This is a genomic window from Aquabacterium olei, from assembly GCF_003100395.1.
In the GTDB taxonomy this organism is placed as follows: Bacteria; Pseudomonadota; Gammaproteobacteria; order Burkholderiales; family Burkholderiaceae_C; genus Aquabacterium; species Aquabacterium olei.
Genome location: NZ_CP029210.1, coordinates 851,840 through 1,304,248, shown reverse-complemented (window position 1 = coordinate 1,304,248; position 452,409 = coordinate 851,840). Strand labels below are relative to the sequence as shown.

Annotated in this window: 398 protein-coding genes, 5 tRNA genes, 2 pseudogenes and 1 other annotated feature (2 of these 406 only partly in view); of the genes and pseudogenes, 166 read left to right on the top strand and 239 right to left on the bottom strand. The window is 68.1% G+C overall.

The window, feature by feature from the left end; genetic code table 11:
- From DEH84_RS05830 to surE, 5 genes are all read right to left on the bottom strand, one after another.
- Window positions 1-404 carry the 5' portion of a chalcone isomerase family protein gene (locus DEH84_RS05830; RefSeq protein ID WP_159098879.1) on the bottom strand. It extends 229 nt beyond the left edge of the window, so the window shows 404 of its 633 coding nt (coding positions 1-404); its start codon is at window positions 402-404; the stop codon falls past the left edge of the window.
- Window positions 405-598: 194 nt separating this feature from the next.
- Window positions 599-2,041 (bottom strand): 23S rRNA (uracil(1939)-C(5))-methyltransferase RlmD, encoded by a 1,443-nt coding sequence (gene rlmD / locus DEH84_RS05825; protein ID WP_109035613.1) that lies wholly within the window; start codon window positions 2,039-2,041, stop codon window positions 599-601.
- 56 nt (window positions 2,042-2,097) lie between these two features.
- Window positions 2,098-3,024 (bottom strand): peptidoglycan DD-metalloendopeptidase family protein, encoded by a 927-nt coding sequence (locus DEH84_RS05820; protein WP_245932695.1) that lies wholly within the window; start codon window positions 3,022-3,024, stop codon window positions 2,098-2,100.
- 41 nt (window positions 3,025-3,065) lie between these two features.
- Window positions 3,066-3,938: a protein-L-isoaspartate O-methyltransferase family protein gene (locus tag DEH84_RS05815; RefSeq protein WP_109035611.1), complete on the bottom strand. Its 873-nt coding sequence runs from the start codon at window positions 3,936-3,938 to the stop codon at window positions 3,066-3,068.
- Window positions 3,935-4,684, bottom strand: a complete 750-nt coding sequence (gene surE / locus DEH84_RS05810) for a 5'/3'-nucleotidase SurE (protein WP_109035609.1) — start codon at window positions 4,682-4,684, stop codon at window positions 3,935-3,937. The genes DEH84_RS05815 and surE overlap by 4 nt, the downstream gene beginning before the upstream one ends.
- Window positions 4,685-4,887: 203 nt before the next feature.
- Between surE and DEH84_RS05805 the strand changes: the two genes are divergently transcribed.
- Entirely contained in the window at window positions 4,888-5,619 is a 732-nt protein-coding gene (locus DEH84_RS05805; protein WP_109035608.1) for a LuxR C-terminal-related transcriptional regulator, read from the top strand.
- Window positions 5,620-5,626: 7 nt separating this feature from the next.
- Window positions 5,627-7,987 (top strand): sensor histidine kinase, encoded by a 2,361-nt coding sequence (locus DEH84_RS05800; protein ID WP_109035606.1) that lies wholly within the window; start codon window positions 5,627-5,629, stop codon window positions 7,985-7,987.
- On the opposite strand, the gene tfpB is transcribed toward DEH84_RS05800, so the two are convergent.
- Together tfpB and DEH84_RS05790 are read right to left on the bottom strand one after the other, a co-directional pair.
- Window positions 7,972-9,792 carry a type IV pilus assembly ATPase TfpB gene (gene tfpB / locus DEH84_RS05795; protein ID WP_109035604.1) on the bottom strand — a complete coding sequence of 607 codons (1,821 nt, stop codon included), beginning with the start codon at window positions 9,790-9,792 and terminating at the stop codon, window positions 7,972-7,974. The two genes, DEH84_RS05800 and tfpB, sit on opposite strands and share 16 nt — an antisense overlap.
- 1 nt (window position 9,793) lies before the next feature.
- Window positions 9,794-10,558, bottom strand: coding sequence for a spermine/spermidine synthase domain-containing protein (locus tag DEH84_RS05790; RefSeq protein WP_342755630.1), 765 nt, complete (start codon window positions 10,556-10,558; stop codon window positions 9,794-9,796).
- Between the two features lie 27 nt (window positions 10,559-10,585).
- On the opposite strand from DEH84_RS05790, the gene DEH84_RS05785 reads away from it, so the two are divergent.
- Window positions 10,586-11,143: a DNA-deoxyinosine glycosylase gene (locus DEH84_RS05785; protein WP_109038237.1), complete on the top strand. Its 558-nt coding sequence runs from the start codon at window positions 10,586-10,588 to the stop codon at window positions 11,141-11,143.
- A 137-nt stretch (window positions 11,144-11,280) separates the two neighbouring features.
- Here DEH84_RS05785 and DEH84_RS05780 read toward each other — a convergent pair whose 3' ends face one another.
- The 6 genes from DEH84_RS05780 to DEH84_RS05755 form a co-directional block, all read right to left on the bottom strand.
- Window positions 11,281-12,501, bottom strand: coding sequence for a porin (locus DEH84_RS05780; protein WP_109035600.1), 1,221 nt, complete (start codon window positions 12,499-12,501; stop codon window positions 11,281-11,283).
- A gap of 239 nt (window positions 12,502-12,740) precedes the next feature.
- Entirely contained in the window at window positions 12,741-13,589 is an 849-nt protein-coding gene (locus DEH84_RS05775) for a TatD family hydrolase (RefSeq protein WP_109035598.1), read from the bottom strand.
- 27 nt (window positions 13,590-13,616) lie between these two features.
- Window positions 13,617-14,303 (bottom strand): ABC transporter ATP-binding protein, encoded by a 687-nt coding sequence (locus DEH84_RS05770; protein WP_109035596.1) that lies wholly within the window; start codon window positions 14,301-14,303, stop codon window positions 13,617-13,619.
- A complete protein-coding gene (locus DEH84_RS05765) occupies window positions 14,303-14,512 on the bottom strand; it encodes a DUF2788 domain-containing protein (RefSeq protein WP_109035594.1) in 210 nt (69 codons plus the stop codon). The genes DEH84_RS05770 and DEH84_RS05765 overlap by 1 nt, the downstream gene beginning before the upstream one ends.
- A 1-nt stretch (window position 14,513) precedes the next feature.
- Window positions 14,514-15,287, bottom strand: a complete 774-nt coding sequence (locus tag DEH84_RS05760; protein ID WP_109035592.1) for a DUF2189 domain-containing protein — start codon at window positions 15,285-15,287, stop codon at window positions 14,514-14,516.
- Window positions 15,280-16,533, bottom strand: coding sequence for a lipoprotein-releasing ABC transporter permease subunit (locus DEH84_RS05755; RefSeq protein ID WP_109035590.1), 1,254 nt, complete (start codon window positions 16,531-16,533; stop codon window positions 15,280-15,282). Before DEH84_RS05755 ends, DEH84_RS05760 begins: the two co-directional genes overlap by 8 nt.
- Window positions 16,534-16,569: 36 nt before the next feature.
- On the opposite strand from DEH84_RS05755, the gene DEH84_RS05750 reads away from it, so the two are divergent.
- Together DEH84_RS05750 and recJ are read left to right on the top strand one after the other, a co-directional pair.
- On the top strand, window positions 16,570-17,583 hold the full coding sequence (locus tag DEH84_RS05750; RefSeq protein WP_109035588.1) for a hypothetical protein: 1,014 nt from the start codon (window positions 16,570-16,572) through the stop codon (window positions 17,581-17,583).
- 8 nt (window positions 17,584-17,591) lie between these two features.
- Window positions 17,592-19,313 (top strand): single-stranded-DNA-specific exonuclease RecJ, encoded by a 1,722-nt coding sequence (gene recJ / locus DEH84_RS05745; RefSeq protein ID WP_109035586.1) that lies wholly within the window; start codon window positions 17,592-17,594, stop codon window positions 19,311-19,313.
- A 34-nt stretch (window positions 19,314-19,347) separates the two neighbouring features.
- On the opposite strand, the gene DEH84_RS05740 is transcribed toward recJ, so the two are convergent.
- The 3 genes from DEH84_RS05740 to flgA form a co-directional block, all read right to left on the bottom strand.
- Window positions 19,348-19,728: a hypothetical protein gene (locus tag DEH84_RS05740; RefSeq protein ID WP_159098878.1), complete on the bottom strand. Its 381-nt coding sequence runs from the start codon at window positions 19,726-19,728 to the stop codon at window positions 19,348-19,350.
- 20 nt (window positions 19,729-19,748) lie between these two features.
- A complete protein-coding gene (gene flgM, locus DEH84_RS05735) occupies window positions 19,749-20,057 on the bottom strand; it encodes a flagellar biosynthesis anti-sigma factor FlgM (protein WP_109035582.1) in 309 nt (102 codons plus the stop codon).
- Between the two features lie 127 nt (window positions 20,058-20,184).
- Entirely contained in the window at window positions 20,185-21,015 is an 831-nt protein-coding gene (flgA, locus tag DEH84_RS05730) for a flagellar basal body P-ring formation chaperone FlgA (RefSeq protein WP_109035580.1), read from the bottom strand.
- Between the two features lie 173 nt (window positions 21,016-21,188).
- Between flgA and flgB the strand changes: the two genes are divergently transcribed.
- From flgB to DEH84_RS05665, 13 genes are read left to right on the top strand one after another with little or no spacing between them, the layout of a single operon-like run.
- The gene (gene flgB / locus DEH84_RS05725; protein ID WP_109035578.1) at window positions 21,189-21,629 is read left to right on the top strand and encodes a flagellar basal body rod protein FlgB; all 441 of its coding nucleotides are present in this window, start codon (window positions 21,189-21,191) and stop codon (window positions 21,627-21,629) included.
- Window positions 21,630-21,660: 31 nt separating this feature from the next.
- Entirely contained in the window at window positions 21,661-22,071 is a 411-nt protein-coding gene (flgC, locus tag DEH84_RS05720; RefSeq protein ID WP_109035576.1) for a flagellar basal body rod protein FlgC, read from the top strand.
- 18 nt (window positions 22,072-22,089) lie between these two features.
- Window positions 22,090-22,746, top strand: a complete 657-nt coding sequence (locus DEH84_RS05715; RefSeq protein ID WP_109035574.1) for a flagellar hook assembly protein FlgD — start codon at window positions 22,090-22,092, stop codon at window positions 22,744-22,746.
- Between the two features lie 60 nt (window positions 22,747-22,806).
- Window positions 22,807-24,093: a flagellar hook protein FlgE gene (gene flgE, locus DEH84_RS05710; RefSeq protein WP_109035572.1), complete on the top strand. Its 1,287-nt coding sequence runs from the start codon at window positions 22,807-22,809 to the stop codon at window positions 24,091-24,093.
- Between the two features lie 40 nt (window positions 24,094-24,133).
- On the top strand, window positions 24,134-24,862 hold the full coding sequence (flgF, locus tag DEH84_RS05705; RefSeq protein ID WP_109035570.1) for a flagellar basal-body rod protein FlgF: 729 nt from the start codon (window positions 24,134-24,136) through the stop codon (window positions 24,860-24,862).
- A gap of 31 nt (window positions 24,863-24,893) precedes the next feature.
- The gene (gene flgG / locus DEH84_RS05700) at window positions 24,894-25,679 is read left to right on the top strand and encodes a flagellar basal-body rod protein FlgG (RefSeq protein ID WP_109035568.1); all 786 of its coding nucleotides are present in this window, start codon (window positions 24,894-24,896) and stop codon (window positions 25,677-25,679) included.
- Window positions 25,679-26,353, top strand: coding sequence for a flagellar basal body L-ring protein FlgH (locus DEH84_RS05695; RefSeq protein ID WP_109035566.1), 675 nt, complete (start codon window positions 25,679-25,681; stop codon window positions 26,351-26,353). The genes flgG and DEH84_RS05695 overlap by 1 nt, the downstream gene beginning before the upstream one ends.
- Window positions 26,354-26,395: 42 nt before the next feature.
- Window positions 26,396-27,526 (top strand): flagellar basal body P-ring protein FlgI, encoded by a 1,131-nt coding sequence (locus tag DEH84_RS05690; RefSeq protein ID WP_109035564.1) that lies wholly within the window; start codon window positions 26,396-26,398, stop codon window positions 27,524-27,526.
- Window positions 27,526-28,449 carry a flagellar assembly peptidoglycan hydrolase FlgJ gene (gene flgJ, locus DEH84_RS05685; RefSeq protein WP_109035562.1) on the top strand — a complete coding sequence of 308 codons (924 nt, stop codon included), beginning with the start codon at window positions 27,526-27,528 and terminating at the stop codon, window positions 28,447-28,449. The genes DEH84_RS05690 and flgJ overlap by 1 nt, the downstream gene beginning before the upstream one ends.
- Before the next feature lie 20 nt (window positions 28,450-28,469).
- Entirely contained in the window at window positions 28,470-30,200 is a 1,731-nt protein-coding gene (gene flgK / locus DEH84_RS05680) for a flagellar hook-associated protein FlgK (protein WP_109035560.1), read from the top strand.
- Window positions 30,201-30,217: 17 nt separating this feature from the next.
- Complete coding sequence (flgL, locus tag DEH84_RS05675) at window positions 30,218-31,156, top strand: flagellar hook-associated protein FlgL (protein WP_109035558.1); 939 nt, start codon at window positions 30,218-30,220, stop codon at window positions 31,154-31,156.
- Window positions 31,157-31,179: 23 nt separating this feature from the next.
- The gene (locus DEH84_RS05670) at window positions 31,180-32,388 is read left to right on the top strand and encodes an EAL and HDOD domain-containing protein (RefSeq protein ID WP_109035556.1); all 1,209 of its coding nucleotides are present in this window, start codon (window positions 31,180-31,182) and stop codon (window positions 32,386-32,388) included.
- A 39-nt stretch (window positions 32,389-32,427) separates the two neighbouring features.
- Window positions 32,428-33,516, top strand: coding sequence for a serine/threonine protein kinase (locus tag DEH84_RS05665; protein WP_109035554.1), 1,089 nt, complete (start codon window positions 32,428-32,430; stop codon window positions 33,514-33,516).
- Here the strand turns inward: DEH84_RS05665 and DEH84_RS05660 are convergent.
- From DEH84_RS05660 to DEH84_RS05650, 3 genes are read right to left on the bottom strand one after another with little or no spacing between them, the layout of a single operon-like run.
- A complete protein-coding gene (locus tag DEH84_RS05660; RefSeq protein ID WP_281262560.1) occupies window positions 33,506-36,586 on the bottom strand; it encodes an efflux RND transporter permease subunit in 3,081 nt (1,026 codons plus the stop codon). The genes DEH84_RS05665 and DEH84_RS05660 overlap by 11 nt on opposite strands.
- Window positions 36,583-39,675, bottom strand: coding sequence for an MdtB/MuxB family multidrug efflux RND transporter permease subunit (locus tag DEH84_RS05655; RefSeq protein ID WP_109035552.1), 3,093 nt, complete (start codon window positions 39,673-39,675; stop codon window positions 36,583-36,585). The genes DEH84_RS05660 and DEH84_RS05655 overlap by 4 nt, the downstream gene beginning before the upstream one ends.
- A gap of 26 nt (window positions 39,676-39,701) precedes the next feature.
- Window positions 39,702-40,967 (bottom strand): MdtA/MuxA family multidrug efflux RND transporter periplasmic adaptor subunit, encoded by a 1,266-nt coding sequence (locus tag DEH84_RS05650; protein ID WP_159098877.1) that lies wholly within the window; start codon window positions 40,965-40,967, stop codon window positions 39,702-39,704.
- A 275-nt stretch (window positions 40,968-41,242) separates the two neighbouring features.
- Here DEH84_RS05650 and DEH84_RS05645 point away from each other — a divergent pair, with 275 nt between their 5' ends.
- Window positions 41,243-41,698: a flagellar basal body-associated FliL family protein gene (locus DEH84_RS05645; RefSeq protein WP_109035548.1), complete on the top strand. Its 456-nt coding sequence runs from the start codon at window positions 41,243-41,245 to the stop codon at window positions 41,696-41,698.
- On the opposite strand, the gene DEH84_RS05640 is transcribed toward DEH84_RS05645, so the two are convergent.
- Both DEH84_RS05640 and DEH84_RS05635 read right to left on the bottom strand, forming a co-directional pair.
- Window positions 41,673-43,736, bottom strand: a complete 2,064-nt coding sequence (locus tag DEH84_RS05640; protein ID WP_159098876.1) for a S8 family serine peptidase — start codon at window positions 43,734-43,736, stop codon at window positions 41,673-41,675. The two genes, DEH84_RS05645 and DEH84_RS05640, sit on opposite strands and share 26 nt — an antisense overlap.
- A gap of 131 nt (window positions 43,737-43,867) precedes the next feature.
- Entirely contained in the window at window positions 43,868-45,526 is a 1,659-nt protein-coding gene (locus DEH84_RS05635) for a carbamoyltransferase family protein (protein WP_109035544.1), read from the bottom strand.
- A 158-nt stretch (window positions 45,527-45,684) separates the two neighbouring features.
- Here DEH84_RS05635 and DEH84_RS05630 point away from each other — a divergent pair, with 158 nt between their 5' ends.
- Together DEH84_RS05630 and DEH84_RS05625 are read left to right on the top strand one after the other, a co-directional pair.
- Window positions 45,685-46,428 carry an HDOD domain-containing protein gene (locus DEH84_RS05630; protein ID WP_159098875.1) on the top strand — a complete coding sequence of 248 codons (744 nt, stop codon included), beginning with the start codon at window positions 45,685-45,687 and terminating at the stop codon, window positions 46,426-46,428.
- 90 nt (window positions 46,429-46,518) lie between these two features.
- Complete coding sequence (locus tag DEH84_RS05625) at window positions 46,519-46,755, top strand: cysteine-rich CWC family protein (protein ID WP_109035540.1); 237 nt, start codon at window positions 46,519-46,521, stop codon at window positions 46,753-46,755.
- A gap of 122 nt (window positions 46,756-46,877) precedes the next feature.
- Here DEH84_RS05625 and DEH84_RS05620 read toward each other — a convergent pair whose 3' ends face one another.
- Complete coding sequence (locus tag DEH84_RS05620; RefSeq protein WP_109035538.1) at window positions 46,878-47,183, bottom strand: hypothetical protein; 306 nt, start codon at window positions 47,181-47,183, stop codon at window positions 46,878-46,880.
- 210 nt (window positions 47,184-47,393) lie between these two features.
- Here DEH84_RS05620 and DEH84_RS05615 point away from each other — a divergent pair, with 210 nt between their 5' ends.
- Genes DEH84_RS05615 through DEH84_RS05595 form a run of 5 tightly spaced genes read left to right on the top strand, consistent with a single transcriptional unit; the run spans window position 47,394 to window position 51,734 of the window.
- Window positions 47,394-47,957, top strand: coding sequence for a GbsR/MarR family transcriptional regulator (locus tag DEH84_RS05615; protein WP_218929763.1), 564 nt, complete (start codon window positions 47,394-47,396; stop codon window positions 47,955-47,957).
- A 4-nt stretch (window positions 47,958-47,961) separates the two neighbouring features.
- Window positions 47,962-49,347 carry a cytochrome ubiquinol oxidase subunit I gene (locus tag DEH84_RS05610; RefSeq protein ID WP_109035536.1) on the top strand — a complete coding sequence of 462 codons (1,386 nt, stop codon included), beginning with the start codon at window positions 47,962-47,964 and terminating at the stop codon, window positions 49,345-49,347.
- Window position 49,348: 1 nt separating this feature from the next.
- The gene (locus tag DEH84_RS05605) at window positions 49,349-50,356 is read left to right on the top strand and encodes a cytochrome d ubiquinol oxidase subunit II (RefSeq protein ID WP_109035535.1); all 1,008 of its coding nucleotides are present in this window, start codon (window positions 49,349-49,351) and stop codon (window positions 50,354-50,356) included.
- Between the two features lie 56 nt (window positions 50,357-50,412).
- Window positions 50,413-51,045 (top strand): glutathione S-transferase family protein, encoded by a 633-nt coding sequence (locus tag DEH84_RS05600; protein WP_109035533.1) that lies wholly within the window; start codon window positions 50,413-50,415, stop codon window positions 51,043-51,045.
- Between the two features lie 2 nt (window positions 51,046-51,047).
- Entirely contained in the window at window positions 51,048-51,734 is a 687-nt protein-coding gene (locus DEH84_RS05595; RefSeq protein WP_109035532.1) for a glutathione S-transferase family protein, read from the top strand.
- A 41-nt stretch (window positions 51,735-51,775) separates the two neighbouring features.
- Here the strand turns inward: DEH84_RS05595 and DEH84_RS05590 are convergent, their stop codons facing one another.
- The 3 genes from DEH84_RS05590 to DEH84_RS05580 are packed head-to-tail and all read right to left on the bottom strand — an operon-like array spanning window position 51,776 to window position 56,020.
- A complete protein-coding gene (locus DEH84_RS05590) occupies window positions 51,776-53,095 on the bottom strand; it encodes a diguanylate cyclase (RefSeq protein ID WP_109035530.1) in 1,320 nt (439 codons plus the stop codon).
- A gap of 17 nt (window positions 53,096-53,112) precedes the next feature.
- Complete coding sequence (locus DEH84_RS05585) at window positions 53,113-54,006, bottom strand: ABC transporter substrate-binding protein (RefSeq protein WP_159098874.1); 894 nt, start codon at window positions 54,004-54,006, stop codon at window positions 53,113-53,115.
- A gap of 46 nt (window positions 54,007-54,052) precedes the next feature.
- The gene (locus DEH84_RS05580; RefSeq protein WP_159098873.1) at window positions 54,053-56,020 is read right to left on the bottom strand and encodes a TonB-dependent receptor plug domain-containing protein; all 1,968 of its coding nucleotides are present in this window, start codon (window positions 56,018-56,020) and stop codon (window positions 54,053-54,055) included.
- Window positions 56,021-56,266: 246 nt separating this feature from the next.
- Between DEH84_RS05580 and DEH84_RS19735 the strand changes: the two are divergent.
- The 3 genes and pseudogenes from DEH84_RS19735 to DEH84_RS05570 all read left to right on the top strand — a co-directional run.
- Window positions 56,267-56,998 (top strand): annotated as a pseudogene (locus DEH84_RS19735) (PAS domain-containing protein); the annotation flags it as partial.
- On the top strand, window positions 56,978-57,859 hold the full coding sequence (locus DEH84_RS19730; protein ID WP_425429006.1) for a methyl-accepting chemotaxis protein: 882 nt from the start codon (window positions 56,978-56,980) through the stop codon (window positions 57,857-57,859). The pseudogene DEH84_RS19735 and the gene DEH84_RS19730, both read left to right, overlap by 21 nt.
- A 140-nt stretch (window positions 57,860-57,999) precedes the next feature.
- Entirely contained in the window at window positions 58,000-59,925 is a 1,926-nt protein-coding gene (locus DEH84_RS05570) for a methyl-accepting chemotaxis protein (RefSeq protein ID WP_109035522.1), read from the top strand.
- Between the two features lie 249 nt (window positions 59,926-60,174).
- Here DEH84_RS05570 and DEH84_RS05565 read toward each other — a convergent pair.
- Window positions 60,175-60,251, bottom strand: a tRNA-Ile gene (locus DEH84_RS05565).
- 154 nt (window positions 60,252-60,405) lie between these two features.
- Between DEH84_RS05565 and DEH84_RS05560 the strand changes: the two genes are divergently transcribed.
- On the top strand, window positions 60,406-61,632 hold the full coding sequence (locus DEH84_RS05560; protein WP_245932694.1) for a glycosyltransferase family 9 protein: 1,227 nt from the start codon (window positions 60,406-60,408) through the stop codon (window positions 61,630-61,632).
- Here DEH84_RS05560 and hrcA read toward each other — a convergent pair.
- Window positions 61,597-62,625, bottom strand: a complete 1,029-nt coding sequence (gene hrcA, locus DEH84_RS05555; RefSeq protein ID WP_109035518.1) for a heat-inducible transcriptional repressor HrcA — start codon at window positions 62,623-62,625, stop codon at window positions 61,597-61,599. The two genes, DEH84_RS05560 and hrcA, sit on opposite strands and share 36 nt — an antisense overlap.
- A 95-nt stretch (window positions 62,626-62,720) precedes the next feature.
- On the opposite strand from hrcA, the gene DEH84_RS05550 reads away from it, so the two are divergent.
- Genes DEH84_RS05550 through rapZ form a run of 3 tightly spaced genes read left to right on the top strand, consistent with a single transcriptional unit; the run spans window position 62,721 to window position 66,281 of the window.
- Entirely contained in the window at window positions 62,721-63,623 is a 903-nt protein-coding gene (locus tag DEH84_RS05550; protein ID WP_109035516.1) for an NAD kinase, read from the top strand.
- Window position 63,624: 1 nt separating this feature from the next.
- Window positions 63,625-65,370, top strand: a complete 1,746-nt coding sequence (recN, locus tag DEH84_RS05545) for a DNA repair protein RecN (protein ID WP_109035514.1) — start codon at window positions 63,625-63,627, stop codon at window positions 65,368-65,370.
- On the top strand, window positions 65,367-66,281 hold the full coding sequence (gene rapZ, locus DEH84_RS05540) for an RNase adapter RapZ (protein WP_109035512.1): 915 nt from the start codon (window positions 65,367-65,369) through the stop codon (window positions 66,279-66,281). The genes recN and rapZ overlap by 4 nt, the downstream gene beginning before the upstream one ends.
- A gap of 60 nt (window positions 66,282-66,341) precedes the next feature.
- On the opposite strand, the gene DEH84_RS05535 is transcribed toward rapZ, so the two are convergent.
- The 7 genes from DEH84_RS05535 to DEH84_RS05505 all read right to left on the bottom strand — a co-directional run bounded on the left by DEH84_RS05535 (window position 66,342) and on the right by DEH84_RS05505 (window position 74,066).
- Window positions 66,342-67,271, bottom strand: a complete 930-nt coding sequence (locus DEH84_RS05535; RefSeq protein ID WP_109035510.1) for an SDR family oxidoreductase — start codon at window positions 67,269-67,271, stop codon at window positions 66,342-66,344.
- A 40-nt stretch (window positions 67,272-67,311) separates the two neighbouring features.
- A complete protein-coding gene (locus tag DEH84_RS05530; RefSeq protein ID WP_109035508.1) occupies window positions 67,312-68,343 on the bottom strand; it encodes an NADP-dependent oxidoreductase in 1,032 nt (343 codons plus the stop codon).
- Between the two features lie 34 nt (window positions 68,344-68,377).
- On the bottom strand, window positions 68,378-68,845 hold the full coding sequence (locus DEH84_RS05525; protein WP_109035506.1) for a PaaI family thioesterase: 468 nt from the start codon (window positions 68,843-68,845) through the stop codon (window positions 68,378-68,380).
- A gap of 3 nt (window positions 68,846-68,848) precedes the next feature.
- Window positions 68,849-69,649 (bottom strand): SDR family oxidoreductase, encoded by an 801-nt coding sequence (locus DEH84_RS05520; RefSeq protein ID WP_109035504.1) that lies wholly within the window; start codon window positions 69,647-69,649, stop codon window positions 68,849-68,851.
- A gap of 14 nt (window positions 69,650-69,663) precedes the next feature.
- Window positions 69,664-69,945, bottom strand: a complete 282-nt coding sequence (locus DEH84_RS05515; protein WP_109035503.1) for a Dabb family protein — start codon at window positions 69,943-69,945, stop codon at window positions 69,664-69,666.
- Window positions 69,946-70,003: 58 nt separating this feature from the next.
- The gene (locus DEH84_RS05510; protein WP_109035501.1) at window positions 70,004-71,878 is read right to left on the bottom strand and encodes an acyl-CoA dehydrogenase; all 1,875 of its coding nucleotides are present in this window, start codon (window positions 71,876-71,878) and stop codon (window positions 70,004-70,006) included.
- A gap of 91 nt (window positions 71,879-71,969) precedes the next feature.
- Window positions 71,970-74,066 carry a 3-hydroxyacyl-CoA dehydrogenase NAD-binding domain-containing protein gene (locus tag DEH84_RS05505; protein WP_109035499.1) on the bottom strand — a complete coding sequence of 699 codons (2,097 nt, stop codon included), beginning with the start codon at window positions 74,064-74,066 and terminating at the stop codon, window positions 71,970-71,972.
- Window positions 74,067-74,372: 306 nt separating this feature from the next.
- Here DEH84_RS05505 and DEH84_RS05500 point away from each other — a divergent pair, with 306 nt between their 5' ends.
- The 6 genes from DEH84_RS05500 to DEH84_RS05475 all read left to right on the top strand — a co-directional run bounded on the left by DEH84_RS05500 (window position 74,373) and on the right by DEH84_RS05475 (window position 80,780).
- The gene (locus DEH84_RS05500; RefSeq protein ID WP_109035497.1) at window positions 74,373-74,810 is read left to right on the top strand and encodes a c-type cytochrome; all 438 of its coding nucleotides are present in this window, start codon (window positions 74,373-74,375) and stop codon (window positions 74,808-74,810) included.
- A gap of 16 nt (window positions 74,811-74,826) precedes the next feature.
- Entirely contained in the window at window positions 74,827-76,263 is a 1,437-nt protein-coding gene (locus DEH84_RS05495) for a cbb3-type cytochrome c oxidase subunit I (protein ID WP_109035495.1), read from the top strand.
- Window positions 76,264-76,277: 14 nt separating this feature from the next.
- Window positions 76,278-77,099, top strand: a complete 822-nt coding sequence (locus DEH84_RS05490; protein ID WP_109035493.1) for a CbbQ/NirQ/NorQ/GpvN family protein — start codon at window positions 76,278-76,280, stop codon at window positions 77,097-77,099.
- Complete coding sequence (locus DEH84_RS05485; RefSeq protein WP_109035491.1) at window positions 77,077-78,051, top strand: 4Fe-4S binding protein; 975 nt, start codon at window positions 77,077-77,079, stop codon at window positions 78,049-78,051. The genes DEH84_RS05490 and DEH84_RS05485 overlap by 23 nt, the downstream gene beginning before the upstream one ends.
- A complete protein-coding gene (locus DEH84_RS05480; RefSeq protein WP_109035489.1) occupies window positions 78,051-79,928 on the top strand; it encodes a nitric oxide reductase activation protein NorD in 1,878 nt (625 codons plus the stop codon). Before DEH84_RS05485 ends, DEH84_RS05480 begins: the two co-directional genes overlap by 1 nt.
- A 153-nt stretch (window positions 79,929-80,081) precedes the next feature.
- Window positions 80,082-80,780, top strand: a complete 699-nt coding sequence (locus tag DEH84_RS05475) for a Crp/Fnr family transcriptional regulator (protein WP_109035487.1) — start codon at window positions 80,082-80,084, stop codon at window positions 80,778-80,780.
- A 39-nt stretch (window positions 80,781-80,819) separates the two neighbouring features.
- Here the strand turns inward: DEH84_RS05475 and DEH84_RS05470 are convergent, their stop codons facing one another.
- The 17 genes from DEH84_RS05470 to DEH84_RS05390 form a co-directional block, all read right to left on the bottom strand.
- Window positions 80,820-82,409 carry a nitrite reductase gene (locus tag DEH84_RS05470; RefSeq protein ID WP_109035485.1) on the bottom strand — a complete coding sequence of 530 codons (1,590 nt, stop codon included), beginning with the start codon at window positions 82,407-82,409 and terminating at the stop codon, window positions 80,820-80,822.
- A complete protein-coding gene (nirJ, locus tag DEH84_RS05465) occupies window positions 82,409-83,656 on the bottom strand; it encodes a heme d1 biosynthesis radical SAM protein NirJ (protein ID WP_109035483.1) in 1,248 nt (415 codons plus the stop codon). The genes DEH84_RS05470 and nirJ overlap by 1 nt, the downstream gene beginning before the upstream one ends.
- A 14-nt stretch (window positions 83,657-83,670) precedes the next feature.
- The gene (gene ahbB, locus DEH84_RS05460) at window positions 83,671-84,150 is read right to left on the bottom strand and encodes a siroheme decarboxylase subunit beta (protein ID WP_109035481.1); all 480 of its coding nucleotides are present in this window, start codon (window positions 84,148-84,150) and stop codon (window positions 83,671-83,673) included.
- Window positions 84,140-84,643, bottom strand: coding sequence for an Lrp/AsnC family transcriptional regulator (locus DEH84_RS05455; protein WP_218929785.1), 504 nt, complete (start codon window positions 84,641-84,643; stop codon window positions 84,140-84,142). Before DEH84_RS05455 ends, ahbB (DEH84_RS05460) begins: the two co-directional genes overlap by 11 nt.
- A 34-nt stretch (window positions 84,644-84,677) precedes the next feature.
- Window positions 84,678-85,712, bottom strand: a complete 1,035-nt coding sequence (gene ahbB / locus DEH84_RS05450; protein ID WP_109035477.1) for a siroheme decarboxylase subunit beta — start codon at window positions 85,710-85,712, stop codon at window positions 84,678-84,680.
- 1 nt (window position 85,713) lies between these two features.
- Window positions 85,714-86,901, bottom strand: coding sequence for a cytochrome D1 domain-containing protein (locus DEH84_RS05445; RefSeq protein ID WP_109035475.1), 1,188 nt, complete (start codon window positions 86,899-86,901; stop codon window positions 85,714-85,716).
- On the bottom strand, window positions 86,898-87,254 hold the full coding sequence (locus DEH84_RS05440) for a c-type cytochrome (RefSeq protein WP_109035473.1): 357 nt from the start codon (window positions 87,252-87,254) through the stop codon (window positions 86,898-86,900). Before DEH84_RS05440 ends, DEH84_RS05445 begins: the two co-directional genes overlap by 4 nt.
- Before the next feature lie 25 nt (window positions 87,255-87,279).
- Window positions 87,280-87,591: a c-type cytochrome gene (locus tag DEH84_RS05435; protein ID WP_109035471.1), complete on the bottom strand. Its 312-nt coding sequence runs from the start codon at window positions 87,589-87,591 to the stop codon at window positions 87,280-87,282.
- Window positions 87,592-87,615: 24 nt separating this feature from the next.
- The gene (locus DEH84_RS05430) at window positions 87,616-89,337 is read right to left on the bottom strand and encodes a nitrite reductase (RefSeq protein ID WP_109035469.1); all 1,722 of its coding nucleotides are present in this window, start codon (window positions 89,335-89,337) and stop codon (window positions 87,616-87,618) included.
- Window positions 89,338-89,562: 225 nt separating this feature from the next.
- Window positions 89,563-90,258: an ABC transporter ATP-binding protein gene (locus DEH84_RS05425; RefSeq protein WP_109035467.1), complete on the bottom strand. Its 696-nt coding sequence runs from the start codon at window positions 90,256-90,258 to the stop codon at window positions 89,563-89,565.
- Window positions 90,259-90,261: 3 nt separating this feature from the next.
- Window positions 90,262-91,071, bottom strand: coding sequence for an ABC transporter ATP-binding protein (locus DEH84_RS05420; RefSeq protein ID WP_109035466.1), 810 nt, complete (start codon window positions 91,069-91,071; stop codon window positions 90,262-90,264).
- Between the two features lie 10 nt (window positions 91,072-91,081).
- Entirely contained in the window at window positions 91,082-92,377 is a 1,296-nt protein-coding gene (locus tag DEH84_RS05415) for a branched-chain amino acid ABC transporter permease (RefSeq protein ID WP_109035464.1), read from the bottom strand.
- A gap of 4 nt (window positions 92,378-92,381) precedes the next feature.
- On the bottom strand, window positions 92,382-93,407 hold the full coding sequence (locus DEH84_RS05410; RefSeq protein WP_109035462.1) for a branched-chain amino acid ABC transporter permease: 1,026 nt from the start codon (window positions 93,405-93,407) through the stop codon (window positions 92,382-92,384).
- 167 nt (window positions 93,408-93,574) lie between these two features.
- Window positions 93,575-94,807 carry a branched-chain amino acid ABC transporter substrate-binding protein gene (locus tag DEH84_RS05405; protein WP_109035460.1) on the bottom strand — a complete coding sequence of 411 codons (1,233 nt, stop codon included), beginning with the start codon at window positions 94,805-94,807 and terminating at the stop codon, window positions 93,575-93,577.
- A 218-nt stretch (window positions 94,808-95,025) separates the two neighbouring features.
- The gene (locus DEH84_RS05400) at window positions 95,026-96,657 is read right to left on the bottom strand and encodes a 3-(methylthio)propionyl-CoA ligase (RefSeq protein ID WP_109035458.1); all 1,632 of its coding nucleotides are present in this window, start codon (window positions 96,655-96,657) and stop codon (window positions 95,026-95,028) included.
- Window positions 96,658-96,838: 181 nt separating this feature from the next.
- On the bottom strand, window positions 96,839-97,279 hold the full coding sequence (locus DEH84_RS05395) for an acyl-CoA thioesterase (protein WP_109035456.1): 441 nt from the start codon (window positions 97,277-97,279) through the stop codon (window positions 96,839-96,841).
- An 11-nt stretch (window positions 97,280-97,290) separates the two neighbouring features.
- Window positions 97,291-98,208 carry a histone deacetylase family protein gene (locus tag DEH84_RS05390; protein WP_109035454.1) on the bottom strand — a complete coding sequence of 306 codons (918 nt, stop codon included), beginning with the start codon at window positions 98,206-98,208 and terminating at the stop codon, window positions 97,291-97,293.
- 117 nt (window positions 98,209-98,325) lie between these two features.
- Here DEH84_RS05390 and DEH84_RS05385 point away from each other — a divergent pair, with 117 nt between their 5' ends.
- The 4 genes from DEH84_RS05385 to DEH84_RS19305 all read left to right on the top strand — a co-directional run bounded on the left by DEH84_RS05385 (window position 98,326) and on the right by DEH84_RS19305 (window position 102,511).
- Complete coding sequence (locus DEH84_RS05385; protein ID WP_245932692.1) at window positions 98,326-99,045, top strand: TetR/AcrR family transcriptional regulator; 720 nt, start codon at window positions 98,326-98,328, stop codon at window positions 99,043-99,045.
- A 176-nt stretch (window positions 99,046-99,221) separates the two neighbouring features.
- Entirely contained in the window at window positions 99,222-99,875 is a 654-nt protein-coding gene (locus DEH84_RS05380) for a protein-L-isoaspartate O-methyltransferase family protein (protein WP_109035451.1), read from the top strand.
- A 40-nt stretch (window positions 99,876-99,915) separates the two neighbouring features.
- Entirely contained in the window at window positions 99,916-101,340 is a 1,425-nt protein-coding gene (locus DEH84_RS05375) for a TolC family outer membrane protein (protein WP_109035449.1), read from the top strand.
- A gap of 382 nt (window positions 101,341-101,722) precedes the next feature.
- Window positions 101,723-102,511 (top strand): PEP-CTERM sorting domain-containing protein, encoded by a 789-nt coding sequence (locus DEH84_RS19305; protein WP_218929762.1) that lies wholly within the window; start codon window positions 101,723-101,725, stop codon window positions 102,509-102,511.
- Between the two features lie 79 nt (window positions 102,512-102,590).
- Here DEH84_RS19305 and DEH84_RS05365 read toward each other — a convergent pair.
- From DEH84_RS05365 to petA, 6 genes are all read right to left on the bottom strand, one after another.
- Window positions 102,591-102,666 (bottom strand) — tRNA-Thr (locus DEH84_RS05365).
- 24 nt (window positions 102,667-102,690) lie between these two features.
- The gene (locus tag DEH84_RS05360; protein ID WP_109035448.1) at window positions 102,691-103,278 is read right to left on the bottom strand and encodes a ClpXP protease specificity-enhancing factor; all 588 of its coding nucleotides are present in this window, start codon (window positions 103,276-103,278) and stop codon (window positions 102,691-102,693) included.
- Window positions 103,279-103,310: 32 nt separating this feature from the next.
- Complete coding sequence (locus DEH84_RS05355; protein WP_109035446.1) at window positions 103,311-103,925, bottom strand: glutathione S-transferase N-terminal domain-containing protein; 615 nt, start codon at window positions 103,923-103,925, stop codon at window positions 103,311-103,313.
- A 128-nt stretch (window positions 103,926-104,053) separates the two neighbouring features.
- Window positions 104,054-104,821, bottom strand: coding sequence for a cytochrome c1 (locus DEH84_RS05350; RefSeq protein ID WP_109035444.1), 768 nt, complete (start codon window positions 104,819-104,821; stop codon window positions 104,054-104,056).
- 21 nt (window positions 104,822-104,842) lie between these two features.
- Window positions 104,843-106,243: a cytochrome b gene (locus DEH84_RS05345; protein WP_109035442.1), complete on the bottom strand. Its 1,401-nt coding sequence runs from the start codon at window positions 106,241-106,243 to the stop codon at window positions 104,843-104,845.
- Window positions 106,244-106,257: 14 nt separating this feature from the next.
- Complete coding sequence (petA, locus tag DEH84_RS05340) at window positions 106,258-106,857, bottom strand: ubiquinol-cytochrome c reductase iron-sulfur subunit (RefSeq protein ID WP_109035440.1); 600 nt, start codon at window positions 106,855-106,857, stop codon at window positions 106,258-106,260.
- Between the two features lie 322 nt (window positions 106,858-107,179).
- Here petA and DEH84_RS05335 point away from each other — a divergent pair, with 322 nt between their 5' ends.
- On the top strand, window positions 107,180-109,687 hold the full coding sequence (locus DEH84_RS05335; protein ID WP_159098872.1) for a DUF1631 family protein: 2,508 nt from the start codon (window positions 107,180-107,182) through the stop codon (window positions 109,685-109,687).
- Window positions 109,688-109,691: 4 nt separating this feature from the next.
- Here DEH84_RS05335 and pdxA read toward each other — a convergent pair whose 3' ends face one another.
- Window positions 109,692-110,768: a 4-hydroxythreonine-4-phosphate dehydrogenase PdxA gene (gene pdxA / locus DEH84_RS05330; protein WP_245932691.1), complete on the bottom strand. Its 1,077-nt coding sequence runs from the start codon at window positions 110,766-110,768 to the stop codon at window positions 109,692-109,694.
- An 88-nt stretch (window positions 110,769-110,856) separates the two neighbouring features.
- Between pdxA and hisI the strand changes: the two genes are divergently transcribed.
- From hisI to tatC, 5 genes are all read left to right on the top strand, one after another.
- On the top strand, window positions 110,857-111,246 hold the full coding sequence (gene hisI, locus DEH84_RS05325; protein ID WP_109035436.1) for a phosphoribosyl-AMP cyclohydrolase: 390 nt from the start codon (window positions 110,857-110,859) through the stop codon (window positions 111,244-111,246).
- Window positions 111,247-111,254: 8 nt separating this feature from the next.
- Entirely contained in the window at window positions 111,255-111,635 is a 381-nt protein-coding gene (locus tag DEH84_RS05320; RefSeq protein ID WP_109035434.1) for a phosphoribosyl-ATP diphosphatase, read from the top strand.
- 137 nt (window positions 111,636-111,772) lie between these two features.
- Window positions 111,773-112,000, top strand: a complete 228-nt coding sequence (gene tatA / locus DEH84_RS05315; RefSeq protein WP_109035432.1) for a Sec-independent protein translocase subunit TatA — start codon at window positions 111,773-111,775, stop codon at window positions 111,998-112,000.
- A gap of 51 nt (window positions 112,001-112,051) precedes the next feature.
- Window positions 112,052-112,546 carry a Sec-independent protein translocase subunit TatA/TatB gene (locus DEH84_RS05310; protein ID WP_109035430.1) on the top strand — a complete coding sequence of 165 codons (495 nt, stop codon included), beginning with the start codon at window positions 112,052-112,054 and terminating at the stop codon, window positions 112,544-112,546.
- A gap of 6 nt (window positions 112,547-112,552) precedes the next feature.
- Window positions 112,553-113,362: a twin-arginine translocase subunit TatC gene (gene tatC / locus DEH84_RS05305; RefSeq protein WP_109035428.1), complete on the top strand. Its 810-nt coding sequence runs from the start codon at window positions 112,553-112,555 to the stop codon at window positions 113,360-113,362.
- 48 nt (window positions 113,363-113,410) lie between these two features.
- Here tatC and DEH84_RS05300 read toward each other — a convergent pair whose 3' ends face one another.
- On the bottom strand, window positions 113,411-114,577 hold the full coding sequence (locus tag DEH84_RS05300; RefSeq protein WP_109035426.1) for a S1C family serine protease: 1,167 nt from the start codon (window positions 114,575-114,577) through the stop codon (window positions 113,411-113,413).
- A 29-nt stretch (window positions 114,578-114,606) separates the two neighbouring features.
- Between DEH84_RS05300 and DEH84_RS05295 the strand changes: the two genes are divergently transcribed.
- The 3 genes from DEH84_RS05295 to DEH84_RS05285 are packed head-to-tail and all read left to right on the top strand — an operon-like array spanning window position 114,607 to window position 119,526.
- Window positions 114,607-115,356 carry a Nif3-like dinuclear metal center hexameric protein gene (locus DEH84_RS05295; protein WP_425428991.1) on the top strand — a complete coding sequence of 250 codons (750 nt, stop codon included), beginning with the start codon at window positions 114,607-114,609 and terminating at the stop codon, window positions 115,354-115,356.
- A 30-nt stretch (window positions 115,357-115,386) separates the two neighbouring features.
- Window positions 115,387-117,051: a FecR family protein gene (locus tag DEH84_RS05290; RefSeq protein WP_109035423.1), complete on the top strand. Its 1,665-nt coding sequence runs from the start codon at window positions 115,387-115,389 to the stop codon at window positions 117,049-117,051.
- 27 nt (window positions 117,052-117,078) lie between these two features.
- A complete protein-coding gene (locus DEH84_RS05285; RefSeq protein ID WP_109035421.1) occupies window positions 117,079-119,526 on the top strand; it encodes a CHASE2 domain-containing protein in 2,448 nt (815 codons plus the stop codon).
- A 27-nt stretch (window positions 119,527-119,553) separates the two neighbouring features.
- Here the strand turns inward: DEH84_RS05285 and DEH84_RS05280 are convergent, their stop codons facing one another.
- The 12 genes from DEH84_RS05280 to DEH84_RS05225 all read right to left on the bottom strand — a co-directional run bounded on the left by DEH84_RS05280 (window position 119,554) and on the right by DEH84_RS05225 (window position 129,935).
- On the bottom strand, window positions 119,554-120,138 hold the full coding sequence (locus DEH84_RS05280; RefSeq protein ID WP_109035419.1) for a CBS domain-containing protein: 585 nt from the start codon (window positions 120,136-120,138) through the stop codon (window positions 119,554-119,556).
- Between the two features lie 213 nt (window positions 120,139-120,351).
- A complete protein-coding gene (gene hisF, locus DEH84_RS05275; RefSeq protein WP_109035417.1) occupies window positions 120,352-121,131 on the bottom strand; it encodes an imidazole glycerol phosphate synthase subunit HisF in 780 nt (259 codons plus the stop codon).
- Complete coding sequence (gene hisA / locus DEH84_RS05270) at window positions 121,131-121,877, bottom strand: 1-(5-phosphoribosyl)-5-[(5-phosphoribosylamino)methylideneamino]imidazole-4-carboxamide isomerase (RefSeq protein ID WP_109035415.1); 747 nt, start codon at window positions 121,875-121,877, stop codon at window positions 121,131-121,133. The genes hisF and hisA overlap by 1 nt, the downstream gene beginning before the upstream one ends.
- Window positions 121,878-121,955: 78 nt before the next feature.
- Window positions 121,956-122,642, bottom strand: a complete 687-nt coding sequence (hisH, locus tag DEH84_RS05265) for an imidazole glycerol phosphate synthase subunit HisH (RefSeq protein WP_109035413.1) — start codon at window positions 122,640-122,642, stop codon at window positions 121,956-121,958.
- Window positions 122,643-122,672: 30 nt separating this feature from the next.
- The gene (gene hisB / locus DEH84_RS05260) at window positions 122,673-123,293 is read right to left on the bottom strand and encodes an imidazoleglycerol-phosphate dehydratase HisB (protein ID WP_109035411.1); all 621 of its coding nucleotides are present in this window, start codon (window positions 123,291-123,293) and stop codon (window positions 122,673-122,675) included.
- Window positions 123,290-124,435 carry a histidinol-phosphate transaminase gene (gene hisC / locus DEH84_RS05255; protein ID WP_109035409.1) on the bottom strand — a complete coding sequence of 382 codons (1,146 nt, stop codon included), beginning with the start codon at window positions 124,433-124,435 and terminating at the stop codon, window positions 123,290-123,292. Before hisC ends, hisB begins: the two co-directional genes overlap by 4 nt.
- The gene (gene hisD, locus DEH84_RS05250; protein ID WP_109038233.1) at window positions 124,435-125,757 is read right to left on the bottom strand and encodes a histidinol dehydrogenase; all 1,323 of its coding nucleotides are present in this window, start codon (window positions 125,755-125,757) and stop codon (window positions 124,435-124,437) included. Before hisD ends, hisC begins: the two co-directional genes overlap by 1 nt.
- A 98-nt stretch (window positions 125,758-125,855) precedes the next feature.
- Window positions 125,856-126,506, bottom strand: a complete 651-nt coding sequence (gene hisG, locus DEH84_RS05245; RefSeq protein ID WP_109035407.1) for an ATP phosphoribosyltransferase — start codon at window positions 126,504-126,506, stop codon at window positions 125,856-125,858.
- 5 nt (window positions 126,507-126,511) lie between these two features.
- Window positions 126,512-127,810: a UDP-N-acetylglucosamine 1-carboxyvinyltransferase gene (murA, locus tag DEH84_RS05240; RefSeq protein ID WP_109035405.1), complete on the bottom strand. Its 1,299-nt coding sequence runs from the start codon at window positions 127,808-127,810 to the stop codon at window positions 126,512-126,514.
- A gap of 137 nt (window positions 127,811-127,947) precedes the next feature.
- A complete protein-coding gene (locus DEH84_RS05235; protein WP_109035403.1) occupies window positions 127,948-128,196 on the bottom strand; it encodes a BolA family protein in 249 nt (82 codons plus the stop codon).
- A gap of 36 nt (window positions 128,197-128,232) precedes the next feature.
- Window positions 128,233-129,006 carry an ABC transporter permease gene (locus DEH84_RS05230; RefSeq protein ID WP_179950618.1) on the bottom strand — a complete coding sequence of 258 codons (774 nt, stop codon included), beginning with the start codon at window positions 129,004-129,006 and terminating at the stop codon, window positions 128,233-128,235.
- Window positions 129,003-129,935: an ABC transporter ATP-binding protein gene (locus DEH84_RS05225; RefSeq protein ID WP_109035401.1), complete on the bottom strand. Its 933-nt coding sequence runs from the start codon at window positions 129,933-129,935 to the stop codon at window positions 129,003-129,005. The genes DEH84_RS05230 and DEH84_RS05225 overlap by 4 nt, the downstream gene beginning before the upstream one ends.
- A gap of 155 nt (window positions 129,936-130,090) precedes the next feature.
- Here DEH84_RS05225 and DEH84_RS05220 point away from each other — a divergent pair, with 155 nt between their 5' ends.
- On the top strand, window positions 130,091-130,357 hold the full coding sequence (locus DEH84_RS05220; protein WP_109035399.1) for an acyl-CoA-binding protein: 267 nt from the start codon (window positions 130,091-130,093) through the stop codon (window positions 130,355-130,357).
- Window positions 130,358-130,360: 3 nt separating this feature from the next.
- On the opposite strand, the gene DEH84_RS19075 is transcribed toward DEH84_RS05220, so the two are convergent.
- A complete protein-coding gene (locus DEH84_RS19075; protein ID WP_159098871.1) occupies window positions 130,361-130,669 on the bottom strand; it encodes a polyhydroxyalkanoic acid system family protein in 309 nt (102 codons plus the stop codon).
- Between the two features lie 163 nt (window positions 130,670-130,832).
- Between DEH84_RS19075 and DEH84_RS05210 the strand changes: the two genes are divergently transcribed.
- The 4 genes from DEH84_RS05210 (at window position 130,833) to DEH84_RS05195 (ending at window position 135,713) form a co-directional block, all read left to right on the top strand.
- Window positions 130,833-132,071, top strand: a complete 1,239-nt coding sequence (locus DEH84_RS05210; RefSeq protein ID WP_109035395.1) for a M20 aminoacylase family protein — start codon at window positions 130,833-130,835, stop codon at window positions 132,069-132,071.
- A gap of 54 nt (window positions 132,072-132,125) precedes the next feature.
- Window positions 132,126-132,680: a PEP-CTERM sorting domain-containing protein gene (locus DEH84_RS05205; protein ID WP_109035393.1), complete on the top strand. Its 555-nt coding sequence runs from the start codon at window positions 132,126-132,128 to the stop codon at window positions 132,678-132,680.
- Between the two features lie 142 nt (window positions 132,681-132,822).
- Complete coding sequence (locus tag DEH84_RS05200) at window positions 132,823-135,009, top strand: phosphocholine-specific phospholipase C (RefSeq protein WP_109035391.1); 2,187 nt, start codon at window positions 132,823-132,825, stop codon at window positions 135,007-135,009.
- A 23-nt stretch (window positions 135,010-135,032) separates the two neighbouring features.
- On the top strand, window positions 135,033-135,713 hold the full coding sequence (locus DEH84_RS05195) for a PEP-CTERM sorting domain-containing protein (RefSeq protein WP_245932690.1): 681 nt from the start codon (window positions 135,033-135,035) through the stop codon (window positions 135,711-135,713).
- A 31-nt stretch (window positions 135,714-135,744) separates the two neighbouring features.
- Here the strand turns inward: DEH84_RS05195 and modD are convergent, their stop codons facing one another.
- The gene (gene modD / locus DEH84_RS05190; protein ID WP_109035389.1) at window positions 135,745-136,593 is read right to left on the bottom strand and encodes a ModD protein; all 849 of its coding nucleotides are present in this window, start codon (window positions 136,591-136,593) and stop codon (window positions 135,745-135,747) included.
- Window positions 136,594-136,832: 239 nt separating this feature from the next.
- On the opposite strand from modD, the gene DEH84_RS05185 reads away from it, so the two are divergent.
- Window positions 136,833-138,014: a cyclic nucleotide-binding domain-containing protein gene (locus DEH84_RS05185; protein ID WP_159098870.1), complete on the top strand. Its 1,182-nt coding sequence runs from the start codon at window positions 136,833-136,835 to the stop codon at window positions 138,012-138,014.
- Here DEH84_RS05185 and DEH84_RS05180 read toward each other — a convergent pair.
- Window positions 137,977-138,603, bottom strand: a complete 627-nt coding sequence (locus DEH84_RS05180) for a hypothetical protein (protein WP_109035385.1) — start codon at window positions 138,601-138,603, stop codon at window positions 137,977-137,979. The genes DEH84_RS05185 and DEH84_RS05180 overlap by 38 nt on opposite strands.
- Window positions 138,604-138,720: 117 nt before the next feature.
- Here DEH84_RS05180 and DEH84_RS05175 point away from each other — a divergent pair, with 117 nt between their 5' ends.
- Entirely contained in the window at window positions 138,721-139,374 is a 654-nt protein-coding gene (locus DEH84_RS05175) for a TetR/AcrR family transcriptional regulator (protein ID WP_159098869.1), read from the top strand.
- On the opposite strand, the gene modC is transcribed toward DEH84_RS05175, so the two are convergent.
- The 4 genes from modC to DEH84_RS05155 are packed head-to-tail and all read right to left on the bottom strand — an operon-like array spanning window position 139,349 to window position 145,971.
- A complete protein-coding gene (modC, locus tag DEH84_RS05170) occupies window positions 139,349-140,446 on the bottom strand; it encodes a molybdenum ABC transporter ATP-binding protein (RefSeq protein ID WP_109035381.1) in 1,098 nt (365 codons plus the stop codon). The genes DEH84_RS05175 and modC overlap by 26 nt on opposite strands.
- Window positions 140,439-141,137: a molybdate ABC transporter permease subunit gene (gene modB, locus DEH84_RS05165; protein ID WP_109035379.1), complete on the bottom strand. Its 699-nt coding sequence runs from the start codon at window positions 141,135-141,137 to the stop codon at window positions 140,439-140,441. Before modB ends, modC begins: the two co-directional genes overlap by 8 nt.
- 19 nt (window positions 141,138-141,156) lie before the next feature.
- Window positions 141,157-143,733, bottom strand: a complete 2,577-nt coding sequence (cphA, locus tag DEH84_RS05160; RefSeq protein WP_109035377.1) for a cyanophycin synthetase — start codon at window positions 143,731-143,733, stop codon at window positions 141,157-141,159.
- 36 nt (window positions 143,734-143,769) lie between these two features.
- A complete protein-coding gene (locus DEH84_RS05155; RefSeq protein ID WP_109035376.1) occupies window positions 143,770-145,971 on the bottom strand; it encodes a cyanophycin synthetase in 2,202 nt (733 codons plus the stop codon).
- 139 nt (window positions 145,972-146,110) lie between these two features.
- Here DEH84_RS05155 and DEH84_RS05150 point away from each other — a divergent pair, with 139 nt between their 5' ends.
- The 6 genes from DEH84_RS05150 to DEH84_RS05125 all read left to right on the top strand — a co-directional run bounded on the left by DEH84_RS05150 (window position 146,111) and on the right by DEH84_RS05125 (window position 152,279).
- A complete protein-coding gene (locus DEH84_RS05150; RefSeq protein ID WP_109035374.1) occupies window positions 146,111-148,405 on the top strand; it encodes a cyanophycin metabolism-associated ABC transporter in 2,295 nt (764 codons plus the stop codon).
- Between the two features lie 18 nt (window positions 148,406-148,423).
- On the top strand, window positions 148,424-148,888 hold the full coding sequence (locus DEH84_RS05145; RefSeq protein WP_109035372.1) for a cyanophycin metabolism-associated DUF1854 family protein: 465 nt from the start codon (window positions 148,424-148,426) through the stop codon (window positions 148,886-148,888).
- A gap of 199 nt (window positions 148,889-149,087) precedes the next feature.
- Window positions 149,088-149,780, top strand: coding sequence for a hypothetical protein (locus tag DEH84_RS19265; RefSeq protein WP_179950617.1), 693 nt, complete (start codon window positions 149,088-149,090; stop codon window positions 149,778-149,780).
- Window positions 149,781-150,079: 299 nt separating this feature from the next.
- Window positions 150,080-150,775 carry a hypothetical protein gene (locus DEH84_RS05135; protein WP_109035370.1) on the top strand — a complete coding sequence of 232 codons (696 nt, stop codon included), beginning with the start codon at window positions 150,080-150,082 and terminating at the stop codon, window positions 150,773-150,775.
- A 119-nt stretch (window positions 150,776-150,894) separates the two neighbouring features.
- Entirely contained in the window at window positions 150,895-151,626 is a 732-nt protein-coding gene (locus DEH84_RS05130) for a hypothetical protein (RefSeq protein ID WP_109035368.1), read from the top strand.
- A gap of 98 nt (window positions 151,627-151,724) precedes the next feature.
- The gene (locus DEH84_RS05125) at window positions 151,725-152,279 is read left to right on the top strand and encodes a hemerythrin domain-containing protein (RefSeq protein WP_109035366.1); all 555 of its coding nucleotides are present in this window, start codon (window positions 151,725-151,727) and stop codon (window positions 152,277-152,279) included.
- A 69-nt stretch (window positions 152,280-152,348) separates the two neighbouring features.
- Here the strand turns inward: DEH84_RS05125 and DEH84_RS05120 are convergent, their stop codons facing one another.
- A complete protein-coding gene (locus DEH84_RS05120; RefSeq protein ID WP_109035364.1) occupies window positions 152,349-152,774 on the bottom strand; it encodes an Lrp/AsnC family transcriptional regulator in 426 nt (141 codons plus the stop codon).
- A gap of 123 nt (window positions 152,775-152,897) precedes the next feature.
- On the opposite strand from DEH84_RS05120, the gene ocd reads away from it, so the two are divergent.
- The 9 genes from ocd to DEH84_RS05075 all read left to right on the top strand — a co-directional run bounded on the left by ocd (window position 152,898) and on the right by DEH84_RS05075 (window position 160,909).
- On the top strand, window positions 152,898-153,992 hold the full coding sequence (ocd, locus tag DEH84_RS05115) for an ornithine cyclodeaminase (RefSeq protein WP_109035362.1): 1,095 nt from the start codon (window positions 152,898-152,900) through the stop codon (window positions 153,990-153,992).
- On the top strand, window positions 153,989-154,915 hold the full coding sequence (gene rocF / locus DEH84_RS05110) for an arginase (protein WP_109035360.1): 927 nt from the start codon (window positions 153,989-153,991) through the stop codon (window positions 154,913-154,915). The genes ocd and rocF overlap by 4 nt, the downstream gene beginning before the upstream one ends.
- Before the next feature lie 132 nt (window positions 154,916-155,047).
- Window positions 155,048-155,824 (top strand): ABC transporter substrate-binding protein, encoded by a 777-nt coding sequence (locus DEH84_RS05105; protein ID WP_109035358.1) that lies wholly within the window; start codon window positions 155,048-155,050, stop codon window positions 155,822-155,824.
- An 18-nt stretch (window positions 155,825-155,842) separates the two neighbouring features.
- Complete coding sequence (locus DEH84_RS05100; protein ID WP_109035356.1) at window positions 155,843-156,628, top strand: amino acid ABC transporter permease; 786 nt, start codon at window positions 155,843-155,845, stop codon at window positions 156,626-156,628.
- On the top strand, window positions 156,625-157,368 hold the full coding sequence (locus DEH84_RS05095) for an amino acid ABC transporter ATP-binding protein (protein ID WP_109035354.1): 744 nt from the start codon (window positions 156,625-156,627) through the stop codon (window positions 157,366-157,368). Before DEH84_RS05100 ends, DEH84_RS05095 begins: the two co-directional genes overlap by 4 nt.
- A gap of 36 nt (window positions 157,369-157,404) precedes the next feature.
- Window positions 157,405-158,856 carry a DcaP family trimeric outer membrane transporter gene (locus tag DEH84_RS05090; RefSeq protein ID WP_109035352.1) on the top strand — a complete coding sequence of 484 codons (1,452 nt, stop codon included), beginning with the start codon at window positions 157,405-157,407 and terminating at the stop codon, window positions 158,854-158,856.
- A 25-nt stretch (window positions 158,857-158,881) separates the two neighbouring features.
- On the top strand, window positions 158,882-159,805 hold the full coding sequence (locus DEH84_RS05085) for a DMT family transporter (RefSeq protein WP_109035350.1): 924 nt from the start codon (window positions 158,882-158,884) through the stop codon (window positions 159,803-159,805).
- A gap of 23 nt (window positions 159,806-159,828) precedes the next feature.
- Complete coding sequence (locus DEH84_RS05080; RefSeq protein ID WP_109038230.1) at window positions 159,829-160,446, top strand: MarC family protein; 618 nt, start codon at window positions 159,829-159,831, stop codon at window positions 160,444-160,446.
- 121 nt (window positions 160,447-160,567) lie between these two features.
- Entirely contained in the window at window positions 160,568-160,909 is a 342-nt protein-coding gene (locus tag DEH84_RS05075; protein ID WP_109035348.1) for a DUF4156 domain-containing protein, read from the top strand.
- A 17-nt stretch (window positions 160,910-160,926) separates the two neighbouring features.
- On the opposite strand, the gene DEH84_RS05070 is transcribed toward DEH84_RS05075, so the two are convergent.
- The 20 genes from DEH84_RS05070 to DEH84_RS04980 form a co-directional block, all read right to left on the bottom strand.
- The gene (locus DEH84_RS05070; protein ID WP_109035346.1) at window positions 160,927-164,118 is read right to left on the bottom strand and encodes a hybrid sensor histidine kinase/response regulator; all 3,192 of its coding nucleotides are present in this window, start codon (window positions 164,116-164,118) and stop codon (window positions 160,927-160,929) included.
- A complete protein-coding gene (locus DEH84_RS05065; RefSeq protein WP_245932689.1) occupies window positions 164,115-165,098 on the bottom strand; it encodes a substrate-binding domain-containing protein in 984 nt (327 codons plus the stop codon). Before DEH84_RS05065 ends, DEH84_RS05070 begins: the two co-directional genes overlap by 4 nt.
- A 10-nt stretch (window positions 165,099-165,108) precedes the next feature.
- Window positions 165,109-165,330 (bottom strand): hypothetical protein, encoded by a 222-nt coding sequence (locus DEH84_RS19070; RefSeq protein ID WP_159098868.1) that lies wholly within the window; start codon window positions 165,328-165,330, stop codon window positions 165,109-165,111.
- A 101-nt stretch (window positions 165,331-165,431) separates the two neighbouring features.
- Window positions 165,432-165,776: a DUF2845 domain-containing protein gene (locus tag DEH84_RS05060; RefSeq protein WP_109035344.1), complete on the bottom strand. Its 345-nt coding sequence runs from the start codon at window positions 165,774-165,776 to the stop codon at window positions 165,432-165,434.
- Window positions 165,777-165,930: 154 nt separating this feature from the next.
- Window positions 165,931-166,006: transfer RNA gene (locus tag DEH84_RS05055), tRNA-Lys, on the bottom strand.
- 123 nt (window positions 166,007-166,129) lie between these two features.
- Window positions 166,130-166,205: transfer RNA gene (locus DEH84_RS05050), tRNA-Lys, on the bottom strand.
- A 32-nt stretch (window positions 166,206-166,237) separates the two neighbouring features.
- On the bottom strand, window positions 166,238-167,083 hold the full coding sequence (locus tag DEH84_RS05045) for a tRNA threonylcarbamoyladenosine dehydratase (RefSeq protein WP_109035342.1): 846 nt from the start codon (window positions 167,081-167,083) through the stop codon (window positions 166,238-166,240).
- 1 nt (window position 167,084) lies between these two features.
- A complete protein-coding gene (ybgF, locus tag DEH84_RS05040) occupies window positions 167,085-167,903 on the bottom strand; it encodes a tol-pal system protein YbgF (protein ID WP_109035340.1) in 819 nt (272 codons plus the stop codon).
- Between the two features lie 51 nt (window positions 167,904-167,954).
- Window positions 167,955-168,515, bottom strand: coding sequence for a peptidoglycan-associated lipoprotein Pal (pal, locus tag DEH84_RS05035; RefSeq protein ID WP_109035338.1), 561 nt, complete (start codon window positions 168,513-168,515; stop codon window positions 167,955-167,957).
- Window positions 168,516-168,574: 59 nt separating this feature from the next.
- Entirely contained in the window at window positions 168,575-169,897 is a 1,323-nt protein-coding gene (gene tolB, locus DEH84_RS05030) for a Tol-Pal system beta propeller repeat protein TolB (protein WP_109035336.1), read from the bottom strand.
- 143 nt (window positions 169,898-170,040) lie between these two features.
- Window positions 170,041-171,543 (bottom strand): ribonuclease G, encoded by a 1,503-nt coding sequence (rng, locus tag DEH84_RS05025; RefSeq protein WP_109035334.1) that lies wholly within the window; start codon window positions 171,541-171,543, stop codon window positions 170,041-170,043.
- A gap of 9 nt (window positions 171,544-171,552) precedes the next feature.
- Entirely contained in the window at window positions 171,553-172,266 is a 714-nt protein-coding gene (locus DEH84_RS05020; protein ID WP_109035332.1) for an NAD(P)H-binding protein, read from the bottom strand.
- Between the two features lie 24 nt (window positions 172,267-172,290).
- The gene (locus tag DEH84_RS05015; protein WP_109035330.1) at window positions 172,291-172,929 is read right to left on the bottom strand and encodes a Maf family protein; all 639 of its coding nucleotides are present in this window, start codon (window positions 172,927-172,929) and stop codon (window positions 172,291-172,293) included.
- A 45-nt stretch (window positions 172,930-172,974) separates the two neighbouring features.
- Complete coding sequence (locus DEH84_RS05010; protein ID WP_109035328.1) at window positions 172,975-174,555, bottom strand: hypothetical protein; 1,581 nt, start codon at window positions 174,553-174,555, stop codon at window positions 172,975-172,977.
- The gene (gene rlmH, locus DEH84_RS05005) at window positions 174,548-175,015 is read right to left on the bottom strand and encodes a 23S rRNA (pseudouridine(1915)-N(3))-methyltransferase RlmH (RefSeq protein WP_109035326.1); all 468 of its coding nucleotides are present in this window, start codon (window positions 175,013-175,015) and stop codon (window positions 174,548-174,550) included. Before rlmH ends, DEH84_RS05010 begins: the two co-directional genes overlap by 8 nt.
- A 33-nt stretch (window positions 175,016-175,048) precedes the next feature.
- Window positions 175,049-175,888, bottom strand: a complete 840-nt coding sequence (rsfS, locus tag DEH84_RS05000; protein WP_109035324.1) for a ribosome silencing factor — start codon at window positions 175,886-175,888, stop codon at window positions 175,049-175,051.
- Window positions 175,889-176,533 carry a nicotinate-nucleotide adenylyltransferase gene (nadD, locus tag DEH84_RS04995; protein ID WP_342755629.1) on the bottom strand — a complete coding sequence of 215 codons (645 nt, stop codon included), beginning with the start codon at window positions 176,531-176,533 and terminating at the stop codon, window positions 175,889-175,891. It lies immediately after the preceding gene.
- Between the two features lie 4 nt (window positions 176,534-176,537).
- Window positions 176,538-177,455 (bottom strand): oxygen-dependent coproporphyrinogen oxidase, encoded by a 918-nt coding sequence (hemF, locus tag DEH84_RS04990; RefSeq protein ID WP_109035321.1) that lies wholly within the window; start codon window positions 177,453-177,455, stop codon window positions 176,538-176,540.
- 24 nt (window positions 177,456-177,479) lie between these two features.
- Window positions 177,480-178,766 carry a phosphoribosylamine--glycine ligase gene (purD, locus tag DEH84_RS04985; protein WP_109035319.1) on the bottom strand — a complete coding sequence of 429 codons (1,287 nt, stop codon included), beginning with the start codon at window positions 178,764-178,766 and terminating at the stop codon, window positions 177,480-177,482.
- Between the two features lie 10 nt (window positions 178,767-178,776).
- Window positions 178,777-179,499, bottom strand: coding sequence for a YebC/PmpR family DNA-binding transcriptional regulator (locus DEH84_RS04980; RefSeq protein ID WP_109035317.1), 723 nt, complete (start codon window positions 179,497-179,499; stop codon window positions 178,777-178,779).
- Window positions 179,500-179,687: 188 nt separating this feature from the next.
- Between DEH84_RS04980 and DEH84_RS04975 the strand changes: the two genes are divergently transcribed.
- Complete coding sequence (locus DEH84_RS04975) at window positions 179,688-181,262, top strand: helicase HerA-like domain-containing protein (protein ID WP_109035315.1); 1,575 nt, start codon at window positions 179,688-179,690, stop codon at window positions 181,260-181,262.
- Between the two features lie 36 nt (window positions 181,263-181,298).
- On the opposite strand, the gene DEH84_RS04970 is transcribed toward DEH84_RS04975, so the two are convergent.
- Both DEH84_RS04970 and lplT read right to left on the bottom strand, forming a co-directional pair.
- Complete coding sequence (locus DEH84_RS04970; RefSeq protein WP_159098867.1) at window positions 181,299-181,715, bottom strand: hypothetical protein; 417 nt, start codon at window positions 181,713-181,715, stop codon at window positions 181,299-181,301.
- Window positions 181,716-181,847: 132 nt separating this feature from the next.
- Window positions 181,848-183,131 carry a lysophospholipid transporter LplT gene (lplT, locus tag DEH84_RS04965; protein WP_109035311.1) on the bottom strand — a complete coding sequence of 428 codons (1,284 nt, stop codon included), beginning with the start codon at window positions 183,129-183,131 and terminating at the stop codon, window positions 181,848-181,850.
- A gap of 195 nt (window positions 183,132-183,326) precedes the next feature.
- Between lplT and alr the strand changes: the two genes are divergently transcribed.
- Genes alr through radA form a run of 3 tightly spaced genes read left to right on the top strand, consistent with a single transcriptional unit; the run spans window position 183,327 to window position 186,446 of the window.
- Window positions 183,327-184,448 carry an alanine racemase gene (alr, locus tag DEH84_RS04960; protein WP_109035309.1) on the top strand — a complete coding sequence of 374 codons (1,122 nt, stop codon included), beginning with the start codon at window positions 183,327-183,329 and terminating at the stop codon, window positions 184,446-184,448.
- A 54-nt stretch (window positions 184,449-184,502) separates the two neighbouring features.
- Complete coding sequence (locus tag DEH84_RS04955; RefSeq protein ID WP_109035307.1) at window positions 184,503-185,030, top strand: acyl-CoA thioesterase; 528 nt, start codon at window positions 184,503-184,505, stop codon at window positions 185,028-185,030.
- A gap of 42 nt (window positions 185,031-185,072) precedes the next feature.
- The gene (gene radA, locus DEH84_RS04950; RefSeq protein ID WP_109035305.1) at window positions 185,073-186,446 is read left to right on the top strand and encodes a DNA repair protein RadA; all 1,374 of its coding nucleotides are present in this window, start codon (window positions 185,073-185,075) and stop codon (window positions 186,444-186,446) included.
- Window positions 186,447-186,471: 25 nt separating this feature from the next.
- On the opposite strand, the gene murJ is transcribed toward radA, so the two are convergent.
- Window positions 186,472-188,034 (bottom strand): murein biosynthesis integral membrane protein MurJ, encoded by a 1,563-nt coding sequence (gene murJ / locus DEH84_RS04945; RefSeq protein WP_109035303.1) that lies wholly within the window; start codon window positions 188,032-188,034, stop codon window positions 186,472-186,474.
- 163 nt (window positions 188,035-188,197) lie between these two features.
- Between murJ and rpsT the strand changes: the two genes are divergently transcribed.
- Window positions 188,198-188,491 (top strand): 30S ribosomal protein S20, encoded by a 294-nt coding sequence (rpsT, locus tag DEH84_RS04940; protein ID WP_109035301.1) that lies wholly within the window; start codon window positions 188,198-188,200, stop codon window positions 188,489-188,491.
- Window positions 188,492-188,591: 100 nt separating this feature from the next.
- On the opposite strand, the gene DEH84_RS04935 is transcribed toward rpsT, so the two are convergent.
- A complete protein-coding gene (locus DEH84_RS04935; protein WP_109035299.1) occupies window positions 188,592-188,936 on the bottom strand; it encodes a DUF3579 domain-containing protein in 345 nt (114 codons plus the stop codon).
- Window positions 188,937-189,310: 374 nt separating this feature from the next.
- Here DEH84_RS04935 and DEH84_RS04930 point away from each other — a divergent pair, with 374 nt between their 5' ends.
- Together DEH84_RS04930 and argF are read left to right on the top strand one after the other, a co-directional pair.
- Window positions 189,311-190,510: an aspartate aminotransferase family protein gene (locus DEH84_RS04930; protein WP_109035297.1), complete on the top strand. Its 1,200-nt coding sequence runs from the start codon at window positions 189,311-189,313 to the stop codon at window positions 190,508-190,510.
- A gap of 20 nt (window positions 190,511-190,530) precedes the next feature.
- Window positions 190,531-191,463 carry an ornithine carbamoyltransferase gene (gene argF / locus DEH84_RS04925; protein ID WP_109035295.1) on the top strand — a complete coding sequence of 311 codons (933 nt, stop codon included), beginning with the start codon at window positions 190,531-190,533 and terminating at the stop codon, window positions 191,461-191,463.
- Between the two features lie 69 nt (window positions 191,464-191,532).
- Here the strand turns inward: argF and DEH84_RS04920 are convergent, their stop codons facing one another.
- From DEH84_RS04920 to flhB, 7 genes are all read right to left on the bottom strand, one after another.
- Window positions 191,533-192,936, bottom strand: coding sequence for a methyl-accepting chemotaxis protein (locus DEH84_RS04920; RefSeq protein WP_159098866.1), 1,404 nt, complete (start codon window positions 192,934-192,936; stop codon window positions 191,533-191,535).
- Window positions 192,937-193,104: 168 nt separating this feature from the next.
- Window positions 193,105-194,475, bottom strand: a complete 1,371-nt coding sequence (locus DEH84_RS04915; RefSeq protein WP_109035291.1) for a methyl-accepting chemotaxis protein — start codon at window positions 194,473-194,475, stop codon at window positions 193,105-193,107.
- Window positions 194,476-194,520: 45 nt separating this feature from the next.
- The gene (locus tag DEH84_RS04910; protein WP_109035289.1) at window positions 194,521-195,234 is read right to left on the bottom strand and encodes an RNA polymerase sigma factor FliA; all 714 of its coding nucleotides are present in this window, start codon (window positions 195,232-195,234) and stop codon (window positions 194,521-194,523) included.
- 15 nt (window positions 195,235-195,249) lie between these two features.
- Entirely contained in the window at window positions 195,250-196,092 is an 843-nt protein-coding gene (locus tag DEH84_RS04905; RefSeq protein ID WP_109035287.1) for a MinD/ParA family ATP-binding protein, read from the bottom strand.
- 30 nt (window positions 196,093-196,122) lie between these two features.
- Window positions 196,123-197,835, bottom strand: a complete 1,713-nt coding sequence (flhF, locus tag DEH84_RS04900) for a flagellar biosynthesis GTPase FlhF (RefSeq protein WP_109035285.1) — start codon at window positions 197,833-197,835, stop codon at window positions 196,123-196,125.
- Complete coding sequence (gene flhA / locus DEH84_RS04895; protein WP_109035283.1) at window positions 197,832-199,934, bottom strand: flagellar biosynthesis protein FlhA; 2,103 nt, start codon at window positions 199,932-199,934, stop codon at window positions 197,832-197,834. Before flhA ends, flhF begins: the two co-directional genes overlap by 4 nt.
- Window positions 199,931-201,106: a flagellar biosynthesis protein FlhB gene (gene flhB / locus DEH84_RS04890; protein ID WP_109035281.1), complete on the bottom strand. Its 1,176-nt coding sequence runs from the start codon at window positions 201,104-201,106 to the stop codon at window positions 199,931-199,933. Before flhB ends, flhA begins: the two co-directional genes overlap by 4 nt.
- Before the next feature lie 218 nt (window positions 201,107-201,324).
- Between flhB and DEH84_RS04885 the strand changes: the two genes are divergently transcribed.
- Window positions 201,325-202,017 (top strand): glutathione S-transferase family protein, encoded by a 693-nt coding sequence (locus DEH84_RS04885; RefSeq protein WP_109035279.1) that lies wholly within the window; start codon window positions 201,325-201,327, stop codon window positions 202,015-202,017.
- A gap of 22 nt (window positions 202,018-202,039) precedes the next feature.
- On the opposite strand, the gene DEH84_RS04880 is transcribed toward DEH84_RS04885, so the two are convergent.
- From DEH84_RS04880 to DEH84_RS04840, 9 genes are all read right to left on the bottom strand, one after another.
- The gene (locus tag DEH84_RS04880; RefSeq protein WP_109035277.1) at window positions 202,040-203,599 is read right to left on the bottom strand and encodes a SpoVR family protein; all 1,560 of its coding nucleotides are present in this window, start codon (window positions 203,597-203,599) and stop codon (window positions 202,040-202,042) included.
- Window positions 203,596-204,897 carry a YeaH/YhbH family protein gene (locus DEH84_RS04875; RefSeq protein ID WP_109035275.1) on the bottom strand — a complete coding sequence of 434 codons (1,302 nt, stop codon included), beginning with the start codon at window positions 204,895-204,897 and terminating at the stop codon, window positions 203,596-203,598. Before DEH84_RS04875 ends, DEH84_RS04880 begins: the two co-directional genes overlap by 4 nt.
- 128 nt (window positions 204,898-205,025) lie before the next feature.
- Window positions 205,026-206,948, bottom strand: coding sequence for a PrkA family serine protein kinase (locus DEH84_RS04870; protein ID WP_109035273.1), 1,923 nt, complete (start codon window positions 206,946-206,948; stop codon window positions 205,026-205,028).
- Window positions 206,949-207,203: 255 nt separating this feature from the next.
- Complete coding sequence (locus tag DEH84_RS04865) at window positions 207,204-209,786, bottom strand: GspE/PulE family protein (RefSeq protein WP_179950616.1); 2,583 nt, start codon at window positions 209,784-209,786, stop codon at window positions 207,204-207,206.
- A gap of 179 nt (window positions 209,787-209,965) precedes the next feature.
- Window positions 209,966-210,880 carry a cell envelope integrity protein TolA gene (gene tolA, locus DEH84_RS04860; protein WP_245932688.1) on the bottom strand — a complete coding sequence of 305 codons (915 nt, stop codon included), beginning with the start codon at window positions 210,878-210,880 and terminating at the stop codon, window positions 209,966-209,968.
- Window positions 210,881-210,908: 28 nt separating this feature from the next.
- The gene (locus DEH84_RS04855; protein WP_109035269.1) at window positions 210,909-211,349 is read right to left on the bottom strand and encodes a biopolymer transporter ExbD; all 441 of its coding nucleotides are present in this window, start codon (window positions 211,347-211,349) and stop codon (window positions 210,909-210,911) included.
- 3 nt (window positions 211,350-211,352) lie between these two features.
- Window positions 211,353-212,066: a protein TolQ gene (gene tolQ / locus DEH84_RS04850; protein ID WP_109035267.1), complete on the bottom strand. Its 714-nt coding sequence runs from the start codon at window positions 212,064-212,066 to the stop codon at window positions 211,353-211,355.
- A gap of 33 nt (window positions 212,067-212,099) precedes the next feature.
- Window positions 212,100-212,591 carry a YbgC/FadM family acyl-CoA thioesterase gene (locus tag DEH84_RS04845; RefSeq protein ID WP_109035265.1) on the bottom strand — a complete coding sequence of 164 codons (492 nt, stop codon included), beginning with the start codon at window positions 212,589-212,591 and terminating at the stop codon, window positions 212,100-212,102.
- Between the two features lie 91 nt (window positions 212,592-212,682).
- Window positions 212,683-214,497, bottom strand: coding sequence for a sensor histidine kinase (locus DEH84_RS04840; protein ID WP_159098865.1), 1,815 nt, complete (start codon window positions 214,495-214,497; stop codon window positions 212,683-212,685).
- Between the two features lie 173 nt (window positions 214,498-214,670).
- Here DEH84_RS04840 and DEH84_RS04835 point away from each other — a divergent pair, with 173 nt between their 5' ends.
- The 6 genes from DEH84_RS04835 to DEH84_RS04810 all read left to right on the top strand — a co-directional run bounded on the left by DEH84_RS04835 (window position 214,671) and on the right by DEH84_RS04810 (window position 230,188).
- On the top strand, window positions 214,671-215,348 hold the full coding sequence (locus DEH84_RS04835) for a response regulator transcription factor (protein WP_109035261.1): 678 nt from the start codon (window positions 214,671-214,673) through the stop codon (window positions 215,346-215,348).
- A gap of 157 nt (window positions 215,349-215,505) precedes the next feature.
- The gene (locus DEH84_RS04830; RefSeq protein WP_109035259.1) at window positions 215,506-217,053 is read left to right on the top strand and encodes a TolC family protein; all 1,548 of its coding nucleotides are present in this window, start codon (window positions 215,506-215,508) and stop codon (window positions 217,051-217,053) included.
- Window positions 217,050-217,823: an efflux RND transporter periplasmic adaptor subunit gene (locus DEH84_RS04825; RefSeq protein WP_109035257.1), complete on the top strand. Its 774-nt coding sequence runs from the start codon at window positions 217,050-217,052 to the stop codon at window positions 217,821-217,823. Before DEH84_RS04830 ends, DEH84_RS04825 begins: the two co-directional genes overlap by 4 nt.
- 44 nt (window positions 217,824-217,867) lie before the next feature.
- Window positions 217,868-226,705 (top strand): Ig-like domain-containing protein, encoded by an 8,838-nt coding sequence (locus DEH84_RS04820; RefSeq protein WP_109035255.1) that lies wholly within the window; start codon window positions 217,868-217,870, stop codon window positions 226,703-226,705.
- A 42-nt stretch (window positions 226,706-226,747) separates the two neighbouring features.
- Window positions 226,748-228,070 carry an efflux RND transporter periplasmic adaptor subunit gene (locus DEH84_RS04815; RefSeq protein WP_245932687.1) on the top strand — a complete coding sequence of 441 codons (1,323 nt, stop codon included), beginning with the start codon at window positions 226,748-226,750 and terminating at the stop codon, window positions 228,068-228,070.
- Between the two features lie 3 nt (window positions 228,071-228,073).
- Entirely contained in the window at window positions 228,074-230,188 is a 2,115-nt protein-coding gene (locus DEH84_RS04810; RefSeq protein ID WP_109035253.1) for a site-2 protease family protein, read from the top strand.
- On the opposite strand, the gene DEH84_RS04805 is transcribed toward DEH84_RS04810, so the two are convergent.
- The 4 genes from DEH84_RS04805 to DEH84_RS04790 form a co-directional block, all read right to left on the bottom strand.
- Window positions 230,185-230,664, bottom strand: coding sequence for a SixA phosphatase family protein (locus DEH84_RS04805; protein ID WP_109035251.1), 480 nt, complete (start codon window positions 230,662-230,664; stop codon window positions 230,185-230,187). The genes DEH84_RS04810 and DEH84_RS04805 overlap by 4 nt on opposite strands.
- Window positions 230,665-230,677: 13 nt before the next feature.
- On the bottom strand, window positions 230,678-232,732 hold the full coding sequence (gene ppk1 / locus DEH84_RS04800) for a polyphosphate kinase 1 (protein WP_109035249.1): 2,055 nt from the start codon (window positions 232,730-232,732) through the stop codon (window positions 230,678-230,680).
- Between the two features lie 188 nt (window positions 232,733-232,920).
- Complete coding sequence (polA, locus tag DEH84_RS04795) at window positions 232,921-235,776, bottom strand: DNA polymerase I (protein ID WP_109035247.1); 2,856 nt, start codon at window positions 235,774-235,776, stop codon at window positions 232,921-232,923.
- 22 nt (window positions 235,777-235,798) lie between these two features.
- Complete coding sequence (locus tag DEH84_RS04790) at window positions 235,799-236,413, bottom strand: hypothetical protein (RefSeq protein ID WP_159098864.1); 615 nt, start codon at window positions 236,411-236,413, stop codon at window positions 235,799-235,801.
- Window positions 236,414-236,652: 239 nt separating this feature from the next.
- On the opposite strand from DEH84_RS04790, the gene DEH84_RS04785 reads away from it, so the two are divergent.
- Window positions 236,653-237,630, top strand: coding sequence for a homoserine kinase (locus tag DEH84_RS04785; protein ID WP_109035243.1), 978 nt, complete (start codon window positions 236,653-236,655; stop codon window positions 237,628-237,630).
- A complete protein-coding gene (locus DEH84_RS04780) occupies window positions 237,627-238,463 on the top strand; it encodes a BPSS1780 family membrane protein (protein WP_109035241.1) in 837 nt (278 codons plus the stop codon). Before DEH84_RS04785 ends, DEH84_RS04780 begins: the two co-directional genes overlap by 4 nt.
- Here DEH84_RS04780 and DEH84_RS04775 read toward each other — a convergent pair.
- From DEH84_RS04775 to DEH84_RS04765, 3 genes are all read right to left on the bottom strand, one after another.
- A complete protein-coding gene (locus DEH84_RS04775; protein WP_109035239.1) occupies window positions 238,421-239,344 on the bottom strand; it encodes a LysR substrate-binding domain-containing protein in 924 nt (307 codons plus the stop codon). The two genes, DEH84_RS04780 and DEH84_RS04775, sit on opposite strands and share 43 nt — an antisense overlap.
- A gap of 46 nt (window positions 239,345-239,390) precedes the next feature.
- Window positions 239,391-241,442, bottom strand: coding sequence for an ATP-dependent DNA helicase RecG (gene recG, locus DEH84_RS04770; RefSeq protein ID WP_245932686.1), 2,052 nt, complete (start codon window positions 241,440-241,442; stop codon window positions 239,391-239,393).
- Window positions 241,443-241,592: 150 nt separating this feature from the next.
- Window positions 241,593-241,826: a hypothetical protein gene (locus tag DEH84_RS04765; RefSeq protein ID WP_109035235.1), complete on the bottom strand. Its 234-nt coding sequence runs from the start codon at window positions 241,824-241,826 to the stop codon at window positions 241,593-241,595.
- A gap of 118 nt (window positions 241,827-241,944) precedes the next feature.
- On the opposite strand from DEH84_RS04765, the gene queA reads away from it, so the two are divergent.
- From queA to tgt, 3 genes are read left to right on the top strand one after another with little or no spacing between them, the layout of a single operon-like run.
- Window positions 241,945-243,012, top strand: coding sequence for a tRNA preQ1(34) S-adenosylmethionine ribosyltransferase-isomerase QueA (gene queA, locus DEH84_RS04760; protein ID WP_109035233.1), 1,068 nt, complete (start codon window positions 241,945-241,947; stop codon window positions 243,010-243,012).
- 3 nt (window positions 243,013-243,015) lie between these two features.
- Window positions 243,016-245,376 (top strand): ATP-binding protein, encoded by a 2,361-nt coding sequence (locus DEH84_RS04755; protein WP_109035231.1) that lies wholly within the window; start codon window positions 243,016-243,018, stop codon window positions 245,374-245,376.
- Between the two features lie 14 nt (window positions 245,377-245,390).
- On the top strand, window positions 245,391-246,530 hold the full coding sequence (gene tgt / locus DEH84_RS04750) for a tRNA guanosine(34) transglycosylase Tgt (RefSeq protein ID WP_109035229.1): 1,140 nt from the start codon (window positions 245,391-245,393) through the stop codon (window positions 246,528-246,530).
- 13 nt (window positions 246,531-246,543) lie between these two features.
- Here tgt and DEH84_RS04745 read toward each other — a convergent pair whose 3' ends face one another.
- From DEH84_RS04745 to DEH84_RS04715, 7 genes are all read right to left on the bottom strand, one after another.
- Window positions 246,544-247,542 (bottom strand): endonuclease/exonuclease/phosphatase family protein, encoded by a 999-nt coding sequence (locus DEH84_RS04745; protein ID WP_109035228.1) that lies wholly within the window; start codon window positions 247,540-247,542, stop codon window positions 246,544-246,546.
- A gap of 117 nt (window positions 247,543-247,659) precedes the next feature.
- Window positions 247,660-248,352 carry a CAAX prenyl protease-related protein gene (locus DEH84_RS04740; RefSeq protein ID WP_109035226.1) on the bottom strand — a complete coding sequence of 231 codons (693 nt, stop codon included), beginning with the start codon at window positions 248,350-248,352 and terminating at the stop codon, window positions 247,660-247,662.
- A gap of 21 nt (window positions 248,353-248,373) precedes the next feature.
- Complete coding sequence (locus tag DEH84_RS04735; protein ID WP_109035224.1) at window positions 248,374-250,281, bottom strand: MFS transporter; 1,908 nt, start codon at window positions 250,279-250,281, stop codon at window positions 248,374-248,376.
- Window positions 250,282-250,365: 84 nt separating this feature from the next.
- Window positions 250,366-251,574, bottom strand: coding sequence for a CaiB/BaiF CoA transferase family protein (locus DEH84_RS04730; protein WP_109035222.1), 1,209 nt, complete (start codon window positions 251,572-251,574; stop codon window positions 250,366-250,368).
- Between the two features lie 38 nt (window positions 251,575-251,612).
- Complete coding sequence (locus DEH84_RS04725; RefSeq protein WP_109035220.1) at window positions 251,613-252,068, bottom strand: ExbD/TolR family protein; 456 nt, start codon at window positions 252,066-252,068, stop codon at window positions 251,613-251,615.
- Between the two features lie 12 nt (window positions 252,069-252,080).
- The gene (locus DEH84_RS04720) at window positions 252,081-252,911 is read right to left on the bottom strand and encodes a MotA/TolQ/ExbB proton channel family protein (RefSeq protein ID WP_245932685.1); all 831 of its coding nucleotides are present in this window, start codon (window positions 252,909-252,911) and stop codon (window positions 252,081-252,083) included.
- Between the two features lies 1 nt (window position 252,912).
- Complete coding sequence (locus tag DEH84_RS04715) at window positions 252,913-253,683, bottom strand: energy transducer TonB (protein ID WP_109035218.1); 771 nt, start codon at window positions 253,681-253,683, stop codon at window positions 252,913-252,915.
- A gap of 188 nt (window positions 253,684-253,871) precedes the next feature.
- On the opposite strand from DEH84_RS04715, the gene tssA reads away from it, so the two are divergent.
- Complete coding sequence (gene tssA, locus DEH84_RS04710; protein ID WP_109035216.1) at window positions 253,872-254,933, top strand: type VI secretion system protein TssA; 1,062 nt, start codon at window positions 253,872-253,874, stop codon at window positions 254,931-254,933.
- Between the two features lie 40 nt (window positions 254,934-254,973).
- Here the strand turns inward: tssA and DEH84_RS04705 are convergent, their stop codons facing one another.
- The 6 genes from DEH84_RS04705 to DEH84_RS04680 form a co-directional block, all read right to left on the bottom strand.
- The gene (locus tag DEH84_RS04705; RefSeq protein WP_245932684.1) at window positions 254,974-255,837 is read right to left on the bottom strand and encodes an OmpA family protein; all 864 of its coding nucleotides are present in this window, start codon (window positions 255,835-255,837) and stop codon (window positions 254,974-254,976) included.
- A gap of 2 nt (window positions 255,838-255,839) precedes the next feature.
- Window positions 255,840-256,832 carry a type VI secretion system-associated protein TagF gene (gene tagF / locus DEH84_RS04700; RefSeq protein ID WP_109035214.1) on the bottom strand — a complete coding sequence of 331 codons (993 nt, stop codon included), beginning with the start codon at window positions 256,830-256,832 and terminating at the stop codon, window positions 255,840-255,842.
- Window positions 256,829-260,719 (bottom strand): type VI secretion system membrane subunit TssM, encoded by a 3,891-nt coding sequence (tssM, locus tag DEH84_RS04695; RefSeq protein WP_109035212.1) that lies wholly within the window; start codon window positions 260,717-260,719, stop codon window positions 256,829-256,831. Before tssM ends, tagF begins: the two co-directional genes overlap by 4 nt.
- 13 nt (window positions 260,720-260,732) lie before the next feature.
- Window positions 260,733-262,310 carry a hypothetical protein gene (locus tag DEH84_RS04690; protein ID WP_159098863.1) on the bottom strand — a complete coding sequence of 526 codons (1,578 nt, stop codon included), beginning with the start codon at window positions 262,308-262,310 and terminating at the stop codon, window positions 260,733-260,735.
- A 61-nt stretch (window positions 262,311-262,371) separates the two neighbouring features.
- Window positions 262,372-262,641 carry a PAAR domain-containing protein gene (locus DEH84_RS04685; RefSeq protein ID WP_109035208.1) on the bottom strand — a complete coding sequence of 90 codons (270 nt, stop codon included), beginning with the start codon at window positions 262,639-262,641 and terminating at the stop codon, window positions 262,372-262,374.
- Window positions 262,642-262,779: 138 nt separating this feature from the next.
- Window positions 262,780-263,640 carry a M15 family metallopeptidase gene (locus tag DEH84_RS04680; RefSeq protein ID WP_245932683.1) on the bottom strand — a complete coding sequence of 287 codons (861 nt, stop codon included), beginning with the start codon at window positions 263,638-263,640 and terminating at the stop codon, window positions 262,780-262,782.
- 108 nt (window positions 263,641-263,748) lie between these two features.
- On the opposite strand from DEH84_RS04680, the gene DEH84_RS04675 reads away from it, so the two are divergent.
- The 6 genes from DEH84_RS04675 to DEH84_RS04650 are packed head-to-tail and all read left to right on the top strand — an operon-like array spanning window position 263,749 to window position 269,512.
- Complete coding sequence (locus DEH84_RS04675; protein WP_159098862.1) at window positions 263,749-264,666, top strand: hypothetical protein; 918 nt, start codon at window positions 263,749-263,751, stop codon at window positions 264,664-264,666.
- 35 nt (window positions 264,667-264,701) lie between these two features.
- Entirely contained in the window at window positions 264,702-266,483 is a 1,782-nt protein-coding gene (locus DEH84_RS04670; RefSeq protein WP_109035205.1) for an ATP-dependent DNA ligase, read from the top strand.
- Window positions 266,484-266,510: 27 nt separating this feature from the next.
- Window positions 266,511-267,251 carry a GTP cyclohydrolase I gene (gene folE, locus DEH84_RS04665; RefSeq protein ID WP_109035203.1) on the top strand — a complete coding sequence of 247 codons (741 nt, stop codon included), beginning with the start codon at window positions 266,511-266,513 and terminating at the stop codon, window positions 267,249-267,251.
- A 3-nt stretch (window positions 267,252-267,254) separates the two neighbouring features.
- Complete coding sequence (locus DEH84_RS04660; protein WP_109035201.1) at window positions 267,255-267,683, top strand: BLUF domain-containing protein; 429 nt, start codon at window positions 267,255-267,257, stop codon at window positions 267,681-267,683.
- A gap of 15 nt (window positions 267,684-267,698) precedes the next feature.
- Entirely contained in the window at window positions 267,699-268,652 is a 954-nt protein-coding gene (locus tag DEH84_RS04655; RefSeq protein ID WP_109035199.1) for a DUF429 domain-containing protein, read from the top strand.
- On the top strand, window positions 268,649-269,512 hold the full coding sequence (locus tag DEH84_RS04650; protein ID WP_109035197.1) for a D-hexose-6-phosphate mutarotase: 864 nt from the start codon (window positions 268,649-268,651) through the stop codon (window positions 269,510-269,512). Before DEH84_RS04655 ends, DEH84_RS04650 begins: the two co-directional genes overlap by 4 nt.
- Window positions 269,513-269,522: 10 nt before the next feature.
- Here DEH84_RS04650 and DEH84_RS04645 read toward each other — a convergent pair whose 3' ends face one another.
- The 6 genes from DEH84_RS04645 to DEH84_RS04620 form a co-directional block, all read right to left on the bottom strand.
- A complete protein-coding gene (locus DEH84_RS04645; RefSeq protein ID WP_109035195.1) occupies window positions 269,523-271,466 on the bottom strand; it encodes a glycosyl hydrolase family 28-related protein in 1,944 nt (647 codons plus the stop codon).
- 204 nt (window positions 271,467-271,670) lie between these two features.
- Entirely contained in the window at window positions 271,671-272,288 is a 618-nt protein-coding gene (locus DEH84_RS04640; protein WP_109038223.1) for an SCO family protein, read from the bottom strand.
- Between the two features lie 12 nt (window positions 272,289-272,300).
- A complete protein-coding gene (gene cyoE, locus DEH84_RS04635) occupies window positions 272,301-273,221 on the bottom strand; it encodes a heme o synthase (protein WP_109035194.1) in 921 nt (306 codons plus the stop codon).
- A 60-nt stretch (window positions 273,222-273,281) separates the two neighbouring features.
- Complete coding sequence (locus DEH84_RS04630) at window positions 273,282-274,472, bottom strand: COX15/CtaA family protein (protein ID WP_109038222.1); 1,191 nt, start codon at window positions 274,470-274,472, stop codon at window positions 273,282-273,284.
- Between the two features lie 24 nt (window positions 274,473-274,496).
- Window positions 274,497-275,186, bottom strand: a complete 690-nt coding sequence (locus DEH84_RS04625; RefSeq protein ID WP_109035192.1) for an SCO family protein — start codon at window positions 275,184-275,186, stop codon at window positions 274,497-274,499.
- The gene (locus DEH84_RS04620) at window positions 275,173-276,018 is read right to left on the bottom strand and encodes an SURF1 family protein (protein WP_109035190.1); all 846 of its coding nucleotides are present in this window, start codon (window positions 276,016-276,018) and stop codon (window positions 275,173-275,175) included. The genes DEH84_RS04625 and DEH84_RS04620 overlap by 14 nt, the downstream gene beginning before the upstream one ends.
- A 42-nt stretch (window positions 276,019-276,060) precedes the next feature.
- On the opposite strand from DEH84_RS04620, the gene DEH84_RS04615 reads away from it, so the two are divergent.
- Window positions 276,061-276,282, top strand: a complete 222-nt coding sequence (locus DEH84_RS04615; RefSeq protein ID WP_109035188.1) for a twin transmembrane helix small protein — start codon at window positions 276,061-276,063, stop codon at window positions 276,280-276,282.
- Between the two features lie 16 nt (window positions 276,283-276,298).
- On the opposite strand, the gene DEH84_RS04610 is transcribed toward DEH84_RS04615, so the two are convergent.
- From DEH84_RS04610 to DEH84_RS04580, 8 genes are all read right to left on the bottom strand, one after another.
- A complete protein-coding gene (locus DEH84_RS04610) occupies window positions 276,299-277,183 on the bottom strand; it encodes a cytochrome c oxidase subunit 3 (protein WP_109035186.1) in 885 nt (294 codons plus the stop codon).
- Window positions 277,184-277,248: 65 nt separating this feature from the next.
- A complete protein-coding gene (locus DEH84_RS04605) occupies window positions 277,249-277,500 on the bottom strand; it encodes a DUF2970 domain-containing protein (RefSeq protein WP_245932682.1) in 252 nt (83 codons plus the stop codon).
- The gene (locus tag DEH84_RS04600) at window positions 277,497-278,108 is read right to left on the bottom strand and encodes a cytochrome c oxidase assembly protein (protein ID WP_179950615.1); all 612 of its coding nucleotides are present in this window, start codon (window positions 278,106-278,108) and stop codon (window positions 277,497-277,499) included. Before DEH84_RS04600 ends, DEH84_RS04605 begins: the two co-directional genes overlap by 4 nt.
- Window positions 278,105-278,221, bottom strand: coding sequence for a cytochrome oxidase small assembly protein (locus tag DEH84_RS19300; RefSeq protein ID WP_218929761.1), 117 nt, complete (start codon window positions 278,219-278,221; stop codon window positions 278,105-278,107). Before DEH84_RS19300 ends, DEH84_RS04600 begins: the two co-directional genes overlap by 4 nt.
- 29 nt (window positions 278,222-278,250) lie before the next feature.
- Window positions 278,251-279,882 carry a cytochrome c oxidase subunit I gene (gene ctaD / locus DEH84_RS04595; RefSeq protein ID WP_109035184.1) on the bottom strand — a complete coding sequence of 544 codons (1,632 nt, stop codon included), beginning with the start codon at window positions 279,880-279,882 and terminating at the stop codon, window positions 278,251-278,253.
- Window positions 279,883-279,919: 37 nt separating this feature from the next.
- Window positions 279,920-281,044 carry a cytochrome c oxidase subunit II gene (gene coxB, locus DEH84_RS04590; protein ID WP_109038219.1) on the bottom strand — a complete coding sequence of 375 codons (1,125 nt, stop codon included), beginning with the start codon at window positions 281,042-281,044 and terminating at the stop codon, window positions 279,920-279,922.
- A 172-nt stretch (window positions 281,045-281,216) separates the two neighbouring features.
- Window positions 281,217-281,789, bottom strand: a complete 573-nt coding sequence (locus DEH84_RS04585) for a DUF2244 domain-containing protein (protein ID WP_109035182.1) — start codon at window positions 281,787-281,789, stop codon at window positions 281,217-281,219.
- Window positions 281,790-281,979: 190 nt separating this feature from the next.
- A complete protein-coding gene (locus tag DEH84_RS04580) occupies window positions 281,980-282,912 on the bottom strand; it encodes a class I SAM-dependent methyltransferase (RefSeq protein WP_109035180.1) in 933 nt (310 codons plus the stop codon).
- 72 nt (window positions 282,913-282,984) lie between these two features.
- Between DEH84_RS04580 and DEH84_RS04575 the strand changes: the two genes are divergently transcribed.
- On the top strand, window positions 282,985-283,773 hold the full coding sequence (locus DEH84_RS04575; RefSeq protein WP_159098861.1) for a ComF family protein: 789 nt from the start codon (window positions 282,985-282,987) through the stop codon (window positions 283,771-283,773).
- A gap of 16 nt (window positions 283,774-283,789) precedes the next feature.
- Here DEH84_RS04575 and recD read toward each other — a convergent pair whose 3' ends face one another.
- From recD to DEH84_RS04545, 6 genes are all read right to left on the bottom strand, one after another.
- Window positions 283,790-285,895, bottom strand: a complete 2,106-nt coding sequence (gene recD, locus DEH84_RS04570) for an exodeoxyribonuclease V subunit alpha (RefSeq protein ID WP_109035176.1) — start codon at window positions 285,893-285,895, stop codon at window positions 283,790-283,792.
- Complete coding sequence (gene recB, locus DEH84_RS04565; protein ID WP_109035174.1) at window positions 285,892-289,608, bottom strand: exodeoxyribonuclease V subunit beta; 3,717 nt, start codon at window positions 289,606-289,608, stop codon at window positions 285,892-285,894. Before recB ends, recD begins: the two co-directional genes overlap by 4 nt.
- On the bottom strand, window positions 289,605-293,288 hold the full coding sequence (gene recC / locus DEH84_RS04560; protein WP_109035172.1) for an exodeoxyribonuclease V subunit gamma: 3,684 nt from the start codon (window positions 293,286-293,288) through the stop codon (window positions 289,605-289,607). Before recC ends, recB begins: the two co-directional genes overlap by 4 nt.
- A 37-nt stretch (window positions 293,289-293,325) precedes the next feature.
- Window positions 293,326-296,043, bottom strand: coding sequence for an AAA family ATPase (locus tag DEH84_RS19610; protein ID WP_109035170.1), 2,718 nt, complete (start codon window positions 296,041-296,043; stop codon window positions 293,326-293,328).
- Window positions 296,030-297,169 carry a metallophosphoesterase family protein gene (locus tag DEH84_RS04550; RefSeq protein ID WP_109035168.1) on the bottom strand — a complete coding sequence of 380 codons (1,140 nt, stop codon included), beginning with the start codon at window positions 297,167-297,169 and terminating at the stop codon, window positions 296,030-296,032. Before DEH84_RS04550 ends, DEH84_RS19610 begins: the two co-directional genes overlap by 14 nt.
- 83 nt (window positions 297,170-297,252) lie before the next feature.
- Complete coding sequence (locus DEH84_RS04545) at window positions 297,253-298,737, bottom strand: amidase (protein WP_109038218.1); 1,485 nt, start codon at window positions 298,735-298,737, stop codon at window positions 297,253-297,255.
- Window positions 298,738-298,880: 143 nt separating this feature from the next.
- Between DEH84_RS04545 and DEH84_RS04540 the strand changes: the two genes are divergently transcribed.
- A complete protein-coding gene (locus tag DEH84_RS04540) occupies window positions 298,881-299,384 on the top strand; it encodes a hypothetical protein (protein ID WP_109035166.1) in 504 nt (167 codons plus the stop codon).
- 4 nt (window positions 299,385-299,388) lie between these two features.
- On the opposite strand, the gene DEH84_RS04535 is transcribed toward DEH84_RS04540, so the two are convergent.
- The 19 genes from DEH84_RS04535 to uvrB all read right to left on the bottom strand — a co-directional run bounded on the left by DEH84_RS04535 (window position 299,389) and on the right by uvrB (window position 319,394).
- On the bottom strand, window positions 299,389-300,543 hold the full coding sequence (locus DEH84_RS04535; RefSeq protein ID WP_159098860.1) for an acyltransferase family protein: 1,155 nt from the start codon (window positions 300,541-300,543) through the stop codon (window positions 299,389-299,391).
- A 170-nt stretch (window positions 300,544-300,713) separates the two neighbouring features.
- A tRNA-Val gene (locus tag DEH84_RS04530) sits at window positions 300,714-300,788 on the bottom strand.
- 76 nt (window positions 300,789-300,864) lie between these two features.
- Entirely contained in the window at window positions 300,865-301,587 is a 723-nt protein-coding gene (gene dnaQ / locus DEH84_RS04525; RefSeq protein ID WP_109035162.1) for a DNA polymerase III subunit epsilon, read from the bottom strand.
- A gap of 116 nt (window positions 301,588-301,703) precedes the next feature.
- Window positions 301,704-302,363 carry a hypothetical protein gene (locus DEH84_RS04520; RefSeq protein WP_159098859.1) on the bottom strand — a complete coding sequence of 220 codons (660 nt, stop codon included), beginning with the start codon at window positions 302,361-302,363 and terminating at the stop codon, window positions 301,704-301,706.
- Window positions 302,364-302,417: 54 nt separating this feature from the next.
- On the bottom strand, window positions 302,418-304,124 hold the full coding sequence (locus DEH84_RS04515) for a GMC family oxidoreductase (protein WP_109035157.1): 1,707 nt from the start codon (window positions 304,122-304,124) through the stop codon (window positions 302,418-302,420).
- Between the two features lie 3 nt (window positions 304,125-304,127).
- Entirely contained in the window at window positions 304,128-304,655 is a 528-nt protein-coding gene (locus tag DEH84_RS04510; protein WP_109035155.1) for a gluconate 2-dehydrogenase subunit 3 family protein, read from the bottom strand.
- Between the two features lie 9 nt (window positions 304,656-304,664).
- Window positions 304,665-305,003 carry an ISC system 2Fe-2S type ferredoxin gene (gene fdx / locus DEH84_RS04505; protein WP_109035153.1) on the bottom strand — a complete coding sequence of 113 codons (339 nt, stop codon included), beginning with the start codon at window positions 305,001-305,003 and terminating at the stop codon, window positions 304,665-304,667.
- Window positions 305,004-305,054: 51 nt separating this feature from the next.
- Window positions 305,055-306,926, bottom strand: a complete 1,872-nt coding sequence (gene hscA, locus DEH84_RS04500) for a Fe-S protein assembly chaperone HscA (RefSeq protein ID WP_109038217.1) — start codon at window positions 306,924-306,926, stop codon at window positions 305,055-305,057.
- 22 nt (window positions 306,927-306,948) lie between these two features.
- A complete protein-coding gene (gene hscB, locus DEH84_RS04495) occupies window positions 306,949-307,473 on the bottom strand; it encodes a Fe-S protein assembly co-chaperone HscB (RefSeq protein WP_109035151.1) in 525 nt (174 codons plus the stop codon).
- A gap of 134 nt (window positions 307,474-307,607) precedes the next feature.
- Window positions 307,608-307,931: an iron-sulfur cluster assembly protein IscA gene (iscA, locus tag DEH84_RS04490; RefSeq protein WP_109038216.1), complete on the bottom strand. Its 324-nt coding sequence runs from the start codon at window positions 307,929-307,931 to the stop codon at window positions 307,608-307,610.
- 76 nt (window positions 307,932-308,007) lie between these two features.
- A complete protein-coding gene (gene iscU, locus DEH84_RS04485; RefSeq protein WP_109035149.1) occupies window positions 308,008-308,394 on the bottom strand; it encodes a Fe-S cluster assembly scaffold IscU in 387 nt (128 codons plus the stop codon).
- An 18-nt stretch (window positions 308,395-308,412) separates the two neighbouring features.
- Window positions 308,413-309,633, bottom strand: coding sequence for an IscS subfamily cysteine desulfurase (locus DEH84_RS04480; RefSeq protein WP_109035147.1), 1,221 nt, complete (start codon window positions 309,631-309,633; stop codon window positions 308,413-308,415).
- 154 nt (window positions 309,634-309,787) lie between these two features.
- Window positions 309,788-310,321, bottom strand: coding sequence for a Fe-S cluster assembly transcriptional regulator IscR (gene iscR, locus DEH84_RS04475; protein WP_109035146.1), 534 nt, complete (start codon window positions 310,319-310,321; stop codon window positions 309,788-309,790).
- 355 nt (window positions 310,322-310,676) lie between these two features.
- Complete coding sequence (locus tag DEH84_RS04470; RefSeq protein WP_109035144.1) at window positions 310,677-310,934, bottom strand: hypothetical protein; 258 nt, start codon at window positions 310,932-310,934, stop codon at window positions 310,677-310,679.
- 90 nt (window positions 310,935-311,024) lie between these two features.
- Window positions 311,025-312,143: a PepSY-associated TM helix domain-containing protein gene (locus DEH84_RS04465; protein ID WP_218929759.1), complete on the bottom strand. Its 1,119-nt coding sequence runs from the start codon at window positions 312,141-312,143 to the stop codon at window positions 311,025-311,027.
- Between the two features lie 53 nt (window positions 312,144-312,196).
- Window positions 312,197-314,278 carry a TonB-dependent receptor gene (locus DEH84_RS04460; RefSeq protein ID WP_109035140.1) on the bottom strand — a complete coding sequence of 694 codons (2,082 nt, stop codon included), beginning with the start codon at window positions 314,276-314,278 and terminating at the stop codon, window positions 312,197-312,199.
- A gap of 145 nt (window positions 314,279-314,423) precedes the next feature.
- The gene (locus DEH84_RS04455) at window positions 314,424-314,837 is read right to left on the bottom strand and encodes a DUF2946 family protein (RefSeq protein WP_109035138.1); all 414 of its coding nucleotides are present in this window, start codon (window positions 314,835-314,837) and stop codon (window positions 314,424-314,426) included.
- A gap of 65 nt (window positions 314,838-314,902) precedes the next feature.
- Complete coding sequence (locus DEH84_RS04450; protein ID WP_109035136.1) at window positions 314,903-317,125, bottom strand: PhoX family protein; 2,223 nt, start codon at window positions 317,123-317,125, stop codon at window positions 314,903-314,905.
- 115 nt (window positions 317,126-317,240) lie between these two features.
- Window positions 317,241-319,394, bottom strand: coding sequence for an excinuclease ABC subunit UvrB (gene uvrB, locus DEH84_RS04445; protein WP_109038215.1), 2,154 nt, complete (start codon window positions 319,392-319,394; stop codon window positions 317,241-317,243).
- A 118-nt stretch (window positions 319,395-319,512) separates the two neighbouring features.
- Here uvrB and DEH84_RS04440 point away from each other — a divergent pair, with 118 nt between their 5' ends.
- The gene (locus DEH84_RS04440; protein WP_109035134.1) at window positions 319,513-320,712 is read left to right on the top strand and encodes an amino acid aminotransferase; all 1,200 of its coding nucleotides are present in this window, start codon (window positions 319,513-319,515) and stop codon (window positions 320,710-320,712) included.
- A gap of 92 nt (window positions 320,713-320,804) precedes the next feature.
- Here DEH84_RS04440 and DEH84_RS19230 read toward each other — a convergent pair whose 3' ends face one another.
- The 11 genes from DEH84_RS19230 to DEH84_RS04395 all read right to left on the bottom strand — a co-directional run bounded on the left by DEH84_RS19230 (window position 320,805) and on the right by DEH84_RS04395 (window position 329,092).
- Window positions 320,805-320,975 carry a hypothetical protein gene (locus tag DEH84_RS19230; protein ID WP_170119669.1) on the bottom strand — a complete coding sequence of 57 codons (171 nt, stop codon included), beginning with the start codon at window positions 320,973-320,975 and terminating at the stop codon, window positions 320,805-320,807.
- Window positions 320,976-321,010: 35 nt separating this feature from the next.
- The gene (locus DEH84_RS04435) at window positions 321,011-321,424 is read right to left on the bottom strand and encodes a hypothetical protein (RefSeq protein ID WP_109035132.1); all 414 of its coding nucleotides are present in this window, start codon (window positions 321,422-321,424) and stop codon (window positions 321,011-321,013) included.
- Window positions 321,425-321,429: 5 nt separating this feature from the next.
- A complete protein-coding gene (locus DEH84_RS04430) occupies window positions 321,430-321,936 on the bottom strand; it encodes a hypothetical protein (RefSeq protein ID WP_109035130.1) in 507 nt (168 codons plus the stop codon).
- A gap of 36 nt (window positions 321,937-321,972) precedes the next feature.
- Window positions 321,973-323,028, bottom strand: a complete 1,056-nt coding sequence (locus tag DEH84_RS04425; RefSeq protein WP_159098858.1) for a hypothetical protein — start codon at window positions 323,026-323,028, stop codon at window positions 321,973-321,975.
- 153 nt (window positions 323,029-323,181) lie between these two features.
- Window positions 323,182-323,811 carry a glutathione transferase gene (gene yfcF / locus DEH84_RS04420; protein ID WP_109035126.1) on the bottom strand — a complete coding sequence of 210 codons (630 nt, stop codon included), beginning with the start codon at window positions 323,809-323,811 and terminating at the stop codon, window positions 323,182-323,184.
- The gene (locus DEH84_RS04415; protein ID WP_109035124.1) at window positions 323,808-324,218 is read right to left on the bottom strand and encodes a hypothetical protein; all 411 of its coding nucleotides are present in this window, start codon (window positions 324,216-324,218) and stop codon (window positions 323,808-323,810) included. The genes yfcF and DEH84_RS04415 overlap by 4 nt, the downstream gene beginning before the upstream one ends.
- Window positions 324,219-324,264: 46 nt before the next feature.
- A complete protein-coding gene (locus DEH84_RS04410; protein WP_109035122.1) occupies window positions 324,265-324,621 on the bottom strand; it encodes a DUF1304 domain-containing protein in 357 nt (118 codons plus the stop codon).
- Between the two features lie 96 nt (window positions 324,622-324,717).
- Window positions 324,718-325,943, bottom strand: a protein-coding gene (locus tag DEH84_RS04405) for an IS3 family transposase (protein ID WP_109034349.1) whose coding sequence is annotated in 2 segments (ribosomal slippage) — window positions 324,718-325,658 and window positions 325,658-325,943 — 1,227 coding nt in all. Because the reading frame shifts where the segments join, the coding sequence is not laid out codon by codon here.
- Window positions 325,552-325,668: a sequence feature (AL1L pseudoknot), on the bottom strand. Its footprint overlaps the gene before it by 117 nt.
- A gap of 208 nt (window positions 325,944-326,151) precedes the next feature.
- Window positions 326,152-326,874 carry a hypothetical protein gene (locus DEH84_RS19065; protein WP_159098857.1) on the bottom strand — a complete coding sequence of 241 codons (723 nt, stop codon included), beginning with the start codon at window positions 326,872-326,874 and terminating at the stop codon, window positions 326,152-326,154.
- A gap of 231 nt (window positions 326,875-327,105) precedes the next feature.
- Window positions 327,106-327,552: a hypothetical protein gene (locus tag DEH84_RS04400; protein WP_109035120.1), complete on the bottom strand. Its 447-nt coding sequence runs from the start codon at window positions 327,550-327,552 to the stop codon at window positions 327,106-327,108.
- Window positions 327,536-329,092, bottom strand: a complete 1,557-nt coding sequence (locus tag DEH84_RS04395) for an alkaline phosphatase family protein (protein WP_218929758.1) — start codon at window positions 329,090-329,092, stop codon at window positions 327,536-327,538. Before DEH84_RS04395 ends, DEH84_RS04400 begins: the two co-directional genes overlap by 17 nt.
- A 165-nt stretch (window positions 329,093-329,257) precedes the next feature.
- Here DEH84_RS04395 and DEH84_RS04390 point away from each other — a divergent pair, with 165 nt between their 5' ends.
- Window positions 329,258-331,465, top strand: a complete 2,208-nt coding sequence (locus DEH84_RS04390; protein ID WP_109035118.1) for a PhoX family protein — start codon at window positions 329,258-329,260, stop codon at window positions 331,463-331,465.
- Between the two features lie 32 nt (window positions 331,466-331,497).
- Window positions 331,498-332,154: a PEP-CTERM sorting domain-containing protein gene (locus tag DEH84_RS04385; RefSeq protein ID WP_109035116.1), complete on the top strand. Its 657-nt coding sequence runs from the start codon at window positions 331,498-331,500 to the stop codon at window positions 332,152-332,154.
- An 88-nt stretch (window positions 332,155-332,242) separates the two neighbouring features.
- On the opposite strand, the gene DEH84_RS04380 is transcribed toward DEH84_RS04385, so the two are convergent.
- Window positions 332,243-333,745, bottom strand: coding sequence for a galactose oxidase early set domain-containing protein (locus DEH84_RS04380; protein WP_159098856.1), 1,503 nt, complete (start codon window positions 333,743-333,745; stop codon window positions 332,243-332,245).
- 324 nt (window positions 333,746-334,069) lie between these two features.
- On the opposite strand from DEH84_RS04380, the gene DEH84_RS04375 reads away from it, so the two are divergent.
- From DEH84_RS04375 to nth, 9 genes are all read left to right on the top strand, one after another.
- Window positions 334,070-335,326, top strand: coding sequence for a polyhydroxyalkanoate depolymerase (locus tag DEH84_RS04375; RefSeq protein ID WP_109035112.1), 1,257 nt, complete (start codon window positions 334,070-334,072; stop codon window positions 335,324-335,326).
- A 59-nt stretch (window positions 335,327-335,385) separates the two neighbouring features.
- Entirely contained in the window at window positions 335,386-336,042 is a 657-nt protein-coding gene (rsxB, locus tag DEH84_RS04370) for an electron transport complex subunit RsxB (protein ID WP_109035110.1), read from the top strand.
- Window positions 336,043-336,251: 209 nt separating this feature from the next.
- Complete coding sequence (locus DEH84_RS04365; protein WP_281262559.1) at window positions 336,252-339,134, top strand: ExeM/NucH family extracellular endonuclease; 2,883 nt, start codon at window positions 336,252-336,254, stop codon at window positions 339,132-339,134.
- A 43-nt stretch (window positions 339,135-339,177) separates the two neighbouring features.
- Complete coding sequence (locus DEH84_RS04360; protein WP_109035106.1) at window positions 339,178-339,906, top strand: PEP-CTERM sorting domain-containing protein; 729 nt, start codon at window positions 339,178-339,180, stop codon at window positions 339,904-339,906.
- A gap of 134 nt (window positions 339,907-340,040) precedes the next feature.
- Window positions 340,041-340,259 carry a hypothetical protein gene (locus tag DEH84_RS04355; protein WP_109035104.1) on the top strand — a complete coding sequence of 73 codons (219 nt, stop codon included), beginning with the start codon at window positions 340,041-340,043 and terminating at the stop codon, window positions 340,257-340,259.
- A 149-nt stretch (window positions 340,260-340,408) separates the two neighbouring features.
- A complete protein-coding gene (locus DEH84_RS04350; protein ID WP_425429005.1) occupies window positions 340,409-341,017 on the top strand; it encodes a LemA family protein in 609 nt (202 codons plus the stop codon).
- Window positions 341,018-341,025: 8 nt separating this feature from the next.
- The gene (locus DEH84_RS04345; RefSeq protein WP_109035102.1) at window positions 341,026-341,997 is read left to right on the top strand and encodes a TPM domain-containing protein; all 972 of its coding nucleotides are present in this window, start codon (window positions 341,026-341,028) and stop codon (window positions 341,995-341,997) included.
- 44 nt (window positions 341,998-342,041) lie between these two features.
- The gene (locus DEH84_RS04340) at window positions 342,042-342,578 is read left to right on the top strand and encodes a TPM domain-containing protein (protein WP_109035100.1); all 537 of its coding nucleotides are present in this window, start codon (window positions 342,042-342,044) and stop codon (window positions 342,576-342,578) included.
- An 81-nt stretch (window positions 342,579-342,659) separates the two neighbouring features.
- Window positions 342,660-343,310 (top strand): endonuclease III, encoded by a 651-nt coding sequence (gene nth / locus DEH84_RS04335; protein WP_109035098.1) that lies wholly within the window; start codon window positions 342,660-342,662, stop codon window positions 343,308-343,310.
- Window positions 343,311-343,336: 26 nt separating this feature from the next.
- On the opposite strand, the gene DEH84_RS04330 is transcribed toward nth, so the two are convergent.
- Window positions 343,337-344,377 carry an SGNH/GDSL hydrolase family protein gene (locus DEH84_RS04330; protein ID WP_109035096.1) on the bottom strand — a complete coding sequence of 347 codons (1,041 nt, stop codon included), beginning with the start codon at window positions 344,375-344,377 and terminating at the stop codon, window positions 343,337-343,339.
- A 107-nt stretch (window positions 344,378-344,484) separates the two neighbouring features.
- On the bottom strand, window positions 344,485-345,405 hold the full coding sequence (locus DEH84_RS04325) for an NAD-dependent epimerase/dehydratase family protein (protein ID WP_109035094.1): 921 nt from the start codon (window positions 345,403-345,405) through the stop codon (window positions 344,485-344,487).
- A gap of 79 nt (window positions 345,406-345,484) precedes the next feature.
- On the opposite strand from DEH84_RS04325, the gene DEH84_RS04320 reads away from it, so the two are divergent.
- Together DEH84_RS04320 and DEH84_RS04315 are read left to right on the top strand one after the other, a co-directional pair.
- Window positions 345,485-346,531 carry a CDP-6-deoxy-delta-3,4-glucoseen reductase gene (locus tag DEH84_RS04320; protein ID WP_109035093.1) on the top strand — a complete coding sequence of 349 codons (1,047 nt, stop codon included), beginning with the start codon at window positions 345,485-345,487 and terminating at the stop codon, window positions 346,529-346,531.
- 32 nt (window positions 346,532-346,563) lie between these two features.
- Window positions 346,564-346,983 carry an HIT family protein gene (locus tag DEH84_RS04315; protein WP_109035091.1) on the top strand — a complete coding sequence of 140 codons (420 nt, stop codon included), beginning with the start codon at window positions 346,564-346,566 and terminating at the stop codon, window positions 346,981-346,983.
- A 27-nt stretch (window positions 346,984-347,010) separates the two neighbouring features.
- Here DEH84_RS04315 and DEH84_RS04310 read toward each other — a convergent pair whose 3' ends face one another.
- The 6 genes from DEH84_RS04310 to DEH84_RS04285 form a co-directional block, all read right to left on the bottom strand.
- Window positions 347,011-347,733 (bottom strand): ABC transporter ATP-binding protein, encoded by a 723-nt coding sequence (locus DEH84_RS04310; RefSeq protein ID WP_179950614.1) that lies wholly within the window; start codon window positions 347,731-347,733, stop codon window positions 347,011-347,013.
- Between the two features lie 49 nt (window positions 347,734-347,782).
- The gene (locus DEH84_RS04305) at window positions 347,783-348,559 is read right to left on the bottom strand and encodes an ABC transporter ATP-binding protein (RefSeq protein WP_109035089.1); all 777 of its coding nucleotides are present in this window, start codon (window positions 348,557-348,559) and stop codon (window positions 347,783-347,785) included.
- Window positions 348,556-349,659, bottom strand: a complete 1,104-nt coding sequence (locus tag DEH84_RS04300) for a branched-chain amino acid ABC transporter permease (protein WP_109035087.1) — start codon at window positions 349,657-349,659, stop codon at window positions 348,556-348,558. The genes DEH84_RS04305 and DEH84_RS04300 overlap by 4 nt, the downstream gene beginning before the upstream one ends.
- Window positions 349,660-349,669: 10 nt before the next feature.
- Entirely contained in the window at window positions 349,670-350,593 is a 924-nt protein-coding gene (locus DEH84_RS04295; RefSeq protein ID WP_109035085.1) for a branched-chain amino acid ABC transporter permease, read from the bottom strand.
- A gap of 167 nt (window positions 350,594-350,760) precedes the next feature.
- Window positions 350,761-352,233, bottom strand: a complete 1,473-nt coding sequence (locus tag DEH84_RS04290; protein ID WP_109035082.1) for an aldehyde dehydrogenase family protein — start codon at window positions 352,231-352,233, stop codon at window positions 350,761-350,763.
- Window positions 352,234-352,250: 17 nt separating this feature from the next.
- Window positions 352,251-352,532, bottom strand: a complete 282-nt coding sequence (locus DEH84_RS04285; RefSeq protein ID WP_109035080.1) for a hypothetical protein — start codon at window positions 352,530-352,532, stop codon at window positions 352,251-352,253.
- Between the two features lie 171 nt (window positions 352,533-352,703).
- Here DEH84_RS04285 and DEH84_RS04280 point away from each other — a divergent pair, with 171 nt between their 5' ends.
- On the top strand, window positions 352,704-352,955 hold the full coding sequence (locus tag DEH84_RS04280; protein WP_109035078.1) for an RNA-binding S4 domain-containing protein: 252 nt from the start codon (window positions 352,704-352,706) through the stop codon (window positions 352,953-352,955).
- A 126-nt stretch (window positions 352,956-353,081) separates the two neighbouring features.
- The gene (locus tag DEH84_RS04275; RefSeq protein WP_109035076.1) at window positions 353,082-354,740 is read left to right on the top strand and encodes an acyl-CoA synthetase; all 1,659 of its coding nucleotides are present in this window, start codon (window positions 353,082-353,084) and stop codon (window positions 354,738-354,740) included.
- Window positions 354,741-354,761: 21 nt separating this feature from the next.
- On the opposite strand, the gene DEH84_RS04270 is transcribed toward DEH84_RS04275, so the two are convergent.
- Window positions 354,762-356,246, bottom strand: coding sequence for a serine hydrolase domain-containing protein (locus DEH84_RS04270; protein WP_159098855.1), 1,485 nt, complete (start codon window positions 356,244-356,246; stop codon window positions 354,762-354,764).
- Between the two features lie 63 nt (window positions 356,247-356,309).
- Here DEH84_RS04270 and DEH84_RS04265 point away from each other — a divergent pair, with 63 nt between their 5' ends.
- The 3 genes from DEH84_RS04265 to DEH84_RS04255 are packed head-to-tail and all read left to right on the top strand — an operon-like array spanning window position 356,310 to window position 359,434.
- Window positions 356,310-357,875: a malonate--CoA ligase gene (locus tag DEH84_RS04265; RefSeq protein WP_109035072.1), complete on the top strand. Its 1,566-nt coding sequence runs from the start codon at window positions 356,310-356,312 to the stop codon at window positions 357,873-357,875.
- Window positions 357,876-357,911: 36 nt separating this feature from the next.
- Window positions 357,912-358,694, top strand: coding sequence for a class II aldolase/adducin family protein (locus DEH84_RS04260; RefSeq protein ID WP_109035070.1), 783 nt, complete (start codon window positions 357,912-357,914; stop codon window positions 358,692-358,694).
- The gene (locus tag DEH84_RS04255) at window positions 358,691-359,434 is read left to right on the top strand and encodes a hypothetical protein (RefSeq protein WP_109035068.1); all 744 of its coding nucleotides are present in this window, start codon (window positions 358,691-358,693) and stop codon (window positions 359,432-359,434) included. The genes DEH84_RS04260 and DEH84_RS04255 overlap by 4 nt, the downstream gene beginning before the upstream one ends.
- Window positions 359,435-359,459: 25 nt before the next feature.
- Here DEH84_RS04255 and yihG read toward each other — a convergent pair whose 3' ends face one another.
- Entirely contained in the window at window positions 359,460-360,329 is an 870-nt protein-coding gene (gene yihG, locus DEH84_RS04250; protein ID WP_109035066.1) for a 1-acylglycerol-3-phosphate O-acyltransferase, YihG family, read from the bottom strand.
- 160 nt (window positions 360,330-360,489) lie between these two features.
- Here yihG and DEH84_RS04245 point away from each other — a divergent pair, with 160 nt between their 5' ends.
- The 3 genes from DEH84_RS04245 to DEH84_RS04235 all read left to right on the top strand — a co-directional run bounded on the left by DEH84_RS04245 (window position 360,490) and on the right by DEH84_RS04235 (window position 364,437).
- On the top strand, window positions 360,490-361,476 hold the full coding sequence (locus DEH84_RS04245) for an HD-GYP domain-containing protein (RefSeq protein ID WP_159098854.1): 987 nt from the start codon (window positions 360,490-360,492) through the stop codon (window positions 361,474-361,476).
- 81 nt (window positions 361,477-361,557) lie between these two features.
- On the top strand, window positions 361,558-362,466 hold the full coding sequence (gene ppk2 / locus DEH84_RS04240) for a polyphosphate kinase 2 (protein ID WP_109035062.1): 909 nt from the start codon (window positions 361,558-361,560) through the stop codon (window positions 362,464-362,466).
- Window positions 362,467-362,568: 102 nt separating this feature from the next.
- Window positions 362,569-364,437 carry an ABC transporter ATP-binding protein gene (locus DEH84_RS04235; RefSeq protein WP_109035060.1) on the top strand — a complete coding sequence of 623 codons (1,869 nt, stop codon included), beginning with the start codon at window positions 362,569-362,571 and terminating at the stop codon, window positions 364,435-364,437.
- 21 nt (window positions 364,438-364,458) lie between these two features.
- Here DEH84_RS04235 and DEH84_RS04230 read toward each other — a convergent pair whose 3' ends face one another.
- Window positions 364,459-365,178: an SDR family NAD(P)-dependent oxidoreductase gene (locus DEH84_RS04230; RefSeq protein ID WP_245932681.1), complete on the bottom strand. Its 720-nt coding sequence runs from the start codon at window positions 365,176-365,178 to the stop codon at window positions 364,459-364,461.
- Window positions 365,175-366,209, bottom strand: coding sequence for a MerR family transcriptional regulator (locus tag DEH84_RS04225; RefSeq protein WP_109035058.1), 1,035 nt, complete (start codon window positions 366,207-366,209; stop codon window positions 365,175-365,177). The genes DEH84_RS04230 and DEH84_RS04225 overlap by 4 nt, the downstream gene beginning before the upstream one ends.
- A 156-nt stretch (window positions 366,210-366,365) precedes the next feature.
- On the opposite strand from DEH84_RS04225, the gene DEH84_RS04220 reads away from it, so the two are divergent.
- On the top strand, window positions 366,366-366,674 hold the full coding sequence (locus tag DEH84_RS04220) for a high-potential iron-sulfur protein (RefSeq protein WP_109035056.1): 309 nt from the start codon (window positions 366,366-366,368) through the stop codon (window positions 366,672-366,674).
- Window positions 366,675-366,768: 94 nt separating this feature from the next.
- On the opposite strand, the gene DEH84_RS04215 is transcribed toward DEH84_RS04220, so the two are convergent.
- Window positions 366,769-368,985, bottom strand: a complete 2,217-nt coding sequence (locus tag DEH84_RS04215) for a bifunctional diguanylate cyclase/phosphodiesterase (RefSeq protein ID WP_159098853.1) — start codon at window positions 368,983-368,985, stop codon at window positions 366,769-366,771.
- A gap of 143 nt (window positions 368,986-369,128) precedes the next feature.
- The gene (locus DEH84_RS04210; protein WP_109035052.1) at window positions 369,129-370,136 is read right to left on the bottom strand and encodes a Tim44 domain-containing protein; all 1,008 of its coding nucleotides are present in this window, start codon (window positions 370,134-370,136) and stop codon (window positions 369,129-369,131) included.
- Between the two features lie 337 nt (window positions 370,137-370,473).
- Here DEH84_RS04210 and DEH84_RS04205 point away from each other — a divergent pair, with 337 nt between their 5' ends.
- Entirely contained in the window at window positions 370,474-372,999 is a 2,526-nt protein-coding gene (locus tag DEH84_RS04205) for a YgiQ family radical SAM protein (RefSeq protein WP_425429004.1), read from the top strand.
- A 39-nt stretch (window positions 373,000-373,038) separates the two neighbouring features.
- Here DEH84_RS04205 and DEH84_RS04200 read toward each other — a convergent pair whose 3' ends face one another.
- Complete coding sequence (locus tag DEH84_RS04200; protein WP_109035048.1) at window positions 373,039-374,310, bottom strand: MgtC/SapB family protein; 1,272 nt, start codon at window positions 374,308-374,310, stop codon at window positions 373,039-373,041.
- A 118-nt stretch (window positions 374,311-374,428) separates the two neighbouring features.
- On the opposite strand from DEH84_RS04200, the gene minC reads away from it, so the two are divergent.
- The 6 genes from minC to DEH84_RS04170 all read left to right on the top strand — a co-directional run bounded on the left by minC (window position 374,429) and on the right by DEH84_RS04170 (window position 380,097).
- Window positions 374,429-375,184 (top strand): septum site-determining protein MinC, encoded by a 756-nt coding sequence (minC, locus tag DEH84_RS04195; protein WP_109035046.1) that lies wholly within the window; start codon window positions 374,429-374,431, stop codon window positions 375,182-375,184.
- A 33-nt stretch (window positions 375,185-375,217) separates the two neighbouring features.
- Window positions 375,218-376,033, top strand: a complete 816-nt coding sequence (gene minD / locus DEH84_RS04190) for a septum site-determining protein MinD (protein WP_109035044.1) — start codon at window positions 375,218-375,220, stop codon at window positions 376,031-376,033.
- Between the two features lie 3 nt (window positions 376,034-376,036).
- The gene (gene minE, locus DEH84_RS04185; RefSeq protein WP_109035042.1) at window positions 376,037-376,297 is read left to right on the top strand and encodes a cell division topological specificity factor MinE; all 261 of its coding nucleotides are present in this window, start codon (window positions 376,037-376,039) and stop codon (window positions 376,295-376,297) included.
- Window positions 376,298-376,368: 71 nt separating this feature from the next.
- A complete protein-coding gene (locus DEH84_RS04180; RefSeq protein WP_109035040.1) occupies window positions 376,369-377,136 on the top strand; it encodes a ParA family protein in 768 nt (255 codons plus the stop codon).
- Window positions 377,137-377,359: 223 nt separating this feature from the next.
- Window positions 377,360-378,142, top strand: coding sequence for an N-acyl amino acid synthase FeeM domain-containing protein (locus DEH84_RS04175; protein WP_109035039.1), 783 nt, complete (start codon window positions 377,360-377,362; stop codon window positions 378,140-378,142).
- A 71-nt stretch (window positions 378,143-378,213) separates the two neighbouring features.
- Window positions 378,214-380,097, top strand: coding sequence for an ATP-binding protein (locus DEH84_RS04170; RefSeq protein WP_109035037.1), 1,884 nt, complete (start codon window positions 378,214-378,216; stop codon window positions 380,095-380,097).
- 4 nt (window positions 380,098-380,101) lie between these two features.
- Here DEH84_RS04170 and DEH84_RS04165 read toward each other — a convergent pair whose 3' ends face one another.
- Complete coding sequence (locus tag DEH84_RS04165) at window positions 380,102-381,049, bottom strand: DUF808 domain-containing protein (RefSeq protein WP_109035035.1); 948 nt, start codon at window positions 381,047-381,049, stop codon at window positions 380,102-380,104.
- A 69-nt stretch (window positions 381,050-381,118) separates the two neighbouring features.
- A complete protein-coding gene (locus DEH84_RS04160) occupies window positions 381,119-382,003 on the bottom strand; it encodes an HDOD domain-containing protein (protein ID WP_109035033.1) in 885 nt (294 codons plus the stop codon).
- A 132-nt stretch (window positions 382,004-382,135) separates the two neighbouring features.
- Here DEH84_RS04160 and DEH84_RS04155 point away from each other — a divergent pair, with 132 nt between their 5' ends.
- A complete protein-coding gene (locus DEH84_RS04155; protein WP_109035031.1) occupies window positions 382,136-383,104 on the top strand; it encodes a tRNA dihydrouridine synthase in 969 nt (322 codons plus the stop codon).
- A 3-nt stretch (window positions 383,105-383,107) separates the two neighbouring features.
- Here the strand turns inward: DEH84_RS04155 and DEH84_RS04150 are convergent, their stop codons facing one another.
- Window positions 383,108-383,611 (bottom strand): DUF1993 domain-containing protein, encoded by a 504-nt coding sequence (locus DEH84_RS04150; RefSeq protein WP_109035029.1) that lies wholly within the window; start codon window positions 383,609-383,611, stop codon window positions 383,108-383,110.
- A 144-nt stretch (window positions 383,612-383,755) separates the two neighbouring features.
- Here DEH84_RS04150 and ylqF point away from each other — a divergent pair, with 144 nt between their 5' ends.
- From ylqF to DEH84_RS04135, 3 genes are read left to right on the top strand one after another with little or no spacing between them, the layout of a single operon-like run.
- Window positions 383,756-384,709 carry a ribosome biogenesis GTPase YlqF gene (gene ylqF, locus DEH84_RS04145; RefSeq protein ID WP_109035027.1) on the top strand — a complete coding sequence of 318 codons (954 nt, stop codon included), beginning with the start codon at window positions 383,756-383,758 and terminating at the stop codon, window positions 384,707-384,709.
- Between the two features lie 16 nt (window positions 384,710-384,725).
- The gene (locus DEH84_RS04140; RefSeq protein WP_109035025.1) at window positions 384,726-386,714 is read left to right on the top strand and encodes a UvrD-helicase domain-containing protein; all 1,989 of its coding nucleotides are present in this window, start codon (window positions 384,726-384,728) and stop codon (window positions 386,712-386,714) included.
- Window positions 386,715-386,759: 45 nt separating this feature from the next.
- The gene (locus DEH84_RS04135) at window positions 386,760-388,199 is read left to right on the top strand and encodes an NYN domain-containing protein (protein ID WP_109035023.1); all 1,440 of its coding nucleotides are present in this window, start codon (window positions 386,760-386,762) and stop codon (window positions 388,197-388,199) included.
- 105 nt (window positions 388,200-388,304) lie between these two features.
- Here the strand turns inward: DEH84_RS04135 and DEH84_RS04130 are convergent, their stop codons facing one another.
- The 3 genes from DEH84_RS04130 to DEH84_RS04120 form a co-directional block, all read right to left on the bottom strand.
- Window positions 388,305-389,315: an NAD(P)/FAD-dependent oxidoreductase gene (locus tag DEH84_RS04130; protein WP_342755628.1), complete on the bottom strand. Its 1,011-nt coding sequence runs from the start codon at window positions 389,313-389,315 to the stop codon at window positions 388,305-388,307.
- A gap of 5 nt (window positions 389,316-389,320) precedes the next feature.
- Window positions 389,321-390,154: an NADPH-dependent oxidoreductase gene (locus tag DEH84_RS04125; RefSeq protein WP_109035019.1), complete on the bottom strand. Its 834-nt coding sequence runs from the start codon at window positions 390,152-390,154 to the stop codon at window positions 389,321-389,323.
- 122 nt (window positions 390,155-390,276) lie between these two features.
- On the bottom strand, window positions 390,277-391,053 hold the full coding sequence (locus DEH84_RS04120) for an alpha/beta fold hydrolase (RefSeq protein ID WP_109035017.1): 777 nt from the start codon (window positions 391,051-391,053) through the stop codon (window positions 390,277-390,279).
- Between the two features lie 78 nt (window positions 391,054-391,131).
- On the opposite strand from DEH84_RS04120, the gene DEH84_RS04115 reads away from it, so the two are divergent.
- Complete coding sequence (locus tag DEH84_RS04115) at window positions 391,132-391,716, top strand: winged helix-turn-helix transcriptional regulator (protein ID WP_109035015.1); 585 nt, start codon at window positions 391,132-391,134, stop codon at window positions 391,714-391,716.
- Here DEH84_RS04115 and DEH84_RS04110 read toward each other — a convergent pair.
- The 6 genes from DEH84_RS04110 to DEH84_RS04085 form a co-directional block, all read right to left on the bottom strand.
- Entirely contained in the window at window positions 391,613-393,508 is a 1,896-nt protein-coding gene (locus tag DEH84_RS04110) for an AAA family ATPase (protein WP_159098852.1), read from the bottom strand. The two genes, DEH84_RS04115 and DEH84_RS04110, sit on opposite strands and share 104 nt — an antisense overlap.
- A 169-nt stretch (window positions 393,509-393,677) precedes the next feature.
- On the bottom strand, window positions 393,678-394,082 hold the full coding sequence (locus tag DEH84_RS04105; RefSeq protein WP_159098851.1) for a hypothetical protein: 405 nt from the start codon (window positions 394,080-394,082) through the stop codon (window positions 393,678-393,680).
- Window positions 394,083-394,087: 5 nt separating this feature from the next.
- Window positions 394,088-394,654: a lipocalin family protein gene (locus DEH84_RS04100; RefSeq protein WP_109035009.1), complete on the bottom strand. Its 567-nt coding sequence runs from the start codon at window positions 394,652-394,654 to the stop codon at window positions 394,088-394,090.
- 88 nt (window positions 394,655-394,742) lie between these two features.
- Complete coding sequence (locus DEH84_RS04095) at window positions 394,743-395,456, bottom strand: PEP-CTERM sorting domain-containing protein (protein WP_109035007.1); 714 nt, start codon at window positions 395,454-395,456, stop codon at window positions 394,743-394,745.
- Between the two features lie 97 nt (window positions 395,457-395,553).
- Window positions 395,554-396,234, bottom strand: a complete 681-nt coding sequence (locus DEH84_RS04090; RefSeq protein WP_109035005.1) for a cold shock and DUF1294 domain-containing protein — start codon at window positions 396,232-396,234, stop codon at window positions 395,554-395,556.
- Between the two features lie 64 nt (window positions 396,235-396,298).
- Window positions 396,299-398,119, bottom strand: coding sequence for a glutamine--tRNA ligase/YqeY domain fusion protein (locus tag DEH84_RS04085; RefSeq protein WP_109035003.1), 1,821 nt, complete (start codon window positions 398,117-398,119; stop codon window positions 396,299-396,301).
- A gap of 89 nt (window positions 398,120-398,208) precedes the next feature.
- On the opposite strand from DEH84_RS04085, the gene ppk2 (DEH84_RS04080) reads away from it, so the two are divergent.
- Entirely contained in the window at window positions 398,209-399,009 is an 801-nt protein-coding gene (gene ppk2 / locus DEH84_RS04080; protein ID WP_109035001.1) for a polyphosphate kinase 2, read from the top strand.
- On the opposite strand, the gene DEH84_RS04075 is transcribed toward ppk2 (DEH84_RS04080), so the two are convergent.
- Window positions 398,988-399,443 carry a DUF3717 domain-containing protein gene (locus tag DEH84_RS04075; RefSeq protein WP_109034999.1) on the bottom strand — a complete coding sequence of 152 codons (456 nt, stop codon included), beginning with the start codon at window positions 399,441-399,443 and terminating at the stop codon, window positions 398,988-398,990. The genes ppk2 (DEH84_RS04080) and DEH84_RS04075 overlap by 22 nt on opposite strands.
- Window positions 399,444-399,457: 14 nt before the next feature.
- A complete protein-coding gene (locus DEH84_RS04070; RefSeq protein WP_109034997.1) occupies window positions 399,458-400,771 on the bottom strand; it encodes a tryptophan--tRNA ligase in 1,314 nt (437 codons plus the stop codon).
- 132 nt (window positions 400,772-400,903) lie between these two features.
- Between DEH84_RS04070 and purN the strand changes: the two genes are divergently transcribed.
- A complete protein-coding gene (gene purN / locus DEH84_RS04065) occupies window positions 400,904-401,536 on the top strand; it encodes a phosphoribosylglycinamide formyltransferase (RefSeq protein WP_109034995.1) in 633 nt (210 codons plus the stop codon).
- Window positions 401,537-401,681: 145 nt separating this feature from the next.
- Window positions 401,682-402,809, top strand: coding sequence for an ABC transporter substrate-binding protein (locus DEH84_RS04060; RefSeq protein WP_109034993.1), 1,128 nt, complete (start codon window positions 401,682-401,684; stop codon window positions 402,807-402,809).
- Between the two features lie 4 nt (window positions 402,810-402,813).
- Here the strand turns inward: DEH84_RS04060 and DEH84_RS04055 are convergent, their stop codons facing one another.
- Both DEH84_RS04055 and DEH84_RS04050 read right to left on the bottom strand, forming a co-directional pair.
- On the bottom strand, window positions 402,814-403,494 hold the full coding sequence (locus DEH84_RS04055; protein ID WP_109034991.1) for a response regulator: 681 nt from the start codon (window positions 403,492-403,494) through the stop codon (window positions 402,814-402,816).
- Window positions 403,484-406,987: pseudogene (locus tag DEH84_RS04050) on the bottom strand (ATP-binding protein). The gene DEH84_RS04055 and the pseudogene DEH84_RS04050 overlap by 11 nt, the downstream one beginning before the upstream one ends.
- A gap of 156 nt (window positions 406,988-407,143) precedes the next feature.
- Between DEH84_RS04050 and urtA the strand changes: the two are divergent.
- The 7 genes from urtA (at window position 407,144) to DEH84_RS04015 (ending at window position 413,889) form a co-directional block, all read left to right on the top strand.
- A complete protein-coding gene (gene urtA, locus DEH84_RS04045) occupies window positions 407,144-408,397 on the top strand; it encodes an urea ABC transporter substrate-binding protein (RefSeq protein ID WP_109034989.1) in 1,254 nt (417 codons plus the stop codon).
- A gap of 222 nt (window positions 408,398-408,619) precedes the next feature.
- A complete protein-coding gene (gene urtB, locus DEH84_RS04040) occupies window positions 408,620-409,534 on the top strand; it encodes an urea ABC transporter permease subunit UrtB (RefSeq protein WP_109034987.1) in 915 nt (304 codons plus the stop codon).
- A gap of 19 nt (window positions 409,535-409,553) precedes the next feature.
- A complete protein-coding gene (gene urtC, locus DEH84_RS04035; protein ID WP_109034985.1) occupies window positions 409,554-410,750 on the top strand; it encodes an urea ABC transporter permease subunit UrtC in 1,197 nt (398 codons plus the stop codon).
- Window positions 410,751-410,781: 31 nt separating this feature from the next.
- Window positions 410,782-411,525 (top strand): urea ABC transporter ATP-binding protein UrtD, encoded by a 744-nt coding sequence (gene urtD / locus DEH84_RS04030; protein ID WP_109034983.1) that lies wholly within the window; start codon window positions 410,782-410,784, stop codon window positions 411,523-411,525.
- A gap of 12 nt (window positions 411,526-411,537) precedes the next feature.
- Window positions 411,538-412,227 (top strand): urea ABC transporter ATP-binding subunit UrtE, encoded by a 690-nt coding sequence (gene urtE / locus DEH84_RS04025; protein WP_109034981.1) that lies wholly within the window; start codon window positions 411,538-411,540, stop codon window positions 412,225-412,227.
- Window positions 412,228-412,265: 38 nt separating this feature from the next.
- Entirely contained in the window at window positions 412,266-413,498 is a 1,233-nt protein-coding gene (fmdA, locus tag DEH84_RS04020) for a formamidase (RefSeq protein WP_109034979.1), read from the top strand.
- Window positions 413,499-413,529: 31 nt separating this feature from the next.
- A complete protein-coding gene (locus tag DEH84_RS04015; protein WP_109034977.1) occupies window positions 413,530-413,889 on the top strand; it encodes an FmdB family zinc ribbon protein in 360 nt (119 codons plus the stop codon).
- 5 nt (window positions 413,890-413,894) lie between these two features.
- On the opposite strand, the gene DEH84_RS04010 is transcribed toward DEH84_RS04015, so the two are convergent.
- Window positions 413,895-415,157: a DUF445 domain-containing protein gene (locus DEH84_RS04010; RefSeq protein WP_245932680.1), complete on the bottom strand. Its 1,263-nt coding sequence runs from the start codon at window positions 415,155-415,157 to the stop codon at window positions 413,895-413,897.
- A gap of 12 nt (window positions 415,158-415,169) precedes the next feature.
- The gene (locus DEH84_RS04005; protein ID WP_109034975.1) at window positions 415,170-415,793 is read right to left on the bottom strand and encodes a DUF2238 domain-containing protein; all 624 of its coding nucleotides are present in this window, start codon (window positions 415,791-415,793) and stop codon (window positions 415,170-415,172) included.
- A gap of 183 nt (window positions 415,794-415,976) precedes the next feature.
- Between DEH84_RS04005 and DEH84_RS04000 the strand changes: the two genes are divergently transcribed.
- Window positions 415,977-416,360: a hypothetical protein gene (locus DEH84_RS04000; protein ID WP_159098850.1), complete on the top strand. Its 384-nt coding sequence runs from the start codon at window positions 415,977-415,979 to the stop codon at window positions 416,358-416,360.
- Between the two features lie 11 nt (window positions 416,361-416,371).
- Here the strand turns inward: DEH84_RS04000 and DEH84_RS03995 are convergent, their stop codons facing one another.
- The 3 genes from DEH84_RS03995 to DEH84_RS03985 all read right to left on the bottom strand — a co-directional run bounded on the left by DEH84_RS03995 (window position 416,372) and on the right by DEH84_RS03985 (window position 420,250).
- Entirely contained in the window at window positions 416,372-417,439 is a 1,068-nt protein-coding gene (locus DEH84_RS03995) for a calcium:cation antiporter (RefSeq protein ID WP_109034971.1), read from the bottom strand.
- Window positions 417,440-417,534: 95 nt separating this feature from the next.
- Window positions 417,535-419,118, bottom strand: coding sequence for a methyl-accepting chemotaxis protein (locus DEH84_RS03990; protein ID WP_109034969.1), 1,584 nt, complete (start codon window positions 419,116-419,118; stop codon window positions 417,535-417,537).
- A 133-nt stretch (window positions 419,119-419,251) separates the two neighbouring features.
- The gene (locus DEH84_RS03985) at window positions 419,252-420,250 is read right to left on the bottom strand and encodes an AraC family transcriptional regulator (RefSeq protein ID WP_159098849.1); all 999 of its coding nucleotides are present in this window, start codon (window positions 420,248-420,250) and stop codon (window positions 419,252-419,254) included.
- Between the two features lie 185 nt (window positions 420,251-420,435).
- Between DEH84_RS03985 and DEH84_RS03980 the strand changes: the two genes are divergently transcribed.
- Window positions 420,436-421,347: a sterol desaturase family protein gene (locus tag DEH84_RS03980; protein ID WP_109034965.1), complete on the top strand. Its 912-nt coding sequence runs from the start codon at window positions 420,436-420,438 to the stop codon at window positions 421,345-421,347.
- Entirely contained in the window at window positions 421,325-422,590 is a 1,266-nt protein-coding gene (locus DEH84_RS03975) for an RsmB/NOP family class I SAM-dependent RNA methyltransferase (protein ID WP_109034964.1), read from the top strand. The genes DEH84_RS03980 and DEH84_RS03975 overlap by 23 nt, the downstream gene beginning before the upstream one ends.
- A gap of 79 nt (window positions 422,591-422,669) precedes the next feature.
- On the opposite strand, the gene epsE is transcribed toward DEH84_RS03975, so the two are convergent.
- Window positions 422,670-423,482 (bottom strand): polysaccharide export protein EpsE, encoded by an 813-nt coding sequence (gene epsE / locus DEH84_RS03970; RefSeq protein WP_245932679.1) that lies wholly within the window; start codon window positions 423,480-423,482, stop codon window positions 422,670-422,672.
- A 186-nt stretch (window positions 423,483-423,668) separates the two neighbouring features.
- Window positions 423,669-426,005: a putative bifunctional diguanylate cyclase/phosphodiesterase gene (locus tag DEH84_RS03965; RefSeq protein WP_109034962.1), complete on the bottom strand. Its 2,337-nt coding sequence runs from the start codon at window positions 426,003-426,005 to the stop codon at window positions 423,669-423,671.
- Between the two features lie 207 nt (window positions 426,006-426,212).
- Here DEH84_RS03965 and DEH84_RS03960 point away from each other — a divergent pair, with 207 nt between their 5' ends.
- From DEH84_RS03960 to DEH84_RS03940, 5 genes are all read left to right on the top strand, one after another.
- Window positions 426,213-428,516, top strand: a complete 2,304-nt coding sequence (locus DEH84_RS03960; protein ID WP_109034960.1) for an NADP-dependent malic enzyme — start codon at window positions 426,213-426,215, stop codon at window positions 428,514-428,516.
- 34 nt (window positions 428,517-428,550) lie between these two features.
- The gene (locus tag DEH84_RS03955; protein ID WP_109034958.1) at window positions 428,551-429,450 is read left to right on the top strand and encodes a DMT family transporter; all 900 of its coding nucleotides are present in this window, start codon (window positions 428,551-428,553) and stop codon (window positions 429,448-429,450) included.
- Window positions 429,451-429,558: 108 nt separating this feature from the next.
- Complete coding sequence (locus DEH84_RS03950) at window positions 429,559-430,323, top strand: hypothetical protein (protein WP_109034956.1); 765 nt, start codon at window positions 429,559-429,561, stop codon at window positions 430,321-430,323.
- A 164-nt stretch (window positions 430,324-430,487) separates the two neighbouring features.
- A complete protein-coding gene (locus DEH84_RS03945; protein WP_109034954.1) occupies window positions 430,488-430,703 on the top strand; it encodes a hypothetical protein in 216 nt (71 codons plus the stop codon).
- A gap of 8 nt (window positions 430,704-430,711) precedes the next feature.
- On the top strand, window positions 430,712-431,689 hold the full coding sequence (locus DEH84_RS03940) for a DUF6976 family protein (RefSeq protein WP_179950613.1): 978 nt from the start codon (window positions 430,712-430,714) through the stop codon (window positions 431,687-431,689).
- An 18-nt stretch (window positions 431,690-431,707) separates the two neighbouring features.
- On the opposite strand, the gene DEH84_RS03935 is transcribed toward DEH84_RS03940, so the two are convergent.
- Together DEH84_RS03935 and DEH84_RS19060 are read right to left on the bottom strand one after the other, a co-directional pair.
- Window positions 431,708-432,208, bottom strand: coding sequence for a pyridoxamine 5'-phosphate oxidase family protein (locus DEH84_RS03935; RefSeq protein ID WP_109034950.1), 501 nt, complete (start codon window positions 432,206-432,208; stop codon window positions 431,708-431,710).
- Window positions 432,209-432,302: 94 nt separating this feature from the next.
- Window positions 432,303-432,830, bottom strand: coding sequence for a hypothetical protein (locus DEH84_RS19060; RefSeq protein WP_159098848.1), 528 nt, complete (start codon window positions 432,828-432,830; stop codon window positions 432,303-432,305).
- A 250-nt stretch (window positions 432,831-433,080) separates the two neighbouring features.
- Between DEH84_RS19060 and DEH84_RS03925 the strand changes: the two genes are divergently transcribed.
- Window positions 433,081-434,199: a mechanosensitive ion channel family protein gene (locus DEH84_RS03925; RefSeq protein WP_109034946.1), complete on the top strand. Its 1,119-nt coding sequence runs from the start codon at window positions 433,081-433,083 to the stop codon at window positions 434,197-434,199.
- A gap of 32 nt (window positions 434,200-434,231) precedes the next feature.
- Here DEH84_RS03925 and otsB read toward each other — a convergent pair whose 3' ends face one another.
- From otsB to DEH84_RS03905, 4 genes are all read right to left on the bottom strand, one after another.
- Window positions 434,232-435,044: a trehalose-phosphatase gene (gene otsB / locus DEH84_RS03920; protein ID WP_159098847.1), complete on the bottom strand. Its 813-nt coding sequence runs from the start codon at window positions 435,042-435,044 to the stop codon at window positions 434,232-434,234.
- Between the two features lie 4 nt (window positions 435,045-435,048).
- Window positions 435,049-437,448 (bottom strand): alpha,alpha-trehalose-phosphate synthase (UDP-forming), encoded by a 2,400-nt coding sequence (locus tag DEH84_RS03915; RefSeq protein WP_109034942.1) that lies wholly within the window; start codon window positions 437,446-437,448, stop codon window positions 435,049-435,051.
- A gap of 93 nt (window positions 437,449-437,541) precedes the next feature.
- Complete coding sequence (locus tag DEH84_RS03910; RefSeq protein WP_109034940.1) at window positions 437,542-438,459, bottom strand: glycosyltransferase family 2 protein; 918 nt, start codon at window positions 438,457-438,459, stop codon at window positions 437,542-437,544.
- Entirely contained in the window at window positions 438,449-439,126 is a 678-nt protein-coding gene (locus tag DEH84_RS03905) for a PIG-L deacetylase family protein (protein WP_159098846.1), read from the bottom strand. Before DEH84_RS03905 ends, DEH84_RS03910 begins: the two co-directional genes overlap by 11 nt.
- Window positions 439,127-439,281: 155 nt before the next feature.
- Here DEH84_RS03905 and DEH84_RS03900 point away from each other — a divergent pair, with 155 nt between their 5' ends.
- On the top strand, window positions 439,282-442,110 hold the full coding sequence (locus DEH84_RS03900) for an ATP-binding cassette domain-containing protein (protein WP_109034936.1): 2,829 nt from the start codon (window positions 439,282-439,284) through the stop codon (window positions 442,108-442,110).
- 13 nt (window positions 442,111-442,123) lie between these two features.
- On the opposite strand, the gene DEH84_RS03895 is transcribed toward DEH84_RS03900, so the two are convergent.
- Window positions 442,124-442,531, bottom strand: coding sequence for a hypothetical protein (locus tag DEH84_RS03895; RefSeq protein WP_109034934.1), 408 nt, complete (start codon window positions 442,529-442,531; stop codon window positions 442,124-442,126).
- A 142-nt stretch (window positions 442,532-442,673) separates the two neighbouring features.
- On the opposite strand from DEH84_RS03895, the gene DEH84_RS03890 reads away from it, so the two are divergent.
- The 5 genes from DEH84_RS03890 to DEH84_RS03870 all read left to right on the top strand — a co-directional run bounded on the left by DEH84_RS03890 (window position 442,674) and on the right by DEH84_RS03870 (window position 445,599).
- Window positions 442,674-442,922 carry a hypothetical protein gene (locus DEH84_RS03890; protein WP_109034932.1) on the top strand — a complete coding sequence of 83 codons (249 nt, stop codon included), beginning with the start codon at window positions 442,674-442,676 and terminating at the stop codon, window positions 442,920-442,922.
- Complete coding sequence (locus DEH84_RS03885) at window positions 442,919-443,443, top strand: hypothetical protein (protein WP_179950612.1); 525 nt, start codon at window positions 442,919-442,921, stop codon at window positions 443,441-443,443. Before DEH84_RS03890 ends, DEH84_RS03885 begins: the two co-directional genes overlap by 4 nt.
- 4 nt (window positions 443,444-443,447) lie before the next feature.
- Window positions 443,448-444,062: a D-sedoheptulose-7-phosphate isomerase gene (locus DEH84_RS03880; protein ID WP_245932678.1), complete on the top strand. Its 615-nt coding sequence runs from the start codon at window positions 443,448-443,450 to the stop codon at window positions 444,060-444,062.
- 99 nt (window positions 444,063-444,161) lie between these two features.
- A complete protein-coding gene (locus tag DEH84_RS03875) occupies window positions 444,162-445,055 on the top strand; it encodes a porin family protein (RefSeq protein WP_109034930.1) in 894 nt (297 codons plus the stop codon).
- Between the two features lies 1 nt (window position 445,056).
- Window positions 445,057-445,599 (top strand): adenylyltransferase/cytidyltransferase family protein, encoded by a 543-nt coding sequence (locus DEH84_RS03870; protein ID WP_109034928.1) that lies wholly within the window; start codon window positions 445,057-445,059, stop codon window positions 445,597-445,599.
- A gap of 19 nt (window positions 445,600-445,618) precedes the next feature.
- Here the strand turns inward: DEH84_RS03870 and rfaE1 are convergent, their stop codons facing one another.
- Entirely contained in the window at window positions 445,619-446,584 is a 966-nt protein-coding gene (gene rfaE1, locus DEH84_RS03865; RefSeq protein WP_109034926.1) for a D-glycero-beta-D-manno-heptose-7-phosphate kinase, read from the bottom strand.
- A 141-nt stretch (window positions 446,585-446,725) separates the two neighbouring features.
- Between rfaE1 and DEH84_RS03860 the strand changes: the two genes are divergently transcribed.
- Complete coding sequence (locus tag DEH84_RS03860; protein ID WP_159098845.1) at window positions 446,726-446,944, top strand: hypothetical protein; 219 nt, start codon at window positions 446,726-446,728, stop codon at window positions 446,942-446,944.
- A 220-nt stretch (window positions 446,945-447,164) separates the two neighbouring features.
- Here the strand turns inward: DEH84_RS03860 and DEH84_RS03855 are convergent, their stop codons facing one another.
- The gene (locus DEH84_RS03855; RefSeq protein WP_159098844.1) at window positions 447,165-450,173 is read right to left on the bottom strand and encodes a hybrid sensor histidine kinase/response regulator; all 3,009 of its coding nucleotides are present in this window, start codon (window positions 450,171-450,173) and stop codon (window positions 447,165-447,167) included.
- A 118-nt stretch (window positions 450,174-450,291) separates the two neighbouring features.
- Here DEH84_RS03855 and DEH84_RS03850 point away from each other — a divergent pair, with 118 nt between their 5' ends.
- A complete protein-coding gene (locus DEH84_RS03850; RefSeq protein ID WP_109034920.1) occupies window positions 450,292-450,783 on the top strand; it encodes a PRC-barrel domain-containing protein in 492 nt (163 codons plus the stop codon).
- 56 nt (window positions 450,784-450,839) lie between these two features.
- On the opposite strand, the gene DEH84_RS03845 is transcribed toward DEH84_RS03850, so the two are convergent.
- Both DEH84_RS03845 and DEH84_RS03840 read right to left on the bottom strand, forming a co-directional pair.
- Window positions 450,840-451,283 (bottom strand): CBS domain-containing protein, encoded by a 444-nt coding sequence (locus DEH84_RS03845; protein WP_109034918.1) that lies wholly within the window; start codon window positions 451,281-451,283, stop codon window positions 450,840-450,842.
- Window positions 451,284-451,339: 56 nt separating this feature from the next.
- On the bottom strand, window positions 451,340-451,792 hold the full coding sequence (locus DEH84_RS03840) for a PA2169 family four-helix-bundle protein (protein ID WP_109034916.1): 453 nt from the start codon (window positions 451,790-451,792) through the stop codon (window positions 451,340-451,342).
- Window positions 451,793-451,924: 132 nt separating this feature from the next.
- Between DEH84_RS03840 and DEH84_RS03835 the strand changes: the two genes are divergently transcribed.
- Window positions 451,925-452,409: the 5' portion of a glycosyltransferase family 4 protein gene (locus DEH84_RS03835; RefSeq protein ID WP_109034915.1), read on the top strand. 598 nt of this gene lie beyond the right edge of the window; only the first 485 of its 1,083 coding nucleotides appear in the window; its start codon is at window positions 451,925-451,927; its stop codon lies off the right edge, out of view.

Below are 452,409 nucleotides of genomic sequence, written 5' to 3'. Positions count from 1 at the left end.
CGGCTTTCGAGGCGTTGCTGCACCTCGGCCGGCTCATGCTTGTGCACGCGCTTGAGCAGCGACCGGGTCAGCTCCTTGCTGGGCGCATCGAGCATCACCTGCAGGCGGATGCGCTTGGGACCGGGCATGGCCAGCGCCTGGGCCGTGTCCCGGGTGGGGGCGCTGAGGTAGAGCCCCGCCACAAAGGCCTTCACCCACGCCACGCCACGCAGACCAAGGCCATTGAGGCGCAAGGTGCGGTCGGCCAGCACCAGGGTGTCGTCAAAGCGTTGGCCCTCCAGTGTGGCCGCCTGGGCCGGCGCGAACACACCTGCCGACAGCAGACCCACGCCACCCACGCACAAGGCGAGCGACCAGCGTCGGATGCACTGCAGCGAACGGCTTCGGGATGAGGTCAGGGACACGGAGTCTCCAGCAGCGGACATGCATCCTCCAACGCGGAAGGGGCACCGCGGGCTGACACAGCGGACCCGCTGGCTGTGTGAAGTCATGTCAAGCCCGCATCGGGCCTGGGCGACATTCCGCCATTATGTCGGGCAGGCGCCGGCCCTGCAGACCGGGCCCGATCACCCCTGCGGGTGATCGGTGAACCGGCCGCTCAGTCCGCGCGCTCGAACACGGCCATGCTCTCGACGTGCGCCGTGTGCGGGAACATGTTGACCGCGCCCGCGGCCGTGCAGCGGTATCCCGCCTGATGCACCAGCAGCCCGGCATCCCGCGCGAGCGTGGCCGGGTTGCAGCTGACGTAGACGATGCGCTGCGGGCGCTGCCAGTCCGGCACGAGCGTCGGATCCTGGTGCAGGTCGGCCAGGGCCTTGGCGAGGGCGAAAGCACCTTCTCGCGGGGGGTCGACCAGCCAACGCGTGGCGTGGCCATAACCGGCCAGTTCCTGCGGCGTGATCTCGAACAGGTTGCGGGCCACAAAACTCGTCCGCTCGGCCACCCCGTTGGCCACGGCGTTATCGCGGGAGCGGGCCACCAGGGTCTCGCTGCCCTCAATGCCCAGCACTTCGCGGGCCTGCGTGGCCAGCGGCAGCGTGAAGTTGCCCAGACCGCAGAACCAGTCGATCACACGCTCGTCGGGCTGCACGGCCAGCAGGCGCAGCGCCCGGCCGACCAGCACCTGGTTGATCGCATGGTTGACCTGCGTGAAGTCGGTGGGCTTGAACGGCATGGTGATGCCGAATTCGGGCAGCGTGTAGTCCAGCGTGGGCGCGGTCTCGTCCAGCGGATGCACGGTGTCGGGGCCCTTGGGCTGCAGCCACCACGACAGGGTGGTCTGGCCGCCTTCGGCCGGGCTGTGCGTGGCGGCAAAGTCCTTCAGGCGTTGCACGTCGGCGGCGCTCAGCGGCTCGAGGTGGCGCAGCACCAGCACGGTCACGCGCGTGCCCACGGCCACTTCGATCTGCGGCAGGCGGTCACGCCCGTCCATGGCGCCGATCAGCTCGCGCAGCGGCACCAGCAGGCGGCTCACATGCGGGGGCAGCACCTCGCAACTCGTCATGTCGGCCACATAGCGGGACTTGCGCTCGTGGAAGCCGACCAGCACGGTGTTCTTCTTGGCCACATAGCGCACCGACAGACGGGCGCGGAAACGGTAACCCCAGGCCGGGCCTTCAATGGGGCGCAACAGGGTTTCGGGCTTGACCTTGCCCAGGTGCCAGAGGTTGTCTTCCAGCACACGCTGCTTGACGGCCACCTGGGCGCTGGCGTGAAAGTGCTGCATCTTGCAGCCGCCGCACAGGCCGAAGAAGGTGCACCGGGGCGTGACACGCAGCGGGCTTTCGCGGCGGATCTCGGCCAGCGTGGCCTGCTCCCAGTTGTTCTTGCGGCGCCCGACGTTGACGCGCACGACCTCGCCGGGCAGCGCGTCTTCGATGAACACGACCTTGCCGTCTGCCCGGTGGGCCACGCCCTGGGCATCCAGATCAAGCGATTCGACGGTGAGCCATTCCTGGCCGGGTGCAACCGGCGGGAGGCTGATGGCCGGCTGCACGGGCGCCGGCGCTTCGGTGACAGGGGTTTCGGGAGAGGCACTCATCCCGATATTGTCTCAGGACTGGCCCGGCTCTTCGGGCCGGCCAGCCCTGCGCGCGCTCAGCGAGCCGGCAATTGTTTGGCCGGGTCGATGGGCTTGCCCTGCTTGCGGATCTCGAAGTGCAGGTTGACGCGGTCGGCGTCCGTCGAGCCCATCTCGGCAATCTTCTGGCCGCGGCGCACCGACTGGTCTTCCTTGACCAGCAACGTCTGGTTGTGCGCGTAGGCCGTCAGGTAGTCGCCAGTGTGCTTGATGATGACGAGGTTGCCATACCCGCGCAGGCCCGAGCCTGCGTACACCACGCGACCGTCTGCCGCGGCAAACACCGGGTCACCGGCCTTGCCGCCGATGGCCAGGCCCTTGCGCCGGCCTTCTTCGAAGCCACCCAGCATCGGGCCCGCGGCCGGCCAGGTCCAGTTGGGCTCGTCCGTGCCGCTGTCGCGCGGCTTGTCCTTGCCGGCATCGGCCGCCGAAGCAGGTTGCCCGCCCGACGCGGCACCGGCCGCTGCGCCCGAGGCGGCGGCAGAAGCTGCGCCACTGGCGGGCTTGGCGGTGCCGGGCAGGGTCTTGCTGTCCAGCGGGCGGGCCTCGATGCGTGAAGGCGGCGCCAGCGGCTTGGCCGAAGCCACCGCCGAGGCGGAGCCCGGGTCGGCCGTCGGCGGTACCACGCGCAGCACCTGTCCCACCTCGATGAGGTTGGGGTTCTCGAGGCTGTTCCAGGCCGCGAGGTCGCGCCAGTTCTGACCGGAGTCGAGGCTGATGCGGATCAGCGTGTCGCCGGGCTTGACGGTGTAGTAGCCCGGCTTGCCGGCGTTTTCCGCGCCGGGCAAGGCCTTGGCAGGCGCCGTCGTGGATGGAGCCGAGGGGGAGCCCGTGGGGCGTGAGCGCTCTTCGACGGGCGCCTTGTGGTTCGTCGAGGCGCAACCGGCCAGGACGAGCAAGGCCGCCGTCGTGGCCGCCAACCTGAATGTAGAAATCATGTGCATGGGACGCTGTGGAGCCCTGATCGTTCCAGGGCCACGAAACATCATGTGGTGCCGGATTTTAGTGGCACGAACAGGACGGCCCCGGCGCGGCGGGTCTGGTAGGTGCCGTCTGCCAGTCGATCGACGATGGTCAGCACCTGTGCGCCGGGTCGGCCGTCGTCCACCGGGGCCACCAGCCGGCCTCCGGGCGCAAGCTGGTCGAGCCAGGCCTGGGGCAAGGCCTGCCCTCCGGCGGCGGCGATGATGGTGTCGTAGGGCCCACCTGGCGCGTGGCCGAGCATGCCGTCGCCAAACAGCAAGCGGATGTCGACGCGCGTCGGCAGGGCGGGCTCGACCGCGTCGAGGTGGGCGCGGGCCTTGACGTGCAGTTCGCGCACCCGCTCGATCGAGACCACGCGGCGCGCCAGCAGCGCCAGCAGGGCTGCCTGGTAGCCGCACCCGGTGCCGATTTCGAGGCACACGCCCAGCGGCCGGGCCGCATCGCGCGCCACGGGCCCGTCAGGCCGCTCGCACAGCAGCTGCATCATCGCCCCCACCACCGAGGGCTTGGAAATCGTCTGCCCCAGCCCGATGGGCAGACTGGTGTCTTCATAGGCCTGGTTGACCAGGGCCGTGTCGACGAACTGATGGCGCGGCACAGCGGCAAAGGCGGCCAGCACGCGCGCGTCGGACAGGCCATCGGCCTTCAGCCGCTCCACCATGCGGGCGCGCACCCGCACGGAATCGAGCCCCACGCCGCCGGGCGTGTGCGCGCGTCGGCGGTCCTGCTCGGCCTGCGCCAGCGGGGTCTGCGGCCGCAGCACCTCGCGGGCGGCCACGGTCGGGGTCGCGCGGGACGCGGCCGGACGCGCCGTCGCAACCTGATTCAGCTGCAGCGGAAAGCGGCGCGGCTTGTCCGAGTGGCCGTGGCTCATCGTTGGCCGGCCCAGCCCTGCCAGACGGGCATGCGCTGGTGATCCGTCATGTCGACCTTCAACGGCGTGATCGACACCCGGCCGTGGCGCACCGCATGGAAATCGGTGCCCTCGCCTTCTTCGCGCGCCTCACCGGCCGGGCCGATCCAGTAGAACAGGTCGCCCCGCGGGTTCGTCTGCGGCACGGCGGGAAAGCTGGCATGCCGGCGCCCAAGCCGGGTGATGGCCCAGGGCAGCGTGTCGGCGTCATCCCGGTTCGGGATGTTGACGTTGAGCAGCCAGGGCGATTCGGCCGGGGGGTGGGCCAGCACGTGCTCGATGATGCGGCGCGCGGTGCGGGCAGCGGCATCCAGGGCGTGCCAGCCCTTGACCACCTGCGAGAACGCGATCGCCGGCACGCCGAAGAGATATCCCTCGGTGGCCGCAGCCACGGTGCCGGAGTACAGGGTGTCGTCGCCCATGTTGGCGCCGTTGTTGATGCCCGAGAGCACCAGATCGGGCTTGGGAATGAGCCCTGCCGTGAGCGCCAGGTGCACGCTGTCGGACGGCGTGCCGGTGACATAGCGGAACCCGTTGGCCGCCGTATGCAGGCTCAGCGGCTGGTGCAGCGTCAGGGCATTGGAGGTGCCACTGGCGTTGCGCTCGGGGGCAAACACGTCGATCGTGCCCAGACCCTGGCAGGCTTCCACCAGCGCGGCGATGCCAGGCGCCAGGTACCCGTCATCGTTGGCAATGAGAATTCGCATGCTTGCATTGTAGGAGCGCAACGCCCCGCAGCACGGCGCCCCCTGATTCGGTGCACCGGGTGTCCGCCGAACCCAGGCTTGCATGTAAAGTTACCGGGTACACATCTCCCCACTCGTCCGCTGGACGAGATCCCCGAGCGGCGGTTCAGCCCGGGCCCACCAACTCAGCCCGGAGGCCGACCAATGGACTCGGGAGGAATTCCATGGCTGTCAAGGTATTGATTCTCGAAGACAACCCGGTCGCGCGCGGCTTTCTGTGCCGCGTCGTGCGCGAAAGCTTCAGCGATGTGGACAGCATCACCGAGGCGAGCGACCTCGATGCCGCCCGCCGGCTGTTGGGCCATGCGCCGGGGGGCCGGGCCACCCCGTCGGCCGACCCGTTCCAGCTTGTCATGGTCGATCTGGAATTGCCCGATGGCAGCGGCCTGGAGTTGCTGACGGAGCTGTCCAGCTACCCCGCCACCCGCATCGTCACCACGCTCTACTCCGACGACGAGCACCTCTTCCCGGCGCTGCAATGCGGCGCCGACGGCTACCTGCTGAAGGAAGACCGCTTCGAGGTGCTTGTCGAGGAGTTGCAGAAGATCGTGCGCGGCCAACCCCCGCTGTCGCCCGCCATTGCCCGCCGGCTGCTGAACCACTTCCGCAGCGGCGAGGGGCTGGCCGGCAACGGGCACGGCGTGGCCGAGCCACCCGCACCAGGTGCCCCGTCGCCAGCCACAGCGCCTGCGCCGCTGGACCACGAGCGCCTGACCCCGCGCGAAAGCGAGGTGCTGACCTACCTCAGCAAGGGCTTCACGATCAAGGAGATCGCGTCGCTGATGGGCATCAAGTGGTTCACCGTCAACGACCACATCAAGTCGATCTACAAGAAGCTGAACGTCTCGAGCCGCGCCGAGGCCGCGGTGCTGGCGAGCAAACAAGGCCTGGTCTGAGCCGGCCATGTCGAACGCGGCCCGCCTTCACGAAGCTGGCCACGACGCCCCTGCCCCGAGCCGGCTCGACGGCCTGCTGGGGCGACACACCGCGGCGCACTGGCCCACGCTGGAAGAGGCGCTGCAGCGCACCACGGAACGCCCGCGGTGGATCGGGTGGCGCCTGCGTTTGCTGGTGTTCATCGTGGTGGGCAGCTGCCTGGCGGTGGCCGCCTGCGGGTGGTGGCTGACCCAGCAGCCGCGGCTGCCGGTCACCCTCAAGGCCACGGGCGACGGGCACCTGACGCTGCAGTCGGTCGACTACCCCACGCTGCGCAAGCTGGAGGGCCAGGCGCTGGTGGGGCTGCGCATCGACCCACCGCCCGACATCGGGCCCGGCTTGCCGATCAGCCTGCCGACGGACATGCTGCTGCTCCAGCAGTCGGCGCGGTGGATGCCCTCCCCTCTGGAGCGAGACCGGCTCGAACGCTTTCATGTGCAGATCGACCGGGTGCGCGCCCACTGGCGACCCGATGGCCTCGTGGCCCACTTGCGCTTTGCGCACACGGCCGAAGAGCCGTTGCTGATCGCGCCCCGTGGCTGGGCCGGCGTCAGTGCGCTGTTCTGGCTGCTGGCCGCCCTCGCCCTGGCGGTCTTCCTCGTGGGGGCCGTGGTGCTGCTGGCCGGCCTTCAGGCCCGCAACGCCGCCTTCGCCGTGCTGACGACGGCGCAAAGCGCACAGCTCATGCTGATGGCGCTCCACAGCAACCTCGATTTCTTTGCACCGGGTTGGCTGATTCGGCTGGACCTGCACGTGCGCGTGGCCTGCGACCTTTGCAGTGCGGCCGCGCTCGTGCAGGTGGCGGTCACTCACCCACACCGGCAGCCCGGCTGGGTCGGCCTGGCCGGGACCGCCTGGAGCCTGGCTGCGGCCACGGCCTGGGGCGCGTACCAGGGGCTGCCACGCGAGGCGGCCTGGTGGGCCGTTCAGATCGGTGCCGGCCTGCTGCTGGTGACCTCGGTGGCGCTGATGACGCGGGGGCAACACCTGGCGCCCCACCCGTTCACGCTGGTGATGCGGCGTTTCACGCTGATGTCCATCACCACCGGGATGGCGCTGACGGCGGCGATCGCGCTGGGCGGAAGCCGGCCCGATCTGCAGCGCCACCTGGCGGTGTACGGCGCGATGATCTGGCATGTCTTCGTGGCAACGGAGTTGCTGCTGTCGCCTTATCTGTCGCGCACCAGGCAGGTGCTGCAGGAGTTCTCGCTGCTGGCAGCGTCCAGCACGGTGGCCGCGTCGCTCGATCTGCTGTTCGTCGCGGTGTTCTCGATGGGGCAGTTCACCTCCATGACGCTGTCGCTGTTTCTGGCGGTGGGCGTGTACATGGTGGCGCGCCGCTGGCTGCTCACGCTGCTGCCGGGGCGGGAGTCGCTCTCGATGGAGAAGCTCTTCCAGCACCTCTATCGGATCGCGCGCGAGGTGGAGCGCCAGCCCGACACGCTGGATGCGTCGATGCTGCGCCTGATGCGCGAGCTGTTCGACCCCTTGCAGGCCAGCATCGCGCAAGGGGCACTGCAGGCTGCCTGCCTGCGCGGCAACGGTGCGGTGCTGCTGGTGGGCATGCCCAGGCTGCATGGCGGCAGCCCGGAGCCGGGCCGCGTGCTGGTGCTGCAGCACGCGCACAAAGGACGGCGCCTGTTCACGCTGGAAGATGCGAGCCTGGCCGAGCGCATCGTGGAGCAGCTCCAGCGCGCCCTGAACTTCGATCAGGCCGTGGAGCAGGGTCGCACCGAAGAGCGGCTGCGCATCGCGCAGGACCTGCACGACGACATTGGCGCACGCCTGCTCACGCTGATGTACCAGGCCCCGAATCCCGAGATCGAGCAGTACATCCGGCACACCATCCAGGACCTCAAAACGCTGACCCGCGGCCTGGCAGCGCAATCACACAGCCTGATGGAGGCCGCCGCCGAATGGAAACGCGATCTGCACCACCGCGCCAGCGTGGCCGAGTGCCGACTGGACTTCGATTTCAGCGCCGACACCAACGTGGCGCTGACCATGGTGCAGTGGTCGGCCCTGACCCGCATCCTGCGCGAACTGGTGAGCAACGCCTTGAGCCACGCGCGAGCCACGCACATCGCCGTGCACCTGTCGCTGGCGGAAGACCGCCTCACCCTCACGGTGGAAGACAACGGCATCGGTCGAACGCCCTCGAACTGGTCCCACGGGCTGGGCCTGGGCGGTGTGCGCAAGCGCGTCAAGCAACTGGGGGGCAGCGTGCGCTGGGTGGAAGCCGAGCCCAACGGCATCCGCTGTGAAGTGGTGGTCGAGCCCTTTGCCGGGCCGGGCCCCGCAGCCCTGGAAGATCAGGTCTCCCACTGAGGCGTGTTGCGCAGCACCTCTTCCAGCGTCGTCACGCCTTCGGCCACCTTCATGACCCCGGCCGGGCGCAGCGGACGCAGGCCCTCCTTGGCCGCCATCTGCCTCAGGCGCGGCATGTCGATGTGCGGGTGGATGGCGGTGCGCAGCGCCTCGCTGATGGGCAGCAGTTCGTACAGGCCGACGCGGCCCTTGAACCCCGTCATGCGGCATTCCAGGCAACCGACCGGCTTGTAGGGCTGGATGTGCCCGTTGAGGCGCCAGGGCTTGATGGCCTCGGCCAGCATCTCGGGCCGCACAGCATCGTCGGGCTTCTTGCAGTGCGGGCACAGGGTGCGCACGAGGCGCTGGGCCAGCACGCCGATCACGGTGGCGCTGATCAGGTAGCTCGGTACGCCGAGGTCGGTCAGGCGGGTGATGGCCGAGGCCGCATCGTTGGTGTGCAGGGTAGAGAACACCAGGTGGCCGGTCAGCGAGGCCTGGATGGCCATCTCCGCGGTTTCCAGGTCACGGATTTCCCCCACCATGATGACGTCCGGATCCTGCCGCATGAGCGCGCGCAGGCCTTCGGCAAAGCCCAGGTCGATGGCGGGCTGCACCTGCGTCTGGTTGAACGAGGGTTCGATCATTTCGATCGGGTCCTCGATGGTGCAGACGTTGACCTCGTCGGTGGCCACGCGCTTGAGCGTCGAGTACAGCGTCGTGGTCTTGCCCGAGCCGGTCGGTCCGGTCACCAGGATGATGCCGTGCGGGCGTGCGACCAGCTGTTCCCAGATCTGGGTCTCGCTCGGGGCAAAGCCCAGTGCCTCGAACGACTTGACCGTGTTGTCCGGGTCGAAGATGCGCATCACCAGCTTCTCGCCGAAGGCGGTGGGCATGGTGGACAGACGCATTTCAACTTCATCGCCACCCGGGTTGCGGGTCTTGATGCGGCCATCCAGCGGGCGGCGCTTCTCGACCACGTCCATGCGGCCGAGCAGCTTGATGCGGGCGGTCATGGCCTGCATCACGGCCAGCGGCACCTGGTAGACGGTGTGCAGCACGCCGTCGATGCGGAAGCGGATGGCGCCCATCTCGCGGCGCGGCTCGAGGTGGATGTCGGAGGCGCGCTGGTCGAAGGCGTATTGCCACAGCCAGTCGACGACCTGGATGATGCCCTGGTCGTTCGCGTCGAGCTGGCGGTTGCTCTTGCCCAGCTCGACCAGCTGCTCGAAGTTGTGGGCCACCGAGTCGCCGGTCTTCTTGTTGGCGTCCTTGACGGACTTGGCCAGCGTGTAGAACTCGGTTCGGTAGCGTTGCAGGTCGAGCGGGCTGGAGACGACCAGCTTCACCTTCTTCTTCGTGTGGGACAGGATCTCCTCGACCCAGTCCACATCCAGCGGTTCGCTGGTGGCGATGGTGATTTCGGTCAGCGTCAGCTGCACCGGCAGCGCCTTGCGGCGCTCGGCGTAGTTGATGGACATGATCTCGGCCACACGCGCCACGTCGACCTTGAGCGGGTCGATGCGCAGGTAGGGCATGCCGACACGGCCAGCCAGCCATTCGGTCAGCGGCTCGAGCTCCAGCAGGTTGCCGTTGTCGGCACGCGTGAGGCCCATGCCGGCCAGGCGTACCAGCGGGTGCTGGGCGCTGTCGCCGGCGGCAAAGCGGCGGGCCACCTTCTCGGCGTCGCGCACGCTGACCACGCCATCTTCGGTGAGCCACTGCAGCAGCAGGCGCCACTCGAGCGGCCCCTTGGGCGGGACGGCAGTGCGGCGGGATGCCGGGGGCGCACCGGGCGCGGGGGCGGACGCAGAAGAGGCGCTCATGTCAGGCAGAAGGTGACGGGGTGCAGCGAGACAGCAATTTGACCCATTTTCGCGCAGGCAGATTCCAGCGGGTCTGTAAAGATTCGGCACGTTCGGCCAGCACTTCGCGCGGCGGGAGGTCAAAGCCCTTCCATGCCAGGACAATGGTGTTGCCGTCGCTCGTGGGCTTGAGCATCGCCACGCGCTCGGCACCGAACGCCGCGGCGATGCGGGCGGCGCTGCGGTCGAAGCTGACGTCGCGACCGAACAGGTTCACGCTCATCACCCCGCCGTCGTCGAGCGCCTGCCAGCACGCCCGGTAGAACGCTTCGTCGTCCAGCACCGGGCTGGCCGCCTCATGGTCGTACAGGTCGACGCAGATGGCATCGAAGGCGGCCACATGCGCGTCATCGGCCACGAAGCGGGCGGCATCGCCCTGGATCACCGTCAGGCGCTCGTCGTCGTCGGGCAGATGGAACCACGCACGGCAGGCGGCGATCACCTGCGGGTTGAGCTCGACCGCCGTGGTGGGCGCGCGCAGCACGCTGTGGCAGAACTTCGTCAGGGCCGCGGCGCCCAGACCGAGCTGCAGCGTACGGGCCTCGGGCACGGTGTCGGGCTCACGCAGCAGTGTCCAGGCCATCATGCGCTGGATGTACTCGAGCTCCAGCTTCAAAGGTTGGCGGATGCGCATCGCGCCCTGGATCCAGGGCGTTTCGAGATGGAGGTAACGCAGACCGCCCTGCTCGGACAGGGTGGCCTCGGGGAGTCGGGGCTTTCGTTTCACCAGGTGAGTGTGGCACAGTGCCACGCCATGCCCAGCGCACCCCTTGTCCCCGCATCGCCCCGTCTGGCGGGCCTCGCCCCGGTGGTGGGCGCGGGCGCCAGGTTGCTGATTCTGGGCAGCTTTCCGGGGGTGGCCTCGCTCGCTTCCCAGCAGTATTACGCTCACCCGCGCAACGCGTTCTGGCCCATTCTGTCGGCGCTGTGGGGGCTGGACGGCGATGAGGCCCTGCAGGCACGCCCATATGCCGAGCGCCTGCCGGTCGTGCGGGCACACGGCCTGGCCATCTGGGATGTGTATGCGAGGTGCGCGCGCGAAGGCAGCCTCGACAGCGCCATTCGGGACGCCGAGCTCAACGATCTCCCGGGGCTGATCCGCCAGGCACCCACGCTGCGGGCCATCGCCCACAACGGCGGGGAATCAGCCCGGCACCGGCGCGTGACCGAGGCGCTGGGGCTGCCGGTCTATCGGCTGCCTTCCACCAGCCCGGCCAATGCGTCGTGGTCGTTCGAGCGCAAGCTGGCCGCATGGCGTGCGGTGTTCGAGCAAGCGGAGGTGATGAGACCGCTGGAGGGGCTCAGGGGCTGAGCCTGTCGGCCTCTTTGATTCACGGTCTGCGCCGTGTGCTTTCCAGAAAACGAAACGGGGCGCCAGCCCATTGGCCAGCGCCCCGGTGAAGCGTGTCTGCCGCCATGGGACGACAGACGTTCGACTCAAGCGAGAGCTTAGAAGAACAGGATGCCGCCGAGGCTGATCGTGTTGTTCTTGGTGTTGCCCGCGTTGTTGGTCGTGATCTTCTCGTTGTTGAACTCGCCCACCAAGGTGACAAACTTGTTCAGCGAGTGGTAGACACCGAGGGTGTAGGACTGGTTCTTGCGCTCAGAATAGGTACCAGCCAAGGCGCCTGTGTCCGCATAGAGCGCGTTCACGGCAGAGCCCTCGTCCTTGTTCTGACCGTAGTTGACGCCAAACTTGGTATCCCCGAGCTTGTAAGTCGCTTGCAGGAAGTACCCATTCGATTTGGTCTTCTGGCCATCATCACCTCGGCCACCCAGGAACTGCGCCCCGACAGTCGACAGCCCCAGGCCTTTTCCATTGAAGGCATATGCCAGGAACTCGAAGTCGGAGACCTTCACCTTGCCACCCAGCTCGAAGCCATTTGCGGTATAGCCATCGCCGCCACAAGCCGGCACGCCCTTGCTCTGGCAATCGGTCTTCTGCTGGATCATGCCGGTCCAAAGCTGGCCGGGCAGCGAGCCCGGGATGTCGTACGTGGCCATCGCCTGGAGACCAGGGCTCTTTGCACCGTTGCCGGAGTAGTTCTTCGGCTGGAACAGGCCGGCGCCGGCCTGGAAGCCCGACACCTTCGGGCTCAGGTACGAGATCTGGGCCTGGAAGCCGGTGTACATGTAGCCGTGGCCGATCATGCCGAACGTGGTGTTGAAGGGCACAGCCGCATAGGACGTGCCACCCACGCCCAGCAGGGTCATGTCGGACAGGATCACGTTCTGACCGAACATGCCGATGTCGCGACCGATCTTGAACGTGCCCATCGTCGGCGTACCGAACGAGAAGTAGTTGTTTCGCGTATCGATCTGGGAGTAGGGGTAGCCGCCCTGTTCGTCCGGCAAACCAACGATGTTCGAGCTGTCGTTGATGCCCGGGGCGAAGCTGACGTGCGCCTTCACGTCATAACCACTGGCCTTGCCCGTGGCCACAAAATTGATCCAACCAGGCAGCAAGCCGTTGGAGATACCGCTCGTCTTGTTCGTCGAGCGAACGCCGTCTTCAGTCGTCTTGCTTTCGCGATTGACGTAGAACCCGTTGACCGTGCCGTTGATGTCGAGCGTGACGCCGTTCTGCTCGAAGCTCACTGCTTGAGCCGGGAAAGCGGCAGCGGCAGCGACCGCGAGGGCGAGGATCGACTTGATGGGGGCAGTCTTCATGTTGTCTCCAGTCTTGAACCTTGGTTTGGTTGAGCCCGCTGGACCGCGGGTTGGGGGAGCCAAGGGCAAGGCCTGTGCCGGAAATCGGCCAGACGGGGATGTGACAGGGAAAGGCCGGATCTGGCACAGGGTTATCCCACCCGACATGGAGCAGTGTTGCCCCAGGCTGCAGCACTCTGGCGGCGAACCGTCTCAAGCGCGCCATGGCGCAATCGTGCGATCCGGTGACAGCGAACGTGTCAGAGCAGGACACCCAGGCCGCGCAGGCGGGGCAAAGCCGTCAGGGCGTTGTGGGTGGTGCGCGCGCGGGTCTGCTCGATCGACCCGCCCCGCAGCCCCGCGAGCACCGCGCCGATGGCGGGCAGCTCCGCCGGCTCGTTGCGGCTTACGGCACCGGCCGCCCGCTCGGCCGCGGTGCGGTACAGCCAGTGCGGCGGGATGTCGGGGGCGTCGGTTTCCAGCACGAGGGCGTGATCGGGCAGGCTGGCGGCCAGTCGGCGGATCTGCAGCGCGCGGTCGAAGGTCATGGCGCCACCAAAGCCCAGGCAGAAGCCCAGCTCGACAAAGGCCTGGGCCTGCTGGGCACTGCCGTTGAAGGCATGGGCGATGCCACCGGGCACCGGGCGGCCGGCATCCCGCAGGCGGCGCAGGTGCTTGAGCAGCAGGTCAGCACTGCGCCGAACGTGAAGAATCACCGGCAGACCGTGCTCGGCCGCCAGCGCCAGCTGTGCGGCATACAGGCCCTCCTGGGCCCGACGCGATGCCGGATCCTGCAACTCGGGCACGAAGTGGTCGAGGCCGATCTCGCCGACGGCCACCAGCCGCGGATCGGCACCGTGCTGCTGCAGCGCAGCGGCCAACGCAGCGACGGGATCGCGCCCGGCCCGGTGCGCATACAGCGGGTGGGTGCCCAGTGCGTAGGCCCCTTGCGCATCCAGCGCGGCCTGCCTGGCCGATTCGAAAGTCGACGGCATCACAGCCGGAACCACCTGCAGGGTGACGCCAGCCGCACGCGCCCGCGCGATCACATCGGATCGATCAACGTCGAACTCCGGGGCGTCCAGGTGGCAATGGGTGTCGATCCACATGGGACATGGGCGGCGCCCGTGAAGCGCTCAGTCGGCGAACGCGCCGCCAACCAGGTGGTGGCGCACGGCACAGCGCTCGGCCAGACTGCTGTCGTGCGTGACCATGATCACGGCCGTGCCTTCGTCCCGGGCGAGCTGCATCATCAGGCCGAACACGGTGTCGGCGGTGCCACGGTCGAGGTTGCCTGTGGGCTCGTCGGCCAGCAGGCACGCGGGCCGGGTGACCAGCGCCCGGGCCACGGCCACACGCTGGCGCTCACCACCGGACAGTTCGGCCGGGCGGTGGTTGCTGCGGTGCGTGAGCCCGACGCGGCCCAGCCAGGCCTGCGCCTGTTCGCGGGCCTGCGCCAGGGTCTGACGACGGATCAGCAGCGGCATGGCCACGTTGTCGAGCGCACTGAACTCGGGCAGCAGGTGGTGGAACTGGTAGATGAAGCCCAGGTGCTGGTTGCGCCAGGCGCCCTGCTCGGCCGCGTTCATCTGCGCGAGGTCACGGCCCATGAGGCGCACTTGCCCCTGGGTGGGCGCGTCGAGCCCGCCCAACAGGTGCAGCAGCGTGCTCTTGCCCGAGCCCGACGCCCCGACGATGGCCACGGTGTCACCGGCGGACACGTTCAGGTCGACGCCCTGCAGCACGGTGACATCGACCGGGCCTTCGTGGAAACGACGCACCAGGCCGCGCGCTTCAAGGATGAGGTTGGGCGGGGTGTGCATCAGATGTTCAGCAGCCAGGCGATCACGTTCTTGGCCACGAAGCCCAGCACGCCGAAACCCAGCACGAGAAAGAGCACGAAGGTGCCGAACTTGCCGGCCTTCGATTCACGGGCCAGCTGCAGGATGATGAACATCATGTAGAGGATGAAGGCGCCGACCCCGAAGGTCAGCCCCCATTGAGCAATCTGCTCCTCGGTCAAACCGTACATATCAACTCGTCTCGCGGACCACGAGGTCCCGGTAGGCATGCCAGGTGGCGTGGCCCAGCACCGGGATCACCACGATCAGGCCGAACATGAGCGTGCCGAGTCCGAGGACGGTCAGCGTCATGATGATCGCCGCCCACAGGCTCAGGCAGATGGGGTTGGCGGCCACGGCACGCCAGCTGGTGCGCAGCGCGCATTGCATGGTCACACGGCGGTCCAGCAGCAGCGGGATGGCCACGACGCTGGACGCAAACAGCGGGGCCGCCATCAGCCCGCCCAGCAGCAGCCACAGCTCGAACACGCCCGGATCGGCGGCCAGCACCACACGGTGCAGGAAATCGCTCGGTGTGCTGACCGGTGGCTTGACGCCCAGCGTGATGAGCGCCGCCGAGGTGATCACCCACGCCGTGCCCAGAAAGGTCAGCAGGAGGCCGAACTGCACGAGGCGCCGGTCGAGCGAGCCCCACACGCGGGTCACCGTACCGAAGTTGGCCGGCTCGCCGCGCACCAGCGCCCGGCTGACGGCGTACAGGCCGGTGGACAGGATGGGCGCCACCAGCAGGAAGCCCGAGAACGCGCCGGCCAGCACCCAGAACCGGTCCCAGGCAAAGGCGAGCAGCAGCCCACCGAAAAGGCCCATCACGGCGCCGTGCGCCAGCCCCACGAGGGGCGCGTCCATGAAATCAGCCCAGCCATGGGCCAGCCACCGGAAGGTGCGCAGCGAATGCACCTTGCGGACCGGGAGGGGACGGTGTTCGGCGGGAATGAGTTCACTCATAGCGCAGGGCCTCGGCGGGTTGCACACGACTGGCGCGCCAGCTGGGATACAGCGTGGCGGCGAGGGACAGGACGAGTGAGATGACGGCGATCGGCATGATGTCGGACCACTGCGGGTCGGACGGCATCTTGCTGATCAGGTAGATGCTGCCGGGCAGGAAGCTGACGCCCAGCAGGCGCTCGATGGCGGGCACGATCACGTCGATGTTGAAGGCCACCAGCAGCCCCAGGCCCAGACCGCCCAGCGTGCCCAGCACCCCGGACAGCGCGCCCTGGACCATGAAGATGCCCATGATGGAACGCGGGCTGGCCCCGAGCGTGCGCAGGATGGCGATGTCGGCGCGCTTGTCGGTCACGGTCATCACGAGGGTGGAGACGAGGTTGAAGGCGGCCACGGCCACGATGAGCGTCAGGATGATGAACATCATGCGCTTTTCCACCTGCACGGCATCGAACCAGTTGCGGTTGGTGTGCGTCCAGTCACGCACGATGACGCCATCGCCCAACAGGGCCTGCAGCTCGGCGGCCACGCGGCGCGCCGCCTGGGGGTCTTTCAGGCGCAACTGCACCCCCGAAACGCCGCCCGTGCGAAACAGCCGTGCCGCATCATCGGCATGCATGAGGACCAGGCCGCTGTCGTATTCGTAGTGGCCGGCATTGAACAACCCCACCACCGTGACCTGCTTGAGCCGCGGCACCACGCCAGCGGGTGTCACCTGCCCGCTGGGCGCGACCAGGGTGATCGAATCGCCCTCGCGGACGCCCAGGTTGCGCGCCAGCTCCACGCCGATGACAACGCCCCACCCGCCCGGTGTCAGGCGCCCGAAGGTGGGTTGCATGCTGGCCGCCAGGGGGGTGACCTGCGCTTCCTGGGAGGGCACGATGCCGCGCACCATGGCGCCCCGCATGTCGTCGCCCCGCGCGATCAGAGCCTGGGCGGGCACGAAGGGGGCCGCCCCGGCGACGTCGGGATGCCGACGGGCGGCATTGGCCAGCAGCGTCCAGTCGACGAGTGCGCCGCCGTGAGCGTCATACAGCTCGACATGGGCCACGACGGACAGCATGCGGTCGCGCACTTCCTTCTGGAAGCCGTTCATCACCGACAGGACGATGATCAGCGCCGCCACCCCGAGCGCGATGCCCAGCACCGAGACCCCGGAGATGAAAGAAATGAAACCGTTGCGGCGGGTGGCGCGGCTCGCCCGGGTGTAACGCCAGCCGACACGCCATTCATAAGGCAGATTCATGGTGAGGGGGAGTGTACTCATTCGATAATCCCCCCCATGCCCGCCCCCGATGAGAAACACGCCGCGCCACGGCACTGGATCGTGCCGTTCGCGGCCAGCCTGTCCGAGCCCTGCGTCCACGCCCTGCCGCGCCTGGATGCCCCCGACGCCCTGCCCCACTGGGCCGCGCTGATGGGGCAACTGGAGGAAATGGGCCGCACGCCAGGCGACGAGTACGCCCTGTCGACGCCGCACGAGCGGGTGCTGGCCGAACTCATGGGCTGGGCCGACACCGGCGATGCGCTGGCAGACGGCGCCATGCCCTGGGCCGTCTGGTGGGCGCATCACGACGGGGTAGCCCTCACCGCGGGGCAGCCATGGGGTCTGCTGACCCCCGGCCATTGGCTGATGGGCCGAGATCACATGACCCTGCTGGACCCGGACAGCCTGGCCGTGACGGAGGCCGACTCGCGCGCGGCCTACGAGACCGTGCGCGAACTGTTCGAGAGTGACGGCTGGACGCTGCTGTGGGGGGCGCCGACGCGCTGGTACGCGTCGCACCCCTCGCTGGCCGGGCTGCCCACGGCCTCGCTCGACCGTGTGATCGGGCGCAACCCTGACGTGTGGCTGACCGACCACCCGCAGGCGCGCGTGCTGCGTCGCCTGCAGAGCGAGGTGCAGATGGTGCTGTACCACCACCCGGTGAACGACCGCCGTGAGGCGGCCGGCCTGCCGACGCTCAACTCGTTCTGGCTGAGCGGGTGCGGCATGCCCGGGCCCAACATGGTGCTGCCCCCCGGTGTCGAACTGGTCGACACGCTGCGCGCACCCATGCTGGCCGACGACATGGCCAGCTGGCTGGCCGCCTGGCAGCAGCTGGATGGCACCGTGCTGAAGCATGCCTGCGCCCTGGCCCAGGCCGGCGCGCCGGTGCGCCTGACCCTGTGCGGTGAACGCCATGCCGTGACCCTGGGCACGCGGCGGGGCACCGGCAACGTGCTGACCCGGCTGTGGCAGGGCCTGCGCGGCGCCGCCGCCCCGCGCCCTTCCGCCTGGCTGACCGAACTCTGAGCCCCCCGATGCAGTTGATTGAACGAGACGTCCCACCGCGCGTGGTGTGGGCCCTGGAGCAGGCTGGCGTGCACCCCTTGCTGGCCCGGTTGTTTGCGGCCCGCGGCGTGCGGCAGGCCGACGAGCTGGACGACAGCCCTGCCCGCCTGCTGCCCCCCGACGCCCTGCTGGGCACGCGCGAGGCCGCTGTGCTGCTGGCCGACGCCATCGCGGCCGGGCAGCGCATCTGCATCGTGGCCGACTACGACTGCGACGGCGCCACCGCCTGCGCCACCGCCCTGCGGGGCCTGCGCATGCTGGGCGCCCGGCCCGAGCAACTGGGCTATGTGGTGCCCGATCGGGCCCTGCATGGCTACGGCCTCACGCCGCCCATCGTGGAGATGGTGAAGGCACGCCGCGCCGATGTGCTGGTGACCGTGGACAACGGCATGGCCAGCCACGAGGCCGTCGATCTGGCGCACACGCTCGGCATGAAGGTGCTGATCACCGACCATCACTTGCCGGTGATCGAGCCCGACGGGCGGGTGAACCTGCCCGCAGCCGACGTGATCGTGAACCCCAACCAGCCGGCATGTGGCTTCCCGAGCAAGGCGCTGGTCGGCGTCGGGGTGATGTTCTATGTGCTGCTGGCCCTGCGCGCCGAACTGCGACAGCGCGGCGCGTTCGAGGCCGCGGCCCAGCCGCGCATCGACACCCTGCTCGATCTGGTGGCCCTGGGCACCATTGCCGACGTGGGCCGACTGGACGACAACAACCGGCGCCTGGTGGCGCTGGGCCTCAAGCGCATCCGGGCCGGGCGCATGCAGCCCGGGATGGCTGCGCTGTTTGCCGCTGCAGGCCGCGATCCGACGCGGGCCAGCAGCCAGGATTTCGGCTTCTCCATCGGCCCGCGTGTGAACGCAGCAGGCCGGCTGGCCGAAATGGGCCTGGGCATCGAGTGCCTGAGCACGGACGATCCGGCCCGCGCCGAGGTGCTGGCGCGTCAGCTCGATGTCATCAACCGGGAGCGCCGCGACCTCGAAGGCGGCATGCGCGAGCAGGCCGAGTTCATGCTCGAATCCCTGATGCCCGAAGGCGACCCGCCTGCCGCGCTGGCCCTGTTCGATCCGGCCTTCCACGAAGGGGTGGTGGGCATCGTGGCCTCCAGGCTGAAGGACCGGCTTCATCGGCCAACCTTCGTGTTCGCCATGGGTCAGGACGGCTGGCTCAAGGGCTCGGGCCGGTCGATTCCCGGCTTCCACCTGCGCGATGCGCTGGACCTGGTGGCCAAGCGCCATCCCGGGTTGCTGAAGCGCTTCGGTGGCCATGCCATGGCGGCCGGCTGCACCATTGCGGAAAGCGATTTCATCACCTTCAAGACTGCCATGGCGCAGATCGCGGAAGCCGGCCTGGACGCCAGCCTGTTGCAGCGCCAGCTGAGCACCGACGGGCCACTGGACGCGCAATGGTTCACACCCGAGGCGGTGCAGGCGCTGGATGCGGCAGTGTGGGGGCCGGGCTTCGATGCGCCGGTGTTCTGCGACCAGGCCGAGGTGCTGAACCAGCGGCTGGTGGGCGAGCGCCACCTGAAGCTGAGCCTGCGCGTGCAGGGCCACGTGCGCGACGGGATCTGGTTTGGTCGCACGGCCCCGCTGCCCGCGAAGGCTCGGCTGGCTTACCGCGTGAGCCTGGACGAATTCCAGGGGCGGCAGCGCGTGCAGTTGGTGGTGGAAGGGGCCGTCGAGGCCTGAGCGCGGCGGCGGGCCCGCCGCCAGCCCGCTGCGTCTAGCGGTAGGCCTTGAGCGCCTGCGCCGCGGGGCTCGTGCCGAGGGCGCCATAGGTGTCGGCCTGTTCGCGCGGCAGCAGCACCTGCAGCGTGCGCTCGAACGATGAGGCCGCGCGCTGCACATTGGCACCCAGGCCTTGCACACGGGTGCGTGCATTCATCAGGCGGCGTTGCAGCACGGGGTCAAGCGCACCGAGGTCCGGCTGGCCGGCCGCCCGCAGGGTTTCGGTCAGGGCCTGCTGAAGCCCGGTGCTGGCCGCATCGAGCGCATCGGGTGCGCCGGCAGCCAGGGCGGCATCCAGCGCATCAAGCTGCTCTTCGAGCAAGGACACCCGCTGGGCCAGCGCCTCAGCGGGTGACAGGCTCGCGGCGCCCGACATGGCAGAACCCGTGAAGGACATCAGGCAGCGCGTTGCAGCAGGTCACGCGCGTTGCTGATGAGCTTGTCCGCGATGACTTCCGGGTTGACCTTGTAGGTCCCGCTGTCGATGGCCGATTTCACCTCGGACACCTTGGCGGCGTTGAAGTCGCCCGTGTCGGCGGCCGTCATCAGGCCCGCTGCGGTGGACGAGAGCGTCACCTTGGTGCTTTCGCCGACGCCGCCATCCAGGGAAGCGGTCTTCCCCGGGGTGGTGGTCGAGGTCGCGCCCTCGGTTCGCTGGGGCGCCCCGGCGCCAAGCGCCTTGTCGAGTGGGTTGCCGATTTTCATGATGCACTCCTTGTTCCCGAGGTGTCTCGGGTGGTCACATCCGTCTTATCGACGTGAGACGGGGCGACTTTAATGTCTTCCACGCCGCTTACCCCCTGAACAAGGGGCCAAAACGCAACCATCTGTTTCACAGCCTCAACTCCGCTGCACGCTCGCCGACCGGCATCGCACACAGCATCTTCCCGTTTTCGGCACGGATGCGCGCACATTGACCCTCATCGCCAGGGGCCATTGCCCGGCCTTCTGCCTGCACGCGGAAGCCCGGGCCCATCAGATTCACGGTGACGGTGTCGCCCGGGCTGAACCAGCGGCGGGGCTTCACGTCGTCGGCACGAATGGCCTGCCCGGCCTCGACCGCCCGGCTCAACGAGCGGCCGATCAGGGATTCAGGCTGCGTCACGGCGGGCGCGGGGCGGGCGGTCAGATCGACCTCCGCCAAGCTCAGGTCGCCTGCCGTGAGCGGCTCGCCGGGTCGCAAGGCGGCGGCGGCCACGACGGCGGGCGCCCAGACGCGAACCGTCACGGGCCAGAAGACATTCCAGTGCACGCTGCCCTGCTCACAGCGCAGCCCGACGCGGGTGCGGCCCCACAGGCGTGCGCCTTGCGGCAAGTAGGCCTTGATACGGGCGCATGGCGCGAGGCGCAGGCGCGGGTCGAGTTCGCCGAGCTCGAAACTCACACGCCAGGGCAGTCGCTTGTCGGCGGGGGCCACCCGTTGCTGGGCCAGCAGCGCATTCACTTCGGACTGCAGTGCCGCGGCGGTTTCATGTGGTGCGGTTTCCTGCGGTGCGGTTGGCTGCGGTGCGATGGCCTGCGGCGTGGCCCAGGCCACACACACCAGGGCCAGACTCCAGGCACCAGCCAATGCCGCGCGCGACAGCCAGCAGGTCAACGAGGCACGCCACCACGAGGACGGGGCGGCGGTCGTTGAACAGGCAGGGCGAGACAGGGCGGACATGATGGACCGAACTGTAAGGAGTGGCCGCCACCACCGCTGCGCGAAATGCCGGTCGAAACGCCCCTTATTCCGGCTCATGTTCCGGCCCGTGCGGCCGCACCATCGGCACCAAGCTCAAGGCCCCCATCAGGCACCGGATTGCCCGGCATGCCAGGCGGCCGGAGGTGCCCACGATGTTGAACCGTTTGACCGACTCCTTGAACTTTCAGGCCCAGGCGCTGACCCTGCGGTCGGAACGCCAGCGCCTGATCGCCAGCAACATCGCCAACGCCGACACGCCGGGCTACGTGGCCCGCGACTTCAACTTTGCCAGCGCCCTGCGCGACGCGACAGGTCAGAGCTCGGCCGCCGCCAGCAGCCTGCCCCCGACCAAGCTGCAGTTGGCCACCACCAGCGCCACGGGCCACCTGCAGCGCGATGGCCGGCCCGCCGGAGCCCGCGTCGAGCCGGACATGAACTACGCGGCCGCCTCGCAGACCAACCTCGACAGAAACTCGGTGGACATGGACCGCGAGCGCGCCAGCTTTGCCGACAACACCGTGCGTTACGAGGCCACGCTGCGTTTCATCAACGGCAGCGTGCGCACGTTGAACACCGCCATCACGGGCCAGTAAGGCCCCGCACTCGCAGTCACAGGAGCGCCCCATGTCGATGTTCAACATCTTCAACGTGTCCGGCAGCGCGGTCAGCGCGCAGTCGCAGCGCCTCAACGTCGTGGCCTCCAACCTGGCCAACGCCGACACGGTGGCCGGGCCGGACGGACAGTCGTACAAGGCCCGTCACGTCGTCTTCACCACCGCGGCCATGGGCTCGGTGGGCGCCGCCGGCGTCACGGTGAGCAATGTCACGGAAGACAACAGCCCCGGCCGCCGTGTGCACGACCCGCGCCACCCGCAGGCCGATGCCGAAGGCTACGTGACCTACAGCAACGTCAACGCCGTGGAAGAGATGGTCAACATGATCTCGGCCTCGCGCTCGTACCAGAACAACATCGAGGTCATGACGACGACCAAGACCCTGCTGATGAAGACCCTGCAGATGGGTCAGGGCAGCTGACGCTGAAGGACACACACCATGAGCTCCACTTCCCTGATCAACAGCACCGGCGCGACGACCACGTCGGGCACGGGAACCAGCAAGACATCGAGCACCACGGAGGCGTCTGACCGCTTCCTGAAGCTGCTGGTGACGCAGATGCAGAACCAGGACCCGCTCAACCCGATGGACAACGCCCAGGTGACGAGCCAGATGGCGCAGATCCAGACGGTGACGGGCATCGAGAAGCTGAACACGACGATGACCGGCCTGGGCACCAGCCTCACGCAGATGCAGATGCTGCAGGGCGCAGGCCTGGTGGGCCGCGACGTATGGCTGGAAGGCAACCAGCTCGCGGCAGGCGCCAATGGCGTGGCCGTGGGGGGGTATGACCTGGCCGCCGCCGCGGGCACGGTGCGCATCGACATCCTGAGCAAGGAAGGCAAGGTCATCGACTCGGTGAACCAGAGCGCCGTCCCGGCGGGCCGCCAGGGCTTCTCGTGGACGCCGCCTTCCGGCACCGACACCACCGGCATGAGCTTCAAGGTGACCGCCACATCGGGCAAGACCGCGGTGGGGTCGACCACCATGATGCTCGACCACGTCAACGCCGTGAGCACACCGAACGGCACCCTCACGCTCGAACTTCAGAACAAGGGCAGCGTGGCGTACAGCGCGGTCAAGGCCGTCTCGTAAGTCTCCCTCGCCCCTCCCCCTCCCGAACGCCCCAGGCAGTCACCCCCGAAAGGAACAGAAATGGGCTTCCAGCAAGGACTATCCGGACTCAACGTCTCCAGCAAGAGTCTGCAGGTCATCGGCAACAACGTGGCCAACGCCAACACCTTTGGCGCCAAGACCGCCCGTGCCGAGTTTGCCGACATGTACGCGGCCTCTCTGGGCGGCGGGGGCAGCAACAACATCGGCATCGGCGCCACGATTGCTTCGGTGGCCCAGCAGTTCACGCAGGGCAACATCACCACGACCGAGAACCCGCTGGACATCGCCATCAACGGCGACGGTTTCTTCAAGGTGCAGCGCTGGGACATGGGCACCAACGGCTCGCTGTTCGAGGCGGGCGAGAAGCTCTTCAGCCGCAATGGCCAGTTCAAGGTCGACAGCAACGGCTTCATCGTGAACAACCAGGGCCACAAGCTGCTGAGCGAGGGCGACACGCCCATCAAGCTCGCCCTGACCGGGGGCAGCGCCCAGGCCACGTCCAGCATCACGATGGACGTGAACCTCAATGCGGCGGAGACAGCCGACGACGCCTACGACACCTCGGTGTACCCGCCACTCAACGGCACCTACACGTTCAGCACCACGCAGACCTTGTACGACGGCTCGGGCCAGGGCGTGGCCGTGGACTACTACTATCGCAAGAGCGGCGACGACAGCTGGGACGTGTACACCGCCGTGAACGGCAAGTACCTGCCACTGGGGTCCACCACCCCGGCCTTCCAGATCGAGTTCGACCCGAGCACCAGCCAGCCGAACCGCGTCGTCGATTACAACGGCACGTCCTACACCACGGCCGGCACCATGGGCGTGGTGCCCCTGCCCCCGATCACCGGAACCGATGTCGGCATCAGCACGCTCTCCAGCATCAATGCCACGGTCGACTGGAGCAGCGCGACGCAGTTCGCCGGCAAGTCGGTGGTCAACGAGCTGCAACAGAACGGCTACCCGCGCGGTGACTTCTCGAGCTTCAGCATCGACTCGACCGGCTCCATCCAGGTGCGCTACACCAATGGTCAGACGGTGTCGGAGGCGCAGATCGGCCTGGCCCGTTTCAACAACCCGCAGGGCCTGGAGCCCAAGGGCGGCAACGAGTGGGGGCAGACCGCCGCCTCCGGGCCGGCCCAGTACGGCAACCCGGGTGCGGGCCGCCTGGGTCTGCTTCAGGGGGGCGCGCTGGAAGAGTCGAACGTTGACCTGACGGGCGAGCTGGTCAACATGATCGTGGCGCAGCGCACCTACCAGGCCAACGCCCAGACCATCAAGACCGAAGACCAGGTGTTGCAGACCCTGGTGAACATCCGCTGATGTGGATGACCTGCCCTGACGTGACCGCAAGGAGCTGCTGATGGACCGCATGATTTACCTCAGCATGGCCGGCGCCAAGATGAACATGCAGCGCCAGGACGTGCTGTCGAACAACCTGGCGAACGTGAGCACCACGGGCTTCCGGGCCGAGCTGCAGGCCATCCGCGCGGTGCCGGTGCGAGGCGACGGCGCCACGACGCGCGTGTACTCGCTCGAGACCACGGTGGGCTACGACGACGCAGCCGGCCCGGTCACGGTGACGGGTCGCCCGCTGGATGTCGCCATGCAGGGCCGCGCCTGGATGACGGTGCAGGCGCTGGATGGCACCGAGGCCTACACGCGGGCCGGCACGATGGAGGTGCTGCCCGACGGCACGCTCGTGACCCCGGCAGGCTTGCCGGTGATGGGCGACGGCGGCCCGATCACGGTGCCGCCGGAAACCGAGGTGAGCATCGCGCCGGATGGCACGGTGAGCGCCAAGCAGGCGAACGGGCTGATCACCCAGGCAGGCCGCCTCAAGATGGTCATCCCGGAAGAAAAGCTCAAGCGGGGTGACGATGGCCTGTTCCGCACGGCCAACGGTGACCCGCTGCCCCTCAGCGACGTGGCACGGCTGCAGAGCGGCGCCCTGGAAGGCTCGAACGTCAGCCCGATCGAGACCATGGTGTCGATGATCGCGGCCGCCCGCCAGTTCGAGGCGCAGATGAAGATGATGCAGACCGCCGAGCAGGATGAGAAGGCGGCTGCGCAACTGTTGTCGGGCTCGTGAGCTTCGACCTGAACCCTGAAGGAGACCGGCCATGATGCGTTCCCTGTGGATCTCGAAATCCGGCATGGAAGCCCAGCAGACCCAGCTGGACCACATCTCGAACAACCTGGCCAACAGCGGCACGAACGGCTACAAGCAGTCGCACGCCGTGTTCGAGGACCTGATGTACCAGACGCTGCGCCAGAGCGGGGCCAACAGCTCGGAGCAGACGACGCTGCCCACCGGGCTGCAGGTGGGCCTGGGCGTGCGTCCGGTGGCCACCTCCCGTCAGTTCACGCAGGGCAGCCTGCAGCAGACCAGCGGCAACCTCGACGTGGCCATCAATGGCAAGGGGTTTTTCGAGATCACCCTGCCCGACGGCCGCACCGGCTACACCCGCGACGGCGCCTTCCAGCTGGACAACCAGGGACGCATCGTCACGAACAACGGCTACCTGGTGAACACGAACGGCGCGCAGGTGCCGGCTGAAGCGACCGGCATCACGATCTCGGCCGACGGCATCATTTCGGCCAAGCTGGCCGGTGAGACCGAGCCGCAGGTGATCGGGCGCTTCCAGATGTCGAACTTCGTGAACCCGCCGGGACTCGATCCGATCGGCCAGAACACGTACGTCGAATCGGTGGCGTCCGGCCCGCCTCAGCAGGGCAACCCGCAGTCGGGCAGCCTCGGTTCGCTGTCGCAGGGCTTCGTCGAAACGTCGAACGTGAACGTGGTGCAGGAACTGGTGCAGATGATCCAGACCCAGCGCGCCTACGAGCTGAACTCCAAGGCCATCCAGACCTCGGACCAGATGCTGCAGAAGCTGGGACAACTGTGATGAGAACGCTCCACACCCTGGGCCTGGCCCTGTGCGGGGCGGCGCTGTCCGGCTGCGTCACGCTCAACCCCAAGGTCGACGTGGTCGAGCCCACCCAGGCCCGCCCCGCCCCGCCGACGGCCACAGCCGCCGCCCCCAACGGTTCGATCTTCCAGGGTGCGGGCTACCGGCCGTTGTACGAGACGCACCGCGCGCGCATGGTGGGCGACATCATCACCATCGTGATCAACGAAGAGCTCAAGGCCAACCAGGAAAAAACCACCACCATCCAGAAGGACGGCAAGGTCTCGAGCGGGATCACGGCCGTGCCGCTGATCGGGGCCTCGTCGCTGGCCAAGCTGGAAGCCGCGGGCAACAGCAACAACACCTACAACGGCAAGGGCACCGCCAAGGCGGACAACAAGTTCGAAGGCAACATCACGGCCACCGTGATCGAGGTGCTGCCCAACGGCCACCTCGTCGTGTCCGCCGAAAAGCAGATCGGCATCGGCCCCAATGTGGACGTGCTGCGCTTCTCGGGCCAGATCGACCCGATGGCCATCCAGCGCGACAACTCGGTGAGCTCGCAGAAGGTGGCGAACGTGCGCGTGGAGCAGCGCGGCCAGGGCGCCCAGCAGGAAGCCCAGGGAATAGGCTGGCTCTCACGCATCTTTTTGAGCATTTCGCCGTTCTAAAGGTTCGCAGAATGGAGCCGACCCCCAGAAGGATTCGGCCCCATGCGCACCCCCCCCCGCCTGATCAAGCAACTGATCGCCCCCCTCTGCCTGGCCAGCCTGCTGGCAGGCGGCTGGAACGCCCAGGCAGCGACGGTGCGACTCAAGGAAATCGCGGCCATCCAGGGGGTGCGCAGCAACCAGCTGATGGGCTACGGCCTCGTCGTGGGCCTGGATGGCACCGGCGACCAGACCGCCCAGACGCCCTTCACGGGTCAGAGCATGAACGCGATGCTGCAGCAGATGGGCATCACAGTGCCCGCCGGCGTGCCGATGCAGCTCAAGAACGTCGCCGCCGTGCTGGTCACGGCCAGCCTCCCCGCGTTTGCCCAGCCCGGTCAGCCCATCGACGTCAACGTGTCGTCGATCGGGAATGCCAAGTCGCTGCGGGGCGGCACGCTGATCGCCACGCCGCTCAAGGGCGCTGACGGCCAGATCTACGCACTGGCACAAGGCAACCTCATCGTGGGGGGCGCGGGGGCCTCGCAGGGGGGTTCCAAGGTGCAGATCAACCACCTGAGCGCCGGCCGCATCCCGGATGGTGCCTCGGTCGAGCGGGCCGTGCCCTCACCCTGGCTGCAGGGCAGCCTGGTGCAGTACGACCTGCGCTCGGACGATTTCAACACCGCACGCGAAGTGGCCAAGGCCATCAACCAGGCCAAGGGCGACGGCACGGCTGAGGCCATCAACGGCCGCACCGTGGCCGTCAAGCTGCCGCAGGCACCGGGCGAGCGCGTGGCCTTCATGGCCGATGTGGAGAACCTCACCATCAACCGCGCCACGCCGGCTGCACGCATTGTCATCAATGCGCGCACGGGCTCGGTCGTGCTCAACCAGAATGTGACGCTCGGCCCTTGCGCCGTGGCGCACGGCAACCTGTCCGTCACCATCAGCTCGACCCCGGTCATCAGCCAGCCCAACCCGATGTCCCAGGGGCAGACGGTGGTCAGCGAAAAGGCCGACATCGCCATCAACCAGGCACCGGGCGCGCTGATCCAGATGCCCGCGGGCACCCAGCTCACCGACGTCGTCAAGGCGCTCAACACGCTGGGCGCCAACCCACAGGACCTGCTGGCCATCCTGCAGGCCATGAAGGCAGCCGGCGCGCTGCAGGCTGATCTGGAGGTGATCTGATGAGCTTCCCCCAACGCCCTGGTCTGGCCACAGACCTGCGCTCGCTCGACCAGCTCAAGGGCGCAGCCGGCCAGGATCCGCGCAAGGCGATCCGCGACACGGCCCAGCAGCTCGAAGGCCTCTTCATGCAGGAGCTGATGAAGAGCATGCGCGCGACCACGATGAACGCCGGCATGCTGGACAACAGCGCGACGGAGATGGGCACGAGCATGCTGGACCAGCAGTTCTCGACCCAGATGACCGGTCTGCCCGGCGGCCTGAGCGACATGATCACCCGCCAGCTGGAGCGCCAGATGGGCATCCGGTCCGATCAGCCCGCCACCGCAGCCAACCCGGCTGCGCGCGCGCTGGGCTCATTGTCTGGCCGCAGCCTGGACGCCCGCATGCCGACCGACACCGGCCGCGTGGACGCCAACGGGCGTGCCGTGGCCGCGAATGGCCGCGCGCTGAGCCCCTCCGAACAGTTCGTGCGCAAGCACCAGGCCGCCGCCGCCGCGGCCGAGCAGGCCACGGGCATCCCGGCCGGCAACATCCTGGGCCAGGCGGCGCTGGAGTCCGGCTGGGGCAAGCGCGAGATCCGCACCGCCGACGGCCAACCCTCCCACAACCTGTTCGGCATCAAGGCGACCGCGGGCTGGAAGGGCAAGGTCGCCGAGGTGACGACCACCGAATACATCGGCGGCGTGGCGCGCAAGGTCACGGCGAAATTCCGTGCGTATGACTCGTACGAGGAAGCCTTCAAGGACCACGCCCGCCTGCTGACACAAAGCCCCCGCTACAGTCGCACCGTGGCGCAGGCCGACACGGCCCAGGGCTATGCCCAGGGGCTGCAGAAGGCCGGCTACGCCACCGACCCTGCCTACGCCGACAAGCTCACGCGCGTGATCAACACGACCTTGCGCCTTCAGCGCACCCTGACCTGATCGGCTGAGGAGCACGCACCATGGGATCAGGCATCTTCGCGCTCAGCACCCGGGCCATGTTCGCCAACCAGGCGATGCTGGACACCACTGCGCACAACATCAGCAACGTCAACACGCCGGGCTACTCGCGCCAGCAGGTGGAGCTGTCGACCGACGGCGGCATGTACACCGGGGCGGGCTTCTTCGGCCGCGGGGTCAAGGTCACGACCGTCACACGGTCGACCAGCGAGTTCCTGGTCAAGTCGGCCAACGAGGCCGCCGGGGCGGCCGCCGCAGACAAGACGCGACTCGACAAGCTGGAACAGCTGGAAGGCACCCTGCCGACCGGCCAGACGGGGCTGGGCTACGCCGCGACCCAGCTGATGAACGCCTTTGTCGACGTGGCCAACCAGCCGCAGGACATGTCGGCGCGCCAGGTGGTGCTGTCGCGTGCGGAGGAGTTCGCCAGCCGGGTGCGCTCGTCGGCCAGCCAGATCGAACAGCTGCAGGCCGGCGCCCTGTCGGACATGGGCACCGACATCGCGCAGATCAATGAGTATGCGCAGCAGGTCGCGCGCCTGAACCAGGACATCGCCAGCGCGCGCGGCACGGGCCAGCCACCCAACGACCTGATGGACCGCCGCGACGAGGTGATCAGCCGGCTCAACAAGCTGGTGCAGGTCAACACCGTGGAAGCCGATGACGGCAGCCTCAGCGTCTTCCTCGGCGGCGGGCAGCTGCTGGTGCTCAGCAACAAGGCCGAGAGCCTGTCGCTGCTGCAGTCGAGCAACGCACAAGGCGTGACGGTGGGCAGCATTGGCATCGTCACCGCGAACTCGGTGCGAATGCTGGACGACACGCAGGTGACGGGTGGCGCGCTCCGTGGCCTGCTGGACTTCCAGAACAAGGACCTGGCCGGCACACGCGGCGACCTCAACGACTTCGTCGCGAGCTTCACCAACGCCGTCAACACGCAGCAGCAACTCGGCATCCTGGGCAAGAAGGATGCGCTGGGCAACACCATTGCCGGCAGCGACATGTTCATCGGCACCGGCAAGGCCACGACCCTGGCCGTCAACCTGCAGAACCCGCAGGATGTGGCCGCCGCCTCGCCGTTGATCGCGTTCACGGCCGACGCCAACCAGGGCACGATGTCGGTGGAGTCGCTGAACATGATCGCGCCGGCAGGACGGGCCTTGCCGCTGCTGCCGCCGGTCGCCCCGTCGACAACACCCCAGCTCGGGCTGACGTTCCAGTCTCCCGGAACGGGCCCGGGTTTCGACGTGGTGGACGGGAGCGGCAACGTGATCGCGGCCAACTGGGTGCCGGGTCAGGACCTCGTCTTCAACGACGGGGCGGGTGACCCGCTGTTCTCGATGCGCATCGCCGGCGTGCCGAATGTGGGCGACAAGATCACGCTGGAGCCGCCCGTCGATCCGTCGGGCAACAACGGCAACGCACGCGCGATGCTGGGCCTGCGTGACCGGCCCATCGTCTCGCTGACCAGCAACGGCTCCAACACCACGGTGACCGATGCCTACTCGCAGATGATCGGCAACCTGGGCGTGAAGGTGCAGAGCGGCAAGACCGCCGCCAGCATCAGCGGCACGCTGGAAACCCGGGCGACCGAGACGCTGGAGGCCACGCGGGGCGTGAACCTGGATGAAGAGGCTGCCCGCCTGATCCAGTTCCAGCAAAGCTACCAGGCGGCCGCCAAGGTGCTGCAGGTGGCTCAGAAGGTCTTTGACACACTGCTGAACGTGGCGCAGTAATCGCAAGGAAGTTCATCATGCGCGTGACCACCGCCTACGCCTACAACCAGGCCATCACCAACCTGCAGGACCGCCAGCAGGAGCTCAACCGCTCGCAGACACAGCTGACCTCCGGCAAGCGCGTGAACGCGGCCAGCGACGACCCCACGGCCGCCGCCCGGGCCGAGCGCGCACTGTCGTCCATTGCGCGCAATGACACCGACAAGCGCGCCCTGGACGCCAGCCGCAACGCCATGGGCATTGCCGAGTCGGCGCTGGGCGATGCGGTCGACCTGCTGCAGACCGCACGGGAAACCATGGTCGCGGCCGGCAACGGCTCTTACTCCGATGGTGAGCGCGAGGCGCTGGCCAAGAAGCTGGTCGAGATCCGCAAGCAGATGCTGTCCATCGCCAACCGGCCGGACGGCAGTGGCGGCTATGTGTTCGGGGGCCAGGGCCTGTCGACCACGCCGTTCACCGAGGTGTCCAACACCACACCCAACACCGTGCAGTTCAACGGCCAGCGTGGCAGCATCCAGGCCAGTTCCAGCGAGCAGGTGAGCCTCACCATCGACGGCCAGCGCACCTGGATGCAGGGCCGCGACGAAACGGGTGCCCTGGTCGACGTGAACGTGTTCGACGCCCTGACCGACGCGATCGACGGCCTGCGCCAGAGCAACCCCTCTGCCACCGACCTCCGGGCCACCGTGAATAACGGGCTCAAGGACCTCGACAAGGTGCTGGGCAACATGCAGTCGGCCCGCGCCGAAGTGGGCGAGGCGCTGAACCGGATGGATGGCATCGAAAGTCGCATCGGCGCCCTGAAACTCGCCGCCCAGTCAGAAAAATCGAATGCCGAAGACCTGGACATGGTAGAAGCAATATCCCGTTTCCAGGAGCAGCAGACGGGCTACGGAGCCGCCCTGCAGACCTACGCCGCAGTGCAGAAGCTCTCGCTGTTCCAATACATCGGCTGACCCGTCGTCTTCACCTTCGATCCATGGACCACCCCATCCTCTCGCAGACCGCGCTGGCCTACAGCCCGGTCATCGACCGACAGCGCAACGTGATCGCCACGCGGCTGTCCGTTTTTCCGCTGACACCTGGCCAGCGCCTCGACCCGTCGGCCCTGATGGATGCCCTGGCCACGGTCTGGCCCGCCGACGGTCCGGCCGTCTGGCTCAACGTCGTGAGCGAAACGCTGCTGCACGACCTGATGCAGACCCGCCCCGGCAAGCAGATGCTGATCGAAATCCCGGCCTTCATGGCCGCCGATCCGGCCAACGTCGACGCGATCTGCACGCTGCACGCGCACGGCAGCACCTTGCTGCTCAAGGGCCGCCCGCTGCAGGAATTGCCCCGGGACGTGCTGCCCTGCTTCAAGCACGCCATCATCGACTTTCACGAAGACCGTCGGGTCGACCAGGCCACTGGCGGCGTGGGTTTCAACCCGGAAGGGCTGGTGCGCCACATCACCCACGTGCAGTCGGGCGTCGAGACGGTGGGCGACATGGAAGTCAGCTTCCGTCGCGGCGCCGTGGCCGTGCTCGGCTGGCCCATTGATGACGCCATCCAGGACAGCGGCAAGCCTGCCGACCAGCCGGCGCTGCAGGTCATCGTGCAGCTGATCGACCAGGTGCAACGCCAGGCCGACATCGAAGACCTCGAGAACACGATCAAGCGCGATCCGCCCCTGGCCTACAAGCTGATGCGCTACATCAACTCGCCGGCCTTCGGCCTGTCGGTCGAGATCGGGTCGTTCCGCCACGCGATCATGATTCTGGGCTACCAGCGCCTCAAGCGCTGGCTGGCCCTGCTGCTGGCCACCGCCAGCAAGGATCCGAACATGCGCCCGGTGATGTTTGCCGCCGTGCGCCGCGGCCTGCTCATGGAGGAGCTGGCCCGGTCCGCCCACGCCGACGACGAGACACGCAGCGAGCTGTTCATCTGCGGCGTGTTCTCGCTGCTCGACCGCATGTTCATGCAGCCCTTCCCGCAGTTGCTCAAGACCATCCCGGTGCCCGAGCGCGTCTACCAGGCGCTGGCCGAAGGCACGGGCCCCTACGAGCCCTACTTCAAGCTCGTGCGCGCACTGGAAGGCAGCACGCTGTTCGACATCCGCGAGGCGGCCGACAACATGCTGATGGGCGCAGGCGACATCAACACCGCCGTGCTCAAGGCCCTGTCGGTCGCGTCCGAGCTGGACTGAGCCCGAAAGCGTTCACGCCGGGTGTGGCCTAATCGGTCCATGCCCGACCACGATGCCCCGCCCGCCACCGGCGACACGCCCTACGCCGACCTCACGCCCGATCTCGTCCTCGACGCGATCGAGGCCTTCGGGCACCGCGTCGACGGGCGGCTGCTGCAGCTGAACTCCTACGAAAACCGCGTCTTCCAGATCGGACTGGAAGACGGCGGCATGGCCGTGGCCAAGTTCTACCGCGCCGGCCGCTGGACGGACGAACAGATCCTCGAAGAGCACGCCTTCGCCCAGGAGTTGCTCGACGCCGAGGTGCCGGCCGTGCCCCCGCTGCCGCTGGCCCTGGTGCCCGAGCGCGTGCCCGCCGAAGCCGCTGGCGGGCCACCCGGCACGGTGCGCCTGATGGGGACGCCGCCCACGCTGGGGGTACTGGGTGCGCACAGGCTGGCGCTCTCACCCCGCCGGGGCGGCCGGTCCCCCGAACTGGAAGACCCGGATGTGCTGCGCTGGCTGGGCCGTTTTCTCGCCCGCATGCACACCGTGGGCGCCCGCCGCCCCTTTGCGCACCGCCTGACCATGGGCGTGGCCGAGACCGGCCGGGCCGCACGCGACAGCCTAGCCGACTGCCCGCTGCTGCCGCCCGATCAACGCCCGCAATGGCTGGCCGTGGCCGACCAGGCGCTGGACCTGGCCGACGAGGCCTTTGCCCGCGTGGACGGCCTGCGCCTGCGCCGCCTGCATGGCGACTGTCACCCTGGCAACATCCTCTGGACGCCGGAAGGCCCCCACTTCGTCGACCTGGACGATGCCTGCATGGGCCCGGCCGTTCAGGACTTCTGGATGCTCCTCAGTGGCGAGGCCAGCGAGCGCACCCGGCAACTCGATGCCCTGCTCGATGGCTACGAAAGCGTGTGCGAGTTCGATTGGCGCGAACTCAAGCTCATCGAGCCCCTGCGCACGCTGCGTCTGATTCACCACAGCGCGTGGATTGCGCGCCGGTGGCACGACCCGGCCTTTCCCGCCGCCTTCCCCTGGTTCGATTCCGGCGTGTACTGGCAACAGCAGGCGGACGCCCTGCGTCAGCAGATCGACCTGATGTCCCGCGTGGACGACACGCCCAGCTGGCTCATCGACTGAGCCTGGCTTTCAGCCGCTCCAGGCCGAGGAACACCACCGGCGTCGTGTAGAGCGTCAGCAGCTGACTCAGCAGCAGCCCGCCCACGATGGCGATGCCGAGCGGGCGGCGCAACTCGGCGCCCTCGCCCCCACCCAGCACCAGTGGCAGGGCCCCGAGCATGGCGGCGGCACTCGTCATCAGAATGGGCCGCAGGCGCTGCACGGCCGCCTTGTGGATGGCGGCGCGGGCGTCCAGGGCCTCATGGCGCTGCACGGCCAGGGCCACGTCGATCATCATGATCGCGTTCTTCATCACGATGCCCACCAGCAGGACCACGCCGATGAAGGCCACCAGACTGAACTCCGTCTTCGTGGCCATCAGCGCCAGCAAGGCGCCCACGCTGGCCGACGGCAGCGTCGACAGGATGGTCAGCGGGTGCAGCAGGCTTTCATACAGCACGCCCAGCACGATGTAGATCGCGATGATGGCCGCCAGGATCAGCAGCGGCTGGCTGTCGGTGGCGGCCTGCTGCGCGCGTGCGGTGCCCTGGAAGCCGCCATGCAGCTCGGCCGGCAGGTTGAGCTTCGCCAGCGCCGCTTCGGCCGCCTGCTGCGCGGTGGACAGTGCCACGCCTTCGGGCAGGTTGAAGGCCACCGTGCTGGCCGCAAAACTGCCCTGCCGGTTGACCGACATGGCGGCGGTGGTGGGCACCCAGCGTGCCAGGGCCGACAGCGGCACCTGCACCCCGCTGGCCGATGACAGGTAGACCTGCGACAGCGACGCCGGCCCGCTGGTGAACGAAGGCTGCGCCTCCAGCACCACCTTGTACTGGTTGAGCGGCTGATAGATGGTGGCCACCTGGCGCTGGCCGAACAGGCTGTAGAGCGTGTTGTCGAGGTGCCGGAAGTTCACGCCCAGTCGGGCCGCCGCCTCACGATCGACCACCAGCGACACCTGCGGGCTGCCATCGGCCACGTCGGTGTTCACGTCGATCAGTTCGGGCACCGACGCCAGCGTCTTGCGCACCACCGGCTCCCACTGCCGCAGCAGCGCCAGATCGGTCGACTGCAGGGTGTACTGGTACGACGCGTTGGCACTGCGGCCCCCCACACGCACGTCCTGCGGAGCCCAGAGATACAGCCGCGCGCCCGGCACCCGGGCCAGTTCGGCGCGCAGGCGGGTGATGAGGGCCTCGGCGTCGGCATCGCGTTCCCGCAGCGGCAACAGGTCGATGAACACGTTGGCACTGTTGCGCTGGCCGCTGCTGGTGAAGCCCACCACGTGCGCCACCGCCGGGTCGGCCTGCACGATGCGCATGGCCTGCTGAAGCTTGGCCTGCAGTGCCTCGAAGGAGACGGTCTGGTCGGCCACCAGCCCGCCCATCAGGCGACCGTTGTCCTGCCGAGGCAGAAAGCCCTTCGGGATGGTGAGGTAGAGCCACACCGTGAGCCCGACCGTGCCGGCCAGCGCCACGCCCACCAGCGCCGGGTGGCGCAGCACCCAGCCCAACGATCGGGCGTAGGCACGACGCCCCAGGCCATCCTGGGCGGAACCCGGCTCGGGCGCCGTGGGTTGCGCGGCGGGTCGCGCCTTGAGCAGGCGCGCGGCCATCATCGGCGTGGTCGTCAGCGACACCACCAGCGACACGGCCACCGCCACGCCCAGCGTCATCGCAAACTCCTGGAACAGGCGCCCCACCAGGCCGCCCATGAACAGGATGGGGATGAAGACGGCCAGCAGCGACAGGCTCATGGACACCACCGTGAAGCCCACCTCGCGCGCACCGAGCAGGGCGGCGGCCATGGGCTGCAGCCCGCGCTCGACATGACGCGCGATGTTCTCCAGCACCACCACGGCATCGTCGACCACGAAGCCGGTGGCGACCGTCAGCGCCATCAGCGACAGGTTGTTGAGGCTGAGCCCGGCCAGCGCCATGACGGCCAGCGCACCCAGCAGCGACACCGGCACCGCCACCGCCGGCACCAGTGTGGCCGCCCGATGGCGCAGGAACAGCAGCACGACCATGATGACCAGCGCCACCGAGATGGCCAGTGCGCGCTGCACCTCCTCCAGGCTCGCGCGGATGGAACGTGTGGCGTCCATCACCACCTGCAGTTGCATGTCGGCGGGCACCGAGGCCTCCATCATGGGCAGCAGGCGGCGGATCTCGTCGACCGTCTCGATCACGTTGGCGCCCGGCTGCCGGCGGATGGTGAGGACCACGGCCGGCTCGCCGTTGGCGTAACCGGCGCTGCGCACGTCCTGCACGCTGTCACGCACCTCGGCGACATCGCTCAGGCGGACGGCCGATCCGCCGCGCCATCGCACCACGGTGGGAGCCAGCGTGGCCGCATCCGGCGCCTGATCCGATGCACCCAGCTGCCAGCTGCGCGGGCCGTCCTCGACCATGCCCTGCGGGCGGCGCGCGTTGGCCGCCGTCAGCGCCGTTCGCACCTCCTCGACGCCCAGGCCCATGGCGGCCAGCGCCTGCGGGTTCACCGTCACGCGCACGGCGGGCAGCGAAGCGCCGCCCACGTCCACCTGCCCCACGCCTTTCACCTGCGACAGGCGCTGCGCGAGGATGGTGGAGGCCGCATCGAACATCTGCGCGCGGCTGTGTCGCGGCGAGGTCATGGCCACGATCATGATGGGCGCGTCACCGGGGTTCACCTTGCGGTAGGTCGGGTTGCCCGGCAGGCCGGTGGGGAGCAGGCTTCGGGCCGCATTGATGGCCGCCTGCACCTCGCGGGCGGCGCTGTCGATGTCGCGGTCCAGGTCGAACTGCAGCGTGATGCGCGTGCTGCCGGTGTTCGACGTCGAGGTCATCTCGGTCAGACCGGCGATGCGGCCCAGGCTGCGCTCCAGCGGCGTCGCCACGCTGCTGGCCATGGTCTCGGGGTTGGCGCCCGGCAGGCTGGCCGACACGACGATGGTGGGCGAATCGACCTGCGGCATGGCGGCCACGGGCAGCAGACGCCAGCCCAGCAGCCCGGCCAGCGCGATGGCGAGCGTCAGCAGCACGGTGGCCACGGGCCGGCCGATGAACAGCGCCGACAGCGACGCCATCGAGGCCGACGGCAGGGCCTTCATGCCGAGGCCCTCCGCCGACGTTGCCAGGCGCCCTGCACGCGCACGAAGCCGAGGTAGATCACCGGCGTGGTGAACAGCGTCAACACCTGGCTGACGATCAACCCGCCAACCAGCGTGATGCCCAGCGGCTGGCGCAACTCGGCGCCGACGCCGGTGCCCAGCATCATCGGCAAGGCGCCCAGCAGGGCCGCCATCGTCGTCATCAGGATGGGCCGGAAGCGCAGCAGGCAGGCCTCGTAGATCGCGTCACGGGGCGCGAGGCCGCGCGTGCGTTCGGCATCCAGCGCGAAGTCGATCATCATGATCGCGTTCTTCTTGACGATGCCGATCAGCAGCACGATGCCGATGACGGCGATCAGACTCAAGTCCCGCCCGCTGAGCAGCAGCGCCAGCAGCGCGCCCACGGCCGCGGATGGCAGCGTGGACAGGATGGTGACCGGGTGGATGAAGCTCTCGTACAGCACGCCGAGCACGATGTACATCGTGACGATGGCCGCCAGCACCAGCCACAGCGTGCTGGACAACGAGTCGCGGAACGCGAGTGCCGCGCCGTCGAAGCGCGTCTGCACCGACGCCGGCAGGCCCAGTTCGGCCTGGGCTGCCTCGACCGCCGCCACCGCCTCGCCGAGCGCCACACCCGGTGAAAGGTTGAAGGACAACGTGGCGGCGGGGAACGGCCCCACGTGGTGAATGGCCAGCGTGGCCGGCCGTTCCACCACCCGCGCCACGCTGGACAGCCGCACCGGCGCCCCACCCTGTGCGCTGGCCGGCACATACAGGTCATCCAACGCCTGCGGCCCGACCTGGAAGGACGGCGCCGCCTCAAGGATCACGCGGTACTGCGCGGCCTGCGTGAAGATGGTGGAGATCATCCGCTGCCCGAAGGCGCTGTAGAGCACGTTGTCGATGGCGGCCACGGTCACGCCCAGGCGGCCGGCGGCCTCGCGATCGATCTCCACAAACGCCTGCAGCCCCTCCTCCTGAAGGTCGCTGCTCACGTCCTGCACTTCGGGCAGGGTCCGCAGCCGTTCGACCAGCGTCGGCACCCAGCGCGAGAGTTCTTCCGGCCGCGCGCTCTGCACCACCAGCCGGAACTGCCCCCGGCTCAGCGTGTCTTCGATGCCCAGCTCCTGCACCGGTTGCAGGAACAGGTCGATGCCCGGCACGGCGCGCGCGCGCTCGGCCAGCCGCTGCATCACCACCTCGGCCGGCTCGCTGCGCTCGGCATGCGGCGCCAGCGTGATGTGCAGCCGACCGCTGTTGAGCGTGGGGTTCTGACCATCGACACCGATGTGCGAGCTGAGACCGTGCACGGTTGGATCGGCCAGCAGCGCCCGGGCCAGGGCCTGCTGCCGGTCGGCCATCGCCGCAAACGAGGTGGACTGGCCGGCCAGCGTGATGCCTTGAAGCGCCCCGGTGTCCTGCGCCGGAAAGAAGCCCTTGGGCACCCACAGGTACAGCACCGCGGTAACGGCAACGGTGCCCAGCGCCACCAGCAGGGTCGTGCCCTGATGCGCCAGCACCACCTTCAGCGCCGCGTCGTACTGCGCCACCAGCCGATCGAGCACGCGACCGCAGAACCGGAAAAAGGCGTTCTCGCGCTGTGCGCGGTGAGGCTGCAGCAGCCGGGCGCTCATCATCGGCGTCAGCGTCAGCGACACCCCACCCGAGATGAGGATGGCCACCGCCAGCGTGACGGCGAACTCGCGGAACAGCCGCCCGACCACATCGCCCATGAACAGCAACGGGATCAGCACGGCAATCAACGACAGGGTCAGCGAGATGATGGTGAACGCAATCTGCTCGCTGCCCTTGAGCGCCGCCTGCATCAGCGATTCGCCCTCCTCCACATAGCGCGCGATGTTCTCGACCACCACGATGGCGTCGTCGACCACGAAGCCGGCCGCCACCGTCAGCGCCATCAGCGTCAGGTTGTTGATCGAGAAGCCCAGCAAGGCCATCACGGCCAGCGTGCCCACCAGCGAGAGCGGCACCGTCACGGCCGGAATCAGCGTGGCGCGGCCATTGCGCAAAAACAGCAGGATGACCAGCACCACCAGCCCCACCGCCACCGCCAGCTCGAACTGCGTGGCCGACACCGAGGCGCGGATGGTGGTGGTGCGGTCGCTCAGCTCGGTGAGCTGCACCGTGGACGGCAGCGCCGCGCGCAACTCGGGCAGCAGCGCGTGGATGCGGTCGACCGTCTCGATCACGTTGGCACCCGGTTGCCGCTGGATGCTGAGCACCACCGCGGCCCGATCGTTGGCCCAGGCCGCCAGGCGCGTGTTCTCGGCGGCGTCCACGGTCTGGGCCACATCACGCAGGCGGATGGGTCCGCCGTTCTTCCAGGCGATGACGAGGTCGCGGTATTCGGCGGCCGAGCGCAACTGGTCGTTGGCGTCGATCGTGGCCGCCTGAGACGGGCCGTCGAAGCTGCCCTTGGCCTGGTTGACGTTGGCGTTGCCGATGGCGGTGCGCACGTCATCCAGAGTCAGGCCGAGCGCAGCGAGCGCCGCCGGGTTGGCCTGGATGCGCACGGCCGGTCGCTGCCCGCCCGAGAGTGCCACCAGCCCCACGCCCGGCAATTGCGAGATCTTCTGAGCCACCCGCGTGTCGACCAGGTCCTGCACCCGGGTGAGGGGCAGGCTGCTGGAGGTCACGCCCAGGGTCATCACCGGCGCATCGGCCGGGTTGACCTTGTTGTAGATGGGCGGCATCGGCAGGTCGGTCGGCAGCAGGGTCGCGGCCCCGTTGAGTGCCGCCTGCACGGCCTGCTCGGCCACGTCAAGCGGCAAGCCCAGGTTGAAGCGCAGCGTGATCACCGAAGCGCCACCCGAACTCGTGCTCGCCATGCGCGCCAGGCCGGGCATCTGCCCCAGCTGGCGCTCCAGAGGCGCGGTCACGGCCGACGCCATCACGTCCGGACTCGCACCGGGGTACAGCGTCACGACCTGGATGGTGGGGTAATCCACCTGCGGGAGCGCGGCCACGGGCAGCTGCCGCCAGCCCAGCAGGCCCACCAGCAGCAGGGCCAGCATCAGCAGCGTGGTGGCCACCGGCCGCTCGATGAAAAGGCGCGACGGGTTCATGCGGGCATCCGGTCAGCGTGAACGTGTCAGTGCGCGGGCCGACCGCGGCGCGCGGCGCCGGGCGCGGAGGCGGTCGACGCCGCAGAGGCCGCGGCGGCCCCGGCTGGGACCACGTCCACCGCGCTGCCGTCTTCCAGCCGCTCACTGCCGTCCACCACCACCTGCTCGCCGCCGCTCAGGCCTTCGGTCACCGCCACACGTCCCCGGTCACGCGGGCCGATCTGCACCAGTTGCATGCGGGCCTTGCCGCCCTCCACCACATACACGTGCGTGCCCTTGGCCCCTCGCAACAAGGCCGCCTCGGGAATGCTCGGCACACCGGTCAGACGGTTCACGCGCAGCCGCGTGTTGACGAACTGGTTGGGAAACAGCACCCCGTCCGCATTGGCAAACCGCGCCTTGAGCTTGACCGTGCCCGTGGTCGCGTCGATCTGGTTGTCCACCGCGATCAGCCGCCCCACCGCCAGCCGGCGGCCGCCCGAACGGTCGAACGCCTGCACTTCCAGGCCATCCGGGCGGCCATTCAGCGCCCCGATCTGGTCCTGCGGCAGCGCAAACACCACGCTGATCGGCTGCACCTGGTTGATCACCGCCAGGCCACTGGTGTCGGTGCTGCGCACCATGTTGCCCGGGTCGACCTGACGCAGGCCGATGCGGCCCGAGACCGGCGCCGTGACGCGGGTGTAGCCCAGCTTCAGCCGGGCATCGTCCACCGCAGCCTGGTCGATCTTGATCGTGCCCTCGAACTGCGCGACCTGCGCCTGTTGCGCCTCCAGCTCCTGTTGCGAAGCGGCGTCCTGCCGCACCAGCTCGGCCAGGCGGCGCGCGGCCAGACGGGCGTTGTCCAGCAGGGCCCGGTCACGCTGGAGCTGGCCTTGTGCCTGGGCCAGCGCCACCTCGAACGGGGCGGGGTCGATGCGGGCCAGCACATCGCCCGCCTTCACCTGCTGGCCTTCTGTGAAGTGAACCGACTGCAGCAGCCCGTCCACCCGCACCCGCACGGTCGCCGTCGCGGTGGACGTCACGGTGCCCAGCGCATCGAGCACCACATCCATGTCCTGGCGCACGACCTCGCCGGTTCGTACAGGCACGGGCTTGTCATTGCCACCCCGGCCCCCGCGTCGGCGCTCTCCGGGCGGGGTCTTGCCCGCGGGCCCGCGCGCAACGGCAGCGGTGTCAGCCTTCGGGTCTGCCCCCCGCTGCGCCCACCACCAACCCAGGGCCGCCAACAGGGCAGCCAGCGCCAGCAGGCCCACCCAGCGCATGCGCCCCTGCTGTCCACCTCGGTCCATCCGGGCCTGCTGCCCGCTCGCCGTCGTCGCTGTCATTGCGTAGTCTGTGATCCGGTGCCCGGCAAGGGGCCGGGCTGCGCCCGCATTGTGTCAAAGCGTGCATGGTCGCACCGCCACATGACCCGGCCGTGCCTCACACAGAAAAGTTTCGTGAATGCCACGCCGCCGCACACGAGCGTGCAGATGTCGCACGCGGGCGCGGTGTGCCGCCCACAATCGGCGGCCGGCGCCCTAAGCTTTGCGTTTTCGACCACTTGGCCCAGAGGACCTGACGCATGCCGACCGACCGCCCTGCCACCACCCCGCCCCGCCGCGACCGCCAGGACTGGCTCGTGGGCCTTGGCATCGGGCTGGCCACGCTGGGGCTCGGATTGGGCGTCTGGTTCTACACCCAGAAGCCCGCCGAAGACCCGGCACGCCCGCGCCCGGCCTGGGTCGACCTGGGGCGCATGACACCCCAACTGGCCGATGGCAGCTTCGTGCGCGTCGAGGTGAGCCTGCAGGTCAGCGACAAGGACGCCCAGGCGGTGCTGGCCCCGCTGACGCCCGCCTTCAAGTCCATGGTGACCCAGTTGGGCGCCGAACTGAGCGCCGAAGACGTGGTCGGGCCGGACGGCATGCGCGAGATGTCACGCGAGATCCGCCGCAGCGTGAACGACCACCTCGCACGCCAGCACATCAACGCGCGCGTGCAGCGCGTGGCCTTCAGCGACTACGTGCTGGTGCCCTGAACACCCGCGCGGGGCGCCGGCTGGCGGCCACTGCGCACACCAGCACCAGGGCCAGCAGGGCCGCCACGTCGATGCGGCCGCCGCCTCCACCGCCCGAGCTGCCGCCCCCGTTGCTGCTGCTGGGTGCCACGACGGCGCTCGCCACGTGCACGAGGTGGTCCGAGGTGCCGGTGCGCCCCTGGTCATCGGTCACAGTCAAGCGCACCTTGAAACTGCCCGCCGCCGAGGGGGTGGCCGTCACGGAAGCGGTGCTGGTGTCACCCGACAACGCGGTGACGATCCCGCCCCCGTCCCGCAGGCTCCAGCTGTGGCTCGTGATCTGGGCCGTGGCGGTGCTGCCCATCGAGCCGACACCGCTGAGTGTGATGGCGCGCCCTGGGTACAGCGTGGCGCCACCGGTGGACACCACGGCGACCGGCTGGTCGACCGCAGCCACGGCCTGGCCCACGTCCAGCATGCCGGCGCCGCACGTGGTTTCCGTGCAATGGCACTCGAGCTGCTTCGAGCCCGCCACCGGTGCCGTGCACCGTGGGGTGCCCGAACTGCCCCCGGCGCTCGGAAACGCCCGGGCGGTGTTGCGCAGGATCTGCGCGACCGCAGCCGGCGTCAGCTCGGGCCGCGCGCTGAGCAGCAGTGCCACGGCGCCGCTCACCTGAGGGGCCGCGAAGCTGGTGCCGTAGGTGGGCCTGGTGCTGCTGCTGTAGATCGCGCCACCGCTGCCGGTCACCGGCGTGGTGGTACCGCTGTTCAACGTGGTGAGGATCGGGTATTCGCAGTTCGAGTCGGACGCCGAGTTCACGCAGTTGCCGCTGGGTGCGCTCAGCGTCACCTCCGGGCCCAGCGCCGAATACCCGACCTTGGTGCCCACGTGCCGCAGGCCGCCCACGGCAATCACCCCGGGGCAGTTGGCGGGCACCGTCACGGCCTCGCCGTCCGAGTTGCCGGCCGAGGCCACCACCACCACGTTTCGCGCGGTCAGCTCGGCCACCACGTCGCGGTAGGCCGCCGAACACGTGCCCGTGCCACCCAGGCTCAGGTTGATCACCCGGGCAGTCGAGGTGCTGCTCAGGACGCTCACGCCGTTGACCGACAGCCCAGCAGCCCAGCGCATGCCGGCAATGATGTCCGAGTCGTACCCCCCGCACTTCGCCAGCACGCGCACCGGCAGCAGGCGGGGCTCCCACGCCACCGACGCCATGCCGACGCCGTTGTCGCTGCTGGCGCCCAGCACACCACTGACCTGCGTGCCGTGCCACGAACTGCTGGGCCGCACCTCGCAATCGTCATACAGCGAAGGGTTGGCAGTGATCTCGGCTTGCGTCAGCCAGTCGCCCAGGTCGGACGCATCGGCCACACGCCCGCCACCGGGATAGCCGGCCCGCGTGCCCTCGGCCACCATGCTGTAGCCCGGTGAAATCAGCTTGCTGCTCAGATCCGGGTGATCGAAGCGCACGCCGGTGTCCAGCACCGCCACGACCACCGAATTGCTGCCGACCGCATTCAGGCCAGCGCGGGTCCCCAGCGTCGACCAGGCTGCCTGCGCGTTGATCGCGGCCTTGAGGGTGGGGGTGGGCGCTCGCAAATACCACTGCCCGGCAGGCAGCGCAGCGGTCGCGCTCGCGGCAAACATCGGGTCGGTCGGCTCCGCCACGCTACCGGGCCGGCGCCAGCCGTCCACGACGGCGTACTCCACGTCGCTGCGAGCTGCCAGGCGGGCGGCCAGATCACGGGCGGTCATCCCGTTGGCCATGGCCACGTGCATGCGGGGCGCCACCTGCCGCCCGTCGGTCAGGGCCAGTCCGGCGCGCTGCCCCAGTCGACGCATCGGCCTCGGTTCGTCGGCGGCCAGCCCCTGTGCGGCCTGCCGCTGGCTGACGGTGGCGAGGTCGCTGTCGGCACGCAGCTTGACGATGACGCGGGCGGTGCCGGGCAGGTCAGACGCGGCCAGCGCCCCCTGCGACACAAGCGGTGTCGCCAACAAGGTAGAAAGCGCCAGCGCGCCGAGTCGCCGCCACGGCGAGACAGGAAGGAGGGGCATGGAGGGAGCAGCCTGGTTCACGGATTGCGGACAGATGGTAGTCGCACCGCGCGAAACGCGCATGTCAACCGCGACACGTCCACGCCCCGGCGATGCAACGAATGTCACGTATGACCCGCATTTGCCGCCGATCAAGCGCACGGCGGGCGGGCCGCCACCAGGTCGCCGATGAACAACGCATCCAGCCCGGCGGCCTGGAAGGTCCGCACGGCGTCCTGCGGACTGTCCACCACCGGCTCGCCATCGACATTGAAGGAGGTGTCGAGCAACATCGGCACGCCGGTGGCCCGGGCAAAGGCCTCGATCAGCCCCCGCCACCGGGCTGGCGCGTGCGCATCCACCGTCTGCAGGCGCCCGGTGCCGTCGCGGTGCACCACGGCCGGCACCTCGGCCCGGCGGTGAGCCCTGAACGGCAGCACCTTGTCCATGTAGGGCGAGGCGGGCTGCCGCGTGCCCTCGAACCAGTCCGGCTGGGCCGAGGCCAGCACCGCGGGGGCGAACGGTCGGAACGCCTCGCGGAACTTCACGGCCCGGTTGATGCGGTCCTGCATGCCGGGCTGGCGCGGGTCGGCCACGATGGAGCGGGCCCCCAGCGCCCGAGGGCCGAACTCGGCCCGGTCCTGAAACCAGCCGAGCACCTGCCCCTGCTGCAGACGGGCCACGGCCTCGGCCTCCCGCTCGCCGTCCTGCAGGCGGCGCCAGGAGAGGCCCGCCCCGTCGAGCGCTGCCATCACCTCGGCCTCGGCAAACGCGCGCCCCAGGCAGGAACTCACGCCGGCCTCGCCCCGCTCGACCAGCGGCGCGGTCCAGCCCAGCTGCTGCGCCCCCAGCAAGGCGGCGCCGATGGCGCAGCCACTGGCATCCGGGGCGAACGGCACGTAGACGGCATCGAAAGGCCCTTCCAGGGCGGCCCGCCCATTCGCCAGCGAGTTCAACATCACGCTGCCGCCCAGGCACACCCGGCGCAGGCCGGTCTGCTCATGCAGGGCGTGCAGCCGGGCCAGCACATGGCCTTCAGCCAGGGCCTGAACGGACGCCGCCAGATCGAAATTGGCGGCCTCCCAAGGCGCTTCAGGGTGACGGGGTGGGCCGAACAGCGTCTCGGCCGGCTCGGGTGCCCACTGCAGGCCACCGTCAGGCGTCGTCTCCCACAGGCCAGGGGCGAACCGCAAGCCGCGTTCCGGGTCGTCCGCCAGGGCCACAGACCAGGCCTGCGCATACCGCCCCGGATCGCCCCATGCGGCTGCGCCCATCACGCGCCACTCGTCGCCATCGGGGCGAAGGCCGAGCCAGCGTGTCACCGCACCATACACCGCGCCCATGCCGTGGGGCCCGGGCTCCGCCCTCACCGCCCGCACGCCATCCCGGCTCTGCACACCGCGGCGCCCCAGCTCACCGCCGCCAGCGACGGCATGGGCCTCGCTGCACCACACGGCCGCCTCATCGAACGGTGACAGCCCGACGGCCTGCGCCCACTGCGCCGCCATCAAGGGCACGCTCAAAACGCGCGGGGCCGCCACCTTGTGGGTGGCCGCCCAGTGTTGCCAGTCCGGATCCTGCTGCAGCGTCGACGCCCCGGCCACGACGAAGCGACGCACGTCCGCGGCGGTCAGGCCCAGCATCTGCAGCCCCGCCGCCAGCGCGTGCACCGGACAGGCGCGGCTGCCCTTGCGCCGCGTCAGCCGCTCTTCGGCCGCGGCAAAAGCCAGCCGCCCGTCCACCCAGATGGCGGCCGCACCCAGGCCCGTGCCCCAGTGCAATCCCACGGTCACCATCTCGCTGTGCTGCATGGCGCGCAGTGTGCAGCAAAGGCAGGCCCCCGCCGTGCCGAGGAGCCCCGGCCCCGGCGATGTTGCAAAGCCCAGACATCCTCGGTGAAACGTGCTTTCTGCACGGGCGCACACGCCGACGCCCGCCTAGAGTGGCGCACCTGCTCCCGCCTAACGTCATGAGCGCCGTCAGCACCTTCTTCCCGTTCTCGCTCGTTCTGCCCAACATGCCCGGGGTCGCCATGGAGCTGATGCGCAGCCTTGATGACGACAACCTGTCGCTCAACGACCTGGCCCTGGTGATCGGGAAAGACCCCGCCTTGAGCGCCTCGGTGCTGCGCGTGGCCAACACGGCACGCTACAGCCCGTTGCGCAGCATCAGCAGCCTGCGCGAGGCCACGGCGACGCTCGGCATGGTGACGCTGCGCAACCTCGCCATGGCCAGCTGCATGGCACGCAGCTTCCCGGCGGTGCCCGGGCTCGACCGGCGCCGCTTCTGGCGGCGGGGGCTGGCCTGCGCGCACTACGCGGCCCTGCTGGCCCGTCCGGCCATGGTCGACGGTGAAGTGGCCTACCTCGGCGGCCTGATGCTGCAGACGGGGCAACTGCTGATGATGCAGGTGGAGCGCGAAGGGGTGGCGGTGATCGAGGCCAGCGTCGCGCGCCCGGGCGACCGTTTCGTGCTCGAGCAGGCGCGCTGGCAATGCACCCACGCCGACGTGACGGCCGAGCTGGCCCGACGCTGGAAGTTTCCGGATGCGCTGCTGCAGGGCTTTGCCGCCGCCAGCCGGCCTGGGGAGGCCCGCCCCTTCCAGCCCCTGGGCGGTGTCCTGTACCTCGGGGCCACTTCCGCATCAACCTGGACTGGCTGGCGGAACGGGCGCTGCACGCCGCCGACCTGGACGCCGAAGTCGACAGCATGATGGGGTGAGGCAGGTGTTTTCGCGGGTGGACGCACCGAGAACCGGCGCGGACACTGCGTGCTCTCAGCCCCTGACACCCGACAGCCTGCGATGAAGCCGCCGACCGCTGACGCCATGAACGACGCCGTGTGCCCCCTGTGCGGCGGGCCCAACGGCTGCGCCTTGTCCGGCGCCCGGTCGCTGGACGCCCCCTGCTGGTGCAAATCGGTGGCTTTCAGCCCGGCACTGCTGGCCCGCGTGCCGCGCGACAAACGCGGCCTGGCCTGCATCTGCCAACGGTGTGCCACCGCAGGTGGGCTCCCCGCTGCGACCCCGGCCGATCGTTGACGCCGGCTTCACGGAACTGCCACATTTAGAGGCAGACCAACGGGCTTCCCAGGGTGGGGGACGTTTGCTCAAGGCTTCCCAACAGACTTATCCACAGGAAGCGGGGATAAGTCCGTCGCGCCTCAGCGCTTCGGTTCGGTGCTGGACCAGAGACGGGCCTGAAGACGCTGGGCGAAACGCCCGCAATTGAAGCCAGCGCGGCTGGCCAGCTCGCTCAGGCGACCGGCGGCCTGGGGCCGGCTTGGCTCGCCCACGAGGGACTGCATCTCCTGCTGACGGCCATACCAGCGGGCGTGGGCCAGAAGCAGCATGGCACAAGCCTTCTGTTCGGGCGAGACGCCTTCCAGCGTGTCCCAGGCCTGGGCATTGAAGCGGCCATGCTGGGCGGCGCAGAAATTCAGCAGCTGTTGCTCGGTGTGACGGTTCATGGAACGAGGGCTTCCACTTGCTACGGTGTCTCTACAACGTGGCACCCCGGCAGCCGGATGACAGGTCGTTCACAAAAAAACACCGGGCGCGCAGGGCCCCCACCGCTTGCCGTTTAACCCCTCCATTTCGCGCGGTCAATTTTGTGTTTTCAGGATTTTCTGAAAATCACGAAACAGAATGCCCTCACCCCTCGCTTCCCTCTTCCCCTCATGAGCACCATGTCGCCCCTCGTCGCCAGCTTTGTCGCCCACTTCGGAGAGATGGGCAGCCGCTGGGGCATCAACCGCACCGTCGGTCAGATCTACGCGCTGATCTACCTGTCGCCCCGGCCGTTGAACGCCGATGACCTGACCGAAGCCCTCGCCTTCAGTCGCTCCAACGTCAGCATGGGGCTCAAGGAGCTTCAATCGTGGCGCCTGGTGCGGCTCAAGCACCTGCCGGGCGACCGGCGCGAATACTTCGAGGCCCCGTCCGACGCGTGGGAGATCTTCCGTACGCTGGCCGAGGAACGGCGCCGACGCGAGGTGGAGCCCACCCTCACCATGCTGCGCGGTGCGCTGATGGCCGCCCCCACCACGGACGACGACCGCGTCGCCCAGGAGCGCATGCAGGGCATGCACGACCTGATCGAGCTGATGATGACCTGGTTCGACGACGTGCAGCGCATGGACGCGCGCACCCTGGCGCAGCTCATGAAACTGGGCGCGAAGGTCGGCCGTTTGCTGGAGTTCACCGGCCATCTCAAGGTAGCCGGACAACGCGACCCGGAGTGACACCATGGACGCCCTCGACACCCTGCTGCTCTCGCGGCTGCAATTCGCGGCCAACATCACCTTCCACATCCTGTTTCCCACCATCAGCATCGCCCTGGGCTGGGTGCTGCTGTTCATGCGATGGCGCTGGCTGCGTACCGGCCACACGGCCTGGCTGGGTGCCTGGCGGCTGTGGACCAAGGTGTTCGCTCTCACCTTCGCGCTGGGCGTGGTCAGTGGCGTGACCATGAGCTTCCAGTTCGGCACCAACTGGCCGGGCTTCATGGCTCGCGCCGGCAACATTGCCGGGCCCTTGCTGGGCTACGAGGTGCTGACCGCCTTCTTCCTGGAAGCCACCTTCCTCGGCGTGATGCTGTTCGGCCATGGCCGGGTCAGTGAGCGCATGCATCTGGTGGCCAACTTCCTGGTGGCCTTCGGCACCACGATGAGCGCGTTCTGGATCCTCAGCCTGAACTCGTGGATGCAGACGCCGCAGGGGCACACGCTGATCAACGGTGAGGTGCACGCGGTCGACTGGCTGGCGGTGGTCTTCAACCCCAGTTTTCCGTACCGGCTGACACACATGCTGCTGGCGTCGGGCCTGACGGTGGCCTTTCTGCTGGCCGGTCTGGCAGCCAGCCAGGTGTTGCGCGGCCGGGCCAACGCCGCCACGCCCAAGGTGCTGCGCCTGGGCGTGACGCTGGCTGCGGTGCTGATTCCGATCCAGATCCTGGCCGGTGACCTGCACGGCCTGAACACCCTGAAGCACCAGCCGGCCAAGATCGCTGCGATGGAAGGCATCTGGCATACCGAGCGCGGCGCCCCGCTGCTGCTCATGGCCTGGCCCAACGAGGCCGAGCAGCGTCATGACTGGGCCATCGGCATCCCGCGGCTGGGCTCGCTCATCCTCACGCACGAACTGGATGGCGAGATCCAGGGCCTCTCGGCGTTTGAAGGCGCCCACCCGCCGGTCAAGCCCGTGTTCTTTGCCTTCCGCATCATGGTCGCCACCGGCATGCTGATGCTGGCCGTCAGCTGGCTGGCCTGGTGGCGCCTGCGCCGCACCGGGTGGCGCACCGAGGCCACCGGGCCCCGGTGGCTGTGGCGGGCCCTGGCGCTGATGACCTTCTCGGGCTGGGTGGCCACCGTGGCCGGCTGGTATGTCACCGAGGTGGGCCGCCAGCCCTATCTGGTGTACGGCGTGCTGCACACCGCCGACCTGGTGACCACCACGCCCGCCGCCACCGTCGCCTGCAGTCTGGGGGGCTACCTCGTGCTCTATGTCGGGCTGCTGCTGGCCTACATCGCGGTGTTGCGCTATCTGGCCAGCAAGCCGCTGGATGCCGCGGGCCCCGACCCCATCGTGCCCGGCATGACGCCCGAGCAGGGCCTGGTCCAGCAAGGAGCCTGACATGGACTTCGATACCTTTCTGCCCGTGCTGTTCTGGCTGCTGATGGGCGTGTCCATGCTGGCCTACGTGGCGCTCGATGGCTATGACCTCGGCGTCGGGATGCTGCTGCCGCGTGCGCACGACGACGCCGAGCGCGACCAGATGGTCTCCTCCATCGGCCCGTTCTGGGACGCCAACGAGACCTGGCTGGTGCTCGGCGTCGGCCTGCTGCTCATCGCCTTCCCGAAGGCGCACGGGGTGATCCTGCAGGCGCTGTACATCCCGGTGGCGTTGATGCTGCTGGGTCTGATCCTGCGCGGCGTGGCCTTCGACTTCCGGGTCAAGGCCCGCGCCCAGCAGAAGCCACTCTGGAACGCCGCCTTCTTTGCGGGCTCGCTGCTGGCGTCGCTGGCGCAGGGCTGGATGCTGGGCCGCTACGTCACAGGGCTGGCCGAAGGGCCGATGGCGCTGGCGTTCGCCGCCGGGGTGGCGATCGCGGTGCCGGCGGCCTATGTGCTGCTGGGCGCCTGCTGGCTCATCCTCAAGACGGACGGAGCCTTGCAGGAGCGCGCGGTGCGCTGGGCCAAGATCGCCTGGCCGGGCCTGGTGCTGGCCCTCGCGCTCGTGTCGATCGCCACGCCGCTGGTCAGTCCCACGGTGGCCGGGCGCTGGTTCACCTTGCCCAACCTGCTGGCCCTGCTGCCCGTGCCCCTGATGGCGGGCATGGCCCTAGTGGCGCTGCGCGGGCTGCTGAACTCGCATCGCATCCGTGGGCCGCAGGCCCGGCTCGCGTGGCTGCCGCTCGTGCTGGCCGTCAGTGTGCTGGTGCTCGGGGCCTTCGGGCTGGCCTACAGCCTGTACCCCTATGTGCTGCTCGACCGGCTCACGGTGTGGGAGGTCGCAAGCGCACCGTCGTCGCTCAAGATCATCCTCGTGGGCACCGCCATCAGCCTGCCGGCGATCGCGGGCTACACGGTGTTCGTCTATCGCGTGTTCGGCGGCAAGACGAGCGGCATCACCTACGGGTGAGCCATGGGGTGTATCCCGCATGGGCCGGGTGCGCGGCATCCGGCACGATGCTTCGCATGATCACGCTCTACGACTGCGCCACGGCGCCCAGCCCCCGCCGCGCCCGCATCCTGCTGGCTGAAAAAGGCATTCCGCATCACACGGTGCAGATCGACCTGGTGCGAGGTGAGCAACTGGGCGAGGCCTTCCGGACACTCAACCCGCAGTGCACCGTGCCCGCCCTGAAGCTGGACGACGGCACCGTGCTGCCCGACAACGCCGCCATCTGGGCCTGGGCCGAAGCGGCCTACCCGGCGCCGCCGATGCTGGGTCGCACGCCCATCGAGAAGGCGCAGGTGGCCAGCTGGAACGCGCGGCTGGAATTCGAAGGGATGCTTGCCGTGGCCGAAGCCTTCCGCAACACGAGCCCCGCGATGAAGGACCGGGCCCTGACCGGCGAGGCCGCGGTGCCACAGATCCCGGAGCTGGGAGCCCGCGGCCTGGCCCGCGCGCTGCGCTTCTTCGACACGCTGAACACGCATCTGGCCGACCGCAACTTCATCGCGACCGACCATTTCACGCTGGCCGACATCACCGCCGTGGTGCTGGTCGACTTTGCACGCATCATCCGCTTCAAGCCGGGTGAGGCCCATCCCCACCTCGCACGCTGGCGCGCGGCGCTGGCCGAGCGGCCCAGCCTGAAAGCCTGACCATGATCGATCTGTACACCGCCGCCACGCCCAATGGGCACAAGGTTTCCGTGGCACTCGAAGAGATGGGCCTGCCTTACACGGTGCACCCCATCGACCTCGCCTCGGGCGAACAGAAGCAGCCGTGGTTCCTGAAGCTCAACCCCAACGGACGGATCCCGGTCATCGTCGACCGGGAAGCCGACGACTTCGCGGTGTTCGAATCGGGTGCCATCCTGGTCTACCTGGCGGAAAAGACCGGCGTGCTGATGCCGAGCGACGTCAAGGGCCGCTCGCGCGTCATGCAGTGGCTGATGTTCCAGATGGGGGGCGTCGGGCCGATGATGGGCCAGGCGAACGTGTTTTTCCGCTACTTCCCTGAAAAAATCCAGCCCGCCATCGACCGGTATCAGAACGAGTCGCGCCGGCTCTTCGAGGTGCTCGATGCGCAACTGGCGCAGACGGAGTGGCTGGCCGGCGATGCCCTGTCGGTGGCCGACATCGCCAACTGGTGCTGGGTGCGCACGCACCGCTGGTCCGGAGTATCGGTCGACGGGCTGACGCACCTGCAGCGCTGGCTGGATGCCATGAAGGCCCGGCCTGCCTGCCAGCGCGGCGTGGCCGTGCCCGTGAAGGTGCAGAGCCTGGTCGAAGACGACAAGGGATCGGCGGCCTTCATCGCGCAGGCGCAGAAGATGGTGCAGCGCTGAACTGAACGCCGGGCCCCAGTCGGCTGCATCAGAGACAGCGTTCAGTCGCCTGCCGCCGGTGTGCAGCCGCCGTTGTCCTGCACCACGCAATTGCGCCCCTGTGCCTTGGCCCGGTACAGCGCGGCATCGGCGCGCGACATCCAGCGCGTCAGGCTCAGCTCACGCCAGTCGAACTGGGCCACGCCGATGCTGACGCTGAAGCGCAGCGGCCGGCCGTTGGCCATCAGACGGCTTTCACTCACCGCACCGCGGATGCGCTCGGCCAGCACGGCCGCCTGCTCGGCATTGACGTTGGGCAGCAGCACCACGAACTCTTCGCCGCCCAGCCGCGCCAGCAGGTCCATGTTGCGGATCTGCTGCTGCACCGTCTGCGCAAAGTGCACGAGCACCGCATCGCCAGTGACATGGCCGTGCTCGTCGTTGATGCCCTTGAAGTGGTCCAGGTCGAGCATCAGCAAGGACAGGTCATTGCGGTAGCGCAGCGCGCGCTGCATCTCGACTTCGGCCACCTCGGTGAAGGCCAGTCGTGTTGCGGTGCCTGTCAGCGTGTCGGTTCGGGCCGCTTGCTCTGCGGCCTCCTTCTGATGGCGCAGTTCCCGGGTCGCCTGCTCGACGCGGAACTGCAGCTCTTCCTGCGTGGTCGCAATGCGCCCGATCATCGCGTTGATGCCTTCTGCCAGCGAGGCCAGCACGCCGCTGCGCACCCCGTCGATGCGTTCATCCAGCGCGCCTTGACCGACCCGGGTCACCACGTCGTTGATGGCGGTGATCTGCGCCGTCACCCGCGATGCCAGCAGGGTCGCCAGCCCACCGGCCAGCACCAGCCCGCCCGCCGCGGTGACGAGTGACCAGAGCAACAACTCGCGCTGCTGCTGCGCCAGCCTGTCGAGCGACACCTCGAGCACGGCATGGCCCACCAGCCGGGCCCCCTGCCCATAGGCAATGCCGGCCGACGGCGTCGGGGTGTAGAGGTCATCGGTGGGCGCGATGGTGGGGTAGATCGGCAACTCCACGCGCAGGCGTTCACCCAGTTGCACGTCCAGCGCCGAACCCAGTGAAGGCTGCCCCTCTTCCAGCTTGCCGGCCGAGGCCAGAAGCTGGCCATGGGCGTCGTACACGGCCACTGCGTGCAGTTGCGCGTCGTTGCGAATGGCCGCCTCGGCGAGCCGGCCCAGCCCTTCGCGGTCGCCGGCGAACACCATGAACTCCGCGGCACTGCCGAGCTGACGCGCCGAGGCCACGCCCCGGTCCGTCAGGGCATCGGCCATGCGGTCACCATACCGGTACGCAAAACCGATCACCAGCATCACGATCACCAGCAGCGCCGGCAGCGCCGTGGCAATCCACAGACGTGCGCGCATTCCGCCCAGGCTCAAGCTCACCGCCCACCCTCCTGTCGCCGAATCAGTTCGGCCAGTGCAACGGGCTCCGGCACATCGAGCCCCAAGGATCGGCACACCTGTTCGTTGGCCGCAATCATGAAACCATCCGCCAGGCGGGACGCAGGCCAGTTGGCGGCCTGTGGAGCGTGCTTCAACATGGATGCCACCTGCCGCCCCACCTGGGCCGGGCTCGCATACAAACCAAGGGCTGCCCCGGACCGAACCAGGGCAGGTGAATAGGCGATCACCGGGATGCGCTGCCGGTACGCCGCGATCAACACGCGCTGAAGCGCACCGGCATCGGCCACGGTGCTGTCCGGCAGCACGAGCAGCACGTCGCTGTCCGCCAGGGCCGTGCGCAGCGCGGCGTAGAGCATGTCGGGATGGCCGACGGTCACCGGGGTCAGCTGCAAACCGCGCTCACTGGCCTCTTCCGCCAGCACCTGGCGCATGGCCTGGCCATCGGGCCCCAGCAACACGCCCACACGCGTGGACTTCGGAAACACCCTGCGGATGAGTTCCATGTAGCGCTCGGGCGGCTGATCCAGATAGACCGCCGACACCCAGGCCGGCGGGCGCCGCCAGATGGCCGTGAAGGCCTCACGCGGGATCAGCGCCGCCAGCACCGGCACGCGGGCCCAGTCGGCCTGCGCCTCGGCGCGGCTGTGCACCTGCCGCAAGGCGCTGCTGCCCAGGGTGACCACAGCGCCGGGATGCCCCTCTGCAGGCAGTTGCCCCGATTCCAGAACGATGAGATCACCGCGCCGGCCCGACTGGCGCCAGGCCACCTGCAACGCAGACAGCGCTTCGGCGTGCGCCCCACCTGCGTCCGAGGGCAGCACCCACACCGAATCGCCCGCCGCGCGCAGGGGCAGGGTCGCTCCGGCCAACGCGGCGCCCGCGGCAAGCAGCAGTGACTGGCGCCGGTTGATCAGATCAGATCTCCAGCTTCAGCGTGACGAACACCCGCCGGGACAACTCGAACCCGCGGCTGACCAGAAAGGCGTCCTGGCTGCCCTCCAGAGACTGCACGGTGAGCGCCGCCTCGGCTTTGCTGTTAGCCAGGCGGAACGTCCGCGCCAGGCGCACGTCGGTGCGGTTGGAGACCGGAAGCCAGTCGCGGCCATCCCGCCAGGTCATGCGCCCCAGACGTTCGTGAATGACGCTCAGTTCCACATCGGTCCCGAGCCGCTGGAACAGGGCCAGCGTTGTGTGGTGACGCGGCGGCTGGGCCTTGTTCTCGGTCTCGTACCGCGCGTTCGACCACTCGGTCTCGGTGAAAGTCTGGTTCAGCCACAGCTCGGTGTTGCCCAGCGGCTTCCAGCGCATCTGGTATTCCAGCCCGGTCACCAGCAGGTCGGAGAAGTTCACGTAATCACGCGTTCTGCGTAACGTCTGTGGATGAACCACCCCACGGGGAGACAATTGAGGTGCGATCAAGTCCTGGGCACGCTCGCGGAACAGGCGTGCATCCAGCGTGAGCCGCTGTTCGGGCCACCGCCCGACGTAGCCCAGCTCGAAGCTGCGGAGCTTTTCGGGCTGCACCCGGCCCGTGGCAGCGTACTCGTGGTCATAGACCGCACCGGCCGAGGTGTACTGGCGCGTATCGGCCGCGTACTCAGACAGGTTGGGCGCCCGCACCGAGTCGGTCACACCGATACGGAGCGTGTGCCCCGCCGACGGAAACCAGTTCGCCATCAGACGCGGCGTGGCATAGGTACCCGCCCGGCTGTGGTTGCCCACGAAGAGCCCCCCGTTCAACAGCCACTGGGGGGCCACGCGCCACTCCACCGTGCCGAAGCCCCGGGTCTCCTGGAAGGACCGCCACGCCGTCGTGTTGTACAACGGCTGGGAGCGGGCCCGCTCGTCCTTGTATCCCACGCCGACCAGTGCGCGCACGGTGCTGCCCAGCCCGATGCGCCGCTGGACCTCGGCGTTGGTCCGCCGCCCGACCGCGCTGTAATCCCAGAAGACCGTGGCGCCGGGAATGGGGTTGCTTGCCCGCGTGGCCTTGTCGTTCGGCGAGACCGCCTGGTCGTCCTTGTGGTCTTCCATGTAGCTGACCAGCACCTTCAACTCGTCGGCATCGGCCAGCTGGCGACGCCAGTCAGCCAGCAGATGAACGTCCCGGCTGTAAATGGTGTGATGCGGGTTGCCCACGTCGGTGGCGCTGTACCCTTCACCGGCGGCCAGGTACGACACCCCGCTGGACAGCATCACCTCGTCGACGGGCGAAGGCCGCAGATCGACCCGGCCATTGAGCTGGCTGAGGCGTTTGTTGTCGTAGGCGTTCTGATAACCGGTGTCGCGCTGCTCGCCGGCCGACAACCGGAAGCTGGCGACTTCGTTGCCTGCCCCCACACGCGCCCGCTTGTCGAAGATGCCGTCGTTGCCGAGGGTCACCCCCAGTTCGCCACCCACCGTATCGGCGCTGTGCCGCGTGATGATGTTGATGACGCCGAACATCGCGTTGGCTCCATAGGCGGCCGAGTTGGCCCCCCGCAGCACCTCGATGCGCTCGATGTCCTCGAGCATCACGCCCATCATGCCGCGGTGCGTGTCGCCCAGATAGGCCGAGGAATAGACGGAGCGGCCGTCGATCAGCACCAGGTTGCGCGTGCCGAAGTCATCCAGCGGCACGTGGTAGGCCGCCAGCGGGTTGGCACCGTTCCAACCGCTGGAAACATAGCCCGGCACCAGCCGCAGCACCTCGGCCACCGTGCGCGCGCCCGACTGGCGGATGGTCTTGCGATCGACCACCGTGATTGCACCCGGCGCTTCATTGAGCGGCTGCTCGAGCCGGCTGGCTGTCAAGACCACCGGGATGTTGGCGTAGTAGTCGTCTTCGGAGGGCGTGCGCACATCGGCACGTGCAGCGGCGGTACCGGCCACGGCAAAGCACATCCCCAAACACCTGACAACCGCTCGAACACGCCACATGAAAGTACAGCCTGGAGACCCGACTTGTTGAAGCCGCCGATTATGTACGCGCCGCACCGGGCCACTGCCCCCATCGCCTGCGCGATCTGCGCACGAGCATGACGCAGCGCTGACAGAAACCGAGCGTTACCAGTCACCACTCGGGCAAACCCTAGACATCCCTGCCTCCGTGCAGATAATCAGTTGCCTGTTTGTTACACGGCGTCACAAATGCGGTCGAATTTACCCGTCACTCAAAACGAGGTCCTGTTTGCCGAGGGCGACTCTCTCGTCACCACGACGGACCTCAAGGGCCGCATCTGCTACTGCAATCCCAGCTTCATCGAAGTCAGCGGCTTCACCAAGGACGAGTTGCTCGGGCAACCGCACAACGTGATCCGTCACCCCGACATGCCGGAAGAGGCCTTCCGGGACATGTGGGCCACGATCTCGCAAGGCCTGCCGTGGTCCGGCATGGTGAAGAACCGGCGCAAGAACGGTGACTTCTACTGGGTGAAAGCCAACGTGACCCCGCTGCTGGACGCACGCGGCGAGCTCACCGGCTACATGTCGGTGCGAAACCGGCCGGACCGTGCCGCCGTGGCAGAGGCCGAAGCGCTGTACCAGCGCATGAAGGCTGGTGGCGACATGAGCGGCCCGCTGAAGCTCGACCGGGGTCACCTGTTGCCCACGCATCCGCTGGCTCGCGCGCTGGATCGTCTGCAGCCGGGGTTGAAGGGCAGGATGGCGTTGTTGTCCGGTGGCCTGGGCTTGCTGGGTTTTCTCCTGGGCTCGTACCAGGCCGGTGGGCCCGCATCCCCGTCGGTGGGCGCGCTGACACTGGGTCTGACGGCCGCTGGAGGCTGCGCACTGCTCGGTGGCCTCTACCTGACACGCCAGGTGCTCCGCCCCATCGCCTCGCTCACCCGATCAGCGCATCAGATGGCGGGCGGCAACCTGACCGCCGAGGTGGCCTCGGCACACCATGACGAGATCGGCCGACTGTCGGAGGCCCTCACGCAGGTGAACGCCAACTTCACTGCCATCGTGCGCGACGCGCGTCGGGGTGTCTCGCACCTGCGCAGCGACACCGCGGACATCGCCCATGGCAATGGCGACCTGAACCAGCGCACCATCGTGTCCGCCGGGCAACTGCAGCAGACGGCAGCCTCGGTCGAGCAGATCACGACCAGCGTCTCGCACAGCACGCACAAGGCCGAAGAAGCCACCGGCATGGCCAACGCGGCCAAGCGGGCTGCCGAGGCCAGTGCCGCCTCGGTGGCGCAGATGTCGACCAGCATGCAGCGCATCCACACTGCATCGGGGCGCGTGATGGACATCATCCAGGTGGTCGACGAGATCGCGTTCCAGACCAACCTGCTCGCCCTGAACGCTGCGGTGGAATCGGCCCGTGCCGGCGAGCACGGCCGGGGCTTTGCCGTGGTGGCCGGCGAGGTGCGCACGCTGGCGCAACGCAGCGCGGTGGCGGCGCAGGAAGTGCGCACCCTCATCAAGGACACCGTACAGCAGGTGGAAGCCGGCGACGCGCAGACCCTGGTGGTGCAGCAGGGCATGAGCGATGTGCAGCAGGCCATCCACGCCGTGCACGCGTTCATCGCCGACATCACACGCGGCATGCAGCAACAGAAGCTCGGGATCCAGCAAGTCAACGGGGCGATCAGCGAGCTCGACCACATCACGCAGCAGAACGCCGCGCTGGTCGAACGCATCGCCCATGCCGCGGTCGATGTCACGCGGCAGGCCGACGATGTTGCCGCTTCGGTGGCGGTGTTCCGCTTGAGCGGCGATGCGGTCACGCACTGAGGTGTGAACGGCTTCACGCGCAAGCCGTTGGCGTGCGGCTTTCCGCGCAGGCCATCGAAACTGTCGAGATCTCCTGACAGCGCAAAGTGGCGCTGCTCCCTACATTGCAGGGCATTCATCGGCAGCGGTCATTCCCACTCATGCGTTCGATCAACGACCTGCGGTTTGCGCACAAGTTCCTCATTCTCGGCGTTCTGGCTGCGGCCATGATGGTGGTGCCCTCGGCCCTCCTCATGCGGGGAGACCTCCAGTCCATCCACCAGGCACAGGAAGAAGTGCAGGGGCTTGCGCCATCCGGCTCGTTGCTCAAGCTGGTGCAACTCACCCAGCAGCACCGGGGGCTCTCGGCCCTGTACCTTGGCGGCAAGGAGAAGAGCCCGGCGCCGCGGCAGGCCAAGCAACGTGAGATCAATGCGGCCATCGAGACCGCACTGGCCGAAGTCAAGGCACTGAACCGCAACGCGCTGTCGGACGCCGCACAGGGCATCGCGCGAGACTGGCGCGCCGTGGCATCGGCCGTGGATGCGCGCGGCGTGGCAGGCCCCGAGAGCTTCGCGCGCCACACGGCCCTGGTGACGGCCCAGCGCAACCTGGTGCTCGACATCGCCCGGGCCACGGGCATCGCCACCCACCAGCAGCCGGCGGGCTACTACCTGCAGCTTGCGGTGCTGGAGCATCTGCCTGCCCTGGCAGAAAGCCTGGGACAGATGCGCGCACGCGGCACGCTGCTGCTGACCAACGGTCAGGGCACGCCCGATGAACGTGCGGCCATTGCCTCGCTGGCTGGTGCGATGAAAGACAGCCTGGACCACGCCAAGCGCGCCCTGGCGCAGGCGGTGGCCGAGGACGCACAACTCGGCCGGACACTGAATGGCCCGATCGGCGAGGCAGTTCAGGCCGGCGAGCGTGGGCTCTCGCTGATCGACAGTGCGCTGATCCGCGCTGAATCGCTGACCCACCCGCCCGCGCAGTACTTCGCCGAGACCACCCAGGTCATCGACACGCAGTTCAAGCTGGTGGATGCGGCCTTCGCGGCGCTGAAGGCCAACCTCGACCAGAACGCCGCCCGCACCCAGCAACGCGTCCTGATGGTGCTCGCTGTCCTGGCCTTGCTCGGTGTACTGGGCGCCGCCCTCATTCTGTCGATCACGCGCTCCACCGTGCGGTCGATCTCCCGCGCGGTCGACCTCGCCAAGGCCGTTGCCGACGGCGACCTGACGCAGCGCGTGGCGTCCACAGACCGTGACGAAGTGGGCGACCTCATCCGTGCACTGGACCGCATGACCGACAGCCTGTCGGCCACCGTGGGCGCCGTGCGTGCCAATGCGGAGTGCGTGGCCAGCGCCAGCCAGCAGATCGCCCATGGCAACAGCGATCTGTCACAGCGCACGGAAGAGCAGGCCAGTGCGCTTGCTCAGACTGCCTCTTCCATGGAACAGCTGGGCGCCACCGTGCGTCAGAACGCCGACAGCGCCGGCCAGGCCGATGCCCTCACCCAGGCCGCCACCGAGTCCGCCATGCGCGGGGGCGAGATCGTGCAGGGCGTCGTCACCAGCATGCGCAGCATCGACGAGCACTCGCAGCGCGTCACCGACATCGTCGGTGTGATCGACGGCATTGCCTTTCAGACCAACATCCTGGCGCTCAACGCGGCTGTGGAGGCCGCCCGCGCGGGCGATCACGGCCGGGGCTTTGCCGTCGTGGCGAGCGAGGTGCGTCTGCTGGCTTCGCGCAGTGCGGAGGCGGCCCGGGAGATCAAGCAGTTGATCGCCGCCAGCGTCGAGCGCGTTCAGGAAGGACGCGACCATGCCGAGGAAGCCGGCGAAGCGATGAAGACCATCGTCGGCGCCGTCGAACGCGTGGCCCACATCATGTCGGAGATCCGATCGGCCAGCGAAGAGCAGCGCGCCGGCGTCTCGCAAGTGGGCCTGGCCGTGCACCAGATGGATGCCACCACGCAGCAGAACGCCGCGCTGGTGGAGCAAAGTGCCGCGGCGGCCGAAAGCCTGCACAGCCAGGCGGCCGAACTGGTCAAGGCGGTGAACACGTTCAGGCTCGCAGCCTGATGTTGTGCGGGGGGCGGCCCAAACCGCGTTTGCCTGTTCAGTTAATGAGGCGCCAAGCGCTGCGGCTCATTTCGAGAGGTGCCCAGACCTTGCGGCCAAGCAGCAAAGATCCCGGCCCTCCTGCCCAGGCACAGCCTCACCTTTAGACAGCGTTTGCCCCACACATGTCGAGCGGCGCATGACGGCTACATGCTGTCTCAAAAAACAAGAAAGCCTCACTCGAGGAGTGAGGCTGAATTGTTGATTCACTGGTAGGCCGTGTTGGACTTGAACCAACGACCAAAGGATTATGAGTCCTCTGCTCTAACCAACTGAGCTAACGGCCCCCTGAACGCACTGCGCTGCCGAGCGCCCTCCCGGGCCTGCTCAACAGGCAGCCCGCTATCCTAGCAGAGCACGCCCTGCCAGCGCTGCCGTCGCCCCGCTCCGCGCAAAGCCCACCAGCGCGCACGCCACTTGCCCTGCCCGGTGCACTGCCCCATGCCTGCACCCGTCATGCCGCCCCCATCCACGCCAAGTCGACTCTCTGCGGGCGCCCTTGCCGCCCTGCCCACCGTGCGCCGCATCGCCGTGTTGCGCCCCAATGCCATTGGCGATTTCGTGTTCGCGCTGCCCGCCTTGCACGCCTTGCGTGCCAGCTGGCCTCAGGCCCGCATCACGCTGTTGGGGCGTGAATGGCACCGTGAACTGCTTACCGGTCGACCGGGCCCGGTCGACGAGGTTGTGGTCGTGCCGGCGATGCCCGGGATTGGCGCACCCGAAGACACTCCACCCGATACGCCTCGCACCGACGACTTCCTCCGCGCGGTGCGTCAGGCGCGCTTTGACCTCGCGATCCAGCTGTATGGCGGGGGCCGCTACACGAACCCGTTCGTCGCCAGCCTGGGTGCGGCCCTGACGGTCGGCATGCAGGCCGACGACGCGCCGCCACTCGACCGCAATCTGCCCTACGAGCGTTGGCGCAACGAGCGCTTGCGCCTGCTGGAGGTGGTCGGCCTGGCCGGCGCCACGCCCCGCGAACTCAACCCGCGGCTGGCTGTCACCGCGCAAGACCACGCCGTGCTGAACGACGCCACAGCGCTGCCGCACCAGCCCATCGTCGTGCTGCAGCCGGGCGCCACCGACGAGCGGCGACGCTGGCCCGTCGAGCGTTTTGCGGCCGTCGGCCGGGCGCTGGCCGAAGCGGGCGCCTTCCTCGTCATCAATGGCAGCGAGGCCGAACGCCCGTTGACCGCGCAGCTGGCCAGCATGCTGGCCGTGCCCCATGTGGACCTGGCGGGCCGCCTGCCACTGGCCGGGCTGCTCGCGCTGTTGCAGCGGGCTCGCCTGCTGGTGTCCAACGACACCGGCCCCTTGCACCTGGCCTCGGCCCTGGGCTGCCCCAGTGTCGGCATCTACTGGGCCATGAACATCATCACCGCCGCGCCGCTGGTGCAGGGGCGACAACGGGCCATCCTGTCGATGAGACTGATGTGCCCGGTGTGTGGCGTGGAAAACGTGCGCCAGCGCTGTCCGCATCAGGTGTCCTTTGTGGACGACGTGGGCGTCGATGAGGTGCAGGTGGCGGCCATGGCCGAATGGCACGCCGGCCCGGGTGGCCACACGGCCCCTGCGCCCCATGCCAGGCACGACACCACCCGCGCGGGAGCAACCCCGGCCGCTGGCGCCGAATTACTTGACGCTCAAGGCGTTGCTGACCAGACGTGAGGTGATGTCGACGATCTCGATCATGCGGTCGTAGGCCATGCGCGTCGGCCCGATCACGCCGAGCGTGCCCACCACCTGCCCGTTGATCTCGTATGGCGCTGACACGACCGACAGCTCTTCAAACGGCACCACCTGGCTTTCGCCACCGATGTAGATGTGCACCCCCTCGGCGCGGCTGGAGCCGTCCAGCAGGCGCATCAGCTGGGTCTTCTGCTCGAACAGGTCGAACAGCCGGCGCAGCGACCCGAGGTCGTTGGAGAAGTCCTGCACGGTCAGCAGGTTGCGCTCACCCGACACGACGAGCTGGTCGGTGCTCTCGGCCATCGCCTCGCCACCGGCCTGCACGGCCTGGCTCATCAAGGTGGCGATGTCCGAGCGCAGCTCGTCGACCTCGGTCTTGAGCCGGTTGCGCATCTCTTCGATGGTGAGCCCCGAATAGTGCGCGTTCAGGATGTTGCTGGCCTCGACGAGCTGCGACTGCGTGTAATCCTGAACCGTGAAGATCACGCGGTTCTGTACGTCGCCATCCGGGGCCACCAGGATCACCAGCACGCGTTTGTCGCCCAGGCGCACGAATTCGATGTGCCGGAACACCGAGGCCTTGCGCGGCGCGGTCACCACCCCGACGAACTGCGACAGGTTGGACAGCATGTGCGCCGCGTTGGCAATGACCCGCTGGGGCTGGTCGGGCTGCAGGTGCGGCGCCTGCTCCCCCGCTTCGGCCGACAGCGCATCCAGCGTCAGCGGACGGGCCGTCAACATGGTGTCGACGAACAGGCGATAGCCCCGGGGCGTGGGCACCCGCCCGGCCGAGGTGTGCGGGCTGACGATGAGGCCCAGCTCTTCCAGGTCGGCCATCACGTTGCGGATGGTGGCCGCAGACAGGTCGAGGCCCGAAGCGCGCGACAGGGTGCGCGAGCCCACAGGTTGCCCGTCGGCGATGTAGCGCTCGACCAGCGCTTTCAGGAGAATCTTGGCACGGTCGTCCAGCATGGCTGCCTCATTCTAGGCGCAGGTGGCGCCGCTGGGTCCCCTCGCCCTGGGGAAAAGCACAGGTTTGTCATGGTCCGTGTGGTGTAATTCCCCGCATGCCGAGCCTGCCCGCCTGCCGCTTCAACCACGCCGCCCTGGTGGGCAAGTACCACGCGCGCGGCATCAAGCCCGTGCTCGAAGACGTCGCGCAGATCCTGGTGCGCGCCGGGCTCGATGTCTCGATCGAGCAGGAAACGGCGCAAAGCACCGGCATGGCCGACTACCCGTCGCTGGCCATGCGCGAGATCGGCCGCCAATGCGACGTCGTCGTCGTGGTCGGTGGCGACGGCACCATGCTGGCCACCGCCCGCGAACTGGCCCCTTTCGACGTGCCGCTCATCGGCATCAACCAGGGCCGCCTGGGTTTCATCACCGACATCCAACTCAAGGACATGGCCACCGCCCTGCCCCTGATCCTGGGCGGCCAGTACGCGGAAGAAAAGCGCGTGCTGCTGGCCGGCGCCGTGCTGCGCCCCACCCGCGAGGGCGAGTTCGACACCATCTACGAGGGCTTCGCGATCAACGAGATCGTCGTGAGCCGCGGCGCGGTGGCCTCGATGGTCGAGGTGCGCGCCGAGGTCGACGGCCTGTTCGTGGCCAACTACCGCGCCGACGGCTTGATCGTGTCGACCCCCACCGGGTCCACGGCCTACGCCATGTCGGCGGGCGGCCCCATCCTGCACCCGGATCTCGGCGGCTGGACCATCGTCCCCATCGCCTCGCACACCCTGTCGAACCGGCCCATCGTGCTGCCCGACACCGGCACCGTCACGATCGAGATCGTGGCCGCGCGCGATGCGAGCATGAATTTCGACATGCAGAGCCTGGCCAGCCTGCTGCCCGGTGACCGCGTGACGGTGCGCCGCTCGCCCCACCGGGTGCGCTTCCTGCATCCGGAAGGCTGGAATTACTACGCCACGCTGCGCCGCAAGCTGCGCTGGAATGAAGGAGTGAGTTGAGATGCTGCGCCGCCTGAGCCTGCGCGATTTCGTCATCGTCACCCAACTGGAAGTCGACCTGGGCGCCGGTTTCACGGCCCTCACGGGCGAGACGGGTGCCGGCAAGTCCATCCTGATCGACGCGCTGCAACTGGCGCTGGGCAGCCGCGGTGATGCGGGCGTGGTGCGCGAAGGCGCAGCCAAGGCCGACATCACCGCCGAGTTCGACCTGCCCCAGGCGCTGGCCGCCCGCCTGGCCCCCTGGCTGGAAGAGGCCGGATTCGAGGTCGAGCCCGGTGCCCCGATGATGCTGCGGCGGGTGGTCGATGCGCAGGGCAAGAGTCGCGCGTGGATCAACGGCGCGCCGGCCACCGTGTCGCAGTTGCGAGAACTGGGCGAGCACCTCGTCGACATCCACGGCCAGCACGCCTGGCAGAGCCTCACCCGCGCCGACGCCGTGCGCGCGCTGGTGGACACGCAGGCGGGCGTCGATACCGCCGCGCTGCAGCAGGCGTGGGCCGCGCGACGCGACGCCCAGCGCCGCCTGGACGACGCCCGCAGCCGCCAGGCCGATCTGGAACGCGAGCGCGAGCGCCTGCAATGGCAGATCGGCGAGCTCGACAAGCTGTCGCCCCAGCCCGACGAGTGGGACACGCTGAACGCGGAACACCAGCGCCTGAGCCACGGCCAGGCGATTCTGGATGCCGCCCGGCTGGCGCTCGACGCCGTCTCGGAGGCCGACGACAGCGCCGAGTCGCTCACCAGCCGCGCCATCGATGCGCTGGAAGACGTGGCCGGCGTGGAGCCCCATCTGGCCAACGCCCTGGAGGTGCTGCGCGATGCCCAGGCGCAGCTGCAGGACGCCGCCCACAGCCTCAACAGCGCGCTGCACCACACCGAACTCGACCCCGATCGCCTGGCCGAACTCGACGGCCGCATGTCGGCCTGGATGAGCCTGTCGCGCCGCTACCGCCGCCAGCCCGCCGAGCTGCCGGAACTGTTGCAAGGCTGGAAGGCCGAGCTGGCCGAGCTGGACGCCGCCGCCGACCTCGACGCGCTGGAGCGCGACGCCGCACGCGCTCACCAGTCGTGGCTGACGATCGCGCGCACCGTATCGAAGCAACGCGCTCAGGCCGCACCCGCCCTCGCCGACGCCGTCACGGCGGCCATGCAGGAGTTGGGCATGACCGGTGGCCGCTTCGAGGTGGCCCTGACCGCGCAAGCCGAGCCGCAGGCCTTCGGCCTGGAATCGGTGGAGTTTCTGGTGGCCGGGCACGCCGGCAGCACCCCGCGCCCGCTGGGCAAGGTGGCCTCGGGTGGTGAGCTGTCGCGCCTGGCTCTCGCCATTGCCGTGACCACCACACAGCGCACGGCCGATGCCGACCAGGTCGGCACGCTGATCTTCGACGAGATCGACTCGGGCGTGGGCGGCGCCGTCGCCGACACCGTGGGCCGGCTGATGCAACGCCTGGGCCACGGCCGTCAGGTGCTGGCCGTCACGCACCTGGCGCAGGTGGCCGCGTGTGCTCACCAGCACCTGCTGGTGGCCAAGTCGCTGCAGGGTGGCCAGACCACCAGCGACATCCGCCCGGTGAGCGCCGAGCCGCGCGTGGCCGAAGTGGCACGCATGCTGGGCGGGGCCGTCAGCGACACCAGTCTGGCGCATGCCCGCGCCATGCTCGACGCCGCCCACCAGCAGGACACGCAGGACCGCGAAGCACCTGCGTCGGCCTCATCCAGCCCCCGCCGCCGCAAGGAAGCCGCATGAGACCGCTCGACATCGTCCTGCTGACGGGCATTTCGGGCTCGGGCAAATCCGTGGCGCTCAATGCGCTCGAGGATGCAGGCTACTTCTGCGTCGACAACCTGCCCCCGGAACTGCTGCGCGGCCTGGTCGGCCTGGAGCAGCAACGCCTGCCCGAACAGCAGCGACGGCTTGCGGTGTCGGTGGACGTGCGCAGTGCGGGCTCGCTGCCGCAGCTGCTGCCTGTGCTGGGCGAGTTGCGCACCGAAGGCCACACCGTGCGCTCGGTGTTCCTGGATGCCAGCACCGAGGTGCTGGTGCGGCGCTTCTCGGAAACGCGGAGGCCGCATCCCCTTTTGCAGGCCACCGGCCATGTGGCCACGCAAGGCGAGCAGGCCGATGTCGCCCTGCCGCAGAAAGACCAGGCCCTGATCGACACGATCAACCTGGAGCGCGAGTTGCTGAGCCCGCTGCGCGATGTGTCGACCGTGATCGACACGACATTGCTGCGCCCGGCCCAGTTGCGCACCTGGATCCGCAACATCGTGCAGGCGGCGCCGGCCCGGCTCACGCTGGTGTTCGAATCGTTCGCCTTCAAGCACGGTGTGCCGGTGGACGCCGACTTCGTCTTCGACGTGCGCATGCTGCCCAACCCCTTCTATCTGAAGGAGCTCAAGCCGCTGACGGGCCGCGACCAGCCGGTGATCGACTACCTGGCCGCCCAGCCCGAATCGGCCGAGCTGATTGCGCAGATCGAGTCCTTCCTGCTGCGCTGGCTGCCGGCGCTGGAAGGCGACCAGCGCAGCTACGTCACCGTGGCCATTGGCTGCACGGGCGGGCAGCACCGCTCGGTGTACTGCGTCGAGCAGCTGGTGCGCCGCTTTGCCTCGCGCGGCGTGGTGCTGGCGCGGCACCGCGAGCAGGACGCCCGCTGATACATCTGCCCGCGTGACATGGGCCAGGCCCTCCCGGGCCGGCCCTCGGGGTCGCCGGGCTCAGCCCTGCTTGTCCATCGCCTCGCGCAGCGCCGTCTTGAGCTGCGCGCCGATCTCGGGGCGGCCGGCAAACGGGTCGGTCGGGTTGCGAGCCTGCATCACATCTTCCAGACGGGTCTGCACCATGGCCAGCGCCTGCGGGTGCGTGTAGATGTAGAACTGCCCGGCTTCGATGGCGTCGAACACCAGTTTCGCCGTGTCGGTCGCCGTCACCTTGCCCGACGTGACGGCCTTGGTGCTCATGGCCTGCGCAATCATCTGGCTGGGCGTGGGTTTGCCTTCGCTGCGCAGCTCCGCCGGGCGGTTGCGGTGCGACAGGTGGATGCCGGTGGGCACGAAATAAGGGCACAGCACCGAGGCATGCACCTGCTCGCTGACCAGCGCCAGATCCTGGTACAGCGTCTCGGAGAGGCTGACCACTGCATGCTTGCTGACGTTGTACGCGCCCATGTTGGGCGAGTTCAGCAGGCCAGCCATCGAGGCCACGTTGACGATGTGGCCCTGCCAGCTCGGGTCCTTGCGCGCCGCCTCCAGCATCAGCGGCGTGAAGATGCGCACGCCGTGCACCACGCCGAACAGGTTGACGCCCAGCACCCATTCCCAGTCACGCTGGGTGTGCTCCCAGATCAGGCCGCCATGGGCCACGCCAGCGTTGTTGATGACGATGTGCGGCGCGCCGAAACGCTCCGTGCACAGGTCGGCCAGGGCCTGCACGTCCTCGGCCCGCGACACGTCCCCGCGCAGGGCGGCCACCTTCACGCCCTTGGCGCGCAGCTCGGCCACCGCCGCGTCCAGCACGTCCTGCTGCACATCGGTCAGGACCAGGTTCAGGCCCTTTTCCGCGCCCAGGCGCGCCAGTTCCAGCCCGAAGCCGCTGCCGGCGCCCGTGATCACGGCCGTCATGCCGGGGCGAAGGGTCAATGCACTCATGTAGGTCTCCTGCGGATGCGTTGTTCAATGAAAGTCAGGCTCAGATCAGCTTCACCAGCTGCTTGCCGAAATTGCGGCCCTTGAGCAGGCCCATGAAGGCTTCGGGCGCGGCGCTCAGCCCCTGAGCCACCGATTCGCGGAACTTCATCTTGCCGGTGGCCACCATGCCACCCAGCTCGGTCATGGCCTCGGGCCACACCTCGGGGTGCTCGCTGACGATGAAACCTTCCACCTTCAGCCGGTTGACCAGAATCAGCGCCGGGTTCTGCATGGGCGTGGGCTCGCCGTTGTAGCCGGCGATCATGCCGCACACCGCGATGCGGCCGAACGCGTTCATCCGCGCCAGCACGGCGTCCAGCACCATGCCGCCCACGTTCTCGAAGTAGCCGTCGATGCCGTTCGGCGTCGCTTCCTTCAGCGCCTTGTAGAACGACTTCGGATCGGGGTTAGCCTTGTAGTCCACGCAGGCGTCGAAGCCCAGCTCGTCGACCACATAGCGGCACTTCTCGGCGCCGCCCGCCACGCCCACCACACGGCAACCGCGCGCCTTGGCCAATTGCCCCACCACGCTGCCCACGGCCCCGCTGGCGGCACTCACCACCACGGTCTCGCCGGCCTTGGGCTGGATGATCTTGATGAGGCCGTACCAGGCCGTGACGCCCGGCATGCCGACCGAGCCCAGATAAGCCGACAGCGGAATGTGGGTGGTGTCGACCTTGTTGAGCAGGCCGCGCTCCGTGGCGTCGACCACGCTGTACTCCTGCCAGCCGCCCATGCCGACCACCTTGTCGCCCACGGCAAACTTGGGGTGCTTGCTGGCCACCACCTCACCCACCGTGCCGCCGATCATCACGGTGTCCAGCGGTTGCGGTTCTGCGTAGCTCTTGCTGTCGTTCATGCGGCCGCGCATGTACGGGTCGAGCGACAGGTAATGGTGGCGCACCAGCACCTGGCCGTCGGCCAGATCGTCGGCCGAGGGCACGGGGGCTTCGACCATGCGGAAGTTGTCGGGCGTGACCTCGCCTTGCGGGCGAGAGGCCAGCAGCAGCTGGTGGTTGACGGCCTGGCTCATGGGATGCTCCTTGGGTGGGTTGGCACAGCGGGGTTCAGTCGGACCCGTCCCCTTGCAGGGGAACGCGCGACAGGGCCTGCGTGGCACGGCCAGACACCGGCAGCGCGCGCAGGAACTTGAAAGTGCCCGTGGCATGGGCACAGATCTGCCCCGCCTCGTCGAGCACACGGCCTTCGCAAAAGGCCATCTTGGCCGTGGCATGCATCACCGTGCCCACGGCACGCAGCGTGCCCTGGCCGGGTCGCATGAAGCTGGTCTTCATCTCGATGGTGACGATGCCGGGGCCGCCATCGGGTGCGTCCTTGTTGCGGCTGCGCGCAGCATGCGCCATGGCCACGTCGAGCATCATCATCAACAGCCCGCCGTGGGCCACCTTGAAGGAGTTGGTATGCACGTCCGCGTCGAGCGTCAAGCTCAACTCGGCCTCGCCATCGGCAAAGCGCTCCAGGCGCAGTCCCAGGTGCTCGACCAGCGGGATGTGAACGGGAAAGGGAATGGACATGGATCAGGCACCGATGATGGCGCTCACCCCGCCGTCGACCGCGAGGATCTGGCCGGTGATGTGCTTGCCGGCATCCGAGGCCAGCAGCACGGTGGCGCCCTTGAGGTCTTCGTCGTCGCCGACACGGCGCAGCGGCGCGCCTTCGGCGATCTTGTCTTCACCCACCGCCCCCAGGAAGCCGGCGGTCATCTTGCTCGGGAAGAAGCCCGGCGCCACCGCGTTGACGCGGATGCCGTGCCGGCCCCACTCGCCCGCCAGCGCGCGCGTGAAGTTCACCACCGCGCCCTTGCTGCTGTTGTAGGCAATGGTCTGCATGAAGGCGGGGTTGCCCCCCAGCCCGGCGATGGACGCCACGTTGATGATGCGCCCCTGCTGGCGCGGGATCATGCTGCGCTGGGCCACCGCCTGCGACAGCAGGAAGTAGCCGCGCACATTGAGGTTCATCACCTTGTCCCAGGCCTCGAGCGGGTGGCTTTCGGCGGGCGCGCCCCAGGTGGCACCGGCGTTGTTCACGAGGATGTCGATCTGGCCCAGGCGGGCCATGGCCTCGTCGGCCAGCCGGGCGATGTCCTCGGGCTGACCGGCATCGGCCGCCACCCACTGCGCATCGATGCCCGCCTGCTGGAGCGCGGCCACCGCCTCTTCCAGGTCGGCCGCCTTGCGCGAGCTGACCAGCACGCGGGCGCCGGCCTCGCCCAGCGCAAACGCCATCTGCAGGCCCAGCCCACGCGAGCCGCCGGTGATCAGGGCGGTTCGCCCGCGAAGGTCAAACAGTTGCTGAACGGTGCGGGGCGTGTGGCTCATGGGTGTGTGAGGGGTCAGACGAAGTAATCGATCACCTGCCGGCCAGAGGCCATCTCGCGGATCTGCGCGACGACGCCCTGGTGATGCGGGTGCGGCTGGTAGGCGGCCAGGGCCGCCTGGTCGGTGAAGGTGGACACCAGCACCACGTCGGCGTTGGCTTCCAGGCCTTCGGTACGGATGCCAACATCGAACTCGTGCATGCCGGGCACCAGGTCCTTGCAGCTGTCGAGCAGGGCCTTGACCTTGGGCGCGTCGGCCGGGTTCTTGAGGGTGAACATCACGATGTGGCGAAGCATGGTCTGTCTTTCTGGAACAGGGAAACAATCGGTGAAACGCCGCCCCCTGCCCCGGGCATCAGAACCAGTCGGCCTCGGCGCGGGCGCAGGTCAGGTCACGGCGTGCCACCACCCCCAGCCACGCGTCGATCTTGGGCAACTCGTAGGCGTAGAAGTAGTCGGCGGTGGCGAGCTTACCCTTGAGGAAGCCGGTACCGAGCGGGCCCTTGTCCCATTCCCCTGCGGCCTGCGCCGTCTTGGCGGCCAGCGCCAGCTCCAGCCAGATCCACGCCATCACGGTGTGGCCGAACGCCTGCAGGTAGGGCGTGGCGTTGGCCAGGGCCTCTTCCGGCACGCCGGTGGCCCAGGCCGCCTTCGTGGCCGCGCCCACCTTCTGCAGCGCGCCGGCCAGCGCATTCGCGTGCTCGGCCAGCCCATCGACCTGACCGGCGCGGGTCACCGTGTCGCTGATGCGCGCGGCCAGCACAGCCAGCGCCTTGCCGCCGTTCATCACCACCTTGCGGCCCAGCAGGTCCAGCCCCTGGATGCCGTGCGTGCCTTCGTGGATCATGTTCAGGCGGTTGTCGCGCCAGTACTGCTCGACCGGGAAGTCGCGCGTGTAGCCGTAGCCGCCCAGGATCTGGATGGCCTGGCTGTTGGCCTCCTGGGCCCACTCGCTCGGCCAGCTCTTGGCTATCGGCGTCAGCAGCTCGAGCAGCAGGCGGGCGTTGTCTCGCTCATCGAGTGAGCCGGTGTACTCGTCGTCCACCAGCTGCGCGCACAGCAGGCCCAGCGCCAGGCCACCTTCGGCCACGGCCTTCTGCATCATCAGCATGCGCTTGACGTCGGTGTGCTCGATGATGGGGATCTGCGGGGCGCTGTGGTCCTTGCCACCGGCGCCCATGGCACGGCCCTGCGGGCGTTGCTTGGCGTACTCCAGCGAGGCCTCGTAGCCGGCATAGCCCAGCATGGTGGCGCCCAGGCCCACGCTGATGCGGGCCTCGTTCATCAGCGTGAACATGCACTTCAGGCCCTCGCCTTCCTTGCCGATCAGGTAGCCCACGGCCCCGGCCTGCCCGTTGACCGAGAACTTGCCTTCACCGAAGTTCAGCAGCGTGTTCACCGTGCCGCGGTAGCCGCACTTGTGGTTGAGGCCGGCCAGCGCCACGTCGTTGCGCTGACCCGTGATCGTGCCGTCGGCCTTGACCAGCTTGCGAGGCACAATGAACAGCGAAATGCCCTTCACGCCCGGAATCAGCTTGCCATCGGGGCCCGGGATCTTGGCCAGCACCAGGTGAACGATGTTCTCGCCCATCTCGTGCTCGCCGCCCGAGATCCACATCTTGTTGCCCGTCAGGCGGTAGCGCGGGCCCAGCTCATCCTGCTGCCATGCCACGCCGCTGCCATCGCCGTGCACATCGGGCACGGCCCGCGTGACGATGTCGGACAGGCTGGAGCCGGCCTGCGGCTCGCTCAGGCACATGGTGCCGAAGGTGCGGCCTTCCAGACCGCCTTTGGCGAACACCTCGATCTGCTTGGGCGTGCCGTGCGCCAGGATGGTGTTGGCGTTGCCGCGCGTGAGCATCGGGTAGGCCGCCAGGCCCACGCTGCTCTTGTAGAAGAAGCTCATCGATGCGATTTCGACCACCGTGGGCAGTTGCATGCCGCCCACCTCGGCGTCCTTGCTGGCGGCCATCAGACCCGCATCGGCAAAGGCCTGCAGCGCCACCGGCGTTTCCTTGGGCAGGGTCACCGTGGTGCCGTCGAACTCGGGCTCGTGCACGTCGATCAGGCGGTTGATCGGCGCGAACTGCTCGGTGGCGATCTGCTCGCTCAGGTCCAGCACGGCCGTGAAGGTCTCGCGGTTGTGCTCGGCGTGGCGTTCGCGGGCGCACAGGCCATCGGCCTTGAGCCAGTCATACAGCAGGAAGTCGACGGTGGCGCGGTGGGTCATGCTTTCTCCAGGATGAGCTCAGCCCGTCCGCTGCCTTCAAGCAGCGGATCAGGCCGGGGCACCTTCCGGCGCCCCGTGGATCACGGAACGATCAGTTGAAGGTCTTGCCTTCGGCGGCCAGTTTCGCCAGCAGCGGCGCCGGCGTCCAGAAAGCCGGGTCGCCGTGCGGGTTGCCGGCAAAGCCCTTCATCAGCTCGACCACCTTGGGCAGGCCCAGCAGGTCGGCGTACAGCATCGGGCCGCCCCAGGTCAGCGGGAAGCCGTAACCGGTCAGGTAGACCATGTCGATGTCCGAAGCCTTCGAAGCGATGCCTTCTTCCAGGATGGCGGCCCCCTCGTTGACCAGGGCCAGCACCAGGCGCTGCACGATCTCGTCGTCGCTGATGGCGCGCGGCGTCAGGCCCTTGTCGGCACGCACCTTGTCGACGCAGGCCTGCACTTCGGCCGAAGGCACGGGTTCGCGCTTGCCGGCTTCGTAGTCGTACCAGCCCTTGCCGACCTTCTGGCCGAAGCGGCCGAGCTCGCACACGGCGTCGCCCACCGGGCTGTAGATCACGTCGGGCTGCTCGATCTTGCGGCGCTTGCGGATGGCGAAGCCGATGTCGTTGCCAGCCAGGTCGCCCACGCGGAACGGGCCCATGGCAAAGCCGAAGGCTTCGGCGGCCTTGTCCACCTGCTGGACGGTGGCGCCCTCTTCCACCAGGAAGAAGCTCTGGCGCACGTACTGCTCGAACATGCGGTTGCCGATGAAGCCATCACACACACCCGACACCACGGCGACCTTCTTGATCTTCTTGGCCACCTGCATCACCGTGGCCATCACGTCCTTGGCGGTGTGCTTGCTGCGCACCACTTCCAGCAGGCGCATCACGTTGGCGGGGCTGAAGAAGTGCAGGCCCACGACGTCGGCCGGGCGCTTCGTCACCTCGGCGATCTTGTCCACGTCCAGCGTCGAGGTGTTCGAGGCCAGGATGGCGCCGGGCTTCATCACGGCATCCAGCTTGGTGAACACCTGCGACTTCACGCCGAAGTCTTCGAACACGGCTTCGATCACCATGTCGGCCTGGGCAATGTCGTCGTAGCTCAACGTGGTGGTCAGCAGGCTCATGCGCTGCTCGTACTTGTCCTGAGCGAGCTTGCCCTTGGCCACCTGGGCTTCGTAGTTCTTGCGGATGGTGCCCACGCCGCGGTCGATGGCCTCCTGCTTCATCTCCAGCAGGGTCACCGGGATGCCAGCGTTCAGGAAGCACATGGTGATGCCGCCACCCATCGTGCCAGCGCCGATCACGGCCACCTTCTCGATCTTGCGGGCGGGCGTGCTCTCCGGCACATCGGGGATCTTGCTGGCGGCGCGCTCACCGAAGAACGCGTGCTGCATGGCCTTGGCCTGCGGGCCGACCATGATCTCCTTGAAGATGTCCAGTTCCTTCTGGATGCCGACGTCGATGTCCGGCGTGTTCGCGGCGATCTCGATCGCGTCGACGCAGCGCTGCGGCGAGATCAGGCCACGGCGGGCCTTGGCCATGTCGGCGCGGGCCTTGTTGAACAGTTCGGGATCGCTGACGGGCGACACGGGCAGATGGCGCACCAGCGGCATCGGGCGCACGTCGGCCACTTCCTTGGCAAAGGCCACGGCGCCGGCCACGAGGTCGCCCTCGATCAGCTTGGCAATCAGTTGCTGGCCAGGCACCTTGGCGAGCTTGTCGCTGGTCACCGAGGCGCCGGTGGTGACCATCTGCAGCGTCTGCTCGACGGGCAGCACGCGCGGCAGGCGCTGGGTGCCGCCACCGCCAGGAATCAGGCCGATGTTCACCTCCGGCAGGGCCACCTGCACGCCAGGCGCCATCACGCGGTAGTGGCAGCCCAGGGCCAGCTCCAGCCCACCGCCCATGACGACACCGTGGATGGCAGCGACGACGGGCTTGCTGCTCTTCTCGATGGTCTCGATGGTGAGGTGCAGGCCGGGCGCGGCAAAGGCGGCCGGGGTGTTGAACTCGCGGATGTCTGCACCACCGCAGAACACCTTGCCCCCACCAGTGATGACGATGGCCTTGACCGACGCATCGGCATTGGCCAGGTTCACGCCGTCCACAATGCCGGCACGGGTGCTGTGGCCGAGGCCGTTGACGGGGGGGTTGGTCAGCGTGATGACGGCCACGCCGTCGGTGACTTGGTAGGAAGCGCTCATGTCGGTGTCGGGGCGTTCAATGAAGACACACGGACCCCGACAGTCACCCTGCGCACAGGGATGGCCGGCGGCGCCCGCTCAGCTGAAATCAATTCTGACAAGAAGTCTTGTACGAATTGAGGAAGATTCTGACACAGGCCTTGCGGGCCTGCATCCCTTGCCCGCAACGTGTTGGTGAAAACACCTAGCGGGCCCTGCAAAGCATAGCGCTGTCAACCATCTCCGTTTTCTTGAACCGCTTCAAGGAAATGCGCGCGCCGTGTCCCTAGTCTGCTCGACATCGCTTGACAGAGGAAGGAGATCGGCATGAGCCAGGGACAACGGGGGGGCTTCACGAAGCAGGCCGCCCGCAACATCTTTTACGGCGGCGCCGCGTTCTTCGCGCTGCTGTTCGCCACGCTCGTGTTCGACACCGAGCAGCACATTCCGAAACGCTCGAACGACCAGAACATCACGCCTGCCGTCGTGCGCGGCAAGCAGATCTGGGAAACGCGCAACTGCATCGGCTGCCACACCCTGCTGGGCGAAGGCGCCTACTTCGCGCCCGAACTGGGCAACGTCTACAAGCGCCGCGGACCGGACTTCATCAAGACCTGGATGCAGATCCAGCCCACCGGGGCACCGGGGCGTCGGCAGATGCCGCAGTTCCACCTCAACGACGGTCAGCTCAACGATCTGGTCGAGTTCCTGAAATGGACCGGCGAGATCAACACCGAGCAATGGCCTCCCAACATCGAAGGCTGACGCGGCGGAGCACACCATGACTGCAAAACTACCCTACCGTTCTCAGGCGGTTGCCAAGCCGTACTTCATCGCAGCCCTGCTGCTCTTCGTCGGCCAGATCCTCTTTGGTCTGGTGATGGGGTTGCAGTACATCGTCGGCGATTTCCTGTTCCCGGCCATCCCGTTCAACGTCGCGCGGATGGTGCACACCAACCTGCTGATCGTGTGGCTGCTCTTCGGCTTCATGGGGTCGGCCTACTACCTCGTGCCCGAGGAAGCCGAAACCGAGCTGTACAGCCCCAAGCTGGCCCTTGTGCTGTTCTGGGTCTTCCTGGTGGCAGGTGCGCTGACCGTTGTCGGCTACCTCACGGTGCCCTACGCCAAGCTGGCCGAACTGACGGGCAACGAACTGCTGCAGACCATGGGGCGCGAGTTCCTGGAGCAGCCGCTGCCGACCAAGCTGGGCATCGTGGCCGTGGCGCTGGGCTTTCTGTTCAACATCACGATGACGTTGCTCAAGGGCCGCAAGACCAGCATCTCGCTGGTGCTGCATCTGGGCCTGTGGGGCCTCGCCCTGCTGTTCCTGTTCGCCTTCGTCAACCCGCACAACCTGGTGCGCGACAAGATGTACTGGTGGTTCGTGGTGCACCTGTGGGTGGAAGGCGTGTGGGAGCTGATCCTGGGCGCGCTGCTGGCCTTCGTGCTCATCAAGACCACCGGCGTCGACCGCGAGGTGATCGACAAGTGGCTGTACGTGATCATCGCCTTCGCGCTGATGACCGGCATCCTGGGTACGGGCCACCACTTCTACTTCATCGGCCTGCCTGGCTACTGGCACTGGATCGGCAGCGTGTTCAGCGCGCTGGAACCCATCCCGTTCTTCATGATGACGGTGTTCGCCTTCAACATGGTGCAGCGTCGGCGTCGTGACCACCCGAACCAGGCCGCGGTGCTGTGGGCGGTGGGCACCTCGGTGATGGGCTTCCTGGGCGCCGGTCTCTGGGGCTTCATCCACACGCTGTCTTCGGTGAACTACTACACCCACGGCACGCAGATCACGGCGGCCCACGGCCACCTGGCCTTCTACGGTGCCTATGTGCTGGTGGTGATCGCGATGATCAGCTACGCCATGCCCATCTTGCGCGGTCGCATTGCCAACAGCCGCAAGGCGCAGAGCGTCGAGATGTGGTCGTTCTGGCTGATGACGATCAGCATGGGCGTGATGGTGCTGGCCCTGACCGGCGCCGGCATCCTGCAGGTGTGGCTGCAGCGTGTGGCGGACAACCCGACCCCGTTCATGGCCACCCAGACCCAGTTGAACCTGTTCTACTGGATCCGGCTGTGGGGCGGTGTGGGCTTCCTGGCCGGTCTGGTGACCTACCTGTGCAGCTTCTTCATCGGCGGCACGGTGGAGCAGGAAGCGACCGCCGGTGCAGGCGGCAACGCCCGCGCCGTGCCGGCCCGACGTGCCTGAGAAGGGGGCAGATCATGGACAGGCTCGATCCCCAGGCGTTGGTCAACCCGCAGGGCGCCATGCCGGCCTATGTGCCGCAGGGCGAGGAATGCGCGCTGTTCGAGCACGCCTGGCGGGCCAGCCTGCCGCTGCTGATCAAGGGCCCGACGGGCTGCGGCAAGACGCGGTTCGTCGAGCACATGGCGGCACGGCTGGGCCGGCCGCTCATCACGGTGTCGTGCCACGATGACCTGGCCGCCGCCGATCTGGTGGGCCGCCACCTGATTGCAGGCGGCGATGCCGTCTGGCAGGACGGGCCCCTGGCCCGCGCCGTGCGCACGGGCGCCATCTGCTACCTCGACGAGGTGGTGGAGGCGCGCAAGGACACCACGGTGGTGATCCACCCGCTCACCGACGACCGGCGCATCCTGCCGATCGAACGCACGGGCGAGCAACTGGTGGCCCCACCCGAGTTCATGCTGGTGGTGTCCTACAACCCAGGCTATCAGAACCTGCTGAAGGCGCTCAAGCCCAGCACGCGACAGCGCTTCGTCGCGATCGGCTTCGACTATCCGGCGGCGCCGGTGGAGCAGGCCATCGTGGCGTCCGAGGCCGGCGTGGGCACCGCCCGGGCCGAAGCCCTCGTTTCGCTCGGCGCGGCCCTGCGTCGCCTGACGGAGCACGATCTGGAAGAAAAGGCCAGCACACGCCTGCTGGTCATGGCCGGCCGCTTGATGGCGTCCGGCATGGGCGAGGAGGCGGCCTGTCGCGCCGCCATCGTCGAAGCCATGACCGACGACCCCGACATCGTCTCGGCGCTGATGGAGATCGTCCATGGGGTGTTCGACAGGCGCTGAGCTGCAGCCGCGGCGGCGTCGCTGGCAGGCGGGCTTCTTTGCCCTCTTCGTGCTGGCGCCGGTGCTGGACCTGCTGCGCTTCGACGTGACGCAGGCGCAGTTGTGGGTGCTGGGCCGGCCGTGGTCACTCGGCATCGAGGCCCTGATGCAGGGCCGGCTCACCCCCACGGAAGCGGCCCTGAGCCTGGTGCTCAAGGGCCTGCTGCCAGTGCTGGTGCTCGTGGTGGGCTTTCTGCTGGTGGCGCGCCGTTATGGCCGGCTGTACTGCGGCTGGCTGTGCCCCCACTTCTCGATCGTCGAGGGGCTCAACGCGGTCATGCACCGCGCCATCGGCAAGTTCAGCCTGTGGGACCGGCACACCACCCCGCGGCTGGATGCAAGCGGCCGCGTACTGGCCCCTGATCGTCGCTGGTGGCCCGTGTTCTTCGGGCTCAGCCTGCTGCTGGGCTTTGTCTGGGCCATCACGCTGCTGAGCTACCTGCTGCCCCCCCAACGAGTCTGGTCGCATCTGTTGAGCGGCCAGCTCACCCCGGGTGAAGCGCGCTTTCTGGCAGTCGGCACGCTGGTCTTCACGCTGGAGTTCGTGCTGGCACGCCATCTGTTCTGTCGGTTCGGCTGCGCCGTGGGTCTGTTCCAGAGCCTCGTCTGGATGGCCAACCCGAAAGGCATGGTGGTCGGCTTCATGCGCGAGCGTGCGCGCGAGTGCCGCACCTGCGACGTGCCGATCGGATCAGCCTGCGATCGCCATTGCCCGATGCGCCTGCACCCCCGAGACATCAAGCGCCGCATGTTCTCGTGCGTGCAGTGCGGGCAGTGCCTGAGCGCGTGCGACCGATCGCAAGGCGCGCAGCAACGCAGCCCGCTGCTGACGTGGACAGTGGATGAAGCCGCGCTGCGCGAAACGCTGCGTGCGCGCAGGCAGGACGGCCCACCGGCCACCCGGGAGGACTGATGGAAGAATGGGTAGGTCAATGGTGGCATCGGGCGGTCGTGCAGCTGGCCGATCGTCGGCATCCGCAGGCGGCGGTGCAGCTGGATGAGGTGCGGGCGCAGCTGGGCGTGGTGTTCCGTGCACTGGGCGAGCCGCCGGCCTGGCGGCTCGCCACCGCGGCCCCGCGCCGCCACGGTGGACCGCGCGGCTGGCTGCAACGCCTGGCCGGCAGTGGCGACCGCGCCGCGCTGCCCACACTGGATGCCGAGACCCTGGCGCTGCCATCGGAAGTGGCGGTGTTCGCGGACACGGCCTTGAACCGCGCACTCTATCTGTGGCTGGCCGCACAGGCCGCGGAGTGCCTGTCCCTGTGCCGCCATGAGCCCTCGTTGGCACAAGACTGGATCGGTCTGAACCGCACGGCCACCGCGCGCGTGCTGGCCGCCCTGCCCGGCTGGCGTGACCGCCACCAGCGCCTGCTCACCGCCATCCTCGCGCAACGACCTGACCCGTTCAGCTTGCGTGGCCGCGCGGCCGAAGCGGAACGCCTGGTGCAGCGCGCGCTCGGCTCCCCCGACTGGCCGGCCAGCCTCGCCCCGTCCTGCCAGCCCGTACAGGCCAACGAGGTGCTGCCCGTGCCGATCTGGATCGATGCCGCCTGCCTGCAGGCGGCCGCAGCGGCCACACCGGTCACGGCACGGGAAGCGCGCACCCCGTCGGACCGACCGCTCGCGCCCGATGGCGAGGACCGCGACGACACACGGCGCCGAGCCCGCCAGATGGCCGTTCAGCCCGACCGGCACGGCCTGATGATGTTCTTCCGCACGGAGTCGCTGCTGTCGTGGTCGGAGTTCGTGCGTGTAAGCAGGCAGACGGAAGACGAGCCCACGCCGGACGCCGCACAGGTGGCCAATGACATGGAATCCCTGACGGTGGACAGCGGCGGCAGCACGCTGGCCTCGCGTGTGCGGTTCGACCTCGACCTGCCCAGCGCCGCCTCGGACGACATCGTGCTGGCCGCCGACCTGCGCCTGCCCGAATGGGACTACCGCCGCGGCGTGCTGGAGGCAGACCGCTGTGCCGTGCAGTTGCTGCAGCCCCGCCATGCCGAGACCTGGTTGCCCCCTGCCCCGCTGAAGGCGCTCGCCTCACGCATGGGGCGCCGACTCGAGACGCTCACCGCACGACCGGCATGGCAGGGTGGCCATGAAAGCGGCGAGCACCTCGATCTGGATGCCTGGGTGCGCTGGCGCACCGATGCCCCTGGCGACGAGCCACGCATCCACCTGCGCCGCCATCGCCGCGATCGGAGCCTGTCGGTCTTGCTGATGGCCGATCTGTCGCAATCGACGGACGCATGGGTGGGCAACGACGCCCGCGTGATCGACGTGACCCGCGACGCGTTGTACGTGTTCGGGCAGGCCATGCACCGCCTGGGCGACCCGTTCGAGGTGCTGGGCTTCAGTTCGGTCAAGCGCCACCATGTGCGCATCCATCAACTGAAGGCCTTTGGCGAGACATGGAGCCCCGCCGTGCAGAACCGCATCGGTGCCATCCGCCCCGGCTACTACACCCGCATGGGCGCCGCCATTCGCCATGCGACGCGCCAGCTGGCTGCACGCGGCGAAACCCATCGCCTCCTGCTGCTGCTCACCGACGGCAAGCCCAACGACCTCGATCACTACGAGGGCCGCTTCGGGCTGGAGGACACACGGCAAGCCGTGCGTGAAGCCCGCGCGCAGGGGCTGCTGCCCTTCTGCATCACGATCGATCGACAGGCGCCCGCCTATCTGCCTCACTTGTTCGGGGCACAGGGTCATGCAGTGATCCACCAACCGACCGAGCTGGTGACACGGTTGACACAGCTGGTGGGCCAGCTGATGGCCCGCACGGCCTGAATCAGGCGCGCCTACTCCGATCGAACTACACCTTTCGGCAGAGGGCTCGGCCCCTCGCCATCGTTCGAAGGTGTGCATTTGTGGCAGCGCAAAACCACGTCGTGCAAGGGTCACAAGAATCCGCGGCAAACCACACAACGAACGCTGCCGCCCATGCGAGCCCCCACACCCGACATTGCGGATTGCCTGGCTGCCCTCCCGCTCTTTCACGAGATGCACACCGCCGAGCTGCGCCGGCTCGCCGCGTCCTCACTGATCCGTCCCATCGACCGCGGCGACGTGATCTTCCGTGTGGGGGACCCGTGCGAAGGCTTTCACGTCGTGCTCGACGGACAGGTCAAGCTGTTCGCGCTGTCGCACGCCGGACAGGAGAAGGTGATCGAGCTTGTGCGGCCTGGCCAGACCTTTGCCGAATCGCTGATGTTCACCGGCAACCCCTACATGGTGCATGCTCAGGCGCTGTGTGACGGGGCCATCCTCACCATCCGCAAGCAGGCGGTGCTCGATGAGATTGCCCACGATGGTCGCTTTGCGCTGCGCATGCTGGCCGGCATCGCGCGCCGCATGGACGGACTTGTTCAGGATGTCGAGGCCTCGGCCCTGCACTCGGGCATCCAGCGTGTGGTGAGCTACCTGTTGCGCGAGCAGGCCGAGCACGGCCAGCCCACCGGGCGCGCCCCCCGCGTGTCGCTGCCCGTGAGCAAGGCCACCATCGCCTCCTTGCTGTCGCTCACGCCGGAGTACTTCTCGCGCGTGCTGCGCGAGCTCGAAGAGCGCGGCTACATCGCCATGGACCGGCGCGACATCCGCATCCTCGACCCGCAAGCCCTCGCTGCGTACCAGATGCAGTGACGTACCCGGCCACCCGCGAGGGGCCGGTACACGCCAGCGTCAGTGCGACGTGCCTTCGTTGCGCGTGGTCTTGTTGAACACGTTGTACTTGCCCACCGGCTTGCTCATGGGCAGGCGCTTGAGCTCCTTCAAGGTCACCGCGTCGTACACGATCAGTGCACCGTCCTGCTCCCACAGGCTTGCGAGCACCTTGCTGCCATCGCGCGTGAACTCCACATGGGCCAGCGTGCGACCGGGCGGCACCTGAATCTGCGCCTTGGGCTCCAGCGTCTGCTTGTCGATCACCGTCAGGATGTGTCGCGATGCCGGAGACAACATCGAGTCGGCCCACATATAGGGCGACTGCGGATGGCTGCGCAGGAAGAAGCCCGGCCCAGGAAGCGGAATCTGCCGCATCACCGTCCAGGCCTTCATGTCGATGACGCTGATGACGGGCTGGTCAAGGCTGGGCGTGGCGAGCACGGCGCGCCCCTGATGCTGTAGCGCGATGCCCGACCCAAGATGCGGCATGCCGCCCAGTGGCAAGGTGGCCACCCGCGAACGGGCATCGAGGTTGATGACCTGGGCGGCCGCCGCCACGCTGGCCTCGCCGCCCACCGCGCGGCCCGTGCCGAGCACATGGCGATAGCCGGGGTCGAAGAAGAAGTCGTCCAGCGGCTGGCTCAGCGGCGTGCGCCGGGGCGTCAGGAAACCCGGCTTGGCGATGGCCTCCCCCATGCGGTAGTCGTGCACCAGACCGTCGTGCACCGGCTCGGCCTTCGCGTCATACGACACCTCCCACAGCTCGGGCAGGTCTTTCATCGCCACGATGAAGCTGCGGCGAGGCGCGGCGTCGTACACCGCCGACACCCGTGAAGTCACGCGCCCATCGAGCGAGGCAGCCGGCAGTGTCTTGACCAGGTTGAGGTCGGCATCGAACAGCACCACCGTCCGCGGCAGGTGGTTGCCCGCCATCACCCAGCGGCCGTCACCCGAGACCGCCACGTTCCGCATGTTGAGCCCGGCCCGCACCTCGGCCACCACACGCAGGTTGTAGAGGTCGTACTTCGTGACCCAGCCGTCGCGTGACCCGAAGTACACGAAGCGTCCGTCGGGCGAGAACTTGGGGCCGCCATGCAGCGCATACCGCGATGCGAAGCGGTGAATGACCTCCAGCCGATCGCCATCGACGAGCGAGACATGGTGGTCTCCGCCCTCCACCACGACGAACAGGTTGAGCGGGTCGCCCGGCCAGCGCGGTGTGAGCTGGTCCGGTCGCTCGGTCTTCGACACCACGCGCGAGGCGCGGATGTCGGCCTCGCCCCACGCGGGCATGACATCCGGCGCGGTGTACAGCCACTGCGTCACGCCACGGATCTCGGCCTCGCTCAGCACACTGGCAAACGCCGGCATCTGCGTGGCGACACGGCCGTGGGTGACCACCCGCGTGGCCTCGGCCTGCTTGAGGCGATCCAGGCTGGCGGGCAGCAGCGCCGGGCCCATGCCCCCGGTGCGGGCCTCGCCGTGGCAGCTGGCGCAATGCTGTTGGTAGAGCGCCCCGGGGCCGGGGGTCTGTTGAGCGGCCACATCGGCGGCGTGCGCCACACAGGCCCCGCCAGCCAGGCATGCCGCCAGTACGGCGCGTGCCATCAATTCGCTTCGCACGACTTGGACTCCATCATGACGGGCACACGCTTCGCCGAGGTGAACGGCCGAAGCGGCACGCGCTCCGTCTGCCAGCCCACTTCTTCATCGAGCAGATGGCAACCGGGGTCTTCGGCCCACCAGTCGCCGGTGAGCTGGTGCGCGCGCACGCGGGTGTTGCCACCACAGATGTCCAGGTGACGGCAGGCGCCACAACGGCCTTGCACAGGGCGCGGCTGCTGCTTGAGCCCGGCCATCAGCGGGTCGCTCACATCCGTCCAGATGGACGAAAACGGCCGCTTGCGCACATCGCCCAGATCGTGATGCCACCACATGGTGTCTGGGTGAACCTGGCCCAGGTTGTCGATGTTGGCCACGTGCAGGCCCGAGGCATTGCCGCCCCAGGCCACCAGGCGCTCGCGCAGCGGCGCCGCCCATTGGGGCCATCGGGCCGCCACCCAGTCCAGCAGAAAGGGCCCGTCGGCATCGTTGTTGCCCGTCACGTACTCCTCGTCCCGCCCGGCCTCGACGGCCGACCAGGCCGCCTCGAACAGCCGCGTCACGGCCTCGCGTGTGGCCGAGAAGTGCGCGTCGTCACCCCGGTGGATGTTGCCGCGCCCGGCGTAGTTCAGGTGCGAGAAGTAGAACTTCTCGATGCCCTCGTCCCGCATCAGCGCAAGCAGGGCCGGAAAGTCGTGCGCGTTCTGCGCCGTCATCGTGTAGCGCAGGCCCAGCTTCACGTCGCGATCACGCAGCCACCGCAGCGCCTGCAGTGAGGCTGCAAAGGCCCCCTCCTGTCGGCGGAATCGGTCGTGCGTGGCGGCCAGGCCGTCGAGGCTGATGCCCACATAGTCGAACCCGGCCTGCGCGATGCGATCGGCCACGGCCTCATCGATGCGCGTGCCATTGGTCGACAGGCCCATGCGCAGGCCCCGTGCGCGCGCGTGCGCCGCGATCTCGAACAGATCCGGTCGCAGCAGTGGCTCACCGCCCGAGAGGATGAGAAAGGGCACGCGGAAGGTGCGCAGGTCGTCCATCACCGTCGCGATCTCGTCGGTGCTCAGTTCACCGGGATAGGCGTGGTCGGCCGACAGCGCGTAACAGTGGCGACACGTCAGGTTGCACCGCCGGGTCAGGTTCCAGATCACCACCGGGCCCGGTGGCGTGCCCGACCCACGTCGTGCGGGTGTCGGGTAGCGACCCACGCGCTCGGCCTCGTGGACCTCACGGAGATACTGGGATATGCGGAACATGGCTCAGCTCCTGATCATGGGCGCGCCAGGCGCAATCCGGTTTTCTTGAGAATGGCGGTGCTGTAGAGGATGTCGGCACCGCAGCAGGCCTCGCCCAGCAGAGCGCGGATGCGGGCCGCCTCGCGCTCCACTTCCTCGCGGGCCTGCCCGTGCACCATCGCAAACAGGTTGTAGGGCCAATCTGGCAAGGCACGCGGGCGGCGATAGCAATGCGACACCGAAGGCAGCGCACCCACCTTGGCGCCCAGTTCATCCACCTTGTCGTCGGCCACGTTCCACACCGTCATGCCATTGGCGGTGTAGCCCAGGCGCATGTGGTCCGGCACCGCCCCGATGCGGCGGATCAGCCCCTGATCCAGCATGGCCCTCAGCCGCGTGGTCACCCAATCGGCGCTGACGCCCAGCTCGGCCGCCACCGCCTCGTAAGGACGCGGAACCAGCGGCAGACCGCCCTGCGTGGCGGCGATGAGGCGGCGGTCCAGTTCATCCAGCATGGTGATCCCCCTGGTGGGCCGAGGCGTGCTGCCGGGCCCACGCTGCCAGCGCGCTGAGCCGCAACTCGATGAAGTACTCGCGCTCCTTCGGAAAGCGGTGCACGTGCAGACCGGTGGTCGACTCGATCCGTGCGCAGGTCGCCTCGACCTCGTCGGGAGAGCCGGCCGCAACCACGAACCACATGTTGAGCCGGTGCGTGCGCCGGTAGTTGTGTGCCACCTCACGCTGGGCATTCACGACCTCGGTCACGCGCTCGAAATCGGCCTCGGGCACGGCCATGGCCGCCAACAGGAACTGCCCGCCCGCGCGCTCGATCTGGAAGAGCGGACCGAAGCGCGTCAGCATCCGCGAATCCAGCAGGCGCTGCAGCCGGGTCAGCACGTCCTCCTCCGACAAGCCGAGGTCGGCGGCCACGTCGGCGTACGGTCGTTCGGACAACGGAAAGCCGCCATGCAGCCGGTCCATCAGTTGGGCATCGACCTGATCCAGCAGCCCCTGTCGCACCGCTTTGGCGGCCGACACCACGTCAGAGCGCGCATGCATGGGCGGCCTCCTCGCTGCACTGGGCCTGTGCCGGCGCGCTGAAGTAGCGCCCCCCGGTCTGCTTGAAGCGGCGACCACTGAACAGCGTCTCACGGGGCCAGGCATCGGCCCCCGCCGCCGCCAGCGCTTCATCGATGCGCTGCTGCACATCGCGTCGGTGCGCACCATGCACCATCACATACAGGTTGTAGGGCCAGCCCTCGGCACGCTGTCGCTGGTAGCACAGGGTGACGCCCGGCTCGCGGGCCAGCCGCGCGCCCGTCGCATCGACGGCATCCTCCGGCACATCGAGCACCGTCATGGCATTGGCCGCAATGCCCACGTCGTGGTGCCGCACGATCACCCCCAGGCGACGCAGCGTGCCCCGCTCCAGCCACTGGCCCAGCATGGCCAGCACCTGGCTCACCGGCTGATCCAGTTCGGACGCCCAGGCATCGAAGGGGCGACTCACCAGCGGAATACCGGCCTCCAGCAAGGCCGCCAGCGGCCTGTCCTCGGTCGACACACGGCGCGCTGCCCGGCTGCTGCCCGGTCTGTCCCCCGTTCGGGCAGCGGCTGGTCCGCGCATGTCGAACCCCAGGTCGATGGCGTACGAGCGCACCATGGGCAGGCGCAAGGCCGGGTAGCCCGCTCGCCGCTCGATGGCATCGACCTCCAGGTGAATCGCATCGCGCCCGCCTCCCGTGATCACGAACCACAGGTTGAAGGCGTGCTCCCGCTCGTAGTTGTGGTTCACCCCGGGCACCTCGTTGATCACGCGGGCCACGCGCTCCACATCGTCAGGAGGCACCGCCATCGCGCACAGCATGGCCGCGCCCCCTGCCCCGTTGCCCCAGACACCGCCAAGGCGGCCGATGGCACCGGTGGCCTGCAGCCGCGTCAGCGTCTCGAGCACGACGGCTTCCGACACGCCGGCCATCCGAGCCATCTCGGCGAAGGGCTGCTCGCACAGCGGAAAGCCGCGCTGCCAGTCGTTGAGCAAGGTCTGCTCGAGCAGCGGAAACTCGTTCAGGTTCATGTCACATCCCCATGCGATGGGCGCGGCTCGTGAAGAAGATGCCGCTGGGCGCCGGCACATCGAGCACCGACCGAGTCGAGAAGGATTGCGTGTCGATCACCGACACCCGGTTGGCATCGCGTGACGAGATCCAGACCGATTCGCCACGCGGGGTGAACTCCATGTGCAGCACCGCTGCGCCGGGGCTCAAGGTCTGCACCACCTGGCGCGACGGGGTGTCGATCACCTGCACGCGGTCGTAGTCGGGCACGGCAAAGTTGACCCACACCTGTCGACCATCCGGCCGGGCCATCACGAACACGGGCTGGCCGGCCACCGGCACGCGGCCGACTTCCAGCCACGTGTCCATGTCCACCACCAGCACCTCGTGCCGGCCGATGGCGGGCAGCCACACCTGGCGCCCTGCCACGGCCCAGCCACGCAGGTGCGGCATCTTGTAGACGGGCAAGGGCTGCTCGCCCCGCCCATAGCCCTGCAGAATGCGCCGCACACGCGGCGCCGTCTGCCACAAGTCGATCAGCGCCAGCCCGTCTTCGCCGAACAGGCCGGCGATGTAGTGGCGACCGTCCGGCGTCACCAGTGCGTCGTAAGGCTGGCGCCCGACATCACGGAAACGCTGGATCGCCGGGTGCGCGGCGTCGCGCGACAGATCGGCAATCCAGATCTCATCGGCATCGAAGAGCGAAAAAATGAAGCGCTGGCCCGGCAGATCGGCCAGGCCCACCACGCGAGAGAACCGGCCGGGCGCGTACTCGGCCGGCACATCGGCGACCAGCGCCAGCGTGTCGGCACGGAACACCTTGATGCCGCCGGGCTGGTAGTTCTGCGCGGCCACCCACCGGCCGTCCTGCGACACGGCGCCACCGATGCTGTTGCCGGCCTGCATGACGCGGCCCTCGATGCGGCGCGTCAACAGGTTCACCCGCGTCAGCGCGCCGTCACGCCCGAACACGAAGGCCACCGCACCATCGCGAGAAAACACCACCGAGGCATGCGACAGATCGCCCAGCCCTGGCACGGAGCCCAGCACGCTGTGCCGCGTCGTGTCCACCACGGACACCGAGCCACTGGCCCGCTCGATCACCACTCCCAGATCGCCCGTGCCCCGCAACGGCGGTGCATCACTGGCGCAAGCCATGAGCCACAGCGGCAGCCACAGCACCAGCCCCCATCTGATCCACTGCTTCATGGATTCGCCTCCTCGGGGAAGCCCGCCTGCAGCTGCATCGCGATCCAGCGCGCATCGGCTTCCGACAACATCGCCTTCCAGCCCGGCATCGGCGTGCCGGGGCGACCGTGCAGGATCACCGCCACCAGCGACGACACGGGCCAGTCACGCAGCTGAACGGGCGTCAGGGCCGTCCCCAGCCCGCCCGTCAGCCGCATGCCATGACAGGACCCGCAGTCCTGCCGAACCATGCGGACCAACCTCGCCTGACGATCGGGGGTGAGCACGGGCTCACCCTCCGATGCCAGACTCGCGCCCCCGACCAGCGACGCCAGCCCGGCCAGCGCCACCCTCAGGATCAAGGTTGTCCACATGGATCACCTCCTGAGCCAGTGAAGCTCACTGCGCCAGGATTGACGCGACCACTTCCTTGAGGTCGGCGTCGTTGAGGCGCTCCGGCGCGTGCGGTGGCATGGGAACCGGGCCCCACGCCCCGGCCCCACCCTTGCGCACCTTCTCGGCAAGGCGGGCCGGGGCCTGCTTGTCGCCCTTGTACTTGGCCGCAATGTCCTTGAACGACGGCCCGACCAGCTTCTTGTCTTTCGCATGGCAGGCCATGCAGCCGGTCTTGTTCAAGGTGTCATCGGCGCCCGCGTGGGCCGCCCCGCCAGCCAGCATGAATGCGGCCAGCATGCAGATCATCTTCTTCATGATGAGGTCCTTTCGGTGTGGAGGTCAGTACACGTCGTGCTGCGTGTTGTGCACGTTGAAGTGCCCCGTCGGCGTGATCAGGCGCGGGTCCTTGATCACCGTCTTGAGCTTCAGCGTCTTGTCGTCCACCACCACCAGGGCAGACTGCTTGTCCTTGGCCGACCAGACCGCGAACCAGACCTCGTCACCGGCCTTGTTGTATTCAGGCTGAACCACACGCATAGCACCGCCATCGTTCAGGCCGGCCCACTTGGCGATCGGCAGCACGGTGTAGCCCTTGGCCAGGTTCTTGATGTCGTACACGGCCACCGACTGCGACACGTTGGGGTCGGGGTTCAGCGGGTTGTCGACATACAGATGCTGCGACTTCGGGTGGCTCTTGATGAAGAGCGAGCCGCCGCCCTGACTCTTGAGGTTGTCGACCACCTTCCACGCGTACTGCTTGTGGCCCTTCGGGTCGGTGCCGATCAGCGCGATGCTCTCGTCACCCAGGTGACCGGTCGACCAAACCGGGCCGTACTTCGGGTGCACGAAGTTCGCGCCACGCCCCGGGTGTGGGATCTTGCCGACATCGATCAAGGCTGCGAGCTTGCCGTCCTTGAGGTCCACGGCCGCAATCTTGTTCGACTGGTTGGCCGCCACCATGAAGTAGCGCTTGGACGAATCCAGACCGCCGTCGTGCAGGAAGCGGGCAGTGCCGATCTCGGTGGTCTTCAGCGCCTTCACATCCGAGTAGTCCACCAGCAAGGTCTTGCCGGTCTCCTTCACGTTGACCACGAACTCCGGCTTGAAGTGCGAGCCCACGATGGACGCCACGCGCGGCTCCGGGTGGTATTCCTGCGTGTCGACCGTCATGCCGCGGGTGCCCACCACCTGCAGCGGCTCCAGCGTGTCGCCCTTCATGATCGTGTACTGGGGCGGCCAGTAGCTGCCTGCGATGGCGAGCTTGTCTTCGTAGCCCTTGTACTTCGACGTTTCGACCGAACGGGCTTCGAGGCCCACGCGGATTTCGGCCACGTTGTCGGGCTTCTCCATCCACAGGTCGATCATGTTGATCTTGGCATCACGCCCGATCACGAACAGGTAGCGACCGGAGGCCGAAGTGCGAGAGATGTGCACCGCGTAGCCGGTCTTGACGATGTTGATGATCTGCTTGGTGTCGCCGTCGATCAGCGCCACCTCACCCGTGTCGCGCAGTGTGGTCGAGAAGATGTTGGCAATGTTGAAATTGTTCATCTTCTTCGTCGGCCGCTTCTCCGGCGGGACGAGGACCTTCCAGGTCTTCTTCATCTCGGCCATGCCGTACTCGGGCGGCAAGGGCGGGTCCTGCTGGATGTAGCGGGCCATCAGGTCGACGTCGGCCTCGCTCATCTCGCCCGAAGTCATCCAGTTCGGCATGCCGGCCGGCGAGCCATAGGCAATGAAGACCTTGAGGTAGTCCGTGCCCTTGGGCAGCGTCACATCGGGCGTCAGCGCCTTGCCCGTGGCCCCCTTGCGCAGCACGCCGTGGCAGCCCGCGCAGCGCTCGAAGTAGATCTTGCGGGCCTTCTCGAACTCGGCCTGCGTCATCTTCGGCGCTTTGGGGTTGGTGCTCTGGTACATCGGCTCGTTGGCCAACGGCGACGTACCTGCCTGGTAATTCAGTTCCGGCTGGGTGATCCCCTTGCCGTCCTCGGCCTGTGCGCCCGATGTCATCGCCAGCACAGCTGCGGCAGCAGCCAGGGCGGCCCACTGAGGCATTCTCATGTTGCTTTCTCCAGTATTGACGGCCACCCTCGGGCGACCCACGACATGGCTGCCCTGGACCGGCGCGAGACCGGATCCACGGCGTCCGCTCTTACAAGCGAGGCCATGTTCGGACTGGAGAGAACGAGCGTCCTTGAAGCAGTTCAAGAAAAAAATCCAGATCCGCTCCGGCGCTTCGGAGCTTGATCTGGATCGGGCTTCAGGACGAAGAAGCGGGGGCGGGTCTCAGACCTCCAGCCACTCCTTGCGCACGTACTGGTCGGCACGCAGCTCATCGGGCGTGCCATGGAAGACGACCTCGCCGTGCCCCATCACGTAGCAGCGCTGCGAGATGTCGAGCGCGATGGTGAGCTTCTGCTCCACCAGCAGCACGGCCAGGCCGCGCTTCTGCAACTCCTTGAGGTACTCGCCCACCAGTTCCACGATCTTCGGCGCCAGCCCTTCGGTCGGCTCGTCGATCATGATCAGGTCGGGGTCGCCCATCAGCGTGCGGCACAGGGTCAGCATCTGCTGCTCGCCGCCCGACATCACGCCGGCCTCGGTGTGCTGGCGCTCCTTCAGGCGCGGGAACATCTGGTACATGTCGTCCAGGCTCCAGCGGCTCTTCTTGCGGCCCGACTGCTGGCCCAGCAGCAGGTTCTGCTCGACCGTCAGCTTGGGGAACACATCGCGGCTCTCGGGCACGTAGCCCAGGCCGTGCCGGGCAATGTCATAAGTCTTGTGGCCCAGCAGGTTCTCTCCGTTCCACTCCACCTTGCCATGGCCGTCCACCAGGCCCATGATGGTCTTGATCGTGGTCGACCGCCCGGAGCCGTTGCGGCCCAGCAGGCTCACGATTTCGCCGGGTTGCACCTCCAGGTTCACGCCGTGCAGGATGTGGCTCTTGCCGTAGAAGGCATGCAGGTTCTCGATGCGCAACATGCGTCAGGCTCCGCTGGTTTGGGCTTCGGCGGCCTGGCTCTCGGCCAGCACCGAGCCGAGGTAGGCTTCCTTCACGCGCTCGTTGGCGCGCACCTTCTCGGGCGTGTCGCAGGCAATCACCTCGCCGTACACCAGCACGGCAATCCGGTCGGCCAGACCGAACACCACGCCCATGTCGTGCTCCACGGTCAGCAAGGTCTTGCCCTCCGTCACCTCGCGGATCATGCGCACGAAGTTCGCCGTTTCCGACTTGCTCATGCCAGCGGTCGGCTCGTCCAGCAGGATGACGTTCCCGCCACCGGCAATCGTCACGCCGACCTCGAGCGCACGCTGTTCCGCATAGGTCAGCGACGACACGCTGGTGTCACGCTTGCGGCGCAGGCGGATCATGTCGAGCACCTCTTCGGCCCGGCGGTTCACCTCGGCGAGGTTGGACAGAAAGCGCCAGAAGGCATAACGCTCGCCCATGGACCAGAGCACCGCACAGCGGATGTTCTCGAACACGCTCAGGCGCGGAAAGAGGTTGGAAACCTGGAAGCTGCGAGCGAGCCCGCGGCGGTTGATCTCGTACGGCGCGTGGCCCTGAATGGCCTGGCCATTGAGCAGGATCTCGCCACTGGTGGGGGCCATGCGGCCGCTGATCAGGTTGAACAGCGTCGACTTGCCCGCGCCGTTCGGCCCGATCAGGGCCACGCGTTCCCCGGCCGCCACGGCCAGGTTGGCGCCCCGGATGATCTCGGTCTTGCCGAACGACTTGCGGACGTCGCGCAGTTCCAGCGCCAGCGGCGCCGTCGATGTGGAGACTTGGCTCATCGTGTGATCCTCAGTGGCCCTCTGCGCGTCGCTGCGCCAGTTCGATTTCTTCCTGAATCTGTCCCCACTGCCGCGCAAACTGCCGCCGGGTCAACTCGAAGAGGCCGGCTCCGGTGATCACCAGCATCGCCGCGCCCACCCAGGCATCCGTGCCGTGCGTGTCGATGTCGGCACCGGCAAAGCGCATCACGGGGCCGAGGGCCTCATTGAGCTTCAGGTGGTAGATCATCTCGACCATCACCGCAACGCCCGTCATCGCGACCAGCGCGGTACCGGCCAGCGCCAGGTACGAGGTCCACAGCTTGCGAAGCAGGCCATGGGCCGCCACCCGCACGTTCATCAGGATCAGGCTCGCGATGCCGCCGGGCGCATACATCACCATGAACAGGAAGATCAGTCCGAGGTACAGCAGCCAGGCCTTGGTCAGCTCCGACATCAGCACCGACGCCAGCACCATCAACACACCACCGATGATCGGGCCGAAGAAGAACAGCGCCCCACCCAGGAAAGTGAACAGCAGGTAGGCGCCGGATGCATGTGCCCCGACCACCTCGGCCGTCACGATCTCGAAGTTGATCGCATACAGCCCACCGCCGATGCCGGCGAAGAAGCCCGCGATCATGAAGGCGAAGTAGCGCACGCGCTGCGTGTCATACCCGATGAACTGCACGCGCTCCGGGTTGTCGCGCACCGCGTTCAGCATGCGGCCCAGCGGCGTCTGCGTGAAGGCAAACATCAGGGCCGTGCAGATGAAGCAGTACACGGCAATCAGGTAGTACACCTGAATCTGCGGGCCGAAGGTGATGCCCATGACCGGCTCGCCCACCACACGGTTGGCCGACACGCCGCCCTCACCACCGAAGAACTCCGGCAGCATCAGCGACATCGACCACACCAGTTCGCCCACGCCCAGCGTGATCATGGCGAAGATGGTGCCGGACTTCTTCGTCGTCACGGCGCCCAGCACCGCGGCGATCAGCAGGCCCGTCGCACCACCGACCAGCGGGATCAGGCTCACGGGCACGTCCCAGGAACCTGCGGCCACCTTGTTGAGCACGTGGATGGACGCGAACGCCCCCAGCCCGCTGTAGACCGCATGGCCGAAGCTCAGCATCCCGCCCTGCCCCAGCAGCATGTTGTAGGACAGGCAGATGATGATGGCGGTGCCCATTTGCGTGAGCATGGTCATCGACAGGCTGCTGGTGAACACCTTGGGCGCCACCAGAAGGACGAGCGCAAACAGCGTCCACACCACCCAGCGGCCCAGGTTGACCGGTTTGAAATCGTAGGTTGTCTTGGTCGTCATGGCGTCACTCCTCGCGGGTGCCCAGCAGGCCCTTCGGCCGCAGGATCAGCATCAACACCAGGAGCAGATAAGGGAGGATCGGCGCCATCTGCGCCACCGTGATCTTCAACAGCGGATAGGCCCAGTGCTCGAAGTCGACCGGGTTGCCCATGTTCTGCATCACCGACGCCACCGACACGTCGATGACGACAGCAAAGGTCTGGATCAGGCCGATCAGCAGCGAGGCCAGGAAAGCGCCGGCCAGCGAGCCCATGCCGCCGACCACCACCACCACGAAGATGATGGCGCCCACGGATGCGGCCATGTTGGGCTCGGTCACGAAGGCGTTGCCGCCGATCACGCCCGCCAGACCGGCCAGTGCACAGCCGCCACCGAACACACCCATCATCACGCGGGGCACGTTGTGGCCCAGGGCCTGGGCCATGTCCGGGTGAGTCAGCGCGGCCTGGATGATGAGACCGACCCGCGTGCGCGTCAGCAGCAACCACAGCGAGCCGAGCATGAACAGCGCCACGAGGGCCATGAAGCCCCGGTACAGCGGGAACTGCGTGCAGCTGTTGCCCGTGGCCGGGCCGCACACCGACGGGTCGCCCGCGCCGGCCAGCCAGCGCAGCCCCTCACCCTGCACATTGGCCAGCGTGAACAGTGGCCCGCTGAGTGATTCAGGCACGCGGTAGTCGACGTTGGCCGGCCCCCAGATCAGGCGGACCACCTCGAGCACCACATACGACAGCCCGAAGGTGATGAGCAGCTCGGGCACGTGGCCGTACTGGTGCACCTTGCGCAGGCTGAAGCGTTCGAAGAACGCACCCATGGCGCCTACCAGAAGGGGCGCCAGGATCAAGGCCGGAAAGAAGCCCACCAGTCCGGTGAGCGTGTAGGCCAGGTAGGCCCCGATCATGTAAAAGCTGGCGTGCGCGAAATTGAGCACACCCATCATGCTGAAGATCAGCGTCAGCCCGGAGCTGAGCATGAACAGCAGCAGCCCGTAGCTGATGCCGTTCAGGAAGAAGACGAAGAAGGTTTCCATGGTGGCGCGTGCGCGTTGAAAGACCCGGGCCGGTACGGCGTGGCGCAACCGGCCTGAGCGGCCCGCTTGTGGCGGACCGCACTGGCACATCGGGAAAGCAGGCCGCCGGGGGCGACGGCCTTTGGGTGGCTCACGCCGGCCGACCCGGCCGGGCGAGCCTCAGCGCATCAGGGGCGCTTCATCTGGCACGACGTCGGTGTGCTGGACACGAACGCGTCGAACGACTTCACGGGCGAGAAGGTCATGCCGGTGCTCTCGACGTTGTAGGTGTTCTTCGCATCGAGCTTCTGCCAGCGGGCGATGTACAGCGGCTGCTGCAGCTGGTGGTCGGACTTGCGCATCTCGACATCGCCGTTGAAGCTCTTGAACTTCATGCCCTCCATCGCGGCCGCCACCTTCACCGGGTCAGTGGACTTGGCCTGCGCCATGCCGAGCGACAGCAGGTGCAGCGCGTGGTACGTGGCGCCCGAGTAGTAATCGTCGTTGAAGCGCTTCTTGAAGTCCGCGATCAGGTTGCCGTAGAGGCCGCCCATGTTGTAGTGACCGTAGCCCACCTGGTAGACGCGGCCATCGGCGGCCGTACCCAGCGCGGTCGGTGTGCCGCCGAAGTTGGCGTAGTAGGTGTAGAACTTGGCGGTCAGGCCGGCATCGTTGGCTGCCTTCACCAGCAGGGCCAGGTCGGAGCCCCAGTTGCCGGTGATCACGGTGTCGGCACCCGACGCCTTGATCTTGGCGACATACGGCGTGAAGTCGCGCACCTGGGCCAGCGGGTGCATGTCGTCGCCCACGATCTGGATGTCAGGGCGCTTACGCTGCAGCGTGGCCTTGGCGAACTTCGACACCTGCTGCCCGTGCGCGTAGTTCTGGTTGATCAGGTAGACCTTCTTGACATCGGCCTGCTCCTTGATGAAGGTGGTCATGGCCTCCATCTTCATCGAGGTGTCGGCGTCCAGACGGAAGTGCCAGAAGCTGCACTTGCTGTTGGTCAGGTCGGGGTCGACCGCCGCGTAGTTCAGGAACACGATCTCCTTGCCGGGATTGCGTTCGTTGTGCTTGTTGATGCCATCGACCAGGGCCGTGGCAGCGCCCGAGCCCAGGCCTTGAACCACGTAGCGCACACCCTGGTCGGCCGCCGACTTCAGGGCGTTGAGCGTTTCAGCAGGGCTCAGCTTGTTGTCGATGCTGATGATCTCGAACTTCACGCCGGCGGGGTTGCTGGCGCTGATCTTTTCTGCCACGAACTGAAAGCTCTTGAGCTGGTTCTGGCCCACGCTGGCCATCAGGCCGGAGAGCGGGTCGATCCAGGCAACCTTGACCGTCTCTCCCTTCTGGGCCAGCGCGGCACCCGCAGCCAGGGATGCGGTCACGAGCACGGTCAGGGCACGAACTTTGAACGTCATTGCAGGCTCCTCTTCAAGCGTGATGGATTGGGCTTCCGTCACAATTTAAGTCCCTCATTTACGGGGTGCCTCAGGGAAGTCCCGCAAGCTCAGCGTTTTGCCTGATGTCCGATGCCACCGGGTGTCTCGCGCCACCCACGGGACATCGGGGACATACCCGTACAAATGAAAAAAGGCGCCAAATGGCGCCTTGTGTCACGAGCCGGTCATCGACCTGTTCATGCGGTCGGAAGCTTGTGCTCCTTGAAGCGGTCGCGCAGCTGCAGCTTCGAGATCTTGCCCGTGGCGGTGTGCGGAATCTCCTCGACGAACACGATGTCATCGGGCGTCTGCCAGTTTGGAATCTTGCCCTTGAAGAAGGCGATGAGCTCCTCCTTGGCCACTTCGGCGCCCGGCTTCTTCACCACCACCATCAGCGGGCGCTCGTCCCACTTGGGGTGCGCGCAGGCAATGGCCGCGGCCTCGTGCACGGCCGGGTGGGCCATCAGCACGTTCTCCAGGTCGATGGAGCTGATCCACTCGCCGCCGGACTTGATCACGTCCTTCGAGCGGTCGGTGATCTGCATGTAGCCGTCCGGGTCGATGGTGGCCACGTCGCCGGTGGGGAACCAGCCCTCATGCAGCGGCGACTTGTCGATGTTGAAATAGCCGCTCACCACCCAGTGGCCGCGCACCTCCAGGTCGCCGGCCGCCTTGCCGTCCCAGGGCAGTTCCTTGCCTTCGGCGTCCACGATCCGCATGTCGATGCCGTAGATGCCCTTGCCCTGCTTGGCGAGGATCTTTTCCTTGTCCTCCTTGGGCAGGTCGGCGTGCTTGGCCTTGAGCCGGCTGAGCGTGCCCAGCGGCGACAGCTCGGTCATGCCCCAGGCATGGATCACCTCGACGCCAAAGTCGTCCTGCAGCGTCTTGATCATGGCGGGCGGGCAGGCCGAGCCACCGATCACCGTGCGCTTGAAGGTGCTGAACGTCAGGTTGTGCTGCTTGACATGGTTGATCAGGCCCAGCCAGATCGTCGGCACACCGGCCGAGAAGGTCACGCGCTCCTTCTCGAACAGGTCGTACAGCGAGCCGCCATCCAGGTGGTGCCCAGGGAAGACGAGGCGACAGCCAATCAGCGCGGCCGAGTACGGCAGACCCCACGCGTTGACGTGGAACATCGGCACCACCGGCAGCACCGTGTCGGCGCTCGAGACACCCATGGCATCGGGCAGTGCGGCCGCGTAGGCATGCAGCACGGTGGAGCGGTGCGAATAGACCGCGCCCTTCGGGTTGCCCGTGGTGCCCGAGGTGTAGCAGATGCTGGCCGCGGTGTTCTCATCGAACGTCGGCCACGTGTAGCGGCCGTCCTCGGCGGCCAGCAGGTCCTCGTAGCACAGCAGGCTGGGCAGTGCCGACTCGCGCGGCATGTTGCTGCGGTCGCACATCAGCACGACGTGCTTCAACGAAGGCAGCGACGGCGCGAGCTTCTCGACCAGCGGGAAGATGTTCAGGTCGACGAAGATGACCTTGTCCTGCGCGTCGTTGGCGATCCACGCGACCTGCTGCGGGAACAGCCGCGGGTTGATCGTGTGGCACACACGCTGCGAGCCCGAGACGCCGTAATAGATCTCGAGATGCCGGTAGCCGTTCCAGGCCAGGGTGCCGACGCGGTCACCCGGCTCGACGCCGAGACGGTCCAGCGCCTGGGCCAGCTTGCGCGAGCGCAGGTCGACCTCGGCCCACGTCGTGCGATGGATGTCGCCCTCGACGCGCTTGGAGACGATCTCGATGTCCCCGTTGTGCTTCGCCGCATGCGCGAGCAGCGACGAGATCATCAGGGGCATGTGCATCATTTGGCCCATCAGGCTCATGGAATTGACCTCCGGCAGTACAGAAAACGCGCCCCGGGATTCGGAGCGCGGTGCGGTTTTTGATCTGAAAACGGTTGCCCTCAGATTTGGGCAATCATAGGAAAGTTTGTACCGGGAGTGTCGTCCGCGAGCCTCAGGGAGTACCCGCGGACGTGGCGCGGGCGCGGCATCACGCTTCGACTCAGGCCGGCACCTGCAGCGCGCGCAGCGCGACCACGAACGCTTCCGGCAAAGGCACGGGACGGCGGGTGACCCGGTCCACATACACGTGCACGAAATGGCCACACGCCGCGGCGCCCGACTGCCCTTCTTCGAACAGGCCGATTTCATAGCGCACGCTGCTCTTGCCGATGTGCGCGACGCGGATGCCCGCCTCCACGTTCTTCGGAAACGCGAGCGGCGCAAAGTAATTGCAGTGGGTTTCAATGACGAGCCCGATCACCTCGCCCGCGTGAATGTCGAGGACGCCCGCCTCGATCAGGTAGCGGTTCACCGCCGTGTCGAAGTAGCTGTAGTAGGTGACGTTGTTGACGTGGCCGTACACGTCGTTGTCCATCCAGCGGGTGGTGATGGCCTGGAAGTGTGCATACGCACTGCGCGGCTGGGCTTGCGGTCGTTCCATGCGGCCATTATTCACACCCGGACACGCGCCTGCCATGCGTGAAACGCCTCGGCCACGCTGCAGCGTTGAACGGCCACCATGGCCGCCAGGTCATGGCCATAGCCGCCGGCCATGCACATGACCACGGGCAGCGCGCGGGCCGCAGCCCAGTCGAACACGGTGCGATCCCGCGACTGCAGGCCAGCCGCCGTGAGCTTGAGTCGCCCCAGGCGATCGCCCTCGTGCGGGTCGGCGCCCGCCAGGTAGAACAGCAGGTCGAAAGGCGCGGCATGGTGCGCCTCGCCCAGCCGGGCCAGCGCCGCGTCCAATGCGCTGCCGTACAGGGCGTCATCGCACCCGTCCGGCAACGGCACGTCGAGGCTGCCCGACACCTTGCGGAACGGAAAGTTGCGGTCACCGTGCAGCGAGAGCGTGAACACGGCGGGGTCGTCGGCAAAGATGGCCGCCGTGCCATTGCCCTGGTGCACATCCAGGTCGATCACCGCACAACGCACGCCGGGCCGGCGTTGCTGCTCCCGCCGGATGGCCACGGCCACATCGTTGAACACGCAGAAGCCGCTGCCCTGGGCCGCGCTGGCGTGGTGGGTGCCCCCGGCCAGGTTGACGCCCACGCCTTCCGCCCAGGCGGCATCGGCGGCAGCCAACGTGGCCCCCACCGACCGACGCGAACGCTCCACCAACGCCGGCGACCAGGGAAAGCCGATTTCGCGCATGGCCGCAGGTGCCAGCGTGCCCGTCGCCACGGCCTGCACGTAAGCCGGGTCATGCGCCAGGGTGAGCACCGCATCCCCTGCGGCATCCGCCTCACGCAGGCGCACACCGGGCAGCGTGTCGGCCACGGCCTCGCGCAACAGCCCATACTTCTGCATCGGAAAGCGGTGCCCGACAGGCAGATCGGGCTCGAAACGGTCACTGTGGAAGGCCAGCATGCCGTCAGCTTAGCGGCTGGCGCCCCGGTGCGGCGCCACCTGCGGGCCCGACCCGTGATTGACCACGACACACAGCGGGGGCTACATTACTGACCGACGAGTCAGTTGCACAACGACGTGTCTTCGCCCAAATCCTCCCGCCCTCGCGCTGCCACCTCACTGTCCGAGTCCTGCTGCCCGCTCCAGGCAGCAGTGGCCAGCCTCGCGCCGCGTCTGAGGCAGCGCCGCAAGGCCGCTCGACCGCAGGAGTTGCTGGAAGCCGCCCTCACGCTCTTCGTCGACAAGGGGCTCGCGGCCACCCGCACCGACGACGTCGCACGGCTGGCCGGGGTCTCCAAGGGCACGCTCTACCTGTACTACGCCAGCAAGGACGAGCTCTTCAAGGCGGTCGTCCACACCTATCTGGTCCAGGTGATTGCCGAGGGCACCGACCTGACGGAGCAGTTCGACGGCAACTCCGCCGCGCTGCTGAGACTGCTGGTTCACACCTGGTGGGCCCGTGTCGGATCGGCCAAGGCCTCCGGCCTCGTGCCCATCATCATGGCCGAGTCGGCGCACTTCCCTGAACTCGCCCAGTTCTATGTCGACCACGTGATCGAGCCCACACACCGCTTGCTGGGTCGCGCCGTGCAGCGCGGCATCGACCGCGGCGAGTTCCGCCCGGTGGACACCCGCATGGCGGTGCTGGCCCTGATCGCGCCCGTTCACTTCCTCGTCATGCACCAGCACAGCTTGGCGCCGTGCGCCGGCAGCCTCACCGACATGGCGCCCGAGACCTACCTCGACATGCAGCTCGATCTGCTGCTCAACGGCCTGACGGCACCGCCTCGGCCATGAGCCCGCCCCCCGCTGGCGTGGCATCGACGAGACACCACCGGGCCCCTCTGCCCTGACCTGCATCGAACCGGGACACGCACGTCCCACCGCCCCCGCCCCCCTGAATCAGCGGCTCTTCTTAGAATCACGGTTTTGCCCCCATTCATTTCCATACCGTCTCTCGTAGGATGCCCAGCATGAACGTCGAACAAGCCCGCTTCAACATGATCGAGCAACAGATCCGCCCGTGGGACGTCCTGGACACGTCGGTGCTGGGCCTGTTGTCGATGGTTCGCCGTGAAGACTTTGTACCGGCCGCCCACCGCAGCCAGGCGTTCATGGACGTCGAGCTGCCGCTGGGCCAGGGTCGCAACCTGCTGGCGCCCCGTGTCGAAGCCCGCCTTGTTCAGGATCTGAACCTGAGCAAGCGCGACACCGTGCTGCAGATCGGCGCGGCCACCGGCTACATCACCGCCCTGCTCGCCCACAAGTCGCAGCGCGTCATCGCGCTCGAAGCCGAAGCCGCCCTGGTGTCGGCCGCACGCGCCAACCTGCGCCAGGCTGGCGTGAGCAACGCCGAAGTCGTGCAGGGTGACGGCACCCAGGGCCTCGCAGCCCAGGCGCCCTTCGACGCCATCTTGCTGTGCGGCTCGGTGCCCGAAGTGCCGCAGGGCCTGCTGGACCAGTTGAAGGTCGGCGGCCGACTGCTGGCTGTGGTCGGCAACGAGCCGGTCATGCAGGCCACGCTGTTCACTCGCGGCGAAGGCAACCAGTTCAGCCGCCAGGCGCTGTTCGACACCGTCGTTCAGCGTCTGCCCGGCTTCACCGAGCCGAGCCGCTTCCACTTCTGACACCCAACGGACCGCCGCGTCCAGCCGAGGAACACCCGAGATGTACCACCACGCCCGCTTCCTGCACCGTGCGCGTCGGATCGCGCCTGCCTCCAGGCCAGGCCTGCGGCGCACGGTGTCGGCCGCCCTGATCGGACTGGCGGTTTCAGCCGGGGCGCAGGCGGACAATCTGGTCGACCTGCTGCAGTCGGCGCGGGGTTATGACGCGGCCTATCTGGCGGCCAAGGCCCAAGCCGACTCGGTGCAGTTCCGTGTCGAGCAGGCCTACGCGCTGCGGCGTCCGACCGTGGGTGTGCAGGCCGCGCTCACGCGGTCGCACCTCGATTCCTCGGTGCCGCCGAACCAGCTCACGGCGGCGCTCGGTCAGCGCAGCAACAATGCGAACTACACCAGCCGCCGCGTGGGCTTGCAGGCGCGCCAGCCGCTCTACAACGCCCAGGACAACGCCCAGATCGGGCAGGCAGAACGCTCGCTGGAGGTCGCCATGGCGGACCTCCAGACTGCAGAGAACGACCTGATCGCGCGGCTCACGCAGGGTTATTTCGACGTGCTGGCCGCCCAGGACGTGCTGACCACCACACAGGCCAACAAGAAGGCGCTGGCCGAGCAACTCGCGGCTGCGAAGCGCAGCTTCGAGGTGGGCAACGCCACCATCACCGACACACGCGAGGCACAGGCCCGCTACGACCTGGCGACGGCCCAGGAAATCGCGGCCACCAACGACCTGCAGGTCAAGCGCATCGCACTGGACCAGCTCGTGGGCCGCAACCAGGTGCAGCCGGATCCCCTGGGTGCCCCGGGCAACCTCGACCGACTCCATCCCGGCGACGTCGACGAGTGGGTGGACAAGAGCCGCGGCGCGCCGCTGGTGCGCAAGGCGGAACTGGGGCTGGATGTGGCCCGGCTGGAGATCGACCGCGCACGGGCCGGTCACCTGCCCACGGTGGCCGCAACGGCCTCCGTCGCGCAGACCGAGGTGGACGCCAGCTCGGCGTTCGTCCGGACCAACCAGGGCGCAGGGACCGCGGCCACGGTGGGCCTCGAAGTGAACATGCCCCTGTTTGCCGGCTTTGCCGTCGAGAACCGTGTGAAGGAGGCCCTGTCGCTGCAGGAGAAGTCTGAGCGGGACGTCGACAACGCTCGCCGGAGTGTGGCGCTCTCCACCCGTCAGGCCTTCACCGGCGTGATGTCCGGCCTGGCTCAGGTGAAGGCCTACGAGGCCGCCGAGGCCTCGGCCAAGCTCGCCCTGGAGGCCACGCAACTGGGCTACCGCGTCGGCGTGCGCATCAACAAGGATGTGCTGGATGCCCAGACCGCCCTGGCAAGTACCCAGAAGGACCTCTATAAGGCACGCTATGACGTCATTGTTGGCAGCATCCGCCTGCGTCAGGCTGCCGGCACGCTGAGCGCCGAGGATGTGGCGCAACTCGAGCGGCTGCTGACCGCCGCACCCGCGTCGCGGTGAGCGCTCCAGGCACCTGCTGAACCGAATGCAAGAAACGAAGGGCCCGCCAGGGCCCTTTTCTTTTTCTGGAGCGCTCTGACGATCCCACCTGATCAAGGGGGTTCCCGTAACCACATGCAACCTGCGTGTCAGAAACACCTCTCGGGTTTGCCCTGACGTGCCACGCAGCGGGTCGACTCACTTCCCTCGTGTCTGTCGCCCTTTGTCCCCACCCACACCGAGTGAGGTCGTGACGGACCGCACACAAAAACTCACGGCGCGCCTCGGTAACGGCCATTACCCTACGTTCGCCTCTGCAGTTTGCAGGGGCCGGCGTGAGGCCCAAGCGGCCGCCTGACGTTGCTTTGAACCCGCAAGTGCCGCAACACAAATGGGGATACTCATGAAACTCGCATTGAAGAGCATCATTGCCACCGCCTCCTTCATCGCCATGGGCGTGGCTTCGGCAGCGCCGGCCAACGTCAGCGTCGGTGGGAGCATCGATGGCTTCACCCTGGTTGGCGGCACTGGCACGCTGACGTTCGACCGCTCGCTGGTCACGGCCATCAACACCGGCCAGATCAAGCTGTCTGAGGCCGCTCCTGCCACCGCCGTGCTGAAGACGACCGCCACCGGCCGCTATCAGAACACCGAAGGCAACCGCCCGACCTTCACCGCCCCGATCACCGGTCTGGCCGTGAGCGGCGGCAACGTGACGGACGCCTACACCGCTGGCGGCGCCAACATGACCGTGGAAGGCGTGATCGACGGCGAGGACAACCTGGCTTCCAGCGGCGGCTCGCTGTCGGTGACCAACATCCACGCTGACCTGGCGACCAAGCGCGTCTACGTGGACATCGTGGGTGGCAACGGCGTCGGCTCGCTGACCAACTTCTACCTGTGGGACTTCGCCACCATCACCGGCGACACCACGGTGCGTGCTGGCACCCTGACGAACACGCTGAGCGGCCTGACCATCGCCGGCGGCATCGGCGGCACGGCCTTCAACACGTTCGCTCAGTCGCTGGGCCTGCTGGCTCCCGGCATCAGCGCACTGGAAGGCATCACCAACTACGGTTCGATCGTGTCGACCATCGAAGTGACGGCCGTGCCGGAACCTTCGTCGGTCGCCCTGATGCTGACCGGTCTGGGCGTGGCTGGCTTCATGGCTCGCCGCCGCAAGGCCGCCTGAGCTTGACCGGGTTGCAGTGCATCTCGCGCTGCAATCAGGCCAAAACAAAAGAGGCCCCGCAAGGGGCCTCTTTTTTGTCTGGTGCCGGCTGTCGGATTCGAACTGACGACCTACCGCTTACAAGGCGGTTGCTCTACCAACTGAGCTAAGCCGGCGACATCTTTATTCTACACAGCGGATCACTTCACCCGACGCAGTGTGGGTCGGGCACCACCACCCGGGGGCTCGGGTGGCGGGTCCTCGCTGCCCTTGTCGACCACGGCCACAGGCTCGACCGGTCGACTCTTGGCCGGCTTCGGAGTCCGGGCCAGGCGCAAGGCGGGCGGCCGCTCCGTGGCCTCTTCCTTGGTGGCCGGGGCGCGATCCACCCCCTCGTGCACGCCATCCACCACCGTCCCGGTCGAGGGCGGGGCGTCTTGCCCTTCACCACCCAGCGACGTCGGCACCGGAAACGCCATGCCCTGCCCGTTCTCGCGGGCGTAGATGGCAATCACGTGGTCCACTGGCACGGCGATGTCGCGTGCCACGCCGCCGAAGCGCGCCTTGAACTCGATGAACTCGTTGCCCAACTGCAGCTGGCTGGTGGCCTCGAAGCTGACGTTCAGCACGATCTCGTTGTTCTTGACGTACTCCTGCGGGACCTGAACGGACCGGTCCACGTACACCGCGAGATAGGGCGTGAACCCGTTGTCGGTGCACCAGTCGTGCAACGCACGGATCAGATAGGGCCGCGTGGACGAACCCTGTGCTTCTTGTTCAGTGGACATGCTCGTTCTGATCCTGGGCGGTCACGGGGTGATCACTTGCGCATGACCTTTTCGGAAGGCGTCAGCGCCTCGATGTAGGCCGGGCGCGAGAAGATGCGCTCAGCATACTTCAACAGCGGCAGCGCGTTCTTCGACAGCTCGATCCCGTAATAGTCAAGGCGCCACAGCAGCGGGGCGATGGCCACGTCGAGCATCGAAAAGTCGTCGCCCAGCATGTACTTGTTCTTCAGGAAGATGGGAGCGAGCTGGGTCAGGCGATCGCGGATCTGCGAGCGGGCCTTCTCGAGCTGCTTGTCATTGGCCTTGACGCCACCACGGCCTTCGAGCAGGTTGACGTGAGCGAACAGCTCCTTCTCGAAATTCAGCAGGAACAGACGCACGCGGGCACGGGCCACCGGGTCACCGGGCATCAGCTGCGGGTGCGGGAAGCGCTCGTCGATGTACTCGTTGATGATGTGCGACTCGTACAGGATGAGGTCGCGCTCCACCAGGATGGGCACCTCGTTGTACGGGTTCATCAGGGCGATGTCTTCGGGCTTGGCGAAGATGTCGACGTCACGGATCTCGAAATCCATGCCTTTTTCAAACAGGACGAAACGGCAACGGTGCGAGTAGGGGCAGGTCGTTCCGGAATACAGCACCATCATGGCGGCGGCTCCTAAGGTCAAAAGAGGCAGGTGGCGCGTTGCGCCACAAAACAACGAAGCGCAGTGACCCTTTTCAAGGCCACTGCGCCGGTGACGGGCTCACCCAGGGGCGAGACCGCGTCGCGCGTTTACTTCACGTCTTTCCAGTACGCGGCATTCAGGCGCCAGGCAATGAAGGTGAAGATCGCCAGGAAGATCAGCACGCCCACGCCGATGCGGGTGCGCTGAGTCTGCATGGGTTCGGCCATCCACTGCAGGTAGGCCACCAGGTCGGCCATGGCGCTGTCGAACTCCTGCGGCGACAGCTTGCCCTGCGTGACCTGCTCGAAGCCGTCGAAACGGTGCACGGTCTTGCCCGCAGCATGCGGATCCGGCTCGGTCACGAACTTGGCTTCACGCACGCCCTGCAGTTCCCACAGCACGTGCGGCATGCCGACGTTCGGGAAGGTCAGGTTGTTCCAGCCGGTCGGACGGGTGTCGTCGCGGTAGAAAGTGCGCAGGTAGGTGTACAGGTAGTCTGCACCGGTGCCGGAATGGCTGGCACGCGAACGGGCCACCAGGGTCAGGTCCGGCGGCACGGCGCCGAACCATTCCTTGGCATCGCGCGGGTTCAGGGACACCTTCATCACGTCACCCACCTTGTCGGTCGGGAACAGAAGGTTGTCCTTGATCTGCTGTTCGGTCAGGCCGATGTCCTTCAGGCGGTTGAAGCGCATGAAGGCCGCTGCGTGACAGTTCAGGCAGTAGTTGACGAAGATCTTGGCGCCGTTCTGCAGGGCGGCCAGGTCGGTCACGCGCTCCTTGGGGAACTTGTCGAGGACCAGGTCACCGCCCGAGGCCTGCGCACCCGTCACCAGGGCGAAGGCGGCCAGCAAAGAGGCAAGCAGTTTTTTCATGGTTGTTCTTTCCTGCGTCGGTCAGTGGGGCGTGAAGGTGACGCGCTCGGGCACCGTCTTGAAGGTACCCAGCTGGCTCCACCACGGCATCAGCACGAAGAAACCGAAGTAGAGCAGCGTGCCGACCTGCGACACCAGTTCACCCGTGGGCGACGGCGGCTGCACGCCCAGGTAGCCCAGGATCACGAAGTTGACGACGAAGACCGCGTAGACGATCTTGTGCCAGCCCGGACGGTAGCGGATGGACTTCACCGGGCTCTTGTCGAACCAGGGCAGACCGGCCAGGATCACCACGGCGCCGCCCATCACGGCCACGCCCCAGAACTTGGCTTCGAAGGTCTTGAGCAGACCGATCACCACGGCTGCGATCACCAGACCGGCGACCTTGGCCTTGCCGTCGCCCTTGCCCTTGACCAGGTTCAGCACGGCGCCCAGCGCGATGATGATGGCCAGCACGTTGACCATCAGGTCAGTCGTGGCACGCAGCATCGAGTAGAACGGCGTGAAGTACCAGACCGGCGCAATGTGCGGCGGGGTCTTGAACGGGTCGGCCGGGATGAAGTTGTTGTACTCGAGGAAGTAACCACCGAACTCCGGCATGAAGAAGATCACGGCCGTGAACACGATGAGGAAACCGCCCACGCCCAGCAGGTCGTGCACCGAGTAGTACGGGTGGAAGGGAATGCCATCCAGCGGCTTGCCGTTGGCGTCCTTCTTGGCCTTGATCTCGACGCCGTCCGGGTTGTTCGAGCCCACTTCGTGCAGCGCGATGATGTGCGCGACCACCAGGCCCAGCAGGACCAGCGGCACAGCGATCACGTGCAGCGAGAAGAAGCGGTTCAGCGTGGCATCGCCCACGACGTAGTCGCCGCGGATCAGGATGGCCAGGTCAGGACCGACGAACGGGATGGCGGCAAACAGGTTGATGATCACCTGGGCGCCCCAGTACGACATCTGGCCCCAGGGCAGCAGGTAGCCCATGAAGGCTTCGGCCATCAGCGCCAGGAAGATCAGGCAGCCGAAGATCCAGACCAGTTCACGCGGGGTGCGGTACGAACCGTAGATCAGGCCACGGTACATGTGCAGGTACACCACCACGAAGAACGCCGAGGCGCCGGTCGAGTGCATGTAGCGGATCAGCCAGCCCCAGGGCACATCGCGCATGATGTACTCGACCGAGGCGAAGGCCAGTTCGGCATCCGGCTTGTAGTTCATGACCAGGAAGATGCCGGTCACGATCTGGATCACCAGCACCAGCAGCGCCAGCGAGCCGAAGAAATACCAGAAGTTGAAGTTCTTCGGCGCGTAGTACTCGCCGACGTGCTCGTTCCAGAGCTTGGTGGCCGGGAACCGGTTGTCCACCCAGGTGAGGAGCTTTTCACCGGCGCCAGCGCCGGCGGGGGCTTGTTTCATTTCAGCCATCGTGGGGTCTCCGATCAGGCCTTCTTGTCTTCACCGATCAGCAGCTTGCTGTCGGACAGGTACATGTGGGGCGGGATCTCCAGGTTGTCCGGAGCGGGCTTGTTCTTGAAGACGCGGCCGGCCAGGTCGAAAGTCGAGCCGTGGCAGGGGCACAGGAAGCCACCCGGCCAGTCGTCCGGCAGCGACGCCTGCGGACCGGACTGGAACTTGGTGGAGGGCGAGCACCCGAGGTGGGTGCAGATGCCGACCGCCACCAGCAGTTCGGGCTTGATCGAGCGATGGGTGTTGCGGCAGTACTCGGGGGTGAGTTCGGCCGGCTTGCGTTCGGAATTCGGATCAGCCAGCTGCGGATCGATCTTCTTGAGTGCGGCAAGCTGCTCGGGCGTGCGCTTCATGATCCACACGGGCTTGCCGCGCCACTCGACCGTCATCATCTCACCCGGCTTGAGGGCGCTGATATCAGCCTCGACGGCCGCGCCGGCAGCACGCGCACGTTCGGAAGGTTGGAAGGTCGAAACGAAGGGGATGGCTGTGGCCACGCCGCCCACGCCACCGGCGGCGCAGGCCATGGTCACCCAGGTCCGACGGCTTTGGTCCACTGGCTGATTGCTCATGGTTTTCCTTGAGGACGATGACATTGAATGGGGTCAACCGCGCATTCTAACGGACGCGCACTGCCTTCCTGGCGCATCGCTGCCCGCCGTGCTGAGACTCTGGTCTGGATCAATGTGCGTCATTTGCACCACAGGGCCGCCCGCGGCGCCGCGTCCGCGATCCGGAAAGAGCCGTTTGGACGACTGTATGCCGCCGTGAGACTGGTGACAATTTGCAAAATAGACACAAGGCTGCGGCATCGCGGCCGATAAGCTCGTACCGAGTGCCGTCGATGCCACCGGCATCCCTGGCTGGTCAGCCCATGTAAGAGGAAGCGCCCCCGTGACCGACCCGCGAAACGACGCGATCGTCCAGGCCGCCGCCAGCCGAGTGCAGGCGGCGGTGTCGGACGCGCTCGATCGCCTGGCGCTGCAGACCGGCCCGTTGGCGATGGCCGCCACCAGCAACCTGCAGCGCCAGTTGCTGATGAACGTCGACGGCGTGCTGCGGCGCCAGACACCTCGACTCAACCAGGCGTTTACCCGGGCCCTGATTGCCCGCCTTCAGAAGACGTTTGGCGGTCGCGATGATGGCCATGGCGCCCCGATCCGCCTGACACGCGACGCGGACTGGACTGCTCTGACCCTCGTTGACAACGCCGAGGTGGAGCGCGGCGTTCACGCGGAGCGGCTGGGTCAGTCGCTCGCCAGCGAGTGCCAGGAGGTGCTGGCGGAACTTGATAACCACCTTGCGACGCTGCTGGCGGCCAACCAGTTGGAGCGGCATGCGCTGCGCCCCGCGCGGCTGGCAGACGCCCTGCTGGAGGCCGTCGCAGAAGTCGAGGGCGATGCCGAGGTGGCGCAGTTGCTGGGCCTCCACCTGGGCCGGGTTCTGGGGCCCCTGCTCGGCCCCTGTTATCAGCAGATCATTGCGCACCTGCGGTCACATGGCATCCGCCCGCAGGCGATGACGGTGCAACGCAGCCGTGCCAGCACGGGGCCCGGCTCGCTGAGTGGCGGGGGGCTGGCCAGCGGGCAGACGCCTCTGAGCACCCGCCCGTCCAGTCTCGGCGGCCCTCTGACCGACGAGGGCGGGCGCCATGACGAAAGCCCGGCCTGGCGCGGTGCGGCCAGCCTGCCCTCCGAGGCGCACCTGCGGGCAGCCCATGCACTGAGCCACATGTTCGGCGTCACGATGCCGGCCCCGGCCGAGGAATCGCTGCCGCCGATGCGCCTGCGCGCCCAGGCCGCGGGCGGGGGCGCTCATCCCGGCCAGCTGGCACCGGCCTCTTCCGACTTTCAGGCGTTGTTGCAACGCATCAACCGTCAGGCGGCGGGGCCGTCGTGGTCCGATGCCCTGGCACCGCACGAGCCGGATGGCGGCGACGCCGGTACCGCGCCCGGCTTTGCCGGCCGGCTCATGGCCGCCAACCTCATCCGCGCCCACCGCGATGAACTGATCCGCACCAGCGGCGGGGCCGCGCTGGACCAGATGGTCATCGACATCGTGGCCGCGCTGTTCGATCAGGTGCTGTCCGACCCGAAGGTGGCGCCCGAAATGGCGCGCCAGATTGCCCGGCTGCAAATGCCCGTGCTTCGCGTCGCGCTGGCCGACATGGGCTTCTTCCATTCGCGCAAGCACCCGGTGCGGCGCTTCGTGAACCGCATTGCCACGCTGTCGGTCGCCTATGACACGCTGGAGGCCGGCCCCGGCAAATCCTGTCTGGAGCAGGTCACGGCGCTGGTCAACGACATCGTGGACGGCGACTTCGACAACATGGCGCTTTACGAAGCGAAGCTGTCGGAGCTGGAGCGGCACATCGAGTCGAGCAACGCCCGCGAATCTGCCGAGAATGCGGCTGTTCAGGCGCTGCTGAGCGGCAAGGAGGCCGACCTGCGCGTGCAGCAACGCTACATGCACTTGCTGCGGCGGGAACTGGCCGACGTGTCGATGCCGGACTTCGTGCGCGACTTCCTGACGCAGATCTGGAGCCAGGTGCAGGTGATGGCTTCGGCCCGCGACGGCACGCAGTCGGCATTTGCCGCCCGGATGCGCAAGGCGGGCCACGACCTGGCGCTGAGTGTGCAGCCCAAGGGCTCACCTGCCCTGCGCAAGGCCTTCCTGATGACGCTGCCCCAGCTGATGAAGGACCTCAACGAGGGCCTGGCGCTGATCCAGTGGCCGGAGGAAGCGAAGCAGGCATTTTTCTCGCAACTGCTGCCGGCGCACGCGGAATGCCTGAAGCAGGCGCCGCACCACGATCTGACGCAACGCCTGCTGGAGCAGCAACTCAACAAGGTCGAGCGCATCGACATCCCCAGCCGGGAAGACGCGGCAAACGACCCGCTGCCCGCCGCCATCGAAGACCTGCAGTCGCCACCCGTGCTGACGGTGGTCTCCGCGCTGACGCCGGAGGAGGTGCAGGAAGCGGGCTTCGTGCCGGAGACGTCGGTGTCGATGGAGCCGCTCGACATCGACCTGGACGAGCCCGCCGGCGAGGTGGACCCTTCGCTGATGGAGGTGGACATCAACCTCGACGCCCCGCCGCCGCCGGTGGCCGGCCTGCAGCTGGTGCACCATGTGCAGAAGGGGACTGCCTACCAGATGCTGATGCAGGGCGAGTGGAAGAAGGTGCGCCTGACCTGGGTGAGCGACGGCCGCACGTTCTTCATCTTCACGCAGGGGCATCTGCACAAGAAGACCATTTCGCTGACGGCGCGCACACTGGCCAAGATGTGCGACACCGGCCGCTTCAAGGCCTTCGAGCAGTCAGAATTGCTCGAACGCGCCACGATGCGGGCCCGCCGTCAGCTGGCGGCGCTCGGCACCGGCGGACGCTCGGCAGCCTGAGGGCTCAGCGCGCGGCCCTTCGGCCGGCCACCATGCGGCGCGCCATGGCGGCGGCCTGAGCAAAACTGCTGGCATCGGCCTGCCCCGTTCCGGCAATGTCGAAGGCGGTGCCATGGTCCGGGCTGGTCCGCACGAAAGGCAGCCCCAGTGTCACGTTCACGCCCTGATCGAGCCCCATGTACTTGACCGGAATCAGGCCCTGGTCGTGGTACATCGCGACCACCACGTCGAACTCACCCGGATGGGCCGGGGGATCGTGGCGGGCACGCATGAAGACGGTGTCGGGTGCGACCGGCCCATGCGCGTCGATGCCCTCGGCCCGGGCTGCCTCGATGGCCGGACCGATGATGGTGAGTTCTTCGTCGCCGAACAGGCCGCCCTCGCCCGCGTGCGGGTTCAACCCGGCCACAGCGATGCGGGGCGACGCCACACCCCAGGTGGCCGCGGCCCGGTGGGTGATGCGCAGGGTCTCGAGCACCGCAGGCAGCGTCACCTGTTCGATGGCGCGGCGCAGGGCCACATGAATGGTGACCAGCACGGTCTTGAGCTGGTCATTGGCCAGCATCATGCGGACGGGCGCCGGCGGCTCTCCCGGCGCCGCACCCTCCGCCTGCAGAAGCTCGGTGTGGCCCGGGTAAGGCTCGCCGGCCAACGCGAGCGCTTCCTTGTGCAGCGGCGCGGTCACGATCGCGTCGACTTCCCCGCTTCGCGCCAGGCGAACGGCCTCACGGATGCACGCGGCCGCCGCCCGCCCTGCCCGCTCGTCAACCTGCCCGACGGGCGCAGCCACCAGGTCGGCCGGCATGCCGGGCGGCGCCCAGACGCCCATCGTGCCGGCCGGCAAGGCCCACGCCTCGTGCGGCGAGGACAAGGCCTGTACCGCCACGCGGCCCGGCGCCACCCAGCCGATCGCCCGCGTCATCACGGCCGGATCCCCGATCACGACCGCCGAGGGCCGAACCTGGTCGACCCACCAGCGCGCGATGATCTCCGGTCCGATCCCACAGGCGTCCCCCATCGTGATGGCCAGATGCACGGGTGTCCCGGCGTCGGGAGAAGCGGAGTGCGGGGAGGTGGTCATGGCGCAGTTTGAGCAAAGGTGGATGACACACGATATTGTCAGCGGGGAAACCCCAGGGCTGGCCCTGCGATTGCTACACTGCCAGCCTATGAATTGGTTGGACGACATCCGTTGGGATGACAAGGGCCTGGTGCCCGTGATTGCGCAGGAAGCTCAGACCGGCGACGTGCTGATGTTTGCCTGGATGAACCGGGACGCACTTGCCAAGACAGCCGAACTCGGTGAAGCGGTGTATTTCAGCCGCTCACGAAGCAAGCTCTGGCACAAGGGCGAGGAATCGGGGCACATCCAGAAGGTGCACGCGATCCGCCTCGACTGCGACAACGATGTGGTGCTGCTGCAGGTGACGCAGCTGGGACACGAGCCCGGCATCGCCTGCCATACCGGCCGGCACAGCTGCTTTTTCCAGAAGTACGAGAACGGCCAGTGGGTGAGCACCGAACCGGTGCTGAAAGACCCGGGCCAGATTTACAAGTGAGCGCCACCATGAGCGACACCCCCGACCACCTCGACGTACTGGCCCGCGTGGCCGACGTGATCGCCTCCCGAAAGGGGGGTGACCCGGAAAAAAGTTATGTGGCCCGCTTGTTTCACAAGGGCACCGACACCATTTTGAAGAAGGTGGGTGAGGAAGCCACCGAAACCGTCCTGGCCGCGAAGGATCTGGCCGCCGCACCGGAATCGGCCGCGGCACGCCAGGCGTTGGTGGGTGAGCTGGCCGACCTGTGGTTTCACTCGATGGTGGCGATGGCCCACCTCGGACTCGGCCCGCAGGATGTGGTGGCCGAGCTGGCGCGGCGCGAAGGGCTTTCCGGCCTGGAAGAGTTCGCGCGGCGGTCGGCTCCCGCCAACAAACCTGTGGTGTGAGTGATGCTGAGGTGCTGTCGTCATACAGTTGACAGCCTGCAGGTCTACCATTCGCGCATGTACGGTGCCCCGGTTCAGCCGCGGAGCGTCATTTTTCCTGTAGTCGTTGCGGCCTGACGCCGCTTTGGAGAGAGAACATGGGTTCATTCAGCATCTGGCACTGGTTGATCGTGCTGGTGATCGTGGTGATGGTGTTTGGCACCAAGAAACTCAAGAATGTCGGCAGCGACCTCGGCTCCGCCGTGAAGGGCTTCAAGGACGGCATGAAGGACGGCGGCAGCCCCGAGCAGCCTCCGCAGCAGGTGACCGGCGCCCACCGCACCGACGCCAACACGGTCGACGTTGACGCCAAGACCAAGTCGTGATCTTCACACCCCGCGGTGGCCGCCTGCTGAAGGCGGCCGGGGTTCCGCGCCATGATTGATTTCGGCATCGACAAGATCGCGTTGATCGGGGCTGTGGCGCTGATCGTGCTCGGCCCGGAGCGTCTGCCCCGTGTCGCACGCACGGTCGGCGTGCTGCTCGGCAAGGCGCAGCGCTACGTCCAGCAGGTCCAGAGCGAAGTCAACCGCTCCATCGAGGTCGAGGAACTGCGCAAGATGCAGACCGACATCAGCGACGCGGCGCGCGATCTGGGCAGCCAGGTTCAGCAAGGTCTCAACGAGGCCACCCAGGCCCTGTCGGGGCAGGACGTCAACGAAGCATCGTCAGCAGGTGGCAGCTTCTACAACGACCTGACGCACACGCCCTACTACGGCAACCCGGTGCCCGTGCGCAAGAACTGGCGCCTCAAGCGCGGCGCCACGCCCCTCTGGTACAAGCAGCGTCACGGCGTCCGCCGTCACGTGCAGTCTGGCGCGGCCCGCGTGGCGCGCTTCCGTCCCGCTTCGGGCGCCTCTCGCCATCCGTGATTCACCGTGAGTGACCCCTCCCAACGCCCGGAAGAGCCCACGGGCGCCGAGCAGCCGTTTGTCTCCCACCTGATCGAACTGCGCGACCGGCTCATCCGGTGCGTGATCGCGGTGGGCATTGCCTTTGCCGTGCTGGCCATCTACCCCTCGCCCTCGGGTCTGTACGATCTGCTGGCGGCGCCGCTCGTGTCGCACCTGCCCAAGGGCGCCACGCTGATCGCCACCAACCCGATCTCGCCCTTCATGGTGCCGATCAAGGTGACGATGCTGGCAGCCCTGATGCTGGCCCTGCCGGTCGTGCTGTTCCAGATCTGGGCTTTTGTGGCGCCCGGTCTCTACACACACGAGAAGCGCCTGGTGTACCCGTTGATCATCACCAGCACGGTGCTGTTCTTCATCGGCGTGGCGTTCTGCTACTTCTTCGTGTTCGGGCAGGTCTTCAAGTTCATCCAGAGTTTTGCCCCCAAGAGCATCACCGCGGCGCCGGACATCGAGGCCTACCTGAGCTTCGTGCTCAACATGTTCCTGGCATTCGGCGCAGCGTTCGAGGTGCCGGTGGTGCTGATCATCCTCGCCCGCATGGGCATGGTCACGATCGAGAAGCTGCGCGCTTTCCGCAGCTACTTCATCGTCATCGCCTTCGTGATTGCCGCGGTGGTGACGCCGCCCGATGTGGTGTCGCAGCTGGCGCTCGCCATCCCGATGTGCCTGCTGTATGAACTCGGCATCTGGGGCGCGATCCTGTTCGTCAAGCACACGCAGGCACCCGACGCCGACGCCGCCGGCGCCTCTTCGTCAGAACCCCCTTCCGCGTGACGCCCCTTTCGGCGTGGTGATGAAAAAGGGCCCCGAGGGGCCCTTTGTTCAATCTTCGTCGTCTTCCTGCGGGCGCAGCGGCTGCTTCGGTCTGCGCGCGGGCACCACGGTGAGCTTGGCCACCTGCCCTTCACGCAACACCTCCACCGGTGCGGCCTGACCCGGCTTGAGCGCCGCCACGGCATTGAGCAGCTGGGCGGTGTTGGCCACTCCGGTCTTGCCCACCTTCAGCACGACGTCGCCGGGACGCAGGCCGCCCTGCGCGGCGGGGCCGTTCTGCAGCACCCCGGTGATCAGCACACCGTCACGCACCGGCAGGTTGAAGGTCTCGGCGATCTCGGGCGTCAGGTCGCGCGGTTCGACGCCGATCCAGCCACGTGTGACCTGACCTTCCTGAATCAGGCTGTCGAGCACCTGGCGGGCCGTGGAGACCGGGATCGCGAACCCGATGCCCATATTGCCTCCCGAGCGCGAGTAGATGGCGGTGTTGATGCCGATCAGGTTGCCCCCCCCGTCGACCAGCGCTCCGCCCGAGTTACCCGGGTTGATGGCAGCATCCGTCTGGATGAAGTTCTCGAAGGTGTTGATGCCCAGCTGGTTGCGGCCGAGTGCACTGACGATGCCCGAGGTGACGGTCTGCCCGACGCCAAAGGGGTTGCCGATGGCCAACACCGCATCGCCCACCTGCAGCTCATCCGAGTTGCCGAAGGCGATGAACGGCAGTCGGTCGAGATTGACCTTGAGCACGGCCAGGTCGGTATCCGGATCGGTACCGATGACCTTGGCGCGGGCCTTGCGCCCATCGACCAGCATGACCTCGATGTCTTCCATGCGGTCGATCACGTGGTTGTTCGTGAGCACGTAGCCTTCCGGCGACACGATGACGCCCGAGCCCACGCCCGACTGCGGCTGGCTTTCCTGATCGCCGAAGAAGTAACGGAACCACGGATCCCGGCTGTGCGGGTGGCGCGCGCCCGAGTTGCTGGTGATGACGCTCACCACGGTGGGCGCCGCGCGACGTGCCGCATCGGCAAAGCCACCCGGCGGTGCCTTACCGGTCGACCGGGCCGTGGGTGCCGACAGCACCGTGGGCGAAGGCAGGCCCTGGCGCCAGGTCAGAGACTGGATCCACTGGGGCTTGAACGTGGACAGCACGAACAGCACTGCCACGGCGACCGTCACGGTCTGGGAGAAAATCAGCCAGGTTCTACGCATTCAACATCACCGTCCAGAAAGGGACTGCCGTGATCGACAGAGACTCGATGGTCAGCTACACCCAGATGCTGCTGGACGCAGGCCGTTTCAAGGATTATGGGCCGAACGGGCTGCAAGTCGAGGGGCGATCGTCCATCCGCAAACTGGTCACTGGTGTGACGGCCAGCCTCGCGCTGATCGAAGCGGCCGTTGCAGAAGGTGCCGACGCCCTCCTCGTGCACCACGGGCTGTTCTGGCGGGGCCAGGACGGCCGCGTGACAGGCTGGATGCGGCAGCGCCTGGGCCAGCTGCTCGCGCACGACATCAACCTCATCGCCTACCACCTGCCGCTGGACGCCCACCCCGAGCTGGGCAACAACGCCCAGTGGGGGCAAAAGCTGGGCCTGGCGTCCGACGCCCGGTTCGGCGATCAGGATCTGGGCTTCCTGGGCGCGGCGCCCGAAGGTCTGACGCTGGACGGACTGGCCAACCGGGTCAGGACTGCGCTGGACCGGGAGCCGGTCGTGCTGCCTGGCGACGGGCGCCCGCTGCGCCGGGTGGCATGGTGCAGCGGGGGCGCGCAAGGTTACTTCGAGCATGCCATTGGCGCCGGCGCCGATGTGTTCCTGACGGGCGAGGTGTCTGAGCCGCAGGCGCACTACGCGCGAGAGACCGGGGTGGCCTTTCTCTCGTGCGGCCACCACGCCAGCGAGCGATACGGCGTGCAGGCGCTCGGCACCCACCTGAGTGAACGTTTCGACCTCACCCATGTGTTCATCGACGTGCCCAATCCGGCCTGAGCGCCTTCGGGCATCGGCTAAGCTCGCCAGATGGCGTATTTCCACCCCCTCCCCGGCCGGGTCCTGACGCTGGCGGCGATGCTTCTGGCGCTGGCCCCGTGCGGCCACGCCGCTTCACCCGCCCCGACTGCCGACACGCTGATCTATGAGACGCGCGAAGGCGACACGCTCATCGCGCTCGGCGAGCGCCTGCTGGCCAGACCGCAGGATTGGCGCCGGGTGGCCGAGCTCAACCGGATCGAGGCCCCGCGCCGCATTCCGGTCGGCACACGCCTGCGTTTCCCCGTCAGCTTGCTGAAGCACGTGCCGCGCGACGGCACCGTCCTGGCGGCTGTGGGCGACGCGAGCCTGCAGGCTCCGGACGGCGCACCGCGCAGCATCCGCCCGGGCGATGCCTTGCCACCGGGCAGCGTGGTGCGCACAGCGAGCAATGGTTATGTCACGGTGAAGCTGGCCGACGGCTCGGTGTTGCGCATCCAGGCCGACACCGAGGCGCGGCTCGACACCTCGCGTCAGTACCAGCAGGCTGGTTTCTTCGCCTCGGTGTGGGAGGTCGTTCGCGGCCGTGTCGAGGCGCTGGTGACCCACATGACAGGGGGCGAACCGCGCTTCCAGGTCAGGACACCGCAGGCCGTGCTGGGCGTGCGCGGCACGGAGTTCCGCGTGGACGCCGATGCGACCCGCGGCCAGACACGTGGCGAGACCCTCACCGGGGCCGTTGCCGTACAGGGTGGTCGGGGCGAAACCCTGGTGCGCGCCGGGTTCGGCACCGTGACGCAGGCGGGCATGGCGCCGGCCGCAGCGCGCCCTCTGCCGCTGGCGCCGGACATGGCAGGCCTGCCCGCGCTTCAGGAACGCATCCTTGTGCGCTTCCAGTTGCCCTCGGTGCCCCAGGCGGTGGCCTACCGGGGGCAGGTGGCCGAAGACGAGCAGTTCCAGATCGTCCGGGGCGAGGTGACGAGCAGCACCCCTCAACTGCGTTTCGCCGATCTGCCTGACGGCGACTACGTGCTGCGCGCGCGCGCCATCGACGCGCAAGGCCTGGAAAGCCCTGACGCCATCCATCGCTTCAGGTTGAAGGCTCGCCCCGAGGCGCCGATCGCGGCCACGCCGGCGCCTGGTTCGAAGTGGCGGACGGCCTCGGTGCCGCTGGCATGGGCCGCCCACCCGAAAGCCTGGCGCTATCGCGTGCAGGTGGCCAACGCAGCCGACTTCCAGTCGCCGCTGCTCGACCGCGATGACCTGACCGAGACCTCGCTGGATGTGCCCCTGCCGCCGGGTGACTATCACTGGCGCGTCGCGACCACGGCGGCGGGCTCCGATCGCGGGCCCTGGAGTGATCCGCAACGGTTCTCGGTGCGGCCCCAGCCCGCCGCCTTGCCGCCCCCCCAGGTCACCGACGACACCCTGGCCTTTCAAATGCAGGGCGAACCGGGACAGGTGTTCGAGTTGCAACTCGGGCGCGACACGGACTTCCAGTCGCTGGCAGCCACGCAGCGCAGTGGCGATGCCCGCATCGTGCTGCCCAAACCCCAGGAAGGTGGGCTGCTTCACGTGCGCTATCGCGCCATCGACCCGGACGGCTTCATCGGACCGTGGACGGCCCCCCAGCAGCTGGTCCTGCCCGCCTGTGTGCGCAGCGGAACGGGCGAGTGCCTTGGCGCCAGCGGTCGTTTCGCCGTGTCGCCGCCCTGACCGGCCTGAACTGCCTTGCCGCCCAGCATGACGCCCGCCATCGATCGGGCAGCACGAACCGCCGACCCCACGTGGCAGCGTGAATGGCGTTGGCTCAGCGTGGTGCTGGCCGTCCTCGCAGGCTGGGCCAGTTGGGGTCACTGGACCTGGCGACTGGACCAGACGGTGCACGACGCCGCACAGCTCACCTGGACGCGCGGCGCGCCGGACGACATCGTCATCGTCGCCATCGACGACGCCAGCCTCGAAGCAATCGGCCGCTGGCCGTGGCGCCGGGCCATCCATGCGCAGGCGCTGACCCTGATCACCGAGGCCCGCCCGCGGTCGGTGCTCTACAACCTGCTGATGACCGAGCCTGACAGCGACCCCGCGCAGGACCAGTTGATGAGCGAGGCCCTGGCCCGCAGTGCCCGGGTGGTCCTGCCTGTCGGCCATGCCGTGAACAGCCTGGGCCAGGGGCACGAACTGCTCCCCCTGCCCGCCTTCCGGGCCCATGCGCTGCTGGCGCACGCCGACGTCACGCTGGATGTCGACGGCGTGCTGCGACACGCGTGGCTGCATGCCGGCACCCGCCGCGTCAGCTACCTGCACCCTGCCCTGGCGCTGATGCAGGTGGGCAGCGCTGGCGATCAGGGCGCCTCCCGCCTTCAGCGCACCGGCATGCCGCAGACCCTGCTCCCCGCGCCGACGGCTTCTGCGCCCGAGGCGGCGTGGCTGCACACGGACCGCATGGCCATCCGCTTTCTCGGCCCGCCGGGTCGGATCCGGCACGTGTCCATGGCGGCACTGCTGCGCGGCGAGGTGCCTGCCCGCACCTTCACCGGGCGAGATGTGCTGATCGGCGTCACCGCACGCGGCCTGGCCGACACCTTTCTGACCCCCGTGACCAGCCAGAGCACGGGCATGCCCGGCGTCGAGGTGACAGGCCAACTGCTGGCCAACCTGCGCCACGGGGGCGCCCTGTTCACCGTCCCCCGCCCCGTTCAGGCCGCGATCGCCGCCACGCTGGTGCTGCTGCTTGGCTGGTCATTTCAGACCGTCACCCCTCGCAAGGCGCTGGCCCACGCCGTTGCGCTGTCGGCCGGCGCGCTGACGGGGTCGTGGCTGCTCATGGCCTTCGACATCTGGTGGGCGCCCTTCAGCACCGTGCTCGTGGCCATGCTGGCGTACCCCGTCTGGAGCTGGCGGCGTCTGGAGGCCACGGCGCACGCCCTGCAGGACGAGCTGGACCTCATTGCGCAGGACCCGCTGGCGGCAAAGGGACAGCAACCCGCACCGAGGGCGGGTGATCTGCTGGACCAGCGCACCGCAGCACTGCGCCATGCCGGCGCCCAGCTGCGTGAAGCGCGGCAACTGCTGGCCGACACGTTGACAGCCTTGCCCGATGCCGTGCTGGTGGCCGACGCCGACGGACGCGTCACGCAGGCCAACCGCCAGGCCGCGGTGATGGGAGGGCACGATGAATCGACCGCGATCCTCGGTCGACCGCTGACGGCGGTGCTGGCCGAGCTGACGCCGGTCGAAGCCCCCTCATGGGACCTCCTGTTCCAGCGCGTGGCGTCCCAGCCGGGCGGCGGCATCGCAGACGACGAGCGGGCCCAGCTTGCTTCCGTGACCACCGAGGCCAGTGACCTTCAGGGTCGCCAGTACCTGGTCCACCTCGTGCCGATGCGCCCCCCTGCAGGATCAGACGACGAGGACGTCTGGCCGGACGAAACCAGACGCCCTGGCGGGGTGATCGTGTGCGCCACCGATGTGACCGAGTTGCGCCACGCCGAGATGCAACGCCAGGAGCTGATGGGCTTCATCGCGCACGACATCCGCTCCCCTCAGGCCTCGCTGCTGGCCCTGGTCGAGCTCCAGCAGATGGGCCATGGGCCGAGCCCCGATGAGGCGCTGCAGCACATCGAAAGCCTGGCACGCGGCACGCTGGACCTGTGCGAGGAACTGCTGCAGGTGATGCGTGCCGAGAACCGCCCCGTCACCCTGCAGCGCACCGACCTGCACTCGCTGGCCGACGAGTGCATCGACGAGGTGAGTCTGCGCGCGCAACTGAAGGACGTCACGCTGCAGCGCACCTGGGACGGAGAACGCCGCCAGCCGGCGGTGGTGGACGGCTACCTGGTGCACCGCGCCCTGGTGAACCTGCTGGGCAATGCCGTCAAGTTCAGCCCGGCGCACAGCACCGTCACGGTGAGCATCGCCACCCAGGAAGGCCACCATGTGATTGCCGTCCAGGACCAGGGCCCCGGCATCCCCACCTCCGAACTGGGCCGCCTGTTCCGTCGCTATGAACGGGTCGAACAAGGGCGCCCGTCGCGCCTGCCACCCGGGATCGGGCTGGGCCTCGTGTTCATCGACACGGTGGCCCGCCGCCATGGCGGACGCGTGGTGGTCGACAACCAGCCGGGCTCGGGCGCGCGCTTCGCGCTGTGGCTGCCTGTCGCTTCGGCCGCGCCCCACACCGCGGGCTGAGCCGCGGCGAGGCAGCGTCTGGCCGCCTCAGTGCGCCAAGGCCTGCTCCAGTTCGGCAAAGCTGCGTGAGTGCCGATCCGGTTCGATGGCGGTGCGCATGGCCATCTCCAGCCGGCTTGCCGAGAACAGGCCCCGCAAGGTCACCTCGGTGCCCTTGCGCTGCGTGACGATCAGGTAGCGCAGACCATGCTCCTGCAGGGTGGCGGCCACGTCGCCCAGGCTGGCATGACGCACGCGGTGCAGGTCCACCGTTTCCCAGAGGTGCACCGGCGTCATGACGTCGGCCAGGGTCAGTTCACGGTGTGGCACGTGGTGGCTGGACGCCCTCAGCACGGGACGCTCACCCTGGATGTCCTCGGCTGTGGCCATGCCCACCAGCTTGCCGTCGGCGCCGGACACGAACACCATCCGCACCCCCGCGCGCATCATCAGATGCAGGGTCTGCGGAAGACCGTCGAGGTGGCTGGCGACCACACAGGGGCCGTGGTGCAGGTCGGTGATCAGGCTGAGCGCCGGGTCTTCCGGGCGCGCCGCGCGCACGACACGCGGCAGGGTCGGGGCCTGGGAAAGGCCCGAGAGCTCAAGCGGCTTGAAACCATGACGAGCTGGCATGTCACGCTCCTTCCACGCTGGTCCGGTGTTCTGGCGGCCTGACCTGCCAGCCTGACAGGGCCTGTGGCACAGCACACCGGTGATGCCTGAGTCGACCGTACGCCCACCGTGCGCGCGCCGCCATCAGGCAAACCATGAGAGAAACGGACAGCGTGACGGACTGCACGCCTGCTGAGCATCAGGCCTCACCAGAGCGGCGAGGCCTGTGGGCCATCAGAGTCGCACGGGGATGCCGCGTCGGGCCATCACGGCCTTGGCTTCACCGACGGTGTACTCGCCGTAGTGGAAGATGCTGGCGGCCAGCACCGCATCGGCGCCGCCCTGCTGCACACCGTCGGCCAGGTGGTCGAGGTTGCCCACGCCGCCCGATGCGATCACCGGCACGCCCACGGCGTCGCTGACGGCGCGGGTCAGGGCCAGGTCGAAGCCGGACTTGGTGCCATCGCGGTCCATGCTGGTCAGCAGGATCTCGCCGGCGCCGTGCTCGGCCATCTGCTTCGCCCAGGCCACGGCATCGAGCCCGACGTTCTTGCGCCCACCGTGGCTGTAGACGTCCCAGCCTTCGCCGCGCGCGGCCAGGTCGTCACCCTGGCGCTTCTTGGCGTCGATGGCCACCACGATGCACTGCGAGCCGTACTTGTCGGACGCATCGCGGATGACCTGCGGGTTGGCAATCGCCGCCGAGTTGAAGCTGACCTTGTCCGCGCCGGCGTTCAGCAGGCGCCGCACGTCTTCGACCGTGCGCACGCCGCCGCCCACTGTCAGCGGGATGAAGACCTGCGAGGCGACGGCCTCGATGATGTGCAGGATCAGGTCGCGACCATCGCTGGTGGCGGTGATGTCGAGGAAGGTCAGTTCGTCGGCGCCCTGCTCGTTGTAGCGCGCCGCGATCTCGACCGGATCGCCCGCGTCACGCAGTTCGACGAAGTTGACGCCCTTGACGACGCGCCCGCCCGTGACATCCAGGCAGGGAATGATCCGCTTGGCCAGCATCAGAGGCCGCCGTTGAGGTCGTCGGCGCGCTTCTGGGCCACGGCGAAATCGAGGTCACCGCTGTAGATGGCACGGCCGCAGATCACACCTTCGACGCCCTCGCCTTCGACGGCGCAGAGCTGTTCGATGTCAGCCAGGTTGGACAGGCCGCCCGACGCAATCACGGGCACGGTAAGCGCCTGGGCCAGCTTGACGGTGGCTTCGATGTTGATGCCGGAGAGCATGCCGTCACGGCCGATGTCGGTGTAGATCACGCCTTCGACGCCGTAATCCTCGAACTTCTTGGCCAGGTCCACCACCTCGTGGCCGGAGAGCTTGCTCCAGCCATCGGTCGCGACCTTGCCGTCCTTGGCGTCCAGACCGACGATGATGTGCCCGCCGAACGCCGAGCAGGCGTCCTTCAGGAAGCCGGGGTTCTTGACGGCCGCGGTGCCGATGATGACGTAGCTCAGACCGTCATCCAGGTAGCGCTCGATGGTGTCGAGGTCACGGATGCCGCCGCCCAGTTGCACGGGGATCTCGTCACCGACCTCCTTGATGATGGCCTTGATCGCGGCCTCGTTCACCGGCTTGCCGGCGAACGCCCCGTTCAGGTCCACCAGGTGCAGACGACGCGCGCCGGCATCAAGCCAGCGCCGGGCCATGGCGGCCGGGTCCTCCCCGAAGGTGGTGGAGTCGTTCATGTCGCCTTGCTTGAGGCGAACACACTTGCCGTCTTTGAGGTCAATCGCAGGGATCAGCAGCATGGCAGTCGTGCCAGAGTGGAGGGAAGAAAACGGAGCACATTGTGGCCGAAGATCCCTGCCACTCGGCAGGGAGCGACGTCACGGCTTCCAGAGAAGGAAATTGCGGTACAGGGCCAGGCCGTGTTCGGCGCTCTTTTCCGGGTGGAACTGCGTGGCAAAAATGTTATCCCGGGCCACCGCGCAGGTAAAGCGCACACCGTAGTCGGTTTCACCGGCGCTGTGTTGGGGATTGTCGACAACCGCATGGTAGCTGTGGACGAAATAGAAATAGCTGCCGTCGGGCACACCGGCCCACACGGGATGCGGCTCGCCGCCCCAGACGCCCGCGTGACGCGACTGGTAGACGCGGTTCCAGCCCATCTGGGGCACCTTGTAGCGGCTGCCATCGGGCTGGGTCTGCCCTTCCAGGCGGAAGCGGATCACCTTGCCCGGGATGAGACCCAGGCCGGGGGTGTCCTGCTCTTCCGAGTGGTCGAGCAGCATCTGCATGCCGACGCACACGCCCATCAGCGGCTTGGTGGCCGCGGCATCCAGCACGGCGCCGAACAGGTCGCCGCCATGGGCTTCGCGCAGTTCGCGCATGCAGTCGCGCATGGCCCCCTGCCCGGGCAGCACCACGCGCTGGGCCGCTTTCACGACAGCCGGATCGTTGGTGACGACGACGTTCAGGTCCAGGTCCTTGGCCGCGTGCTCGACGGCCTGGGATACGGAACGGAGGTTGCCCATGCCGTAATCGATGACGGCAACGGTCGGGGTCTGGCTCATGGCGTCAGAGGGCGATCGGGGCAGCGAGGCTCAGAGCGAGCCCTTGGTGGAGGGAATGATGCCCGCCATGCGGGGGTCGCGCTCGAGCGCGCCGCGCAGGGCCCGGGCAAAAGCCTTGAACACGGTCTCGCACTGGTGGTGCGCGTTCGTGCCCTTGAGGTTGTCGATGTGCAGGGTGACGCCGGCGTGGTTCACGAAGCCCTGGAAGAACTCGAACGTGAGCTGGGTGTCGAAGCCGCCGATGCTGCCCGCGGTGAACGGGATGTGCATGTGCAGACCCGGACGGCCCGAGAAGTCGATGACCACGCGCGACAGGGCTTCGTCGAGCGGCACGTAGGCGTGGCCGTAGCGGCGGATGCCCTTCTTGTCGCCCACGGCCTTCGCGAACGCCTGACCCAGCGTGATGCCGACGTCCTCGACGGTGTGGTGGCCGTCGATGTGCAGGTCGCCCACCGCATGGATGTCGAGGTCGACCAGGCCGTGGCGGGCGATCTGGTCGAGCATGTGGTCGAAGAAGCCGATGCCGGTGTGCAGCTTGGCCGCCCCCGTGCCGTCGAGGTTGACGCGCACGGTGATCTGGGTTTCAGCGGTGTTCCGGGTGACTTCGGCCACGCGGTCGGTGCAGGCAGGCACCTGGTCGGGAGCGTTCATGCTTGAGGGGCGTTCAGGGGTTCGCTCAGCACCGCGCGCAGGGCGGCAATGAGCGCGTCGTTTTCCGCGGGCAGGCCCACGGTCAACCGGACACAGTTTGCCAGCAATCCATGCGGGCCTGCGACATTCTTGATCAGGATGCCACGCGCTTTGAGGGCCTGAAAGACCGCGGCCGCGTCAGGGACGCGCACCAGGATCATGTTGGCCTCGCTCGGGAAGGCGCGGGCAGCCGGCATCGTGGCCAGCGCGGCCATGAGGCGCTGGCGCTCGGCCTTGATGACCTCGGCCTGGCGCGCGAACTCGTCGGCGTGCTCGAGCGCGAACAAGGCGGCCTCGGTGTTGAGCACGCTGATGTTGTACGGCGGGCGCACCTTGTCGACCTGCTCGATCAGGTCGGCGCGGCCCGTCATGTAGCCCAGGCGGATGCCGGCCAGGCCGAACTTGCTGAGTGTGCGCATCAGCAGCACATGCGGGTGCGCCGCGACGCGGGGCAGCCAGCTGCGGCAGGCAAAGGGCTGGTAGGCCTCGTCGATGATGACCAGGCCCGGGTGGCCCGCGGCGGCGTTGTCGGCCACGGCCTGCACCACGCGGTCGATCGCAGCATCGTCCCACAGGTTGGCCGTGGGGTTGTTGGGGTAGGCGATGAAGGTCAGCGCCGGGCGGTGCTGTGCAATGGCCGCCACCATGGCGTCGGCATCGAGCTCGAACTCGGCGGTGAGCGGCACGCCCACGAACTGCATGCCCGCAATCTGGGCCGACACGGCATACATCACGAAGCCGGGCACGGGCGCCAGCACCGTGGCGCCGGGGCGGGCACAGGCGGTGCACAGCAGGCTGATCAGTTCATCCGAGCCATTGCCCAGCACCAGCCCCATGTCGGCCGGGATGCCGGCGTGGGCGCGCAGCGCGGCATGCAGGTCGTTGATGCGCGGGCCGGGGTAGCGGTTCAGGGCCAGCGGGCTCAGGCGACGGCCCAACTCGTCCTGCAGCGCGGGCGGCAGGGCGAACGGGTTTTCCATCGCGTCGAGCTTGATGTAGCCGGCCGCATCCTGCACGTGGTAGGCGTGCATGGCGCGCACGTCGTCGCGAAAAACGGCCTGGAGGGCGTCGGCCTGCACCGGAGTCTGCGAAGCGAGGGCCATCACTGACCGCCGTCCTTCAGGCGCAGTTCGGCGGCGCGGGCGTGGGCCTGCAGGCCTTCGCCATACGCCAGCACCGCCGCCGTCTTGCCCAGGGCCTGGGCGCCGGCTTCGCTCACCTCGATCAGGCTGGAGCGCTTCTGGAAGTCGTAGACACCCAGCGGCGAGGAGAAGCGGGCCGTGCCCGAGGTGGGCAGCACGTGGTTGGGGCCGGCACAGTAGTCGCCCAGCGATTCGCTGGTGTAGGCGCCCAGGAAGATGGCGCCGGCATGCTTGAGCAGCGGCTCCCATTTGTTGGGCTCGCTGCTGCTCACTTCCAGGTGCTCGGGCGCAATGCGGTTGCTGATGGCGCAGGCCTCGTCCATGCTGCGGGTGTGGATCAGCGCGCCACGCCCTTCCAGCGAGGCGCGGATGATCTCGGCGCGCGGCATGGTGGGCAGCAGGCGGTCGATGGCCTCCTGCACCCGGGTGATGTAGGCCGCATCGGGGCACAGCAGGATGCTTTGCGCCAGCTCGTCGTGCTCGGCCTGGCTGAACAGGTCCATGGCCACCCAGTCGGGCGGCGTGGTGCCGTCGGCCAGCACGAGGATCTCGCTGGGGCCGGCAATCATGTCGATGCCGACCTCGCCGAACACGCGGCGCTTGGCACTGGCCACGTAGGCGTTGCCCGGGCCGGTGATCTTGTCGACCTTGGGCACGGTGCGCGTGCCGTAGGCCAGCGCGGCCACGGCCTGGGCGCCCCCGATGGTGAAGGCACGGCTGACACCCGCCACGTAGGCGGCGGCCAGCACCAGCGGGTTCTTCTCGCCGCGCGGCGTGGGCACGACCATGATGATCTCTTCGACGCCCGCCACGTGGGCCGGGATCGCATTCATCAGCACGGACGACGGGTAGGCGGCCTTGCCGCCGGGCACGTAGATGCCGACGCGGTCCAGCGGCGTGACCTTCTGGCCCAGCAGCGTGCCGTCTTCGTCGCGGTAGGCCCAGCTCAGGCCGCAGGCCTGCTTCTGGCGCTCGTGGTAGCTGCGCACGCGCCGCGCGGCCGATTCGAGCGCGGTGCGCTGCTCGGCGGGCAGGCTGTCGAAGGCGGCTTTCAGTTCGGACTGGCCCAGTTCGAGCGCCGCCATGCCGGGCACGCTCAGCCCGTCGAAGCGGGCGGTGTACTCGAGCACCGCCTCGTCGCCGCGCAGGCGCACGTCGGCCAGGATGGCGGCCACGCGATCTTCGATGGCCGTGTCGGTCTCGGCCGACCAGTGCAGCACCTGCTTGAAGGTGGCTTCAAAGTCGGACTGGGTGGTGGCGAGGTGGCGGATCTGGACTGTCATGGTCTCGAGGATCTCAGAAAACAACCGGCTGGGGTTGGGGCTGGCGATGGCTTGTCTCGATCAACGCGTTAGCGGGAACCGAATGCCCCTGCCCCACATCAGCGCGGAATGGCCGATTCGAAGGCCTGGATCATGGCGCGCAGCGGCTCGCGCTTGAGCTTGAGCGAGGCCTGGTTGACCACCAGCCGCGAGCTGATGTTCATGATCTGCTCGACCTCGACCAGCTTGTTGGCCTTGAGCGTGCTGCCGGTGGAGACCAGGTCGACGATGGCGTCGGCCAGCCCGGTCAGCGGCGCCAGCTCCATCGAGCCGTACAGCTTGATGAGGTCGACGTGCACGCCCTTGTTGGCAAAGTGCTCGCGCGCGATGGTCGTGTACTTGGTGGCGACGCGGATGCGCGAGCCCTGGCGCACGGCGGCTTCGTAGTCGAAGTCGGCGCGCACGGCCACGCTCATGCGGCACTTGGCGATGTTCAGGTCCAGCGGCTGGTACAGGCCGGTGTCGGCTTCGCCGGCGGCGTGCTCGATCAGCACGTCCTTGCCGGCCACGCCCAGGTCGGCGCCGCCGTGGGCCACGTAGGTGGGCACGTCGGTGGCACGCACCAGCACCACGCGCACGTCGTCACGGGTGGTGGGCAGGATGAGCTTGCGGGACTTTTCCGGGTCTTCGGTCACCTGGATGCCGGCGGCGGCCAGCAGCGGCAGGGTCTCTTCGAAGATGCGGCCCTTGGACAATGCGAGGGTGATCATGTGTTTCAGCCCTTCACGCGTTCGATGTCGGCACCGATGGCGCGCAGTTTGGCTTCCATGCGGTCATAGCCCCGGTCGAGGTGGTAGATGCGGTCGACCAGGGTCTCGCCCTCGGCCACCAGACCGGCGATCACGAGGCTGGCCGAGGCGCGCAGGTCGGTGGCCATCACGGTGGCACCCGACAGCTTGGGCACGCCGGTGACGACCGCGCTGTGCCCGTCGACCTCGATCTTCGCGCCCAGGCGGATCAGCTCGTTGACGTGCATGAAGCGGTTTTCGAAGATGGTTTCGTGGATGGCGGCCGTGCCGTCGGCGACGCAGTTGAGCGCCATGAACTGCGCCTGCATGTCGGTCGGGAAGCCAGGGTGCTCCTTGGTGCGGAAGCCCACGGCTTTCGGGCGGCCGGTGCCCTGCACGCGGATGAAGTCGGCCCCCACCTCGATGGTGACGCCGGCTTCGCGCAGCTTGTCGATCACGGTCTCGAGCAGATCGCCGTTGGTGCGACGCAGGGTCACGTCGCCGCCGGCCGCGCCCACGGCGCACAGGAAGGTGCCCGTTTCAATGCGGTCGGGGATGATCTGGTGGGCCTGCGCCAGCGGCAGCCCGTGCAGCCGCTCGACGCCCTGGATGCGGATGCGGTGCGTGCCCTGCCCTTCGATCTTGGCGCCCATGGCGATCAGCAGGCTGGCCAGGTCGACGATCTCGGGCTCCAGCGCGGCGTTCTCGAGGACGGTTTCGCCCTCGGCCAGCGTCGCGGCCATCATCAGGTTTTCGGTGCCCGTGACGGTGACCATGTCGGTGGTGATGCGCGCGCCCTTGAGGCGACCGGGCTGGCCGTCTGCGCCGGCCGGCGTACGCGCCTCGATGTAGCCGTGCTCGACCGTGATCTGCGCGCCCATGGCCTGCAGACCCTTGATGTGCTGGTCGACCGGGCGCGAGCCGATGGCGCAGCCACCCGGCAGCGACACGCGGGCGCGGCCAAAGCGGGCCAGCAGCGGGCCCAGTACCAGGATGGAGGCACGCATGGTCTTGACCAGCTCGTACGGCGCCTCGGGGTTGTCGGCCTGGCCCGCGTCCAGCGTGATGACGCTGGCGTCGTCGGGCTGGCGCTCGGCCGTGACGCCCATGTTGGCCAGCAGCTTGAGCGTGGTGTTGACGTCCTGCAGCTGCGGCACGTTGGCGAGCGTCACGGGCTCGGCGCTGAGCAGCACGGCGCACAGGTCCGGCAGGGCGGCGTTCTTGGCCCCGGAGATGATGACGTCGCCTTGCAGGCGGCGGCCGCCGCGGATCAGGAGTTTGTCCATGAAAACACAAAGGGCGCGAAGCCGCCGCCCGTGCGGAGGTCGCGCCTTGCAGAAAGGAGGTCGATGAAGGGCCGAGGCCGGTGGTCGGATCCGCGTCCGTCGGGGTCAGCCCGCTGCCCGGGGCCGCACAAGGCGGCTCACTTGGCCGGGGTTGCCCACTCGGCCGGGGTCAGCGTCTTCATCGACAGCGCGTGAATCTGAGCCCGCATTCTATCGCCCAGGGCCTGGTAGACCCGCTGGTGGCGTGCGATGCGGGACTTGCCTTCGAACTCGGCCGAGACGATGGTCGCGAAAAAGTGCTGTCCGTCGCCGTCCACCTCAAGGTGTTCGCAGGGCAGGCCCTGGGCAATGTAGTCACGGACTTCGGTGGGCGTGGGATTGGCCATGTCGGACGCTTTCAGAATCTGGGATGAAGAAATGGCTCAGCTGCGGATCTTGTAGCCGGTGCGCAGCAGGCGCAGCGCCACGAGGGAGACGCCACATGCGGCACTGCCGACCACCGCCAGACTGAGCCAGGGGCTGACGTCGCTGACGCCGAAAAAGCCGCGGCGGAAGCCGTCGATCAGGTAGAAGAAGGGGTTGAGGTGCGAAATGCCCTGCCAGAACGGCGGCAGCGAGTGCACCGAATAGAACACGCCGGACAGGAAGGTCATCGGCATGATGATGAAGTTCTGGAAGGCGGCCATCTGGTCGAACTTGTCGGCCCAGAGACCAGCGATCAGGCCCAGAGCGCCCAGCAGCGTGCCGCCCAGAACGGCGAACACCAGGGTCCACACCGGCTCGGCCAGCCCGGGCGGCGCAAACCACACCGTGGCCAGAAACACGCCGGCGCCGACGGCCAGCCCGCGCACCAGCGAAGCACCCACGTAGGCCACGAACCACGCCCGGTGCGACAGCGGCGTGAGCAGCACGAACACCAGGTTGCCGGTGATCTTGCTCTGAATGAGCGAGGACGAGCTGTTGGCGAACGCGTTCTGCAGCACGCTCATCATCACCAGCCCGGGGACGAGGAAGCGGGTGTAGCTCACGCCCTCGAACACCTCGACGTGGTCCTCCAGCACGTGGCCGAAGATGAGCAGGTAAAGCACGGCCGTGAGGACCGGTGCGCCCACGGTCTGGAAGCTCACCTTCCAGAAGCGCATCACTTCCTTGATGAAAAGCGGGCGCGCGCCCTGGATGGAGTCGAGCCAGCTCATGCGTGCACCTCCTGCGAGGCCTCGGCACCGCGGCCGTGCATGATGGCGAGGAACACGTCCTCCAGGTCGGCGCGGCCCATTTCGAGGTCTTCGACCGGGCAGCCGGCCTGACGCAGCGTGGCCAGCACGGACTCCACCTCGGCAGCGTCACGCGCCGGGATCTGCACGATGCGGCCCGTGATGCGGGCGCGGTCGGCCAGGGCCGGAGGCAAGGCGCCGTCGGTCTTGAAGCGCAACATGGTGGAGGCAGTGCGGGCCAGCAGGGCCGAGGTGCGGTCAAGTGCCACCAGCTGGCCCTGCTTGAGCATGCCGATGCGCTGGCACAGGGCCTCGGCTTCTTCCAGATAGTGGGTGGTGAGCAGCACGGCGTGCCCCTGCTTGTTGAGGCGGGCGATGAACTGCCACAGCGTCTGGCGCAGTTCGACGTCGACACCGGCCGTGGGCTCGTCGAGCACGATGACCGGCGGGCGGTGCACCAGCGCCTGCGCCACCAGCACCCGGCGCTTCATGCCCCCCGACAGCTGGCGCATGTTGGCATCGGCCTTGTCGCTCAGGCCCAGGTGGGCGAGCAGTTCGTCGATCCAGTCGTCGTTGCGGCGCAGGCCGAAGTAGGCGCTTTGCAGGCGCAGCGTCTCGCGCACGGAGAAAAAGGGGTCGAAGACCAGCTCCTGCGGCACGACACCCAGGACACGGCGGGCGGCGGCGTAGTCGCTCACGACATCGTGGCCCTGCACCCGCACGGTGCCCTTGCTGGCACGGGCCAGCCCGGCCAGGATGCTGATCAGCGTCGTCTTGCCGGCGCCGTTGGGGCCGAGCAGGCCGAAGAACTCGCCTTCGCCGATGTCGAAGCTGACGTCCTGCAGCGCGTGGACGGTGCGACCGGCCGACACGAAGGACTTGCTGATGTGCTGAAAGGAAACGGCGCTCATGAGGGGGCCGATTCTAGGCGCTGCCCCTTGTCCTGCGCTGGACCACTGTTTTGAGGGGAGCAAGCCGGCTGCGCGGGACAAACCGGTGGTACTTGCGGGTACAGCGCTTTAACATCGCGCGGTTTCCATTTCACGCTGACCTGAGGAGTCCCGCCATGTCTGACCTGCAAGCCCGTTTCGAACAGGCCGTCGTCGAATCCAAGCAACTGACCAGCAAGCCCGACAACAACACCCTGCTGCAGATCTACTCGCTGTTCAAGCAGGGCAGCACGGGCGATGTGCAGGGCGACCGCCCCGGCATGATGGACTTCGTGGGTCGCGCCAAGTACGACGCATGGGCGGCCCTGAAGGGCAAGGGCCAGGCCGAGGCGCAGCAGGCCTACATCGACCTGATCGCCTCGCTCAAGGCCCGCCAGGGCTGATCGTCAGGCCTGGGCGCCCGACGCCTTGTCGATGATGCGGCCGAGGTTCTTCGCGACCTCGGCCTCGATCATGGGCTTGAAGGCCGCCATCATCAGGCCGAGCTTCACCACGAGCTCGAAACGCGTGCCGGTGACGGTCATCGTGCCCGTCACCCCCATGCGCTCAAAAGTCAGCACGTCCTGCTCGGCGCCTTCGGCGTGCTGGCACTCCAGCCCCATCTGCCGTGCCGCACCGTTGGCCCATTCCTTGGCCAGTTCGCGCGCCTTTTCCAGGCCCAGGGTGTGGTCGCGTTCGTAACGCACTTCGCTCATCGTGAGGGTCTCCTTCGGTGGGATGACCGGGGCAGACATCGCCCCGGCGGACACACTATACGGAGATCCGGACCCGCCACGGGCCCTCCTGCCGACGAGGTGAGCGCAGCAGCGCGGGCCCGGCAGGTAAGATTCCCGCATCGCGTCGCCTGCCGTCCAGACCATGTCCACCACCCTGCCCGACCTTGCCGACCGACTGCTGCCCGATGTGGCCCGCCACACGGCCGACATCCAGGCCTTGCGCCGGGATCTGCACGCGCACCCGGAACTGTGCTTTGAAGAAGTGCGGACCAGCGACCTGGTGGCCGACACGCTGACGGGCTGGGGTGTCGAGGTGCACCGCGGCCTGGGCAAGACTGGTGTGGTGGGTGTGATTCAGGGCCGGCCCGGCCCGCGTGCGATCGGCCTGCGCGCCGACATGGACGCGCTGCCCATGACGGAGCACAACACCTTTGCGCACGCGAGCCGCCACCCGGGCCGCATGCACGCCTGCGGCCACGACGGGCACACGGCCATGCTGCTGGCGGCCGCCCGCCATCTGGCGTCGAACCGCGACTTCGATGGCACGGTGTACCTGGTGTTCCAGCCGGCCGAAGAAGGCGGCGGTGGCGCGCGCGAGATGATCCGCGATGGGCTGTTCGAGCGCTTCCCGATGGACGCCATCTTCGGCATGCACAACTGGCCGGGTCTGCCGGCTGGCACCTTCGCCATCAAGGACGGGCCCTGCTTCGCCTCGAGCAACGACTTCACGATCCGCATCGAGGGCAAGGGCTGCCATGGCGCCATGCCGCACCTGGGAATCGACCCGGTACCGGTGGCGTGCCAGCTGGTGCAGGCCTTCCAGACCATCCTCACGCGCAACCTGAAGCCCGTGGAGACGGGCGTGATCTCGGTGACGATGATCGAAGCGGGCGAGGCGACCAACGTGATCCCCGAGGCGGTGACGATGCGGGGCACGGTGCGCACCTTCACGCACGAGGCACTCGATCTGATCGAGCAGCGCATGCGCGAGATCACGACGCAGCTGTGCGCTGCCTTCGGCACCCAGGCGGACTTTGACTTCCACCGCAACTACCCGCCCACCATCAACCATCCCCATGAGACCGCATTTGCGCGGCAGGTGATGACCGAGGTGGTCGGGCCGGAACGCGTGCAGGCCTTCGAGCCGACGATGGGTGCCGAGGACTTCAGCTTCTTCCTGCAGCACAAGCCCGGGGCGTACTTCGTCATCGGCAATGGCGACGGGGCACACCGCGAAGGCGGGCACGGGCTGGGGCCCTGCATGCTGCACAACCCGAGCTACGACTTCAACGACGCCCTGATCCCGGTGGGCGCGACGTTCTGGGTGGCGCTGGCCCGTCGCTGGCTCAATCTGGGGGTTGGCAAGCTCACCTCACCCTGATACGGTGAAGTCGCCCCTGATTCGGGGGGCGCATCAACATCACAGGGGATTCACATGACGCTTGTCTCCAAGCTGGCTCGCACCAGCCTAGCCGCGCTGGGCGTGGCCGCCGCTTTCAACGCCCATGCCGTCACGGCCGCCGACCTTCAAGGCACCTGGACCGGAACCTGGAACATCACCGACTGGTACGACGGTGAGACCAAGGTGGAAGGTGATCCGTTCAGTGCGGCCGTCACCCTGGTGGTGACCGGACTGGTCGGGGGTGCCTACGGCACGGTGAACGTGGATGTGCCGGACGCCATCGGCGAGGATTACACGGGCGTCATCACGGCGATCGGGCCGGACGCCCCGGGGAGCGCCGTTCAGATCGACATCGCCTACCCTGCGCTGTTCGATGGGACGGCCGCCCGGTTGACCGGCACCCTCACGGGTCTGACGCTCACGGGCCTGTATGAGGAACTGAACATCCCGGTCGAGAACTACGTTCACTGGGCGGGCAACATCACGTTGACCACCCCGGTGCCGGAGCCGGGCAGCGTCGCCCTCGCCGTCGCGGGCCTGGGCGCGGTGTGCTGGCGCCAGCGCCGTCGTCTGGCGGCCGCTGCCTGACGTGCCTCACTGACCGATCTTCCCCCAGGTCGATCGGCCCAGACGCCATCCATCGGCGTTTCAAGGTCGGTTTCTAGAGTGGCAGGAAGCCCCGCCTCGAAGGCGGGTTCCCTTCCTCCAGCCCCTCCAGGGACCGACTTTCATGAATCAGCAAGACCGCCGCAGTTTTCTGCGCAACATTGGCTCGGCCGTCGGCGCCAGTGCCGCCCTTGCCAGCTTTCCGCCTGCCATCCAGCGCGCCCTGGCCATCCCGGCCAACCAGCGCACGGGCACGATCCACGATGTCGAGCACATCGTGATCCTCACGCAGGAAAACCGCTCGTTCGACCACTACTTCGGCACACTGGCCGGCGTGCGCGGCTTCGGTGACCCGTTCCCGGTGCCGGTCGTCGACCGCGTGGGCACCTTTGCGCGCAAATCGGTCTTCGTGCAACCCATTGGCGGCGGCGCCCCCGTGCCCGGCCGCCCGAACTGGGGCAGCAACCGCGCCGCGATCGCCCCCTTCCACCTCAACACCGAGCAGGACTTCTCGGTGATGCGCGTGTCCGGCACGCCGCACTCGTGGACGGACGCGCAGGCCGCCTGGGACCACGGCCGCATGAACAACTGGCCCAAGGCCAAGCAGAACCACTCGCTGGGCTACTTCAAGGAAAGCGACCTGCCCTTCCAGTTCGCCCTGGCGCGCGCCTTCACGCTGTGCGACCACTATCACTGCGCGACGCAGACCGGCACCAACACCAACCGCCTCTTCCTCTGGACCGCGCACAACGACCCGCTGGCCCGCGATGGCGGCCCGTCGACCGACAACAGCCACGACTGGTTCAACCCTGACCGCTCGACCGATTACACCTGGATGACCTATGTCGAGCGTCTTCAGGACGCTGGGGTGAGCTGGCAGGTCTACCAGAACATGGCGGACAACTTCACCGACAACTCGCTGGCGGGCTTCCGCGCCTTCCGCGACGCCTGGTACATGCGGCCCGGTTACTCACAGGCCCTGCGTGAGCGCGGTGTCAGCACGCGTGACCTCGACATGCTGAAGGCCGACGTGCTGGCCAATCGCCTGCCGCAGGTGAGCTGGATCGTGGCCACCGCCGAAGGCTCGGAGCACCCGGGCCCCTCCAGCCCGGCACAGGGCGCAGACTACACCGCGCGGGTGCTGGACGCCCTGACGGCCAATCCGGAGGTCTGGAGCAAGACAGTGCTGATCGTCAACTTCGACGAGAACGACGGCTTCTTCGATCACATGCCGCCGCCGGCACCGCCTTCTTTCCTCAGCTACCACCCCGAGCCGGCCCAGGCGCGCCTGGCGGGCGCATCCACCGTGGACACCACCGGCGAGTACCACCATCACCTCAACGGCTCCGATCCGCAATACCACCATCGGCCTTACGGCTTCGGCCCGCGCGTGCCGATGTACGTCGTCTCACCGTGGAGCAAGGGCGGCTGGGTGAACTCGCAGGTGGCCGATCACAGCTCGGTGATCCGCTTCATCGAAGCCCGGTTCGGCGTGGCCGAGCCGATGATCTCGGCATGGCGACGCACGGTGAGCGGCGATCTGACCAGCTGCTTTGACTTCGCCAACCCGGAAGACAGCGCCTTCATCGAAGCCCTGCCTGCCACCGAGGCCCGCCGACTGCGCGCCCTTGCCCTGCCGAGCACCAAGACACCGGCCACGCCGACCACGCTGATCGCGCCCGAGCAGGACCGCGGCGTGCGCCCGGCCCGCGCGCTGCCCTACGACCTGCAGGCCCATGCCACGGTCAACAACCAGGGGGTGACGCTGCGCTTCGAGAACCATGGCGAAGCCGGTGCCGTCTTCCACGTCTACAACCGCCGCGCGCTGACCGAAGTGCCCCGCCGCTACACGGTCGAGCCGGGCCGTCATCTGGAAGACCGTTGGGTGGTGACCCCGGGCAACCCGTACGACCTGTGGATCCTCGGTCCGAACGGCTGGCACCGCCACGTCACCGGTGTGGTGCCGGGCACCAGCGCGGCCGTGCCGGTGCCTTCGGTGACGGTGTCCAGCGACCGCACCAACGCCGAACTGGTCGTGACCCTGCGCAACGACGGCACGGTGCCGGCCACGTTCAGCCTGCGCACGCTGCGCTACGAAGACGGTCCCGCCCAGGAGCTGACCGTGCCCGCACGTGGCACCCACACCCTGCGCCGCCCGCTGCCCGACCACTGCTGGTACGACCTCAGCGTGCGCGTGCCGCAGCTGGCGGGCTGGAGCCGCCGCTTTGCCGGCCACCTGGAAACGGGCGCACCCTCGATCAGCGACCCGGCCATGGGCGGCATCGCCATCCTCGATCAGTACACGGTCTGACGTTCACCCCATCACGAACCACCATGAAGCACTTCAAGCACCTCTTCCTGGCCAGCCTGTTGGCCACCACCTTCAGCGCACAGGCCGCGGCCACGCTGGGCAGCAACCTCATCGTCAACGGCGATGCCGAGTCCGGTACGGCCGGCTGGGAGCTGTTCGACGGCCACGACCTGTTCCAGTCGGTGTCCTATGGCAGCAACTGGGTCCTGCCGACGCAGCCGGGGCCCGCAGACCGCGGCAGCAGGATGTTCGCCGGCGTCGGCGCACAGAGCGCGGGCTATCAGCTGGTCGAACTGGGCTCGCTGTCGGGCCAGCCCCTGCACTACTCGCTGAGCGGCTGGCTGGGCGGCTGGCTGGCGCAGAACGACAACGCGCTGCTGTACGTCTCCTTCCTGGACAGCACCTCGACCGAGATCGGCCACGCCGCACTCGGCCCCATGATGCCGGCCGACCGGAACAACCAATCGGGCCTGTTCTACCGCGAAGACAATGGGCTGCTGCCCGTCGGCACGATGTCGGTGATGTTCTCGCTGTCGATGGAACGCCTGTCCGGCGGCGACAACGACGGCTATGCCGACAACCTGTCCTTCGTGCTGCAGGCCGCCCCGGTGCCCGAGCCGTCGGAACACCTGCTGGCCCTCGCCGGGCTGGGCGTGATGGGTGTGGCCAGCGTGATGCGCCGCGCGCGTCGTCAGGCCGCCTGACCTCAGCAGGCCGGCGCACACTGCACCGGACTCACACGTCACGCGAGAAGCGCACTTCCACATCACAAGGAGGTGCGTGGCATGGCGCCGATGACACCAGCACATCGGCGCCGGCCTCCGCATAGGCCACGGCGCTGTCGCCGTCCACGCCCCCGGACACGACCAGCATGGGGTGCAGGCGGCTGGTGTGCAAGGCGAGCCTGCAGGCGCGCACGGCCTCGGGGGTGAAGCGCTCGAGCTGCAACACATCGGCGCCCGAGGCGGCCAGCGCCAGCGCCTCCTCCATCGCACCGCACTCGGCCACGAGCCGCTTTTGCGGCTGCAGCTTGCGCAGGCGGCCCACGGTGTCGTCCAGGCTGTGCTCGTCGGTGAACAGCCGGTGCTCGGGACACAGCAACAGCGACTCCGACAGCCCCAGCCGGTGCATGATGCCGCCGCCGGCCTGCACCGCCTTGGCCATCCACGCCCGTGTCCCCGGAAAGGCGGGGCCCGCGCAGGCCAGCGCCTGACCGCAACCCGCCGCCCGCAACACGGTCACGATGCGGCCCACTTCACTGGCCACACCGCTGCTGCAGGCCACCAGTGCCTGCGCCACCTTCCACGCGAGCAGCACGGCGGGCGCCGGCCCGTGGGCCGCGAGCAACTCGGTGCCCGCCAAGACGTGGCGCCCCGTCGGGGTCAGCACATGCGCTTCGGCCCCGCACAACTGGAACAGCCGGACGGCCTCCTCGCTGCCACACACCGTCATCGGCTGGCGCGCCGCGAACACCACCCGGCCCGTCAGCCCCTGCAGACCAAGGCTGTCGGTGGTGAGGTCCCCATAGGGGGCGTCTTCAAGCAGCAGCGCCTGCAGCGCAGCGTCGTGGAGCACGGCGGGCATGGTCCCTCCTGATGGCGAAGCGTCGCCTGCATGGTCGCACCGAGGCAGACACCCTTTCTTGCGCTGGGCCAATCCGCGTCCTGGATGCCCGCCGTGCCCATCGGGCCGCGTCCGCGAGAAATCTGCACGGAACGACCGGCATGCCAACGTGATGTTACTGATTGTTACCTTAGGCTATGGCCATCTCTCCAGGCTCCCTTCCGCCGGACGGCCCTCCCGGACCGCGCCAGGCACGCTCCATGCACACCAGCTCCCTCCTCCGGTTTGCCGAGAAAGGCAACTTCTCCCAGATGCGCGCCTTTGCCGGCGACGTGCTCTACACCGAGGGCATGCCCGGCACGCACATGTACGTGATCAAGGAGGGCGAGGTCGACATCTACATGGTGCGCGAGGAAAAGCGCGTGGTCGTCGAGACGCTGAGCCGGGGTCAGTGCTTCGGCCTGACACCGCACCTTCCCAAGGGGCGGCGCATCAACAACGCCGCCGCACGCACCTACTGCGAGCTTTATCTGGTCGACAACCAGTCGGTCGAGCCCCATGTGCAGGCCACCCCCGAGCTGGCCCGCAGCGTGCTGCACACCCTGTCCGACCGCCTCTCGGCCGCGCACGAGCTGATCGCCACACGCGTCAACTACCAGCCCGACATCCTGATCTATGCGCAACTGCTCTACCTGCTGGGCATCGCAGACGTCGGCAAGCAGGCGGTCGTGAAGGCAGAGGCCGCCGGCAAGCAGGCGCTCGCCAGCCCGTTGCTGCAGGACGTCGTGATGAATGCGCGCATCATGTTTGCCCACTCGGACAAGCACATCCGCACCTGCCTGGCCAAGCTGCTGAACCTCCACCTCATCCGCATCGAAGACGAAAAGGGCACGGGCAAGCGGGTGCTGTTCTCCCCGCGTGACATCGTCAGCCAGGCGCGCAAGGTGACGGACAGCACCGCGAACGACGCCGACAAGCTGAGCTACGAGTACATCAGCGTGGACGAGTTTGCCGCGATGGTCGATGTGGAACGCCCGGTGCTGCTGCGCAAGCTCGCGGGCGGCGACTTCTCCGACGATGTCTTTACCTTCCGCAAGACCGAGATCATGCGGCTGCTCGACGAGAAGGGCCGCCGCTTCTTTGCCGAGCGCAAGATCAAGACGCCGGACGAGTTCACCGACATCCTCGACATCGAGTTCGCCGATCAGAAGACCGTCTTTGCCGTGGTGTCGAAGGTCGACACCTTCCAGCTGGCCAAGCTGCTCTCATCGATCAGCGAAGAAGCGGTCAAGCAGAAGATCGTCGCCTCGCTGTCGCGCAGCAAGCGGGAGGAGATCGAGAGCGACCTGAAGGACATGAAGCCGGCCGATCCGATCGAAGTGCAGCAGATCGGTGGCGCCATCATCAAGGCCGTGAAGGAACTGATGACGAAGGGCGCCTGAGCGCACACCCCAGGCGCAAGCCCAGCACCACCAGCAAGAGCGCGAACGGCAGGGCATAGACCGCATCGAGCGGCACCCGTTTGCCATAAGCCACGGCAAAGCTGAGCCACAGGTAGTGGCCGCCCCAGGTGTGCAGACGTCGCCACGCGGGGGCCCCCATGCGTGCGGCCACCCGATCGCTGGAGGTCAGGCCCATCGCCCACAGCACGGCATAAGCCAACGTGCCGGTGACCAGGGTGGCGGCCGGAACCAGGCTGGCAAACAGGGCTGGATCCAGCAGGCGCAGCATCCCGATGAACACGAGGTGCACCGTGTGCGAGGCCACGAACAGCAACCCCCATTGACGACGATGCCGTCGAATCCAGGCCGAGAGCCGCGTCGGTCGGACTTGCCAGAGCGCACTGGCCCCATACGCCAGACAGAAGCACACCAGCGACAGGCGCGCGGTGGCACGGATGGCCGAACGGACGTTGTCGACGGTGATCCCGCTGCCCAGCAGCACCATGCACATCAGGACCAGAACCGCAACGCCGGGCCACCAGGGACCGAAGCGGGCAAGGGGTACGGCGGGCAAGGCAGAAGGGGACATGGCAGGGCTCCTGGGTGGACACGAGATCCGTCAACCGGACATGAGGGGCGATGCTAGGCAGACGTCTTCATGCAGGCCAGCCAAAATGCGCAGTGCTTACATTGCCTTTGCCCCACCATGCCTCGCGCTCACACCGTCCCGCCGCGTCCGTATCACCACGGCAACCTGCGCCAGGCGCTGATCGAAGCGACGCTCGCACTGGCAGAGGAAACCGGCATCGAGCAGGTCAGCCTGCGCGAGGTGGCCAAACGGGTGGGCGTGTCCTCGGGCGCGCCTTTCCGGCACTTTGCGGACAAGCGCGCGCTGATGACGGCCATCGCCGAGGAGGCCACCCGCCAGTTGCGCCTGATGGTGGAGCGTGACCAGCACGCCTGCAGCGGCACGGCCGCCGACCGGCTGAAAGCCCTGGGTCACAGCTTCCTGGCCTGGGCCACCGGGCACCCCACGCAATTCCGCCTGGTGTCCAACCGCGCCCTGTTCGATTTCGCAGCCTCGCCCAGCCTGGCCGGGCACTTCGCCGTGGTGCGTGAACTCACGGTGCAGTTGGTCGAACAGGCACAGCGGGAAGGCGCCCTGCCGGCCTCGCAGCAGGCCGCCGAACTGGCGCTGGCCTTGCGCGGCAGCGCCTATGGCCTGGCCCGCATGGCGGTGGACGGGCAGTTACCGCAATGGAACGTGGCGTCCTCCGATCAGGCTGCGGTGCTGCGACGAAGCCTCGACCTCATCGTGGACGCCATGACGCGGGCTACGCCATCAACGCCGCGCCCTTGACCTGCGCAAACACGGGTGTGCCCTCCTGCAAGCCCAGGTGCACGCAGGAACGCCGCGTGATCCGCGCCAGCAGATGGGCCGTGCCGCCTTCAAGCGCCAGGCGCAGCGTGACGGTGTCCGGCCCGCCCTCCCGCAGCGACACGATGCGCGCCGGCAGGATGTTGACAATGCTGCTGTCGGGCGCACGGCTGAGCGCCACGCTCACATCCCGCGCCAGCACCCGCACGCGCACCCGCTCGCCCGGGGCCTGCACGCACAGGCCTACCCACAAGGGATGTCCGCCCACCCGAAGCTGGCTCTGCCCAAAATCGGGCGCATGCGCCACCACTTTGGCTTCCAGCACCGCCGCCGCCTCGTCCAACTGGCTCACCGACAGATCCAGCCGCGACAGGGTGTCGATGGCCGGGCCTTCGGCGACCACGCGGCCGGCCTGCATCAGCACCAGGTGATCGGCCAGCCGGGCCGCCTCGTCCAGGGCATGGGTCACGTAGACCATGGGGATGCGGGCCTCGCGGTTGAGGCGTTCAAGGTAAGGGAGGATCTCGGACTTGCGCGGGGCGTCCAGCGCCGACAGCGGCTCGTCCATCAGCAGCAGGCGGGGGCTGGTCAGCAGGGCCCGCGCAATGGCCACACGCTGGCGCTCGCCGCCCGACAGCGCCGCCGGCCGGCGCGCCATCAGGTGACCGATGCCGAGCAGCGCCACGGCCTCATCCAGCGTGATGCGCTGCAGGGCGGCCGGCACACGCTTGCGGCCGTAGTCGAGGTTGCCCTGCACGCTGAGATGCGGGAACAGGCTCGCCTCCTGGAAGACGTAGCCGATGGCCCGCCGGTGCGTGGGCACCACGGTGCGACCATCCTGCCAGACCTCCCCTGCGAACACCACGCGGCCCTCGGCCCGCTCCAGGCCGGCCAGGGCGCGCAACACCGTCGTCTTGCCGCAGCCCGAGGGGCCGAACAGCACGCTCACGCCCTGCGCCGGCAGGCGCAGACGCACGTCGAGGTCGAACCCGGGAAAGGCCACACGCAGATCCGCCTGCAGCGTGCGGTCGGCATCCGGCCCATCGTCACGCACGGCGAGCCCCTCCGCCCAGCAGGCTGCGCCCGGACACCAGGTAAAGCAGCCACATCACGGCAAAGCCGAACAGCACCATGCCGCCTGCCAGCACATGGGCCTGCTGCAACGCGTTGGCTTCGACATGGCCGTACAGCGCGATCGACAGCACGCGCGTGGCGCCGGGAATGTTGCCGCCGATCATCAGCACAACGCCGAACTCGCCCACCGTGTGCGCAAAGCCCAGCACCGCGGCCGTGAGGAAGCCGGGGCGCGCCAGCGGCAACGCCACGCTCAGGAAGCGATCCCACGGCCCGGCGCGCAGCGTGGCGGCCACTTCCAGCGGGCGCCGGCCCATGGCCTCGAACGCCTGATGCAGGGGCTGCACCACGAAGGGCAGCGAGTGCAGCACCGAGGCCACCACCAGCCCCGGGAAGGTGAAGGGCAGTAGCGCCCAGCCCATGGCCTGCATCGCCTGCCCCACCGGGCCATTGGGGCCCAGCAGCAACAGCAGGTAGAAGCCGAGCACCGTGGGTGGCAGCACCAGCGGCAGCGCCACCACCGCAGCCACGGGCCCCTTGAGCAGCGAACGCGTGTGCGCCAGCCACCAGGCGATCGGCGTGCCGATGACGAGCAGCACCAGCGTGGTGAGGCCGGCCAGCTCGGCCGTCAGCACCAGCGCCTGAACGTCGTCGTGCGACAGCACGCTCATGCCGACGCGGGCGTGGCCATCACCCGGCGGGCGACTCGGCGCAGCGCTTCGCCAGGTGCGCCAGGGCTTCTTCCACCTGGTCGACCAGCACCAGGCACAGGTCGCCCGGTTGCAGGCGGGCCAGCGCCGTGTCGATGGCCAGGAACTCACCCCGGATCTCTTCGACGTGTTGTGCCCGCGCCGCCTGGCTCAGGCCGGCACGCAAGAGCGCCAGCACCTCGCCGTCTTCACGGCCGCGCTGGCAGGCATCCTGGAACAGGATGAAGTCATCGAAGGCCCCGCCCAGGATGGCCGTCTGATCCCGAATGTCCTCGTCACGGCGGTCACCCGCGCCACTGATGACGACCGAGCGCCGCTTGGCCGGCATCGCATTGACGGCGTCCACCAGCGCCTTCATGGCGTCCGGGTTGTGGCCGTAGTCGGCGATCACGGTGGCGCCACGGTAGTCCATCACATTGAAGCGGCCCGGCGCGTTGTCCGAGTCGTTCACGAAGCTGGCCAGACCGGCACGGATCACTTCCCAGTCCAGGCCAGCGCTCCAGGCCGCGCCCACCGAGGCCATCACGTTCTCGATCTGGAAGCCGATGGTGCCGTTGCGGGTCAGCGGGATGTCGCGCAGCGGCAGGGTCTCGCGCCAGCTGCCTTCCGAGGCCACCAGCGCCCCCCCGTCGACGAACACTGTGCGCTTGCCCTGCGCGCGGTGCGCAGCCAGAACGGGATTGTGCGGGTCGAGCGCGAAATAGATGATGCCGCCCGGGCACTTGGGCGCCATGGCCACCACGATGGGGTCGGCGGCATTGAGGACCGCATAACCCTCGGGCGCCACGTTCATCACGATGACGCGCTTGAGCACCGCCAGGTCTTCCACCGTGGTGATGTAGTTCAGGCCCAGGTGGTCGCCCGCACCGATGTTGGTGACCACGGCCGTGCCGCAGCGGTCGAAGCCCAGGCCCTCGCGCAGGATGCCGCCACGCGCCGTCTCGAACACCGCCGCGTCCACGTCAGGGTGCATCAGCACGTTGCGCGCGCTCTTGGGGCCCGAGCAGTCGCCGCTGTCGATCTGACGGCCATTCACGTACACACCGTCGGTGTTCGTCATGCCCACGCGCAGCCCGCTGGTGGCCAGCAGGTGAGCGGTCAGGCGTGCCGTCGTGGTCTTGCCGTTGGTGCCCGTCACGGCCACGATGGGAATGCGGCCATCGTCACCCGACTTGTAGAGGTTGGCCACCACGGCCTCGCCCACGTTGCGGCCCTTGCCGTACGACGGCGACAGGTGCATGCGCAGGCCCGGTGCGGCGTTCACTTCCACGATGCCGCCGTTCTGGGCTTCCAGCGGCCGGTGCACGCTCTCGGCCAGCACGTCCACGCCGCAGATCTCCAGCCCGATGCACTGCGCCGCTGCAATGGCGCGGGCGGCCACTTCGGGGTGCACGTCGTCCGTCACGTCGGTGGCGGTGCCACCGGTCGACAGGTTGGCGTTGTTGCGCATGATGACGCGACGGCCCTGCTCCGGCACATCGTCGGGGCTCAGCCCCTGCACCTGCAGGCGGGCAATGGCGATCTCGTCGATGCGGATCTTGGTCAGCGAGGTGGCATGGCCATCACCCCGGCGCGGGTCTTCGTTGACCTTGGCCACCAGCTCGCGCACGGTGTGCACGCCGTCGCCAATCACATGGGGCGGATCACGGCGGGCCGCAGCCACCAGGCGATCGCCCACCACCAGCAGGCGGAAGTCGTTGCCCGGCAGGTAGCTCTCGACCATGACCTCGCCGTATTCGGCGGCCACCTTGTACGCGATCTCCAGGTGCGCGGTGCTGACGATGTTGACCGTCACGCCCTTGCCCTGGTTGCCGTCGCGCGGCTTGACCACCACCGGCCAGCCGATCTCTTCGGCCACCTTGCACGCATCTTCAAAGTCGACCACCGGACGCCCCGTGGGCACCGGCACACCGGCCGCGGCCAGCAGGCGCTTGGTCAGGTCCTTGTCCTGCGCAATCGACTCGGAGACGGCGCTCGTGTTGTCGACCTCGGCCGCCCAGATGCGGCGTTGCTTGCTGCCCCAGCCGAACTGCACCAGACTGCCCTGGGTCAGGCGGCGATAGGGGATGCCACGGGCCACGGCCGCATCGACGATGGAGCCGGTGCTGGGGCCGAGGCGCACGTCTTCATCCAGCTCGCGCAGTTCGGCGAGCGCCGCGTCCACGTCGAACGTGCCGTCCTTCAGCGCCGCATCGACCAGCCCGATCGCATGGTCGAAGGCCTTCTTGCCCACGACCTCTTCGCTGTACTCGACGATCACCTGGTAGATGCCTTCTTCCACCGTCTCGGCCGTGCGGCTGAAGGTGACGGGACAGCCGGCCTGGGCCTGAAGGGCCAGGGCCACGGTCTCGAGCACATGAGCCAGGCCGATGTGGCCAGGACGGCCGTCCGGACGCAGCGGACCCATGCTCGGGAAGCGCTTGCGCAGCCGGGCTTCAAAGCCCTGGAGTTGATCGATGTTGCGCTCTGCGGGTTCACACGCCACCACCGCCTCGATGGCGGTATGACGACTCCAGAGGTTGGGGCCACGCAGGGCCCGGATGCGGGACACGTCCATGAGGGGTCTCTCGTTAGCGCGAAGGCCTGCGTTTTTTTATTGTTTGGGGGTCGGGTCGAAGGTCTCGATCCCGGCGCTGATCAGTTCGGGCGAAATACCCAGAGCCCAGGCGGCCGACACGGCAGCCAGCAGCCAGCTCACGCCGACACCCGACTCACCCGCGGCCACCAAGCGGCGGGCCGCTGCGCTGTCCAGGTCGGCACAACGCACGGCCATCTGGCCATTGTGAGCGAGCACCAGATGGTGGCCCTCGACGGCCACCGTGCGGCCCCCCTTGGCGCGGTGCGCGGCCAGCACCGGGCTGGCATGGTCCACGTCGTAGAGGATGACTTCGCCATCGCACAACTCGGCCATCTCGACCAGCTGCGGGTGGGCCGCGTTCAACACGCCGACGCCCTCGGACAGCACCACGTCGATCTGCGTGCGCAGCACCTTGAACATCTGTTCGGGCTCGCGGATGTCGTGCTCCGCCAGGGCCGGTGCCACGGGCGGCTCGGCACCCAACAGGTCTGTCACCACGCCCACCGTGCAGCGGTCGTAGGCCAGGCCGTCGTTCAGGATGCTGGCGGCGCCGTTTTCCAGCACCACGGCGTTGACTTCGCGGTTCATCAGCAGGCGTTGACCGGCTGCAAAGTTAGCGCGGTCCTTGCCCTCCACGCGGCGGGTACCCAGAAAGAGGCCGTCGCGACACGCCAGACCCACATGGCGCCCACCCAGGTGCAGCAGCCACGCGATCAGGCGAGCAATGTGGCTGGTGCCCACCGAGCCGGCCACGCCGACGATGGGCACGCGGCCGGTTTCCGTCTCGTCGAACAGGTGGTCGGCAATCGCCTTGCCCACCGGGCGCGGCAGGCCTTCGGCCGGCTTGAGGTGCATCAGCAGGCCGGGGCCGGCGTTCACCTCCACGATGGCGCCACGCTGCGGCGCCAGCGGCTTCGAGATGTCCTGCACCACCAGGTCGATGCCGGCAATGTCCAGGCCCACGGCGCGCGCGGCCAGGCCGCACTGGTAGGCCACATCGGGGTGCACGTCGTCGGTGCAGTCGATGGCCACGTTGCCGTTGCGCTGCACCAGCACGCGGTGCCCTTCTGCGGGCACCGATTCACCGTTCAGCCCCTGACGCTCCAGCAGAAGACGCATGGTGGGTTCGCGCTCCAGCACGATGGTCTCGAGCGGGAACTCCTCGGCCTCGCCGCGGCGCGGGTCGCTGTTGAGCTGGTCGTCGATCAGCTTGGTGACCTTGTCGCGGCCGTTGCCGACGATCCAGAGGCTCTCCCCCCGGGCTGCGGCCACCAGCTTGCCTCCCACGACCAGCACACGGTGCTCGTCCCCGGGAATGAAACGCTCGACGATCACGTCGCTGCCCTCGGCCTCGGCCACCTTGTAGGCGGCCTCGATGTCGGCGCGCTCGGTCAACTCCAGCGACACGCCCCGGCCATGGTTGCCGTCCAGCGGCTTGACCACCACCGGCACGCCGATGTCTTCCGCGGCGTCCCAGGCCGCCTCGGGGCTGTCGACCACCTCGCCTTCCGGCACGGGCACGCCGCAGGCCTTCAGCAGGGTCTTGGTCAGATCCTTGTTGCCGGCGATGCCTTCGGCGATCGCGCTGGTCTTGTCGGTCTCGGCCGTCCAGATGCGGCGCTGTGCCGCACCGTAGCCCAGTTGCACCAGGTTGCCCTCGTTGAGCCGGATGTGCGGGATGCCGCGGTCGGTGGCCGCGTTCACGATGGCCGCGGTCGACGGGCCGAGGTAGCAATCGTCGATCTGCTCGCGCACCAGCTCGACGGCGGCCTTCACATCGAAGGGCTCGTCGTGGATGGCCGCCATGATCAGCGCATGGCCCTGCTGCAGGGCCACCCGGGCCACCTGCTCGTCACGGGCGCGGAACACCATGCGGTAGACACCGCGCTGGCTGGTCGAACGTGTCTGACCGAAGCCCGTGGCCATGCCGGCCAGGTTCAGCAGCTCGATGACGATGTGCTCGAGCACATGACCACACCAGGTGCCCTCCTGCAGCCGCTGCAGGAAGCCGCCGCGCTCGCCCACCCCGCAGTGGTGCTCGATCAGCGCCGGCAGCCAGGCCGTCAGACGTTCGTTGAAGCCGGGCAGCTTGTTCGAGGGGAAATCTTCCAGTTCGCCCAGATCCAGCCAGACCTCGAGCACCGAGCGGTACGTCCAGATGTTGGGGCCGCGCAGGTAATTGATGCGCAGGAGCTTGATGTCGTTCTTCTTGGTCATGGGGCGACGAGGGTCACAGGCGGGGCGTTGACGGGCAGAAAGACGGGCGGATCGACATGGCGCGGGCTGCTTCGGTCAAAATGCGACACCTCGCACAAGGGGCCGAAGCCTGGCCCCCGCGTCGGGCCCACAGATCAACATGCACCATCACCATCCTGCTGACGACGCCCAGGGGCGTCAGGCTGTTACAGATCTTGCCAGCACGGACTGGCCGCTGGCTCCCGGAGAAAACGTTTTATGTCGCCTTGAGGTTGACCTGAACGCGCAACTCCGTTTCCAGACGTCGCCCATTATCCTGACTGACCAGCGTCTCGGCACGCGCGAGGGGGCCTCGGCAACCTGGGAAATGTGGCCTCTGACCCCGGATCTGGCGCTTCAGCACCACGATCACGCGGGCGTCGGCACCCTCGAGTTGATCAACGCCCAGGGGCGACTGGCCCTGTGGCACTTCACGCTGGAGCACCAGGTTCAGGTTGTCCGGCTGATCGAACAGTTCGAACGGCGCCAGGCCGCCCTGCACACCGGCGAACTGGCGTCGGACGAGGACAAGGCCCAGTGCCCGAGCTGCAAGGCCCCGCTGCCCCCGGACAGCGACGAGTGCCCGGTGTGTCACCGCGAACTGCAAACGCCGCCCTCGACGTGGGTGCTGCTGCGCCTGTGGCGCTTCGCGCGGCCCTATCAGGGCAAGCTGCTGGCCGGCTTTCTGCTGACGCTGGCCTCCACCGCCGCCACGCTGGTGCCGCCTTATCTGACCATGCCGCTGATGGACGAGGTGCTCATCCCCTTCCAGAACGGCCAGGCCATCGACCGCGACCTGGTGACGCTGCTGCTGAGCGGGCTGCTGGCTTCGGCACTGGTGGCCTGGGCGCTGGGCTGGGCCCGCACCTACCTGCTCGCACTGGTGTCCGAGCGCATTGGTGCCGACCTGCGCACCACCACCTACGAACACCTGCTGCGCCTGTCGCTCGACTACTTCGGCAGCAAGCGCACCGGCGACCTCATGACCCGCGTGGGCTCGGAAACCGACCGCATCAACGTCTTCCTGTCGCTGCACGCGCTCGATTTCGCCACCGACGTGCTGATGATCGCGATGACGGCCGCCATCCTGGTGTCCATCAATCCGTGGCTCGCCCTGGTCACGCTGGTGCCGCTGCCCTTCATCGCGTGGCTGATTCACCTGGTGCGCGATCGCCTGCGCACGGGCTTCGAGAAGATCGACCGCGTGTGGGGCGAGGTCACCAACGTGCTGGCCGACACCATCCCGGGCATCCGCGTGGTGAAGGCGTTTGCGCAGGAGCAGCGCGAGGCCAACCGCTTCCGCGCGGCCAACCAGTACAACCTGCAGGTCAACGACAAGCTCAACAAGACCTGGTCGCTGTTCTCGCCCACGGTGTCGCTGCTGACCGAAATCGGCCTGCTGGTGGTGTGGGCCTTCGGCATCTGGCTGGTGTCGGAAAGCGACATCACGGTCGGTGTGCTGACCGCCTTCATCGCCTACATCGGCCGCTTCTACGGCCGGCTCGATTCCATGAGCCGCATCGTGTCCGTCACGCAGAAGGCCGCCGCCGGCGCCAAGCGCATCTTCGACATCCTCGACCACGTCTCGAATGTGCCTGAACCGGCCAACCCGGTGAAGCTGCCTGCGCTGCAGGGCCGCATCACCATGGAGGACATCGCCTTCCGCTACGGCAGCCGCTCGGTGATCCGCAACCTCAGCCTCGACATCCAGCCCGGCGAGATGATCGGCCTGGTCGGCCATTCCGGCTCGGGCAAGAGCACGCTGGTCAACCTGATCTGCCGCTTCTATGACATCAGCGATGGCGCGATCAAGGTCGATGGCGTCGACATCCGCCGCATAGCGGTGGCCGACTACCGGCGCCACATCGGCCTGGTGCTGCAGGAGCCCTTCCTGTTCTTCGGCACCATCGCCGAGAACATCGCCTACGGCAAACCCGACGCCACGCGCGACGAGATCATTGCCGCGGCCCGTGCAGCGCACGCGCACGAGTTCATCCTGCGCCTGCCGCAGGGCTACGACTCGCTGGTGGGCGAACGCGGCCAGGGCCTGTCGGGCGGCGAGCGACAGCGCATCAGCATCGCACGCGCGCTGCTGATCGACCCGAAGATCCTGATCCTCGATGAGGCCACGTCGGCCGTGGACACCGAGACCGAGAAGGAAATCCAGCGCGCGCTGGACAACCTGGTCAAGGGTCGCACGACGATTGCGATTGCGCACCGCCTGTCGACGCTTCGCAAGGCCGATCGCCTGGTGGTGATGGACCGCGGCCAGGTGGTGGAAGTCGGCCCGCACGACGAGCTGATGGCCCGCCAGGGGGCCTACTGGCGCCTGTACGAGGCGCAGGCACGCAAGGCCGAGCAGGACGCCCTGCTGGATGCCGAGCCGCCCTCACCCAACGCCGACACCGCGGCCTGAACCTTGCACGACCCCGACATGAGCGACTTTCAGATCACCCGCGACCCTTTCGGCAAGCTCGTCTACACCGGTGCCGACGGCGTGGCCCACGTGGGCGTGGTACCCGTGCGCGCCTTTCCGATCGCAGCACCCGACGAGGGCCTTTCCATCGTCGGCCCGGACGGCCACGAACTGGCCTGGATCCCGCGCCTGAGCGCCCTGCCCGCCCCCGGACGCGCCCTGCTGGAAACGGAACTGGCGGTGCGCGAGTTCACTCCCACCATCACCCGCCTCCGAGCGGTCTCGACCTTCTCGGTGCCCAGCACCTGGTCTGTCGACACCGACCGGGGGCCCACGGACGTCGTGCTCAAGAGCGAGGACGACATCCGCCGCCTGGGCAATGGCCGGCTGCTGATCGGCACCAGCCACGGCCTGAACCTCGCCATCCCTGACATGGCGGCGCTGGACAGGGCTTCTCGCAGGCTGCTGGAGCGCTTCCTCTGATTCGAAGCGGGGCCTAGGGCAAGCCCGTGGCCGTGGCGGGAATGCGTCCCACGCGTTTTCCCGCGAGATGACGTGAATTGGCGCGAGCAGCGCGCGACATACCCGGATTTGCGGGGACACGCCTTTTGCGAGTCGGTGCACGATTAACACCACACCAACAACGCTTGCCGTAGGGCAGGTAACGCAAAAGGAGTCCCGCATGATCTCGTCTCTGCACTTCCGCCACGCGGCCATTTCGGCTGCCCTGGTCTTCGGCGCTGGCGCTGCCTCTGCGGCCGGGCTGACACTCAACGTCGCCAACAAGCAGGCAAACTCTGTCCAGACCTTCTCGACGTTCGCCCAGGGGCAATTCCGCCAGGTGGGCATCACCTTCACGGCGCTGGGCAATGCCACGGCGGTCACCGGTGTGGCGGGCGCCTACAACCTGCCCATCACCACCATCAGCATTGGCTCCAACCTGAAGGTCGCATCCGGCGCGGCGGTGGGCTCGGCGCTCAAGCTGGACCGCGTCGGTGAAGACGAGGAGACGGGCGAGGAAGTGGCCGTGAGCCTGGTCCTCGCCAACTTCAAGATCGATTACACGCAGAACGTCGTGCTGGCCGACGCCACGCCCAAGGGCGGCGCCACGATCCCGCAAATGCCGCTTTACAAGTTCAACGTCAGCGAGGCGCTGAAGCTGAAGTACGTGTTCCCGTTGACCATCACCGGCCATGAAGTGCTCGACAAGCTCTTCCTGACCCCCGAAGCCAAGAGCCTGTTCATCAGCGCGCTGAAGCTGCCGACGTTCGTGATCCCTCTGCTGGACACGACGGACTTCGGCACCATCGTCAACGACATCAGCACCAAGGCGCGCACCCCGGCTGTCCCGACTGCACCGTACGTGGTGCAGTGAGCCTGCAAGCGGCATACGGTCGCGCTGACGGACGGGGCGACGACCCCTTCCGTCAGCGAGCCGAACTAACCCGAAAAAGGGGGTTCCGCAACGTACCCCGGTTAACCCGAAGGATGCGGTTAACCCTTAAAACCGCCCTTTGGAGAAGCTAGCGGCTTTCCCTCGGAATGGCAGCAAATGTGCCATCTGCACGGTCAGGCCATCGAGTCGAGGGGGGCGGGCGTCCCATCCACGCCGGTGAAGATAGAGCCCATGGAACGAGCCGGTTTGTCAGGCTCGGCATACAAAAGGAGCGCACCATGAGCTTGTCTCTGTCTTTCCGTACTGTCGCTGTTTCCGCCGTTCTGGCCGGCACCGCTGTTTCGGCATCCGCCGCTGGCATCGCCATCCCCGTGAACGCCTTTGTGGCGAACTCGGTCCAGGACTTCTCGATCGAAGCCAACGCCAACTTCCGCCAGGTCGGCATCCAGGTGTCGGGCAAGGGCACGGCCTACGCCAACGCCGACAAGACGAACTCCTTCACCCTGCCGGTTACCAGCATCTCCATCAGCCCGCTGCTGAAGATCCTCTCGGGCACGGCCGTGGGCTCGGCGCTGCAGTTCGACCGCATCGCTGAAGACGAAGAAACCGGCGAGGAAGTCCCGACCCGCCTGACGCTGGCCAACTTCACCATCAACTACACCACCAAGCAGGTGCTGGCCGACGCCACGCCGATGGGCGGCACCACCACCAAGCAGGTTCCCATCTTCAACTTCCAGACGCTGACGCCGCTGGGCCTGAAGTACAAGTTTCCGCTGAACATCACCGGCCACGAAGTGCTGGGTGATCTGGCCCTGACCCCGGAAGCCAAGAATCTGTACAAGGTAACCCTGAAGCTGCCTACCTTCGTGTGGCCGCTGCTGGACACCCTGCGCTTCGGCACCCTGACGCAGGACATCTCGACCAAGTTGCGCTCGACCCCGATTTCGACCAAGCCCTACGTTCCGGCCCCCTGAGCGGCACGACGCTGACGTCACACCGTTGCGGCTGACCGCAACGGGACAGCACACAATGTGATCCGGCTCATCCTGGGGACGCCTCCAGGGCGACCGGATCATTTTCATTGACGACCGCCATGATCATCTACAAGCAAGCCAAGCCCGCGCAGCGTCTGCTGCTGACCGTCGTGACCGGGGCCATCGTGGCCGGTGGCGTGTGGATGCTGATGAAGCCGGATGCGCCCCCTTCCGGCCGCGCCGCCGACGCCAGCCCGAGCGCCGAGGCCGGCCCATCGGGCACGGCCGCCCCGTTCGGCACCGCTGCGGACACCGTGGCGGTGGACGGCCGGCCCGTGCACGTGCAACCCGACGACTGGAAGGCGCTGAACGCGTCGCTTCGCCGCCAGCCCGACCCGCAGGCAGAAGCCCAGCGGATTGCCAGCTACTTGCGCTACCAGCATGACTTCGAGTTCTGGCAATCGACCATCGACTCGAAGAACGTGCGCGCGCGGCACCAGCTGGCAGAGCAGCTCATGGCCCAGTTGCCCGAGCGCGTGGCCAAGGGCGAGTTCACCGGCATGGAGGCCGTGCTGATGGGCACCGTGCTGCTGGGCGATCTGGAGCCGGACGAAGCGCGCCGCCAGCAGCGCATCGACGAATGGACGCAGAAGCTCGCCACCGCGGCGCCGCAGCCGACCGACGAACGGCAACTGGCTGACAAGGACCGCAACACCGCCTACATGCGCAAGCGGGCGGTGGCCTTCCTCGAATGGCAGGCGCTGCCGGCCGGCGAGCGCTCGCAGGACAAGCTGGACAAGGGCATGGACGACGCGCAGCGCTGGTACGCCAGCGGTGCCGAGGACGAGTGACCCCCCGCTTGCCTTGACGTGGCGCAAGGCTCGTCCCGGGGTGATCCGCAGAATCGAATCAGATTCGCGTGTCCTAACCCACCCTTGCTGGAGGCCCCATGCCCGCCACCGTCGTCGCCCCGGAACAAAGCACCACACCCAGAGGCCGTCCTGTTCAGCCGTTCGACGTGCTCGACGCCTGTCACCAGCAGATGGTCACGGCCCTGCAGCGTCTGCAGGACCTGGTGGCCCACCTCGAAGAGACCAAGGGGGTGGACGGCAAGGCGCAGGAGATGGCGCGTGCCATCTTCCACTTCTTCATGGACACGGCGCGCCAGCACCACATCGACGAGGAAAAACACATCTTTCCCGCGATGCTGCGCAGCGGTGACGATGACCTGATCCGCCACACGCTGCGCCTGCAGCAGGACCACGGCTGGATCGAAGAGGACTGGCTGGAGCTGGCCCCGCAGATCGAATCGATCGCAGCCGGCTACAACTGGTACAACCTCGAGCAACTGAGCCTGGCCGTGCCCGTGTTCGTGCAGCTCTACCAGGACCACCTGGCGCTGGAAGAGTCGCTGATCTACCCGGAAGCCAGAAGCCGCATTGCCGAGTGGGACCTCAATGGCATGGGCCGCGAAATGGCCCAGCGCCGCCGCGCCAGGATCTGACCCCGTCCTGCGCAGCCGCCCCACGGCCGGACCCCGCTGCGAGTGCACCGGGTGCCGGCCGTTGTGCTTTCAGCCGAGGCGGTAGGTTTCGAGGTGGATGCTGGTTTCGGTGCTGCTGATGCCGCGGATCAGGCGAATGCGCTCCAGCACCTTCGACAGCCCGGCCAGATTCTCGGCCCGCAGTTCGGCCAGCAGGTCCCAGCGGCCATTGGTGTCGTGCAACGACGCCACACCGGGCTCCCCCAGCAGCTTGCCGATCACCGAGCGCACGTCGTTGCCCTCCACGGCAATGCTCATCCACGCGCGGATTTCGTTCGGTTCGGTGTCGGGGCGCAGCCGCACGGTGTAGCCCACGATCACGCCGCTGTCCTCGAGCTTGCGGATGCGGTTGGTGACGGTGCCGCGCGAGACGCCGAGCTTGCTGGCCACCGTGGCCACATTCATGCGGGCGTCCTGCCGGAGCAGGGAGAGGATCTGCTGGTCGAGGGTGTCCATGTGCAAAACGCCAATCTGATCTAACGATCTGGCAATTGTCTTCGCGTTCTTGCGCAGAGTTGACGATTTTCATTGCCACGGCCTTTGGTCACACTGTGCTCATCCCCCCGAAGCACCGCGACCATGAGCCACCCCACCCTTCTTGCAACCCGCTTTTTGAGCGCACGCGACGCCGTCGAGCTGGTGCGCCGCGACGGCCTGGCCCCGACCCTCTCGGGCATCGCCCGCTGCATCGAAGACGACTTCCGCCGCTGGCCGGCCTTCGACAAGGCGGCCCGCGTGGCCAGCCATTCGCGCGACGGCGTGATCGAGCTGATGCCCATTGCCGACGGGCAGCGCTACAGCTTCAAGTACGTCAACGGCCACCCGCGCAACACCCGCCTGGGCTTGCCCACGGTGATGGCGTTCGGCGTGCTGGCCGATGTGGCCACCGGGGCCCCGACCCTGGTCAGTGAGCTGACGCTGACCACTGCCCTGCGCACGGCCGCCACATCCGTGGTGGCGGCCCGGCGGCTGGTCCGGCCCGACAGCCGCGTGATGGCCCTCATCGGCAATGGCGCGCAAAGCGAGTTCCAGGCCCTGGCCTTCCACCACCTGCTGGGCATCGACACGCTGCGCCTGTACGACGTGGACCCGCAGGCCACCGCCAAGCTGGTGCGCAATCTGGCCGGCACGGCGCTTCGGGTGGTGGTGTGTCAGAACACGGCCGACGCGGTGCGCGGCGCCGACATCGTGACCACGCTGACGGCGGACAAGACGAACGCCACCATCCTGCATGCCGACATGCTGGCACCGGGCCAGCACATCAATGCGGTGGGCGGCGACTGCCCTGGCAAGACGGAGCTGGCGGCCAGCGTGTTGCGGGCCGGGCGCGTGTTCGTGGAATACGAGCCGCAGACGCGCATCGAGGGCGACCTGCAGCAGATGCCGCCGGACTTCGCGGTGACCGAGTTGTGGCAGGTGCTCACCGGCGAGGCGGCCGGCCGCCAGCACCCCGATGAGATCACGGTGTTTGACTCGGTGGGCTTTGCGCTGGAAGATTTCTCGGCGCTGCGCCATCTTCAGGAGGCCGCACAGCGCCACGGCCTCGGACAGCCGCTGGACCTGATCCCCACGCCGAAAGATCCGAAGAACCTCTTCGGGACGCTGGCTGCAGACGGGCCCGGCGCTTGCTGCGTGACCGTGGCCCCTCAACCCGAGACGCAACACGCAGCATGATCCATCCCGACATCCAGGGCGTCACCCTGATCGGCGTGCCCACCGACGTGGGGGCCGGCAGCATCGGCGCCCGCATGGGCCCCAGTGCCCTGCGCGTGGCCGGCATCGCCCAGGCCATCCGAAATTTCGGACTCGATGTACGGGATTCCGGAGATCTGCACGGCCCCGACAACCCGTGGGAGCCCGCCGTGGACGGCTTCCGGCACCTGCCGGAGGTGGTGCGCTGGAACGAGCTCTTGCACGATGCGGTGTTTGCCGAGTTGGACAGCGGCCGCCTGCCCATCGTGCTGGGCGGCGACCATTGCCTCGGCATCGGCTCGATCAGCGCCGTGGCCCGCCACTGCCGCGCCGCCGGCCGCAAGCTGCGCGTGCTGTGGCTGGACGCGCATGCCGACTTCAACACGGCGGCCCTCACCCCCACCGGCAACGTCCACGGCATGCCGGTGGCGTGCCTGTGCGGCCATGGCCCGGAAGCACTGACCCACATCGGTGGCCATGTGCCGGCCCTGTCGCCCGCCGACATCCGCCAGATCGGCATCCGCAGCGTCGATGAAGGCGAAAAGCGCTTCGTGCACGAGGCGGGCATCGAGGTGTTCGACATGCGCTACATCGACGAGATGGGCATGCGCCACACGATGGAACAGGCGCTGCTTGATCTGGATGAACACACCCATCTGCACGTGAGTCTGGATGTCGACTTTCTCGACCCCGACATCGCCCCCGGCGTGGGCACCACGGTGCGCGGCGGCCCCAACTACCGCGAAGCGCAACTGTGCATGGAGATGATTGCCGACACGGGCCGGCTGGCGTCGCTGGACGTGGTCGAACTCAACCCGGCGCTGGACGTGCGCAACCAGACTGCCCAGCTCGCCGTCGACCTGATCGAGAGCCTGTTCGGCAAGAGCACGCTGATGCGCCGCTGACGCCGCTTCCACATCACGACAAGGTCCCATCCCGTCCGCCCATCCCCGCTGAAGTGTCCGACGAAGCCAGGCACGGTTCATGCTATTACCGCCCCCTGCCTGACCGACTACCTTTCCCCCAAGGACCCGACAATGACGCAACCCGGCAAGTGGATTCGACGCGGCGCGCTGATCGCCGTCAGCCTGATGGCTGCTCTGGGCGCACAGGCCCGCAGCTTCGATGACATCAAGAAGGACGGCAAGATCCTCGTCGCCACAGAGGGTCAGTTTCCCCCGTTCAACTACTTCCAGGGCACCAAGCTCACCGGCTTCGAGGTCGAGCTGGCCGAACTGGTGGCGCACAAGATGGGCGTCACCATCGAGTGGAAGGCGCTGGGCTTTGACGCGCTGCTGGCCGGCCTGCGTCAGGACCGCTGGGACCTGGTGATCGCCTCGCACGGCGTCACCGATGAGCGCGCCAAGGCCGTCACGTTCGCGAATCCGCACTACTGCTCGGGCGGTCAGGTGATCGCGCTCGATCCCGCCATCCGCACCGGTGCCGACCTCGCCGGCAAGGTCGTGGCCGTGCAGACGGGCACCACCTACCTCGAGAGCGTCAAGAAGCTGCCCGGCATCAAGGAAGTGAAGAACTTCCCGAAGGACACCGACGCACGCACTGCCCTGCTGAGCCAGCGGGTCGACGCCTGGGTGAGCGACCGCTTTGTGGCCAAGCAGGCTCTGGCCGCCGCCCCGAACGCCGGCATGAAGGCGGGTGAGATGGTCTTCATCGAGCGCATTGCCGCTGCCGTGGCCAAGGGCAACCAGAGCGTGGCCGCGGGCTACAACAAGGCCCTGGCCGAGGTGATGGCCGACGGCAGCTATGCCGCGCTCTCGAAGAAGTACTTCAACGAAGACGTTCGTTGCAAGTAAGCCCGAGGGCCTGACACCATGCTGACCCTGCCTGGCTGGCCCGCCGGCTGGAGCAGGTCGACCCGCAGCAACGCCACCATGGTGGTGGCGAGTGCTGCGCTCGTCCTGTTCCTCTGGCTGATGGCCATTCCCCTGTCGTGGGCGCCCGAGCCCATCGGCCCGGCCGCGCGCGATTTCGCCGACGGCACGCTGATCACCGTCGAGCTCACGATCGTCTCCGGCCTGGCGGGCATCGCCATCGGCCTCGTGGCCGCGATGGGCAAGCTCTCGCGCGTGGCGCCGGTGCGCTGGCTGGCCTCGTTCTACATCTGGGTCGTGCGGGGCACGCCGCTGCTGGTGCAGGTGCTGTTCGTGTACTTCGCGCTGCCCGCGCTGATCCCCTCGCTGCGGCTGAGCGACTTCACCTCGGCCTGCATTGCACTGGCGCTCAACATCGGCGCCTACAACGCCGAGGCCATCCGCTCGGGCATGCAGGCCGTGCCCAAGGGGCAGACGGAAGCCGCCCGCTCGCTGGGCATGTCGGCCTGGCACACCTTTCTCGACATCGTCTTCCCGCAGGCGATGAAGATCTCGCTGCCTTCGCTGGTGAACAACATCGTGTCGCTGCTGAAGGACTCGTCGCTGGCCTACACCATCGGCGTGGTCGAGCTGACCAACGTCGGCAACCGCATCCAGGCTGCCACCTTCCAGCCAATGTCGACGCTGGTGACCACGGCCTGCATCTACCTCGTGCTGACGACCATGCTCACGCAGATCTCGGACGCCATCGAGCACCGCTACGACGTGGAGGGCCGCCGGCCATGAGCACCCCGCAACCGTTCATCACCGTGCAGCAGGTGCAGAAGGCCTTCGGGGCGCATCAGGTGCTGCGCAACGTCAGCACGCATTTCGACGCGGGCAAGGTCACGGTCATCCTGGGCTCATCGGGCTCGGGCAAGAGCACGCTGCTGCGCATGCTGAACCGCCTGGAGAAGCACGACAGCGGCACCATCACCGTCGATGGCATCGAGGTGAGCGACGACGCCAAGGCTTTGAATGCCCTGCGCCGTGAGGTCGGCATGGTGTTCCAGCAGTTCAATCTGTTCCCCCACCTGACCGTGCTCGACAACGTGACGCGCGCGCCCCGCCGTGTGCGTGGCACGCCCAAGGCCGAAGCCGAAGCCAAGGCCATGGAGCTGCTGCGCAAGGTCGGCATGGAAGCCCATGCGCACAAGCACCCGTTTGCACTTTCGGGCGGGCAGCAGCAGCGCGTGGCCATTGCCCGCGCGCTGGCCATGGAGCCCAAGGTCATGCTGTTCGACGAGCCCACATCGGCCCTCGACCCGGAAATGGTCAAGGAAGTGCTGGACGTGATGAAGCAGCTCGCGCGCAGCGGCATGACGATGATCATCGTCACCCACGAAATGGGCTTTGCCCGCGAGGTGGCCGACCGGGTTCTGTTTCTGAACCAGGGCGAGATCCTGCAGGACCGACCGCCCGAGGCCTTCTTCGACCAACAGGACAACCCACGCATCCGAGCCTTCCTCGGCCAGATCGCGCACTGAGCTTCCCTCCCCATTTTCCCCATGCAAAGGCACACCATGATGAAACGTAGCGCCCTGAGCCTGGCCCTGCTGGCCGCCTCCGTCACGTCCCTGCCCGCCCTGGCCCAGTCGGCCAAGGATTTCGAGTTGCTGCGCAACGAGGTGCTGCGCCTGCGCAAGGAACTGGACGAGCTCAAGGGCCAGCAGGCCGCCAGGCCGGCGCCCGCGTCCGCCGTGGTCGCAGCGCCCCAGCCCGCCGCCGACACCGCCGCATTGACCGAGCGCATCGAGCAGGTCGAGCTGAAGCAGAAGGACGCCGTGGTGGCGGGCGACATTCCGGGCAGCTTCCGCCTGCCGGGCTCGGACACGTCCATCAAGCTGTACGGCTATGTGGAAGTGAACGCCGTGCGCGAATTCAAGGGGGCGAATGGCGGCAACGACTACTCGACCTTCCTGCCCTACGCCCCGCTGAACGGCAGCACCGCGCGCAAGGGCGAAACGTACCTGCACGCACGTACCTCGCGCCTCGGCATCGAGACCTCGACCCCGACGGCGTACGGCCCGCTGGGCATCAAGCTGGAAGGCGACTTCAACAACGACCCGCGTCTGGGCGGCTCGGCCGTCAGCGGCGACGTGAAGGCCATCTACACGCAGCAGGCCACGAACTCGTACAACTTCCGCCTGCGTCAGGCGGTGGCCACGTTCGCCGGCTTCACGGTGGGCCAGACCTGGTCGACCTTCATGGACGTGGACAACGCGCCCGAAACGGTCGACTTCAACGGCCCCATCGGTTCGACCTTCATCCGTCAGCCGGTGGTGCGCTACACCTACGCCACGCCGGACCTGGGTGGCTTCACGGTGGCCGTGGAGAACCCGGTGAGCTATGCGCTCGACTCAACGGGCGCGGCCACCAAGTCCGGCTTCTCGAAGACCCCCGATCTGGTCCTGCGCTGGGACAAGGGCTTTGACTGGGGCGCCGCCAGCCTGCGTGGCGTGACACAGCAAGTGAAGGTGGTCGATGACGACGCCGGCACGAACGCCGACAAGCGCGGCTACGGCATCGCCGGCACCGGCCTGATCAAGCTGCGCGGCGGCCAGGACACCCTGAGCCTGGGCCTGACCTATGGCGACGGCGTGGGCCGCTACTTCAACTACCTGGAAGGCGCGATCGTGGACGCGAACGCCAACCGCATCCTGATGGAGCGCGCACTGGGCACCGTGATCGGCTATCAGTACAAGGCCAGCGACACGCTGCGCGCCAACTTCGTGGGCGGCTGGCAGAAAAATTTCCACAACGCCTACACCGACTACGCGCTGACCAACGGCTTCGGCGCGGGCCAGTATGGCGTGAACAAGCGGATGTACCAGCTGCACGCCGGCCTGATCTACAACCCGGTGAAGAACGTGGACCTGGGCGCCGAGTACATCTGGGGCGAGCGCGAGACGCTGGCCGGCGAGAAGGGCTCGCTGTCGCGCTTCAACCTGATGGCGCGCTACACCTTCAACTGATCTGCCAATCCGCCCCATCGCGCGCATGAGTGAACCGTCTTCCCTGCAGCCAGCATCGCCCGTGCGCGCGGGCTCTCGCCACCGCGTCGGCATCGCGGCGCTGGTGTGCGTCACCGTCGTGTGGGGCACCACCTTCCCGGCCATGAAGGCCATGAGCGGCGACCTGCAGGCGCTCGAGATCATCTCGCTGCGCTTTGCGGTGGCGTGCGCCGTGCTGTGGCCCTTCCTGAGGGGCGTGCAGGCGCATGAGCTGCGTTGGGGCTTGCTCATGGGCGCCGTGATGTTCGGGGCCACGGCCCTGCAGGTCAGCGGTCTGGGGCTCACCAGCAGCAACCGCAACGCCTTCATCACCGGGCTGAACGTCGTCATCGTGCCCCTGCTGGCTGCCGGCCTGGGGCAGCGGTTGGGCTGGCCCGTGCTGGCTGGGGCGGCCCTCAGCGTGGTGGGCATGTACGGCCTTTTCTACGAGGCCTCGCCCTGGAGCTTCGGTGACACGCTCACGCTGGCCAGTGCCTTTGTCTACGCGGTGTACGTGCTGCTGTTCGAATACTGCGCGCGCGCGCCCGTGCGCTGCCGGCCCGAGCGGCTGGCCGCCGTCCAGGCGGTCGTCATGCTCGGGCTCGGTGGCGTGGGCGTCGCCTGGCAAGGCGGCGTGCCGGCCGAGGTGCTGGCGCGCGCCGAAGACCACCTCCTGCCGCTGATCTACCTCGGGCTGCTCGCCAGCGCCGGCATCGTCTGGCTGCAGGCCTGGGGCCAGGCACGGGTGCGGGCCGTCGAGGCGGCCCTGATCTACGGGCTCGAGCCGGTCTTCGCCTCGCTCACGGCCATCTGGTACATCAACGAGGTGTTGGCCGGGCGCGCGCTGATCGGCGCCGCGCTCATCGTGCTCGGCGTGATGCTGTCGCAGTGGCCGGCCCGGGCGCCGGACACCGAAGCCGCCCGCGTCTGACCCCCTTTCTTGCCGCGCACACCATGGAACACGATTTCCTCTCTGCCTTCATCGTGCTGCTGATCGTGACCGACCCGTTGGGCAACGTGCCCGTCGTCATCAGCCTGCTGCGCAATGTGCCGCGCGAGCGACGCCTGCTCGTCATCACGCGGGAATGCCTCATCGCCACGGTGATGCTGCTGCTGTTCATGCTGGTGGGCGAGCGCCTGCTGCAGGCCATGCACCTCACCAACGTCTCGCTCGAGATTGCGGGCGGCGTCATCCTCTTTCTGATCGCCCTGGGCATGGCCTTTCCCAGCATGGGCGTGAGCTTCGCGTCGCAGACCACCGAGGGCGAGCCCATGCTGGTGCCGCTGGCCATTCCGCTGATCGCCGGGCCGTCTGCGCTGGCCACGGTGGTGCTGCTGGCGTCGCGCCAGCCGGACCGCGCCTGGTCGTGGACGGCCGCCATCGTGCTGGCCATGGCGGTGGGCTGGGTGGTGCTGGCTTCGGCCGACCGCCTGTCGCGGCGACTCGGACCATCCGGCCTCGTGGCGCTGGAACGCTTCATGGGGCTGCTGCTGTCGGCCATGGCCGTCGAGATGCTGATCTCGGGGCTGCATCGCGCCTTTCCCGCGCTGGCGCCGCTTGCAGCGCAGTGAGGCGCCGGCACCACGCCGAGCGCACTCGACCTGATCCGCATCAGGACTGCAAGCCCCCGCTCGCGCCCTGGTGGTAATAGAGTGTGCAGGTGGCTCAATGGTGAGCAGAAGGACAAGAACCATGACGACCTGCACCACCCTGACGCGCGCGCTGACCGCCGGCGCCATCCTCGTCGCCCTCGCCGGCTGTGCCAGCAACCCGATGACGCCCGACCGCTACAGCGGCCCCGTGCGCGTGATCGCCGGCGATGCCCCCCAGGGCTGCACGTTCCTGGAGCGCATCGAAACAAGTTCCGGGCTGGTGGGCCTGCTGGGGCCTCAAGGCGCCGAGAACGCCCGCCAGACCCTGCTGTGGCAGGCAGACCGGCTGGGTGGCACCCATGTCGTGTGGGACAAGCCCGTGGTGGGCGACCGCCGCACCACGCTATCGGCTCAGGTCTACCGCTGCCCGGACGCCCGCTGAGCATCGGCGAACGGCTTTCAGGCCGGTGCGGGGCTCGGGGCACCGGAAGCCGGCCGACGCGCCAGCCCGTCCAGCACCTCATCCAGCGCCTGGTCCAGTTCGGCCTTGTGCAGCTGAACGGCCGCCTGGTCTTCGGCCAGCAAGGCCGTTTCCAGTGACCGGGCCACGTCAGCCAGTCGCGTGGCCCCCACCGTGGCCGCATCGGCCTTCAGCACATGCAGCACGCGCGCGGCTGCGGGCCAGTCCGGTGCCGTGATCTGATCGGCCAGCCGCCGGGCCACGTCCCGGTGGGCCTTGAAGAAGATGTCCAGCAGCTGCTGGTGCAGCGCAGGGCGGCCACCGCAGTGCAATTCGCCCAACGCGCGGTCGATGCCCGGCAAGGCGGCAGCCGCCGCGGGCGCCGCAGCGGGCGCTGGCACTGGCGAGGGCGCAGCCTGTTGAACCAGGGCCGCCTGGCGACGTCCGTGCCGCCAGCGGCGCAGCGCGTCGATCAGCATCGCCACGCCAAGCGGCTTGGTCAGAACTTCGTCCATGCCGGCCGCCAGGGCGGCCTCGCGGTCGCTGGCCTGGGTGTGGGCGGTGACCGCCAGCACGGGCAGATCGACCCACACCGGGTTGTCGCGAATGCGGCGGGTGGCCTCCAGGCCGTCCATCACTGGCATCTGGATGTCCATCAGCACGACGTCGACCGGTTCGTGCGCCAGGTGATCGAGCGCCGCCTGGCCCTGTTCGGCCACCGTCACCCTGGCACCGGCATCCATCAGCAACTCGGCCGCCACCTGTTGATTGAAGGGGTTGTCTTCGACCAGCAACACGCGCATGCCGGACAGCGCCGCCGCCTTCACGCCCGAAGAACTCGCGGGCGGCGCCGACGGTGTCCGCGCCGCGGCCTCGCCGGGCGCACGGACCGAGGCCGCTCTCGCCCGCTCGGCCAGACGGGCCAGCTCGTGCGCCAGCGCGGTGGTCGAGGCTGGCTGGGGCAGCGCCGCATCGAACAGATTGCCACCGGCCGCCAGCAGCGGCGCCTCGCTGCCCGGCGCACAGGCCAGCAGCCGCCACGGCACCTGCGCCAGTCCGAGTTGCACCACGTCACGGGCCAGGGCGACCACGTCGGTATCGGGCATCAACCAGTTCAAGACGACGACATCCCAGGGCGCGTCCGCAGCGTCGGCCTCGGACAGCGCGCGCAACGCGGCCTCTCGCCCGCTCGCCACCGACGCCGTCAACCCGAGGACGTCCAGTTGCCTCTGCAGCACGCGGGCCGCTTCGGGGTGGGCATGCACCACCAGCACGCGCCAGCTTCGCCACGGCCCGTCCGGCCAGGCAGCGGGGCTCGCCTCCGCAGTGTCCACAGAATCCAGGCTCAGCGGCAGCCGCACCGTGACATGGCACCCGGTGTCGACGTCGCTGCGCAAGGTCAGCGTGCCGCCCATGCGCTCGACCACATGCCGGCTGATGGCCAGCCCGAGCCCCCCGCCACCATGCCGCCGCGTGGCCGAGCCGTCGCCCTGCTGGAACGGCTGGAACACGCGCACCTGGTCTTCCGGCGGGATCCCCGCCCCCGTGTCCCGCACATCGGCCACCAGCCAGCTCGTCTCCGCGCCCGGCCGCGCGGTCATGCGCACCGTCAGGCTCACCTCGCCCGCATCGGTGAACTTCACGGCGTTGTGGCACAGCTTGGTGAGCACTTGGACCAACCGGGGCCCATCGCCCACCGGCCGCTGCGGCCGGTCGAACACCGCATCCAGCACCAGGGCCAGCCCCTTCTGCTGGGCTGGCAGGGCCACGGCACCCATCACCTGGTCCAACACGTCGTCCAGCAAGAAGGCCTTATGCTGCAGCGTCAGACGCCCGCTCTCGATGCCGGAGAGATCCAGGATGTCATCCAGCATGGCCAGCAGCGAGGTGGCCGCCTGCCGCGACTTCTGCAGGTAGTCCCGCTGCTGGGGCGACAGGCTGGTCCGCAAGGCCAGCTCCGTCATGCCCAGCACCGCGTTCATCGGGGTGCGGATCTCGTGACTCATGTTCGTCAGGAAGGCGCTCCTGGCCCGCGCCATGGCCATGGCTTCCTCCCGCGCGTCGATCAAGGCCTGCTCGGTCTGACGGCGCTGGCTCAGGTCGCGAAGCACGATCTGCACCCGCACCACCGCCCCCGCGTGCCCTCGCTCGATCACCGACAGGCTGGCCTCCACGGGCAACACGCCGTCCTGTTGGGACATCGTCAGTTCGCAGCCCACCACCCGGTCCTGCTCGCGCAGCATCTGGCACACCTCGGGCCACGATGGAGACCGCAGCCAGCTCGCCACGGGCAAAGGCGTGGCGTCCTGGGGCTTGCCGCAACCCAGCATCTGGGCCCACGCCGGGTTCATCAGCACGATGCTGCCCGACTCGTCCAGCAGGCCGGCGCCATCGGCCATGTGGCTCAGCACGCCGTCGAGGTGCTGAGTCTGGCGCGCCAGCACCGTGTTGAGCTGGTCACGCTGGGTGGCCAGTTCGTGCGCCACCGCGTCCCGGTGGGCCAACTCCTGGGCCAGTGCCTGCTGAAGCCCCGTGATGCCCCTGGCCAGTCGGTGCAACTCCGTGGCCGGGCGATGCCGTGGCTCGGGCGCCGGCGTCGCCAGGTTGCCGGACAGCAGCGTTCCCAGGTGGTGCGACAACGCCGACACCGGATGCCCGACCCGCCTGCGCACCAGCCAGAACACCAGCCCGCCCATCAGCAGCAACAAGGGCACGACCAGCATCAGAAAGCGTCGGGTCTGGGTCCACACCTCGGCCTGCAACGCGGCCTCATCGAGTGTCAGATGCCAGATGCCGATGACCTCGTCGCCGCCCGGGGCGTGCAGCGGCTCCCGCACCGTCTGCACGCTGCCCCGCGCGGCCACCCCCTCGCGGGCATAGCGCTGGCTCAGGCCGCCTCCCTGAACCTCGGCCGACAGCACCACCGGGAAACGGTGCAGCGCCGCCAGTTGCGCGGCCACCGCCTGGTCGTCCAGCTCCCACAAGGCCCGGGACAGCGCCACCCGGTGCACGGACACCACGGCGTCCAGCAGGGCGCGCTGCTGCTCCGCCTCGTGGTTCTTCTGCACATGGGCCACCAGCAACGCCGCCCCGATGGACAACAGCAGGCTGAAGCCGATCACCCGCCACAACAGCACCCTCGAGAGCGGCGTGATGCGGTCCGGGCCCGGCTCCGGTCGGATCGCGCTCATGGCGAGCCCCCCGCCGCACCCACGTGAACCTTGAACGGGGTGCGAACGAACGCGTCCACCCGCCCGCCGCCGGCCAGGCGCTTCATGGCGAGGTAGGCTGCGCGACCCATCGCGTCGAAATCCAGCTCGACCGCCCCGCCCAGAAGCCCTCGCCGCAGCAGCAGAACCTGCCCGGCCGTCATCGTGCCGATGCCGACGAACACCGCCTCGCCGGCGTTCTCTCTCCGGGGTGCAAGGCCCTGTACGGCCGCCTCGTAGACGGCCACATCGGCCACCGGCCAGTGCCCGACCGAAATCAGCGCATCCACCTTCAACGCGTCGAGCGAAAGCACCATCTGGCGGCGTGCCCGCTCGGGCTGATCGCCGTTGAACCAGGGGCAGCGCGCCAGCTCAGTCCAGCCGCCCTGCCCCTGCAGCCGCGCCGCACCGGCAGTGTCGACCTGCCCGAGCGCGCGACGCACGCCCTTGAGGCGCAGGTCGAGGTTGGGATCATGCGGATCGGCACTCATGAGGCACACCCTGCCGCCGCGCGGCAGCCGCTGACGCACCAGCTCTCCCAGCGTGCGGCCGAAGGCCTCGTTGTCCGGCCCGATGTAACTGCGGCGCAGCGCATGGTGCGCCGCATCCAGATCGGAGTCGAAAGTGACCACCGGCACGCCATCCGCGCGAGCACGGGCGAGCCCGTGCTCTGCCAGGTAGGCCGCGTGCGTGACGGACACCGCCAGCCCGTGAAGGCCCTCTTCCAGGGCCCGCTGAATGGCCGCATCCTGCGCGCGCACATTGGCCGGACCCGGTTCACCCAGATGCAGGCACCGGTCGCCCTGGCGACGCGCTTCCGCTTCACATCCGCGCCACGCCGCCTGAAAGTTCGGATCGTCCACCCGCTTGCCGGCCAGGCCGAAGACCATCCCGGCCGACCAGGCGGGCATGACGCCCCCTGCCCAGCACAGCAGCATCAGCCACAGGCACCGCCGCGTCATGCTCGTTCCATCAGCGTCGCCTGGCCCCTGCCCCATGGCCTGTGGATGCATCCGCATCGGGCACCGGCGCAACCGATTCCGGCTCGTCGGGCGGGGTGTCGAGCGAAGCGCCCGGGTCTTCCTCACCGGCAGCCGACTCACCCGGCACATAGCCGGGCGCCGGGCCCGGATGCGGCTTTGGCCGGTCCTCCTGCTGCGCAGGCGTCATGCCCTGCCGGGATGAGCCTCCCATGGTCTGCCTCCTTGGTGTCGTGACGAGGCCGAAGCCCCGGGTTCGCGCCAGTGTGCAGCCTTGCGCAGCCAGACGGGCTCATGCCCTCGGACGTGCCGAGGTCAGCGTGAGGCTTGCCCGTAGTGGATGGACTGCACCTGCCCCGCGCGCAAACGCACCGTCACAGGCAGATTACCGGGTCCGCGGTCGTAAAGCCACTCTTCCGTCACCACGCAGGGCGCCACGAAGGACCCGAGCCAGGGAGGAACGGGCTGAAACCCCGGTCCTGCGACAGGGGCGCAGTAGGCATCGCTCAGCCGGGGCGCGCCACACCGGTCCATCAGCGTGATGCGCAGATCGCCTTCGGTCACGCTGCCGCCGGTGCACCGCAGCGACTCGGCACCGACGGGCTGCAGCATCGCACCCAAGCTCCACAGCGCCGCGACCTTCCACCACCCGCCCAGCATGACGACCTCGCTTGCCCGTCTGTTCAGACACGCTCGAGTTTCTACAGGATCACGCCGCCGCAGGCAGCGCACCAAAGAAAAAAGCCACCCGATGGGTGGCTTTTGCTGCTTTCGCGCCTGTGTTGCAGCAAGCTGTGCAACACAGTGAAAAATTTGGTGGGCCCTGTAGGATTCGAACCTACGACCAACGGATTAAGAGTCCGCTGCTCTACCAACTGAGCTAAGAGCCCGATTGCGTCGGCTTGCGCCTTGCATTCGTTGCCAACAACTGTGTTGTTAGCGAAGACTTAGATTGTAGCGTGTTTTTCGCTTCGTTCACTGTCTGTTGTGATTTTTCATCACGCTTCAGAGGGTGGTGGGTCGTGCAGGATTCGAACCTGCGACCAACGGATTAAAAGTCCGCTGCTCTACCGACTGAGCTAACGACCCGCCCTGCGAAGCCTTAGATTCTAATACGCTTTTCAGCGTGCGATCAAGCGGTTCAGCATTTCTGCTGCGGCCACCATGCCAAAAGTGGCGGTCACGGTCACGCTCGAGCCGTAGCCATGGCAGTTCAGCGAGCCATCTCCCCCAGGAGAGACCTCACAACTGTCCTGCGGAGGCAACACCGGCTCGCGCGAAAACACGCAGGTCACGCCCAGGCGCCCCTTGCGCACCGCACTGTGGCGTTGGCGCAACCGCTGGCGCAAGCTCGACAGCAAGGGGTCGTGGGTCACGTCGGCCAGATCGGCCACCTCCACACGGTGCGGCTGCGTCTTGCCACCGGCCGCCCCCACGCACACCACCGGCTTGCCATGCGCAGTGGCCCAGGCAGCCAGTGCCGCCTTGGCGCGCACCTGGTCACAGCAGTCGATCACGCCATCCACCTGCGTCGGGTCCAGCAACTCACCGACATTGGCCTCGTCCACGAACTCTTCGATGGCCGTCACGGCGCAATCAGGATGGATAAGCCCAAACCGCTCCTGCAGGGCATGCACCTTGGCCTGGCCCAGCGTCGTCTCCAGCGCATGAACCTGGCGGTTCACGTTGGATTCGGCAATGTGATCCAGGTCGACGAGCACCAGGCCCGCGACCCCGCTGCGCGCCAGCGCCTCGGCCGTCCACGAACCCACCCCGCCCACGCCGATGACCGCGATGCGGGCCGCGCGCAGCCGCTCGTAGCCCGTCACCCCGTGCAGGCGACGCAGACCGCCGAAGCGCCGCTCGGGATCCGGCCGACTCGCCGCAGCCAGCCGCTCGGCAGACGTCAGCGGGGCGTCCAGCACCGCGGTCTGCAATCCGGGCGCGCCTTCCTGCTCATCGGCCATGTCAGCCGCGGGCCTTCTTCGGCGCCGGCTTGGCAGCCGGCATGGTCAGCAGGCGATCACGGGCAGCCTGGGCCGCCTCGGTACTCGGGTACTGCTTGACCAGTTCCTCCAGCGTCCGCCGCGCAGCCTCGTTGTCCTTGAGCTCGCCATGGCAGTTGGCGATGGACAACAGCGACTCCGGGGCACGGGCGTGATCCGGGCTCTTGTCCAGCAACTGCCGGAAGGAGGCAATCGCCTCCTTGTACTGCCGCTGGCCATAGTGGGCGTTGCCGAGCCAGTACCACGCCGACTCACGGTAGCCGGTCGACGGATAGCGCTGAAGCAAGCCATTCAGGCCCGAGATGCCGGCGGCAAAATCGGCCGCCCGCAGACGGGCCAGGGCCTCATCGAAAAGCCGCTTTTCGTCCGGGTCGACCTTGAAGGTCTTGCCGTCCACCGTCAGCGTCTGCGGCTCCAGCTTGCGTACCCGCTCATCCACCGAGGCCTGCGTGTCCTTGAGTTTGCGCTGGACCTCGGCGAGGTCGCGCGCCAGCACTTCATCCTGCCCGCGCTGTCGCGCCAGGTCTGCACGCAGCTGCTCGACCTGGGCATTCATCTCGAGCAGGCTGCGGCGCAGCTGCTCGATCTGTGCGTTGAGCGCACCCAGCTTGCCGGCCATCGCATCGGCATCCTGCGTACGCTGCTGGCGGATGTCGAGGATGGCACGGCGCGCGTCCGTGTCTTCGAACAGGGCGGCCTGGGCAGCCGAGCCGATCAGCGCGGCGGTGATCGCCAACGCCAGCGTACGAAGCCGGAGGGCAAAGGGCGGAAGCAGGGTCATGGTGCGGTCAGGCGAGCGGTGAACGGGCAGGCAGGTGCATCAAGCCGCGGCTCAGCGGTCCTTGATCTCGGCGCGGCGGTTCTGCGCCCACGCTTCCTCGTTGCTGCCCTGGGCGGCCGGACGCTCCTTGCCGAAGCTGACCGACTCGACCTGATCGGCCGAGACGCCCAGCAGCGTCAGCGACTTCTGCACGGCTTCGGCACGCTTCTGGCCCAGCGCCAGGTTGTACTCACGGCCGCCGCGCTCGTCGGTGTGGCCTTCGATGACGACCTTGCGGGTCTTGACGGCGTTCAGGCGCTTGGCGTGGCCGTCGATGGCGCCGCGGAACTCGTCCTTCACCACGAAGCTGTCGAAGTCGAAGTAAACGACGCGGGGCAGACCGCCGGCGTTGGCGCTGTTGTCCGACGGCGGCACCACCACGGGGGCGACGGCGTTCGAGGGCACGGCACTGTCATTGGCCGAGCCGGCGCCATTGGCCGTGGTGATCGGGGCGGGGCCCTTGCCGGCCTGGTCGTCCAGCTTCACGGACGAGCCGCAGCCGGCCAGCCACAGGGCACTGCTGCTCAGCAGGGCCAGGCTCAGGGTGCGCAGCGCAAAACGGGGGGTGATCATGGGTGGTACTCCTTCAGCAAACAGTTGGAATGGGACAGGGTCAGAGGGGGGGCGCAGGCTCAGCGCTTGAGCGGGGGGGCGGCAGGGCCCCACACGGGCTCGCGCACGTCGGCTTGCGGGGTGGTCAGGCGGGCCTTGATGCGACCGTCCAGCGTCGTGGTCATCAGCACGTCGCGGCCGCCGGAGCGGGTCGCATAGATGATCATCTTGCTGTTGGGTGCAAAGCTCGGGCTTTCGTCGTCGCGGGTGTCGGTCAGGGCCTTCACCGTGCCGGAGGCCAGCTCCATCAGGTGCACGCGGAAGGCGCCGCCATCGGTCTGGCCGATGTAGGTCATCCAGCGTCCATCCGGGCTGAGTGCCGGGCTGATGTTGTAGCTGCCCGAGAACGTCACGCGCTGGGCATTGCCGCCACCCGCCGGCATGCGGTAGATCTGGGGGCTGCCGCCACGGTCGCTGACGAAATAGAGCTGGCTGCCGTCGGGCGTCCAGCAGGCCTCGGTGTCGATGGCCCCGCTCTGCGTCAGGCGGCGCAGGCCTTCACCGTCGGCTCCGACCACGTACAGCTGGGAGCCACCATCGCGGCTGAGCGTCACGGCCAGCTGGCGGCCGTCGGGCGACCAGGCCGGCGCGCTGTTCGTGCCCTTGTAGCTTGCCACCACGCGGCGACGGCCGCTCATCACGTCCTGCGTGACGACGACGGCCTTGCCGCCCTCGAACGACACATACGCCAGCTGACGGCCATCAGGCGACCACGCCGGCGAGATGATGGGCTGCACGCTGGTCAGCGGGGCTTGCGTGCCCTCGCCGTCGGCATCGGCCACGACCAGGGTGTGACGCGAACCCACCTTGCTGACGTAGGCGATGCGGGTCGAGAACACGCCCTTGTCGCCGGTCAGCTTTTCGTAGATGTCGTCGGCGATGCGGTGCGCGGCCTGGCGCAGGTCGGCCGCGGGCACGACCAGGCTCAAGCCGCCCAGGTCCTGTCCCTTGACCACGTCCCACAGGTGATAGCGCACATCGTGGCGACCGTCGGCCAGCACGGTGACGGAGCCGGCCACCAGGGCATCGGCCCCCTTGCTTCGCCACTCGCCCATCGCGGGCCGGCTGGTGTCGTCCAGCGCGCTGGCCGTGGCGTCGATGGAGCGGAACAGCCCGCTGCGCTCGAGGTCGGCCTTGATGATGGCCGACAGCGGCTGGGGTGAGCGGGCCTCGTCACGGAAGCGCCCGATGGCGATGGGAATCTGGGTGGCGCCGACGCCCGCGATCTCGACGCGGAACTGGGCCAGGGCCGGCCCGGTCAGCCCGAGCGAGGCGCCGCCGAGCAGGGCCGTCGAACCGAGCAGCCGACCAAGGGCTGCTCGGCGCGGAAGGGATGCATGCATGGGTCGGACTTTGGGAATGGTGAGAACCCTGGATTGTGCCGCACGCACCGTGCGAAGTTCCCTGCGTCCCTGCCCGGACCCTGGGCGAACCGCGTGAAGCTGTGTGAAGCGCCGGGCGCCCTCACCCGTTCACGCCCGCTGTGTCACAGCAGCACGATGTCGTACTGCTCGGGCGACATCGACGGTTCGGTCTGCAGTGACACCGGCTTGCCGATGAAATCGCTCAGGCCGGCCAGGTGGGCACTTTCCTCGTCCAGGAACATCTCGACGACCGCAGCACTGGCCACCACGCGGAACTCGCGCGGATTGAACTGGCGCGCCTCGCGCAGGATCTCGCGCAGGATGTTGTAGCAGACGGTGCGCGGGGTCTTGACCTGACCGCGCCCCTCGCAGGTCGGGCACGGCACGCACAGCAGGTGGGCCAGCGACTCGCGGGTGCGCTTGCGGGTCATCTCGACCAGGCCCAGCGGCGAGAAGCCGCTGACTGTGCTCTTGGTCCGGTCGCGCGCCATCTGCTTGCGAAGTTCGGCCAGCACGGCGTCGCGGTGGTCCTCGCGCAGCATGTCGATGAAGTCGATGATGATGATGCCGCCGAGGTTGCGCAGGCGCAGCTGGCGGGCAATGGCCTGGGCCGCCTCGAGGTTGGTCTTGAAGATCGTGTCGTCGAAATTGCGGGCGCCGACATAGCCCCCGGTGTTGACGTCGATGGTGGTGAGCGCCTCGGTCTGGTCGATGATGAGGTAGCCACCCGACTTCAGGTCGACCCGGCGGGCCAGTGCGCGCTCGATCTCGGTGTCGATGTTGTAGAGGTCGAAGATGGGCCGCTCGCCCTTGTAGTGCGCGAGCTTGCCCACCGCGCTGGGCGTGAACTCCTGGCCGAAGGCCACCAGCGCTTCGTGCTGGATCAGCGAGTCGATGCGGATGGTCTGGACCTGCTCCGTCACCAGGTCACGCAGCACGCGCTGGGCCAGGTTCAGCTCCTGGTAGAGCAGCGTGCCGGGTGGCGCCTTCAAGCCGTGTTCGCGGATGGTGGCCCAGGTCTTGCGCAGGTAGGCGATGTCCATCGCCAGCTCGTCGTCGGTGGCATCTTCGGCGTTGGTGCGCAGGATGAAGCCGCCCGGGCGATTGCGCCCGTCCTTGGCATCGGCCGCGCCGATCAGCTGCGTCATCCGTTCGCGCAACTGTTCGCGCAGTTCCGGCGAGCCGATCTTCTGCGAGATGCCGAGGTGGTCGTCCTGGGGCAGGAAGACGAGCAGGCGACCGGCCACGCTGATCTGCGTCGACAGCCGCGCGCCCTTGGTGCCGATCGGGTCCTTGATGACCTGCACCATCAGGGTCTGCCCCTCGTGCACGCGCTTTTCGATCGGCGTCTGCACGTCGGCCGAACGCGAAGCAGGCCGCACCGACGGGTCTTCGCGATGCAGATCGGCCACGTGCAGAAACGCCGCGCGCTCCAGGCCGATGTCGATGAAGGCCGACTGCATGCCGGGCAACACCCGCACGACCTTGCCTGCGTAGATGTTGCCAACCAGCCCGCGCTCCAGCGTGCGCTCGACGTGCAGTTCCTGCACGGCCCCGCTTTCGATGAGGGCCACACGGGTTTCCTGGGGAGTCCAGTTGATGAGAATGTCTTGGGATGCAGGCATGGGGGCAATTTACCCCATGCCGCGCAGGGCCGTGTTTGTGAGCACATGCCACCCCGGCTCACCGGCCTTGGCCGAGGCCAGGAGGCCCGCCGCCACCTGGCTGGCGGCCACGGGTTTGTACGGGGCAGGCATCAGCCAGCCCAGCGCCAGCCCCACCCGCTCACCAAGACGGAACGTGGGCCGCGCGCCCGCCAGCAGCGAGGGCTGGGCCACCGACACGTGTTCGAACCCGAGTTCACGCACCGCTTCCTCCAGTTCACCCTTGACGCGGTTGTAGAAGACCCGGGACGTGGCCCGTGCGCCCACGGCGCTCACCAGCAGCGCGCGCTGTGCCCCCTGCGCGCGGGCCAGCTGCATCACCTCCAGCGGGTAATCAAGGTCGACGCGACGAAAGGCCGGCCGGGAGCCCGCCTGCGCGATCGTGGTGCCCAGTGTGCTGGCCACCCAGTCTGCATCGAACCACTCGGTGTGCTGCGCAAGCCGCTCGAAGTCGATCACCCCGATGCGCAGCTTGCCCACGCCCGGCATGGCCTGCGGCGCGATCCTCAGCAAGGCTTCGGCCGACACAGGTCGGCGCACCAGCGCCCTCACCTCGCCGATGTCGGGGTCGGCCAGCAGGCGGCAGAGCAATTCATGGCCGACCAGCCCGGTGCCACCGACCAGCAGCACGGTGGGACGCCGGGCCTCGGTGCGATCCAGCGGGTCCGGGTGGGAAGCGGGCATGGCAGGCTCTGGTGACGAACGCGATCAGAACGACCAGCCGAGCGGCTTGAGCAGCTCGGCGGTCTCGTACAACGGCAGCCCCATGATGCCGCTGTAGCTGCCGTCGATGTGTTCCGTCCACGCGCCCGAACGGCCCTGAATGGCATAGGCGCCCGCCTTGCCCATCGGTTCACCGCTGGCCACGTACCGCTCGACTTCGGCATCGTCGAGGGCGCGCCAGCGCACGTGTGAGGTCGACAGGCGCAGCGCCCCTTCCACCACCACGGCGGTCAGCACGCGGTGTGACTGGCCGGACAGCCGGCGCAACATGCGGGCGGCATCGGCGCCATCGACGGGCTTGCCGAGGATGGCTGGGCCCAGGGCCACCGTGGTGTCGGCGCACAGGATCGGCGCCGCGGGCCACGCTGCGGGGTCCTGCGCCTGTCGACGCGCCAGTCGGTCGAGTGCGGCCTGCCATTTGGCGTGGGTCACGCGCTGCACGTAATCCTCGGGCGACTCGTCCTCACGCTCGTGCTCGAGCGCTTCGGCGTCTTCATCGGCATCCGGCAACAGCAGCACGTGGCGCACGCCCAGCTGGTCCAGCAGTTGCCGGCGACGGGGGCTTTGCGAGGCCAGATAGAGCCAGGGATGCGCCGGAGCGCTGTGCGAGAGTGCGTCAGACATGGCGCGATGCTAACCGCGGGCGCGCCGCGGTGCACGGCGGGCCTGTCAGGGGTGGGCGCGGTCGCAGACGGCGGGGTCGAGGATGACGGACTGCAGCCAGAGCCGACGCTGGGGCGCGAGGCGCAAGGGCCAGGTCTGATGCTGAACCGGGCCGAGCCATGCGCCCCGCGTGCGCGCCATCAGCTCCGCCGGCGGATCCTGCGGTGCGTCCATGTCCACCCACGCGGCCACGCACGTCCAGGGGGTGGTGGCAAAGCCCTGAGGCGGAGGCAGGTCGGGCGACACGGCGGTCCAGGTGAGATCCCGACCATCGGCAGCAGACAGGATGCCGGCTAGGTGGTCATCGCCCGTGATGACGCGCAGCGGCTCGCCATGCCACTGGTGCAAGGCATGCGAGAAGGCGACGGCCGGACGATCGGTCCAGCAGTTGCGGCAGCGCTGTGCGGTGCGCTCGGGCTCCCACCAGCGCAGCGCAGACACCGCGATCGACAACAGCGCCACCCCGACCGCCACGCCCACCAGCCGGCGCGGCCAGCGGCGATCGGTGGTCTGGCGGGCGTGCTGTTCGGCCACCTCGCAAGCCCACAACACCAGCCACACCGTGGCGCCGGGCAGCACGGGCCACAGCCAGCGGGGCGTGAAATGCGCCCCCTTCAGGGCGGTGACCACACCCGCCAGTACCAGCAGGCCGACCAGCGTCTGCGCGGCCAGCCATCGCAGACCGCCGGGCAGCACCTGGCGTGGCAAGCGGTGGCGCCAGCGCAAGCACCAGGCCACCCCCGCCAGCAAGGCCGGCGTCAGCATCAGGTATTCCAGCGTGCCCAGGGCGAGTTGCAGCGGTGGCTGCCAGGGCGGCACCGCATCGCTGGGCAGCAGCACGCGCCGCGGCAAGTCGCTCACCTCGCGTTGCACCCACCACCATTGCGCATAGGGACCGAGCAAGGCCGCAAACAGCAGCAAGGCCAGGCCCAGCCAGGCGAGATGGGCGAGCCATCCGGGCCGGGGCGCTTTCAGCCCCGTCTGCACGAGCGATGCGGCCGGCGCTTCGTCCCGCGTGCGCCACTGCAGCCAGGCCCAGGCCAGCACCGCCGAGGCGCACCACAGCGCGGCGTTCAGTTTGGCCAGGCACGCCAGTGCCGCAAGCAGCCCGACCACGGGCCACCAGGCCGGACGCCGAAGCGCCTTGATGGCGGCCGCCGAGCCCCAGGTGGTCAGCGCGGCGGCCAGCACGGTGTGCGTGAGGCTGTCATGCACGCGCCACATGGCCAGCAGAAAGCCCAGATGGGCCACCACCACCAGCGCCTGGCGTCCCGGCGACGCCCCGCATGCACGAGCCAGGGCCTGGGTGCCGCCCAGCCACGCCAGCAGCACGGCATACCGGGCCACCTCGAGCGCCACCGGCCAGCTGCCTCCATCGGGCCGCAGTGCCAGCAGCATCCAGGTGTAGAGCGGGGGCTGGCGCGTGCCATAGCCCAGTTGCCAAGACTGGGCAAAATAGACCTGCTCGGCTCCGTCGATGTCGAGCCCTGCCACACTGCCCAGCTTGACCGCAACATAGCTCAGCAGCCAGACCAGCACGGTCAGCCACGCGGCCCACAGCGGCCGCCGCCGGACGAACTCAAGCACGGTGGTAGGGATGGTTGTTTCTCAGGGACCAGGCCCGATAGAGCTGTTCGAGCAACAGCACGCGCGCGAGCGCATGGGGCAAGGTCATGTCCGACAGGCGGATGGCCTCGTCGGCCGACTGCTTGAGCGACGGATCGATGCCGTCTGCGCCGCCGATGATGAGGGCCACGTCGCGACCGTCGTGCAGCCAGGCCTCGGTGCGCTCGGCCAACTGCACGCTGGTCAGACGGCTGCCCCGTTCATCGAGGATGACGCGGCGCACACCCCGCTCGAGCACCGCCTCCATGCGGGCCGCCTCGGCCTGCATGATGGCGGCGACCGGCCGCCCCTCACGGGGTTCGGCCTTCAGCGCGCGGACTTCCACCTTCCAGTCGGACGGGAAACGCTTGAGGTAGTCCTCGCACGCCTCGTTCGCCCAGTCCGGCAGGCGGTGCCCGATGGTCACCACCGTGAACTTCATGACAGCGTCTTACCGGTCAGCAGCCACCCGCGTTCAGCGGGCCGTCTTGCGGGCGGGGGCCTTCTTGGCCGCCACCTTCTTGGCCGCAACCTTCTTCACGGCCACGGTCTTGCGCGCAGGCGCCTTCTTGGCGGCCACCTTCTTGGCGGCCGGCTTGCGGGCCGGGGCGTTCACCACGACCTTCTGCACGGCAGCCTTCTTGGCAGGGGCCTTCTTCGCCGCCGTCTTGGTGACCGGCTTCGTGGCCGTTCGGGTCGGTGCCTTCTTCGCCGCCACCTTGCCAGCCGCCTTGCGCGCCGGGGCCTTCGGTGCCGCCTCGGCCACGGCCTTCACGGTCTTGCGGGCGGCCGGCTTCTCCGCTTCGGGCTCGGCCTTCTTCACGGTCTTGCCAGCGGCGGCCTTGCGGGCCGGGCTGGTGGCCGCCTTCTGGGCCGCCGTGGTCTTGCCGGACACCTTGCGGGCCTTCACCGGTGGGGCATCCTCGTCGAGGTCCATCGGCTCGGAGGCCTTGGCCAGGCCGGCCTTGGCCGTCTTGAGCTTGATCGCCACAGGCTTCTCGCCCCAGATCTCTTCCAGCTGGTAGTACTGGCGGATGGCGGGTTGCATCACATGGACGACGGCCGCGCCGCAGTCCACGATGATCCATTCGCTGTTGTCCTCGCCCTCGGTGCGCATGACCTGGAAGCCTGCGGCTTTCACGGCCTCGCGCACGCTGGATGCCAGCGCCTTGGTCTGGCGGTTGGACGAACCGGTGGCGATGACGACGCGCTCGAACAGCGGCGAGAGGTGTTCGGTGTTGAACACGACGATGTCCTGAGCCTTGACGTCTTCGAGGCCATCGACGATGGCGCGTTGCAGTTTGCGGATGTCCATTCAGCGGGGGGTGCCAGGGGCGTAAAGTTGATGATCTGCAATATAGCGTGCCACACCGCTTGGCAGCAGGGTAGGCACCAGGGAATCGGGGGGCGCGCCGTCGGCCAGACGGGCGCGAATGTCGGTGGACGACACCGGCATGGGCTGCAGCGGCAGCCTCACCACGCGATGCGCATGATGCGCCAGGGCCTCGGGCGTGACGAGCGCCTCGCTGCCGCGGCAGGCCACCGCCAGGGTCACGCGCTCGATCAGCTCGGCCCAGCCCTGCCACGTCGGCAAGTTGGTGTACTGGTCCTGTCCGATCAGCAGCACCCATTCGACCGGCTGCCCGGACGCATCGGCCCGGGCCTGCAGCGCCCGCACGGTGTCGAGCGTGTACGAAGGGCCGGCGCGGTCGACCTCGATGCGGTCGACGACAAAGCGCGGCTCGTGCGCCGTGGCGGCGGCCACCATGGCGAGCCGGTCTTCGGCCGGCGCCAGCTGACGGGCCTTCTGCCACGCCTGGCCCACCGGGATCCAGCGGACCTCGTCGAGCGACAGATGCACCAGCGCCAGTTCGGCCAGCGCCACGTGCGCCGCGTGGACCGGGTCGAAACTGCCGCCCATCAGACCGATGCGGCGAGGCGGATGGACAGCAGGTTTCAAGCGATCAGACCCAGTCGCGCGCGGGCAGGAAGTCGGTGTACAGGCGCGCCTCGGCCGAGCCGGGTTCAGGGTGCCAGTCGTAGCGCCACTTCACCACGGGCGGCATCGACATCAGGATGCTTTCCGTGCGGCCGCCGGACTGCAGCCCGAACAGCGTGCCCCGATCCCACACGAGGTTGAACTCGACATAGCGGCCGCGGCGGTAGGCCTGGAAGTCGCGCTCGCGCTCGCCGTAAGGCTGCTCGCGGCGACGCTGCAGAATGGGCAGATAGGCGGCCGTGAAGGCATCGCCCACCGAGCGGATCATGGCGAAGCCGCCGTCCATGCCGAGCTCGGAGAAGTCGTCGAAGAAGATGCCGCCGACGCCCCGGGCCTCGTTGCGGTGCTTCAGGAAGAAGTACTCGTCGCACCAGGTCTTGAAGCGGGGGTACTTGTCATCGCCGAAAGGCGCCAGCGCGTCCTTGCACACCTGGTGGAAGTGGCGGGCGTCCTCTTCCTGGCCGTAGTAGGGCGTCAGGTCCATGCCGCCGCCGAACCAGGCCACGGTGCTGCCATCGGCCTTGTGGGCAGCCAGCATGCGCACGTTCATGTGCACCGTGGGGGCGTAGGGGTTGCGCGGGTGAAAGACCAGCGACACGCCCATGGCCTCGAACGGGCAGCCGGCCAGTTCGGGCCGGTGCTGCGTGGCCGACGGCGGCAGGCTCGGGCCCTTGACGTGCGAGAAGTTGCAGCCCCCGCGCTCCAGCACGTTGCCCTCTTCCACCAGGCGCGAGCAGCCATCGCCCTGCAGGCGCTCTTCCGGGCCGCGCACCCACGCGTCGCGCACGAAGGGTTTGCCGTCTTCGGCCTCGAAGGCCGAAATAATGCGGTCCTGCAGGTCCAGCAGGTACTGGCGGACGGCGGCGGTGTCGAAGTCGCTCATGGTGCGGGCTCGGTGCGTGGGAACTCAGCGGGCCTTGATGGCGCGCCAGCCGATGTCGGAGCGGAACTGCATGCCGTCGAAGGCCAGCCCGCGCATGTAGTCGTAGGCACGCTGCTGGGCCAGCTTGGCCGAGTCGCCCAGCGCCGTCACGCACAGCACACGGCCGCCACTGGTGCGAACCTGACCGTCTTCGCCCATGGTGGTGCCAGCATGGAAGACCATCGCGTCGTCGGCATCGGCCGGCAGCCCGGTGATCACGTCGCCCTTCTTCGGGTCGAGCGGGTAGCCGCCTGCGGCCACGACCACGCCCAGTGCAAAGCGGCGGTCCCACTGCAGTTCGACCTGGTCGAGCGTGCCGTCGGTCGCGTGCAGCATGACGTCGACCAGATCACTCTTCAGCCGCATCATGATGGGCTGGGTTTCCGGGTCGCCCATGCGGCAGTTGAACTCGAGCGTCTTGGGGTTGCCCTGCGCGTCGATCATCAGGCCGGCGTACAGGAAGCCCGTGAAGGGAATGCCGTCCTTGGCCATGCCGGCCAGGGTCGGGTTGATGATCTCCTGCATGGCCTTGGCATACACGTTGGGCGTGACCACCGGCGCGGGCGAGTAGGCGCCCATGCCACCGGTGTTGGGGCCGGCGTCGCCGTCCAGCAAACGCTTGTGGTCCTGGCTGGTGGCCATCACGGCCACGTTCTTGCCGTCCGCCATGATGATGAAGCTGGCTTCTTCACCGGCCAGGAATTCTTCGATCACCACACGGGCGCCACCGGCGTTGTGCTGCACGCCGAGCTTGTTGTCCAGCAGCATGAAGTCGATGGCTTCGTGCGCTTCCTGCAGCGTCGTGGCCACGACCACACCCTTGCCTGCCGCCAGGCCGTCGGCCTTGATGACGATGGGGGCGCCCTTGGCGTCGACGTAGGCATGGGCCGCGGCGGCGTCGGTGAAGGTCTCGTAGAAGGCCGTGGGAATGCCATGGCGCTTCATGAAGTCCTTGGCGAAGGCCTTGGAGCTTTCCAGCTGCGCCGCCTTCTGCGTGGGGCCGAAGATGCGCAGGCCGCGCGCACGGAATTCGTCGACCACACCGGCAGCCAGCGGCGCCTCGGGGCCGACCACCGTCACGGCGATCTTGTTGGTCTGCGCGAAATCGGCCAGCGCCTTGACGTCGGTGATGGGCACGTTCACCAGACGCGGGTCGCGCGCCGTGCCACCGTTGCCCGGTGCCACATAGACCTTCTGGGCCTTGGGCGACTGGGCGAGTTTCCAGGCCAGGGCGTGCTCGCGGCCGCCCGAACCGATGACAAGGATGTTCATAGAAAGGATCTCAGTTCAGTTCGGCGTTGTGGAACACATCCTGAACGTCGTCCAGGTCTTCCAGCACATCCAGCAGCTTCTGCATGCGGGCGGCATCGTCGCCCGTCAGCTCGATGTTGTTCTCGGCGCGCATCGTGACTTCCGCCATCTCGGCCTTCAGACCCGCGCCTTCCAGAGCGTTCTTCACGGTCTCGAAATCGGCCGGGGCGCTGAGCACCTCGATCGAGCCGTCTTCATGGGTGAGCACGTCCTCTGCGCCGGCTTCCAGGGCCACTTCCATGATCTTGTCCTCGCTGGCGCCCGGCGCAAACAGGAACTGCCCGACGTGCTTGAACTGGAAGGCCACCGAGCCTTCGGTGCCGAGGTTGCCGCCGTGCTTGCTGAAGGCGTGGCGCACATCGGCCACCGTGCGCACGCGGTTGTCGGTCATGCAGTCGACGATCACGGCGACCCCGCCGATGCCGTAGCCCTCGTAGCGGATTTCTTCGTACGTGACCCCGTCGAGGTTGCCCGTGGCCTTGTCGACGTTGCGCTTGATGTTGTCGGCCGGCATGTTGGCCGCCTTCGCCTTGTCGATGGCCAGCCGCAGACGCGGGTTCATGGCGAGGTCGCCCCCACCCTGACGCGCGGCCACGATGATTTCACGGGTGATGCGGGTCCAGACCTTGCCGCGCTTTTCGTCCTGACGGCCCTTGCGGTGTTGGATGTTGGCCCACTTGGAATGACCGGCCATGGCGTTGTGCTCCGGGTGTTTTGTGTGCTGAGAACGACAGCGCGCGCCCTGCCTGCCGACAGCGCGCGCACGGGTGTGGCTCTGATTCAGAGCTGAGTGATACTGTGATTTTACCGTTTGGCCGGCCCGCTCCCGCCGGGCCCGGCCTTGCCGGTCCGTTTTTTTCAGTTTCCCGGGAGCCTTCCGTCATGGCCGATCCGATCCTGCTCGCCCGCCACGGCGACACCGCCTGCCACCTGCTGCCCGCCCTGGCCAACCGCCACGGCCTCGTGACCGGCGCGACCGGCACCGGCAAGACGATCACGCTGCAGGCGCTGGCCGAGCGCTTCTCGGCCATCGGCGTGCCGGTGTTCCTCGCCGACATCAAGGGCGACCTGACCGGCATCTCGCAGGCCGGCACCGTGAGCCCCAAACTGGCCGCCATCCTCGCCGAGCGGGGACTGGACACCCCCGAATCGCAGGCCTGCCCCACGACGCTGTGGGACGTGTTCGGCGAGCAGGGCCACCCCGTGCGCGCCACGGTGTCGGACATGGGGCCGCTGCTGCTGGGCCGCATGCTGAACCTGAACGACACACAGGAAGGGGTGCTGCAACTGGTCTTCAAGATCGCCGACGACAACGGCCTGCTGCTGCTCGACCTGAAGGACCTGCGCGCCATGCTGCAGCACGTGGGCGACAACGCGAGCCAGTTCACCACCGAGTACGGCAACATCAGCGCCGCCAGCGTGGGCGCCATCCAGCGCGGCCTGCTGCAGATCGAGCAGCAAGGTGGCGACCAGTTCTTCGGCGAGCCCATGCTCGACATCCGCGACTTCATGCAGACGGTGGATGGCCGGGGCGTGGTCAACATCCTGGCCGCCGACAAGCTGATGAACGCCCCGCGGCTGTACGCCACCTTCCTGCTGTGGATGCTGTCCGAGCTGTTCGAGACGTTGCCCGAGGTGGGCGATCTGGACAAGCCCAAGCTGGTGTTCTTCTTCGACGAGGCGCACCTGCTGTTCAAGGACGCCCCCAGCGCGCTGATCGAGCGCATCGAACTGGTGGTGCGCCTGGTGCGCTCGAAAGGCGTCGGCGTGTACTTCGTGACGCAGAACCCGCTGGATGTGCCCGACACGGTGCTGGGCCAGCTGGGCAACCGGGTGCAGCACGCGCTGCGCGCCTTCACCCCGCGCGATCAGAAAGCCGTGAAGTCGGCCGCGGAGACCATGCGCGCCAATCCGGGGCTGGACATCGCCACGGCCATCACCGAACTGGCGGTGGGCGAGGCACTGATCAGCCTGCTGGACGAGAAAGGCCGCCCCAGCGTGACGCAGCGCGTGTTCGTGCAGCCGCCGGGCAGCCAGATCGGGCCGATCACGGCCGCGCAACGCCAGGCGCTGCTCGCGGGCTCGCTGGTGGCGGGCGTGTACGAGAAGACCGTGGACCGGGAATCGGCTTACGAGAAGCTCAAGGGCCGTGCGGCGCAGGCACCCGATTCAGCCTCCGCACGGGGCGCCCCTCGCTCGATGCAGGAGGAAGCCGCCGAGGCCCTGCGTGGCGGGGCAGGCGACGCGGCACGGGGCGCAGCGACGGACGCGGCAGGCAGTGCCGGCGGCTGGCTGGGCGACGTGGCTGGCGGCCTGCTGAAGGGCAGTGGGCGCAAGGATTCGATCCTCGAAACGGTGGCCAAGTCCGCGGCGCGCACCATTGGATCGACCGTGGGCCGCGAGATCATCCGCGGCGTGCTGGGGTCGCTGCTCGGCGGCGGCAGCCGACGCCGCTGAGCCCGTCAGCCCGGGGCGCGGCGCGGGCCCGGCAACTCAGTGCCCGTGGTGGCCGCGGCGCTCATCATGCCCCCGCCAGCCCCCGTGGCCACCATGGTGGTGATGGTTGTGGTGGCGGTGGTGATGGCCCCACCAGCGGGCGCCATGACCGTGACCGGGATGCCCGTAGTACGCGGGCGGGGCGTACACCACGGCCGGCGGCGGCGCGTACACCACACGCGGCTGGTGCACGACGACCGGCGCCGGCATGACGACGTGCGGCATGCCGCCCACCACCCCGTATGGGCTGTTCGAGAACGTGGTGCCGACCCGGCCGGCGCCGTGCATCGGCGTGTCCACATTGACCGACCAGTAGACGCCACCTCCCGCATGGGCGGCGGTCGCGGCACCGAGCGCGAGCACGGCGGCACCCAGGGCGCGGGCCAGATGGGCAAAGGGGCGAGTGTTCAGCATGTTCATCTCCTCGGCGTCCGCCAGCCGCCCGAAGATCGGGTGGCCGCTGCAGGCGCATGTGTCTACAACGACACGCAGCCGCCGCGGGATGACAGGGAGATGTAAAGACTTGTGGCGCGCGGCCACGCCGCTTCAGTGATGGTGAGCGTCGCTGCGCGCGATGGCGAGCAGGTGGTCGACCTCGGCCCGGTGGTGCACCGTGTTGCGCCGGTGCCAGCGGCCGATCAGGAACATGGCGCTGGCCACCACCAGCCCGAAGGCGGTGATGGCACCGTAGGCCGACAGCCCGGAGTTGGTCAGGGCGCTGTAGCCCAGGCCCAGCAGCAGAATGCAAGCCTGCTCGTTGAAGTTCTGCACGGCAATCGAGCGCCCTGCCCCCATCAGGTTGTGACCACGGTGTTGAAGCAGCGCGTTCATCGGCACCACCAGGAAGCCACCCAGGCCACCCAGGATGATCAGGAAGGGGACGGCGATGCCGACGTCGCGCAGGAAGTTCATGCCGAGCACGAGCACGCCCATGGCCACCCCCAGCGGGATGACGGCCGTGGCGCGGTCGAGCTTCATCTTCACGGAAGCGACAACGGCCCCCACCGCCGTGCCGATGGCCACCACACCAACCAGTGAGGAGGCCTTGGTGGTGTCGTAGCCCAGCGCGACAGCCGCCCAGGCCAGCACGATATAGCGCAGGTTGCCCGACACGCCCCAGAACAACGTGGTGGTGGCCAGCGAAATCTGCCCCAGCTTGTCGCGCCACAGCCGGCGATTGCAGTCGGCAAAATCACGCACCAGCTCGATCGGGTTGCCCTCGAAGGGCTGCAGCGCCGTGCTGGTGCGCGGGATCCGGAGGTTGAACCCGGCGGCCACCACGTACAGCAGCACCAGGGTGGCGATGGCTGCCTCGGGCGGCGTGCCGACGCCGGTGTCGAGCATCGGGAAATCCAGCCCCAGCAGGTGCGGCGCGATCAGCGGCCCCATCAGCTGCCCGCCCAGCACGACGCCCAGAATGATGGAGGCAATCGTCAGGCCTTCGATCCAGCCGTTGGCCTTCACCAGCTGCGACGGCGGCAGCAACTCGGTCAGGATGCCGTACTTGGCCGGCGAGTAGGCGGCCGCACCCAGGCCGACGACGGCATAGGCGATCAGCGGGTGACTGCCGAACAGCATCATCAGGCAGCCGACCACCTTGATGCTGTTGGAGAGGAACATGACCTTGCCCTTGGGCCAGGCGTCGGCAAACGCACCCACGAACGGCGCGAGCACGACGTAGAACAGCGCGAACATGGGCACCAGGGCGGCACGCTGCCATTCGGGCGCCCCACCGGACTTCAGCAGCTCGACCGCGGCCACGAACAGTGCGTTGTCGGCCAGCGAGCTGAAAAACTGCGCCGCCATGATCGTGAAAAAGCCTTTTTTCATGCGCGAGCGTCAGGTGCAACGGTTCAGGTCAGACGGGAATTCAGCCACGCGAGTCCGCCCCTCGGGCGGCACTGCCAGCAAACCGCCGGTTATAGCATGCGACCACCGGGCCCGGGATGACGGTGGTGTGCGGTTGAACCGCCTACCCATGCGGGTTGACCCGAGGTTGCCGCCGGGCACTGGCAGAATGGCCCCATGCCGCGCCCGATTGAAGCCCTGATCCATCTTGACGCCCTGCAGCACAACCTTGGCCGCGCCCGAGCGTGTGCCCCCGACGCGCAGGTGTGGTCGGTGGTCAAGGCCAACGGATACGGCCACGGCCTGACGCGCGTCTTCGAAGGCCTCCGCGCCACCGACGGCTTCGCCCTGCTGGACATCGACGAAGCGCGGCGCCTGCGCGACCTGGACTGGCGGGGCCCCATCCTGCTGCTGGAAGGCGTGTTCGAGGCCCGCGATCTGGAGATGTGCTCCCGGCTGGGCCTGTGGCACGTGGTGCACTGCGAGCAACAGATCGACTGGCTGGCGCAGCACAAGACGGAGTGGCCGCACCGCGTTTTCCTCAAGATGAACACGGGCATGAACCGGCTTGGCTTTCGGCCGCACGCGTTCCGCAACGCCTGGGCCCGGCTCAGCGCGCTGCCGCAGGTCGACGAGGTGTCGCTGATCACGCACTTTTCCGACGCGGATGCGCCGCGGGGCATTGCGCACCAGCTCGAGGTCTTTCAGGCGCACACCGCCGACCTCAGTGGCGAGCGCAGCCTGTGCAACAGCGCCGCGGTGCTGCGCCATGCCACCGAACCCACGGTGCGTGGTGACTGGGTGCGCCCTGGCGTGATGCTGTACGGCGGCGTGCCCGACTACCCCGAACACGATGCGGCCCACTGGGATCTGCGCCCCGCGATGACGCTGCGCTCGCAGCTGATCGGCGTACAGCATCTGGAGGCGGGCGAAACCGTGGGCTACGGCAGCCGCTTCACCGCCAACGAGGCCATGCGCATCGGCGTGGTGGCCTGCGGCTACGCCGATGGCTACCCGCGCCACGCCCCCGATGGCACGCCGGTGCTCGTCGGCGGGCGCCGCACCCGCCTGGTCGGGCGCGTGTCGATGGACATGCTGATCGTGGACCTGGGCCCCGTGCCCGAGGCGCAGATCGGCAGCGAGGTGACGCTGTGGGGCCAGGGCCCGCACTGCGAGGGGCACGCCACGCGGCTGGACATCGACGAAGTGGCCCATGCCTGCGGCACGATCTCGTATGAACTGATGTGCGCGCTGGCAGCCCGCGTTCCCGTGAACGTGATCGAGCCGCATCAGCCCTGACCTCCTCAGCCGACGCCCTCCGGGGCACGGCGCCCCACCCCTCCCCTCCCCACCATGCAGACAGACGACCAGAAACACCAGCTCCGCATGACCGTGCTGATGACGCCGGACATGGCCAACTTCTCCGGCAATGTCCACGGCGGCGCCATCCTCAAGCTGCTCGATCAGGTGGCCTATGCCTGCGCGAGCCGCTATGCCGGCTGCTATGTCGTCACGCTGTCGGTGGACCAGGTCACCTTCCGGCAACCGATCCATGTGGGCGAGCTGGTCACCTTCCTGGCCTCGGTCAACTTCACGGGCACGTCGTCAATGGAGATCGGCGTCAAGGTGATCGCCGAGAACATCCGCACCCAGGTCGTGCGCCACGCCAACAGCTGCTTCTTCACGATGGTGGCCGTGGACGACCAGGCCCGCCCGACCGCCGTGCCCCCGCTGACACCGACCACAGCCGACGAACGCCGCCGCTACGAGGCCGCCAAGCTGCGCCGCCAGTTGCGCCAGGAGCTGGAGCGCCGCTTCAAGGCCATCCAGAAGGGGGGCGCAGACGCCCCGGCACCCGACGCCCCGCCCGCACACGACTGACGCCGGGCCAGCGCAAGGCGCCCATCGCCGACAATCCGGGGCATGGCCAAAGACAAGACGATCTACACCTGCTCCGAATGCGGCGGCACGAGCCCGAAGTGGCTGGGCAAATGCCCGCACTGCGGCGCCTGGAACACGCTGGAAGAGACGCGCGCCGAGCCAGCGGCGGGCAAGAACCGCATGCAGGCGCTGGCCCGCGGGCTCAATGCCGCCCAGCCCGTGACGACGCTGTCCGACATCGAAGCCGCCGACGTGGCCCGCACGCCCACCGGGCTGGAAGAGCTGGACCGGGTGCTGGGCGGTGGGATCGTGGCCGGCGGCGTGGTGCTGATCGGCGGGGACCCGGGCATCGGGAAATCGACCTTGCTGCTGCAGGCGCTGGATGCCCTGTCGCGCCAGATGCCGGTGCTGTATGTGACCGGCGAGGAAAGCGGCGCCCAGGTGGCTCTGCGCGCCCGCCGCCTCGGCCTGGATGGCTCAAAAGTGCGCGTGCAGGCCGAGATCCAGCTGGAGAACATCGTCGCCACGCTGGAGGCTGAAAAGCCCGCCTTCTGCGTCATCGACTCGATCCAGACGCTGTTTTCTGACCAGCTGACCTCCGCCCCGGGCTCGGTGGCGCAGGTGCGCGAATGTGCTGCCCACCTCACGCGCGTGGCCAAGGGCAGCGGCTGCACCGTGGTGCTGGTGGGCCACGTCACCAAGGAAGGCGCGCTGGCCGGCCCGCGGGTGCTCGAACACATCGTCGACACGGTGCTGTACTTCGAGGGCGACACGCACAGCAGCTTCCGCCTGATCCGCGCGATCAAGAACCGCTTCGGTGCCGTCAACGAGATCGGCGTGTTCGCCATGACGGACAAGGGCCTGAAGGGGGTGACCAACCCGAGCGCCATCTTCCTGTCGACCCACAGCGAGCCGGTGCCCGGCTCGTGCGTGCTGGTGACGCTGGAAGGCACGCGGCCCATGCTGGTCGAGATCCAGGCCCTGGTCGACAGCGGCGGCCCCAGCCCGCGCCGCCTGAGCGTGGGCCTGGAGCGCGACCGCCTGGCCATGCTGCTGGCGGTGCTGCACCGCCACGCGGGCATGGCCTGCTTCGATCAGGACGTGTTCGTGAACGCGGTGGGCGGCGTGCGCATCAGCGAGCCGGCGGCCGACCTGGCCGTGCTGCTGGCCATCCAGAGCAGCCTGCGCGCCCGGGCGCTGCCCAAAGGCTTCATCGCCTTTGGCGAAGTGGGCCTGGCCGGCGAAGTGCGCCCCGCCCCGCGCGGGCAGGACCGGCTGAAGGAAGCCGCCAAGCTGGGCTTCTCGATCGCGGTGGTGCCCAAGGCCAACGCGCCCAAGAAACCCATCGAGGGGCTGACCATCCACGCGGTGGAACGCGTGGAAGAGGCGATGGAGCTGGTGCGTTCGCTGATGTGATCCCCGACGGCGCGGTCGGAAAGGCTCAGCGCCGGATGGCCTGCCGCAGGTTCAGGCCCGATGCCGCCAGCGCCCCGAAATAGACCACGGCAGCGGCCACCAGGCAGCCGGCCATCGCGCCGATGCGCACCAGCGGCTGGCTGCGCAGCGCCACCCAGTCCAGATGGGTGGACGCCAGCCACAGCCCGCCCCCCAGCAAGGCCGTCGCCACCGCGACACGCACCGCGAACAGCGCCCAGCCCGGCGCCGGCTGGTAGCGCCCGGCCTTGCGCAGGCCGATCAGCAGCCAGCCTGCATTGACCAACGATCCCAGCCCGATGGACAGCGCCAGGCCCGCATGGCCCAGCCAGGGCACGAACACCGCGTTGAAGCCCTGCGTGATCACCAGCACCGTGATGCCGATGCGCACCGGCGTGCGGATGTCCTGCGTGGCGTAGAAGCCCGGCGCCAGCACCTTCACGCCGATCAGGCCCATCAGCCCGACGCCGTAGCACGACAGCGCCAGCACGGTCTGCTGGACGTCGGTCGGGCTGAAGCGGCCATAGTGGTACAGCACGGCCACCAACGGCTTGGAGAACACCAGCAGCGCCACCGCACTGGGCAGCGCCAGCAGCATCACGAGGCGCAGCCCCCAGTCGAGCAGGCCCGAGAACTTGTCGGTGTCGCCGCTCGCCTGGGCGCGCGACAGTTGCGGCAGCAGCACCACGCCGAGCGCCACGCCCAGCATGGCGGTGGGAAACTCCATCAGGCGGTCGGCGTAGGTCAGCCAGGACACGGCCCCGGCGCCCAGGTGCGAGGCGATCTGCGTGTTCACCAGCAGCGACACCTGCGCCACCGAGACACCCAGCACGGCCGGCGCCATCTGCCGCAGGATGCGGCCCACGCCGGGGTGATGCCAGGCCGCCTTGAAGCGCGACCAGGTCAGGCCGATGCGGGGCGCCATGCCGATCTTCATCAGCGCGGGCACCTGCACGCCCAGCTGCAACAGGCCGCCCACCATCACGCCCACCGCCAGCGCGTACACGGGCTCGATGCCCCGGGTGCGAAAGAACGGCGCCAGCAGGGCCGCTGCGCCGATCATGCTCAGGTTGAGCAACACCGGCGTGACGGCCGGCACGGCGAAGCGGCTCCAGGTGTTGAGGATGCCAGCGCTCAGGGCCACCAGCGACATGAAGCCGATGTAGGGAAACATCCAGCGCGTCATCACCACCGCCTGGTCGAAGCCGCCGCTGTCCTTCAGACCAGAGGCCATCAGCCACACCAGCACCGGCGCGCCCACCGAGCCCACCACGCAGACCACCAGCAACGCGCCGAACAGCACCGTGCCGACCGCGTTGACGAGGTCGCGGGTGGCGTCGTCGCCCTGGCGCGTGCGGCTCTCGGCCAGGATGGGCACGAAGGCCTGCGAGAACGCCCCTTCGGCAAACAGCCGACGCAGCAGGTTGGGAATGCGGAAGGCGACGTTGAAGGCGTCGGTGGTGGCGCTGGCCCCGAAGGCCGCGGCGATCAGCAGTTCGCGGATCAGGCCGGTGATGCGCGACGCGAGCGTCATCACCGAGACAATGGAGGCGGACTTCAGCAGGCTCATCGACCGATTATAGGAAGCGCCCTCCCCCGCCCGGCCTCGCCCCCTTGTCCGAGGGTGTCAGCTCGCGTTATACTCGTCGGCTTTCCAACCAACTCGCCTTCGTGGGGTGCGAATCGGTGCAGGCTGTGCCTGTTGATCCGAGCATCTACAGGGCCACAAGATCATGGCATCTGCATCCAAAGCCAAGAAGACCGTCCGCATCGCCTCGGGCCGCAAGCGCGTCCGTCAGGACGTCAAGCTGAACGCCGCCAACTCGGCCCTGCGTTCGAAGTTCCGCACCGCCATCAAGGGCGTGCTGAAGGCCGTTCAGGCCGGCGACAAGGCCAAGGCCTCCGACGCCTTCAAGATCGCTCAGAGCGTGATCGACTCGATCGCCGACAAGGGCATCTTCCACAAGAACAAGGCCGCTCGCCACAAGAGCCGCCTGTCGGCCAAGATCAAGGCCCTGGCTGCCTGAGTCTCACCGACCCGACGAAAAAGCCCGCTGCGTGCGGGCTTTTTTGCGTCCGTGTGTGAGGCGAGGATGAGCGCGCTTCGCCCTCTCCGGTGACCGCACCTCAGGCGCGCGGTGCATCAGGCAGCAGACAGGCCTCGACCACCTGCAGGTCGTTGTCGCGGGCGAAGTTCATGACGAAGTCCCAGGCCATGGGCTCCAGCTCGCGCAAGGCCTCGTTGACGACGACGCACTTGACCTTGCCCATCGAGGTGGGCACGCAGTAGGGGGAGTAGCCGATGTGGGCACCGGGGCCCATGTTGCGCGCGCCGGGCCGGAAGCATGACATGGCACCGGCCAGTCGCTCGGCCCAGTCGCTTGGCCGGAAGGTCCGCCCGTCGCTGGTCACGCCCTGAATGAAGATTTCACGCGGTTTCTGGGTGGCTGTGGGCTTCGAGGGCGACGACACGGTGGCGCTTCCGAGGGCTGTGCAATGGGTAGATTGACAGGCGTGGCGGCAGATCGTGTCTGGCCTCCACAGGAAACAAGGCCCGACTCGGAAGGTGTCCCTTGGCGTAGCCTTGACCGGACGCTGGAAGGATCACCCTCCGGCCCCGGCTGAATCAAGTCTTGTATAAGACTCAACAAGCGACATTGTCGCCCACCTGCCCCTTTGGCGCAACCCGGTAAACCAGAAGCTGCACAGCATGCCGGGCCGTGACAGGCTGCTGACAGGATCACTGCGCAACCAGCTTGGGTGACCGCGGGCTTTTCCTTAGAATGGTGCGATGGCGCAGTGCCTGCTGCGCCATTTTTCTTTTGACCCCGCTCCGAGACCCATCCATGAACGCCCCTGTGTCGATGCCCCACGTGATGCCCACCTATGGCCGGCTGCCGGTTGCCCTGTCGCACGGCGAAGGCGCCCGCGTCTGGGACACCGAGGGCCGACGCTATCTGGACGCGCTCTCGGGCATCGCCGTGAACACGCTGGGCCACAAGCATCCGCGCCTGGTGGCCGCGTTGCAGGATCAGGTCGAGAAGATGATCCACTGCTGCAACTACTACCAGGTGCCGCTGCAGGAAGAGCTGGCCAGCATGCTGGTCGAGCGCTCGGGCCTGACCAACGTGTTCTTCTGCAATTCGGGCCTGGAGGCCAACGAGGCCGCCCTGAAGATCGCGCGCAAGTACGGCCACGACAAGGGCATCGACCGCGCCGAGGTGGTGGTGTACGAGAAGGCCTTCCACGGCCGCTCGATCGCCACGCTGTCGGCCACGGGCAACCCCAAGGTGCACGCCGGCTTCGAGCCGCTGGTCGAAGGTTTTGTGCGCGTGCCGCTCAATGACATCGCCGCGCTGGAAGAAGTGGCCCGCACGCGCCCGAACGTGACGGCGGTGTTCCTGGAGGTGATCCAGGGCGAAGGCGGCATCAACCCCGCGCGTGCCGAATACCTGCAGGCCGTGCGCGCCCTGTGCGACAAGCAGGGCTGGCTGCTGATGCTGGACGAAGTGCAGTGCGGCATCGGTCGCACCGGCAAGTGGTTTGCGCATCAGTGGTCCGGCATCCAGCCTGACGTGATGCCGCTGGCCAAGGGCCTGGGCTCGGGTGTGCCGATCGGCGCGGTGGTGTGCGGCCCGAAGGCGGCCAACGTGCTCAAGCCGGGCAACCATGGCACCACCTTCGGCGGCAATCCGCTGGCCATGCGCGCCGGGGTCGAAACGCTCAAGACGATGGAAGCCGACGGCCTGATGGCCAACGCTGCCGCCGTCGGTGCCCACCTGATGACCGCCCTGAAGCGCGAGCTGGGCGACCTGCCCGGTGTGAAGGACATTCGTGGCCAGGGCCTGATGATCGGGATCGAACTGGACCGCCCCTGCGGCGTCATCCTGAGCCGCGCGCTGGAAGCCGGCCTGCTGCTGAGCGTGACGGCCGACACCGTGGTGCGCCTGCTGCCGCCGCTGATCTTCACCACCGCCGAGGCCGACGAGTGCGTGGCCATCCTGGCCCCCATCGTCCGCACCTTCCTGTCGGAAACCCAAGCGTGAACACGCCCCGCGTCCCCACCATGAAGCCTGGACACAGCCTCATCAAGCATTACCTGCAGTTCAAGGATCTGCGGGCCCCCGAGTACGCCTACCTGTTCGAGCGCGCTGCCATCATCAAGAAGCGCTTCAAGAACTACGAGAAGTACCAGCCGCTGGCCGACCGCACGCTGGCGATGATCTTCGAGAAGGCCAGCACGCGCACGCGCGTGAGCTTCGAGGCCGGCATGTACCAGATGGGTGGCTCGGTGGTGCACCTGACCACGGGCGACAGCCAGCTGGGCCGCAGCGAGCCCATTGAGGACAGCGCCAAGGTGATCTCGCGCATGGTCGACCTGGTGATGATCCGCACCTACGAGCAGGCCAAGCTGACGAAGTTCGCGGCCAACTCGCGCGTGCCGGTCATCAACGGGCTGACCAACGAATACCACCCCTGCCAGATTCTGGCCGACATCTTCACCTACATCGAGCACCGCGGCTCGATCCAGGGCAAGGTGGTGGCCTGGGTGGGCGACGGCAACAACATGGCCAACACCTGGCTGCAGGCAGCCGAGCTGCTGGGCTTCACGGTGCACGTGAGCACACCCAATGGCTACGAGGTGGATCCGGCCGTGGCGGGTGTCTCGAATCCGGACTGCTACAAGGTCTTCAAGGACCCGATGGACGCCTGCCGTGGCGCCGACCTGGTGACCACCGACGTGTGGACCTCGATGGGCTACGAGGCCGAGAACGAGGCGCGCAAGAAGGCGTTTGCCGACTGGTGTGTCGATGCCGAGATGATGGCCGTGGCCAAGCCCGACGCGCTGTTCATGCACTGCCTGCCGGCCCACCGCGGCGAAGAGGTCGAGGCCGACGTGATCGACGGCCCGCAGTCGGTCGTGTGGGACGAGGCCGAAAACCGCATGCACGTGCAGAAGGCGCTGATGGAGTACCTGCTGCTGGGGCGCATCGGCTGAGCGCCTGACCGCGCTGCACCATGTAGAAGGCCCGCTTGATGCTGGCCTTTTCACATGCGGCGCTGAAACTCAACGCACGGTGCGGAACACGGAGACCGAGGCCACCAGGGCATCGGCCTGTTGACGCAGGCTGGCTGCGGCGGCGGCCGTTTCCTCCACCAGCGCGGCGTTGTGCTGCGTGGCCTCATCGAGCCGGTTGATGGAGCTGTTGAGCAGACCGATGCCGCTGTTCTGCTCGGAGCTGGATGCCGTGATCTCGCCGACCAGCACGGTCACGCGGCGCACCTGCTCGACCACGTCACCGATGATGGTGCCGGTGTTGCCGACCAGGGCCGTGCCCGTGTCCACCTGTTCGACGCTGCTGGTGATGAGCTGCTTGATCTCGCGGGCGGCCTCGGCGCTGCGCTGCGCCAGGGTGCGCACCTCACCGGCCACGACCGCAAAGCCGCGCCCCTGCTCACCCGCGCGGGCGGCCTCCACCGCCGCGTTCAGCGCGAGGATGTTGGTCTGAAAGGCGATGCCATCGATGACGCCGATGATGTCGGTGATCTTGCGGCTCGCCTGCTGGATGCCGGTCATGGTGTCGACCACCTGGTGCACCGCATCGCCGCCCTGCCCCGCCACGCGCGAGGCGCTGCCGGCCAGGGTATTGGCCTCGTGGGCATGGTCGGTGGTCTGCTTGATGGTGGCCGCAATCTGCTCGACGGAGGAGGCCGTCTCGGCGATGCTGGCCGCGGCCTGTTCGGTGCGTGCGCTCAGGGCCTGGTTGCCGGCCGCGATCTCGCCCGTGGCCTGCTGAATGGCCTGGGCCGCGACACGCACCTCGCTCACGGCGTCTTCGATGTGACGCAATGCGGCGAACATCTTGGCCGTGACCGGGCTGGCGGGTGTTTCGTGGGCCACCGAGAGGTCGACGGTTCCATCTTCACCCTGGATGCGCTCGGCCACGTTCATCAGCTGCTCGGCCACGCGGAAATCGGCCCGCGCCCGCGCAGCCAGGAACAGCAGGATGGCCGATTCGGCCACCACGTACAGCGCGTGCTCGACCACGCGCATGAAGCTGGGCTCGGTGAAGCAGATCGGCCCCCAGCCCCAGGCCTGGAACTGGTTGAAGCTCAGGTGATGGACGGCGATGGCACCGGCCCCGAGGACCACGGGCATCGACCGCCGGTACACCACCAGCACGGCCATGAACGCGAACACGGCGAAGTGGGCCTCGTTGTGGCCCCGGGATGTGTGGATGAGCAGCGCCACCATGGCCATGCCGAGCACCGGCAGCACGCACTGGCTGAGCGCCTGGCCATTGGAGGCGCGGGACACCCCCAGGCCGGCAAGCAGGATGAGCAGGCCGACCGTGAAGGTCAGCGCCAGCCCCCCGTAGGACACGGTGTAGGCGAGCGCCCCGAGCCAGGTGACGCCGATGGCTACCAGCACGACGGCGTCAGAGCCGCGATACCAAGGGGATGCAGGCAACGAGGAGACAGAAGCGGGCAAGCGTGTAGACATGATGAGGCCCTCTTCCGAAAGGGACGACGGCCTCATGTATTTCGGACAAACCCGCACCAACTTGAGTGAATATGCAACATTTTGAGACGTTGCCCAAGCTCATCCGACGTGTCACGCTCCAGTCCGGAGCAGTGATCAGAACCGGTAGGCGAGGCGCAGGCCACCCCAGTGTCGCCCTTGCACCACGATGGGTGCGGCCGCCTCTTTCAGCAGCACGAACTGACCACCGCCCATGTCCCGGCGGTAGGTCTGCAGCAGGAAGGGGCGCTGGTTGCGCGCCGAAGCCAGACCGGTGCGGTCGTTGAAGACGCGACGCCACCGGCTGTGCGCGGTGTTCCAGGCGACATCCCCGGGGCGCTGCGGATGGCAGTAGGCGCGGTTGTGGGTCGAGATGTAGCCGTTGCGGTCGGCCGCAATGCAGAACACCACGCCGGGCAGCGTGTTCAGCACGGGCTCCTGCACCTCGGGGAAGAGCTCGTCGGTCAGGCGGTTGAAGCGCGTGAGGTGCTGAGCCGGGGCGCTGCCGGCGACCGGCTTGTAAGCCTCGTCGAACAGGTCGGCCAGGGTCACCCGCCCGGCGGCCACGGCCGCTTCGAGCGCCTGGCTGATGCGGGCGGCGGTCTGCTGGGCCAGGTCGATGTAGGGGGAGTCGGCCGTGCGCACGCCGCACGAGGCAAGGTGGTCCATCAGCCGCTCGGACACGCCGAGCACGCTCTCGCTGCGGCGCACGGCCACGTCGAGCACGTCGCGCGTCTGGCGGACCTCGCCTTCCATCACGCCCACCTGCTCGGTGATGCCGCTCGAGAGGCTGCGGCTGGCGTCAGCCGCACCGTTGATGCGTTGCACGCCCTGCTCCACGGCCTGCAGCGCGTGGTGGAAGCGCACGCGGCCATCGCTGGTGCGGGCATCGGCTGCGGCCGAGTCACTCAGGTCGCTGGCCAGCGACTGGATGCGCTGATCCAGTTGCGACACCGTGCTCATGATGGCCTTCGAGATGGATTCGACCTGCGTGGAGAGGTCCTTGACGGCATCGGCCACGACCGAGAAGCCGGCCCCGGCCTCGCCCGCGCGCTTGGCCTCGACGGAGGCATTGAAGGCCACCAGTCGGGTCTGCAGGGCCACCTGGGTGATCTGCCGGGCCGCATCGGAAACCTGATGCAGGGTGTCGACCACACCGGCCACCTCGCGACCGACGTGGGCCACGCTCTCGCGTGCCTGCTGCATCGCGCCCTGGCTGCCGTGCGTCTCGACGCTGATCTGGTCCTGCGAGCGGACGATGTCCTGCAACTGCCGCAGCAGGTGTGTCAGGGTTTCGGACTGACGGCGCGCAACAGCGGCCGTGTCTTCGAGTGTGCCGCGCAACTCGGCGGCTTCGCGACCGAGGCCGCTGGTGTCTTGCTGCAGCGTCTGGGCAAGAGCATGAACCTCACTGCCAGGCCCTTGAGTCGGCTCGACAGACGCAGGCTCGACGGAGGCAACGGGCTTGCGACGGAAGGACATCAGCATGGGGCACCTTGGAAAGAGGGCAGGCGGGAGGGGATAAAAGACGCCTTACCACTCGCGCAATTTGACCCTCAACCGCGCGATCGACTGACTGTGCAGTTGGCAAACCCGTGATTCGGTCACGCCCAGCACCGCGGCGATTTCCTTCAGGTTCATGTCCTGCTCGTAGTACATGCTCATGACGTACTGCTCGCGCTCGGGCAGGAGCTTGATGGCCTCGACCAGGGCGTGGCGCATCCGGTGATCCTGCAGCAGACTCAGCGGGTCATTGCCCTCGTCGGCCACGTGGCGGTCCAGGTAGTCGTTGTCGCCGTCCTCGCCGCTCATGTCCTCGAGGTAGATGAGCTGCGTGCCGCGGACCTTGCCGAGCATCTCCTGGTAGTCGCCCAGGTCCATGCCCATTTCCTTGGCGATCTCGCTTTCCTGCGGCGCGCGGCCCAGGCGCTGCTCCAGCCGGTGGACGGCGGACTCGATGTCGCGTTGCTGCTTGCGGGTGCCTCGGCTGAGCCAGTCGGCGCCGCGCAACTCGTCGAGCATGGCACCGCGGATACGCTGGGTGGCAAAGGTCTCGAACTGCACGCCCTGCCCGGCATCGAAGCGGTTGAGGGCATCGGTCAGGCCGATCATGCCCACCTGGATCAGGTCGTCGATCTCGACGTTGGCGGGCAGCTTGGCAATCATCTGATGCGCCAGACGACGCACGAGCGGGCTGTACTGACGGAGCATCGAGTCGAGGTCGAGTCGTCCTTTGGCGGTGTACATGCGGGCTCCGTGTTTTCAGTTGATCGCGGGGGTGGCGCACGTTGGCAGCGCAGCCCCGGGGGACATCAGGTGGTCGAATGCGGCGTCGCTGAGCGCGTGCTGAAGGGCACCGCGCAGCAGGGTGGCCGCCAGTTCCTGAAGACGGCCGGTGGGCTCGACTTCGGCCGGTTCATTGGCATCCAGGCGCACCGTGCTGCGCTGCGCCATGCCGAGGAAGGCATCGGCGCACTGCGACAGGCGGTGCGCGATCTCGTCGGCCAGCGGCGATGACTCGGGGGCGCACACCAGCAGATCGTAGGTGGGCCACCCGCCGCGCTGCCCCAGCAGCTTCACGGCGGCGTAGGCATCGCGCAGGCTCTCGGCCCGATCACGGCTGTAGACGAGGGGCACGACGTGCTGGCCGCGGGCCCGCTCGGCAAACAGGCGCACGGTTTCGCTGGCCGTGGCGTGCACAAGGATGACGTCGGCCTGCGGCGCGGCTTCCGCCAGGGCGTCGAGCAGGGTGGCGCATGAGCCCTTGGCATCGACATGGCGCAGCGGCAGGCCGCGTGCGGGCATGTAGCTCACGAGATCAGACAGGCGCTCGATGCCCTCGGCCAGGTCGAAGGCCACCAGTTCGCCGGGCTCTCGGGCCTGCGGGCTGGCATCGACCACCAGCGTGTGCAGACCGAAGCCGGTGTAGGCGCTGCACAGCCGCTCCAGCACCTTGCCACCGCAGCCCGCGGTGGGGTTGGCCACCACCGGCACGAGGCGCACCACGCGCGATGCAAACATCCGGCGCAGGCCCTGGGCCTGGTCGACGTGATGCAGTCGCCCCTGGTCAGGCTTGCGTTCCGGTTGGCGTGCGTTGCGCATCATGGGGGGTCGCAGAATCGGGGGAACAGGGAATCAAACGGAACGCTGGGTGGCCACGGGCTCGGCTGCCGGCGAGGTCGAGAACACCAGGCTCACTTCGGCCGGATCCAGGCGGTAGGCCGGGTTCAGGCTTGCGCGCAGTGCCCGGTGCACCAGCGCCTGCGACGACAGACGATGCCAATCTTCAGGCACGCGCTGGCCGTTGGCCACGCCCAGCACCCGCAGTTTGTGACGGATTAACGCATCCAGGGCCGGACCGAGCTTCACGGCCTCATCCAGCTTCGACAGCACGATGCCGGCACAGGCCGAGGCCTGGTAGGCCACCAGCGTGTCCTCGATGGCGTCGCCCTGCGTGGCGGCGTTGATCACCAGCAGCTTCTTGATGCTGGGGTGCGACAGCATGTCGAGCAGTTCCTTGGCGCGGCTGTCGCGCTGGGCCATGCCGGCGGTGTCGATCAGGATCAGCTTCTTGCTGGACAGCAGGTCGAGCAGGTCTTCGAGCGCCGCGCGATCGTGGGCCATGTGCACGGGCACGCCCAGGATGCGGCCATAGGCGCGCAGCTGCTCGTGGGCACCGACCCGGTAGGCGTCCAGCGTGATGAGGCCCAGGTTGGAGGCGCCGTGCTTGGCGGCGAACATGGCGGCCAGCTTGGCGGTGGAGGTGGTCTTGCCGACGCCGGTGGCGCCGACGAGGGCAAACACGCCGCCGCGGTCTTCGATGGCCGGCTCGGCGTCGGCGGTGTGCAGGTTGCGCTGCAGCACCTGGGTGGCCCAGCTCAGTTCATCGGCCTGGCCGCTGGCCACTTCGGCGGGCATGGCGTCCAGCATCTTGCGGATCAGCACGGTCGAGAAACCGCCGTCCAGCAGCTTCTGCGCCAGTTGGGCCTGGGCCGGGGTGCGGCCCAGCTTCTCGATGAAGGCGATGGTCTCGAAGCGCTCCTGCATCATGGCGCGCATGGCACGCAGCTCGCCCAGCATCGAGGCGTTGGCTTCGTGGGCGGCCTTCAGGGCCTTCATCGTGGCTTCGTCCGGGCCGGTCTGCACGGGCACCGGGCGAGCAGCCGGGCGCTTGGCGGTCACGGCGTCCATGGTCAGCTCGGCGGCATCGCTGCGCAGCGGCACGACCTGGGCCGGGCGGCTCTGACGGGCGGGGGCCACCGGCTCGGGGCGCGGGGCGGCCTGGCGGGGGGCCGGCGCCGGCTCGGGGCGCTGCCAGTCGTTCAACTCGGCTTCGGCTTCCAGGCGGCGGGCAAAGGCCGCGGCCAGTTCGCGGGTGTCGGCACCCAGGTCCACGGCCGTGGGCGCCGGTGCGGCGGCCGGGGCGGGCTTGGGCTCGGCAAAGCGGCGCGTCAGGTGCTCTTCGGGCGTCGCGGCCATTTCCGGCTCGGTGCGCTGCATGGCGGCCTGGCGGCGCTTGAGCATGCGCTCACGCACATAGTCCTGGAAGGACAGCGTGCTCATGGCCAGCTGCTTGACGTCATCCTGCACGGTCGAAGCCAGGTTGGCCACAGCCTGGCGGGCCTGCTGGGTCGCAGGCGCCTTCCGGGGCGCGGGCGCAGCCGGCACTTCCGGCTCGACGGGGTAGGACTCCACCGAGGGCACGCTGTCGGCGGCCATGGCCAGGATCTCGATGCCGCCTTCGGCAGCCGGTTTGGTCGACAGGACGACGGCTTCGTCACCGAAAGCAGCCTTGACCTTTTGCATGGCCTCTCGGCTGTTCCGTCCAGTAAAGCGTTTGACGTTCATGCGTGGCCTCCAATCAGGGTACCAATGCGGATGGAGTGGGTCTCAGGAATCTCGCTGTGGCCCAGCACCTTCAGGCGGGGCGCAGCACGTTTGAGCAGGCGGGCCACCGTCGGGCGGATGGCGTCGGGCACCAGCAGGCAGGCCGGCTGGCCCATGTTTTCCTGGCGTTGGGTGGCCTCGGCGGCCTGGCGGGTCAGGTGGTCGGCCACGCCCGGGTCCAGCATGGGGCCGTTGGGCGAGGTCAGGGCCTGGGTCAGCAGGCGCTCCAGATCCGGTTCGATGGCGATCACATCCAGTTCCTTCACGGGGCCGTAGATCTGCTGCACGATGGCCGGAGCCAGCCCGATGCGGATACGGCGGGCGAGTTCGCCCGGGTCGTTGACGATGGCAGGATTGCCCGAAGCGTGCTCGGCCAGGGTCTCGATGATGGAGCGCATGTCGCGGATGTGCACGCCCTCTTCCAGCAGCAGCTGGAGGATTTTTTGCAGGGTTGCGATGCCGATCATCTTGGGGACCACGTCTTCCATCAGTTTGGGAGCCAGCTTCGTCACATGTTCCACCAGCTGCTGGGTCTCGACCCGGCCCAGCAACTTGGCTGCATGGAGTTGCATCAAGTGTGAAAGATGGGTGGCCACCACGGTCGACGGATCAACGACGGTGTACCCCGCCATTTGCGCGGCATCCCGTTGCCGTTCTTCGATCCACACCGCCGGCAGGCCGAAGGCCGGGTCGACCGCGGCCGTGCCGGCAATCGGATTGACGACGTGGCCGGGGTTGATCGCCATCAGCATGTTGGGGAAAACCTCGCCTTCGCCCACCACGGCACCGCGCAGCGTGATCCGGTAGAAGCTGGGCTTGAGCTCGAGGTTGTCCTTGATGTGCACCGAGGGCGGCAGGAAGCCCACTTCCTGCGCGAACTTGCGACGCACGCCCTTGATGCGGGTCAGCAGGTCGCCGCCGCGCTCCTTGTCGACCAGCTGGATCAGGCGGTAGCCCACCTCGAGGCCCAGGGTGTCGACCGGCTGCAGGTCTTCCCAGGAGGCCTCGCCGTTGGCGGCGGGGGCGTTGGCGGGCTTTTCCGGTGCGGGCGGCGCCAGACGGGCCTCCTCCTGCTTCTTGTGCAGCTTCCAGGCCGCGTAGCCCATGCCGGTGGCCACCGGCAGGAAGACCAGGGCCGGCATGCCCGGGATGACGCCCAGCAGGCCGATCACGCCCCCGGCCACGCCGATGACCTTGGGGTTGGCGAACATCTGGCTGCTGATCTGCGTGCCGACGTCCTGCTCCTTGCCCACGCGCGAGACCACCATGGCCGACGCGACCGAGATCAGCAGACCGGGGATCTGCGCGACCAGCGCGTCACCGACGGCCAGCAGCACATAACTTTCGGCCGCCTGGCCCGGCGACAGGCCGTGCTGGGCCACACCGATGACGAAGCCGCCGATGATGTTGATGAACAGGATCAGGATGCCGGCGATCGCGTCGCCGCGCACGAACTTCGAGGCACCGTCCATGGAGCCGTGGAATTCGGCCTCTTCACCCACCTCGGTGCGGCGACGACGGGCTTCCTTCTCGTCGATCAGGCCGGCGCTCAGGTCGGCGTCGATGGCCATCTGCTTGCCGGGCATGGCGTCCAGCGTGAAGCGGGCACTCACCTCGGCGATCCGCTCGGCGCCCTTGGTGATCACCACGAAGTTGATCACCACCAGCACCGCGAACACGATCAGGCCCACGGCGAAGTTGCCGCCGATCAGGAAGTGACCGAAGGCCTCGATCACCTTGCCGGCCGCGCCCGCGCCGTTGTGGCCGTCCATCAGCACGATGCGGGTCGAGGCGACGTTCAGCGACAGGCGCAGCAGCGTGGTCAGCAGCAGCACCGACGGGAAGGCCGCGAAGTCCAGCGGACGCAGCATGGTTGACGCCACCATCATGACCATCAGCGCGGTGGCGATGTTGAAGGTGAAGAACAGGTCGAGCAGGAAGGGCGGCAGCGGCAGGACCATCAGCGCCAGCACCAGCACGACCACCACCGGGGCGGCCATGGCCTGGAACTGCTTGCCATTGCCCAGCAGGGCCTGCAACCTCATCAGCGCGGGGTTCATGCGTCACCTTCGCTTTCAGCCATCTTCTTCACGGTGGCTCTTGGATCATGGGGATCGAGTTCGGGCGGCACATCAAGGTCGGGCAGGTTGCCCGGCATCGGCGCCTCGCCGCTGAGCGCGGCCTTCAGGCGGAACACGTAGGCCATCACCTGGGCCACCGCGGTGTACAGGCCCACCGGCACCTCGTGGTCGAGCTCGGTGGTGGCGTACAGGGCGCGCGCCAGCGGCGGCGCCTCCAGCACGGGCACTTTGTGCTCCACCGCCACGTCGCGGATCTTCAGCGCCAGCAGGTCCACGCCCTTGGCCACCACACGGGGGGCGCCCATCGCGTTCTCGTCGTATTTCAGTGCCACGGCGTAGTGGGTCGGGTTCATCACGACCAGGTTCGCTTCCGGCACGGCAGCCAGCATCCGACGGCGGGCCATCTCGCGCATCTTTTGCTTGATGCGGCCCTTGACCTCCATGTTGCCTTCCTGCTGCTTGAACTCGTCCTTCATGTCCTGGTGGCTCATCTTCATCCGCTCGGCGAAGAGGAACTTCTGCAGGGGCCAGTCGATCAGCGCAAACAGGGCGATCACCAGCAGCATCGACAGCAGCACGCTGGCCAGCGTGTCGCCCAGTGTGGCCATGGCGGCGGGCAGCGGCTGGGCCAGCAGGTTGACCATCGACGGCCAGACCTTGCTGAGAAACATCAGGCCGGTGCCGCCCAGAATCAGGCCCATGGCCGAGGCCTTGAGCGCGTCGATCAGGTGCTGCTTGGAAAACAGGTTGGCGATGCCGCTGATGGGATTGAGCTTGCTGAACTTGGGGCTCAGCACCTGGAAGGACATCACCCAGCCACCGGCCAGCACGCTGGCGGCCACCGAAGCCAGCACCACGCCCAGCGCAAAGGGCACGACGATGAGCAGCGCCTCGACGCTCCACTCCACCAGGCGTTCACCCATCATCGCGGGGTTGGCCACCGTGCGCGCATCGAAGCGCAGGCCGGCGGTCAGGATGCGCTCGATGCGCGCCATCCAGATCGGCGTGAGGGCAACCAGCGCCCCGGTGGCAGCGAGCAGGACCAGAAAGTGGCCCAGGTCCTTGGAGCGGACGACCTGACCCTCTTTGCGGGCCTCGCGCAGCTTCCGCTCCGAGGCGGGTAACTGCTTGTCTTGTGCGCTGTCGGACATGGATGGACGTGGTACGGCGGGATGAAGCCGATTCTTGGCCAGCGCCGCCCAATCTTTAGCCGGATAAAGGCCCCTGGAACCCGGCTGATCCGCGCCTCAAGCCGTGGTTCGGCCGCACCCACCCCACACCCCTGCTCCGGCCTTGCACATTACGGGAAAACCCGCCGGCCTTGTTAAGCTGGGCGTCTCGAGACCTGCCCCCGGTGGAGCGCACGCCCATGGCCCTGACCCTCTACATCGCCAACCGCAACTATTCCTCGTGGTCCCTGCGCCCCTGGCTGCTGATGACCGAACTCGGCATCCCCTTCGAAGAACGGCTGGTGCCCTTCGACGACGCGACCGACAGCGTCCCCTTCACCGATTTTTCACCCACCGGGAAGGTGCCATGCCTGCACGACGGCGACACCGTGGTCTGGGAATCCCTGGCCATCACCGAGTACCTGGCCGAGCGCCATCCCGCGGTCTGGCCCGCCGATGCCGCCGCCCGGGCCTGGGCCCGCAGCGCCTGCGCGGAGATGCATGCGGGGTTTTTTGCCCTGCGCGACACCTGCACCATGAACTGCGGCCTGCGCATCCGCCTGCCGGAGTGGCCCGCCGCCGTGCGCGCTGACTGGCAGCGCGCGGAAAGCCTGTGGACCGAAGGCCTGGCGCGCTTCGGTGGCCCCTGGCTGGCGGGCCAGGCGTTCACCGCGGTCGATGCGTTCTTCGCGCCGCTGGCCTTCCGCGCCCAGACCTACAGCCCGGAACTCGGGCCCACCGCGCAGGCCTATGTCGAGCGCCTGCTGGCCCTGCCCGGCATGCAACAGTGGTACGGCGCTGCGCTGGCCGAAACCTGGCGGCACGAGGCCCACGAAGCCGACGCACGCAGCAAGGGCATGTGGCTGTCCGATCTGCGTGCGCAGCGCAGCTGACGCGCAAGCCGCGTCGGCCCGCTCAGTCCATCGTGGACGGCACCACCGTCCACTGCTGGCGCACGTCACCGCCCTGGTTCACGCTCTCGAGGTGAACCGGGAAGCCCCACAGCCGCGCGACGTGCTTGAGCACCTCGCGCGTGCCGTCGCCCAGCGGACGGTCGTTGTGCTGCGTGTGCCGCAGCGTCAGCGACCGGTCGCCACGCAGGTTCACGCTCCACACCTGGATGTTCGGCTCGCGTGCCCCCAGGTCGTACTGGCGTGACAGGGTCTCGCGCAAGGCGCGGTAGCCCGACTCGTCGTGGATGGCGCTGACCTCGTACTCACTGTCGTGCTCATCGTCGCGGATGGCAAACAGGCGGAAGTCACGCATCACCTTGGGCGACAGGAACTGCCCGATGAAACTCTCGTCCTTGAAATTGCGCATTGCGTAATCCAGGGTCTTGAGCCAGGCGTGCTCGTTCGGGTCGGTGCCCTGAGCCGAGCCCGCGAAGTCGGGGAACCAGTGTCGGTCTTCGTCGGTGGGGTGGGTGCAGATGCGCTTGAGATCGCTGTACATCGCAAAACCGAGCGCATACGGATTCAGCCCGCTGTAGGCGCGGTGCCCCACCGGCGGCTGGTACACCACGTTGGTGTGCGACTTCAGCCACTCCAGCATCACGCCATCGGTCAGCCAGCCATCGTCGTACATGGTGTTGAGCAGCGTGTAGTGCCAGAACGTGGCCCAGCCCTCGTTCATCACCTGGGTCTGGCGCTGCGGGTAGAAGTACTGCGCCACCTTGCGCACGATGCGCACGATCTCCCGCTGCCAGGGTTCGAGCAGCGGCGCATTCTTCTCGATGAAGTACAGCAGGTTTTCCTGCGGCTCGGACGGGAAGCGCTTGATCACCTCCTCTTCCGGCCGGTCGGCCCGGCGCGGCAGCGTGCGCCACAGGTCGTTCACCTGCTGCTGCAGGTAGGCCTCGCGTTCCTCCCGTCGCGCCAGTTCCTTGTCGAGCGAGAGCTTGCCAGGGCGACGGTAGCGGTCCACCCCGTGGCTCTGCAGCGCATGGCAGGAATCGAGAAACTCCTCGACGGTGTCCACCCCGTAACGCTCCTCGCAGCGCGCCACGTACTGCTTGGCATAGACGAGGTAATCGATGATGGAGCCGGCGTCGGTCCACATCCGGAACAGATAGTTGCCCTTGAAAAAGCTGTTGTGCCCGTAGGCCGCGTGCGCGATCACCAGGGCCTGCATGGCCATGGTGTTCTCCTCCATCAGGTAGCTGATGCAGGGGTTGGAGTTGATGACGATCTCGTAGGCCAGGCCCATGTGGCCGCGGCGGTAGTTCTTCTCGGTCGAGATGAACTCCTTGCCGTACGACCAGTGCCGATAGTTCACCGGCATGCCGACACTGGCGTAGGCGTCCATCATCTGCTCGGCGGTGATGATCTCCAGCTGGTTGGGGTAGGTGTCCAGTTTGAACCGCTCGGCCGTCTGGCGAATGACGTCGTGGTAGCCCTCGATGAGCTCGAACGACCAGTCCGACGAGCCCGGCAAAGGCTTGGTGAGCGTGCTGTCGTGTTGCAAGGTCATGGTCATGCGTCGACCCCTTCCTTCTTGAACAGCTCCCTGAACACCGGATAGATCTGCGAAGGCTCCAGCACCTTGCGCATGGCAAAGTGCTTGTGCCGTTCGGCCAGACCGAGGTATTCATCCCACAGGTTCTGCTCGGTCTGTGCCACCTGCACGTAGGCGAAATAACGCACCAGCGGCAGGATCTTGTCTTCCAGGATTTCCCGGCAGCGGCTTGAATCGTGATGCCAGTTGTCGCCGTCGCTGGCCTGGGCCACGTACAGGTTCCATTCGCTGGTGGGGTAGCGGGCGCGGATCACCTCGTCCAGCAGCACCAGCGCGCTCGACACCACCGTGCCCCCGGTCTCCGTCGCATGGAAGAATTCGTCCTCGGTCACCTCCTGAGCCTGCGTGTGGTGGCGGATGAAGACAAGCTCGATCTTGTCGTAGTGCCGCGTCAGGAACAGGTACAGCAGGATGAAGAAACGCTTGGACAGTTCCTTGCGCTGCTCGTCCATCGAGCCCGAGACGTCCATCACGCAGAACATCACCGCCTTGGTGGTGGGCACCGGCACCTTGACGCGGCTGCGGAAGCGCAGGTCGATCGGGTCGAGGAAGGGAATGCCCTTCATGCGCCCGTACAGTTGCTGCAGTTGCGCTTCGATGGCCTCGATCTCGGCCGCGCGGTCGCGGGCCAGCGCCGCGTCGTCGGTGTCGGGCAGGGTGCGCAGCACGTCCAGCCGCGCTTCCAGTTCCTTGATCTCACGCCGGCTGCTGGCACCCAGCGCAATGCGCCGGCCCAGCGCGCCCCGCATCGAGCGGACCACATGCAGGTTGTTGGGCGTGCCGTCGCTGCTGAAGCCGGCGCGGTGGCTCTTCCACTCGGGCACCTCGGCCAGGGCCGTGCGCACCAGGTTGGGCAGTGCGAGGTCTTCGAAGAAGACCTGCATGAACTCTTCCTTGCTCAGGGAGAAGACGAAGTCGTCCTCGCCCTCTCCCTGGTCGCTCGCCTCACCGCCACCGCCGCCCTGCCCGCCGCCACCCTGCGGCTTCTCGATGCGGTCACCCTTGATGTACTCGCGGTTGCCTGGATGCACGACGTCGCGCGTGCCCCCGTCGCCATGCCGGAAAACCGGCTCGGACAGGTCACGCTTCGGGATGGCGATGTCCTCGCCCTTCTCGATGTCGCGGATGCTGCGGCCGTTGATGGCACGCTGCACGGCTTCGCGCACCTGCGTCTTGTACCGTCGCAGGAAGCGCTCGCGGTTGCCGATGGACTTGTTCTTGCCCGCCAGCCGCCTGTCGATGATGTGTTGCCGTGTCATGAAGACCCTTCGCCTTAGGCGCTCTGCTGCCGACCCCCATCCGGGATCTCGTCAGGGGCCCAGGGCCATGTGGGCCCCGGCACCCGACTCGCTGACACCTGTGCGGTGAACAACATGCTCTGCTCCGATCAGGAGGACTTGCGAACGCGCAGGTACCACTCGCACAGCAGGCGCACCTGCTTGGCCGTGTAGCCCTTCTGCACCATGCGGTTGACGAAGTCCTCGTGCTTCTTGACCTCGTCGGCGCTGGCCTTGGCGTTGAAGCTGATGACCGGCAACAGCTCTTCCGTGTTGCTGAACATCTTCTTCTCGATCACGGTGCGCAGCTTCTCGTAGCTCGTCCACACCGGGTTCTTGCCGCCGTTGTTGGCGCGCGCGCGCAGCACGAAGTTCACGATCTCGTTGCGGAAGTCCTTCGGGTTGGCAATGCCGGCCGGCTTCTCGATCTTCTCCAGCTCGGCGTTCAGCGACGAGCGGTCGAAGATCTCACCCGTGTCGGTGTCGCGGTACTCCTGGTCCTGGATCCAGTAGTCGGCGTAGGTCACATACCGGTCGAAGATGTTCTGGCCGTACTCGCTGTAGCTCTCCAGATAGGCCGTCTGGATCTCCTTGCCGATGAACTCGGCATAGCGAGGCGCCAGCATCTCCTTGATGTAGGCGATGTACTTCTGCTCCAGCTCGGCCGGGAACTGCTCGCGCTCGATCTGCTGTTCCAGCACGTACATCAGGTGCACCGGGTTGGCCGCCACCTCGGCCGGGTCGAAGTTGAACACCTTTGAGATGATCTTGAACGCGAAACGGGTCGAGATGCCGCTCATGCCCTCGTCCACGCCGGCGTAGTCACGGTACTCCTGGATGGACTTGGCCTTCGGGTCCGTGTCCTTCAGGCTCTCGCCGTCGTACACCTGCATCTTGCTGAAGATGCTGGAGTTCTCGGGCTCCTTCAGCCGCGTGAGGATCGCGAACTGCGACATCATCTTCAGCGTGCCCGGGGCGCAGGGCGCCGCCGCCAGCGACGAACCGCGCACCAGCTTCTCGTAGATCTTGATTTCCTCGCTCACGCGCAGGCAATACGGCACCTTGACGATGTAGATCCGGTCGAGGAAGGCCTCGTTGTTCTTGTTGTTGCGGAAGGCCTTCCATTCGCTCTCGTTCGAGTGCGCCAGCACGACGCCGTCGAACGGGATGGCGCCGAAGCCTTCCGTGCCCTTGAAGTTGCCTTCCTGGGTGGCGGTCAGCAGGGGGTGCAGCACCTTGATGGGCGCCTTGAACATTTCCACGAACTCGAGCAGGCCCTGGTTGGCCAGGCACAGCCCACCGGAGTAGCTGTAGGCGTCCGGGTCGTCCTGCGCATAGGTTTCCAGCTTGCGGATGTCGACCTTGCCCACCAGCGAGCTGATGTCCTGGTTGTTCTCGTCGCCCGGCTCGGTCTTGGCAATGCCCACCTGCTTGAGGATGCTGGGGTAGCGCTTGACGACCTTGAACTTGCGGATGTCGCCGCCGAACTCTTCCAGGCGTTTGACCGCCCACGGGCTCAGGATGCGCTGGAGGTAACGGCGCGGGATGCCGTATTCCTTTTCGAGGATGGGGCCGTCTTCGGCCGCGTCGAACAGGCCCAGCGGCGACTCGTTCACCGGCGACCCCTTGATCGCATAGAACGGCACCTTCTCGGCCAGCAGCTTCAGACGCTCGGCAATCGACGACTTGCCGCCGCCCACCGGGCCCAGCAGATACAGGATCTGCTTCTTTTCTTCGAGCCCCTGGGCCGCGTGACGGAAGTAGGAGACGACCTGCTCGATCGCATCCTCCATGCCGTAGAACTCCTCGAAGGCCGGATAGATCTTGATGACCTTGTTCGTGAAGATCCGCGACAGACGCGGGTCATTGCGCGTGTCGATCATCTGCGGCTCGCCAATGGCCTGGAGCATGCGCTCGGCAGCGGTGGCGTAGGCCGATTTGTCGCGCTTGCAGATCTCGAGGTATTCCTCGAGGGTGAATTCCTCTTCGCGGGTGCGCTCGTATCGCGCGGCGAAGTTGCTGATCACGTCCATACAGACCTCCGAATCATCGACTGACGCCATCGATGCTTCGTGATCTGCCGGTATACCCGTCTGGTGAACCTGGCGCGACCACACAAGCATCGCCTTCACACCAAAGATCGAGGAAATCGCCGAGCCTGAGCCCCTGAATAAGCGGGGTTTCAGCCCACAGCCTGACGACTTCGTTGATGCCTATCTTGCACCTTTTTCAGAACCTGCGTGCAGCCCGTCCGCAACAAGCCTGCTTTCGGGTGTCATGCGCGCAGATCAGGTGTTGCTGGTCGCACGCACCTCTTCCATGCTCGTGATCCCGGCCATCACCTTGTCGATGCCGTCCTGACGCAGGATGCGCATGCCATCGCGCATGGCCTGCTGTTGCAATTCTTCGGCCCGGGCCCCGGTCTGGATCATCCGGCGCAGCTCGCGCGTCACCACCATCAGCTCGTGCACCCCCGCGCGCCCCTTGTAGCCCGTGTTGTTGCACGTCGGGCAGCCCTTGCAGGTATAACGCATCAGCGTGCCATCCCGGCCAAACCGGGTGCGCCAGTCGAGCACGACCCGTTCATGGGTCAGCGCAGGCAGATTGTCGGGCGCCACATGCAGGTAGTCGGCCAGCAGCTCCTCGATCCAGTCTTCCGGTGCCGGCTCGGCCACCTTGCAATCGTTGCACAGCCGACGCACCAGGCGCTGGGCCACCACGCACAGCAGCGAGTCGGCAAAGTTGAAGGGGTCCATGCCCATGTCGAGCAGGCGCGTCACGGTTTCCGGGGCGCTGTTCGTGTGCAGGGTCGACAGCACCAGGTGGCCGGTCAGCGACGCTTCGATGCCCATGGACGCGGTCTCGGTGTCCCGCATTTCCCCCACCATGATCACGTCAGGGTCAGCCCGCAGAAAGGCCCGCAGCGCCTTGGCAAACGTCCAGTCGATCTTGGGGTTGACCTGCACTTGTCTCAGGCCGGGCTGGGTGATTTCCACCGGGTCTTCAGCCGTCCAGATCTTGCGCTCGGGCACGTTGATGAAACTCAACGCCGAGTGCAGCGTCGTCGTCTTGCCGGAACCGGTCGGGCCCACGCACAGAATCATCCCGTACGGGCGCTCCATGGCCTCCTTGATCTTCTCGAGGTTCCAGGGACTGAGCCCGATCTTCTCGAGCGGCAGCGGCTTGGCCGACGACAGGATCCGCATCACGATGTCTTCCAGCCCGTTGTTGGTGGGGATGGAAGCCACGCGCAGCTCGATCCGGTACTGCGGAACGAACTTCTGGAAATTGATCTTGCCGTCCTGCGGCTTGCGCTTCTCGGAGATGTCGAGGTCGCACATGATCTTGATGCGCGCCACGATGGCATTGCGGTAGGTGTGGGGCAGCTCCAGATAGGGCACCAGCACGCCGTCGCGGCGGAAGCGGATCTTGATCTTCTCGCGGCCGGGGTAGCTCTCGATGTGGATGTCGGAGACGCCCTGGTTGCACGCCTCGATGATCATGGTGTTGATCAGGCGCACGAGCGAGTTGTCGCTCTGCTCGATGGGCTTGTCGTCCTCGAAGCTGAATCGCTCCAGGTCCTCGCGTTCCAGGTTCTCGACCAGCTTGCCGGAGTCCAGCTCGGCCATGTCGAGCGGCGCCGGCTCGGTGTTCAGGCGGCCGACGGCCATCGACGACACGTCGGCACCCAACCGGGCGTACGAGTCCTTGATCGCCCATTCGAGCTGACTGGCGTGGGCCAGCACCGGCACGATCTTGCACTGGGTGATGAACTCGAGCTCGGACAGCGTCAGGCGCTTGCTGGGGTCTTCCAGCGCGACGATGAGCGTGCCGTCCCGCAGCAACAGCGGCGCCACCAGCAGGCGCGACGCCACGTTGAAGGGCACCTTGTTGATGGCCTCGATCTCGGCCGGGAACTTGTCCAGGTCCACCAGCGGGTAGCCCATCTTGCGGGCCAGCGCCGCCACCAGATCCTGGCGCGACACCATCTTCAGTCGCACGAGCAACTCGCCCAAGGGCACGGAGCGATCCCGCTTCTGCTGCTCGAGCGCCTCGTTGAGCTGCGCCTCGGTGATCAGGTTCATGGCCATCAAGGCCTCGCCGATCCGCACCATGGGCATGCGGCTCTGGCGGTCGATGGCCTCCAGGAGCTGCGCGGGCGTGACCACCTGCTGCGTGAGCAGAATGTCACCCAGCTTCTGGTTGCGCATGCTGGCCTGCACCTCGACAGCCTGCGACACCTGCTCGGGCGTCAGCGTCTGGCTTTCCACCAGCGTCTCGCCGATGCGCGCGCCGAACTCCACCCGGGCCAGGGCATCGAGCGGCACGAACAGCCGCGACACGACGCCGTGCTCGTCCTGGGGCGGAAACAGGAAGACCCCGAACTCGGTCTCGGCGTGCCCGATGGTGCGGCCCTCGGTCACATCCCCGTTGCGCCAGTGCAGGCGGTATTCGATGCTGGGCCGCACGTCCAGCACCTCGGCGTGCGAGGGATGGAGGGACAGCTCCGAATCCGGTGCCAGCGGCCGGGTCAGCTGCAGGGCCCGAAACTGGTTGAACCGCAGCGTCATCGTGGTGCGCGAGGGCGGCACCTGCACATGGGCGACCTGCTCTTCCGGCACGAAAAAGATCAGCCGGCCCTGCATCACGCGGCCATTGAGGCCGATGATCTCGCATGGCTCGTGGTTGAGCTGTGTCCGGGCCCTGGGGTAGCTGGCAAACGGGGGGGTCGGCCAGCGGAAGGCATGCACGTCTTCTTCCGGCGAGAACGGCGCCGGCTCTTCGGCGTCGTCCACCAGACGCAGCACGGGCCCAGGCTCCGCCCCGGCATCAGCAGGCCAGTTCAGGGGGGGCAGGGGCTTCTCGGACATGCTTCTCCTCGTCTCCGGGGCTCAGGAACGGCCACCGCCGGATGATTGCCATGCTATGAAACGTTGCGCGGTACAAAACCGGCAATAAAGGTGATATTGCACGGCTTTTGCCGCTGGCATGGACGCGCAGCGCACCGCGCCCCCGACTGCCAGCAAGCAGCCTGCCCGGTCAGGCGCGGTCAGAAGTCCTTGGGCCGGAACTCGATCTGCATCGGCGAAGGGACGCGGCCGTTCTCGTCCAGCGGCAGCACTTCGGTGCGGTCCACGGCGCGCAGCACCGCATCGTCCCAGGCTGGCACACCGGACGATTCGATGAGCTTGCGCGAGATGATGCGCCCGTCGGCCGCGCAGCGGACTTCCACCAGCGCGCTGGGGTTGCCCGACACGTTCTCGGTGAAGACGATGTTCGGCTTGATGCGGGCCTTGATGCGCCCGGCGTAAGAGGCGCTGGGCCCCGCGCTGCGCGCCGACGTGCCCAGAGAGCTGCCGCCCAGCTCGCCCATCATGCGGGCGAGGTTGGCCTTGCGCTGGGCTTCGCGGTCGGCGGCGGCCTTCGCGTCGGCCTTCGCCTGGGCGTCGGCACGGGCCTTGGCTTCGGCTGCCGCTGCGGCCTTGGCCCGCGCCTCGGCCTTCGGGTCCACCTTGGGCTCGGGTTTCGGCTCCGGCTTGGGTTCAGGCTTCGGTTCGGGCTTCTTCACCTTCGGCGGCGTCACGTCCTCGAACACCTCCTTGGGTTCGGGGCGCTTGCGCTCCTTGGGCGGGGGCTCCTTCTTCTGCTTCGTGACGATCTCGGGGGGCTTCTCGGGCACCGGCTCGGGTTCGGGCGGGACGACGCGCGGCGTGGGCGGCGGTGGCACCGGGCGCACGGGCTCGGGCTCCGGGGCGGGCGGTGGCGCCGGAGCGGCCACCTGGGGCACGCGGTCCCACACTTCGGCCTCGACCACGTCCGGCGTCTCGATCTTCCAGCTCACGCTCAGCGCCAGCGCGGCCACCAGCATCAGGTGCACACCCACGGCCAGCATCGCGCCCGGCCCCCAGCTGTCGGCCGCACGGGGCTCGAAGCGGGTCAGGCCGCCTTCAGGTATCGACGTCACGCCGGGTGACAGGACCGGTCCCACGCGTTCAGCCTCCGGTGGTACGCACGGACAGGCCCACGCGGGCCACGCCGGCCTTCTTGAGGCGGTCCATCACCTTTATGACCGCCTCGTAGCGCACGTCCTTGCGGGCGCTGATGATGACGGGCACCCCATCCGGGCCGTTGGCGTTGTCCGCCTGCAGGGCCTTGACGCGCTCGGACAGCTCGCTGACCGGCATCGTGTCCAGGTCCTTGTTGTCGACCCGCAGTTTGACGCGGTCTTCCTCTTCCAGCACCACCTCGACCACGCGGTCGGGCGCCTGCTTGGCGCTGCCGACGCTGGGCAGGTCGACCACACCGGTCGGCATCAGGGGCGCGCTGACCATGAAGATGATGAGCAGCACCAGCATCACGTCGATGAACGGCACCATGTTCATCTCGTTGCGGGTGCGGCGGCGTCGGCCGCCTCGGGCGTTGAGCTCGGCCACGGTTCAGCGCCCCTGCGCCGGCACGCGGGCCGACTCCGCCGCCAGCGGGGCGGCGTTGCGCGCCAGGATATTGGAGAACTCTTCAATGAAGGACTCCATCTGGGTCGCGATGCGGTCGATGTCGCGGGCAAACCGGTTGTAGGCCAGCACGGCCGGGATGGCGGCGAACAGGCCGATGGCGGTGGCCACCAGCGCCTCGGCAATGCCGGGGGCCACGGTGGCCAGCGTCACCTGCTGCAGGTTGGACAGGCCGGTGAAGGCGTGCATGATCCCCCAGACGGTGCCGAACAGGCCGATGTAGGGCGACACCGAGCCGACCGAGCCCAGGAAGTCGAGCCGCGACTCGATCAGGTCCATCTCGCGCTGGAAGCTGGCGCGCATGGCGCGGCGGGCGCCGTCGAGCAGCGTGGGCACGTCGGCCACGCGGCGCTCGCGCAGCTTCATGAACTCGCGCATGCCGGAGGCAAAGATGCGCTCTTGCGGCGAAGGCGGGCCCTCGCCCCGCGAGGCGTCCTGATACAGCTCCTGCAGCGTGCGGCCGGCCCAGAACTCGCGGTCGAAGCTCTCGTTGTCCTGCCGGATGCGCTTGAGGCCGATCAGCTTGCCGAAGATGATGCTCCAGCTGGTCAGCGACACCGCCAGCAGGATGGCCATCACGATCTGCACCACGATGCTCGCGTGCAGGATCAGGGTGATGATGGACAGGTCTTGGTTCATGGGCTCGTGGACTTTCTCGGAAAGACGTCGCGGTCAGAGAGGGACCGGCCGGGCTGCGGGCAGCACGGCCAGAATGCGGGCGGGAATGCGGCCAGGGCGGAAGCGGTCATCGCCGGCCGGCGCACCGGCCACCGGCTGGACCCACCCGATGCGGATGCGACCCTGGCACAGCGGCACGCCGTCGCGCAGGATGTCCTGCTGGAACACCACCGACGCGCGCCCCACTTCGGCCACCGTGACGGTGACCGTGAGCAGGTCGTCGAGCCGGGCGGGCCGAAGGTAGCGCAGCTGGGTCTCGCTGACGACGAACATGCCCTCGCCCGCGCGGCGCATGCCTTCCTGACTGAAGCCCAGCGTGCGCAGCCACTCGGTGCGCGCGCGCTCCATGAACTTCAGGTAATTGCCGTAGAAGACGATGCCGCCCGCGTCGGTGTCTTCCCAGTAGACGCGGATGCCCAGCTGATGATGACAGGGCGGTTCGGCAGCAGGAACGCTCGGCGGCACAGGGTCGGTCGTCGTGCTCATGCCGTGATTATCCCCGCAGGCGGGCTGTGCTCCGGCCGATGCGCGCAAAGTCCGGTGAAGCGGACCTGCCAGCCCGGCGCCGTTCCGCGCTTCAGCCAGCAACGCGCGACACCTCGTCCCCGCCCGGGTGGGGCGGCAGGCGGAATTCGAACGTGGCCCCACCGCCCGGCGTGGGCAGCGCGCGTATGCGCCCCCCGTGCAGCCGCACGATGCGCTCCACCATGTAAAGGCCCAGACCTGCACCCGGTTTGCCCTGGGCCGAGCGTCCACGGAAGTACTTCTTGAACACCTGCGGCAGCTCGTCGTCCGCAATGCCCTCGCCATGGTCGATGACGCGCACGCGCAGGTCCCCGTTGTCCCGCACATCGGCCTGCAGGGTGATCTCCTGCTCGGGCGGGCTGTGCCGATCCGCGTTGGTCAGCAGGTTGCGCACGACGATGTGCAGCAGCTTCGGGTCCCCCGTCCAGCGCTCGGGCACCTCGTCGATCTCCAGCGCCACGCGCTCGGGCGACCAGTCGGCCGCGGCATCTTCGAACCACTCCAGCAAGTCGAACGACTGGACTTGCAAGGCGCGCTCGGCCCCCTCCAGCCGATCCAGCGACAGGTAGTCGTCCATCAGATTGCTCATGCGCCGGGCCGCCTGCTGGATGTTGGCGCAGCGGGTCAAGGTCCGCTCCACCGGGGCCTGCAGGTTGCGCGCGAGCTGCTGCGCGCTCGTGTTGATGATGGCCAGGGGTGTCCGGAACTCGTGCGACACCAGGGCCATGAAGTCTCTCTGCTCCTGATGCGCCGCCTGAGCCACCGCCAGCTCTCGCTTCAGGGTGCCGTAGCGCAGCGCCACGAACGAGCTCAGCACGAGGAGATGGAAGACAGAGGTGAGCTGGTAGATGTTGTCGGTGAGCCAGCCCGGGTCCATGACGCCCAGGTTGCGCAGGAAACGAACCAGCACCCCGACGCCGTAGACCCCCAGTGTCAGCAGAAACAGGTAGGCCGGGCGGAAGCGCCGGAAGGCCAGCCAGATGGCGACGCCGTTGATGGTGAGCAGCCACAACAGGGTGGAGGCCTGCAGCACGGGCATGACCAGGCGATAGTCCACCCAGGCGGCCAGGATCGCCGCCGACGCGCCGATGGCCGTGGTCACGCGCAGATGCCACGCAGCCCACCGGGGCGCGTGACGCGGCAATTCCAGCAACGATGCGGCAAACCGGGCCACGGCCACCAGGGAGAAGCCCAGGGACAGCCCGAGAACGACCAGGCTGAGCGAGGCCGACCAGCCAAACGCCGCCTGGGGATGTCCCGCCGACACCAACACCGCCACCATCGAGCACAAGGCATACAGCGCACACCAGAAGCCCACGCTTTCCCGGCTGATGAGCCAGAACGCGAACTGAAACAGGATCACCAGCGTGTACACGCCCATCAGGGCGCCTGTGCCGAGTGCCTCCTGCGCAACCTCCAGACGGTAGGCCTCCGGGCGCCACAGCGACACCGTGGTGCTCAAGGATGGCCGTGTGGTCAGGCGCACCATCAGGGTGTGCTGCCCGGGAGGCAGGCTCAGGCGGAAGGTCGGGCTGCGGGTCTGCATCGGCCACAACGCCCGGGGCACCGCCTGACCGGCACGCGTTTCCCGCCAATGCCCCGAAGCCTGGCGCTCGTAGAGCCGCACGTCTTCCAGCAAGGCGTTGTTGAACACCAGGCGCCAATCCGGATCGGCTCCGACGGGCTGGTGCAAGGTCACCTTCAGCCAGATTGCCGCACGGGTGAAGCCAAAGCTGGGCTCACCCGGCAAGGCGCGCCAATCTGTCCGCGCAGCCACTTCGTCCGGGCGCCAGCGGCCGGCGTCGTCCTGCAACCATTCCAGCTGCCCCCGCAAGTCCACGCGCGCCAGCGCGGGAGAGAGAGGCACGGCAGCGCCGGCCGGCAACCATGCACCAACCAGCAAGATGAGCAAGAAACGACACAGGCCGCGCAGCATGGCGCGTGAACCTTAGCACGTGCCTGGTGCCGCGGGCGGTGGCCGCGCGCCCGTGCTCAGATTTGCTCGGCCACGTGCGCGTGCGCTGCCCTAGACTTTCCGGCGTGGCACACCTCATCTTGCTGGAAGACGAACCTGTACTCAGCGAAGAACTCACGGAGTTCCTCGTTTCGGTCGGCCATGAGGTGACGGCCGTCGCGTCTCTGGCGGCCTTTCGACGAACCTACTCGCCGCAGACTCACAGCATCGCCATCATCGACCTCGGCCTGCCCGATGGCCATGGCCTGGACCTCATCCAGTCGCTGCGCGCCGAAGGCCATCGCCTGGGCATCATCGTGCTGACCGCCCGATCGGCCATGCAGGACAAGGTGGACGGCCTGACCGGCGGCGCCGACCATTACCTGCCAAAAACCGCCGATCTGCAGGAGATTGCCGCCACCGTGGCCGCCTTGTCGCGAAGACTGGGCGTCGATGCCAAGCCGCGCTGGGTGTTGACCGACTCACCGCGTCAGCTCATTTCTCCCGGCGGCGCCGTCCTCCCACTGTCGGGTCAGGACCACACGGTGCTGCATGCCCTGGCGAGCAGCCCGGGCTACGTCACGCGGGAGGCCATCGTGGTGGCCCTCGGTGGCAACTACCTGGACTATGACCAGCGCCGCCTGGACACCCAGATGCGCCGCCTGCGCCGCAAGGTCGAGGAAACCTGCGGCCTGGCCCTGCCCGTGAGCACCCTGCGCGGCACGGGCTACCGCTTTCACGACGACATCGACATCCGCCCTTGAGTGCGCACGGCACGCGCGCAATCGGTGAAAACGCACACTCCGGGCGCAGTACCCCATCTGCGCTCAGGTTTGCTCAGCCACAAGTTGCTGACGGTGGTTACTGTGCAAGCGAACTCAGTGGAACGTCTATCGCTCCCCGATTGCCACGCCATCGATCATGCCAAACGCCCCCCATTCCGCCTCGCCTCGCCGCGCGCCCCTGCGCACCCTGATCGCTGCCGCCACCGCGGTGATGTTGACCGCGTGCGCCAACATCCGGCCGGTGCCGCTGAATGCGCAGGACCTGCAGCCGGTCAACGTCAGCGACCGCAGTGCCATGGTGCAGGACGTGGAGCCGCTCAGCGGCCCCTTGACCCTCGAGGAAGCCCAGGCCCGTGCACTCAAGTACAACCTGGAGCGGCGCGCCAAGCTGATGGAGGAGGCCCTGGCCCTGCGTCAACTGGACGTCACCCAGCTGGACATGTTGCCCAAGCTGGTGGCGCAAGCCGGCTATGGCTGGCGCAACAACGACCGCATCAGCCAGAGCCGCAACGCGGAAAACGGCGACCTGTCCCCGTCACGCTTCATCTCTCAGGAGCGCACCCATGCCCTGAGCGACCTGACGGTGAGCTGGAGTCTGCTCGACTATGGCCTGGGCCGCGTGGCAGCCCACCAGCAAGCAGACCGGGTGCTGATTGCGGGTGAGCGACGCCGCAAGGCCATGCATGTGCTGATGCAGGACGTGCGCACCGCCTACTGGCGCGCCGCCAGCGCCCAGAAGCTGCGCGATGACGTGGCCCGCACCATCACGATGGCCGAGGAGGCCCTGGACGATTCCCGCAAGGCCGAGTCGGAACGGCTGCGCAACCCCATCGACGCGCTGCGCTACCAGCGTCAGGTGCTGGAGAACCTGCGCCTGCTGGAAGCCATCAACCAGGAACTGGCCTCGGCCAACATCGAGCTCGGCACACTGATCAACGCCCCCATCGGCGGCACGATCCGGATTGCCGATGTGGACCAGGCGACGACCACGCCTCGTACGCTGGAGCTGGACATCGGCACGATGGAAGAGCTGGCTCTGCAGCAGAACGCCGACCTGCGCGAGCAGCATTACAACGGCCGCGTCGCCCGGGAGGAAGTGCGTCGCACCCTGGTGCGCCTGTTTCCCAACATCAGCCTGAACTACGGCTACAAGTACGACTCGGACCGCTACCTCGTCCACAACGACTGGCAGGAAGCCGGCGTGCAGATGTCCTTCAACCTGTTCAACCTGCTCACTGCAGATACGCAGATGAAGCTGGCGCGGGCGGGGGTCGCTCTGGCCGAGCAGCGGCGTGTGGCCACCCAGATGGCCGTGGTCACGCAGGTGCACCTGGCGCGCCTGCAGCTGGTGAACGCCCACAAGCAGTTCGTGCGCGCCGACGCCATCTACCTGACCGACCAGAAGATCACCGAGCACACCCGCAACCGCGAGCAAGCGCTGGCCCAGAGCAAGCTGGACCGCGTGAGCAATGAGGTGTCCACCATCCTGAGCCTCCTGCGCCGTTACCAGGCTCTCGCTCAGGTGCAGGCCGCCGAAAGCCGCCTGCTGGCCAGCATCGGCGCCGAACCGGCGATTGGCAGCACGGACGACGTGTCCCTGCCGGAGCTGGTCCAGCAGATCAGGCGCGGCACCGACATGTCTCTGCGCTCGCAGCCGGCCCAGACCGTAAAGGTGGGCTCATGAGACCGGTCTTGCTGTGGGGCCTGATCGGGCTCGGGTCGGCAACCCAGGCGCTGGCCGCGCCCTCGGCTGCACTGACACCCGCGGCACGCACGGCCATCGAACGCCAGGAGATCCGTGCGCAGTTGATGCCTCGCCGGTACACCACGGTGGCCGCCGAGATCGGCGCCAAGGTGAACCGCCTGCCCATGCCGGAAGGCGGCACTTTCCGCGCGGGCCAGTTGCTGGTGAGCTTCGATTGTTCGCTGCAACAGGCGCAAATGCAGAAGGCCCGCGCCGAGCTGCAAGGGGCCGAGCAGACGCTGAAGACCAACCAGCGTCTGGCTGAACTGAACTCGGTGGGCAAGCTGGATCTGGACATGGCCCAGGCCGCCGCACAAAAGGCCCGGGCCGAGGTGGTCGCCCACCAGGCGGTGCTGGGCAAGTGCGCCATCGCCGCCCCGTTTTCCGGCCGGGTCGCCGAGCAGAAGGTGCGCGAGCAGCAGTATGTGCAGCCCGGCCAGGCCCTGCTCGACATCCTGGACGACAGCGTGCTGGAGCTGGAGTTTCTGGTGCCCTCGCGCTGGCTGAGCTGGTTGCGTGTGGGTGGCACCTTCCAGGTCCAGATCGACGAGACCCGCAAGACCTACCCGGCCAAGTTCATTCGCATCGGCGCCCGCGTCGACCCCGTGAGCCAGTCCGTCAAGGTCGCCGCCGCCATTGATGGCCAATTCAAAGAACTGATTGCCGGGATGAGTGGTCGCGTCCAGATCACGCCGCCCGAATCCCGATGATGTCCATGGCACTCGCCTGATGTCGGCGGGTGCCGGAGTGCCCCATGACCCAGCGCCACGTCCCCAAGAATGTGCCTCACGCCTCGCTGAGCACCGCCACCTCCGCCCCTACCAGCAGGCTGGTGCGTCGAGCCCCCCAGCCACTGGTGCTGGAGCAGCGATTCATGTTCGATGGGGCCGCGGTGGGCGAGGCGGTCGACACGCTGTCGGCCCCCATGCCGGAAGCCAGGGTCACGCACGACGTCCTGCATGTGGTCGACGCGCCGGCCACCCCCTCCGTGCGCTCAGCCGAGCTTGCAGCGGAGCAGCTGCTGAGCCACTTCCTGCAGCAGGATCAGGCCCAGGACACGTTGTTTGCGCTCTTTCACGGTGGACAGTCCGAGGCGAGTGCGGACTGGCAGGCTCGCGCCAGCACCCTGCTGCAAGACGTTCGGAGCGGGGAATTCAGCCTGCATGTCGAGTTCCTGAGCAACGCGACCCTGAAAGGCGCGAAGGGGGCCTTCGCGGCAGATGGCCCGCAAGGCGAGGCGGTGATCTACCTGAACCAGGACTGGGTCCAGGCGGGTGCGGACGAGGCCGCCATCACGCGGGTGCTGACGGAAGAGTTCGGCCACGCCGTGGACGCCTACCTCAACGGCGCGCAGGACACCGCCGGCGATGAGGGCGAGGCCTTCGCGGTGATGCTGGCGAATGGCTCACTGAGCCTTCAACCGGTGCCATCCCTGGAAGACGGCGGCACCATCGAAGTGATGGGCGAGCACGTGAACGTCGAGTTCGCCCAGTTCACCTTCGTCAATGCCTATCAGATGGTGTACGACGTCGACAATGACTTCGGCAGCAACGGCATCATCGAAAGCAACGCAGGCGAAACCGTCGCCGAGAAGGAACAGAACAGCCACAACTTCAACCCCGATTCACTGGGGCAGGTGACGGTCAGCGACGACACCAACAGCAACCTGTTCAGTGGCAACGACGTCGCCGCGATCGGCCTCAACATCGGTGGCAGCAAGTACTACGGCTGGATCAGCCGCCCGATCAAGGATCAGGGCGTGGTGCGCGGCTTCTACTTCTGGACAGACAAGGACTTCGTGGACCTGGCCACGGCACAGGCCGATGGCAACCAGGATGGCGACAGCGATGCCAAGGACAACCGGGGCTTCCTGCTGGTGGTCGATCAGGCGTGGTTCAACGGCTTCATCAACACCGCCAGCAACCGGGTCACCACCGCCGCCAATGTGGACCAGGCCCTGTACGCCGCCTACGGCTACACCTACCCTGCCAGCCCGATTCATACCTACATCAAGGGACTGGGCTCGTCGTCCGACCGGGTCGACGCCGCCTTGAATGCCGAAGTGCTCAAGGTGGCTGCGCCGCCTCCCACGGACGCGGTCGACGATGTGGCCACCGGCACCCCGAGCACCACCAACGGGGGCGGTGCTGCGCTCGAGCAGGGCCTGAACACCAATCCGGATCCGGATACCGTGGTCACCCCGGGCATTTCGGCCACGGGCAATGTGCTGAGCAACGACAGCCCTGCCACGGACCTGACGGTCACGCGTGTGGCCAGCAACGCCACCGGCCTGGCAGGATCGGTGCCGTCCACCGGCACAGTGAGTGTGGTGGGGCGCTACGGCACGCTGACGCTCGGCGCGAATGGCACCTACAGTTATGCCGCGGATGATGCCAACCCCACGGTCAACGCCTTGTTGCCGGGCGGCAAGCTGACGGACGTGTTCAGCTACACCGTCAGCAACGGCCTGGGCGGCACCGACACCGCCACGCTGAGCGTGCAGATCAACGGCAGCAACGATGCGCCCGTGGCCGTGAACGACTACAACTCGGCGAAGGAAAGCACCACCTCCGCGGTCAGCGGGTTCACATCGACCGGCTACACGGCAAGCGGCACGGTGCTGGGCAAGACCGGCGTGCTGGCCAACGACACGGACGTGGACACCGGTGACAGCAAGAGCATCGTCGGCCTCTCCGTCAACGGCGGGGCAACGGGGGGCACGGTCAGCGTCGTGACGGGCACAGGGTCCCTCTCCTTCACCGGCGACTCGGGCTTCACGTCAGTGAGCGACAAAGGCACGGCCAAACTCTATGTGCGCCTGGCCACCGACGCGGCGGGCAGCAACTACCGGGCGGTGTACGCCGCCGACGGCACCACGCAGATCTATGTCACGCAGAAGGTCGAAAGCCCGGCGAACTCCAACAACTGGGTCATCACCCTCAACGCCACACCGGCAAAGTACTACGACGCCACCGGGCTGAAGACGATCACCCAGCTCTCGACGTTCTTCACAGACAACAAGACGGTCGGTTTCGAGAACTCGACCGCGGCGAGCGAGAACACGAGCGGCATGAAGACGGCCTCGGTGGCCATCGCGCAGACCACTGGCTACACCAGCATCGGCAATCTGAGCAGCCTGTCCGGCAGCATCGCGGTGGGGATGATTGTCAGCGGCCCAGGCGTTCCGACCGACGGCGTCACCAAGGTCAGCGCCCTCACCTACACGAGCGGCGTGCTGACCGGCATCAAGCTGGATCGTGAGCTGACCAGCACCACCGGCGGCGCATTCACCTTCGCCACCACCGGCACCGTGAGCCAGACGATTCAAGGCGCCCACGGCAGCCTGCTGCTCAATGGCGACGGCAGCTACACCTACACCGCCACCACCGACAACGCCTACCTGGCGGGGGGCCAGTCTGCCGTCGAGGTCTTCAACTACACCATGCAGGATGCGGGCGGTCTGACCAGCAGCGCCAAGCTCTACATCACCGTGTATGGCAGCGGCTCCACTGATCCGGTGCTGACCAATGAGAGCAACACGGCCACCGAATCGGGTGTGGTCAGCAACAGCCCCTACGTGCCGGGCTACACCAACACGTCGCAGCCCGGCGGAACTGCCACAGGCAATGTGCTGAGCAACGACAAGGAGTCGTCTGCCAACACGCTGATCGGCTCCGGTTACGTGGCCTACGTGTCCTTGCCGGGCTCCAGCGATCCGGCCACCCTGGTGGACACCGCCAGCAACGGCCGGACCACGAGCCAGACCGTCACGGTCAACGGCTTGTATGGCGACCTGCAGATCAGTGACACGGGCGCGTACACCTACACCATCCGGCAGGGGCAGACCAATGTGCAGGCGCTGCTGCCCGGAGAGACACTGACGGAGACCTTCAACTACCAGGTCAAGAACACGCTGAGCCCCGCGGGCAGCGGGTGGGCCAGATTGGTGATCACCGTCAATGGCACGAACGACGCACCGATCGCCGTGGCCGATGTGGCCACCGCCATGACCGGTCAGTCGCCCGCCACGGGCAACGTGCTGGCCAATGACACCGATGTGGATGCGAACGACGGCAAGACCGTGATCTCGGCCACCGCGGGCAGTGCCTTGAACGCAGGTACAAGCAACACGACGATCACCGCCACAGGTGTGGTGGCGGGCACCTACGGCAACCTGACTCTGAATGCGGACGGCTCCTACAGCTATGCCGTCGACACCGGCCTGAACAGCGTGAAGGCCCTCGCCTCAGGCGAGACCCGAGACGATGTCTTCACCTATCAGATGAAGGACACCTGGGGTGCCTTCTCGACGGCGACCTTGACGGTCACGGTCACCGGCCGCAACGACGCACCGGAAAACACCACGCCCACGGCGGTCACTGCCACGGCAGGCACGCCCTTTGTCTTTACCGGGGCCAACGCGATTTCAGTGGCCGATCCCGATGGGAATCTGAGCAAGGTGGTTCTGCACGTGGACCACGGCACCCTGTCGACAACGGCATCAGGCGGCAGCTTCGTGTTCGACGGCAGCACGGGCAACGCCACCCTCACGGGCACGCAGGGTGAGATCAATGCCTTGCTGGCAGGACTGCGCTACACCGCCACCACCGGCTTCAGCGGCACGGACTACCTGACCATCTTCAGCAAGGACAGCCAGTCAGCCTACGACAGCGATGGTTTCGCCATCAACGTGCCGACGAACACCATCGCGTCGGTCTCGGAAGCCGGCCTCAGTGGGGGCAGCAACGCCAGCGCTGACAGCGAGGTGTACAACGGGACCTTGACGCTCGGCTTGAATCAGACGGTCAAAGCGCAAACAGGCACCACCAGCCTGGGTGCATGGTCCATCGATGCCGACGGCGCGTTCACCTACACCTTGACCCGCTCGGCCCAACACGTGCTCGGCGCGGCCAGCGATCAGGTTGCCTACGTGGCCCACGACACCTATGGCAATGCGGTCACCAACACCGTGACGGTGAACATCGCCGACGACGCGCCCACGGCTTACGCGAACACCGCCGAGGTTGGCCAGTCAAGCAGCGTTGCGGGCAATGTGCTGCTGGATGGAAGCGACGATGTGTGGGGTGCCGATGGCGCCAAGGCCACGTCACCCGCAGGCGGTGTGGTGGGCGTTCGCGCTGCTGGCGCCGACACGACATCGGAAGTGATCACGGGAGTAGGTAGCCAGATCCAGGGTCTCCATGGGAAGCTGACGCTCAAGGCGGATGGCACCTACACGTACACGTCTGGCTCCGTCAGCGGGCTGTCGACGGACACCTTTGTCTACACCATCGAAGATGCCGATGGCAGCCGCGCCACCGCGACACTGGCCATCACCATCACGACGGCAGATCTGCCCCCCACCATCGCGGTGTCGTCCGATAAGACCGCGCTGAAGGCGGGCGAGACGGCCACCGTTACTTTCACCCTGAGCGAAGCCGCCACCGATTTCAACGTCGATGATCTCATCGTCACCGGTGGAACCCTGAGCGACTTCAACGGCAGCGGCACCTCCTACACCGCGACCTTCACGCCGGGCGCAAACAGCACGATCGCCGCCTCCATCCACGTCGACAGCGCCAAATTCACCGATGCGGCAGGCAACGCCAACGACGACGGCTCGGATAGCAACAACACCGCGTCGATGACCGTCGACACGGTGCGGCCCACCGTCGTCGTGACCTCCGACCAGACCGCGCTGAAGGCTGGCGAGACCGCCACCGTCACTTTCACGTTCAGTGAGGATCCGGGTTCGAGCTTCACCTCGGCTGACATCGACGTCACTGGTGGAACCCTGAGCAACTTCAGCGGCAGCGGCACCTCCTACACCGCGACCTTCACGCCGGACGCAAACAGCACGATCGCCGCGTCCATCCACGTCGACAGCGCGAAGTTCACCGATGCGGCGGGCAATGCCAACAACGACGGCTCGGATGCCAACAACACCGCGTCGATGAGCGTCGACACGGTGCGGCCCACCATCGTCGTGTCTTCCGACCAGACTGCGCTGAAGGCGGGCGAGACCGCCACCGTCACCTTCACGTTCAGCGAAGATCCGGGCACCAGCTTCGTCCTCGGTGACATCGACGTCACCGGCGGCACGCTGGGCGCCCTGAGCACCAAGGTCGCCAACAGCAACGGCACCTACCGCTACACCGCCACGTTCACGCCCGCGGTCGGCAGCACCACTGCTGCCTCCATCCACGTCGACAGCACGAAGTTCACCGACGCGGTAGGCAATGCCAACGACGACGGCTCGGATAGCAACAACACCGCGTCGATGACCGTCGACACGGTGCGGCCCACCGTCGTCGTGACCTCCGACAAGGCCACGCTGAAGGCTGGCGAGACCGCCACCGTCACTTTCACGTTCAGTGAGGATCCGGGTTCGAGCTTCACCTCGGCTGACATCGCCGTCACTGGTGGAACCCTGAGCAACTTCAGCGGCAGCGGCACCACCTACACCGCCACCTTCACGCCGGACGCAAACAGCACGATCGCCGCGTCCATCCACGTCGACAGCGCCAAATTCACCGACGCGGCAGGCAACGCCAACAACGACGGCTCGGACACCAACAACACGGCGTCGATGAGCGTCGACACGGTGTGGCCCACCGTGGTGGTCACCTCCGACAAGACTGCGCTCAAGGCGGGCGAGGCCGCCACCGTCACCTTCACCTTCAGCGAAGATCCGGGGTCGAGCTTTGTCCTCGGTGACATTGACGTCACCGGCGGCACGCTGGGCACCTTGAGCACCAAGGTCGCCAACAGCAACGGCACCTACAGCTACACCGCCACGTTCACGCCCGCGGTCGGCAGCACCACAGCGGCCGCCATCCACGTCGACAGCGCGAAGTTCACCGATGCGGCGGGCAACGCCAACGACGACGGCTCGGATGCCAACAACACCGCGTCGATGACCGTCGACACGGTGCGCCCCACCATCGTCGTGTCTTCCGACCAGACCACGCTGAAGGCTGGCGAGACCGCCACCGTCACTTTCACGTTCAGTGAGGATCCGGGTTCGAGCTTCACCTCGGCTGACATCGCCGTCACTGGTGGAACCCTGAGCAACTTCAGCGGCAGCGGCACCTCCTACACCGCGACCTTCACGCCGGACGCAAACAGCACCACCGCCGCATCGATCCACGTCGACAGCGCAAAGTTCACCGATGCGGCGGGCAACGCCAACGACGACGGCTCGGATGCCAACAACACCGCGTCGATGACCGTCGACACGGTGCGCCCCACCATCGTCGTGTCTTCCGACCAGACCACGCTGAAGGCTGGCGAGACCGCCACCGTCACTTTCACGTTCAGTGAGGATCCGGGTTCGAGCTTCACCTCGGCTGACATCGCCGTCACTGGTGGAACCCTGAGCAACTTCAGCGGCAGCGGCACCTCCTACACCGCGACCTTCACGCCGGACGCAAACAGCACCACCGCCGCATCGATCCACGTCGACAGCGCAAAGTTCACCGATGCGGCGGGCAACGCCAACGACGACGGCTCGGATGCCAACAACACCGCGTCGATGACCGTCGACACGGTGCGCCCCACCATCGTCGTGTCTTCCGACCAGACCACGCTGAAGGCTGGCGAGACCGCCACCGTCACTTTCACGTTCAGTGAGGATCCGGGTTCGAGCTTCACCTCGGCTGACATCGCCGTCACTGGTGGAACCCTGAGCAACTTCAGCGGCAGCGGCACCACCTACACCGCCACCTTCACGCCGGACGCAAACAGCACGATCGCCGCGTCCATCCACGTCGACAGCGCCAAATTCACCGACGCGGCAGGCAACGCCAACAACGACGGCTCGGACACCAACAACACGGCGTCGATGAGCGTCGACACGGTGTGGCCCACCGTGGTGGTCACCTCCGACAAGACTGCGCTCAAGGCGGGCGAGGCCGCCACCGTCACCTTCACCTTCAGCGAAGATCCGGGGTCGAGCTTTGTCCTCGGTGACATTGACGTCACCGGCGGCACGCTGGGCACCTTGAGCACCAAGGTCGCCAACAGCAACGGCACCTACAGCTACACCGCCACGTTCACGCCCGCGGTCGGCAGCACCACAGCGGCCGCCATCCACGTCGACAACGCCAAGTTCACCGATGCCGCCGGCAACGCCAACAACGACGGCTCGGACACCAACAACACCGCGTCGATGAGCGTCGACACGGTGCGGCCCACCGTGGTGGTCACGTCCGACAAGACTGCGCTCAAGGCCGGTGAGACGGCCACCGTCACCTTCACGTTCAGCGAAGATCCGGGCACCAGCTTCGTCCTCGGTGACATCGACGTCACCGGCGGCACGCTGGGCGCCCTGAGCGCCAAGGTCGCCAACAGCAACGGCACGTACAGCTACACCGCCACCTTCACGCCCGCCCCGACCGGCGCGGCCCGCATCCACGTCGCCAGTAACCGGTTCACAGACCCCGCGGGCAATGCGAACCAGGACGGTTCCGACACGGACAACGCGATCGACCTGTCGATCACGGACGACCGCCCCTTGGCCGTCTCGTCTCCCACCGTCAGCGAGAGCTCGCCTTACGTGGTGTTCACCGTCAATGGTGCGCCGGGCCAGCGGGTCACGCTCGACCTGCAATCCGGGTCTGGCACAACCGGTGTGGACACCAGCGGCCCGCTGCAATATTTCGACGGCAACGAGTGGAAGGCCTATACCCCTGGCACGCCCATCCCGCTGCCCACGGATGGCAGCCCGCTGCTGGTTCGCATCGCCCTGGTCAACGACACCCTCTTCGAAGGGGCTGAAACCCTGCGCCTCGTGGCGTCGAACGAAAGCGGCACGCCATACGACGGCCAGACCACCATCACCGACGATGGCTCCAATGGCACCCGCTTCGAAGACAGCATCACCGGCATCCCCAGCATGGGCCCGGCCGACGACGATCGCCCCCAGCCCCCGATCGTCGCGCCCACGCCCCCGGCAGCGCCCACCGTGCAACCGCCGCTGCGGGTCGATGCGCCGCCCGCGGAGCCGGTTCGCCTGGCACCCGCGCCCACGCCTTTGTCTGCCGACCCCCTGGTCCTGGAGCGACCTGCGTCCGCGCCCATTGCCGACCGACTGACCAGCCCATCCGGCTTCCGCGTGGCCGTCACCCCGGCCCCGACAGACAACCTCGTGGTCTTCCGAGGCGTCACGGATCAGTTCGTCGAAAACAACGCGCCCACGCGCATTTCGATGCCGTACGACGCGTTCGCGCACAGCAAGCCGGACGTATCCATCCAGCTTGCCGCGCAGCAAGCCGATGGACGCAAACTGCCCGACTGGGTGCAGTTCGACGCACGCACCGGCACCTTCGTGGTCAGCGCCCCGGCCGGCTTCAAGGGCGTCTTGCAGATCAAGGTGATCGCCCGCGACACCGAGGGCCGTGAAGTCAGCACGATGTTCCGCATGCACGTGGGAGAAGAGCGCGACGTCAAACCACAGAGCCGCAATGGACTCAGCGAGCAACTCCGGCTCGCCGCCCAGCGTTCGCCCGGCGGAGTCGAGCGCGGGCAGGCCACGCCCAGCCGACTGGCCCAGGGCGTGGCCTCGGCGCGCCTGATCCGTCCCGGTGCCTGACGACGGAGAAACGCCCTGAAAGACACCGCCACCCCGGATGACGTGAACGCCTTGCTGGCCCTGGGTCAGCAGGCGCGGGCCGCCACCACCGCGCAAGAGCTGGCCTTCCTGCTGGTCAACGTCAGCCACATGCTGACCCCTTACCGGCAGGCGGTGCTCTGGCTGGATGACCACGGCGTGCACACGCTTTCGGGCGTGGTCCAGATTGAGGCCAACGCCCCCTATGTGCAATGGGTGAACCAGGTCTGCCAGCACCTCAGCCAGCAGCCTGACGGCATCCCGCTTCAGGTCGTGCGCGCGGCAGACCTGCCCGACGCCCTCGCCGCCGCCTGGCGCGAATGGTGGCCCCCCTATGCCCTGTGGGTGCGCCTGCCGCAGGGCGCCGTCGTGCTGCTGCGTGACGACCCATGGACCGTCCACGAACAATGGCTCTGGCAGGACTGGGCTGCCACCTGGGCCCACGCCTGGCACGCCCTCGTGCACCCGCGTGCCACCGGCTGGCGTCGCACCGGGCAGCGGATGCGCCAACTCTGGCAGACACAGCCCGGTCGCCGCTGGTGGCAGCAAACCCGCGTGCGCGTACTCGCTGGCCTCATCGCCGTGTTGCTCTGCCCTGTGCAACTCTCCGTGCTGGCCCCAGGCGAACTGGTCCCGTCGCAACCGGTCGTGATCCGCGCCCCGCTGGAAGGCGTCATCGACACCTTCCACGTCCAGCCCAACCAGCGCGTCACCACAGGCACACCGCTGTTCGGCTTTGACGAAGCCCTGATCCGCAGCCGCCTTGACGTGGCCACCCAGGCCCTCAGCACCGCCGAGACCGAATACCGCCAGACCTCGCAGCAAGCCCTCATCGACGCCCGCTCCAAGACCCAACTGGCCTTGCTGACCGGCAAGATCGAGGAAAAGCGCGCCGAAGTCGAGTACCTCGCGGAACAGCTCACCCGCGCCCGCGTGCTGGCGCCGCGCGAGGGCGTCGTGCTCATGGACGACCCGTCGGAGTGGATCGGCCGCCCGGTCAGCGTGGGCGAGCGCATCCTGCGGATCGCCGCCCCGCGCGACGCCGAGGTCGAAGCCTGGGTGCCCCTGGCCGACGCCGTGCCCTTGCCTGCAGGCACCCGTGTCAAGCTCTACCTTCATGCCAGCCCGCTGTCACCCGTCCAGGCCACCGTGCGCTACATGGCCCACGACGCCGTCGCCCGCCCCGACGGCCAGTACGCCTACCGCGTGCGCGCCACCCTGAGCGCCCCCACCGACCACCGCGTGGGCCTCAAAGGCTCGGCCAAGCTCAGTGCTGGCTGGACACCGCTGGGCTACTGGGTGCTGCGTCGCCCCCTGGCCGCCCTGCGCACCACGTTCGGGATCTGAGCCATGTCCTGGCCTGAACTGCGCGAAGAGCTGGACCTGCTGCCAGGCCCGACCCTGCCGGACGGCCAACCGAGCTGGACCCTGCACGACCCGGTGCGCAACCAGTTCTTCCGCATCGACTGGCCCACCTTCGAGGTGCTGCAACGCTGGGGTCAGGGCGACGCCGGCGCGGTCGCGGCCGACATCAGCGCCCGCACCACGCTGCCGATGCACGCCGACGATGTCACCGCCGTCATCCAGTTCATCTCGCAGAACCAGCTCACCCGCCGTGTCTCGGCCGACCAGGCACGTCAGATGGCCCAGCTCTGGCAGGCCCGCCAAGGCACCTGGTGGAACTGGCTGCTGCACCACTACCTGTTCTTCCGCGTCCCCCTGTGGCACCCCGATGCGTGGCTCGGGCGCTGGCAAGGCGTGGCGGCCTGGTTCACCTCGCGCACCTTCCTCGGCCTCAGCGCCGCCGCAGGCGCTCTCGGTCTGTATCAGGTGGTGCGCCAGTGGGACATCTTCAGCGCTTCCCTGGTCGACACATTCAACTGGTCCGGCCTGGCTGCCTACGGTGTGGCGCTGATCGGTGTGAAGTTTCTGCACGAACTGGGGCACGCCTTCACCGCCAAGCGCCTGGGTTGCCGCGTGCCCACCATGGGCGTGGCGTTTCTGGTGATGTGGCCCGTGGCGTACACCGACACCAACGAGACGTGGCGCCTCACCGACCGTCTGGCTCGCCTCCGGGTGGCCGCGGCCGGCATTGCCACCGAACTGATGATCGCCGTCTGGGCCACCCTCGCCTGGGCGCTGCTGCCCGATGGCAGCCTGCGCTCTGCGGCCTTCGTGCTGGCCACCACCTCGTGGGTGGCCACCGTGGCCATCAACGCCAGCCCCTTCATGCGCTTTGACGGCTACTTCATCCTGTCCGACGCGCTCGACCTGCCCAACCTGCACGAGCGCAGCTTTGCGCTGGCCCGCTGGCGCCTGCGCGAATGGCTCTTTGACTTGCAAGAAGACCCGCCGGAGCACTTTGCCCCGGTCCGCGAGCGCGCCCTCATCGCCTTCGCCTGGCTCACATGGGTCTACCGCCTGGTGCTCTTCCTCGGCATCGCCGTGCTGGTGTACCACGTCGCCATCAAGCTGCTCGGCATCCTGCTGTTTGCCGTCGAAATCCTCTGGTTCGTCCTGCTGCCGCTCTACCGCGAAGTGCAAGCCTGGCAACAGCGCTGGCCGCTCATCCGCCAGCGTCGCCGTAGCAGGTTCACCCTGGGCATCGTCGGTGGCGTGATCGCGCTCGGCCTGCTGCCGTGGCCGGGCCTGATCGGCGCCAGTGCGGTGCTGCGCCCGGTGGACAGCTGGCCGGTCTTCGCCCCGGCGGGCGCCCGCATCGAAGCCATGCCCGTGGCGGACGGCGCCCGCGTGGCAGCCCAGCAGCCCCTGCTGCGCCTGCAAGTGCCCGACCTGGCCATGCGCCGGCAAGCTGCACTGGCCCGGCTGGAAGGATGGCGCTGGCAAGCCTCGGCCTCGGCCTTCGACGCCGACACGCGTCGCCAGTGGCTGGTGAACGAAGAACGGCTGGCCGGCGCCCAGGCCGAGCTGGTGGCGCTCGACACCGAAGCCGCGCAACTCGCCCCCCGCGCACCCTACGCCGGCACCTTCTACCGCCTGGACCCCGACCTGCACACCGGCCAGTGGGTCACCCGCAAGGACAAGATCGGGCTGCTGGTGCGTCAGGGCAGTGCCTGGCTGGTGGAAACCTGGCTGGACGAAGAAGCCGTGCAACGCGTGCAGGTAGGCGACACCGCCCGGTTCCTGCTGCCCCATGCGCCCCTGTCCGCCGTTTCCGCACGGGTCACCCAGGTCGAAGCCGATGCCACCCGTGTCCTGCCCCGCCCGGAACTGGTCGCGCCCCTCGGCGGCCACCTGCTGACCCGCGAAAAAGAAGGCCGCTTCATCCCGGAGCGCGCGGTCTACCGCGTCGTCCTCAGCGTGTCTGCGCAGGACATGCAGGCCAGCGAGCTGGCCCAGCACGCATGGCGTGGCGAGCTCACCATCCACGGCAGCTGGGAAGCGCCCCTGGGGCGCTATGTGCGCCAGGCGCTGTCTGTCCTCATCCGGGAATGGGGCTTCTAAGGAGACTCCACGGCCAGCAGGGTGACCTGAAGCGTGCCGTCGCGCTCGCGCCCGCGCAGCCACCACACGGCGCCCTTGCGCAACGACCAGGGTTGGTCCTGCCCAGCCAACAGGCGCGCCGCCAGCAAGCCCAGCACCGGCTGGTGGCCCACGATCAGCACCGGGTCGCGCGACTGGGGCCATCGCGCGGCCGCCAGAAGGTCATCGACGGTCGCTCGGGGGTCGAGTGACGGCACGGTGCGAAAGTCGCGCCCCAGCGCACGGGCCGTCTGCTGGGTGCGCACGGCCGGGCTCACCAACACCCGTGCACCGGCACTCAGCCGCTGGTTCAGCCAGGCGGCCATGCGCTCGGCCTGGCGCTCCCCCTTGGGCGTCAGCGGCCGGGCCAGGTCGGCTGCCAGATCGTGCTGTGCCCCGCCCTCTTCCGCCGTCGGCAAGGTGATGGCCTGGGCATGGCGCCAGAGGATGAGGTCCATGGGATGGGCTCCTTCAGGTGAGGGCCCGGTCACGGTAGCGGTCCATCAGCGCCCGCTGCGCGCTGTGGCCTTTCGTTCCGGCCCGGGTGTAGCGGCCATCGCTGCTCTGCACCCATGCATCGCGGGCATCGTGCAGATACGGCACCAGGCATTCGTCGATCACGCGCTGGCGCAAGGCCGTGTCGCGCACAGGCCAGGCCACCTCGATCCGTCGGGTCATGTTGCGGTTCATCCAGTCGGCACTCGACAGGTAGACCGCCTCGTCGAACTCCGATTGGCCCCAGCGGAAGTACATGACGCGCGTGTGCTCCAGCAAGCGTCCCACCACCGAGCGCACACGAATGCGTTCGGTGAAGCCGGGCACGCCGGGCGGCAGGATGCAGGCCCCGCGCACGATGAGATCGATCTCGGCACCGGCCTGTGCGGCGGCCACCAGCGCATACACCAGGGGTTCGTCCGTCAACGAATTGGCCTTGACGACGATGCGCGCCGGCCGGCCGGCACGGGCCGCCTCCGTCACCCGCTCGATCAGGCGCAGGAACTGGGTCTGCATCGCAAACGGCGCGAGCAGCAGATGGCGTGGAGGCTTGAGCTGGGTCAGGCTGGCCAGTTGCTGGAATACCATGTCCACATCGGCCGTGAGCTCCACATTGCTGGTGAGGTAGCCGACGTCGGTGTAGAGCTTGGCTGTCTTCGGGTTGTAGTTGCCCGTGGACAGGTGCGCATAGCGTCGCAGCCGTGCCCCTTCGCGCCGCGTCACGAGCATCATCTTGCCGTGGGTCTTGAGGCCCACGATGCCGTACACCACCTGCGCGCCCAGCGCTTCCAGCCGTTCGGCCCAGTTGATGTTGGCTTCCTCGTCGAATCGGGCCTTCAGTTCCACCACGGCCAGCACTTCCTTGCCGCGGCGCAGCGCCTCAAGCAGCAACTCCATCAACACCGACTCACTGCCGGTGCGGTAGATGGTCTGCTTGATCGCCAGCACGTCCGGGTCGTGCACCGCCTGGCGCAGGAACTCGACCACCGCATCGAAGGACTCGAAGGGGTGATGCAGCATCACGTCATGGTGGCGCAGGTGGTCGAACATGCCCTCCTCGCGGGGCAGCCCTTCGGGCCAGCCCGCTTCGTGCGGGAAGAAGCGCAGGGCATCGCCATCGACCTGGTCGATCAGCTGCGTGAGGCGCACGAGGTTGACCGGGCCATTGACCTGGAACAGCGCCTGTTCGGTCAGGCCGAACTGCTCGAGCAGGAAATCGGACAGGTCGCGCGGACAGCTGCGCACCACCTCCAGGCGGATCGCCTGTCCGAACTGGCGGGTGCTCATCTTCGAGCGCAACGCCTGGCGCAGGTCCGTCATGTCGTCTTCGTCGACGTCGATGTCCGAATCCCGGGTCACGCGGAACTGAGAGAAGGCCTCGATCTCGCGCCCCGGGAACAGCTCCTCCAGGTGCGCGCGGATCACGCTGGACAGCAGCACGAAACACTGCTTGCCGTCGGAGACCGCATCGGGCAGGCGGATCACGCGCGGCAGCACCCGCGGGATGCGCACGATGGCAATGTCGTTGTCGCGGCCGAACACGTCACGCCCGCCGAGGCGCACGATGAAGTTCAGCGACTTGTTGGCGACCTGCGGAAACGGATGCGCCGGATCCAGCCCGATGGGCACCAGCAGCGGCCGCACCTGGCGCCGGAAGAATTCGGCCACCCACTCGCGCTGGGGCGCATTGCGGTCAGCGTGGTTCAGTATGTAGACGTCGGCCTGCCGCAGCAGCGGGCCGAGCACGTGGTTGAACAGGTGGTACTGGTCTTCCACCAGTTCGTGCGACGCCTTGGCCAGGTCGTGCAGGTACTCGCGGTCGATGCCGGTGCCCGGCGTACGCGAGGCCTCCAGCACGTCCGCATAGCGCACCTCGAAGAACTCGTCGAGGTTGGCCGAGACAATGCAGACGTAGCGCAGGCGCTCCAGCAGCGGCACGTCGTCGCGCTCGGCTTGCGCCAGCACACGACGGTTGAACTCCAGAATCGCCTGTTCGCGGCTCAACAACTTCAAACGCGGGCTACCTGACACCTGTGAAGACCTTCTGTTTTTCTGAGATGACTTTCCGCGTCAAAAACGCGGCCGCTCCATCTTAGAACCGAGATCCCGACAGGATGATGACAGTTCCGTGACACGTGCAGGCAAATCGACCGGATCACCCCAGTGGGGGTGAGCGGCCGACTGGCTCAGGCTTTGAGCCATGCCGGCCGGCGCGCCTGTCAGTGAGCGGCTTCCCAGTTGGGGCCAGCCCCCACCTCGGCCAGCAGCGGCACCCGCAAGGCCCCCACACCGGCCATCATCGCGGGCACCTCGCGTCGCACCCAATCGAGTTCGGCTTCGGGCACCTGGAAGACCAGTTCGTCGTGCACCTGCATGATCATCAGCGTGCCCTTGCCCTCGGCGTCGAGCCGGTCCTGCACGGCCACCATGGCGAGCTTGATCAGGTCGGCCGCCGTGCCCTGCATCGGCGCGTTGATGGCCGCGCGCTCGGCCGCCGCACGCAGCGGGCCGTTGCCGCTGTGGATTTCGGGCAACCACAGGCGGCGGCCGAACACGGTCTCCACATAACCCTTGTCCTTGGCTTGCAGGCGCGTGTCGTCCATGTAACGTTTGACGCCCGGATAGCGCAGGAAGTAGCGCTCGATGTAGGCGGTGGCCGCGCTGCGCTCGATGCCGAGGTTGGACGCCAGACCAAAGGCGCTCATGCCGTAGATCAGGCCGAAGTTGATCACCTTGGCATAGCGGCGCTGCTCGCTGCTGACCGCGTCCGGCGCCACGCCGAAGATCTCGGCCGCCGTCGCCCGGTGCACATCCATGCCCTCGGCAAAGGCCTTCAGCAGGTTCTCGTCCTGCGAGATGTGGGCCATGATGCGCAACTCGATCTGCGAGTAGTCGGCGCTGACGATGACATGCCCCGGCGGCGCGATGAAGGCCTCGCGGATGCGACGCCCCTCGGCCGTCCGCACAGGGATGTTCTGCAGGTTCGGCTCGTTGCTCGACAGCCGCCCCGTGACCGCCACGGCCTGTGCGTAGTTGGTGTGCACGCGCCCGGTCTGCGGGTTCACCATCTGCGGCAGCTTGTCGGTGTAGGTCGACTTGAGCTTGGCCAGGCCGCGGTATTCGAGGATGCGCGCGGGCAGCGGGTAGTCCTCGGCCAGCTTCTCGAGCACTTCCTCGTTGGTGGACGGCGCCCCCGTGGCGGTCTTCTTGACCACGGGCAGGCCCTGCTTCACGAAGAGGATCTCGCCGAGTTGCTTGGGTGAGCCCAGATTGAAGGGCTGCCCTGCCAGCTCGTAAGCGGCCTGTTCCAGTGCCACGATGCGCTGGGCCAGTTCATGGCTCTGCTTGTTCAGCAAGGCCGTGTCGATCAGAACCCCATTGCGCTCGATGCGCTGCAGCACGCGTGAGGCCGGCAGCTCGAAGCGCTGATAGATGTCCAGCAGCCCGGGTTCCGCCTGCAGGCTGGGCCACATGGCCTGGTGCACGTGCAGCGTCAGGTCGCTGTCTTCGCACGAATACTGCGCGGCCCGCTCGACGGCCACCTGCGCAAACGGGATCTGCTGGGCGCCCTTGCCGGCCACGTCTTCGTAGCTGAGGCCGCTGCGTTGCACATACCGCTGGGCCAGCTCGCCCAGGTTGTGCTTGCGGTGCGCCTGGAGCACATAGCTCTCCAGCATGGTGTCGTGCGCATAGCCCTGCACGGCAATGCCATGGTTGGCCAGCACGTGGGTGTCGTACTTGATGTTCTGGCCGACCTTGGGCCGGTTGGGATCTTCGAGCCACGGGCGCAAGCGGGCCAGCACTTCGTCCAAGGGCAACTGCACCGGGGCATCCGGGCCCTCATGGCGCAGCGGGATGTAGCAGGCCTCGCCCACCTTGTCGCTGAACGACAGGCCCACGATGCGAGCCTGCATCGGGTCGAGCGAGTCGGTCTCGGTGTCGAAGGCCACCAGTTCGGCGGCATTCAGGCGCGCCAGCCAGGCGTCGAAGGCGGGCCAATCCAGCACGGTGTCGTACCGGGTCTCCAGCGCGGATGGCGGCGCGGCGGGCGCCTCGCTGGCCTCTGCCACGGTCGCGTCACCGAACAGGTCGCCCGTGGCCGACGGCGCGCGGGATGCAGCGGGTGCGCTGGCGCCCGCCCCGCTGCGCAGTTGGCGCTCCAACTCGGCCTTGGCCGTTCGGAAACCGAAACGCCCGTAGAAGTCCAGCAGACCATGCAGGTCCGGGTTCCGGAAAGCCAGAGCGTCCAGGCCGGGCCACTCTGGCACGTGGCCGGTCAGGTCGCAATCGAGCTTGACGGTGATCAGCCGGCGCCCCTGGGGCAGCCAGTCGAGCGCCTTGCGCAGGTTCTCGCCGGCCACGCCCTTGATGCTGTCGGCGGCCGCCATGATGGCCTCCAGCGTGCCATGCTCGGCCAGCCACTTCACCGCCGTCTTGGGGCCGACCTTCTCGACGCCCGGCACGTTGTCCACCGCGTCGCCGATCAGGGTGAGGTAGTCGATGATGCGGTCGGGCGGCACACCGAACTTGGCCAGCACACCGGGCTCATCGAGCACCTCGGGCGGCTTGGCCATGGTGTTGATGAGCGAGACGCAGGGGTTCACGAGCTGGGCCAGGTCCTTGTCGCCGGTGGAGACGACGACCTTGTGGCCCGACTCCACCGCCACGCGGGCCAGGGTGCCGATGGCGTCGTCGGCCTCGATGCCGGGCACCTCGAGCACGGGCCAGCCCAGCAGCTTCACGACCTCATGAATCGGTTCGACCTGGGCACGCAGATCGTCCGGCATCGAGGGCCGGTGGGCCTTGTACTCGGGGTACCACGCGTCGCGGAAGGTCGGGCCCTTGGCGTCGAACACACACACGGCGTGCTCGGCCGGGATGTGATCGCGCAACCAGCGCAGCATGTTGACCATGCCGTGGATGGCCCCGGTGGGCACATTGTCCGGCCCGCGCAGGTCGGGCATGGCATGGAAGGCGCGGTAGAGGTAGCTGGAGCCGTCGACCAGCAGCATCGTGGGCTGCGTGGACTGCGCGGGAGGCTGGGGGGCGTCAGGAGAGACCGTCGGTGCGTTCATCCCCGAATTGTGCCGCCTGGCGTCAGAACTCGCCCGAAGCGCCGACCGAGAACAGATAGTTGCTGCCGCGGCCGTCGATGATGTAGTCGAAGCCGGCGATCAGGCGCACGTCGCGCACCGGCTGGTAGGACAGGGCCGCGCCCACATACGGCGCCGTGCCGTAGCCGCGCTCGTCGGCGCGGGCCCCGCTGGCCAGCGTGACCTCACGGTCGGTGCGCTTGCGCGCCACACCCACACGCAGGTGGTTGGTGATGCCGTGCAGCAGCTCGACCTCCCAGTTGACGCCGAAGGTCACGGCGCGCACGTCGCGTCGCTCGGTGGCCACCCCGGTGGCGGCGGTGCGGGCCGGGTCGTTGTCGCTGTCGACCGTGCCGAACACGAAGTAATTGATCTCGGCCGCCAGGCCCGGCGTCAGGCGCTTGCCACCGAAAACCTTGCCGCTGAAGGCCGCGCGGTTGCACTCGGAGCCGCAGTCCCACTGATGGGCGCCGATGCCGAAGGCGCCACCGCCATAGATGCCCATGGGCGACGAGGCCGGCGCCATGGTCTGTGCCGTGGCCGACAGGCCCAGCAACGACAGGGCCACGGGCAACACAAGGTTCTTGGACAGCAGACGTGCAACGGCAGGATGACGCATGGTTTGGACGGGTTGCAAGAGGTGAGAGGGTCGAATGACGCACGCGACCGACACGGGCATCAACACAGTGAGAACGAGTCTGCCATAGGGCCTCCTACAATCCCGTGCTCGACTTCCCCGTCACCCCCCGGGTAAACGCGCAAACTTTCGGGGCTTCCAGCCGATTTGGTCGGGAAGTGTTCCCCGGGTGTCACGCGCGTGGGCGAGGCCCCCTTTTTCACCGCTGTCCGACTCGTCTCATGGCCGTCTTCACCGAAGTGTCCCCGCAGGAAGCGGCGGACCTGCTCTCCACCCTGAATCTGGGCACGCTGCAATCCATGCAGGGTTGCGCATCGGGCATCGAGAACACCAACTACTTCGTCAGCACCGACCGCGGTGACTATGTGCTGACCCTGTTCGAGCGCCTCAGCTTCGCGCAGCTGCCGTTCTACCTGAAGCTGATGCACCACCTGGCGGCCCGCGGCATCCCGGTGCCGGCCCCGCAGGCCGATGCGCAGGGCGAGATCCTGCACACGCTCAAGGGCAAGCCAGCCGCAGTGGTGACGCGCCTGAAGGGGCGCAACCAGCTCAGCCCTCAAGTGGCGGACTGCGCACAGGTGGGCGCCATGCTGGCCCGCATGCACCTGGCCGGGGCCGACTACCCGCTGCAGCAGCCCAACCTCCGCGGCCTGCCGTGGTGGACAGAGACCGTGCCCGTCGTGTTGCCCTTCCTGTCGGCCGAGCAGGCCGCGATGATCATCGACGAACTGGCCTTCCAGCAGGCGCTGGCGGCCACCCCCGCCTACGCCGGCCTGCCCCGTGGCCCCGTGCACGCCGACCTGTTCCGCGACAACGTGATGTTCGACGGCCCCACCCTGTCGGGCTTCTTCGACTTCTACTTTGCCGGTGTCGACACCTTCGGCTTCGACATCGCGGTGTGCCTGAATGACTGGTGCATCGACCTGGCCACGGGGGCGCTGGACGAAGCCCGCGCTGCCGCGTTCGTCGCCGCCTACGACGCCGTGCGCCCGCTGACTCACGAGGAGCAGGCCCTGTTGCCGGCGCTGCTGCGCGGCGCCGCGCTGCGCTTCTGGACCTCGCGTCTGTGGGATTTCCACCTGCCCCGCGATGCGGCGATGCTGCAGCCGCATGACCCCTCCCATTTCGAGCGCGTGCTGACCCTGCGCCGCAACCAGCCCTGGGCATGGCAGCGCCCTGATGGAGTACCCCAGGCATGAAGCTGCGCCTCGTCAAACCGGCACAGGGCCTGGTGTGGGTCCGACAGGGCCTGCTGCTCGGCAAGCGGCAGCCGCTGAACTTCGTGGGCCTGCTGGGCCTGGTGGCCAGCGTGGCACTGCTGCTGATGAGCCTGCCCGTGATCGGCCCGCTGCTGCTGCTGGCGGCCATGCCGATGGTGTGGATGGGCTTCATGCTGGCCTCGCGCCACGCACTGGCCAGCGAGAAGATCCCGCCCTCCGTGCTGATCGAGGCGGTGCGCACGCAGCCGGAGATGCGCAAGGCCTTTGCGCGCCTGGGGGGTGCCTACGTCGCGGCCACGCTGGTGGTGATGCAGCTGGCCCATGTGTTCGGCCCGGGCGCCGACGTGCTGGCCGAGGCCTTTGAAACCGCGCAGGATGCCGGCGAGATCCTGGCAAATCCGCTGGTCCAGCAGGACCTGCTGTGGCGCATGGCGCTCACATTGCCGGTGTCGCTGCTGTTCTGGCACACACCGGCTCTCATCCTGTGGGCCAGGCAGCCGCTGGCCAAGGCGCTGTTCTTCAGCTGGATCGCCTGCTGGCGCAACCTCGGCGCCTTTGTCGTGTACGGGGCGGCGTGGGCCGTGCTGATCGTTCTCGTGGGGCTGATCGACAGCGTGATTGCGATGGTGGTGCCCGTGCCTGCCGTCGTCAACGTGCTGGCCGTGGCCACCGGCCTGTGGGTGGCGGCGGCGTTCTACGCCTCGCTGTACTTCACGGTGGTCGACTGCTTTGACGCACCGGGCACCCCGCCCGATGGGTCATTGCCCGGTCAGGATGTGAGCCGCGACACGCCGTCGAGCGGGCAGGCGTAAATCGCGTTGCGCAGGGCCGCAATGGCCTCGTAGCGCGTGAAGCTGCGGCGCCACACCAGCACCACCCTGCGCGTGGGCGCCGGCTCTTCGAACGGGATGTAGACGAGGTGTGGATGCGGCTCGACCGGCACTGACAGCCTCGGCACGACCGTGACGCCCATGCCGGCGGCCACCATGTGCTTGATGGTCTCGAGCGACGAGCCTTCGAAGCTGCGGCGGATGCCTTCGGCGTCGCTGGAAAACCGGGCGAACTCGGGGCAGACCTCGAGCACGTGGTCGCGGAAGCAGTGCCCGGCGCCCAGCAGCAGCATGGTCTCGCGCTTGAGTTCCTCGGCGTCGATGCGCTCGCGGGTGGCCAGCGGGTGGTTGCGGGGCACCGCCACCATGAAAGGCTCTTCGTACAGCGGCGCCGTGGCCAGGTTGGTGTCCGGGAAGGGCTCGGCCAGGATGGCGCAATCCAGCTCACCGGCGCGCAGCATCTCGAGCAGCTTGACGGTGAAGTTTTCCTGCAGCATCAGCGGCATCTGGGGCACGCGGGCAATGGCCTGGCGCACCAGATCCGGCAGCAGGTAGGGGCCGATGGTGTAGATGACACCGAGGCGCAGCGGCCCGGCCAGCGGGTCCTTGCCGCGCTTGGCAATTTCCTTGATCGACTGCGCCTGCTCCAGCACGGCCTGCGCCTGGCGCACGATCTCTTCGCCCAGTGGCGTGACGCTGATCTCGGCGCTGCCGCGTTCGAACAGCTTCACGTCCAGCTCGTCTTCGAGCTTCTTCACGGCCACGGAGAGGGTCGGTTGCGACACGAAGCACGCCTCGGCGGCCCGGCCGAAGTGCCGTTCGCGCGCCACGGCAACAATGTAGCGAAGTTCAGTCAGCGTCATGACCGGGATTGTGCGGCAAGCCGCCCGGCGCGATGCGGCGTCCGGGTCACGCCTTCAGGTACTCCGACTTGGCACCCAGCCAGCGCGCGGCATGGCGCTGTGCGGCCTGCGGATGCTCGCGCAGCATCACTTCGGCCACCTGGCGCGCCCGGGCAATCAAGGCCTGGTCTTCCTGCAGGTCGGCAAAGCGCAGCAGTGCGGCCCCCGACTGGCGGGCACCCATGAACTCGCCGGGGCCGCGGATTTCCAGGTCACGCCGGGCAATCTCGAAACCGTCGGTGGTCTCGACCATGGCCTTCAAGCGCTGCTTGCCCGAATCCGACAGCGGGGAGCCATACAGCAGCACGCACACGCTGGCCACGGCGCCTCGGCCCACCCGGCCGCGCAGCTGGTGCAGCTGGCTCAGCCCGAATCGCTCGGCGTGCTCAATCACCATCAGGCTGGCGTTGGGCACGTCCACGCCCACTTCGATCACGGTGGTGGCCACCAGCACGGACAGCGTGTTGGCGGCGAACTGCGCCATGACCTCCGCCTTCTCGGCGGCCGGCAGGCGGCCGTGCAGCAGGCCCACCCCGAAGCCCTGCAGGGTCTCGCCCAGCTCCTGGTGGGTCTGGGTGACGTTGCTCAGATCCAGCGGCGGGCGGCGATCGGACGCACGGCCGGCGGCTTCGTCGGCGGCCTGGTCGCTGGCCTCGGTTTCGTCGATCAGCGGGCACACCCAGTACACCTGACGACCGCGCGCCACCTCGTCACGGATGCGCTCGATCACCTCGTCGCGGCGGCTGTCTGCAAACACCTTGGTGACGATGGGCGTGCGGCCCGGGGGCAGCTCGTCGATGGTGCTGACCTCGAGGTCGGCCAGGTAGGTCATGGCCAGTGTGCGCGGGATGGGCGTGGCGCTCATCATCAGCAGGTGCGGCTCGAGTTCGGCGCTTTCCAGCTTGCGGCGCAGCTGCAGCCGCTGCGCGACGCCAAAGCGGTGCTGCTCGTCGATCAGCGCCAGCCCGAGCTTCGCGAACTCGACCTGGTCCTGAATGACCGCATGCGTGCCGACCACCAACTGCGCCTCACCCGATGCCACGGCGGCCATCTGCTCGCGCTTCATTTTGGGCTTGAGGCTGCCGGTCAGCCAGGCCACCTTCACGCCCAGCGGCTCCAGCCAGCCCACCAGCTTGCGGAAGTGCTGCTCGGCCAGGATCTCGGTGGGCGCCATCAAGGCGCACTGCCAGCCCGCGTCCATCGCCACGGCGGCGGCCAGTGCGGCCACCACGGTCTTGCCCGAGCCCACATCGCCCTGCAACAGCCGGTGCATGGGCCGGGCCAGCGACAGGTCGGTGGCAATCTCGGCCACCACCCGCTGCTGGGCGCCCGTGAGCTGAAAAGGCAGCACCGCCATCAGGCGATCGAGCAGGCCTTGCGGCCTGGCCCGCAACGACGGGGCGCGCAGATGGGCGCGTTCGGCCCGCGCGCGCAGCTGCGACACCTGCTGAGCCAGCAGCTCCTCGAACTTCAGGCGCTGCCAGGCCGGGTGGCTGTGGTCTTCCAGCGCCGCCAGCGACACCTCGGGGCTGGGGTGATGCAGGAAGTCGAGCGCCTCGCGCAGGCTCGGCCACGTACGGGGCAGCAGCGCGGCCGGAATCACCTCGTCCAGCGGGGCGCGGGCCAGGCCGGCTGCCACGGCCTTGCGCAGATAGGTCTGAGGCAAGCCGGCGGCCGTGGGGTAGACCGGCGTGAGCGCGGCGGCCAGCGGGGTGTCGTCCTGCACGATGCGCACCGTGGGGTGCACCATCTCGCGCCCGAAGAAGCCGTGGCGCAGCTCGCCGCGCACGCGCAGGCGCACGCCGGGCCCCCAGCTCTTCTGCTGCGAGCCATAGAAGTTCAGGAAGCGCAGCAGCACCTCGCCGCTGCCGTCACCCAGACGGATGAGGAGCTGACGCCGCCCGCGGGCCTCGATGCGGCTTTCGCGCACGGTGCCCTCCACCTGCACGGTCTCGCCATCACGGGCATCGCACAGCCGGGTCAGCCGCGTTTCATCCTCATAGCGCAGCGGCAGGTGCAGCGCGAGGTCGATGTCGCGCACCAGGCCGAGCTTGTCCATCGCCTTCTGCGGCGCAGAGCGGGCTGCGGCAGGGGCCGCGGGCGCGGCGCCGTTCGATGTGCGGGATGAAGCGGCCTGGCGGGGCACGGTGAGGTCGCAGAGTAGGCTGGGAAGACGGATTGTGCCTGTGGGGCGCGCAGCCGTGCCCGATCAACAGCGCCCGGACCGACGGCTGCGCGGATTGAGCTTGTCGAGCTCGGCCACCTGCTGCTTGAGCAGCATGATCAGCGTGCGCGCGTCGTCCACCGCCAGGGACACGGTGCTCGTGATGCGCTCGTCCTTCGCCGGGCGCGGCTGCACCAGCGCGTCCACGCTCAGTTCGATCAGTCCCTTGTCGTGACGGATGGCCTTGATGCGTTGCAGTTCGATGTCGTGGGTCTTCATGACGGGTGTGCAGGGGAATCGGAGAGGGCGATTGTCGGCCACGCGGCGCACGCCGGGGTGGGCGCTTGAGCGACAATCACGCCTTTTGGCACGGGGCTCGTCCGCCCCTCAAAACAGCATGGCCTCCCTCGCTCCCTCCGCTGACCGCGCCTACACCCTCGCCGATTTCGATTTCGATCTCCCCGAGTCCCTGATCGCCCAGCACCCGGCCCCTGAACGCAGCGCGTCGCGCCTGCTGGATGGCCGCGGCACCCAACCGGTCGACCGCGTCTTCCGCGAACTGCCCGACCTGCTGCAGACCGGCGACCTGCTGGTCTTCAACAACACCCGCGTCATCAAGGCCCGCCTGTTCGGCGCCAAGGCCACCGGGGGAGCCGTCGAGGCCCTCATCGAGCGCGTGCTGCCCGGCACCCACGAGGTCTGGGCCCACATGCGCGCCAGCAAGTCGCCCAAGCCGGGCGCCCGCGTGCGCTTTGCCGACGCCTTCGACGCCGACGTGCTGGGCCGCTGTGGCCCGGACAACGGCCTGTTCCACCTGCGCTTCGAGGGCGACCCGTTCGCGCTGCTCGAGCAGCACGGCCACGTGCCGCTGCCGCCCTACATCACCCACGCCGACGAAGAAGACGACGTGCGCCGCTACCAGACGGTGTTCGCCAAGGAACCCGGCGCCGTGGCGGCCCCGACGGCGGCCCTGCACTTCGACGAGGGCGTGCTCGCCGGTCTGGCTGCCCGCGGCATCCGCACGGCCGAAGTGACGTTGCATGTCGGCGCCGGCACCTTCCAGCCGGTGCGCACCGACAACCTGGCCGAGCACAAGATGCACAGCGAGTGGTTCGATGTGCCGCAGGCCACGGCCGAAGCCATCCGGGCCACCCGCGCGGCCGGCGGCCGGATCGTGGCAGTCGGCACGACCACGCTGCGCGCGCTCGAGTCGGCCGCCCGCGGCGCCCCACCCGAGGACATCCTCGAGGCCGGCCAGCGCGACACCGACATCTTCATCACCCCGGGATTCGACTTCCGTGTGGTGGACGTGCTGATCACCAATTTCCACCTGCCCAAAAGCACGCTGATGATGCTGGTGAGCGCGCTGGCCGGCTACGATCACATCCGCGCGCTTTACGCCCATGCCATTGCGCAGCGCTACCGTTTCTTCAGCTATGGCGACGCCATGCTGATCCAGAGGTGACCCATGGCCCTGCGCTGGCTTCGTCTGCTGTTGTGGTTGACCCTGCTGTCGGTCCTCGCTCCGAGGATGGCTGGCGCAGCCGAGGCCGCGGCAGCCGGCACCCAGACCATCGACCGCGCAACCCTGGCACCCGGCGCCTGCACGGAAGGCCGCGAAGGTCGCCCGGTGACGCTCCCCGATGACTGGCGACAACTGAAGATCACGCCGCCGGCCGTGGCCTGTTACCGGGCCAAGCTGCTGCTCGACCACACCCCGAAAGAGCCCTGGGCCTTGCGCATCGACCGCCTGCCAGGCAACCACCGGGTCACGGTCAACGGCGTGCCCCTGGGCACCCGTCACATGGAGGGCGAGCAGATCACCAGCATGGGCACCCTGCCCTACCTGATCGAAGTGCCCGCCAACGTGCTGCTGCGGGGCGACAACGACATCCAGATCGACGTGCGGATGAACAACTTCCGCAAGCCGGGCGTGTCGCCGATCGTGGCGGGGCCGCTCGACAACATGCGCGATGAGTTCGACCGCTGGGCCATGCTGACGGTCGAGTTGCCGCAGACCGCCAACATGAGCGTGGTCGGCATGGCGCTCTTCATCCTGCTGGCCTGGCGCGCCCGTCCCAAGGAGGCCATCTTCGGCTACTTCGGCTGGCTCATGCTCATCATGTGCGGCCGCAACGCGCTCTACCTGGTCGAAACGGTCAGCTGGCCCGCGCCCTTTGTCGACTGGCTGTTCTTCGCCACCCACGCCATCACCACGTACTACCACGTGATGTTCGGCCTGTGTTATGCCAACGTGCCCTATCAGCGCCTGATCTGGCCCCTGCGGGCCATCGGATTCGGCGTGCCGGTGCTCGGCCTCATGGCCATGGGCACGCCCTACCTCGACGTGCTGCGCATGGTCACCTACCCCGTCATGATGCTGGGCGGCGTGCTGATCGTGGTGAAGATCGTTCAACACGCCTGGACGCGACACTGGCTTGAGGCGGTCGCCATGACGCTGGGCCCGGTGGGCACGCTGGTCAGCATGGGGCATGACTACCTGTTCCTCACGCCGCTGCTGGCCGTGACTGACCTGTACTGGACGCCCTACTTCTCGCCCATCATCTTCCTCGGCTTCGCGCTGACCCTGATGCGCAAGTTCGTCGAGGCCATGACGCTGGCCGAGCGCCTGAACGTGACGCTGGAAGAACGCGTGGCCGAGCGCACCCGCGCCCTCGAGGCCGCCAACCAGTCCAAGACCCGGTTCCTGGCTGCCGCCAGCCACGACCTGCGCCAGCCCACCGCCGCCATCGGCCTGCTCACCAGCCTGCTGCGCCAGCAGGCCACCACACCCGAAACCCGCAAGCTCACGCACATGCTCGATGAGGCCGTCAGCTCGATGGAATCGCTGCTGGTCGGCCTGCTCGACATCTCGCGGCTGGACGCCGGCGCGGTGAAGCCGGCCTTCCAGGCGGTCAGCCTGCACGACGTCTTCCAGGCGGTGAAAGTGCACGAGCAAAGCGCCGCCGATGCCAAGGGCCTGCATCTGCGCTTCCGCCTGCCGCGCCACGCGGGCCGCGACCACCTGACCGTGCTGACCGACCCCATGCTGCTGCACAGCGTGCTGCGCAACCTCGTGGCCAACGCCATCCGCTACACCGAGCGAGGCGGGGTGCTGGTGGCTGCGCGCCGCCGGGGTCGACATCGCCTGCGCATCGAGGTCTGGGACACCGGCATCGGCGTGGCCCCTGACCAGCAGGAACGCATCTTCGAAGAGTTCTACCAGGTCGGCAACTCGGCGCGCGACCGCAGCCGAGGCATCGGCCTGGGCCTGGCCATCGTGCGCCGCACGGCGTCGGTGCTGGGCGAGGCCATCACGCTCAAGTCGCGGCCCGGTCGGGGCTCGTGCTTCGCCATCGAGTTGCCGCTGAACCTGGCGCCGCGCCAGGCCCAGGCGCCACAGCCCGTGCTCGAACGCCCGCTGTCGGGCCAGATCGTGTGGGTGGTGGAAGACGACGTGCTGCTGCGCGGCGCATTGGGCGAGATGCTCGCGAGCTGGGGGGCGCACCCGCAGAGCTGGCCGCACAGTGAAGCGCTGCTCGACGCCCTGCCCGATCTCCTGGCCGCCGGCCCTGCAGCCTGGCCTGACACCCTGATCACCGATTACCGCCTGCCGGGTCTCAGCGGGCTGCAGCTGGCTCAAAGACTGAGCGCCCAGCTGCAGGCCCAGGGCCGCTCGCTCAAGACCCTCATCATCAGCGGCGACACCGACCCCACCGAGATTGCCCGCCTGAGCGCGTCCGGACAGGACGTGCTCGCCAAACCCTTCCGCAGCGAGCGCCTGCTGGAGCGCCTGCACAATCTGCAGGGCACCGCCGCCGCAGCCTGACACCGAACGAGACCATGCTGAACTTTGAACTGCTGAAAACAGAGGGCCACGCCCGCCGCGGCCGCCTGACCCTCAACCACGGCGTGGTCGAAACGCCCATCTTCATGCCCGTGGGCACCTATGGCACCGTCAAGGGGGTGATGCCGCGCTCGCTGGAGGAAATGGGCGCACAGATCATCCTGGGCAACACCTTCCACCTGTGGATGCGCCCCGGGCTGGACATCATGCAGCAGTTCGGGGGCCTGCATAAGTTCGAGAACTGGCACAAGCCCATCCTGACCGACTCGGGCGGCTTCCAGGTCTGGTCGCTGGGTGACATGCGCAAGATCAGCGAAGAAGGCGTGCGCTTTGCCTCGCCGGTCAATGGCGACAAGCTGTTCCTCACGCCCGAGATCAGCATGCAGATCCAGACCATCCTGAACTCGGACATCGTCATGCAGTTCGACGAGTGCACGCCCTACTGGAAGGGCGACAAGTCACTCGGTCACATCACCACCGAGAAGGAAGCGCGTGCCTCCATGGAGCTCAGCCTGCGCTGGGCCAGGCGCTGCATCACCGAATTCCAGCGCCTGCAGAACCCGAACGCGCTGTTCGGCATCGTGCAGGGCGGCATGTTCGAACACCTGCGCGAGGAATCGCTCGCCGGCCTGGTCGACCTGGATCTGCCAGGCTATGCCATCGGTGGCGTGAGCGTGGGCGAACCCAAGGACGAGATGATGCGCGTGATGAACCACATCTCACCCAAGCTGCCGGCCCACAAGCCACGCTACCTGATGGGCGTGGGCACACCGGAAGATCTGGTGGCGGGCGTCGCGACCGGCGTCGACATGTTCGACTGCGTGATGCCCACCCGCAATGCGCGCAACGGCCATCTGTTCACGCGCTTTGGCGATCTGCGCCTGCGCAACGCCCGCAACAAGTCCGACGAGCGCCCGATCGACGAAACCTGCACCTGCTACACCTGCGCCAACTTCAGCCGCGCCTACCTGCACCACCTTGACCGTTGCGGCGAGATGCTCGGCCCGATGCTCACCACCATCCACAACCTGCACTACTACCTCAACCTGATGAAGGAAGTGCGGCAGGCGCTGGATGAAGGCCGCTTCGCTGCGTTCCAGCAGCAGTTTGCCGCCGACCGCGCCCGCGGGGTCTGATCGGCAGGGGCGCTCAGCGCCGACGCTGCATCAGCAGGTCGGCGATCACGGCGCGGTGTTCCGAGGCAATCGCACCACCCACCTTGACGGCGCGCACGCCGATGTCCTCGCTGACCAGGATGTGGTCGATGCGCAGGAAGGACTGGAACAGACCGATGCGCAGCGAATGGCCGTGCGTGTAGCCATAGCCGAAGCCGGCAGACGACCACACATCACGCAGGCCGGTGGCCAACAGGCTTCGCACGACGTCGGTGCGCTCGGGCGCATTGAGGTCACCCGCCACCACCACCGGCCCCTGGATGCCCCGCAGGGCCTCGGCCAGCGCATGGGCCTGCTCCACGCGGACCGTGGCGTTGCCCTCCCACACCTCGAGCCCATCGAGCCCGCCACGGCGCACGGCCAGCAGGCCCTGCCGCGGGGTCACGAAGTGCACATTGACCAGCGTGAAACGGCCGTGGGGTCCGTCGACCTCACAGCGCACGAAGTCATGGGCCTCGCGCTGCTCGGGCGGAAAGGGCAGGCGCTCGGCATGGCAGCCGTGCAGCGGCAAGCGGCTGGCGACCACATACTGCCCGTGCAGGTACACGTTGCGGTCACCGAACAGGCTCGCCTGCAGACCGGGCATCGACCGCTCGATGTGGCGCAACTCGCCCGCATCCTGCATCACCAGCACATCCGGGTCGTGGGCGGCAATCTCGGCGGCCAACCCTTCCATGCCACCCGGTCGCTGTGACGCCAGCATCACCTTGGCGTTGTACGTCATCAGGCGCAGGGGCTTGTCGCCTTCGTCGGCCAGGCCCAGCGCCAGGTCCATGACGACCCCGCTGACCAGCAGCACCGACGCCAGGCTCATCAGCCGCCAGACGGGGCGCAACCACATCGAAGCCCACAGCGCGAGCACCGCGGGCACCAGCATCCACGGCCACGGCAGATAGGGTGCCAGCGCCAGCAGCGGATGTGCCGAATGGCCCGCATGCAGCAGCCACGCTGCCACCACAGACACGAAGAACACCCCTGCCACGCCAAGCCGCACAAACGGCGAAACCCAGGTCAGGACACTGCGCCGTACCGGCCTTGTCGACACACTCAACCGTTCACCCTCATCGTCACACCCGCCGCAGGCGCAGGCTCACCAGAACTGCCAGTTCCCGTTCAGCACCACCCACACGCCCAGCACACCGTTGGTGACGGCGTGGGCCAGGATCGGCGCCCACAAGGAGCGGGTGTAACGATACAGCAAGGCATAGGCCAGCCCCGCCACGATGGCGCCCAGCCAGTGCGTGTGGGCCAGCATGAACACCAGCGTGGACAGCGCAATGGCCTTGACCGACACCCGGGCGGGATCGACCGTCTCGAAGTCCGGTCGGTCGACCCAGCGCATCAGGAACGAGCGCCAGAACAGCTCTTCCATCACCGGCACCATCAGGGCCGCACCCACCCAGCGAAAGGCGATCAGCCCCCACATCAGGCGGCCCTCTTCATCGACCGGCACGAAGTTGGCTGTGGGTTCGCCCAGCATCATCCAGGGCTCGGTCAGCACCACCCAGAGCTTGAACACCACCAACCCGACCACGACCGACACGAGCGCGGCCTTCCAGCCCAGTCGGACGGTTTCGCCGTAGGGGCGCTGGAGTTCGCTGTAGCGTCTCCAGTAATAGACCAGCAGGCCGCCGACCACCACGACACACAGCGGATAGATCCACCGGGCATCCAGCCAGCCGCCATCCTCGGTCGGCACAGCCCCGCGCAGCGCCAGCAGCGCCATGAAGACGATGAAAGGAACGATGCGGGGCCAGGCCGCAGGGGTCAGCAGATTGCCCATGGGTCAGTGATGGAGGTGAGGTCAGGGGGTGGGCTCGTCGAGCAACGCCTGAACGCGCTGCTGCAAGGCCGCCGGTGTGACCTGCTCGGGCGGGATCGGTTCCCCGACGACCAGCCCCACGGGGTTGAACACCCCCCGACGCAGGGGGCGGGCCAGGGCCACCCCGTCGATGCGCGAAAAACTCGAACCCCACAGGTTGTGCAGCGCGGCGGGAATCACGGGCACCGGGTTCGTCTCGAGGATCTTCATGATGCCGGCCTTGAAAGGCTGCAGCTTGCCGTCGCGCGTGATGGCGCCCTCCGGGAAAAGGCACAGCAGCTCGCCTTCGTTCAGCACGGCCCGGGCGCGCTCGAAGGCCGCCTCGTACGCAGCCGGATCTTCCTTCTGAGGCGCGATCGGAATGGCCTTGACCAGGCGGAAGAACCAGCCGATGCCGGGCGTGCGGAAGATGCGGTGGTCCATGATGAACACCATGGGCCGCGGGCTCAGCACACCAAGGATCACCGCGTCGACAAAGCTCACGTGGTTGCACACCAGAATGGCCGCGCCATCGGTCGGCAGGTGATGGTCACCCCGGACCCGCAAGCGGTACACGATGCGGGCCACGAACAGCATCACCAGGCGCACGATGTACTCGGGCATCAGCCAGAACACATAACCCACCACCAGCACGTTCAGCACGGCGGTGGCACCGAACACTTCGGGAATGGTGAAGCCAGAAGACAGCATGGCGCCGGCGGCCAGGCTGCTGACGATCATGAACAGCGCATTGAGGATGTTGTTGGCGGCAATGATGCGCGCACGGTGACTGGGCTGTGACCGCAGCTGGATCAGCGCGTACATCGGCACGCTGTAGAGGCCGGCGCTGAAGGCCAGCAGGGCCAGATCGACCATCACACGCCCATGCCCGGGCTGGGCTACGAAGGCCGCCGCATCGAACAGGGGTGCATCGGCCGGGTACGACAGCCCGCTGGCGGCCAGGTACAGATCGAATGCGAACACGGTCATGCCGACGGCACCCATGGGCACCAGGCCGATCTCGACGTGCCGGTGCGAGAACCGCTCGCACAGCAGCGAGCCGACCGCGATGCCCACCGAGAACACCACCAGCAGCAGCGAGGCCACCTGCTCATCCCCATGCAACACATCGCGCGCGAACGACGGAAACTGCGCCAGGAACACCGCCCCGAAGAACCACATCCACGAAATGCCCAGCAGCGAACGGAACACGCTGGGGTAGGTCGCGGCCAGCTTGAGGTTGCGCCACGTTTCGGACACCGGGTTCCAGTTGATCTTCAGCCCCGGATCGGACGAGGGCGAGGCCGGAATGCCGCGGGCCGTCAGCCAGCCCAGCAAAGCCACGGCAAAGCACGCGGCCGCCACCCAGTGCCGTCCGGTTTCGTTGATGCCCATGAGCAGCCCCCCACCCACGTTGCCCAGCAGAATGGCGACGAAGGTGCCCATCTCGACCAGACCATTGCCCCCGGTGAGCTCGTGCTCCCGGAGGTGCTGGGGCAGGTAGGCGTACTTCACCGGCCCGAACAGGGTCGAGTGCAGCCCCATCAGGAACACGCACCCCAACAAAAGCGGCACCCAGGTGAACCAGAAGCCCAGGCCGGCCAGCACCATGATGCCGACCTCCATGAGCTTGACGCTGCGCATGATGAAGGCCTTGTCGTGCTTGTCGGCCCACTGCCCGGCGGTGGCAGACAGCAGCACGAAGGGCAGGATGAACAGCGCCCCGATGACCAGGCCGGCCATCTTCGCGTCCAGCCAGCTGACCTGCAGCTGGTAGGTCACCAGCACGGTGAAGGCGAACTTGAACAGGTTGTCGTTGGCCGCCCCGAGGAACTGCGTGAAGAAGAACGGGGCAAATCGGCGCTGGCCCAGCAGACTGAACTGGCCGCCGCGGGAAGACGGGTCACTCACAGGGAAAACCTCCTTGGTCCGGGCCTCGTCGTGAGCCCGGTACTGCGCCGATTGGACATCAAAAAGGCGCGCAGCCGCCGAGGCTCACTTCTTGAGCCGGGACAGCACCGCCTCGGTGTCCTCGCCCAGCAGCGGGCCACGCCGCTGGATGGCGCCCGGTGTCCCCGACAGCTTGGGCACGATGCCGGGCACCTCCACCGTCAGACCGTCGTGCGTCGTCACGGGCACGATCATCTCGCGCGCCCGGTAGTGCGGGTCTTCGGCGATGTCCTGTGCGGTGTAGATGCGCCCCACGGGCACGCTGGCCGCGTTCAGCACGTCGAGCACCTGGGACACGGCCCGCGCGCCGGTCCACGCGCCGATGGTCGCGTCAATCTCGGCCACGCGCTTCACGCGCCCCGGGTTGCTGGCCAGCTCCGGGTCGGTGGCCAGGTCATCGCGGCCGATGGCGATCATGAGCCGCTTGAAGATCGAGTCGCCGTTGCCGCCGATCACCACCATGCCGTCGGCACAGGGGTAGGCGTTGCTGGGCGCAATCCCTGGCAGGGCCGAGCCTGCCGGCTGCCGCACCGCGCCGAACGCGCTGTACTCGGGCAACAGGCTTTCCATGCAGTTGAACACCGCTTCGTACAGCGCCACATCGATCACCTGCCCGCGGCCCTTGGGCACCTCGGAGGTCACGGTGGCGTGCCGGGCCTGCAGCGCCAGCAGGATGCCGATGACCCCGTGCAGCGCCGCCAGCGTGTCGCCCAGGCTCACACCCGCGCGCACGGGGATGCGACCGGGTTCGGCGTTCAGGTAGCGCATGCCCCCCATGGCCTCGCCCACGACGGCAAAACCGGGGCGGTCCTTGTAAGGCCCGGTCTGTCCGTAACCGCTGATGCGCAGCATGATGAGCCCCGGGTTGCGCGCGCTCAGCGCGTCGTAACCCAGGCCCCACTTCTCCATCGTGCCGGGCTTGAAGTTTTCGATGACCACGTCGGCCTCGTCGATCAGCCGCGCCGCCGTCTCACGGCCCTCGGGCGTGCGCAGGTCCAGCACCACACTGTGCTTGTTGCGGCTCTGCACCTGCCACCACACGCTGGTGCCGTTGTGCAGCATGCGCCACTGGCGCAGCGGATCGCCACCCGCACTGCCCTCGGCGGGCGGGGGCTCGATCTTGATCACCTCGGCGCCGAAATCCGCCAGCGTCTTGCCAGCAAAGGGGCCGGCGATCAGCTGTCCGAGTTCGATGACGCGCAGGCCGCCCAAGGCCTGCGGCGAGGGCGGGGCAGAAAAAGGAAGCGGGCTCATATGAGCCCGCATTCTCGGTCAGATCGGCCGCACTGCCCTCAGGGCTTGGCCGGGGGGGCGGCCGGTGTCGGGGCCGCACCCGGTGCCGGATCGGTCACGAAGCCGATCTTGCTCAGACCGGCGCGCGACGCATCGGCCAGTGTCTCGGCCACCGCACGATAAGGCACCGCCTGGTCGGCCCGCAAATGGATCTCAGGCTGCGGTTGCTTCTCCGCCTCGACCGTGAAGCGCGCGGCGGCCTCTTCGCGGCTCAGCGCAGCGCCATTCCAGTAGCGCACGCCATCGGCATCGATCGACAGGTCGATCTTCTCGGCCTTGGCCGACATCACCGTGGCACTGGCCTTGGGCAGCTCCAGCTTGACCGAGTGGCTCAGCAGCGGGGCCGTCACGATGAAGATCACCAGCAGCACCAGCATCACATCGATCAGCGGCACCATGTTGATCTCGGCCAGCGGCGCACTGCCCTTCTTGCCGTCAAAACTGGCGAAAGCCATGGTTCAGTCCCTTCAGGCTTGCGACTTCATCGGCACCACAGCGGCGGGCGCACGGCCCGGCTCGGCGTCGGTCGAGTTCTTCAGCGTCTGGCCGGTCGACAGGAAGGCGAACAGCTCGAAGGCAAAGGCGTCCAGGCGGGCACCCCACACGCGGTTGCTGCGCGTCAGCCAGTTGTAGGCCATCACAGCGGGGATGGCGACCGCCAGGCCCACGCCGGTCATGATCAGCGCCTCGCCCACCGGGCCGGCGACCTTGTCCAGCGTGCCGGCCCCGGTCTGGCCGATGGCCAGCAGCGCGTGGTACACACCCCAGACGGTGCCGAACAGACCCACGAACGGCGCGGTGGCACCAATGGTGGCCAGCACCGTGAGCCCGCTTTCCATGCGCATGGTTTCCTCGTCCAGCACCTTCTTGATGGTGCGGGTCAGGAACTCCTGGGCCGAGCCGGCTTCTTCCAGCTTGGCGGCGCCGTACCGAGCGTGGTGGGCCTGCGCATGCATGGCGTGCGAGGTCAGGTGCGAGAACGGCTCGCTCACGCCGTGGGTGCTGATTTCGTGCTGCACGGCTTCCAGCGAAGTCGCGTTCCAGAAGAAGGTCAGGAAGGCCTGGCTGCGCTTCTGTCGCAGGTACAGGCCCACGCCCTTGGTGACGATCAGGGCCCAGGAGGCCAGCGACATCAGCACCAGGATGACGAACAGGCCCTGCCCCACCACGTCCGTCTGGGCGATGAAGTGGCTGAACCCCATGTTCACCGGCCCGGCGGCCGGTGCGGTGGTGACCGCCGTGGTGGCGGCCGGGGCGGCAGACGCAGCGGCAGTCGCTGCAACGGTGGTGTCGGTCATGTCAGTCTTCCAGATTGAACGTCAGGGGCGCCAGCACCCACACGGTACGGGCCACGCCCTCCTCGAGGTGCGGCTGAAAACGGGCGGCGCGCATCGCGCTCACCGCAGCCTGGTCCAGGCGCGGGTACCCCGATGATTTGGCGATCTCGATGTCGCGCGGGCGACCGGTCTCGTCGACCAGCACCTTCAAGCGCACAACGCCTTGCTCTCCCAACTCGCGCGAGGCACGCGGGTAGGCCAGCGGCGGCTCCACCAGATAGCGCACGGCCGACGAAGGCAGTACCTTCGGTGCGGCCGGTGCACGGGGTGGCTCGGCGGCGGGAGCGTGTGGCGCGGCCACCGGGGCAGGTGCCGGTGCGGCGGCCGCGGCCACCGGGGCGGGCTGCGGCTTCACCTCGGTCACGGGCGGCGCCACCATGTCGTTGGGCACGGCGGGCTGCCGGCTGGTCAGCAGCGGCGGGGTGGGGGTGGGCGTGGGCTGCATCGGCCGTGCCACCGGTGTCGGCGGCCGCGGTTGCGGCGGCGTTGGCGCCTCCACCTTGGCTGGCGCCGGGGGCGTCACCACGGTATCGGGCGCCTCGCTCACCAGCGAAACCGTGATGGGCTGCGGCTCCGGCTCGGACGGCACGTCGCGCGAAAACGCGACGATCAGAGCGGCCAGTGCCGCGTGGGTCAGGACCACGCCGACCGTCAGCGCGTGCCGTTGCAGCGGGCTGAGCTCACTGGGTGCGCTGGACAGGACGCCCCACGAGGGTACGGCGATCGAATTCATGGCGTCATCGTAGCACGCCTGATGCAATTGCGAATCAATCTCATTTGATTTGCGCCCGTTTCGCCACATGTCGATACACCTGCCCCTCGTCAGAGGGCCCTGACGGCCGGCGCCGTCGTGGGATGATCCGATTGGAACGCAGCCAGGGGCACCCGGGCGGCTTTCACGCGCATTCAAACAGGGACACCATGCATTTTGACGTCTTGACGGCCCCGCTAGAGGGCCCTTCGGCGTGTGGCGAGGACTTGTCGTTCTCCCCCGAATTCGACCAGATCGCCGAGATGCGGCGCGAAGACGACCCGACCCTGGACCAGGGTGAATGGGTGACCTCGCTGAAGGTGGCCGACTGGCCTGGCGTCAGCCGACTCTGTCAGGCACTACTGGCCGAGCGCAGCAAGGATCTGCGCCTGGTGATGTGGCTGACCGAGGCCGAGGCGATGTTGCGCGGCTACGCGGGCCTGCGCGATGGCCTGACGCTGTGTGCCGCCCTGTGCCGTGATCAGTGGGATGCGCTGCACCCCCTGCCCGACCAGGGCGACATGGAGGAGCGCATCGGCAACCTCGGCTGGCTGCTTCAGAAGGTGCAGTCCTTTGCCGACAGCCGGCCCGTGACCCGCCCACGGCATGGCGCACCGCACAGCCTGCGTGACCTGGCGGCAGCCCGCCAGAGCAACAACGCACCCAGCGAGCCTGAAAACGCGGCAGACCGAATCACGGTCGATGGGTTCATGCGCGCCTTGCGCGACACCCCCCGCGACCACCTGCGCGCCCAGGTCGAGGCCCTGCGAGACAGCCAGGCTGCCCTGCGCGTCCTCCAGGACGTGATCGACAGCCAACTCGGCCAGGACGGTCCGAGCTTTGTCACGGCCCGGGAAGCGCTGAGCAATGCGCTGCATGATCTGGAGCGCCTGGCGCGCGAGGTGGGCGCACTGGACGGCCACGCCGAGGCAGACCACCTGCAGGACAGCCCCGCCGGAGAGCCCTCCACCGAGGCCCCGGCCTCGGCCGTCGCCCGGGGCCCGGTGGCCAACCGTGCGCAGGCGCTGCAACAGCTGCGCGAGGTGGCGAGCTTCTTCCGCCGCACCGAGCCCCACAGCCCGGTGGCCTACCTCGCTGACAAAGCGGTGAAATGGGCCGAAATGCCCCTGCACGAATGGCTGCGCCACGTCGTCAAGGACCAGGGCGCCATGAGCCACCTGGAGGAACTGCTGGGCCTCCACCCCGACCCCGAGCACCCACAGGGCCATTGACGCCTGCGATCCGTCCGCTCGAGCGAGCGGACGAGCCCGTTCAGGATCCCACCCGAAACTCGATGCGCCGATTGCGGGCGCGGCCCGCCTCGGTCGCATTGCTGGCCACGGGTTGGTCGGGGCCCATGCCGGAGATGGCAATGCGGTCGGCGGGCAGGCCCTTGCCCGTCAGATAGGTCTTCACGGCCTGCGCCCGCGCCAGCGACAAGCTGACGTTGGCAGGACGGGCACCATCGGCGTCGGTGTGTCCGATCACCTCGAAGCGGCGGTCCTTCAGGCGCGCCATCACCGCGGCCATCTCGTCGAGGAGCGGCAGGCTGGCCGGGCGCAGCACGGCACTGCCGGGCTCGAACTCGACGATGCGGTTGGCCAATGCCTGGTCCACCACCGTCTGGTCCTGCACGGCCACCCGCAGCCCGTTGCGCACCGTGTAGGTCGGATTCAACGACTGCGCCATGTCACTGGCCAGTTGCTGGCGCAGCGCTTCGTTCGGCACTTCGCCCCGAATCTCGACCGTCTGGCCCTGAATGGCCAACTGCCCGTGTGAAACCTGCTTCAGCGCGGGCGAGAGGAGCTTGCTCACGTGGTCGCGCCATTGAGGCGGGGCGACCACCGAACCCAGGCTGAGCTGGTCGACCACCCGATCGGCCCCGTAGAGCTCGCGCAAGCGCCCGATGACGGCCGCCCGGGTCGCTTCGTCCGGCACGGTGCCCGACGCCACGACCGGGCCGGAACGCCCGGTGCCACCCGACGGCAAGGCCGCCGCCGGGCTGGACGACGAAGGCGGGGCGGGGGAACTGGCCGATGCCACCTGTGCCAGCGCGACCGATCCGCAGACCAGCCCGAGAACCAGCGCCATGCCGGCCCGCAACATGGTCGTATTGCGGTGCTGGATGCTTGCCATCTTCACGCTCCCAGAAACACTTCGTTGTAGACATCGAGCGCCTGCGCCAGCGACAGCCCGGGGTCGCGCAGGTAGTTCGACAGCTTGCGCAGCCCGTAGTCGCCGGCGACCTCCTCTTCGACCCAGTCGAGATCGCGCAGGAACACGCCCTGCTCCGTCAGGCGGGGCGGATCGATGAGGCCATGCAGCGCGGCCGGCGATGCGCCATGGAAGCCCACCACCAGGTAAGGCAGGTCATCGACCGTCGCGGCAAACAGTCCGAGCTCGACCTCGTGGCGCGCGAAGAAGCCCAGCACCATCGCGAGCCACCAGCAGGCCACCGCGCCCCGGGCCGTGGGGTCCTGTGGCAGGGGCAGGCACAGCACCTTGTTGAGACGGGCTGCGCCCTGCGCCATGGCCGGTTGCAACAGCATGCCGAGCGCCAGTGTGGCCTGCCGGACGGACAGACGGTGCCCCGCCGCGGACAGCATCTGCTCCATCGACGCCACCGTGCGCGAGGCCAGGAAGTCCGCGAGCACCGCCTGCGCCTCGTCCGCATGGAGGTCGGCATCGATCACCGCGTCCAGGCTGGCCTGCGCGTGCGCGAGGTCGGTCGCCGCGTGGGCCACGCGGGCCACCTGCTCGAGTCGGCTCCAGAGCCGCGAGAGCGCCAGCGGCGCCAGGGGCACCGTCAACCGGGGTGTCTCTACCGTCAGGGCACAGGCCGTGAGGAAGGGGAAACGCCGTCCGGAGGCGTCCTGGCTGGCCATCCAGTGCCCGGCCAGGCCGACGCGGCTGCCCGTGCCGAGCACGGCAAAGGTGAGCGGAGACGCACCGTCGTACAGCAGCTTCCAGCGTGGGTCGGCCGACAGCCGTTCCATCGTCTGGCTCTGCCAGGCGTCCAGTCGCTCGATGAGTGCGCCGTGCTGGGCGCTGCGTACGAAATCCCCGCGGCAAGGGACCTTGCCGAAGTAAAGCAGGTGGCCGGTGGCGTGCAGACTGGGATGGGCGCTCACGACACGGTCTCCGGCGAACGGGGAATGGCGGGCAGCAGCGCGGCCTGCGGCCCGGGCTTCGGGCTGGGCGGCGGTGTCGGCGCGCCCGGGGCACCAGACGTGACCGGGGCGGCGTCCTCGGCAGCGCCAGCCACCAGGGCCGGCAGCGCGCCCGGACGGGCGGCCGGCGCCCCACCCTGACCGGCCGGCGTGGTCGGCGCCGCCGGTTCTGCAGGGGCCGCGTTCGACACGATGCGCAGGTGCACCGCCACCGACGCCGTACCCTGCGTCCAGCGCAGTTCGAACACGTTGCCCTCCACCTTGCGGCGGGTGGCGGCGTTGATCATCTTTTCCAGCCCGTAGCGGCCGGCTTCGCTGAAGAACACCACCGTGCGGCCGCTGTAATCGACCCCCTGCACGCGCACCCCCGGCGTGCCGGGCCCTGGCCACACGAAGTGGGCCCAGCTCGCCGTGCCGTTGCGGTAGCGCATGACCTGACCGTCGACCTCGACGGTGTACTCGGTCAGCCCGGGCACGGCCTGCGGCAACATCTGGAAGACGGTCTGGGCCTCGGCCGCGGCGCCCGCTGCGGCGCCACCCGGTGCGGCACCGCCGCCGGCCGTCTGGCCCGAGAGCGGCGCGACCCAGCCGGCCAGCCCGGCGGTGAACTCGGGGCGCAGGCGCACGCCCAGCTCTGCCCAGGTCCGCGGCGTCAGCTGATCGCCCCGCTTGTGCACCAGCGTGCCCAGAGATTGCTCGACGAACTTCGCCACCGCGCCCTCGGCACCGAACACCTTGGCCACCTCGGCCGGGCTGGCCTCCATCTGGGCCGAGCGATCGAAGGGATATTTGCTGGCGAGCGTGCGCTGGTAAGGCTCGTACACCTGGGCCATCCACACGCGGTTCAGTTCGGCCTCGGCCGGACGGACCAGCACTGCGAACGCCTGCATCAGCGGACGCACCAGCAACGGCCGCAACGCTGCACGCTGCGAGTCGGCCATGCCGGTCAGCATCTGCTCGTCCACCAGCTTGAGCGCCTCGGCCAGTTCGCCCTGCCCGTCCAGCGTCTGCTGCATCAGCTGGCGCGCCAGTGGACCTGGATCCCCCTGGGTCTTCATCTGGTTGAAGCGCGAGCGCAGCTTGGACAGCGATGCCAGGTACTGCTGCATCATCGGCGTGCCGCCATCGCGCGCCATCATGATGCGGGCCACGGCACCGAACTCGCGGCCCACCGGCCCCATCGGGATCTCACCGGCCTGACCGGCCTGCACGTTGACATTGACCTGCACCGGTGTGCGCGACATGCCCAGCACCGTCTGCTTGAACCAGTCGATGAAGCCGGCACGGGCCTTGGCCAGCTGCTCGTTGGCCACCGTGGGGTTGTCCCACGCGGTCTGCTCGTGCAGCGTGCGAAACAGCGTGCCGACCGGGGAATTGGTGGGGTCGCCCAGACGGTTCATGTGCAGGACGGCCTGCTCGAATCCGCCGAAGTCCTGAACGTTGATGCCCTGCATGAACTTCTGCCACTCACGCACGTACTCGGTCTTGTAGAGCTGGGTGAGCGCCTTCTGCACCTGCTCGGGGCTGCCTTCCAGGGTGAGGTCGTCGGAGGCCGCCGTCTTGAGCACCCAGTCGGTGGACTGCAGTTCGCCATGAGCGGCGTCCTTGATCGCGTCGCGCACCAGGCCTTCCCACGCCTCGCGGGTGAAGGCCCCCGAGACCGCGTGACTGCCGGCCACGATCGCACGGTCGCCCTCACCCACGAAGCGGGCGACCGTGACCGGGGCATACCGGATCGCGGCACGGGCCTTGATCTCCGCGTACACGCGCTCGCGGGCAGGCATGCCCTTGATGACGCGCCGCAGGTTGTCGCGCGTCTGGTCCAGCAGCGTGAGGTTGAGTTCCTGCTGCGGGAAGGCCGGGTCGGCCATCTGCACGATGGCAAAGGACATCAGGCGCTCGGCACGGGCCACCAGCTGTTCACGCGGCATGGCCCCGCGGTTGGCGTCCAGCCAGCCTCGCCAGAAGCGGGTGAGCTGGTCGCTCATGTGACCCGGCTCCAGGCGGCTGCGGTCGCCCAGCATCAGGTAGGCCTTCAGCGCGTTGTAGGCCTCGGACACGTCCGTGCTGGAAGCGCGGGCATACGGTGAGGCCGCATCGGGCGCAGCCGGCGTGGCCGCCACCGGGATGACGCCGGGCTCGTTCACACGCTGCAGCGGCTTGAGCGACGCGGCGTTCGCGTTGACCTCGCTGAGGTAGGCGGCCATCGCATCGGCCGAAGGCTTGAGCATGACCGCCTGCAGGCCCGAGAAATACTCTTCCTTCAGGCGCCGCTCGATGGCATCCCCCTGGTAGAGCCCCAATCCGATGGACCAGGGACGGGTACCGCGGTAGCGCTGCATCTGCTCGAGGCGGTCCTGCAGGATCTCGAGCGCTTCGAGCCGGGAAGCGAGGTCGGTGCGGCGCTCCTGGACACGCTGCGCCTTGGCCATGTCGGCCTGCACATGGGCCACGAGCTGCCGGTTGCCCATCCAGGACCAGGTCCAGCCACCCAGCAGCACGCCGAGCAGCGCCACGCCGCCGAAGAAGGTGGCGTAACGCAGACGCAGCTTGCGCCGGCTGGTGTACTGCTGAACCAGTTGCCGGTCGGCAAAGATCACGCGCGAGAAGAGTTCCTTCAGGAAGAAGCCGCTCTGCGAGTAGACGGCCGCGGACGTGCCCGGTTGCAACTGCAGTCCGAACTGGGCCGCCACACGTTCGCTGGCGCGGCTGGTGGACTGTCCTTCCTGTACCGCGCTGGTGAAGTAGAAGCCGCGGAAGATCGGGCGGAATTGGTAGGGGTTTTCTTCGAACAGCGTGTTGATGAAGGTGCGCAGGGCCGGCTTCAGCGCGGCAAACTCCAGCGGGAAGGTCAGCACGCCCGGTGGCAACTGCTCGCCACGGTGCAGCGACATGCGGGCCACCGAGGCCGCCTTCAACCCTTCATACAGCTCGTCGAAATGCCGATCGAACAGGGCCACGGCATCGCCCCGCGTGCCGGTGTCGTATGCCAGCGTCGCGCCCCACACCTTGTCGCGCTCGGCACGGTCGCGGTCTTCGAAGAACTCGACGAAGCCGGCGATCAGGTCGGCCTTGGTGAACACCACATACACCGGTGCAAAGACCTCGAGCCGCTCGGTGAGCTCCTGCACGCGCTGACGAAGCTTGATGGCCAGGTCGATGGCGAACTCGGGCTTCTGGCCGGCCAGTTCGGCCACGCTGACCGCGATGATGACGCCATTGAGCGGCGCCATGGGCCTGTGCTTCTTGAGCAGCGACAGAAACCCCAGCCACTCGCTGCGGTCCTCCTCGTGCACCGAATAGCGGCCGGCCGTGTCGAGCAGGATGCCTTCGGTGGTGAAGTACCAGTCGCAATGGCGTGTGCCGCCGATGCCCTGGATCACCTGCTCGGTGTTGTCGGCAAACGGGAACTTGAGACCCGACTTGACCACGGCCGAACTCTTGCCCGCGGCCGGGTTGCCAATCACGGCGTACCAGGGCAGCTCGTACAGCGCGGCCGAGCCGGACGTCTCGCCCAGCCTGGACGACTTGATGAGGCGCACGGCCTCGGCCATGCGCTCGCGCACCGCGGCCACCTCGTCCTGCTGGTCCGGTCGCGCCTGGCGCACGGCCTGGTCCGCCTCGGCGCCCATGGCCTGCTCCAGGGCCTGGGCGGCCTGCCGCGCCCGCCAGCGGCGCACACCCCATACGGTCAGCCACGCCAGAGCCAGCAGGCCGAGCACCACCGCACTCCACACCAGGCCCACGCGCATGGCGTCGGCGCCGAGCAGGAGTAAGCCAACCAGGGCCGCCACGCCGATCGCACTGAGGACGCGGGGGTTCAGAAGGAAAGTCCAGATTCGTTGCATGCGGGGGTCCGTCTCAGGCTGTGGCGGGCGCGGATAGGGGCGGGGCGTCGGCGTTGGCGTCGGACGTCACGGGGGGCGGTGCGTGACGCAGCGGCACGACGACCCGTTCATGGCTGTCCTGCATCAGCACGGCGTAGGTCGTTGCATCAGGGGAGGCCTGCTGGCGCAGCGCAGCGTGGGCCAGCGCGATGGTGGCCACCCCACGTGCGGCGCCCAGATCGCCACACACCTCGCCCAGGCGCACCACGCCGGTGGCAGCATCCACCGCGGGCAGCGCATCCTGAACGGACTCGAAGAGCTCGGCGGCACGGCTGCCGCGGTGATCGGCGTCGGCCACCACGACGGGCGGCGCGTCGGCTGGGGCCGGACTGCGGGTGGCGGCGGCCTCCAGCAAGGCTTGCAGCGTGGCGGTGCTCGCCCGGCCCACGGCATCGGCCGACTTGTCACGGCGGGCAAGCAGGGGGCGCCCCAGCAGTATGGCAGGCACATCGAGCGCGCCTGGCTGAGGCCACATGGGGCTCGCCAGCAGCAGGCCTGCGGCCCCCTCACCCGGAATGCGGCCCTGCTGATGGTGGGCAGTGAACAGTTCGCCACGGGCCTGAAGGCCGTCGATTTCGTCGGCGTCGATGGCGCTGTCGACGGCGAGCATGAGCAGCAACTCGGGCGCCGGATCGCGGTGCCACCGGGCAAGGGTCTGGTCGACCTCGTGCCACACGGCATCCACGGACTCCGGCGGCGTGGTCTGCCAGCGCAGGGCCCGCGCATGGGTGGCCTCGGCCCAATCGAGCAGCACGCCACACTGCCCACGCAGGGCCTGGACAAACAGCGCCTGGTCTTCGACCGACCAGCGGGCCGGCAGCGCCAGGCGCACGGTGAGCGTCGGCCGGCGGGCCTCCTGGATTGCCAGATGCTGCGCCGACACCGGCGCGGCCACGCCGGACAGATGCGCGCGCATCGAGGGCGCGGCCGCATCGTCTTCAGGCTCACGGGATGAGCCACCATGGGTTTCATCAGGGATTAGGCGGCTGACGGCATCGAGCAGGGGCGGGAGCACCGACTGCATCAGCACCCAGGCGCGCTGCACGGCGACCGACGCAGCGCGCCCGTCAGGGTGGCTGAGCACGGCATCGGGCTCGGAGGCCAGGAGTTCATCGACCTGCTCGACGCGGGCGGCGAAGACCGGCATGCCATCCAGGTCGAAGAGGGTGGCGTCCGGGCCCGGACGAGGGGGATTCGATTGCAAGGTGGCCCAGGCGGCATCGGCATCGCTGCCCGCGCGCAGGGACACCGCAGAGGCGAGCAGCCAGGTGGTGGCGGCCCGCAAAGCGGCTTCCGAGCCAGGCTGCTCGTCCAGGGACACCGTCGGTGCGGCCCGGTCCGCCGCCGGGGCCGGACTTTTCCGCAGGCGCTGAACGCCCCGCAAGGTGAGCCACAGCGCGACTGTGAGCATGACAGGCAGGACCAGCAACTGCATCACGATGTCGCGATCGGCCACGGTGGCATCCGTGGTCTGCCACTGCCAGATCGAGAAGAGCCAGATGACCGCTGCGATCACCAGCCACATCCCCGCCACTTTCCAAACCTGGGTCATGCCTGAACTGCCTGATAGATGACCGGGCAACCGGAGCGTGCAGCCACGGTCGCGCTGCGTCTCAGATGTCGGTGGAGACGGCCTGTGTCGCGATGAGGGTGGCGCCACAGGCGCACTTGTCGCCATGACGGGCTGCCGGCATGCCGTCGATCAGCATGGTGGGATCGCCTGTGACGATGACGGTCGTGCCGCCATGCCCCTTGCGCGGGCAGGTGACCTTGTCGCCAACCCGCGCGATGCCGCGGCCATGGGTGTCGGTCATGGCCGACGCCTGCACCACGGTGCCCCCGTGGTCGGTGACATCACCGAGGACGATGAATGGACGGCCCATGGCCTCGCGCTCCCTGCTTGCTTGTGTTTTATGGGCGCAGCCTGGGCCGCGCGGGGCGAGTCTAAGGGCGCAGCGAAGCGACTCACCCCCCTCCAAAGCAGGTCACCTGTTACGGCTTGTGTCGAGTGTGAGCGGGTTTCAGCGGCCGCGGGCGGCGCGCATGGCTTCGCGGATGCCGGGCTTGCGCCACTCCACGTGGCCCAGGTCGAGCATCTGCCAGCGGCCGCCCCAGGTGAGGCCGACCCGTTCGGCCACCTCACCATATCGGCGATAGCCTTCCATGGCCCAGGGGTCGCGTTCGGAGATGACCAGGCGCCCGTTGCGCAGGAAGGCACAGTCGGCGGCCAAGCCCCACTGGTGGTAGCTCTGGCCCGCGGTGGCCTGCGTGACGTGCGCGCCCTTGGCGGCCAGCTGGTTCTGGCGCTCGGGGCTGCGCCACCCTTCGAGCAAGGCCATCTCGTAGCCATGCTCTTCCTTCATGATCCGGAACACCCACAGCAGCCGCTGCACGAAGTCCTGGTCCATCTGCTCCCAACGGCGGTCGGCCAGCGCCAGCATGGGGCGCTCGATTTCGACTTCGGCGGTGGCGAAGACCTCGGGTGGCAAGGGGGGCGGAGGCACGAGGTGTTCGCCTGCCAGCAACTGCGTGATGCGTTCATCGGCCACGCTGGCGCGGTCGTCGAAGCCGTCAAGCACCCTGGGGCCGCGCAGGCCCCAGCCGAGCACGGCCAGGGCTGGCATGGCGACCAGCAGGACCACGGCGGCCGGCGTCCGCCACGAGGCGGGCCGCCACCAGGGGCGTACCGCGGCGCCCATGACGGGCAAGCGGGGGCGCGGCGCCCGGGCGGCCTGGCGCGGCCAGGACCACTGCACCGCGTGACGGCGTCGCCACGTCAGCGCGAGCCGCTGCCAGGGGCCGGACCACCAGCCGGGAAACACCACGCCGGCCAGCACCGCGCACCCGAGCGCAAAGCCGGCCCACAGCCACCCTGTCTGCATCGTTCTGTAACCATTGCTTGCAACCCCACAACGGGGGTGCAGGTCCCTGGGAATGTGATTCGTAGAATCTCGCGATTCAACCATAAACAAGTCATCAGGGAGACTGGCGTGAGCCATGAAACAGGCGCCTCGGCGCGTCCATCGCTGGACCGTCCGAGCCTCTTTGCCGGGATGGACCCCGACCACCCTGAACACACTGCAGGCGGACAGCCACCCGTGGGGCTGCTGTCCACGCTGGAGTCGGCGCGCCAGCCCGCACGGGGGGCCCCCTCCACGCGACGCCGGCAACCGCAACACCGTGCCCGGTGGCAGAAGCGAGCCGCCGTCGTGCTGATGGCGGGTGGCGCGCTGGCCTTGCTGGCCACGTTCTCGATGGTGGTCCAGGAAGGCAATCCCGAGGCTTCGCGGTGGGCGGCGGCCCCCCACACCAACGTGGCGTCGGCGCCCGCAGCTGTGGCCTCCGCGGCGCACAGTGCGACGCCCAAGGCACCGGGATCGGGCGGGCCGCTGGCTGCCCTGACCGCCCCGGCCCCGGCTGCACGCATCGAGAACGTCGCTCCCGATCCGACTGCGGGCTCGCCCCAGACGGCCGCAGCCGCGAGTGCCGTGGCGGCGGCACCGAGCAACGCGTCGACCTCGGGAAGCGAGCAAACCCGAGGCCAGCCGTCGCCCGCCCCGCTCGTGGCATCGACCGACGCCCCGGCAGATGCTCAGGCCACGAAGGCCCACCAGCCGGGCAAGCCCCCCCGGACGGACATCGCGCGGGCGGAACGCTCCGAGCGCGGGCGGCATGCAGAGCGCACGGCTTCGGCCCCCCGCGCCAACCGACCGGGTGCCGACGACGTCGCGCTGGTACAGGCCCTGATGACGCACACCCGCCCCCGCCAGGCCGCCCCGGGTGCGGGCACGACGGTGGCCGCAGCAGACTGGGCAACGTGCAAGGCGCTGACCGGCGCCCAGGGTGCCACCTGCCGCGCGCGCTACTGCGTGCAGCACCCGCGAGACCCGGTCTGCCACGCAGACTGAGCGGCCCCGGCGCTGCGCGATGCTAGGCTGCTGCTATGCAGCGATTCGCGCAGCTCTACACCGAACTGGACGCCAGCACCGCCACCCGCGACAAGGTGGCGTCGTTGCTGCGCTACTGGCGGGATGCCGGGCCGCAGGACGCCGCATGGGCGGTGTACTTTCTGTCGGGCGGCCGGCCCCGGCGGGCCATCAACACCACCGAGCTGCGCCGGTGGGCCGCTGAGGCAGCTGGCATCGACGAGTGGCTGTTCGAGGTCTCGTACCAGGCGGTGGGCGATCTCGCGGAGACCATTGCCCATCTGCTGCCGCACACGCAGGCCGAGACCCTCGAGACGCGGGAGGCCACCGCCCTGCCCTTGCACCGTTGGCTTCAGGAACGGCTGCTGCCATTGCGCGGCCAGCCGATCGAGGCGCAACACGTGGCCTTGCGCGCGTGGATGGCCCCGCTCGACTGGGCGCAGCGCTTCGTGCTGGTCAAGCTGATTGGTGGGGGCTGGCGCGTGGGCGTGAGCAAGCAGCTGGTGATCCGATCGCTGGCCGAGCACGCCGGACTGCCCACCACGGTGGTGGCCCAGCGCCTGATGGGCTACACCGATGCCCGCCATGCCCCCGATGCCGACGCGTATGCGCGGCTCATCGCGCCCCTGGACGGGGATGCCGATGAACCCCAGGGTACCCAGCCCTATCCCTTCTTTCTGGCCCACCCACTGGAAGAGGCCGATGCGCCGGGTGGCGCGCACGAGACCGTGCTGGGCCCACCAGCCGACTGGCTCGTCGAATGGAAGTTCGATGGCATCCGCGCGCAGATCGTGCGCCGCGATGGCCAGGTCGGCATCTGGTCACGAGGCGAGGAGCTGATCACCGAGCGCTTTCCCGATCTGGTGGCGCTCGCGCAGCACTGGCCGGATGGCACGGTGCTCGATGGCGAGATTCTCGCCATCCGTGACGAGCCTTCACCCGGGCTGGATCTGCCCTTTTCACCGGCCCCGTTTGCCCAACTGCAGCAGCGCATCACGCGTCAGAAGCTGACGGCTGCCTGGCTGCAGAAGGTGCCGTGCGCGTTCATCGCCTACGACCTGCTGGCTTGGGCGCATCAGGATCTGCGGCGTCAACCGCAACGGCTGCGACGCCAGCTGTTGGAAGCGCACCGCACGGCGCTGCGCGACCTCGTTTTGTCGCCACTGCCGAGCCGGCCGGAAAAGCCGCTGCCGTGGGCCGAGCTGGCCACCCTGCGCCAGCAGGCACGCGAACTCGGTGTCGAGGGCTTCATGCTCAAGCACCACGCCGCCTGCTATGGCGTGGGCCGCACGCGCAGCGAGGGCATCTGGTGGAAGTGGAAGACCGAGCCGATGACGGTCGATGCCGTGCTGATCTATGCGCAGGCCGGCCACGGTCGCCGGGCCAGCCTGTACACCGACTACACGTTTGCCGTGTGGAACCGCCCCCCGCGCGACGACGCCGAAGTCCTGGCCGTGCTCGATGCCATCTCGGCCGGGCAGCCCCCGGATCCCGAAGGGCTGCAGCTGGTGACCTTTGCCAAGGCCTACTCCGGGCTGACGGATGCCGAGATCACGCAGGTCGACAAGGTGATCCGCCAGACGACGCTGCAGAAGTTCGGGCCGGTGCGGGCGGTGCGGCCCTCGCTGGTGTTCGAGCTGGGCTTCGAGGGGATCGCACCCAGCCCGCGCCACAAGAGCGGTCTGGCCGTGCGCTTTCCCCGGATCCTGCGCTGGCGGACCGACAAACCGCTGCGCGAAGCGGATACCCTCGAATCCCTGAGGCGATGTCTGACCGGCTACAGTGCCGGCAACAATTAGAGTGCCCCTCTTCCGACAGGAACCGACATGAACAGCCCTTCCCTGCGCGCCATCGACCCCCACGCCACCGAGGCCGACGACGATCAAGGCGTGCCTGTGTCCGTGAAGATCCGCGAGCGCCTGAAGGCGGCGCAGCGGCGCTTTCACGCGAATGACAACATTGCCGAGTTCATCGAGCCGGGCGAGCTGGAAAAGCTGCTCGATGAGGTGCAGGGCAAGATGAGCGCCGTGCTGTCCAGCCTGGTGATCGACACCGAGAGCGACCACAACACGCAGGACACCGCGCGGCGTGTCGCGAAGATGTACCTCAACGAGATCTTCAAGGGGCGATACCACGCTGCGCCGCCGGTCACCGAGTTTCCGAACGCCGAACGGCTGAACGAGCTGATGATCGTTGGCCCGATCACCGTGCGCAGCGCGTGCTCGCATCACCTGTGCCCGATCATCGGCCGGGTGTGGATCGGCATCATGCCCAACGAGCACTCGAACCTGATCGGGCTGTCGAAGTACGCGCGTCTGATCGACTGGGTGATGAGCCGCCCGCAGATCCAGGAAGAGGCCGTGACCCAGGTGGCCGACCTGCTGCAGTCGCGCATGAGCCCCGACGGCCTGGCCGTGGTGATGGAAGCCGACCACTTCTGCATGCACTGGCGCGGCGTCAAGGACATGGACTCGAAGATGATCAACAGCGTGATGCGCGGCTCCTTCCTGAAGGACCCGAACCTGCGTCGCGAATTCCTCTCTCTGGTCAACCACAAGAAAGGCTGAGCCATGCTGGTTCGACTGCTGTATGCGAGCCGCGCCAAGGTGCCGCTGACCCCCGAAACCATCGACGCGATCCTGGCCGCCTCGCGCAAGGACAACCCGCAGCAGGGCATCACGGGCCTGCTGTGCCACAGCGGCGACATCTTCATGCAGGTGCTGGAAGGCGGCCGGGAGCAGGTCAACCAGCTGTACACCCGCATCTGTCAGGACACCCGCCACCACGATGTGGTGCTGCTGCGCTACGAAGAGATCACCGAGCGGCGCTTTGCCGGCTGGACCATGGGGCAGGTGAACCTGGCGCGCGTCAACCCGTCGACGCTGCTGAAGTACTCCGAACGGCCGGTGCTGGATCCGTATGCGGTGTCCGGCGAGGTGTCCATGGCCTTGCTGGAAGAGCTGATCGCCACGGCCTGCATCGTCAGCCGCCAGAGCTGACCTCCCGCGGGTGACATGTCTGCAGCCGCCCCGACCTGGCTGCTCGGCCTGGATTTCAGCAGCGCGCCCAGCGCTCGCAAGCCGCTGACCCTGGCCTGGGGCCGCCGCGCCGGCAGCGTGGTGCGACTGGAGCGGGTGGATGAACTCCCCACGCATGCAGCGCTGAGCGCCCTTCTCGACCCCGCGGCGCCGGGCCCACTGGCCAGCGGGTTCGTGATGGGCTGCGACTTTCCTTTCGGATTGCCACGTGTGTTCGTGGAGGCGCTCGCCACGCGGGGGCCCGGCCTGCTGCCACGCTGGCTCGGAGGGCATGATCCCGTGCCGGGCGTGGCGCCCGAGCTGGCTCATGCACTGAGTGAGACCGAACGCCTCATCCGGGCCCTGCACGCGCACTGCGAGGACCGGGCCGGTTTTCAGCGCCTCGTGGATGGCTGGGGCGACACCTGGCATGCCGACCGCCCCCCGGGGCCCAGGCTGGCACACCGCACGGCCGACCTCGCCATCCCCGACATGGTCAGCACCAGCCCGCTGCAGACCCGCTATGTGCCAGTGGGCAAGATGTACTTCGAGGGCCTGATGCGCCTGGTGGCGGCCAACCTCGCTCTGCCCGGCCAGCGGGAAGGCCGCCCGTACGCCGTGGCGCTGGAGGCCTACCCCGGCTGGCTGGCGCGCGAGGTGCTGGGCCGGCGCAGCTACAAGAGCGACACCGTCGCCACCGACGACCGCCTGATTGCCCGCAAGGACCTCGTCGCGGCACTCGAGCAGGGCCGCACGCGCCTGGGCCTGCGGCTCAAGTTGTCGGCGGCCCAGCACGATGCCCTGGTGGCCGACCCGAAAGGCGACCGACTGGACGCCGTGCTGTGCCTGATCCAGGCCGCCTGGGGGCAGCAGCGCGCGGAAGCGGGCGACGCCCGGTATGGCATCCCGGCCGGCATCGACCCGGTCGAAGGATGGATACTCACGGGATGAGTGAACCGACCTTTCCGATGACCCAGGTACTGGGTCAACCCGCCGTGCAGATCCAATCCCCCGACGGGGCCCGGGCGACCGTGCTGCTGCACGGGGGGCACGTGGTCTCGTGGATTCCGGCCGGTGGCCAGGAACAGCTGTACCTGTCGCCGCGCGCGGTGGCCGGCGAAGGCCAGGCGGTGCGGGGTGGCGTGCCGGTGATCTTCCCGCAGTTCGAGCAACGCGGCCCGGACGTGAGCCTGCCGCGGCATGGTCTGGCGCGCAACCGCGCCTGGCGCCTCGAAGGCGGCCACGCCGGACGCGACCACGCGCAGGCCACGTTCGTGCTGCAGGACGATGAGGCCACGCGGGCCATCTGGCCGCATGGCTTCACGCTGGAGTTGACGGTGTCCGTCAGCGGCGGGCGCCTGGATCTGGAGTTGTTTGCCGAGAACACGGGCACGACCACCTGGCCGTTTGCCGCAGCCCTGCACACCTACCTGGCCGTGTCCGACCTGCAGCAAGTGCGTCTGCAGGGTCTGGAAGGCTGCCGCTATGTCGACAGCCTGCTGCGCACCGAGACCATCGAGGACCACCCGGAAAAGCGCTTCCACGGCGAGATCGACCGGATCTACGAGAAGGTGCCGGCTGGCCTGCTGCTGCGGGATGGCCCGCGTCGCCTGGCGATCGAGACCGAGGGCCTGCCGGATGCGGTGATCTGGAACCCGGGCCCCGAGAAGTGCGCGGCGCTGAAGGACATGCCCCCCGACGGCTGGCAGCACATGCTGTGCGTCGAAGGGGCCCGGGTCTTTCAGCCGGTCACGCTCGGGCCGCAGGAAAACTGGACAGGCCGCCAGAGCTTCACGCTGCTGAGCGCCTGAAGCCGGGCGTTCAGGGCGCGGGCACCGCGAAGGGCAAGGCCGCGCTGGCCGTGAGCCATGCGCCGGATGGGTGGCCGACCCAGGCACGGGCACGCATCGTCTGCCCGCCATTGAGTACGTACAGGTGGCGGATGCTGCTCGCCGTCGACGTGGCGGACAGCCCGTCGCCGAACAGCCAGGTGGCGTTGCTGCCGCCCGCCAGGCCGGAGAGTTGCAGCGTGCGCTGGCTGCCTGACGCGCTGGCCGTCAGACCGAGGCGGGGCAGATCGACGCGGGCCGAGGCATCGACCACGCCGGGCCACAGGCCGGCCGTCGGCACGTTGAATGCAGTGTTGCCCGACGCAGTGAAGCCGCCCGCCAGCCAGGTGTGTACCCCGGCGACAGCCATGGCCATGTTCTGGAACTGGTTGCTGGCAAAGCGCACACCGCCGGCGGCGCGCTCGGCGTTGATCAGGACGCCACCGCCCCAGTCTCCGCCACTGCCGCCGAACCAGTTGCCCGACAGCGTGAGGCCCGACAGGTTGGCGTTGACACCGCACAGGCACACGCCCCAGCCGTGCAGGCCCGCCGCAGCGCTGCCCTCCAGCAGCAGGCGATTGCCCTGGATCTGCATGGCCGACGCACCGCTGGTGACCGGGCTGGCGATGATGCCGACGTAGCGACGCCCGGCATCCCCCGCCCACCGGCCGGCTTCACGTGCGATGGTGTTGCCGCTGAGCACGGGCGCCCGGGTGAGGGACCACTCGCCGCAGATGCCGCAATCGCGCGCGTTCTCGATGTGGTTGCCTGTCACCCGCATGCTGCCGGACACGGGCCCGTTGTTGAACTTGTAGATGCCCGAGTGGCTGTCGTAGACCGCGTTGCCGTCCAGCGTGACGCTGTCGAGGATGGCCACACCGAGGCCGATGGCAAAGCCCTGCACCACGTTGCGCTGCACCGCCAGGGTGCCCGCACCGCCGAGTTCCATGCCCCAGCCGCGCTCGCTGTTGTCGCAACCCGCACCGCATCGCAGCACGTTGCCCTGAATCACCACGCTGTCGCCCGACACCACCGACATGCCGATCAGTTCGCGCTGGTCGGCCTCGAAACGCCAGTCGGACAGCACGTTGTCGCGGATGACGAGGCCGCGCAGGTTGCTGCCCTGCACCTCGATCCCCATGCGTCGCATGCCCGACAGGCGGTTCTGCGCGACCTCCGTGCCGGTGATCTCGAAGAAGTGCATGGCCTGGTAGACCCGGCCCATGCTGTTGTTGCGGATGACGCTGCCCGAGACACCGTGGCCGATCAGCGCGGTGTTGGTGTCGATGTTGTCGAACACGTTGTGCTCGATCACGCCGTCCTCGAAGCCGACGATGTGCAGCGCATGCATGCGCGTGTGGTCGGACTCGGGCGCCGCGGTCGGGCGGTTGACGTTGCGGAAGGTGTTGTTCACCACGCGGTTGCCCGAGCCGGCCAGGATGACCGAGGCCCCGTCGAACACGAGGTTGTAGAGGTTGAAGCGGTCGGCGCGCCCGCGGTAGGCCGCATCGATCAGGTGACCGGAGGCCCCCGTCCAGCGCAGGGTGGCGGTGGTGCTGGCGCACAGGGTCAGATCGGACCGGGGCAACAGCATTGCGGAGATCTGATACACGCCCGCAGGGAACACGAACGTGGTCCCGGCCGGGGCCGTGTTGATGGCCTGCTGCAGCGCGGCGGTGTCGTCCACGCCGTCATCAGGCCGGGCGCCCAGCGTGTCGACCGACACGGCTTGCGTCTCGGCACATGCGACGCGCGCGGTGGAGGAGGCGCCCAAGGGCGTCACCGCCAGCACGAGGCCGGACGCCTGAGCCGTTTCGTCCGCACCGGCTGTGGGCGCCAAGGCCACCGAGCCCGGTGTGGCTGCGCCACCACCACCACCGCATCCTGCCAGCGCGCCCGCCAACAGGCCGACCGCCAGAACCACACGCTTGAACATCCCGGATTGCCTTACTTGCTGCCTGATCGGCCAGGCGGCCGGGCTTCTGACCTGCGCAATGGCAGCCGGCCCGTCCTCACCCCATTAAACCCCTGACATGACACCCGGACCATCCGGACCGCCATGAATTGGACGGAGTATTCGTCAGAACGCGGATGAAGACGTGTCAAATCCTCACGAGCAAGCCGGTCGACACAATGCGTTTCAACTCGTGGCCAGAAGTTGCGTCACGTCGGCCGTGAGCTTGTCCGCGCCCATGCCGTAGCGCACGAACAGCCGCACGCGGCCGGCCGGGTCGAACAGGTAGCCGCCCGCGGTGTGGTCGATGGTGTACTGGTCGCCCTGGGTGGGCACCTTCTGGTAGAAGACCTTGAACTCGCGGCTGGCCGCGTCGGTCTCTTCCTTGGTGCCACGCAGGCCGATGAAGTCCTTGTCGAGGTTGCCGAGGTAGGCCTTCAGCACCTCGGGCGTGTCGCGGTCGGGGTCGACGGTGACGAACACGCCTTGCACCTTGTTGCCATCGGGGCCCAGGCGCCGACGCACCTCGGCCAGCTCGGCCATGGTCGTGGGGCACACGTCGGGGCACTGCGTGAAGCCGAAGAACACGAAGACGACCTTGCCCTTGAACTCGTCGAGCGACCGGGGGTGACCGTCGAAGTCCTTCAGCTTCAGCGTGCGGGCGTAGTTGGCCCCGGTGATGTCGACGCCGTTGAAGGCCGCCTTGGGTTGAGGCGGGGTGGACGAGGGCTTGTCGCAGGCAGCCAGCAACAGGGCGGACACCGCCGCCAGGCCCAGCCGACGGCGGCCGGGAGAAAAACGCATGCGCATGGTGGTCTATAGGATCCAGTAGTGGTCGACCAGCAAGGCAGCAAACATCAGCATCAGGTGGATGATGGAGAAGCGGAAGGTCTTGCGGGCCAGTTCGTCACTGTAACGCCGCCACAGCCGCCACGCATACGCCACGAACAAGCCGCCCAGCACCAACGCGCTGGCCAGGTAAAACCAGCCGCTCATGCCGTAAATGAAGGGCAGCAGGCTGCCAGCCAGCAGCACCACGGTGTACAGCAGGATGTGTAGCCGCGTGAAGGCGTTGCCGTGCGTGACAGGCAGCATCGGCAGCCCGGCACGAGCGTAGTCCTCGACGCGGTACAGCGCCAGTGACCAGAAATGCGGCGGCGTCCACAGGAAGATGATGAGGCACAGCATCAGCGCCTCCGGGTCGACGGAACCGCGCATGGCGGCCCAGCCGAGCACGGGCGGCATCGCGCCCGACGCGCCGCCTATGACGATGTTCTGCGGCGTCATGGGCTTGAGCAGCACCGTGTAGACGATGGCGTAGCCCACGAAGGTGGCCAGCGTGAGCCACATGGTGAGCAGGTTGACCCACACGGCCAGTACCACCATGCCGAGTCCACACAGCACGGAGCTGAACAACAGCGTCTGGGTGCGCGACAGCTCGCCGCGGGCCGTGGGGCGCCAGGCGGTGCGCTTCATGCGCGCGTCGATGCCTTGCTCGACCAGGCAGTTGAAGGCGGCTGCCGCCCCGGCCACCAGCCAGATGCCGGCACAGGCGGCCACCGCCGTCAGGGCCTCGGCGGCCGTCGGCACACCGGGCACGGCGAGCAGCATGCCGATGACCGCACAGAACACGATGAGCTGCACCACGCGCGGCTTCGTGAGGACGTAGTACTGGCGCCAACTGGACAGCAGGGCCGGCGCGGCGGCGACCTGGGGCGAGGCGATCGTGTCAGGCATGGTCGTCTCCGAAGGATGGGGACCGGCAAAGGGCCGACAGCACGAGAGGGGTGGAATCGACTATGGCGCGCGTTGCAGCCGGTTTGTAGCGTGAAGACCCTTGGATGCCCTCACCATGGCACCCGCGGGCCGCGCCCAGCCGGGCAACACCAGCAGGCGCACCAGCCACCACACCAGCAACGCCGCACCCAATGTGTGGGCCAGCGCGGCCACCAGCGGCCAGTTCAGCACCACATTGCTGAGCCCGGTGAGCAATTGCCATGCCCCCAGCCCAAGCAGGACGCGGCCCTCGCGGCGCCAGACGGTATGACGCCGCAGACCCCAGCCATAGACCAGCAGGGCCAGCAGCACGACCACAGCCATGAGGCGATGGGCCATGTGGATGGCCGTGAGCGCCGGGAGGGCAATCCAGCCCCCCTGTCCGTTCTCGCCCAACGGGCGCCACAGCGTGAAGCCGGTCGCGGCGTCCATCTCGGGCCACCACCGACCCTGACAGGTCGGGAAGTCGGCGCAGGCCAGCACGGCATAGTTGCTGCTGACCCAGGCGCCCAGCGCGATCTGCACGGCCAGCAAAGCCAGCACCAGCATGCCCGCACGGCGCCAGGGCGACGAGGCCCAGACCTTGGTGGTCTCGCGCTCATAGCGTGAGCCTGCCGGGTGCAGGGCCCGCACCTGTGCGGTCAGCAGCCCCACGCCCAGCAGCGCCCCCAGCAGGTGCAGCGTGACGATGAGGGGCTGCAGCTTCGACGTGACCGTGAGGGCCCCGAAAGCCCCCTGCACGCACACCCACACGAAGGTCAGCGTGGGCCACCATGGCGAGAGCGCACCGGGTGCATGCCGCCGCCGCCATGCCGCCACCATGAGCCCGGTGATCAGCGCCCCGACGGCTGTGGCCAGGTAGCGGTGCAGCATCTCGATCCAGGCCTTGTGGTGGGTGACGGGGCCATGCGGACGCACGGCCTGCTCGGCCGCGATGGCGGTCTTCGCTCCCCAGGGACTGGTCTCGCCATAGCAGCCGGGCCAGTCCGGGCAGCCCAGCCCCGAGTCGGTCAGGCGGGTGAAGGCACCGAAGACGACGAGGTCGAGTGTCAGAAACAGGGTGGCGACCGTGAGCACCCGCTGCCAGGCAGCCCAGCCGCGCACGCCCTGGCGGCGAGCGCGCCACGCCACCAGCGCCGTCGGGACCAGCGCCAGGGCAGCGCCCAGCACCAGCATCTCCAGCACAGGATTCAGGTCGATCAACGCAGCCATGCCCACCGTGCGCTCCATCCCGGCTCAGCGGCCGGCCTCGTCCCAACTGTTGTTGGCCTTCATCAGGCGAAGAAGGTCCTTCTTGATGTCGGCGGGATCGGCGTCGGCTGGCCAGCGCATCATCCAATCGCCTCGCGGGTCGACCAGATAGAGGTGCGCTGACAGGGCTTGCCCGGCGGCCGGCACCAACCAGCCAGACAGTGCCTCGCGATCCGCCTGCAGCACCCAGGACCCGGGCGCAGACAGGCCGGGCAGCACCGCGGGCCGGGGGGGCTCGCCATCATTGACCAGCCAGACCCGATCGAGTCTGTCCTTGTCCTTGCCCAGCACCTCGCGCAACTGGCGCTGCCAGTAGAGGTGGCGCTCGCACTCGGCCGCGCACGCGCCACCGGCCACGCTCACCAGCAACCACTGGCCCTTGAGCGCGGCCACCGACACGGCGCGCCCTTGCACATCGTGGAGGGCCAGCCGGCCATCAGCCGGCATGGGGCGCGAAGGGGTGATGAGATCGCCGTGGTTGACGCGGCCCTGCGGTCGCAGCACGTAGTACGTGAAGTAGGACGCGATGACGGGTGCCGCACACACCAGCCACACCAGCAGCATCTTGAGGCGGCCGCTGCGCGTGCGCTGGGCCTGAGCCAGATCCTGCTGGGCCAGGCCGTGCACGCTGAACTGCAGCGCGCTGTCGGGCGCCGAGCGGTCATGGGTCGACATGGGCAAGCGTCCGGTCGGCAGCCCGACGGGGGCGGATGAGTTGGTGCCAGACATAGAGTCCCGTGATGAGGGCCGCCAGCGCAAACCACTGAACGGCATAACCCAGATGCTTGCCCTGCCCGTGGTCCACCGCGGGCCACCGACGCCACAACCCATCGCCAGCCGGGGCTTCAGGGGCGGTCGCGTCGGCGCGGGCCAGTTCGGCTCCAGCTTGCAACTGAAGGACGGTGCCCGCCAGCGGGGATTGCCCCAACCACGCGGCCCAGAAGGCGGGGTCGACGTTCTGGCGCAGCACGGGTGCGGCGCCTTTCGGCTGGGGCTCCTGCGCAATCGAATAGACCCGGCTCGGTTCGGCCACCAGACGCCCTTGCACCTCGACGAGGCCGGGCGGGCGTGGCACCGCAGGCAAGTAGGCGGCGTCGCGCGGGGCGGCCGGATCGCGGGGCAACCAGCCACGTTGCACGAGCACGATGGCGCCAGGGCAGGCCGCGCGCTCATCGAGCCGCAGCGGTGTCACGACGATGAGGCCACTGCGTCCGTCCATGCTGCGGTTGTCCAGCAACACGGTGCGCTCGTGCAGCCATTGCCCGCGCAATCGCACCGGCCGCTGCAGAGGCAAGGTGCTTGTCGCTTGCGCATCGCAGGGCCAATCGGCGGCGGTCCAGGTCGGCAGGCTCGCCTGATGCGCCACCTGGTTCGCCAGCGCCGCCTTGGTCTCGGCGCGCCCCAACTGCCAGCACCCCAGCCAGACCGTCAGCCCGGTGGCAGCCAGCGCGGCCAGGGCCACCACCACGCGGCGCCCTGTCCCTTGCGGCTTCGGGGGCAGGGTCATCGCGACTCCCGCGGGGCCGGGCGCCCGGCATACACTGGGCCGATGAAGATCGTCTTCGTCATCGCCCTGGTCGCCATCATCGTGGCGCTGTTTGCCGCCGGTCGCGCCATGCTGCGCGACGGACGGGACGGCGAGCCCAAGAGCAACCGCATGGTGCGCGCCCTGGCCTTGCGGGTGGGGCTGTCGATTGCCTTGTTCGTGTTCATCCTGGTGAGCTACAAGATGGGCTGGATCCAGCCCACCGGCATCCCGATGGGCCAGTGAGTCCGGCCCGGGGGCGTCAGGTCCAGTAGACGATCACGTACAGGCCCAGCCAGACGACGTCCACGAAGTGCCAGTACCAGGCCGCGCCTTCGAACCCGAAGTGCCGCTGTGCCGTGAAGTGCCCCTTCTGCAGTCGCAGCGTGATGAACAGCAGCATCAGCATGCCGACGAACACGTGCAGGCCGTGGAAGCCGGTCAGCATGAAGAAGGTGGACCCGTAGATGCCCGACGAGAGCTTCAGGTTCAGGTGGGTGTAGGCCTCGTAATACTCGTAGCCCTGAAGCATCACGAAGAGCACGCCCAGCAGCACCGTCAGCCACATGAAGGTGAGGCACCGCTTGCGCATGTCTTCACGCAGCGCGTGGTGGGCGATCGTCAGCGTGATGCCGGAAGTCAGCAGCAAGGCGGTGTTGATGGTGGGGATCGGCCACGGCCCCATGGTGCGGAAGGGTTCGACCGTGCCTGCTGGCGAGGCCGTCGCCCCCGCCATCTCGGACGGCCACACGGCCTTGAAATCGGGCCACAGCAGCGCGTTCTCGATGTTGCCCAGCGCCGGCAGCACGTACAGACGCGCCCAGAACAACGCACCGAAGAAGGAGGCGAAGAACATCACCTCCGAGAAGATGAACCACGCCATGCTCCACCGGTAGGAGACATCGATGCGGTCGCTGTACAGGCCGGCTTCGCTTTCGCGTATGGCATCCGAGAACCACTGCGTGAGCACGACGGCCCACCACACCAGCCCGAAAGCCACCGAGTACGGCCCCCAGGCTGCCCCGTTGACCCACTGGCCGGCGCCGAGGATCACGAAGAAAAGGCCGGCAGCCGCCATCATCGGATGGCGGGATGGCCCCGGCACGAAGTAGTAAGGGGCCTGCCCTCTGGGTACTGCGACCGACATGTCTGACTCCTCAGGCCCGCACGGGGCCACGCTGGTTCACGACGACGACAAAACCGACACGCTGCTCACTGCGCCACCCCACTGCCGACGATCCAGCGCACAAGCAACACGAGACCGACCACGAAGGCGATGCCGGCCAGCACACCTGCCACGATCACGTGGATGGGGTTGATGTGCGCCACATCCTGCGCATAGTCGGTCGACTTGCGCACGCCGAAGAAGGACCACGCCACCGCCTTGACGGTCTGCAGGAACGACCCACGCCGCCGCGCCGCTTCGCGCAGGCCATCCGACGATCCGGGCTCGAGCTCGCTCACACCGATCCTCCTGGCACCGCAGGCACACGCCCGCCTACCTCGAAGAAGGTGTAGGACAGCGTGATGGTGCGAACGTCCTTGGGCAGGCGCGGGTCGATGATGAAGGTGACCGGCCAGCGCTTCGACTCGCCCGGCTGGAGCTTGTGTTCTGCAAAGCAGAAGCACTCGAGCTTGGTGAAGTGCGAGGTGGCCTGCTTGGGTGCGTAGCTGGGGATGGCCTGGGCCGCCATGGTCCGGTCCTGGCGGTTGCGGAATTCGTAGACCACCGTGGTGAGTTCGCCCGGATGCACGCGCACCGAGCGCACTTCGGGCTTGAAATCCCACGGGCCGCGGGCATTGGCGTCGAACTCGATGGTGATGGTGCGACTGAGGTCGACCTGGGTGTTGCGGCGCTCGCCCACGGCACCCGGCACCTTCTGCTCACCCAGCGTGAGCACGTTGATGCCGAGGGCCGCACAGATGTGGCGGTACATCGGCACCATGGCGTACCCGAAGCCGAACATCAGCCCCGCCACGACGACCAGCTTGAACACGGTGTCGCGGTTGGCCCGGTGCAGACGCAGCGCGCGGCGCCAGGCAGCATCATGGGGCGGTGTCGACACACTCATTGGGGCGTCAGCAGCACGATCTTGACGATGAACCCGACGAAGAACGCCACCGCCACCGAAGCCAGGATGAGGCCCAGGCGGCGGTTGGCACGAGAATCGGAAGGGGCGTTCATGGCGGTGTGTCCTGTCAGGGCTCCGGCCGTCAGCCCACCACGCGGGTGGCCGTGGCATCCAGCTTGGGCGGGGTCTCGAAGGTGTGGAACGGCGCGGGCGAAGGCACTTCCCATTCCAGGCCTTCAGCACCCTCCCAGGGCTTGGCTGGGGCCGGCTCGCCCTTGCCGCGCATGGCCGGGATCAGCACACCGAAGATGAAGTACACCTGGGCGAAACCGAAGGCAAACGCGCCCACCGAGGCCAGCGCGTTGAAGTCGGCAAACTGCATCGCGTAGTCGGCATAGCGGCGCGGCATGCCGGCCAGGCCCAGGAAGTGCATCGGGAAGAAGGTGACATTGAACGCGATCAGCGACCACCAGAAGTGCAGCTTGCCCTTCCAGTCCGGCACCATGACGCCCGTCCACTTCGGCCCCCAGTAGTAGAACCCGGCAAACAGCGCAAACAGCGAACCCGCCACCAGCACGTAGTGGAAGTGCGCGACCACGTAGTACGTGTCCTGCAGCTGGATGTCGATGGGCGCCACCGACAGGATCAGGCCCGTGAAGCCGCCCATGGTGAACACGAAGATGAAGCCGACGGCCCAGAGCATCGGGCCCTCGAAGGTCATCGAGCCCCTCCACATCGTGGCGATCCAGTTGAAGACCTTCACGCCCGTGGGCACCGAGATCAGCATCGTGGCGTACATGAAGAAGAGCTGGCCCGTGACCGGCATGCCGGTGGCGAACATGTGGTGGGCCCAGACGATGAAGCTCAGGATGGCAATGGAGGCCGTGGCATAGACCATCGAGGTGTAGCCGAACAGCTTCTTGCGGGCAAAGGCCGGCACGATCTGGCTGATGATGCCGAAGGCCGGCAGGATCATGATGTAGACCTCGGGGTGGCCGAAGAACCAGAAGATGTGCTGGTACATCACCGGGTCGCCGCCGCCCGCAGGGTTGAAGAAGCTGGTGCCGAAGTGGCGGTCGGTCAGCGTCATGGTGATGGCGCCGGCCAGCACGGGCATCACGGCAATCAGCAGGTAGGCGGTGATCAGCCAGGTCCACGCGAACATCGGCATCTTCATCAGCGTCATGCCGGGCGCGCGCATGTTGAGGATGGTGACGATGATGTTGATCGAGCCCATGATGGACGAGGCACCCAGAAGGTGCATGGCAAAGATGCCCGCATCCATCGAGGGGCCCATCTGCAGCGTGAGCGGTGCGTACAGGGTCCAGCCCGCCGCAGGTGCGCCGCCCGGCATGAAGAACGAGCCGACCAGCAGCAGCGCCGCGGGAATCATCAGCCAGAAGCTGAAGTTGTTCATGCGCGCGAAGGCCATGTCGGAGGCGCCGATCTGCAGCGGCAACATCCAGTTCGCGAAGCCCACGAAGGCCGGCATGATCGCGCCGAACACCATGATGATGCCGTGCATGGTGGTGAGCTGGTTGAACAGCTCGGGGTTGACCAGTTGCAGCCCGGGCTGGAAAAGCTCGGCACGGATACCCAGAGCCAGCACGCCGCCGATCATCAGCATCGTCAGCGCGAACAGCATGTAAAGCGTGCCGATGTCCTTGTGGTTGGTGGCATAGACCCACCGACGCCACCCGTGCGGATGGTCGTGGGCGTGGTCATCATGGCCGTGAACGTGGCCGTGGCCGCCTTGACCGAGCACTGCACTCATTGGAACGTCCTTTCGTCAACGACGCGTTGTCAGGGCTTCACTTGCGCATGGCCAGCACTTCGGCTGGTTGCACAAGCTGTCCGGTCTTGTTCGACCACTGGTTCTTCGTGTAGGTGATCACCGCCGCGATCTCGGTGTCGGACAGCTGACGCCAGGCCGGCATGATGTTGTTCTGACCATTGAGCAGCACGTGGATCTGCTTGCCCTTGTCGTCGCTGAGCACCACGGGCGAACCATCCAGTGCCTTGATCGCACCGCTGCCCTTGCCATTGGCCATGTGGCAGGCAGCGCAGTTGGCGTTGTAGACCTTCTCGCCACGGGCCACGAGATCGGGCAACGCCCACACCTTGCTCGGGTCATCGGCCTGGGCCTGCAGTTCCTTCTGCTTGGCCGTCACCCATGCAGCGTAATCCTCGGCAGACAGCACCTTCACGTGGATCGGCATGTAGGCGTGCTCCTTGCCGCACAGCTCTGCGCACTGCCCGTAGTAGTCGCCCACCTTCTCGGCGCGGAACCAGGTGTCGCGCACGAAGCCGGGAATGGCATCCTGCTTGATGCCGAAGGCCGGCACCATGAAGGAGTGGATGACATCGTTGGCCGTGGTGATGATGCGGACCTTCTTGTCGACCGGCACCACCAGCGGCTGATCGACCTTGAGCAGGTAGTCATTGCCTTGCGGCGTGCCGGCATCCGACAGCGCGCGGTGTGTGGCATCGAGCGTGGAAACGAATGCGATGCCCTCGCCCTCGCCCTTCAGGTAGTCATAGCCCCACTTCCATTGGTAGCCGGTGGCCTTGATGGTGAGGTCGGCGTTGGTGGTGTCCTTCTGCGCGACCACCACCTTGGTGGCGGGCAGCGCCATGCCGATCACGATGAGGAAGGGGATGACGGTCCAGACGATCTCGACCGTGGTGGACTCATGGAAATCGGCCGGCTTGACGCCCTTGGATTTGCGGTGCTTCCAGATCGAATAGAACATCACGCCGAACACCGCGACGAAGATGGCGCCGCAGATGTAGAGCATCATGTTGTGCAGCCATTGCTGCTCGACGGCGATGCGCGTCACGGGGGGGGGCAGATCGTACTGGCGCACGGCCGGTCCGCCCGGCAGGTCGCTCACGGCATGAGCCACCCCGAAACCCAGCAGCAATGCAGCCGACATCGCCGCACGACATCCGGACAGCGCGGCCTGCGCACGGGCCAGGCCTGCCTTCGGTACCACCTCACTCACTCGCTGACCAGGATCCAGGATCATGTTCTCGCTCGCCATGGGTTGTCGTTGGTCATGAAGGGGCTCCGTGACGGCGCGCCTGACCTGGCACGCCCTCGCCCGCTTACCGGCCGTCGAGGTGACGAAGCGCCCAGCGGAACTCGTCCGCCAGCTGACGCCGGTGTTGTCGCTGCACGAAATCGCCCACCACCACGCTGAGCCCGTGGCCCGAGAGGCGCACCAGAGATTCATCGTGCTGGTCGGGCTCGACCCGCACCCAGCGGGGGTTGAATTCGACGGTGTCGACCCGCCCTGCACGGTGCCGTTCAACCCGCAGCAGACCGGGACGCAAGGCAATCACGTCGCGATCGTCTGCGTGCCGGACCCACATCGTGAGGACCATGCCGATGCCGGCCAACTGCAGACAGGCAAGCGGCGCCACGGCCACGCCCATCAGCCAGAACCCCGCACTGAGCAGCAACGCCAGGGTTGCCAGCAGAAACAGTGCCCGGCCCGCCTGCCAGGGTGTAAGCAGGCGTTCGCGGGCGAGGTGCCATTCGGCAAGCCAGCCAGCGGCCTGGTCAGTGAGGCGCACGCGGGCCTTGCCGGAATGCCGAAGGAGTGCGTCAGGACGCCAGATGCCGAACTGCCAGAGCGCGGGGGCATTCATGCGAACAGACGACAAGGTGGCTGTCATGCCCCACAACTCCTCTGCTGTCGGCGGCTCGGGGGCCGATTCCGGCGGGTGGATCGGGTGACGTCAGGGCCTGTGAACCCCTCGGTCGTGTGACCCATTCTATGCAGGCACTTGCGCCATCTCAATACGGAATCGGGGCCATCTGGCTATGGATAACCCGCTGTCGGCGTTGCAATCGCACCGCAGGGGTTCACCCCTTGTCACCAACGTGGCGCACCATGCGCTTCATGTCGTCGAGCGACACGCGGGTCTCGGCGGCCAGGCGGGGCCGGGGCAGTGGCTTGAGCGCATGGCCATAGACCAGCTCCAGCGTCAGACCCAGGCGGCCATCCGGGCGGCGGCAATGGGTGTGCAGGGCCTCGAGCAAGCGGGCACGCCAGCGTGGTGTGCGCAAGCCGGCATGGCGGCCCACCGCCACGTTGCCGCCCCAGGTGCGCAGTTCGGCCAGCATGGCCTCGGCATCCGGCCAGGTCAGGGTCAGGCGCTCCATGTCCATCACCGGGTCCTGAAAGCCGGCCTTGACAAGTTCATCGCCCAGGTCGTGCATGTCGATGAAATCGACCGTGGGCAAGGGCCAGCCCAGCGCGCGGTACAGATCACGCAGTTCGCGCGCGGTGTCGGGCCCCAGCCCGCTGCACATCAGGAAGCCATTCGTGTCGAGCAGGCCGTGCCAGTGCGCCAGCAGGCCGGGCAGGTCGGCGGCGGCATGCAGCGTCATGTTGGCCCAGACCATCTGCACCCCATCGGCGGGCCAGCCTTCCGGGTGCGGGTCGCCCATCGTGGCCACGGGCGGGGTGGTGCGCCGCCAGCGTGCCCACCAGGGCGAGGCGTGAGATGCCTGCCAGGCCTCCGTGCTGCGGGTGGTGAGCGCCGGTGTGGGCTCGATCACCCAGCGCCGGGCATCGGGATAGCGGGCGGCCACGGGCGACACCCCCTCCCCCAGCCAGGCCGACCAGTCCACCCAGTGGGCGGGCTCGATGCGGATGGGGCCGAGCTTGTCGGCCAGGCGCCGCGCCACCTCGCCATGCAGCCACGGCGGCGACGGCAGGGTCGCGAGGCGGCGGAGCTGGCGCGCCAGGGCGGCGGGCTGGGGAGAAACGGGCGGCAGAGGGGCGTCGGTCATGGGGGCAAAACAGCGTCGGGCTCCCGCCTCGGGGCGATGGGCCGGCGGGAGCGCGCTCAGTATATTGATCGGATGCCTGCCCTGCCCCGCCCTCGGCATCAACCGCCCGCAACGGGTGGCTTCTGGTCCTGGCTGACCGGTCTGCCCGGCGCCCCCTGTCGCACCTGCGGGCGGTGGCAAGGTCAGGTGATCTGCCAGGACTGCCTGCCCTTGCTGGCGCCCCATCGGCCGCGTTGCTCCCGTTGCGCCATCACGCTGCCCGCCGCTCACCCGGCGGGCGAGCCTTGCCTGCTGTGCGAAGACTACCCGCCTGCATTCGACCGTGCGGTGGCCGCTGTGGACTACGTCGCCCCATGGAACGGTCTGATTGGTCGGCTCAAGTTTCATGAGGAAGCGGCCCTGGCCGCCGCGCTGGGCAGTTTGCTGGCCGAGCGCGTGGCACCCACGGTGCGCCGCCTGCGACCGACTGAACGGCCGCTGGTGGTGGCCGCGCCGCTGTCGACCTCACGGCTGTGCGAGCGCGGCTACAACCAGGCGGCTCTGCTGGCGCAGCATGTGGCGCGGGCCCTGCGACTGAGCTGCGTGCCGCACGCCCTGCAGAAGACGCGACACACCGACCGGCTGATGGGCCTGTCGGCCGACGAGCGGCGTGCGGCGATCCGGGGCGCCTACGCCGTGCGGGCCGATCTGGCGCCGAAGCTGGAAGGCCGCCATGTGGCGCTGGTTGACGATGTGATGACCACCGGCGCCACGCTGGACGAGCTCACCCGCACGCTGGAGGCCGCCGGGGTGCGCAGCGTGTCGGCCTGGGTGCTGGCGCGCACGCCGGCACCCGACCGCGCCCCGGAGCGCACGCGCTGACCTGCCTGAACGCGCGTCAGGCGTTGGGGTGATCCGCCGTCGGGGCCAGCAGGTCGATCAGGCCGCTGGCACGGCGCGTGGGGCGCTGCGTGGCGGCCGCCAGCAGCCCGGGCTGCGGCGCCATCAGCGTGAAGGCCTCGCGGGCGCGGGTGATACCGGTGTAGACCAGCTCGCGGTTGAGCAGCACCCCCCCGTGCGGCGGCAGCACCAGCACCGTGTGCTCGAACTCGGAACCCTGGCTCTTGTGCACCGTCATGGCAAAGGCCGTTTCGACGTGGGCCAGGCGGCTGACGCCCACCGATCGCAACTGCTCGCCATCCAGAAACCAGACCCGCAGCGCCCCGCCCGGCGTGGCCGGCGGCAGGGTGAGCCCGATGTCGCCGTTGAAGACGCCCAATGACGGATCGTTGCGGGTCACCATGACGGGTCGCCCGACGTACCACTCGCCACGCGGTGTCAGCAGGCCGGCCTGCGCCAGCGCCCGCTCCACGAGGCGGTTGAGGCCGATGGCACCCCAGTCGCCCTCGCGCACGGCGCACAGCAGGCGAAAGCGTTCAAAAGCGCGCAGGGCCGACGCCACCCAGGCTGCATGGGCTTCGGCGCCGGGCTGCGGCCGCGCGGCCACCACCGTCAGGTAATCTCGGTAGCTGGCCACGGCCCCTGGGCGGCCGTGCACCGCCAGAGCGAGCACCTCCGGCGTGGTGGCGTGCTCGTTGGCGTGCACCGCCCCGCCCCCGGCCGACTGCAGCACGGCGCGCACATCGACCGCCTTGCCCGCGTTCACCGCCAACGCCAGTTGCCCGATCGGGCCGCTGAAACGCCGGCTCTGACGCAGCATCACCGTCTGCTGGGCCAGCAGCGGCGGCCGGCGGCCCGCGGTGGTGTGGTAGCGCACCGGCAGCATCAGGCCCGTGGCCTCGGCTGCGTAACGGACGGTGTCCGGGCTGTAGGCCCCGGCCTCCGCATCGCGGCAGAGGTCGCCGAGCACGGCACCGGCTTCGACCGATGCGAGCTGGTCCTTGTCGCCCAGCAACACCAGGCGGGCGGTAGGCGGCAAGGCTTGCAGCAAGGCCGACATCATCTCCAGGTGGATCATCGAGGCCTCGTCGACGATCAGCACGTCCACGTCGAGCGGGCGGGTCGCGTCGTGTTGCATGCGGCGCGTGTCGGGCCGGGCACCCAACAACGCGTGCAGGGTGCGGGCGGCGCCGATGCGCTGTGTGAGGGCAGTCAGATCGAGGTGGCCGTCGAGCGCTTCGGCCAGGCCCTGCAGCGAGGTGTCGATGGACTGCTTGAGCCGCGCTGCGGCCTTGCCAGTAGGGGCGGCCAGGGCCACGCGCAAGCGGTCGGGTTCGGGGTCGAGCGCGAACAGCAGGGCGAGCAGGCGGGCGGCCGTGTAGGTCTTGCCCGTCCCGGGCCCGCCGGTGATGACGGCGAGGCCCGCGCGCACGGCCACGGCACAAGCGAGCCGTTGCCAGTCCGGCTCATCGGATGAGCCTGCGGCCGGTGCGGCGGGAGGGCCGAACAGACGGTCAAGCCAGCGCTGGACGGCCGGCGCTTCCACGGGCCAGGTTCGACTGGCGCGCTCGCGCAGTTGCCGCGCCACCTCGCGTTCGTGATCCCAGTAGCGGCGCAGATAGAGTCGTGGCGCGTGCGCCGGGCCCGCCAGCACGAAGGGCTGCCCCTGGTCGGCCGCTGCGTGGGCCACGCGCACGGCCAGGCTGGCCGACAGGGCTTCGGTCCATTCCGCCACCGTCGCGGGCAGCGTGTCGCGCACGGCCTGGCAGGCCTCGCGTGCCGGAGAGGCCCAGCCGAGCACGGCGGTGGCGTCTTCCACCAGCGGTTGCAACGGCAGGCAGGTGTGGCCACGGCCTTCCATCTGGGCCAGCACGGCCACGGCAAACAGCAGCACGGGCGACGCAGCGGGATCGGTGTCGAGCACGAAGGCCGCCAGGGCGCTGTCGAGGCGGCGCAGCCAGCCTGACTCGCTCCAGGCGCGCAGCGTGGCGAGCAGGTCGGGCGCAGCCATCGGCGGGCCGGCCAGCGCGGGTGCGGGTGCGGCGTCGAAGTCCAGCCCGAACTGGGCCGCATCGTCGTTGGAGCGGGAACGGGGCGGGCTCATGGGGCACGGACCTCGCTGTGAGGGGCTTCGGTGTCGAGCAGGTGATCGAGGGCGGTCATCAGCGCCGGCGTGGCGGGCACCCGGCACACGCCGCGCTCGGGCCCTTCGGTGCCCCGCAGGAAAAGGTAGACCGCACCGCCAAGGTGCTGCGCCGGGTCGTAGGCCTCACCCAGGCGCTCGCGCAGCAGGCGATGCAGGGCCAGCAGATAGATGGCAGCCTGCACGTCATAGCGGTGCGCGAGCATGGCGCCAGCCAGGGCCTCGCGGTGGTAGGCGGCATCCGCGTCGCCCAGGTGGTTGGACTTGTAGTCGAGCACCCAGTAGCGCCCTTCGTGCTCGAACACCAGGTCGGCGAAGCCCATCAGCATGCCGTGCAACTCGCGTTCGGGCAGTTCGGGGCGGGTCAGGCCGGGCAGGATGTGCGCGCGGCACACGGCATCCAGCGACGCGGCAGGCAGCCGTTGCGCCGGCAGCCAGAACTCCATTTCGGGCAGCAGGTGCTGCAGCTCGGCCAGCGCCGCCTCGGGCCCGGGAAGCGGCGTGAGCAGCACGGCCTGCAGCCACGCCACCAGCGCCTCGGCGTGCTCGCCATGGCCGGCGCGGGCGCAGCGCTGGCGCAGGCGTTCGGTCAGCTGCGGCCGGGTGGCCAGCGCGAAGTCTTCGGTGGCCAGCCATTCGAGCTGATCGTGCAGAAAGTTGCCTGCCAGCGCGCCCTTGGTGAAGCGATGGCGAATGGGGCGCTCGCTCGTCGGGGCGATGGCAGGCGGTGTTGCGCCCGGCGCCTCATCGGAGGGCGCCTCGGCGGCGGCTTCGTCGTCGGCCGGGCGGGGCAGGCGATCGCCCGGGGACGGGGCTGTCGGGCTCGCCAGCGCCCGCACCAGCGCCGAGAAGCTGCCCACGCTCCAGCGCCGGTCGAACCATGCGGCGTAGGGGACGCGTTCGGCCAGTGGCGGCGGGACTTCACGCGCCTGCAGCGCCGTGAGCGGGCGGGCTTCATCCAATGCAGCCGGCTGCAGCGCGATGTCGGGCTGTCCCTGGGCCAGCTGTTCCAGCAACGTCTGCCATCCTGCGGGCTCGATCGCCTCCTGCCCGCCGAGGAGATAACCTGTGGCGCTCAGGTGGGTGACGCATTTCGCGCTCTTGCCCTTGGCCTTGAGCGCGGCAAAGCCGAACCACAGCGCATGGCGCGGACGGGTCAGCGCCACATAGAGCAGGCGCAGGTCTTCTCGCAGCCGCTCGCGGTCGGCCAGTTGCTGCACGGTGTCATCCACTTCAAGGTGCAGCGTGCGCTGGCCATCGGCACCGGGCAGGCGCACCACACCCTTGCGGGCCTTCTCGACCGCGCGGTGGGCACAGCCAAAGGGCACGCACACGACCGGATACTCGAGGCCCTTGCTCTTGTGCATGGTGACGATCTTGACGAGGTCGGCGTCGCTTTCGAGGCGAACGACCTGCTCCTCGCTGGTGCTGCCATCTTCGTCGATCTGCTCGGCCAGCCAGTGGATGAGGGCCTGCTCGCCCTCCAGCCGGGTGCTGGCCTGCTGCAGCAGTTCGGCCAGATGCAGCACGTTGGTGAGCCGGCGCTCGCCATCGACTTCAGCGAGGCTGCGCGCAGGCAGATCGAGCACGTGCAGGCTCTGGCGCAGCATGGTGAGCACGCCCTGGGTCTGCCACACGGTCTGCAGGCGACGCAGCTGCTCGCTGCGTGCGTCGAAGGCCTCGTCGCTCGCTGCCAGCCAGCCCAGTTCATCCAGGCTCAGCCCCACGGTGCGCGTGGCCAGGGCCGCACGCACCAGACGGGCATCGAGCGGCTGGGCCACCGCCCGCAGCCAGAACAGCAGGTCGCGGGCCTCCTGGCTGCGGAAGACCGAGTCCTTCTCGGAGAGGTAGACCGAAGCCACATTGCGCAAGCGCAGCTCGCGCCGCACTGCGGCGGCCTCGCGCCCCGTGCGCACCAGCACGGCGATGTCGGCCGGACGCAGGCGCTCGAACCGCTCACCCGCCTGCTCGAAACCCGCTTGCGGGTCGTTGAGCCAGTGCACGATCTGCTCGGCACAGCGGGCGGCAAAGCCCTTCATCACCGAGCGCGCGATGTGGGCCGACTCGGTGGCATGCACGATCTGCAGCGCGGGCACGGGCCCTTCGGCACTGACGAACCGTTCAGCCCGGCCACGGGCGGCCACAGGCACGAAGGGCACGGGGTTGTCGTCGTCTTCGCGGAACAGGAAGGCGCCGGGGCCGGGGCGGTCTTCCGCCCGTGCGAACCAGTGGTTGACGGCGCCCACCAACTCGGCGGTGGAGCGGTGGTTGGTGCCGAGCATGTAATGCCGGCCTTCGGTGGCGCGCCTCGCCTGCAGGTAGGCGTGGATGTCGGCCCCCCGGAATCCGTAGATGGACTGTTTGGGGTCGCCAATGAGCAGCAGCGCGGTCTGCGGGTCGTTGTCGGCGGTGCGGTAGAGCTGATCGAACAGGCGGAACTGGCGCGGCGACGTGTCCTGGAACTCATCGATCAGGGCGACCGGATACTGCGTGAGGATGCGCTGCCGAAGTCGCTCACCATGTGAGCCAGTCAGAGCCTGATCCAGGCGCTCGACCATGTCGGCAAACCCGAACTGCGCGGTCTGGCGCTTCAGGCGCTTCAGGCGGGCGTGCACGGTGGCTGCGGCGTGGAGGCGCGCGGCACCGCCCGGGACGGGCAGGCCCTGCAGATCGGCGAGCATCTGCTCTGCATCGACAAACACGGGCGGCACCTCAATGGGCCCGGCCTTGCTGCCACGCGCGTCGAGCAGCCCTTCGGGTGTCAGACGTCGCGCGCCCGTTCCCAGTTCCTTGAAGTTCAGCTCGAAGGGCTCCGGCGCGTCGGCCCAGTCCTGCAGCAAGGCCATCCACTTGTCGATCGAATCGGCGCGCAGCTTGTTGCCGTTCCAGTCCTTCCGGTGGTCGTTCAACTGGGTGGCGAACCACCCGCGCAGCCACGTGATGCGCTCGGACCAGCCTGCGCGCAGGCGGTTCACCGCATCAGCCCACTGCTGGTGCTCGGTGGCGATCACATGCTGCAGCGTGCCTGCGACACGGTGCGCCTCGGGTGGATCGGCAAGCAGCGCCTTCATGTCCTGCGCGAGATCTTCAACACCGGGCCAGATGCTCAGCACCCGATCCAGCCACTCGCCGCGCAGGGGGTAGACCTGCTGGCGCCAGTAGTCCTGCACCGCTTCGGTCAGCAGACGGGCCTCGTCGGCCACCAGGGTCTCGTCGAACAAATTGCCGCTGTCGAAGGCGTGCTCGCGCAGCATGCGCTGGCACCAGGCGTCGATGGTGTGCACCGCCGCTTCGTCCATGCCTTCGGCGGCCATGGCCAGCCGCCATGCAGCGGCCTGACGGCTCGCGCCCTCGGGGTAGCTGGCCATCAGCTCGCGCAGCAGCGCGTCGTGCGGGGCCGGCTGCAGTTCGCCCCGGAAGCAGCGGGCAGCCTCGATCAGGCGCGCGCGGATGCGGTCGGACAGCTCGCGGGTGGCCGCCCGCGTGAAGGTCATCACGAGGATCTCGCCGGGACGAACCGGACGCGGATGGGCATCCGGGCCGCCGTGGCCGAGCACCAGGCGCAGGTAGAGCGCGGCAATCGTCCAGGTCTTGCCGGTGCCGGCGCTGGCTTCGATGAGGCGGCTGCCCCACAGCGGGAAACGCAGCGCGTCCAGGGTCTGGCTGGTGCTCATGCGGAAGCGTCCTCGGAATGCGGATGCGCGGCGGGCGTGTGGCCGATCGGCTCGGGATGGGCGCGCCACGCAACGTGGTCGCTGGCCCAGTCGGCCAGGCGACGGTACAGGGTCTCGCACACCTCGTCGTAACGCGGGTGGCCGCACAGGGTGTCGTAGTCGGGGAACAGGCGCGCCAGACAGGGGTCCTGCTCGACCTCGCCGCGCCGGAACTTCGCGCCTTCGTACGCTTCCTGGGGCTTGCCGTTGTCGCTGACCTGGGCCAGCCCGGTTTCCAGGGCGGCGGGCAGGGGTGCGCTCAGGCCATCGCGCCACAGATCGATGAGGGCCGCGAGGTCGGCATCGGCCTGCTCGGGCTGCATGGGGTGGATGTGCAGCGTGGCGTCGCTGCCCACGATGCGACCGCCCACCCGCAAACCGCAGGCGGCGGCGGCCAGGCTGCGCACCCACGCGCCCAACAGCTTCTTGATGCGCGGCGGGCCTTCGTCCAGGTCCTCCATCAATCGGCCCGGGTCGAGGGCCAGCCAGGCGCGCTCGACGGGCTCTTGCGGCGGCAGTGCGCCCAGGTCGGCCCCGGCCTCGGGCTCGTCACCCAGGTGGTGAAGCTGGTCCAGCCAGTCGGCGAACAGCATGCCGCGGTGCTCGATTTGCACCCGTTGCCGCGGCGCCGGTTGGGCCCACGCCTTGCGCAGCGTGTACCAGGCGGTCAGCGCGGGCAGCACCTGATCGCGCAGGGCCGAGGCCTGACGTTCGCCCAGGCCGCCCATGGGCAGCCTGCCCGCGCGCTGGATGCGCGCAATCTGTGCGTCGACGCGGGCAGCCAGCAAGGTGGCACCGGCTTCGCCCCGGCCTGCGCCCACTTCCACCACCACATCCTTCAGCAGCGCATCGGCCAGCTGGTGGTTCTCCAGGCCATCGAGTGCAAAGGTCTCTTCGTCTTCACCCAGGTCGGCCAGCTCGTCGAACACCACGTTGAGGCGCTGACGGAAGAAGGTACCCACAGGCCGGCGGACGAAGCTCGTGAGCTGAGCGAGTGTCAACGGTACATGGGGATCGGGCTCGAACGGAGGCAGCGGCGGGATCGCGGTCGCCATTGACGGGATGGGCGATGTCGCTTCGGCCTCATCTGAAAGAGGGGCGTCGCCTGGCCCGTCGGTGCCGGGCACCTCGTCCATCGCCAGCGGCGCATCGTGCGCGGCACGCCACTCGCGCGCGTGGGTGAACAGCAGCGAATCGGCTTCGAAGTACCGGCGGCTGAAAGGCTGCAGAGGGTGCTCGGTCGTGCGGTCGCGCAGCAGCGCGCGGCGGGTCACGGGGTCGGCTTCGTCCTCGGCCAGCCAGCCGGCGGTGAGGTAATCGCGCAGCTGCGACACCAGCACGGAGGGCGGCTGCTCGGTGTTGTCGCGCACGCTGCGACCGGTCCAGCTGACATAGAGCATGCGCCGCGCCGACAGCACGGCCTCGAGCATCAGCTGGCGGTCGTCATCGCGGCGGGAGCGGTCACCCGGCCGCACCTGCCCCGGCAGGCCCATCAGGTCAAAGTCGCTGCGCGGTGCGCGGCGGGGGTAGTCGCCATCGTTCATGCCCAGCAGGCACACCACCTTGAAGGGGATGGCCCGCATGGGCATCAGCGTGCAGAAGGTGACGCCGCCAGCCCGGAAGCGCTTGTTCAACGCGGGGGCATCGAGCGCGGCCAGCCAGGCTTCGCGCATCACGTCGAGCGAAACCGCGTCGGCAAAGCCGGCCTCGTCGCACGCTGTCTGCCAGGTGGAGAGCGCCTCCTCCAGCGCGGTGAGCGTGTGGCGATCGGCTTCGTCGGCGGCGGCAAACACCGCGGCAAGAAGAGCCCGGGCGCGATCGGCCCACACCGCAGGTGACGCATCCTGACGGGCCTCGGCCCACCAGGCCAGCAGGGCATCCAGCAGCGCGGCGAGCGCGCCGGCCAGCTCGGCTTCAAGCCCGCCCACTTCGTCATAGGGTTCGATGCCGGCAAACACCGCTGCATCGTCCTGGCCGACCGAACCGGCCAACCGCCCTGCCCCGCTCGCGTAACCCAGCAGCATGCGCCGCAGGCCGAACCAGGCCGTGTTCTGCTCACCACAAGCGGCGAGGTCCAGCGCTTCACGCTGACCCGCATGCAGCCCCCATCGGATGCCGGACCCGCTCATCCACTGAGCCAGCCGCGGATGCGCTTCGGGGTCGATGCCGAAACGCCGGGCCACGGCTGGCACGTCGATCAGGTCACGCAGCTCGGAGAGCCGGCTGCGCTGCTGAGGCAGGCGCAGCAGCCACTCCAGCGCGGCCACCAGCGGGGAGCTGGCGCGCGTGCTGAGGTCGGCGATGTCGAACGGGATGTAGCGCGGATCGTGCCGGCTGTGCTGACCGAACACCGCGCGAATCGCCGGGGCCGTGACCTCGACATCGGGCACCATCACCACCACATCGCGTGGCTGCACCGGCCGCCCTTCGGCGGCGCTGTCCGCAAACAGCTGCAGCAGCTGGTCATGCAGGACCTCGACTTCGCGTTGGGCACTGTGTGCCACGTGGAAGACGATGGAGCGATCGCCAGCAGGAACGCGCACATCGGGATGTTCGGCCAGCGGCACCAGGTCGCGCACACGCTGCTGAACCTGCTCGAGCAGCGTCGGCTGGTCGGCGTCCTCTTCATCGAACAGGTCGATGCGCGGCAGGCTCATCTGGCGAGCCTGCCGTTCTTCTTCGAACGCATCCAGCTGGCGAACGAAGTCGCGCCCCTGACGCCCCCACGCTGCGAGCAGCGGGTGGGCATGGGCATGCATGGATTCGAGCGGCACGGCGGACAGGTCCACTTCGCCGCGCAGGGGCAGACGCCGCCATGCGCTGCGCAACAGCTCCCGGCCGTCCATGATGTCGGCCCAGTGGTAACGACAGGGGTTGGGCACCGCCAGCATGACCTGACTGTGGCCAGACAGGGCGGCCAGGAGCTCCATGGTGGCCAGCGGCACGTGGGTCATGCCGAACAGCACCACCCGGCGCGCCACCGGCCGGCTCAGCGGCTGGCCCTGTTCCAGCGCGGCCACGACGCGGCCATGGAGTCGCGGGCGGATGCACGCGCGCTCGTGCTCGTCCAGCTCTTGGGTCAGCGTGCGCCACAGCGCGGGCTGCCAGCGCTGGTCGGCCGGCAAGGCGAGATCGGGTCGACCGGGCACGCGCAGGTGGTCACGCCCCTGCTCCCAGTCGTCGAGCCAGTCGGCGCGGTAGACCTGGTACTGGTCGAACAGGTCGGCCAGGCGGGCGGCCAGCTGATAAAGCCGGTCAGGCTCGTTGGGGCGCAGGAAGCCGGCAATCGGCTCGAAGCCTGGCTCACCCAGCAGCATGGGCAGCAAGCGCATCAGCCGCCATGTCAGGCCCGTCTTGTCCAGCGGGATGTGGGCGGAGACCGCGTCGGTACCCAGCACCTGCCGGTAAGTGCGCCACATGAAGCGGCCTGGCAGTTCGACCCGCGTGGCGGCGCACACCCCGGCCCGCTGCGCCAGTGTCATCTTGAGCCACTCGGCCATGCCGTTGCTCTGCACCAGGATGACCTCTTCCTCGAGCGGCGCCAGCGGGTTGCCCGCCAGCCAGGCCAGCACGGTGTCGGCCAACCGCTCGGCACGGTGGCTGTGCAGGGTCAACAGGCCGGGCTGGATCAGGGTCGTCATGGACAGAGTTCGGTGTGACAGCAACAGGATGAATCCGTCAGCAGGCGCCTGCAGAGAGGCGAGCCCGGTCAATGCGGCGCTCCGGCACACCGAGGTCCTGCCAGAGCTCAGGATGGCACGAGAACAGCAGGATCTGATGGCGCTCGGCCGCGTCCAGCAACACCCGCTTCATGGCATCCAGCCGGGCTGGGTCGGTGTGCACGAGGGCATCGTCGAGGATGATGAGCGTGGGGCGGCCGGCCTCTCGCAGCAGGTCGGCATAGGCCAGCCGGCTGATGATGCCCAGCTGCTCGCGTGCGCCGAAACTCAGCGCGTGCACATCGGCGTGTTCTTCGGCACCCGGCTGGCCGCGCGCCAGCAGGCGTGGGTGCAGATGTTCGTCGAGCTCGATCCGGGCCTGCGGGAAGAGCAGCCGCAGGTAGCGCTGCAGGTGCGCCTGCAACGGGGCCTGCAGCCGGGCGGTGAGGGCCTGCCGGTGCACCTGCAGCCGCTGCTGCAACAGGGTCAGGGCCTCGGCGCGCAGCTGGTACTCGGCGAGGCGGCGTTGCACCTGCGTCAGCCGAGCCTGCAGGTCGGCGCGGTGTTCGGCGAGGCCCTGGGTGCCTTCCGCCTGCAAGGTGCTTTCCAGGCGGATCAGCTGCTCGTGGCGCTCGCGGTGGCGCGCCAGGGCCAGATCCGCCGACTGCCGGAAACGGGTCACGTCGCGTTGCAGGGCCTCGGGCTGGGCCGCATCGATGCGCTCGCGTTGCGACGCCACGCGGCGGGCCAGGTCGTCAACCTGGGCCACCACCTCGGCCAGTTGGCGTCGGGCCTGTTCCCGCGCGGCCTGGCGCTGCGGGTCGGCCAGTTCGGCCGCCAGGCGCTGGCATTCGGCCTCGTCGTGGTGCAAGGCCGCCTCGGCGGTGGCCAGGGCTTCTCGCGCCGTCTGCAGGGCCAGCTGGGTCTCCTGTTGCTCGCGCAAGGCCTGCATCTCGGCCGCCTCCGCCTGCCGGCGTTGCTCGGCCAGCACCACGGCATCGGCCTGCGGCTCATCAGCATGACCGGCCTGCTCGATCTGTGCCGCGGGGCTCAGAACGGACAGTTCGGTGGCCAGGGCCTGGGCGCGAAGACGGCCTGCAGCCAGGCGCCCCTCCAGCGCCTCGACACCTTGCGGCGCCAGCAGGCGCAGGGTCTGTTCGGCTTGAGCCAGCTCGGCGGCGTGAGCCACCGCAGCTTGGTTGCGCGCCTGTGCCTCATCGAGCAAACCCGGGCTGCGCTGCTGCAGTTGCCACCGCTCGCACAGGTCGGTAAGCCGGGTCTCATGCTCACGCCGTGTTGCGGCCAGCGAGGCGAGGTCGCGGCCGCCGGGCCGCAGCCGCAGCGTGCCCACCCCCGGCACGTCGATCTCGGTGTCGTCCAACAGCGACCGCACGGCTTCGCCTTCCAGGGCTTCGCCATTGAGGTACACACGCTGGCCCGGCTGCAATCGCACCTCCATGCGCGTGGCCAGGACGCTTTCCTGCACAGCCAGATCGCGGAGGCCGTCGAGCGCAGCGCTCAAGGCCTTGACATCGGCGGGCGGGATGACCACAGGCACGGTCTGCGCACGCAAGGCCTGCAGTCGCGCCGCGTGGTCCCGCGCCTGGTCAAGCAGCGCTTGCTGTTCAGCAGACTGCCGCAGCGCCTCGGTGTGCTGCTGATGCAACTCGTGCCGACGGGCGGCCCGCTGCGCCGCCTGGTGTGCCGCACGGGCGGCGCCAAGCGCCACGTCGGCCTGCTGCGCCCGCAGGCGGGCCGCCTCGACCTGCTCACGGACTTCGGACACGCGCGCGCGGCGCGTCACCAGCTGGGCCACACGCCGCTCCTGGGCTTCCTCGGTGCGACGGTTGGCCTCCAGCTGATCCTGCAACAGCGTCCTGCGCTGGCTCAGTTCCTGAGCCTGTGCTTCGACCCGCATAAGCTCGGCCTGCCAGCTGGCCACGTCCTTCAGCGCGGTTTCCGCCACTTCCTGACGGCGCCGCAGCGCCAGCCAGGGTTGTTCTCTCTCGTCGCGCTGGTGCTCGGCACGCAGCGCAGCCAGTTCATCGACCTGCGCCTGGTAGGTCGTCAGCCGGCCGTCGATCTCGGCGAGGGCCGCGCGCCACTCGGCCTCGTCAGCCTGTGCCTGGCGATAGGCGCCCGCTGGCTTGCCCGTGCCCGGTGTCAGCAGCTCGGCGCGGCGGGCCGCCACGCGTTCCAGCACGGCATCACCCAGGCTGGAAGCCAGTTCGTCGGTCTGCCCGCCAAGGGCGCCCCGAAGGTGATCCGCCGCGTGGGCCACGGAAGCGTGAAGCTCCTGCGCACACCCCTGCTCGATCCACAGCAAACCCGGAATACCCCAGTGATCGGGCTTGCTCGCGCCCTTCAGGGCGAAATCGAAACCCAGCAGGCGCGCCAGATGGTCTTCGGCGTCGGTGCCATCGAGCTTCTGCGCCCCCACGGACAGGTCACAACGCTTGCGATGCACGAAGCGCTTGCTGAGCACGTACGGCACGCCGGCATGCTCGAAGCGCAGGTCGATGGCCGGCGCGGCACCGCTGTCGCCCCACGGCTGCAGGTCCTGCATGGTGGTGGAGCGATGGCGTTCAAAAAAGGCGGCGCGAATCGCGCGCACCAGTGTGCTCTTGCCGGCCTCGTTCGGGCCGGTCAGCAGGTTCAAGCCGGGCGACAACGCGCCCAGCACATAAGGCTCGCGGAACTGGCGCAGCTGTTCGACCCGGAGTTCACGCAGCAGCATGGGAGCCTCCTGCCGGGGTTTCGGGGGCCAGCTCGGCCAGCAGCGCAGTCAGCTGCACCAGGGCCTCACGGGCGACGTCACTGCCCGCCTCGGCGTCATCGCGCAGCTCGGCCACCACCTCGCCCACATAGCCATCGGCATGCAGCGCGGCCAGGTCAGCGTCAGTGGGGCGCAAACGAAGGCCGTGGCGATCGACGCGCAGGCTGCGCAGGCGCGCTTCGGCTTCCGCCAGCGCGGCATCGAGCCGTTGGTGCGCCGCCAGATCCAGTTCGCCTTGCAGGGTGATGTCCAGCACATCGGCCGGGCTCATGGCCTGCAGGCGCTCGACGAGCAGCGCCACATCGCCCGCCTGGTGCAAGCCGGCCTCCCACTGCTGCCAGCGCAGCTGCCCCACCGAGAGCGGCGTCACAACGGGGCGCTCACCCGGACCATCGATCTGCACGCGCAGGGCCAGACCGGCCTCGTTGTTGCGGAAGCGATCGGGCTCGGGGGTCCCGCTGTACCAGGTGCGGGCGTCGATCTGGCGGGCGCCATGCCAGTCTCCCAGCGCCAGGTAATCGAGCCGGGCGCGGGTGGCCCGGTCTGGTGCGATCGGGTTGGCCGAGTCGATGTCTTCGGCCAGGATGCCCGTGATGCTGCCGTGAGCCAGGCCCACACGCAGCAGGCCGGGCGGCGTGTCGACGGTGTCGAACCAGGTGGTCAGGTCGTTGTGCGTGTGGCGCTGCGTGAGCGGCGCGGGGAGCAACGCCAGCCCGGCTTCGGGCAGGAGCAGCACCTCGGGCTTGAGCGCCAGGTGCACATTCGGTGGCACGACGCCCAGGCGCTGTGCGCGCGACCACACACTTTCAGCGAGGGCGGCGTCGTGGTTGCCGGGCAGCAGCACCCAGGGGCCCGCCCAGCCCGCCATGGCCTGAAACAGCTGGCGCACGGTCTTGTCGGACACCGTCTGTGCGTCGAACACATCACCGGCCACCAGCACGGCCTGCGCGCCCTCGGTGGCGGCCAACTGCGCCAGGCGGTGGACGGCCTCCAGGCGTGCCGCAGCCATGGGCACGGCATTGTCGGGTTCGAAGGCGGGGTACTGGCGGCCGATCTGCCAGTCGGCCGTGTGCAGAAAGATGGGCATGGGCCGAGTCTGCCAAGCGCCAGGCTCAGGGCATGAGCCCGCCACAGCGCCTTGGCAAGAAAACGACAATCATGCCATGCGGCTCAGAGCCTCGGGCGTCGCTCAGCCCAGGGCCGCGCCTGCTCCAGTTGGGCGGCCAGCCGCAACAACAGCCCTTCCGCATCGAGCGGCCCGGTGAACTGGACGCCCAGCGGCAACCCCTCGGGCGTCCAGTACAGGGGCACCGACATCGCCGGGCGCCCCGTCACATTGGCCAGCTGCGTGTAGGGCGTCCACGCCAGGTTCTTCAATACGGTGTCATTGAAGAAGCGTGTGCGGCGGATCAGCCCGAACAGACCCAGCGCCGAAAGCAGCCGGTTCACCAGATGCAGGGCAGGCGGCGTGGACATGGCCCCGATCGGGACCGGCGGTCCATTGAGCGTGGGCGACAGCCACAGGTCGAACCGCGCGTAGAACGCCGTCAGGGCCCGGGTATGCTCGTGCCAACGGCCCATGCATGCGAGGAATTCGGATGCCGAAATGGTGCGGCCCACGTCGGCCATCACGCGGCTGTCGGGCTCCACATCCCGGTCGCGCAGGCCTTCGACACGGCCCAGTTCCTCCAGCAGCATGGCCTGCACGCAGAACCAGCCCTGCATGAAGTCGGCCATCAGCGCGGGGCCGTCGAACGGCAGGGGCACGGCCTCGACGTGGTGCCCCAGGTCGGCCAACAGGCGGGCAGCATCTTCGACCGCGGCCACAGCCTGAGGGTCGACCGGCGTGCCGGTGGGGGTGTCGGTCGTGAAGCCGATGCGCAGCGGCCCGGGCGGCCGCGACAGTTGGGCCAGATAAGACGCGTCCGGCGGTGGCATCCAGTACGGTGCGTGGGGCTCGGGCCCCTGCAGGACATCGAGCATGGCGGCCGTGTCGCGCACCGAACGGGAGACCACGCCCTGAACCGCGGCACCGAACAGCCCCTCGCTGGCCATCGGCCCCATCGAGATCCTCCCCCGCCCGGCCTTCAAGCCGAACAGACCCGTACAGGCTGCGGGGATGCGGATGGAGCCCCCGCCGTCGTTGGCGCCCGCCACCGGCACGATGCCGGCCGCCACCGCCGCTGCGGAGCCACCCGACGAGCCACCGGGGGTATGGTCCGGGTTCCAGGGGTTGCGTGCGGGGCCGTAGGCCAGCGGCTCGGTCACGTTGCGCGCGCCGAATTCGGGCACGTTGGTGGCCCCGAAGATCACCAGGCCCGCATCCAGCCAACGGCGCACAACGTCGCTCGTTTCGGTCGCCGGATGGTGGTGATGCCGGCTGCTGCCCCACCCCGCAGGCGCGCCAGCCCATTCCTGAAACAGGTCCTTGATGAGAAACGGGACACCGGCAAAGGGCCGGGCCGGATCGAAAGGCTGCTGCAGGCGCACCCGCGCCCGGTCGTCGAAGCGCCGCACGATGGCATTGAGCGTTCCGTTCGTGGCCTCGGCCCGCGCCAACGCCGCATCGAGCAGTTCGGACGGGTGAACCTCGCCGCGGCGGACCAGGTCGGCCAGACCCAGGGCATCGTATCGGGCGTAGTCAGCAAAGTGCATGGGCATGGGTGCCGGCAAGGCCGCAGTGTGGCAGACGGCACATGGTAGGACCGATGCAAGGCTCACACTGGCGCCCCTCGTCAAACTGTCACAGACGCTTCGCAAAATGAGCCGCTCTGACGAAGTCTGTCAGGAGGCAACACTTGGAACTCGGCATTCCCTACGCCAAGACGGAAGCCGCGCGGGCCCTCCTTCGCGCTCGCGACGCGACGCTGACGCCGCCCTTGCGGGCCCTGCTCATCATGATCGATGGCAAGAAGCCGGTGACGGACTTGCTGCCCGCCATCAAGGCCCTGTCGCTGAAGGCCGAGGACGTGCACGGCCTGCTGTCACGCGGGCTGATCGAGCCCTGCCCGCCGCCTCGGGCTGTGCGCCCTGAGCCAGAGGCGTCCGCCTCGCCCGCGCGCAGCCTGGCCGCCGCGAAGTTCTATGCGCTGGGCCAGTTGACGCTCATCCTCGGGCACGGTGACGCGATGCTGCGGCACGCGGCACGTGAGGTGGTCGACCATCCCAGTCTGATGGCATGGCTGGCCGCGTGCGAACAGGAAGTGGCCGCCTTTGCCGGCGACGCCCGTGCAGCCCGGTTCGCGGCGCTCGTGCGGGAGCTGCTGCCGGCCCCCACGGCCGAGCCGGCCGCGTTCGGTTGAAGGCTCAACCCGAGGCCGCCGGAAGCACCCGGGCTCGACGGCCCAGCCAACGCTTGCCCCACGCAATGCCGGGCTGCTCGACGTACCGGTGCAGCAGCATGCACAGCCCCAGCGAGACACCCCCCGCCAGCACCGCACAGATCGCAAAGCGGCTCCACGCTGGCAAGGTCAGGTAACCAGCGATCGACACCAGGGTGCCTGCGACCGGCAGCAGCACCAGCAGGTGCACCAGGTAGAAGCTGTAGGCATAGTCGCCAGCACGCCGGCCCGGCGCGGAAGACAGCCACCGACGGATCGGTGTCAGCAGCGGCCATCGGTCTGATCCCGCCACCAGCACGCCAAAACCGCCGGCCACGAGCGCAAACGCCAGCCCGTGTACGTCGGGATGCCGCGCCATTTCGACGCCACACACCACCGCCACCATCCACCAGGGGCCAAGACCGCTGCCAGGCAGCCGAGCCCGGGCCAGTGCCATACCGAGCAGGAACACATGCAGCTTCATGGGCAGGAAGGCGGGCATGGGAAAGCGCGACGCATAGCCCCACAGCAGCCCCCACACACCCAGCCCCGCACCCAGCACCAGCAGATGGCGACGTAAGCTGAAGGTCCGCCCCAGTGCCAGCATCAGGACGGGGAAGACCGCATAGAACTGCATCTCCAACCCGATCGACCAGTCCGGCAGGGGCGTGCGGAAGGCATAGTCGGGCCGCAGCCCGAACACAAAGGTGACGTGGTGGAGCACGTTGGCGAGCGACGCGTCACCGTAGCGGTCTCTGGACGTCATGGTGTCCGGGAACGGGCCTGCAATCGCCTCGCGGTAGTGCCCCAGCAACGGGCCACATGCCAGGGCGACCGCCAGCAACAGGTAATAGGCCGGTGCGATGCGGAAAAAGCGGCGCCCCCAGAACGTGCGCCAGGTCGCCGCGTTTTCCCACGGTTCACGCCCCTGGCGGGTCAGGGCGTTGTGGGCCATCAGGAAGCCCGAGATCATCATGAAGAGATCGACGGCCAGATCCCCCCAGGCGAGCACCGGCACGGCCCGCATGCCGCAGAGGATCTGCACATGCGAGAGGAAGACCCAGAAGGCAGCCAGGCCGCGCAGCCCGTCGAGGGCGCCGACATGGTGAGTCGCGGAAGTCGGGAGCGGGGCGGCGAGCATGCGGCGCATCGTAGAGCGCGCGTCTGGCGCAGGCAGCGCCTGCATGGCCAGGTGTCGCGAAGCGAGCGGCTTCTTACAGGCGAGACACGCAACCGCCGATTTGGTCACGAGCCGGTTCGCGTGCCGGAAAGAAAAAAGCCCCGCAGTCATTGACGTGCGAGGCTTTGATCTGGTGGGCGGTGCAGGGTTCGAACCTGCGACCCCTGCCGTGTGAAGGCAGTGCTCTACCGCTGAGCTAACCGCCCGAAACTGGTTCGGGACTGTGGTCCACCTTGCTGACTGCTTTGCGTTGTTTGCTGCAGCGATCAGCGAAGACCTAGACTATAGCACAGCTTCCAAAGATTTCCATATCGTTTTGCCGCCACTCGCTTTGTCGATATCTTGCAACGCTTTCTCGAAGGCCGCGGCTTCTTCGTCGCTCGGGCCGACCACCGGCAGCGTGAAGGCACTGAAGTCGACTGCCGCGACGTCCGACACACCGCCCTCCCCGCCATCGGCGCCATCGCTGTCGATCAGCAAGGCATCCTGCCCGCGGGTCATGTTGATGTAGACCTCGGCCAGCAGCTCGGCGTCCATCAATGCGCCGTGCAGCGTGCGGTGCGAGTTGTCCACCTCCAGGCGGCGGCACAGTGCGTCCAGGTTGTTGGACTTGCCCGGGAACATCTCGCGGGCCATCAGCAGCGTGTCGATCACGCCCGAGATGTGCTCGCGGAACTTGCCCTTGCCGCAGCGCGACAGCTCGGCATCCAGGAAGCCGACGTCGAACGCCGCGTTGTGGATGATGACCTCGGCCCCGCGGCAGTAGTCGAGGATCTCTTCGACCAGCGCGGCGAAGGTCGGCTTGTCAGAGAGGAACTCGTCCGTCAGGCCGTGAACCCGCACCGCGTCTTCGCTGTTGGGGCGCTCGGGGTTGATGTAGAAGTGCAGGTGTCGGCCGGTGAGGCGCCGGTTGACCATCTCCACGCAGCCGATTTCAACGATGCGGTCGCCCGTGTCCGGGCTCAGGCCCGTGGTTTCAGTGTCGAGAAAGATCTGGCGGGACATGGATACGGCAGCAATGAAAAAGGCGGCTGCCAAATGTAGCAGCCGCTCTGACCTCGTCGCAGGGTCACGCCCCCTAGAGCGACGACTGAACCCGTGGACGGGACCCCTTCGTCGACTCAGGTTCCGAGCAGGCAGGTATAGCCGTTGAACTGCTGATGGGCCTGCACCGACACGTCGGAGGTGACGTCGGCCACCGCCGTCAGACTGCCTTGCTCATCACCGCACGACAGCGTGCCGTCCCGTCGCTGCTTCGGCGCCTTCGCTCTGCCGAGCGAGTTCACGCCGACAAAGGGTTGCCACTGGTAGCCGCTGAGCGTGAGGTCCGTGCCGACGTGGATGTGGTCGGCCTGCAATGCGCTGGACAGCACAAACCCCTTGCTGTCAAAGGTGTAGCCGCCGCCCAGTTCGTACATGCCGCTGCGGTGCCCACCCACCAGGCGCAAGCGCAGCTTGTCGAACGCAATCTTGCTGCTGCTGAACGGGAAGGTGGCTTCCAGGCGCGCTCCGGCCACCTTGTGGCTGGCGTTGGTGCGCAGCGCGCGGACTCCGACCACAAGCTCCGGACCGCCGCCAAACGCCCAGTTGATGCCGGCGAACGCCTGGGTGGTGTCGCGGTCACGGGAACCGGTCGTGGTGGTGCCCGTGACAGTGGGCACAAAGCAGTACACGCCGGGGCCACACAGCGAACCCTCTCCAGCACGGGCGGGTGCAGCAGCAAGCCCGAAAGCCGCCGCAGCGACGGCCAGGATGGACAGAAGAGGAGAACGAGACGTCATGAGGAACCTCCTGATGCAGGGCACCCCAGCCGCCTTGCCTTGATTCTGATGTCGTCAGGGCCGCGACACTGGGGGCGCCGCGTCCCGCGTGGCCTCCGTGCGCTCATGCTGAAGAAAGCGGTCGACCGATCTCAAGGCCAGCGCCTGGATGGTCAGTGACGGCGACTCTCCTCCACCGGAGCTCGGGAACACACTGCCATCACAAATTAGCAAGTTGCCCCACTCGTGAACTTGACCACGGTCATTTGTCACGCTGTCTGACGCCATCTGTCCCATGCGGCAAGTGCCGAAGACGTGCGTGGAGGCGAAATCGTCGTAACTGCCGTACTCCATGCGCAGCGGCCCGCATCCGGACTGCTTCAGCACCTCGCGGCAGGTCTGCGCCATGAAGCGCAGGCGCCGACAGGCCATCTCGTCCACAAAGCTGTGGATGCGGGCGAGCGGCCGGCCCTGCTCGTCACGCGCCTGTGGGTCGAGGTCGACATAGGACTTCGGGTGCGGCAGGCTCTCGCCGATCGCCCCGACCGCCAGGGCATGGCCCACGGTGCGGCGCAAGCGCTGCTTGTGGGCGGCGCCCCAGCCGTCAACCAGCAACGTGGCGTACTTGATGGGCCCGGCCAGCTCGGCATCGAGCGTGGCGGCGTGGAAGCGCGCGCCGCCAATCACGCCCGGGATGGCGTCGGGCGCGTTGAAGTCCCAGCAGATCGCGTCGGCAGGCAGGCCCGCATGGCTGGCCTGGGGCTCGGGGTGCAGCGCGATGGACGTCCAGTGAAGGGTTTCGAGGAAGTGGCGCCCGACCTGGCCGTGTGCATTGCCGATGCCCTCGGGAGCCGTGGCTGAACGGTTGGTGAGCAGCAGACGGGGCGTTTCGATGGCGCCCGCAGCCAGCACGACCAGGCCCGCGCGCTCGGTGCGCTCACGACCGCGCTCGTCGATGTAGCGCACGCCTTCGACGACGCGGCGTGCGCCGTGCAGCAAAGTCAGGGCGGTGGCACGGGCGCGCACCTCGCATCGGCCGGACGCCAGCGCGTGCCGGATGAACGTCTGGTCGACCGAACCCTTGTCGCGCCGCGGGCAGCCCCGCGTGCAACCGCCACAGTGGTTGCAGGGCGGGCGGCCATCGTAGGGCTGCGACAGCGTGGCGCGGGGGTTGACATGCCACTGCTGGCCCAGCTGGCGCCCGGCTTCCACCAGGGTGTGCGAGCCACGCGACAGGGGATGCGCTGGCAGCGGATACGGGGCGCTGCGCCAGCGGGCACCCGTTGCCTGCGGACCGGCCACCCCCACCAGGCGTTCGGCGTCGACGTAGAACGGCTCGAGCTCGGCATAACCGAAAGGCCAGTCCGCGCCGACGCCGTGCTGGCTTTTCAGGGCCATGGCGGCGGGGTGCAGCCGGTGGGCCTCGCCCACATAGTGCAGGGTGCTACCGCCCACGCCACGCACGTGGCTGTAGCCGGTGCGCACAGCCCGTTGGCCGGTCTGCACCAGCGGGCCCGTGTCGTGATGCCAGCTGCGCAAATCATCCCAGGCAGGGTCGAGGGCCTGCATCTCGCCGTAGCGGTGGTGCCCCTGGCTGCCCGGCTTCCTGGGAAAGGCGTGCGTTTCCCAATCCGGCCGGTGCAGCGCGTAATCGCGGTCCGGATCGAACCAGGGGCCAGCCTCCAGCACCAGCACGCGCGCGCCACGCTGCGTGAGGCGCCAGGCCGCCGCAGCGCCGCCGGCGCCCGCACCGATCACGATGGCATCGAAAGCGCCTCGCACGGCTCAGCCCATTTCGTAGCCCAGCGGCTGCGGCGGGCGGGTGATCGGCAGGCCCCGCCAGGATGCCGGCTGCGCGTAGTACAGCGTCATCCCCCGCTCGCGGGCCCAGTAGAACAGCCGGCGCTGCGGGGATTCCCATGGCGCCCGCGCCATCCAGGCCACCAGCGCCTCACGCTCTTCGAACTGCAGCGAAGCAAAGCCGTCGCCATAGCGGTCCAACCAGGCGCAGCCCACTTCCGCCAGCCGCAGAAGCTCGGGCTGCGTCTGGGCCTCGGCCCACATCTGCTGCGGCACCCGCAAGGCCGAGGCCGCAGGGGTGAGCTCATCTGCCGGAATGAGGTGATCGAGCAAGGCAATGAGGGCCGCGGGCGGTGCAGGCGTCGCCCGTGCACGCGGGGCGCGGCGGACCGACGCGGCCGCATCTGCCCGTGCCAGCCAGCCCAGCAGACCACCAGTCAGCAACGCCCCCAGCAACCAACGACGCCGCCACTGCGGCAGGCTGGGCCAGGTGGGCGTTGCGTGGCGGGCCATGGCGCGGCGTCAGTGGTTCTCGCGCGCGTGGTTGATCGTGTACTTCGGGATCTCGACCGTCAGATCTTGACCGGCCACGATGGCCTGGCAGCTCAGACGCGAATCGGGCTCCAGGCCCCACGCGCGGTCCAGCAGGTCCTCTTCGGTGTCCTCGATCTCGTTGAGGCTGTTGAAGCCCTCGCGCACGATGACGTGGCAGGTGGTGCACGCCGCGCTCATGTCGCAGGCGTGCTCGATTTCGATGTGGTTCTCCAGCAGGGCTTCGCAGATGCTGGTGCCGGGCTTGGCCGTGATCTGGGCGCCCTGCGGGCACAGCGTGGCGTGGGGCAGGATCTTGATGATGGGCATGATCGGGGGCTCGGTCGGTGAGCGTATTCTGGGGCAGGCTCGCGCGCGGGTTCAGAGCTGGTCGAGCTGGCGTCCGGCCAGGGCCTGGCGAATGCTGCGGTTCATGCGCTCTGCGGCAAAGGCCTCGGTGCCCTGGGCCAGGGCCTTGGTGGCGGCCTCCAGCGCTTCGAGGTCACCGCGGTCGCAGCGGGCGCCGATCTGCGCCATCAGCGTGTCGATCTGGGCCCGCTGCTCGGGCGTCAGCAGGTCGCCATCGGCGGCCAGCGCGGTGCGGGTCGCCTCCAGCATGCGCTCGGCTTCCACACGGGCTTCACGCAGCGCGCGGTCCTTCATGTCTGACGCCGCGGTGGTGAAGCCCTCTCGCAGCATGTGGGCCACCTGTTCGTCGCTCAGACCGTAGCTGGGCTTGACCACGACAGACGCCTCGACGCCCGACAGCTGCTCGCGCGCCGACACGCTCAGCAGCCCGTCGGCATCGACCTGGAAGCTCACGCGGATGCGGGCGGCACCGGCGGCCATCGGCGGGATGCCGCGCAGCTCGAAGCGGGCCAGCGAGCGGCAATGCTCGACCTGCTCGCGCTCGCCCTGCACCACGTGCACCGCCAGCGCGGTCTGGCCGTCCTTGAAGGTGGTGAAGTCCTGCGCGCGGGCGCACGGGATGGGGGTGTTGCGCGGGATGATGCGCTCAACCAGCCCGCCCATGGTCTCCAGACCGAGCGACAGCGGCAGCACGTCGAGCAGCAGCAGTTCACCCTTGTCGTTGTTACCGGCCAGCTGGTTGGCCTGGATGGCCGCGCCGAGCGCCACCACCTCGTCGGGGTTCAGGTCGGTCAGCGGCGTCTGGCCGAAGAAGGTGCCGACGGCATTGCGCACGGCCGGCATGCGGGTCGAGCCGCCCACCATGACCACGCCCTTGACCTCGTCGGGCTTGACCTTGGCATCGCGCAGCACGCGCTTGACCGCCGTCAGTGTCTTGTCGATCAGCGGGCGGGCCAGCTGGGCCAGCTCTTCGCGGGTGATGCTGGCGGACAGCATGCCACCGGACAGCGCGCACGCCAGGTGGGTGCTGCCATCCGTCGAGAGCTTTTCCTTGGCGCGGCGTGCAGCCACCAGCACGGCGCGCTTGTCCTGTGGCGTCACCGCCTGCATCTGCGCCTGGGCCAGCGCATGGTCGGCCAGCACATGGTCGATGTCGTCACCGCCCAGGGCCGAATCGCCGCCGGTGGCCACCACCTCGAACACGCCGCGGCTGAGTTGCAGCAGCGAGATGTCGAAGGTGCCGCCGCCCAGGTCGTAGATCGCGTAGAGCCCTTCGGCGCTGTTGTCCAGGCCATAGGCGATGGCGGCGGCCGTGGGCTCGTTGAGCAGGCGCAGCACGTTGATGCCGGCCATCTGCGCGGCGTCCTTGGTGGCCTGGCGCTGGGCGTCGTCGAAGTACGCGGGCACGGTGATGACCGCGCCGAACAGGTCGTCGTTGAAGGTGTCTTCGGCACGCTGGCGCAGGCTGGCCAGGATTTCGGCGGAGACCTCGACCGGGCTCTTGCTGCCGGCCACGGTGTTCACGTGCACCATGCCGGGCGCGTCTTCCAGCTGGTACGGCAGGCGGCTGGTGTCACCCAGGTCGGCCAGCTTGCGGCCCATGAAGCGCTTGACCGACACCACCGTGTTGACCGGGTCTTCGGCTTGCGCGTGCAGCGCGTCGAAGCCGATCTGGCGGCGCACCTGGCCGTTGGCCGGGTCGGTGAAGTAACGCACCGCCGAGGGCAGGATCACGCGTCCCTGTTCATCGGGCAGGCACTCGGCCGAGCCGTGGCGCACGGCGGCCACGAGCGAGTGGGTGGTGCCCAGGTCGATGCCCACCGCGATGCGGCGCTGGTGGGGGTCGGGCGATTGTCCGGGTTCGGAGATTTGCAGCAGGGCCATGGGGATGAGGCTGTTGCGGTGCTCACGCACCGTCTTCGTAACGTTCGAGGCGGGCGTCGATCTCGTCGGTCAGACGGTCGATGAACATGAGGGCGCGCACTTCCTGTGCCGCCTGGGCGGGGTTGCCGTCGACATCGAGCAGCTGGGTGACGCGGGCCAGACGCGCCTTGCGCTGGGCCGACACCTCGTCGGCCAGCGTCTGCACGGCGTCGACGTTGTCGGCCTCTTCCAGCGCTTCACGCCACTGCATCTGCTGCATGAGGAAGTCGCCCGGCATGGCCGTGTTGCTCTCGGACTGCACCGGCACGCCGGCCAGCTCGCAGAGGTAGGCTGCGCGCTTGAGCGGGTCCTTCAGGCGCTGGTGCGCCTCGTTGACGCGCACGGCCCATTGCATGGCGATGCGCTGCGACGCGGCGCCGTCGGCCGCAAAGCGGTCGGGGTGCACCTGCGCCTGCAGGGTTTTCCAGGCGGCATCGAGCTGAGCCCGGTCGAGCTGAAAGGCCTTGTGCAGGCCCAGGAGGGTGAAGTCGTCGGCGTCGATGTTCATGGCCACAAACCTGTCCGGTCGAAAAAGCGAAACCCCACCACGGGGTGGGGCTTCATCCGACGCAAGGCAATGCCTTGCCGGTGCGGGCGGGCCAGCCCGGCGCCGCGCGCACGGGGAGCCCGGTTGCCCTCACCTCAGATGCGGAAGGACTCCCCGCAGCCGCAACGATCGCGCTCGTTGGGGTTGTTGAACTTGAAGCCTTCGTTCAGGCCCTCGCGCACGAAGTCGAGCTGCGTGCCGTCGATGTAGGGCAGGCTCTTGGGGTCGACGATGATCTTGACGCCCAGTTGCTCGAAGACCATGTCTTCCGGGTTCACCTCGTCGGCGAACTCGATCTTGTAGGCCAGACCCGAGCAGCCGGTGGTCTTGACGCCCAGGCGCACGCCCACGCCCTTGCCGCGGCGGGCAATGTAGCGGGTGATGTGGCGTGCCGCCGCCTCGGTCAGGCCGACGGACATGGTCTCGGAGACGGGGGCGATCTCGGCGAGCGGCCCGTTGCCCGGGCCACTGGTGCACGAAGCAGCGGTGGCAGTGTCAGCCTGCATTCTTGGCCTTGTAGTCGTTGACGGCGGCTTTGATCGCATCTTCCGCCAGGATGGAGCAGTGGATCTTGACCGGAGGCAAGGCCAGCTCTTCCGCGATGGCGGTGTTCTTGATCTCGAGCGCCTCGTCCAGCGTCTTGCCGCGCACCCATTCGGTGACCAGCGAGCTCGACGCGATGGCCGAACCGCAGCCGTAGGTCTTGAAACGGGCGTCTTCGATCACGCCGGTGGACGGGTTGACCTTGATCTGCAGCTTCATCACGTCGCCGCAGGCCGGGGCGCCGACCATGCCGGTGCCGACCGATTCGTCGCCCTTGTCGAACGAGCCCACGTTGCGGGGGTTTTCGTAGTGGTCAATGACCTTGTCGCTGTATGCCATGGTGATACTCCGGTTCGATCAGTGCGCCGACCACTGAATGGTGTTCAGGTCGATGCCATCCTTGTACATGTCCCACAGGGGCGAGAGCTCGCGCAGCTTGGCGACGCGCTCCTTCAGGGTCGTCACCACGAAGTCGATTTCTTCTTCGGTGGTGAAGCGGCCGATGGTCATGCGCAGGGAACTGTGGGCCAGCTCGTCGCTGCGGCCCAGGGCGCGCAGCACATAGCTGGGCTCGAGGCTGGCCGAGGTACAGGCCGAGCCCGACGACACGGCGATACCCTTGATGCCCATGATCAGCGACTCGCCTTCCACGAAGTTGAACGAGACATTGAGGTTGTGGGGCACACGGCGCTCGAGGTCGCCATTCAGGAAGATCTGCTCGATTTCCTGCAGGCCATTCCACAGGCGCTGGCGCAGGGCCAGCACGCGGGCGTTCTCGGCCTGCATTTCTTCCTTTGCGATGCGGAAGGCTTCGCCCATGCCGACGATCTGGTGCGTGGGCAGGGTGCCCGAGCGCATGCCACGCTCGTGGCCGCCGCCGTGCATCTGCGCTTCGATGCGGATGCGCGGCTTGCGGCGCACATACAGCGCGCCGATGCCCTTGGGGCCGTAAGTCTTGTGCGAGGCCAGGCTCATCAGGTCGACGGGCAGGGTTTTGAGGTCGATCTCGACCTTGCCGGTGGCCTGGGCGGCGTCCACGTGGAAGACGATGCCCTTCTCACGGCACAGCGCGCCGATGGCCGGGATGTCCTGAATGACGCCGATCTCGTTGTTGACCATCATCACCGAGATGAGGATGGTGTCGGGGCGGATGGCGGCCTTCAGCACGTCGAAGTCCAGCAGGCCGTCGTCCTTGACATCGAGGTAGGTGGCTTCGAACCCCTGGCGCTCGAGTTCACGCACGGTGTCGAGCACGGCCTTGTGCTCGGTCTTGACCGTGATGATGTGCTTGCCGCGGGTCTTGTAGAAGTGCGCGGCGCCCTTGATGGCCAGGTTGTTCGACTCGGTGGCACCCGAAGTCCAGACAATCTCGCGGGGGTCGGCGCCAATCAGGTCGGCCACTTGGGTGCGGGCCTTCTCGACGGCCTCTTCCGCTTCCCAGCCGTAGGCGTGGGTGCGGGACGCCGGATTGCCGAAGTGCTCACGCAGCCAGGGGATCATGGCGTCCACGACGCGCGGGTCGACCGGGGTCGTCGCGCCGTAGTCCATGTAGATCGGGAAGTGCGGGGTCATGTCCATGATGGGGACTCAAACAGGCTGGCGCCAGGGCACCTGCGGCCATCGGCCGACGGTGCACACGTCGCTGGTTCTTCTTGTGGGCTGTGGGGCAGCGTAAAACGTTCGATTATCGCGTCTGGCGTCCGCCGGCAGGCACCGGCGGCGGCCAAGGCCCTCATTTTGTGAGGGCCGCTCCGAGCGCAAAAACGGAATTCGGGGCGGTGACCTTGATCGGTTTGACCACCGGCTGCGTGGAAATCGCGCGCTTGATGGGCTGGGCTTCGACCGAGACGCCCTTGGCAATCTGGTCTTCCACCAGCTTCTTCAGGCTGATCGAGTCGAGGTATTCGATCATCTTGTTGTTGAGCGCCGTCCAGAGGTCGTGCGTCATGCAGCGGCCGCCGTCGTCGCCCATGCAATTTTCCTTGCCGCCGCAGCCGGTGGCGTCGATGGGCTCGTCGACGGCGACGATGATGTCAGCAACAGTGATGTCTTCGGCCTTGCGGCCCAGCGAATAGCCGCCGCCGGGGCCGCGCGTGCTTTCCACCAGCTCGTGGCGGCGCAGCTTGCCGAACAGTTGCTCGAGGTAGGACAACGAGATCTGCTGACGCTGGCTGATGGCCGCCAGGGCCACCGGGCCGGTGTGCTCGCGCAGGGCGAGGTCGATCATCGCGGTGACCGCAAAACGGCCTTTGGTCGTCAAACGCATGGCTAACTCCTTGGTCAGGAACTCGGGAAGGCGCGGGAGACGCCCAGGTGACCGTCGTGCGACCCAGCAGGATCACTGCCAGTTCCGGATAACCCTATTCCCGAGTGATTAGCTCGATTATAGAGATCCCCACTGTTTTGGTCAACTACACGTCCGGGGTTACCCCAGCAATGGCCTCAATCGCCCTGATAGTCTTGGTCAATGAGGGTCGTACGGGTCAGGTACCCCCTGAGCGCCAGCAAATGACGATCCCGCGAAAACAGCAAGCGGTCGTGGGTCGGTTCACGTGACCCATTGTGACCACGGGTTGGCGGCCCGCATGGCCACCGGCCGCGCAAAGCGCGGCAAGCCGAGGTCAGGCCGCCTGCTGTGCGCGCTCGACGCGCGTCAGACGCAGGTCACGGCCAGGTGCCACGAACACACCCTCCTCGGGCATGTCGAGCCGCTCCCCGTTGGCGAGCCGGAACTCGACCAGCCCGGTCGGCTCCCATTGCCCGAACGGGTCCGAGCCGACCGGCAGCCTGACGAGGTGTTCAAAGGCATGCACCGTGTGCAGACGTCCTTGCGGGTCGCGGGCACACAGGGTGTCCAGGCGATGCAGTTGCTTGTCCATGATGGAACTCCTGCCTGAACGGCTGGCCCGTCACCGCGACGGGCCACGACCGGAGGACGACTGTACGCCCGCGCTTCACCTCGCACAATCTCAGCCTGTGTGCGCTGTGCGGCCATGCACGCGCCGCGCTGCCTGCACGGCAGCGGCGCGGCGTTTGTGCTGCCAGCGCCAGCATCCCGTCACGCCGAGCACCAGCGGCAGCACCCCGCTGAGCAGGATGAGGATGCGCCCCGGCCAGCCGGCCACTTCGCCGTTGTGCAGGGGGTGCAGCCAGGCGAACAGCGTGTCGGCGGCACCGGCGCTCAAGCCGTCTCGCACACCGACGACCTCGCCAGTGGCCGCATCCAGCCACACCTGGGTGCGCGGAAAGCGCCGGCTGGGCTCGCCGGCTTGCCACAGCTGCACCCGCAACAGGCCGCCCACACGCGGCGCCGACTCGACCCAGCGAGGCTGCGCGCCGGGAAAGACGCCCTGCGCCACGCTCACCGCCTGCGCCAGCGCCATCACCGGCGGCCCGCTGACCTGCACCGGCGGCGGCTGGAACACCGGCGACACGTGGTTCAGCCAGGGCGTGATCTGACGCTGCCAGGTCAACAGCACCCCGGTCAGGCACAGCATCAGCAACAGCACGGCCCCGCCGGCCCCCGCCAGCTTGTGCAGGTCGTACACGCGGCGCTCCGGAGCGGCATCGCGCTTGAACGACCACGCCTGGGCCCATCGCCCCGAGCGGGGCCACCACAGCACCAGCCCGCTCACCAGCGACACCGTCATGAGCACGCCGAGCACACCGACGGCATGCCGCCCCGGCGTGTCGAGCAGCAGGCTGTAGTGCAGGTCGTAGAGCCAGGTCCACGGCTCCTGGCCCCAGAAGGCGGTGTGGTGCACGCGCTGCCCGGCGGTGTCCAGCCAAACCATGCGCGGCGCGAAGCTCTGGCCGCGGGTTTCAGCGGGCTGCAGGTAGCGGGCCACCACGGGGTCGCCCGCATTCAGCGGCAACTCGATGCGCCAGGGGCCATCGCGCGTGGGCTCGCTGGCGTGCAGCGTCGTCAGCACGGCGTCGAGATCGACCGGTGCGGGCTGCGCGTGCGCTGCCGGCACCGGTCGACCTGCGTTGAGCAGCTCGCGGTACACCACGAGCACGCTGCCGCTCAAGCCGATCAGCACCCAGAACACCAGCAAGGCCAGCCCCAGCCAGCGATGGATCTGCATCCACCGCCCCCGCGCCCGATTGCCAGGCGCACCTTTGCGCATCCCGTACATGGTCAGAAGCCCAGTTGCGCGGCCAGCGTCACGGCGCGGCCATCGGCCGGCGCGTGCAGGCTCTGGCTGCCATCCCACCACACGTATTCGTGCCGGCGATCGAACAGGTTCTTCACCTGGAGATCCAGCGTGAGCGTCGGCGACCAGCGATGGCGCACCTGGAGGTCGGCCACCACGAACTGGCCGTATCGGCCGTGGGTGTTGGTCTGCTCCAGGTGGTAGCTGCTTTGCGCCCGGGCGGCCAGGGTGCCTTCCCAGTCATCGCGCGGCTGCCAGCGCACGCCCAGCGCGGCCAGCACGTGGGGCACGTGGTCCACCTCCTTGCCACGGGTCAGGGGCGCGGAGGGGTCCGGGTCGACGATGCGGGCGCGCTGCAGCGTCAGGCTGGCCCAGGCACTGAGGCGATCCTGGACACGGGCGTTGAGTTGCAGGTCCTGCCCGTCGCGCCGCGTGCGGCCCAGGTTGGCAGAGTCGTTGGACGGGTCGTTCAAGCGGCGATAGACCTCGTCCGAGGCGATCTGCGTCCAGCTTGCCAGGCGTCCCTCCAGCCAGTCGGCCACGCGAAACTTCCAGCCCAGCTCCCAGCCTTCATTGATCGAGGGCGTGAGGTCCGTCGTGCGCGGGGGCACGAGGTAGCTGGCAGCGCCCACGCCGATCTGGAAGGTGCGTCCCCAGTTGGCATACACGCTGTGCGCCTTCACGGGCGCATAGACCACGCTCAGTTTGGGTTGCCGGATGTTGCCGTAGTCGTTGATGCCCAGCGTGCGGCCGTTCAGGCCATCGCGCAGGCTGCCGGAGAAGCGATCGACTCGCCAGGCGGGCAACACCGTCCACGCTGGATGGGGCTTGATCACCGCCTGGACGTAGGCACCGGTGTTGTCGAGCGCGAAGGCCTGATTGCGTGTCTGGCTCTGGCGCTGCTGGCTCGTCGTGAGAAAGCGCAGGCTGGCGTTGTCCTGCCATTCACGCTGCGCCCCCGCCTCCAGCTGCAGCAGGGGGTGCACGCGCCATGTGACGCTGCCCAGCATGCCGCGGTGGGTTTCCTGCACCAACCGCTCCTGCTGGCTCACGTTGCCGGAGAAGGTCACGTAGCGGCGATCGTCGAGTTCGTTGCGCCAGGCGCGTGCCGACCACGTCACACCTCGGGTGCCCTCGCCTTCTGCGTGCAGGCTCAGTTGGTTCATGCGTCGAAGGTCGTCGTCGGTGGCGTTCCATGCAGCCGATTGCCGGCGGTCCGCAAGGCGCTGCGCCCGCGTCAGGTATCCGGGCTCGTCGGCATGGGCTTCATGGCTTCGCGCCACCAGCCCGGCGCGCCAGCCCAGGCCTTGGGGCTCGTAGAACCACTTGCCCGTGAAGCTGCGCTTGTCGCTCTCGGCATGGTCGCGGTAGCCGGCGCCGCGGCGCACGCCCAGAAAGTAGTTCTGCTGCCAGCCGGTGTCGCTCTGCAGGGCCTTGGCCACCTGCAACTCGCCGGCACCAAACTGCCCGACGCTGACACGCGCAGCCCCCTCGTTGCCGCCCTGACGCGTGATGACCTGCGCGTGGCCGGCAATGGCGTGGAGCCCCCAGCGGGGGTCGTTGGTGCCCCGCACCACCTCGATGCGCTCGATTTCCAGCGGCGACACCATGTCGAGGTAGGGCATGTTGCCGTCGTTGCTGTTCGACGGGATGCCATCGATCAGCAGCTTGACGGCGTTGATGTTGCCTTCGCCATTGAAGCCGCGGAAGGAGGGCTTGCCGGACGTGGTGCCCTGCCGGAACTCGGTGAGCATGACGCCCGGCACGGCGCTGAACAACTCCCATGACTGGTCGACGCTGCGCGACTGAACCACGTCGGCGTTGACCAGGTCGACCGACGCGGCCAGGCGCCGGCTGGACAGCAGGCTGGGTCGGCTGGCCGTGACGCCGACCTGGCCCAGGGTGAGCGAGCCGGCGTCACCCGGGGCCAGGTCCGCAGAAGGCGAGGAAGGCGTTGCCGGGTCGGCAGCAGACGCCCGAATGGGCTGGATGGAGAGCAGCGCGGCGGCACAGATGGCCGTGATGCTGCCAGCGGCCGCGTGGATGCGGCAAGAGGCAATGGACATGGTGGTAGCAAGCTGGATGGCCACGGACCGGGACGGCCCTCGTGGGCCGGCGGTCACGTCGAGCGCGGTCATGCAGACGGCAAAAGCCGGCGTGACGGCGTGCAGACGCCAGACGCCCGGGCATCTGCGCCCGGGGCGGCGCACATCAGGCTTGCAAGGGAGGGCCCGTCGACCAGGGCGCGGCCCACGCGAACAGCGGCCGCGGGGCCTGCAGGAACAAGGCGGGCAGGTGCCCGCCCGAAGCGAGCAAAACCGGAACACGGAGCACGGCGGGCGGTGGTGCCCACCCCGCGTGCTGGAGCCCGCACAGCGGACAATCGTCCTGGGCCGCATAGAGGGCCGCACGGGATTCGTCGCCGCCTCCATCGACCCGCATCAGGCGCACCGACTGGTGAGTTTCGCTGCTGCCACACACCACCTGCCACACGGGCACACCGGCCGCCGACTGCAACAGACGCGTCAGCGTGGGCGCCAGCACGGCCACGCACACCCACGCCAGCACCAGCGGGGCCAGCCAGCGGGCGCGACGCAGCAGTGACAAAGGGGGGGCCAAACGCATGAGGGCAGTGTAGCGGGCTCTCGCCCACCCACTGCCCTCTTCACTCAATGCGCCAGCCGCGTGGCTCAGCTGCCGATGCGGCCGCCGTCGTCCTTGGTGATCATCACCGTGGCCGAACGCGGACGGGCCACGTTGCCACCGGCACCGTACCCGGCGTTGCCCGGCCAGTGGCTGGTGTAGCCGGCGCGGTTGGTCACGTCGCTGGTGTCCTCACCCGGGTGCTGCACGTTGATGAACATCACCTTGCCATCCGGCGTTTCAGCCAGGCCGGTGATCTCGCACTGCGACGGCCCCACCAGGAAGCGCTTCAGCGTCGACTCGGTCGGCTTCTTGCCCACCTTGGTGGTGACCGAGGTTGCGCCGTAGTTCAACGTCACATTGCTGCCGTCGCCCACCGTGCCCGGCACGCCGGCCAGCATCATGCAGTTCGTGACGTCGGTGTAGGCGCCGTCGTCGGTCTGGATCCAGCAGATGCCGGTGGCCTTGCTGAACACCAGGCCGTCCGGGCTGGAGAAGTCCTGGTCGTCGGTCAGGCTCGACAGGTTGATCAGCGTGGGCGAGGCGGCCGATTCGGCGCCGAACAGGTAGACGTCCCACGTGAAGGTGAGCGCGCCCGGCTCGCCGCCGGTCTCTTTGATGCGCACGATGTGGCCGTTGACGTTGCCCGACTGGGTGGTGCTGACGCCCTTGATGTCGGTATAACCGCGCGGGTTGGCGGCGTCCACGCCAATCTGGCTGCCGGTGGGGCTGACACGGCGGTTGCTGTTGTTGGTCATGGTGAAGTACACCTCGCCCGTGGTCGGGTGGGTGCCACACCATTCGGGGCGGTCCATCTTGGTTGCGCCCACGGCGTCGGCCGCCAGGCGGCTGTGGATGGCGACATCGCCCTCGTCATCGAAGACGTAGGTGGTGTAGCCGGCCACCGTCGGGTTGTTCAGGCTCAGCTCGACCCAGTCGCCCGAACCATCACTGTTGAACTTGGCCACGTACAGCTTGCCGCTGTCTAGGTACTTGTCGCCGGTGGCCACGCGGTTGGCGGGGTTGGCATCGGCAGCAGACCAGGTGGCCGTGCTCACGAACTTGTAGACATACTCGCCACGCGAATCGTCGCCCATGTAGACGGCCAGCGGCTTGCCCACCACGGGGTTCGAGAAGGCCGCGCTTTCGTGGGCGAAGCGGCCCAGCGCGGTGCGTTTCTTGATCACCGAGGTGGCGCTGTACGGATCGATCTCGGTCATGTAGCCCTGACCATTGATCTCGAAGCGGTAGTCTTGGCTGCCGTCCGCGGCCACGGCCGTGTTCAGCGTCATGTCCCAGCGGGCGTACTTGTCATCCGCGCCGGCGGTTTCCCAGTTGTAGCGGCTGGCACCTTCGCCACGGCCATAGCGGTTGAGTGCCACGTTGGCGTCTGCGCCCAGCACCGTGGCGCGGTTGGCGGCGTCGCCCGCGGTGCGCTTGAAGTAGCCCGACCAGTTTTCTTCACCGGTCAGCAGCGTGCCCCACGGGGTCTTGCCGGTGCCACAGTTGTTCAGCGTGCCGCGGGTCTTGGTGCCATCGGCCGAGAACTTCGTCACCAGCTTGGCATTGCCACGGGCCGGCCCGGCGATCTCGATCTCGGTCAGGCCGGTGATGCGGCGGTTGAAAGCCGAATCCAGCACCAGGGCGAACTTGCCATTGGTCTTCTTGAACTCGGTGATGGCCACGCCATGGGCATCGACTTCGATGTCCACTTCGGAGGCCACGCGGTTGGCGCCGGCGGTCGGGCCATTGGCGTGCAGGAACAGCGGGGTGATGTACTCGTGGTTCATCCCCAGCAGACAACGGTCGCTGCTGTTGGCATCCGGCGCACCGGCGGCCGACAGGCCGAAGTACTCCATGCCGTCGTGGCAGTCGCCGCTGCGGCGGTCGTAGCGGGTGTTCAGGCCATCGTCGGTGTAGGCGGACACATCCGAGAACAGGCGGTCGCCCGTGGCCAGCACCACGGTGGCGGTGTAGCCGGCCGGCACGGTCACGGTGTCGGCCAGGGTCTTGGCCACGGCGCCGAACGCGAGCAGGCGCTCCGTGGAACCGGCCGGCGTGGTCGCCGCCGGGGTGTCGTCACCGCCGCCACCGCACGCGGTGAGCGACAGGCCACCGAAGGCCGCCGTCATCGCCGTGCCGAGGCTGCCACGCAGGATGCTGCGGCGGCTCAGGCGCGCCTGAAGCACGGCATCGAACGTCGGGTTGTTCGAGGTGTTGGAGTCTTCGTTGTCGAAATCGGGGACGGACAGGTCGGTTCGCTTGTTCATGACTGCGGGTTACTACGATGAGGAGTCCGCAGATTAGTGAGCCCACATGAACGCTGGGTGACACCCCGGTGATGGTTTCATGACAGCGCCGAGACAGCCCTGTCTTCCGGACAGATCACGCCCGTCTGGCCGCCTGGATCGGCACGATGTGGTCACCGCCCGGCGCACCGAAGGCCTGCTCCTTGAGCAAGGCCAGCTGGTCGCGCAGGCGCGCCGCCTTCTCGAACTCGAGGTTACGGGCCGCTTCGAGCATGTCCTTCTCGAGCTGCTTGATGCGCCTGCCCAGGTCCTTCTCCGACAGCGCCTCCGCGCCCACCATCGACTTGGCCAGCGCCTCGGCCGCGCGCAGGTCGTCCTTGGCAGCGTTCGACATCACGCCGTCGATCAGTTCCTTGACCTTCTTGTTCACCGTGCGCGGCGTGATGCCCAGCGCTTCGTTGTGCGTGATCTGCTTGGCACGGCGCCGCTCGGTCTCACCGATGGCCTTGCGCATCGACTCGGTGATCTTGTCGGCGTACAGGATCGCCCGTCCGTTCTGGTTGCGCGCCGCACGGCCAATGGTCTGGATCAGGCTGCGCTCGGCCCGCAGGAAGCCTTCCTTGTCGGCATCCAGAATGGCCACCAGCGACACCTCGGGGATGTCCAGCCCCTCACGCAGCAGGTTGATGCCCACCAGCACATCGAAGGTGCCCAGACGCAGGTCGCGCAGGATCTCGACGCGCTCGACCGTGTCGATGTCGGAGTGCAGGTAACGCACCTTCACGCCGTTCTCGGTCAGGTAGTCGGTCAGCTGCTCGGCCATGCGCTTGGTCAGCGTGGTGATCAGCACGCGCTCGTTCTTCTCGACGCGGATGCGGATCTCCTGCAGCACGTCGTCCACCTGGTGCGTGGCCGGGCGCACTTCCACGACCGGATCCAGCAGGCCCGTGGGGCGCACCACCTGCTCGACCACGTTGCCGGTGTGCGCCTTCTCCCAATCGCCCGGCGTGGCCGACACGAACACCACCTGCCGCATCTTGCGCTCGAACTCCTCGAACTTCAGCGGGCGGTTGTCGAGCGCCGAAGGCAGGCGGAACCCGAACTCCACCAGCGTGGTCTTGCGCGCGCGGTCGCCGTTGTACATGCCGCCCAGCTGGCCGATCATCACGTGGCTCTCGTCGAGGAACATCAGCGAATCGCTGGGCATGTAGTCGACCAGCGTGGGCGGCGGATCACCCGGCTTGGCACCCGACAGATGGCGCGTGTAGTTCTCGATGCCCTTGCAGTGGCCCACCTCCTGCAACATTTCGAGGTCAAAACGCGTGCGCTGCTCGATCCGTTGCGCCTCCACCAGCTTGCCGGCGGCCACGAACTCCTTCACGCGGGTGTTCAGTTCGTGCTTGATGCCTTCGATGGCGTTGAGCACCTGCTCGCGCGGCGTCACGTAATGGCTGGAGGGGTAGACCACGAAGCGCGGAATCTTCTGGCGGATCTTGCCCGTCAGCGGGTCGAGCAGCGACAGCGCATCCACCTCGTCATCGAACAGCTCTACGCGCAGCGCCAGCTCGCTGTGTTCGGCCGGGAAGATGTCGATCGTGTCACCCCGCACGCGGAAGGTGCCGCGTGTGAAGTCCATGTCATTGCGCTTGTACTGCATGCGGATCAGCTGGGCGATCACATCCCGCTGGTCCATCTTGTCGCCCACCCGCACGATGAACCGCATCTGCGTGTAGTCCTCCGGCTTGCCGATGCCATAGATGGCCGACACGGTGGCCACGATCACCACATCCCGCCGCTCCAGCAGGCTCTTGGTGGCGCTCAGCCGCATCTGCTCGATGGCCTCGTTGATGGCGCTGTCCTTCTCGATGAAGAGGTCGCGCTGCGGCACGTAGGCTTCGGGCTGGTAGTAGTCGTAGTAGCTGACGAAGTACTCGACGGCGTTCTTGGGAAAGAACTCGCGGAACTCGGCATACAGCTGCGCGGCCAGCGTCTTGTTGGGCGCAAACACGATGGCCGGCCGGCCCACGCGGGCGATCACGTTGGCCATGGTGAAGGTCTTGCCCGAGCCCGTCACGCCCAGCAGCGTCTGGTAGCTCAGGCCGTCTTCCACGCCTTCCACCAATTGCGCGATGGCTGTGGGCTGGTCGCCCGCCGGCGGATAGGGCTGGAACAGCTCGAAGGGCGAATCGGGGTAGGACACGAACTGCCCGGCCGGTGCCCCCGTCTCATCCCCCTGCGCCGTGGATTCCGCACCCTGTGTGCGGGCTTCGCGTTGACTTGGTTCTGACATGAGGGCCACAGTGGGAATAAAATAAAGGGTTTGCCCGATTCCTCTTTCGTTACAGAGGTGGCCACAAGCCTCGGGACAAGACCCTTCAGATTACCGCAACCGACCGGAGACTGCTTGCATGGCCTCGTTGTTCGCTTCCGTTGAAATGGCTCCCCGTGACCCCATCCTGGGCCTCAACGAACAATTCAATGCCGACACCAACCCCAACAAGGTGAACCTGGGTGTGGGCGTTTACACGGACGATCAGGGCAAGCTGCCCCTGCTGAAGTGCGTGGCCGCTGCTGAGAAGCAGATGTCCGAGACCCTGAAGCCCCGCGGCTACCTGCCCATCGACGGCATTGCTGCGTATGACAAGGCCGTGCAAGGCCTGGTGTTCGGTGCCGAGCACCCCGCCGTCAAGGGCGGCCGCATCGCCACGGCCCAGGCCATTGGCGGCACAGGCGGCCTGAAGCTGGGCGCCGACTTCCTCAAGCGCCTGCAACCCAATGCCACCGTCCTGATCTCGGACCCGAGCTGGGAAAACCACCGCGCCCTGTTCGAATCGGCCGGCTTCCCGGTCGATACCTACCCGTACTACGACGCGGCCAACCGCGGCATCAACTTCGACGGCATGCTGGCCAAGCTGAAGGCTTCGCCCGCCGGCACCATCGTCGTGCTGCACGCCTGCTGCCACAACCCGACCGGCTACGACCTGACCGACGCCCAGTGGGATGAAGTCATCAACGTGGTCAAGGCCCAGGGCCTGGTCGCCTTCCTCGACATGGCCTACCAGGGCTTCGGCAATGGCATCGCCGAAGACGGCGCCGTGGTGCTGAAGTTCCTGGAAGCCGGCCTGAGCTTCTTCGTGTCCACCTCGTTCTCGAAGAGCTTCTCGCTGTACGGCGAGCGCGTCGGCGCCCTGAGCATCGTGAGCGAAACCGCCGAAGAGTGCGCCCGCGTGCTGAGCCAGCTCAAGCGCGTGATCCGCACCAACTACTCCAACCCGCCGACGCACGGCGCCCAGGTGGTGGCCACCGTGCTGAGCACGCCCGAGCTGCGCGCCATGTGGGAAGACGAGCTGGCCGGCATGCGCGACCGCATCAAGCTGATGCGCACGGCCCTGGTCAACGAACTGACCGCCGCCGGCGTGCAGGGCGACCTGAGCTACATCACCCGCCAGAAGGGCATGTTCAGCTACTCCGGCCTGAACGCCGCCCAGATGCAGCGTCTGCGCTCCGAATTCGGCATCTACGGTGTCGACTCGGGCCGCATCTGCGTGGCCGCGCTGAACACCGGTAACCTCAAGGCTGTGGCCGCTGCCATCAAGGCCGTGATGTAAATCGGCTGCGTGGGCGGCCTGACGAGGCCGCCTTCACAGCAAGACAAAGGGCTCCCGCGGGAGCCCTTTTTGTTGGCTTGCCGAGCGCCTGCTCAGCAGTTGCCCTTCTTGGCCTGGCCCGGGGGGCAGTGGTGCCCCTGCCCTGCCGGCACCACCACGCCACGCGGGTCGACCACGACCGCGGCATTGGGCGTGTAGACGGCGCAGCCATTGAGGGCGACCACGGCGGTGCACAGGGCGAAAACGATGCTGGCGTGCTTCATAAAAAGGGGCGATGAGGAACTGCGATCGGCCCATTCTACGGTGGTGCGCTCTTCCTGTCTGGCCGGCTTTCTGCGCGATAGGCCTGCCGCTCGAAGGGGTTGTCGAGGTACATGCGCCGGCCACGCAGCCCCTGCCACAGGCTGGCCAGCACATAGGCAGGCAGGAAGAACGGCCCCCACACCTCGGCCTGGCGCACGTGAACATGCTCATGGCGGCGCACACGGCGCAGTTCGGCGGCACTGACGCCCAGGATAACGTGGCCCAGCGTGATCGCGCTGAAGCCGAACGGCGCCGGTGCGCGGGCCACGAGACGCCCGATCCCTCCGCCATGGACCTCGCACGCGCCCTGCACCCATCGCGCCCGGGCACCGAACGCCACGCACACCAGCGCCAGCACGGCGCCCACCAGCGTGGTGGGCAGCGCCCAGAGGTAGGCAAGCACGCGCATGGGGCTCAGGCGGCAGGCAGGCTCCGCCAGCGAAAGAAAGCCACGATGTACCCCAGCAAGCCCAGCCCCAGGGGAAACAACCCCACCCACGGGTAGACGGCGGCGTTGGCCGAGGCGATGTCGGTGGCCAGCGCGCGGCCGGCATGCCCGTCCACCACCATGCCATAGGCCCGCACCGGCAGCTCGGCGCCAGGCTCGCCCTCGGGTTGCAGCACGTAGAAGGACAGCGCCGTCTGCCCGGGCCGCCAGGAAGCGGCCTGCTCGGTGGCACCCAGGTGGTTCAGCTCGAAGGTGCGCGCGTCGTTCGCGACACGGAACTGAACCCAGTCGCCGCGCCGGCCTGCGCTGGTGACAGTGACCTCATGCAAGGTGCCGCCCACCGCGCGATAGGCCGTGGCGTCGTCTGGCAGAGGCTGGGGCGGCCGCGCCAGAAAGAGCAAGCCCATGCCGAAGATGAGCGTGCAGATGACGAGGAACAAGACCAGATCGCGGCGGGTACGGAGTTGAAACATGGCTTGGTGGGACAACCCGGCCCAAGCATAGCCGGATCACCGCCACCCAAGCGCAGGACGGCGACCGCGCTGCCTGCGCACCATGGCCGCCACGCACGCCAGCCCGCTGACCACGAGGGCCGTGCTGGCCGGTTCAGGCACCGGCGCCAGGCCATTGGGCCCCAGCACGTTGCCCGCCGCGTCGGCGCCGGTGAAGTCCGCCACCCGGCCGCCCTGCCAGTAGGCCTCGATGCCGGTCAGCACCGCCGTCTGGCTGAAATCGGACGTGATCGATGCCCCCAGGCAGCAGGGATACACATCGGTGAGCAGCGCCACCTCCACCTCGAACGGCACGCCCCACTGCATCGAGAAATTGGCGGTGCTGGTGACCTCTGCCGAGCCAGAGAACGCGCCCGGTGCGGTCACGAAACCGCCAGGCAGGCCGGTGCTACCGCCGCGCCGGTAAGGCTCGCCGTCGTTCACCACCGTGCCCATGAAGGCATTCCAGATGCCGGCCGGCGAGCCATTGACCCGGATGCCAAGGCGCACATCGCCCTGCTGCGTATAAGGCGCGTTCGACAGGCTGCTCATCAGGCCTTCAACCAGAAAGCGGAAGTTGACCTGCCCGGGCGAGCCGGTTGCAATGCCACTGCTCGTCAACGTCACGGGCACGCTGAAGCGGGCAAAGGCAGATGACTGGTGGTAGGTGAAGGCCGATGTGCTGCCCGTCATGGTGCCCTCGGCCGCTGCGCCGAGGTTCCAGTACCCCACCCTGGCCATGGCGCTGCCGGTGTAGCTGCCCCCGCTGACCGACCCCACCGCAGTCTGCCTGGCGGTGAGCGTGCCCGTCGTGCCCGTCTGGTTCTGGATGCCCCCTTGAAGGTTGCAGCCCGCAAAGCCCTCCGTCGGCATCGTGAGGCCGGCAAACCAGCCGTCGCCGATGGTGGGGCCGCTGGTGGCGCAGGCAAAGGCGCCAGTGCCCTGCGCCACGCCGGCCACGGCCCCGGCGTAGGCTTGCAGCGCCTGGGCGGAGGCCGCGCCGGAGGCGAGCACCAATGCGCCCCCCGCGATGAGGCCCGGCAGAAGCCAGGCGCTGGAGGATGCTCGTGTCATCGCGTGCCCCTCGGCCGCCGGGATGGCGGCCGCTGCCGACCGAGTTTAGGAAGCGGACGGGCGGGCGATATCCCTAGCCGTAGGGGCGCACATCGGAACGGCGCTTGCCCTGCGTTCCCAGCCCCGGCGCAGATCGGCAGTGGGGTGTGGCGATCAGCCCGTTGTGCGCGCGGCAGGGCGGGTCGTGTTGACCCATTCCTGCACGCTGGCGCGCTGCCACTGCTCGGTGGCGTAACGGGCCAGGTGCTCGGGCACCGGGTCGCCGGCCAGCACCAGGCGGTTCAGCATCAGCGCGAGGTCGGTGTCGGCAATGCACCATGTGCCGAACAGCGTGCTGCCGTGCTGGCGCAGCCAGCCATCGGCTGCCTTGAACAGCCGCTCGGCCGCCGCCCGCGCCTCATCAGACAGCGGCGGCACCGGCGTGCGCAGAAACACCACCTCGGTGGTGCGCTCGGAGCGGATGGGCATCAGGTCGCTGCGCAGCCAGGCCTGGATCTCGCGCGCCCGGGCCCGATCCTGAACGTTGGCCGGGTAGATGGGCGTGGCCGGAAACGCCTCTTCCAGGTACTCGCAGATGGCCGACGACTCGGACAGGTTGAAGCCATCGTGGCTGAGCGTGGGCACGCGCAGCGTGCTGGAGACGCCGGCATAGCCCGCAGCCAGATGCTCGCCGCGCTGCAGATCGACCAGCGCCGATTCGAACGGGATGGCCTTTTCGCGGAGGGCGACGAACGCCGACATGGCGTAGGGAGACAGGTGGTTCGAATCGATGAAGAGTTTCATGGTGGTACGCGTGATTGCAGTAGCGAAATCGTCAGCGGAATGAAGCCGAGGCAGACCAGGCCATAAAGCAGATGGTTGCCTGAACGGGGGTCGAAGTCCAGCCAGATCTTCCGCCATGGCTTGCGCATCAGCAAGCGGCCCACGCCCACATCGAACGCTGCCATGAAGAGCGACAACCCCAGGCCCAACGCCAGGTGCGCCACGGGCGAGCGAAGGCCAATCCCGGGAACCTGCCACAGACACAAGGCAAAGGCCAGCATCGTCCCGGTGACGGCGCTGAGCTTGAGGGCCCGTTCCTTGCCGATGCGGGGTGTGATCCACACGGTTCTGACGATGCCATGCAAGGTCTCGGCCGACGCCAGCAAGACGCAGAGCGCGCCAACACGAAGAAGCGTTTCACCATCCATTCACTGCCTTTGCCGCACGATTGAAACGGGCACTGAACGGACGGCTTCAACTGAGCACGACCAGCGCGATGCCCACAGCAGCAGGCATGCCCTGAATGAAGAGAATCTTGCGACTGGCCGTCAGGGCGCCGTAGAGGCCTGCAATCAGAACGCAGCCCAGGAAGAACAGCTTCACCGACGTGCCTGCGCTGCCCAGCGCAATGCCCCAGACCAGCCCAGCGGCCAGAAACCCGTTGTACAGCCCCTGGTTGGCAGCAAGCACCTTGGTGGCCTCCGCTTGCTCCGCACTGAGCCTGAAAGCCTTGCGGCCCGCCGGTTTTGTCCACAAGAACATTTCCAGCACGAGAAAGTAGAAATGGAGCAGCGCCACAAGCGCCGTCACGATGTTGGCTGCCATGGTCATGGTTGGTCATCCCTGATGGAATCTGGTACCGGGTCACGCGCCGGCGCATTGGCACGGTGAACCGCCCCGGCTTCTGCGGAGGCCAGTTGCTTTGAGTCAGACGTTGATCGCGGCCTGACTAGCGCGTTGGGAATGGTATCGGTCTTCGAACTCGGCAGGTGGCCTGTAGCCCAGGGGTGCCATCAGCCGATGGTGGTTGAACCAGGCGACCCATTCCAGCGTCGCCAGCTCGACCGCCTGCTTCGTCTTCCACGGCCCGCGGCGGTGAATCACCTCGGCCTTGTAGAGCCCGTTGATCGTCTCGGCCAGCGCGTTGTCGTAACTGTCACCGCGGCTGCCGACGGAGGGTTCGATGCCAGCCTCGGCCAAGCGCTCGCTGTAGCGAATCGACAGGTATTGCGACCCCCTGTCGGAATGACAGATGAGCCCGTCCTTCTCGGTCGGCCGCCGGGCGTACAACGCTTGTTCCAGAGCGTCGAGGACGAACTCCGTGTGCATCGAGCTGCTCTGGCGCCAACCGACGATCCGACGGCTGAACACGTCGATCACGAAGGCCACGTAGACCCAGCCTTGCCACGTCGAGACGTAGGTGAAGTCGGTGACCCACAGCTGGTTCGGATGGTCGGCCTTGAACTGCCGATTCACACGATCCAACGGGCATGGCGCCTTCGGGTCAGGCACCGTCGTGCGCTGTCGCTTGCCTCGGCGAACTCCCTGCAGGCCGTGCTGGCGCATCAAGCGCTCCACGGTGCAGCGCGCGATGTCGATGCCTTCTCGACGCAGTTGGTGCCAGACCTTGTCGGCACCGTAGACCCCGAAGTTCGCCTGCCACACGCGACGAATCTGCGGCGCCAGTTCAGCGTCGCGCAAGCTGCGTCGGCACAGCAGCGCCGGGTCGCGTTGACAGGCCGCGTGCCGCCAGTACGCCGACGGGGCGATCTGCAGCACGCGGCAGATCGACTCGACCCCGAATTCTTGGCGATGCCGGTCGACGAACGCCTTCAGGACTTGATGCGGCGGTCGAGCTCCGCCTGGGCGAAAAACGCGCTGGCCAGCTTCAGAATCTCGTTGGCCTTGCGCAGTTCGCGCACCTCGCGCTCGAGATCTTTGATGCGCTGCGCTTCCGCCGTCGTCGGCCCACCGCGCAGGCCGTGGTCGCGCTCGTGCTGCTTGATCCAATTGTCCAGCGTCTGCGCCGTGCAACCGATCTTGCCGGCGATGGACTCGATGGCCGCCCACTGTGACGGGTGCTCATCTCGGTGCTCCAGCACCATGCGCACCGCGCGCTCGCGAACCTCGGGGGAATACTTCGAACTTCTCATCTTGGCTCCATCATCTCAAACGAGGGAGCCTCCTTCAAAGCCGGGGCGGTTCAGGGGGGGGGGGGGGGGGGGGCTTTGCCTAACTACAAGTTAACCGGCGCCGGAGCCCGTAGTGCGTAGGGCACCAAAATGGGCCATCAAAATCGCGAAGCGATGGCCCATGTTGGCGTCCGCGTTGAACGCCCAGTTAGCCATTTTGCGGGGCATACTATGGTGCGTACGGGTCAATAATGCCTGTTGTAATGCTGGTTAGTTTGCTGTCATTTACAATTTCGCCAATCATTTTCTCAAGGGCAGTTACGACTTCAAGTAAAAAATCCCAAGTTACGAAGTCTACGGGCTTGCTGTATTCAAATAAAAACTGCTTGCCCTTCCATGAAATGGATTGATTGGTGGCGGCCTTGTTGAAAAATACACCATTGTTATGAATAGTGTTGCGCACATTTCTCAGCAAGTCAAGCAATACAACTCCATCCGCTGGCTCGGCGCTAAGTTGGGTTTTGAATAAGCATTCATATATGGACTTGAATTCCGATGTTCCATTTGAGCACGCTGAAGGTGCGAGCGCGCGAAGATAAATTCGCAATGAACTCTCAATGGCCGAGAAAATGGATTGGACGAAGCCGATTTTTGAAAAGGAATCGAATTCTTTTACATAAATCGCCACATCCGGTTCGGGGATGGGGCTTCTTGCAATTGCCTTCCACCAGTCTAGATTCATTAGATTGGAAGACATGAGAGTGAGCGCAAGCTGAAGGCTGTTGCAGGAATTTATGAGCTTTGAATAGACTGTGAGTCTTGCGTCCCGCTCGAAATCTTGTGCTGCATAGACTCCATTGCCAAGTTTTAATTTTTCATCAAATAGTACATCCCTATTCGCTTGAATTTGCTTGACTAATGACATGATCTCAGTGGGGCCGATCTTCTTCATTGACGCTCCTGTTTGAGAAATGGCTAACTGCGAATTAGGCAACCTAGCGCCCACACCCGCGTTGGCCAAAGCCAAAAGCGCAGAACTCGCCCAACGCGCCAAACGCCTCAAACACAACAACTTGGCCGCCCTCATCCCCCTTCCCTCCCTCTCTTAGCCCACCTAACCCACACCCCAACTCCCCATCCTAAAAACCGCCACCCCACCTGTCCATCACCCAAACAGCCACCCTCACTCCCCGGGCCCCGCGTGTTCGTGCCCGTGTTCCACCCGCCACCCTGCCCCCACATCCAGCCGGCTGGCTTTGCGCACCACCGGGTCTTTCAGCATGTCGCCAAAATCGGCGGCATCCAATTGCCGGTACACGGCCACATCCCGCCACGGCGGCCCCTGCATATTCACCGGTGCCCCCTGCTTGCCCACCGCCTGCAGGCGCACCCAATCCACCTGCACACCCAGGGCACGCAATTCCCCGGCGGAGTAATGCACCACCGCCCGGTCGGCATGGAACACGCGCTCCAGCGTGACCTCGCCGCGCGCATCCCGCCGCCACACTTCGGCGGTGTCGCCGCGGCTCAGCACCACGGTGTCATCGGCCCACGCGGCGGGCGCGCCCAGCGCCCACGCCATGCACAGCGCCCGGGCCAGCCGGCGCACGGCGTCAGAACCCGAACGCATCGCGCATCACGTGAAAAACCCAGTTCTGCTCCATGCTGCCGCGCACCAGGTGGGCCCGCGGTCCGCGCGCCCAGATGGCCACGTCTTCGCCGCCATGGGTTTCCGATTGCAGCGGCACGGCAGCCTGCTGCAAAAAGTGCAGCGCGGTGGTGTCCACCCGGCTCAGGTCGGGCCGGGCGCCGGCGGCCAGCGTGGCCGGGGTCACACCGGGGCCGTTCTGGTAGCCCAGCGTGGTGTAGGGCTTGCCGTCGTCGGCCAGGGTCACGGTGGGGGGCTGGCCGTCTTCGTCGGGCACGCCTTTGACCAGGCCCAGGATGTCGTTGCCGCGGTGCGGGTAGCCGGCCATCGTGAAGGTGTGGCTGTGGTCGGCCGTGACGACGATGAGGGTGTCGGCCTCGCGCGTGAGCGCCATCGCGCGGCGCACGGCGTCTGACAGGGCAATGGTGTCCTGCAGCGCGCGGCGGGCGTTGCCGGCGTGGTGGGCGTGGTCGATGCGGCCGGCTTCCACCATCAGGAAGTAGCCACGGCGTTCACGCTGCAGCAGGCGGATGGCCTTCTCGGTCATCTCGGCCAGCGAGGGCTCGCCGGCCGGGTCGGTGGGGCGGTCGGCCTCGTACTGCATGTGCGAGGGCTCGAACAGGCCCAGCACGGGGCCGGTGTGCCGCACGTCCAGCGCGTCGAAGCCGGCGCGGTTCCAGATGTAGCGGGCGCCGGGGCCGCGGGTCTGCACCCATTCGGCGGTCAGGTCGCGGCCGTCCAGGCGGCGGCCGGTGCGCGCAGCGTATTCGGGGTCGGCCACGCCGCGGGGCATGAACATGCTGCGGCCGCCGCCCAGGGCCACTTTCAGGTTCTGGCGCACGGCGGGCGGCGCTTCGATCAGCTGGCGGGCAATGTCCTTCACCGGGGTGGCGTGGCCTGGGCAGGCGGCCGCCACTTCGGCATCGGATTCCCAGTCGCGCGCGGCGGTGTGGGCATAGGTGGCGCCCGGCGTGGCGTGCGTCAGGCGCGCGGTCGAGACAATGCCGGTGGCCTTGCCGCGCGCGGCCGCCATTTCAAGCAGGCTCGGCACAGCGTGGGCCGCCACCACGCTGGCGTCGCAGGCGTTGCGCGGCGTCAGGTGGTTGACGGACAGCATGCCTTCGCGCGTCTTGTAGCCCGTGATCAGCGCCGTCATGGTCGGGGCCGAATCGGGCGTCTGCTGGTCCCACGCATAGGTCTTCGACAGGGCCGAGTACGGGAAGGTCTCGAAGGCCAGGCGGTTTTCTTCGCCGGGCTGGCCGCGTTGCTGGCCTTCCAGGATGCGCGCGGCGGTCTGGGTCGAGATGCCCATGCCATCGCCCACGAACAGGATGACGTTGCGGGCGCGGCCGGTGATGGGCTTCAGCCGGTGGCCTTGCTGGATGAAGCGGGCGCCGGCGGCATGCCAGTCGGCCACGGATTCAGGGCCCTGGACGACCGGGGGCGCGGCCATCGAGGATGCGGCGAGGGTGGTGGCCAGGCAGGCGGCCAGCGCGACAGGCAGGGTGCGGTTCGGGCTCATGCAGGCGATGTTAGCGGCGGGGTGCCCCCGGGATCGAGGGGTCGCATTCCGCATGGCAGCCCGAATGGCCCGTTCGGATCACAGGCGGCCGTAAGGTGTAAGCGACCGTGTCACGGCCGCTGGGGATAGTGAGCTGCTTCTGCTCAACCCCCACCGGAGATCCACATGAAGGGTGCTTCCCATCCGACGAACGACGTGACGCTGGCCGAGTCGGCCTCGCCGTCGATTCTTGACGTCATCGCCCACGTTGACACCAGCCGCCGCCAGTTCATCGTCAAGAGCGGCATGGGCGCCACCGCGCTGGCTTCGGCCGGCGGCCTGACCCTGGGCGGCCTGGTGTCGTCGGTACAGGCAGCCCCGGTGCCGGCCAGCGTCGGCTTCCCGGGCATCGGCTTTGAATCGGTGCCGGCCAACACCCGCGCGGCCAACGTGGCCCAGGGCGGCGTGGCCACCTCGGTGATCGACCGCATCACCGTGCCGGCGGGCTACAGCGCCCAGGTGTTCGTGGCCTGGGGCGACCCGATCATGCCCGGCGGCACCGCCTTCGCCGGTGACGCCCGCGAAACCGCCGCCCAGCAGCTCAAGCAGTTCGGCATGCACAACGACGGCATGCACTTCTTCCCGTTCACCGGCGCCAACGGCCTGCCTTCGAGCGATCGCGGCGTGCTGTGCGTGAACAACGAGTACACGCACGAAGAAGTGCTGTTCCCCGACGGCCAGGTCGGCACCGGCTACAGCATCGCCAAGACCCGCAAATCGCAGGCCGCACACGGCGTGTCGGTGCTGGAAGCCCGCCGCGTGAACGGCAAGTGGAGCGTGGTGAAGAACTCGCCCTACGGCCGTCGCATCACCGCCAACACCAAGGCCCGCGTTTCGGGCCCGGCCGCCGGCCACCCGCTGATGCGCAGCAAGGAGTTCACGATCACCGATGGCGCCTCGGTGCCCACCGGCCGCATGCTGGACGGCTTCACGGCCTACGGCACGATCAACAACTGCGCCCACGGCATCACCCCGTGGGGCACCTATCTGACGTGTGAAGAGAACTGGAACGGCAACTTCGGCAGCACCACGGCCGTGGACACCAGCGCCACCACCGAGATCGGCAAGCTGAACCGCCGCTATGGCGTGAGCGCCGCCGGCTTCGGCTACCGCTGGCACGAGACCGACCCGCGCTTCGACGTCAACACCAACCCGAACGAGCCGCACCTGTTCGGCTGGGTGGTCGAGATCGATCCGTTCAACCCGACCGCCGCGCCAGTGAAGCGCACCGGCCTGGGCCGCTTCAAGCACGAGAGCGCCCAGTACGTGGTGGACGCCGACAACAACGTTGCCTTCTACATGGGTGACGACGAGCGCAACGAGTACATCTACAAGTTCGTGTGCGCGGGCAAGTTCAACCCGACGAACAAGGCCGCCAACCGCGACCTGCTGGACAGCGGCACGCTGTACGTGGCGCGCTTCGACAGCGACCTGAACGGCCAGTGGCTGGCCCTGACGCCCGACACCCTGGGCGTGGACGGCAAGGCCTTGCGCGACAACCCGAACTTCGCGGGCGCCAGCGACGCCGAAGTGCAGGCCAAGATCCTGATCAAGACCCGCATGGCCGCCGACGCCGTGGGCGCCACGATGATGGACCGCCCCGAGTGGACGGGCGCCCGTCCGCGCATCAACGGCTTCCAGGAAGTCGAGGTGTACTGCACGCTGACGAACAACAACCGTCGCGGCACCAACACCGCCTCGGCCAACGCCGCCGATGGCTCGACGGCCGCCGCCTCGGCCCGCCCGCCGGTGGACGCCGCCAACCCGCGCGCCGACAACGTCTACGGCCACATCATCCGCTGGCGCGAAGCCGGCCGCACCGTGCGCGCCACCCGCTTCAACTGGGACCTGTTTGCCCAGGCCGGCGACACGCAGACCACCAAGTCGAATGCCGCCAACTACGTCGGCAACATCGTCGACACCCCCAACGGCAGCGCCGACTACGGTGCACCGGACGGCCTGTGGTTCGACCCGTTCGGCCGCCTGTGGGTGCAGACCGACCAGATCGGCGATGGCTCGGGCGACTTCGCCCACATCGGCGGCAACATGATGGTGTGCTGTGACCCGAACACTGGCGAGACCCGCCGCTTCCTGACGGGCCCGAACAAGTGCGAAGTGACCGGCGTGACCATGACCCCGGACGGCAAGACCATGTTCGTGGGCGTTCAGCACCCGGGCGAAGACAGCACCGCAGCCAACCCGACGCAGTTCTCGAACTGGCCGCAGAACCAGTGGACGGTCGAGGCCGATGGCGTGACCCCGCTGCCCGCTGGCCGCCCGCGTTCGTCCGTGGTGGTCATCACCAAGGACGACGGCGGCGTGATCGGCTCGTGATCCCTCCCTTGCACATCAACCGGAGTTTGCACATGACTTCCAAACTGTTGGCTGCGGCCGCCCTGCTGGCCGCCTCCCTGTCGACGCACGCTGCGTCCATCGTCGCCCCCACCGCCACGTTCGCCGGCACCGTGATCACGTTCAACGAGTTCGACGGCCTGGTGACCGCCGGCGCGCTGGACCTGGGCCACGGCGTGACGCTGACGGCCACGCCGAACGTGGTGGTCGGCCAGAACGCCTTCGACCTGGGCGACAACGGCCTGTGGACGGGCTTTGCCAGCACCCCCGACCACGACGGTCACTTCGTGTCGACCGCTTTCACCACCCCGCGTGGCGAAGTGGGCTTCAGCTTCGCCGCCCCCGTGTCGTCGGTGGGTGCCTTTGTGAACCAGTTCCAGGGCTATGGCAAGACCAACAACAGCATGCTGGTGGTGGCCTATGACATGGACGGCAACACCATCGAGAGCTTCAGCGTCTCGCCCAACACCGCGGCCGATGGCTACGACGAAGGCGTGTTCGTGGGCTTCCACCGCGCCCAGGCCGACATCTACGGCTTTGGCCTGGTCAACGGCAGCTTCGTGGTCGACAACCTGACCATCGCCGCCGTGCCCGAGCCCACCACCACCGCGCTGGCCCTGGCTGGCCTGGGCGTGGCCGGTCTGGTGGCGCGCCGTCGCCGCACGGCTTGAACGGCCAGCAGGCTCATTCTCTGAGCCTGCCGTGACGTGACAAGGGGCCCGCTTGCAGGCCCCTTTCCTTTTGCGCGTCAGGGCAACGTCAGCCCAGACGCAGCACCTTGGCCACAGACGGTACACCCGCGCTGTTGAACACAAACAGCATGTAGTACCCCGGTGGCGCCAGGTTCGGGTCGGACGGCATCGTCACGTTGACCGTCGTGCCGCTGGTGGTGTGCGAAACCGGCACGAGGCGCTGATCGAAATCCACCGTGTGGGTGGCCGAGCCGGTGCGCACGAGCGTGACCTTGCTGACGCCCGTGACGTTGGTGCCGACGGTCAGCGTGCTGCCGAAGGCCGCGGTGGCCGGCATGGCGGTGATGACGGGGCGCACGGCCAGCCGGCCGCTGATGTTGCGCTCGAACAGGTAGGGCGGGCTGTAGATTTCGGCATTGAGGTTGGTCTGCGGGCCGGGTGCACCGCCGCCTCCCGTGAGCACGCGCCCGTCGGGCAGCAGCATCGACACCGAGTGATACAGCCGCATGCGCTTGGCCGTGGCAGCCGTGGCCCACGCACGGGTGTCCGGGTTCCAGATCTTGGCGGCGTAGGCCACGCCCCAGGCCACGTTGGTCACGAACGAGCCGCCGCTGACGAACACCTTGCCGTCGGCCATCACCGTGGCCGAGCCATGGAAACGGTCCTGGCCCACGCCCCGCACGGTGGTGGCCTTGGGCGTGGCCGCCGTGAGGTCGATGTCCACGGCCTTGTTGAGCGTGCGCAGCGACAGGATGCGCCCCGGCCGGTACATCACCGCAGGCAGGTAGTAATCGGTGGCCGACAGCGTGAGCGGCGTGCGGGCCACCGAACCGGTGCCCGCCGCGCTGAGGAAGAACGTGCCACCCCAGATGGTGTCGACGAAGACCTTGCCGTTGGGCGCCTGCCAGGCGCGCGGGTAGCTCCAGTTGCGGGCCCCGTAGGCATCATCGCTGACGGCAGTGCTCAGGGTGCGCCAGCCGCGGCCCTCGGTATAGACCTCGGGCGTGGGCACGGGGGTGTTCGGGTCGGCCCGGCCACCGAGCACCAGCACCTCACCCTGTGCGGTGGTCAGCACCGTGGGATACCAGCGCAGAAAGGCCATGGGCTGGTTGGCCGAGTACAGGGTCGTGCGGGCCGGGTCGAACAGGTTGACGTCGTTGACCGAGTAGTTGCGCACACCGTTGACGGTCTTGTCGCCCCCGGTCAGCAGCACCGCGCCGCTGTACGGCAGCACCGACTGGCCGCTGCAGAAGGTGTCCGTGCCGGTGGTGTTGGGCAGCGTGAGGTGCGAGGCCGCGTCCGCGCCCTTGGCAGGGTCCCAGACATCGTAGATGAACTGGCCGGTCTGGTTGCCCTTGCCGTCGGTGCCGTAGCTCAGCACCCGGCCATCGGGCATCAGCACCACGTGGATCGGAATGAGCGGCCAGTTCACGACCGGGTCGAAGCGGCCTTTGAGGTAGGCGTCGTCGGCGCGGGCGACCCCGGCCACGCTCGCCGCCGCCAGCGCCACGGCCAGCAGACGGTGCGCGGGGCGCGGAGTGCGACGAAAGACGGCTGAGGCTGCAGGCATGACGTGATTTCTCCCTTGGTTTGCCCATTTGCAACCCATGGTAGGGAGGCGAACGTGTCCTCACCACCGTCACGCGCTGTTGCACTGCCCGTCTGTGGGGGGCATTCCCCTCACCCAGGGGAAGGAAACGCGACCACTCGATCCCGCGTTAAACCCGCAGCAAACTGAAAAATGCACGGTGAGCGCGGTCTTCCTGACGGTCTCAAGGGAATTGCACCCGTGTCACGATGGGGAGAAGTACGCTATGCTGCAGTGCACCAATTGAATCGTCCGGTGCCTGATGCGTCTCACAAAGATGCGCCGCCATCGACCAGAGGTAAGACCATGCTCTATCAGATCTACGAAACCCAGCGCGCCTGGATCAGCCCCTTCTCCGAATTTGCGAGCGCGGCGTCCAAGCTGTACAGCCACCCGCTGTCGCTGATGGCCCACTTGCCCGTCGCCCAGCGCGTGGCGGCCGGCTTCGATCTGGTGCACCGCCTCACCAAGGAATACGAGAAGCCCGAGTTCAACATCAACAAGGTGAACGTGCACGGCACGGACGTCGTGATCCAGGAGCAGGTGGTCGAGGCCAAGCCCTTCTGCCGCCTGCTGCGCTTCAAGCGTTTCACCGACAACGGCGCGCTGCTGGAAAAACTGCGCGCTCAGCCTTCGGTGCTGGTGGTCGCGCCGCTGTCGGGCCACCACAGCACGCTGCTGCGCGACACCGTGCGCACGCTGCTGCAGGACCACAAGGTCTACATCACCGACTGGGTGGACGCCCGCATGGTGCCGCTGGAGAGCGGCGAGTTCCACCTCGATGACTACATCAACTACGTGCAGGAGTTCATCCGCAAGATCGGGCCGGACGTGCACGTGATCTCGGTGTGCCAGCCTACGGTGCCCGTGCTGGCTGCGATCTCGCTGATGGCCAGCCGCGGTGAGACCACCCCGCGCACCATGACGATGATGGGCGGCCCGATCGACGCACGCAAGTCGCCGACCGCGGTGAACAACCTGGCGATGAACAAGTCGTTCGAATGGTTCGAGAACAACGTGATCTACCGGGTGCCTCAGAACTACCCGGGCGCCGGCCGCCGCGTGTACCCGGGCTTCATGCAGCACACGGGCTTCGTGGCCATGAACCCCGACCGCCACGCCAACTCGCACTACGATTATTTCCTGGACCTGGTGCGCGGTGACGAGGAAAGCGCCGACGCCCACCGCGTCTTCTACGACGAGTACAACGCCGTGCTCGACATGCCGGCCGAGTACTACCTCGACACCATCAAGACGGTGTTCCAGGACTTTGCGCTGGTCAATGGCACGTGGATGGTGCGCAACCCCCAGGGCGAGCCCGAACTGGTCAAGCCGGCCGACATCAAGACCACGGCGCTCCTGACGGTGGAAGGCGAGCTGGACGACATCTCGGGCGCCGGCCAGACCCGCGCCGCGCACGAGCTGTGCACCGGCATCCCGTCCAGCAACCAGAAGCACTACGACGTCATTGGGGCCGGCCACTACGGCATCTTCTCGGGCCGCCGCTGGCGCGAGATGGCCTATCCGGAGATCCGCAGCTTCATCCTCGCCCACAACAAGTGAGGCCGGACGCCGCCGCCAGCGCGCGGCGGTGCCCAGGGGCTGTAGACTGCGGCGCCACCATGGATGCCGACCGGATCAACGCCCTGTTGCCGCAGACGCAATGCACGCGCTGCGGCTACCCCGACTGTGCCAGCTACGCCCGCGCGATTGCCGCGGGCGAGGCCGACATCAACCAGTGCCCGCCCGGCGGCGCCGAAGGCGTGGCCCGACTGGCCGCGGCCACCGGATTGCCGGTCAAGCCGCTGAACCCCGTGCACGGTGAGGAAGGCCCGCTGCGGCTGGCCGTCATCGATGAGGCCTGGTGCATCGGCTGCACGCTGTGCATCAAGGCCTGCCCGGTTGATGCCGTCATCGGCACGAACAAGCACCTGCACACCGTGATCGAAGCCGACTGCACCGGCTGTGAGCTGTGCATTCCCGTGTGCCCGGTTGACTGCATCAGCCTGGAGCCCGCACACCCCGCCCCCGAACCGACCGGCTGGGCTGCCTGGACACCGCAGCAGGCCGACGCCGCGCGCACCCGGTACGAGCGCCGCACCGTGCGCCTGCAGCGTGAGAAGGTCGAGCACGACGCGCGGATGCTCGCCAAGGCCGAGCACAAGCTGGCCCATCTGGCCGAAGAGTCGCGCCTGACCGACCCGGTGGTGCTCGACAGCAAACGGGCTGCCATCGAAGCGGCCCTGGCCCGCGCCCGGGCCCGCAGACAGGGCAGCTGACCCCCCGGCTTGCAGGGCGGGGCGCACCCAGCGTCCGGATTCCGGTGCGTGCGGTGCCCGCCGTCATGCACCATGAGCCGAACGGATCACATCGAGGGCCACACCACCCCATGGCGGTGCCACAGTGCCCCGCCAGACTTCAGCCACTTTCCGTGCTGAGGTACAAGATGTTCCGTATTCCCTCCCTGCCCTGCTCAACCCTGCGGCCCTTGAGCGCCGCGATCCTGCTGGGCCTGGCCGGCCTGGCCCACGCCTCGTCCAGCGGCCTGGTCATCAGCCAAGTGTATGGCGGTGGTGCGGCCACCAGCGGCGCCCCCACCTTCCGCAACGACTACGTCGAGCTGTTCAACGCCGGCACCGCGCCCGTCAGCCTCGCCGGCCTGTCGCTGCAGTACGCCTCGGCCACCGGCACGGGCACCTTCGCCTCCAACAGCGTGCTGGCCCTGCCTGGCGTGTCGGTGCAACCCGGCCAGTACTACCTGGTCAGCCTGCCCACCACCAGCACGCTCGGCGCCGCACTGCCCGTGGCAGCCGACTTCTCGCCCACCAGCGGGCCGAACCTCAGCGCCTCGGGCGGCAAGGTGGCCCTGGTCAACAGCCCCAGCGGCCTGGCCTGCAACGGCGGCAGCGCCGCGTGCAGCACCGCGCAGCTGGGCCTGATCATGGATCTGGTGGGCTATGGCGCGGCGAACTTCTACGAAGGCAGTGCAGCCGCCCCGACGGCCAGCACCACGCTGGCCCTGCTGCGCGCCACCGACGGCTGCACCGACACCAACGTCAACGCCAGCGACTTCGCGACTGGCACACCGCTGCCCCGCCACAGCGGCACCGCGCTGAAGACCTGCAGCGGTGGCAGCACCGGGGGCGGCACGGGCGGCGGCACGGGTGGTGGCACGGGCACCGATGCCCAGTCGGTCACGATCCCGCAGATCCAGGGCAACGGCGCCACCAGCCCGCTGGTCGGCAAGAAGGTCAGCACGCGCGGCGTGGTCACCAAGCTGCTGAACAACGGCTTCTACCTGCAGGACCCCACGGGTGACGGCCAGCCCGACACCTCGGACGGCATCTTCGTGTTCACCAGCTCGGCGCCCACTGTCAGCGTCGGCCACGCCATCACGCTGAGCGGCACCGTGGCCGAGTTCAACACCGGCGCGGCCGGCAACCCGGCCACGGCCACCCGCACGGTCACGCAGCTCACGAGCCCCTCGGCCATCACCGTGGTCGGCGAGAACCAGCAGGTCATCCCCACCGTGCTGACCCTGCCGGCCACCAGCGCCCAACTCGAGGCCCACGAGGGCATGCTGGTCACGATCGACACGCAGCTCACGGCCTCGCAGAACTACTTCCAGGGCCGCTTCGGCCAGGTCACGCTGTCGGCCCAGGGCCGGCTGATCAAGCCCACGAACGTGCACCGCCCGGGCTCGGCGGATGCCCTGGCCATGGCCGCGAGCAACGCGCAACGCCAGATCCTGCTGGACGACGGCACCAGCGCGCAGAACCCCGCGAAGACGCCCTACATCGGCGCCGACAACACGCTGCGCGCCGGCGACACGGTGGACAGCCTGACCGGCGTCATCGACTTCGGCCTGAGCACCAGCAGCAACACCGGTCTGGCCAGCTACAAGATCCACCCGACGCAGCCGGTGAACTTCACCCGCGCCAACGTGCGCACGACCGCACCGGCCGCCGTCGGAGGCAACGTCAAGGTGGCCAGCTTCAACGTGCTGAACTACTTCACCACCTTCACCAATGGCCAGACGGCATCCGGCCAGACCGGCCAGGGCTGCACGCTGGGCGGCACGGTGTCGGCCAGCAACTGCCGTGGTGCAGACAACCTCGACGAGTTCCTGCGCCAGCGCACCAAGATCGTGAAGGCCCTGGCCGCGCTGAACGCCGACGTCGTCGGCCTGATGGAGATCCAGAACAACGGCAACACCGCCGTGCAGAACCTGGTCGATGCGCTGAATGCCGAGGTGGGCGCCAACGCCTACGCCAGCATTGCCCTGCCCGCCGCAGGCACGGGCACGGACGCCATCCGCCTGGCCATGATCTACAAGCCCGCCGCCGTGACGCCCGCCGGCGCCCCGCTGAGCGACACGCACGAAGTCAACAGCCGCCCCACGCTGGCCCAGACCTTCGCCGCCCCCAATGGCGAGAAGTTCAGCGTGCTGGTCAACCACTTCAAGTCCAAGGGCAGCTGCCCGTCTTCCAGTGATGCCGACAACGCCGATGCCGGCGACGGCCAGGGTTGCTGGAACGGCAAGCGCGTGGAACAGGCCAGCCGCCTGCTCGCCTTCATGCAGACCGTGACCGCCACGGCCGGTGACACCGATGTGGTCGTGATCGGCGACCTGAATGCCTACGGCAAGGAAGACCCGGTGGAGGTGCTGACCGCCGCCGGTCTGGTCAACCTCAGCGAGGCCTTCGAGGGCAGCCAGCACTATTCGTACGTGTTCGACGGCGAAGCCGGCTCGCTCGACCACGCCCTGTCGAACGCCACCCACCTCGTCACCGGTGTGGCCCACTGGCACATCAACGCCGACGAGCCCAGCATCATCGACTACGAGCGCAACTTCAAGCGCCCGAGCGCCACGGCCGGCTGCTACGTCAGCACCGAAACCAGCTGCAGCGTCGACCTCTACAGCGCCACGCCCTACCGCTCGTCCGACCACGACCCGGTGCTCATCGGCCTGAACCTGGTCAAGGCCATCAACGGCAGCACCCGTGGTGACACGCTGGTGGGCACGGCTGGCGACGACCGACTGACCGGCGGCGAAGGCGCCGACATGCTGACCGGTGGTGCTGGCCGCGACGTGTTCGCCTACGCCAGCCTGCGCGACGCCCTCGACACCATCACCGACTTTGCCCCGGGTACCGACCGCATCGACCTGAGTGCCCTGCTCGCCACCGTCGGCGCCACGGGCACGGATGCCGTAGCCAGCGGCCGCGTACAGATCGTCGACACCGCCTCGGGCGCCCAGATCCGCATCGACACCGACGGCCCGGCCGGCCCGGCCGCCGCGCGGCCCCTGGTCATGCTGCGCGGCGTGACGGCCGGCCAGATCGTGCCCGCGCGTGACCTGATCCAGTGAGCCCTCTTCCTGAACGACCCGACCTGCCCCAGGCACCCACACCATGTACACCATCCCCTTCCTCCGCGCCCTCGTGGCCACCGCGGCCATCGCCCTGGTCACCCCGGCCATGGCCGCCCCCGTCAGCGGCGTGCTGACCCTCGGCGACGTGGCCCAGGCCCCGGCCCTGGGCGCCATCGACCTCGGCAGCCCCGCCCTGCTGCTCGGCACGGCCAGCACGCTGTATGAAGACGACGCCCCGTTGACCGCTGGCGCCCTGAACCTGAGCGGCACGGCCGCCGCCGACGTGGCCACCCTGACGCACGGCATGGGCCTGCCCGGCGATGCGTTCGACGACATGGACAAGGCGGCATACGCCTACGAAGGCGCAGCCGCCCTCGCCACCGTCGACGTCCGCGCGGGCGACACGCTGCACTTCGACTGGCGCCTGTTCGGCCAACTGGCCACGGGCCCGCTGCCCACGTTCGACGCCGCCTGGCTGGTGATCGGCCACGACATCGTCCGTCTGGGCGACACCTCGGGCACCGGCACGCTGCAAGGCGGTTGGCTGGATTTCGGCCTGCAACACGTCAGCCACACCTTCACCCAGACGGGCGCCGTGCGCATCGGCGTGGTCCTCACCGACCTCAACAGCTTCGACGGCACCAGCGTGCTGGCCGTGCAGAACCTGGCGCTCACACCGGCGGTGCCCGAGCCGGAAAGTGTCGCCCTGCTGCTGGCCGGCCTGGGCGTGGTGGCGTGCGCCCGTCGGCGCCGTCAAGACGGCCAATAAGCCGAAAGGCACCCGGGTTTACGCAGGTTTACCCGGGATCGGGGGTCATTCCGCTGTCATTGCTGGCCCGCAATATGCATGCTATCGGGGTGGGCGGCCTCTGCGCCGTCGCCCGCACGAAGTGGAGTGAACCCATGCGCGCCTTGATGAACCTTGCGATTGAACCTGCCCTGCGCCTCTTCGAGGTGTCGACCCTTGTGGTCATCAACCCCTCTCACCAGGCCGTGAAACGCGTGCTGAAGGTGATGGCGGACACGCCCATGGGCGCCATCCAGATCGTGCGGGATCGCTACCCCCGCTCGCGCAGCCACCAGGTGCTCTCCTGCGGGCCGCTGGCCATGGCCGCCTACTGAAGCGGGCCCGGCTGGCAAAACCTGCCGCCAGTTTGACCGGGTTCGCCCTGCGGGGCGTCCATCCGGTGCATCATGGTGTTCAGGTTGCGGGCCAGGGGGCCCGCCAGGAAGGAACCTTGTCCGTGCACACCTCACTCGATTCCGCTTCCGTGTTCACCCGCTGGCGCCGCCCGGCATTCGCCCTCGCCGCAGGGGCGCTGGCACTGCAGCTCAGCGGCTGCGGCTACAACGACTTTCAGCGCCTGGACGAACAGAGCAAGGCCGCCTGGTCCGAAGTGCTCAACCAGTACCAGCGCCGCTCCGACCTCATTCCCAACGTGGTGGCCACCGTCAAGGGCGAGGCCAACTTCGAGCAGGAAACGCTGACCAAAGTGGTCGAGGCCCGTGCCAAGGCCACCAGCATCCAGGCCACCCCCGAGCTCATCAACAACCCCGAGGCCTTCAGCAAGTTCCAGCAGGCCCAGGGCGAGCTGTCCGGCGCGCTGTCGCGCCTGCTGGTCGTCACCGAGAACTACCCCAATCTGAAAGCCAACCAGGGCTTTCAGGATCTGCGCGTGCAGCTTGAAGGCACCGAGAACCGCATCACCGTGGCCCGTAACCGCTACATCCAGACGGTGCAGGAGTACAACGTGCTGGCGCGCAGCTTTCCCACCAACCTGACGGCCAAGGTCTTCGGCTACGAGGCCAAGCCGCCGATGCCGGTGCCGAACGAGGCCCAGATCACCACGCCGCCCAAGGTCGACTTCGGCACCAAGTGAGCGGTGCCATGCAAGCCCTCGTACGGACCGGGCTGACCACCGCCACCCTCGTGCTCGGCCTGCTGACCGGTGCCGTGCAGGCAGCGCCTGCCGCCGCCCCGGCGAGTGCCCTGCCCGAGGTCACGGTGCATGGCGCCGACCTGCCGCCCGCAGCCAAGCCCGCAACGGTCGGGAAGGATGGCCTGCAGACCGTGCCCGCGCTGACGGCGCCCGTGATCGACCAGACCGGCACGCTGAGCGCCGCCGAGCTGGCCGGGCTGACCGACAAGCTGCTGCGCTTCGAGCGCGAGCGGGGCACGCAGATGGCGGTGCTCGTCGTGGCCACCACCCACCCGGAAGACATCGCCGCGTACGCGCATCGTGTGGCCGACCAATGGAAGATCGGGCGGCGCGAAGTGGGCGACGGCCTGCTCCTCGTGGTGGCCAAGAACGACCGCACCGTGCGCATCGAGGTGGCGCGCGCCCTTGAGGGCGCGGTGCCCGATCTGGCCGCCTATCGCATCATCGATGGGGTGATCGTGCCGGCCTTCCGCGCGGGCAACTTTGCCGGCGGGCTGACCCAGGCCGTGGACCATCTGCAGGCCCGGGTGCGCGGCGAGAACCTGCCCCTGCCTGAAGCCGGCGCGTCACAGCGGGGCCAACAGGTCGACCCCAACATGCTGGTGGTGTTCGGCCTGTTCATCGTTCCTTTCGTGAGCGGCGTGCTGCGCGCCCTGCTGGGCAAGACCCTCGGCACGCTGGCCACCGGCGGCGTCGGCGGCGTCCTGGTGTGGCTCGTGACCGGCAGCCTGCTGCTGGGCCTGGTGGGGGTGGTGCTCGCCATGATGCTGGGCGTCGCCTTCTCCAGTGGTCGCGGAACGCGCGGCGGCTGGCCTGGCGGCTTCGGCGGCGGCTGGTCGGGCGGCGGTGGCGGAGGAGGCGGCTGGTCCTCCGGCGGCGGCGGCAGCTTTGGCGGCGGCGGCGCCTCGGGCCGCTGGTAAGCCCTGTGCGCCGACACCTTGCAAACCCTTCCAGCCCTTCTGCCATGACGCATTCCTCACAACCCGCCCTGCTGCCCTCGCCCCTGGCCCGCTGGTGGGGCCACGCCTGGCTGGACGCCCGCAGCGTGAAACGCCGCCTGCCGCCCGCCGCCGTGCAGCGACTCGAAGCCGCGGTGCGCGAGAGCGAAAGCCGCCACCGCGGTGAACTGCGCCTGTGCATCGAAGGCGGGCTGGGGCTCCAGCGCCCCGGCCGTGCGGTGTCCCCCCGCGCGCGGGCCATCGAGCTGTTCAGCCTGCTGCGTGTGTGGGACACCGCGCAGAACAACGGCGTGCTGATCTACCTGCTGCTGGCCGAGCACCGCATCGAAGTGCTGGCCGACCGCGGCCTGGCCGACAAGGTGCCGCCCGAGACCTGGCGCACCCTGGCCGACAGCCTCGGCGAGGCCCTGCACGGCGGGCAGTGGGAAGCCGGCCTGCTGCAGGCGGTGAACACCGTGGGTGCCCTGCTGCGAACCCACTACCCGCGCATCGAGGGCGACGCCGACGACAACGAACTGCCGGATGCCGTCGTCATCCTGTGATGTGCGCGGCGCAGCAGGCACAATCCGACCCGCCTCCGATCTGTCCCGTCTGCCCCGCCGCCATCCCCGATGACCACGCCCATGAAGCTGGCCGAGATCCAGCCGTTTTTCGCGACCCTGCAGGCCGCCAACCCGCACCCCGAGACCGAGCTGGTCTACAGCACGCCGTTCGAATTGCTCACCGCGGTGCTGCTGTCGGCGCAGGCCACGGACGTGGGCGTCAACAAGGCCACGGCCCGGCTCTTCCCGGTGGCCAACACGCCGAAGGCCATCCTCGATCTGGGTCTGGACGGGCTGTGTGAGTACATCCGCACGATCGGCCTGTACAAGAGCAAGGCGAAGCACCTGCTGGAGACCTGCCGCATGCTGATCGAACAGCACGGCGGCGAGGTCCCCCGCAGCCGCGAGGCGCTGGAGGCGCTGCCCGGTGTCGGTCGCAAGACAGCCAATGTGGTGCTGAACGTGGCTTTCGGCGAACCGACCATGGCGGTCGACACCCACATCTTCCGCGTGGGCAACCGCACGGGGCTGGCCATCGGCAAGACGCCGCTGGAAGTCGAACTCAAGCTGCTCAAGCGTGTGCCGGCCGAGTTCATGGTGCACGCGCACCACTGGCTGATCCTGCACGGGCGCTATGTGTGCCAGGCCCGCAAGCCGCGCTGCTGGGAATGCAGTGTGGCCACGTGGTGCCACCACAAGCCCAAGACACCGTCGCCAGCGAGCGGTCAGTAAGACCGCCGCGCCGGCAGCGGGCCGGCTCAGGCGCCCTGGCCGGCGTGAATGGCAGCGCCCGCGCGGCGGCGGGAGGCAAGCACCGCCACCCCCAGCAGGCCGACCAGCGCGAGGCCGGAAGCGGACGGTTCCGGCACTGCAGCGGCGAAGGCCGTGCCCAGCGCCTGGTGCACCCCCGACGTCGGATGCACGGCATCGAACAGGAAGTAGCTGTCCGGGTTGCTGCAGGCGGTCATGCCGGGCGACGCCAGCACCCCGGCATAACTGCCGCCCCAGCAGCGCGCGGTCAGCGTGCCGCCGTCGGCCACGAGGTCGGCGCGGTAGGCGTTCAGCGTGCGGTTGGTGTCGAAGCGGTGGATGGTGATCCCGCTGAGGCTGCTCTCCAGCTTGTCGAGCGCCATGTCCATGCCGAGGTTGAACTTGGCCGTCATGCCGCTGAGTGCCGCCTGACTGTCGGTGGACTGCTGCTGTGCGGCGTAGGTGAAGGAGAAATCGGCCAGGTCGGGCACGAAGAAGTCACGGGCACCGGCCGCATACAGCGTGCCGATGTGGCCCGCGATGTTCCGGATCGCCTGAGCGCCCACGGCCTGCAGGGTCTCGCTGCTCACGCCCGCCACGAGCACGTCGAGGAAATCGTTGCCGCCGCCCCAGACCATGTAGAGCGAATCGGCCTTCAACGGGCCGCCGGCTGTCTTGATGTAGCTGCTCACCTGGTCGGCCATGCCCGTGTCGTTGAGCACCGAGGTGATGTCCTTGAACTTGCTGCCTGTGCCCGAATAGGCGCCGCCATAAGCGCGGTCGTTCAGCGCCACGCCCAGCGTCGTGGCCAGCACTTCGGCGGCCGTGGGGCCGTTGGTGAAGCGCCCGCCCACATAGGGCGTCATCGGCAGGGGCAGCGGGAAGCCACGGGCCACCAGGGCCTTCTGGGCATTGCCGTTGTCGGACAGGCTGTCGCCGAACACGACGAGTTCGCTGTAGGCCTGGGCCGGTGCGGCGGCGAACACGGCGGCCGCGGCCAGGGCCACGGTCGCGCAGACACGCGACAAGGTGAAAAGGACGGTTGTCATGGGCGCTCCTCCGATTTTCTGAACCGTGACAAACCACACACCTTATCAGCCAACGTTCGGCCCGGGCGTCCGCATCGACCCGCACCCACCTGACCGAGCGGTGCGCCTCACCCCGGCGCGGGCAAGCCGGCCATCACGTCCGGGTAGCGCAGCGTCACCCTCAGTTCGGTCTTCAAACGGGCGTTGCGCAACTGGCGCGATTCGCCCATGAAGGACAGCTGCATGGGGCTCAGCACGGCAGCCGCCTCGGCACGGCTCAGACGGGGCGGGGGCGGCAGGCCAAACCGGTCGGCCACGAAATCGAAGTAGTCGCCCATGCGCAGGCGGGTGTCGTCGGACACGTGCACCACCCGCCCGGGCCGCGCACGCCACAAGGCCGCCACACAGGCACGGGCCAGGTCGTCGGCATGGATGTGGTTGGTCCACACATCGTCTTCGGGGCGCAACACCGGGCTGCCACGGCGCACGCGCTCGCGGGGATCGCCCCCCGCACGGTCGAGGGCGTAGATGCCGGGGATGCGCAGGATGCAGGCGCGCGTGCCAGCCGCGGCGTGGCGGCGTCCGAAGGCCCGCACCGCGGCCTCGGCGTGCACACGGCGGCGGGCGCGGTCGGTGGTGGGGGCCACAGCGCGCGTCTCGTCGAACTCGGCGCCGCCCGCATCGCCATACACCCCGGTGGTGCTGCCGTACACCAGCGTGCGCGGCGCCCCCCCGCGCGACAGGGCCTGGAGCAGGCGTGTCGTGCGGGGGTCGCAGGGGCCCTGCCCCGGCGGGGGCGCCAGGTGCAGCACGCGCTGCGCCAGCCCGGCCAGGCGGCGCACGGCCTGCGGGTCGTCCAGATTCACGTGCAGCGGCCGTACGCCGGCTGCCCGCAACTCCGGCACGCGGGTCGACTGCGAGGTGAGTGCCACCACGCGCAGGCCGGCCGGCAGCACCGCGGCCGCCCGCTGCCCCACATCGCCAAAGCCCACCACCAGCACACGGGTGCGCCGGAACACGGCAGGACGGGCAGGAGAAGGAGCACGCATGGCAGTCTGGGCGAGAATCGAGGTTTCGCGATTCTGCCCGGCTCCACCCGGGCTTGCTGTTTGCGTCACCATCGCCATCATGAGCCTGACCGTTTCCATCCAGCCCAGCGGCCGCCAGTTCGACGTCCAGCGTGACGAAACCGTGCTGAGCGGCGCCATCCACGCCGGCATCGGCCTGCCCTACGGTTGCAAGGACGGCGCCTGCGGGTCCTGCAAATGCCGCGTGCTGGAAGGGCGTGTGATCCACGGCGCCCACCAGACCAAGGCCCTCACGCCGGAAGAAGAAGCCCAGGGCTGGATCCTCACCTGCTGCGCCACGCCGCAGACCGATCTGGTGATCGAGGCGCGTCAGGTCGTGGGCCTGGGTGACCATCCGGTGGTGAAGATGCCCACGCGCGTCACCAGCCTGACCCGGCTCGCGCCCGATGTGATGGTGCTGCGCCTGCAGCTGCCAGCCAACAACAGCTTCGGCTTCCGCGCCGGCCAGTACATCGAGTTCATCCTGAAGGATGGCCAGCGCCGCAGCTATTCGATGGCCAATGCGCCCCACATGGTGCAGGACGCCGGCGTCAACGGTATGGAGCTGCATATCCGCCACATGCCCGGCGGCGTGTTCACCGACCACGTCTTCGGCGCCATGAAGGAGAAAGACATCCTGCGCGTGGAAGGCCCGTTCGGCACCTTCTTCCTGCGCGAGGAGTCCGACCGCCCCATCGTGCTGCTCGCCTCGGGCACGGGCTTTGCGCCCATCAAGGCCATCGTCGAGCACATGCGCTTCAAGGGCATCCGCCGCCCGACCGTGCTGTACTGGGGCGCCCGCGCCCGTGCCGACCTCTACCTGCACGACTGGGCCGAGCAACAGGCTGCCGAATGCAGCGACTGGCTGCGCTACGTGCCCGTGCTGTCGGACGCCCGCCCTGAAGACGCCTGGACAGGCCGCACGGGCTTCGTGCACGAGGCCGTGCTGGCCGACCTGCCCGACCTGTCGGCCCACGAGGTGTATGCCTGTGGCGCGCCAGTCATGGTGCAGGCTGCCCAGCGCGACTTCACCGCGCGCGCCGGCCTGCCCGCCGAGCACTTCTACGCCGACGCTTTCACGAGTGCCGCTGACAAGCTCGGCACCTGAGCCACCCGAACCGCTTCACACGAGGAGACCAGATGGCCTACGACACGAACAACGTTTTCGCGAAGATGCTGCGCGGCGAGATCCCGTGCTTCAAGCTCTACGAGGACGAGCACACCCTGGCGTTCATGGACATCATGCCGCAGGCCGAAGGCCACGCGCTGGTGATTCCGAAGGAGGCCGCCACCACGTTGTTCGAACTGTCGGATGAGGCGGCTCAGGCTGTGATGCGCACGGTGCGCCGCATCGGCAACGCGCAGAAGCAGGCGCTGGGCGCCGAAGGCATCGTGCTGATGCAGCTCAACGGCGCCGCGGCCGGCCAGAGCGTGCCGCACTTCCACGTGCACGTCATTCCCGGCTCGATTGCCGACCTGCGCCGCCCGCATGCCACGGTGGCCGGCGACATGGCACAGATCCAGGCGCTGGGCGAGCGCATCCGCGCCGCCCTGGCCTGACGCGAGCAGCGCCGCGTCGGCTGAAGGTCAGGCGCCCAGGTAGGCGGCCTGCACCTGCGGGTCGCCCAGCAGCTGGGCAGCCGGGCCGCTGAGCGTCATCTCGCCCGATTCGAGCACGTAGGCGCGGTCCGCCATCTCGAGGGCACGGTGGGCGTTCTGCTCCACCAGCAACACGGTCACGCCCTGCTGCGACACCTCGCGCACGACCTCGAAGATCAGGTCGACCATGATGGGCGACAGGCCCATGGACGGCTCGTCGAGCAGCAGCAGCTTGGGGCGCGCCAGCAGGGCACGGCCCATGGCCAGCATCTGCTGCTCACCGCCCGACAGCGTGCCGGCCAGCTGCTTCATCCGCTCCTTCAGGCGCGGGAAGCGGGCGTACACACGCTCGATGTCGGACTCGATGTCGGCGTCCGCGCGCAGGTAGGTGCCCATGCGCAGGTTCTCGTCGATCGTCATGCGGGTGAAGATGCCGCGGCCTTCGGGCACCATCACCAGACCCTGGGCGGGCAAGTCCCAGGCGCCCTGCCCCTTCAGGCTGCGCCCCTGGTACAGGATGTCGCCCGAGCTGGGGTGCAGCAGGCCGCAGATGGCCTTGAGCGTCGTGGTCTTGCCGGCGCCGTTGGCACCGATCAGGCTCACCAGTTCGCCTTCGTACAGATCGAGGTTCAGGCCTTTGACGGCCTGAATGCCCCCATAGGCCACGTGCAGATCGCGCACGGCCAGCAGGGGCTGGGCGGTGGTCGTCATCGAGACGCTCACGGAAGTGGTCACGGACACAACAGTCGACATCGCGGCCTCACGCAGGCAGGTGGGACTCGCCCAGGTAGGCGGCAATCACCGCGGGATCACGCTGCACATCGGCCGGCGAGCCGGAGGCAATGAGCTTGCCCTGATCGAGCACGGTCACGTGGTCGCACAGGCCCATCACCAGCTTCACGTCGTGTTCGATCAGCAGCACGGCGCGGCCCTGCGCGCGGATCTTCTCGATCAGCTCGCGCAGTTGCACTTTCTCGGTGGCGTTCATGCCGGCCGCGGGCTCATCCAGCGCCAGCAGCTTGGGCTCGGTCGCCAGCGCACGGGCGATCTCCAGGCGTCGCTGGTCGCCGTAGCTCAGCGTGCGAGCGGTCTGGTGCGCCTTGTTGTCCAGGCCCACGAAGGCCAGCAGCGCCATCGCATCGCGGGTGATGGCGGCTTCCTCGTCGCGGAAGGACTTGGAGCGCAGCACGGCGTGCCACCAGCTGACCTTGGTGCGCACATGGCGCCCCACGCGCACGTTGTCGAGCGCGGACATGTCGGCAAACAGCCGGATGTTCTGGAAGGTCCGGGCAATGCCGGCGCGCGCCACCTCGTGCACCGCGGTCGGCTTGTAGGGCTTGCCGTCCAGCTCGAAACGGCCCTGGTCTGACGGGATCAGGCCGGTGATCATGTTGAAGAAGGTGGTCTTGCCGGCGCCGTTCGGGCCGATCAGACCGTGCACCTGGCCTTCGGGGATGCTCAGGCCGACGCCCTTGAGCGCCTGCACGCCCCCGAAGCGCTTGGCCACGCCCTCCACATTCAGCAGCAAGCGGCTCATGCCTGGCCCTCCTTCAGTGCAGCCTCATCGGGGATCAGGCGGTCCTCGTGCGCCGGCGCGGGCCACAGGCCACGCGGGCGAGCCAGCATGATGCCGATCATCGCGACAGCGACCAGCAACTGCCGCAGGATGGCGGCGTCCAGACGACCGTCGGTCATGGCCTGCAACGGGCCGGCCACGTGGCGCAGCACCTCGGGCAGCGCGGCCAGCAGGAAGGCGCCCAGGATGACGCCGGGGATGTGCCCCAGACCGCCCAGCACCACCATGGCCACCACCAGGATGGACTCCTGCAGGCTGAACGACTCGGGCGACACAAAGCCCTGGAAGCTGGCGAACAGCACCCCCGACACGCCACCGAAGGTCGCGCCGAGGCCGAAGGCCAGCAGCTTGAGGTTGCGCGTGTTCAGGCCCATGGCCTTGGCGGCGACTTCGTCTTCGCGGATCGCCATCCAGGCGCGGCCCAGGCGGGAATCATGCAGCCGCATGCAGACGATGACGGCCAGGATCACGATGCCCAGGAACAGGTAGTAGTGCAGCGTGACGGGCGGCAGCGTGAAGCTGCCGATGTGCCAGGGCTCACCCAGGTTGATGGGGCCGACACGGAAGGGCTCGATCGCGTTGATGCCCTTGGGCCCGTTGGTGATGTTGACCGGTGCGTCCAGGTTGTTCATGAACACGCGGATGATCTCGCCAAAACCCAGCGTGACGATGGCCAGGTAGTCGCCTCGCAACTTCAGCGTGGGCGCGCCCAGCATCACGCCGGCCAGTGCGGCCAGCCCGGCCCCCAGCGGCAACGCCAGCCAGATCGGCGTGTGCAGGCCATCGGGGAACAGCGCGGCCACGGCGGGCAGGTTCTCGGCCAGGTGCGGCGAGGCCAGCAGCGCGAACAGGTAGGCGCCCACCGCCGCAAAGGCGATGTAGCCCAGATCGAGCAGGCCGGCAAAGCCCACCACGATGTTGAGGCCCAGCGCCAGCAGGATGTAGAGCAGCGCGGTGTCGAGGATGCGGACCCAGGCCTCGCCCACGCCCTGCAGCAGCAGGGGCAGGACGGCCAGGGCCACGGCGGCGCCCAGGAAGGGCAGCAGTCGGTTCTTGTTCATGGCGGGGTCCTCAGGGGCGGTCGGCAACGCGTTCACCCAGCAGGCCCTGGGGGCGCAAGGTGAGCACGAGGATCAGCACGGTGAAGGCAAAGATGTCCTGGTAGTTGCTGCCCAGCACGCCCCCGGTGAAATCGCCGATGTAGCCCGCGCCCATGGATTCGATGACGCCCAGCAGCACCCCGCCCACCATGGCGCCCCCCAGGTTGCCGATGCCGCCGAACACGGCCGCCGTGAAGGCCTTCAGCCCGGGCAGGAAGCCCATGGTGTGCTGCACCGAGCCATAGTTGGCGGCCCACATCACACCGGCCAGCGCGGCCAGCGCGGCGCCGATGGCGAACGTGGCGCTGATGACGCGGTCCGGGCGCACGCCCATCAACTGCGCCACGCGCGGGTTCTCGGCTGTGGCGCGCATTGCGCGGCCGAGCTTGGTGCCGTGGATCAGCGCCATCAGGCCGGCCAGCGTCAGCGCCGTGACGACCAGGATCAGGATCTGCACAAGGTTGATCGTCGCCCCCATGAATTCATAGGGTTCGTCGTTCAGCAGGATCGGGTACGGCTTGTAGTCCGGCTTCCAGAGGATCATCGCCAGGGTCTGCAGCAGCAGCGACATGCCCATGGCCGTGATCAGCGGTGCCAGACGCGGCGCGTTGCGCAGCGGCCGGTAGGCGAGCTTCTCGATCGCCATGTTCAGCAGCATGCACACCGCCATGGCGATCACGAGCGACAGGGACAAGAGCGCCCAGCCGGGTATGCCGCTGCCCTCCAGCGATGTCACCACCGTCCAGCTCACCAGCGCCCCCACCATGAGCACCTCGCCGTGGGCGAAGTTGATGAGGTTGATGATGCCGTACACCATCGTGTAGCCCAGTGCCACGAGCGCATACATGCTGCCCAGGACCAGACCGTTGATCAGTTGTTGAATGAAGATGTCCACGGTGTGAGCAATAGCAAAAAGCCCGCCAGCGTGTGTCACGAAGGCGGGCCGAGGGCAAAAGGGGCTCGGCGATCCGGATTATCGGATAGCCACGGGCCCGAGGATCCGGACAACCGTACAGATGAACCCGTAAAGACGGGGCAACTGTACTGGCGGCCGGGGGCCGATCAGAACAACGAAGGCAGACGCAGGCTGTCCACCGTCCAGCGCACGAGCTTCTGCTTGAGGCCGGTATAGGGCGGGAAGAACATCCGGGCCATCATGATGGGCCCGGACTTCAGCACCGCCCGCTCGTGCGAGAAGGCCTTGAAGCCGAACTCGCCGTGCGCGCTGCCGATGCCGGAGTTGTTGACGCCGCCGAACGGCAGGTTGCCGTGCGCATAGTGCAGCACGCAGTGGTTGATCGCCACGCCGCCCGAGCTGGTGCGCTCGATCAGGTCACGCGTGCGGCGCTTGTCGCGGCTGAAGATGTACAGCGCCAGCGGCTTGGGCTGGGCGTTGATGGTGTTCACCACCTCGTTCAGGTCGGTGTAGGTCACGACCGGCAGCACCGGGCCGAAGATCTCTTCCTGCATGATCTCGGCCGACTCGGGCACCTGGTCGATCAGCGTGGGGGCGATGTAGCAGGTGCTGACGTCGACCTCGCCGCCCACGAGCACGCGGGCGCCCTTGTCCTTCGCGTCGGTCAGCAGGCCGGCAATGCGCTGCGTGTGACGCTGGTTGATGACGCGGGTCAGATCGGGGCTCTGGCGCACGGCGTCGGGCGTGCGGCCGAAGCGTTGCGCCACCACGCGGCGGCAGGCCTCGACGAAGTCGTCCTTGACGGAGGCGTGCACGAACACGTGGTCGGGCGCCACGCAGATCTGACCGCAGTTGGTGAACTTGCCCCACAGCAGGGTCTCGGCCGAAGCCTGGATGTCGGCGGTTTCGTCGACGATGACAGGCGACTTGCCACCCAGCTCGAGCGTGACGCTGGTCAGGTGCCGGGCCGCGGCCGTCATCACGACCTTGCCAACAGCCGGCGAGCCGGTGAAGAAGATGTGATCGAACGGCAGCGCCAGCAGCGCCTGCGAGGTCGGCAGGCTGCCTTCGAACAGCGCCACCTCATGCGGCTGGAAGATGGAGGCGATCACCTCGGCCATGACGGCGCTGACGGCCGGCGTCATCTCTGAAGGCTTGAGGATGACGGTGTTGCCTGCGGCCAGCGCCGAGACCAGCGGCCCGAAGCACAGGTTCAGCGGGAAGTTCCAGGGCGCGATGATGAGGCAGCGGCCACGCGGCTGGTACTCGATCCAGGCGCTGGTGAAGGCGGTGGTCATCGTGGGCCACACGCGGCGTGGTTGCGCCCACTTCTTCAGGTTGCCGATGGTGTGCCGGATCTCGTCGAGCACCGGCATGAGTTCGGTGCCCTCGACCTCGACCACCGGCTTGCGGTAGTCCTTGGCGAAGGCCGCGTAGAAATCGTCGCGACGGGCCAGCATGGCCTCGCGCAGGCGCTTGAGGCGGGCGATGCGCTCGGCAATCGTCGACTGCCGCCAGGCCAGGGCCGTGGCCTGCTGGGACTCAAAGACCCGACGAATCTGCTCCGGATCGGATTCACCGGTTGCAGGATCAACAAGGTGCATCGCAGGGCGGCTCATCGGGGGTCTCCGTCAGGTCAGTCGGCCGGTGGGGCAGCGAGCGCCGCGTCAAGGAGGGCCGCGGTCAGCTCATGAAGGGGACGGTGTTCCGCTTCGGCCCGTTCACGCAGGCGCGTGATCAGGTCCTGAGGCAGTTTCACCGCGAACGGCACCAGGCCTGCAGCCTGGTCGAGCTTGCGTTGTTCACGGCGGTCGGGCACGGCCTGGGCAGCGACACCAAAGCGGCTCGGGGAGCCCGCCTGGCGCATCTGACCCATGATCTTCAGGCCCTTGTTCTTTTCAAGGTCGGTCTTTTTCATGGGCGGACTGTACTGCAGGGGAACTCACCGCGCGACAATGGGCACCGCGTGACACCGGTCTCGACCAATGTGAAAACACGCGAACTCACAATCAGACGCCATTGTGCCCTGATGCCGGCCGCCCGTGGGGTTTCTGCGCGACACCCCGACTCCGTATCTTCCCTGCTCACCATGCCCCCACTGCAACAGATCACCTTTCCGCTGCGCGGCGACTTCATCACGCTCGACAGCCTGCTCAAGGCCTGCGGACTGGCCGAAAGCGGCGGGCGCGCCAAGACCATGGTGGCGGAAGGCCTGGTTCAGGTCGACGGCCAGGATGAGCTGCGCAAGACCGCCAAGATCCGAGCGGGGCAAGTGGTGAGCGTGCAAGGTGCGCGGGTTCGGGTTATCCCCGAGGATCAGGCTGACACGCCAGCTGCCTGACCCGTCCGTGTCGCTTCAGGACAGCGCCCTGCGCGCACCTGTACCAAGCTGACACAGGGGGAATCCCGCGGCGCGATAGAAACCACTGGGGCAGGATGGACGCAAACCCGTCAGGAGAACCCCGCCATGCCGAACATCTACGAACAGGACCTGCCCCGCAACCCGGCCAACCATGTGCCGATGTCGCCGCTGTCCTTCATCGAGCGCACCGCCCTCGTCTACCCCGACCGACTGGCCATCGTGCATGGTGCCCTGCGGCAGAGCTGGGGCCAGACCTACACGCGCTGCCGCCGACTGGCCAGCGCGCTGCGACAACAGGGCATTGGTGTGGGCGACACGGTGGCCGTGATGCTGCCCAACACGCCACCCATGGTGGAAGCGCACTTCGGCATCCCCATGGCCGGCGCGGTGCTGAACGCACTGAACACCCGGCTGGACGCCGAGGCCCTGGCCTTCATGCTCGACCATGGCGAGGCCAAGGCCGTCATCGTGGACCCGGAGTTCAGCGGCGTGATGGCCCAGGCCCTGGCGCTGCGCACGCGCGCCGAGCCGATCCTGGTGGTCGACGTGGAGGATGTGCTGTACACCGGCAAGACGGAACGCATCGGCACCCTGACGTATGAACAGCTGGTGGCCCAGGGGCAGCCCGACTACGCATGGGAAATGCCGTCGGACGAGTGGGATGCGATCGCGTTGAACTACACGTCGGGCACGACAGGCAACCCCAAGGGCGTGGTCTACCACCACCGCGGGGCGGCCACGAACGCGGTGTCCAACATCCTCGAGTGGGACATGCCCAAGCACCCGGTCTACCTGTGGACGCTGCCGATGTTCCACTGCAATGGCTGGTGCTTCCCGTGGACGGTGGCCGCGCGCGCTGGCGTGAACGTGTGCCTGCGCCGCGTCGACCCGAAGTCCATCTTCGAGGCATTCCGTCAGCATGGCGTCACGCACTACTGCAGCGCCCCCATCGTGCATGCCGCGCTGGTGAATGCGCCGGCCGAGCTGAAGGAAGGCCTGAACCTGCGCCAGGGTCAGGGTGTGAAGGCCATGGTGGCCGGCGCCGCGCCGCCCGCTGCCATGATCGAGGGCATGGAGCAGCTCGGCATCGACCTGACCCATGTCTACGGCCTGACCGAGATCTACGGCCCGGCGTCGGTGTGCGTGAAGCACGAGTCGTGGAACGAGCTGCCTGTGGGCGAGCGCGCCCGCCTGAACGCCCGCCAGGGCGTGGCCTACCACCTGCAACGCGGCATCAGCGTGATGGACCCGCTGACCATGCAACCCGTGCCGGCCGATGGCGAGACCATGGGCGAGATCATGTTCCGCGGCAACATCACGATGAAGGGCTACCTGAAGAACCCGAAGGCCACGCAGGAGGCCTTTGCTGGCGGGTGGTTCCACACGGGTGATCTCGCCGTGATGTACCCCGACGGCTACGTGAAGATCAAGGACCGGAGCAAGGACATCATCATCTCGGGCGGCGAGAACATCTCGTCCATCGAGGTGGAAGACGTGCTGTACCGCCACCCCGCCGTGATGGCCGCCGCCGTGGTGGCCAAGCCCGACGAGAAGTGGGGTGAGACGCCGTGCGCCTTCATCGAACTCAAGCCGGGCGCCCAGGTGACGGCCGAGGAGATCATCCAGCACTGCCGCGCGCACCTCGCGCACTTCAAGGCACCACGCGCCGTGGTGTTCGGCGAACTGCCCAAGACCTCGACCGGCAAGATCCAGAAGTTCGAGCTGCGCAAGGTCGCCGGCTCGGTGGCCGCGATCAACGTCTGAGGTGGGTGTCGGCCGGGTGTGTCAACGCCCGGCCGCCTGGGCGAGCACGGGCTCACGCGGCTCCTGGCTGGCGCGCGCCAGGGCCTGCGCCGCATCGAACACGCGGCGACGCGTTTCCTCCTTGTCGAGCGACACACCCATGCGCAGCAGCACGAGTTGCTGGCTCGGCAGGATGACCATGAACTGGCCCATCAGGCCGGTGAAATAGGCGACGTCCCGCGGCACGGTGACGGGCATCAGCGCAGGGTCGTACCGGCGCAGGCCCGCGCCGTATCCCGCGTTGGCCGGCGATGGCGCCCGCATGAAGGCGACAAACCCGGGCGGCACCACCGTGCGGCCCTGCCACTGCCCATCCAGCCGCACGAGTTCACCCAGACGGAGCCAGTCACGCGGGCGCAGCACCCCGCGCGCGCCGGCGGCCGGCGTGCCGGTCGCATCGGGCTCCACAAAGCCCACGCGCACGCCCAGCGGCGCCAGCAGGTCTTGCCAAAGGCTGTCGAGGGTGCGTTGGGCGTCGCCGCCCAGCCGGTGACGGATGGCAGCCCCCAGCAGGGCGCTGGTGCCGGTGGAGTAGTTGAAGCGGGTGCCGGGCGCGGCCTCCAGCGGCATGGCCGCGGCATAGGCCGCGTGGTCGCCGTGCAAGAACAGCATGTCCGAGACAGAACTGAAACCCGAGTGGCCTTCGTCCCACGCCAGGCCGGGCGCGAGGTTCAACGCGTGCCGCCACGTGATCCCCGCTTTTTCCGTGCCGGCCCACACGGGCAGGCCCAGGGGCTGGTCGAGCGCCAGCACACCCCGCCCGAGCAGGGCGCCGGCCCACAGCGCGGTCAGCGACTTCGTCATCGACCAGCCGGGCAGCAGGCTGTCCGGGCCATAGCCCGGTGCGTAACGCTCGTACACCAGCCGTCCCTGGTGCAGCACCAGCACCGCATGCGTGTTCTGGCGCGCCCGCCGGTCGTCCGTCGCTTCAGCAAACAGCGAAGCAGCGGCGCGCTCGAGGGCCACGGGCAACGCGGTGTGCGCGGGCGGCGCCTGGGCCGGGCCTTCGCCCTCGGGCCAGGGTCGGCCGGCCTGTGCCGGTGTCAGCGCTGGGGGCCGGCCGGGCGGCTTCAGGGCCGGGCTGGTGCGCAGCCAGGTGGCGCGGTCCATTCCTGGGGGAAGGAGCGTGCAGCCCAGCCCCGGCCGATGCACCGCCACACGTCGCCATCCGGGCACCGGCAGCCAGGTCTTGACCTCGACCTCGTCGGCGCCCTGCCGCACCCGCCAGATCCACGGCAGCGGGCTCACCTTGGGCCCGGTGTAGCGCGTGCGCACTCGGGCTTCGTCATCCCCGGTGGCCAGCACCCGGGTGCAGAGGTCCCAGGCCGCAAAGCCGATGCCCACGGGCACGTCATCGAGCAGGCCCGCGCGCACGGGCATCGGGTGCGCGAGCGCGCTCAGCACCAGCGCCGCCCCGATGAGGCGGCGACGACAACGCGAGGAGAACAAAGGCTGCAACAGCGGCATGCGGGAAACCATGGAGGCAGGAGCGCCCAGACTGTAGCCTGACCGCACGGCGCGGTGCGCGCGATGCGTTACCTTTACGGCATGAACCTGTTCACTGCCTTGCGCGCCGCCTGGCCGGCCACCCTGGACGACGCGGCCATCCTCACCGAAGCGGGCCGCTACACCTGGTCCGACCTGGACCGGGGCAGCGCCATGCTGGCCAATCTGCTGCAGAGCCTGCATCTCCAAGGCGTGGACGGACGACCGCCGGTGGTGGCCGCCCACGTCGACAAGTCGGTCGAGTCGCTGCTGTTGTACCTGGCCACGCTGCGTGCAGGCTGTGTCTACCTGCCGCTCAACCCGGCCTACCGCGCGGCCGAGCTCGAGTACTTCGTTCAGGACGCACAGCCGGCCGTGCTGGTGTGCCGCCCGGACGACCAGGAATGGGTGATCCCGCTGGCGGGCCACGGACAGGTGGAGCACCTGTTCACGCTGGGTACGGACCGCTGCGGCAGCCTGCTGAGCCACGCCAGCCTGTATGGCGACGAGCAGGAACCGGTGGCCCGCCGCGCCGATGACCTCGCGGCCATTCTCTACACCTCGGGCACCACGGGGCGCAGCAAGGGCGCAATGCTGACGCACGGCAACCTGCTGAGCAACGCCCGCACGCTGCTGCGCCACTGGGACTGGCGCCACGACGACTGCCTGGTGCATGCACTGCCCATCTTCCACATCCACGGGCTCTTCGTGGCCTCGCACTGTGCGCTGCTGTCGGGCACACCGATGCGCTGGCTGAATGCCTTCTCGCCCGCGGCGGTGCTGGCCCAGCTCACCGACACGGCCGCGCCGCAGGCCACCGTGTTCATGGGCGTGCCGACGATGTACGGGCGCCTGCTGGCGCACGACGGGCTGAATGCCGAAGCCACTGCCGGCATGCGGCTGTTCGTCAGCGGCTCGGCCCCCTTGCTGCCCGCGGCCTTCAGCGCCTTTGCTGCGCGCACCGGCCACACCATTCTGGAGCGCTACGGCATGAGCGAGACCGGCATGCTGTGCTCCAACCCATGTCGCGCCCGCGAAGGCGAGCGCATCGCGGGCACGGTGGGCCGGCCGCTGCCGGGCGTGGGCGTGCGCATCGTGGACGACGCGGGCCAGCCTCTGGGCACCGGTGAGCCGGGTCACGTGGAGGTGCGCGGCCCCAACGTGTTCATCGGCTACCTCGGCATGCCCGACAAGACCGCCGAAGCCTTCACCGCCGACGGCTGGTTCCGCACCGGCGACGTGGGCCGCATCGACGAACAGGGCCGCGTGCACCTCGTCGGGCGCGCCAAGGACCTCATCATCTCCGGGGGCTTCAATGTCTATCCGGCCGAAGTGGAAAGCCACATCGACCGGCTGCCCGGCGTGGTCGAATCGGCGGTGATCGGCCTGCCTCACCCTGACTTCGGCGAGGGCGTCGTGGCCGTGATCGTGGCCGAAACCGGCAGCACCCCGGACGAAGCCACCGTGATCACCGCGCTGAAGGCCAGCATCGCCAACTTCAAGGTGCCCAAGCGCGTGATCGTGGTCGACGAACTGCCGCGCAACGCCATGGGCAAGGTGCAGAAGAACCTGCTGCGTCAGGCCCACGACGGGGTGTTCACCGCCTCGTGACGCGGACGCCCTGATCACCCTCAACCGGAGACCGCCATGACCGACACCGCCAGCACCCCGCTCGACATCCCCTCGCTGAAGGACCGCGTCAGCGCCGACGAGTGGCAGCTGCGCGTCGACCTGGCCGCCGCGTACCGGCTGGTGGCGCTCTACGGCTGGAGCGACCTCGTCTTCACGCACATTTCGGCGCGCATTCCCGGGCCCGAGCACCACTTCCTGATCAACCCCTACGGGCTGATGTTCGACGAAATCACCGCCTCGAGCCTGGTGAAGGTCGACCAGGCCTGCAACAAGCTCGACGACTCGCCCTTCCCGGTCAACCCGGCCGGCTTCACCATCCACAGCGCGGTGCATGCGGTGCGCGAAGACGCGGGCTGCGTGCTGCACACCCACACCCGCGCCGGCGTGGCTGTGTCAGCCCAGCGCGATGGCGTGCTGCCGATCTCGCAGCAAAGCACCTTCGTGCTCGCCTCGCTGGCCTACCACGACTACGAGGGCGTGGCCTTCCGCGAAGACGAGAAGCCGCGCCTGCAGGCTGACCTCGGCGACCGCCGCTTTCTGATGCTGCGCAACCACGGCTTGCTGACCGTGGGCCGCACCATGGCCGACGCCTTCCTCAACATGTACGTGTTTGAGAGCACCTGCCAGATCCAGATTGCTGCGCAAAGCGGTGGCTCGGCCCTGACGCAAGTCAATCCGCAGATCGTGGAAGGCGTTTCGCACGCGATGAAGGTGCAGACTGGCGGACTGGGTGGCGCGTTCGCGTGGCCGGCCCTCATTCGCAAGCTCGACCGCATCGACCCCTCTTACAAGACATGAAGCAGTTCAAGATCGTGCTGGCCATGGTGGCCGCCGCGCTGGGCCTCAGTGCCCTGATCGTCTACCTGGGCCAGCGTGGCGAGGCCACTTCCCCGCAGACGGAGACCACCGGCCTGCCCTGGCAGATCGACGTGTTGCCCGGTGGCGGCAGCCGCGTGTTCGGCCTGACGCTGATGCCCGCCGGCCAGCCGGGTGGGAGCACCTTGGGCGACGCACGCCAGCGTTGGGGCGACACCATGCAGATCGCCGTGATCGCCGCACCGGGCGAGGACGGCACGCTGGAGGCCTATGTCGACCCGGCGCCGGCCGGCTTCATCAACGGCAAGCTGGTGATCACGGCCCGCATGGCGCCCGAGGCCATCCGCGGCCTGCGCGAGCGGGCGCTGAAGGCGGAGTTCATGGAGAGCACCACGCGCAAATACCAGCTGGCGCCCGCCGACATGGCACAGGCGCTGGCGGCCCCCATGGCCGCACTGGGCTTCATTCCCTCGGCCAACCTGGATGAGGTCGCGGTACAGCAGCGCTTCGGCCCGGCCACCGAGCAGGTACGGCGCAACGCGCACATGGTGCACCACCTCTACCCGGTGCACGGGCTCGATCTGGTGCTCGACACCGAAGGCAAGGAACTGCTGCAGTATGTGGCGCCCGCCGAGTTCGATGCGCGCCTGCGCGGCCCCCTGAAGGCGGCCCTGGCAGCATCGGCTGCCTCTGGCGCATCGCGCGCCCCGGCCGCGCGCTGAGCACCGACCGGAACCCGCAAGCGGCTCAACGGCCTTTGCGCAGCGCCGACAGTTCGGCGTCCTTGGCATCCCACAGTCCGTTGATCCAGCTCTGCAGACGCTGGCGGTATTGGGGATCGGTGCCGTCTTCGGCCACGTGCAGGTTTTCGGGGATGTGCACCTGACGCACCGTCACGATGACATTGCGCACACGGCCGCACAGCAGGTCGGTGAAGGTCGGCACGCCATCGGGATAGACGATGGTCACGTCGACCAGGGTCTCGAGCTTGTCACCCAGCGTTTCCAGCGCCATGGCGATGCCGCCGGTCTTGGGCTTGAGCAGGTGCTGGTAGGGCGACTTCTGCTGCGCCTGCTTGCCCGGCGTGAAGCGCGTGCCTTCCAGGAAGCTGATCACCGAAGTCGGCACCACGCGGAACTTCTCGCACGCCTTGCGGGCGGCCTCGAGGTCCTGACGGGCCGAGGCCCCGCCCTTGCGGCGCATGAAGGGGAAGTCGAGCGCCCACCATGCCAGGCCGATCACCGGCACGAAGATCAGTTCGTGCTTGATGAAGAACTTCAGCAGCGGGATGCGGCGGTTGAACACCTTCTGCAGCACAAGGATGTCGACCCAGCTCTGGTGGTTGCTGCTGACCAGGTACCAGCCCTGGCGCTTGAATCCCTCGGCCCCGCGGATTTCCCACCCACGCTGGCCGACCAGCTCGATCCAGCCGTTGTTGATGCTGATCCAGTTTTCTGCGATGCCGTTGAGCAGCACATCGGCCACGCTGCGCACGGCCCGCAGTGGGAGCACCAGCTTGAGCAGGGCCAGCGGCATCATCAGCGAAAAGCCGACAAGGGTGTTGACGGCCAGCACCACCCCGGCAAAGGTGGCCTTGATCGGAGCAAGAAGGGACATGAATCGGTCTCGTTGGGAAAGCCCGCGATTATGTGCACAGATGTGCATCAAGCCGCATCACTGCCGTCCACACGTCGCGCGTGCCGTTCGTCACGCGCCTGGCCGGAACGTGGCGCCGGGGCCCTGGGCAAGGCGGGCCGGCTCGCATAAGGTGCAGGCCATGCCCGCATCGTCGCCCTTCTCGCTGGTTTCCTGGCTCCATCACGCCGATGGCAGCCCGCCACCAGCCAACCTCCCTGTCCAGCAGTGGCACGCGTGGGAAGCCCTGTGCGCGCAGCTCACGCCCCTGCTGATGCAACCGCGCCAGGCCAGCGACTTCGCCGGCGCCCTGCACCCCCTGGCTGCCGAACTGGTCGCCCTGACGCGGGAAGATCCCGACGTGGCCATCTTCCACATGGTGCACGGCAGCGAGGACGTTCTGGTGCGCTACAGCGCGCGCCATGCCGTGCACACCGCGATGCTGATGGCGCTGATTGGCCGCCGCAAGGATTGGGGCGATGGCCGCACGGCCCTGGGCGTGAAAGCCGCGCTCACCATGAACCTGTCGATCATGGCGCTGCAGGACGCCCTGGCCCGACAGGTGATGCCGCTGACGCCCGAGCAACGCGCCGAAATCCAGGCACACCCCGAGGCGACCTGCCAGTTGCTGGCGGAGCTGGGCGTCAACGAGCCCGACTGGCTGGACGCCGTGGCCCAGCATCACGAGCAGCCCGATGGCCGAGGCTATCCGCATGGCCTGGTCAAGGTCCATCCGCTGGCCGATGCCATCCATACCTGCGACGTGTTCAGCGCCAAGCTCAGTCCGCGAGCCAGCCGGGGGCGCCTGCCCGCGCCGCAGGCCGCCGCAGAGATCTTCCGCCAGCGCAGCGCCGGCTACTTCGGTGCCACCATCATCCGCGAACTGGGGCTGTACCCGCCGGGCAGCCTGGTGGACCTCGCCAGCGGCGAGCGGGCCGTGGTGCTGTGCCGCACGGCCGATGCCGGCGCACCCCAGGTGGCCGTGGTGACCGATGCGCTGGCCTGCCCATTGCCCATGCCACTGCGCTCGGGCACGGCACGGCAGGGCCCGCACCGCGTGCTCGGAGCCGCGGCCGACCGCGCCGGGGCCGACACCTTTGCCCCCACCACGCTGCTGGCCCTGCGCTGACCCACGCGTTCACCGGGGCATTCACCGCGCCGTCATGAAACAGGCGCAAAGTGACATGATTCCGTCATTTCGTGTCCGCCCATGTCGCCTGCTCCCCTTGATCCCGACCTGCTGCGCCGCCTGCAGGAAGACGTCATCGACAGCTACGACGAAGAGCTGGAGATGGAGGTCGACGACCGCATCCTCGACGGCCCGGGCGACCAGACCGCCGAGGCCCGAGAGGACCGCCGCCGCTATTTCCGCGAGCTGTTCCGCCTGCAGGGCGAACTCGTCAAGCTGCAGGACTGGGTGGTGCACACCGGGCAGCGCGTGGTCGTCCTGTTCGAAGGGCGGGATGCCGCGGGCAAGGGGGGGGCCATCAAGCGCATCACGCAGCGCCTGAACCCGCGCGTGTGCCGCGTGGCCGCCCTGCCCGCCCCGAACGACCGCGAAAAAACGCAGTGGTACTTCCAGCGCTACGTGGCGCATCTGCCAGCCGCCGGCGAGATCGTGCTGTTCGACCGCAGCTGGTACAACCGCGCTGGCGTCGAGCGCGTGATGGGCTTCTGCAGCGACGACGAGCTGGAAGAGTTCTTCCGCTCGGTGCCCGAGTTCGAGAAGATGCTGGTGCGCAGCGGCATCCGCGTCATCAAATACTGGTTCTCGATCTCGGACGAGGAGCAGAACGCACGCTTTCTGGCCCGCATCCACGACCCGCTCAAACAGTGGAAGCTCAGCCCGATGGACCTGGAGAGCCGTCGCCGCTGGGAGGCCTACACGCGCGCCAAAGAGATCATGCTGGAGCGCACCCACATCCCCGAGGCACCGTGGTGGGTGGTGCAGGCCGTGGACAAGAAGCGTGCCCGCCTCAACGTGATCCACCACCTGCTGGACCATTTCGACTATGTCGAGGTGCCGCACAAGCCGGTGCAGTTGCCACCCCGCATGCGCCACGAAGACTACGCGCGCCAGCCGGTGCCTGCCAGCCTGTACGTGCCCGAAATCTACTGACACCCGAACGACGTGACCGACGGGGGACGCATGCCCCCAACATCACGTCGGCGGGCGAGACGCGGTAGGCTCTCGGGTTTGACGCTGACGCGGAGTCTTTCTGTGCTGAGCTGGTTCGAGAACCTCGTCCACCCCTACCCCGACGCCCCTCCCAAAGCCCCGCCACGGGGCTTTCTTGCCTTTGTGTGGGCGGCCACGGCCGGCATGCGCCCCTGGCTGCTGGGTATGACGCTGCTGACGGCGGCCATCGCGGCCTTCGAAGCGATGCTGTTCAACATGCTCGGCAGCATCGTCGACTGGCTGAGCACCACGCCGCCGGCCGAGCTGTGGTCGGCGTCGCGCGGCAAGTTGCTGCTGCTGGCCGCCATCCTGATTGCCAGCCCACTGGCCGTGTGGGTGCAGACGCTGCTCAAGCACCAGACGCTGGCCGGCAACTTCCCGATGAAGCTGCGCTGGCAGTTCCACCGCCACATGCTCGGCCAGAGCATGTCGTTCTACCAGGACGAGTTCGCCGGTCGCGTGGCCACCAAGGTGATGCAGACCGCGCTGGCCGTGCGCGACTGCTGCTTCGTCGTCGGCGACATCCTCGTCTTCACGATGGTCTACTTCCTGACCATGACGGCGGTGGTCGGCGGCTTCGACGCCTGGCTGCTGTTGCCCTTCCTTGGCTGGTTCACGCTCTATGGCCTGGCCGTGTGGTACTTCGTGCCGCGCCTGAGCCGCGTGGCGCGTGCCCAGGCCGATGCCCGTTCGCTGATGACCGGCCGCATCACCGACGCGTACACCAACATCGCCACCGTCAAGCTGTTCTCGCACGGGCAGCGTGAGGCCTCGTACGCCCGCTCCGCCATGCAGGAGTTCATGAAGACCGTGCACGGCCAGATGCGCCTGGTCAGCGGCTTCGAGGTCGTCAACCACGCGCTGAGCATGCTGCTCATCCTGTCCACCTCCGGCATCGCGCTGTGGCTGTGGACGCAGGGCGAGGTCGGCATCGGCGCGGTGGCAGCCGCCACGGCCATGGCGCTGCGGCTCAACGGCATCTCGCACTGGATGATGTGGGAGATGGCCAGCCTGTTCGAGCACATCGGCACCATCCAGGACGGCATCAACACGCTCGCGCGTGCGCCCACCGTGGTCGACGCACCGGACGCCCGGCCGCTGACCGTGCCCGCTGGCGACATCCGCTTCGAGCAGGTCGGCTTCCACTACGGCGGCGACCGCAAGGTGATCGACCATCTGAACCTGCACATACGCCCCGGCGAGAAGATCGGTCTGGTCGGCCGCTCGGGCGCGGGCAAGTCCACCATCGTCAACCTGCTGCTGCGCTTCTACGACGTCGAGCATGGCCGCATCCTGATCGATGGCCAGGACATCGCCCACGTGACCCAGGACAGCCTGCGTGAGCACATCGGCATGGTCACGCAGGACACCTCGCTGCTGCACCGCTCGGTGCGCGAGAACATCCTCTATGGCCGCCCGGACGCCACCGACGACGACATGGTGCGGGCCGCGCACAAGGCCGAGGCGCACGACTTCATCGCCACGCTGAGTGACCCGGCCGGCCGCACGGGCTACGACGCCCACGTGGGCGAACGTGGCGTGAAGCTCTCGGGCGGGCAGCGCCAGCGCATCGCCATCGCCCGCGTGATGCTGAAGGACGCGCCCATCCTGCTGCTCGATGAAGCGACCAGCGCGCTCGATTCCGAGGTCGAGGCTGCCATCCAGGCCAGCCTGTACCGCTTGATGGAAGGCAAGACGGTGGTGGCCATCGCCCACCGGCTGTCGACGATCGCGGCCATGGATCGCCTCATCGTGCTCGACCAGGGCCGCATCGTCGAGGAAGGCGACCACGCGACGCTGCTGGCCCAGGGGGGGCTGTATGCGCGGCTGTGGGCGCATCAGAGCGGCGGCTTCCTCGGCGAAGACATCGAGGACGGCGACAGCCAGACCGAACCGGCCACCGGAACCTGAGCGCCGCCCCGGCGACGACGCTCACCAGGGCAAGGGCTGCCCCTGCCAGTCCAGAAAGCCGCCGTTGTCGGCCGGCGTCAGCCCGCGCAGAACCGCACACAGGTTCTGCGCGGCCTGTTCGGGGGTGTGCACGGTCAGCCCCGTCTTCGCAAACGAGGCCGACAGACCGGTGTCCACCGTGCCCGGGTGAAGCGCCACGCACACCGCCTGCGGCCGGCCGCGCGCCAGTTCGACCGAAGCCGTGCGCACCAGCTGGTTCAACGCCGCTTTCGATGCGCGGTAGCTGTACCACCCACCCAGCCGGTTGCCCCCGATGCTGCCGACCTTGGCCGACAGGGTGGCGAACACACTGCCGCCCTCGCGCGGCAGCAGCGGCAGGAAGTGCTTCATCAGCAGTGCCGGGCCGATGGCGTTGATGGCAAAGGCATGCGCCATGTGGCGCGCGTCCAGCTGCCGCCACGATTTCTCGGGCTGCATGCCCTCGCCATGCAGAAAACCGGTCGCATCCACCACCAGCCGCAGCGGACGCCCGCGCGCCACGGACGCGGCCTGCACGTGGGCCGCCGTCGCAGCAATGCGGGCCTCGTCCAGCAGGTCGAGCGCGGGCTCGCCCCGGCGGCTCAGGCCGATGACGGCCGCCTCGCCCCACTCGGCGTTCAGGCGATCGAGCAAGGCCGCGCCGATGCCACCGGTGGCCCCGACGACCACGGCGAGCCCCTCACCCCAGGACAGCGTGCTCACGAGGCGGCCTCACCCCGCGCAGCGGCCCGGGCCGGCGCAGGCAGCGGCACCCCTTCGGCGCGCGCGACGGTGGCCAGCGCGTCCTCCATCAGCGCCCGCGCCTGGCCCGCCACCCGGAACAGATAGGCGTGCAGCGTCACGTCGGCCGGCTGGCGGCTCTCGCAATCGGCGCTGTAGGTTTCGAACTGTCCCAGCAGCGTGATGAGCTGGGCCAGGTGCTGCGGGCATTCACATGCCACACGGGGCATGGCCTGGGTCAGTGTGTACAGGGCATCGGCATCGAAGCGGGGCGGCGGTGCGAGTTGCGCCAGCGTCGGGGTGGCGTCGGCCAGGCTCTGCCAGCTGCGCAACTCGTCATGCAGCAGGGAGGCCCACTCATCCGGCGTCAAGGGCGCGCGCCGCAGCACGGCGGAGCGCACCCGCAGCGATTCCAGCACCTGCGTGGAGGCAAAGCCGTACACCACGATCTGGTGCCGGGCCCCCACCACCCGCGCCAGTCGCCACAGCCGCTGGGCCGTGTCCATGTGCAGCGCACCGACCTCCACCAGCACCGCATCGGCCTGCACGCCGCGCGCGGTCAGTTCGGTGTCGGCGCCATCGCCCAGGTGCGCCACGATGTGGGCGCCGGCCACGCCCTGCAGGGCGTGCACGTGCCGCGGCGTGAAGCCGCTGCCCAGCAGCAGCACCCGCATGGCGTCCGGCCGGCTGTCCGGCGCAGAGGGCGGCGCCGAGAGCGTGGCCGCCACACCCGCCACTTCATCGACCATGGCCTGCAGCCGGGCGGTGTCCAGGCGGGCCAGCATGCCGATGCCGTTGCCCTGATCCACCAGTTGCTTGATCAACACCAAACGGCGCACGTCCTGGCTTGAATACAGTCGATGGCCGGAAGGTGCCTGGCTCGGGCCCACGACGCGGTATCTGCGCTCCCACACGCGCAGGGTCGCCACCGGGATGTTGACCATCCGGGCGGCGGCACTGCTGCGGTAGCGGGGCACGGCGGCATCGTCCTGCCAATGGAGGTCTTCGTTCATGGAGATGTCCTTTGGTGCGCTTCAGATGACCTCATTTTGACAACATGGACCGGCTTTGAACCACTCAAGAAGCGGCATAAGCTTGTTCATGTGGCCACAAGACCGATGCAAAACGAGGTCACACCCATTCCAAACCCCCACACCGGAGTCACATCCATGACCAGCCGTCGTCAATTCATGTTCACCGTCGTGCCCGCCGTCGCCGCCTTGTCGGCCGTCAGCACCGCCGTCCGCGCCGCCGACCGCGTCGACGAAAAAGACCCCGCCGCCGTGGGCCTCGGCTACAAGCACGACGCCACCAAGGTCGACGCCAAGAAGTACGCGAACTACAAGGCCGGTGCCGTGTGCGGCAACTGCCAGTTCTACCAGGGCAAGCCGTCCGACGCCTGGGCGGGCTGCCCGCTGCTGGCTGGCAAGCAGGTCAACGGCAAGGGATGGTGCTCGGGCTACGTGAAGAAGGCCTGACGGTCAGAACACCGCGCGGGCCTGCCAGCCCGACGCGGTTTGCACACGGGGCCGTGTCTTCTGCAACGGGGGCACGGCCCTCGTCGTTGCGGGCTCAGGCGCGCCGCGCCACGTGGCGCTGCAGCCAGTCCGGCACGTCTTCGGCCGGCATGGGTCGGGCCACCAGATAGCCCTGCAGTTCGTCGCAACCCAGGCGCTGCAGGTGCTCCCGCGTGGCCTCGGTTTCGACCCCTTCGGCCGTGGTCCGCAGGCCCAGGCTCGCCGCCAGCTGGATGATGGCGCGCACGATGGCGTCGTCATCCGGGTCGCTCACCACATCGCTGACGAAGCTGCGGTCGATCTTCAGGCGGTCCACCGGGAAGCGTTTCAGGTAGGACAGGCTGGAATAGCCGGTGCCGAAGTCGTCGATCGCCAGTTTGACCCCCATGGCATGCAGCGACAGCAGGCGCGTGCGCACCAGCTGCGGGTCGTCCACCAGCAGGGACTCGGTCAGCTCCAGCTCCAGGCGCTCGGCGGGCAGGCCGGCCTCTGTGAGCGCCGCGCCCAGCACCGCTTCCAGGTCGCCGCGCTTGAACTGCACCGCCGACAGGTTCACGGCCATCACCACGGGCGGCAGCCCCATGCGCTCCCAGGCCGCTGCCTGGCGGCACGCCTCGTGGATCACCCAGCTGCCGATGGGCACGATCAGGCCGCTTTCCTCGGCCACGGGCACAAAGCGCGCGGGCGACACCAGCCCCCACTGCGGGTGCATCCAGCGCAGCAGGGCCTCGAAGCCCACCACCTCGCCAGACGCCAGATCGACCTGGGGCTGGTAGTGCAGGAGGAACTCGCCAGCGTCGAGCGCCTTGCGCAGCCCCTGCCGGATGGTGAGCCGTTCAAGCGACTCGCGGTTCATGTTCTCGTCGAAGAAGCGATGTCCGTTGCGGCCTTCTTCCTTGGCGCGGTACATGGCGGTGTCGGCGCATTGCAGCAGCGCATCGAAGTCCTGCCCGTCGCTGGGCCAGACGGCCACCCCTGCCGACGCCGAAGTGGTCAGCGACACACCGTCCAGATCGATCGGGGCGCTCAAGGCCTCCAGCAGCTTGCTCACGATGGGGCCCACGGCCTCGACATCGGGCAGCCCCTTGAGAATCAGCAGGAACTCGTCCCCCCCCTGACGGCAGACGGTGTCCGACTCCCGGACGTTCTCGACCAGCGAGCGGGCCACAGCCTGCAGCAGCGCGTCACCGCGGGCGTGGCCGAGCGAATCGTTGATCGTCTTGAAGTTGTCGAGGTCGAGGAAGACCAGCGCCACGACGGTGTGATGGCGGCGCGCATCGGCAATCGCCTGGACCAGCCGGTCACGGGCCAGCGCGCGGTTAGGCAGCTGCGTGAGCACATCGTGGTAGGCCAGGAACTCGACACGCCGCTCGGCCTCCCGGCGCTCCTGCACCTCAACGCTCAGGCGCTGATAGGGATCACGCACCGAGGTGACGAAGATCGCGCGGAAGATGTAGGCGTACGCCCCGATCTTGTACAGATGCCCCAGCAGACTGAAGACGCTGTTCACGTTGGCGTACAGCGTGAAGCAGAGTTCGGACAGGATGGTGATGAGGCACGCCGTGCACAGGTCTGCGTTGCTGTACGAGCCGCCGCGGGCGCCGCCATGCCGGTAGAAGCCCCAGGCCGCGATGCCGGACACCACGATGAGCCCGTATTCGGCGACCACCTTGAACGGCGTCAGCCCCTGTCCGTCGATGAACGTGCGTGGCCACCAGTGCGCGCGGTCGAGGTTGACCCAGTACACCAGCGCGCTGCCGCCGAACGCGGCCAGCAGCATCGCCCTTCGCCGCCAGGCCGAGGTGATCGGTGGACGCTCGCGCAGCGCCGCAGCCAGCAGGGTGAACGCCGCTACGTAGCGCGCCACCAGCCAGAAGTGGATGGCCTTCTCCGGATCGGCCGGGGTGACGAACACCGGCATGCCCTTGTAGGACATCGTGTGCCCCAGGTCGATCAGGCCCACGGCCAGGAAACCGCAGCCGATGAGCACGACGTTGCCCGGCTGGCCCGGGCTTTGCGCAAACCACGCCACCGCGAACACCAGCAGCGCCACGGCGATGGCGCCGAACTCGGTCAGCGTGTGAAGCGAGACCGGGAACAGCGTGTCCCGGTGATGCAGCATGACGCCGATCGGCCAGAGCCACACGATCAGCAGGATGCTGACCAGCGCAATGAGCAGGTGATACGGAAGCGCGTGCGAGCGTTCACGTGGCTGGCTGCTGCCCGCCTCGTTCACGTTCGCCGCGGCGGTGCCAACAGCCGAACGGGTCACGAAAGGACGCCCTGCGCCGGAGGGCAAGCGCAGGGCGGAGAGTTGTTTTGTCGCTGACTGTAACTGAAGCGACAGTTCCCCGGTTGGGGGAATGTGCGCATTCGTTGCCGGTTCTCAAAGCCGGCTCACATCAGCGGATGCGCTCAGGCAGCGGCGGTCAGCGGCGTGATGCCCGCAATCGCCCAGTCGCGGCTCTCGTCCAGCGGACGGACGAGGTGCCACAGCTCGTCGAACGGCTCGGCACCCGACTGCACCTCCTCACGAACCAGGCCGTGGAAGCGGACGCTGACCACCAGCTGCCCGTCGTCGCGGGCGGTGTCCACCACCTCGGCGTTCAGCTGCATGACGTCGGTCTGCTGCGGGGTCTGGCCGCGTTCCTGCAGATCCAGACGCAGGGAGGCAAACAGCTCGGGCGTCGTGAACTTGCGCAGGTCTTCGACATTGCCGGCATCGTTGGCGGCCTGCATGCGGATGAAGATCATCTTGGCGACACGCTCGAACCCGTCGACGTCGAAGCCGGCCGGCAGGGCCGACAGCGAAGCGGCGGAAGCGGCCGGTGCCGCCGCCGCACCACCCGTTGCACCAAAGCTGCCCGGCAGCGGTGCCTCGGCCTGACGGAACAGCGGCTGCGTGGTGGCACCGGTCTCGGCAGCGCGGGCACTGCCCGGGGCGTCACGGTACGGCGCGCCGGCACCTGCCAGCTGTGCACCGCGGGCCGCACCCGCCTTGTTGGCGCTGAAACGGCGCATCAGCCAGCCAATGACCACCATGGCCACGACAGCCAGCAGCGCCATCATCATGAAGTTGGCCAGCTCTTCACCGAAGCCGAGATGGCTGGCGAGCGCAGCCAGGCCCAGACCCGCGGCCAGACCGGCGATCGGGCCCATCCACGAGCGGCGTCCAGCCTGACCGGCTGCCTGCTGGGCCGCACCCGGCTGGGGTGCCACGGCGTTCTGCTGCTGCGCGGGCTTGCCGGCCTGATCGGGCGTGGCCGTCGGCTGCTTGGCCGGCATCTGGCGCTGCATGCCCGCGGGGCGCCCGCCGCCCAGGCGTTTGGCATCGGCGTCCATCGGCATGCCCACCATGCCGATGCCGGCCACGGCGACCAGGGCGGCGGTCAGGCCCTGGCGCAAGGTTTTCGTCCAGCTCATGTTGTGCTCCTCATTCGTTACAACGTCCCGGCCGCGCAGGGGCAGGCCGACCTCGTGATTGTCTCCAGATCGGCCGCCATGATGACGGCAGGGCCAGCCCGTGTGAGGCTGCCGACACAGGGCTTTACACGGCTTTGCATTTTCGGGCAGGGCGAGGGTCGATCCGCCGCCCGATGACACCCTGCCGGCCCTCGCTTCAGGAGGGGATGCCGTCCTCTCCGCTGGCACGAAACCCCCGGACCGGCGACAATCCCGGGTTGCCTTCGATGCCCGCCCCCGGCGTCCGCCCATGTCTGCCCTGCCCCCTGCCGCCCACACCGACCACGACAGCGACGAACTGGTCGCGCCCGCCACGAAGGACTTCGTGCCGCCGGCGCTGCCCGTTGCCAAGCCACTGTCGAGCTACAAGCCCTTCTGGGCGAAGCGCTTCGGCACGGCGCCTTTCCTGCCGATGAGCCGCGCCGAGATGGACGCGCTCGGCTGGGACAGCTGCGACATCATCATTGTCACCGGCGACGCCTATGTGGACCACCCGAGCTTCGGCATGGCCGTGATCGGCCGCATGCTCGAGAACCAGGGCTTCCGCGTGGGCATCATCGCCCAGCCCGACTGGCACAGTGCAGACCCGTTCAAGGCGCTCGGCAAGCCCAACCTGTTCTGGGGCGTGACGGCGGGCAACATGGATTCCATGATCAACCGGTACACCGCCGACCGGAAGATCCGCAGCGACGACGCCTACACCCCCGGCGGCGTGGGTGGCGCGCGGCCCGACCGCTGCTCGGCCGTGTACGCCCAGCGCTGCCGCGAAGCCTTCAAGGACGTGCCCATCATCATGGGCGGCATCGAGGCCTCGCTGCGCCGCATCGCGCACTACGACTACTGGCAGGACAAGGTACGCCGCTCCATCCTGATGGACGCCAAGGCCGACCTGCTGCTGTACGGCAACGCCGAGCGCGCCATCGTCGAGATCGCGCACCGCCTGGCCGCGCGCGAGCCCATCGAGCAGATCACCGACGTGCGCGGCACCGCCTTCCTGCGCCGCCGCAACGACCCGACCATCGAGGGCTGGTTCGAGCTCGACAGCACCGAGGTCGATCGCCCCGGCCGCATCGACCAGCACATCAACCCCTACATGGGCATGGCCCAGCAGGCGGCCGAACAGGGCCAGACCTGCGCGCTGGAAGACGCCGGCGCCTTCGACCCGGTCAAGGGCTCGGCCTCGCCTGCGCAGGCCGACCTGGCGGGCGGCGCCAAGCCGATCAAGCTCGTGCCCAACCCGGCGCTGGCCCGCCGCGACGCCGACACGGCACCCGCACCCGCACGCTCCGGCAAGATCGTGATGCCGCCGCGCGACCGCACCGTGATCCGCCTGCCGTCGTACGAGCAGCTCAAGGACGACCCGGTGCTGTACGCCCACGCCAACCGCGTGCTGCACCTCGAGACCAACCCCGGCAACGCCCGTGCGCTGGTGCAGCGCCACGGCGAAGGCCCGGGCGCGCAGGACGTGTGGATCACCCCGCCCCCGATCCCGCTGACCACGCCCGAAATGGACCTGGTCTTCGACCTGCCCTACGCCCGCGCGCCGCACCCGAAGTACGGCGACGCCGTCATCCCCGCGTGGGACATGATCCGCTTCAGCGTGAACATCATGCGCGGGTGCTTTGGCGGCTGCACCTTCTGCTCCATCACCGAGCACGAAGGCCGCATCATCCAGAGCCGCTCGGAAGACTCGGTTATCCGCGAGATCGAGCTCATCCGCGACAAGGTCAAGGGCTTCACCGGCGTCATCAGCGACCTGGGCGGCCCCACGGCCAACATGTACCGCATCGGCTGCAAGTCCAGGGTGATCGAGGCGGCCTGCCGCAAGCCCTCGTGCGTCTACCCGGACATCTGCCCCAACCTCAACACCGACCACAGCCTGCTGATCCGGATGTACCGGCGCGCCCGCGCGCTGCCCGGCATCAAGAAGATCCTGATCGGCTCGGGGCTGCGCTACGACCTGGCCGTGCGCTCGCCCGAGTACATCAAGGAGCTGGTGACCCACCACGTGGGCGGCTACCTGAAGATCGCGCCGGAGCACACCGAGCAGGGCCCGCTCAGCAAGATGATGAAGCCCGGCATGGGCGCCTACGACCGCTTCAAGCAGCTGTTCGAGCAGTACAGCGCCGAGGCGGGGAAGAAGCAGTTCCTCATCCCCTACTTCATCGCCGCCCACCCGGGCACCACCGATGAAGACATGATGAACCTGGCGATCTGGCTCAAGCGCAACGGCTTCAAGGCCGACCAGGTACAGACCTTCTACCCCAGCCCCATGGCGACGGCCACGGCCATGTACCACTCGGGCCTGAACACGCTCAAGGGCATCAGCCGCGACCCGCGCAAGGGCGAGCGCGTCGACATCGTCAAGGGCGAGAAGCGCCGCCGCCTGCACAAGGCCTTCCTGCGCTACCACGACCCGAACAACTGGCCGCTGCTGCGCGAGGCGCTCAAGGCCATGGGCCGCGCCGACCTGATCGGCAACGGGCAGCACCACCTGATCCCGACCTACCAGCCCAGCACCGACGGCGGCTACGAAAGCGCGCGCCGCAAGAACTCGACCAAGGCCGGCACCAAGACCTCGGTGGTGACCGTGGGCCGCGTGGCGCGCGATGGCAGCGAGGGCCAGCCCGGCAGGCCGCGCAAGGGCCAGGTGCTGACACAGCACACCGGGCTGCCGCCGCGGGCGGGCACGGGCCCGCGCAGCGCCCCCCAGCAGACGGAACGCGATCCGCGGGGCATCACGCCGACGCGCAGCGGCGCCCGCACCGGCGGCGCTGGCAAGCCGTTCAGCAAGCCGGGCCGCGGCGGCAAACCGGGACGCTGACCGGGGCAGCGGCACCGGCGCAACCTCGGGCCGGTGGCGTCAGCCGCCTCCGCGCGCGGTGAGCCACCACCAGCCCCAGGCGATGACCAGGTTCAGGGCCAGCGCGGCCCCCACGCCCACGCCGAAGCGCATGCCACCGGACACCACGGCCACGATGGTGCGCGTCACCGAGTTCACGCTGATCGCCACGAGCACGCCCATCAGCAGCAGGCTGTCGGGCAATCCTCCCGAGCCCGCCACGGCCATCAGACTGGCAATGGGCGCATGCGCATCCGCCATGGCGGCGATCGCCGTCACCAGCATCAGCCCGGTGGCGCCGTGGTCTCTCGCCAGCGTCACCAGCACGGCCGCGCCCACGAGCAAGGCCGCCACGATCAGGGCTTCACGCAGGCGCAGCACGTCGCGGGCCGCCACCTGCTCGGCCCGCGCCGTGGCCCCCGAACCCGCCCGGTCTCGCTGCCAGGCCACCGCGCCAAACACGAGCGGGCTGGCGGCGCCCACGGCCACCAGCGCCCCCACCGTCGACACCAGCTGCGGCGACACGACCGAGGCCAGCACCAGCAACTGCAGCCAGGTGGCCGCCGTCGACAGAATCGCCGCGCTCCAGGCCAGCCGCAGGGGCGCCCGGTCGCTGCGCGCCAGCGCCCCCATGGCCGACACCGTCGCGGTGCTCGACACAAAGCCGCCCAGCAGGCCGGACAAGGGCAGCCCCGCCCGCGCGCCCAGCAACCGCTGCGCCAGGTGTCCGCCCGCCTGCATCAAGAGAATGACCACGACCAGCAGCAGCACGCGCTGCGGCGACATCTGGCCCAGCCACGGCAGCGGCTCGGTGGGCAGCAGCGGCACCAGCACGAGCGCCAGCCCTGACAGCAGCAGCCCATCGTGCAGCTCCGACTCGCTGAGCCACTGCGTGGCGAACCGGTGCAGCCACTGACGCGCTGCCAGCAGCCCCGCCAGGATGACGCCGCACGCCGCCGCCAACGCCGGATGCGTCAGGGCCAGCATGCCGATCAGCGCCGTGGCGACCAGCGCCAGCTCGGTCGTGAGCCCCGGGTCTTCGACTGGCCCACGCGCATAGGACAGCCCCGCCAGCCCCACCACGCCCGCCAGCGCCACCGCGGCCAGCAAGGGCGACACCATCTGCGCCACGGCCCCCACCAGCGCCACCACCGTGAACGTGCGCAACCCGGCCGCGCTGCGTCCCGGGCCATCGCCCTTGCGCCGCTCGCGCTCCACGCCCACCAGCAGCCCGACGCCGAGCGCCACCAGCAATCCCGTCTCGCTGTCCGTCAACCAAGCCCGGCTGTCCATGGCCCTCCCGAATCCCGTTCAGATCAGAAAAGATCCAGTATCGCCGCACAGCATCGCGCGTGCCCGGCGCTTGGGCTGCGCTGCCTTAAACTCCTTGCTTTCAGAGCGACCGCCTTCCATGTCCGCCGCCCCTCCCGGAACCGCCCCCGTCCTGTTCGATTTCAAGAGCGCCGCCCTGTCGCTGGAGGCCTTCCTGCTCCGCACAGGCAATCTGCAGGCCCTCGAGCAGGCCCTCGACGCGCGTTTCGGCCCGACGCCGGATCTGTTCAACGGTGAGCCGGTCGTCATCGACCTGACCCACCTGGCCAGCCTGGATGTCGCCATCGACTTCCCGGCGCTGATCGCGCTGCTGCAGCGCTTCAGACTCAAGCCCGTGGCGGTGCGTGGCGGCACCGTGGCCCAGACCGCCTCCGCCCGCGAAGCCGGCCTGGCCGAAGCCCCTGACAGCCCGCACCCGACCCGCGCCGAGACCATCGTCAAGGAAGTGGTCAAGGAAGTGATCCGTGAGGTGCAGGTGCCCGTCGAGGTGCCCGTGGCCGGCAACACCCTCATCATCGACAAGCCGCTGCGCTCCGGCCAGCAGGTCTACGCCAAGGGCGGCGATCTGGTGGTCATGGCGGCCGTCAACAACGGTGCCGAGGTCATTGCCGACGGCTCCATCCACATCTACGCCCCCCTGCGCGGCAAGGCCATTGCCGGCGCCAAGGGCAACACCCAGGCGCGCATCTTCTGCACCAGCCTGGAGCCGGAACTGATCTCGATCGCCGGCACCTACCGCACCACCGAAAACCCGCTGCCCGACAACGTGCGGGGCAAGCCTGCCCAGGTGCGCCTGGACGGCGAGCGGCTGGTGTTCGAACCGATTTCCATCTGAACAGACTCGACATTCTCGAAAGGACCGCCTTCCATGGCCAAGATCATCGTGGTGACCTCCGGCAAAGGGGGCGTGGGCAAGACGACGACCAGCGCCAGCTTTGCTTCCGGGCTGGCCCTGCGCGGCCACAAGACCGCCGTCATCGACTTCGACGTCGGCCTGCGCAACCTCGACCTCATCATGGGCTGCGAACGCCGCGTGGTGTATGACCTGATCAACGTGATCCACGGCGAGGCCAACCTCACGCAGGCGCTGATCAAGGACAAGCAGTGCGAGAACCTCTACGTGCTGGCCGCCTCGCAGACACGCGACAAGGACGCCCTCACGCAGGACGGCGTCGAGCGCGTGCTCAAGGAACTCGGCGAAATGGGCTTCGAGTACGTCGTGTGCGATTCGCCCGCCGGCATCGAGACGGGCGCGCTGCTTGCCATGCACTTTGCCGACGAGGCGCTGGTGGTGACCAACCCCGAGGTGTCGTCGGTGCGTGACTCGGACCGCATCCTGGGCATGCTCAACAGCAAGACCAAGCGTGCGATCGAGGGCGGCGAGCCCATCAAGGAACACCTGCTGATCACCCGCTACAACCCCAACCGCGTCGAAGGCGGCCAGATGCTGTCGCTCGACGACGTGCACGAGATCCTGCGCGTCAAGCTGATCGGCGTGATCCCGGAGTCGGACGCCGTGCTGAACGCCTCGAACCAGGGCATCCCGGCCATCCACCTGCAGGGCACCGATGTGTCCGAGGCTTACAAGGACGTGATCGCCCGCTTCCTGGGCGAAGACAAGCCGATGCGCTTCATCGAGGCCGAGAAGCCGGGCTTCTTCAAACGCCTTTTCGGAGGAAAGTAAGCCATGGGATTCCTCTCCTTCTTCCTCGGGGAAAAGAAGCAGACGGCCACCGTTGCCAAGGAGCGCCTGCAACTGATCCTGGCGCACGAGCGCAACGGCCGCAGCCACAGCCCGAGCTACCTGCCTGATCTGCAGAAGGAACTGGTGGCCGTGATCTCGAAGTACGTGGCCATCAACCCGGACGACATCAAGGTGGCCATGGAGCGCCAGGGCGACCTGGAAGTGCTCGAGGTCAAGATCGAGCTGCCCGAAGCCCGCAGCTGACACGGAATCGCGCCGGTCGGGGCGCTTGTGCAGTGCACAATAGTGCATCACACAGCAAGGGTGCCCCGATCATGCGCTTCGTTGTCTTCAACCAGAAAGGTGGCGTCGGCAAGTCGACGATCACCTGCAACCTGGCGGCCATCAGCGCCGCCCAGGGTCTGCGGACCCTGGTGGTCGACCTCGACCCTCAGGGCAATTCGACCCATTACCTGCTGGGCGACGTCCATGATGACGCCGAGCGCAGCGCTGCGGGTTTTTTCGACCAGACGCTGCGGTTCACCACCCGCCCGAAAACCGCCGATGAATTCGCGGTCGACACACCCTGGGACGGGCTGCGCCTGATGCCCTCGCATCCTCAACTGGACGAGTTGCACACCAAGCTCGAATCGCGCTACAAGATCTACAAATTGCGCGAGGCCCTGGCCGACCTGGCCGACACCTACGATCGCATCTACATCGACACCCCGCCTGCGCTCAATTTCTACACGCGCTCGGCCCTGATTGCGGCCCAAGGCTGCCTGATTCCCTTCGACTGCGACGATTTCTCACGGCGCGCGCTCTACAACCTGCTGGACAACGTGCAGGAAATCCAGGCCGACCACAACGCCGACCTGAAAGTCAGCGGCATCGTGGTCAATCAGTTTCAACCCCGGGCCACCCTGCCGCAGAAACTGGTGCAGGAACTGATTGACGAGGGCCTGCCGGTGTTGCGGCCCTACCTGAGCGCCTCGGTGAAGGTCAAGGAATCCCACCAGCAGGCCCGACCCATGATCCACCTGGACGCGCGGCACAAATTGACCCAGGAATTGCAGGCCTTGCACGACAGCCTGTCCGCATAAACAAGGGGTGCACCACCCCTTTGTTGGTATGTGACCAACGAGTTTCGCAAATTCACATCCGGGGGGTAGCGCCAAAGCGTGATTTCCATCATGCTTTGTGAGGTACCGAGATTGCACAATGCGAAAACAGCGTCTCGCAGGGGCCACGGTCGTGCCCCGGTGAACGCGCTGATCCTGGCCCGTCCCTTCGTGACGGCTCGAGTCTGCAGTTCAAGGCTTCACCATGGCAGCATCTTCGCCCCTTGCACCCCCGCACGACCGCCCGTACAGCGTGCCGCCGCAATGCACCGAGCGCCTGCCGTTCCGGGTGCGACTGGCGCGCGAAGAGGGCGACCTGGCCCGCATTGCGGCGCTGCGGGCGGCCACCTATGGCAAGCACGTGCCGAGCATGGTGCCGGCCATCTCGGCCCCTGAGCCCGAGGATCGCCGCCCGGACACGCTGCTGCTGATGGCGGAATCCCGGGCCAGCGGCGAATTGCTCGGTGCCGCCCGCATGATCCACAACGGGTTCCAGCCGCTGAAAATCGAACAGGATTTCGACCTCGGCACCCGGTTTCAGCGCCGATTTGTGGCGGAAGCCGGGCGGCTCACCGTGGTGGGTCGTCCTGAATCGAGAATGGCCGCGCTGGCCCTGGTCAAGGCGATGTATGAGATATGCGCCCACAGCCATGTCGACGATGCCGTGATCACGGCACGCACCCCGATGGACCGGGTTTACCTCGCGATGCGTTTCGACGACCTGCTTCACGGGAATAAGAAACCCTTTCCGCCTGTCGGTCATCTTCCGCATGGGGTGTATCTCATGCCGATTCAGGAGGCAGACGCCCGGTGGCGGGAAAGCCAGTGCCCGATGTATTCCTTCATGGCGCTGACCTTGCACCCGGATATCGAGATCGACTATCACCTGGTGGACCAGCGCTTTCAGCATCCCGGGCGCCGCGCATACCGGCCGGCACCCGGCGTTGTGGCGGAAGCGGCGCGTGCACCGCAATTTAACGCGGCGTGACACACTGCGCTTGGCAGAATGACGACCTGGTGTTTTCGTGAATCATTCTTCGCTTGGCGGGTAAGCGTCCCATGGGTGTTGTTGCAGTCGTGAACAGGCTGACGCGGTTGTTGGGCAACCGCGGCTTTGCCAGTCGAAGTCTGGAAAACGAGTTCCAGGCCACTTACCGCTCGTACGGGGTCCGCTTTCTCTTTCTGTCGACCTCGCTGACCGCGCTCTGCTACGTGGGGTTTCTGGTTTTCGACGCGGTGGTCGCACAGCGCAGCTGGACCAGCCCGGTGCAGCTCGCCCGCGTGACCCAGATCACGCTGATGACACTCGTCGCACTGGCCACGCTGCGCTTCAAGGAGGCCTTGCGTCGCCATTACGCCCCGGCCTGTTCCGCGCTGATCGTGGCGGGCACGCTGATGGGCGCGCAGGTGAACCTCCAGGGGCACACGAGCGCCGAGCCGATCACGCTGTACTGGGCGCTCACCACCACGGCGGTGCTGGGCACGCTGATGCTGTACGGGTTCGCGCGCCTGGGTCTCTTGAACACCCTGGCGCTGGGCCTGTTCATGGGCTGGACCTCGCTGTACTCGGCGGCGGTGCATGGCCCGGATGACCTGCGGGCGCTGCACCGCATGTGCACGCACATTCTGGCGGCCAATGCGCTGGGCTTGTGCCTGTACCGCTTCTCGCTGGGCCGCGAGCGCAAGCTGTTCCTGCAGTCGCGGCGCAAGAACCACATGGCCGAGTTGCGGCGCATGAAGGAGCAGGCCGAGGCGGCCAGTCGCGCCAAGACCGCCTTTCTGGCCAACATGAGCCACGAGATCCGCACGCCCATGAACGGGGTGATCGGCGCGCTCAGCATGCTCAACGAGCAGAACCTGCCCGAGCGCGACCGGCTGTTCGTCAAGTCCGCCCGCGACTCGGCGCGCCACCTGCTGCACCTGCTCGATGAGATCCTCGACTTCGCCAAGCTCAACGCGCAGAAGGTCAGGCTGTCGCCGTTGCCCTTCGACCCGCGGGATACCGTCGTGGCGGCCTGCGAAGCCTTCCGGGCCACCGCCGAGCAGAAGGGCATTGCGCTGCGCGGCGACGCCAGCGGCGTGCCAGCCGAGGTCTGTCAACTGACGGCCGACGAAGGCAAGCTCCGCCAGGTGCTGCTCAATCTGGTGAGCAATGCCGTGAAGTTCACGCAGCATGGCGAAGTGGTGGTGAGCCTGGCCGTGAAGCCGGAAGACGCCCACACGGCGACGCTGGTCATCGACGTGTCGGACACCGGCGTGGGCATCCCGGAAAACGCCATCGACCAGCTGTGCCAGCCCTTCTTCCAGGTGGAGTCGGGCAGCAACCGCAGCCATGGCGGCACGGGGCTGGGCCTGGCCATCTGCAAGCAGATCGTCGAGGAGATGGGCGGCTCGATCTCGGTGCGCAGCGTACAGGGCGTGGGCACCACCTTCGAGATCCGCATCGACCTGCCCTACAGCAGCGAGCCCCTGCCCACGGCGAGCCCCGCCCGCTCACCCGGCCCGCAGCCAGCCGAGGCCATGCCGGCCCCGGAAGACCTGCGCCTTCAGGGGCATGTGCTGCTGGTCGAGGACAACGAGGTGAACGCCTTCATCGCCAGCATGACGCTCGAGAGCCTGGGTGTGACCTGCCGCCAGGCCCGCAACGGCGAAGTGGCCGTGGCACTGTTCCGTGAGGAGGCCTTCGACGTGGTGCTGATGGACTGCGAGATGCCGGTGATGGACGGCTACGAGGCCGCCCGCCAGATGCGGGCCCTGGAGGCCGACGACACCGCCCGCCCCCGCACGCCCATCGTGGCCCTGACGGCGCACGCGCTCAGCGGTGACCGCGAGGTGTGCCTGTCCCGCGGGATGGACGACTACCTCACCAAGCCCTTCGATCGGCACACGCTGGCCCTGGCGCTCTCGCGCTGGCTGTCAGCCGGCTCGATGGCGCAGGCCTGACGCCTCAGCGGCCCAGCAGGCGGCGCACCAGCGTGTAGCCGGCCACGGTCAGCGCGCCCGCCACCACCCCGGCCAGCGCCTCGGTCAGCAGCGGGCCGACCGCACCGGCGACGGCCGCCAGCGCACCGGGCAGGCCGGCGGCGGCGTGCGCCACCGCGTGCAGCACATCGTGCCCACCCGGCAGGCCGTGCAGCAGGATGCCGCCCCCCACCGTGAACATGGCGGCCGTGCCGGCCACCGACAGCAGCCGCATGAGCTTGGGCGCGGCGGCCAGCAGCGTGCCGCCCAGTGCACGGCGCCACGGCGAACGCACCGCACCGGAGGGGGTTGCGGCAGCCAGCCACTGCCCCACGTCGTCCATCTTCACGATGGCCGCCACCAGCCCGTAGACGCCGACGGTCACCACGACGGACACGCCCACCAGCACGGCGACCTGCTGGCTGAAGGGGGCCGCAGCCACGGTGCCCAGCGCAATGGCCACGATCTCGGCCGACAGGATGAAGTCGGTGCGGACCGCCCCCTTGATCTTGTCGCGCTCGAAGGCCACCAGGTCGACGTGCTCGTCGCCCACGGCCCGCACGCGAGCCTCGTGTTCGGAGGCCAGATCGTCCTTGTCGTGCAGCCACGCATGGGCGATCTTCTCGAAGCCTTCGAAGCACAGGAACGCCCCGCCCACCATGAGCAAGGGCGCAATGGCCTGCGGCGCGAACGCGCTGATGGCCAGCGCGGCCGGCACCAGGATGACCTTGTTGCGGGCGGATCCGACGGCCACCGCCCAGACCACCGGCAGTTCGCGTTCTGCCCGGATGCCGGCCACCTGCTGGGCATTGAGGGCCAGGTCATCGCCCAGCACGCCGGCTGTCTTCTTGGTGGCGACCTTCGTCATGAGGGCGACATCGTCCAGCAGCGCGGCGATGTCGTCGATCAGAAGCAGCAGGCTGGATCCCGCCATGGTGTGTTCCTCCCTTGTGCGGCGTCGGGTGACGCCAGATCGGAGGATCTTAGCGGGCGCTGCGGGGCGTCAGAGCCCGTCGAGTTGCACGCGCAGGTCTTCTTCCCAGGCCAGGACGTCGTCCGCCCCCAGCTGCAGCCAGGCCAGGGCGGTGGCGCCGTGCTGGTGCCAGTCGACATCCGGATCCAGCCCTTCGTGACGGCGCATCAGGTACTCCGCCACCAGGCCCAGTGCGATCAGCGTGCTGACTTCGGACTGGGCCGAGCGCTCGGCCAGCGTGTCGAGGTCATGGTGCAGGCGGATGGCGGCCACCACCGCGGGCGACAGGCGCCACACGCGCGCCGTCAAGGCGCCCACGACAGCATGGTCGGTGCGATGGTTTGCGTTCTCGGTGGCCACATAGGAGCGGTCGATGCGCGCGCGCGCCTCCACCATGGTGCTCAGGTAGCCGCGCACGCTCTGCGCCATCACCACCATGCCCACGTGGCAGAACAGGCCGTAGGTGTAGGCCACGTCGGCCGACATGCCGGGCAGATGGCCCGCCATGAAGGACATGGCCGTGGCCCGCTTGGTGGCACGTTCCCAGAAGCGCTGCAGATGCGGGCTGTTGGGCACCTTGATGGCGCCCTGCATCAGAAAGCCCGTCATCACGCGGGCCGTGTGCTCGAGGCCCAGACGGTTCATCGCCTGCCCGATGGTCTGCGCGGGCTGGCCGGCGGCATACAGCGGGCTGTTGGCGCTGCGGATCAGCGTGGCCGACATCGCGACATCGCTGGCTGCAATGCGGGCCACTTCATTGAGATCGGGCTCGGCCTGCAGCATGGCCTGCTGCAGGCGCGTCAGCAACTCCGGGCACGGCGGAATGACGATCTGCTGCAGGGGACCACTGCGTCGGGCTGCGTCAATCTCGGCAAGAACGGGGTCGGCGGTGTCAGGCAGGACGGCAGCACGCATGGGGCGGTCAAGGTTTAGGCGGATGACGGTTTATCGGCCCGCCGACCTGAGACTTGAGGCGGCCGGATGGCCGATGTCGGGTGCGTACACTACGCGACCGTTGACATGCCGCCCTGACCGAGATAGCGCACCATGACTCTCCTGCTTGCCCCGATGGAAGGCCTGCTGGATTTCGCCTTGCGAGATGTGCTGACCCGCGCGGGCGGCATCGACCGCTGCGTGTCGGAGTTCATCCGCGTGACGGGCACGCTGCTGCCCGAGCGGGCCTTCCGGCGCGTGGTGCCCGAACTGGATCACGGCTGTCGCACGCCGTCGGGCGTGCCGGTGCGCCCGCAGCTGATGGGCTCGGACGCGGCCTGCCTGGCCGAGAACGCGGCGCGGCTGGCTGCCATGGGCGCCGAAGGCATCGACCTGAACTTCGGCTGCCCGGCGCGGGTGGTGAACCGCCATGGCGGAGGGGCGGCCCTGCTGAAGGAACCCGAGTTGCTGCACGCGATCGTGGCGGCCGTGCGCCGGGCGGTGCCGGCCGAGGTGCCCGTGTCGGCCAAGATGCGCCTGGGTTTTGACGACGACGCGCAGGCGGAAGACTGCGCGCGCGCGCTGGCCGCGGCCGGTGCCAGCGAGCTGGTGGTCCACGCCCGCACGCGCGCCGACGGCTACCGCCCGCCGGCCTACTGGCACCGCGTGGCCGATGTGCGGGCCGCCGTGTCCATCCCCGTGGTGGCCAACGGTGAGATCTGGCGCGTGGCCGACGCCCGACGCTGCCGCGCGGAGTCGGGCGGCCATGCGCTCATGCTGGGCCGTGGCATCGTGGCCAACCCCGGTCTGGCGCTCGCCATCCTGGGTGACGAGGAGGGGCAACTGCCCTGGGCCACGCTGCACGATCTGCTCACGGTGTTCTGGGGTCTGATCGTGGCCCACATCGAGCCCCGCGCCCGGGCCGGGCGGCTCAAGCAATGGCTCAACTACCTGCGCCGCACGCACCCGGAAGCCGAAGAGGCCTACCAGCGCGTGCGGGCCATCGCAGATTCACGCGAGGTGGCGCGGCTGCTGGGCCTGCCGGTGGCGCCCGACGGCCCGCCCCTGCGGCGCGCGGCCTGAAGCTCAACCGCCCAGGAAATCGCGCTTGCCCAGCGCCACGCCACCGTGGCGCAGCAGGTTGTAGGTGGTCACCACGTGGAAGTGGAAGTTGGGCAGCACCCAGCTGGTCAGGTAGGTCTGACCGTCGAAGCGCACCTCGCGGTCGCGCAAGGGGATCACGATTTCGCGCTCTTCGGTGCCGTCGATCTGTTCCGGCTCGAAGGTGTTGAGGTAGTCGATGGTGCGGCGCACGCGGTCCTGCAGCTCGGCAAAGGTCGTCTCGGCATCGGGGTAGACGGGGATGTGCTGACCCGACAGGCGGGCTGCGGCGCCCTTGACCATGTCGGTGGCGATCTGCACCTGCTTGGTCAGCGGGAACATGTCCGGGAAGAGGCGCGACTGCAGAAAGGCCTGCGGGTCGATGCCGCGGTCTTCACAGTGCTGGGCGGCCTTGCCCAGAATGGCGGACAGCGCCTCCAGGGTGCGGGTGACCGGCGGGACGAGGGCGGTGTACATGCTCAGGCTCATGATGGGGTCGAGGGTCCGTTCAGGTAGAGGACTGCATTAAATCGCACCCGGCCCGATCGTGCAGGGCGCCGCGCATCGGACAATGCGGGTCTTTGATCCCACGCAGACAGGGTCGGCGCCGACCGACCGGAAAGACCAGACAAGATGGCCATCCAATGGTTCCCCGGTCACATGAACGTGACCAAGAAAGCCATCGCCGAACGCATCAAGGACATCGATGTCGTCATCGAGCTGCTGGACGCCCGCCTGCCGGGCTCCAGCGCCAACCCGATGCTGGAAGCCCTCACCGGACAGCGCCCCAAGCTCAAGGTCCTCAACAAGCAGGACCTGGCCGATGCGGCGCGCACCGAAGCCTGGCTGGCGTGGTACCGCGCCCAGACGGACACCGGCGCCATCGGCCTCGATGCCTCGGACACCGCGCCCGCACAGCGCCTGATCAAGGCCTGCCGCGAACTCGTGCCCCAGCGCGGCGGCATGGCCAAGCCCGTGCGCGTGCTGATCTGCGGCGTGCCCAACGTGGGGAAGTCGACGCTGATGAACACCCTGGTGGGACGCAAGGCCGCCAAGACGGGTGACGAAGCCGGCGTGACGCGCATGGAGCAACGCATTAACCTCGCCAGCGACTTCTACCTGTTCGACACGCCCGGCATGCTGTGGCCCAAGATCCTGGTCGAAAAGAGCGGCTATCACCTGGCCGCCAGCGGTGCCGTGGGCCGCAACGCCTACGACGAGGTGGAGACCGCACTCGAGCTGATCAGCAGCCTGAAAGCGCCCTATGCCGCGCTGCTGGCCGAACGCTACAAGCTCGACGACGTGGCCGCCATCCCCACGCAGCATGATGACGTGCTGCTGACCGAGGTGGCGCGCAAGCGGGGTGCGGTGATGTCGGGCGGCAAGGTCAACCTGCAGAAGGCGGCGGAAATCGTGCTGAACGACTTCCGCAGTGGCGCCATCGGCCGCATCACACTGGAAACCCCGGAGGCCTTCACGCAGTGGCTGGCCGATGCGAAGGCGGCCGAGGCCGAGCGCCTGCGTCAGAAGCAGGCGATGAAGAAGGCCGGCCGCCACACCCCGCGCCAGGACCCGCGCGGCGTCTGAGGCCCACGCGCACGCCATGAGCGAGACACCGAACGAGCCGATCTTTGCGCCGCGGGGCCTGGTGCCCACGGACGAGCAGCACGCCATCCAGCTGGCGCGCAAACGACACCTGATCATCGAAGCCAACGCCGGCGCGGCCAAGACCACGACGCTGGCCCTGCGCCTGGCCCAGGCCCTGCTGCGCGGGGCGGATCCGGACCGCGTGCTCGCCCTCACCTACACCGACACCGCGGTACAGGCCCTGCGCGACGCGCTGGCCCGCATCGGCCTGCCCGCCGACACACGCCGCCGCCTGCGCGTGATGACCTTCGATGCCTTCTGCACCGAGCGCATGCAGGCGATCGAGGGCTGCACGGTGCCTTTTCACGCCGAGCCGGAGGCGCTGCGCGCGCCCGTGCTGCGTGCCATCGACCGCGTGCTGCGCAACGTCGACGAGCGTTACCCCGACGAGTTCGCCATCCAGGGCGATGGCGCTGCCAGCGTGGAAGGCCTGCTGGCCGCCTTCCTGCACCTGAAGGGCACGATGCAGCTGATGGTCGAGGCCGCCGACCGCTCGCTCACGCCCACGCTGGCCGCCGAGATCGGGCACGACTACGCCACGCTCAAGATCTTCCAGGCCTACGAGCACATCCGCCGCGGCGGCCACCCCGATCACCACGCCTTCCGCAGTGAGCACGACGCCACCTACGACCTGGCGCGTCTGCTGCTCGACGAAGACGCCTGGCTGGGCGACCCGCACCCGCTCGACCTCGGCCTGCACCTCGTGCTGGTCGACGAGATGCACGACACCAACCGCGCCATGTTCACCGTGTTGCGCAAACTGATGGCGCGCAACCGGGCGGCCTTCGTGGGGGTGGGCGACCGCGATCAGGTGATCCACGCCGTGGCCGGGGCCGATGCCCGCTTCATGGGCGACCTGTTCGACCGCGAGGTGGCAGAGGCCACACGCTATCCGCTCAGCACCACCTGGCGCTTCGGGTCGACACTGGCTCAGGCCGTGAGCGGGTTGGCACGCCACAAGCCCTATGCCGCGCAGACCGTGCGCGACACCGAGGTGGAGGTGATTGCCACCGTGGGTCCGGCCGACCGCAACTGGCACCTCACCCGCCTCGTCAACGAGCGCGTGGGCCTCGATCCGGGTACCCCTGCATCGGCCATCGCCATCCTGCTGCGCCAGCCACATCAGTCCGTCGAGCTGGAGAACCACCTGCTCGACCGCGGCATCGACTACCGCACCACGGGGTTCGACACCTACCTGATGCGGCCCGAAGTGCTCTTCGTGCGCGGTCTGTTCGCGTGCTCGCGCGGGCACTTCGGCGACATCGAACGCACCGAGACCCGACTGGCCGTGCTGCAGGCGCTGCTGCGCTTCGCCGGCTCGCACGTCGACACCGGCGAGGCGCAGGCCGGCGAGCCGCCCGAAGAGGCCGAGCGGGCGCGCCTGACGGCCCAGGCACTCAAGCAGGTGTGCCAGCAACCGACGCTGGCCGGCGCCTTCCTCGAGAACCAGGTGTTGCGCAACGCCGCACCCGCCGTGCGACAGCGACTGGAAGATGCGCTCGACGTGCTGCACAATGAGGACACCGAGGTGCTGCTGCGCCGCTTCGTGCGGGTGCTGCAACCCGCGGCCCTGGCCGCGCGCGTGATGGTGCGCCGTCAGGACATTGCCCAGGTGGCGGCCAACATCGAAGGCCTGATCCAGTCGGTTGCCACCTTCGACCACCTCACCGCCTTCTTCCGCGCGATGATCGAGCGCGAACGCCGCCAGCAGGCCATGAAGCCACAGCACTGCATCCTGCTGTCGAGCATCGAGGCCGCCAAAGGTCTGGAGTTCGAACACGTCATCCTGCCCGGCCTCAACAAGGGAGAGTTCGCCCTCGGCGGCGACACCACCGACAACCGCAACCTGCTCTACGTCGCGATGACGCGCGCCCGACGGCGCCTGACCATCCTGTGCGACCGCACACGACCGAGCGCCTACCTCCAGGACGCGGGCCTGCTCTGAAGCGGGCCACGCGCCACACCACATCAAAGAGAAAGAAGCGACCACATGGCTTCCTCCCCCGACCACATCAGCATGGCGTTGTTCTGCGACTTCGAGAACGTTGCCCTCGGCGTGCGCGACGCCAATTACGAGAAGTTCGACATCAAGAAGGTGCTCGAGCGCCTGCTGCTCAAGGGCAGCATCGTCGTCAAGAAGGCCTATTGCGACTGGGAACGCTACAAGGGCTTCAAGGCCGCCATGCACGAAGCCAACTTCGAGCTGATCGAGATCCCGCACGTGCGCCAGTCCGGCAAGAACTCGGCCGACATCCGCCTGGTGGTGGATGCGCTCGACCTCTGCTACACCAAGAGCCACGTCAACACCTTCGTCATCATCTCGGGCGATTCGGACTTCTCGCCGCTGGTCTCCAAGCTGCGCGAGAACGCCAAGTACGTGATCGGCGTGGGGGTGAAGCAGTCGACCTCGGACCTGCTGATCGCGAACTGCGACGAATTCATCTTCTACGACGACCTGGTGCGCGACGCACAGCGCCAGCGCAAGGACAACCGCGACCAGCCGCAGCCCCGCCGCTCGCCGGAAGAGGAAGCCCGCCGCAAGGCCGAGCTGGACGCGCGCCGCACCAAGGCGGTCGAGATGGCCGTCGAGACCTTCGACGCGCTGGTGACCGACCGCGACGAGGGCGGCAAGATCTGGGCGTCGGTGCTGAAAGAGGCCATCAAGCGCCGCAACCCCGGCTTCAACGAGAACTACTATGGCTTCCGCACCTTCGGCAACCTGCTGGAAGAAGCGAAGTCGCGCGGGCTGCTGGAGTTCGGGCGCGACGAGAAGTCGAGCGCTTATGTGTTCCGCAGTGCCGGCAATGGCAGCCTGGCCAGCGAGATGCGGGCGCCGCAGGGCGACACCATCGCGGCTTCGCAGGCCGAGCGCAGCTTCGCGGCCGATGAAGACCGCGGCGACCTGGAGCCCGCACACGAAGGCGCCTCGGCGGCGCCGGCCGTGCCGGAGGGCGACGCCGAACAGAACGGTGCCGGCGAATCGCGCAACGAGGAACGCCGTCGCAGCCGGGGTGGCCGAGGCCGTGGCAACCGCAATGGCGGCCGTGCCGAACGTGACGACCGCCAGCGGGCCCCGCGCGAGGCCCGCGCCGATGCCCCTGTGGCCGAGCGTCCGGAGATGACCGACGCCCCCATCGTCATGCCCCCCGCTGCCCCGGTCGTGCAGCCCGAGCCGGCCGCCAGCGAGGCAGCCCCCGCACCGGCTGCCCGCAAGAGCCGCAGCACCAAGCCCCGCAGCGAAAGCGCATCCCGCAAGGCCAAGCCCGCCGCGCCGAGCGCCGCCGAATCGACGCCGACGCCCGATGTCGCCCCGGCCCAACCGGAGGCCGCCGCCCCCCCACCGGCCGCCAAGCGCGCGCGTCGGCCGGCCGCACGCAAGCAGGCGGCGAGGAAGACCTCGCCAGGCGGCGCACCAGACGACGCCAGCTGACCTGCCGTCGATGGAGCGGCTGGCCGACACTGGTGGAAGAGGGTTCGGCCGCCGCCGAATCGCTGCGCGAGCAGTCGGCGCGGCTGGCCGGGATCGTGGCCAGTCTCAGTCTGGACGGACCGCGCCGCTGACCAGGGCCGCCAGCGCCCGGCCACTGCGCCAGGCGCCTTCCACCTTGCCAGAGCCCAGCCAGTCGCCGCACACGCCCAGACCGAGCGCGGGCTGCCAGACAGCCTCCTCGCCCAGCGGCGGGGCGGTGTCGGCATAGCGCCAGCGGTGCGCCGCCCAGGTGGCCGGCCGCGGTGCACCGAGGGCCTCGAACGCCGTCAGCATGGCCTCGGCAGCCTGCTCGGGCGTGGCCTCGATGTGGGCCTCGCTCCACTCGGCTTCGGCGTGCAGCAGCCAGGTCTCGCCCGGCCCGGCAGGCCGGCCCGGCTTGCTGCTGTCGCGCGCCACCCAGCGCAACGGCCCTTCGTTGACGAAGGCCGCATCGAACGGCAAGCTCAGCGGGGCGTCGTAGCGCAGCATCAGCGCCCAGCTGCCGCGCATGCGGGCGCCTGCGGCCAGGGCGGCCAAGTCGGGCGCCGGCCCCTGCAGGAGCGGCACGGCCTGGGGTGACGGCACGGCCAGCAGCACGGCATCGAACACCGTGTCCAGCATGCCGTGCTCGGCCGTCAGCAGCTGCCAGCCTGCGGGCTGGCGCACCAGTGCCGTCACGGTCGTCTGCAGCTGCACATCCAGGCCCTGCGCGATGAATCCGGCAGGCGACGTCATGCGCGGTGTGCCGACAAAACGCTCGGTCGGCTCGCCCGCTTCGGCAGCGGGGCGGGCGCCGAACACCGACAACCTGGGCTGCCACAGCGCGGCCACGCCGGCCTCAACCCAGCGGTTCACCTCGGCGCGGAAGGCAGGATCGCGCGCGGTGAAGTACTGCGCACCATGGTCACACTGCCAGGTGTCGCCCCGGCGCGTGCTCATGCGGCCCGAGGGCCCCCGGCTCTTGTCGAACACGACGACGGCGGCACCACTGGCCTGAACCGCTTCCGCACAGGCCAGACCGGAAAGGCCGGCCCCCACCACGGCCACGCGGCGGGCTTGAGTCTCGATGGCATTCATGGACATCACTTCAGCGGAAAACCCATGCCCCGCAAGGCCTCGCTCAACCGGTCACGACCGGTCAGCGCGGCGTCATCGGCCACGCGGCGCGAGGAATGCACGGCCCAGGTGCCGCGCACATTCATACCCTGGCTGGCGTAAAACGCGGCCATGGCCTCGTTGTAGGCGCCCACGCCGTCCATCTGTTCGGCCACCGGACGATACCGCTCACTGTGCAGCACCACCGACTGCGGCAGGCGTGGCTTGATGGCCGCGGGCGCGGGCTCGGGCTCCTCCACGCCCAGCGTCATGCCGAACAGCGCGAACACCTTGGGCGGCAGCCCGAGCAGCTCGGCCACCTGCTCGGGCTGGTTGCGCATGCCGCCGATGTAGCAGCCGGCCAGGCCCATCGATTCCGCAGCTAGCATGGCGTTCTGCGCGGCCAGGGCCGCATCGATCGCGCCCACCAGGAACATCTCCAGCGAGTCGAGCGCCGCGTGCGGCAGGCTCAGGCTCTGAGCCACCGCTTCCAGCCGCGCCAGGTCCACCAGCCACATCAGCACCACGGGTGCCGCGGCCACATGGCCCTGCCCCCCCGCGCACTCGGCCAGCCGGGCCTTGGTGTCCGCATCGCGCACGGCCACCACGCTCCACACCTGCAGGTTGGACGAGGTGGCGGCAGACTGGGCCGCGGCCACCAGGGCTGACAGCTGCGCGTCGGTGACGGGATCCGGCTTGTGGCGGCGCACGCTGCGGTGCGCGAGCATCTGGTCGATCACGCCCGTCCAGCGGGCCGGGTCGACGGCGGAGTCAGGGGCCTGCCTGTCATAGCGGGCCTGAAGCAGGGTTGCGAGGTTCATCGGTCGTCTTCGGTCTGGCAGCGTGGTTCACGCCACAACCCGCCACGGTAACCGCAAACCATGTCTGTCACCGCGCCCCGGCGCAAAGGGCAGCCGCCTGAACCGGGTTTGTTCAGGGTCGCTCAGGCCCGCACGCGGGCCCAATGGCGCCGCAGGGATGCGGCCACGGGCTCGGGCGACGACATCAGCCCCATGTGGCCCAGGCCGTCCAGCGTCTCCACCTCGGCATGGGGATTCACTTCGGCCAGGCGCTGGATCATGTCGCGCGTGGGCGGCCGCGTGGTGGCGCCGCGCACCAGGGTCAGGGGGATGTCGAGCGCGTACTGCTCGAACGGCAGTGGCTCCTGCGAGACGCTGCAGACCTCGCGGAACATCTTCCAGCTCACGGCACGGGTCATGGCCTTGACCTTCTCGGGCATGGCCTGCCACACGCCGGGCTGATTCCAGTAGTCGATGAAGCGCTCCACCCAGGCCTCCTCGCCGCCCCGGGTCTCGTCCAGCATGCTGTGCTCGGCGCCGTAAAGGGCCTCCACATCGGCCAGCGTGTCGGGAGGCAAGCGATCGGCTTCGGCACGCAGCGCGCCGAACAGCACCGGCTCGTACACCCACAGCGAGCGCACCGGCAGGCCGGCCTGTCGGGCCAGCGTCAGCGCGGCGAACCCGCCATAGGAATGGGCCACCAGGTGCACGCCGGTCGTGCCTTCAGGCACATGGGCCTTGAGATGGGCCACGTCATCGTGCACCGAGAACCGACTGCCACGTGGCAGGAGGTCATCGGGCGCATAACCACGGTTGGCCGGCGTCAGCCGCGTCACGCCCTCGGGCGCCGTGTCCAGATATGGACGCCACATGAAGGGCCCGGTGGCAGTGGAATGGATGAACAGCGCGACCTCGGACATCGAAACCTCATCTACTTGCTTGAAGAAAGTAGATTGAGCGTATCACCCGGACTTGCATGAAGCAAGTAAACTGCATCGATGCGTCGCACCTCCTTTGCCGACGAGCGTTGCTCGATTGCCCGCGCCCTGGACCTGATCGGGGAGTGGTGGACGCTGCTGATCGTGCGCGAGGCCTTCCTCGGTTGTCAGCGTTTCGGTGAATTCGAATCGCGCCTCGGCATTGCGCCGAACGTGCTGAGCCAGCGGCTGAACCGGCTCGTCGAGGGCGGCGTGCTGCAGGTGGCGGCCACCAGCCAGAGCGGCAAGGCCCTGGCCTACCGGCTGACCGACAAAGGGCGCGATCTGCACCCCGTGATCGTGGCGCTGGCCCAGTGGGGCGACCGCCACGCCGCTGCCCCCGACGGCCCGCCGATCCAGCTGGTGGAGCGTGACACCGGTGTGCCGATTGCGCCCATGGCGGCGCGCTCTGCCAAGACAGACCGGCCACTGCGCCCGCGCGATGTGGCGGTGGTCGCCGGCCCCGGCGCCACCGACAGCGACCTCGCCCGCCTGGCCGACCTCAGGGCGCAGGAAGCGGCACAGGGTCGGCCACCGCCTGCAAGTCCAGCAGGGTCTGCAGCGGCTCACCGGACACCGTCTCGCAAGCCAACAAGGCATCCGTGAGCGCATCCAGCGTGGCGCGGCGCCCCGTCAGCACCGCACGGCAGGCGGCCTGCGCCTCGTCCAGCACCGTGCGGGCCTCGGCCAGCAACCGTTCCTGCAGGTGCGGGCCCATCAGCCCGGAAGGCACACCGTCCACGCTCAGCAGCCCGAAGGCCTGACTGAAGCCCATCTGCCCGACCATCTGGATCGCCAGCGACGACGCGCGCTTGAGGTCATCGGCGGCGCCCGTGGTGGTGTGACCGAAGGCCAGCAGCTCGGCCTCGCGCCCGGCCAGCATCATCCCCAGGCGGGCCTTCAGTTCGCGCTCGCCATAGAGCGGCAGTTCGTGCCCGCGCGTCATGAAGGTCACGCCCAGCGCCTGGCCACGGGGCTCGATGGTCACGCGCTCGACGATGCCCGCCTGCAGCGCGTGGGCCACCAGCGCATGGCCGGCTTCGTGCACCGCGATGCGATGGCGGTCGGCCGGCGTCATCAGGGCCTTCATGCCCGACACCTCACCACCCAGCTGGTGGCGCTCCAGCGCACGCAGCAAATGTTCCTGCGTCACGGCCGGGGCCTCGCGTTCGGCGGCCGTCACGGTGGCCCGGTTGACGATGCCTTCGATGTCGGCGTGAGACAGCCCGGCCGTCGCCCGCGCCAGCACGTCCAGATCGAGATCGGGCGCGGCCAGGATGCGACCCGTGCAGCGGCGCAGCAGCGCCTGCCGGTCGGGCAGCGTGGGCAACGTCACGCGGGCGACCAGGTCGAAGCGACCCGGGCGCTTGAGCGCGTCGTCGATGTGCTCGACATGGTTGGTCGCGCCGATCACCACGACGTGATCCATCGCGTCGAAGCCGTCGAGCTCGACCAGCAGCTTGTTGATGATGCGGTTCTCTTCCGAGCTGCCGCCGTGCGTGGGGCTGGCGCCGCTGGTGCGCCGACCGATGCCATCGAACTCGTCGATGAAGACGATGCAGGGGGCATGGCGGCGCGCGGTGGCGAACAGCTCGCGCACCTTGGCGATGCCGGCTCCGTAGAACATGCTGGAGAAGTAGGACCCGTCGACGGCGATGAAGCTCGCGCCGCACTCACCCGCCAGCGCGCGCGCCAGCAGGGTCTTGCCGGTGCCCGGCGGGCCTTCCAGCAACACCCCACGCGGCGCACGCGCGCCCAGCGCACGGTAGCGATCGGGCGAGCGCAGAAACGTCGCCACCTGCTGCAGGGCAGCCTTGGCCTCCGAAGCGCCCACGACGTCGTCGAACGTGGTGTCGGGCCGGGTCGCCAGGCCGGCGCGCCCGGATGAGGCCGCGCCCGTGCGCACGCGGTGCAGCACCAGCGCCGCGCCGCCCACCACCAGCGCGAGCAACAACAGACGCTCCAGCGCCACACCCGCGCGGCTGCCCCAGCGCGACACCGCGCCGCGGCCGTCGACCGTGATGGCCGTCAACGCAAAGCCCTGTTCGCGGCTCAGGGCGCCCAGACGCGCAGCCGCGCCGCCTTCGCCGGGCGCCGTCAGCAGCGTGGTGCTGTAGCGGTCGCCATCGGCACGGGTCACGAGCACCCGGGTGCCGTCCACACCCACTTCGCGCACGCGGCGAGCGGCCAGATCGGCCTCGAACACCGACAGCTCCAGGGGCCGTTTCAACCAGGCTTCGGGACCCGATTCAAAGCGCGCAGCCAGCGGTGAACGGGCGGCCGCGACGTCCGGCGCGCCCCACCCCTGCCCGAGCAGCAGGGCCAGGTAGGTGAAGGCCAGGACCAGGGCCAGGGTGAGGGTCTGCAGCCAGCGCGGCCAGGAAGCAAAGGGCGTCATCGTCGGGCACCACCAGGAAAAGTCCTTGATGAAACCGCAGATGCCACCGCCCCGGCGGGCCAATGAACGCGTCGGTCCGGCGCCTCTTCAGAAGCTGGGGTAGGCCGCCCAGGCACGCCGCTTGCCCCGCGCGTGACGCGTTGCACAGCGCGTCAAAGGAGAGATGGGCTCAGGCCAGGAGGCGGGCCCAACCGACGGCAGCGAGCACGGCCAGAGCCGCCACGGCCCACGTAAGCCGCCCCACATGCGCACGGTGCGATTCCACCTGCGCGATGAGCCGGGCCTGCTGGTCGGCCAGCGCCTGGATGAGTTCGCTGGAGGCGCGCATCTCGGCCTGCAGCTCCCCGGTCTGGCGGCGCAGTTGATCCAGCTCCGAACGCAGGCGCGTGGCTTCGTCTGCGGTGGGCGGCACGGGTTCGGCCGGGGGTGATGCCGCCTCGGCGCCGGCGGCGCCCCCTTTGCTGCCGGCCGCCCGTTGCCACAAGCGCTTGGCCCCATCGGCGATGTCCGGCGCACGGGCCATCACCTCGGTCCAGGGCACGGCCTTCAGCAGGGTCAGCCAGGGCATCGCCATCGCGGTCACCTCCGGGGTGCGGTCTGGCTGGTGGGCACCAGCCGTTTGATGTCCAGACCCTGCCGGGTCAGGCGGTGCAGCAGCGCATGGTAGGCCTGTGCCTCCACCTGCGGTGTGCGAGAGAGAATCCACAGGTATTCGCGCTCCGGCTCACTGACGGCCACCAGCTGGTAGCCCTCGTCGAGGTCCACGACCCAGTAATCCCCCCAGACCGCCGGGATGAAGGACAGCCACGCGGGGGCAAAGCGCACCTTCAGCTTCGGCGATCGGGCATCGCCCACCTGCCTGGCGACGGCCACGGCTTCATCCATCTCGCCGTCGGCCTTGCGGCAGCGGTTGCGGACTTCAATGCGCCCCTCGGGCAGCGCGCTGTACTGGGCCTGCACGTCGGCCACGCACTGCTTCTGGAAACGGTTGGGATAACGCGCGATCTCGTACCACGTGCCGAGGTAGCGGGGCACGTCCAGCGCCGGTATGGTCTGCAACGCATCGGGCGTGGCGACGGCTCGCCCCGCTGCAGCCATCAGCAGGCTCGACATCAGCACGAAACGGAGGGCACGGTAGACAGGCATGGGACCAGTCTACCAAGCCGGGGCGAAGGCCATGCAGCGCGTCACGGAAACCACCCTGGCGCCCCCACGATACGGGCCGAGGCGGCGGTCAGCGGCGGCGTTGTCCTCGCGCCACCCACACCCCCAGCCCGGCGAGGCCGAGCAAAGCCAGCGTGCCAGTTGCGGGCTCGGGGACCGCGCTGACGGACACAGTCAACCCGTCCATGGCCCAGGACTCGTCGTCCAGCGGCTGGATGCCGGGGCCTTCCATCTGGAACGTGAACACGGCCGAGGACCCCGTGTGAGCGAGGTTCTGCAGGCGGGGTTCGATGGCGAAGTTGTAGGCGCTGTCGGTGTAGTAGCTGCCGGGGCCGCTGAACCCCAGATCGACATGGCGAGCCAGCTCTCCCCCCGCCGACGGCACGTAGCTCTGGATCTGGCTGGACAGCGCGTTGGCAAAGGACTCCCGGAACACCTGGACGCCGTCGAGGGTGATGGTCAGGAAGTCGCCCTGCGGAAAGGTCCCTGTGCCGTCGAGCGAGTCGATGGCGGCGAGGAGGAAGCCCAGGCTGATGGCCTGGTGATCGGGTAGATTGTCCAGTGTGAGCGTCACCACATTGCCCGTCGGGCTGCGCAGAAAGCGGCCACCGAACTGGTAACCCGTGGGCCCCAGACCGGCAAAGCCGTCCACGCCGGTGACCGTGGCCACCCCGGGAGAGATGGCGGAGGGCAGCGGCCCTTCGAAATCCGTCGAGAACACGGTGCCCGCGTGGGCCACCACTGACAAGGCCCCCAGAGCCGCGCCGCAAACCATGTGCTTCATCGAATTCCCCCTCTGCTGGAAGGTCTTCATGCTATGCACACCGAGAAACGGACACCACCCCCTGCTTTACGGGGGGGCGCCTCGTACACGACGCCGTTCAGGCCGCCCTGCGCGCCGCGATCACCGCCATCGAGATCACGCCGCCCACATGCATCACGACCGTCAACCAGTACATGCGCTGAAAGCTCACCTTGGCGGACTTGTGCCGCAGCACCTGCTGGGCCACGCGCGCCATGGGCCAGCCGCCCAGCAGGCTCCACAGGTGCAGCGTGTCTTCCGGAACCCGCCACAGCCCTTTCTGCGCAGCGGCCTTGTCGCGCCAGTACACAGCAAAGGTCCACAGGTTGAGCGCCCCCCAGGCCGGAAGCACCCAGAATGGCAGACGTCCAGACGAGCCGGCCCAGAACAGCGCCACCGCCCAGACCGCCGCCGCCACCAGAACCGGCATCAGCCATGGATCGCGTCGAGCCCGGGAGGGGCCTGATCGCCGAGAGACACCTCGGGATGCCGCCTCGGTGTGGGCGGCAGGACGCCTGACGGCACCATCGGTCGGCCGACGTACGACGGCGCCCTGCCCCAGCGGAACCACCGCCATCGCACGCGGCCCCTTGCCGCCGACATGGATGACCTCGTACGACACCCCTTGCCCCACCGTCGGGGCACCCGCGCCACGGTAGTCTCGAACGTGAAAGAACACGTCCTGGCTTCCGCCCTCACCCGAGATGAAGCCGAAGCCCCGGTCCGCCTCCCAGCGCACCACCTTGCCTGTCTTGTTCATGTGTGAAAAAGGGGCCTGCTCAGCCCCTTTGTAGATCGCTCTGATCAGCCCGCGTGGGCTGGCCTCACTTCCAGTTGCCGTCCTTCAGCCCGGTGATCTTGTTGAACACCGGTTTGCCGGCGGCGTGGTCCACACGGTCGGCCACGAAGTAGCCGAAACGCTCGAACTGGAACTTCTGATCCGGCTGGGCCTGGGCCAGCGAGGGCTCGACATAGCCCTTCACCACCTTGAAACTGTCGGGATTCAGACTGGCCTTGAAGTCCTTGCCACCCGCATCCGGATGCGGATCGGTGAACAGGCGATCGTACAGACGCACCTCGGCCTCCACGCCATCGGCCGCGCCCACCCAGGTGATGGCCGCCTTGACCTTGACGCTGTCGGCGCCCGGCGTGCCGCTCTTGGTGTCGGGCACCACGGTGGCCAGCACCTCGGTGACCTGGCCTTCTGCGTCCTTGGTGCAGCCGGTGCACTCGATGACGTAGCCGCCCTTCAGGCGGACCTTGTTGCCCGGGAACAGGCGCTTGTAGCCCTTGGGCGGCACCTCTTCGAAGTCCTCGCGCTCGATCCACACCTCGCGGCCGAGCTTCAGGTGGCGCACCGGCGCTTCGGTGCCTTCCGGCGGATGCGGCAGGGCCGGCAGCGAGCAGGCCTCCAGGTGGCCCGCGCCCATCACTTCGTCCCAGTTGGTCAGCACCAGCTTGAGCGGGTCGAGCACGGCCATGCCGCGGTGGGCCTTGCTTTCCAGGTCGTCACGCAGGGCGATGTCGAGCGTGCTGTAGTCGATCCAGCTGTCGGACTTGCTCACGCCAATGCGCTCGCAGAACAGCTGGATGGCCTCGGGGGTGTAGCCGCGGCGGCGCAGGCCCACGATGGTCGGCATGCGGGGGTCATCCCAGCCGCTGACCACGCCGTCGTCCACCAACGCCTTGAGCTTGCGCTTGGAGGTGATGACGTAGGTGAGGTTCAGGCGCGCGAACTCGTACTGGCGCGGCACCGGCTGCTGGATCAGGCCCAGCGTGGCGAGCTTGTCGAGCAGCCAGTCGTAGAACGGGCGCTGGTCTTCGAATTCCAGTGTGCAGATCGAGTGGGTGATCTGCTCGAGCGCGTCCTCGATGGGGTGCGCGAAGGTGTACATCGGATAGATGCACCAGGTGTCGCCCGTGTTGTGGTGCGTGGCGCGGCGGATGCGGTAGATGGCCGGGTCCCGCAGGTTGATGTTGGGGCTGGCCATGTCGATCTTCGCGCGCAGCACGGCTGCGCCGTCGGCCAGCTTGCCATCGCGCATCTCGCGGAAGCGCGCCAGGTTCTCTTCCCGGCTGCGGCTGCGGAAGGGGCTGTCGGTGCCGGGCGTGGTGAAGTCGCCGCGGTTGGCGCGCATCTCTTCCGGCGTCTGCTCGTCCACGTAGGCCAGGCCCGCGGTGATCAGCGCCTCGGCCGCGCGGTACATGAAGTCGAAGTAGTTGCTGGCGTAGTACAGGTGGCTCTGCGCCTGGCCGTTGAAGGACGAGTCCCAGCCGAAGCCGAGCCACTTCACCGCGTCCAGAATGGCGTCGACGTACTCCTGCTCTTCCTTCTCGGGATTGGTGTCGTCGAAGCGCATGTGGCAGACGCCGCCGTAATCCCGCGCCAGGCCGAAGTTCAGGCAGATGCTCTTGGCGTGGCCAACGTGCAGGTAGCCGTTGGGCTCGGGCGGAAAGCGCGTGCGGATCTTCGCCGGATCCGGCTCGCCGGCAGCGTGGTGGGCGGCATCGCCGGGCGTGCCGGCCCAGCGGCGGCTGGCGTAGGTACCCTGCTCCAGATCGCGGTCGATGATGCCGCGCAGGAAGTTCGTGGGCTTGTGAGGGGAATCGGCGGCGGGGGTGCCGGATACGGTGGCGTCGGTCATGCCCCGATTCTATCGAGGCGGCGCGTGTGCACCGGCCACGTTGCCGCTGCGGTATGGTGATCGCCGACACCACGTCAGGAGGATGGAGCATGGCGAAGAACCCCGAACGACTGAGCAAGAAGACCTACGAGGCCGCCCTGGAGCCGATGCAGCTGGAACTGGTGCAGATGTCGCGCTGGCTGGCGCACCACCAGAAGCGGCTGCTCGTGGTGTTCGAGGGGCGCGACACGGCCGGCAAGAGCGGCGTGATCCGTGCCATCGCGGACGTGCTCGACCCGCGGCGTTGCGAGGTGGTCGCGCTGGGCAAGCCCTCCGATCTGGAGCGCAGCCAGTGGTACTTCCAACGCTATGTGCCCCACCTGCCCGCCGCCGGCCACGTCACGCTGCTCGACCGGAGCTGGTACAACCGAGCCGGTGTCGAAAAGGTCATGGGCTTCTGCACCGACGCGGAGTACACCCGCTTTCTGCGCGAGGCGCCGCAGTTCGAGCGCATGCTGGTCGACGACGGCATCCTGCTGTTCAAGTACTGGCTGTGCGTGGACCAGGCCGAGCAGGAGGCCCGCTTTGCCGAGCGCCTGGACGACCCGCTGAAACGCTGGAAGCTGTCGCCGGTGGACGTGGTGGCCCGCACGCAGTACGCGGCTTACGGCGAGGCGCGCAACGCCATGCTGAAGGCCACCCACACGGAACACGCGCCGTGGACCCTGGTCGATTTCAATGACCAGCGGCGCGGTCGGCTCACGCTGATCCGGCACCTGCTCGACCAGTTGCCCGATCAGCACGTGCCGGAAGAGGCGATCAGCATGCCACCGCTGGACGGCCCGCCCGAGCGCGAGCATTATCCGCGCGGCCACAAACCGCTGCCGCCTTACGAGCCCGAAGAGGACTGACGGCCTTCACGGGCCCGCTCGGCGTAGCGGTTGAAGCGCCAGGCGCTGCCGTCGAGCGTGATGCGGCGCCAGGTGGCGCGCTTCTCGCCCGGGCTCATCTCGGGCCACAGCTGCACTTCGTCGAAGGTGCGGCCGCACCCCTTGCACAGATCATCGCCCTGGCTGGTCGAGCAGATGGCGATGCATGGCGTGTCGGGCGTGGTCTCGTACCAGGCCAGCCACGCCTGGTAGGCCGCACGCGGCATGGTCGCCTCGTCGCACTGCGACTCGTGGTGGTAGACCATCAGCGCATACACCTCGGCCAGCGCGCGCAACTCGGGGCACAGGCCCAGGCCGTCTTCGCTCGAGGGCTGACGGCCGCGCCACCAGTTGATGGCCGCCTCGATGTCGGTGATGTGGATGCCGGCGACGGGCTGGTCGTCGATGAGGCTCATGGCCAGCGCCCCGCTCAGGCGTCCTGCAGCGAAGCGACCAGCGCAGTCAGGGCCGCCTCGACCTCGGCACGCTGCACGCCCTCGGCGACCGAAACAGGCGCCTCGGCCAGCACGGCGGCCCCTTCGGCCTTGAAGCGCTTGACCCAGTTGCCGGCCTCGCGGCCCTCGGCGAACGCGGCGCTCTGCAGCAGCAGGTGGCCGCTGGCGGTGGTGAGCTTGAAGTAGAACTGGCCGTCGGCCTCGCGGTATTGCTTGAACACCGGCACGGCGGGCCTGGCGGCGGCAGATGCCTCGGCCTGCACGGCGGCCGAGGCGACCATGCGGCGCAGGCCCACGGCGTGGCGCAATTCCCTCAGGAAGGGCGTGGCACGGGCGCGGGCCTTGTCGGCGCCCGCCTGCAGCACGGCTTCGATCTGGTCGGGGTGGGCCACCAGGTCGGCATAGCGGGCGCGCATCGGGCCCACGTGGGCTTCGATCAGGTCCACCAGGCGCTGCTTGGCTTCGCCCCAGGCCAGGCCGCCACGCAGGTCGGCGCGGAAGGCGGCGCGCTGTTCGGCCGTCGCAAACGCGTCGTAGATCGTGACCAGATGGGCGCCTTCCGGGTCCTTCGGTTCGCCGGGCAGCTTCGAATCGGTCACGATGCGGGCGATCGCATCCTTCAGGGCCTTGGGGCCGCCCTCGAACAAGGGCACGGTGTTGTCGTAGCTCTTGCTCATCTTGCGGCCGTCCAGACCGGGCAGCGTCGCCACGGACTCTTCGATCTCGGCCTCGGGCAGCACGAACAGTTCCTTGCCGCCACCATAGAGGTGGTTGAAGCGCAGGGCCACGTCACGCGCCATCTCGATGTGCTGCACCTGGTCGCGCCCCACGGGCACGCGGTGCGCGTTGAACATCAGGATGTCGGCCGCCATCAGCACGGGGTAGCAGTACAGCCCCATGGTGACGCCCGCGTCGGGGTCCTCGCCCTTGGCGGTGTTGGCGTCCACCGAGGCCTTGTAGGCGTGCGCGCGGTTCATCTGCCCCTTGGCCGTCACGCAGGTCAGCAGCCAGTTCAGCTCGGTGATTTCAGGGATGTCGCTCTGGGCGTAGAAGGTGACGCGGTCGGTGTCCAGGCCGGCGGCCAGCCAGGTGGCGGCGATCTCGAGGCGAGAACGGGCGATGCGGGCCGGGTCGTCGCACTTGATGAGCGCGTGGTAGTCGGCCAGGAAGAAGAAGCTCTCGACACCGGGCTCGCGGCTGGCCGCAATGGCGGGGCGGATGGCGCCGACGTAGTTGCCCAGGTGGGGGGTGCCGGTGGTCGTGATGCCGGTGAGAACGCGTTGGGTCATGGCAGAGCCGGCCACGGAGGCCGCGGCAGCAGGAAGCGGAAACGTTGGAGGGAAGGACCATTGTAGGTTCCCCGCCGGGCGGCAACCCGGGTCAAAGCCGGTGCCCGCGGGCGCCACTACACTCTAGGCCGCATGAAGAACATCGTCATCCTGATCTCCGGTCGCGGCTCCAACATGGAAGCCATCGTCAACGCCTGCTCGGCCGAGCAGTGGCCCGCCCGGGTGGCGGCGGTGATCAGCAACAAGCCCGAGGCGGGCGGCCTGGCGTTTGCCGCGGCCCATGGCATTGCCACCGCCGTGGTCGACCACAAGGCTTTCGACAGCCGCGAGGCCTTTGATGCCGAACTCGCCCGCGTGATCGATGGCTTTGCACCGGACGTGGTGGTGCTGGCCGGCTTCATGCGCATCCTGACCCCGGATTTCGTGCGGCGCTTCGAAGGTCGGATGCTCAACGTCCACCCCTCGCTGCTGCCCTCCTTCCCCGGGCTGCACACGCATGCCCGTGCCATCGAGGCGGGCTGCAAGCTGGCGGGCGCCACGGTGCACTTCGTGACGGCCGAACTCGACCATGGCCCCATCGTGGCCCAGGCGGCAGTGCCGGTGCGACCAGACGACACGCCCGAGGCCCTGGCCGCCCGCGTGCTGGCACAGGAACACCAGATGTACCCGCAAGCCGTGCGGTGGATGGTGGAAGGTGCGCTGAAGGTGGCCGACGGCCGCGTGACCCACACCGAGGGCGAAGCCCAGGTTCGCTTCGGGAAGTGAGCTCGGCCGGGATTTGTGCCGGCCCACCCCGCAGGATTAAGGGTTAACCCTTGATGTCCACACGGAGCGCGCGCCTAACATCGCCCGTTCTGCCCTGCGGTGTGTCGCGTTACACACCCCGTGGGCGCGATGTTGTGGTGTGAGCATGCTGTTTTCTCCTTCCCGCTTCCTGCGCCGTGTGGCGCTCGCGACCTGTGTGTCGCTGACCTTTCCTGCTGTGGCCTCGGCCGACATCCTGATCGGCCACCCGGCCGGCGTCACCGGCGCGGTGGCAGCGGGCGTTCAGGAAAACCTGATCGGCGCCCGGGCGGTGTTCGATGCTGTCAACGCCCAGGGCGGCGTGCACGGCCAGCGCATCGTGCTGCGCACGCTGGACGACGGCTTCAAGCCCGAAAAGACGGCCGAACTGGCTCGGCAGCTGATCGATGAAGGGGCGCTGGCCCTGTTCATGACGCGCGGCACCCCGAACACCGAAGCCGTGCTGCCGCTGCTGAAAGCGGCCAAGGTGCCGCTGGTCGGCCCGTCCACCGGGGCGTCGCAACTGCACCAGCCGGTCAACCGCTTCGTGTTCAACGTCCGCAGCAGCTACCAGGCGGAAACAACGCGCGTGGTCGAACACATCCGCCTGATGGGCCTCGAGCGGCTGGCGATCGTGCAGGTGGACGACAGCTTCGGTCGCGACGCCGTGCAAGGCGCGCTCGCAGCGCTCCAGCGCATCGGCAAGGCGCCGGTGCTCCATGAAACGTACAACCGCGACAAGCCGGACTTCAGCGCGCTCGTGCCCCTCATCGTGAAGGCCGACCCGCAAGCGGTGCTGTTCATCGGCTCATCGGCCCCAATTGCCGAAGCCATCACGCAGTTGCGCCAGGCCGAACACAGCGCCCAGGCCATCACGTTGTCGAACAATGCCTCGGCGGGCTTCATCAAGGCCCTGGGCCCGCATGCGCGCGGCGTCGTGGTCAGCCAGGTCTTCCCGTGGGAGCGCAGTCACCGCACCGCCTTCATCCGCGATGCGCAGGCACTGATCGCCAAACAATCGGGCGTCACGCTGACCCAGGCCATGCTGGAAGGCGTGGCCGCAGCCAAAGTGCTGGTGGAAGGGTTGCAGCGTGCCGGGCGCAACCCGACGCGGGAAGGCCTGCGCGATGCCCTGGAAGGCCTGAACCACTTCGACCTCGGCGGCCTGACGCTGAGCTACGGCCCGCAGGACCACTCCGGCCTGCGCTTCGTGGACATTGCCATCGTCGACCGAGAAGGCCACTTCCGCCGCTGAACCCTCAGGGCGATGGCGCGCGGTGGGCCAGCACCGGGCTGGCAAGGGCTGCAGCGGCCGCGCGGGTCTCGACGCCCAGCTTCTCGAAGATGTGCTCGAGGTGCTTGTTGACGGTGCGGTGGCTCATGCCCAGGATGTCGGCGATGTCGCGGTTGGTCTTGCCGCGCGCCACCCAGGTCAGCACCTCCATCTCGCGGGGGGTGAGCGCGGCATCCAGCACGCGCGCATGGCCAGACTCGGCGGGGGATTCGGCCGCCTGCGCCTGAACCTGCCGCAAGGCCTCGCGCGCAGTCCGTGCGTTGCGCACATGGGTATCCAGCCGGGCCAGGACTTCCTCGATGCGCACGGGTTTGACAACGTAGTCGACCCCACCTGACTTGAAACCGGCCACGACGTCGGGCGTGTCGGACAGCCCGGTCATGAAGATCACCGGAATCGCACTGCCTTGCGGATGGGCCTTGATGCGCTGACAGGTTTCGAAGCCCGTCCACCCGGGCATCATGGCGTCCATCAGGATGGCATCCGGGGTGACCACGTCGAGCCGCGCGAGCGCCTGCGGCCCGTCGAGCGCGACCAGCACGGTGTAACCCTCGGCGGCCAGCGCATCGCACAGCATGCGCAGGGTGTCGGGTGCGTCGTCCACCACCAGAACGGTGCCCTGGTGCGCGGGGGCCTCAGGCCTCATCTTGCATGTCCTCCTGCAATTCGGGACGCAGGCACTCGGCCACCGCGTCCAGGTCGAAGCGCTCCACCAGCGCCATCAGTGCCTGCCATTGCGCCGCGTGCGCGGGCTCGGCGCGCTGCCATGCCTCCAGCGCGGCCCGCAGCCCCTGCACATGGCCCTTGCGCGCCAGGCGGTGCAACTCCCATGCGGCATCGGGCGGCAGGGGCCAGGGCATGGCGCGCTGTGCGGGCTGCGCCGACACGGTGTTCTCCAGCATCGGCCCGGGCCCGTCGGTGAGCCACTCGAGCTGCCACAGCGCGCCCAGCGTGGTCAGCAGCTCCGACTCCCTCACCGGCTTGGCCACGAAGGCCTGGCACTGCGCTGCAGCGAGGTTCTCGGGCCGGTTCTCGAAGACGTTGGCCGACACCATCACGATGGGCACTTCAGTGAAGCCGGCGTGCCGGATCGCACGGGCCGTGCACCAACCGTCCATGTCATCCATGGTGATGTCGAGCAGCACGGCATCGGGCACCTGCTCGCGCACGCTGTCGAGCGCCTCGCTGCCGCTGGCCGCCTCGCGCACGGCAAGGCCGAGGGGCAGCAGCATGCCCGCCAGCATCTGGCGCTGCGTGGGCTGGTCGTCCACCACCAGCAGCGTGCGGCGCGGGCCCGTGTAACCCGTCGCGGGGCGCAGTCGCAGGCTCGGGCTCCAGCCCAGGGTGGCCCCGATTTCGGGCTGCGGCGGGGGTTCGCTGATCTCGCGCAGGTACAGGCGGACACTGAAGGTGCTGCCCTGCCCCAGGGTGCTGCGCACGCTGAGTTCGCCGCCCATCAGCTCGGTCAGCAGATGGGTGATGGTCAGGCCCAGGCCGGTGCCCGGGTCACCACGTCGGCGCCCGCCACTGCCCCGCTCGAAGGGCAGGAAGATGCGTTCGAGATCCTGAGGCGCGATGCCGATGCCGGTGTCGATCACCTCGAAGCGCAGCACCTCACGGCGCGCATCGAGCTGCAATGTGATGCGACCGTGGTCGGTGAAGCGCACAGCGTTGCCCAGCAGGTTGAGCAGGATCTGTCGCAGGCGATGGGCATCGGCCTGCACCCAGCCCGGCACGCGCCCCAGCGTCCGGAGTTCGAACGCCAGCCCCTTGGCCACGGCCTGCGGCTGCACCATGCGCACCACGTCATCGAGGAAGACGTGCAGCGGCAGGGGCGCCGGGTCCAGCCTCAGCCGCCCGGCTTCGATGCGGGCCAGATCCAGCAGCCCGTCGATCAGGCCCATCAGGTGTTCGCCACTGCGCTGGATGGTGGTCAGCGGGCCGCGTTTGCCACCTTGCTCGGGCTCGTCCTTCAGCAGGATCTGCGCATAGCCCAGGATGCTGTTGAGCGGCGTGCGCAACTCATGCGTGATGCCGGCCACGTAGCGCGTCTTGGCCTGGTTGGCCGCCTCGGCCAGCTCCTTCGCCTACTGCAGCGCCGCGTCGGTGCGCCGGTGGGCGTCGATCTCGACCTGCAGCAGCTGCGTCTGGCGGTTGGAGTCGTCCTGCGCCATGCGCCGGCTTTCCGAGGCCAGCACCACCCACCACGCACACACCGCGGCGGCCAGCAGCAACAAGGCAAACACCTTGATGAAGGGCCCGTCGAGTGCCCCCGCAGGCAGGGGTGGCCCGCTGGTTGCGGCATGCAGGCCGACTGACAGCACCCCTTCCTGGTAGTAGACGACGCCCAGCACGAAGGCCAGCAGCGCTGTCAGCGACAGGAAGACCACCAGGTAGTGCCCCACGCGGAAATTGATGCGGCGTGACCACGCCGGTGGCAGCACCGCCACCAGGCCATCGGACACCTGCTCGGCCGCGCGCGACCGGCTCTTGCACCGGTCGTGGCAGCGGCTCTCGAGCGTGCAGCACAGCGAGCAGATCGGGGCGTCGTAGGCGGGGCAGGTCGCCATGTCCTCGGACTCGAACAGGTTCTCGCAGACGGAGCAACGGACCATCTCGCCTGGCTGCCACGGCGACACGGGCTGCCGAGCCAGGTAGAAGCGCCCCCGTGTGGCCCAGGCCAGCAGCGGCGCCACGACCATGGCCACCGCCAGGGCGACGAACGGGGACCAGGCCGCCAGCATGTCGCCCATGACGCCGGCGTGCGCGACCAGGGCCACCACCGTGGCGAGTAGGGTCGCCCCCAGACCAACCGGGTTCAGATCCGGCAGGTAGGCCCGCTTGAACTCGATGCCGCGCGGTGACCAGCCCAGCGGCTTGTTGATGCCCAGGTCGGCCACCAGCGCGCCCACCCACGCGATGGCCACATTGCTGTAGAGGCCCAGCACATGCTCGAGCGCGCTGAACACGCCCAGGGTCATGAGCAGCACCGCAATCAGCACGTTGAACACCAGCCACACCACGCGCCCCGGGTGGCTGTGCGTGAGCCGCGCAAAGAAGTTCGACCACGCCAGCGAGCCCGCATAGGCATTGGTCACGTTGATCTTGACCTGCGAGACGATGACGAACAGCACCGTGGCCCCCAGCGCCCACGCGGGCGAACTGAAGACCTCGCTGAAGCCAGCCAGGTACATCTGCGTGGGCTCCAGCGCCTTGTCGACCGGCACCTCGTGCTGCAACGCCAGAAAGGCCAGGAAGGCGCCGGCCAGCATCTTCAACATGCCGGGCACGATCCAACCCGGCCCCGCCACCAGCACGGCCGTCCACCAGCGCACGCGGTTCTGGCGCGTCTTCTCGGGCAGGAAGCGCAGGAAGTCGACCTGCTCGCCCACCTGCACCACCAGTGAGCATGCGACCGTGGCCGCCGTGCCGCAGGCCAGCCAATCGAAACCGCTGTCGCCGGTGACACGGCCCGTGAGGCTGGTGAAAGCGCGGTAGGCCTCGGGGTGCCGCGCGGCCACCACGACAAAGGGACACAGCCACAGCGCCGCCCACAGCGGCTGCGTCCACGTCTGCAGGCGCGAGATCAGCGTGATGCCGTGCGTGACCAGCGGGATGATGGCGAGCGAGGCCACCACGTAGCACAGGGCCAGCGGCCAGTCGAACAGCATCTGCAACGCCAGCGCCATGATGGCCGCCTCGAGCGCGAAGAAGATGAAGGTGAAGCTCGCGTAGATCAGCGAAGTCAGCGTCGAACCCAGGTAGCCGAAGCCGGCACCACGCGTGAGCAGATCCATGTCGACGCCGTAGCGCGCGGCGTAATAGCTGATGGGCAAGCCGGTGAGGAAGGTGACCAGGCCGACCAGCAGGATGGCCCACAGCGCGTTGGTGAAGCCATGGTTGAGCGCGATGGCGCCGCCGATCGCTTCGAGCGCGAGAAAGGACACGGCCCCGAAGGCCGTGTTGGCCACGCGCATCTCGCTCCACTTGCGAAAGGTGCGCGGCGTGTAGCGCAGCGCGTAGTCCTCGAGGGTCTCGTTGGCAACCCACGAGTTGTACTCCCGACGGATGCGGAAGATCTTCTGCCGGGCGACGGTCACATGCGGTCTCCGCTGAACAACGCCGGCTGCCGGATGCAAGAAGCAGTCCACGCCCTCGCCGCACCGCTTGCGTGCGCGGGCCTACGTTAATTGACGTATTCAGCAAAAACCCTCAGCTCCTTACTGTTGCACCCAAGGTTGCGCCACGGCGAACCGCACCGTCCCGCCTCCCTTTTCTGTGCAAGGAGCCTTTTCATGTCCCAACACGATGACGACCTCTCCCTCAACCGCCGCCGGGTGCTGCAAGGCCTGGGCGCCGTGCCGCTCATGGGCCTCACGGGCTTGAGCCATGGCGCCGCGCCGGCCACCTCGGCCGTGAACACCTCCAAGCTGGCCGTCACCGACACCGAAGTCACCGTGGGACAGTTGCACTCGGCCACCGGCACGATGGCCATCTCCGAGACGGGCTCGATCCAGGCCGAGCAACTGGCCATCGACCAGATCAACGCCATGGGGGGCGTGCTGGGCCGCAAGATCAAGGTCATCAAGGAGGACGGCGCCTCCGACTGGCCCACGTTCGCCGAGAAGTCGAAGAAGCTGCTGGTCAACGACCGCGTGGCCGCCGTGTTTGGCTGCTGGACATCGGCCTCGCGCAAGGCCGTGCTGCCGGTGTTCGAAAAGGAAAACGGCCTGCTGTACTACCCGACCTTCTATGAAGGCCTGGAGCAGTCGAAGAACGTGATCTACACAGGCCAGGAGGCCACGCAGCAGATCATCTGGGGCCTGGACTGGGCCTCGAAGGAGAAGAAGGCCAAGACCTACTTCCTCGTCGGCTCCGACTACATCTGGCCGCGCACCTCGATGAAGATCGCGCGCAAGCACATCGAGAGCGTCGGCAAGCTGGGCTCGGTGGTGGGTGAAGAGTACTACCCGCTGGGCAACACCAACTTCAACTCGCTGATCAACAAGATCAAGGTGGCCAAGCCCGACTGCATCTTCGCGGCCGTGGTGGGTGGCTCGAACGTGGCGTTCTACAAGCAGCTCAAGGCCGCCGGCATCACCGGTGCCAAGCAGTTCCTGCTGACGCTGTCGGTCACGGAAGACGAAATGCTGGGCGTGGGTGGCGAGAACTTCGCCGGCTTCTACAGCTCGATGAAGTACTTCCAGTCGCTGGACAACGAGAACAACAAGAAGTTCGTCGCGGCCTTCAAGGCCAAGTACGGCCCGAAGTCGGTGATCGGCGACGTGACGCAGGCCGGCTACCTGGGGCCCTGGCTGTGGAAGGCGGCGGTCGAGAAGGCCGGCAGCTTCGACGTGGACAAGGTGGTGGCCGCCTCGCCGGGCATCGAGCTGAAGACTGCCCCCGAGGGGTATGTGAAGGTGCACGCCAACCACCACCTGTGGAGCAAGGCCCGCATCGCGCAGGGCCAGCCGGACGGCACGTTCAAGCTCGTCGCCGAGTCCAAGGACCTGATCGAGCCGAACCCCTTCCCCAAGGGATATCAGTGAACCACCCCCTACCGCCTTCGGCGGCCCCCTCGAGGGGGCGCACACCGATAGACCGGCGAAGCCGGATCCATGGTGTGCAGCTGGATGGCGTGGGTGCGGGTTCACCGTGTGAGCGCGCGGGTGGTGGCTGCCGCCTGCTCCCTGCGCAGGCCTGATCGCGATGGCGGTCAGAGCCGCGCGGTTTTTTTGGATGCCGCCTGGACAGATGACAAAGGTGACGCGATGACCTTCTCCGAGATGATGAACATCGGGCTCATGCAGGGCTTTGCCGGCCTGAGCCTGTTTTCCGTGCTGCTGCTCATGGGCCTGGGCCTGGCCGTGATCTTCGGCCAGATGGGCGTCATCAACATGGCGCATGGCGAGTTCATGACCATCGGCGCGTACACCATCTACCTGGGCTCGACGCTGACCGAGAAGTTCGCGCCCGGCCTGATGCAGATGTACTTCCCCGTGGCCATCGTGGCCGCCTTTCTGATCGCGTTCGCAGCCGGGTGGCTCACCGAGTGGGCCTTGATCCGCCACCTCTACAAACGCCCGCTGGACACGCTGCTGGCCACCTGGGGCCTGAGCCTCGGGCTGCAGCAGGTGTTCCGGTCCACCTTCGGCCCCAAGGAAGTGAGTCCCACCCTGCCCGACTGGCTGATGGGCTCGTGGGCGCCTTCCGAAGGCCTGGACATCCCGATCAACGGCCTGTTCGTGATGGGCCTGACGGCCGTGGTCACCGGCCTGCTGCTGATCGCGCTGTACAAGGCCCGCTGGGGTCTGCGCGTGCGCGCCACGGTCAGCAACCGCGTGATGGCCAACGCCATCGGCATCAACACGAAGAAGACGGACCGCCTGACGTTCGCCATCGGCTGCGGCATCGCGGGCGTGGCCGGTGCGGCGTTCACCACCATCGGCTCCACCGGCCCGACCAGCGGCTCGCTCTACATCGTCGACAGCTTCCTGGTCGTGACCTTCGGGGGCGCCGGCAGCCTGCTGGGCACCGTGGCCTCGGCCTTCGGCATCGCTCAGACGCAGTCGATCTCGGAGTTCTTCATGACGGGCTCGAACGCCAAGGTGCTCACGCTGATGCTGGTGATCGGCATCCTCATGATCCGCCCGCAAGGCCTGTTCGCATCAAAGGTCCGTCGTTGAGCCAAACACGGAGCACACCATGAACACCCTCATCGCCTGGTTTCAACGCCGTCAGCTGGGCAGCCTCGTGCTGCTGGCCCTGGTCCTGTTCGTCGTCTTCCCACTCGGGCTGGACACCTTCCGTCTCAACCTGGTGGGCAAGTACATCACCTATGCCTTCGTGGCCATCGGCCTGGTGATGCTGTGGGGGCATGCCGGCGTCCTCAGCCTCGGCCAGGGCGTCTTCTTCGGGTTGGGCGGCTACATGATGGCCATGTTCCTGAAGCTCGAGGCTTCCGACCCGATCAGCACGAAGATCCAGTCCACGCCGGGCATCCCCGACTTCATGGACTGGAACCAGATCACCGCCCTGCCCTGGTGGTGGACGCCTTTCAAGAGCCTGCCCTTCGCGCTCGCGGCCGTGGTCATCGTGCCCATGCTGCTGGCCTTCCTCATCAGCTTCGCGATGTTCAAGCGGCGCGTGGGCGGCGTGTACTTTGCCATCATCACGCAGGCCGTGGCGCTGGTGCTCACCGTGCTCATCATCGGGCAGCAGGGCTACACCGGCGGCGTCAATGGCATCACCGACCTGAAGACGCTGCTCGGGTGGGACATCCGCACGGATGGCGCCAGGCTGATCCTGTACTACGTGAGCGCCACGCTGCTGATCGGCTGTGTGCTGCTGTGCCGCTGGATCCAGTCGAGCAAGCTGGGCACGCTGCTGCTGGCCATGCGCGACAAGGAAGACCGCGTGCGCTTCTCGGGCTACGACGTGGCCATGTTCAAGGTGTTTGCCTTCTGCCTGGCCGCCGGCATCTCGGCCATCGGCGGCGCGCTGTTCACGCTGCAGGTGGGCTTCATGTCGCCGTCCTTCGTCGGCATCGTGCCGTCGATCGAGATGGTGATCTTTGCGGCGGTGGGCGGGCGCATGAGCCTGGTGGGCGCCATCTACGGCGCGCTCATCGTCAACTTCGGCAAGACCTACTTTTCAGAGAGTGCGCCCGATCTGTGGCTCTTCCTGATGGCCGCCCTGTTCATTGGCGTGACCATGGCCTTTCCCGATGGGCTGGCCGGCCTGTGGGAACAGAAGATCAAGCCCTGGTGGGCCCGCCGTCAGGCCGATCGCAAGCTGCAGGCCGAGCGCATCAAGGCCGCCCAGGCCGCTTACCCCGAGGTCCTGCCACCGAGTCAACCGGGGGCCAGCCTGCCTCACGGCATGAGCAGCCAGCAAGCCTGACCGCCTCCCCCCCACCTCACTGGAGTCCCCCATGCCTGCCAAGGAATTCGTGCTGTACATCGAAGACCTCACGGTCTCCTTCGATGGATTCAAGGCCATCGACAGCCTCAACCTCTATGTCGACAAGGACGAGCTGCGCGTGATCATCGGACCGAACGGCGCGGGCAAGACGACGCTGCTCGACCTGATCTGTGGCAAGACCAAGGCCAGCCACGGCAGCATCAAGTTCATGGACACCGAGCTCACGAAGAAGTCCGAGCACGCCATCGTGCGCTCAGGCGTGGGCCGCAAGTTCCAGACACCGTCCATCTACGAGAACCTGAGCGTCTTCCAGAACCTGGAGGTCTCCTACCCCGAGGGCCGCTCGGTGTTCGGCGCGCTGGGCTTCAAGTGCACCGACGAGGTCAAGGCCAAGGTGCAGGTGGTGGCCGAGGAGATCGGCCTGGCGGACAAGCTGGAGATGGAAGCCGGCCTGCTGAGCCACGGCCAGAAGCAGTGGCTGGAGATCGGCATGTTGCTGATGCAGGAGCCCGAGCTGCTGATGCTCGATGAGCCGATTGCCGGCATGAGCGCCAGGGAGCGCGAACTCACTGCCGAACTGCTCAAGCGCATCTGCAAGGGACGCTCGATGATCGTGATCGAGCACGACATGGACTTCGTCAAGCAGATTGCCTCGAAGGTGACCGTGATGCACCAGGGAAAGATCCTCGCCGAAGGGACGATGGATCAGGTTCAGAGCGACCCCAAGGTCATCGACGTCTATCTCGGCCATTGAAGGAGTACAGCGATGCTGCAAGTGAAGGACCTGTTCGTGAGCTATGGTCAGAGCGAGGCGCTGCACGGCATCTCGTTCGAAGCGAACCAGAACGAGACCGTGGCCATCATGGGCCGCAACGGCATGGGCAAGACCACGCTGTTCAAGAGCCTGATGGGCGTGCTGCCCACCCGGGCCGGCGAGATCAACGTGGCAGGCCAGAGCGTGGTGAAGGACGAGAGCTTCCAGCGCGTGAGGAAAGGCATTGCCTACGTGCCGCAGGGCCGCATGATCTTCCCGACGCTGACGGTGGAGGAGAACATCCAGACCGGGCTGGAGAACAGCAAGAGCAAGCGCATCCCCGACGACATCTACGCGCTGTTCCCGGTGCTGTTCGACATGAAGCACCGCAAGGGCGGCAACCTCTCGGGAGGCCAGCAGCAGCAACTCGCCATTGCACGCGCGCTGGTCACCAACCCCAAGGTGCTGCTGCTCGATGAGCCCACCGAAGGCATCCAGCCTTCGATCATCAAGGACATCGCCAAGGCCCTCAACGAGATCCGCAAGCTGCGCGAGATCACCATCGTCGTGAGTGAGCAGGTGCTGAGCTTTGCGATGGACGTGGCCGACCGCCTCTTCGTCATCGAAGGCGGCCGCCTGGTGCACGAGACGACCCGCGCGGACACCGATGCCGAGCGCATCAAGGCCTACCTGTCCGTCTGACCCGCCCTTCTCCTTCCCTTCACACAACGAGGTGTGCCATGCCTGAAACCCTGATCAAGGTCGACCTGAAAGACTCCCCGTACAACAACCCCCTGGTGCACAACCGCTGGCACCCGGACATCCCGATGGCCTGCTGGGTCAACCCCGGCGACGACTTCGTGCTCGAGACCTACGACTGGACGGGCGGCTACATCCAGAACAACGACAGCGCCGACGATGTGCGCGACGTCGACCTGACCACGGTGCACTTCCTGTCGGGCCCGGTGGGCGTCAAGGGCGCCGAGCCCGGTGACCTGCTGGTGGTGGACCTGCTCGACATCGGCGCCAAGGCCGATAGCCTGTGGGGCTTCAACGGCTTCTTCAGCAAGAACAACGGCGGCGGCTTCCTGACCGAGCACTTCCCGCACGCCCAGAAGTCGATCTGGGACTTCAACGGCATGTTCACCAAGAGTCGCCACATCCCCGGCGTCGAGTTCGCCGGCCTCATCCACCCCGGCCTGATCGGCTGCCTGCCGGATCAGAAGATGCTCGACATGTGGAACGAGCGCGAGGTCGACTTCATCGCCACGCAGCCCGATCGCGTGCCGCCGCTGGCCAACCCGCCCTTTGCGAAGACGGCCCATTCGGGCAAGGCCACCGGCGAGGTCAAGGACAAGATTGCCGCCGAAGGCGCGCGCACCGTGCCTCCGCGCGAACACGGCGGCAACTGTGACATCAAGGACCTGTCGCGCGGCTCCAAGATCTTCTTCCCCGTGTACGTGGAAGGCGCGGGCCTCTCCGTGGGCGACCTGCATTTCAGCCAGGGCGATGGCGAGATCACCTTCTGCGGCGCCATCGAGATGGCCGGCTGGGTGCACATGCGCGTGCAGCTCATCAAGGGCGGCATGGCCAAGTACGGCATCAAGAACCCCATCTTCAAGCCCAGCCCCATCACGCCCAACTACAAGGACTACCTGATCTTCGAAGGCATCTCGGTCGACGAGCAGGGCAAGCAGCACTATCTGGACGTGCATGTGGCCTACCGCCAGGCGTGCCTGAACGCCATCGAGTACCTGAAGAAGTTCGGCTACACCGGGGCGCAGGCCTACTCCATTCTGGGCACGGCACCGGTGCAGGGCCACATCAGCGGCGTGGTCGACATCCCCAACGCGTGCGCCACGCTGTGGCTGCCCACCGAGATCTTCGAGTTCGACATCAACCCGACCGCGGCCGGGCCGGTGAAGATGCTGGACGGCAGCATCGACATGCCGATTTCGTACGACCCGAAGTAAGCCCGCCTGCCGACCCGCCAGGAGCCCCTGCATGCCCACCTACGACTACGCCTGCCCGGACTGCGGGGGCTTCGATGCATTCCGCAGCCTGTCTCAACGCAACGAACCGGCCGCGTGCCCCGACTGCGGCACGCTCTCACCCCGCGTGTTCGCCAGCGCCCCGCGACTGGCCTGCCTCAGCGGCGACACCCGCGCCGCGCTGGACCGCAACGAACACGCCCGCCACGCGCCCATGAGCTCCAAGGGCTATGCCGAAGGCGCCTACGGGCGGCTCAGGCACCCGGCCGGCTGCGGCTGCTGCTCGCCGGGCACGCGCAAGACCTCGACCGTGACCGCTCCCAACGGCAGCAAGATGTTCCCCACCAAGCGGCCGTGGATGATCAGCCACTGAAAGGCTCAGGACATGAGCGCGTGGGTCACGGCGTGGATGAGCAGGCCGATGAGCCCGCCCACCAGGGTGCCATTGAGCCGCACGTACTGCAGGTCCGGCCCGATGTGCAGCTCGAGCTCACGCGAGAGTTCGTCGGCCGGCCAGCGCGCCACCCGCTCGGTGATGTGGCGGCGGATGTCTTCCCGCCACCGCGCCACCAGCCCGGGCGCGGCCTGCAGCCATTGGCCATTGAGCCAGTCCTGCATGGCGGAGTCGGCCGCCAGCCGTTCACCCAGCGCCTGTACGGCATCGGCAAGCTTCGTGCGGATCACGCCGTCGTCGGCATGCAGGTCGCGCCGCAAGGCCTCCACCGCCTGCTGCCACAGCTGCTGCACGTAATCGGCCAGCGCGGGGTGGGCCAGCACGTCGGCGCGCAGGGTCTCGGCCTTCAGCCGCATTGCGGGGTCGTGTTGCAGGTCGTCCACCAGCCGCGCCACAAAGCCGTCAAAGCGCGCGCGCAAGGGGTGGGCGGGGTCTTCGCCCATCTCGGCAATCAGCCGCCCCAGGCCGGCCACCAGCTTGCGCGTGCCCATGCGCCCGGCCACCAGGTCCAGACCCACCATGCGCAACACCTGCACCTCGGCCGCAATGCGCTCGGCGATCTCGGCCTGCAGCGCCTCGTCCTCCAGCCGCGCGGCCACGCGCTGCAGCACCTCGTCGAGCAGCGCCTGGTGCCGGCGCCCTTCCGTCAGCACGGCCAACAGGCGGCCGGCCCACGTGGCGATGTCGATGCCGGCCATGCGGCGCAACACCGCCTCGCGCACGAAGGCCGCCACCCGCGGGTCTTCCAGCGCGGTCAGCACGTGCCGGCCCGCGCCCGTCACCAGCTCGGATGCCTGGCGGGCATGGGCCGGGTCGGCCATCCACTGCGCCAGGCGCCGGGCCGGATCGAACGCCCGCAGCCGCTCGACGACCTGGGCCGTGCCCAGGAAGTGATCACAGATGAAGGCAGCCAGGTTCTCGCCGATGCGCGCCTGGTTGCGCGGCACGATGGCCGTGTGCGGAATGGGCAGGCCCAGCGGATGGCGGAACAGGGCCACCACCGCGAACCAGTCGGCCATGGCGCCGATCATGGCCGCCTCGGCAAAGGCCGCCACCGCAGCCCACACCCCGGCCCAGGCGGGCGCGCGCTGCTGCATCACCATGGCCAGCCCGTACAGGGCCGCGGCCACCACCAGCAGCCCGGTCGCCAGGGCCTTCATGCGGGTGAGCCGCTGCGCCTTCGTCATGGCCGCGCCTGCTCAGTGCCCGCGCGGCCAGGGCCGGGCCGCGATCTGCCGGTCCTGCCAGCGCGCAAAACCTGTGAGGGCCACCAGCGAGCCGATCAGCGCCATGCCCATGTCCGACTGCGTGTCCCAGGGATCACCCTGCGTGCCCAGAAACGCGTCCGCGTCCTGGCCAATGGCCACCGCCACGCCCCATTCGATCAGCTCGTACGTGGCGCTGATGGCCAGCACCACGCACACCACGAGAAAGGCCAGCATGCGCGGGCCTTGCGCATGGCGGCCACGCAGCAGGATCTCGCGGGCCACGAGCGCCGGCACGAAGCCCTGGAAGAAGTGGCCGATCTTGTCGTACGGGTTGCGCTGCAGGTCGAACCACTCGGCCATCCAGAAGCCCAGCGGCACACGCGCATAGGTGTAGGTCCCGCCCAGGATGAGCACCAGCGCGTGCACGAAGATCGCCACGTACAGCAGCGTCGTGAGCGGCGCGCGCCGGCCCGTGGCCCACAGCAGTGGCAGCGCGATGAACACGGGCGCCACCTCGAGCGCCCAGGTGGGCCGGTCGAAGGCATACACGCCGGACAGCATCAGCAAGGCCACGAGCACGGCCGAGCCAGACAGGAACAGGATGGAGCGCGACATGGCCCCATGCTAACCGGGGCCCTGCGGGCGGCGCGCAGGATTTGGCAGGAAGCCGTTCTTTCACGCGATGAAAGCGGACAAAGCCCCCACAAGCGCGCGCCCCTCGCGAACAATCGCGACTGAGGTCGTCACGGGTGTGCCGTGGCCCGGCCTCCGAAGTCAACCGAGGACCCGGCCTGCGCCATGAAAGATTCAGTGAACGTGTCGGACATGCCCGACGTGGAGGAGCTCCGCGGCATGGCCCGCTCGGCTTTCGAGACCCTGCGAAGCAACCCGCCCACCCTGGTGCTGTCGAAGTCGACCAGCACCCTGCTCTTCGTGCAGAACGAGCTGCGTCAACTCGGACACGAGCGCATCTACCAGGAAGAGAGCCGTCGGCATGAACTGCTCAAGCGGGGCTTCACGCCACCGGACGACCTGAGTGCCCCGGCCATCCTCACCTGCCCCAGCCTCACGGATGCCGAATGCGACGAGTTGCGTCGCTCGCCCGGCTCGTTCTACGACATGGTGCGTGCCATCTACCGGGCGGGCTGGAATGCCCACGCCCGCGCCACCGACCAGGCCTGATCGCTTCGTCGTCAGGGCACCAGGGTCAGGAACAGAAAGGCCCCGAAGATCACCAGGTGCACGGCGCCCTGCATGACGGTGGTGCGTCCCTGCGCCAGGGTCAGGATGGCGGTGCCGAAGGTCAGCAGCAGCAGGATCAGGTCCTTGCCGACGATGCCCAACTGCAGCGGCAGGCCCAGCCAGACGGACACCACGGCCACCGCCGGGATCGTGAGCCCGATGCTGGCCAGCGCCGAGCCGATGGCCAGGTTCATGCTGGTCTGCAGGCGGTTGGCATGGGCGGCGCGCACCGCGGCCACGGTCTCCGGCATCAGCACCAGCAGCGCGATCACCACCCCGATCACCGCCTTGGGCAGCCCGGCATCGCTGACTGCGCGCTCGATGCTGGGCGACAGCAGCTTGGCCAGACCCACCACGGCCACCAGCGCCACCAGCAGCAGGCCCACGCTGGCCCACGCGTGCCAGGTGCGGGGCGGCTCCGCGTGCACATGCTCGTTGTTGGCATCGGCCTCGGGCAGGAAGTAGTCGCGGTGGCGCACCGTCTGCACGAAGATGAACACCAGCCACAGGATGAGCGATGCCACGCCGGCAAACACGAGCTGGGCGTTGCTGTAGGTGCCTTCGCCCGTGGTGGTGGTGAAGGTGGGCAGCACCAGCGACAGCGTGGCGAGCGCCATCAAGGCACTGAGCCCGGCATTGGCTCCGGCCACCCGGAAGGTCTGCACGCGATGGCGTGCCGCGCCGATCAGCACACACAGCCCCAGCACCCCGGTGCAGATGATCATGATGGCCGCATACACCGTGTCGCGCGGCACGGCCGCCGCCTTGGCGCCCCCCGCCAGCATGATGGAGACGATCAGCGCCACCTCGATCACCGTGACGGCCAGCGCCAGCACCAGCGTGCCCAGCGGCTCACCCACCTTGTGCGCCACCACCTCGGCGTGGTGCACGGCAGCCAGCACCGACAGCATCAACGCCACACCGAACACCGTCAGCACGCCGACCGAGGTGCCCAGGCTCTGCGACAGACCCAGCAGCAAGGCGGAGACAAGGGGCACGAGCACGGACCAGATCGGCATGGGGCAACAGATTCCAGGTTGAAAAAAGGGCGGGGCGCAGGCCCATTGTAGGAAGCCTGCGCCCCGCCCCGTCTGTTGCGGGTCTTACAGCCGCGTCACATGAGGCTGCGACCGTTGATCCGGAAGCTGGAAACCACCTGCGCCAGGCGGTCGGCCTGCACCTTCAGGCTTTCGGCCGCCGCCGCACTTTCTTCCACCAGCGCCGCATTGCGTTGCGTGGTGTCGTCGATCTGGTTGATGGTGTTGCCGATCTGGGTCACGCCCAGGCTCTGCTCGCTGCTCGACTGGCTGATCTCCGTGACGATGTCGGTCACGCGCTGGATCGCCCGCACGATGTCGGACATCGTGTCGCCCGCCTGGTCCACCAGAGCCGTGCCACGTCCCACCTGCTCCACGCTGTCGGTGATCAGGGTCTTGATCTCGCGCGCCGAGGTGGCGCTGCGCTGGGCCAGGCTGCGCACCTCCGAGGCCACCACCGAGAAACCGCGCCCCTGCTCGCCCGCGCGGGCCGCCTCGACCGCCGCGTTCAGCGCCAGGATGTTGGTCTGGAAGGCGATGCCATCGATCACGCCGATGATGTCCGAGATCTTCTTGGAGCTGTCGTTGATGCCGCGCATGGTGTCCACCACCTGGCTGACCACCTCACCGCCCTTGCCTGCCACCGCGCTGGCCCCAGCGGCCAGTTCACTGGCCTGACGGGCGCTGTCGGCATTGCTGCTGACCATCGAGCCGAGCACGTCCATGGTCGCAGCCGTCTGCTGCAGCGCGTTCACCTGCTCTTCGGTGCGCTGGCTGAGGTCGTTGTTGCCCTGGGCAATCTGAGTGGAACTCGTCACGATCGTGTCCGACGACTCCCGCACCTGGTTCACGATGGCCGCCAGGCTCTTCTGCATGGCGCCCAGCGAGGCCAGCACGCTGCGCGATGCTGCCTTGTCGAGGCCGGGGACCGGGCTGAGATCGCCCTCGGCCACCTGGCGCGCAATCCGATTCAGGTCCGAGGGCTCGGCGCCCAGGTCCCCCATCAGCGCATGCGAGATCAGCACGCCGCCCCCGACGCTCAGCAGCACGGCGGCCACCACGGCCACCAGCAGCATCGCGCGGCGCGCGGCCATTTCTTCTTCCGCGCTGCTCGCCAGCCCGGCCGCACGGCGCTCCACGAGGTGTCCGTACTCCGTCATCACCCCACGCAGGCGGGCCAGCAAGGGCGCACATTCCGCATGCAGCTTCTGCCGCGCCTCCTCGTCCTGACCTGCCATGGCCAGGTCCACGATGGCCAAGGCCACCGGACCATAGGCGCGCTCGACTTCCTGCATGCGGTTGACGAGTGCCCGCGCTTCATCAGAGGCGTCCGTCGCCACGGCCATCATGTCGGCCAACTGCTTGAGCTGTCGCTGCACATCGGCATGCGCGGCGGTGATGACGGCCTTCTCTCGCGTGCGTTCGTCGGGGTTCGCGGTCAGCACCAGGTTGCGCGCACCGATGGCGCGGCGCTCCACCGAGGTCTGAACCTGAGCCGCCAGCATCGCCCGGGCATTGATCCCGTGCACAAAGGTCGTGAAGCGGTCGGTGGCCGTGGTCAGCGAATACAGCGCGATGCCGCCCAGCACCACGACGATGCCGGCGACGCCGCCAAAGGCCATGATGAGCTTGGCCTTGATGGACTCGGGAAGGAAAGGCATGCGGTCTCCTCAGGTCGGTGCGCTGCATCCGCGCACCCTTGTTCGTCCCGGTTTTTCGGCAAGGGTGGACGTGACTTGAGGAAATCGGCTCGCGTTAAATGCGATCGTCTTGGGGCTGTGACTTCTGCACGGATCAGCGCGCCAGGGTCGCGGCGTTCCGGCGGCGCCACTGTGCGGGCGCCAGCCCTGTCCACGCCCGGAAGGCCCGCGTGAAGGCGCTCTGCTCGGAGTAACCCAGCAGCAGCGCGATCTCGGCCAGATCCAGCTGGGCATCGCGGAGGTGACGCTCGGCCAGATGGCGCCGGGTCTGATCCAGCAGGCCCTGGAAGCTCGTGCCCTGTTCGGCCAGCCGGCGCTGCAGCGTGCGCGCGCTCATGTGATGGGCTTCGGCCAGGGCGGCCAGCGAGGTCTGTCCCTCGCGAATCAGCGGCACCAGCGTGCGCCGCCAGGCATCGACCACCGCGGGCACCGTGGCCACTTCGGCCAGCAGCTGCTCGGCCTGGTGATCGAGCAGGGTCAGCAGGGCCGGATCCGACTTGCGCAAGGGCAGCGCCAGCACTTCCGGATCGAACACCAGCCGCGTGACGGGCTCGTCAAAGCCCACCTGCCCGCCAAAGAAATCCTCATACGGCTGCACCCACATCGGTGCCGGGTTCACGAAGCCGACCTGACGCACCGGCCAGTAACGCCCGGTCAGGTCCCGCGCCAGCTGCACCAGCGAGGCAATCGCCGTCTCGTCGACCAGCGCGCCGGGGCGCCCCCGGGCCACGCCCCATTCGATGCACACCCCATCGGGCTGAACCGTCACCCGCGCGGGGTTCGCGTCGTACACCGACGCGTGGAAACGCTCCAGCCGCTGCAGCGCTTCGGCCAGGCTGCCGCACGCCAGCGCCGCGTAGCCCACCACGCCGAAATGCCGTGCCCCGATGCCTTCCGCGATGCGCAATGCCAGCGCCGGCCGACGCTCGACGTCGTCGACGCGCGCCAGCATGGCCTGCCAGCGCCCCATCGGCACGAAATGCGCGGCGTCGTCCAACGGCTCGCCGAGCACCGCGACAGGGTCCATCCCCTGCCGCTCCACATATTCATACAACAGCCGCACGTAGCTGGAAGCGACCCGGTTTTCCGTCATGACAGCCTGCACCACAACAATCCGACGATCTTGCCCGTGACCCGCCCGCCTGCCCATGCGGATTTCACACAGCCGGTGGCGCCGCACATTGGCGTGAAGCGTCAAGAAATTGACCCGCTTCGTCAAGCAGGCGGAGCGCCAGATCGCCAACATGGAGGCCCTCACCCGCCCTGCCCTCCCCCCCCATGAACGACGTGATTGCCTTCCTGCGCGACGGACTGGCCCGCACCGAAGCGAGTGACTGGCTGCTCGTGGCGCTCTCGCCCGTGTTCCTCGCGATCGTGGCACTCGAAGCCTGGCGCTGGCGTGGTAAGGGCCGCTACGACTGGCGCGACAGCTTCGACAGCCTGAACCTGGGTGGCGTCTACACCCTGGTCGACGTCGTGCTGGTGATCGCCTTCGTGCTGCCCGCCATGGAATGGGTCGCGGCCCGCCAGCTCACCCACATCGCGATCACGCCGCTCAGCTTCGTGGCCCTCTACCTGGGCGTCGAGTTCTGCTATTACTGGTTCCACCGTGCCAGCCACCGTATCCGCTGGTTCTGGTGTGCCCACGTGGTGCACCACGGCTCGGAGCACATGAACTTCACCACCGCCATGCGGCAGAGCTGGCTCTACCCGGTGGCCGGCAACTGGCTGTTCTACCTGCCGATGGTGTGGATCGGCTTCGAGCCCCGCTGGGTGCTGTTCGCGCTGTCGTGCAACCTGGCCTACCAGTTCTTCGTCCACACCCAGTGGGTGGGCAAGCTGCATCCGCTCGTCGAGTTCCTCTTCAACACGCCCTCGCACCACCGCGCCCACCACGGTCGCAACCCGCGCTACATCGACCGCAACTACGGCGGCACGCTCATCGTGTTCGACCGCCTGTTCGGCACCTTCGTGGAGGAAACGGAATCGCCCGATTACGGCCTGGTGCGCCCCGTTCACAGCCACAACCCGGTGTGGCTGACCGTGCACGAATGGGTGGCCATGGGCCGTGACATGCTGCGCCCGGGGCCGCTGGCGTGGCGCCTCAAGCACCTGTGGGCCCCACCGGAGTGGGAGCGACCGCAGCCAAGCTGGGATAATCGCCCCCATGCACCCGAACGCCCTCATTGACCTCACGACGCAACTCGTCCGTGAGGTGCTCAAGCTCGACGCCCCGGCCGACAGCATCGTTTCCTACTTTTTCCGCAAGCACAAGGCGCTGGGCGCCCGTGAACGACACGCCCTGGCCGAGACCGCCTACGCCGTGCTGCGCCAGCGTCTGCTGTGGGCCCACCTGGCCCAGTCCGGCCACGGCCCGATGGAGCGCCGCCTGGTGCTGCTGGCCTGGCAGGGTCAGTCCTACATCATCAAGAACGGCGCCACGGCCGACGAACAGGCCTGGCTGGCCCGCACCGCCACCATCGACCGCAGCACGCTGCCCGACAAGCTGCGCCACAACATGCCCGACTGGCTGTCGAACAAGCTGCGCGAACAGCTGGACGACGCCAGCTTCTGGGCGCTGGTCGAGCGCCTGTCTGGCGGCGCCCCGCTGGACCTGCGTGTCAACGCCATCAAGGCCAAGCGCGAGGACGTGCTCGCCCTGCTGGCCGAGGCCGGCATCGAGGCCCTGCCCACACCGTATTCGCCCATGGGCATCCGCATCGACGGCAAGCCCAACCTGCAGAAGCTGCCGCTCTACACCGAGGGCCATGTCGAGGTGCAGGACGAGGGCAGCCAGCTGCTGGCCCTGCTGACGGGTGCCAAGCGGGGCGAGATGGTGGTGGACTTCTGCGCCGGCGCCGGCGGCAAGACCCTGGCCCTGGGTGGCATGATGCGCAACACGGGCCGGCTCTACGCCTTCGACGTGTCGGGCCACCGGCTGGAGAACCTCAAGCCGCGCCTGGCGCGCAGCGGGCTGTCGAACGTGTACTCGGCGCAGATCGCGCACGAGAACGACGACCGCATCAAGCGCCTGCGCGGCAAGATCGACCGCGTGCTGGTCGACGCGCCATGTTCGGGCCTGGGCACACTGCGCCGCAACCCCGATCTGAAATGGCGCCAGAGCCCCAAGGCCATCGAGGAACTGCAGGCCAAGCAGACGGCCATCCTGGCCAGCGCCGCGCGCCTGCTGAAACCGGGCGGCCGCCTGGTCTATGCCACCTGCAGCCTCATCCCGGCCGAAAACGAGGTGATCGCCGACGCCTTCACCGCGGCCCATCCCGACTTCATTCCCCTGGATGCCAAGGAAAAGCTGGAACAGGCGGGCGTGCCCGACGCCAGCACCCTGGTGACCCCGGCAGGCCACCTGCGCCTGTGGCCACACGTGCATGCCACCGACGGCTTCTACGCCGCGGCCTGGGAAAAGAAGGCCTGACCCCAGCGGGGGTCGGTGCCCCACGAAAAAGGCCCGGGTCGACCGGGCCTTTTCTTTTCACGCGGCGGTGATCAGGGCATCAGAACAGGCTTTCGCGCACGTAGACGACGTCGCCCGGCTGCAGCCGGTCGTTCATGCCGGGCTGCACGATCTTGACCTCGCCCGACTCGTCGCGGCGGTGCACGCGGATGCCGCGCTCGGTGCCGCGCATGTTCAGGCCACCGGCCGAGGCCAGCGCCTGCAGCAGCGTGGTGTCACGCAGCAGGATCTGCACGCCGGGGCGCTGCACTTCGCCGTAGATGTAGATCTGCGGAGCACGATCGACCCAGATGGCGTCGCCGTTTTCGAGGGGAATGTCATCCACGGTGCCCATCGAGGCGAACACCTTGGGGAAGTCGATCTCCTTCCGGAAGGGCTTGCCATTGCGCAGGCCGGAGATCACGACGATCTCGGACGCCGAGCCCGCCACCGTGCCACCGGCCGCCGCCAGCACTTCGCTGAGCTTGGAGGTACCGGCTTCCAGCGGATAGCGGCCCGGCTTGTTCACCAGACCGAGCACCGACACCTGGTTGGCCTTCACGGCCATCAGCAGGATGGTGACCTGCGGCTGCTTGAGGTAGTTGCCCTCGCGCAGGCCGTCGGCAATCTTCTTCTCGGCAGCGACGACCGACAGGCCGCCCACCTTGACAGAGCCCAGCAGCGGGTACGAGATGGTGCCGCCTTCGTTGATGCGGGTTTCGAGGGTCAGGTCGGGGTTCTGGTACACCGTCACCCGGACCAGGTCGCCCACACCCAGCACATAGTCGGCCTGGGGGGCCGCCTGGGCTGCCAGGCCGCTGCCCAGCAGCGTGGCCGCCACCAGCCAGCGCGCAATCTCACGCATCCACTTCATACGATCTGTCCTCTATTGATGTTTCAACACCCCGGCAGGGGCGGGTCGCAGGCAATGTACACCGGTCGGTGGCGACCACCTTCCGGCAACGATACAACGTCAGCATGATGGACTCGGTGCGGGGTGGGTGGTTCCCCTGGCCCCCGCGTGCGCGGGTGAGCACAGGCCCCCGAACCGAGGGGGTGTTCAGGCCGCCACCAGCGCACAAGTACGCTGCAGGTAAGGCGACACGTCCTCGGAGGCCATGGGCCGGGCCACCAGAAAGCCCTGCACGTCGTCGCAGCCGAGCGCCTTCAGCATGGCCAGCTGCTCCACCGATTCGATGCCCTCGGCCGTGGTTTCCAGCCGCAGGGCCCGCGCGAGGCTGATGATGGCGGTGACCACCGCCTGCGCGTCGGGGTCGCTGCCCAGCGCCCGCACGAACAGGCCGTCGATCTTGAGCTTGTCGATCGGCAGCCGCCGCAAATAGGCCAGCGACGAGTAGCCCGTGCCGAAGTCGTCCATCGCGATGCGCACGCCGCGGGTTCGCAGTGCACTCAGCGTGTCGTGCGCGCCTTCGTGGTCGTCGATCAGCGCCGATTCGGTGATCTCGAGCTCCAGCCTTTCCGGGGCCAGCCCGCTCTCGGCCAGCGCCTGGTCCACCAGGTCGATGACAGACAGGCTGCGGAACTGCACCGCCGACAGGTTCACGGCCACGCGCAGGTGCGCCGGCCAGCGGGCGGCCTGGCGGCAGGCCTCGCGCAGCACCCAGGTACCCAGCGGCACGATCTGGCCGGTCTCCTCGGCCACCGGGATGAACTCGCCCGGGCCCACCAGGCCGCGCTCGGAATGCTGCCAGCGCACCAGCGCCTCGAAGCCCAGCACCTCGCCGTCGTGCAGGCGCATCTGCGGCTGGAAATGCAGCGTGAACTGCTCGGCCTGCAAGGCCTGTCCCAGCTCGTGCTGCAGGCGCGCGCGGGCCAGGGCCTGGGCGGCCATCTCGGGCGCGAAGTGGCGCCACGTGGCCCGGCCGGCCGCCTTGGCCGCATACAGCGCCAGGTCAGCGCACTGCAGCAGCGCGCGGGGGTCGCTGCCATCACGGGGCGCCTCGGCGATGCCGATGCTGGCGTGCACCACCACCTGGGCGTCTTCGAGCTGCAGCGGCTCGCGGATCAGCGCCAGCATCCGGGCCGCCAGCGCATCGGCCGCCACCGCATCGGCGTGGGCCCAGGTCAGCAACGCGAACTCGTCGCCCCCCAGCCGGGCCAGCAGGTCGCCATCGGTCACGCACGTGCGCAGCCGCGCACCCAGGCGCCGCAGCAGCTGGTCGCCCACGGTGTGGCCCAGCGTGTCGTTGATCTGCTTGAAGTTGTCGAGGTCGATGAAGAGCAGCGAACAGGGCCGGGCGGCCTCCTCGGGCGAGCGGCTGAGCCGGTCGAGCTCGGTGCTGAAACGGTGGCGGTTGGCCAGCCCGGTCAGCGCATCGTAGTTGGCGAGGCGAGCCAGTTCATCGCGGGCCTGGCGTGTCTGCGTGATGTCGGAGCCGACGCCACGCCAGCCCGCCGCACGGCCGCGCTCATCGAACAGGGGCTTGGCCGTCAGTGACCACCAGCGCACCGCGTGCCCCACCTCCACCGGCAGCTCGATGTCGCGGAAGGGCTGGCCCAGGCGCAGGCAGCTGGTGAGGTGGCGCAGGCTGTGCGCGCCCTCCGGCTCGTCGGGCGGCAGCATCTCGGCCAGCAACCCGGTCAGGCTGCGGTCGAGCAACTGGCGCACGGGCAGGGCAAACGACTGGGCCAGCCGGGTCGACACATGACGCAGGCGGCCCTCGGCGTTGATCTCCCACAGCCAGTCGGAGGCGTGCTCCTCGAAGTCGCGCAGCAACAGGTCGATCAGCTGCTTCTGCCGCTCGGTTTCCGCCTGGGCGCGCAGGCGGCTGATGAACATGCGGCCGTTGGTGAAGATGATGCCCACCATCACCACCGCGTACACGGACAGCATCACCATCAGGGCACCGTTGTCGGCATAGGGCGAGCGCATCAACGCCAGCAGACACCCGCAGAACAGCACACCCACATAGGCCAGCGCGGCCGGCGCCAGCGGGCTCAGCATGAAGGCCCCGCCGCAGATCATGCCCACGCTGACCGTCGACAGCAGGAGCGAGCCGATTTCGTCCGCATCAGGGAACAGCACCACAGGCAGCGTCGCCCACAGCGCCGCAAACAGGCCCATGTGGGCCACCACCACCCGGATGGCGCGCGGGCTGGCCACGCGTTTGCGGCCATCGCTGACCAGGCGGTGGCGCCACAGCAATCCGATCACCCCGAGCGACAGCACCACCGCCAGGCACCACGCGGCCAGCCAGAGCGGCTCGCCCATGCGATCCCAGAAGACCCACGCCAACGTGACGGTGTTAACCGCGTTGCCGATGACGCTCAAGGGCAGCAAGGCCATCAGGGCCTGGATCTGGCGCGCCCGGAAGTGCGCTGCGTGCGGCCCGTCGAGGTCGACGCTGGGGCGCACCTCGTCGAGCCAGGCTTTCAAGGATCGCCTGAACCGGCTCAAACCATGCGGGGTGGGTTCGTACTGCTCTGCCATGCACAGGATGATGACGTCAAATGTGTCGTGCCGACCTAGGGGCAAACCGCGGAGGCGCCCGCGAACACGGGGCTTTCAAGGTGAAACCCGACACCTGAATGGGTGACGGATTGGCGTACCATCCCAGCCCTTCCCCTGGAATGGACCTCATCCATGACTTCCAAGAACCTGTCTGATGCCGAACAGGCGCTGCGCGACGCGGCGCTGGAATACCACCGCCTGCCTTCGCGCGGCAAGATTGCCGTCACGCCGACCAAGCCGCTGTCCAACCAGCGCGACCTGTCTCTGGCGTATTCGCCGGGCGTGGCCTACCCCTGTCTGGCCATCGAACAGGATCCGACCCTGGCGGCCGATTTCACGTCACGCGGCAACCTGGTTGCGGTGGTGACCAACGGCACGGCCGTGCTGGGCCTGGGCGACATCGGCCCGCTGGCATCGAAGCCGGTGATGGAAGGCAAGGGCTGTCTGTTCAAGAAGTTCGCCGGCATCGACGTGTTCGACATCGAACTGGCCGAGCGCGATCCGGACAAGCTGGTCGAGATCATTGCCGCGCTGGAGCCCACGCTCGGCGGCATCAACCTGGAAGACATCAAGGCGCCCGAGTGCTTCTACATCGAGAAGCAGTTGTCGGCCCGCATGAACATCCCCGTGTTCCATGACGATCAACATGGCACGGCCATCATCTCGAGCGCCGCGTTGCTGAACGGCCTGGAGCTGGTCGGCAAGGACATCGGCGCGGTCAAGGTGGCGGTGTCAGGCGCCGGTGCGGCGGCCATTGCCTGCCTCGACGTGATGGTGGGCCTGGGTGTGAAGCGCGAACACATCTTCGTGTGCGACTCCAAGGGCGTGATCCAGAGCGACCGCGCCGATGCGGCCAAGCTGGATGAATCGAAGCGCCGCTACTGCCAGACCACCCCCGCCCGCACGCTGGCAGACGTGGTGGATGGTGCCGACGTGTTCCTGGGTTGCTCGGCACCGGGCGTGCTGACGGGCGACATGGTCAAGACCATGGCCGACAAGCCCATCATCCTGGCGCTGGCCAACCCCGAGCCCGAGATCCGCCCCGAGCTGGCCAAGGCCGCGCGCCCGGACTGCATCATCGCCACCGGCCGCTCCGATTACCCGAACCAGGTCAACAACGTCCTGTGCTTCCCCTACATCTTTCGCGGCGCGCTCGATTGCGGCGCCACGAAGATCACCGAAGCCATGAAGCTGGCGTGCGTGCGCCAGATCGCCGACCTGGCCAAGGCCGAGATCTCGGACGAAGTGGCCGCCGCCTACCCGGGCCGCGAACTGCGCTTCGGCCCCGACTACCTGATCCCGACGCCGTTCGACTCGCGCCTGATCCTGCGCATCGCGCCGGCCGTGGCCGAAGCCGCCGCCGCCTCGGGGGTGGCCACGCGCCCCATCGCCGACCTGAAGGCCTACCGCGATTCGCTGTCGCAGTTCGTCACCAACACGGGCCTGTTCATGCGCCCGCTGTTCCTGGGCGCCAAGGCGGCGGCCGCGCGCAAGCGCATCGCCTACGCCGAGGGCGAGGACGACCGCGTGCTGCGCGCCGCCCAGATCGCAGTAGACGAGGGCCTGGCCTTCCCGGTGCTGGTGGGCCGTCCGGACATCATCACCAGCCGCATCGAGCGCGCCGGCCTGCGCCTGCAGCCGGGCGAGAACTGCGAGATCGTGAACCCGGCCAAGGACGACCGCTTCAAGCAGTATGTCGAGGCCTACCGCCGCCTGCGTTCGCGCGACGGCTTCACGCCCGAGCTGGCCAAGGTGGCGGTGCGTCGATCCAACTCGCTGATCGCCACCATGCTGGTGAAGATGGGCGACGCCGACGGCATGATCTGCGGCGTCATCGGTCGCTACGACTACCACCTCGACCATGTGCGGGAAGTGATCGGCGTGAAGCCGGGCGCCCACGGCCTGGCCGCGCTGAACGCGCTGATCCTGGACCAGCACAACCTGTTCATCGCCGACACCTTCGTCAACGAAGACCCCACGGCCGAACAGCTGGCCGACATCGCCATGCTGGCGGTGGAAGAGGTGCAGCGCTTCGGCCTGCCGCCGCGCGTGGCCTTCCTGTCGCACTCGATGTTCGGCTCGAGCCGTCGCCCGTCGGCGCAGAAGATGCGTCAGGCGCGCGACATCTTCGTGGCCCGCATGCCCCACATCCCCGCCGACGGCGAAATGCAGGGCGACGCCGCACTCAGCGAATCGCTGCGCACCAAGCTGCTGCCGGAGACGACGCTGGACGGCACGGCCAACATCCTGATCTGCCCGAACCTGGATGCGGCCAACATTCTGTTCAACGTGCTGAAGATGACCGGTGGCAATGGCGTGACGGTGGGCCCGATCCTGCTGGGCGCCGCCGCCCCCGTGCACATCCTCAACCCGTCTGCCACGGTGCGCCGCATTGTCAACATGACGGCTGTGGCCGTGGCCCACGCCACCAAGTGAGCGGGCTGGCCGCGTGGCAGACTCGCGGCCAACCATGAGCACCGTCGTCCCGCCCTCCTCCGCCGCGCCACGCCTGTGGCACGGCTATGCCGCCGCCCTGGCCACCGTCGTGATCTGGGCGGGCTTCATCCTCGTGTCGCGCCTCGGCGGCAAGACCGGCCTGACGGGCTGGGACATCGTGGCGCTGCGGCTGGGGGTGGCGTCGCTGGTGATGTTGCCGCTGTCGCTGCGCCTGCCGGCAGGCACCTGGCGGGATCCGAAGCTGTGGGTGCTGGCCGTGATCGGCTGTCTGGGCTTTCTGATCTTCGTCTACCTGGGCTTCAAGCACGCGCCGGCCGCGCACGGGGGCATCCTCATCCCCGGCATGCAGCCCTTTCTGGTCACGGCGATTGCGTGGGTCCTGCTGGGCGCGCGCCCGTCACGACAACGGCTGTGGGCGCTGGTGCCCATCGCCCTGGGCGTGACCTGCATGGCTGTGCCGGTGGTGGCCGGGCTGGGCCAGGGGCCCTCGACACTCGGGGGCGACCTGCTGCTGCTCAGCGGCTCGCTGTGCTGGGCCACCTACAGCGTGCTGGTGCGCAAATGGGTGTACGACGCCTGGCTGCTCACGCGCTTCGTGACCATCGCCTCGGCGCTGCTGTTCCTGCCTGTGTATGCGCTGGCCCTGCCCAAGGGCCTGCACACCGTGCCCACTTCGATGCTGCTGTTGCAGGGGCTGTACCAGGGCCTCGGCCCGGCCATCCTGGCCATGGTGCTGTTTCTGCACGCGGTCAAGACGCTGGGCGCCGAGCGGACCGGCGCGCTGGTCGCCCTGGTGCCGGTGATGGCCGGGCTGGGCGCGGTGCCGCTGCTGGGCGAGCCGCTCACCGCCTCCCTGGTGACCGGCCTGACGCTCGTGTCGCTGGGCGCCTGGCTGTCGACACGGGTTCGCTGAACGGGGCACAAGCCCCTGGCCCGGCGCGGGGCCTTTCCGGGTGCCGCCAGGTGCACGGTGCGGGTGGGCTCCTAGAATCCGTTCGCTCCGGCTCTTTCAACGCCCGCCATGACCGCTCGCCCCGCCCTGACCTTGATGCTTGTTTCGGCCCTGCTGTGCGCCCATGGCGGCGCTGCGGCCGCCCGCCTGCTCGGCTTTGCACGCGATGCGGCCACCCAGCGCTACCTCTACACCGAGGTGCATGACCACCAGACCACCGCCGACGGCGCCCTGCTGCAGGGCCAGACGCTGTACTACGACGCGCAGGGCCGCGAGGTGGCCCGCCGCAGCCTCGACTTCCGGGGCAACCGGACGGTGCCGGTCTATCGGCTCGACGTGCCGGCCCAGGGCTACAGCGAGGGCATTTCGGCCGTGACACCGCAACTGGCGCTGTTCAAGTCCGACCAGGGCCGCACGGAGCGCAAGGCGCTGTCGCCCGAAGGCGAACTGATCGCCGCCGATGCCGGCTTCAACAACCTGATGCTGGCCCAGTTCAAGGGCATCCAGGCCGGCGAGACGGTGCGCTTCACGCTGGTCGTGGCCGGTCGCACCGACAGCTTCCGCTTCCGGGCCCGCAAGGTGGGCGAAGAGACCGTGAACGGCGAAGCCGCCGTGCGCGTGAAGGTGGAACCCGACTCGGTGTTGCGCATGCTGGTCGACCCGATCGAGCTGGTGTATGACGCGCGCGGTACCCGCCTGCTCCGCTACACCGGGGTCTCGAACCTGCTGGACCCGGCCACGCGGCAGGTGTACCGCAAGGTGGTGATCACGTATGGCGGCCCGGCGCCAGCCGAGGCGGCTTTCCCGGGCGCACCGGTGGCCACCCCCCGCTAGCCTCACGCACCGACAGCCATTCCGTCAGATCCGTCACGGTAACGGATGGTCCAGACCGGGATCAGGGGATTCCGGGTTTAACGCCGCTTGTCATGACCGATAAGCTGGACTGAAACCGAGCGGCGAACCCATCGCCGCCCCCTGTGGACCTGAGGAGACCGTGTATGGCCGTTCCCGCCCCGAACCACCCTTGCTGGCAACGTCTGGCCAGTGGAGGCCTGTCCAAGCTGAAGACCCAGCACCTGGGCACCCAGCTGCTGACCAAGCGCATCGAGCGCAGCGCCGATCCGCTGCCCGTCAAGGCAGCCGAGATCCAGGCCTTCTTCACCAAATGGGAGAAGGTTCTGCCTGCCGAAGTTGCCCAGCTGACCAGTCTGTGAGGATGTCCATGAACCAACTGATTTCCCTTCAAGCCGCCATCGACCTCATCCAGCAAGGCAAGGCGCTGAGCCTGGCGGGCACCGAGGCCACGCTCGACAAGCTGCCGGCCGGCAACTGGATCGCCGGCACCATTCCCTACTTCATGGTGGCCGAAGGCGGCACCGTGGTGCAGGACGACCGCGTGTTTGCGACCGACCTGTCGGACGTGGGCAACGTGACGCTTGCCTGCTATGGCGCGTCGGAGCTGGAAGGCATTGCCGGCCATGCGCCGGACAACGGCTTTGCCCTGACCATCATCCCCGCCGCCAGCGAGACCCATCGGCGCTTCTCGGCCGAGGCCGCCAGCTACAAGGACGCCTTCCTGAAGCCCACCGTGGGCTGGATCGCCGGCGTGCACCTGAATGATCTGGGCAAGGCCAGCCCCAAGGTCTATGACGGCCGCACGGCCACCAAGCACACCGACCGCGCCGTGGTGGCCTATGTGGCGCTGCCCGAGGACAAGCTGGTGCAGGTCGACATCGTCAACCTGTTCGAGCCCGATGGTCAGGACACGCTGCGCTTCCACGACACGTCGTTCAACGTGCGCGAGTGCGAGGTCAACGGCGAGAAGGTGAACTTTGCCGAGTACGTGAACCGCCGCGGTCTGGCCCATGGCCAGCTGCCGCTGGTGGGCGACTTTGCGGGTGCGCACGTCAACGTCTCGCTGCAGAAGGTGCACGCCGACCACGTGGACCTGTACGCCCCGGTCTTCCCGGGTGTGGACTACCACTTTGCCAGCCCGGTCAGCGACTACGCAGCGGCCTTCCGCAGCCGGCTCGCCGATCAGGACACGAGTGGCACCGTGGTGTCGTGCAACTGCATCCTGAACTTCGTGTTCGGCGAGCTGGAAGGCAAGGCCATCGGTGGCGTGCAGGGCCCCGCCACCTTCGGCGAGATCGCCTACCAGCTGGTCAACCAGACGCTGGTGAACGTGCGGGTGCTGTAAGCCCCGCCAGGCAAGGGCTCAGCGCATGTCGACGCGACCGCGCTCGCCCTTGTCCTTCGGCGGCTCGCCCGTGAGGGCAGAGACCGCCTTGTCATAGAGGTGCACCAGACGGTTGTCGGGTGCGTCCCAATAATCCGCATGGGCGATGCGCACCCGCACCAGGGTCAGGTCGGGGTCGGTCGGACCGCCCTTGAACCAGGCCTCGTTTGCACGCGTCCACAGCGCCTGCTTGCGCGCGTCGTCCTCCACGATCTCGGCCTGGCCGGCAACCGACACATAGGCTTGATCGGCAGGGTCTGCGTAGGCCACGTTGACCTGGTTGTCGCGCAGCAGGTCGGCCACGGTCTCGCTGCCGGCGGACATGAAGAACCAGAGGCTGTCGTCTTCGTCGATGGCGCGGTTCTGGGTCGTCATGGGCCGGCTGTGCAGGTGCCCGTTGGCGTGCCGGGTCGTGAACATGCCGAAATGGATGTCCTTGATCAGCTCCCAGAGCTGCGCGCGGCGTGTGGTGTCCGTCATGCGATGCCTGTCCTTTCCACTGGATCATGGGATGACCCGCTCATGACATGAGCGGGTGCCTTTACGGCGCGATGCGGCCGGAGGATGTGGTTGCTCAGCGGCTGCTGCCGGAGCCCGTGCCCGAGCCACCGCCGGTGCCGGTGCCTGTGCCAGTCCCCGTGCCGGTCCCCGTCGAGCCGCCCGTCCCGGTGCCGCTCGGCCCGTTGACCTGATGCGGATCCTTCGGATCCGTGTCGCCGCGGCGCTTCTGGTTGGTCGAGCGCTTCGGCTGCTTGCGCTGGCTGTCACCCGTGGCCTTGCTGCCGGTGTTGCCCGTGTCCTGCCCGGCGCCTGTGGCCGGCATGTCATCCAGCGTGCCGCCACGGCTGCCGGAGGTGGAGCCCGAGCCGGTCGTGCCGCCACTGCCCGTGCCGGTCCCCATGCCCGTGCCTGTTCCCGTGCCGGTCGCACCGGTGCCAGCGCCCGTGCCACGGGTGTCGTCCATGGTGCCCGCGCCCGTGCCGCGCGACGACGGGCTGGTGCTTCCGCCGGACTGCCCGGCCGATTGCGCCATCACGGCGCCCGAAGCCACCGCCACGGCGAGGGCCACCAAAGTCTTGCTCAGCGTTGATTGTCTGGTCATGTTGATCGTCCTTCTCACATGGTTTCCGGCAGGACACTGCTGTGCCGCCTGCCCTTGAACGGCAAGCGTTGTGCCCAGGCCCGCGGGTCAAAGGCCGGCCTGCGGCGTGACCCAGAAGCCAGGCAAGCCTTGCCGCAACATCGGCACCGCGCCCCCCGATCTGCGGGCTCTGGCTGACATGCGGCCTGCACGGGCATGGCCCTTGCCGAAGCGGACGTTCGTTCATCCCTCACCTTCCTGATCGATCGCCATGTTGCTCCCCTCCTCCTGGCAAAGCGACGAAGCCCGCTGGCTGGTCCAGCTTGGCAGTGCGCTGGCTTCCGCCCTGATTGCTTCCGTCCTCCTGCGTGTGGCCGAAGCCGTGTTCTCGCGGGCCACCCGGCACTCCCTGGCCCTGCAGGCGATGCAGCAGGGCACACGGCGCCCCATGCGCGTGCTGGTGCCGCTGATCGCCTTCAATGTCGTGCTCTCGAGCGCGCCCGACCAGCTCGTCGGCATCGGCGCCGTGCGGCAGTTCCTCACCGTGGCCGTCATCGCCACACTCACCTGGCTGGTCATTCAGGCGGTGCGGGCAGCGGGCCAGTCCGTGACGCTGCTCCAGCCTGTCGACCATGCCGACAACCTGTCCGCACGCCGGCTGCGCACGCAGACCACCGCCCTCACGCGCACGCTGGTCACCCTCATCACCGTGGTCGGCGTGGCGATTGCGCTGATGACTTTTCCGAGCGTGCGCCACATCGGCACCAGTCTGCTGGCTTCGGCCGGGCTGGCCGGCATCGTGGCCGGCCTGGCCGCGCGGCCGGTGTTGGGCAACCTCATCGCGGGGCTGCAGATCGGCCTCACCCAGCCCATCCGGCTGGACGACGTCGTGGTGGTGGAAGGCGAGTGGGGCCGCATCGAAGAGATCACGGGCACCTATGTGGTCGTCAAGATCTGGGACCAGCGCCGCCTGATCGTGCCACTGGAATGGTGGACGCAGAACCCCTTCCAGAACTGGACGCGCAGCAGCGCCGCCATCACGGGTCAGGTGCTGCTGTGGCTGGATTTCCGCACGCCGCTGGAGCCGCTTCGCGCCGAGCTGCGCCGGTTGTGCGAAGGCAGCGATCTGTGGGATGGCCAGGCCTGCGTGCTGCAGGTGGTGGACGTCAGCGATCGGGCCATGCAGATCCGCTGTCTGGTGAGCTCGCCGGACTCGAGCCGCAACTGGGATCTGCGCTGCCTGGTGCGTGAAAGCCTCATCCAGCTGGTGCAGGATCGTTGGCCCGAGTGCCTGCCTCGCGTGCGGGCCGAATTGCGGGACGGCGGCGCCGGGGAGGAAGGCCCTGCCCCACCGGCCGCCTTGCGCCGAGAGGTGGCCCCCACCGCCTGAGCACGGAGGCCCGCGGCGAGAGAGGCCCCGCCTCAGCGGCGCTGCTGCTGGCCTTGCTGCGGTTCGGGCTCGTCCTGCGCCGCGTGGTGGCAGCACCCCACGGCATGCCCGACCAGCCAGCCCATTTCCTCGACGCTTTCCAGGTGGTAGCGCGCGGCCGTGTCCATGCTGGCGCCCACGCGCACCGTCAGCCAGTTGTCGGGCGCGTCACGGAAGGCCAGCTCGTCGGTGACGTCGTCGCCAAACACGACCAGGCGCTCGCAGCGCGTGTGCCGCATCAGGGCCTCGAGTGCCTCCCGCTTGGTGACGGTACCCGGCGGCAGCAGGTTGAACACGGCATGCCCGCGGATGATGCGCGGCACGGGCACAAGCCGCGTGGCCCGCGCCAGCAGCAGCGAGCGGCCCCATGCGGGGTTCTCGCAGTGCCGATAGTGCAGGGACAGCGTCAGGCCCTTGTTCTCGATCTGCGCGCCCTGAGCCGCACGCCACAACGAGGCGTCTTCGCGCAGACGGCTTTCCCAGAAGGCGCAGATGTGACGTCGCTCGCGCGTGTCCGCGTCGCCACCCGGCAGCCCTTCGTTGCCATGGTTGCCGATCAGGTAGCCCACGGCGGGCGGCACCCGGGCGGTCAGGTCCTCGCGGGCGCGACCGGACACGACGGCCACCGGGGCCAGCCGCGCGAGGCGGTCCAGCTGCGTCCACGTGGCGGGCGACATCCTTGCCTCGGCAGGGTCGTCCACGATGGGGGCCAGCGTGCCATCGAAGTCGAACGCGAACAGCGTGCTGGGGCCCAGCCAGTCGTCCAGCATCGCGCGGTGTCGAGGATCGAGCAGCCAGGGAGCCATGGTGTCAGACCTTGTGCGCACGCTTGCCTCGCTCGGCCGCCGCCGGCGACCCTCCGTTGGCCGCCTGCCGCGCACGCCAGGGCGCACGGAACAGGCCTTCGGGTGCCACGACGCCGGATACCTGCACGATGCGGTCCTGCACGCGGGCTCGTTGCCGCTCGTCCGCCGCATCCAGCAGCATGCGGCCCGCCCAGCGGTAGATGTTGAAGTCGGCCAGGCGGGTGCGCATGGCCCGCATGCGCTCGCGCTGCTCGGCGGGGTGCATGGTCAGCGCCTTGGCCAGCGCATCGGCGGTTTCCTCGATGTGATAGGGGTTCACGACCAGGGCCTCGTGCAGCTCGCTGGCCGCGCCGGCAAAGCGACTGAGGATGAGCACGCCGTCGCCGGTCTCGCGGGCCGCCACGTACTCCTTGGCCACCAGGTTCATGCCGTCATGCAGGCTGGTGACCATCGCGATCTCGCATGCACGGTAATGGCGGCGCACCGATTCGCTGTCGTGCTGCTCGATGAGCAGGATGATGGGTGGCGGCGTGCCCGGTGCCCGCTCGGCGGCCCAGGCGTTGATGCGCCGGGCCTCTTCGCGCACCCGGTGATCGAGCGCACTGTAGGCCTCCAGGCTCGATCGCGTCGGTGCCGCAATCTGCACGAGCGAAAAGCGCCCCAGCCACATGGGATGGCGATCCAGCAGGCGCTCGACAGCCAGCATGCGTTCGACGATGCCCTTGGTGTAGTCGAGTCGGTCCACCCCGATGGCCAGACGGTGTTCAGGCGACAGGCCCATGGCCTCGCGCAGCGCGCTCTGGTCGGCTTGTGCCCGGGAGAGCGCGTCGTCGGCAGGCGGGTGCCACGGGATCGAGATCGGATAGTCGCGCACCTGCGTGCGCTGACCCATGAAGCTCACCGACTGATCCTCCTGCGTGATGCGGGCCTCCAGGAAGCGATCGACCGTGGCCATGAAGTTCTGGCAGTGGTAGGGCGTGTGGAAACCGAGGATGGTGCTGCCCAGCATGCCTTCGAGGATCTCGCGCGCCCAAGGGCAGATGCCGAACGACTCGGGGTTGGGCCATGGGATGTGCCAGAAGGTGATGATCGTGGCGCGTGGCAGACGGGCGCGCAGCATGCGCGGCAGCAGGGCAAAGTGATAGTCCTGTACCAGCACGACGGGGTTGTCCGTGCGGGCTTCGTCGGCCACGGCATCGGCAAATCGGGCGTTGACGGCACGGTACTGCTGCCAGTCTTCCTCGCGGAACACCGGCCGCACGTGGGCGATGTGACACAGCGGCCACAGGCCCTCGTTGGCAAAGCCATAGTAGTAGCCGCGCTCTTCTTCGGCCGACAGCCAGACACGACGCAGGGTGTAGGCATCGTGCAGCGGCTCGCCGCCTTCGGGAATGGGCGGCACCCGCACCCGTGAGCGCGCATCGACCACATCGGCGTCGGCGCTGCCACTGCCATGGGCCACCCAGGTCCCCGAGCAGGCCCGCATCACCGGCTCCACCGCCGTCACCAGGCCGCTGGCCGGACGTTGCACGCGGATGGTGCCGTCTTCATTGCGCTGGTGGATGTAGGGCTCGCGGTTCGAGACCACGATCACCTCATCGCCCGACAGGTGCTCGCGCAACAGCAGCTTGAGGGTTTCGGGACGCCATTCGATGGTGGTGTCCTTGAGGATGCGGCGGTCTTCGTGCACGCTGCGCAGCAGGCGGCGCAGGTCGGGCAGCAGCGGCTGGATCTCGGGTGAGGCCCGCCCCAGCGCGGCCGCCTGGCCACCATCGCTCAGCACGCGGCGCACGCCGTTGATCCAGTGCCGCCAGCCCCAGTTGGCGACGGTGATGAAGAGCAGCGCCAGCACCACACCCAGGCCGACGAACAGCATGGTGAGGTAGTTGCGGGCCTGCTGGTCGCGGCGGCCCGCCTCCGCCGGGTTCTGCATCACCACCAGCGTCACGTGGCCACCGTCCGGGGCAGCATCCGACACCAGTCCGCCCCCTGCGGCCGGCGCGACCGGCAGATCGATGCGCCGCACATGCATCTGCGACAGCCAACGGGCCATGGCGGGGCCGACGCGGGTGGTGGCGTCGCGCCCTTCGGCGCAGGCCAGCTCGGCCGGGTAATTGCGGCTGGCCGCCAGCACGGCATTCGGCGAAGTGCACACGGCAATCGCGTACAGCCGCTCGTCTTCCGTCAGGCTTTCGATCTGCTGGCTGAGCTCGGACTGGTTGCCCTCTTCGAGCGAGAGCATGATCGCGCCGTGCAACGCCTTGCTGACCAGGCCGGCACGCTCGTCGAGCTCGCGCTGGGTCCAGCCCTGCAGCAACGGGCCGCTGACCTGCATCGACAGCACACCCAGCACGCCCAGCACCACCACCAGCGGGACGATGAAAGCCAGGCTGAGGCGCAGCATTCGCTGGACGGCGGAGAGTCGGGTCCGCCAGGACGAGGTCACGGTCACATGCAGCTCCGGCAAGGTCAGGTTTCAGGGTCGAGCGCGGTGGTTTCACCCCACACGCGGCATGCCTTTCGGGCAAACGGCGTGCCTGGGGTCGGCGTCGCCACGAAGAAGGCGGTGCATGCGCACCACGTCGGCGGGAACACGCTGTCGATGCCACAAAGCCCAAGGCAGGCCGGTGACCGCGCGCCACAGCACCGACGCCCCCACACCTTGCGCGCTGGCTTGCCGCAAGATGTGCCGCACTTCGCGAAATGCATCCGGCCACGGCAGACGCATGGCGGCAATCCACAGGCGGTTACGAACCGCGAGAAGGCGACGCTCCCCAGACTGCCGGGGTGGCGCGGGATGGTGGTGCACCACCGCATCCGGGACGTAGACCATGTCCCAACCCAGCGTGGCAAGGTCCAGGCCCATCAACCGCTCTTCGGCTCCGTGAAAGAGGCGGGGCTCATAGCCGCCGGCCTCCTTGAAGGCCTGCGTGCGCATCACCACGGCCCCGGCCACGAAGGACAGGATGGCCGGGCCAGGCAGCCCGATGCGATCGAGCGGGCTCTGCGCCATGCGTGTGCACCGGGGGTCGGGCCGCTGCTCGGGTCCGACGCGCACCTGGCCGTTGATGAGCCCCACCGACGGACACGAGGCCATGACCTCCACGGCCCGCTGCAGGGCACCGGGGGCCCACCACGTGTCGTCGTCGCAGAAGGCCACATAGGGCGTGCGGACCTGCGCCACCCCGGCGTTGCGGGCCGCGGCCCCGAGGTGGCGCGTCACGCGCACCAGCAGGGCCCCGACCTCGGCGGCAGCCTCCCGGTTCGCCCGGGCATCGCGCGTGCACGAGCCGCTGTCGACCACGACGATGGCCGGGCGCTCCGGCAGACGGCGCAGATGCGCCAGGGTGCGCCGCAATTCCGCCGAACGCTGATGTGTCAGCACCACCACGGTCACCAGCGCCTCAGCTGCCATCGACGCCTCCACACGCACCCTGCAGGTCCCACAGCCGTTCGGGCCGTGTCAGGTCCGACAGCCCCTCAGCGCCCAGCGCCCGCAGCTGGCTGACGTAACTCGACACCGCTCGGGCCTTCAGGCGCTCGACGGGGCTGACCACCATGGTCGAGGGGGTGGCCTCCAGGCCCAGTGTGGCCAGCGTCTGCAAGCGCTGCTGAAGCAGGCCGGGCAGGCGGCGATAGGGGATGTCTTCGTACAGGTGCACGGTCCAGTTCGTCACGCTGCGCCGCAAGGCCCACAACGCGGCTTCGTGCACCAGAAGGTGGTCGGAGTGAAACAGGCCCATCGGGAGCACCACCGGCGGGTCATCCAGCGTGCGCAGGGTGTCCAGCAGGGCCTCACCGAGTTCATGGGGCGAAGGGCTGCTGCCGTACTGCGCGTCGAGAAAGTCCAGCCACATCGGGGTCACGCCGAGCAGCCCGAGCGCCTGGGCGTCTTCGTCGCGGCGGGTCTGCATGGCGACGCGGCCGCTGATGAAGCCGCAACGCTCGTCCCAATCCGTCAGGGGGCTGTCCTCCTCGGGCAGCCCGGCAAACACGGTGACGACCGTGCTGTCGGGGCGGTTGGCAAGCAGGTGCCCGCACGAGAAGACGGCGTCGTCGGGGTGGGGAGAGAGGATGACCATGGCGGGGGCTGCAACGAAACGACTCGGAGGTGACGTGATGCATCCGGGTGGCAAGCGGCGTTCCCGGTCACAGGCGGGCACGCCAGGTGCTCCCGCAGCACGCCACCCACCCATTGCAGCTCGGGGCTCTGCCCGGAAGAAAGGACTTCTTGCGCATGAACAGCAGTGGCGGCCTCCGGGCTGTCCTCCCCATCCTGTGGAACGCCGTCAAGCCCCGCTGGCGTCGAACCGCCGCGGCCATCTTCCTGCTGGTGGCCGCCAAGGTGACGGCCGTGCTCGTGCCCCTGCTGCTCAAGGCCATCGTCGACCGCTTCAGCCGGCCCGAGAACCTGGCAGCGGCGGGTTCGGCCCAGGCCGGCGACGCGCTGCAGGCGCCGCATGCCGTGCTTGTCCTGCCGGTCTTCATGCTGCTGGGTTATGCCGCACTGCGCTTTGCCGGCACCCTGTTCACCGAGTTGCGCGACCTGGTCTTCTCGCGGGTCACGCTGGGGGTGGTGACGTCCTACGCCGAGCGGGCGTTTGCCCACCTGCTGGACCTCACCCCCCGCTTTCATGCGCAGCGGCAGACCGGCGCCCTGATCCGCGACCTGGAGCGGGGCACCGGCGGCATCGGCTTTCTGTTGGGCGCCGGGCTGTTCACGGTGGTGCCCACGTTGGTGGAATTCGGCGCGGTGCTGGTGGTCATGTCCGTCGGCTACAGCGTCTGGTTCACCGTCGTGATCATGGCCACCTTCGTCGCCTACGGCACGTACACCACCCTGATGACGCAGCGCCGCGAGGTGCGCCAGCGCCGCGTCAACGAGGTCGACTCGGCCGCGCATGGCCGCATGGTGGACGGCCTGCTGAACTACGAGGCCATCAAGCTGCACGCCCGCGAAGGCCACGAGCGGCAACGTTACGCCGGCGTGCTGAGCCAGTGGGTGGAACAGGGCGTCGCCAATCAAAAGGCCCTGTCGACGCTGCACATCGGCCAGGGCGTGATCATCGCGATCGGGGTGGCGCTGGTGATGCTGCTGGCGGGCGAGCAGACCGTGCAAGGCACCCTGACGGTGGGCGACCTGGTGCTCGTCAACGCCTACATCCTTCAGATCTGTCTGCCCCTCAATGCACTGGGCTTCGTGTTCCGCGAGGCGCGCGATGCGCTGGTGAACACGGAGAAGCTGCTGGACCTGCTGGCCCAGCGGCCCGACATCGAGGATGCGCCCGAGAGCAAGGACCTCACCATCGAAGGCGGCAGCATCCATTTCGAACACGTCGATTTTGCCTACGAGCCCGGTCGCCCCATCCTGCAGGACGTGAGCTTTCACATCGGCGCGGGCCAGACGGTGGCCGTGGTCGGCGGCAGCGGCTCGGGCAAGTCGACGCTCGCCCGCCTGCTGCTGCGTCTGCACGATGTGGGCAAAGGTCGCATCACCATCGACGGCCAGGACATCCGCAGCGTGCGCATGGCGACGCTGCGCCGGGCCATTGGCGTCGTGCCCCAGGACACCACGCTGTTCAACGACACCGTCGCGCACAACATCGGCTACGGCCGCCTGGGTGCGAGTCTGGCGGACGTGATCGAAGCGGCCAAGGCCGCGCAGGTGCACGAGCTGATCGAGTCGCTGCCCCAGCAGTACGAGACCTCGGTGGGCGAACGGGGCCTGACCCTCTCGGGGGGTGAACGCCAGCGCATCGCCATCGCACGCGCCTTTCTGAAAAACCCGCCCATCATCGTGCTGGACGAGGCCACTTCGGCGCTCGACGCACGCTCGGAACGCGCCATCCAGGCCGAGTTGGACCGCATCGCGCACGGCCGCACGACGCTCGTGATCGCCCACCGCCTGTCGACCATCGTCGATGCCGACCTCATCATCGTGATGGACAAGGGCCGCATCGTCGAGCGGGGCCGCCATGACGAGTTGCTGGCCCATGACGGGCTGTATGCGCAACTGTGGCGCCTGCAACGCCAGCAGCAGCAGGTCGAACGGCTGGAGCACGAGCTGGCGCGCCAGCCCATCCATCTGGCGGTGCTGCTGATGGGCGTACTCGACGGCCTGCGCGACGCCATCGAGTCCCGTCACATCAAGCTCTATGCCGACATCGCGTTCGAGGACGCCCGCGTGGTCGGTGACCCCAGCTCGCTGGCCCAGGCCATCGGTCAGCTGTGCATGCGCGCCATCCTGACGGTGCCGCCGGGTGGCCGGCTGGCTCTGCGGCTGGAGCGCAGCCAGGCGCACGCCCGCCTCGCCATCACCGAAGGCCTGCTGCCCGCCGTCAGTGACGACCGGGCGCCCCTGCCTGCCGGCGCGCTGCCCATGCCCCCCGTGACGCTCGACCCGGTCGCGCTGCGGGCGGTGATCGAGCGCCAGGGGGGGCGCTTCCAGTCTGATCCTCCCAGTTCCATGCACGGGCCGCGCCATGTGATCGAATTGCCCCTGCTGGCCCTGTCCGCACGGCCTCTGGAGGCCACCATGCCCCAGCCCGCTCCGTTGCCCGGCGAGACACGCGCCGCCCTGGCCGCCCCGGGGCGGGGCGCGCTGGAGGGGCTGGACATTCTTGCCATCGACGACCTGCCCGACGCGCTCGAATCGCTGGTGATGCTGCTGTCGGCAGAGGGCGCGCGCGTGGCGCCGTTCGACACCGGCAGTGGCGCGCTCGCCTGGCTGACAGAGACGCCGGCCTCGGGCTGGCCAAGGGCGGTGCTGTGTGACATCGACCTGGGCACCGAAGACGGCCACCAGGTGATCCGCCGCATCCGCCAGATCGAAGACGAACGCGAGGTGCCGCTGCACGAACGGGTGCCGGCCATCGCGTTGAGCGGGCTGTCCGAGCCGGCCGACCGCATGCGCTCCCTGATGAGCGGCTTCCAGGCGCACCTCGTGAAGCCGGCTCAGCCCGGCGAGTTGATCGACACCCTCGCCCGCCTGACCGCCGGCGGGCCGGCGATTCCCCCGCAGAACGGCGACGGGTCAGTTACCGGCAACAACGACCACAGGTCGTAAGTCTTGCAAGCGGTCAGCTGGGGCGACGGGGTTGCGCGGGCCCCCCCTGGGTGCCCCCCAGAAGCGGGTCGTCCTTGTCGTTGCGGATGGGGCCACCGTCCGGACCGCTGTTGCCCGGGCCCTTGATGTCGTCGCCCGACGGCCCGCCATCACTGCGCGTGAGGTTGGACCCCTTGGCGCCCGTGCCGCGGTCTTCGGCCGTGCCCTCGTTGCCGCCGGCACCCGGGCCGTGGCCGATGCTCTGTCCGCCTGCCATCCACAGGCCGTCGGCCGTTCGCCAGGCGGTGCGCGGCACGCGGTGCGGACAGTACAGCGGGGCGGGCCCCGACGTCGGCACCCCGGGGGTCTCATCCAGCGGCAGGGGCGGAAAGATGGGTGCGTGGGGCAAGGCTTGGCGGGAAGCGGAAGGCAAGGCGAACATGAACGGTCTCCAGTGGCAGGGCTCGATACGGCCTTCGGCGGCCGGTCAGAAGTTCGGCAAGCGGCATGCCCTCGTGATCCGGAGCCTCTGACAGGCATGCCACTTGCCGCACGGCGTGCTGCACTGAGCTGAGGAGCCCGACATGCCCACGCTGCCCGCCGAGACCGCGGAACAACGCGAAGCGCGCCGCCTGGACGGCTGCTGCACGCGCAAGCAGGACCGCGTCCCCACCTACCAGGAACTGCTGGACGACGCGCTCGACCAGACCTTCCCGGCCAGCGACCCCATCTCTCCCAGCGCGGCCATGCACACGCATGCGCTGCTGCAATCCACCGAAAACCCCAAGGACTGGACGCTCCAGCCCGGGGCCAACCCACCCTGCAAACCATGATCGACCACGAACTCGCCCGTCAGGCCTTGCAGCGCACGCTGCCCATGCTCGAAGCCGGCCTGCGTGACCACGCCGTGTGTGGCGCCGGCTTCATGCACGTGGTGGTGATGCACCCGGGCAAGCGGCCCGGTGATGTCGCCTTCGAAGAAGCCATCCTGCTTGAACACGCCCTCGGGGATGTGGCGGCGCGCGACGCCGACTACACCGCCTTTGCACGCGGCAAAGCCCGCCTGAGTTGGGAAACGGGCCTGGATGGCACCGAAGTGCAGACCCACCATCCGCACCTGCTGCAGCCCGGCGACACCCTGCTGACCGGCGGGATCTGCCTCGACGGCATCGTGGTCGGGGTCAGCGGCGCGCAGCCCTGGTTCGACGAAGCGTTCGGTCTGGCCATTGCCGCGCAGATCCGGGCGGCCTGCAAGGACCGCCACGCGGGCTGGCTTCAGGACGGCGTGATCGAGGTGCCGACCCGTGGCCACGAACACACCACGCCCACACGCCCTGTCGAGCTCATTGGATGAGCTTGTGACCATCCCCTCTCCCTTGGCAGCGGAAAGACGGCCGGATCTCGCCAGCTACCTGCAGCGCGCCCTGCAGGAGCACCAGCAGCTGTTTGCCCAGCTTCACGGGCTGGGCGGTGCGATCGAGCAGACCGCCGAGCGAATCGCGGACGCCCTGCGCCGTGGCAACAAGCTCCTGCTGTGTGGCAACGGCGGATCCGCTGCCGACGCGGAGCACTTTGCTGCCGAACTGGCCGGCCGCTTCCTGCACGACCGCCCTGCCCTGGCGGCGGTCGCATTGAGCGGCAGTGGCGCCCTGCTGAGCTGCATCGGTAACGACTACGGCTTCGAGCACGTCTTTGCGCGCCAGGTGGCCGCACTCGGCGTGCCGGGTGACTGCCTGGTGGGCCTGTCCACGTCCGGTCGCTCACCCAATGTGCTGGCGGCCATGCGGGAGGGCCGCACACGCGGCCTGACCACGATCGGGCTGACCGGCCAGCGTGAAGGCAACCTCCTCGCCGAGGCGTGCGACCACGTCATCGCGGTGCCGCACACCGCGACCGCCCGGATCCAGGAAGCCCACGGTTTCATCGTGCACGCGCTGTGCGGGCTCATCGAAATCCAGCTGGGACATGGGTGAAACGGTCGACAAGGCACGCTGCTTGCCGCATGGGGTCCGTTCCCTTTCGCTTGCCCGCGCCTCGCGGGCCCATCCTCATCGATACACAAGGAGCCAAGAATGAACGTCATCCACCGCCATTCACCCCGCGTCATCGCCGCGGCCGTGCTCGCCCTGGCCGCTGCGCATGCACAGGCGCAAGTGGGCGCCACCCCGACTGACAACTCAGGCGCGGGCGGCATGCAGAGCCCGGGTACCAGCACCTACCCGAATGCCACGCCCGCCACCGGCGGAACCGGTTCGATGGATGCACAGCAGGGCACCACCGGCGCCAACAGCGGCACTGCCGCCGATGGCGTGAGCACCAACCAGGCCGACCAGGGCATGGGCTCTCAGCCGGGCAGCATGGGCGCGAGCGACACCGCCGGTGGCCGCTACAGCACCGAACTGTCGACGCTGCCCAGCGAGCCAACGGCCGCCGGCCCCGGCGCTGGCTATGCCGGCAGCGGCTACTCCTGGCTGCCCTACACCACCTCGGGCTATGTGGGTCTGTCGGTCGGCGCCGGTGATGTCGACGACGAGTGCCTACCCGGTCAGGACTGCGAAGACCCGGATGGCGCCATCCACGTCTACACCGGCGGTCTGTTCAACCCCAACTTCGGCCTGCAGCTGGGTTACTTCCGGCTCAACGACGCCGAGCGCAACGGCGGCAAGACCAAGATCAGCGGCGTGAACCTGGTCGTCACCGGCATCGCGCCGCTGACCAGCACGCTGAACCTGGTGGGCCGTGTGGGTGGCACCTACGGCTGGACGGACGTCTCTGCAGGCCCCGGCATTGTGGCCGCCCGCGGCGACGAGACCGGTTTCGGTGCCTCGTACGGCGCCGGGCTGGCCTGGGACTTCAACCGCAACTGGAGCGTCACCCTCGACTGGGACCGCCACCACATGAAGTTCCCCGGCGACGACAAGAAGAACGTCGACGTGGCCACGGTGGGCTTCAAGTACCGCTTCTGAGATGACGGCACCCTGCCCCGCCGGCACACCCTGGGTGACGTCGACGGGGCCGGCCGGCCGGGATTGGCCGGCCAAATACCACTCGGTCGACAGCCTGCCTGAGGCCCTGGCCGGCCTGCCTCGCCCGTGGGTCTTCACCAACGGGGTCTTCGACCTGCTGCACCGCGGTCACGTTCAGGGCCTGCAGGCCGCCCGCGCACTGGGTGGCGCGTTGATCGTGGGGCTCAACAGCGATGCGTCTGCGCGGGGGCTGGGCAAAGGGCCCGGCCGCCCCGTGCACACTGCCGTGGACCGCGTGTGGGTGCTGGCGGCACTCGAAGCGGTATCTGCCGTCACCGTGTTCGAAGAACCCACGCCCCTGGCGGTGCTGGCGCGTCTGCGCCCCGAGTTCTATGTCAAAGGTGGCGACTATGACGTGGCCCGTCTGCCCGAGGCCGCGCTCGTGGCGCAGTGGGGCGGCCGCGCGCTGGCCGTGCCGTTCGTGGCCGGCCACAGCAGCACGGGCATCCTTCGACGTCTGGGCACCGTGCCCCCACCCGACTGACGCCGCGCGGCGGCGCCGATCAGGATGCGGCCGACAACCAGGTCGGGCTGCTCGATCGGGTGACGTGCAGGCTGGCAGCCACTTCCTCGTACGTGACCTGCGCGGTGCCGGATCGGCCCACCACGATGCCGGCCGCGGCGTTCGCCCAGCGCATGGCCTCCGGCACGGCCTCCCCCAGCGCGATGAGGTGGGTCAGCGCGGCCAGCACGGTGTCACCCGCCCCGCACACGTCGTAGACCTCGCGCACCTGGGCCGGCTGGTGAAACACGCCGCGGGCCGTGAACAGGCTCATGCCCGCCTCACCGCGCGTGACGAGCAGGTTCTCCAGCCTCAGCCGCTGGCGCAAGGCGTGAGCCAGTCGGCAGAAATGGGCTTCGTCGTCGGGCTCGCCCACCCAGCCCGTGAACTCGGCCAGATTGGGCTTGAGCAGCGTCGCCCCCGCATAACGGGCCATGTGGCGTCCCTTCGGGTCGACCAGCACCGGTTTGCCGGCCTCGCGCGCCACGCGGATGAAATCGGCGCACTCCGTGAGCGCACCCTTCGCATAGTCCGAGAGCACCACGATGTCGTGCTCGGGCAGCAGCCTCGCAAAGCGCTGGCCCAGCCGGTTCACCGCAGACTGGGGCACAGGCACCTCGAAGTCGGCCCGCAGCAGCTGCTGGCCGCGGCACACACAACGGATCTTGCGGGTGGTCGCATAGCCCGCCTGTCGAACCGCTTCGAGGGTCACCCCCTGCTCCACCACCAGGTCGACCAATTCGTCGGCGGCCTCGTCGTCCCCGAGTGGCGTCAGCAGCGTCACCGGCGAACCGAGGGCAGCCAGGTTCACCGCGACGTTGGCGGCGCCCCCCGGCCGGGCCCGCTGCCCCTTCACACTGAGCACGGGCACGGGGGCCTCCGGCGAAATCCGGCAGGCGGTGCCGTCCCAGTACTGGTCCAGCATCACGTCACCCACCAGCAGCACGCGCAAGGTCGATTGGGCCATGAGGGGTCTCTGCCTTTCGGGTTGAAGAAGATGCCCGAAGGGGGCAAGCACCATGCCCGCGCGAGCCCCTCACGGCATGCGGGGCCCCGTGACGGCATGGCGCTTGCCGGACCGGTGCACCGCATCACGAAAGGAGCGACCATGAGCACGCCGCAAGCGCAAACCCCGCCCGACATCGCCGAAATCTACCGACGACTGCAGCGTGGCACCGGACACGAGTGGGTGGACGAGGGCAATGTGAAGGCCCTCATCGAGATGGCCCGGACCCGCGGCGACACGCTCACCGCGACGCTGCTTGAGGAGTGGCGTGCCCCGTGCGCCCCGTCGAACCCTCCGGAGCCGCCTTCGGCCACGAGCTGAACGGGGCTGCCAGCCCGGCCAGGGGCGGCATGGCGCGGCGTTCGAGCCGGGCCAGTGCGTCGGCCAGCCGGTCGATCAACCGGCTGTCCCACACGGGGGCCCGGTAAGCCGCTTCCAGGTCGGCACGCAGCCGACGGTACTGTTCGTGCAGGTCATGTGACCACATCCGAAAACCTCCTGTTCTGGTGCCCCGCAAAGGGCGCTGCACCAGGAGGGCAAGTCACATGCCTGCATCCCGGGGCGGGCGCGCCAGCCAGTCGGTCAGGGCATCGCTGTCAATGGGCTTGACCATGTGGGCATCGAACCCCGCCTCCAGCGCCTGCTGCACGTCGTGAGGCTGCCCATACCCCGATACCGCGATCATCCAGCCCGTGTGCCCCCGTTCGCGCGCCTGCCGGGCCACCTCGTAGCCCGTCAGCCCCGGCAGACCGATGTCCACCAGCGCCAGATGAGGCCGCTGCGCCAGCAGGCGCTCAAGGCCATCCTTGCCGTTGTCCTCGCCATGCACCTCATGACCCTGCAGGGTCAGCATCGTGGTGAGGGCCTCGCGCGCATCCGGGTTGTCTTCCACCAGCACCACGGTGCGCGGCGCAGGCACCTCTCCGGTGCGCTCGACCCGGTCGGGCTGAACCGGGGCGATGGCCGGCAGCATCACGGCGAACACGCTGCCGCCGGGGCCGCTCTGCACGCCGACCTCACCGTCATGCAGCTCTGCCAGCCGCCGCACCAGGGTGAGGCCGATCCCGAGCCCGCCCTGGCGGCGGTCCAGCGTCCGCTCGCCCTGCACGAAGAGGTCGAAAATGTGGGGCAGCAGGGCCTCGGGGATGCCCGGCCCCTGGTCGATCACTTCCAGCCTGGCACGCCCGTCGGCCCGCACCACCCGCACATGGATGGGCTTGTCCGACGCGCTGTACTTGACGGCATTCGTGACGAGGTTGTTGACGATCTGCTCGAGGCGCATGGCATCGCCGTCGACCCACACCTCCTCGACCTCCAGGCTCACCGGATGATCCTGCAACAGCCCGGCCATCTGCATGGTGCTGACCAGGCGGTGCACCATCGAGCCGAGGTTGACGGGCTGACGCGACAGGTGAATCTTGCCGGCAATCACGCGCGCCACGTCCATGAGGTCGTCCATGAGCCGAGCGAGGTGCCGGGTCTGGCGCGTGATGATGGTGCGCACACGCACCGCCTGCTCGTCCTGCGAGCTGATGCGGTTGAGCACCTCGATCGCCGCCGAGATGGCGCTCAGCGGATTGCGCAACTCGTGGCCCAGCATGGCGAGGAACTCGTCCTTGGCGCGGTTGGCGCGCTCCGCCTCCAGCCGCGCCTGGTGCTCCTGCGCGATGAGCCGGGCACGCTCTTGCTCGATCTGCTGCTGCACCGTCACATCGACCATCACACCGATCATCCGGGTGGGCACGCCTTCGGGCGTATAGAGGATGACCATGCGGCTCGACAGCCAGCGTTCGATGTCGAGCTGCCCGGCGGTGCGGAACTTGAAGGTGACCTGCTCGAGCTGGTCGCGCCAGGCCTGCTGCAGCAACGCCTCGAGTGCGCGCGCGTCGTCCGGATGCACATGGCGCAGCCAGCCCGCCCAGTGGGTCTCGATCGCGCGCCGCTCCAGCCCGAAAAGGCGGGCCAGGCCCGACGTCATGGTCACCGTGTCGGCGGCCACCACGTGGTCGAAGAAGCCCACATCGCCTGCCTCCTGCGCCAGCTCCACCAGGTGCTGGCTGTCCTGCAGCCGCGTGCGCGCGCGCATCAGGCGTTCCTGCGCCAGCATGCGCTCGGTGATGTCGACATACGTGGCAATGGCACCGCGCGCATGGCCATGGCCATCCAGCAGCGGCACGGCAAAGGCCAGCAGGCGCAGCACACGGCCATCCGGGTGGCGCACTTCCACTTCCTGGTTCCAGACCGTCTCGCCACGTGCCGCACGCTGCAGTGGGTGCCGTGCCGTGGGCAGCACCTCGCCGTCCTGCAGCATCTCGTAGCGGGCGGGTTCGCCATCACGGATGCCGAACATCGCGACCTTGGCCGGGTTGCGCAGCACCATCCGGCATTCCGGGTCCTGCGTGATCGACAGGCCGATGGGGCTGGTGTTGAAGAGGGTCTCGAACTCGGCCGCCTTGGCCTCCAGCCGCTCGCGGGCCTGCTCGCGCTGGGCCTCGGCGGCCTTCATCGCATCGCGCAGCAGGCCGATCTCCCGCACCGCGATGTCACCCGGCACCGCAGAAGCGCCGCCCGTGGCCAGTGCATGCAGAGGCTGGTTCACCCGGCGGACCACGAACAGCGACAGGCCGATGCCGGCCATCAGGGAGAGGGCGCCGGCCAGCAGGGCCATCGAGATCGCCATGATGTTGCTGCGGTCCAGCGGCGCAGCGGCCACCCCCACGCCGATGCCCCATTGCGACATCGGGATGCGTTGCCACGCCACGTAGGTGTCCCCGCCCTCGAGCAGGCTGCTTTTCTGGAAGCCCGCCGACCGAACGCCCATGTGTCGCCGGCCGTCTTCGGGCAGCACCTGGCCGAGAAAGCGCTCGGGATGCAGCGAGCGCGCCACGATGCGATAGCCTTCGTCAAACACCGTCACGAAGCCGCCCTGAGGCGCCTGCACATGGCCGATCAGGCTCTGCCAGGCAGACGCATGGATGTCGGCCGCCAGCCAGTAGGCCAGTTGACCATGCACTTCGACCGGCACGGCAATGCGCGAGAACAGGTCGGCGCCGGCCACGCCCTTGAGTCCGCTGATGCGCGGAGGCGGGAGCACCCCATCGGGCAGCGGCTGCGGCTCGCCGTGGGCCTGTGCCATGGCCGGCGCATAGGCCTCGTCGCTGCGCAACAGCACCACGCCTTCGGGGCTTGTGAGCACCACGCGACGCCACGTCGGGCGCACCAGCGGCTTGCGGGCCAGCCGCATGTGGAAGCTGGCCAGATCGCCCTCGCGCAAGGTCGTGGCATGCGACAGGATGGTCAGCGCATCGATCGACGACACCTGCTCGCGTTCCACCATCAGCGCCAGTGACCCGGCCGTCTGGGTCAAACCCAGCGTCATCTGATGGCGTACCGCCATGATTTCCTGCGCCATCAGCCAGGACGTGAGCGCAGCCAGCGGCACAGTGGCCACCACGATCACGGCGAGCAGGTAGGTGCGCAGCGACGCAACCGGCCACCGCAGGCGCAGGCCGCGAGGCCGATTCAGTCCCTGAAGGGGCAGCGGTTTCATGGGCATGGAGGAGAACGGAACACGGTGCACCCGAGGGGCGCTCGATGCCCTATGGGCATGCAGTTTGCCGCCTTCACCGTGTTGTCTCCCTCTTCTTTCTCATTACAAGGAGTAAATCATGAAGCAAGTCATCCGGATCGCGGCCGGCATGGGTCTGGCCATCGCACTGTCATCGGCCCACGCACAAGGCACCACCACGGGGACCGGCGCCGCGGGCACCGGCACATCGACCACGGCGCGCCAGAGCAGCGAGGACTGGCAGCGCATCTACCGCGTCAGCAAGATCATCGGGTCGGACGTGCGCAACCTGCAGGGCGAGAAGGTCGGGGACATCAAGGACATTGTGCTCGACCGACAGGGTGCGGTGTCTTACGCCATCGTGTCCACCGGCGGCTTCCTGGGTCTGGGTGATCGCCTGCATGCCGTGCCGTGGAGCGCGCTGCGTTCCGTTCCGGGCCGTGACCATCGCCTGCTCGACATCGACAAGGAGCGCCTGAAGCGCGCGCCGAGCTTCGAACCGGACAAGTGGCCCAACGTGGTGGAGGAAGGTTGGAGCAACACCAACCGCCGCTTCTTCGAAGGTGGCAGCGGCACCAGCGAGCGTCGCTGACGCAGACAGGCCGGCGTCGCCCTGGGCGGCCGCCGGCCTGTTCTCCGCCACGCCGGTCAGGTCGATGCGGCGGGCCTGTCCGGTTCCGAGGGGGTGGAGATCTCCCGCAGCACGTCCTGCACGGCCTCGGGCTCCCGGACAGCGATGTCGCCCAGCGACACGATGCCGATCAAGGCGTTGTCCTTGTCGAGCACCGGAATCCGGCGGACCTGGACATCGCTCATCTGCTGAGCCACCTCCTCCAGCGTCTGCGACTCCAGACACCACCTCGGATGTTCGGTCATGATGTCGCTGACGCGCACCTCGCTGGGCCGGAGGTCGCTGGCTGTGGCCCGCACAGTGATGTCGCGGTCGGTGATCATGCCCACCAGCCGCCGGTTGTCACACACCGGCAAGGCGCCCACGTTCAGGTCGTCCATCATCTTGGCCGCCATCTGCAGGGTCGCATCCGGCGCGATCACCTCCACACCGCGCGTCATCACATCGGCAATTCTCTGCATCACATCGCTCCTCTCGGTTGCCGGCAAGCTTTCCGGCAAAAATGCCCTGTGGTCCGTCAGACCGCAGTGCGATAGCGCTCACGCAGGAGTTTGACCTGCTCGTGGTTGCGCAACACGCCCTGGTACTGGCGCTCGATGACGGCCCGGATCGGCTCGGGCAGCGGGCGGGACAGCGCCTTCTCGTAGCGGGCCTTGGCCACATCCTCGCCCCGCTCGCACTCTTCCAGCATGCCGACGTCGGTGTAGCCGCTCAGCGTCCCGCGCACGGCCACCCAGCCCCGGTGCATGGCGCCGCTGATCGTGCCGCCGTCGTCGGGCGTGCCGCCACATTCGCTCACCAGCACCTGCAGCTCCGAGACCGCGGTCTGGCAGGCGGTCGCCCGTGCCAGAAAGATGTCGCGCAGTTCGGGGGACTTCACGTGTTCTGCGCAGGTGTTGAAGCCGTACTGGCCGTCACGGCTGTTCTCGATCAGGTCGTTGAGCACATCGATGATGTCGTCGCGTTCCATGGTTCGCTCCTGTTGGGTTCAATGGAAGGGCCCGCCACGCGAGCCCCGCACGGAACAGGTGGCAGGCAGCATGCCCGGGTCCCAGGCACGCTGTTTGCCAGGGCTTGCCATCGCCCTTCCAGCTCGCCCGTCATGCCCCACCTGATCGACGTCACCATGTTCTGGAGCGCCACCGGTGGGGGCGTGCGCCGCTACATCCACGCCAAACGGGCCTGGCTTCAGGCGCACACGGCGTGGCAGCACAGCGTGGCAGCGCCCGGGGCCGACGGGCGCGATGCCGTGGCCCTGCCCGGCGTGCCTCTGCCGGGCAGCGGCGGCTACCGGGCGCCACTGAACCGGCGCGCCGCGGCGCGTGCCCTGGTTGACCGCCGACCCGACCTCATCGAATCGGGCGACCCGTACCGCCTGGCCTGGTCCGCCCTGGATGCCGGACAGGCCCTCGGCATTCCGGTCGTCGGCTTCTGCCACAGCGACCTGCCCGAGCTCCTGCGGCGCTGGACCGGACGTGGCGGCGCGGCCGCCGGGCGGCTGTACCTGCGTCACCTCTACCGGCAGTTCGACCTGGTCTTCGCCCCCAGCGCCACGGTGTATGCCCACCTGCGGGACGCCGGCCTGCA

What these genes read in the sequence shown, in the direction of transcription:
- rlmD (WP_109035613.1), bottom strand. Translation starts at nt 2,041, where the DNA reads ATGAGTGCCTCTCCCGAAACCCCTGTCACCGAAGCGCCGGCGCCCGTG.
- DEH84_RS05820 (WP_245932695.1), bottom strand. Translation starts at nt 3,024, where the DNA reads ATGCACATGATTTCTACATTCAGGTTGGCGGCCACGACGGCGGCCTTG.
- DEH84_RS05815 (WP_109035611.1), bottom strand. Translation starts at nt 3,938, where the DNA reads ATGAGCCACGGCCACTCGGACAAGCCGCGCCGCTTTCCGCTGCAGCTG.
- surE (WP_109035609.1), bottom strand. Translation starts at nt 4,684, where the DNA reads ATGCGAATTCTCATTGCCAACGATGACGGGTACCTGGCGCCTGGCATC.
- DEH84_RS05805 (WP_109035608.1), top strand. Translation starts at nt 4,888, where the DNA reads ATGGCTGTCAAGGTATTGATTCTCGAAGACAACCCGGTCGCGCGCGGC.
- DEH84_RS05800 (WP_109035606.1), top strand. Translation starts at nt 5,627, where the DNA reads ATGTCGAACGCGGCCCGCCTTCACGAAGCTGGCCACGACGCCCCTGCC.
- tfpB (WP_109035604.1), bottom strand. Translation starts at nt 9,792, where the DNA reads ATGAGCGCCTCTTCTGCGTCCGCCCCCGCGCCCGGTGCGCCCCCGGCA.
- DEH84_RS05785 (WP_109038237.1), top strand. Translation starts at nt 10,586, where the DNA reads ATGCCCAGCGCACCCCTTGTCCCCGCATCGCCCCGTCTGGCGGGCCTC.
- DEH84_RS05780 (WP_109035600.1), bottom strand. Translation starts at nt 12,501, where the DNA reads ATGAAGACTGCCCCCATCAAGTCGATCCTCGCCCTCGCGGTCGCTGCC.
- DEH84_RS05775 (WP_109035598.1), bottom strand. Translation starts at nt 13,589, where the DNA reads ATGTGGATCGACACCCATTGCCACCTGGACGCCCCGGAGTTCGACGTT.
- DEH84_RS05770 (WP_109035596.1), bottom strand. Translation starts at nt 14,303, where the DNA reads ATGCACACCCCGCCCAACCTCATCCTTGAAGCGCGCGGCCTGGTGCGT.
- DEH84_RS05765 (WP_109035594.1), bottom strand. Translation starts at nt 14,512, where the DNA reads ATGTACGGTTTGACCGAGGAGCAGATTGCTCAATGGGGGCTGACCTTC.
- DEH84_RS05760 (WP_109035592.1), bottom strand. Translation starts at nt 15,287, where the DNA reads ATGAGTGAACTCATTCCCGCCGAACACCGTCCCCTCCCGGTCCGCAAG.
- DEH84_RS05755 (WP_109035590.1), bottom strand. Translation starts at nt 16,533, where the DNA reads ATGAATCTGCCTTATGAATGGCGTGTCGGCTGGCGTTACACCCGGGCG.
- DEH84_RS05750 (WP_109035588.1), top strand. Translation starts at nt 16,570, where the DNA reads ATGCCCGCCCCCGATGAGAAACACGCCGCGCCACGGCACTGGATCGTG.
- recJ (WP_109035586.1), top strand. Translation starts at nt 17,592, where the DNA reads ATGCAGTTGATTGAACGAGACGTCCCACCGCGCGTGGTGTGGGCCCTG.
- DEH84_RS05740 (WP_159098878.1), bottom strand. Translation starts at nt 19,728, where the DNA reads ATGTCGGGCGCCGCGAGCCTGTCACCCGCTGAGGCGCTGGCCCAGCGG.
- flgM (WP_109035582.1), bottom strand. Translation starts at nt 20,057, where the DNA reads ATGAAAATCGGCAACCCACTCGACAAGGCGCTTGGCGCCGGGGCGCCC.
- flgA (WP_109035580.1), bottom strand. Translation starts at nt 21,015, where the DNA reads ATGTCCGCCCTGTCTCGCCCTGCCTGTTCAACGACCGCCGCCCCGTCC.
- flgB (WP_109035578.1), top strand. Translation starts at nt 21,189, where the DNA reads ATGTTGAACCGTTTGACCGACTCCTTGAACTTTCAGGCCCAGGCGCTG.
- flgC (WP_109035576.1), top strand. Translation starts at nt 21,661, where the DNA reads ATGTCGATGTTCAACATCTTCAACGTGTCCGGCAGCGCGGTCAGCGCG.
- DEH84_RS05715 (WP_109035574.1), top strand. Translation starts at nt 22,090, where the DNA reads ATGAGCTCCACTTCCCTGATCAACAGCACCGGCGCGACGACCACGTCG.
- flgE (WP_109035572.1), top strand. Translation starts at nt 22,807, where the DNA reads ATGGGCTTCCAGCAAGGACTATCCGGACTCAACGTCTCCAGCAAGAGT.
- flgF (WP_109035570.1), top strand. Translation starts at nt 24,134, where the DNA reads ATGGACCGCATGATTTACCTCAGCATGGCCGGCGCCAAGATGAACATG.
- flgG (WP_109035568.1), top strand. Translation starts at nt 24,894, where the DNA reads ATGATGCGTTCCCTGTGGATCTCGAAATCCGGCATGGAAGCCCAGCAG.
- DEH84_RS05695 (WP_109035566.1), top strand. Translation starts at nt 25,679, where the DNA reads ATGAGAACGCTCCACACCCTGGGCCTGGCCCTGTGCGGGGCGGCGCTG.
- DEH84_RS05690 (WP_109035564.1), top strand. Translation starts at nt 26,396, where the DNA reads ATGCGCACCCCCCCCCGCCTGATCAAGCAACTGATCGCCCCCCTCTGC.
- flgJ (WP_109035562.1), top strand. Translation starts at nt 27,526, where the DNA reads ATGAGCTTCCCCCAACGCCCTGGTCTGGCCACAGACCTGCGCTCGCTC.
- flgK (WP_109035560.1), top strand. Translation starts at nt 28,470, where the DNA reads ATGGGATCAGGCATCTTCGCGCTCAGCACCCGGGCCATGTTCGCCAAC.
- flgL (WP_109035558.1), top strand. Translation starts at nt 30,218, where the DNA reads ATGCGCGTGACCACCGCCTACGCCTACAACCAGGCCATCACCAACCTG.
- DEH84_RS05670 (WP_109035556.1), top strand. Translation starts at nt 31,180, where the DNA reads ATGGACCACCCCATCCTCTCGCAGACCGCGCTGGCCTACAGCCCGGTC.
- DEH84_RS05665 (WP_109035554.1), top strand. Translation starts at nt 32,428, where the DNA reads ATGCCCGACCACGATGCCCCGCCCGCCACCGGCGACACGCCCTACGCC.
- DEH84_RS05660 (WP_281262560.1), bottom strand. Translation starts at nt 36,586, where the DNA reads ATGAAGGCCCTGCCGTCGGCCTCGATGGCGTCGCTGTCGGCGCTGTTC.
- DEH84_RS05655 (WP_109035552.1), bottom strand. Translation starts at nt 39,675, where the DNA reads ATGAACCCGTCGCGCCTTTTCATCGAGCGGCCGGTGGCCACCACGCTG.
- DEH84_RS05650 (WP_159098877.1), bottom strand. Translation starts at nt 40,967, where the DNA reads ATGGACCGAGGTGGACAGCAGGGGCGCATGCGCTGGGTGGGCCTGCTG.
- DEH84_RS05645 (WP_109035548.1), top strand. Translation starts at nt 41,243, where the DNA reads ATGCCGACCGACCGCCCTGCCACCACCCCGCCCCGCCGCGACCGCCAG.
- DEH84_RS05640 (WP_159098876.1), bottom strand. Translation starts at nt 43,736, where the DNA reads ATGCCCCTCCTTCCTGTCTCGCCGTGGCGGCGACTCGGCGCGCTGGCG.
- DEH84_RS05635 (WP_109035544.1), bottom strand. Translation starts at nt 45,526, where the DNA reads ATGCAGCACAGCGAGATGGTGACCGTGGGATTGCACTGGGGCACGGGC.
- DEH84_RS05630 (WP_159098875.1), top strand. Translation starts at nt 45,685, where the DNA reads ATGAGCGCCGTCAGCACCTTCTTCCCGTTCTCGCTCGTTCTGCCCAAC.
- DEH84_RS05625 (WP_109035540.1), top strand. Translation starts at nt 46,519, where the DNA reads ATGAAGCCGCCGACCGCTGACGCCATGAACGACGCCGTGTGCCCCCTG.
- DEH84_RS05620 (WP_109035538.1), bottom strand. Translation starts at nt 47,183, where the DNA reads ATGAACCGTCACACCGAGCAACAGCTGCTGAATTTCTGCGCCGCCCAG.
- DEH84_RS05615 (WP_218929763.1), top strand. Translation starts at nt 47,394, where the DNA reads ATGAGCACCATGTCGCCCCTCGTCGCCAGCTTTGTCGCCCACTTCGGA.
- DEH84_RS05610 (WP_109035536.1), top strand. Translation starts at nt 47,962, where the DNA reads ATGGACGCCCTCGACACCCTGCTGCTCTCGCGGCTGCAATTCGCGGCC.
- DEH84_RS05605 (WP_109035535.1), top strand. Translation starts at nt 49,349, where the DNA reads ATGGACTTCGATACCTTTCTGCCCGTGCTGTTCTGGCTGCTGATGGGC.
- DEH84_RS05600 (WP_109035533.1), top strand. Translation starts at nt 50,413, where the DNA reads ATGATCACGCTCTACGACTGCGCCACGGCGCCCAGCCCCCGCCGCGCC.
- DEH84_RS05595 (WP_109035532.1), top strand. Translation starts at nt 51,048, where the DNA reads ATGATCGATCTGTACACCGCCGCCACGCCCAATGGGCACAAGGTTTCC.
- DEH84_RS05590 (WP_109035530.1), bottom strand. Translation starts at nt 53,095, where the DNA reads ATGCGCGCACGTCTGTGGATTGCCACGGCGCTGCCGGCGCTGCTGGTG.
- DEH84_RS05580 (WP_159098873.1), bottom strand. Translation starts at nt 56,020, where the DNA reads ATGTGCTTTGCCGTGGCCGGTACCGCCGCTGCACGTGCCGATGTGCGC.
- DEH84_RS19730 (WP_425429006.1), top strand. Translation starts at nt 56,978, where the DNA reads ATGGCGGGCGGCAACCTGACCGCCGAGGTGGCCTCGGCACACCATGAC.
- DEH84_RS05570 (WP_109035522.1), top strand. Translation starts at nt 58,000, where the DNA reads ATGCGTTCGATCAACGACCTGCGGTTTGCGCACAAGTTCCTCATTCTC.
- DEH84_RS05560 (WP_245932694.1), top strand. Translation starts at nt 60,406, where the DNA reads ATGCCTGCACCCGTCATGCCGCCCCCATCCACGCCAAGTCGACTCTCT.
- hrcA (WP_109035518.1), bottom strand. Translation starts at nt 62,625, where the DNA reads ATGCTGGACGACCGTGCCAAGATTCTCCTGAAAGCGCTGGTCGAGCGC.
- DEH84_RS05550 (WP_109035516.1), top strand. Translation starts at nt 62,721, where the DNA reads ATGCCGAGCCTGCCCGCCTGCCGCTTCAACCACGCCGCCCTGGTGGGC.
- recN (WP_109035514.1), top strand. Translation starts at nt 63,625, where the DNA reads ATGCTGCGCCGCCTGAGCCTGCGCGATTTCGTCATCGTCACCCAACTG.
- rapZ (WP_109035512.1), top strand. Translation starts at nt 65,367, where the DNA reads ATGAGACCGCTCGACATCGTCCTGCTGACGGGCATTTCGGGCTCGGGC.
- DEH84_RS05535 (WP_109035510.1), bottom strand. Translation starts at nt 67,271, where the DNA reads ATGAGTGCATTGACCCTTCGCCCCGGCATGACGGCCGTGATCACGGGC.
- DEH84_RS05530 (WP_109035508.1), bottom strand. Translation starts at nt 68,343, where the DNA reads ATGAGCCAGGCCGTCAACCACCAGCTGCTGCTGGCCTCTCGCCCGCAA.
- DEH84_RS05525 (WP_109035506.1), bottom strand. Translation starts at nt 68,845, where the DNA reads ATGTCCATTCCCTTTCCCGTTCACATCCCGCTGGTCGAGCACCTGGGA.
- DEH84_RS05520 (WP_109035504.1), bottom strand. Translation starts at nt 69,649, where the DNA reads ATGAGCCACACGCCCCGCACCGTTCAGCAACTGTTTGACCTTCGCGGG.
- DEH84_RS05515 (WP_109035503.1), bottom strand. Translation starts at nt 69,945, where the DNA reads ATGCTTCGCCACATCGTGATGTTCACCCTCAAGAACCCGGCCGACGCG.
- DEH84_RS05510 (WP_109035501.1), bottom strand. Translation starts at nt 71,878, where the DNA reads ATGACCCACCGCGCCACCGTCGACTTCCTGCTGTATGACTGGCTCAAG.
- DEH84_RS05505 (WP_109035499.1), bottom strand. Translation starts at nt 74,066, where the DNA reads ATGAGCGCTTCCTACCAAGTCACCGACGGCGTGGCCGTCATCACGCTG.
- DEH84_RS05500 (WP_109035497.1), top strand. Translation starts at nt 74,373, where the DNA reads ATGAGCCAGGGACAACGGGGGGGCTTCACGAAGCAGGCCGCCCGCAAC.
- DEH84_RS05495 (WP_109035495.1), top strand. Translation starts at nt 74,827, where the DNA reads ATGACTGCAAAACTACCCTACCGTTCTCAGGCGGTTGCCAAGCCGTAC.
- DEH84_RS05490 (WP_109035493.1), top strand. Translation starts at nt 76,278, where the DNA reads ATGGACAGGCTCGATCCCCAGGCGTTGGTCAACCCGCAGGGCGCCATG.
- DEH84_RS05485 (WP_109035491.1), top strand. Translation starts at nt 77,077, where the DNA reads ATGGGGTGTTCGACAGGCGCTGAGCTGCAGCCGCGGCGGCGTCGCTGG.
- DEH84_RS05480 (WP_109035489.1), top strand. Translation starts at nt 78,051, where the DNA reads ATGGAAGAATGGGTAGGTCAATGGTGGCATCGGGCGGTCGTGCAGCTG.
- DEH84_RS05475 (WP_109035487.1), top strand. Translation starts at nt 80,082, where the DNA reads ATGCGAGCCCCCACACCCGACATTGCGGATTGCCTGGCTGCCCTCCCG.
- DEH84_RS05470 (WP_109035485.1), bottom strand. Translation starts at nt 82,409, where the DNA reads ATGGCACGCGCCGTACTGGCGGCATGCCTGGCTGGCGGGGCCTGTGTG.
- nirJ (WP_109035483.1), bottom strand. Translation starts at nt 83,656, where the DNA reads ATGTTCCGCATATCCCAGTATCTCCGTGAGGTCCACGAGGCCGAGCGC.
- ahbB (WP_109035481.1), bottom strand. Translation starts at nt 84,150, where the DNA reads ATGCTGGATGAACTGGACCGCCGCCTCATCGCCGCCACGCAGGGCGGT.
- ahbB (WP_109035477.1), bottom strand. Translation starts at nt 85,712, where the DNA reads ATGAACCTGAACGAGTTTCCGCTGCTCGAGCAGACCTTGCTCAACGAC.
- DEH84_RS05445 (WP_109035475.1), bottom strand. Translation starts at nt 86,901, where the DNA reads ATGAAGCAGTGGATCAGATGGGGGCTGGTGCTGTGGCTGCCGCTGTGG.
- DEH84_RS05440 (WP_109035473.1), bottom strand. Translation starts at nt 87,254, where the DNA reads ATGTGGACAACCTTGATCCTGAGGGTGGCGCTGGCCGGGCTGGCGTCG.
- DEH84_RS05435 (WP_109035471.1), bottom strand. Translation starts at nt 87,591, where the DNA reads ATGAAGAAGATGATCTGCATGCTGGCCGCATTCATGCTGGCTGGCGGG.
- DEH84_RS05430 (WP_109035469.1), bottom strand. Translation starts at nt 89,337, where the DNA reads ATGAGAATGCCTCAGTGGGCCGCCCTGGCTGCTGCCGCAGCTGTGCTG.
- DEH84_RS05425 (WP_109035467.1), bottom strand. Translation starts at nt 90,258, where the DNA reads ATGTTGCGCATCGAGAACCTGCATGCCTTCTACGGCAAGAGCCACATC.
- DEH84_RS05420 (WP_109035466.1), bottom strand. Translation starts at nt 91,071, where the DNA reads ATGAGCCAAGTCTCCACATCGACGGCGCCGCTGGCGCTGGAACTGCGC.
- DEH84_RS05415 (WP_109035464.1), bottom strand. Translation starts at nt 92,377, where the DNA reads ATGACGACCAAGACAACCTACGATTTCAAACCGGTCAACCTGGGCCGC.
- DEH84_RS05410 (WP_109035462.1), bottom strand. Translation starts at nt 93,407, where the DNA reads ATGGAAACCTTCTTCGTCTTCTTCCTGAACGGCATCAGCTACGGGCTG.
- DEH84_RS05405 (WP_109035460.1), bottom strand. Translation starts at nt 94,807, where the DNA reads ATGACGTTCAAAGTTCGTGCCCTGACCGTGCTCGTGACCGCATCCCTG.
- DEH84_RS05400 (WP_109035458.1), bottom strand. Translation starts at nt 96,657, where the DNA reads ATGAGCCTGATGGGCCAAATGATGCACATGCCCCTGATGATCTCGTCG.
- DEH84_RS05395 (WP_109035456.1), bottom strand. Translation starts at nt 97,279, where the DNA reads ATGGAACGACCGCAAGCCCAGCCGCGCAGTGCGTATGCACACTTCCAG.
- DEH84_RS05390 (WP_109035454.1), bottom strand. Translation starts at nt 98,208, where the DNA reads ATGCTGGCCTTCCACAGTGACCGTTTCGAGCCCGATCTGCCTGTCGGG.
- DEH84_RS05380 (WP_109035451.1), top strand. Translation starts at nt 99,222, where the DNA reads ATGAACGTCGAACAAGCCCGCTTCAACATGATCGAGCAACAGATCCGC.
- DEH84_RS05375 (WP_109035449.1), top strand. Translation starts at nt 99,916, where the DNA reads ATGTACCACCACGCCCGCTTCCTGCACCGTGCGCGTCGGATCGCGCCT.
- DEH84_RS19305 (WP_218929762.1), top strand. Translation starts at nt 101,723, where the DNA reads ATGAAACTCGCATTGAAGAGCATCATTGCCACCGCCTCCTTCATCGCC.
- DEH84_RS05360 (WP_109035448.1), bottom strand. Translation starts at nt 103,278, where the DNA reads ATGTCCACTGAACAAGAAGCACAGGGTTCGTCCACGCGGCCCTATCTG.
- DEH84_RS05355 (WP_109035446.1), bottom strand. Translation starts at nt 103,925, where the DNA reads ATGATGGTGCTGTATTCCGGAACGACCTGCCCCTACTCGCACCGTTGC.
- DEH84_RS05350 (WP_109035444.1), bottom strand. Translation starts at nt 104,821, where the DNA reads ATGAAAAAACTGCTTGCCTCTTTGCTGGCCGCCTTCGCCCTGGTGACG.
- DEH84_RS05345 (WP_109035442.1), bottom strand. Translation starts at nt 106,243, where the DNA reads ATGGCTGAAATGAAACAAGCCCCCGCCGGCGCTGGCGCCGGTGAAAAG.
- petA (WP_109035440.1), bottom strand. Translation starts at nt 106,857, where the DNA reads ATGAGCAATCAGCCAGTGGACCAAAGCCGTCGGACCTGGGTGACCATG.
- pdxA (WP_245932691.1), bottom strand. Translation starts at nt 110,768, where the DNA reads ATGACCACCTCCCCGCACTCCGCTTCTCCCGACGCCGGGACACCCGTG.
- hisI (WP_109035436.1), top strand. Translation starts at nt 110,857, where the DNA reads ATGAATTGGTTGGACGACATCCGTTGGGATGACAAGGGCCTGGTGCCC.
- DEH84_RS05320 (WP_109035434.1), top strand. Translation starts at nt 111,255, where the DNA reads ATGAGCGACACCCCCGACCACCTCGACGTACTGGCCCGCGTGGCCGAC.
- tatA (WP_109035432.1), top strand. Translation starts at nt 111,773, where the DNA reads ATGGGTTCATTCAGCATCTGGCACTGGTTGATCGTGCTGGTGATCGTG.
- DEH84_RS05310 (WP_109035430.1), top strand. Translation starts at nt 112,052, where the DNA reads ATGATTGATTTCGGCATCGACAAGATCGCGTTGATCGGGGCTGTGGCG.
- DEH84_RS05300 (WP_109035426.1), bottom strand. Translation starts at nt 114,577, where the DNA reads ATGCGTAGAACCTGGCTGATTTTCTCCCAGACCGTGACGGTCGCCGTG.
- DEH84_RS05290 (WP_109035423.1), top strand. Translation starts at nt 115,387, where the DNA reads ATGGCGTATTTCCACCCCCTCCCCGGCCGGGTCCTGACGCTGGCGGCG.
- DEH84_RS05285 (WP_109035421.1), top strand. Translation starts at nt 117,079, where the DNA reads ATGACGCCCGCCATCGATCGGGCAGCACGAACCGCCGACCCCACGTGG.
- DEH84_RS05280 (WP_109035419.1), bottom strand. Translation starts at nt 120,138, where the DNA reads ATGCCAGCTCGTCATGGTTTCAAGCCGCTTGAGCTCTCGGGCCTTTCC.
- hisF (WP_109035417.1), bottom strand. Translation starts at nt 121,131, where the DNA reads ATGCTGGCCAAGCGGATCATTCCCTGCCTGGATGTCACGGGCGGGCGC.
- hisA (WP_109035415.1), bottom strand. Translation starts at nt 121,877, where the DNA reads ATGCTGCTGATCCCTGCGATTGACCTCAAAGACGGCAAGTGTGTTCGC.
- hisH (WP_109035413.1), bottom strand. Translation starts at nt 122,642, where the DNA reads ATGAGCCAGACCCCGACCGTTGCCGTCATCGATTACGGCATGGGCAAC.
- hisB (WP_109035411.1), bottom strand. Translation starts at nt 123,293, where the DNA reads ATGAACGCTCCCGACCAGGTGCCTGCCTGCACCGACCGCGTGGCCGAA.
- hisC (WP_109035409.1), bottom strand. Translation starts at nt 124,435, where the DNA reads ATGGCCCTCGCTTCGCAGACTCCGGTGCAGGCCGACGCCCTCCAGGCC.
- hisD (WP_109038233.1), bottom strand. Translation starts at nt 125,757, where the DNA reads ATGACAGTCCAGATCCGCCACCTCGCCACCACCCAGTCCGACTTTGAA.
- hisG (WP_109035407.1), bottom strand. Translation starts at nt 126,506, where the DNA reads ATGATCACCCTCGCATTGTCCAAGGGCCGCATCTTCGAAGAGACCCTG.
- murA (WP_109035405.1), bottom strand. Translation starts at nt 127,810, where the DNA reads ATGGACAAACTCCTGATCCGCGGCGGCCGCCGCCTGCAAGGCGACGTC.
- DEH84_RS05235 (WP_109035403.1), bottom strand. Translation starts at nt 128,196, where the DNA reads ATGGCCAATCCCACGCCCACCGAAGTCCGTGACTACATTGCCCAGGGC.
- DEH84_RS05230 (WP_179950618.1), bottom strand. Translation starts at nt 129,006, where the DNA reads ATGAGCTGGCTCGACTCCATCCAGGGCGCGCGCCCGCTTTTCATCAAG.
- DEH84_RS05225 (WP_109035401.1), bottom strand. Translation starts at nt 129,935, where the DNA reads ATGAGCGCCGTTTCCTTTCAGCACATCAGCAAGTCCTTCGTGTCGGCC.
- DEH84_RS05220 (WP_109035399.1), top strand. Translation starts at nt 130,091, where the DNA reads ATGTCTGACCTGCAAGCCCGTTTCGAACAGGCCGTCGTCGAATCCAAG.
- DEH84_RS19075 (WP_159098871.1), bottom strand. Translation starts at nt 130,669, where the DNA reads ATGAGCGAAGTGCGTTACGAACGCGACCACACCCTGGGCCTGGAAAAG.
- DEH84_RS05210 (WP_109035395.1), top strand. Translation starts at nt 130,833, where the DNA reads ATGTCCACCACCCTGCCCGACCTTGCCGACCGACTGCTGCCCGATGTG.
- DEH84_RS05205 (WP_109035393.1), top strand. Translation starts at nt 132,126, where the DNA reads ATGACGCTTGTCTCCAAGCTGGCTCGCACCAGCCTAGCCGCGCTGGGC.
- DEH84_RS05200 (WP_109035391.1), top strand. Translation starts at nt 132,823, where the DNA reads ATGAATCAGCAAGACCGCCGCAGTTTTCTGCGCAACATTGGCTCGGCC.
- DEH84_RS05195 (WP_245932690.1), top strand. Translation starts at nt 135,033, where the DNA reads ATGAAGCACTTCAAGCACCTCTTCCTGGCCAGCCTGTTGGCCACCACC.
- modD (WP_109035389.1), bottom strand. Translation starts at nt 136,593, where the DNA reads ATGCCCGCCGTGCTCCACGACGCTGCGCTGCAGGCGCTGCTGCTTGAA.
- DEH84_RS05185 (WP_159098870.1), top strand. Translation starts at nt 136,833, where the DNA reads ATGCACACCAGCTCCCTCCTCCGGTTTGCCGAGAAAGGCAACTTCTCC.
- DEH84_RS05180 (WP_109035385.1), bottom strand. Translation starts at nt 138,603, where the DNA reads ATGTCCCCTTCTGCCTTGCCCGCCGTACCCCTTGCCCGCTTCGGTCCC.
- DEH84_RS05175 (WP_159098869.1), top strand. Translation starts at nt 138,721, where the DNA reads ATGCCTCGCGCTCACACCGTCCCGCCGCGTCCGTATCACCACGGCAAC.
- modB (WP_109035379.1), bottom strand. Translation starts at nt 141,137, where the DNA reads ATGAGCGTGCTGTCGCACGACGACGTTCAGGCGCTGGTGCTGACGGCC.
- cphA (WP_109035377.1), bottom strand. Translation starts at nt 143,733, where the DNA reads ATGGACGTGTCCCGCATCCGGGCCCTGCGTGGCCCCAACCTCTGGAGT.
- DEH84_RS05155 (WP_109035376.1), bottom strand. Translation starts at nt 145,971, where the DNA reads ATGACCAAGAAGAACGACATCAAGCTCCTGCGCATCAATTACCTGCGC.
- DEH84_RS05150 (WP_109035374.1), top strand. Translation starts at nt 146,111, where the DNA reads ATGCACCATCACCATCCTGCTGACGACGCCCAGGGGCGTCAGGCTGTT.
- DEH84_RS05145 (WP_109035372.1), top strand. Translation starts at nt 148,424, where the DNA reads ATGAGCGACTTTCAGATCACCCGCGACCCTTTCGGCAAGCTCGTCTAC.
- DEH84_RS19265 (WP_179950617.1), top strand. Translation starts at nt 149,088, where the DNA reads ATGATCTCGTCTCTGCACTTCCGCCACGCGGCCATTTCGGCTGCCCTG.
- DEH84_RS05135 (WP_109035370.1), top strand. Translation starts at nt 150,080, where the DNA reads ATGAGCTTGTCTCTGTCTTTCCGTACTGTCGCTGTTTCCGCCGTTCTG.
- DEH84_RS05130 (WP_109035368.1), top strand. Translation starts at nt 150,895, where the DNA reads ATGATCATCTACAAGCAAGCCAAGCCCGCGCAGCGTCTGCTGCTGACC.
- DEH84_RS05125 (WP_109035366.1), top strand. Translation starts at nt 151,725, where the DNA reads ATGCCCGCCACCGTCGTCGCCCCGGAACAAAGCACCACACCCAGAGGC.
- DEH84_RS05120 (WP_109035364.1), bottom strand. Translation starts at nt 152,774, where the DNA reads ATGGACACCCTCGACCAGCAGATCCTCTCCCTGCTCCGGCAGGACGCC.
- ocd (WP_109035362.1), top strand. Translation starts at nt 152,898, where the DNA reads ATGAGCCACCCCACCCTTCTTGCAACCCGCTTTTTGAGCGCACGCGAC.
- rocF (WP_109035360.1), top strand. Translation starts at nt 153,989, where the DNA reads ATGATCCATCCCGACATCCAGGGCGTCACCCTGATCGGCGTGCCCACC.
- DEH84_RS05105 (WP_109035358.1), top strand. Translation starts at nt 155,048, where the DNA reads ATGACGCAACCCGGCAAGTGGATTCGACGCGGCGCGCTGATCGCCGTC.
- DEH84_RS05100 (WP_109035356.1), top strand. Translation starts at nt 155,843, where the DNA reads ATGCTGACCCTGCCTGGCTGGCCCGCCGGCTGGAGCAGGTCGACCCGC.
- DEH84_RS05095 (WP_109035354.1), top strand. Translation starts at nt 156,625, where the DNA reads ATGAGCACCCCGCAACCGTTCATCACCGTGCAGCAGGTGCAGAAGGCC.
- DEH84_RS05090 (WP_109035352.1), top strand. Translation starts at nt 157,405, where the DNA reads ATGATGAAACGTAGCGCCCTGAGCCTGGCCCTGCTGGCCGCCTCCGTC.
- DEH84_RS05085 (WP_109035350.1), top strand. Translation starts at nt 158,882, where the DNA reads ATGAGTGAACCGTCTTCCCTGCAGCCAGCATCGCCCGTGCGCGCGGGC.
- DEH84_RS05080 (WP_109038230.1), top strand. Translation starts at nt 159,829, where the DNA reads ATGGAACACGATTTCCTCTCTGCCTTCATCGTGCTGCTGATCGTGACC.
- DEH84_RS05075 (WP_109035348.1), top strand. Translation starts at nt 160,568, where the DNA reads ATGACGACCTGCACCACCCTGACGCGCGCGCTGACCGCCGGCGCCATC.
- DEH84_RS05070 (WP_109035346.1), bottom strand. Translation starts at nt 164,118, where the DNA reads ATGAGCGCGATCCGACCGGAGCCGGGCCCGGACCGCATCACGCCGCTC.
- DEH84_RS05065 (WP_245932689.1), bottom strand. Translation starts at nt 165,098, where the DNA reads ATGACGCGGCGGTGCCTGTGGCTGATGCTGCTGTGCTGGGCAGGGGGC.
- DEH84_RS19070 (WP_159098868.1), bottom strand. Translation starts at nt 165,330, where the DNA reads ATGGGAGGCTCATCCCGGCAGGGCATGACGCCTGCGCAGCAGGAGGAC.
- DEH84_RS05060 (WP_109035344.1), bottom strand. Translation starts at nt 165,776, where the DNA reads ATGCTGGGCGGGTGGTGGAAGGTCGCGGCGCTGTGGAGCTTGGGTGCG.
- DEH84_RS05045 (WP_109035342.1), bottom strand. Translation starts at nt 167,083, where the DNA reads ATGGCCGATGAGCAGGAAGGCGCGCCCGGATTGCAGACCGCGGTGCTG.
- ybgF (WP_109035340.1), bottom strand. Translation starts at nt 167,903, where the DNA reads ATGACCCTGCTTCCGCCCTTTGCCCTCCGGCTTCGTACGCTGGCGTTG.
- pal (WP_109035338.1), bottom strand. Translation starts at nt 168,515, where the DNA reads ATGATCACCCCCCGTTTTGCGCTGCGCACCCTGAGCCTGGCCCTGCTG.
- tolB (WP_109035336.1), bottom strand. Translation starts at nt 169,897, where the DNA reads ATGCATGCATCCCTTCCGCGCCGAGCAGCCCTTGGTCGGCTGCTCGGT.
- rng (WP_109035334.1), bottom strand. Translation starts at nt 171,543, where the DNA reads ATGCCTGCATCCCAAGACATTCTCATCAACTGGACTCCCCAGGAAACC.
- DEH84_RS05020 (WP_109035332.1), bottom strand. Translation starts at nt 172,266, where the DNA reads ATGCCCGCTTCCCACCCGGACCCGCTGGATCGCACCGAGGCCCGGCGT.
- DEH84_RS05015 (WP_109035330.1), bottom strand. Translation starts at nt 172,929, where the DNA reads ATGTCTGACGCACTCTCGCACAGCGCTCCGGCGCATCCCTGGCTCTAT.
- rlmH (WP_109035326.1), bottom strand. Translation starts at nt 175,015, where the DNA reads ATGAAGTTCACGGTGGTGACCATCGGGCACCGCCTGCCGGACTGGGCG.
- rsfS (WP_109035324.1), bottom strand. Translation starts at nt 175,888, where the DNA reads ATGGACATCCGCAAACTGCAACGCGCCATCGTCGATGGCCTCGAAGAC.
- hemF (WP_109035321.1), bottom strand. Translation starts at nt 177,455, where the DNA reads ATGAGCGACTTCGACACCGCCGCCGTCCGCCAGTACCTGCTGGACCTG.
- purD (WP_109035319.1), bottom strand. Translation starts at nt 178,766, where the DNA reads ATGAACATCCTTGTCATCGGTTCGGGCGGCCGCGAGCACGCCCTGGCC.
- DEH84_RS04980 (WP_109035317.1), bottom strand. Translation starts at nt 179,499, where the DNA reads ATGGCCGGTCATTCCAAGTGGGCCAACATCCAACACCGCAAGGGCCGT.
- DEH84_RS04975 (WP_109035315.1), top strand. Translation starts at nt 179,688, where the DNA reads ATGGCCGATCCGATCCTGCTCGCCCGCCACGGCGACACCGCCTGCCAC.
- DEH84_RS04970 (WP_159098867.1), bottom strand. Translation starts at nt 181,715, where the DNA reads ATGCTGAACACTCGCCCCTTTGCCCATCTGGCCCGCGCCCTGGGTGCC.
- lplT (WP_109035311.1), bottom strand. Translation starts at nt 183,131, where the DNA reads ATGAAAAAAGGCTTTTTCACGATCATGGCGGCGCAGTTTTTCAGCTCG.
- alr (WP_109035309.1), top strand. Translation starts at nt 183,327, where the DNA reads ATGCCGCGCCCGATTGAAGCCCTGATCCATCTTGACGCCCTGCAGCAC.
- DEH84_RS04955 (WP_109035307.1), top strand. Translation starts at nt 184,503, where the DNA reads ATGCAGACAGACGACCAGAAACACCAGCTCCGCATGACCGTGCTGATG.
- radA (WP_109035305.1), top strand. Translation starts at nt 185,073, where the DNA reads ATGGCCAAAGACAAGACGATCTACACCTGCTCCGAATGCGGCGGCACG.
- murJ (WP_109035303.1), bottom strand. Translation starts at nt 188,034, where the DNA reads ATGAGCCTGCTGAAGTCCGCCTCCATTGTCTCGGTGATGACGCTCGCG.
- rpsT (WP_109035301.1), top strand. Translation starts at nt 188,198, where the DNA reads ATGGCATCTGCATCCAAAGCCAAGAAGACCGTCCGCATCGCCTCGGGC.
- DEH84_RS04930 (WP_109035297.1), top strand. Translation starts at nt 189,311, where the DNA reads ATGAACGCCCCTGTGTCGATGCCCCACGTGATGCCCACCTATGGCCGG.
- argF (WP_109035295.1), top strand. Translation starts at nt 190,531, where the DNA reads ATGAAGCCTGGACACAGCCTCATCAAGCATTACCTGCAGTTCAAGGAT.
- DEH84_RS04915 (WP_109035291.1), bottom strand. Translation starts at nt 194,475, where the DNA reads ATGCTGATGTCCTTCCGTCGCAAGCCCGTTGCCTCCGTCGAGCCTGCG.
- DEH84_RS04910 (WP_109035289.1), bottom strand. Translation starts at nt 195,234, where the DNA reads ATGTACACCGCCAAAGGACGACTCGACCTCGACTCGATGCTCCGTCAG.
- DEH84_RS04905 (WP_109035287.1), bottom strand. Translation starts at nt 196,092, where the DNA reads ATGATGCGCAACGCACGCCAACCGGAACGCAAGCCTGACCAGGGGCGA.
- flhF (WP_109035285.1), bottom strand. Translation starts at nt 197,835, where the DNA reads ATGAACGTCAAACGCTTTACTGGACGGAACAGCCGAGAGGCCATGCAA.
- flhA (WP_109035283.1), bottom strand. Translation starts at nt 199,934, where the DNA reads ATGAACCCCGCGCTGATGAGGTTGCAGGCCCTGCTGGGCAATGGCAAG.
- flhB (WP_109035281.1), bottom strand. Translation starts at nt 201,106, where the DNA reads ATGTCCGACAGCGCACAAGACAAGCAGTTACCCGCCTCGGAGCGGAAG.
- DEH84_RS04885 (WP_109035279.1), top strand. Translation starts at nt 201,325, where the DNA reads ATGGCCCTGACCCTCTACATCGCCAACCGCAACTATTCCTCGTGGTCC.
- DEH84_RS04880 (WP_109035277.1), bottom strand. Translation starts at nt 203,599, where the DNA reads ATGACCATGACCTTGCAACACGACAGCACGCTCACCAAGCCTTTGCCG.
- DEH84_RS04875 (WP_109035275.1), bottom strand. Translation starts at nt 204,897, where the DNA reads ATGACACGGCAACACATCATCGACAGGCGGCTGGCGGGCAAGAACAAG.
- DEH84_RS04870 (WP_109035273.1), bottom strand. Translation starts at nt 206,948, where the DNA reads ATGGACGTGATCAGCAACTTCGCCGCGCGATACGAGCGCACCCGCGAA.
- DEH84_RS04865 (WP_179950616.1), bottom strand. Translation starts at nt 209,786, where the DNA reads ATGTCCGAGAAGCCCCTGCCCCCCCTGAACTGGCCTGCTGATGCCGGG.
- tolQ (WP_109035267.1), bottom strand. Translation starts at nt 212,066, where the DNA reads ATGAACCAAGACCTGTCCATCATCACCCTGATCCTGCACGCGAGCATC.
- DEH84_RS04845 (WP_109035265.1), bottom strand. Translation starts at nt 212,591, where the DNA reads ATGAGCACGACGACCGACCCTGTGCCGCCGAGCGTTCCTGCTGCCGAA.
- DEH84_RS04830 (WP_109035259.1), top strand. Translation starts at nt 215,506, where the DNA reads ATGCCAAACGCCCCCCATTCCGCCTCGCCTCGCCGCGCGCCCCTGCGC.
- DEH84_RS04825 (WP_109035257.1), top strand. Translation starts at nt 217,050, where the DNA reads ATGAGACCGGTCTTGCTGTGGGGCCTGATCGGGCTCGGGTCGGCAACC.
- DEH84_RS04820 (WP_109035255.1), top strand. Translation starts at nt 217,868, where the DNA reads ATGACCCAGCGCCACGTCCCCAAGAATGTGCCTCACGCCTCGCTGAGC.
- DEH84_RS04810 (WP_109035253.1), top strand. Translation starts at nt 228,074, where the DNA reads ATGTCCTGGCCTGAACTGCGCGAAGAGCTGGACCTGCTGCCAGGCCCG.
- DEH84_RS04805 (WP_109035251.1), bottom strand. Translation starts at nt 230,664, where the DNA reads ATGGACCTCATCCTCTGGCGCCATGCCCAGGCCATCACCTTGCCGACG.
- polA (WP_109035247.1), bottom strand. Translation starts at nt 235,776, where the DNA reads ATGAACGCACCGACGGTCTCTCCTGACGCCCCCCAGCCTCCCGCGCAG.
- DEH84_RS04790 (WP_159098864.1), bottom strand. Translation starts at nt 236,413, where the DNA reads ATGCGTCATCCTGCCGTTGCACGTCTGCTGTCCAAGAACCTTGTGTTG.
- DEH84_RS04785 (WP_109035243.1), top strand. Translation starts at nt 236,653, where the DNA reads ATGGCCGTCTTCACCGAAGTGTCCCCGCAGGAAGCGGCGGACCTGCTC.
- DEH84_RS04780 (WP_109035241.1), top strand. Translation starts at nt 237,627, where the DNA reads ATGAAGCTGCGCCTCGTCAAACCGGCACAGGGCCTGGTGTGGGTCCGA.
- DEH84_RS04775 (WP_109035239.1), bottom strand. Translation starts at nt 239,344, where the DNA reads ATGACGCTGACTGAACTTCGCTACATTGTTGCCGTGGCGCGCGAACGG.
- recG (WP_245932686.1), bottom strand. Translation starts at nt 241,442, where the DNA reads ATGGACAAGCTCGGCCTGGTGCGCGACATCGACCTCGCGCTGCACCTG.
- DEH84_RS04765 (WP_109035235.1), bottom strand. Translation starts at nt 241,826, where the DNA reads ATGAAGACCCACGACATCGAACTGCAACGCATCAAGGCCATCCGTCAC.
- queA (WP_109035233.1), top strand. Translation starts at nt 241,945, where the DNA reads ATGGCCTCCCTCGCTCCCTCCGCTGACCGCGCCTACACCCTCGCCGAT.
- DEH84_RS04755 (WP_109035231.1), top strand. Translation starts at nt 243,016, where the DNA reads ATGGCCCTGCGCTGGCTTCGTCTGCTGTTGTGGTTGACCCTGCTGTCG.
- tgt (WP_109035229.1), top strand. Translation starts at nt 245,391, where the DNA reads ATGCTGAACTTTGAACTGCTGAAAACAGAGGGCCACGCCCGCCGCGGC.
- DEH84_RS04740 (WP_109035226.1), bottom strand. Translation starts at nt 248,352, where the DNA reads ATGGGCAATCTGCTGACCCCTGCGGCCTGGCCCCGCATCGTTCCTTTC.
- DEH84_RS04730 (WP_109035222.1), bottom strand. Translation starts at nt 251,574, where the DNA reads ATGAGCCCGCTTCCTTTTTCTGCCCCGCCCTCGCCGCAGGCCTTGGGC.
- DEH84_RS04725 (WP_109035220.1), bottom strand. Translation starts at nt 252,068, where the DNA reads ATGGCTTTCGCCAGTTTTGACGGCAAGAAGGGCAGTGCGCCGCTGGCC.
- DEH84_RS04720 (WP_245932685.1), bottom strand. Translation starts at nt 252,911, where the DNA reads ATGACCGACACCACCGTTGCAGCGACTGCCGCTGCGTCTGCCGCCCCG.
- DEH84_RS04715 (WP_109035218.1), bottom strand. Translation starts at nt 253,683, where the DNA reads ATGAATTCGATCGCCGTACCCTCGTGGGGCGTCCTGTCCAGCGCACCC.
- tssA (WP_109035216.1), top strand. Translation starts at nt 253,872, where the DNA reads ATGCATTTTGACGTCTTGACGGCCCCGCTAGAGGGCCCTTCGGCGTGT.
- DEH84_RS04705 (WP_245932684.1), bottom strand. Translation starts at nt 255,837, where the DNA reads ATGGCAAGCATCCAGCACCGCAATACGACCATGTTGCGGGCCGGCATG.
- tssM (WP_109035212.1), bottom strand. Translation starts at nt 260,719, where the DNA reads ATGCAACGAATCTGGACTTTCCTTCTGAACCCCCGCGTCCTCAGTGCG.
- DEH84_RS04690 (WP_159098863.1), bottom strand. Translation starts at nt 262,310, where the DNA reads ATGACCCAGGTTTGGAAAGTGGCGGGGATGTGGCTGGTGATCGCAGCG.
- DEH84_RS04685 (WP_109035208.1), bottom strand. Translation starts at nt 262,641, where the DNA reads ATGGGCCGTCCATTCATCGTCCTCGGTGATGTCACCGACCACGGGGGC.
- DEH84_RS04680 (WP_245932683.1), bottom strand. Translation starts at nt 263,640, where the DNA reads ATGCAGACAGGGTGGCTGTGGGCCGGCTTTGCGCTCGGGTGCGCGGTG.
- DEH84_RS04670 (WP_109035205.1), top strand. Translation starts at nt 264,702, where the DNA reads ATGCAGCGATTCGCGCAGCTCTACACCGAACTGGACGCCAGCACCGCC.
- folE (WP_109035203.1), top strand. Translation starts at nt 266,511, where the DNA reads ATGAACAGCCCTTCCCTGCGCGCCATCGACCCCCACGCCACCGAGGCC.
- DEH84_RS04660 (WP_109035201.1), top strand. Translation starts at nt 267,255, where the DNA reads ATGCTGGTTCGACTGCTGTATGCGAGCCGCGCCAAGGTGCCGCTGACC.
- DEH84_RS04655 (WP_109035199.1), top strand. Translation starts at nt 267,699, where the DNA reads ATGTCTGCAGCCGCCCCGACCTGGCTGCTCGGCCTGGATTTCAGCAGC.
- DEH84_RS04650 (WP_109035197.1), top strand. Translation starts at nt 268,649, where the DNA reads ATGAGTGAACCGACCTTTCCGATGACCCAGGTACTGGGTCAACCCGCC.
- DEH84_RS04645 (WP_109035195.1), bottom strand. Translation starts at nt 271,466, where the DNA reads ATGTTCAAGCGTGTGGTTCTGGCGGTCGGCCTGTTGGCGGGCGCGCTG.
- DEH84_RS04640 (WP_109038223.1), bottom strand. Translation starts at nt 272,288, where the DNA reads ATGCGTTTTTCTCCCGGCCGCCGTCGGCTGGGCCTGGCGGCGGTGTCC.
- cyoE (WP_109035194.1), bottom strand. Translation starts at nt 273,221, where the DNA reads ATGCCTGACACGATCGCCTCGCCCCAGGTCGCCGCCGCGCCGGCCCTG.
- DEH84_RS04630 (WP_109038222.1), bottom strand. Translation starts at nt 274,472, where the DNA reads ATGGCTGCGTTGATCGACCTGAATCCTGTGCTGGAGATGCTGGTGCTG.
- DEH84_RS04625 (WP_109035192.1), bottom strand. Translation starts at nt 275,186, where the DNA reads ATGTCGACCCATGACCGCTCGGCGCCCGACAGCGCGCTGCAGTTCAGC.
- DEH84_RS04620 (WP_109035190.1), bottom strand. Translation starts at nt 276,018, where the DNA reads ATGACCCTGCCCCCGAAGCCGCAAGGGACAGGGCGCCGCGTGGTGGTG.
- DEH84_RS04615 (WP_109035188.1), top strand. Translation starts at nt 276,061, where the DNA reads ATGAAGATCGTCTTCGTCATCGCCCTGGTCGCCATCATCGTGGCGCTG.
- DEH84_RS04610 (WP_109035186.1), bottom strand. Translation starts at nt 277,183, where the DNA reads ATGTCGGTCGCAGTACCCAGAGGGCAGGCCCCTTACTACTTCGTGCCG.
- DEH84_RS04600 (WP_179950615.1), bottom strand. Translation starts at nt 278,108, where the DNA reads ATGAGTGTGTCGACACCGCCCCATGATGCTGCCTGGCGCCGCGCGCTG.
- DEH84_RS19300 (WP_218929761.1), bottom strand. Translation starts at nt 278,221, where the DNA reads ATGAACGCCCCTTCCGATTCTCGTGCCAACCGCCGCCTGGGCCTCATC.
- ctaD (WP_109035184.1), bottom strand. Translation starts at nt 279,882, where the DNA reads ATGAGTGCAGTGCTCGGTCAAGGCGGCCACGGCCACGTTCACGGCCAT.
- coxB (WP_109038219.1), bottom strand. Translation starts at nt 281,044, where the DNA reads ATGTCGGCTGCATTGCTGCTGGGTTTCGGGGTGGCTCATGCCGTGAGC.
- DEH84_RS04585 (WP_109035182.1), bottom strand. Translation starts at nt 281,789, where the DNA reads ATGACAGCCACCTTGTCGTCTGTTCGCATGAATGCCCCCGCGCTCTGG.
- DEH84_RS04580 (WP_109035180.1), bottom strand. Translation starts at nt 282,912, where the DNA reads ATGACCGACGCCCCTCTGCCGCCCGTTTCTCCCCAGCCCGCCGCCCTG.
- DEH84_RS04575 (WP_159098861.1), top strand. Translation starts at nt 282,985, where the DNA reads ATGCCTGCCCTGCCCCGCCCTCGGCATCAACCGCCCGCAACGGGTGGC.
- recD (WP_109035176.1), bottom strand. Translation starts at nt 285,895, where the DNA reads ATGAGCCCGCCCCGTTCCCGCTCCAACGACGATGCGGCCCAGTTCGGG.
- recB (WP_109035174.1), bottom strand. Translation starts at nt 289,608, where the DNA reads ATGAGCACCAGCCAGACCCTGGACGCGCTGCGTTTCCCGCTGTGGGGC.
- recC (WP_109035172.1), bottom strand. Translation starts at nt 293,288, where the DNA reads ATGACGACCCTGATCCAGCCCGGCCTGTTGACCCTGCACAGCCACCGT.
- DEH84_RS19610 (WP_109035170.1), bottom strand. Translation starts at nt 296,043, where the DNA reads ATGCTGCTGCGTGAACTCCGGGTCGAACAGCTGCGCCAGTTCCGCGAG.
- DEH84_RS04550 (WP_109035168.1), bottom strand. Translation starts at nt 297,169, where the DNA reads ATGCCCATCTTTCTGCACACGGCCGACTGGCAGATCGGCCGCCAGTAC.
- DEH84_RS04545 (WP_109038218.1), bottom strand. Translation starts at nt 298,737, where the DNA reads ATGCACTTTGCTGACTACGCCCGATACGATGCCCTGGGTCTGGCCGAC.
- DEH84_RS04535 (WP_159098860.1), bottom strand. Translation starts at nt 300,543, where the DNA reads ATGCTCGCCGCCCCGCTCCCGACTTCCGCGACTCACCATGTCGGCGCC.
- dnaQ (WP_109035162.1), bottom strand. Translation starts at nt 301,587, where the DNA reads ATGTCCCGCCAGATCTTTCTCGACACTGAAACCACGGGCCTGAGCCCG.
- DEH84_RS04520 (WP_159098859.1), bottom strand. Translation starts at nt 302,363, where the DNA reads ATGACGTCTCGTTCTCCTCTTCTGTCCATCCTGGCCGTCGCTGCGGCG.
- DEH84_RS04510 (WP_109035155.1), bottom strand. Translation starts at nt 304,655, where the DNA reads ATGGCCCGCCACGCAACGCCCACCTGGCCCAGCCTGCCGCAGTGGCGG.
- fdx (WP_109035153.1), bottom strand. Translation starts at nt 305,003, where the DNA reads ATGCCCATCATCAAGATCCTGCCCCACGCCACGCTGTGCCCGCAGGGC.
- hscA (WP_109038217.1), bottom strand. Translation starts at nt 306,926, where the DNA reads ATGGCCCTGCTGCAAATCTCCGAACCCGGACAATCGCCCGACCCCCAC.
- hscB (WP_109035151.1), bottom strand. Translation starts at nt 307,473, where the DNA reads ATGAACATCGACGCCGACGACTTCACCCTCCTGGGCCTGCACAAGGCC.
- iscA (WP_109038216.1), bottom strand. Translation starts at nt 307,931, where the DNA reads ATGTCCGTCGGCCTGACCGAGGCGGCGGCACGCCACATCACCCGCTAC.
- iscU (WP_109035149.1), bottom strand. Translation starts at nt 308,394, where the DNA reads ATGGCATACAGCGACAAGGTCATTGACCACTACGAAAACCCCCGCAAC.
- DEH84_RS04480 (WP_109035147.1), bottom strand. Translation starts at nt 309,633, where the DNA reads ATGGACATGACCCCGCACTTCCCGATCTACATGGACTACGGCGCGACG.
- iscR (WP_109035146.1), bottom strand. Translation starts at nt 310,321, where the DNA reads ATGCGTTTGACGACCAAAGGCCGTTTTGCGGTCACCGCGATGATCGAC.
- DEH84_RS04470 (WP_109035144.1), bottom strand. Translation starts at nt 310,934, where the DNA reads ATGGACAAGCAACTGCATCGCCTGGACACCCTGTGTGCCCGCGACCCG.
- DEH84_RS04465 (WP_218929759.1), bottom strand. Translation starts at nt 312,143, where the DNA reads ATGCAGATCCATCGCTGGCTGGGGCTGGCCTTGCTGGTGTTCTGGGTG.
- DEH84_RS04460 (WP_109035140.1), bottom strand. Translation starts at nt 314,278, where the DNA reads ATGTCCATTGCCTCTTGCCGCATCCACGCGGCCGCTGGCAGCATCACG.
- DEH84_RS04455 (WP_109035138.1), bottom strand. Translation starts at nt 314,837, where the DNA reads ATGCGTTTGGCCCCCCCTTTGTCACTGCTGCGTCGCGCCCGCTGGCTG.
- DEH84_RS04450 (WP_109035136.1), bottom strand. Translation starts at nt 317,125, where the DNA reads ATGAACAAGCGAACCGACCTGTCCGTCCCCGATTTCGACAACGAAGAC.
- uvrB (WP_109038215.1), bottom strand. Translation starts at nt 319,394, where the DNA reads ATGTCAGAACCAAGTCAACGCGAAGCCCGCACACAGGGTGCGGAATCC.
- DEH84_RS04440 (WP_109035134.1), top strand. Translation starts at nt 319,513, where the DNA reads ATGGCCTCGTTGTTCGCTTCCGTTGAAATGGCTCCCCGTGACCCCATC.
- DEH84_RS19230 (WP_170119669.1), bottom strand. Translation starts at nt 320,975, where the DNA reads ATGAAGCACGCCAGCATCGTTTTCGCCCTGTGCACCGCCGTGGTCGCC.
- DEH84_RS04435 (WP_109035132.1), bottom strand. Translation starts at nt 321,424, where the DNA reads ATGCGCGTGCTTGCCTACCTCTGGGCGCTGCCCACCACGCTGGTGGGC.
- DEH84_RS04430 (WP_109035130.1), bottom strand. Translation starts at nt 321,936, where the DNA reads ATGTTTCAACTCCGTACCCGCCGCGATCTGGTCTTGTTCCTCGTCATC.
- DEH84_RS04425 (WP_159098858.1), bottom strand. Translation starts at nt 323,028, where the DNA reads ATGACACGAGCATCCTCCAGCGCCTGGCTTCTGCCGGGCCTCATCGCG.
- yfcF (WP_109035126.1), bottom strand. Translation starts at nt 323,811, where the DNA reads ATGAAACTCTTCATCGATTCGAACCACCTGTCTCCCTACGCCATGTCG.
- DEH84_RS04415 (WP_109035124.1), bottom strand. Translation starts at nt 324,218, where the DNA reads ATGGATGGTGAAACGCTTCTTCGTGTTGGCGCGCTCTGCGTCTTGCTG.
- DEH84_RS04410 (WP_109035122.1), bottom strand. Translation starts at nt 324,621, where the DNA reads ATGACCATGGCAGCCAACATCGTGACGGCGCTTGTGGCGCTGCTCCAT.
- DEH84_RS19065 (WP_159098857.1), bottom strand. Translation starts at nt 326,874, where the DNA reads ATGAAGAAGATCGGCCCCACTGAGATCATGTCATTAGTCAAGCAAATT.
- DEH84_RS04400 (WP_109035120.1), bottom strand. Translation starts at nt 327,552, where the DNA reads ATGCGTTCGGGTTCTGACGCCGTGCGCCGGCTGGCCCGGGCGCTGTGC.
- DEH84_RS04395 (WP_218929758.1), bottom strand. Translation starts at nt 329,092, where the DNA reads ATGAGCCCGAACCGCACCCTGCCTGTCGCGCTGGCCGCCTGCCTGGCC.
- DEH84_RS04390 (WP_109035118.1), top strand. Translation starts at nt 329,258, where the DNA reads ATGAAGGGTGCTTCCCATCCGACGAACGACGTGACGCTGGCCGAGTCG.
- DEH84_RS04385 (WP_109035116.1), top strand. Translation starts at nt 331,498, where the DNA reads ATGACTTCCAAACTGTTGGCTGCGGCCGCCCTGCTGGCCGCCTCCCTG.
- DEH84_RS04380 (WP_159098856.1), bottom strand. Translation starts at nt 333,745, where the DNA reads ATGCCTGCAGCCTCAGCCGTCTTTCGTCGCACTCCGCGCCCCGCGCAC.
- DEH84_RS04375 (WP_109035112.1), top strand. Translation starts at nt 334,070, where the DNA reads ATGCTCTATCAGATCTACGAAACCCAGCGCGCCTGGATCAGCCCCTTC.
- rsxB (WP_109035110.1), top strand. Translation starts at nt 335,386, where the DNA reads ATGGATGCCGACCGGATCAACGCCCTGTTGCCGCAGACGCAATGCACG.
- DEH84_RS04360 (WP_109035106.1), top strand. Translation starts at nt 339,178, where the DNA reads ATGTACACCATCCCCTTCCTCCGCGCCCTCGTGGCCACCGCGGCCATC.
- DEH84_RS04355 (WP_109035104.1), top strand. Translation starts at nt 340,041, where the DNA reads ATGCGCGCCTTGATGAACCTTGCGATTGAACCTGCCCTGCGCCTCTTC.
- DEH84_RS04345 (WP_109035102.1), top strand. Translation starts at nt 341,026, where the DNA reads ATGCAAGCCCTCGTACGGACCGGGCTGACCACCGCCACCCTCGTGCTC.
- DEH84_RS04340 (WP_109035100.1), top strand. Translation starts at nt 342,042, where the DNA reads ATGACGCATTCCTCACAACCCGCCCTGCTGCCCTCGCCCCTGGCCCGC.
- nth (WP_109035098.1), top strand. Translation starts at nt 342,660, where the DNA reads ATGAAGCTGGCCGAGATCCAGCCGTTTTTCGCGACCCTGCAGGCCGCC.
- DEH84_RS04330 (WP_109035096.1), bottom strand. Translation starts at nt 344,377, where the DNA reads ATGACAACCGTCCTTTTCACCTTGTCGCGTGTCTGCGCGACCGTGGCC.
- DEH84_RS04325 (WP_109035094.1), bottom strand. Translation starts at nt 345,405, where the DNA reads ATGCGTGCTCCTTCTCCTGCCCGTCCTGCCGTGTTCCGGCGCACCCGT.
- DEH84_RS04320 (WP_109035093.1), top strand. Translation starts at nt 345,485, where the DNA reads ATGAGCCTGACCGTTTCCATCCAGCCCAGCGGCCGCCAGTTCGACGTC.
- DEH84_RS04315 (WP_109035091.1), top strand. Translation starts at nt 346,564, where the DNA reads ATGGCCTACGACACGAACAACGTTTTCGCGAAGATGCTGCGCGGCGAG.
- DEH84_RS04310 (WP_179950614.1), bottom strand. Translation starts at nt 347,733, where the DNA reads ATGACGACCACCGCCCAGCCCCTGCTGGCCGTGCGCGATCTGCACGTG.
- DEH84_RS04305 (WP_109035089.1), bottom strand. Translation starts at nt 348,559, where the DNA reads ATGAGCCGCTTGCTGCTGAATGTGGAGGGCGTGGCCAAGCGCTTCGGG.
- DEH84_RS04300 (WP_109035087.1), bottom strand. Translation starts at nt 349,659, where the DNA reads ATGAACAAGAACCGACTGCTGCCCTTCCTGGGCGCCGCCGTGGCCCTG.
- DEH84_RS04290 (WP_109035082.1), bottom strand. Translation starts at nt 352,233, where the DNA reads ATGAGCCGCCCTGCGATGCACCTTGTTGATCCTGCAACCGGTGAATCC.
- DEH84_RS04285 (WP_109035080.1), bottom strand. Translation starts at nt 352,532, where the DNA reads ATGAAAAAGACCGACCTTGAAAAGAACAAGGGCCTGAAGATCATGGGT.
- DEH84_RS04280 (WP_109035078.1), top strand. Translation starts at nt 352,704, where the DNA reads ATGCCCCCACTGCAACAGATCACCTTTCCGCTGCGCGGCGACTTCATC.
- DEH84_RS04275 (WP_109035076.1), top strand. Translation starts at nt 353,082, where the DNA reads ATGCCGAACATCTACGAACAGGACCTGCCCCGCAACCCGGCCAACCAT.
- DEH84_RS04270 (WP_159098855.1), bottom strand. Translation starts at nt 356,246, where the DNA reads ATGCCGCTGTTGCAGCCTTTGTTCTCCTCGCGTTGTCGTCGCCGCCTC.
- DEH84_RS04265 (WP_109035072.1), top strand. Translation starts at nt 356,310, where the DNA reads ATGCGTTACCTTTACGGCATGAACCTGTTCACTGCCTTGCGCGCCGCC.
- DEH84_RS04260 (WP_109035070.1), top strand. Translation starts at nt 357,912, where the DNA reads ATGACCGACACCGCCAGCACCCCGCTCGACATCCCCTCGCTGAAGGAC.
- DEH84_RS04255 (WP_109035068.1), top strand. Translation starts at nt 358,691, where the DNA reads ATGAAGCAGTTCAAGATCGTGCTGGCCATGGTGGCCGCCGCGCTGGGC.
- yihG (WP_109035066.1), bottom strand. Translation starts at nt 360,329, where the DNA reads ATGTCCCTTCTTGCTCCGATCAAGGCCACCTTTGCCGGGGTGGTGCTG.
- DEH84_RS04245 (WP_159098854.1), top strand. Translation starts at nt 360,490, where the DNA reads ATGCCCGCATCGTCGCCCTTCTCGCTGGTTTCCTGGCTCCATCACGCC.
- ppk2 (WP_109035062.1), top strand. Translation starts at nt 361,558, where the DNA reads ATGTCGCCTGCTCCCCTTGATCCCGACCTGCTGCGCCGCCTGCAGGAA.
- DEH84_RS04225 (WP_109035058.1), bottom strand. Translation starts at nt 366,209, where the DNA reads ATGAACGAAGACCTCCATTGGCAGGACGATGCCGCCGTGCCCCGCTAC.
- DEH84_RS04220 (WP_109035056.1), top strand. Translation starts at nt 366,366, where the DNA reads ATGACCAGCCGTCGTCAATTCATGTTCACCGTCGTGCCCGCCGTCGCC.
- DEH84_RS04210 (WP_109035052.1), bottom strand. Translation starts at nt 370,136, where the DNA reads ATGAGCTGGACGAAAACCTTGCGCCAGGGCCTGACCGCCGCCCTGGTC.
- DEH84_RS04200 (WP_109035048.1), bottom strand. Translation starts at nt 374,310, where the DNA reads ATGGACAGCCGGGCTTGGTTGACGGACAGCGAGACGGGATTGCTGGTG.
- minC (WP_109035046.1), top strand. Translation starts at nt 374,429, where the DNA reads ATGTCCGCCGCCCCTCCCGGAACCGCCCCCGTCCTGTTCGATTTCAAG.
- minD (WP_109035044.1), top strand. Translation starts at nt 375,218, where the DNA reads ATGGCCAAGATCATCGTGGTGACCTCCGGCAAAGGGGGCGTGGGCAAG.
- minE (WP_109035042.1), top strand. Translation starts at nt 376,037, where the DNA reads ATGGGATTCCTCTCCTTCTTCCTCGGGGAAAAGAAGCAGACGGCCACC.
- DEH84_RS04180 (WP_109035040.1), top strand. Translation starts at nt 376,369, where the DNA reads ATGCGCTTCGTTGTCTTCAACCAGAAAGGTGGCGTCGGCAAGTCGACG.
- DEH84_RS04175 (WP_109035039.1), top strand. Translation starts at nt 377,360, where the DNA reads ATGGCAGCATCTTCGCCCCTTGCACCCCCGCACGACCGCCCGTACAGC.
- DEH84_RS04170 (WP_109035037.1), top strand. Translation starts at nt 378,214, where the DNA reads ATGGGTGTTGTTGCAGTCGTGAACAGGCTGACGCGGTTGTTGGGCAAC.
- DEH84_RS04165 (WP_109035035.1), bottom strand. Translation starts at nt 381,049, where the DNA reads ATGGCGGGATCCAGCCTGCTGCTTCTGATCGACGACATCGCCGCGCTG.
- DEH84_RS04160 (WP_109035033.1), bottom strand. Translation starts at nt 382,003, where the DNA reads ATGCGTGCTGCCGTCCTGCCTGACACCGCCGACCCCGTTCTTGCCGAG.
- DEH84_RS04155 (WP_109035031.1), top strand. Translation starts at nt 382,136, where the DNA reads ATGACTCTCCTGCTTGCCCCGATGGAAGGCCTGCTGGATTTCGCCTTG.
- DEH84_RS04150 (WP_109035029.1), bottom strand. Translation starts at nt 383,611, where the DNA reads ATGAGCCTGAGCATGTACACCGCCCTCGTCCCGCCGGTCACCCGCACC.
- ylqF (WP_109035027.1), top strand. Translation starts at nt 383,756, where the DNA reads ATGGCCATCCAATGGTTCCCCGGTCACATGAACGTGACCAAGAAAGCC.
- DEH84_RS04140 (WP_109035025.1), top strand. Translation starts at nt 384,726, where the DNA reads ATGAGCGAGACACCGAACGAGCCGATCTTTGCGCCGCGGGGCCTGGTG.
- DEH84_RS04135 (WP_109035023.1), top strand. Translation starts at nt 386,760, where the DNA reads ATGGCTTCCTCCCCCGACCACATCAGCATGGCGTTGTTCTGCGACTTC.
- DEH84_RS04130 (WP_342755628.1), bottom strand. Translation starts at nt 389,315, where the DNA reads ATGAATGCCATCGAGACTCAAGCCCGCCGCGTGGCCGTGGTGGGGGCC.
- DEH84_RS04125 (WP_109035019.1), bottom strand. Translation starts at nt 390,154, where the DNA reads ATGAACCTCGCAACCCTGCTTCAGGCCCGCTATGACAGGCAGGCCCCT.
- DEH84_RS04120 (WP_109035017.1), bottom strand. Translation starts at nt 391,053, where the DNA reads ATGTCCGAGGTCGCGCTGTTCATCCATTCCACTGCCACCGGGCCCTTC.
- DEH84_RS04115 (WP_109035015.1), top strand. Translation starts at nt 391,132, where the DNA reads ATGCGTCGCACCTCCTTTGCCGACGAGCGTTGCTCGATTGCCCGCGCC.
- DEH84_RS04110 (WP_159098852.1), bottom strand. Translation starts at nt 393,508, where the DNA reads ATGACGCCCTTTGCTTCCTGGCCGCGCTGGCTGCAGACCCTCACCCTG.
- DEH84_RS04105 (WP_159098851.1), bottom strand. Translation starts at nt 394,082, where the DNA reads ATGGCGATGCCCTGGCTGACCCTGCTGAAGGCCGTGCCCTGGACCGAG.
- DEH84_RS04100 (WP_109035009.1), bottom strand. Translation starts at nt 394,654, where the DNA reads ATGCCTGTCTACCGTGCCCTCCGTTTCGTGCTGATGTCGAGCCTGCTG.
- DEH84_RS04095 (WP_109035007.1), bottom strand. Translation starts at nt 395,456, where the DNA reads ATGAAGCACATGGTTTGCGGCGCGGCTCTGGGGGCCTTGTCAGTGGTG.
- DEH84_RS04090 (WP_109035005.1), bottom strand. Translation starts at nt 396,234, where the DNA reads ATGAACAAGACAGGCAAGGTGGTGCGCTGGGAGGCGGACCGGGGCTTC.
- DEH84_RS04085 (WP_109035003.1), bottom strand. Translation starts at nt 398,119, where the DNA reads ATGACCGACGCCACCGTATCCGGCACCCCCGCCGCCGATTCCCCTCAC.
- ppk2 (WP_109035001.1), top strand. Translation starts at nt 398,209, where the DNA reads ATGGCGAAGAACCCCGAACGACTGAGCAAGAAGACCTACGAGGCCGCC.
- DEH84_RS04075 (WP_109034999.1), bottom strand. Translation starts at nt 399,443, where the DNA reads ATGAGCCTCATCGACGACCAGCCCGTCGCCGGCATCCACATCACCGAC.
- DEH84_RS04070 (WP_109034997.1), bottom strand. Translation starts at nt 400,771, where the DNA reads ATGACCCAACGCGTTCTCACCGGCATCACGACCACCGGCACCCCCCAC.
- purN (WP_109034995.1), top strand. Translation starts at nt 400,904, where the DNA reads ATGAAGAACATCGTCATCCTGATCTCCGGTCGCGGCTCCAACATGGAA.
- DEH84_RS04060 (WP_109034993.1), top strand. Translation starts at nt 401,682, where the DNA reads ATGCTGTTTTCTCCTTCCCGCTTCCTGCGCCGTGTGGCGCTCGCGACC.
- DEH84_RS04055 (WP_109034991.1), bottom strand. Translation starts at nt 403,494, where the DNA reads ATGAGGCCTGAGGCCCCCGCGCACCAGGGCACCGTTCTGGTGGTGGAC.
- urtA (WP_109034989.1), top strand. Translation starts at nt 407,144, where the DNA reads ATGTCCCAACACGATGACGACCTCTCCCTCAACCGCCGCCGGGTGCTG.
- urtB (WP_109034987.1), top strand. Translation starts at nt 408,620, where the DNA reads ATGACCTTCTCCGAGATGATGAACATCGGGCTCATGCAGGGCTTTGCC.
- urtC (WP_109034985.1), top strand. Translation starts at nt 409,554, where the DNA reads ATGAACACCCTCATCGCCTGGTTTCAACGCCGTCAGCTGGGCAGCCTC.
- urtD (WP_109034983.1), top strand. Translation starts at nt 410,782, where the DNA reads ATGCCTGCCAAGGAATTCGTGCTGTACATCGAAGACCTCACGGTCTCC.
- urtE (WP_109034981.1), top strand. Translation starts at nt 411,538, where the DNA reads ATGCTGCAAGTGAAGGACCTGTTCGTGAGCTATGGTCAGAGCGAGGCG.
- fmdA (WP_109034979.1), top strand. Translation starts at nt 412,266, where the DNA reads ATGCCTGAAACCCTGATCAAGGTCGACCTGAAAGACTCCCCGTACAAC.
- DEH84_RS04015 (WP_109034977.1), top strand. Translation starts at nt 413,530, where the DNA reads ATGCCCACCTACGACTACGCCTGCCCGGACTGCGGGGGCTTCGATGCA.
- DEH84_RS04010 (WP_245932680.1), bottom strand. Translation starts at nt 415,157, where the DNA reads ATGACGAAGGCGCAGCGGCTCACCCGCATGAAGGCCCTGGCGACCGGG.
- DEH84_RS04005 (WP_109034975.1), bottom strand. Translation starts at nt 415,793, where the DNA reads ATGTCGCGCTCCATCCTGTTCCTGTCTGGCTCGGCCGTGCTCGTGGCC.
- DEH84_RS04000 (WP_159098850.1), top strand. Translation starts at nt 415,977, where the DNA reads ATGAAAGATTCAGTGAACGTGTCGGACATGCCCGACGTGGAGGAGCTC.
- DEH84_RS03995 (WP_109034971.1), bottom strand. Translation starts at nt 417,439, where the DNA reads ATGCCGATCTGGTCCGTGCTCGTGCCCCTTGTCTCCGCCTTGCTGCTG.
- DEH84_RS03990 (WP_109034969.1), bottom strand. Translation starts at nt 419,118, where the DNA reads ATGCCTTTCCTTCCCGAGTCCATCAAGGCCAAGCTCATCATGGCCTTT.
- DEH84_RS03985 (WP_159098849.1), bottom strand. Translation starts at nt 420,250, where the DNA reads ATGACGGAAAACCGGGTCGCTTCCAGCTACGTGCGGCTGTTGTATGAA.
- DEH84_RS03980 (WP_109034965.1), top strand. Translation starts at nt 420,436, where the DNA reads ATGAACGACGTGATTGCCTTCCTGCGCGACGGACTGGCCCGCACCGAA.
- DEH84_RS03975 (WP_109034964.1), top strand. Translation starts at nt 421,325, where the DNA reads ATGCACCCGAACGCCCTCATTGACCTCACGACGCAACTCGTCCGTGAG.
- epsE (WP_245932679.1), bottom strand. Translation starts at nt 423,482, where the DNA reads ATGAAGTGGATGCGTGAGATTGCGCGCTGGCTGGTGGCGGCCACGCTG.
- DEH84_RS03960 (WP_109034960.1), top strand. Translation starts at nt 426,213, where the DNA reads ATGACTTCCAAGAACCTGTCTGATGCCGAACAGGCGCTGCGCGACGCG.
- DEH84_RS03955 (WP_109034958.1), top strand. Translation starts at nt 428,551, where the DNA reads ATGAGCACCGTCGTCCCGCCCTCCTCCGCCGCGCCACGCCTGTGGCAC.
- DEH84_RS03950 (WP_109034956.1), top strand. Translation starts at nt 429,559, where the DNA reads ATGACCGCTCGCCCCGCCCTGACCTTGATGCTTGTTTCGGCCCTGCTG.
- DEH84_RS03945 (WP_109034954.1), top strand. Translation starts at nt 430,488, where the DNA reads ATGGCCGTTCCCGCCCCGAACCACCCTTGCTGGCAACGTCTGGCCAGT.
- DEH84_RS03940 (WP_179950613.1), top strand. Translation starts at nt 430,712, where the DNA reads ATGAACCAACTGATTTCCCTTCAAGCCGCCATCGACCTCATCCAGCAA.
- DEH84_RS03935 (WP_109034950.1), bottom strand. Translation starts at nt 432,208, where the DNA reads ATGACGGACACCACACGCCGCGCGCAGCTCTGGGAGCTGATCAAGGAC.
- DEH84_RS19060 (WP_159098848.1), bottom strand. Translation starts at nt 432,830, where the DNA reads ATGACCAGACAATCAACGCTGAGCAAGACTTTGGTGGCCCTCGCCGTG.
- DEH84_RS03925 (WP_109034946.1), top strand. Translation starts at nt 433,081, where the DNA reads ATGTTGCTCCCCTCCTCCTGGCAAAGCGACGAAGCCCGCTGGCTGGTC.
- otsB (WP_159098847.1), bottom strand. Translation starts at nt 435,044, where the DNA reads ATGGCTCCCTGGCTGCTCGATCCTCGACACCGCGCGATGCTGGACGAC.
- DEH84_RS03915 (WP_109034942.1), bottom strand. Translation starts at nt 437,448, where the DNA reads ATGCTGCGCCTCAGCCTGGCTTTCATCGTCCCGCTGGTGGTGGTGCTG.
- DEH84_RS03910 (WP_109034940.1), bottom strand. Translation starts at nt 438,459, where the DNA reads ATGGCAGCTGAGGCGCTGGTGACCGTGGTGGTGCTGACACATCAGCGT.
- DEH84_RS03905 (WP_159098846.1), bottom strand. Translation starts at nt 439,126, where the DNA reads ATGGTCATCCTCTCTCCCCACCCCGACGACGCCGTCTTCTCGTGCGGG.
- DEH84_RS03900 (WP_109034936.1), top strand. Translation starts at nt 439,282, where the DNA reads ATGAACAGCAGTGGCGGCCTCCGGGCTGTCCTCCCCATCCTGTGGAAC.
- DEH84_RS03895 (WP_109034934.1), bottom strand. Translation starts at nt 442,531, where the DNA reads ATGTTCGCCTTGCCTTCCGCTTCCCGCCAAGCCTTGCCCCACGCACCC.
- DEH84_RS03890 (WP_109034932.1), top strand. Translation starts at nt 442,674, where the DNA reads ATGCCCACGCTGCCCGCCGAGACCGCGGAACAACGCGAAGCGCGCCGC.
- DEH84_RS03885 (WP_179950612.1), top strand. Translation starts at nt 442,919, where the DNA reads ATGATCGACCACGAACTCGCCCGTCAGGCCTTGCAGCGCACGCTGCCC.
- DEH84_RS03875 (WP_109034930.1), top strand. Translation starts at nt 444,162, where the DNA reads ATGAACGTCATCCACCGCCATTCACCCCGCGTCATCGCCGCGGCCGTG.
- DEH84_RS03870 (WP_109034928.1), top strand. Translation starts at nt 445,057, where the DNA reads ATGACGGCACCCTGCCCCGCCGGCACACCCTGGGTGACGTCGACGGGG.
- rfaE1 (WP_109034926.1), bottom strand. Translation starts at nt 446,584, where the DNA reads ATGGCCCAATCGACCTTGCGCGTGCTGCTGGTGGGTGACGTGATGCTG.
- DEH84_RS03860 (WP_159098845.1), top strand. Translation starts at nt 446,726, where the DNA reads ATGAGCACGCCGCAAGCGCAAACCCCGCCCGACATCGCCGAAATCTAC.
- DEH84_RS03855 (WP_159098844.1), bottom strand. Translation starts at nt 450,173, where the DNA reads ATGAAACCGCTGCCCCTTCAGGGACTGAATCGGCCTCGCGGCCTGCGC.
- DEH84_RS03850 (WP_109034920.1), top strand. Translation starts at nt 450,292, where the DNA reads ATGAAGCAAGTCATCCGGATCGCGGCCGGCATGGGTCTGGCCATCGCA.
- DEH84_RS03845 (WP_109034918.1), bottom strand. Translation starts at nt 451,283, where the DNA reads ATGCAGAGAATTGCCGATGTGATGACGCGCGGTGTGGAGGTGATCGCG.
- DEH84_RS03840 (WP_109034916.1), bottom strand. Translation starts at nt 451,792, where the DNA reads ATGGAACGCGACGACATCATCGATGTGCTCAACGACCTGATCGAGAAC.